The organism is Pseudomonas sp. BIGb0164 (assembly GCF_024810135.1).
Taxonomy (GTDB): domain Bacteria; phylum Pseudomonadota; class Gammaproteobacteria; order Pseudomonadales; family Pseudomonadaceae; genus Aquipseudomonas.
Genome location: NZ_JANUEA010000005.1, coordinates 112,886 through 507,693, shown reverse-complemented (window position 1 = coordinate 507,693; position 394,808 = coordinate 112,886). Strand labels below are relative to the sequence as shown.

The following is a 394,808-nucleotide window of genomic DNA, read 5'->3' as shown; positions in this document are numbered from 1 at the left end:
GAACCGCGTCGCACCGAGGTGGTGACTTTTCAGCCCGCAGCGGCACCGGCTTATACGCCACCGCCGCGTCCTGCGGTGGTGCGTGAAGCCGAACCGCGTCGCACCGAGGTGGTGACTTTTCAGCCCGCAGCGGCACCGGCTTATACGCCACCGCCGCGTCCTGCGGTGGTGCGTGAAGCCGAACCCCGTCACGCCGAGGTGGTGACCTTCCAGCCTGCGGCGGCAACGGCATCTACGCCATCGGCGCGGCCCGTGTCGTCACGCAGCGAGTCGCTGTCGTTTACCAAGGTGGATGCCGGCAGCGTGGCGAAGCCGGTGCCGCGTGCGCCTTCGACGGTGAACGTGGCGCCTTCGCGCAGCGGCGAGCTGCCGGGGGTTTCGGCCTTGGCCACCCTGGGTGTATCCGAATCGGTAGCGATGCGGCAGGTCACTGCCGTGGGCCCGTCTGAATTCGAGCTGCGCGAGATTCTGTATCGGGCCGTGCGCGCCGCTGCCGAGCGCAGTCCCAAGGTGCAGGCCGCTGTGGCCGAGCAGTATGCCGCCGACGCCGACATCGATGAAGCCAAGGGCCAGCGTTGGCCCCAGGTCGACCTGAGCACCACCGCCGGTTCCAAGAAGTTCGGCGGCTCGTCGAATAACGAAAGCTCAAGCAGCACCGGGATCAACCTGAGTATCGTCACCCCTGTGTATGACTGGGGGCGTATCCAGAGCACCATCGAGAGCCGTCGGCACCTGTCGGCGGCGGCGGCGTCGGCCATTGAGGCCGAGCTGGAAAACTCGGCCTTCGACGTGACCAACCGTATTGTCGAACTGGGCAAGCAGCGCCTGATCGTCGACCTCAGCCAGCAGTACGTCGACCGCATGAATGAGCTGGTCAAGATGCTGGCCGGTATCGTCGCCGTGGACAAAGGCCGCGCCAGTGAATTGACCCAGGCCAAGTCCCGCATGTTGCAGGCCCAGGCGGCACGCGATGCGGCCGAGACGAAAGCCAAGGATGCCGAGATCAACCTGCGCAAACTGGTCGGCGACCGGCCGATCGCGATTCCGCGCACCCCGCAGTGGAACATTCGCCTGGCCAACCTCGATGCCTTGTTGGGCAAGGTGGATAACCATCCCTCGCTCAATCAAGCGCGGGAGCAGACCGAGTCTGCCGAATTGCAGGCCAAGGTGGTGCGTGCATCGTCCTTGCCGCAGTTGAACTGGGTGATCAACAAGTCCACGGCCGATGATGCCCTGGGCCGTGAACAGCCGTGGGAAACCCATTTGTCGTTGTCCTGGGGCGCCTTCCGGGGCGGCTCCACCCGCGCCTCGGAACGCGCGGCCTTGCAGCGCGCTGAAGCCGGTCGCCAGACGGCCGAGCAACAGCGCCTGGACCTGGAATACGGCATTCGCACCGCCAACCATGAGGCCAAGACCTTTCTGGAGCGTGCCGAGTTGTACCGCAGCCTGACGAACGAGTCGGACGGTATTCGCGTGGCGTTTTACGAGCAGTGGTACCACCTGGGTAAACGCACCCTGCTGGACGTGTTGTCGGCCGAGTCCGATCACTATGGCAACCGGGTCAGCGAAGTCAGCAACCGGTTCGACGGTTACCAGGCGATTTTGCGCCAGTACGCCGGTGCCGGCACGCTGGGCGCCTGGTTGCGTGGAGAGGCACGATGAGCCTGGCCAAAAAAGGACGTTCTGTGGGGGCCTCGTCCAGCCCGGCCCAGAGGTTTCAGCAGTGCGCCCAGGCGTTCCAGGCGGCGATGGCGCGCAATGATTTTGGTGCCGCGCTCGGCGCGGCCGAAGGTGCGTTAAAGATCGTGCCGCAGCACATGGGCGTGTTGTCGGATTACGCGTTGTGCCTGATGCGGCTCAATCACTTGCGCCGGGCGCACGCGGTGTACCTGCAGATCTTCAATGCGCCGCCCGCCTTGCAGGCCCAGGCCAGCGCGACGTGGTTAGACGGGTTGGCTGAGGTCTGCGGCCACCTGGGCTTGCACGACGATGTGCGCACCTTCGGCAAGCGTTCTTTGGAACGGGCCGACGCGCGCCATGGCCATGCCGTCGAACCCGGGCCGCGCGCGGCTGCACCGGCAGCCTTTCAGCCGGGGGCCCCGGAACGCAACATCATTGCCTACACCTTGTTCGGTGACAGCCCGCGTTACTGCGAGTCGGCCATCGCAAATGTGCAGGTGGCCCGGGAGTTGTTTCCCGCGTGGCGTTGCCGCGTGTACCTGGATGACAGCGTGCCGGCCGTGATCCGGCAACGCCTGCTGGACGCCGGTGCACAGGTGATCGACATGAGCGGTTCGGCGCGCGACGGTGTGCATCCTTTGATGTGGCGTTTTCTGGTGGTGGATGACCCAGAGGTAGACCGTTACCTGATCCGCGATGCCGACTCGTTGCTGTCCGAGCGTGAGCAAGCGGCGATTGACCAGTGGTTGGCGAGCCCGTACTGGTTTCACCACATTCGCGATTCTTTCACCCACACCGAGCTGATTCTGGCGGGGCTTTGGGGTGGTTGCCGAGGCGGCTTGCCGCCGTTGAAACCGCTGATGCAACGCTGGTTGGCGCAGCAATCGGACGTGACGCGCTTCTCTGACCAGATTTTCCTGCGCGAGCAGGTGTGGCCGATGCTGCGCCAAAGCGTGTTGAACCATGATGATTGGTTCGATTTTCATGGCGCCCAGCCGCTCCCTGCCCACGCGCCGATCCGCTGGCAGACCGAGCGTTTTCATGTGGGCAGCAATGCGAGCTTCAAGGCGATCCGTGGGCACAGCACCAAAGCCTGCGGTGAGCGCCAGGGCTGGCGTGTACTGGATCAGGCCGGCCAGGAAGTGTGCCGCTATCACTCGACAGTGCACGGCAACTACTGGTCGGCGGACTTGCCGTTTTTTGTCGCGGCGCCGCTTGGCGCCGGGCAGTGGCGGGTGGAACTGACGGACTAGCCGCCAGCCCCTGGGTTACGCGATCTCGGCCAACAACTGTTGTTCCAGGGTTTGCATCACCGCCATGACGCGTTCCACTTGCGGCTGGTAAGCCCCGGGCGGATCTTGTTCGAGCAGGTCTTCCAACTGCGTGCAGGCCTCGACCAGTTGCCTGGCGCCGGCCATGAAGGCGCCGCCTTTGACTTTGTGGGTCAGCGTGCCGATTTTCCGGGTGTCGTTGGTACTCAACAGGGCCTTGAAGCTGGCGCGGTCTTCGTAGCTGGCACTGATGAATTTCTCGACCAGGGGCTTGTACGCCTCAGGCGCCAGGAATTTTAGCTTCTGCAATTCCCCGCCGCTCGCGCTGGCCGCACCGGCGCGCCGGGCCGCTTCGGCAGAGACGGCGCCGATGTGCTGGGCCAGCGCCTCTATGCCGGTCGGTTTGAACAGGCATTGGGTCATGCCCGCATCCAGGCAGTCCTGGATGACTTGCGACTGGGCATGGGCCGTCAGGCCAAAGATGGGGTGCGGGCTCATGGCTCGGTCCTGCTCCAGGCTGCGCATCTGGCGGGTCAGTTCATAGCCATCCATCAGCGGCATATTGCAGTCGGTGATGGTCAGGTCGAAGGGCGGGTCGGCCTGTTTCCATTCGGCCAGGGCGGTTTCGCCATCGTCGCAAGGCACCACGCGGTGCCCCAGGAACTCCAGTTGCTGGCACAGCAACAAGCGATTGGGCGCGTGGTCCTCGACCACCAGGATATTCAGGCGGTGGTTCGTTGTGCCGGGCGCTTGTGCCGGTTGTGAGGCGGGCGCCAGTTGGGTGCGCTCGGCAGCGAACTCCAGCTGGAAGCAGGAGCCTTGGCCGAGTGTGCTGGTGACGCTGAGGCGCGCGTCCAGCAACGCCGCCAGGCGTGTGCAAATGCTCAGGCCCAAACCGGTGCCGCGGGCGCTGCGGGTACCGGCTCCCACCTGCACGAACGGTTCGAAGATGGCTTTTTTCGCGGCCTCGCTCAAGCCCACGCCCGAGTCGCGTACCTCGATCAGATAGCGGCAAAACCCTGTTGTGGCGTCATCCGGCAATTGCTTGAGCGACAGCGTCACCGACCCTTGTTCAGTAAACTTGATCGCGTTGCTGATCAGGTTGGCGATGATCTGGTTGAGCATCAACGAATCGATGATCACCAGCGGGTCATGGGCGTCGACCCGCAGGTCGAAGCTCAGGTGTTTGTTCTGTGCGTTGACCTCGAACAGGGTGTGCACCGACTCAAGCAGTTCGATCAAGTGAGTGGGGCGATGCAAGGGGTGCATCGCGCCAGCTTCGATTTTCGACAGGTCGAGGATGTCGCCGATCAGTGACAGCAACGACTGCGCGGAGAGGTGCGCCACCCGCAGGTTTTCGTCCAGCTGTTCCGGGGTGCCACCGCGTACCCGCAGCATCTCGATCAGTCCGATCAGCGCACTGATGGGCGTGCGGATTTCATGGCTCATGCTCGCCAGGAAGGTCGATTTGGATTCGTTGGCATCATCGGCCGCTTCCTTGGCCAGCAACAACTGCTCCATCAATTGCTCACGCTCGCTGATGTCGAGCCAGCCACCGATCACCCCGGAAAACTCGCCGGCAGCGTTCTGGAAGGGCAGCGTCCAGTGGTAAATCTGGCGCTGCTGGCCGTCGATCTCGATGTCCAGGTCGGCGAAGGTCGGTTCCTGGCTCTTCTCGCTCTGCGCATAGATCTGTTGGTACTGGGCACTGAGCGCTGGCGAAATGACCCCGGTTTCACTCAAGGTCTTGCCGATGACGTCCTCCTGGGTCGTGTGCAGAAACTCCAGGTAAGCCAGGTTGCACTGGGCCAGTCGCCCCGACCTGTCGCGCACGTACAGCGCGATAGGGGAGCCGTCGATCAAGGTCTTGCTGAACGCCAATTGGTCGCTGAGGGCGCGTTCGGCACTGCGCCGTTTGCGGATCTGGATCTGCAGGTAGTAGTTCCACACCAGGAACGCCAGGACAAAGGCCACGGCCGCGCCAATGATGGGGTAGAGGTCATCCTTGTAGGCGTTCCACGAACTGGAAACGGCCGGGGCGGCGTGGTTGCGCCAGCGGTCACTCAAGGTCTTGAGCTCTTCGGGGGGAATGCCCAGGAGCACCTTGTTGATGATGCTCTTGAGCTGCGGGTCGTCATCACCGACCGCCATGGCGATACGGGCGGGGTATTCGCCGATCACGGCACTGATCTGCAAGGCATCCTGGAAATGCTGCTTGATGAAGTAATCGGCGCCGATCTGGATATGCACCGCCGCGTCGACGTCGCCCTTGGAGAGCATTTCGATGCCGCGCACGGCATTGGGAACCGGTACCTGGATGATCTGTGGGTAGTGTTGCGTCAGCCAGTTGGCCAGCGGGTTACCGGTGGGAATGCTCAGGCGTTTGCCGTTGAGTGCGTCGAGGGTGTCCAGTGTGGTGCCCGAGCGTCGGGTCACCAGCACGAACGGGTTGATGAGGTAAGGCCGGGTGAATTGTTCGGGCTTGAGCCGCGCCTCGCCAATGCTGAGGGCGGCGATCAGGTCGGCCTGATTGTCCTGCAGCTGCTTGAGCATGGTGGGAATGCTGTTGCTGCGCACGATCTCCAGTTTCAGGCCGGTACGTTGGCTGACGATTTTCAGCAAGTCTGCGCTGAGGCCCTGGAACTCATCATGGTCATCAAAGAACGTCAGGGGCGCATAGGCGCCGGCCACCAGAATCCGGATGCTCTTGTGGTTGGCCAACCAGGCCGTCTCGGCGGCATCCAGCTCCAGCGGGGGCTGGTCCACGACAAAGTTGTTGCTCAAGCCCCAGCGTGTGGTGATGCGCATCATGTCCAGGGGCGGGATGGCGTCGAGGGTGGTGTTGATCGCCTTCAACAACTGCGGTTGCCGGTCGCTGATCGCGAAATTGATATCGGCCGAGACGCGGGGGAGGGCGTCGCCGGAGATATACACATCGTTGTTGTAGAGCAGGCGAATCATGAACTCCGCCGTAATCGCATCCATCCACATGGCGTCCGCCTGGTTGTACACCAGTGAGGTGAGGCCGATCAGGTGGTTGGAATACTGGATCAACCGGGCTTTGGGGTACTGTGCTTGCAGGGCCGCGCCGACGTTGTCGTCCCCCACATAGGCCAGGCGCTGGCCTTCCAGGTCGGTGGTCGGCGGCAAAGTTTCACCGATGCGCCGGGCGATGACCTTGCGATTAAGCAAGTAGGGGCGCGATTGTGTCAGGGCGCCTTCCTGGCCTTGGGTGACGTCATGCAGGGCCAGCAGGTCCACTTCGCCTCGGGCCAGCGCTTCCCGTGCTTCTTTGGGGCTGGGGTAGCGCCAGATCTTCAAGCGCAGCCCGGTGGCTGCACGGATGGCGCCCAGGTAGTCCGCCGCCACGCCTTCGAACTGGCTTTGGTCGAAGCCCATGTGCAGCGGCGGTAGCGCGCCGTTCCAGATCGCCACATTGATTTGGGGGCCGGTGGCCAGCCAGGCGCGGGTCTGGGTATCGAATTCGACGTGAGGAATGTTGGTGGGGGCGTTGACCAGCAACGTTACCGGCTCACGGGTCAGCGCCAGGGCGCCGGTAGCCATCAGCAAGACCAGGGTGCCCGATAACCAGGCGAACAAACGTTTAAAGTTCTTCAAGGTGTCAGGTCCAATAGGCAGCATTGACGATCCAGTCCGCTCGGAAGCGCGCCTCGGAAGAGGTTAGCGTCCGTAGTACATTTCATTCTATTTTGTACGAATTATTACCCGTCAAGATAGCTTCGTCGCCGCATCCGTGCCCTGTGCAAGACCTCCCTGTGAACCATTTTTTCCAGCGGCAAATGCTTGCTGCTGCTTCATCGCGTACCGCTGTCGAATGAAAAATGAAGAGCGCTGTATTGGCGCGAAATCGACGAACTTCACACAGCGCCCGCTCGACTGGTGTTTTTAAAAAAATACTTTAAATACAAGGCGTTAGTTAGCATTTTTCGAGTTTTTAGATCGATCGTTCAGAAACGCAATTCCCTGGTTTTTTTTCTCACAGACTTAGGATAGTGTGTATTTGCAATGGCGAATGACCTGTCAGGCAATTCGCGTAATTTCGTATGTATCAGGAGGGCTTTACGATGAGATGGTCGGTAGTTTCACCGCTCAAGGTGGCTCTCCTGGATGACCATGCGTTGATACGTGACGCACTGACGGTTCGTTTGTCCTCCGAGTCCGACATCAAAGTCGTCGGTGTGTATTCCCAAGGCAACCAGCTTCTGCAGGCCCTGCGTGAAGAGGCCATTGACCTGCTGATCCTCGATTACCAATTGAGTGAGGGTGAACTCGACGGCTTGCGCCTGATTCAACTGTTGCGCGGCCATCACCCTGACTTGCGCATCCTGGTGCTTTCGTCCATGGAACGGCCGGCGACGGTCAACATGGCCATACGCGCGGGTGCCAACGGTTTCTTCGGCAAGTCACAGAACCCTGAGCACCTGGTGCGTGCGATACGCACCGTGGCACTGGACCGTTTGTACCTTTCGCCGGCCATGGCATCAGAGTTGGATTCAACCCCTGAAACGCCTGCTGCTTCGGGTGAGGAAGGCGATTCGGGCCCTGAACAACTGGTCAACTACCCTGCGTTGTCGCCCAAGGAACGTGAAGTGCTGCGTTGCTGCCTTGAGGGGATGTCCGTTTCGCAAATCGCGGTCAAGTTCCTGCGCAGCCGCAAGACGATCAGTGGTCAGAAACAGGCCGCACTGCGCAAACTGAATGTGCGCACCGATACGGAACTGTTCAAATTACACCTGCACCTCAAGGACATTTGAAGCCGCCCGCTCGCCCGGTGGTTATTTCTCCGCGTAGAAAATATGCCGGCCGATGCGCATTTTTTTCTGAAAGGATCGACTCCAATAGGGTTTGATGCTTGAAGCATGGAAGTGTGTGGCGCCGTCAGTGGGGTCCTTGTGTTCCCCGTTAATCACTTGTGCCGCGAGGGTCTTGGCCTTGCGCCAGGCCTTTTCTTCCATCGGTTGGCGCTGGGCATTGGAGTGCGTCCAGGAAAACTGCCGTTCCCGGTATACCTCCCTGCAAATGTTTTCGGTTTGCCAGCCGGCGCGGTTCATGGTGACGGACGCTACCGCGATTTGGCCGTATTCGGGCTCTCCACGGGCCTCGTGGTAAATATTTAATGCTAAACACAAGAGTGTGTTGGCCGTGTTCATCGGTAGACCTCTATTGCAATCCAACCTCCTTGAACTTGATATAAACAGTGTGCGAGCGTGCACGCATATCTCTTACAGGTGGATAGTGCTGATGTTGAAGTTGATAATGGAATGTGTGTTGAATAAAACGCTGGTGCGGGTGTTAGTGTTTCAGGACAGTCCATTGCGCTTGGCTATTTCATACAGTTCAACGGTGGTATTGGCGTTCAACTTTAAGGACAGCCTGGCTTTGTAAGTGCTGATGGTCTTACTGCTCAAGCACATGCTCTCGGCAATGGATTTTTGTGTTTGCCCCCAGGACAGCCTCTGCAGAATGTTCAGTTCTCGAAGGGACAGTGAACTCAATAGTTTTTCATCCCTTTGAGTGTCATATTCCTGATCAGTGGTGGCTGCCCCCTTATTCGGGAAATAGTTGTATCCCGTCTCGATTGTGCGGATAGAGTCGATCAGCCGGGACGCCTCTTCATGCTTGTAGACCAGGCCGTGTGCACCCTCTGCCATACAGCGCTCGGTAATGGTGCTGGATACCAGGCTCGTGAATACCACTATCTTTGTGGGAAGACTTTGCAGTGCCAACTGCCTGATCAAGTGCAAACCATCCAATTCAGGCTGTGCGACATCCAGCAGTAAAAAGCCAGGGCGCAGTGACGTGCAAAGTTTCAATGCGGCGTGCGCAGAGTTGGCTTCGCCGACAACGTTATAACCGCTATCGTTAAGCGTTTTTCGAAGACCCAAGCGGATGATCGGATGATTGTCGGCGATGACGGTTCTGTTCTTCACGGCGTGGCTCGTGCATGAATTGAGTTGCGGCAATTCTTACCGTTACTTACGAGATTGGCAATTTATCAGGGGTTTTTTGAGACAAGTCTTAAATTTAATTTTCCTGTATGAGTTGAGGGGCATGGGGTTTAAATGTTTATAAACGTTGAGAGGTTTCTGTTATGTCGTAGAGCGGGTGTGTTTTGCACAAGAGCGCTATTGAGCCCCGTCAAGGTCTGCGGTTGATCCTGCACGGCCGTCCGCTCCGGTCTCTGTAACGCACCTTCAGGCTTTTGAATCCACTCGATATTCTGTAGCCTTGCGCAGCTTCACCCGTGCTTGATGAACACAATCACTTCGTCCGGCGGCGCCCGAAGGGCTCCAGAGCCGGTGGTACACTCGACTTTCGCGCAACTGCGCCTGCAGGTCTTGCGAACATGACGCACATTTCCGAACGCCTTCTGGTTCAAGCCCACCTCGATGCCAAGCAGCCCAAGGCCCTGAGCATCGAAGAAGAGGCGAGCCTGCGCGCCGCCATCGCTGCCGAGCTCAAGGCTCAAGACGCGGTGCTGGTCGCCCACTTCTATTGCGACCCGGTGATTCAGGCCTTGGCCGAAGAAACCGGGGGCTGTGTCTCCGACTCCCTCGAAATGGCACGCTTTGGCGCTGCCCACCCGGCCAAGACCGTTTTGGTGGCCGGCGTGCGTTTCATGGGGGAGACCGCCAAGATCCTCACCCCCGAAAAACGCATCCTCATGCCCACCCTGGAGGCCACGTGCTCCCTGGACCTTGGCTGCCCGGTGGATGAGTTTTCGGCGTTCTGCGACCAGCATCCCGAGCGCACCGTAGTGGTGTACGCCAACACCTCGGCGGCGGTCAAAGCCCGTGCCGATTGGGTGGTGACCTCCAGCTGCGCACTGGAAATCGTCGAGAGCCTGATGGACAACGGTGAGACGATCATCTGGGGCCCGGACAAGCACCTGGGCACCTACATCCAGCGCCAGACCGGTGCCGATATGCTGCTGTGGGACGGCGCGTGCATCGTCCACGAAGAGTTCAAGTCCAAGCAACTGGAGGACATGAAGGCCCTGTACCCGGACGCTGCGATTCTGGTGCACCCGGAGTCGCCGACCTCGGTGATCGAGCTGGCGGACGCGGTCGGCTCCACCAGCCAGCTGATTGCTGCGGCGCAGCGCTTGCCGAACAAGACCTTCATCGTGGCCACTGACCGCGGCATCTTCTACAAGATGCAGCAGCTGTGCCCGGACAAGGTCTTCGTCGAAGCGCCTACCGCCGGCAACGGCGCCGCTTGCCGTAGTTGTGCGCACTGCCCGTGGATGGCGATGAACACGCTGGAGCGCACGTTGCAGTGCCTGCGCGAGGGCAGTAACGAGATCTTCGTGGAGCCTTCGGTGATCCCGCACGCGGTGCGCCCGCTCAAGCGCATGCTCGACTTCACCCAGGCTGCCCGACTGAAACTCGCCGGCAACGCCTGATCCAGAGCGGGCACAATTAAAAATGTGGGAGCGGGCTTGCTCGCGAATGCGGTGCATCAGTCAATGAATGTATCGACTGACACAGCGCCTTCGCGAGCAAGCCCGCTCCCACATTTGGATTTTCGCCAGCCTGGATTACTTCTTCTGCTTGGGAATGTGCACCAGCTGCGTGTCCGAGTAGATGTCATGCCAGCTGCGCTTGCGCTTATCAAACAGCGACCAGAAAAAACCCAGCCCCACGCACAGCCACGACGCAATCGCCACCACAAAGCGCAGCAGCGCTTGCCACAGGCTGATGCGCGAACCGTCGGCGTTCTGTACGCGCACGCCCCACACCTGCATGCCCAGGGTTTGGCCCGAATGGGTCCAGAACTTGGCAAAGAAACCAAACAGCACAAAGAATAGGATCGTCGACAGCAATGGGTCGCCGTCCAGTGCCCCGGACTCGGTCAGCGTACGCATCTTGGCCTCGCCGATAAACGCCATCCACACCAGCTTGTAGAGGAATGCGGTGACAATCAGCAGGGCGGTGCACAGCAGGAAGTCATAGAACATGGCCGCCAGACGCCGGCCAAGGCCAACGGCGGGGAACTCGCCCTGGGGATTGAGCAGGGGTTTGGACATGGCAGGGCTCTCTGAATAAAAAGCCATTCTACGAACAAACGCGCATAAAAAAGCCCCTGATGTCACCATCAGGGGCTTTTTGTCGCAGGAAGGATCAGCCTTCTGCTTGTACTTCGTCAGCCTGCATGCCTTTCTGGCCCTGCACGGCGATGAAGGTCACTTTCTGGCCTTCTTTCAGGCTCTTGAAGCCGTTGCCCTGAATAGCGCGGAAATGGACGAACAGATCCGGACCGCTTTCTGGAGTGATAAAACCAAACCCTTTCTCGTCGTTAAACCACTTGACGGTACCGCTCTGACGTTCAGCCATTTTCTTCTTTCCTTTGACGCTAAAAATTAATGACAGCCCCTTTCGCATGAAAGAGTACTGGGCTGAGTTGCAGGAAAGTAAGAGACATCGAACGGGTTGTAGCACAACTACTTCAGCTACTGCCCAGGTCCAGGTTCAAAGCGACCCATGCAAACACAGTGAGCAAACTCTACGCCAACTAAAGGAGAAAAAACAAGCCCTGCCCAAAGCCCAGGTTTTGCTTGGCTTTGTGACAGTTTGGTCAACAATGTGGATCCCACTTATTCGATAGAGTTGATCACTTGTTATAGGTTATTCCCAAGTGCATTGACTATCGTCAATGCACTGTTTTATGGCGGTTGCGTTACAGTTTAGTGCACGTTAACGCAACCGCGTTACTTATAGAAACAGTCACTCAGCCACGGTAGTAACGTTGCGGCACAAATGGCATTTTACTTACACGTAGTGGCACCTTTTTCCCACGTACCAACGCAGACACTTCGGTGTCCAGTGCGATGAACGCGCTGTCCAGGTAACCCATGGCCAGCGGGCCGCCCAGCGTCGGGCCAAAACCGCCGCTGCACACGGTGCCGATCACGGTGCCGTGTTCATCGACGATTTCTGCGCCTTCACGCACCGGGGTGCGCTCTTGAGGCAGCAGGCCCACACGCTTGCGGCTCACACCGGCTTGTTGCTGGGTGAAGATCCGGTCGGCGCCCGGGAACCCGCCAGCGCGCGCGCCATCGGTACGGCGGGCCTTGGAGATCGCCCACAACAGGCTGGCTTCGATTGGCGTGGTGTCGGTGTTCATGTCGTGGCCATACAGGCACAGGCCGGCTTCCAGGCGCAGGGAGTCGCGGGCGCCCAGGCCGATGGCCTGTACTTCGGTCTCGGCCAGCAGGCTGCGGGCCAGGCTCTCGGCGTTGGCGGCGGGCACCGAGATTTCAAAACCGTCTTCACCGGTGTAGCCCGAACGGCTGACGTAGCAGTCCACGCCCAGCAGGCGCAGGGAGGCGAATTGCATGAAGGTCATCTTGGTGACTTCCGGCGCCAGGCGCGCCAGCACTTTCACCGCTGCGGGGCCTTGCAGGGCCAGCAGTGCACGCTCTTCAAACAGCGGCTCGATGCTGCACTGGTCGCCGATGTGCTTGCGCAGGTGGGCCAGGTCCTGCTCTTTGCAGGCGGCGTTGACCACCAGGAACAACTCGTCGTTGCCCAGGTTGGCCACCATCAGGTCGTCGAGGATGCCGCCCTGTTCGTTGGTGAACATCGCGTAGCGCTGCATGCCCACCGGCAGGTCGATGATGTCGACCGGCACCAGGGTTTCCAGGGCCTTGGCGGCATTCGCGCCGGTGAGGCGGATCTGGCCCATGTGAGACACGTCGAACAGCCCGGCCTGATCACGGGTGTGCAGGTGTTCCTTCATCACGCCCAACGGGTATTGCACCGGCATGTCGTAGCCGGCGAAGGGCACCATGCGCGCGCCCAGTTCGATGTGGAGTGCGTGCAACGGGGTTTTCAACAGGGTTTCGGTGGACATATTCAGCTCCTGAAAAACGTGCTGGCGCGCCTTGGGGCGTCAGCACTCGATAATGTTGACCGCCAAACCGCCACGGGCGGTTTCCTTGTATTTGCTTTTCATGTCGGCGCCGGTCTGGCGCATGGTGCGGATGACTTTGTCGAGGGACACAAAATGCTGTCCGTCCCCGCGCAACGCCATGCGCACCGCATTGATGGCTTTCACTGAACCCATGGCATTGCGCTCGATGCAGGGCACCTGCACCAGCCCGCCAATCGGATCGCACGTGAGGCCGAGGTTGTGTTCCATGCCGATCTCAGCGGCGTTTTCCACCTGGGAAACCGTGCCGCCCAGCACTTCACACAGCGCACCGGCCGCCATGGAACAGGCCACTCCGACCTCACCTTGGCAGCCGACTTCGGCGCCGGAGATCGAGGCGTTCTCCTTGTACAAAATGCCGATGGCGGCAGCGGTGAGCAGAAAGCGCACCACACCGTCTTCGTTCGCGCCCGGGATAAAGCGCATGTAGTAATGCAGCACCGCTGGCACGATCCCGGCCGCACCGTTGGTGGGCGCGGTGACCACGCGCCCGCCGTTGGCGTTTTCTTCGTTGACGGCCAGGGCGTAGAGGTTGACCCAGTCCAGCACCGACAAGGGATCGCGCAGTGATGACTCCGGGTTCTTGCACAGCTGGCGATGCAACGCCGCTGCACGCCGCTTGACCTTCAAGCCGCCCGGCAAGATCCCTTCATTGCGACAGCCCGCGTCCACACAGTCCTGCATTACTTGCCAGATCTTGAGCAAGCCGGCGCGGGTTTCCGCTTCCGGGCGCCACGCACTTTCGTTGGTCAACATGACCTGGCTGATGGACAGCCCGTAAGTGGTGCAATGGTTGAGCAAGTCTTTGCCGTGCTTGAACGGAAAGGTCAGGGGCGTGGCGTCTTCGACAATGCGGTCGGCGCCGGCGGCGTCCTCATCCACCACAAAACCGCCACCCACCGAGTAATACTCGCGGCTGCGGATCTGGATATTGGCGGCGTCGAAGGCGCGGAAAATCATGCCGTTGGGATGGTAGGCGAGGGGTTTGCGGATCATCGCCAGGTGTTCTTTCTCGTTGAACGTAATGCTGTGTTCACCGAGTAAATTGAGGCGGCCGTCCTTGCGCATCTGCGTCAGGCGAGCGGCGACGGTTTCGGTATTCACGGTGTCCGGGTGTTCGCCTTCCAGGCCCAGCAACACGGCCTTGTCGCTGCCGTGGCCTTTACCGGTGGCGCCCAGCGAGCCATAGAGTTCCACCTTGACGCAGGCGGTGGCGCTCAACAGGTTGTCGCGCTTGAGGCCCTCGACAAATCGAGCGGCGGCGCGCATCGGGCCGACGGTGTGGGAACTGGAAGGGCCGATGCCAATCTTGAACAGGTCGAACACGCTTAAAGACATGAGTTGTTCTCCGGTTTCTTATTATTGGGCGAGAATCTTGTGGTTGATCTCGGTCAAGGTGGGAGCCGGGCTTGCCCGCGATGGCAGTGGGTCAGGCAACATTTCTGTGTCTGATACACCGCTATCGCAGGCAAGCCAGCTCCCACATTGGACCGTGTTCCGTCAGTCGGTTACGCGTAGCTCTCGATCGACGGGCAAGCGCACACCAGGTTGCGATCACCAAACACGTTGTCCACACGCCCGACCGGCGGCCAGTACTTGCCTTCGATCAACGATGGCACTGGGTACACCGCCTGCTCGCGGGTGTAGGGGTGTGTCCACTCGCTCACCAGTTCTGCAGCGGTGTGCGGGGCGTTTTTCAGGGGGTTGTCGTCCTTGTCCAAGGTGCCGTTTTCCACCGCGCGGATTTCTTCGCGGATCGCGATCATGGCGTTGCAGAAGCGGTCCAGCTCTTCCTTGGATTCACTTTCGGTCGGCTCGATCATCAAGGTGCCGGCTACCGGGAACGACATGGTCGGCGCATGGAAACCGAAGTCGATCAGGCGCTTGGCCACGTCGTCCACGCTGATGCCGCTGCTGTCTTTCAACGGGCGCAGGTCAAGGATGCATTCGTGCGCCACCAGGCCGTTGCTGCCGGTGTAGAGCACAGGGTAGTGCTCTTCCAGGCGACGGGAAATGTAGTTGGCATTCAGGATCGCCAGCTGCGAAGCGCGCTTGAGGCCTGCGCCGCCCATCATGCTGATGTACATCCAGGTGATCGGCAGGATGCTCGCGCTGCCGAACGGTGCCGCGCACACCGCGCCTTCCTTGCGTTCCATGGCCGCGTGGCCGGGCAGGAACGGCGTGAGGTGCGACTTGACGCCAATCGGGCCAACGCCCGGGCCGCCACCGCCGTGTGGGATGCAGAAGGTCTTGTGCAGGTTCAAGTGGGACACGTCGCCGCCGAACTTGCCTGGTGCGCACAGGCCGACCATGGCGTTCATGTTGGCGCCGTCGATGTACACCTGGCCGCCGTTGTCGTGGATGATCCCGCAGATTTCGCGGATGCCTTCCTCGAACACGCCGTGGGTGGACGGGTAGGTGATCATCAGCGCCGCCAGGTGATCGCGGTGCTCGATGGCCTTGGCGCGCAGGTCTTCGATGTCGACGTTGCCACGCGCATCGCAGGCGGTGACGACTACGCGCATGCCGGCCATGTTGGCGGTCGCCGGGTTGGTGCCGTGGGCCGACGACGGGATCAGGCAGATGTCGCGGCGCTCATCGCCACGGCTCTGGTGGTAGGCACGGATGGCCAGGAGGCCTGCGTACTCACCCTGGGAACCGGCGTTCGGCTGCAGGGAGATCGCGTCGTAACCGGTGGCCGCGCAGAGCATGGCCTCCAGGTCGGAGGTCAGCTCCAGGTAGCCGGCGCTTTGCTCAGCCGGGGCGAACGGGTGCAGGGCGCCGAACTCGGCCCAGGTCACCGGGATCATTTCGCTGGCGGCGTTGAGCTTCATGGTGCACGAGCCCAGCGGGATCATGGTGCGGTCCAGCGCCAAGTCCTTGTCGGCCAGCTTGCGCAGGTAGCGCATCAGCTCGGTTTCGGAGTGATAACGGTTGAACACCGGGTGGCTGAGCACAGGCGACTGGCGCAGCAGGGCGGCTGGCAGCGTGCTTTCAGTTTGGGTGAAAGCTGGCAGGGCCTTGCCGTCGGCAAAGATCGCCCACAAGGTTTCAATGTCGGCCTGGGTGGTGGTTTCGTCCACCGAGACACCCAGGCGCTCACCGTCGACTACACGCAGGTTGATGCGCTGGGCACGGGCCTTGTCGTGCAGGGCGGCCGTGTTGGCGCCGGTGTTGAGGGTCAGGGTGTCGAAGAAGTGTTCCTGCTCGACCTTCTGGCCCAGGGTGGTCAGGCCCTTGGCCAGGATCGCGGTCAGCTGATGTACACGCTGGGCGATCTGGGTCAGGCCTTTGGGGCCGTGGTACACGGCGTACATGCTGGCGATGTTGGCCAGCAGCACCTGTGCGGTGCAGATGTTCGACGTGGCTTTCTCGCGGCGGATATGTTGCTCGCGGGTCTGCATGGCCAGGCGCAGGGCCGGCTTGCCGAAACGGTCGACCGACACACCGACCAGACGGCCCGGCATGTCGCGCTTGAATGCATCCTTGGTGGAGAAGTACGCCGCGTGCGGGCCACCGAAGCCCAGCGGCACGCCGAAGCGTTGTGCGCTGCCGATGGCCACGTCGGCGCCGAACTCATCCGGCGGGGTCAGCAGGGTCAGGGCCAGCAGGTCGGCGGCCACGGCCACCAGGGCGTTGGCGGCGTGGAAACGCTCGGTGAGTGCGCGGTAGTCGAACACGTCGCCGTTGCTCGCCGGGTATTGCAGCAGGGCGCCGAAGAACGGGCTGACGTCAGTCAGTTCGCGCTCATCGCCCACCACCACGTCGATGCCCAGCGGCTCGGCACGGGTGCGCAGCACGTCGAGGGTTTGCGGGTGGCTGTGGACCGAGGCGAAGAAAGCGTTGCTGCCCTTGTTCTTGCTCAGGCGTTTGCAGAAGGTCATGGCTTCGGCGGCAGCGGTGGCTTCGTCGAGCAGGGAGGCGTTGGCGATCGGCAGGCCGGTGAGGTCGCTGATCAGGGTCTGGAAGTTCAGCAGCGCTTCCAGGCGGCCTTGGGAGATTTCTGGCTGGTATGGGGTGTAGGCGGTGTACCAGGCCGGATTTTCCAGCAGATTGCGCAGGATCGGCGACGGCGTGTGGCAGTTGTAGTAGCCCTGGCCGATGTAGGTCTTGAACAGTTGGTTCTTGCCGGCGATGGCCTTGATCTTGGCCAGGGCCTCGGCTTCGCTCAGGCCGTCTTCCAAGCCCAGCACGCTGGTGCCCTTGATGCTTTCCGGGATCACGCTGGCGCTCAGGGCTTCCAGGGAGTCAAAGCCCAGGCTTGCGAGCATCTGCTGCTCGTCTTCCGCGCGCGGGCCGATGTGGCGGGCGATGAATTCATTGGCGGTGGTCAGTTGAACAGTCATGGCGCGCTCCTCAGGCTTCAGCGTTGGCTTTGATCAGGCGGTCGTACGCGTCCTGATCCAACAGTTTAGCTACCGCTTCGGCATCGGCCGGTTTAAAGCGGAAGAACCAGCCTTCACCCATCGGGTCTTCGTTGACCAGTTCCGGGCTGTCGCTGAGTGCGTCGTTCACTTCCAGCACTTCACCGGTCAGGGGCATGTACACGCCGCTGGCGGCCTTGACCGATTCCACGGTGGAGGCTTCGGCGCCTTTGTCATAGGCCTGCAACTCCGGCAGTTGCACGAAAACCACATCACCCAGCGCGTTCTGCGCGAAAGCGGTGATACCCACGGTGACGCTGCCGTCGGCTTCGGCGCGCAGCCATTCGTGATCTTCAGTGAAACGCAACTCGCTCATGGAAACTCCTCGGGGCCAGATTCGTCTGGTGGACGGGATTGGAATAATGGGGAGTTGCTTAGCAAAATCGCGGCCAAGGTTTTTAAATCGTTACAAAACAATAGCTTAGAGAAATGGGTGATAGCGTTATGCGGTTTGGGTGTAGCGATTTCGCTACAGTCAGGCGCAAGAAAAAAAGCCTATGTGGATCAAAGCCTTGCATGGCGCGCAAAAAACAGGGTTGTAGCGATATCGTTACGCTGTAGCGCTTTCAGTACAGCCGATGTCGTTCTCAGACCAAATTCGACATGCAGTGGAATTCAAATGTGGGAGCGGGCTTGCTCGCGAAAGCGGTGTGTCAGTCGCTGAATGAGTTGACTGACCCTCTGCCTTCGCGAGCAAGCCCGCTCCCACAGTTTGATCTGCGTGCGTTCAGGGCTTGTTGGGAATGCCGTATTTGCGCAGGCGATGGGCAATCGCCGTGTGGGAGGTCTGCAACCGGCTGGCCAGCTGGCGGGTGGAGGGGTAGCTGGTGTAGAGGGTTTCCAGCAGGTTGCGCTCGAAGTCCTCCACGGCCTGTTCCAAGCTGTCGATTTCGCCGTCGCTCTGGCGCGCCACCGAGGTGCCGGCGATGTCCAGGTCGCCGATGTCCACCAGGCTGCTTTCGCAAATGGCGGCGGCGCGGAAGATCACGTTCTGCAACTGACGCACATTGCCCGGCCAGCGGTTGCCCAGCAGTGCCGGGTACGTGCCGGGCGCCAGGCGGCACACCGGGCGCTGGATCTGCGCGCAGGCCTGCTGCATGAAATAGCGCGCCAGCAACAGGATGTCCTGGCCGCGTGCGCGCAAGGGCGGCACTTCGACGTTGAGCACGTTGAGGCGGTAGAACAGGTCTTCGCGGAAGGTGCCTTCGCTGACCATCTTTTCCAGGTCGCGATGGGTGGCGCTGAGGATGCGCACATTGACCTTTACTTCACGGTCGCCACCCACGCGGCGAAAGCTGCCGTCATTGAGAAAGCGCAGCAGCTTGGCCTGCAGGTACGGCGACATTTCGCCGATCTCATCGAGGAACACCGTGCCCTGGTTGGCCAGCTCCATCAACCCCGGCTTGCCGCCCCGTTGGGCGCCGGTAAAGGCACCGGGCGCATAGCCGAACAGTTCGCTTTCGGCGAGGTTTTCCGGCAGCGCCGCGCAGTTCAATGCCAGGAACGGCGCACTGTGACGTGCACTGATGGCATGGCAGGCGCGGGCCACCAACTCCTTGCCGGTGCCGGTTTCGCCCTGGATCAACAGCGGCGCATCCAAGGCTGCCACTCGCTGCGCCCGCGCCTTGAGGGTGCGGATCACCGGTGACTCGCCCAGCAGCGCGTCAAAGCCTTCGGCATGGTCGTGGTGCAACGCCGACAGTTGTTCGCCGATGCGGTTGGGTTGATAGAGGGTTAGCAGGGCGCCGGCGTCGGTGATCGGCGTGGCGTCCAGCAGCAGGGTCTGGCCGTTGACGCTGATCTCGCGCAGCGGCAGGCGAAAACCGTGTTCGAGCAAGGTGTCGAGCAGTGCCGGGTCGTTGAACAGGTCGCTGATGCTTTCGCCGGCCGGTTCACGCCCGTACAGCGCGATCAGGGCCGGGTTGGCCAGCAGGATCTTGCCCGCGCTGTCCAGGGCCAGCACCGGGTCGGTCATGGCGGCCAGCAGGGCGTCGAGTTGCAGGTGGCGGCGTTGGCCTGGAAGAATGTCCACCACGGTCACGGCCTGCACACCGTGCACGCTGAACAGCGCGTCACGCAACTCTTCGAGCACCTCGGCGCTCAACGTCGGCGCATCGATGTAGACGTTGGGCGGCACCATCTCTACCGCATCCAGGTTGAGATTGCGCCCACCGAGCAGGGCCAGGACTTCCTGGGTGATGCCGACGCGGTCGATGAAGCTGACGTGGATACGCATGGGGCGATTTGCAATTCTGGAGAGCAGAGGCGGCAAGTATGCCTTGGAGCGGGTGGAGATCAAAATGTGGGAGCGGGCTTGCTCGCGAATGCGGTGGGTCAGTCATAGATGTGCTAACTGATCCACTGCATTCGCGAGCAAGCCCGCTCCCACAGGGGACTTGCGGTGTTTTTACTCAAGGTGTTCAGGCTTGATCGGATCGCCGGGTTTTACATCCAGCTGATGCCGCACATCCTCGAACATCAAGTCGTACTGCTTGTGCATCGCGCCATTGAGCACGGCGATCTTCGGCATGCCGTACTTCTGCGCGATGTTCATGGCATGCCGGGCAAAGTCGAACGCCTGGTCCTTGGGCAGGAAAAACTCTTCCTTGAGGTCCTTGCCCTGGACCGAGCCATGCAGTTTGAACAGCATCCCCTTGCCTTCCTTGGGGTCCTGGCTGACTTCGTAGTCGATGCACAGGTTGTAGCTATAGTCCTGGGCGTTAAGCGCATGACGTTCGACGTGCAAGTGACCCGGTTCAAAGGTGGCCATAGGCGTTTCTCCTCTACTTCACAGGTAGGTGATGCCAGGTGTTGCCGTGCTGATGCGTGTGCCGGCGCTGCCCTGGACGATGGCTTCGATGTCCGAGAGTGAACCGATGACGGCGGTTTTTCCAGTCTGGCGGGCGAACTCGCAGGCCGCTTGCACCTTGGGCCCCATGGAGCCGGCGGCGAAGCCGAGCTTTTCCATTTCGTCCGGGTGGGCCTGGCCGATGGCCTTTTGGGTGGGCTTGCCGTAGTCGATAAACGCCGCGTTGACGTCGGTGGCGATTACCAGCAAATCGGCTTTCAACTGCCCGGCCAGCAACGAGGAGCAGAGGTCTTTGTCGATCACCGCTTCAATGCCTTTGAGCTTGCCGTCCTCGCCGTACATCGTCGGGATACCACCGCCACCCGCGCAGATCACGATGCTGCCTTTTTCCAGCAACCAGGTGATCGGGCGGATTTCAAAAATGCGTTTGGGCCGTGGGCTGGCGACCACGCGGCGGTACTTGTCGCCATCCGGCGCAATGGCCCAGCCTTTTTCAGCGGCGAGCTTTTCCGCTTCGGCCTTGGAATACACTGGGCCGATGGGCTTGGTCGGGTTCTTGAAGGCCGGGTCCTTGGCGTCCACTTCCACCTGGGTGAGCAGGGTGGCGAATGGCACTTCGAAGTCCAGCAGATTGCCCAGTTCCTGTTCGATGATGTAGCCGATCATGCCTTCGGTTTCGGCGCCGAGCACGTCCAGCGGGTACGGCGAGACCTGGGTGTAGGCCGCCGCCTGCAACGACAACAGGCCGACTTGCGGGCCATTGCCGTGGGCGATCACCAGCTCGTTGCCGGGGTGGATCTTGGCGATCTGTTCGGTGGCGATCCGGATATTGGCGCGTTGGTTGTCCGCCGTCATGGGTTCACCACGGCGGAGCAGGGCGTTACCGCCCAGTGCAACGACGATACGCATAGCGAATGTCCTTCTAAAAATTCTGATGAAGGAACACCGTCAATGTGGGAGCCGGGTTTTTTGTGGGAGCCGGGCTTGCCCGCGATGGCATCACCGCGGTCTACCTGAGCGACCGAGTTGCCTGCATCGCAGGCAAGCCAGCTCCCACATTGACGGTGTCGTGCCTTAGAGGTCAGCCAGGGTCGACACCAGAATCGCCTTGATGGTGTGCATGCGGTTTTCCGCTTGCTCGAAGGCGATACAGGCTGGCGACTCAAACACGTCGTCCGTCACTTCAATGCCGTTGGCCAGGTGCGGGTACTGCTCGGCAATCTGCTTGCCCACCTTGGTGTCGCTGTTGTGGAACGCCGGCAGGCAGTGCATGAACTTGGTGCGCGGGTTGCCGGTGGCTTTCATCAGCTCGGCGTTCACCTGATACGGCAGCAGTTGTTCGATACGCTCGGCCCAGGCTTCCACCGGCTCGCCCATCGACACCCACACGTCGGTGTGGATGAAGTCCACACCCTTCACCGCCGCTTTTGGGTCTTCGGTGAGGGTGATGCGCGCACCGCTTTCTTCTGCGTATTTTTTGCAGCGACCTACCAGGTCGTCGTGGGGCCACAGCGCTTTTGGCGCGCAGATGCGCACGTCCATGCCGAGCTTGGCGCCTACCAGCAGCAGCGAGTTGCCCATGTTGTTGCGCGCGTCCCCGAGGTACGCGTAGCTGATCTCGTGGATCGGCTTGTCGGCGTGTTCGCGCATGGTCAGCACGTCGGCGATCATCTGGGTGGGGTGGTACTCATCGGTCAGGCCGTTGAACACCGGCACGCCGGCGAACTTGGCCAGCTCTTCGACGATCTCCTGCTTGAAGCCACGGTATTCGATGGCGTCGTACATGCGCCCGAGCACGCGGGCGGTGTCCTTCATGCTTTCCTTGTGGCCGATCTGCGAGGAGTTCGGGTCGATGTAGGTGACATTGGCGCCCTGGTCGTAGGCCGCCACTTCGAAGGCGCAACGGGTGCGGGTGGAGGTTTTTTCGAAGATCAGCGCGATGTTGTTGCCCTTGAGGTGTTGCTGTTCGGTGCCGGTGTACTTGGCGCGCTTGAGGTCGCGGGACAGGTCCAGCAGGTAGCGCAGCTCACGTGGGGTGTGGTGTTCCAGGCTGAGCAGGTTACGGTTGTGAATGTTGAACGCCATGATGATTCTCCTTGAGTTCGGTAATCGGCCCGGTCGGCCTCGGGTAGAGGCCACCGGGTGGATGGTCGCTTAGTAGTCGATTGGGTCGCGGATGATCGGGCAGGTCATGCAGTGGCCGCCGCCACGGCCACGGCCCAGTTCACCGGCGCTGATGGTGATGACTTCCACCCCGGCCTTGCGCAGCAGGGTGTTGGTGTAGGTGTTGCGGTCATAGCCGATGACCACGCCTGGCTCCACGGCCACCACGTTGTTGCCGTCGTCCCACTGCTCGCGTTCGGCGGCGAAGCTGTTGCCACCGGTTTCCACCACGCGCAGGGCCTTGAGGCCGAGGGCGGCGGCGACGGTGTCGAGGAAGTTGGTTTTCTCGCGCTGGATATCGATGCCGTGGGGCTTGCTCTCGTCAGGGCGCAGGGTGAACGGGACGATCTGGCTGACCACTTCGGGGAAGACGGTGACCAGGTCGCGGTCGCAGAAGCTGAACACGGTGTCCAGGTGCATCGCCGCACGGGATTTCGGCAGGCCGGCCACGATCACCTTTTCCACCGCCTTGTTCTTGAACAGGTTGCGCGCCAGCTGGCCGATCGCCTGGTGGGACGAACGCTCGCCCATGCCGATCAGGACCACGCCGTTGCCGATGGGCATCACGTCGCCGCCTTCCAGGGTCGAGGCGCCGTGTTCCTGGTCGGGGTCGCCGTACCAGATCTGGAAGTCGGCGTTGGTGAACTCGGGGTGGAACTTGTAGATGGCAGTGGTCAGCAGGGTCTCCTGGCGTCGCGCCGGCCAGTACATCGGGTTGAGCGTCACGCCGCCGTAGATCCAGCACGTGGTGTCGCGGGTGAACTGGGTGTTGGGCAGCGGCGGCAGGATGAAGCTGGAGTGGCCGAGGAAATCGCGGAACATCTCGATCGCCTTGCCGCCGAAGGTGCTCGGCAGGTCATCGGCCGACACGCCCCCGATCAGATACTCGGCGGTCTTGCGCGGTTCCAGGCTGCGCAGCCAGGAGCCGACCTCATTGACCAGGCCCAGGCCAACGGTATTGGCAGTGATCTTGCGCTCCAGGATCCAGTCCAGCGCTTCGGGGATGGCGACGATGTCGGTGAGCAGGTTGTGCATTTCCAACACATCAATATCCCGCTCGCGCATCTTGGTCACGAAGTCGAAGTGGTCGCGCTTGGCCTGGGCCACCCACAGCACGTCATCGAACAGCAGTTCATCGCAGTTGTTGGGGGTCAGCCGCTGGTGGGCCAAACCTGGGGAGCACACCATGACTTTGCGCAGTTTGCCGGCTTCGGAATGTACGCCGTACTTCACTTTTTCCGTGGTCATTACAGATCCTCCAGTTATCAACAATTACAGCGTCAGGAAGCCGTCGTAGAGCCCATAGGCTGCCACCAGGGCGCCAATGACCACTGCGGCGAAAATCAGCTTCTCGACGTTGGTGAAAATCGGTTTGCCCAGTTCACGCTTGGCCTTGGCGAACAGAATTGCGCCGGGGGCGTAGAGCAGGGCGGAGAGCAGCAGGTATTTGGTGCCGCCGGCGTAGAGCAGCCAGATCGCGTACACCAGGGCGATGGCGCCGATGAACAGGTCTTTCTTGCGCTCGGCCAGGGCGGTTTCGTAGGTCTCGCCGCGTACCGCCAACAGCAGCGCGTAGGCCGCCGACCACAGGTAAGGCACCAGGATCATCGAGGTGGCGAGGTAGATCAGCGACAGGTAGGTGCTGGCCGAAAACAGCGTGATCACCAGGAACAGCTGCACCATGGCGTTGGTCAGCCACAGGGCGTTGACCGGCACGTGGTTGGCGTTCTCCTTGCGCAAGAACGCCGGCATGGTGTGGTCCTTGGCGGCAGCGAACATGATCTCCGCACACAGCAGCACCCACGACAGCAGCGCCCCCAGCAGCGAGATGATCAAGCCAACGCTGATCAGCACCGCGCCCCAGTGGCCCACCACATGCTCCAGCACGGCGGCCATCGAGGGGTTCTGCAGCTTGGCCAGTTCCGGCTGGGTCATGATCCCCAGGGACAGCACGTTCACCAGCATCAGGAACAGCAGCACGGTGATAAAGCCGATCACCGTGGCCTTGCCCACGTCGGAGCGTTTTTCCGCACGGGAGGAGAAGATGCTCGCGCCCTCAATGCCGATGAACACCCACACGGTGACCAGCATCATGTTGCGCACCTGGTTCATCACGCTGCCCAGGTCCGGGTTTTTCACGCCCCAGATGTCAGCGGTGAAGATGTCCAGCTTGAACGCGAACAGGGCGATCAACACGAACAGCACCAGCGGCACCACCTTGGCGACGGTGGTCACCAGGTTGATGAACGCCGCTTCCTTGATCCCGCGCAGCACCAGAAAGTGCACGGCCCACAGCAACACCGAGGCGCCGATCACGGCCGCTGGCGTGTTGCCTTCGCCGAAGATAGGGAAGAAGTAGCCGAGGGTGCTGAACAGCAGCACGAAGTAACCCACGTTGCCCAGCCAGGCGCTGATCCAATAGCCCCAGGCGGACGAGAAACCCATGTAGTCGCCGAAGCCGGCCTTGGCGTAGGCATAGACGCCGCCGTCGAGGTCAGGTTTGCGGTTGGCGAGGGTCTGGAACACAAATGCGAGGGTCAGCATGCCGATGGCGGTGATGACCCAACCGATCAACACGGCGCCGACGTCGGCGCTGGCGGCCATGTTCTGCGGCAGTGAGAAGATCCCCCCGCCGATCATCGAGCCCACGACAAGTGCAACGAGTGCACCAAGCCTTAGTTTTCCGGGAGTTTCAGACATTGCGTGACTCCAATGCAGGAGAAGAGAGACCACAGAATAATTCCGTGCGCTATTCAAACAGCTGACTCAGATCACTTCATTGGCACATTCCATTGTGAATTAATGACTTAGGCTGAAAGTTCGTGGGCGATGGAAGTCCTCGGGAAGGCTTGTTCCAGAGCCTTGCGCCCGTTGTGGTTAATCATTTAGTCAGGGGTGTGGACGTTTGAAGCTAGTCTGTTTTTTTGAATGTGCAAACTTTTCTCATTGACAGTGTGGCGTAGCTCGCGAACGGCGAAGTTCAAGCGGTATTTAAATTCTAAATAAGCCTAAACTTGAATAATTGACATGCCATTACGTTATGAGCCTGCCTGTTTTATCGCGGTCCCTAATAAACGCTACACTCGCTGAGTTAATGAGTTGAGTGCACAGTTGTCAGCTCAAGCAATTATTTTTATTCAGGAGTTTTCATGTCCCAACCGGCCCAGAAACTTCGACTTGGTGCTCTGATTGCCCTGGTGGTGGGCTCGATGATTGGCGGCGGGATTTTCTCATTGCCGCAGAACATGGCGGCCCGTGCCGAGGTCGGTGCCGTGTTGATCGGCTGGGCGATCACCGCCGTCGGCATGCTGACCCTGGCCTTCGTATTCCAGACCCTGGCCAATCGCAAACCCGAGCTGGACTCGGGTGTGTATGCCTACGCCAAGGCCGGTTTTGGCGATTACATGGGGTTTTCATCGGCCTGGGGCTATTGGATCAGTGCGTGGATGGGCAACGTCGGTTACTTCGTGTTGCTATTTAGCACCCTCGGTTACTTTTTCCCGGTGTTCGGCCAGGGCAACACGCCCATCGCCATCGCTTGCGCGTCGCTGTTGCTGTGGGCCGTGCATTTTCTAGTGATGCGCGGGATCAAGGAGGCGGCGTTCATCAACCAGGTGACCACCGTGGCGAAGATCGTGCCGCTGCTGATGTTCATCGTGATTGCTGCCGTGGCGTTCAAGGCCGATATCTTCACCCGCGATATCTGGGGCCTGGGCAACCCGAGCATGGGCAGCGTGGTGGACCAGGTGCGTCACATGATGCTGGTCACCGTGTTTGTGTTTATTGGCATTGAGGGCGCCAGCGTGTATTCGGCCCGCGCCGAAAAACGTTCGGACGTGGGGCGCGCCACGGTGATCGGGTTTCTCGGCGTGCTCGCACTGTTGGTGCTGGTGAATGTGTTGTCCTTGGGGATCATGAGCCAGCCAGAACTGGCGCAATTGCAAAACCCGTCGTTGGCCGGTGTGCTGGAGCATATCGTCGGCCCTTGGGGCGCGATGGCGATCAGCATCGGCCTGGCGGTTTCGTTGCTCGGTGCCTTGCTGTCCTGGGCGTTGCTCTGCGCGGAAATCCTCTACGCCACCGCCCATGACAGGACCATGCCGGCGTTCTTGAAGAAGGAAAATGCCAACCAGGTGCCGGTCAATGCCTTGTGGCTGACCAATGTGATGATCCAGCTGTTCCTGGTGATTACGCTGTTTTCCCAAAGCACCTACACCACGCTGATCTACCTGGCGTCCTCGATGATTCTGGTGCCGTACCTGTGGTCGGCGGCCTACGCCGTGCTGTTGAGCGGGCGCGGTGAAACCTATGAAGGTGCCCAGCGCCGTCGCATGAAGGATTTGCTCGTCGGTCTGATCGCCCTCGTCTACGCCGTGTGGCTCTTGTATGCCGGCGGCTTGAAATACCTGTTGCTGTCGGCGCTGCTGTACGCGCCGGGGGTGATCCTGTTTGCACTGGCCAAGCGTGAGCAGGGCCAGCCCTTGTTCACGCCCATGGAAAAAGGCATTTTCAGCTGCGTGATCGCTGGCGCGGGGTTGGCGGCGTATGGGTTGTACAGCGGGGTGCTGTCGTTGTGAAACTGGCGTATCAACCGCCCTATGATTGGGCGGCGATGGTGGGTTTTTTGTCGCTGCGGGCGATCAGCGGGTTGGAGACCGTCGAGGCCGGCGTGTACCGGCGCAGTATCCGTGTGAACGGGCAACCTGGCCTGATCAGCGTGGCGCCGGGGGCAGGGGATTGGCTGGACGTTGATGTCGATTTTCCGAGCCCGTCGGCCTTGCCCGAGATCGAACGGCGGTTGCGCAACATGTTTAACCTGGACGCCCAGCCGCAACTGATCAACGCGCAATTGGCGAAGGACCCGCTGATGGCGCAATTGGTTGCCGCACGCCCCGGCTTGCGGGTGCCGGGCACCTGGGACGGCCTGGAGCTGGCCATTCGTGCCGTGCTGGGCCAACAGATCACGGTGGTCGCGGCGATCCGCCTGGCGGGCAAGTTGGTGGCGCAATACGGTACGCCGCTGGAGACGCCCCATGGGGGCATCACCCATGTATTTCCCACCGCCGAAGTGTTGGCGGCGGCGGACCTGGCCACGTTGGGCATGCCCAAAGCCCGTGGCCGCACCTTGTCCGGAGTGGCTCAGGCGCTGTTGGATGATCCTGAACTGTTTGAACCCAAGGCCAGCCTCAAGGAAGGCGTGGCGCGCTTGGTTGCGTTGCCGGGGATTGGCGACTGGACCGCGCAGTACATCGCCATGCGCCAGATGCGCGAGGCCGATGCGTTTGCGTCGGGGGATATCGGTTTGATCAACGCGCTGGCGGCGCTGGAAGGTGGGCCGGTCTCGGCGCGACAGTTATTGGCGCGGGCCGAGGCATGGCGGCCGCTCCGGGCGTATGCGGCGCAGCATTTGTGGACGTCGTTGCAAAGGGGAGATTGAGGGTGGCTGTGAGGGCCTCTTCGCGAGCAAGCCCGCCCCCACATTTATACCGCGTACACCCTTTGAAATACGGTCAAAATGTGGGAGCGGGCTTGCTCGCGAAGGCGTTCGTCAGGTCACCACTGCGCCCGGTGTGACCCCAATTCCCCCGCCGCCAAATCCCACTGCAACGGCGTGCCGCTGATGGTCAACGGCGCCAATAACCGATGGGCGGGCCCCCAACTGGTTTGCTCTACCACCAACCCCTGATCACTCGGCTCCTCGGCCCGCAACGCAGGCTGCTCGGGCACCTGCCCAGCCTCCACCAACAACGTCGCCGTGCGCGCCAACGACAACCGCGCCGAACCGCCACGTCCTGACTTCAGCCGCACGCTCAACGCCTGAATCGCAGCGGCCGCCATCAGATACCCGGTGGCGTGATCCAGTGCCTGCAACGGCAAAGGCACCGGTTTGTCCGCCTGTTTCCAGGCCATGCCGGCGTCGGCGATCCCGCTGCTCATCTGCACCAGGCTGTCGAAGCCCCGACGGTTGCGCCAGGGGCCGCTCCAGCCGTAGGCGTTGAGGCTCACGTCGATCAGGCCGGGCGCAATCTGCTGCAGCGCGTTGGCGGTGTAGCCCAGTTCTTCCAAGGCATCGGCACGGTAACCGTGGAACAGGATGTCGGCCTCTTTGAGTAACGTTTCAAAGACCTGCCGGCCTTCGGCGCTCTTGAGGTCCAGGCGGGCGCAGCGTTTGCCCAGGGTCATTTCCGGCACTACGCCGGGTTCGTTCCAGGCGGGTGAATCGATGCGCAGCACATCGGCGCCCAGGCCTGCGAGGAAGCGACTGGCCACCGGGCCAGCCAGTACGCGAGTCAGGTCAAGCACCTTAAGGCCGGCCAAGGGGCGCGCCACGTTGCCGAGCCAGGGTTTGTCGGTGGTGGTGTCATAGGTCTGGCGCTGCACCAGCGCTTCGGCATTCACCGCCAGCCCTTGCGGGTGGGCCTGCCAGGCTTGCCAGGTGCGCATCTGCGCGGCGCAACCGCCTGCATCGACAATCGCCTGTTCCAGTTCGGCAGCGTTCCAGGGGGCTACTTTGCTCGCCATCTCGGTACGGTCGGCGACCTTGCCCAGCACGCGTTCGGCGGCGGCGCGGTGGTGGGGCGCGTTGGTGTGCAAACGGATCCAGCCGTCGGCGCAGGCGTAATCACCGGCCACCGGGTCCCACAGGGGCGGCACTTGCCAGCCGACCGGGCGAATGGACGAGGAAAACCAGAAGGACGCCAGGCGCCGGTCTACGGTGACACCCGGCAAGCGCCCGGTCTGTTGCTCGATCAACTGGGCCACGGCCTGGCCGGCGGCGCCGATGCTGGCGCTGGCCAGGTCGGTCACGGCGAAGGTCGAGGGCAGGGCGCCGGCTTCGGTAAAGGTCAGCGGTGTAGGGGGTAAAGCGAGTGCGGCTTGGATGGGTGTCAGCAGGTCAGTCATCAAAGGCCCTCCGTAAGAGAAGGGCCACTATAGAAGATCCTCAGGGCGGTGTGGCAACCCCCGGCTCCAATGGCAGGTCGATGCTGGCAATAAAACCGCCTTGCGGATGGTTGGCCAGGATCAGGCTGCCGCCATGCCGCTCGGCCGCGCGGCGCGCAATCGCCAGGCCCAGCCCGTGGCCTTGGGAGACCTGACCGGGGGCGCGAAAGAACGGCTCGCCCAATTGGCTCAGGTGTTCCTCTTCAACACCGGGCCCGTGGTCGCGCACGCTGATCAGAATGCGTTCGCTCAAGTGTTGGGCACTCAGCTCGATGGGCTGGCCTTGCGGGTTGAAACGCTGGGCGTTGCGCAGCAGGTTGTCCACGGCGCGTTCAATCATGGTCGGCCAGCCTTTGAGGTGCAGGTCGGTTTCGCCGCTCAGTTGCACCACCTGGTCGGGGGCGCCCAGTTGCGCGTCCTTTTGCAGGGCCTTGAGCAGTGGGGTGAGGTCAACCTCTTCGGCGCCGGCATTGTCGGCATCGACGCGGGCCAGTACCAGGATTTCGCTGATCAGCGCTTCCAGGCGGTCGCATTCACGGGTCAGGCGTGGCCAGAGTTTTTCCCGTTCTTCGGGGCTGGCGCGTTCGGCCAGGGCCAGGGCGATGCGCAGGCGCGCCAGGGGCGAGCGCAGTTCGTGGGACACGTCGCGCAGCAACTGGCGCTGGCTGCCGATCAGGCTTTGCAGGCGCGCGCCCATGCGGTTGAAGTCGGTGGCCAATACGCCGAACTCATCACGCCGGTTGGCCAGGCGCGCCAGGCTGTTTTGCTGGTAGGTGGTCTGGCCGAGGTCATGCACCGCGCCACGCAAGCGGCTGAGCGGGCGGGTGATGGACAGCGTCACCAGCAGGCTGAACAGGGTCAGCACCACCAGGGCAATTGCCAGCGCGCTCAAGGGCCAGGCTAGGCTGCTGCGGTGCCAGGCATCCAGTTCCGGGTGGGGAATGCGGTAGATCAGCAGGTAGGTATCGCCGGTTTTTTCACTGGTGTATTCGGCGGTCAGGCGGCGCCAAGGCAGGTGACCGTCCTGGCTGTCGTTTTGCCGGGCTTCGAAGGCGGCGGCACGGCGCGGGAAGGTGCCGCGAACCACCGGGTCACCGCTTTCATTCAGCACTTGTACGTCGATGTGGTACTGGCGTTTGCGCTGTTGCAGCAACTCCTGAGCGGCATCTTCGCCCTGGGTTTCATAGCGCTGCGTCCACTCCTGCGCCAGGGTATTGAGGCCGGGGTGACGGCTGAGAATCCAGGCGTCCTGGTTGAGCATGTGCCCAAGCAGAATCGACAACCCGGCAACCAGGGCGATGGCCAGCCAGAAACTGGCCAGGATACGCCAGAACAATGAACGCACAGGAAACCCTCAAACAGGAAAAGCCCAGTGGCGGTGACCACTGGGCTGGAGCGTGACGCTAAGCCATTATTGCGCTTTTTGCGGTTGTTGCGCTTTCCAGGCCTGGAATTCCTTCCACTCGGCACGGCGCTCGGCTTGTTTCTTGACGATCTCGTCGAACTTCTTCTGCTGATCAGGCTTGAGCACGGCACGGATGTCGGCTTGGGTTTTCTGCTTGCCGGCTGCGATTTCGTCCTGCATGGCTTTCTGGTCAGCGGCCGGGAGTTTATCCAGGTACTTTTTGACCAGGTCTTTGCGAGCGTGCCATTGGTCGCCCATCAGCTTGCCGATCTGCTGGCGCTGTTCCTTGGTCAGGTCCAGCTGGCTGAAGGGGCCGCCTTTGCCACGCGGACCGTGTTCACCGCCGTGGCCCGGGCCACCCATCATGTGGCCTTCGGGGCCGCCCATCGGGCCTGGGCCGTCAGGCAGTGCCGCCATGGCAACGGTTGGCAGGGCAGCGGCGAACATCAAAGCGATAAGGGTCTTGCGCATGGTGATTCTCCTGTCTCTATTCCGGTGAGTCCGGATGTGAGTAGATTAAGGAGATAGAGGTCAGCGGCGGTCAGGTGTGGGTAAAGCTTGGGTAAAGAGGATTTTGAGGCGAACTGACAAAACTATCAGGGCTTAGCTATTCAAATGTGGGAGCGGGCTTGCTCGCGAAGGCGGTGTGTCAGTCGCCGCAAAGAGTGGCCGATCTACCGCATTCGCGAGCAAGCCCGCTCCCACACAAGCCAGCTTCCACAGGACTTCTGCAGTGTGTTCAGAGGCTGTAGTAGTAGCCCCGGCTACGCAGCGCCACGATGCGTGGGCGGCCGTCCGGGTGCGGGCCGATCTTCTTGCGCAGGTTGCTCACGTGCATGTCCAGGCTGCGATCGTAAAGGGTCAGCTTGCGGCCCAGGGCGATCTGCGCCAGTTCCTGCTTGTCCAGCGGCTCGCCCGGCTGGCGTAGCAAGGCTTCCAGCAGGCGGCTTTCGGAGACGGTGAGGGGGAATTCCTGTTCATCGATAGTGACCACGCCACGCACCGGGCTGAAGCACAGATCGCCCAGTTCCAGCTGGGTGGACACGGCGGCCGGGTGGCTGCGGCGCAACACGGCGCGCAACCGGGCCGTGAGTTCGCGCGGGTCGCAGGGCTTGGCCAGGTAGTCGTCGGCGCCCAGTTCCAGGCCGAGGATGCGGTCCAGCGGTTCGCCCCGGGCCGAGAGCATCAGCACTGGCAACTCCGGATGGTCGTTGCGCAATTGCTTGAGCAGCTCAAGGCCGCTGCCGTCGGGCAGCATCACGTCGAGCACCACCGCGGCCGGTGCGCTGTCGGCCAGGGCTTTGCGCGCACTCAAGCCGTCGTGGCAGGCACGCACCTGGAAACCTTCCTGGCTCAACCAACTGGTCAGCAGCTCACAGAGCTCCTGGTCATCATCTATCAGTAACAGCTCGCTCATGACTCACTCAATTTAGCCATTGTCGACGGCGACGGTGCCCACCGCTGGCGAAGATCCCGCACAGCAAGGCGATCAGTGCGACAGCCCCACCGGTGACAAACCACTGTTGTTGCTCGGTCAGCCAGCGGGTCAAGGCGCCACTTTGTGTTTCTTTGAGTTGCTGGACCAGGCGTTGGTTCTCCTGGCGCAAGCGACTCAGTTGGGCGCTTTCGCGAGCAGCGTCTGCATTTTGCAATTGTTTGCTCAGTTCTTCGCGCAATCGCTCGCTTTCTTTCAAACGTTGCTGCAAATCGGTGATCTGGCTGCCGGCACTCAAGGACAGGGGCGTGGAACTGCCGGTGTTCGAGGGTTCTTCAGCGTGGGCCGTGGCCCCGATCATTAACACTGCCAACAGACACAACTGACTTAAGCGCATCGGAACTCCTGATTCCACACGAATATTCAGAACGTTGTCGGCAGGTTACCGAGAATGATGAGCCATCAGGCGATTGCCGAACCGAATAGGTTCGGCGCCGCCGTTATCAAGGCAAGACTTGCTTGAACGGCTTGATCACGACGTCGGCGTAAACGCCTGCCGCGACATACGGATCGGCCTTGGCCCAGGCCTGGGCGTCAGCCAGGGAAGCGAACTGGGCAACCACCAGGCTGCCGGTGAAACCCGCCGCGCCCGGGTCATTGCTGTCGACAGCCGGATGCGGGCCCGCCAGCACGAGACGGCCTTCGGCCTGCAATACGTTCAGGCGCTCCAGGTGGGCCGGACGTGCGGCCAGGCGTTTTTCCAGCGAATTGGCGACGTCGGTGGCGATGATGGCGTAGAGCATGTCAGTCCTCGGTTTTTGGCGTGGTAGGGTCGGTGTCATGCAGGTGGCGCGACAGGTAGATACCCTGGCCGATCAGGAACAATACGGTCATGCCCAGGCTGCCGAAGACCTTGAAGTCGACCCAGTAGCTCTGGAAGGTGAACGCCACGAACAGGTTGGCAGCGCCACAGAACAGGAAAAACACGATCCAGGCCACGTTCAGGCGTGTCCAGACCGGCTCCGGCAGGGTCAGTGCGTGGCCCATGATCCGCTTGATCAGCAGGCGGTCACCGATGAAGTGGCTGCCAATGAAGGCCAGGGCGAACAGCCAGTTCACCACCGGGGCTTTCCACTTGAGGAAGGTTTCGCTGTGGAAGGCCAGGGTCAGGCTGCCGAAGACCAGGCAGGCGACCAGGGTCAGCCATTGGCTTTTTTCCAGCTTGCGCTGGGAGATGAAGATGGCGCCGTAGACCACGACGGAGCTGATGATCAGCACGGCGGTGGCGCTGTAGATGCCTCCTACCGTCAGTTCATGGCCGGCGAGATCGATGACCCTGGGGTCGAGTTTATAAACGATGAAAAACAGCAACAGCGGGATGAAGTCGATGAATTGTTTCACAGTAAGAGCCAGAAGCTGGATGTGGCGGCATAATAACAAACATCCTTGGTAGCGAAAGCGCCACCTGACTTGAGGTTACACATCCCCGTGAATGTTGATTTGCACTGCCACAGCACGGCCTCCGACGGCGCCCTGGCGCCTGCGGTACTGGTTGCGCGTGCGTTTGAAAAAGGCGTGCGAGTCCTGGCGTTGACCGACCACGACACCCTCGAAGGCTTGGACGAAGCCCGTGAAGCCGCCCATTCATTGGGCATGCAACTGGTCAACGGCGTGGAGTTGTCCTGCACCTGGGGTGGCGCCACCATTCATGTACTGGGCTACGGTTTCGACCAAAAGGCCCCGCCGTTGGTGCAGGCCATCGCCGATTTGCACGATGGCCGCTGGCTGCGGTCCGAAGAAATAAGCCGAAAACTCAGCCTCAAAGGCATGCCCAACGCCCTCGAAGGCGCCCGCGCGATCCAGCAGGAACTGGGGGACAGCGGCAACGCACCGGCCCGGCCGCACTTTGCCGACTGGATGGTGCGTGAAGGTTTTGTCAAAGACCGCGCCGAAGCCTTCCGCAAATGGCTGGGCGCCGGCAAGTTGGGGGATGTGAAGCAGCACTGGCCGACCCTGGAAGACACCGTCGAGACCTTGCGGGCCTCCGGGGCCTGGGTCAGCCTGGCGCATCCCTGGCATTACGATTTCACCCGCAGCAAGCGCCGCAAGCTGATTGCCGACTATATTGGAGCGGGGGGCCACGCCATCGAGGTGGTCAACGGGCACCAACCCGCCGAGCAGGTGGGCAGCCTGGCGATTCTTGCCCGCGAATTTGGTCTGCTGGTCAGCGCCGGCAGTGATTTTCATGGCCCAGGCGGCTGGTCCGAGATCGGCGAGTACCGCCCCGTCCCGGAAGACCTGCCGCTCTTGTGGGGGCGATTCAAGCATGACCCCATTATTGCCACCGTCTGAACAGGTAGAACACGTGAGTCAATTCTTCCAGATTCATCCGGAAAACCCCCAGGCGCGCCTGATCAAGCAAGCCGTGGAGATCATCCGTGCCGGTGGCGTGGTGATCTATCCAACGGACTCGTCCTACGCCATTGGTTGCCAGATCGGCGACAAGGGTGCGGTCGAGCGTGTCAGACGCCTGCGTCAGTTGGACGACAAGCACAACTTCGCGCTGATCTGCAGCGACCTGTCCCAGCTCGGCCTGTTCGCCAAGGTCGACACCGGCACCTTCCGCTTGCTCAAGGCCCACACGCCGGGGCCCTACACCTTTATTCTCAACGCCACCCGTGAAGTGCCGCGCCTGTTGCTGCACCCCAAGAAACGCACCATCGGCCTGCGCGTGCCCGAGCACCCGATTGCCCTGGCGCTGCTGGAGGAGCTGGGTGAGCCGCTGATGAGCGTGTCGCTGATCATGCCCGGCGAGACCGAGCCGCTTTACGACCCGTACGAAATGCGTTCACTGCTGGAAAAGCAGGTGGACCTGATCATCGATGGCGGCTACGGCGGCAACAAGGCCTCAACCGTGATCAACTTGGCCGACGGTGAACCCGAAGTGATCCGCGTGGGTTGCGGTGACCCGGCTCCGTTCATGGTCGAGGCCTGAATGTCGGTGGTGGAAACGGTTGACCCCCAGGCCGGCGCCCAACAGGAGCTGCCATTTGCCATGGTCTATGGCCAGGCGGTCATGGAAATGCCCCTGGATCTGTACATCCCGCCGGATGCCCTGGAGGTTTTCCTCGACGCCTTCGAAGGCCCGCTCGACTTGCTGCTGTACCTGATCCGCAAGCAGAACATCAACATCCTCGACATCCCGGTGGCGGAAATCACCCGCCAGTACATGGGCTATGTCGAGTTGATGCAGTCGGTGCGCCTGGAACTGGCTGCCGAGTACCTGGTGATGGCCGCCATGCTCGCCGAGATCAAGTCGCGCATGCTGTTGCCGCGTTCGGAGACGGTGGAAGCCGAAGAAGACGACCCGCGTGCCGAACTGATCCGCCGCCTGCAGGAGTACGAACGCTTCAAGGCCGCCGCCGAAGGCATCGACGGCTTGAGCCGGGTGGGCCGTGACGTGGTGGTGCCCAAGCTCGATGCCCCCGAGGCCCGCGCGCGCAAGCTGCTGCCGGACGTGAGCCTGGAAGAATTGCTGATGTCCATGGCCGAGGTGCTGCGCCGTGGCGACATGTTTGAAAGCCACCAGGTGAGTCGCGAGGCGCTGTCCACCCGTGAGCGCATGAGTGATGTGCTGGAACGCCTCAAGGGCGGCGGCTTTGTGCCGTTTGTTGAGCTGTTTACTGCGGAAGAAGGGCGCCTGGGGGTGGTGGTGACCTTTATGGCGATCCTCGAACTGGTCAAGGAATCCTTGGTCGAGCTGGTCCAGAATGAGCCTTTTGCGGCTATCCACGTGCGGGCGCGAGCCGAATAAAGAGCTGAATCAATGAATCTGACTGAACCCCGCGAACTGGCCCCGTTGCTGGAGGCCTTTCTACTGGCCTCGGGCAAACCGCAATCGTTGGAGCGCCTGTTCGAACTCTTTGAAGAAGCCGAGCGCCCCGAGCCGCCGGTATTCAAGAAGGCGCTGGAGATCCTGCGCAAGTCCTGCGACGGCCGTGCCTTTGAGCTGCGCGAAGTGGCGTCGGGTTATCGCCTGCAGATCCGTGAGAAGTTTTCCCCGTGGGTCGGCCGTTTGTGGGAAGAACGCCCGCAGCGTTATTCCCGGGCGATGTTGGAGACCATGGCGCTGATCGCCTATCGCCAGCCGATCACCCGGGGCGAGATCGAGGACGTGCGGGGCGTGGCGGTCAACAGCCATATCGTCAAGACGCTGCTGGAACGGGAGTGGATCCGCATCGTCGGCTACCGCGACGTGCCCGGCAAACCGGCGATGTTCGCCACCACCAAGGTGTTTCTCGACCACTTCAACCTGAAGAACCTTGATGATTTGCCGCCGCTTGCCGAACTGCGCGAGATGGAAGCCGAGCCGGTGCTCGATTTCGACGATGCGCCGGTGCCCGAGGGCCTGCAGGAACTGGCCGACGCCAGCGCCGAACCGGAAGAACCGAAGGACGAAACCAGTTTCCACACCTTGCTGCTGGAACTGGACGATATGGAGCAGGGCATCAAGACCGACTTCGACGATTTGCTGCGTGACGGCGCTGCCGAGCCGCAAACCCAGGAAAACAGTGAACCCGAGGCCGAGCCTGAGCCGGAACCCGAGGAAGACATCCTCGGCGTCGCCGAAGCCCGCGAAAAACTACTCGCCGCCGTCGCCGCCCTGGAGCAGCCGCCCCTGAGCGACGAAGAAGACGAAGCCCGCGCCCTGGCCGAAGCCATTGAAGCCGAGCGCCGCCAGTTCGAGGACTGACGCGTTCCTGCAAACACTGCTGAACCCCTGTGGGAGCGGGCTTGCTCGCGAAAGCGGAGGGTCAGTCACCGGAGATGGCGACTGATCCACCGCATTCGCGAGCAAGCCCGCTCCCACATTTTGACCCGCTGTGGTCCACCGGTCGGCGTAAAGCAGGTGACTTGGCCTTTATCGACTAGTCTCTGATGCGCAACGCGCGCCATACGCGTATGATTCGCGACCCTTTGCCGGCACAGTCGGCCAAAGCCCCGCTTTCAACACTCTTCAGGCCAAGCCTGAATCGACCCACCGGGAGGTGCTTAAGATGAACGACAAAGACCAGAACGACAGCCAGGAAATCGGCCCAGCAGGCGAAAAACTGCAAAAGGTGCTGGCGCGTATCGGCGTGGGCTCGCGCCGCGACGTCGAAGCCTGGATCACCCAGAAGCGCATCAAGGTCAACGGCGTCGAGGCTACCCTCGGCCAGCGCGTCGACCTGCACGATGCAATCAGCATTGATGGCAAGGTCATCAAGCGTGAAGAGGCCGCCGAATCGGTGCGCCGCGTGATCATGTACAACAAGCCGGACGGCGAGATCTGCACCCGTGACGACCCGGAAGGCCGTCCGACCGTGTTCGACAAGATGCCCAAGCCCAAAGAAGGCCGCTGGATCAACATCGGTCGCCTGGACATCAACACCACCGGCTTGCTGATGTTCACCACCGACGGTGAGCTGGCCAACCGCCTGATGCACCCGTCGTACGAGATGGACCGCGAATACGCCGTGCGCGTACGTGGCGAAGTTGACGACGAGATGATCGAACGCCTCAAGGCGGGCGTGGTGCTGGAAGACGGCCCGGCCAAGTTCACCGACATCAAGCAGGCGCCAGGTGGCGAAGGTTTCAACCACTGGTACCACTGCGTGGTGATGGAAGGCCGTAACCGCGAAGTACGTCGCTTGTGGGAATCCCAGGGCCTGGTGGTCAGCCGCCTGAAGCGCGTGCGTTTCGGCCCGGTGTTCCTGAACTCCGACCTGCCGATGGGCCGCTGGCGCGAAATGAGCCAGTACGAAGTCGACATCCTCAGCGCCGAAGTGGGCCTGACGCCGGTCGCCATGCCGCAGATGAACGCCAAGAGCAAAGACAAGCTTGAGCGGATGCAGCGTAAATCGTCGCGCCCTGTGCCGCGTACCGAACGCGTGGCCCGCACCCTGCGCCCGGCGCTGAATGCACCGGCAACCGGCGGTCGTATTTCCCGTGAGCCGCAGATCGAAGGCGAGCGTCGCCCAACCGCGCCGTCGCGCCAGGAAGGTGAACGTGCGCCACGTGCACCGCGCCCAGCGCCGGCCGGTGGTCGCAGCAACCGCGGTGAAAGCGAACGTCCGGCCGACAACGCCAGCACCAAGCGTCCAGCCAAGCCAGCGGCGAACAAGCGCCCTGGCCCGAAACTGGTGGCGGACGAGCCGTCGGGCAAGCGCCGCGGCGCCCCGGCCGGTTCGGGTCAGCGTCCTGGTTTTGGTCGCAAGAAACCGCAGTGACGTGTTAAGCGCTGCACAAAAACGCCAACCCTAGGGTTGGCGTTTTTTATGCCTTGGAATACGGTCAAAAATGTGGGAGCGGGCTTGCTCGCGAAGGCGGCGTGTCAGTTGATGCATGTGTTACTTGATACTCCGCCTTCGCGAGCAAGCCCGCTCCCACATTTGGATCTTCATAGGTTTCTAAATCACTGATCAGAAGGCAAAGGTGCCGTCGAAGACGGGCTTGTCATCCAACGCCAACACCCCACTGGCAAAGATCAGATCCAGGTGATGGCTGCCTTTCTGCCCGCCACCCAGGCCCAGGTGCAGCCCGCAATGGCGCTCTTCGAACCCGGCATTGCGTGCATACAGGTCCTTCACGCCTTCATTGGTGCCAATCCCCAATTCCTCCACACGCCGGTTCGACGGGTTGGCGTTCAGGTACTTGTTGAAGTCATCCGCCAGCCCCGGCACGTCGCTGGCCACGCTGCAGATGGTCGAGTTCTCGATCCACAGTTCCAACGGTGACTGCAACACGCCGTATTTGCGCGCAAAGGGGATGGTGCTCAGGAATGTGCCGACAAACCGCACCTGGCCATTGATGGCCTCGCTGTGGGTGGCGATCTCGCCGGGGGCGAGGTCGTGGTTGCCGACGCCGTTGATATTGGTCCACTTCTTGATGCTGCTCATCGGCGCTTCCAGGCGTGAGCCGTGCTTGTCGGTAAAGCTCAGCACGTTGGCTTGGGACATGCGCCGGATCAGCGTGGCGTTGAGGTCGGCGATGCGCTGTGGCTCAACGCTGAAGGTGTCGTAGAAATAGTCGCCATAGTCCTTGAACAGCAGGGATTTCTTCCAGTGCTCGGCCATCACGCCTTGCAGGGCGCGGATAAAGTCCGGGCCTTCGGCGCGTGGGTTGGGCAGGGTCGAAGAGTCGTAGAGAAACAGGTACAGGTCGCAGGCTTCAATGGCCTGGGCCAGGCTGTCGCAGGCGGCCAGGTCCAGGCGCTGCACCTGGAAATTGAAACGGGCGGCGCTGCCGTGGGTGATCGCCTGGGCGATGGCGTCATAGCGTTCGGTATGGCCCAGCAGCACGTTCGGGCAGTTCAGGCCGCTGAGGGCCGGGTGGTGGGCCAGGTAGTAGAGAAAGTGTTCGACGGCGCGGGCCTTGTCCATGACGGGTGTCCTTCTGTGCCTTGGGTAAGGAGGCAGATGCCGTGCACAGCACCTGCCAGTGCCTGCCGGGTGTTAGAACGGCCACATCGCGGTGCCGAATGGCACGACGGCGTCGGCTTGCATCATTTCAACGGCGGCCTCATGGGTCGGCGCTTCAAACCAATCGTCGAGTTGCAGTTCGGTTTCCAGGTCGTTTTCCAGTGCTTGCATGGTGTTTCTCCTAGAGGACGTTGTTTGAGAACGGCTTGCCAGCGGGCTTCACTGGGCAAGTGGGAAGAACCTAGGAGAGAGTGTTTCGGAATGCAAAATATTTATTGACACGGTCTCATTTGGATTTTTTGTTCTGTTTTTTCGCCAGAAATATTTATTTAGAAAAAACAACGGACTGGCGAGGGTAATTTGTCGGAGATTTCCTACCGACATTTTTCTGTTCGTTGCTGGCTGTAACGCTTATTTTCCGCGCTGTAACGATTAATTTACGTGAAAGTCGCTGCATTCCCGGGCGTGGCGATGCTGTAAGGAATGCCTGACAGATTGTCGCGTGCCCTTGCCGAGGGCCGCCCTAAGCTGTCGAGCGGTGTACAATGCGCCGCGTTTTACTGTGACCCCCCTTGCGTACCCACGCAAAAGGCCAAGACCTCAGGGTTTACCTTCCCTGATCACTCCGCCTGGCCACGAGCCAGACGGGTTCGATTTCGTCACAGATAAAAACAAACAGGTGACGCATGACCTTTAGAACGACGCTGTACTCCTGGTGCCTGCGCTGGGGTTTGAGCGGCGCTGCTTGAGTCGAGATTCAAGACAGCAACGTGCATTCAACATCATCAAACCTTGCGTGAGACCCTTTTCATGAGTGGACCCCATTCCTCTTCAGGCGAGCTGAAACGCGGCCTGAAAAATCGGCATATCCAGTTGATCGCCCTCGGGGGCGCCATCGGCACCGGCCTGTTCCTGGGCTCGGCCGGGGTGCTCAAGTCGGCCGGCCCGTCGATGATCCTGGGCTATGCCATCTGCGGCTTCATCGCCTTCATGATCATGCGCCAGCTCGGCGAAATGATCGTCGAAGAGCCGGTCGCCGGTTCCTTCAGCCACTTTGCCCACAAGTACTGGGGAGGTTTCGCCGGCTTCCTGTCGGGCTGGAACTGCTGGATCCTGTACATCCTGGTGGGCATGTCGGAGCTGACTGCCGTCGGCAAGTACGTGCACTATTGGTGGCCCGAGATCCCGACCTGGGTCTCGGCCGCCGCGTTCTTCGTACTGATCAACGCGATCAACCTGGCCAACGTCAAAGTCTTCGGTGAAGCCGAGTTCTGGTTTGCGATCATCAAGGTGGTCGCCATCGTCGGCATGATCGCCTTGGGCAGCTACCTGCTGGTCAGTGGCAGCGGCGGCCCGCAAGCCTCGGTGAGCAACCTGTGGGAACACGGCGGCTTCTTCCCCCACGGCGTCGGTGGTTTGGTGATGGCCATGGCGATCATCATGTTCTCCTTCGGCGGCCTGGAAATGCTCGGCTTCACCGCTGCCGAAGCAGACAAACCGCGCACCGTGATCCCGAAGGCGATCAACCAGGTGATCTACCGCATCCTGATCTTCTACATCGGCGCACTGGTGGTGCTGCTGTCGCTGACCCCTTGGGACAGCCTGCTGCAAACCCTCAACGCGTCCGGCGATGCCTACAGTGGCAGCCCGTTCGTGCAGGTGTTCTCGATGCTGGGCAGCAACACCGCCGCGCACATCCTCAACTTCGTGGTACTGACCGCGGCGTTGTCGGTGTACAACAGCGGCACCTACTGCAACAGCCGCATGCTGCTGGGCATGGCCGAGCAGGGTGATGCGCCACGGGCCTTGGCCAAGATCGACAGGCGCGGCGTGCCGGTGCGCTCGATCCTAGCCTCGGCGGCCGTCACCCTGGTGGCGGTGCTGATGAACTATCTGATCCCGCAGCATGCCCTGGAACTGCTGATGTCCCTGGTGGTGGCCACGCTGGTGATCAACTGGGCGATGATCAGCTTCTCCCACTTCAAGTTCCGCCAGCACATGAACCGCACCAAGCAGGTGCCATTGTTCAAGGCGCTGTGGTACCCGTACGGCAACATCATTTGCCTGGCGTTCGTGGTGTTTATCCTGGTGATCATGCTGATGATCCCGGGGATCCAGGTGTCGGTGTACGCGATCCCGGTGTGGGTGGCGTTCATGGCGGTGTGCTACTGGGTCAAGAACAAGCGCAGTGCCGAAGCGGCGCTGACCTCGACGAGTGCGGCACTGAAGTAACCCGCCTTGCGAAAACAGAAAACCCGGCATATTGCCGGGTTTTTTGTGGGCGCTCACGGGTTAGACTCCCGCCTCGTTTTCACCTGTTCCGCGCCCGGAGGCCCCATGCACCACACCGATATCGACGGCGGCACCCTGCAGCGCGACGAGCTGGAAGACCTGATCGACCAACACGGCGGGCCTTTGCGCCTGGTGGGTGTCGACCTGAGTGGGGCCGACCTGTCGCGCATGGCATTGGACCACTGGATATTCGAACGCTGCATCCTGGCCCAGGCCTCGTTCCTCGGCTCGCGCCTGGAAGGTACGCAGTGGAAAAGCTGTCGCGCCGGCCAGGCGGTCTTTGAAGCGGCGAATCTGTTGGAAGCACAGTTCCACAGTTGCGACCTGAACAACACCCGCTGGCAACGCAGCAAACTGTCCCAGGCCCAATTTGATCAGTGCAAGCTGACCGGCGCCAACTTCACCCATTGCGCTTCATTGGGCCTGAGCTTCAGTGAGAGTTTGCTCAACAGCGCGTTTTTATCTGGTTTGTCGTTTGCGCGCACGGTGCTCAATAACCTGGATTTTTCTGACAGCGACTTGTCGGACGCAGATTTTCGCAAGGCTGAACTGATCGACTGCAGCCTGGCCCATGCGCGCATCAACGGCGCCAATTTCGCCGGCGCGGACTTGCGGGGCGCGGATTTGAGCGGGTTTCGCCTCAATGATGCCAAACTGTTCAAAGGCGCCGTGATTTCCAAAGCCCAGGCGTCGATGTTGTTGTCCGAGTTGGGCTTGTCCGTTGCCTAAGGTTTTTAATTGATGCTGGTGATTTCCAATAATGTGCACCTGCCCGACGCCGAGATCGAGCTGACCGCCATTCGCGCCCAGGGCGCCGGTGGGCAGAACGTCAACAAGGTGTCGAGCGCGGTGCACCTGCGCTTTGATATTCCGGCCTCGTCGCTGCCGGCGTTCTACAAGGAGCGTTTGCTGGCGCTGCGTGACAGTCGGATCACCAGCGAAGGGGTGCTGGTGCTCAAGGCCCAGCAATACCGGACCCAGGAGCAGAACCGCGCGGATGCATTGGAGCGTTTGGTGGAACTGATCCTCAGCGCCACCAAGGTGGAAAAGAAGCGCCGCCCGACCAAGCCGACCCTGGGCTCGAAAAAACGTCGCCTGGAATCCAAGACCAAGCGCGGCACGATCAAGGCCGGGCGCGGCAAGGTCGACTTCTAGGCGTCGCGCGCCTCGCGGGCTTTGGGGGCCTGGCGGTACAGGTACACGCTGAGCACCAACCCACCGCAGGCGGCCAGGGCGGCGAACAGGAAGATCGATGCAAAGCCAAAACCTGCCGCCACAGCGCCTGCCAGCGGGCCGGTGATGCCCAGGGACAAGTCGATAAACAACGAATAGGCCCCCACGGCCGAACCCCGGCTGGACGCGGGCACCAGGTTGACCGCCTCCACGCCCAGGGACGGAAACACCAGGGAAAAGCCGAACCCGCTCAACGCCGCACCGGCCAGGGCCAGGTTGGCGTCCGGCGCCAGCCACAGCAACAGCAGGCCGAGGACCTCCACTGACAGGCAGGCGATTGCCACGCGAAAACCGCCGATCCGGTTGATCAAGTTGCCGAACAGCAGGCGCGCGCCGATAAAACTGGCGCCGAACAGGCTCAAGGCCCACACCGCGTTATCCCAATGCTGGGTGGTGTAGTACAGGGTGATGAAGGTGGCGATGGTGCCGAAGCCGATCGAGCCCAGGGCCAAGGCGCAGCCGTGGGGCAACACCCGGCCCAGCACGTTCATGAACGGCAGGCGCACACCGGCAACGATGGGCGCGGCAACTTTGTTCCAGGCCAGCAACAGGCCGATGACCGCCAGCAGGATAATGCTGACGCCCATGCTCCACAGCCCGAAGTGCCTGACCAGCACCACGCCCAGCGGTGCGCCGACGGCCAACGCCCCGTAGCTGGCGATGCCGTTCCAGGAGATGACCTTGGCGGTATTCGCCGCACCGACGCGGCCAATGCCCCACCCGATGGCGCCGGAACCTACCAGGCTTTCGGCGCTGCCCAGCACCAGGCGGCCGATCAACAGGCTGCCGAGGCTCAAGGCCGGCAAGCTGGAAAAGAACGCCGCAAACAACATGAACACACCGCTCAGGCCGCAACCGGCCAAGCCGATCAGCACCGCGCGCTTGCTGCCCAGGTTGTCGATGATTTTTCCCGCATACGGGCGGCTCAGCAGGGTGGCCAGGTATTGCACGCTGATCACCAGGCCGGCGATCACCGCGCCATAGCCCAGTTCGCTGTGCACATAGCCCGGCAAGACGGCGAGGGGAATGCCGATGTTCAGGTAGCCGATAAAGGTAAACAACACGATGGAAACGACTTGCAGCGTGACCGCCATGGGGCGCTGGGTATCTGGCATGGGAAAGGTCCACTGTCGCAGCAGGTAAAGATAGGCTGCTAATGATACCGGTGCTTTGGCCTGCGCAGGGTGGCAAAAGCAAAAAACGTCAGCTCAAAAAGACGTCAAGGCTGGGCAGGGGCCAACAGTTGGGTGGTCACCAGGGCGGCCAAGGCGTTTTCCTGGGTGCCGAAGCGCTTGAGCAGCAGGGCCTGTTTGTCGGCGCTCAGACGGTTCCATACTTCAACCATCTGCAGGGCAGCGTCGAGTACGGCGGCGTCGGCGGCGTCGGGAAGGGTGTCGGTCATCGCGGTATCCAAAGTCTTCAGGCAGTGTGGAAAGCGCTCAATGTTGCGCTTTCCACACGGTCTGTTACGGCGTCAGTCCTGGCGTTTGCTGTCGACTGGTTTTGCTTCTTTGGCCTCAGGCTGCTTGTTGCTGGCCTGCTGCGGTGTTGGCTGCTCGGTTGGGTGCAGGCTTGGGAAGGGGAGATTAGGTATCTCGTGCATCGTCGTCGCTCCTCGCAAGGTCTGTTTTATCAATCGCAGGTGATTCCGCGCTCTCAAAAAGCCTTGGCAGGATACAGCACCTAAAATGACAAAAAGATTTTTATCTCGCCGGATGTACGAACTTTCACGGTTAAAACGGTCGTGGGGCTAGAACGGCACCTTGCCCAGGATCATGTCGCGGTACATCACAAAATCCCCCAGCAGGCTGTAGAACGGGTGCTGGAAGGTCGCCGGGCGGTTTTTTTCGAAGAAGAAATGGCCGACCCAGGCAAAGCTGTAACCGGCTATCGGCAAAGCCAGCAACAGGCCCAACGAACCTCTGCCGATGGCGTAGGCCAGGATGCCAATCACCAGCGTGGTGCCGATAAAGTGCAGGCGCCGGCAGGTGCTGTTGCCATGTTCGCTCAGGTAATACGGGTAGAACTCGGCGAAGCTGTTGAATTGTCTGACATTTTCCACGGTAGCCGGCCCTCTCGTTATTGTGGTGCCCAACAGATGTTCGGCGGGGAGCTTATTTGAGTCTAGAGTGATCAGTGGTAACAGCCAGTGACAATAGATGCCACTTTAGTATCCTTGGCTTCCTGGCTGCCGTTTTAAGCCTGCTTTTTTAAGAAGACGCCATGAGCGAACGAACAACTTCTGCAAGCTGGGCGATGGGGATAGTCAAGGCGTTGGAAATGGACGGCTTGGACTGCCGGGCCTTGTTCAAGCAACTGGGCCTGGACTATGCCGCCCTCAGTGACCCTGACGCGCGTTTTCCACAAGACTCCATGACCCGACTCTGGCAACGGGCGGTCGAGCTGTCGGGCAACCCGGCGATCGGCCTGAACATGGGCAAGGTGGTGCGTCCGGCATCGTTTCATGTGGCCGGTTATGCGCTGATGTCCAGCAACACGCTGGCCGAAGGTTTTATGCGCCTGGTGCGCTATCAGCGGATCATCGCCGAAAGCGCCGACCTGAGTTTCAGACTATTGCCCGAAGGCTATGCGTTGATTCTGACGGTGCATGGCGATCACTTGCCCCCCACCCGGCAAAGCGCCGAGGCTTCGCTGGCCAGTGCCCTGGCGCTGTGCGGCTGGTTGACCGGGCGTACCCTGCAGCCGCGCAAGGTGCTGTTGCAAGGCGATCAACCGGTGGACCTGGCGCCCTACAAACAAGCTTTCCACGCGCCCCTGGAATTCAACGCGCCCTATGACGCGCTGATTTTCGAGCGGGCCGACATGGACGCGCCGCTGCCCACGGCCAACGAGGCCATGGCGCTGCTGCATGATCGGTTTGCCGGTGAATACCTGGCGCGTTTTTCGGAAAGCCGCGTGACCCACAAGGCGCGGCAGGTGCTGTGCCGCCTGCTGCCTCAGGGCGAGCCCAAGCGTGAGGTGGTCGCCCAGACCCTGCACCTGTCCCAGCGCACGTTGCAGCGGCGTTTGCAGGAGGAGGGCACCAGTTTCCAGTCGCTGCTCGACGACACCCGCCGCGAACTGGCCGAGCAGTACCTGGCACAGCCGAGCATGACCCTGCTGGAAATCGCCTACCTGTTGGGGTTTGCCGACCCGAGCAATTTCTTCCGCGCGTTTCGCCGCTGGTTCGACGCCACGCCCGGCGAATACCGGGCGCGGTTGCTGGAAGCCTCGACGATCAGTGACGCCAGAACGCCGGAATGCACAGAACAAAGACTGTAATGATCTCCAGCCGTCCCAGCAGCATGCCGAACGACAGGATCCACTTGGCTGCATCTGGCAGGCTGGCGAAGTTGCCGGCCGGGCCGATGGTCTCGCCCAGGCCCGGGCCCACGCCGGACACGGTGCTGGCGGCGCCGGTCAACGCGGTCATCCAATCCAGCCCCAGCAGCGACAAGGCCAGGGCAATCGCGCAGATGGTGATGGCGAAGAAGAACGAAAAGGTCAGGATCGAGCGTACGATTTCTTCATCGAGGCGGTGGCCGTTGTACTTCTGCTTGATCACCGCGCGCGGGTGAATCAGCTGGTTCAAGTTGGCCTTGAGCAGGATATAGGCGACCTGGAACCGGAAGATCTTGATGCCGCCCGCCGTAGAGCCGGAGCAGCCGCCGACAAAGCCCAGGTAGAAGAACAGCATCAGTGAGAAGTTGCCCCAGATGCTGTAGTCCCCCAGTGCAAAGCCGGTCGTGGTGACCACGGACGTGACGTTCACCGCCACATGCCGCAGCGCGTCCAGCCAGTGCAAGTTGGTGGTCCACCAGTACCAGGTGCCCAGCACCAGCCAGGTCACGATCAACAGGCCGAGCAAGCCTTGTACTTGCTGATCCTTGATCAGTGCCCGACGGTTGCCACGCAACGTGGCCACATACAGGGTGAACGGCAGGCTGCCGAGGATCATCACCACCACCGCCACCCAGTGCACGGCGGGTTGTTTCCAATGGGCCAGGGATTCATCGGAGGTGGAGAAGCCCCCGGTGGAAATGGCTGACATCGCGTGATTGATCGCATCGAACAGGCCCATCCCGGCCCACCAGAACGCCAGGCTGCCGAGGATCGTGATGCCCACGTAAGTCGCCACGATCAGGCGCGCCACCATGTGTGAACGGGGCATGACCTTCTCTGAACGGTCCGAAGACTCGGTCTGGAACAGGCGCATGCCACCGATGCGCAGCAGCGGCAGGATCGCCACCGCCATGCCGATAAAGCCGATGCCGCCGAGCCAGTGCAGCAACGAGCGCCACATCAAGATGCCCGGGGACATGCTGTCCAGCCCGCTCAGCACCGTGGAACCGGTGGCGGTGATGCCGGACATGCTTTCAAAAAACGAGTCGGTGTAGCTGATGTGCTGGGTCAGCAGGAACGGCAAGGCGGCAAACACGCACACCACCACCCAGCTTGTCACTGTGAGCAGGTACATGTCCCGGGGGCGCAGGTGCACGTGCTCGGGACGGCCGGGAATGACCAGGGCCAGGCCGGCGATAAAGGTGATCATGCTGGCCCACAGGAACGAGGGCAGGTCTTGGGTACGTTCGAAGATCACCAGGGTGGCCATCGGGACGACCATGGCGATCGCAAGGGTGATCAGGAAGATGCCGATGATGAAACCGATGATGCGTAGGGTCGGCAACGCCATGAAGTGAGCTCGGGTGATTGGGCAGAGGCGCCATTCTACCCGGGGTGCAGGGTAAGTAAACCGGCCCCTTCAGGCGATACGGAGCAAATGTGGGAGCGGGCTTGCTCGCGAATGCGGTGTGTCAGTCACTGGATATTTGGCTGACCTACCGCATTCGCGAGCAAGCCCGCTCCCACATGGGTTTTGCGGTGTTTGATTGATCGCAGAACTACAGACATAAAAAAGGCGACCCGCAGGTCGCCTCTCTCAACGCGGCGCGGATCAGAACTCGTGATCAGCGTTATCCGGGTTCAGGTCGCTGATGCCCAGCTTGCCGGCGGCGGCTTCGATCGAACCGGTCTGCTTGACCAGTGCGGCGATGGCGTCGCGCACGATTTGGTTGCCCTGGTCGTTACCGGCAGCGATCAACTGGTCGTAGTGCTCGCCTTTGTTGGCGTGGTCAACCATGACCTGGATCTTCGCTTCGGTCGACGCCAAGTCGGCCTTGAGCGCGCTGTCGGCAGCCGGGTCGGCCTTGGCCACCAGGGACGACAGGCTGGCGCCGGTCAGTTTGGTGCCGTCGACGCGGGTGTACTCGCCCAGGTAGACGTTGCGGATGCCCTTGGCGTCGTAGAAGTGCGAGTTGTGGGTGTTGTCGCTGAAGCAGTCCTGCTCGTCTTCTGGCGAGTTGGCTTCCAGGGAAACCTTCATGCGCTCACCGGCCAGTTCGCCCAGGGACAGGCTGCCCATGCCGAACAGCATTTTGCGCAGGCCGTCGGTGGCAGGTTCTGCCTCCAGGGTGGCGCGGTAGTTGTCTTCGACGTTGGGTTTCCAGTTGCCGACCATTTCTTCCAGGTCGCTGACCAGCAGCTGGGTCACGGCGCGCAGGTAAGTGCGGCGACGCTCGTTGTTGCCGCCCGTGGCGCCGTCGCCGGTCAGGTAGTCGGAGGCAGGGCGGTTGCCCGCGCCAGGGCCGGTGCCGTTGAGGTCCTGGCCCCAGAGCAGGAATTCGATGGCGTGGTAGCCGGTGGCAACGTTGGCTTCGGAACCGCCCAGCTCATTGAGGCTGGCGAGTTTTTCCGGGGTGATCTCCTTGACGTCGACCTTGTCTTCGCCAACCTGGATCTCGGTGTTGGCGATGATGTTGGCGTTGGCGCCTGGGTTACCCAGGGCATGCTCGTAGGATTTGTCGACATAGTCGATCAGGCCTTCGTCCAGGGGCCAGGCGTTCACCTGGCCTTCCCAGTCGTCGATGATGGTGTTGCCGAAGCGGAACACTTCGCTCTGCAGGTACGGCACGCGTGCGGCGATCCAGGCGGTACGGGCTGCTTTGAGGGTTTCGTCGTTCGGGTTGGCGAGGAAGGTGTCGATGGCGGTTTGCAGGGTTTTCGCAGTGGACTCGGCGTCGCTGTACACCGCGAACACCATGTCAGCGTAATGCGCGACCACGGCTTTGGCGGCCGTTTCGTCGACCTGGCCTGCTGGGGTGGCAGCCGCTGGAGCGGTAGTGCTGGCAGCCGGGGTCGGCGCCTGGTTTGCGGTGGCCTTGTCTTTACCTTCGCCGCAACCGGCGAGAGAAATGGCAATGGCCAGCAGACTGGCGGTGGCCAGGGGCATACGAATCATGGCGAACATCCTGCTTCGGTTGTTGATAGGGCGCGCGGGGGAGCGCAAAAAACTGCGACATAATGCGAAAGATTTGCATTTTGTGTAAAGGTTTATACGAGGGAAATATTTAGTATCGTTTTGCCGCTTCAGAGAATCGCCGCGTTGTTGCGCTCGGACTGCTTCAGGAAGGCCGCCAACTCCCGGGCCGGCAGCGGTTTGCTGTAGTGATAGCCCTGACCTTCATGACAGCCCTCGGAGATGATGTAGGCCTCTTGTTCGGCCGTTTCCACCCCTTCGGCGATCACCTGCATGCCCAGGCTTTTGCCCAGTTGGATGATGGCGCGCACGATGGTCGCATCGTCGTCGTCATCGAGCAGGTCCTGGACGAAGCTTTTGTCGATCTTGATCTTGTCCAGCGGCAGGCTCTTGAGGTAACTCAACGACGAATAGCCGGTGCCGAAGTCATCGATGGCGATCAGCGCCCCGGAACGACGCAGGCTCAGCAGGTGCTGGGCGGCGGTGCTGATGTCTTCCATCAGGCCGGTCTCGGTGACTTCCAGTTCCAGGCTGCGCGGCGGCAGGCGGTAGATCTGCATCAGGTTGTTGACCACCCGCGGCAACTCGGTGTGGTGCAGTTGCACCGTGGACAAGTTGACCGCCATGCGCAGGTCGGTGAAGCCCAGGTCATGCCATTCACGCAGTTGTCGGCAGGCCTGGTCCAACACCCATTCGCCGATCGGAATGATGGTGCCGTTCTGTTCTGCCAGCGGGATGAACAGGTCCGGCGGCACCAGGCCGTGCTCCGGGTGCTGCCAGCGAATCAACGCTTCCACACCCACCACGCGATGGTCGCGGTAGCTGATCTGCGGCTGGTACACCAGGTGGAACTGCTCGCGGTTCAGGGCCTCGCGCAGGTCCTTTTCCAGCTCGCGGCGCCGGCGCATTTCGCTGTCGACGCTGGCGATATAGAACTGATAGCGGTTGCGCGAGCGGCTCTTGGCCAATGTCATGGTCTGTTCGGCTTTTTGCAGCAGCTTCTCGGTGCTGTCGCCGTCTTCCGGGAACAAGGTGATGCCGATAGTGGCGCGCAGGCGAATCTGCTCGTGCTCCAGGGCAAACTCGGCTTCCAGGTCATCCAGGATGCTTTGCGCCAGTTCGGCGGCTTCGTAGGGCTGGTCGATATCGGCCTGCACCAGCGCAAATTGGTCACCGCCCAAGCGGGCGAGGGCACCCAGGCGGCCGCTGTGGGCGCGCAGGCGGTCGGCCAGGGCCAGCAGCAATTTGTCACCGGCCTGGTAGGTGAACTGTTCGTTGACGCTTTTGAAGTCATCCAGGCCCACGCACAACACCGCCACGCGGCGCTGACGACGGCCGGCGTCGATCAGGATCTTGTCCAGTTGCTCCTGCAGTTTCTGGCGGTTCGGCAAACCGGTGAGAAAGTCGTACTGGGCCATGCGCAGCAGGCTGCTTTCGGCTTCATGGCGCAAATGGGTGTTGCGCTCGATGGACTCTAGCAACTGGTTGGCGGTATTGATCCACAGGCCCAGCTCGTTGCGTTCGTGACCCTTGAGCGAAGGGATCTTGTGTTCGCTGGGCCGGTCCGGGTTGATCGAAGTCAGGTGTTCGATGATCCGCGACAACGGCTTGGTCAGCAGCCAGTGATAGACCAGGTACAGCACCAGGCCCATGGCCAGGGCGCGCAGCACGCCGGAAATGAAGATGATCACCGAACTGACCAGAAAGCCCTTGCCGTAGGTGGCGGTGTCCAGGGTGATGCTCAGGTCGCCGTAATACTCGCTATACGGGCCTTTGCCGACCAACGAGGTCGTAAAGGTCCGTTCCTGGCCAAGAATCAGGTCGGTCAACCAGCGGGAGGGCGACTGCTGAAGTGCGCGGCTTTTTTCTGCGAGCATGGTTTCGTTGGGATGGCCGATGGAGGCCATGCGCACGGCATCGTCCTGGAACAGGCCCTCAATCACTTGCATGCCCATTTCGCGGTCCAGGCTGTAGACGGCCTGGGTCGAGGGGTCGCGAAACATGTCGAGGATGCGCTGGGCATCGCCGGCCACGGCCTGGCGCGTCTTGTAGGCATCGAAAACGATCTGCGCCGCACTCAGCGCCACGCCCACGATCAATGCCGACAGCAGCACAACCCGTAGCAACTTCACCGACAAGCTGTTTTTGAGTTCCAGCTTCAAAGGGTCATTCCTTGTTCCATGCGGGTAGCCTCAATATGCCATGAGTATTGGCAATCTCGTGATGGCAGTCAAAGGAACATTGGGGGGAAGACTCAATTGAGATTGTGGCTGGGTAAGCGTGGGGGGCTGAGAGTCTGGGTGCCGGTCACTGACCCTCAATGTTGAGGGCTTGTAGGATAGAAGGCCGTACGGGCCGGCCTTCCAGTGAGACGTGCCTGGGTCAGAAAGTAATCTGGTTCTGAGGCTGCGACTCTGTATTACCTGCAATTTTTTCTGCATCTGGCATTTTGTCCAGCAGCTTGCCAGCCACGTCCAACGCGCCTTTTGCCAAGTCCATTCCCTTATCGAGAAGGCCCGTTACCATCGGCACTGCACCTACAACCATCGAAATAGGGTCCATCGTCATACTCCACATTTGATTGGGAGGGTTATTCCTCACGCGACTTGAGTGGAAATATTTCATTAGTGAGTTCCATGATTCTTCGTCGGTGTTTCCAAGTAACGCCCACAAAAAAGCCCGGCAATTGCCGGGCTCTTTCTACTGCAAGGGTTGCTTAGGCAGTGAAGGTCTTGCCTTCGAACTGCTCAGCCACGAACTTCCAGTTGACCAGGTTCCAGAACGCTTCCACATACTTTGGACGCACGTTGCGGTAGTCGATGTAGTAGGCGTGTTCCCACACGTCGCAGGTCAGCAGCGGGGTGTCGCCGCTGGTCAGCGGGTTGCCGGCGCCGATGGTGCTGGCCAGGGCCAGGGAACCGTCAGCCTTTTTCACCAGCCAGCCCCAACCGGAACCGAAGGTGCCGACGGACGTCTTGGTGAACTCTTCCTTGAACTTGTCGAACGAACCGAACGCAGCGTTGATGGCGTCGCCAAGCGCACCGGTAGGTTGGCCACCGGCGTTTGGCGCCAGGCAGTTCCAGTAGAAGGTGTGGTTCCAGACCTGAGCGGCGTTGTTGAAGATGCCGCCCGAAGAGGATTTGACGATCTCTTCCAGGGTCTTGCCTTCGAACTCGGTGCCAGGCACCAGGTTGTTCAGGTTCACGACATAGGTGTTGTGGTGCTTGTCGTGGTGGTATTCCAAGGTTTCCTTGGAAATGTGCGGCTGCAGGGCATCGTGTGCGTAGGGCAGCGGCGGCAATTCGAAAGCCATGATGATTCTCCTAATCAGGTCAGTTGCGGTGAGCGCAAGGCCGATCACGGGCGGCCAGACAAGCGCCGGGGAGTTTGTACTCTTTGCGGCGCAGGGGCTGGATCATAGCACCGGGGGTGCGGCAAAACCACGCAACAACTGTGTGGGATAGAGGTTCCAGAGCGTTTTGGAATATTCGCTACGCGGCAATCAATTGATAGGCCACGCTGAACATCATCACCGCCACCAGCAAGTCGAGCAGACGCCAGGTCGCCGGGCGTGCCAACCAGGGCGCCAGCCACGCAGCGCCGAGCGCCAGGGTGGCAAACCACAGGAACGACGCGCTGGCCGCACCGGCCACGTAGGCACCCGGTTCGGTTTGTTGGGCGCCCAGCGAGCCGATCAGCAGCACGGTGTCCAGGTACACGTGGGGGTTGAGCAGCGTCACGGCCAAAGCGCTGAGCAACACGGCGCGCAATGAGCGCACCTTGAGGTTTTCGCCCTGCTCAAGGCTTTGTTTGGAAAACGCCCGGCGCAACGCCAGGGTGCCGTACCACAACAGGAACGCCGCGCCGCCCCAGCGCGCAACCGCCAGCAACAACGGGTTCTGTGCCAGCACCGTGGCCAGGCCGAACACACCCGCAGCCACCAGCAACGCATCGCACACCACGCACAGCGCCGCCACGGGCAAGTGATGTTCACGGCGCAGGCTTTGCGCCAGCACAAACGCGTTCTGCGTGCCGATGGCCATGATCAGGCCCAGGGCCACCAGCAGCCCATTCAGATAGCTTTGCCACATAGCGAGTTACTCCGCGTCTGCTGCCAGCTGCCGCAAGACGGCCATGGCGCGCTCGGCATCTGCACGGCCGACAAACAGGTGGTCGTGATAGAAGCCGGCGATCACATTGCAACTGATGCCTGCCTTGCCCAAGGCGCTGGCAAACGCAGCCGTCAGGCCAACGGCTTCAAGGGCCGAATGCACATTCAGGGTGATCCAGGCGGCGACGTAGTCGAAGCCCAGCCCGGCGTCTTCTGCTTGTTGGCGCTCGACAATCACCGTCAGGCCTTCGCTTTCGCGAAAACTGCCGATCACCTCGCACCCTGGCGGGATACGGTTGTCGGGCAGGGTGCAGAACACGTAGTCGCCGTCATTGAGTTGCGGGCTCATGCTGCGCAGCAGGGTTGCCAGGGCGGTTTCGCCAGCCATGTGAAGTTCCTTGAAGTAGAGAGAAGCAATGCTGGTCATTCTCACGGGCTACGCTGTATAAGAAAAACCAATATTGCTGATCGCTCATTAGAGAAACTGATGTTCGACTATAAATTGCTTTCCGCCCTGGCGGCGATTGTGGAACAAGCCGGTTTTGAGCGCGGCGCCCAGGTGTTGGGGCTGTCGCAATCGGCGATCTCCCAGCGCATCAAGTTGCTGGAAGCCCGTATTGGCCAACCGGTGCTGGTGCGCGCTACGCCGCCGACGCCCACCGACATCGGCCGCCGTCTGCTCAACCATGTGCAACAGGTGCGGCTGCTGGAGCGCGACCTGCAAAGCCAGGTGCCGGCGCTGGACGAAGAAGGCATGCCCGAGCGCCTGCGCATCGCCCTGAATGCTGACAGCCTCGCCACCTGGTGGGCCGAGGCGGTCAGTGGCTTTTGCGCCGAGCAGCACTTGTTGCTGGACCTGGTGGTGGAAGACCAGACCGTGGGCCTCAAGCGCATGCGTGCCGGTGAAGTGGCGGCCTGTATTTGCGCCAGCGAGCGCCCGGTGGCCGGCGCCCGCAGCTTGTTGCTCGGTGCCATGCGCTATCGGGCGTTGGCCAGCCCGGCCTTTATTGCGCGGCATTTTCCAAACGGGGTACGTGCTGATCAGTTGGCCCGGACTCCGGCGCTGGTGTTCGGCCCGGATGATTTCCTGCAGCATCGCTACCTGGCTTCCCTCGGTGTGGACGGCGGTTTCGAACACCATTTGTGTCCTTCGTCCGAAGGGTTTATCCGCCTGACAGAGGCCGGCCTGGGCTGGGGCCTGGTGCCGGAGTTGCAGGTGCGTGACCAACTGGAAAAGGGCGTTTTGGTGGAGTTATTGCCAGATAAGCCCATCGATGTGCCGCTGTACTGGCATCATTGGCGCAGTGGCGGGCAATTGTTGGGCTTGTTGACCGACCATCTGGCCCAGGCGTGTGGCCAATGGCTGGTGCCGTTGGGGTGACAGCGGGCGTCAAGGCAACAGCGATGAAAAACGAAAGAACACGGGGTAATACATGAAAATTCTGGTCACCGGCGCAAGCGGCTTCATTGGCGGGCGCTTTGCGCGTTTCGCCCTGGAGCAGGGCCTGGACGTGCGGGTCAACGGGCGACGTGCCGAAGGTGTGGAGCACCTGATACGGCGTGGCGCCGAGTTTATCCAGGGTGATCTGAACGACGCCGATCTGGTGCGCGAGCTGTGCCGCGATGTCGAGGCCGTGGTGCATTGCGCCGGTGCCGTCGGGTTGTGGGGCAAGTACCAGGACTTCCACCAAGGCAATGTGCTGGTCACTGAAAATGTCGTCGAGGCCTGCCTGAAACAACGGGTGGGGCGCCTGGTGCACTTGTCGTCGCCGTCGATCTACTTTGATGGGCGCGACCACCTGGGCCTGACCGAAGAGCAGGTGCCCAAGCGTTTCAAGCATCCTTATGCCGCCACCAAGTACCTGGCCGAGCAAAAGGTGTTCGGCGCCCAGGAGTTTGGCCTGGAGGTGATTGCCCTGCGCCCGCGCTTTGTCACCGGCGCCGGGGACATGAGCATTTTCCCGCGCCTGCTGAAAATGCAGCGCAAGAACCGCCTGGCGATCGTCGGCGACGGCTTGAACAAGGTCGATTTCACCAGCGTGCACAACCTGAACGAGGCGCTGCTCAGCAGTTTGCTGGCCACGGGCTCGGCCTTGGGCAAGGCCTACAACATCAGCAATGGCACGCCGGTGCCGGTGTGGGATGTGGTGAACTACGTGATGCGCCAGATGGACATGCCGCAGGTCACCCGATATCGGTCCTACGGCCTGGCCTACAGCGTGGCGGCGTTGAACGAAGCGTTCTGCGCGATGTGGCCGGGGCGTCCGGAGCCGGCGTTGTCACGCCTGGGCATGCAGGTGATGAACAAAGATTTCACCTTGGATATCAGCCGGGCCAGGCATTATCTGGACTACGAGCCCAAGGTCAGCCTGTGGACCGCCCTCGACGAGTTCTGCAGTTGGTGGAAAGCCCAGGATCCTGGGCTCAAGTAAGCTCACATCAGGCAACACATCGGGAACCGAATTCGAGGTTTCGGGTCGACCAGTGCGGCGCGAGCGCGGTTTATACTCCGGTCGCTCGGCTTTCCAGGCAGCCATCTCACCGATTCAGGGTTGATACATGCGTAACGATGCTAACGACGATTTCGACAATGTTCCCAGCCTGCGGGCAGACCACGGGGACGATGATGATTTCGAGCCGACTCCCGCCACCTCCGTGCGTTCGCGCACGACGCCGGTGGTCAAGGTCAAGAGTGCCAGCACCGGCCCGCTGTGGGCGCTGGTCGGCGCGCTGCTGATCGCCTTCGCCGGCCTCGCCTGGTGGAGCTTCCAGCAGATCTCCCTGATGGGCCAGCAACTGGTCGCTACCCAGGAAAGTTTTGCACGCATCAGCGAAGAAGCGGCAGGGCGCCTGCAGGATATTTCCGGCAAGGTGGTGGCCAGCGAAGCCAGCGTGAACAATGGCAGCGAAGCCCTCAAGTTGCAGATCAAGCAGTTGGAAAGCCAGTTGCTGGAACAGGGCAAGCAGCAGGTCGGCGTCGCCGGCCAGGCCACCGTGCTGGACCAGCGCTTGGCGCAGATGACCGCCAGCACCACCGACCTGTCGAACGCCAACGCCAAGCTGCAGGGGCAGGTCCAGGCCCTGACCGATGCCGTCGCGACGCTGAAAGCCGCGCAAGGTGATGCAGGCAAGCGTGATACCGAGATCAAGGACTTGTCTGCCGACGTGGCCGCCCTGAAGAAACAGGGCAACCCGAGCGCGGCCATCGCCCGTCTCGAGCAGGACCTGGTGGTGTTGAAGAGTGCCCAGGACAACCAGCCGGGCAACAGCGACGCGCCGACCAACAAAGAGTTCGACGTGTTCCGCATCCAGACCACGCGCAACATCACCACCTTGCAAAGCCAGGTGCAGAACCTGCAACAGCAACTCAACACCCCCGCCCGCTGAGCTGCCTGTAGTGAGCGGGCTTGCCCCGCGCCGGGGCCCCAAAACCTGCCAACGCAGGTTAACTGGATAGATGCGCTGCCTGGGTTGGGACGGCTGCGCCACCCAGCGCGGGGCGAGCCCGCTCACTACAAGTGGCCTCTTTACATCGTTGGAATTGTCACGGGCCGGTGACATTTCCCTTGCCCTTCGTTACTTGCCCCCACCTCGCCCTTGTTTAGACTTCGGTCATCCCACAAAAAATAATAAGGGCCACTCATGACCACGCACCCACTGCCTGCCAGCAGTTGGCTGAACGCACCTGCCCATCACGCCTGGCTTGCCAATGAGGGCCAGCGCCTGCTGTCGTTCGCCAAGGCCTCTCGACTGCCCGAGGGTTTCGGCAACCTGGACGACAACGGCCAGTTGCCCGCCGATGCCCACGCCGAAACCATGAACACCGCCCGCATGACCCACAGCTTTGCCATGGCGCACGCCATGGGGTTGCCCGGTTATGCCGACTTGGTGGCGCACGGTGTGGCCGCTCTGAGTGGGCCCCTGCGTGATAGCGAGCATGGCGGTTGGTTCGCCACGCCTCACGCGCGGGATGGCAACCGTGGCAAAGCAGCCTACCTGCATGCGTTCGTCGCGCTCGCCGCCAGCTCGGCGGTGGTGGCCGGCGCGCCGGGTGCACAGAATTTGTTGAACGACGCCATCCATATCATCGACCAGTTCTTCTGGAGCGAGGAGGAGGGCGTCATGCTCGAATCCTTTGCCCAGGACTGGAGCGGCATCGAAGCCTACCGTGGCGCCAACAGCAACATGCACGCCACCGAAGCCTTCCTGGCCCTGGCCGATGTCACCGGTGACACGCGCTGGCTGGACCGTGCGCTGCGCATCGTCGAGCGTGTTATCCACACCCATGCGGCCTGCAACCAGCACATGGTCATCGAGCACTTTGACGCCCATTGGCAACCCCTGCTCGGTTACAACGAAGACAACCCTGCCGACGGCTTTCGCCCCTATGGCATCACCCCCGGCCACGGTTTTGAATGGGCGCGGTTGGTGCTGCACTTGGAAGCCGCACGCCTGCAGGCCGGGCTCGTCACGCCCGACTGGCTGGTGACCGACGCCAAAGGCCTGTTCGCCAGCGCCTGCGAGTACGCCTGGGCCGTGGACGGTGCGCCCGGCATCGTCTACACCTTGGACTGGAGCCAGCGCCCCGTGGTGCGTGAGCGCCTGCACTGGACCCACGCCGAGGCCAGCGCCGCCGCGCAGGCGCTGCTAAAGCGTACCGGCGAGCTGCATTACGAGACCTGGTATCGACGCTTCTGGGAGTTCTGCGACACCCATTTCATCGACCGTCACCACGGCAGTTGGCATCACGAATTGAGCCCGCAAAACCAGCCCAGCAGCAAGATCTGGGGCGGCAAACCCGACCTGTACCATGCCTGGCAAGCGGTGTTGCTGCCTGCGTTACCCTTGGCACCCAGCATGGCCAGCGCTCTGGGGCGCGGCGCTTATGTCACGAGCTGGTGACATTTGTGCGTCCCTTTGTTACCTGCGCCTGGAAAATCCCTGTTTAAACTCCGTGCAGCGCAAGCTCTAGACTTGCATGCATAACAACAAGAAAAGGTACTCAGATGAACGCGATTAATCGCCTCGCCGTAGCTATTTCCATTGCCTCGTTGTTTCCCCTCAGTGCATTTGCCGCCGACTCGAAAGGGACGGTTGAAGTTGTGCATTGGTGGACCTCGGGTGGTGAAAAAGCGGCTGTAGATGTCCTGAAGGCCCAAGTTGAGAAAGACGGTTTCACCTGGAAAGACGGCGCCGTAGCCGGCGGTGGTGGTGCTACCGCCATGACCGTGCTGAAAAGCCGCGCAGTCGCTGGCAACCCGCCAGGCGTTGCCCAGATCAAAGGCCCGGACATTCAGGAATGGGCGTCGACTGGCCTGCTCGACACCGACGTGCTCAAGGACGTCGCCAAAGAAGAGAAGTGGGACTCGCTGCTCGACAAAAAAGTCTCCGACACCGTCAAGTACGAAGGCAACTACGTTGCCGTACCGGTGAATATCCACCGCGTGAACTGGCTGTGGATCAACCCGGAAGTCTTCAAGAAAGCCGGGATTACCAAGAACCCAACCACCCTCGAAGAATTCTACGCAGCCGGCGACAAGCTCAAGGCAGCGGGCTTCATTCCGCTCGCCCACGGTGGCCAGCCTTGGCAGGACAGCACTGTGTTCGAAGCCGTCGTTCTGTCGGTGATGGGTGCAGATGGCTACAAGAAAGCCCTGGTTGACCTGGACAACGCCGCGCTGACCGGCCCGGAAATGGTCAAGGCCCTGACTGAGCTGAAGAAAGTCGCGACCTACATGGACGTCGACGGCAAAGGCCAGGACTGGAACCTGGAAGCGGGCAAAGTCATCAACGGCAAGGCCGGCATGCAGATCATGGGTGACTGGGCGAAGTCCGAATGGACCGCTGCCAAGAAAGTCGCCGGCAAGGACTACGAGTGCGTAGCCTTCCCGGGCACCGACAAAGCCTTCACCTACAACATCGACTCCCTGGCGGTGTTCAAGCAGAAAGACAAAGGCACCGCTGCGGGTCAGCAGGACATCGCCAAAGTCGTGCTGGGTGAAAACTTCCAGAAAGTCTTCAGCATCAACAAGGGTTCGATCCCGGTGCGCACCGACATGCTGGAGAAAATGGCCTCCTACGGCTTTGACTCCTGCGCCCAGACCGCTGCCAAAGACTTCCTGGCAGACGCCAAGACCGGCGGCCTGCAGCCAAGCATGGCCCACAACATGGCCACCACCCTGGCTGTGCAAGGGGCGTTCTTTGATGTCGTGACCAACTACATCAACGACCCGAAAGCCGACCCGGCCGACACCGCCAAGAAACTCGGCGCTGCGATCAAGTCAGCCAAGTGATGCTTGTGTAGGAGCCGGATTCTGTGGCGAGGGAGCTTGCTCCCGCTGGGGTGCGAAGCGCCCCAAAAGGCGGCGTCTGTTGCGCAGCCGAGCGGGAGCAAGCTCCCTCGCCACAATAAGCCGCCTCCTACAAGGCGATGTGCGTAGCCCTTTTTCCCTGTACTGGATTTTCCCATGAGTTCTGTTGCTGTGTTCAGCAAGGCCTCGCCGTTCGATGCACTGCAGCGCTGGCTTCCCAAACTGGTGCTGGCGCCGAGCATGTTCATCGTTCTGGTGGGCTTTTACGGCTACATCCTGTGGACGTTCGTGCTGTCGTTCACCAATTCCACCTTCCTGCCCAGCTACAAATGGGCCGGCCTTGCGCAATACGCCCGGTTGTTCGACAACGACCGCTGGTGGGTAGCGAGCAAGAACCTGGCGGTTTTCGGCGGGATGTTCATCGGCATCACCCTGGTCATCGGCGTGACACTGGCGATCTTCCTCGACCAGAAAATCCGCCGCGAAGGCTTTATCCGCACCATTTACCTGTACCCGATGGCGCTCTCGATGATCGTCACCGGTACCGCCTGGAAATGGCTGCTCAACCCGGGCATGGGCCTGGACAAACTCCTGCGGGACTGGGGCTGGGAAGGCTTCCGTCTCGACTGGCTGATCGACCCCGACCGCGTGGTCTACTGCCTGGTGATCGCGGCCGTGTGGCAAGCCTCCGGCTTCATCATGGCGATGTTCCTCGCCGGCCTGCGGGGTGTGGACCAATCGATCATCCGCGCCGCCCAGATCGACGGCGCCAGCCTGCCGCGCATCTACTGGAGCGTGGTGCTGCCAAGCCTGCGTCCGGTGTTCTTCAGTGCGGTGATGATCCTGGCGCACATTGCGATCAAGAGCTTCGACCTGGTGGCCGCCATGACCGCCGGTGGCCCGGGCTACTCGTCCGACCTGCCTGCGATGTTCATGTACTCGTTCACCTTCAGCCGTGGCCAGATGGGCATGGGTTCGGCCAGTGCAATCCTGATGCTCGGTGCGATCCTCGCGATCATCGTGCCTTACCTCTACTCCGAGCTGAGGACCAAGCGTAATGACTAGTCTCGCCTCCAAACCTTCCATCAGCCTGAGTCGCATCGCGATCTACGCGGTGCTGATCCTCGCCGTGCTGCTGTACCTGGTGCCGCTGGTGGTGATGTTGCTCACCAGCTTCAAGACCCCGGAAGACATCAGCACCGGCAACCTGTTGAGCTGGCCGACCGTGGTCACCGGCATCGGCTGGGTCAAGGCCTGGGCCACCGTGGATGGCTACTTCTGGAACTCGATCAAGATCACCGTTCCCGCTGTGCTGATCTCCACCGCCATCGGTGCATTGAACGGCTACGTGCTGTCGTTCTGGCGCTTCAAAGGCTCGCAACTGTTCTTCGGCCTGCTGTTGTTCGGCTGCTTCCTGCCGTTCCAGACCGTGTTGCTGCCGGCATCGTTCACCCTTGGCAAGATGGGCCTGGCCAGCACCACCACCGGCCTGGTGTTTGTGCACGTGGTCTACGGCCTGGCGTTCACCACGCTGTTCTTCCGTAACTACTACGTGAGCATCCCGGATGCGCTGATCAAGGCCGCGCGCCTGGATGGTGCGGGTTTCTTCACCATCTTCCGCCAGATCATTCTGCCGATGTCCACGCCGATCATCATGGTCTGCCTGATCTGGCAGTTCACCCAGATCTGGAACGACTTCCTGTTCGGTGTGGTGTTCTCCAGCGGTGACTCCCAGCCCATCACGGTGGCGCTGAACAACCTGGTCAACACCAGCACCGGAGCCAAGGAATATAACGTTGATATGGCAGCGGCGATGATCGCCGGGTTGCCGACCCTGCTGGTCTATGTGATCGCAGGCAAGTATTTCGTGCGCGGCCTCACGGCCGGCGCGGTCAAGGGGTAATCATGGCTACGCTTGAACTTCGCAATGTAAACAAGACCTATGGCGCCGGCCTGCCCGACACCTTGAAGAACATCGAACTGTCGATCAAGGAAGGCGAATTCCTGATCCTGGTCGGCCCTTCGGGTTGCGGCAAGTCCACGCTGATGAACTGCATCGCCGGCCTTGAGACCATCACCGGCGGCGCGATCATGATCGGCGACCAGGACGTGAGTGGCATGAGCCCCAAGGATCGCGACATCGCCATGGTGTTCCAGTCCTACGCGCTGTACCCGACCATGAGCGTGCGCGAGAACATCGAGTTCGGCCTCAAGATCCGCAAGATGCCCCAGGCCGATATCGACGCCGAAGTGGCGCGCGTGGCCAAGCTGCTGCAGATCGAGCACCTGCTCAATCGCAAGCCGGGCCAGCTGTCCGGTGGCCAGCAACAGCGTGTTGCCATGGGCCGTGCATTGGCGCGGCGCCCGAAGATCTACCTGTTCGACGAACCGTTGTCCAACCTCGACGCCAAGCTGCGCGTCGAGATGCGTACCGAAATGAAGCTGATGCACCAGCGCCTCAAGACCACCACGGTCTACGTGACCCACGACCAGATCGAAGCGATGACCCTGGGCGACAAGGTGGCGGTCATGAAGGACGGCATCATCCAGCAGTTCGGCACGCCCAAAGAGATCTACAACAACCCGGCCAACCAGTTCGTGGCGAGCTTCATCGGTTCGCCGCCGATGAACTTCGTGCCCCTGCGCCTGCAGCGCAAGGACGGCCGCCTGGTGGCCCTGCTCGACAGCGGCCAGGCCCGTTGCGAGCTGCCGTTGAACATGAACGATGCGGGCCTCGAAGACCGCGACGTGATCCTTGGCCTGCGCCCTGAGCAGATCCTGTTGGCGAACGGCGAGGGCAACGGTTCGTCGAGCATTCGCGCCGAAGTCCAGGTGACCGAGCCGACCGGCCCGGACACCCTGGTGTTCGTGCAACTCAATGACACCAAGGTCTGCTGCCGCCTGGCGCCGGATGTGGCGCCGCAAGTGGGCGAGACCCTGACCCTACAGTTTGACCCGGCCAAAGTGTTGCTGTTTGACGCCAAGACCGGTGAGCGCCTGGGCACTGCTTCTTCATCGCCCACACAAGGGCATGTCGACAATGTGGCTCAATTCAAAGGCCGCTGAAGTAGATAACTTGTTGTTTTAGCTAAAAAAAGTAAACCGCGTTAGATAAAAACAGTTTAATAACAATAAAGACGAGGATGTAGGGATGAAAAAGCAACACAACAACACTCGGCTGATCTGCCAACTGTCAGCAGCAGCAGCCCTGGTATTGTCCGCCAATGCGATGGCGGCCGATGCATTCAGCTCCGATTCCAAGTGGATGACCGGCGATTGGAGTGGTGAACGTACCAAGCTGATCGAGCAAGGTATCGACATCAAGGCTGACTACGTTGGGGAAGTCGGTGGCAACCTGCACGGTGGCTACAACAACGACAAAACTGCCCGTTACGCTGACCAGTTCGGTCTGGGCGTAGCACTGGATCTGCAAAAGCTGTGGGGCTGGGACAACACCCAGGCCAAGATCCAACTGACCAACCGTAATGGCGCAAACATCTCCAATGACCGTATTGGCGATCCGCGTGCCGGCACCTTGAGTTCGTCTCAAGAGGTTGATGGCCGTGGCCACATGGTGCGTCTGACCCAGTTCTGGATCCAGCACCAGATGTTCGACAACAAGCTGGATGTGAAACTCGGTTACTTCGGTGAAGGCGAAGACTTCAACACCTTCCCATGCGACTTCCAGAACCTGTCGTTCTGCGGCTCGCAAGTGGGTAACTACGTGAACACCTGGTACAACTGGCCTGTGAGCCAGGCGGCTATCCGCGTGAAGTACAACATCACGCCAGAGCTGTATGCGCAAATCGGTGCGTACAACCAGAACCCATCGCAGCTGGAGCACGGCAACGGCTTCAAGCTCAGCGGCAGTGGCACCAAGGGCACCGTGATCCCGGTGGAATTGGTCTGGTCGCCGAAGGTCAATGGCCTGCCGGGCGAATACCGTGTGGGTTACTACAAGAGCACCGCCGATGCCAACGACGTACGTGAAGACGTCAACGGTAACGACGCTGGCACCACGGGCGCGGCCTTCCGTGTTCGTAGCAGCAAGACCGGCTACTGGGGTGTGCTGCAACAGCAACTCACCACGCACAATGGCGACGCTTCCCGCGGCCTGAACATCGCGGCCAACGTGACCTTCCACGACAAAGACACCAACCTGGTCGACAACTACCAGTCGTTGATGCTGGTCTACAAAGGTCCATTCGACGCGCGCACCAAGGATGACGTCGGTATCGGTGTTTCCCGTATCCACGCCAACAGTGACGTGAAGAAAAACGCCGAGCTGCTCAATGCGGCTGGTGGCTTCACCGACTACGACCAATCGGGTTTCGCACCGCTGCGTAACACCGAGTACAACGTCGAAATCAACTACGGCTTCCACGTCACCAACTGGCTGACCGTGCGTCCCAACCTGCAATACGTCGCCAACCCAGGCGGTGTGAAAGAAGTCGACAACGCGTTGGTAGCGGGCCTGAAAATTCAGTCTACGTTCTAACGTTGTTGCGATAAGCTCCTTCTCTCTGTGCGCATTTTGCGGGTAGCCATGGCTACCCGCTTTTTTTTGAGGAAGGGGAGCACATCTCCCTGTGGGAGCTGGCTTGTCGGATCGCCGCACCGCTGCGATCCAGGCGACTCGGTACAGCAGGCAGGCCGCGTTGATGCCATCGCAGGCAAGCCAGCTCCCACAAAGACATTCAGGACCGTGGCACATGCATGAGCATCCGCTGCAACGCTTTTTCAAATCCCTGCGCGAGCGACCGGTGTTCGCCTGGGAACGCTTTCAGATGCGCGACGTGTTGGTGATCGACCACCCGTTGTGCCAGGCGGTGTTCAGCCGCCAGGGCGCGCAACTGCTGCATTTTCAGCCTCGGGGCCAGAAGCCTTGGCTCTGGTGTGCAGCCAAGTGGCCACAAGTCGGCGCTATTCGTGGTGGCGTGCCGGTGTGCTGGCCGTGGTACGGTCGCCATCCGAGCGAGAATGCCTGGCCGTCCCATGGTTGGGCGCGGTTGATTGATTGGAAACTGCTCGACAGCAGCACTGACGACGACGGCGTGCGCCTGCACTGGCAATTGCAGCTGTGCGACTGGCAGGTCGACCTGCACGCGCACCTGGGCGAAACCCTGGAACTGCGCCTGAGCACCGAGCATCAGGACGAGTTGCCGTGCCAGTTGAGCCATGCATTGCACGCGTATTGGCGTATTGGCCACGTTGACGAGATAGCGCTGTCTGGGCTCGAGGGGGCGCAAGGTTACGACCAGCTCAATCGCCAGGTCTGCCAGCAGGAAGGCGAATTGCGGGTGGAGGGCGGGTGCCAGCGGGTGTTCCAGCACGAGGGCGAACTGCACCTCAAGGACCACGCCTGGCAGCGTGAGCTGTGCATCGACACCGGTGACAGCGCCGACACCGTGGTGTGGCATCCGGGCAGCCGGCCGTTGTTGGGCGTGAGCTTCAACGAGGCGTCGGGGTTTGTGTGCGTAGAGTCGGCGATGGCCGCGGCGAGTCTGGCGCCGGGGGAGAGGGCACATTTGAGTTTGCAGGCCAGGGCCGGCGTTTAGCGGTGTAGCTTCTGGCGCTATCGCAGGCAAGCCAGCTCCCACAGGGGAATGCATTCCAAGTGTGGGAGCTGGCTTGCCTGCGATAGAGTCGGTACTGCTGGTGGAGATTGCTGCTAGTTGAACTCATCCCCCACCGGATACCGGCTGTCATTCAAGCTCTCTTTGATCTTGCGCAGATGCGGCTGGAAATCCACCCCGCGACGCAAGGTCATGCCGGTCGCCAGCACGTCCAGCACCGTCAGCTGGATGATCCGCGAGGTCATCGGCATGTAAATGTCGGTGTCCTCCGGCAACGGAATGTTCAGGCTCACCGTGCTGGCCTTGGCCAGTGGCGAGTTCTCAGCGGTCACGCCGAGTACCGAGGCGCCGTTGCTGCGGGCGATCCGTGCCACTTCCACCAGTTCACGGGTACGCCCGGTGTAGGAAATGATCACGAACAGCTCGCCGGTATGGGCCACCGAGGCGATCATGCGCTGCATCAGCACGTCGGCATGGGCGGTCACGGCGAGGTTGAAGCGGAAGAACTTGTGCAGGGCATCCATGGCCACCGGTGCCGAAGCGCCCAGGCCGAAGAAGTGGATCTGCCGCGCCTGGATCAACAGGTCCACGGCTTTGCTGATCAGGGCCGGGTCCAGGGCCTGGCAGGCGCTGTCCAGAGACGCAATGGCGCTGCCAAAGATCTTTTGCGTGTATGCCTCAGGGTTATCATCGGCTTCCACGGCGCGGCTGACGTACGCGGCGCCACTGGCCAGGCTTTGCGCCAGCTGCAATTTCAGTTCAGGGTAACCGCTCACGCCGAACGAACGGCAGAAACGGTTGACCGTCGGTTCACTGACCGAGGCGGCCTGGGCGAGGGCGGCGATCGAGAAGCGGGTGGCCTGCTGCGGGTTGAGCAGGATGACTTCTGCGACTTTGCGCTCGGCCTTGTTCAATTCTTCGAGGCGGTTCTGGATCTGTTCCAGAAGATTTCGCACGCGGTCCATTCAGTCTTTCCTTCGGGCGACGATGCAAATTAAGGGCGGCAACCAATCGACGAGCGGCCCTTGGAGGTGGCCTATCCTACTGAGCGTAGCTGAACACCACCACTCGGAATGCGTATTTCGGGAAAATGTTGTGGTTATTACTACATTTTTCCTTGAGTGATGCCTTGAAAAAAGGTATTTGTAGCTTAACTTGATAAAAGAACAAACATCATGCCTTCGATAACCGTAGAACCCTGCACCTTTGCCCTGTTTGGCGCCTTGGGTGATCTGGCGCTGCGCAAGTTATTTCCTGCCCTCTATCAACTCGATGGTGCCGGGCTCTTGCACGACGACACCCGCATCCTGGCCCTGGCCCGTGAAGCCGGTACCGAGCAACAGCACCTGGCTCGCATTGAAAAAGAACTGCGCAAATACGTCGGCAAGGAGCTGGACGAAGCTGTTGCCAAGCGCTTCCTGGCGCGGCTGGCGTATGTGCACGTCGATTTCATGAAGGCCGACGACTACGTTGCCCTTGCCGAAAAAGTTGGCAGCGAACAACGCCTGATCGCCTACTTTGCCACCCCGGCTGCGGTGTACGGCGGCATCTGCGAAAACCTGGCCAAGGCTGGCCTGGCGGAAAACACCCGCGTGGTCCTGGAAAAGCCGATCGGCTCGGACCTGGAGTCCTCGCGCAAGGTCAATGACGCCGTGGCGCAGTTCTTCCCGGAGAACCGCACCTACCGCATCGACCATTATCTGGGCAAAGAGACCGTCCAGAACCTGATCGCCCTGCGTTTCGCCAACAGCCTGTTCGAAACCCAGTGGAACCAGCATTACATTTCCCACGTGGAAATCACCGTGGCCGAGCAGGTCGGTATCGAAGGCCGTTGGGGTTACTTCGACAAGGCCGGCCAGCTGCGCGACATGATCCAGAACCACCTGCTGCAACTGCTCTGCCTGATCGCCATGGACCCGCCGGCCGACCTGTCTGCCGACAGCATCCGTGACGAAAAGGTCAAGGTGCTCAAGGCCCTGGCGCCGATCAGCCCCGAAGGCCTGACCACCCAAGTGGTGCGCGGCCAGTACATCGCGGGCTACAGCGCCGGCAAAGCCGTGCCGGGTTACCTGGAAGAAGAGAATTCCAACACCCAGAGCGACACCGAGACGTTCGTCGCCCTGCGTGCCGATATCCGCAACTGGCGTTGGGCCGGGGTGCCGTTCTACCTGCGGACCGGCAAGCGCATGTCGCAAAAGTTGTCGCAGATCGTCATCCACTTCAAGGAACCGTCCCACTACATCTTCGCCCCTGAGCAGCGCTTGCAGATCAGCAACAAACTGATCATCCGCCTGCAACCGGACGAAGGTATTTCCTTGCGCGTGATGACCAAGGAGCAGGGCCTGGACAAGGGCATGCAACTGCGCAGCGGCCCGCTGCAACTGAATTTTTCCGACACCTACCGCAGCGCACGCATCCCCGATGCCTACGAGCGGTTGCTGCTGGAAGTGATGCGCGGCAATCAGAACCTGTTTGTGCGCAAAGATGAAATCGAAGCCGCGTGGAAGTGGTGTGACCAGTTGATCGCCGGTTGGAAGAAATCCGGTGATGCGCCCAAGCCGTACGCGGCGGGCTCCTGGGGGCCGATGAGCTCGATTGCACTGATCACGCGGGATGGGAGGTCGTGGTATGGCGATATCTGAATTGAAACTGCCCCAGGGCGTAACCCCTCACGAGTACCGCACGCCGGTACTGCTGGCCGAAGGCCTGGCCAATGATGTGGCCGCGCAATTGCGCACGGCCCTCAGTGCCCGTGGCGAAGCGACCCTGGTAGTGTCCGGCGGCCGTAGCCCGGTGGCGTTTTTCCAGCACCTGGCCAAGCAGGACCTGGACTGGTCCAAGGTCACCATCACCCTGGCCGACGAGCGCTGGGTGCCGGTGGAGCACGCCGACAGCAATGCCGGTTTGTTGAAGCAGCACCTGTTGAAAGGCCCGGCAGCCAAGGCCAAGTTCTTGAGCCTCTACAGCGCCGCCGCCAACCTTGAAGACGCTGCCTTGCAGGCCGATCGCCTGCTGGGCGAGTTGCCAGCCATTGATGTGCTGGTACTGGGCATGGGCGATGACGGTCACACCGCATCGCTGTTTCCCAACAGCCCGAACCTGAGCGAAGCCCTGCAGCCCAACGGTACCCGCCGTTGCTGGCCAATGCTGGCGCCGACCGTGCCACACCAGCGCCTGACCATGAGTCGCGCGTTGCTGGCCACGGCCAACTACACCGTGCTGTCGATCTCCGGCAGTTCGAAATTGACCACCTTGAGCGCCGCGCTGGCGAGTGACGACGTCGCTGCCATGCCGATTCGCGCGTTTCTGCAACCTACATTAGAGATTTACTGGTGCCCATGAGCCAAGGATCAGCCGCTATGAACAGCCCTCAACCGACCGTGTCCATGGCGGACAAAGTTGCCCTGATCGACAGCCTCTGCGCCAAGGCGCGGATCCTGCCGGTGATCACCATCGCCCGCGAACAAGACATCCTGCCGCTGGCCGATGCCCTGGCAGCCGGTGGCTTGACCGCATTGGAAGTGACCCTGCGTTCCGAGTTCGGCCTCAAGGCCATTCAGGTACTGCGCGAGCAACGCCCTGAGCTGTGCACCGGTGCTGGCACCGTGCTGGATCGCCACATGCTCGAAGCCGCTGAAGTCGCGGGTTCGCAGTTTATCGTCACCCCCGGCATTACCCGCGACCTGCTGGAAGCCTCGGTGCACAGCCCGATCCCGCTGCTGCCGGGCATCAGCAATGCCTCGGGCATCATGGAAGGTTATGGCCTGGGCTATCGCCGCTTCAAGCTGTTCCCGGCTGAAGTCAGCGGCGGTGTGGCTGCGATCAAGGCCCTCGGCGGCCCGTTTGGCGAAGTCAAATTCTGCCCAACCGGCGGCGTCGGCCCGGCCAATATCAAGAGCTACATGGCGTTGAAAAACGTGATGTGCGTGGGCGGTAGCTGGATGCTGGATCCGGAGTGGGTCAAGAACGGCGACTGGGCCCGCATCCAGGAAGTCACTGCCCAGGCGCTGGCGCTGCTGGACTGATCTGATTTATCGAATCGTTGTTGCTGTGCTTAACGGCATTTTTGCGGTGCACTTGGTCGGTGTGCCGCTTTTTTTTGTCCGCAGAAAAACCCAAGAACTCCGATGGTCAACGGTGGGAGCTGGCTTGCCTGCGATAGCGGTGGGTCAGAAAGTACAGGTGTGACTGATGTACCGTTATCGCAGGCAAGCCAGCTCCCACAAGTTTAGTGGGGGGTCAGCTCGGTAATGGCGTTGACCAGGGCATCGATGTCCGCCGCCGAGGTGACCAGCCCCGGTGTCACCCGAATACAGGTCCCAAACGCCGCCCCTACGCGGGTGGTGGTAAACAGGTTGTAGTCCTTGAGCAAGCGGTCGGCCATGGCCTGCTGGTCCCGTCCCACAAACTTGAAGGCCGTGATCCCGCAATACAGCCGAGGATCGTCCGACGTCAGCACCTCGATCCCCGCCAACGGCCGCACCTGGCTCACCCACAAATCCCGCAGGTAATTCACCCGTGCACCTTTGGCTGTCGAGCCACCCAACGCGCGATGTTCTTCAAACACCAACGGCAAGGTCATCAGCGCGGGAAAGTTGGGGGTGCTGTAGGACGTCCGTGCGCGCACATCGGTCATCGGGTAGTGAAACTCGCCCATGTCCGGGTCGATGTCGGCCAGGCGCTCCGGGGCTATATAGAGAAAGCCCAGGGTCAGCGGCGCGCCGATCCATTTGTGCAGGTTGAAGCCGGCGAACTGGATGCCAAGCTCCGCCAGGTTGAACTCGATCTGGCCCAGGGCATGGGCGCCGTCGAGGATCACATCGATACCCTGTTCACGGGCGGCCCTGGCAATGGCTTCGACCGGCATTACCAGCCCGGTGCGGTGGGTCACGTGGGTCAGGGCCATCAGCTTGAGGCGTGGGTACTGAGCAAACGCCTCACGATAAGTCTGCACCAGGCTGTCGAAACTGGCCGGATGTGTGTGGGACAGTTCAATCACTTCCACACCACGAACACCCGCCAACCAGCGCATCGCGCCTTTGACCGTGTCGTACTCCAGGTCGCTGATCAACACTTGGTCGCCCGGTTGCAGGCGGTTGTAGTTGCGGATCAGCGACTGCAAGGCTTCGGTGGCGTTACGGGTAAAGGCAACGGACTCCGGATCAACGCTGATCAGCTCGGCCAGTTGGCGCCGGATCTCGACATTTTCGCCCTGCTCGAAGCGCTGGCGCACGTACAGCGAATTGCTGCGGTTGATGAACGCAACGTGCTCCAGGTACTGCGCCCGGACCACACGGCTCATGCGTCCGAAATAACCGTTTTCCAGGTTGATCGGGCCAGGCTCCAGTTCGTAATTTCCGGCGATGGTCTGCCAGTGGTGTTCGTTATCAGCATTCCTTGGCATGGCGAGGCTCTTAATGGCGAGGGGCGGGTTTGCCGTGTTTCACGCGCAGCGGTTCCAGCAGTTCGGACAGACCGTTGCTGTCGATTTCCTGCATCAATGCCAGCAAACCACCCAGCTCGCCGTGGGGGAAACCTTCACGGGCAAACCAGTTCAAGTAAGGCCCGGGCAGGTCGGCGATGATCCGTCCCTTGTACTTGCCGAAGGGCATTTCGCGGGTGATCAGCAGTTCAAGTTTTTCGGGATTCATAAGGCTTCAGGCGCGTGAGTCGAGGCCTTGGAAAATACAGGCATTCTGCATGAAGGCCAATTGACAGATCATGCAAATAACGTACATACAGATGGTTCAATAATTCGTAAATTGTTGAAAAATAACAGAAAAGTTGTTTTCAGAAACCTGGCACGGGCGCTGCAATCATTAAGACAACCTTCTCAACCCGCACAAGGAATTGAAAAATGACTGACATCAACAAAGAATCGATCTCCGTACTCAATGACCTGATCGAGACCAGCAAAGACGGCCAGAAAGGTTTCGCGACCTGTGCTGAAGACATCAAGCATCCAGAGCTCAAGGCGTTGTTCGTCAAGCGCTCCGCTGATTGCGCAACTGCGGCTGCCGAGCTGCAAACTGCAGTGCGCGCCTTGGGTGGTGATCCGGAAGAGTCAGGCAGTGTGGCCGGCGCGTTGCACCGTGGCTGGGTCGACGTGAAGTCGTTGGTCACCGGTAAAGACGAAGAAGCGGTGCTGAACGAAGCCGAGCGCGGTGAAGACCATGCGTTGAAGGCTTATAAAGAAGCGATCGAGAAGATCAACAAGCACAACCTGTTGGGGATTCGTGACCTGGTGGAGCGCCAGTTCCACGGTGCACAGCGTAATCACGACCAGGTGAAAGCCCTGCGTAACCAGGCTCGCGCTCAGTCGTAAGCCCTGTTAAGCCCTATGTTGTAACCCATGTGGGAGCGGGCTTGCTCGCGAAGGCGGAGTGTCAGTCGAATGATAGGTGACTGATCCACCGCTTTCGCGGGCAAGCCCGCTCCCACATTTGTATTGTGCAGTTTTCGAGGCTGAGATCAGCCAATGCTGATCGGCGGCAACTCGGTCAGCTCAACCACTTGCTGTTTGCGCGGCGCCAGGATCTCGGCCTCGCCATCCACCACCAGCTCATCGCGCTGGTTGAACACACGGGTGGCAATGCGCACACGGAACTTGGGCAGCTTCTCGAGGATTTCCAGGCGCACGGTCAAGGTGTCGCCGATCTTCACCGGCTTCTGGAAGCTCATCTGCTGGCCGATGTAGATGGTGCCCGGTCCAGGCAACTCGCAGGCCACAGCGGCGCTGATCAGGGCGCCACTGAACATGCCGTGGGCGATACGCTCCTTGAACATGGTGGCCTTGGCGTACTCGGCATCCAGGTGCACCGGGTTGTGATCGCCGGACATGGCGGCGAACAGCTGGATATCGCGCTCCTCGACGGTCTTGCTGAAGCTGGCAGTCTGGCCGACTTCGAGGGCTTCGTACGGGGTGTTGGTAACCTGAGTCATCTAAAGGTACATCCTGTGGCTAATCGGTGATTATCGGCTGATTTTAAAGGAAAGTTATTCGCAGCGGGCCGGCCTGTGCAGGGTCAGGGCCTGGTCGAGCCACGTCAGCACATCCGCTGTGACTTCGTCGCGGTTGGTTTCATTGAACACTTCATGTCGCGCCTGCGGGTAGATCGTCAATTGCAGGTTTTGGCAGCCGGCCTCGCGCAGGGCGTGGGCCAGATCTTTGAGACGCTTGCCCTCGCTCACCGGATCACATTCGCCGCCCGTGACCAGGATTGGCAGGCCCGGGTCGATCTGGGCGAGGTTGGACGCCTTGCTGATCTGCTGCAAGCCGCCCAGCAGGTCGATCCACAGCTGGTTGGTACAACGAAAGCCACACAGCGGGTCATGGATGTACTTGTCGACTTCGGCCGGGTCGCGGCTGAGCCAGTCGAAGGCCGTGCGGTTGGGTTTGAATGCCTTGTTGAAGGAGCCGAATGAAAGGAAGTCGATCAACGCACTGCGCCCGCGCAAACCCTGGCGCGCGCGCTCGATGCGCGCAATCACCCGCGCCGCACGGTACAGCGCCACCGGTTGGAAATTCGAGCCGCTGAGAATCGCCCCACTCAAGCTGGCGCTGTGGTGCAGCAGGTAGGCCTGGGCGATATAGCTGCCCATGCTGTGGCCCAGCAGGATGATCGGCAGCCCCGGCTGCTGGTGCGCAATGTGCTGGTTCAGGCTGGCCAGGTCGCCCACCACCTTGTTCCAGCCGTCGTGCTCGGCGAACAGCCCGAGCGTGCCTTCGTCCGCCGTGCGGCCGTGGCCGCGCTGGTCCAGCGCGTACAGCCCGTAGCCCGCGCCACACAGCGCCTCGGCCAAGCGCCCATAGCGGCCGCCGTGCTCGGCCATGCCGTGGGACAGCATGACCATCGCCTTGGCCGGGCCGTCCGGTAGCCATTGATTGACGTACAGGCGGCTGCGGTCATTCGCGGTCAGCCAGAAGGTGCTGTGGTTCATGGCGCTTCCTTTGCTCAGGTTCGATGCAGTGTATAGCTCATCTGCCAGGGACTTGGGTATCAGCCTACGCCTCAGGGGCAAGATTCATACAATCAATGACACGGTTTGGCGTATTTGCCTGTTTGGCCATAGCTGCTAACGTCCCCAAAGCTCCGCTTTTTATAGCCGCCTGCTTTTACGGCGGCAGCGGTCGGACACACTCAGGTAAGAGGACAAGAATAATGCAACCTGATTTCTGGAATGACAAACGCGCGGCGGGCGTTCCCAATGACATCGACCTGACGTCCTACAAGTCAGTGATCGAAGTGTTCGAGCGTTCCTGCAAGGCCTTTGCCGACCGTCCGGCATTCAGCAACATGGGCATCACCCTGACCTACGCCGAGCTTGAGCGCCAGAGTGCGGCGTTCGCCGGTTACCTGCAGCAGCACACCGACCTCAAGCCCGGCGAGCGCATCGCGGTGCAGATGCCCAACGTGCTGCATTACCCAATTGCCGTGTTCGGTGCCTTGCGCGCCGGGCTGATCGTGGTCAACACCAACCCGCTGTACACCCCACGGGAGATGCGCCATCAGTTCAAGGATGCCGGCGTGCGTGCGCTGGTCTACCTCAACCTGTTCGGCTCGCGGGTGCAGGAAGTCTGCGCCGACACCGAGATCGACTACCTGATCGAAGCCAAGATGGGCGACTTCATGCCTGCCGCCAAAGGCTGGCTGATCAACACCGTGGTCGACAAGGTGAAGAAGATGGTGCCGGCCTACAGCCTGCCACGGGCCGTGTCGTTCAAGCGTGCGCTGCGCATGGGCGCGGGCCTGGGCGTGACTCGCCATCCGGTGACGCTGGATGACATCGCCGTGCTGCAATACACCGGGGGCACCACCGGCCTGGCCAAGGGCGCGATGCTCACCCATGGCAACCTGGTGGCCAACATGCAGCAGGTGCGGGCGTGCATGTCCCAGGTCTCTGACGACGGCCAGCCGCTGGTGCGGGAAGGGCAGGAGGTGATGATCGCGCCGCTGCCGCTGTACCACATCTATGCATTCACGGCGAACTGCATGTGCATGATGGTGACCGGCAACCACAACGTGCTGATCACCAACCCGCGGGACATCGGTGGCTTCATCAAGGAGCTGAAGAAGTGGCGGTTCTCCTGCCTGCTGGGCTTGAACACGTTGTTTGTGGCGCTGATGGACCACCCGGACTTCAAGACCCTGGATTTCTCTCACCTGAAGATCACCAACTCCGGTGGCACCGCACTGGTCAAGGCCACGGCCGAGCGCTGGAAGGCACTCACCGGCTGTTCCATCGGCGAAGGCTACGGCCTCACGGAGACCTCGCCCGTGGCGAGCACCAACCCGTATGGCAGCAGGTCGCGACTGGGCACCGTGGGCATTCCGGTGCCGGGCACGGCGATGAAGGTCATCGATGATGAAGGCCGCGAATTGCCGTTGGGCGAGCGGGGCGAGTTGTGCATCAAGGGCCCGCAGGTGATGAAAGGTTACTGGCAGCAACCGGTCGCCACCGCCGAGACCCTGGACGCCGAGGGTTGGCTCAAGACCGGCGACATCGCGGTGATCGACACTGATGGCTTTGTGAGCATCGTCGACCGCAAGAAAGACCTGATCATCGTCTCGGGCTTCAACGTGTACCCCAACGAGATCGAAGACGTGGTGATGGCGCACCCGGCCGTGGCCAACTGCGCAGTGATCGGCGTACCGGATGAACGCACCGGCGAGGCGGTCAAACTGTTTGTGGTAGCGCGCACCCAAGGGGTGAGCCTTGAAGAGTTGAAGGCGTACTGCAAGGCCAACTTCACGGGGTACAAAGTGCCTAAACACATCGTGTTGCGCGAGTCGTTGCCGATGACGCCGGTGGGGAAAATTCTGCGACGTGAGCTTCGCGACATCGCTTGATTTGAAATAGGGTAAAAATTGTGGGAGCTGGCTTGCCTGCGATGGCGGTGTATCAGTCACAGGATGTATTGACTGACAGACCGCCATCGCAGGCAAGCCAGCTCCCACATTGTTATTTGTTGATCTGTAAAGCCCATTCCAGAGCCTTTTCCTGGGGGATTCTGCCCTGGTTTAAAGTGTGACCAAATATTGTAGGACAGTCGTGATTATGACTGTAGGGCCCTCCTTTGGCTCTAGGCGGCCCTTGGCAAAGCTGCTACTCTCGGCGCGCTTTGTGACGTCTAGGCCTGCTTGAAAGCGCCAGATTCACCTAAAAAAACATACACCAATAATAATCGCATCAAATGCGATGATGAATTCGCGTCGCTGACGTCGCTGAGGAGTGGGCTTCCATGAACGAAAACTTTTGGAAGGATAAGTACCCCGCCGGGATTGCTGCAGACATCAATCCAGACGAGTATCCGAATATTCAGGCGGTACTGAAGCAGTCCTGCCAGCGCTTCGCCAACAAACCGGCTTTCAGCAACCTGGGCAAGACCATCACCTACGGTGAGTTGTACGAATTGTCCGGCGCCTTCGCCGCGTACCTGCAACAGCACACCGACTTGAAGCCCGGTGATCGCATCGCCGTGCAACTGCCCAACGTCCTGCAATACCCGGTCGCTGTGTTCGGTGCCATCCGTGCCGGTCTGATCGTGGTCAACACCAACCCGCTGTACACCGCGCGGGAAATGGAACACCAATTCAACGACTCCGGCGCCAAGGCCCTGGTGTGCCTGGCCAACATGGCCCACCTGGCGGAAAAGGTCGTGCCCAAGACCTCCGTCAAGCACGTGATCGTCACCGAAGTCGCCGACCTGTTGCCGCCGCTCAAGCGCCTGCTGATCAACAGCGTCATCAAGTACGTGAAGAAGATGGTCCCGGCCTACCACCTGCCGAAGGCGATCAAGTTCAACGACGTGCTGGCCAAGGGGCACGGCCAACCGGTCAGCGATGCCAGCCCGGCCAGCAGCGATGTGGCCGTGTTGCAATACACCGGTGGCACCACCGGCGTGGCCAAGGGCGCGATGCTTACCCATCGCAATCTCGTCGCCAACATGTTGCAGTGCAAGGCGCTGATGGGCTCCAACCTCAACGAGGGCTGCGAGATTCTGATCACGCCGCTGCCGTTGTACCACATCTATGCGTTCACCTTTCATTGCATGGCGATGATGCTGATCGGCAACCACAACATCCTGATCAGCAACCCGCGCGACCTGCCGGCGATGGTCAAGGAACTGTCCAAGTGGAAGTTCAGCGGCTTTGTCGGCCTGAACACCCTGTTCGTGGCGCTGTGCAACAACGAGGCGTTCCGCAAGCTGGATTTCTCGGCATTGAAAGTCACCCTGTCTGGCGGCATGGCCCTGCAACTGGCAGCCGCCGAGCGCTGGAAAGACGTGACCGGCTGCGGCATCTGCGAAGGTTACGGCATGACCGAAACCAGCCCGGTGGCCACCGTCAACCCGATCCAGTACACCCAGATCGGCACCATCGGCATTCCTGTGCCGTCGACCCTGTGCAAGGTCATTGCCGACGACGGCACCGAGTTGCCTTTGGGCGAGATCGGCGAGCTGTGCATCAAGGGCCCGCAGGTGATGAAGGGCTACTGGCAGCGTGAAGACGCCACCGCCGAAATTCTCGACAGCGAAGGCTGGTTGAAGACCGGTGATATCGCGCTTATCCAGCAAGACGGCTACATGCGCATTGTCGACCGCAAGAAGGACATGATCCTGGTCTCCGGTTTCAACGTGTACCCCAACGAACTGGAAGACGTGCTGGCTGGCCTGCCGGGCGTGCTGCAATGCGCGGCCATCGGTGTGCCGGACGAGAAGTCCGGGGAACACATCAAGATCTTCATCGTGGTCAAGCCGGGCGCGACGCTCACCAAGGACCAGGTGATGGAGCACATGCGCGCCAACCTCACCGGTTACAAAGTGCCGAAAGCCGTGGAATTCCGCGATGCATTGCCGACCACCAACGTGGGCAAGATCCTGCGCCGTGAGTTGCGTGATGAAGAGCTGAAGAAGCTCGGCCTTAAAAAGTAACCCCTAAAAAACCCCGCTGATGCGGGGTTTTTTATGGCCTGCTGATTCCCATGATTGGATTGGAATGCAATCCCATGTGGGAGCTGGCTTGCCTGCGATTGCGATTCTTCAGCCACTGTTGGGCTGGCTGGTACACCGCTATCGCAGGCAAGCCAGCTCCCACCGTTTTTTGACCGAGTTTTTACAGGGAAAATTGCGCGAAGCTGATGCCCGCGCCAGCCGGGCGTACGTCCTTGAGGAACGAATCCTTGTCCGCGCTCAGCTCCAGGGTGATCTCCGGTTTGCGCTTGCCCGCATTGCGCACCACAAGGCCTTCGAGCTTCTCGCGCAGGAACACCGTCGGCACCTTCAGGTGCAGCAACTGGTCGGTCTCGGCGTTGTGCATCAACAGATGGATCCACTCGTACTGGCCGATCGCAATGCGGCCCACCGGCAGGTCAAACCACCAGATGTTGCGCTTGCGGTCCAGGTCGGTGAAATGGCAGTTGTTGACGCCGAGTACGGCACCGCCCAGTTCGGTGTTTCTGCGGGCGATGGCCTGTGCTTTATTGAGTTTCATAACCTTCCTACGGGATCTGTTATTCAGCGTTATAGCCTGAATGTGCCGGGCATTCTCGTGGGTTGGCTGCAAAACATAAAGCCAAACCTGCGGCTGGCGATGAAATGCCCCCTGAAAATAATTGAAACTCTGCCGAACGGCCTCGGGTCAATCTCTAGGTAATGACCAAAACCCTTGATTGTTCTTCTGGAGAAATACCATGGGCAGCACAGCGGATAAGGCAAAAGGTTTGAAAGACGAAGCCGTCGGCAACATCAAGCAAGGCGTCGGCAAAGTCACCGGCAACGACAAACTGCGCGCTGAAGGCGTGGTGCAGGAAAAGAAAGGCCAAGTCGAAAAAGCGATTGGCGACACCAAGGACGCTGTAAAAAAAGCCACCAAATAAGTGTGCTTTCAAGCAGCCCGAACGGCCATCCACGGATGGCCGTTTTTATGTCATCTGTTGCCGCTAAAGTTTCGAAATTGTTTCAAGGTCGCCAAATAGGCTACCTTGATGTAGAAAACGGCCCCTGAGTCGCCCACGACCTCATCCTCTTTGCGGCGAAAGGAGACGCTATGATTTTTCCGGTATTAGACGGCCTCAAGCTTCACAAGGTGCTGGTGCGCACCGTCAAAGAGTTCGTCGATGACGAGATGCCTACCTATGCCTCGGCACTGGCCTACCAGATGCTGTTCTCCCTGTTTCCCTTCCTGCTGTTCCTGATTGCCCTGATCGGTTTCCTGCATCTGCCGGACTTCTTCACCTGGCTGCGCATGCAGTCGGAACTGGTGCTGCCGCCCCAGGCCCTGGAGCAGGTCAACCCGGTGATCGACCAACTGCAGCAATCCAAGGGCGGCCTGCTCTCGGTGGGTATTGTCATCGCCCTGTGGACCGCCTCGGCGGGCGTGCGCCTGATGATGAGCGCAATGAACGCCGCCTACGATGTGGTCGAAGGCCGGCCGATCTGGAAGCGCTTCCCGCTGTCGATCTTCTACACGGTCGGCATCGCCGGCATGTTGCTGGCCGCCGCCGCGCTGATGGTGCTGGGCCCGCAGGTGATGGAATGGCTGGCCGGGCAGATCGGCATGCAGGAATTTGTCGTCACCCTGTGGACCATCCTGCGCTGGCCGTTGATCGTGATCTTGCTGATGTTCGCCGTGGCCCTCATGTATTACGTGATGCCCGACGTAAAACAGAAATTCCGCTTTATCACCCCAGGCTCGGTGCTGGCGGTGGTGGTGTGGATCGTCGCCTCTCTCGGTTTTGGCTACTACGTCAAAACCTTCGCCGACTACAACGCCATGTATGGCAGTATCGGTGCGATCATCGTCCTGCTCCTGTACTTCTATATTTCTGCCGCCGTGCTGCTGCTCGGCGCGGAGATGAATGCCGTGATCGAACACATGTCGGTCGAAGGCAAGGACCCCGGCGAGAAGGATTTTGATGAGCACAGCGCCACGGATGAAAAACAACACGTCTCAGGCCTCGGCCGTGACCACTCCAAGCCCACTACCGATGAAGTCTGATCGATGATCCGTGAAATCCTGAAAATGGGCGACGAGCGCCTGCTGCGCATCGCGCCACCGGTCCCCCCGGAAATGTTCGACAGCCCCGAGCTGTGGCAATTGATCGATGACATGTTCCAGACCATGGAACACGTGGGCGGCGTCGGCCTGGCCGCACCGCAGATCGGTGTTGATTTGCAGCTGGTGATCTTTGGTTTCGACGCCAGCGAGCGTTACCCGGACGCGCCTCCGGTGCCGCAGACTATCCTGATCAACCCATTGATCACGCCGCTGAGCCCGGTGCTGGAAGAGGGTTACGAAGGTTGCCTGTCCGTGCCGGGGCTGCGCGGCGCCGTGAACCGCTACCAGCAGATTCGCTACGAAGGCTTCGACCCCAAGGGCGAGCCGATTGTGCGCGTGGCCGACGGTTTTCATGCGCGGGTGGTGCAGCATGAGTGCGATCATCTGATCGGCCGGCTGTACCCGTCGCGGATCACCGACTTCAGCAAGTTCGGCTTTATCGAAGTGATGTTCCCCGACATGGACCCCACTGCCGACGACTAGCTTTCAGACCCAATGAGGTCAAAATGTGGGAGCGGGCTTGTGTGGGAGCGGGCTTGCTCGCGAAGGCGGTGGGTCAGTCAAAGATGTTCTAACTGAACCACCGCCTTCGCGAGCAAGCCCGCTCCCACATTGGTTTTGTGTTCAGTCTGATTATTTGGCGGGTTTAACAAACCGCAACGTCATCCGGTCCGACTCGCCAATCGCCACATACTTGGCCTTGTCCTGCTCACCCAACCGCAACGTCGGCGGCAAGGTCCACACGCCACCGGCATAGTCCTTGGTGTCCTTCGGGTTGGCATTCACTTCGCTTTGCCCCGCCAGCTTGAACCCGGCATCGGTGGCCAGCTTCACCACCTGGGCGGTGGTCAGGTAGCCGCTGTCCTTGATGGCTTCCAGGTCCGCCCCGTCCTTGGCCCGATGGTCTTCCACACCCAGCACGCCACCCGGCTTCAGCACCTGATAGAACGCACTGAAGGTGGCTGGCGCGGTGCCGGCTTCTACCCAGTTATGCACATTGCGAAAGGTCAGCACGGCATCGGCCGACGCCGGCTTGCCGAACACCGGCGCCTTGGGATCGAACTCCACCACTTGGGCCTTGGCGTACTGCGCCGGGGCGGCGGCGAATTTCTTCTTCAGGTTCTCTTCGGACGTACGCGCATAGGTGCTGACGCTCGCCGCCTGCACGGCGGCGATGTAATGCCCGTGGTCCTTGAGCAGCGGCGCCAGCACTTCGCTGTACCAACCGCCACCCGGGGTGATTTCGATCACCGTCTGCTTGGCGCCCAGGCCAAAGAACTCCAGGGTCTGCTGCGGGTGGCGATAACCGTCACGGGCGCTGTTGGCCGGGTCGCGCCAGGAACCGGCGAGCACGCTGGCGTATTGCTGGGCGCTGATCGGCGCATCGGCCGCGTGGCTCATGGCCGGGGCGAGGAGGGCGGTGAGGGAGAGGGCTGCAAGCGTCTTGTTCATGATCGTCCTGTATGGGGCCACTGTGCCGTCGAGGCTAGCATGGGCCCTCCACCAGCCGATCACACATTATCGAAGGTCGACCTCACCAACGGTTCTAAGCCCATGGCGATCATCGGCTTGTTGCGCTTGTAGCGCACCAGCCGTTCGCTCAAGGACTGAGGCAATAGCGTTTCCTGGCTGAACCCCATGCGCTGATAAAGCCCCTCAAGGTCTGGATGGCACAGCAGCCACACCGTGCCTTCACTCGACGCCACCGCCTGGCGGATCAAGCGCGCCGCCAGGCCCTGGCCGCGATAGGCCGGGGCCACGAACACACCGGTCAGCCACTGCCCGCCGACCACCGGGGTCAGGCACAGCCCGGCGACAATCTCGCCGTCTCGTGCCACCCACAAACGTCCGCCCTTGAGGGCTTTCATCGACGAGTCGTGGCTGCGATAAAACTTGTTCAGCAGCGGCCACAGCGGCTCTGCCAGCAGTTCCAGGGTCAATTCAGGCATGGTGTTCAAGTGGCGTGAGGAAGGGGCGGGGATTATAAGCGCCTTCTGCCGCCCAATAGGTGGTATACCCAGTGCTACATCCCCTGCACGTGGAGTACGTATCATGGCCAAAGGTATGGATTCAAAAAAAGCCGCGAAGAAAAAACCGGCCAAGACCGCCGATGAAAAACGCGCCGACAAGAAAGCCAAGAAATCCGAAACCGGCTTATTCGGCCATTGAGTTCCAAGCTTAGAACCAAATGATCTGCAAGATTTTCCGGCCTCGCTGCACAGAGCAGGAAACACCTGCTCTGAGCTGCCGATGGCCAACTACCTTGATCTGACCCAACGCCGGGAAATCGAAGCCCTGGCGCAACGCTTTACCGTACGCACCGAATGGCCGACCTGGCTGCTGATCATCGGCGTCTATGCCGGCTGGTTCAGCGTGATGTTCGCCAGCCATTGGCTGGGCCTGTGGCTGAGCACTTTGTTGCTGATCCCGCTGGTGACGCTGTGGCTGTCGGTGCAACACGAACTGCTCCATGGCCATCCCACCCGTTCGCTGTTCGTGAACAAACTGCTCGGTTACGCCCCGTTTGCCGTGTGGTACCCCTACACCCTGTACCGCGACAGCCACCTGCTGCACCACAACGACGAAGACCTCACGCTGCCGGGCATCGACCCGGAAAGCCGTTACCTCAGGCAAGCCCAGTGGGACAGCAGCTCGCTGTTCGAACGCGGTGTGCACTGGCTGACCAAGACCGTGCTAGGCCGTTTCCTGTTGGCCGCTCCGTTGGCGATTGGCCGGCTGGCCCGCCATGAGTGGCAGCGCCTGCCGCAGGTATGGCCGATGTGGCTGTGCCACGGCGCCGTCACCGTACTAATGCTCAGCTTTATCGCCCACTACAGCGCGTTGTCGGTGCTGCACTACCTGCTGCTGGTCAGTGTGCCGGCCTTGTCCCTGGCGTCGATCCGTTCCTACTATGAGCACCGCCCGCACCCGCAACCGGAACAGCGCACCGTGCTCAACGAAGCGTCCTGGCCGTGGACCTGGCTGTTCCTCAACAACAACCTGCACCTGGTGCACCACGACTTGCCGAAACTGCCCTGGTATTTGCTACCCACCGTGTACCGTGCGCGCCGCGAACAGTGGGTGGCGCGCAGTGGTGGGTTCCTGGTGCAGGGCTATGGCCAGTTGATCAGCCGTCACGGCCTCAAGGCCATCGACAGCCCCCGGCACCCTTTTGCGTGAGACAAGACCATGAGTGAGCACTACGCCGAGTTGCTGATGTACGTTGCGCCGGATCACATACACCAGGCCAACCAGCAGTGGCTGGCGCGTATTCTTGAACGGCTCGATCTCGGTCGCCGTAACGCCGACCACCTCGACCTGCACGGCCTGTGGCTCGCCCCCGAACTGCTCGTCACGCAAACCTGCGGCTACCCGCTGATGACCCAGTTGCGCGGCCAGGTCCGCATCATCGGCCGCCCGCGCTACGAACTGCCCCACAGCAGTGGCGGCGAACATTGCAGCCTGCTGCTGACCCGCGACGACAACCCGCGCACCACCCTGGCGCAGTTCTACGACAGCCGGGGCGTGATCAATGGCCATGATTCCAACAGCGGCATGAACCTGCTGCGCGAACGCCTCGCGCCGTTGCAGCGCGATGGCCGCTTCTTCGCCAGCGTCGGCGTCAGCGGCGCGCACCGCGAGAGCCTGCGCTGGCTACGGGAAAACCGCGCCGACCTCGCCGCCATCGACAGCGTGACCTACGACTACCTGGCCCGTTTCGCCCCGCACGAAGTGGCGGGGCTGCGCCTCGTCAGCCGCAGCGCGCCCAGCCCGACCTTGCCTTACATCGGCCCGCTGAGCTTGAGCGATGAGCAGGTCACCACGATTCGCCAGGCGATGAACCAGGCACTGCAGGATTTGCCGCAAGTGGTTGAAACCCTGGGCGTGCAGGCAGTGCTCCCGGCCAGCGAAGACGACTATCAGGTGCTGCTGGACTATCAACAGCAAGCCGCCAGTGCTAGTTACTCGGTGCTTCAATAAGGTTATATAAAAATACCTTTTAAATATTATTAAAGAATAAGCAGCCTTGCTAGGATCGCTCCACCGGAACACCGGACATAACGCGCAACCTACTCAAATGGAGCCACTATGTCCGGCGCCGACACTTCTCACAGCGATTACGTGGGCGGATTGTTCCGCAGTCATTACGACTGGCTGTGCAGCCGTTTGCACCGTCATCTCGACTCCCGTGCGCACGCCGAAGACATCGCCGCCGATACCTTTGTCCAACTCTTGAGTTCGCCGGGGGTGGTGCCGATCCGGCAACCCCGCGCCTTGCTCACCACCATTGCCCAGCGCCTGATGTACCAGCTGTGGCGCCGTCGTGACCTGGAGCGCGCCTACCTCGACGCCCTCGACAACGACGAAACCTCTACCGCACCCTCGCCGGAAGACCTGGCGCAAATGCTCGAAGCCCTGCAGGCCATCGACCACTTGCTTGACGGCTTGCCGGCCAAGGTCAAGGCGACCTTTTTGTTATCGCAACTCAATGGCCTGACCTACCCGGAAATCGCGGCCGAGTTGGGTATTTCCCAGCGTTCCGTGAGCGACTACATGGCCCGCGCCCTCAACCGTTGCCTGCGGCTGTGCCTGGAATGAACGATGAGCTGATCGACACTGCCACGCACTGGTATGTACTGTTGCGTTCAGGCCAGGCCACGGCGGCGGATTGGCAGCGTTATCACCAGTGGCGCGCCAGTGACCCGCGCCACGAAGCATTGTGTCAGCAACTGGAGACACGTTTGGGGGTGTTCCAGATTCCCCAGGCCCAGGGGGTGAGCGGCAAAGTGTTGCAGCAGGCGCTGGACGCGCCTTCCAGTCGGCGTCAGGTGTTGCAGGTCGCGTTGGCCGGTGCTGGCGTGGCAATCGGCGCAGCGCTGCTGGCCAAGCCCATGGGCTTGTCGGAGCTGACGGCCGATATCCGCACCGGCACCGGCGAGCGCCGCACCGTCACCCTGGCGGATGGCAGCGAATTACTGTTGAACGCGCAAAGCGCGGCGGATATCCAGTTTGATTCGCAACGGCGCCTGGTGCGCCTGCGTGAAGGGGAGTTACTCGCCAAGGTTGCCAGCGACCGCAATCGACAGTTTCAGATCCAGACTGACCACGCGCACCTGCACGCCTATGGCAATCGCTTTCTGGTGCGTGAGCGGGAAGGGCAGGGCCAGGTCGTTGCGCTTAACGGTGCGGTGCAGATCGACCGCCAGGACGGCGAGCGCCTGCAACTGGCGGCCGGCCATGAAGTGCACTACGGCCCCACGGGCTTTGGCCCTGTTGAAGCCAGTTCTTCCGCCGCGACCGCGTGGGTCGATGGTTTCCTGCAGGTACGCGACCGTCCGCTGGCCGAGGTGATCGAGGCGTTACGCCCGTATCACAACGGCGTGCTGCGCCTGGACCCCGGCGTCGCTGGCCTGCGCGTCAGCGGCCTGTACCGTCTCGACAATCCCCAGCAGATCCTCGACACCCTGGCGCGCACCTTGCCGATTCACATCACGCGCCGCACCGGCTTGTGGGTGACCGTCAGTGCGGCCTGACCCCCTGTGGGAGCTGGCTTGCCTGCGATGGCATCCCCGCGGTGTGCCTGTGGTACCGAGTTGTCTGCATCGCAGGCAAGCCAGCTCCCACATTGAATGGGTGATCAGTTTAAGGCCAGGACCCGGTTCTAAGGACATAACCAAACGATCTGCAAGTTTTCCCCTCGCTGTCCCACATCACTCCCGTAAGCGCTGCGGGGAGCAGCGTTCTCGAGTTTCCTTGGGGGGAGCCAAAGTGAGTCAGTTCAACCGTGTGCCGCTTCGAACCTTTGCCCTGGTGCCGTTGGCCAGCCTGTTTTTCGCGTTTACCGCCAGTGCCGAAGAGGCGCGCCAGGTCTATCACATCGCCCCTGGCCCGTTGGATGAAGTGCTGCTGAACATCAGCCGACAGAGCGGCCAGGTGATCTCCTTCACCCCGCAACTGGGCCAGTATTCCTCGGCCAGCGTGGACGGTTCGCTGTCGGCCCATCAGGCCGTCGACGCCGCGCTCAAGGGCACCGGCCTGCAAGTGCAGGTCAGCCCGGAAGGCGCCTTCATCATCAAGGAAGGCGCGAGCAAAAACGCCACCAGCAGCGTCAAGGCCCAGACCAGCGCCGCGCAGGCGCCAACCCTGGATCGCGTGGTCGCCATCGGCACCCGTCGCAGTGACGCCACCGCCCTGACCAGCAGCGCCCCCGTGGACGTGATCAACGCCGAAGAACTCAAGCAGACCGGCGCCACCAGCCTCAACCAGGCGCTGTTCCAGTTGCTGCCCTCGTTCAACTTTCCGCAGAACAACAGCGCCACCCGTGGCCAGGACCCCAAGGGCGCGTCCTTGCGTGGCCTGTCGCCTGACCAGACCCTGGTGCTGATCAACGGCAAGCGCCGGCACACCTCGGCGGTGGTGAATATTTCCGGGGGCGTGCCATTCATTGGTGCCCAGCCGGTGGACCTGGACATGATCCCCATCAGCGCCATCGACCACGTCGAAGTGCTGCGTGATGGCGCCTCGGCGCAGTATGGTTCCGACGCGGTGGCCGGCGTGGTCAACATCGTGCTCAAGGAGCGCGACAGCGGCGGCGGTATCAACACGCAACTGGGCAAGTACGCCCAGGGCGACGGCTTCAGCAAGACCACCGACGGCTGGTACGGCATCGGCCTGCCGGGCGATGGCTTCCTGACCCTGAGCTTCAACACCCTGAACAACAAGCCCGACGACATCGGCGACAAGTACGTGGCCGACGGCCAGGTGCAAGACCCGCGCTGGGGCGGTGCCGGGCGTGACAAATACAACCTGGCGGCCAACGCCGAGATCGGCCTGAACGATCAATGGCGCCTCTACAGCTTCGCCACCTTTGGCCAGGACACGTCGGTGAACAACACGCCGCCGCTGCTGGCCAGCAGCCCTAACAACGTGGCGTCGATCTACCCCAACGGCACGATCCCCAAATACCGCTATCGCTATGAAGACGGCGCCATCACCGTGGGCACCCGTTATGAAGATGACAGCATCGGCCGCTTCGACCTGAGCGCCACTTACGGCCGCGACGAGCACGATGAACTGGCCTTCAACACCGTCAACCCGAGCTACGGCGCCAACAGCCCGACCAAATTCAACGTCGCCACCCTGATCAACGACCAGACCAACATCACCCTCGACTACGCCAAGGACCTGGACGTGAACTGGTCCAGCCACCCGCTGACCGTCTCGGCCGGCGTGGCCTACCGGCATGAGCAATATCGCCTGGAGGCGGGTGACTACGACTCCTACTCCTATGGCGGTATCGACAACGTGCAAGTGGGCGCGGTGCAGGCTTCGGGCCTGACCCCGGATGACGCCGGTACCTTCAAGCGCGACGTGGGCGGGGTGTATTTCGGCCTGGAAAACCAGGTCACCGACAAGCTGCAAGTGGGCGTGGCCGGGCGCACCGAGCACTACTCGGATTTCGGTTCGGCCACCACGGGCAAGCTGTCGGCGCGCTATGACTTCACCCCGCAAGTGGGCGTGCGCGCGACGGTCAACAACGCGTATCACGCGCCGAGCCTGGGGCAGATCGGCACGTCGTGGACCACCACCACCAACCTGGACGTCAACGGCAACCCGGTGTTGACCCGCATGCTGCCGGCCGACAACCCTGCGGCCCGCGCCCTCGGCGCCCAGGCGCTCAAGCCAGAAAAATCCACCAACTACTCGTTGGGCCTGGTGCTGCGACCGACTGAGCACGCCTCGTTGACCGTCGACGCCTACCAGATCTCGATCCGCGACCGGCTGTTGTTCAGCGGCGGTATTTCCGGGCCGTTGGCCGAGCAGATCCTCACCAATGCCGGCTACGGCCAGTACTCCTGGGCGCAGTTCATGACCAACGCCGCCGACACCCGCACCCGGGGCGTCGACATCGTCGGCAAGTACAACATTGACCTTGCGCAGTTCGGCGACCTGAACCTGTCGGCCGGCTACACCAAGGCCCGCACCACCATCGAGAAGGTCCACGAAAACCCCAACGGCTTCGAAGTGCTGACCCGCGAAGCCCGTGGCTTTATCGAGCATGGCTACCCCGAGGACAAGCTGGTGTTCGGCGCGGTGCACAAGATCAGCCAGTGGACCATTGCCCTCAACGAAACCCGCTACGGCAAATACCGCAAATACGCGGCTGCCGAAGCCAACGCCCAATACGACCAGACCTTCAGTGCGCAATGGACCACCGACCTGGACGTGAACTACGCGTTCACCAAGCAACTGCGCGTCTCGGTGGGGGTGAACAACCTGTTCGACAGCAAACCCGACGACTTCAACACCCGCCTGCGCCAGACGCCCGGTCAGCAATACAGCTACCTGTCGCCGACCGCGCCGGAGGGGGGGTTTTACTACACGCGGCTCAGTTATGACTTTTAACCGATCTTGAGTACCGCAGAGATCAAATGTGGGAGCGGGCTTGCTCGCGAAGACGGTGGATCAGTCACCGGATGCATTGACTGGCACACCGCATTCGCGAGCAAGCCCGCTCCCACACAAGCCCACTCCCACACTGGTTTTGCGTTGTTCTCGAAATCGAATCACCAAGAGGCTACACATGAAAAAGATCAAACACCTGCTCGGTGGCTCGCTACTGGCCCTGGCCCTGGTGGCCCAACACGCGCCCGCCGCCGACGCGGTCAAGCCGATCCACTTCGGTGACATCACCTGGGAAAGCGGCAGCTTGATTACCGAAGTGCTGCGCGTGATCGTCGAGAAAGGCTACGGCCTGCCCACCGACACCTTGCCCGGCAGCACCGTGAGCCTGGAAGCCGCCCTGGCCAAGGACGACATCCAAGTGATCGGCGAAGAGTGGGCCGGGCGCAGTCCGGCGTGGGTCAAGGCGGAAAGCGAAGGCAAGGTGTTCGGCCTGGGCGACACGGTCAAAGGCGCCACCGAAGGCTGGTGGGTGCCCGAGTACGTGATCAAGGGCGATGCCGAACGGGGTATCAAGCCGCTGGCGCCGGACCTCAAGTCAGTGGCCGACCTGGCGCGCTACAAAGACGTGTTCCGCGACCCCGAAGACCCGAGCAAAGGGCGCTTCCTCAACAGCCCCACCGGCTGGACCTCCGAGATCGTCAACAGCCAGAAGCTCAAGGCCTATGGCTTGACCGACACCTTCGTCAACTTCCGCACCGGTTCCGGTGCGGCGCTGGACGCCGAGGTGGCGTCCTCGATCCGTCGTGGCAAGCCGGTGTTGTTCTACTACTGGTCGCCGACGCCGCTACTGGGCCGTTTCAAGCTGATCAAGCTGGAAGAGCCGCCGTTCAACGCCGAAGCCTGGAAAACCTTGGCCGACGCCCACAACCCGCACCCTATCGGCACCCGTTCGTTGCCCGCGCATTTGGCGATTGGCGTGTCGGCGCCGTTCAAGGCGCAGTACCCGCAACTGGTGACGTTCTTCGAGAAAGTCGACCTGCCGATCGACCTGCTCAACGGCACCCTCGCGCAGATGAGCGAGAAGCGTGAGCAACCGCGCCAGGTTGCGTTGACGTTCCTCAGGGAACAACCACAAGTCTGGCAACAGTGGGTGCCGGCGGACGTCGCGGCCAAGGTCAAGGGGGCGCTCTGATGCTTAAATTCCTCGCTGCTGCCGTTTTATCGCTGGTCGCCGGTCACGTGCTGGCGGCCGACCCGGCCACCTTGCGCATCGGCTACCAGAAAAGCTCGGTGAGCATGGTGCTGGCCCGTGAGCACAAGCTCTTTGAAGCCGCGCTGCCCGGCACCCAGGTGCAGTGGATCGAGTTTCTCGGCGGTCCGCCGCTGATCGAGGCGTTGAACGGCGGCAGCCTGGACATCGGCAATATCGGCGACATCCCGCCGATCTTCGCCCAGGCGGCTGGCATTGATTTGCAGTACTTCGCTGTCGAGCCCAATGAAGGCAAGACCGAAGCGGTGCTGGTACCCAAGGCCAGCACGATCCAGAGCGTGGCCGAACTCAAGGGCAAGCGCGTGGCGCTGCTCAAGGGCTCCAGTGCGCACAACCTGTTCTTGAAAAGCCTGCTGCGCGCCGGTCTGCAATGGAAAGACGTGAACGTGGTGTACCTGTCGCCGTCCGATGGGCGCGCCGCGTTCGAGCAGGGCAAGGTCGACGCGTGGGTGGTGTGGGACCCGTACTACTCGGCCGCCGTGGTCGACGGTTCCGCCCGCGTGTTGGGCGATGGCCAGGGCCTCAACCCGGCCGGGAGTTTCTTTGTGGTTAACCACCCGTTCGCTCAACAGCACCCGCAGGCCGTCGCCACGATTATCCAGACCCTGGCCAAGGCGCAGCGCCTGTCCCTCGACCAGCCCGACGACAGCATCGCCCTGATGGCCAAGACCCTGGGCCTGCCACCGGCGGTGGTGCGCAGCTACTTCGAACACCGCTCGCCCGCGCCGATCCGCCCGCTGCAAGCCGTCGACGTCGCCAACCAGCAACGCACCGCCGACCTGTTCTTCGCCAACGGCCTGATCCCTAAAAAGGTCGATGTGCAGCAAATCGTCTTCAAGGCCCCTTAATCATGCAACCGATCTATATCGATTTTCTCAACGGCCTCGACATCGATGAACTGGGCCTCTCCAACGACGAGATCCTCACCGCCATCGAAGCCAGCCTGGCGATCCAGGGCCGGGGCGAGGCGGTGATCGAGCCGCGCACCCACTTGATTCCCGGCGGCGAGATCAACGGCCACTTCAACGTACTGCGCGGCGTGCTCGGCGGCAACATCGGTTACGCGGGCGTGAAAGTGGTGGGCGATTTCGTCGACAACTACCGCAAGGGCCTGCCTTCGGAACTGGCGATCCTCAACCTGCTGGACCCGGCCACCGGCATTCCCAAGGCGATCCTCGACGCCTCGGCCATCACCGATATGCGCACCGGCGCGGTCACTGCCATCGGCGCCAAATACCTGGCCCGGCCCGACAGCAAAGTGCTGGCGCATATCGGCGCCCGTGGCACCGCATACTGGAATGTGCGCTTGCTCGACCACCTGTTTGACTTCGAGGAAATCCGCGTGCATTCGCGCCGCAGCGAAAGCCGCGAAGCCTTCGCCGAACGCCTGCGCCAGGACTTGGGCAAACCGGTGATCGTCACCGAGGATTGGGAAAGCACCGTGCGTGGCGCCGACATCGTGGTCGAGGCCTCGCGCCTGGATCAGCCCGAGCCCTTGCTGCGCACCGACTGGATCAAACCCGGGGCGTTTGTCGTGCCCTACGGCACCATGAGCGCGGTGGAACTGTCGCTCACCGACATTATGAGCAAGTTGGTGGTCGATGATTGGGGCCAGTGCAAGGGCGGTCTGTTTGGCGCGTTACGTGCCCATGTCGACGCCGGAAAACTCAGTGCCGACACCCTGCATGCCGAGCTGGGGCAGATCGTTGCCGGCTTGAAAAACGGCCGGGAAAACCCTGAAGAAACCATCCTGTTCTGGCATCGCGGGCTGAGCCTCAGCGATATCGCCCTGGGCCACGCCCTGCTGGAAAAAGCCAAGCGCCAGGGGATTGGCCAGCGGTTGCGCTGGGCATGATTGAGCTGGATCCCCAAGGCCTGGCGCTCGCGGATTTATTGGCGATTGCCCGGCAGGATGCATCGGCCGACTTTACCCCTCTGGCCCGTCAACGCATCGAAGACGGTCACGCATTGCTGCTGAAACTGGCCGCCGAAGGCACACCGATTTATGGCGTGACCACCGGCCTCGGCGCGGCGGTGGATACGCCTGTGGCACCTGTGCAGGCAAACATCCCCCTGGGCCGGGCGGTGGGGGTGGGGCGCCTGGCCAACCGACAGGAAGTGCGCGCGATCATGGCGGCGCGGCTGGCGGGGTTGGCTCAGGGCCGTTCGGGCATTTCACCAGAAGCGGCGGATGCGTTGCTGGCGCTGCTCAATACCGGGGTCGAGCCCGAGGTGCCGTTGCTCGGCTCATTGGGTGAGAGTGACCTGGCGCCCTTGGCCCACCTGAGCCTGGCGTTGTCGGTGCCGTTGACCGGCAAGGACGGCCTGGCGCTGGTCTCGGCGAATGCCGCGAGTGTCGGCCTGGGCGCCTTGCTGGTGGCCGACGCGCAGCAGGTGCTGGCGGCGTTGCTGGCGGCATTGGCACTTTCGTGCGAAGGCTATCGGGCCAACCTCAGCCCGTTCCAGCCGTGGGCGTCGCGCCTGCGAGCGGCGCCGGGGCAGGCCGAACAATCGGCGGCGTTGTTGCAGTTGTTGGCGGGCGGAGACTTAGCCGATAGCCCGCGCCGCTTGCAGGACCCGTTGAGCTTTCGCTGTGCCACGGTGGTACAGGGCGCTGCGCAGCAGGCGTTGAAACAGCTGCATGAACTGATCGAGTTGGAACTGCGCAGCGGTGCGGATAACCCAGCGTTGATCAGCGAAGAGGCGCGGGTGTTGGCCACGGCGAATTTTGACAGTACCCACCTGGCACTGGCGGCCGAAGGCCTGGGGTTGGCCTTGAGCCGAGTGGCGGCGTGCAGTGCCGAACGCATCGCCAAACTGTTATCGCCTGCGTCCAGTGAGCTGCCACGGTTTTTGATTACCCAGCCGGGGCATGTCGGGATGGCGGCGTTGCAACGTACCAGCTCGGCACTGGTCGCCGAGATCGGGCACTTGGCCAACCCGTTGCCGGCGGTGAGTGTGCCAGTGGCCGATCGCGTGGAAGATTACGCCGGTCAAGCGCTGGCCGTGGTCGACAAGACCCGCCGTTTGACCGAACGGGTGCTGTGGCTGGCGAGTATCGAACTGATCGTCGCCGCGCAGGCCGTGGACCTGCGTGGCCCGCTGCAGCTGGGGCAGGGCGTGCGGCAGGTCCATGAAGCGGTGCGCCGCCACGTGGCGCACCTGGACCAGGACCGCTCCGGTTCAGTGGACGTGCTGGCACTGAGTGCCTTCCTCCAAACCACCCCCTTCCCCCTGTAGGAGCCGGCTCCTACGGGGAGAGGTCAGGCGGCTTCGATGGCCAGTGCGGTCATCACCGCTGGCCGCTCACTGATGCGCTGTTGAAACGCTGCCAGCGCCGGCCATTCCTGCAGGTCGATGTCGTTAAACGCCGCCCAGCGCAGCACCACGAACAGGTAGGCATCGGCCACCGAATACCCGGACTCCAGCAGGTAATCCTGGCGCTCAAGCGTCTGCACCAGAATCGCGAAACGCTTGTGCAACGTGGTGAGGAACATGGCGCGCACGTCGCCCTGGATCGCGCCATTGAAGAAGATCGCCAGGCCGCCGTGGATTTCGCTGGCGATGAAGTTCAGCCATTCCTGCAAGCGCACGCGCTCCCAACTGCCATTGGCCGGGGCCAGGCCTGCTTCGGTTTTCTGGTCGGCCAGGTATTGCAGGATCGCGCTGGCTTCGGTCAGCACCTGGCCATTGTCCAGTTGCAGCGCCGCCACGTAGCCCTTGGGGTTGATCTGCAGGAAGTTCTCGCCGTTGGCGGTGGTTTTGGTCTGGTTGTCCACCCGCACCAGCTCGAACGGCAGGGCCAGTTCGCGCAGCACGATATGCGGGGCGAGGGAGCAGGCGTGGGGGAAGAAATACAGTTTCATCAAGGGCGACTCCTTAGGGTTTGCGCCAGTCTCACGGGCATGACACCTTGCGTAAAATTAAACCTTCATAGCCCCGCCATAAGGACAGCTACTGCCATGATGAACCTGATGCACTGGCGCCTGCTGGTGGCCGTGGCCGACCACGGCAGCATCACCGCCGCCGCCGAGCGCGTGGGCATGACCCAATCCGCTGCCAGCCAGGCCATGGCCGGTATGGAGGCGACCCTGGGGGTGCAATTGTTTACCCGTGAGCCGCGCAAGACCTTGCCCACCGCCCTGGGCTTGAGTGTGATCGAACAGGCGCGGGTGATGCTTGGAGCGTTGCAGACCATTCGGACCACCGTCGATGAAGCGCGCCCGCTGCTGCGTGGGAGCATTCGTATTGCCAGTTTCCCTATGGTGCTGGCGACGTTTCTGACACCGTTGCTGCAACGTTTCCGTCAATTGAACCCCGGTATCGAGGTCACCACCCTGGATGTCACCGACAGCGAAGTGCACACCTTGCTGGAGGCCGACCTGATCGACCTGGGCGTGGTGCTCAACCCCAAGCCCGAGCGCAAGGCCACGGTACTGGGGCGTGATTTCTGGATGGCGGTGCTGCCGGCCGAGCATCCGCTGGCGCTGCGCCCGGCAGACGCGACGGTGTCGCTGGAAGAGTTGCTGGAGCAACCGTTCGTGCTGGCCACCGGTGGTTGCACCGCCAACGCCCGTAGCCTGGGAGCCGCAGCCGGGCTGAGCCTGCGTGATATCCGTGTGGAAGTGCGTGAGTTCAACAGTGCCTTCAGCCTGGTCCGTGAAGGCGTCGGCGTGACACTGGTGCCCGAAATGGCCTTGCCGGCCCAGCGAAATGGCCTGCGTGTCATGCCGTTGACGGTACCGATGCACCGCGAATTTGCCTTGGTGGGTTCTCCAACACGGCCTGCTTCGGCGGCGGTCAGCGCATTGTTAAAAATGCTGGCTGACTAGTGACCTTGCATAGCGCCAAGCCCTGTCTATGCTCACCCAGAACCGTGATGACGCTTGCCATATAAAGCGATTCGGATGGTTTGTTCCCCATGAAAGGTTTGCCAGCACTATCCAACTTATGAATGGAATGCGCCTTCCAGGCGCCGGGAATCAAGGGTGATCTGACCATGTTCAACCGCCATCACAAATCCGACCTGCAAGAAATCGAACGTTTCTCCTGTGCCCTTACCGAAGCCAACGCCAAACTCGCCGCCATCAGCCGTTCCATGGCGATGATCGAGTTTGACCGCAATGGCGTGATTCTCGATGCCAACGATAACTTCTGCAAAGCCATGGGCTACACCGTGGAGGAGATTCGCGGCAAACATCATCGGGTCTTCTGCGAAGAGGCCTACACCCACACCGAGGCCTACGCCAAGTTGTGGCGCGACCTGGCGCGGGGCGAGGCCCTCAGCGGCACCTTTATGCGCTTGAACAAGCGCGGCCAGGAAGTATGGCTGGAGGCCAGCTACATGCCGGTGCTCGACAGCCAGAACCAGGTGCAGAGCGTAATCAAGGTGGCGTCGGATATTTCCGCGCGGGTCCACCATGAACACGAAAACCAGAGCCTGATCGACGCCATCAGTCGCTCGATGGCGGTGATTGAGTTCACCCCCCAGGGCCAGATCATCAACGCCAACGACAATTTCCTGCGCACCGTGCAGTACTCGCGCGAAGAAATCATCGGCCAGCACCACAGCATGTTCTGCCATCGCAGCGAGGTGGAGTCGCCTTCGTACAAGGCGTTCTGGGCCTCGCTCAACCGCGGCGAATATCACTCCCACCGTTTCGAGCGCAAAAACAAATACGGCAAGACGCTGTTCCTGGAAGCGTCCTACAACCCGATCTTCGACACCAACGGCCGCTTGTACAAAGTGGTGAAGTTCGCCAGTGACATCACCGATCAGGTCACCACCCTGCGCACCGCTGCGGATTCGGCCCACGCCACCTCGGTGCAGAACGACGCCTGCGCACGCAAGGGCTCGGAGGTGGTGCAGCAAACGGTGCAGATCATCGAAGAAATCTCCCACGACCTGAACCAAGCTGCACAAAGCATCGATGCCGTGAGCAAGCAGTCGGACATCATCGGCGCTATCGTGCAGACCATCCGCAGCATCGCCGAGCAAACCAATATGCTGGCGCTTAACGCGGCGATTGAAGCGGCACGCGCCGGTGAGCATGGGCGCGGGTTTGCGGTGGTGGCCGACGAAGTGCGCAGCCTCGCGGCGCGGACCAGCCAGGCGACGGTGGAGATTGTGGATGTGGTGCGCAAAAACCACGACCTGTCGGTGAGCGCGGTGTCGAGCATGCAGTCGAGCTTGAGCCGCACCGGGCTGGGGGTGGAACTGGCGAATGAGGCGGGGCAGGTGATCCTGGAGATTCAGGAAGGCTCACGGCATGTGGTGGATGCGATCAGTCAGTTCAACTCGACGTTGCAACTGCAATAACTGAAGCAGCTCAAACCTGCAGGAGCCCGGCTTTCCGGCGATGGCGTCCCTGAGATCAACATCGAACTCAAGGGCCTCATCGCCGGCAAGCCGGGCTCCTACAGAATGTGGTGTCAGATCGCGGCCAGGGTTTCTTTCACGGCTTGTGCCGGGTCAGTGGCTTTGGCTGCGACTTGCTGATCCTGTTGCTCCTTCACGCGCTCAGCCACTTGCTTGGCGATCGCGTCCTGTTTTTCCTGCGGCATGGCCTGCACTTCTTCCTCGGTCAAACCCTGTTCCTTGAGCAGTTGCTCACGGATACGCTCGGCCGGGGTTTTGTTCATGTAGTCGGTGAAGTCAGCGCGGGCGGTGCTGGTGCTGGAGCCGGCTGCCGGCACATCAGTGGTCGCCGCAGGGGCTGCGGTGGTGGCTTGCAACTGCACGCGGGTCTTGGCGAAGGCCTCGTCGATACGGTCGTTGGCCTTGTCCAGGTCCTTCTGCGCAGCCGGTACGGTCACGCTTTGCTGCGCAGCCTGCAGGGCGCCGCTGTACAGCGTGCTGGCGGCGGCGTTGGCCGGGTCCATGTCGGCACGCTTGAGCTGTTGCACGGTGGAAATGGCTTGGGTGTTGTTGTTGATCAGCATGATTGCTCACCTGGGGTGTGTTCGGTGCCACAGGTGGAGCAAATAGCGTGCCGGGGGCCATCCCCCCGTATTTATTGGGGCTGGCGCGGCCGTCGCGGCAAGTATTGTCCTGTCGACGGCCGATCCTTGCCGTCAGTGTGCGATGTTTTCCAACGCCAGGTTCCGCGTGCGCGGCCCGAACCCACTGATGGTGATCATCACGATCAGCATGCTGCTGGCAATGAACGCCAACACGCCGGGCGTGCCCAGGTGGTCGAGGATCAGGCCGATCAACAGGCTGCTGAACACCGTGGACAAGCGGCTGAACGAATAGCAGAACCCCACCGCCCGCGCACGGATGTTGGTGGGGAACAGCTCGCTCTGGTACGAGTGATAACTGAAGCTGAGCCAGGCGTTGCAGAAGGTGATCATCACCCCGCAGATCACCAGGCCCACCGCCGTGGTTTGCAGGGCGAACAGGCTGCCGAAGATCATCGCGCCCAGGGCTGAGCCGACAATCTGCCACTTGTTCTCAAAGCGATTGGCCACCTTCACGAACAGCAATGGCCCCAATGGATAGGCGAGGGTGATGATGAACGCGTACATCAAACTGTGGGTCACGCTGACGCCCTGGCCCGACAGCAGCGCCGGCAACCAGTTGCCGAAGCCGAAGAAACCAATGGCCTGGAACACATGGAACACGATCAGCATCAACGCGCGGCGGCGGTACGGCGGTTGCCAGATATCGGCAAAGCGGCCGCTGCCTTGCACGCTGACGGGCTCGGGCTCCGGCGCATCCAGGGGTTTGCCGTGATCCTTCTGGCAGCGGGCTTCCAGAGTGTCGAGGATCGCACTGGCTTCCTCGAAGCGGCCTTTCTGTGCGAGCCAGCGCGGTGATTCCGGCAGGCGTTTGCGCAGCCACCAGATAAACAGCGCAAACACCGCACTGGCCAACACCACCCAGCGCCAGCCGGAAATGCCAAACGGTGCCTGGGGCACCAGCCACCACGACATCAGCGCCACGGCCGGCACCGACAGGAATTGCACGAAAAACGCGAAGGCAAACGCCGAGCTGCGCATGCGCTTGGGCACCAGTTCCGACAAGTAGGCATCGATGGTCACCAACTCGATCCCCAGGCCAATGCCCACCAGAAAACGCATGCAAATAATGCCCAGGGCGGAGGTCTGGATCCCCATCAACACTGTGGCGACGGTGTACCAGACCAGCGCGAAGGTGAAGATTGCACGGCGCCCGAAACGGTCGGCAATCGGGCTGAGCAGGCTGGCGCCAAGGAACAGGCCGAGGAAGGTCGCCGAGGCGAACGCGGCCTGGTCCGAGAAGCCGAACACGCCCTCGCTGCCGGTGTGGAACAGCCCGTCGCTGATCAGGCCAGGGCTGATATAGGCCGTCTGGAACAGGTCATACAGCTCGAAAAAGCCGCCAATCGACAGCAGCGCCACCAGGCGCCAGACGGTGGCGACGGCGGGCAGGCGGTCAATGCGTGCGCTGATATGGGCGGCACGGATCGGGTCGATGCCGTCAGTGGCAGAGGCAGTGAGTGTCGACATGAGCGAGATTCCAGGAGCAGTGGCCTGGAATCTTAGCCTGCTAACGGAAATCGCTGCGTGTGAAGTTGCTTGTGTTTGGCTTCACATTCACCGATTTATTGCGCCAAGGCCTTGTGTTTGCAGGTTTTATGGCGCGGGGCTCAGTTGTGACCGTCCAGGGCGAACTTCTGGAAACCCGGGCGCTGGCTGAGCCGCTGGTAATACGCCTCGACCGCCGGGTAGGGCGGGTGCTCCAGTGGCGCATTGCGCCAGCGGTGTACCGACAGGCCGACGAGGATGTCGGCGAGGCTGAACTCATCGCCGGCTACATAGGCGCCCGTTTTCAGCAACTGTTGCTCCAGCAGGCCCATCTTGTCATTCCAGGCTTGAACGCCCGCGCTGATGCGTTGCGGGTCCTGGTAGTCCGGGTTCTGGCGCACCAGGGCGTGGAACGCGTAGCCCCATGATGGGTTGAGTTCGGTGGCTTGCCAGTCCATCCATTGCTCCACCCGGGCCCGTGGGGCGGGTTCGGCAGGCAGCAGGTCGTGGCGTTGGTAGAGGCCTACGAGGTAACGGCAGATGGTGTTCGATTCCCACAGCACGCCATGGTCGTCGATCAGCACCGGCACTTGGGCGTTGGGGTTCAGGGCGAGGAACTCGGGGGACTGGGTAGGGCTGTAGCCGATGCCCCAGTCTTCACGGTGGTAGTCGATGCCCAGTTCCTGGCAGGTCCACAGGACTTTTCGCACGTTGATGGAGGACGTGCGGCCCAAGATTTTCAATGAGTGTCCCATGGTGCTTCCCTGTCGCTGAAAATGACCTGAAGGAATCTAGCAGCGGTGCACGCTCGAAGCTACGTCGATGTGGCGGGTAGCGCCGATGCGGGCAGGCCGAAGGTGCGGTCGAACAGCCAGTTGAAGGCAAAGGTGTAGCAGGGGATGAACAGGATCAGCGCCAGGTCCAGCAGGAACGCCTGCACGAGGCTCACGTTCATCCACCAGGCGATCAGCGGAATCAGGAACACGATCAGCGTCAGCTGGAACCCCACGGCGTGGGCGATGCGCCGTTTGACTGTGCGCGTGCGGTCATGCTGGCGGCTTTCCCAACGCTCGAACAGGGTGGTGTAGATGAAGTTCCAGGTGACCGCAACGGTGGTGATCACCACCGCCAGGGGCCCAGTGCTGGACGGGTGTGTGCCGGACAGCAGCGCCAGGCCGAGGGCCGAGAAGGTCATGCCGATCAGCTCATAGAGCGACACATACACCAGTTTGCGTTTCACGCCTTGCATACCGCTTCCTCTTTTTTCGGGTGACAGGAACGTCACAAGGCGCGGAAGATAGCGTCAATATGGCTGACACAAAAAGTCAGAAGCTTTCAGTTTTGTTGATAGGTGACGAGATGAGCTTTTCCAGCGACAGCGTTGAAGTGTTCCTGGCCGTGGTGGAGGGCGGCTCTTTTTCAGCGGCGGCGCGGGCGCTGGGCAAGGTGCCTTCGGCGGTGAGCATGGGCATCGCCAACCTTGAGGCCGAACTGGGTTACCTATTGTTTGATCGCAGCCACCGCGAGCCGGTGCCCACCGACCTCGCGCTGGCGCTGATCCCCCATGCACGGTTGATGGCCGAACAGCTCAAGCAGTTGCAGGTGCACGCGTTGCAGCTGTCCCAGGGGTTGGAAAGCAAGTTGTCGATAGGTGTGGGGGTGGATATCAATACTCGGCGTTTGCTCGCGGCCATCGCCGACATCAGCGAGCAATTTCCACTGTTGGAAATCGAAGTGCTGACAGCGCCACAAGATGACGTGTTGCAGTTGCTGCACAGCGGGCGCGTGCAGGTGTGCCTGGTGTTTGCAGGGCTGAGCGTGAACGTGTTGGAGCGTTTTCAGTTTGTCGCCAGTGAGCAGTTGATCGCCTGCATCAGCCCGCACCATCCTCAGGCGCAGGGCGAGCCGTTTCTGGAAGACCTGGTGCGGGTACGGCAGATTCTGGTGGCGGGCCGGGACAGTCCTCTCAGCGATCGCCGCCCACTCGTGGGGCAATCCTATTGGCGTACCGACAGCCTGGGCGTGGCGTTGGACATGGTCGAGGCGGGCCTGGGCTGGGGCAATTTCCCGCAATCGGCGGTGGCGCCACTGCTGGCGGCAGGCCGGTTACGGCGGTTGGACTTCAAGAACATCGAGAACGGGCTGGCGATGGTGGTGAACGCGGTGTGGTTGAAGCACCAGCCCTTGCACAAAGGCGCCTCGGCGCTGGTACAACGGCTGGCCAATCCGGACTGACCCGCCCACATCACCGTAGGAGCCGGCGCGGTCAAAAATGTGGGAGCTGGCTTGCCTGCGATAGCGGCAGATTAGCCGGCACAGCATTGCCTGACACACCGCCATCGCCAGGGATGTGCTTGGCACGCAGCTCAGGTGCTTTCACGCACCTGCAACTCAAACCCCATGTCCACCACCGGCTTGGCGATCTTGTTGCCGGCCATGACCGTCAGCAAATGCTCCGCCGCACGTCGCCCGATGGCTTCTCGCGGGGTGCTGATGCTGCTCAGGCGCGGCACCATGAAGGAGGACGCCGGCAAATCGTTGAAACCCAGCACCGCCACACGCTCTGGCACCTTGATACCATGGCGCAGGGCTTCCAGCAGGGCGCCTTGGGCCAGGTCGTCGTTGCCAAAGAAGATCGCGTCCACGTCCGGATGGGCTGCCAGCATCTGCAAGAACAGCTCGCCGCCCAGGCCAACGGAGGAGGGGCGCGGGGTCAGCAGTTCCAGCGCCGGGTCGTACAGGCCCGCCTGCTGCAACGCGCGGCGAAAGCCCTCGCCCCGCAGCAACGTGCGCTGGTCCAACTGCGCACCGATATACGCCAGGCGCTTGCGCCCACGGGACAGCAGGTGCGCCGCCGCCGTTTCCCCCGCGCTCAGTTGCGAGAAACCCACGCAGTTCACGCCGGCGTTGGGGTCCAGGTCCATCATGTAGATGCACGGCACATTGCTGGCCTCGACCATCCGTCGCGCGCTCTCGGTGCGGTCGAAGCCGGTCAGCAGCAAGCCCCGTGGCTGATAGGCCATGTAGTTGCGCAGCAGGTTCTCTTCTTCTTCACGGGAATAGTGGGAGTTGCCGATCAGCACTTCAAAGCCCTTGGGCCGCAATACCTGGTGGATGGCTTCGAGGGTTTCGATAAACAGCAGGTTGGACAGCGACGGCACGATGACCACCACCGAATGGCTCTGGGCCGACGCCAGGGCACGGGCGGCCGGGTTGACCACGTAGTTCAGCTCGCTGGCGGCCTGCTGGACTTTTTCCACCAGCTCCTTGGCCACGGTGCTCACGCCTCGCAAGGCGCGGGACGCGGTAATCGGGCTGACGCCGGCCAGGCGGGCGACTTCGTTGAGGGTCGGGCGACCCGTGGTGCGCAATTTTTTATCGTTCTTGGAGGTCATCAGGCGGCTTGCCAAACAAAAATCGAGGCACTAAGGTAGCGCTGTCTCCAAATGGCTGCAAATTCTTGAACGCAGGGTTGCCTGATCCGGTTCAAATGATTGGAGAGGATGCACGCGTCACTCCATAAAAATGACAAGACGGCGCGGGAAAAGCCTGTTTTTGCACTAGCCTTACAGCGTGCAAAGGTAGCGCTATCTGCGTCCTGAGGTGTTTCATGAGTCAACCTGTTACCGCCCTGGTCATCATGGGTGTTTCCGGCTGTGGCAAGTCCAGCGTCAGCGAGGCCCTGTGCCGCCTGAACGGCGCCACTGCCATCGAAGGCGACAGCTTTCACCCCGCCGCGAACATCGAGAAGATGAGCGCCGGCCACCCCCTCAACGACGACGACCGCGCCGGCTGGCTCGACATCCTGTGCGATGAACTGCGCCGTTCGCTCAAGGCGGGCGAGCACCCGGTGCTTACCTGTTCAGCCCTGAAAAAGAAATACCGCGACCACCTGCGCGAAGCCGCACCCGGCCTGGGGTTCGTCTTCCTGGAGCTGACCCGCGCCGTCGCCGCCGACCGCGTGTCCCATCGCCCCGGCCATTTCATGCCGGCAAGCTTGATCGACAGCCAGTTCGCCACCCTTGAATCGCCCGTGGGCGAGCCGCTGACCCTGGCCCTCAACGCCAGCGAAGACAGCGTCGAGGACCTGGCCGAGCAAACCCATGCCTGGTGGCTGCAACACGGCTTTGAACCTACTCATTAATTTTTTGCCGGAAAAGATAGCGCTATCCCCGGCGAAAGATTCAACACCCGCTTTAATAACAACAACAAACAGGAGAGACCCCCCATGTTTGGCATGTCCCACGAGTCTTACCTACTGCTTGATGCAGTGGTCACTATCATCGGGTTGATCGTTCTGATCACCAAATTCAAGGTGCACCCGTTCATTGCACTGATCATCGCGGCCGGCTTCCTGGGCCTGACCTCGGGCATGCCCGTGGACAAGATCATCAAGGCGTTCCAGGACGGTTTCGGCGGCGTGCTCGGCTTTGTCGGCATCATCCTTGCGCTGGGCACGATGCTCGGCAAGATGATGGCTGAATCCGGCGGCGCCGATCAGATCGCCCAGACCCTGATCCGCGCCTTCGGCAAAGAGAAGGTGCAGTGGGCGATGATGTTCGCCGCGTTCCTGGTGGGCATCCCGCTGTTCTTCGAGATCGGCTTTGTGCTGCTGATCCCGCTGGTGTTTATCGTGGCGCGCCGCACCGGTGTGTCGCTGATCAAAATCGGCATCCCGTTGCTTGCCGGCCTGTCGGCGGTGCACGGCCTGGTGCCACCGCACCCGGGCCCACTGCTGGCCATCGGCGTGTTTGGCGCGGACATCGGCAAGACCATCCTCTACGGCCTGATCGTCGCATTGCCGACCGCCATCATCGCCGGCCCGATCTTCGGCACGTTCATCGCCAAGTACATCCCGGGCAACCCGTCCCAGGAACTGGTTGATCAACTGGCCCGTGAGCCAGAAAACAAAAACCTGCCGAGCTTCAGCGTGACCCTGATCACCGTGTTGCTGCCGGTGTTCCTGATGCTGCTCAAGACCTTCGCCGACATCGCCCTGCCGGACGGCCACGCCATTCGCAACTGGATGGACATGATCGGCCACCCGATCACCGCGCTGCTGCTGGCGTTGCTGTTGTCGCTGTACACCTTTGGCCATCGCCAGGGCATCGGTTCCAAACAGATCCTCAAGCTGCTCGACGCCAGCCTGGCGCCCACGGCGGCGATCATCCTGATCATCGGTGCCGGTGGCGGCTTCAAGCAGATGCTGGTCACCAGCGGCGTGGGCGACGTGATCGGCCACATGGCAGTGAACGCGCAGATCAATCCGATTTTGCTGGCATGGCTGGTGGCGGCGGTGATTCGTGTGGCGACCGGTTCGGCGACCGTGGCGACCATTACTGGCGCAGGCATCGTGGTGCCGGTGGTGGGGATGATTCCGGGGGTTAACCGGGAACTGCTGGTGCTGGCGACGGGGGCGGGTTCGTTGATCCTGTCTCACGTCAACGATGCGGGGTTCTGGCTGGTGAAGCAGTATTTCAATATGACCGTGGCCGAGACGTTCAAGACGTGGACGGCAATGGAGACCATCCTGTCGATTGTGGCGCTGATCTTCATCATGCTGTTGTCGTTGGTGGTTTAGCAGCCCCACACCATGAGGGCGGGGTGAAAACCCAATCCAAATGTGGGAGCGGGCTTGCTCGCGAATGCGCAGTATCAGTCACCGAATGTGTTGACTGATGTACCGTATTCACGAGCAAGCCCGCTCCCACATGGGTTACCGCATTTTTACAGATAGGTCGCGTCAGGCTTTAGGGCCCAGGCCATCGGCCCGGAACATCGTCCGAATCCCGCGCACCGCCTGGCGAATCCGGTCCTGGTTCTCGATCAGCGCAAAGCGCACGTGATCATCGCCGTACTCACCAAACCCGATGCCCGGCGACACGCACACCTTCGCCTCCAGCAGCAGCTTCTTGGCAAATTCTAGCGAGCCCATGGCGGCATAGTGCTCGGGGATCTTCGCCCAGACGTACATCGACGCCTTCGGGTTCTCCACCATCCAACCCAGCTCATGCAGGCCCTTGACCAGCACATTGCGGCGTTGGCGGTACTGCTCGGCGATGTCTTTCACGCACTGCTGGTCACCTTCCAAGGCAGCAATGGCGGCGACTTGCAGCGGCGTGAAGGTGCCGTAGTCGTGGTAGCTCTTGATGCGTGCCAGGGCGCTGACCAGTTCCGGGTTACCCACCATGAAACCGATGCGCCAGCCGGCCATGTTGTAGCTCTTGGACAGGGTGAAAAATTCCACCGCAATGTCCTTGGCGCCCGGCACCTGCATGATCGACGGGGCTTTCCACCCGTCGTAGACGATGTCGGCGTAGGCCAGGTCGTGGATCACCAGCACGTCGTACTGCTTGGCCAGGGCGATCACGCGTTCAAAGAAATCCAGCTCCACGCACTGCGCGGTGGGGTTGGACGGGAAGCCCAGGATCATCATCTTCGGCTTGGGGATCGAGCCACGAATGGCGCGCTCCAACTCGGCGAAGAAATCCACGCCGGGCACCAGAGGCACCGAGCGCACCTGGGCGCCGGCAATCACCGCGCCGTAGATGTGAATCGGGTAGCTCGGGTTGGGCACCAGTACGGTGTCGCCTTGGTCCAGGGTGGCCAGCATCAAGTGCGCCAGGCCTTCCTTGGAACCGATGGTCACGATGGCTTCGGACTCAGGGTCGATGTCCACTTCATAACGGTCTTTGTACCAACGCGAAATCGCCCGGCGCAGACGCGGAATGCCTTTGGAGGTGGAGTAGCCGTGGGTGTCTTCGCGCTGGGCGACCTGCACGAGTTTTTCGACAATGTGCGGTGGCGTGGCGCCGTCGGGGTTACCCATGCTCAAGTCGATGATGTCTTCGCCGCGCCGACGCGCAGCCATCTTCAGCTCGGCAGTGATATTGAATACGTAAGGGGGGAGTCGATCGATGCGCGCAAAGCGGCGCGGCGAACCTTGGTCTGCCATTGTTGCCTCGAAGTACGTAAGCGCCCGGAACCGTCCGAGCGACGTTGGCCACTGCGGTGGCCTGCGGGGCAGACAATACGGTCGATGATGGCCAGTTGTCCAGATGCGTAGGAAAATTTTCTGCATGGAGTGCTGCGCAGATATCCCCCTATACTCGATACGGGTTTGTACCCTCATAAGAAGGAGACTGTTCGTATGGATCAGCAGACAAAACAACCGTTGGAGCCACGCATGGAAGCGGGTAAAGCCCTGGTCATCGCCGGGGTGCAAGGGCGTTATTCGAAGGCGACCATCGGCGACATTCCGCGCTTGTGGGAATTGTTCGACACCTGCGTCAAAGACATCAAACAGCGCGTGGGCGGCGTGACGTATGGGGTGTGCCATAACCCCAAGCATGGCGAATTCGACTACATGGCCGGCGTTGAAGTGCCGACCCGGAGCGACGTGCCAGGCAACTTCGAATCCATTGAAATTCCGCCGCTCAACTACGCCGTCTTCCCGCATTACGGGCCGGTGCAGGCACTTGAGCAAACCTACGAACGCATCATGTTCGAGTGGCTGCCGCACTCGGGCTACAAGGTGATGGGCGCGGATTTCGAGCGCTACAGTGCCGATTTCGATGGGCGTAAAGGCACCGGCACCGTGGAGATCTGGTTGCCGATCGGCGAAAGAGGCTGACACAACCCCGTTGTAGGAGCCCGGCTTGCCGGCGATGGCGCCCAAGAGTCTCATCGCCGGCAAGCCGGGCTCCTACAGATGAGGTGTCAGTACAACGTGGCCTTGACCCGCTCCGGCATCTCGCGGTCGTACGCCTCGGCATCAAACTGCCCGTCATTGAGCCGCTTGTGAAAGGCGCCGGCCGACGGCAGCGCCGAGCGGTCCAGGTGTTTTTCAGGGTTCCAGCAATCGGAACGCACAAACGCCTTGGAACAGTGGAAATACGCGCTTTCCACCTGCACCAGCATCACCGACTTCGCTGGCTTGCCATTCACCGCAAAACTCTCCAGCAACCCAGGTTCGATGGAAATCTGCGCACGCCCATTCACACGCAACGTTTCGCCAACCCCCGGGATGATGAACAGCAAGGCAATGCGCGGGTCCTGCACCAGGTTGCGCAAGGTATCCAGGCGATTGTTGCCGGGCCGATCAGGTATCGCCAAGGTGCGCTCATCCACAATCCGCACAAACCCCGGCACATCACCACGGGGCGAACCGTCCACACCGTCCGGCCCGGACGAACTCACCACCACCAGCGGCGAGGCGCGCACCATGGCCTGGTAATCCTCGTTGAGAAAAGGGATCTCCTTGCGCACCGCCCGCTCGTGGGGGAGGCCGTAGAGGGTTTCGAGTTGTTCGAGGGTTGTCAGCATTTGCGCCACCTCCTTATCGTTCAAAAGACTAGTGCCAGCCTGCGTTCATAGCCAATCCGCCCTTTATACGCCTCGCCACTGTCCACCCACCCGGCGCTCAGGTACAACCCCATCGCCGCCACATTGTCGGCGTCCACCGACAGCTCGATGCTCTTCACCTGCGGCCACGCATCCAGCGCGGCGCCGGGCAGTGCCTGCAAACACGCCTTGCCGAACCCGCGCCCTTGTTGCCCACGGTCCACTTGCAGTGCATGCAGCGTGGCGCTGTGTTCATCGGCCCAATGGGGCAGGCACGGGGGGCGTTTGAGCAGCAGGAAGGCAACGGGCAACTCGTCGGCGAGCAGGGCAAAGCCTTTGATGGCGCCGGGGTTTGGGTTGACCAGCAGGCTGTTCAGCGCGCAGTAGATGTCCCCGGAGTACGCCAGTTGCTCGGGGTGTACTTGCAGGGCGTCGAGCTGCTGTTTTTGCACGAGGCTCAGCGTCTCATAGGGGACGAGGCGGGTTTCCATCGGGGGCGCATCCGAAATCCTGCAAAGAGGGGTGGATTCTAGCGGGTTTGCCTGGGGCGAAATTATTTTTCAGCGGACTGTCGATTGCAGCGGGGGCCGTTCGACTAAGGGTGTCTTCCGTGATTTTCCACCCGAAGGAGTATCGCCATGAGCACTGCCATCACTACCCTGATCGATCAATGGAAGCAAGCCGTGCTTGCCCGGGATATCGACAAAATTGTCAGCTATTACGCCGACGATATCGTCTCGTTCGACGCCGTCACCGCACTGCAATTCAAGGGCAAGGCCGCCTATCGCGCCCATTGGGAGGAATGCATGAAGCATTGCCCCGGCCCGGGTATTTTCGAGTTTCATGAGTTGCGTATCGTCGAGGCACAGGACAGCGCCTTTGCCCACTGGCTGGCCCATTGCGGCGGTGCCGGGCCGGATGGCGTGGTAAAGGCCTGCTGGATGCGGGTGACGGCCGGTTATCAGCGCATCAACGGCCAGTGGCGCGTGGTGCATGAACACTGGTCGGCGCCCTTCGACATGCTAAGCGGTACCGCACTGTTCGAGCTGGAACCCTGATCGCCGGGGACTATAGTGGATAAGCCGAAAACGGAGGCACCCATGAAATACCTCTGCCTGATCTACAGCAACGAACAGGTGCTGCACACCTCGCCCGACAGCCCCGCAGACCCGGAGTGTCTTGCCTACGCCCAGGCCATCCAGGCCAGCGGGCGGATGCTCGCCGCCGAGCCGCTGGAGTCGGTCACCACGGCCACCACGGTGCGCATGCGCAATGGCAAGTTGTCGATTACTGACGGGCCGTTTGCCGAAACCAAGGAGCAACTCGCCGGGTTCTACCTGATCGAGGCCAAGGACTTGAACGAAGCGATCCAGGTGGCCGGCGGCATTCCGGCTGCGCGGGTCGGCAGTGTGGAAGTGCGCCCGGTGCGCCAGTTGAATCTCTGAACACAACAACCACAAGACTCAGGAGGTTTGCCCCATGACCACCCAACCCGCTGAATTTGAACTGTCCATCAGCCGCTTGATCGACGCCCCGCGCAGCCGCGTGTTCCGCGCCTGGACCGAACCCGCTTTGTTGCAACAATGGTGGGGGCCCCACGGCATGACCACCCCCGAGTGCGAAATGAACCTGTGGGTCGGTGGCCTGTTTCGCACCCTGATGCGCGCACCGGACGGCGCCGAATACCCGACTCAAGGCGTGTTCCTGGAGATCGAAGCGCCCAGCCGCCTGGTGTTCACCGATGCCTATGCGCCGGGCTGGATCCCGTCGGGCAAACCGTTCATGACGGCCGAAGTCACCTTTGAAGAGGTCGATGGCAAGACCCTCTACACCGCCCGCGCCATGCACTGGAGCGAGGCCGACAAGCAGGCCCATGAAGCCATGGGCTTTCACGACGGCTGGGGCCAGAGCCTGGACCGCCTGGTGACGCTGGTGACCCAGGGCATGCCCGATTGACCGCGCAGGTCGAGGCCATTTACCGCAGCGAATCACGCCGCGTACTCGCGACGCTGATTCGCCTGCTGGGTGATTTCGACCTGGCCGAGGAGGCCTTGCACGAGGCGTTTTTTGTCGCCTTGCACCGCTGGCCCGAGGACGGCGTGCCGGACAACCCCCGCGCCTGGCTGGTGTCCACCGGCCGTTTCAAGGCCATCGACCGCCTGCGCCGCCAGGCGCGGTTTACCCCCTTGTTGCAGGAGCAGGCCGACGCACTGGAAGCGGCTGAGTGGAGTGCCGAGGACGTGGAAGACGACCGCCTGCGTTTGATCTTCACCTGCTGTCACCCGGCGCTGGCGGCAGACGCCCAGGCAGCGCTGACCCTGCGTGAGATCTGCGACCTCACCACCGAGGAAATCGCCCGCGCGTTCCTGGCCACCCCCACCACCATCGCCCAGCGCATCGTGCGTGCCAAGGGCAAGATCCGTGAAGCTCGCATTCCCTATCAAGTGCCGTCCCTGGCCGAATTGCCTGAGCGGCTGGACAGTGTGTTGCGGGTGATTTACCTGGTGTTCAACGAAGGCTATTCGGCGTCCATGGGCGCTGCTCTCACCCGTGAAGACCTGACCCGCGAAGCCATTCGGCTCGGTCGTTTACTCATGGAGTTACTGCCCGAACCGGAAGTCATGGGCTTGCTGGCGCTGATGCTGCTGCACGAATCCCGCCGAGCGGCGCGCACCTCGGCAAGCGGTGAGTTGGTGTTGTTGCATGAACAGGACCGAGGGGTGTGGGATACCGCCCTGATTGCTGAAGGCTGCGCGTTGGTGGAGCAGGCGTTGCACACACGGCGTTTCGGCCCGTATTGCCTGCAGGCAGCGATTGCGGCGGTGCATGCCGAAGCGCGTTGTGCCGATGACACGGACTGGTTGCAGATTGTCGGGCTCTACGATGTCTTGCTGCGGGCAGTGCCTTCGCCGGTGATCGAACTGAACCGCGCCGTGGCGGTGGCGATGGGGCAGGGACCGCTGGCGGGTCTGGCGTTGGTGGAGGGGATTTTGCAGCGTGGTGAATTGCTGGATTACCACTTGGCGCATTCGGCGCGGGGGGAATTCTGTCGACAACTGGGGCGTGTGGAAGAGGCGCGCACGGCGTACGAAAAAGCCCTGTCGTTGACCCAGCAAGCCCCAGAGAAACGCTTCCTCCAGCAACGCCTGCAAAACCTGTAGGAGCCGGCTTGCCGGCGATGGCGGTGGGTCAGCCTGTACCTCTGTTGGCTGATACGCCGCTATCGCTGGCAAGCCAGCTCCTACAGTGGGTCTGCGTTGTTTGGGACTATTGGCTTACGGCTGCTGACGCGTGGCCGCCAACACGATCTCGCGAATGCACACGTGTTGCGGTTGCCCGTAGGCATAGGCAATCGCCGAGGCCACGTCATCGGCGCTGAGCACGGTGCCGCCCATGTCCTGTTTCCAGGCCTGGTAGCCGGTCTTGATCGCCTCGTCGGTGGTGTGGCTGAGCAGCTCGGTTTCCACCGCGCCCGGGGCGATGGTGATCACACGCACATTGCTAGGCGACAATTCTTCGCGCAGGTTCTCCGAAATCCCGTGCACCGCGAACTTGGTGCCGACGTAAGCCACATGGTTCGGGAAGGTCTTGCGCCCGGCCACCGAGCTGACGTTGATGATGGTGCCACCCTTGCGCGCCACCATGCTGCCGGCCACGGCGTGAATGCCATTGAGCAGGCCTTTCACGTTGACGTCGAGCATCTGCTCCCATTGCGCCGGGTCCTGTTCGCTGACTGCGCCCAGCAGCATCACACCGGCATTGTTGATCAGCGCGTCAGCCGGGCCGAATTGCGCTTCGGCTTCCTTCACGGCCGCTACCAGGGCTGCGCGGTCGGTGATATCCACGCCACGCGCCAGGGTGTTAGGCAGGGCCAGGTCATTCAGACGATCGATGCGCCGCGCCAACAGCAGCAGCGGGTGACCGGCGGCTGACAGCAGGCGGGCAGTGGCTTCGCCGATACCGGAACTGGCACCGGTGATGATGATCAATGGCTTGCTCATGATTGCACTCCTGGAATAAGAAAAATCGATATCTGAACCGTGGGCGCAGTATATTTAGCGTCAGCGAGGCTGAAAAATGCCTTATTTCTCTGTCTGTCATCGGATAAAGCTATGGATGTGCGTCACCTCAAAGCCTTTCTCGCGGTGTTCGAAGAACGCAATATCACCGCGGCTGCCCAACGTTTGTTCATCAGCCAGCCGACGCTGTCGGTGACCATCAAGCAGTTGGAAGACGAGCTGGGCGTGGCGTTGTTCGTGCGCCAGCCACGGGGCGTGGAGGTCAGCGCCGAAGCGCGGGTGCTGTACCCGCAGGCGCGGCGCATGGTGGCCGAAGCCGATGCCTTGAGCCGACTGTTTCGCGGGCGCGAAAACCGCATCGCCCTGGAGTTGGGCGTGGAAGGTGACATTGCCGACAGCCAGATCGAAACCTTCCTGCGCATGGCGCACCAGGGGTTGCCGGGTTTGTTGCTGACGCTGCAGGAAGGCTGTGAGGGAGAAGGGCGTCTGGCCGTGGAAGAAATGTGCTGCGAGGACGAATTGTTCCTGCCGATCTGGGAAGAGTCCTACGTGATGGCGCTGCCGGCGGCTCATCCCATGGCGCAGGCGGGCAAAGAACAGGCGTGGGCGCCGATTGAAGACTGGATCACCTGCCCACAGCACGACTCCCACCAGCGCTTGATGGCGCTGTACGGCCGCTCGCCGCAGGCGGTGGCCGGGCATGCCGGGTCGTTGACCCAGGCGTTGCACATGGTGGCGGCGGGTGTGGGCGTGGCGATGTTGCCGCAGTCGCTGGCGGCCGAGCGCGCCGGGGTGGTGATTCGTGAGTGGCACCTGCCGGCCCCGACACGCCGCGTGGGCCTGTGCTTTGCCGCGCAGGCGCTGGAATTGCCTGCCTTGCGCGCCTTGCACGAATACTTCCAGAACAACCGTCCGCCACAACGCTCTGCCGCCTGACCCCGTTCTAAAGGCCAACACAGCTCAAATGTGGGAGCTGGCTTGCCTGCGAAAGCGGCGTGTCAGCTAGCATTTGATTTGACTGACACACCGCCTTCGCGGGCAAGCCCGCTCCCACAGGTTGATCTTCATTGTTTATTGGCGAGTGTTTGTTATTCGAGCATCTTGCCAAGCAACCATCCACCCGCCGGCCCGGGCGGGTGGTGCCGTGACCACAGCGCATCCACCGCCACCGAGCGCGGCCAGCTGCGCGCCTTGAGCTCTACCAACTGGCCGCCATCAAAACGTTCCACCAGCCAGCGTGGCAAGGGCGCCCAGCCAAACCCCAACTGGGCCATTTCCATCAACATCAAGTAACTGGGTGCCGACCACACGCGACCACTGGGGCGGGTCTCGGTCGGGTTGATGATGCTGGCCAGGCGCAATTCGCGGTGTTGTTGCAGGGTGTCGGCGCAAATATTGTCCAGGCTCGCCAGCGGGTGTTTGGGGGCCACGTACAGCGCGATTTCTGTACGTTCTTCGACCGGTGCACCGGTGAGGTCGGGCGGGTAGACGTCCTGCTTTTCAATAAACGCAACCTGAGCCCGGCCGCTTTGCACCAGGGCGATCAAGTCTTCGCATTCGGCGATCAGGCATTCGAGCTCAAGGTCCGGGTAGCGCTGTTCAAAGGCTTTGAGGGCAATCTCGAAACGGTCCGATTGGTAGGTGTCGGACATCGCAATCGTCAGCTTCGGCTCCAACCCCTGAGACAACTGGCTGGCAGCCAGTTCCAGGCGGCTGCTGGCTTCCAGCACCTGCTCGGCACGCAGCAACAGCACATGGCCGGCCGGGGTCAGGGTCGGCTTGCGGCTGCTGCGGTCGAACAGCTCCACATCCAGGTCAATCTCCAGGCTCGCCACCGCCGCGCTGACGGTGGACTGGCTCTTGCCCAGCTTGCGCGCCGCCGCCGAAAACGAGCCTTGGGTGGCCGCCTGTACAAACGCCTGCAGCACTTCGTTGGAGGCCATGACTATCGCCTTGATCGATGGTTATTAGTTATGAAGTATCGAGCAGGGGAGTAATGATGGCAACCGTCGCCACTCACGGAGCCGGGTCATGAACCCCACCAAATCGATGACTGAACGCGTTTGCCAAGCCCTGGGTTTTGAAGGCCTGGCCTTGTTGATCTGTACGCCGCTGCTGGTCTGGATCACCGGTCGGCCGGCCTTGGAAATGGGCGCGGTGACCCTGGGTATCAGTGTGCTGGCGCTGACCTGGAACATCATTTTCAACAGCCTGTTCGACCGCCTCAAGGTGCGCCTGCAACTGCCCACCAACAGCTGGACCCGCGTACTGCACGCGCTTATGTTTGAAGGCGGGCTGATCCTGGTGTGCGTGCCGTTGATTGCGATGTGGCTGGGCATCAGCCTGCTGGAAGCCTTTATCCTCGACATCGGCGTGCTGCTGTTCTTCCTGCCGTACACCTACGTGTACCACCTGGGGTACGACATGATTCGGGAAAAAATCCTGCAACGTCGCACACTGGCCCTTTAAACCCCGAACATCGGCGCTGTAACCGCCGGACACGCCCCCTGTAGGAGCCCGGCAAGCCGGGCTCCTACAGGGGGATGAGTGTGGCCACGAAATCGAGGAAGGCCCGCACCTTGGCCGCAGGCAAATGCCGCGACGGGTAGTAGGCGTACAACGGGAAACGCTCGTCGGGCCAGTCCGGAAACAACTCCACCAGGCCACCGGCCTTGAGCGCCGGTGCCAGGCCCAGGTCGAGCATCTGTGCCACCGCGTGCCCGTGTTCGCACACGCTGTACAGGGTGCTGGCGTCGTTGACCACCAGGCGCCCGCTGGTGCGCACGGTCAGCCGCTCGCCGGGGCGATGGAATTCCCAGGCGAACGGGCGGCCGGTTTGCGAGTCGCGAAAGTCCAGGCACATGTGCCCGTTTTCCAGCGCCTGCGGGTGAGCGGGGCGGCCGTAGGTTTCAAGGTAGGCAGGGGAGGCGACGGTGAGCACGCGCACTTCCATCAACTTGCGCGCGATCAGCGAGGAGGATTGCGGGATGCCAAAGCGAATCGCCAGGTCAAACCCGTCGGCCACCAGGTCGCCGAGTTGGTCGCGGGTGTGCAGGTCCAGTTGCAGTTGTGGGTAACGGCGCATGAAATCCCCCAGCACCGGGCCCAACACCAGCCGCGAAAAGTACGGGTCGATGTTCACCCGCAGGCGCCCGCGCACGGTGAGTGCGCTGTCGGCGGCAGCGCTGGCGGCCTCTTCGAGGCCGGCCAGCAGCGGGGCGATTTCCTGGTAGAAACGCCGGCCCTCGTCGGTCAATTGCACCGAGCGGGTGGTGCGGTCGAACAGGCGAATCCCCAGGCGTTTTTCCAGCCGGGAAATCGCCCGGCTGACCCCCGACGGCGTCATCTCCAGGCTGTCGGCGGCACGCGCAAAACTGCCCATGTCCACCACGGCCGCCAACACGCCCATGCCGCCGGCCAAGCCTGGATCAAAACTCATCGGTGATTGCCTGTCAGTGATCTGAAGGCATTGATGCTAGCGCAGAACGCTTACAGAAACATGCCGCCCGAGGCTTCGATGCGTTGCCCGGTGATCCAGTTGCTGCCATCGGCCAGCAGGGTCGAAATCGCTCCGCCAATATCGTCGGGCAAACCGGCGCGGCCCAGCGCGGTGTTGTTCGCCACCATGGCATTGACTTGCGGGTTGTCGCGCACCGCGCCGCCGCTGAAGTCGGTGGCGATGGCACCCGGGGCCAGGGTGTTGACGGTAATCCCCCGTGGCCCCAACTCCTTGGCCTGGTAGCGCGACAGCACTTCCACCGCGCCTTTCATCGAGGCATACGCCGAATACCCCGGCAGGCTGAACCGCGCCAGGCCGCTGGAGATGTTGATGATGCGCCCGCCGTCGCTGATCAGCGACAGCAGTTTTTGCGTGAGGAAAAACGGCGCCTTGAAGTGGATGGCCACCAGCTTGTCGAACTGCTCTTCAGTGGTCTCGGCAAAGCTGGCATGGGCGCCGATACCGGCGTTGTTGATCAGAAAATTGAAGTGATCCTGTGCGAACACGGCCTTGAGCACACGGCCGACTTCGCCGACAAAGTGATCGAAGGTGCCGCTTTGGCTCACGTCCAGCTGCAGCATGGCAGCGCGGCCGCCCAGGGCCTGAATCTGCTCGACCACCGCTTGGGCCTCGGCCGCAGCGCTGTGGTAGGTGCCGATGATGTCGACGCCTTGTGCCGCCAGGTGCAGCGCGGCGCTTTTGCCCAGGCCACGGCTGGCGCCGGTGATGAGTGCGATTTTGCGGGTCATGGTGCAGTCCTCTGAATGATCGTGGGACTGAGTGTATTTGTCCGCCTGTAACGTGATAAACAGGGCTATCCCGGAATAACTGGCCGGCTGAGGCGAACAATCCATGAACAAACTTGAGCTGCTGCGCACCTTCGTGCGGGTCACCGAACTGTCGAGTTTCACCGGGGCTGGCGAAAGCCTGGGCCTGCCGCGTTCCACCGTGTCCGAGCATGTGCAGGCCCTGGAAGAGCTGGTCGGCGCGCGCCTGTTGCAGCGCACCACCCGCAAGGTGCAAGCGACCCAGGATGGTCGGGTGCTGTATGAGCGCAGCAAGGATCTGCTGTCGCACATGGAGGAACTGGAAGGCTTGTTTCGCCAGGACGAAACCCAACTGGCCGGGCGCATCCGCGTGGACATGCCCAACGTGATGGCCCGGGGCATGATCCTGCCGCACCTGCCGTCGTTCATGGAGCGCCACCCGCTGATCGAGATGCAGATCAGCAGTTCAGACCGCCAGGTCGACCTGATCGCCGAAGGGTTCGATTGTGTCTTGCGCGTCGGCGCCCAGCCCGATCAAACCGTGGTGGCCCGCAAGGTATGCAGCATGCTCATGGTCAACTGCGCGAGCCCGGCCTACCTGCAACGCTACGGCACGCCCTGGACCCTCGACGACCTGGCCGACCATCAACTGGTGCACTACGTGCGGCCACTGGGCGCACGCTCCGGGGGCTTCGAATACCTGCAGGGCAACAAGGTGCAGCGGGTGGCGATGGCCGGGCGCGTCACCGTCAACAGCACCGATGCCTACCAAGCCGCCTGCCTGGGCGGTTTTGGCATCGTCCAGGTGCCGCTGCTGGGGGTGCGCAGTTTACTGGCCAGTGGCGAGTTGGTGGCGGTGCTGCCGGAATACCAGGCGCCGCCGATGGATGTGTCGTTGCTGTATGCCGGCCAGCGCCATTTGCCCTTGCGGGTGCGGGTGTTCATGGAGTGGTTGACCACCACCCTGCAGGCCCATCTTTAACGGCGTGCCGACAATTGCTGCGGGGCCAGGAACGCATCGTGGAAGTAATCGCGGAACGCCTGCATGGCCGGGGTAAATGCACGTTCGCGATGCCAGGCCAGGCCGACGCTCATGGGCGTCACCGGGTCGGTGACGGTCAGCGTTTCGATGCGCTTGCCTTCCAGGGACCAGGGGCGGTGCACCAGATCCGAGAGAATCGCCACGCCGCTGCCATTGGCGACCATGCTGCGCACCGCCTCCACCGAGCTGGTGCGCAGGCGCACGTTTGGCGCTTGGCCGGCCTGTTCCCAATAGCGCATGGCGCTGTGTTCGGCCTCGTCGACGGTGAGCAGGATGTAAGGTTCCTGCGCCACATCCGCCAGGCTCACCGCATCGCGCTCGCACAGCGGGTGATGGCTGGGCAACCACAGGCGACGCTCGGAGTTGAAGAGGATTTCGGACACGATGGCCGGGTGGGTGAGGTTGGCGGTGAGCACCACGGCCATGTCGAACTGGCCGTCGAGCAGCCCTTGTTCGATGGCCTGGCGCTCTTGTTCGAAGACCTTGATGGTCACGTCCGGGTGCCAGTGTTCCATGCGTTGCAAGTGGTGCGGCAGGAAGTAACCCAACACCGTGTAGCTGGCGGCAACCCGCAGCACGCCGCTGGCGCGGTAGTCGGGCAGCGGGCTGTTCAAGGCGTCGTCCACGCTGCGCAGGATCACATAGGCGCGGTTGAGAAAGTGTCGCCCGGCGTCGGTGAGGTTCATGCCCTGGGCCGAGCGCACGAACAGTTGCACGCCGAGCATGGCTTCCAGCTCCTTGATCGCCGTGGTCACTGCCGACTGGGAGATGTTCAGGTGAATCGCCGCCTGGGAGATCTGGCCGATCTCGGCGGTGGCCACAAAATAACGGACTTGGCGCAGCGTCAGGGACATGCCGCATTCCTCGTAGGAGGGGGTGATGGTGGTATCTGATTTTCAGAAGATGGGTCATCTGATAATAGATCTTCCCAAGGGGTCAAGCTGCGGCCTACTTTTCCAGCATCACTTAGGCGGAGCGACTTCGATGCAGGCAGTGGATTTCAACTCGGACATGGGCGAAGGCTTCGGCCCCTGGACCATCGGCGACGGCGTCGACGCAGAGCTCATGGCCTATATCAGCTCGGCCAACATCGCCACCGGCTTCCACGCCGGCGACCCCGGCACCATGCGCCGCACCGTCGAGCGCGCCAAGCAACTGGGCGTGGCCATCGGCGCGCATCCGGGCTTTCGCGACTTGGTCGGCTTTGGCCGTCGCCACATCAACGCGCCGGCCCAGGAACTGGTGGACGACATGCTCTACCAACTCGGCGCCCTGCGTGAAATTGCGCGCGCCCAGGGCGTGACCCTGCAACACATCAAGCCCCACGGCGCGTTGTACATGCACCTGGCGCGTGATGAAGAAGCGGCGCGGTTGCTGGTGCAGAACCTGCAACGCATCGAGCCGACGCTGTTGCTGTACTGCATGCCCAACTCGGTGATCTGGCGCATCGCCAAGGAGCTGGGGCAGCCGGTGGTGCGCGAATTTTATGCCGACCGTGAGTACGATCTCAGCGGCTCCATCGTGTTTACCCGCAATGTGCGGGCGCTGGATCCTGCGACCGTTGCAGCACGCGTCCTACGGGCATGCCAGACCGGACTTGTACGCACCGTAGAAGGCGAAGACCTGTTCATCGAATTCGATTCCATCTGCCTGCACAGCGACACCCCCGGCGCGCTGGAGTTGGTGGAAGCTACCCGTGAAGCCTTGGACCGCGCCGGTATCGCCGTCAAAACACCCCAATAAGAACGATCTCCAATTTTTTTCGCCTGCCTTTCTACAATGATTCCAAGAGGAACAGACATGGCTGAAACGTCCCCCATCCGCTACAGCTTCGGCGGTGATGAACACCTGTTTGCCGAGGTCAGCGACAGCATGTCCCTGGAGGCCTTTTTCAAAGGCATGGCCGTGACCCGCGCCGTGGAGCGCCTGGCGCTGGAAGGCGTGCTGGACGTGTGCCTGGCCAACGCGTCGTTCCAGATCCGCTTCGACCCCGACCGCATCGCCCCCCATGTGCTGCTCGACGCGGTGCAAACCGCCGAGGCCCAAGCCGTGGCCGAACGCACCTTGCACACGCGCATCATCGAAATCCCGGTGCTCTACAACGACCCCTGGACCCATGAAACCCTGATGCGTTTTCGCGACCGCCATCAAGACCCCAGCGGCACGGACCTGGAGTACGCGGCGCGCATCAACGGCCTGGCCGATGTGGAGGCGTTCATTGCCGCCCACAGCGGTGCGCCGTGGTTTGTGTCGATGGTGGGGTTTGTGGCGGGCCTGCCGTTCATGTTCCAGATGGTCGAGCGCGAACGGCAATTGCAGGTGCCCAAGTACCTGCGCCCGCGCACCGACACGCCGAAACTCACCCTCGGTCATGGCGGCTGCTTCGGTTGCATCTACTCGGTGCGCGGGGCGGGTGGTTACCAGATGTTCGGCGTGACCCCGGCACCGATCTACGACCCGGCGCAGCAATTGGCGTACCTGAAGGAACACATGGTGTTCTTCCGCCCCGGCGACATCGTGCAGTTCAAACCCATGGACCGCGACGCCTACGACTTGGCAGTGGCCGAGGTGGACGCCGGGCGGTTCGACCTGCGTATCCGCCCGGTGGAGTTTTCCCTCGATGCGTTTCTCGCCGACCCCATCGGTTATCCCAAATCCCTGCAGGAGGCGCTGGCATGATCAAGGTGCTCAAACCCGGCCTCGCCACGTCCGTGCAGGACCTTGGCCGCGAAGGCTATTACCACCTCGGCATCCCGCCCTCCGGTGCGCTGGACCAATACGCCTTGAGCGCGGCCAACCACCTGGTGGGCAACCCTATCGGCGCGGCCGCGCTGGAATGCACCTTGATCGGCCCCGAACTTCAGTTCCAGCAAGACGCGCTGGTGGCACTCAGCGGCGCCTTGATGTCGCCGCGCCTGGACGGTGAAGTGGTGCACCAGGACACCGCCTTCCAGGTGCGCGCCGGGCAGGTGCTGCGCTTTGAATTCCCCAAGGCCGGCGCCCGTACTTACCTGGCGGTGGCCGGTGGCATTGACGTGCCGCTGGTGCTCGGAAGCCGCTCGACCTACACCCTCGGCGCCCTCGGCGGGTTTCAGGGGCGACGCCTGCAGGAAGGCGATGAATTGCCCATCGGCCAGGCCAGTGGCAACGGACGCGCCGGCAACAGTTTGCCCATGGCCTTGCGCCGCTCGGTGGGCGGTGACGTGACCCTGCGGGTGGTGCCGGGGCTGTATTACGAGCGCCTGACGGAGGGTGCCAAAGGCAGCTTTTTTGCCGAGCCCTGGACCGTGGGTTCCGAGGCGGATCGTATCGGCTATCGCTTCAAGGGCGGCAGTGCGCTGAGCTTCCAGCCACGGGAGCAGCCGTTTGGTGCGGGGTCGGACCCTTCGAACATCGTCGACAGTTGCTACCCGATAGGCTCGATCCAGGTGCCGGCCGGCTTGGAGCCGATTGTGTTGCATCGGGACGCGGTGTCGGGCGGGGGCTACGCGATGATCGGCACGGTGATCAGCGCCGACCTGGATTTGATCGGGCAGATGCAGCCGAACCAGCGGGCGGGGTTTGTGGCGGTGACGCTGGAGGAAGCGTTGGAGGCGCGGCGGATCTACAAAAAACGCTTAAAAGCGATGGCTGGACTCTTCAATCACTGACGAAATACATAACCAATGTGGGAGCTGGCTTGCCTGCGAAGGCGATCTTTCAATCAACAATGCTGTTGAATGTTAATCCGCTATCGCAGCGGTGCGGCGATCCGACAAGCCAGCTCCCACATTTTGGGGTGGTGTTGGGTCAGAACAGTTTGGTGAACAACCAGTACAGGCTGCCCGACAACAGGATCGCCGCCGGCAACGTCAGCACCCACGCCATCACCAGGTTACGGATGGTGCGCATCTGCAAGCCACCGCCGTTCGCCACCATGGTCCCGGCCACGCCGGAGGACAACACATGGGTGGTCGAGACCGGCAACCCGTACATGTCCGCCGCGCCAATGGTCAGCATCGCGACCATTTCGGCCGAAGCGCCTTGGGCATACGTCAGGTGAGTCTTGCCGATTTTTTCACCCACCGTCACCACGATGCGCTTCCAACCGACCATGGTGCCGAGGCCCAGGGCGATGGCCACGGCGATCTTCACCCACAGCGGGATAAAACGCGTGGAGTTGTCGATCTGGTCCTTGAACAGCTTGAGCTTGCCTTGGGTGTCGGCGTCGAAATTGCCGACCTTGTCCTTGTCCATCAGGCGGATGGTTTCGCTGGTCAGGTACATGTCGTTACGCACGTTGCCCACCGCTTCCGCCGGCACTTTGGCCAGGGAGCCGTAGCCTTTCACTTCATCACCGATCTGGCCGGCGAGGGCGGCGAGGGCCGGGACCAGCTCCGGGGTGGCTTCCTTGGTGCGCACGTAGGTCGAGAGAATCGGGCGCGGGTCACCGGGCAGCACTTGCGGTGCACTTTTCACCAAGGCCACTTGGGTCACTTCGGCCACGGCGGCAAACTGCAGCGACTGCTCGGCCGGCATGGTGCGGTTCAACGCGTAGGCCATCGGCAGGGTGCCGACCAGGATCAGCATGATCAGGCCCATGCCTTTCTGGCCATCGTTGGAACCGTGGGCGAACGACACACCGGTGCAGGTGGCGATCAGCATGCCGCGGATCCACCACGGCGGCGGGGTGTCGCCCTTCGGTGCCTTGTACAGCGAGCGGTTCTTCACAAAGGCGCGCAGGGCCAGCAACAGCAGGGCGGCAAACACAAAGCCGATCAGCGGCGACAGTAATAGCGCGTAGCCGATCTTGATCGCCTGGCCCCAATCCACACCGCTGGTGCCGTCACGCCCGTGCATCAACGCATTGGCCACGCCCACGCCGATGATCGAACCGATCAGGGTGTGCGACGACGACGCCGGCAAGCCCAGCCACCAGGTGCCGAGGTTCCACAGGATCGCGGCGATCAACAAGGCGAAGATCATCGCGAAACCGGCCGACGAACCCACCTGCAAGATCAACTCGACCGGCAACAGGGCAATGATGCCGAACGCCACGGCGCCGCTGGAGAGCAGCACGCCGAGGAAGTTGAAGAAACCCGACCACACCACCGCAAAGTGCGGCGGCAGCGAGTTGGTGTAGATCACCGTCGCCACGGCGTTGGCCGTGTCGTGGAAACCGTTGACGAACTCGAAGCCCAAGGCGATCAACAGCGCCACGCCCAGCAGCAGGAACGGGGTCCAGGTGGTGACCACCGTGCCCAGCTCGTGCATGTCGTGCATCAGGCTGTAGGCGGTGAACAACAGGCCCATGGCGAGCACGGCGAAGAAGATGATCACCGTCAGCAGACCGGGTTTCTTGTCCAGCCGGGGTTTGGGGTCGGCGGGTGAGGCGGTGTTGGAGGCAGTCAGGGAAGGGGTGGCCATGCCGGAGCATCCAGTGTGGGGAGGATGTCGTTCATGATCATTGCAGAATGTTACAGAGATGCTGCGGTATGTCAGTGTTTAAGGAATTGGGGGGTGCCACCTGTCCAATAAACACCGCAGAACCAATGTGGGAGCGGGCTTGCTCGCGAATACGGTGTGCCAGTCAACTTATCTTTAACTGACAGATTGCATTCGCGAGCAAGCCCGCTCCCACTTTTGACTGCATTCCAGGTCAGTAATCCTTGCGCTTGCGGAACGCCCAACGCCCGGCAATCAAGGTAAAGGTCGCCACCAACGCCACCAGGATCCAGAAACCTTCCGGGTCGGTGGAGAGCGGCACGCCGCCCACGTTCATGCCGAAAAAGCCGGCAATGATGTTGATCGGCAGCGCCAATACCGTCACCACGGTGAGGGTGAACAGCGTGCGGTTGCTTTGTTCGTTGAGGTTGGCGGCGATCTCTTCCTGCAACAGCTTGATGCGTTCGCCCAGCGCCATCAGGTCGTTGATGATCAGCGCAAACTCCTCGGTGGATTTGCGCAACTCCTTCACGTCTTCCTTTTGCAGCCACTGCGGCGGGCGGTTGAGCAGGCGCAGCAGCGAGCCCGGCTCCAGCGCCAGCAGGCGTTGCAGGCGCACCAGCACCCGGCGTGCGGCGCCCAGCTCAGCGCGGTTGGTGGACAGTCGTGAAGAGAGTAACTGGTCTTCGATATGGTCGACGCTGATGCTGGTCTTGCGCACGATCTGGGTCAGCACTTCGCCCTGGTCGCGCAGCAGGTGCACCAGCAGTTCCAGCGGCGAGCGGAAGCGTTCACCGGCTTTGACCGACGAGCGCAATTTATCCACCGAGTGCAAGGGTTGCAGGCGCGCGCTGACCAGCAAGCGGCTGCGGGCACACACCCACAGCGTGGAAATGTCCGACGAGACCATGCTGCTGAAGTTGAACACCACGTCGTTGACCACCGCCAGCAAGGCGGCGTCAACGTGTTCGATCCGGGTGGAGCGCGAGCCTTCGTGCAAGGCTTCGAAAAATTCGTCTGGCAGCGACAGGTGGGTCTTCATCCAGCGCTCGCAGGCGGCGTGGGCCAAGTTCAGGTGCAACCAGAGGAATTCCTCCGGGTCTTGCGGCGCCTGGAGGGCCGCCAACGCGGTGGCCGAATCGATCTGCTCGCCCTTTTCACCGGGCCGAAAACGGAAACCGTAAAGCAGGCCAAACAGATCGGGATCTTGATGGCCGTGGTCGATGCTGTGGTTCATGGAGGCTCGCAGAGAAAGCGCCTGTAGGACGTTTCACAGGTTCGCGTGGGCGAATCATTGCAAGGAGATTTGACAGTTTTGTGACGACTTGCGGTTTGTTTCGTTGCGGTGACATTTTGTTTACCGCAAGGCTTGGCGTGCCGAAGCCGCGCCTGATCAGGCGATCGGCAGGCTGAAGCTGAACACCGTGCCGTGCTGCTCGCTGGTAGTGACGCTCAACTCACCGCCGTGGGCATCGGCAATCTGCTTGACGATGTACAACCCCAGGCCCAGACCGGCCTGGGGCGTGTCGATGATCGGGCGTGAGTAGGGCTGGAACAACCGAGGCAAGGCCTGCTCGTTGATCTGCCCGGCGTTCTTCACTGTCAGGGTGAAGTGCTGGTGTTCGACCTGCGCACTCACGTACACCGGGCTGCGCGGGTGGCCGTGGTGAATGGCGTTGGCCACCAGGTTGGAGAGCAATTGCGCCAGCCGGTCACGATCGCCGTACACCCCGCGCAGGTCGCCGATATCGGCGTGGATCAAGCGTTGCGGGTGCACGCTTTGCACTTCGGCCACCACCTGGTGCAAGGCCTCTTGCAGGTCCTGGCAGTCGCTGCAATGCAGCGGCAGGCCGCTGCCCATGCGGCCTCGGGCAAAATCGAGGACGTCTTCGACCAACTGCGCCGCGCGTTTGCCGCTGGCGAGAATGTGCTGCACCAGCGGGTCGGTGGTGGGGTTGGGGTGTTTGCGCAGCAAGCGTTCGGCACCGAAGTTGATGGCGAACAGCGGGTTGCGCAGGTCGTGCCCGAGTACGGCAATGAACTGCTCGCGCAACTCGGCAGTGCCGCGCTCTTCCAACAGCTCGGCTTCAGTCTGTTGCTGGTTTTCTTCGGCTTCTATTTGCAACGAGAGCAGGCGGGCGAACGATTCCATGGTCGACTGGATCGTACTGCTGCGCAGTTGCGCGGGGTTGGGGTCGAGGGCGCAGATCGTGCCGAAGAAGCGTCCGTCGGTACGGAACACTGGCACGGAAATGTAGCTTTCGAACACGTAGAGACGTGGGGTGTGGTGATTGCAATAGACTGGGTCTTCACTGGCCTTGTCGATTACGACGGATTCGTGGGAGCTGCGGATTTCGTGGCAAATGGTGGTGGTCAGGTCCAGTTCGCTGCCGACGCCGAGCCCGAAGTCCAGCTTGTCGAGCACGGCGCAGGCGGTCCAGTGGTCGTCAGTGACCCGGGCCACGGCGGCAAAGCGCAAACCGGTCATGTCGCTGATGACCTTGAGCATCGCGGGCACGGCGCTGATGCGGCCAATGGTGGCGATGTCGGCGGCTTTCTGCCCCATGCAATACCTCCATGTGCAAGGCGGTGGTCTGTAGCAGGAAGTCTAACGACCTTGTGGGCGTAGGTGTCATTTTTGTAGTGAGCGGGCTTGCCCCGCGCTGCGGTGTGTCAGGTTGACCGAGGCGCGGTGTGTCAGGTAGATCGCGGCGCGGGGCAAGCCCGCTCACTACAGCAGGCATAAAAAAACGCGCCATTTGGCGCGTTTTTTTGAGGGGTAACTCAGGTGTCTTGCTTGTTTTCCAGCACTTCGCCGGTCTTGGCGTCGAGCTTCACGTCCCACTTCTTGCCGGTGGTATCGGTCAGGTCTGCTTCGTAGACCAGGCGACCGGCTTCGCGGTCCAGTTCGGTGTCGGTGATGGTGGCGCCTGGGTGTTTGGCCAGGGCGGCGGCGTTGAGTTTTTCAAAAGCCATCACGTCGCCAGACTTAAGCAGGCTTGGAATCTGGTCCGGGCGCACGTCGGCTTGTGCCAGGCCAGCAGTCAGGGTCAGGGCGGTGGCGGCGAACAGGGCGGTCAGGGTTTTCATGGTGTGTTTCCTTCTTCGGTGAGCTGTTTAAGTGGGATCAGGTTATCCAGCGCAACTTAATTCACCCTTAATTGATTCAAACCGTTGCGCCGTTTGTTCAAGCCACCGATTTTGCTGGCTTTCATGCTGGGGGCTCACTTGAAGGGAGACTCGGATGAAAACGTGTGTGAGCTGGATCTATGCGCCACTGTTCCTGTTGGGCTTTATCGGCCTGGGCCTCTATTGGCCAGGCTGGCTGGTGCTGATATTCGTGGCGGCGGTGGCCGTGTCATTTCTGGCCGAGCAATGGCTGCCCTATGAACCGCAATGGAACCGCAGCCTGGGCGATCGTCGACGGGACACGCTGCATGCATTGGTCAACGAAAGCCTGAACGCCGTGGGCCTGTTGATCCTGCCGGGGCTGACCGCGCTGCTGGCCTTCGACGGGATCTGGCCGCGTGGCTGGGCGCTGTGGGAGCAACTGCTGCTGGCGGTTGTGCTGGCCGACGCCGGCATTACCCTGATGCACTACGCCAGCCACCGCTTCGCCGCGCTCTGGCGGTTGCACGCGGTGCATCACAGCGTGGAACGACTCTATGGCTTCAACGGGCTGATGAAGCACCCCTTGCACCAGATGCTCGAAGCGACGGCAGGCCTGCTGCCGTTGATCTTGATGGGCATTCCGCTGGACGTGGCGCAGTTGTTGGCCCTGGCCATCGCCATCCAGCTGTTGTTGCAGCATTCCAACGTGAACATGCGCCTGGGGCCGCTGCGCTGGGTGTTTGCCTGGGCGCCGGTGCATCGCTTCCACCACATGAAATATGGCCGGGCCGGTGATGTGAATTTCGGCTTGTTTTTCAACCTGTGGGATGGGCTGTTGGGCACGGCGTTTTATCGCGAAGGTTATCGCATGGGGCCGGGCGACCTGGGCATCGGCAGCCGGCCGGATTTTCCGGTGGCCTATGGCGCGCAATTGCGTGACCCGTTTATGACGGTACGCAAGGGCAAGGAACCTGCGTTGCCGGAAGCGTTACGTTAAAAGCCGCACCTGCAACTGGCGCAACGAGGCACCGGCGGTGACGCCGAACAGCTGCTTCATGGTGCGCGAGAAGTGCGCCGAGTCGGCAAAGCCTGCACCGTGGGCGGCTTCGGTGAGGCTGCTGCCCGCCAACGCCAAGTGCAGGGCCACGCGCAAACGGCGCCACAGCACCAGGCGCCGCACCGGCAAGCCCAATTGCTGAGTGAACAGGCGTTCCAGCTGGCTCAGTGACAGGTGCGCCGCGTCGGCCAGGGCCTGAGCGCTGACCTTGCCCGTCAGATGCTGATCGAGGGTGTGCAGGGCGCGCGCCAGGCGTGGGTCGTCTAGCGGTTGCCGGGGGAGCTGGCGCAGGTGAGTGTCGAGCGTTTCCAGGGACGGCTCGGTGAGTTCCAGCAGTGACTGCAGGGGCTCGATCGCAAAGGCGACGGGTTCGGCGTACAGCACCAGCACTTCATCGTCGGCCTGGAGAATGGCGTGGGACTGGCGCGAAGGGATCAACAGGCGATGGGCCGTGATCACACGGCCATCAAGGCCGACCGTGAAAGGCCGGCCCGTGCAGAACATCAACTGATGGGCGTAGTGCCCATGGGGCGCAGTGCGCCCCAGCTGGCCGAGGATCAGGCCGTAGTCATGCCCCAGCCACAGGCGGCCTGACCATTCGGGCTTCACTCAGTAGCCATTGTCCTTGAGCAGGTCCTGCACGCTCGACGACGGCCAGCGCTTGTAGAACTTCAGCAGTTCGGCAGCGCGGTTGGTGAAGATGCCATCCACGCCGGCCTTCATGACTTTTTCGAAGTCCACGGGCTCATCCACGGTGTACACATGCACCAGCAGGCCCTTGTCGTGGGTCAGTTGGTTCATTTCAGGCTTCACCAGGTCGGTGTAGCTCTGGTCGCCATGGTTGGTCAGCTCGGCCGAGGGGCCGGTGCCGATCGCGCCCAGGCTCTTGGCTTCGTCCACCCATTTTTCGAACTCGGCGGCGTCCTTCGGCTCCTGCTTGGCGTAGTAGGCGGCCTTGGTCGCTTCGCCGGACTCGGCGAAGGTCTGGGTGGATTTAGGCTCGATGCTGCCTGCACCGACCCACAGCAGCAGGATTTTTGGGGTGTTGGGCATTTCTTTCTGCAGCTCTTTCAAGCTGTCTTTTTCAAACGTCTGCAGCACCACGCGGCCCTTGCCCTGGCCGACGCCGGTGTTGCTCTTGCCCAGCTTGGAACCGGCGGAGCTCAACCAGCCCTTGTCCAGCAGCTTGTTTTTCAGGTCGGCCTCGATGCCCGGGAATTGCTTGGGTTCCTTGGTCTCGATGTACAGGCCGGGTTTGTGCTGCGGGTTGCCTTCGGCGATCTTGATGATTTCGTCCAGGCTCTGGATTTTCAGGCCGACGAACGCCGGGCGGGCGCGGTCCGGGTAGGCGGCGTTGAACCAGCTGCCAGCGTCCAGGGTGCGCAGTTCGGCCCAGGTGAACTCGTTGGCGGGGGCGTCCTTGCGCTCCGGGAATTTGGTGGCCACGTCGGTGGTGCGTTGCAGGTTGTTGTCGTGCAGGGCGAACAGCACGCCGTCCTTGCTGCGTTGCAGGTCCATTTCCAGGTAGTCGGCGCCCAGGTCGCGTGCGACCTTATAAGCAGCGGCGGTGGACTCGGGGGCGTCGTAGGAAGCGCCACGGTGGGCAATAACGGCAGGGTAGGGAATGCCTTCGTTTGTCGCCAGTTCAGCCGGGCTGATCGGGGCTTCAGCCTGTGCCTGGCCGAGGCCGAGCATCAGCGCGAGCAGCAAGGCGCTCTTGGTAAACGTGACAGGCATATGCGAAGTCCTTTCGTGGAGGTAACTTTGAGAAGGCGTCCTTTTTAACAATTGATTGCGAAAGGCGCTATCACCAAACCGACATTAACGTGCGCGCGCTCCATTTTTCTCGGTTTTTTTATGCGGTGTTGCAGTAGGATTGGCCGAAGACGCCCCGTTAGAGGGCAGTCATTTCTGCCACGCGTGTAAACCATCTTTCCAGTCCCAGTGGGACTTTTCAGTGAGGTTTACCATGCGCATCACGTCCGAACTTATCTGCCAGGCCGCCGACGGCCTCCACGGCTTTGTCGGCCTGAACCGCAAGACCGGTCAGTACATCGTACGTTTCAGCGAAGACGCCTTCGGCATGGACGTCGCCGATGACGGCATCATCCCCACCGCCGAATTTGTGTGGCTACCGGCCGCCGATCACGCCATGACCCTGTCCCGGGAGCGCATCCAGCTGCTGATGGACCAAAACATCGACGACCGCATCAACATCACCGAGCCGTTGCGGGTGTACATGCGGCGGGTGGAGATCCCGCAGATCAGTGCGATGCGCAGCCTCGTCAGCTAGGCGTCACCTTTTTTCAGCCATGTGAAGGGCTAAATGTGGGAGCGGGCTTGCTCGCGAAGGCGCAGTGCCAGCCACTGAATAGTTGACTGATCCACCGCTTTCGCGAGCAAGCCCGCTCCCACAAAGGGTTGGCATTTCAATTTTGGAATGTGTAGGCGCGTTCGACTTTGCACACGCGGGTTTGAAACGCCGAGTACCAGGTGGCGCGGCCTTTTTCACGTACCACCTGGTGCTCGGCCTGCTGTTTCCACGCCAGGATCGCCGCCTCGTTGCTCCAGTACGACACGGTGATCCCCAAACCATCCTCACGCGCCGACTCCACCCCGAGAAACCCCGGCTGTTCGCGGGCCAGTTCCAGCATGCGCGCCGCCGCCTGGCCGTAGCCGTTATCGCCCTCGGTGCGCAGCGAGCTGAAAATCACTGCGTAGTAGGGCGGGGCCGGTGTGTGGGCGATCATGCTGACACCGCCTGGCAGGCCTTGAGCAGGGCAATCGCCAGCGGCGGTGTGATGCCTTTGAGCGCGGTGCGTTCGGGTTGGAACAGCGTGGCGACGAAAAACGGGTGGTCCAGCAGTTCCACGGCGCGCAGGTCACCGGCCGAGTCGTGCCCGCTGGGAATCAGGTCGCCCTCCAATAGTGCGGTGGTGAATTCGGGGTTCATGCCATAACGGCAACGATAGCCTTCATGGAGGTCGAGGGTGCCGTAGGCTTCGGCGATACGCGTGTAGGGCGCCAGGCGCACAGCGTCGGTCGCCTCCACCAGCGCGCAGGTCAACGGCACGATCACCGCGCGTTTGGCATCGGGCGCCAATTCGCCATGCTCGGCGTCCGCCCAGCCCAGTGCGTTGCGAGCGTATTCCAGTACCGCATGTTGAAAACCGCCGCAGGTACCGAGGAAAGGCCGCTTCTGTTCGCGGGCAAAACGGATGGCGCGCAAGGCACCGTCCGTGTCGCGATAGGGGCTGGCGGGCACGCACCAGAAGCCATCGAAACCGTGCAAGGGCGCAGTGGACGTCAGGGTGTCGGTGTCCAGCCACTGGAAATGGACGGTCACGCCCAGTGCTTCTGCGGCCAGCTTCAGCGCTAGGGGGATGGCCTGGTGCGCGGTGACGCTGGGGTCGTGGTCGCCGATCAAGGCGATGTGCAGGGTGGTGGCTTTCATCAGGTACGTCCCATGGCTTGTTGTGTCCTGGGGCGCACTATAGATTGGCGTTCATGCAATCAAAATTGGCGTTTGCCCACATGCTCAATGCAGCCGCGCACTATCAAATCGACTATCCCGACTTATCCTTGATCCTCGCCCTGGTGCGTGGCGGCACCTTGGCACGGGCCGCCGCGTTGTTGCGGGTGGACGTGTCCACGGTGTTCCGCGCGGTGCGGCGGTTGGAGGCTTCGCTGGGCCAGACGCTGTTTGAAAAAAGCCGCGCCGGCTACCTGCCTACGGGGTTGGCCAGCAGCCTTGCACAGCAGGCCGAGCGGGCGGAGCAAGCCCTGGAGGCAGCGCGTGTTGGTGTCGAGCAGGGCGGGGAGGTGATCAGCGGCACGGTGCGGCTGACGTGCACCGACTCGGTACTGCAGGGCTTGCTGCTGCCGGCACTGGCGCAATTCATGCCCGAGTACCCGGCGCTCACGCTGGAGCTGAGCACTTCCAACGACTTCGCCAACCTCAGCCGGCGCGATGCGGATATCGCCTTGCGCCTGACCAAGACCCCACCGGAGCATCTGGTGGGGCGGTGCCTTGGCGCCGTGGCCTATCAGGTGTGCGCCAGCCCGGCGTTTGCGCAACAACATGCGGGCCGGGAGTTGGCGGAACTGGCCTGGATCGCGCCAGATGATTTCCTGCCTGATCATCCTACGGTGGTTTGGCGCCGCGAACACTTGCCCGGTGTGCGTCCCAGTTATCGTTGCAACAGCATGTTGTCGGTGGCCGAGTTGGTGCGCGGCGGCATGGGAGTGGCCGCGTTGCCGGATTTTTTATTGGGGGATGACCTGCAACCGCTTGGCCCGGTATTGACTGGGCATGACACGGCGCTGTGGTTGCTTACGCGGCCCGATTGCCGGGCGCTGCGTTCGGTGGTCACCTTATTTGACGAGCTAGCCCGACATGTACGCTGCTCACTGTAGGAGCCGGCAAGCCGGCTCCTACAGGTGACGTTAGGGCTTGCGCACAAACTGCTCATGCATTTCGCAGGTCAGGGTCTCGATGCGTTCGGTCAGTTGCTTGGTCATTTCGGTCAGGCGGGTGTTCTGTTCCAGCAGTTCCAGCAACTGCTTGGTGGTCTGCGCTGCTTGGGCCTGGCGTTCGGTGTTGGCGATGGCCAGGGCTTCGCGGTGTTGCGCGTCGGCGTCGGATTGGGCCTTGTCGCGGGCGGCCTGGCGGGTCTGCGCCAGCAGGATCAGCGGCGCGGCGTAGGCCGATTGCAGGCTGAACGCCAGGTTGAGCAGGATGAACGGGTACACGTCAAAGTGCGTGATGCCGGTCATGTTCAGCACCACCCACAGCACCACGATCGCAGTTTGCGCGCCGAGGAAGGTGGGGGTGCCAAAGAAGCGTGCGAAGGCTTCGGCCTTGAGGGCGAAAGTGTCGTTGCCGAAGGTGGGCGCCAGGTGGGCGTGGCCTCGGTGGAAACGCAGGTGGTCGACGGGGGCGGTGTCTGGCTTGTCGGGGGTCATGGCGGGCTCGAATCCTTGGCGTAAGACAGTCAGCACTATAGACCGGGCCCCCGGGCCAGACACATGAAGATCGGGTCAGTTGCTGCCCCGTTCGTTGGCGAACGCGCTCACGGCCTGCACGGCCTCGCTGGTGCCTTCGCGGATCTGCAGGATCACCGTGCCGGCGCGGTTGGCCAGTTCCACGCCTTGCGCGGCGCGGTCGCGGGTGCCGTCCATGCTGTCGATGGCTTGGCGGGTTTCGTCCTGGATCATTGCGATCATGCTGGAAATTTCCGCCGTCGAACCGCTGGTGCGCGCCGCCAGTTGCCGCACTTCATCGGCCACCACCGCAAAACCTCGGCCTTGCTCGCCGGCGCGGGCGGCTTCGATGGCGGCATTGAGGGCCAGCAGGTTGGTCTGGTCGGCGATGCCACGGATGGTATTGACGATGGCGGTGATCTGCTGCGAACGCTCGCCGAGCTTAGCGATCAGTTGCGAGGAGCCGTCGATGTCAGCGGCAATGTCGCGCATGCCGCTGGCGGTTTGCTGGATCACGTCGGCGCCTTTTTCAGCGATGTCCCGGGTGTTGAGCGAGATGTGGTAAGCCTGGGCCGCGCTTTGAGCGTCGGCAGCATGTTGTTGCACGCGGGCCGTCACATCGGAGGCGAACTTCACCACTTTGCACAGGCGCCCGCTGGCGTCGTACACCGGGTTGTAGTTGGCTTCCAGCCATACGGTCTGGCCGTGTTTATCGACGCGCTCGAACTGACCGTTGAACAGCTCGCCCTGGTTCAAGCGTTTCCAGAACTCGGTATAGGCCGCGCTGTTGGCCAGCTCCGGCTTGCAGAACAGGCGGTGATGCTGGCCCTGGATCTGCGCCAGGCTGTAGCCCATGCGCTGCAGGAAATTCGCGTTGGCCGTGAGGATGGTGCCGTCGAGGTTGAACTCGATCACCGCCATGGCGCGGTCGATGGCACCCAGCTTGGCATTGGCTTCGCTTTCGGCCTGCAGACGCGGGGTGACATCCATGGCGTACTTCACCACTTTGATCACCTGGCCTGTTTCGTCGCGCACGGGGTTGTAACTGGCTTCCAGCCACACCGAATGACCGTCGCCGGCGACCCGTTCAAAGGTGCCGGACTGGAACTGGCCGTTGCGCAGCTGCGTCCACAGCAGGTTGTACTCGGCGCTGCGGGCAAAGGCCGGGGTGCAGAACATCCGATGGGGCTGGCCCAGGATCTGCTCGGCGCGGTAGCCCAGGGTCTTGAGGAAGTTGTCGTTGGCCCGCAGCACGTTGCCGTGCAGGTCGAATTCGATCACCGCCATGGAGCGCTCGATGGCCTCCAGCAGGCTGGCTTGTTGGGCATTGGCTTGTTGCAGGGTGTTGAGGGCTTTCTTGTGGGCGTTGAATAGCATATTCGAGGGCTCGGGCAACCACGCGACTTGAGGTATCCATGACGATCGCCTGCCCCCGTACGGCCCATGGCCTTACGGTTGACGTGCTCATTGCCAGCTTCCTTGTGCTGACAGAGGGGGTGGAACAACGGGGTGAGAGTCGCGCGAGCTGTCAGAAGTTCTGCCCCAAGGCGGGGCTTTCAGCAGAAGGCGACCAATGGCGGCATTATGCTATCGCCGTGGGTGCCAGTCGGAAAATTCAGACGAGGTGTTGTAGGACGACTCAGGCGGAAGTTGCGACCGCGTAGTCGCTGATGTTGACCCGGTTGCGGCCGGTGTCCTTGGCGGCGTACAGCGCGCGGTCTGCGGCGTTGAGCCACATGGCCGCGTCGCTGAAGAAGGGCTGGAAGTCCGCCAGGCCGATGCTCAGGCTTACCCGCAGCTCGGGGATCTGCGGGTTGCGATAGTTGCCGAATGTTTCGCGCATGTGTTCCATCACTCGTGCGGCTTCTTCCAGGGGCATTTGCGGAAGAATCACGCAGAACTCATCACCCCCGTAGCGCCCGGCCAAGTCGTTCTCACGCAGGTGCAGGCGTAACTCCTGGCTCAATTGGCGCAACACCGCATCGCCGACGATATGCCCGTGGGTGTCGTTGATCTGCTTGAAGTGGTCGATATCGATCAGGGCGATGGTGGCCTGGCCTTGTTGCTGCTGGCACTTGTGGAACTTGAGGTTCAGCAGGTCTTTCCAGGAACCGTGGTTGAGCAGGCCGGTGAGGCTGTCGATGCGGCTCAGGGCACTGAGGGCGCGCTTGTGTTCCGACAGCTTGATTGCCAACTGATAGCAGACCATGCCGATCGCCATCGGGTAGAGCGTCAGCATGGGCAAGCAGGTGTAGACCTGGGTCAGGCTGACATTGGGGTTGAACTTGAACCCGAACAGCGCGCAGGCCACGGCGATCCCCGCGCCCTGGGCCAGCAGCCCACGCAGGAACAGACGCTTGCCGCCGGCTGCAACGTTGTTCATGGTCATCATCGACAGAATGGTCACGGCCGTCAGCGGCGTGAACTGTGTGGCGGCGGTCCAGAAACCGCCGAACAACGAGTCATAGAGCAGGTTGCGTTGCTCGGCCTGGTAGGGAAATTCCGAGCGGGCGGCAATCTGGTACGCCACGTGGGCCCAGATGTAGCCATTGAACAGCAGGAACGCCCATACCCAGCCTGGCATCGCCAGGGGGTACAGCGCGCCGATGACACTGATGCAGCCGATACCCAGGCCGATGATCCTTGGCTTGTAGATACGCCTGGCAAATGAAAGCCCTTTGCCTCGTCTGTTTTCCATAGTGTTCCGGGTCAGCTCTTTTTTGCAGGTACGACAGCGTGCGTCAGCGGGTATAACCGTTGATCGGATAATAGGTGTGAATATTGTCAGTTATTCGCGAGGGAATAATCAGTGTCCTTCCAAGCCATTTGCGCTGCGCGATGGACGAATACGCAAAAAACGACCTGGAATGTCGTTCCTGCAACAGGATTTACAGCGGGGAGGGCGTGCGCACTTCGTAGCCGGCCAGGAACAGGTCGATCGCCGACTCAATCACGCTGGCCTGGGCGGCGGCGTCGAGGGGCGGCTGGCCCAGGGTGATCTGTGGCCAGAACGCGAACGCCTTGAGCAGGCTTTGAATCTGGTGGGCGGCGAAGGCCGGGTCGGTGCAGGTAAGGCGACCATCTTCCTGCGCAGCCCGCACCCATTGGGTAAAGCCTTCCTCGCGCTTGCTCAGGCGGGTGACCATGTCTTGCGCACGTTCGGGTGAATGGATGGTGGCGGCAATCGCGACCCGGGCCAGGTCGAGGAAGTTGGCGTCCGCCATCATCTGCATCTTCGCTTGCAGCAAACCGCGCAATTGGTCACGCAGGGAGCGGTCGCTGGTATAGCTGACGTCCAGCTGGGCGACGCTGCTGGCCCAGAGCTGGTGGAGGATTTCGGCGAACAGCTCTTCCTTGCTGGGGAAGTGGTTGTAGACCGTGCGCTTGGAAACGCCGGCCGTTGCGGCGATCTTGTCCATGCTGGTGACCTCGAACCCGTTCGCCCGAAACTCGGCGATGGCAGCGGCCACGATGGCTTCGCGTTTGCGGTCGGTGAGGCGTTGGGGGGCAGTCATGGATAACATTCGGCTCTGAGAGGAAATTACACTCGGTAGTTTACTTGCTCCGGCTTTTGTTGCAATCTAGAAACTACACTGTGCAGTGTAACTCATGCGCACAGCGTAATTTGTGAGCGGACCCCAGGAGTCACTCTGCAATGGCCACGATTTCAACCCGTCTCGACCCTTCGCCCGCCGCGCTCAAACCCGCCGAGCAGGACCAAGGGCATTTCACCAACAATGCCCCCGTGCAGCATGGCGGCTTTGGCAAGACGTTGCGCATTTTCTGGAACATGCTGTTCAACAAGCCGCGCACCACCCGGCCTGTGGGCAATATTCCGGTCCAACCCCTGACGCGCGAGCAACTGCTGGCGGCCCCGGACCACAGTGTGTTTCGCCTTGGGCATTCCACGGTGCTACTGAAAATGCGCGGCAAGTTCTGGGTGACCGACCCGGTGTTTGCCGAACGTGCCTCGCCCTTCAGTTGGGCCGGCCCCAAGCGTTTCCACCAGCCGCCCATCAGCCTCGAAGAGTTGCCAGCCCTGGAAGCGGTGATCCTTTCCCACAACCACTACGACCATCTTGACCGTAACGCCGTGATTCAACTGGCCGACAAGACCCGTTACTTCCTGGCGCCCCTGGGCGTGGGCGACACCCTCGTCAAATGGGGCGTCGACGCCAGCAAGGTCCGCCAGCTGGATTGGTGGCAGGGCACCGAGGTCGACGGTATTCGTTTCATTGCCACACCGGCCCAGCATTTTTCCGGGCGTGGCCTGTTCGACGGCAACCAGACCCTGTGGTGCTCCTGGGTGATGATCGACGCTGCGCGGCGCATCTTCTTCAGTGGCGATACCGGTTATTTCGACGGTTTCAAACGTATCGGCGAGCAGTACGGGCCGTTTGATCTGACGCTGATGGAAACAGGTGCTTACAACGTCGACTGGCCCCATGTGCACATGCAGCCGGAGCAGACCCTGCAAGCGCACATCGACCTCAAGGGCCGTTGGCTGCTGCCGATTCACAACGGCACGTTCGACCTGGCGTTTCATGCCTGGCATGAACCCTTCGACCGCATCATGGCGCTGGCGTGGGAGCGCAACGTGTCGATCACTACACCGGCAATGGGTCAGGCGTTCAGCTTGAATCAACCTGAGCGCGGGCGGGCGTGGTGGCTGGAAGTGGACGCGCAAGGGGCTGAGGCACCTCTGGCAGGCTAAGCGCGTTTACGCAGGAAAAAAGGAGTTTTCAAGGTGTTGCAGACCTGCGACAGGTGCCGGAAGACGGTGCGATGATCCCCGGACGTTCAATGTCCGGGGGCTGGTTCTGATGAATGAAGAATGTAAGAAATATTGGCGAGTGGGTATGGCTTGTCCGCCGGGGCTACCCCTGTCATCGCCAGTGGAATCCTCGTTAACGACTCCAGAGGCGCTCGGCGCTTCAGGTGAAAGTGTCTGCCCACCCCGCATCGCATTTGGTACGCAGCCCAAGGGCGGCGTGCTCATTCCCGGATATGACGCGCCCGCGCTTCCCCTCAAGCCTCCCCGTGACCCATCGTTATCACTGATCGCCCTGAGTGGCGTTGACCCTTCCGGGCCGGTGATGGTGGAAGTGCCTCTAGTGCAGAACAACACGACCTTTACGGCCTCACAGGCCCTGGCAGGCAGGCGCTTGGGATTCGCCGACCGGTGGGTACGTGGTCATGAATATGAGCAGATCCAACACACTGCCGCCTTCCTGAAAGCGCTGGGCGTTTTGCGTCGCGCTGGGGCGCAACTGGTGGCCGTGCCTGCTCAGCGGCCCGACGAAACCTTGCGCGTTAACCAGCAGACTTACAACGAAATCGATGCCCATGTGAGCGAATATCGCTTGGACGCACTTGTGTCCGATAGCCATAACGCGGCGTTTCATACGGCCTGTTGGAACGGCTATCCGCGTGTTGGCGAACCCTTGGGTGAGGGGGAGATGTTGTGGTTCTACGGTACGCGCTGGTCCGCGGATGCGTTGATGGCGGTGATGCAGGCTTATCGCAGGGCTTGTTGTCTGTCAGAAGGTCGGGGATAGCGCACACACTGCAGTGAACAATCCCACTCAGTGGACTATTCGCGTCTTGCAGCTGGAAAGGAGAAGGCTTTTTAGACTGGCACCCGGACCCACAGGGGCCCTTCGTTGTTTCTTACCCTTCCCAAAAGGTGCTTCATGTTTGGAATTAGTCCTGTCGTTGTCGGTGCATTTGTTCACGTCGCTGCTCGTTCAAAAAGCCCCCTTACTTTTCCGGCGCCTCCCAAACCCGTGCCACCTGGAACCGAGTACGCCAGCGTAAGTGAGTTACGCGAGCAAATGAGCAAGCCAGGCGCAATGACTTCGGTTGATCTGGTCTACCACCTGCAGGAACGCATTCGTCAGCAAAACCCTGAGTTGAATGCCGTCATTGAGCTCAACCCCCATGCGCTGGAAGATGCGCGCAAGTTGGACCGTGAGCGTGCTGAGGGCAAGGTTCGCGGGCCTTTGCACGGCATCCCCGTCTTGATCAAGGACAACGTCGAGACAGAAAGCATGCAAACCAGCGCGGGGGCTTTTGGCCTGGTAGGTGAAGCAGCCGGAAAGAATGCACCGCTCGTCCAGTACCTGCTTGACCAGGGCGCGGTGATCATCGGTAAAACCAACCTGACTGAGCTGGCCGGGTTTCGCGGTGGTGCCGATGGCTGGAGCAGTCGTGGGGGGCAAACCCTTAACCCGCACCGCCGGGATGCCGATGTTGGCGGGTCCAGTTCCGGATCGGCCGCGGCCGTTGCCGCCGGCCTGGCGCCCATTGCGCTAGGGACCGAGACCAACGGCTCGATCATCGTGCCAGCGGCGCTCAATGGCGTGGTGGGGCTCAAGCCCAGCGTCGGCTTGCTGGACCGCAACGGCATTATCCCCGCCAGCCATCATCAGGACGTACCGGGCCCCATGGCGCGTTCGGTGTTCGATGTCGCGTTGATGCTCAACGCAATGTCAGGTCGTGACCCCAAGGATCCTGCCAGCGTTGGCGCCCCCGAAGGCATCGACTACACAAAAGCGCTCGTCCCGGGGGCCTTGATCGGCAAACGCATTGGTTATCCCGCCAACTTTATTGTGGAGGGCAAACCGGTACCGGTGGCTAACAGTGCACAGTTCACCCAGACCCTCAAGGTCCTAAAGGACGCAGGTGCAATCCTTATACCTGTGAATGTGCGAATAGCCGACAACTCCGGGTACGAGGATTTGCTGCTCTCGGATGTGAAAGAAGAGATGAATACGTATTTGAGGCAGCGCTCCGGTTTACCCGTCAAGTCGCTGACTGAACTGATCAAGTTCAACGACGAACGCGACGGGACAGAAAACGATCACCAGCCGACGCTGCGGCAGATTGATGGCTCGACCCTTACGCCTGAAGAGCGTGCTGAGAAATGGAGCGTATTGATCAAGGATTTTCGCGATACGGTGGATCAGCCGATCGAACAGGAAAAACTGGATGCCATGGTGGCCGATTTCGAAACCGGCACTTACTTTGGCGTAGCCGCAGCAGGGTACCCGGGCATTACAGTGCCTTCCGGCACCGATGAGGACGGACTGCCGACCAGCGCGTACTTCTTCGGTACCCGCTGGTCTGAGCCTGCATTGCTGGCCGTGGCCCATGGCTATGAGCAGGCTGCCAAGACTGCCTCCAAGCCAGGGCTCATATAGGTCAGATGTTTTCGAGCCCATAGCGTAGGGCCGGCCTTTGATGGGAAAGGTTCGGTCCCAGGGCCAGACGTGTGGATTCATAGGCGTCCCAGTCCTGGGTGTTTGGCAGCGAAGGAATGGTGACTTTCTCGCCCAGGGCCAGGCCGGCAAGAGCAGCGTCTACCAGGTTCTCGGCGGTCATGATCATGGCTTCGGGCAGGTTGCTGATCGGTAACCCGGCAACGTCCCAGAACTCGGTCGCCGTCGCGCCCGGCAGTACCACCTGAACGGTCACGCCCTTGTCACTCAGTTCATGGTCCAGGGATTCGCTGAATGCTTGCACGAACGCCTTGGAGCCGCTGTATACGCCATTGAGCAGCTTTGGCGCGACCGCAACAATGGAGCCGATGTTGATCAGGGTGCCGCGCCCCTGAGCCACGAAGTTGGCGGCGGCAGCCTTGGCCAAGCGTGTCAGAGCCAGGACGTTAAGCAGGATCATGGCGTCCATTTTGTCGGCATCCGACGCCAGCAGTGGAGCGGTAGCGCCGACCCCGGCATTGTTCACCAGCAGGCTGATGCGGCTGTCGTCCTGCAGGATCTGTTCGATCCGGGCGAGGTCGGCAGGCAGGTTCAGGTCGGCTGCGACTACCTGTATTTCTCGTTGGGTCTGCGCCGCCAAACGTTGCGCGAGCTGTTCCAGCCGCTGCCTGTTGCGCGCCACCAGAATAAGGTCGTAACCCTGACGGGCCAGACGGTCGGCATAGATAGCACCAATGCCGGATGAAGCGCCGGTGATCAGCGCAAAACCTTTGGATTGACTCATTGCAGTTGCTCCAGGATGACCGAGGAAGGAATTGGTCTTGTCTGGCTCAAGATTATGGGTGTAATGTTGTGGCCGCAATGTCGTATATCCCTCCTTTAAAGACATGGGGTTTGGCCATGGTGTCCGTCGGTATTCTGTTGTTTCCCGGGTTCCAGATGCTCAGCTTGAGCACCAGCACCGTGTTTGAATTTGCCAACCTGGAACTGGAGCGCCCGTTCTATCGCGTGGACCTGGTGTCGGAGTTCGGTGGGCCGGTCAAGAGCTCCATGGGCTTTGCCATTGACACCGTGCCCTTTGGGCAGCACCGCTATGACACGCTGTTGGTGGTGGGGGATAACGAAGTGCTGCAAGCGTCTGCAGGCATGCTCACCTACCTGCAGCACGCCATGCTGACCTCACGTCGCGTGACATCGGCCTGCACCGGCTCTTTCCACCTGGCGGCGGCCGGTTTGCTGGACGGGCGCAAGGCAACCACCCACTGGTACCACGCTCGCGCATTTCGCCAGGCATATCCCAATGTGAAGCTGGAAGAAGACCGGATCTTCACCGTCGACGGCCCGCTCTGGACCTCCGCTGGCTTGACCGCCTGCCTCGACCTTGCACTGGCCCTGGTCGAACATGATTTGGGTGTTGAAGTGGCGCGTGCGGTGGCCCGCAAACTGGTGATTTACCATCGCCGTGCGGGTGGCCAGTCGCAGTTCTCGGCGTTGCTGGAGATCGACCCAAAGTCCGACCGCGTACAAAGCGCCCTGGTTTACGCACGGCAACACCTGCAGGAGGACTTGTCGGTCGACCGCCTGGCCGAAGTTGCCCACTTGAGCCCACGTCAGTTCAGCCGCCTGTTTCATGCCGAAACCGGCCAGACCCCGGCCAAGGCAATCGAACGCCTGCGGATTGAAGCGGCGCGCCTGATGCTCGAATCCGGTGACCATCCCATCGACATCATCGCCCGTGACACCGGCTTCGGTGACCCGGAGCGCATGCGCCGTGCCTTCCTGCGTGCCTTCGGCCAACCGCCGCAGATGATGCGCCGGGCGTTGCAACTGCAGGCCTGAGAATGAAGCCCGGTTACGCGCCATTCGGTTGAGGGTTCTGGGGATCAAAAGCGGCTGTTGAGCCCATCAGTCGCGAAATGATGCCTTGGGCGGCAGGCTCGGTTGGCGCGCTGTCGAACCGGCGTGCACTCATTCCCCACCCCGGCGCAAACCCGGGAAAGAACACCAACCCTTCAGCCTCCAGGCGAAACGCCATGGCCAGGCGGGTGTCATCGTCCACATCACCCTGGCCTTCGAACTGTTGAACGGCACTCACCGGCACATCGGCCTGGCGGGCCAGGTCTTCACGGCTCCAACCCAGCATCGCGCGGGCCTGCACACTGTGCTTGGCGGTGAATTGGTGCAGGACAATCTGTTGTTCTACGAAAGAGCTCATTGCCAGAGAGGACATGGGGATTCTCCAGGAGTGGACGGGGAGGACAAACTATACTGTGTTTTTGTACAGTTGTTTTGACCGCTCATCAACTGGATTCTTAAAACCCCACTATTCCAGCCCTGGCGCCTCCCGGATGATCAGATGATCCAGGTTCTCGATATTGGCGCTGAACACACCAAACGTCTGCTCGGGGTTTTTCTTGCTGGGCACTTGCTTGAGCTCAGGTGTCACGCCGTAGAAAAAGCAGTAAAGGGCGCGCTCGCTGTCCACTGCTGCCTTGATCTGTTCCAGGAAGGCCGTGCGCTTGCGGTAGTTCTCGATGAGTTTTTTGCTCAGGTAGACATTCACCGAATAGGGCTTCTTGTCGAGCCATACCTTTTTTTCGAAGTCGATGCGAAAGCTGCTGGTGTAGTCCTTGATCGCCTTGATCTTGCCCCAGTAGATCAGCCCCTTGTTGTCTTGCAGGTATTCGATCTTCTTGAAAAACGTCCAGTAGGTGGCGGTGTGGTCGCCGATCTTCAACGGCATGGACTTGAGCTTGTCCTTGTCGTCGATGTTCGACACGTAGCATTCCACCGGGTGGGCGAACACGCTGGTCCTGTCGGGCGTATCACTGGCGTTGTGAGAGGTGGCGACGCGGTTTGAGGGGGCTTTCGTCGGCTCCTGTGGGGCGCTGCCCTCGGTGCCGGTCAGCGGTGCCTTGCGTTCGTACTGACGCCGGGTGAGCACGAATTCCGACGGGAAATTGTCCTCGCGTTCGTCATCCCCTTCACCCGTCGCCGTCTTGTGGCTGCTGGCGTAGCGGCAACCGTCGATATGCCGGGTATTGACCTTGTTCTTGAAGTGGGGTGTGCGCTGGTAATTGACGTTCTTGGCGTTGAATGTGCTCAAGGCATTGCCGGTGTCGAACGCCGCGCGGCATTCGTCGTTGGGGCACAGGAAGCGGTCCTTGTCGGAATCGAAAGCGGCGGTTTCGTCGAAATTCAGGTCTCGTACGTCATAGATCGACAGCTTGTCGTCGAGAGTCAGGCTGTAGGCCGTGTCGAATTTCATGGGGCTCGGGTCCGTGAGATGAATAGCCGGATACTACGCAAATTTTCGCGACCCTGGAGATCAAAAATGTGGGAGCGGGCTTGCTCGCGAAAGCGGAGTGTCAGGCGAAAAGTTGTGTACTGATGCGCCGCTTTCGCGAGCAAGCCCGCTCCCACATTAGACTTGAGGTGTGGCTGCTACACGCCGCCCGCTCAAGAAACACAACGTTCCACCCACTGCTGTGAGCCCGCTTAGCGCATAGAACATCGCCGTCGGCGCCGCATGGATCAACAGATACCCGCAAATCACCGGGCTCAGCGCCCCGCCAAACGCCGCCAGGTTCTGCGCGCCGTAATAACTGCCGCGCAGCGACTCGGGGGCGAGGGTGTCGATGAACAGGAATTCCGAAGGGAAGATGATCATCTCGCCCAGGGTGAACACGAACATCGCCACACACCACGACAGCAGGCTGTCGGCCTGGCTGAAGCCGATCAGCCCAGCGATGAACAGCGCGGTGCCCAGCAGGATCCAGTAACGCAACTGCTCACGCTTGAGAAAGCGGCCGATCTGGTATTGCAGCAGCATCACCGTGATGGCGTTGCAGGCGAGGATGGCGGACAGGATTTTCAGTGCATCGTCCGGGTTGTGAATCACCAGCAGGAACTGCGACAGGTACAGGGTGTAGCGGCCGTACACGATGGTGCTCAACAGGCTGCCACTGGTGAACAGGACCAGGCTGCGGTCGTTGCGCAGGGTTTTGAGGGTGGTCAGAAAACTCAAGGGTTTGGTGCTTTCATCACGCTGAGTCGGCGGAATGCCGATCATCAGGAACACGCTGACAAACGCGATGGCGCTGGACAGCATGAACGGCAGCAGCGGCATCTGCCCGGCAATCACCACACCCACCATGGGGCCGGTGGCGTAACCGATATTGGTGAGGGTGTAGCGCAGGGAAAACACCTTGGCGCGTTGGTCGACCGGCAGGTTCTCGCTGATGATCGCCTTGGAACCGATCAGGAACAGGGCAGACGCCGACTCGGTGATCACGAGCGTCAAGGTGGTGAGGTAGAGGTTGCTGGCAAAGGTCAGTAACAGAAAACCGATGGAGCTGGACAGCATCGCCAGGATCAGCAGCTTGCGCTTTTCCATGCGATCGATGACGTAGCCGCCATACAGGCCCATCAAGGTGGCGGTGAATACCGCGATGCCCATCAGCAAACCGATGTCTTGCTGGTTGAGGCCCAGGCGGTTGCTCAGCAGCAGGGTCATCAGCGGGCTGGTCATGGCCCGGCTGATCACGATGGTCAGCGAGCAGATCATCAGGCGGCGGATTACCAGGGAGTAGGTGGCCACGGTGGAGGCGAGCGTCCTTGTTATTTCTCAATACAACTCAAATCAGGAGTGAACACAGATCAACTGTGGGAGCTGGCTTGCCTGCGATAGCGGTGGATCAGGCAATGAATATGCAAGCTGACCTGCCGCCATCGCAGGCAAGCCCGCTCCCACATTTAGATCAGGTTATTGGCCGGAGTTGATGGTGATTTTTTCTACCGCACCTTGCTCCAGGTCCCACTTCTTCAGGATCTTGCCGTAGGTGCCGTCATCGATCATGCCCTGCAACGCCTCGCTGATCGCCGTGACCAGCTCAGTGTTGCTCTTCTCGATCCCAAGCCCAGTGAACTGCTTGGAAAGCGCCAGGCCCACCGGCTTGTATTTACCCTTGTCCAACGACATCAGGTACGGAATGGTCTCGCTGCCCTGCATCGCCGCGTCAAGGCGGTTCTGCTGCAACTGTGCCCGTGCGTCCGCCGAGCCTTCGGTGCCGATCACCACGATTGCCGGCTTACCGGCGGCTTCGCAGTTTTCCTTGCTCCACGCGGCAATTTCCGACGGCCAGGTGGTGCGACGGCTGGTGCCGACTTTTTTACCGCACAGGTCAGTCAATTCCTTGAGGTCTTCACGCTTGGCCAGGGTGTAGAGCTGCGGGCCGCTGGTGAAATAGTCGATGAAGGTCACCGCCTTTTGGCGCTCGGCGGTGTCGCTCATGCCCGACAACACGATGTCCACGCGCTTGGTGGTCAGGCCGCTGAGCATCTGCTCGAAGCCGGTTTCCTGCCACTTGATCTTCACGCCCAGGCGCTCGGCCAGGGCGTTGCCCAGGTCGAAGTCCAGGCCGGTGAGTTGGTTGGTGGCGGTGTCCTTGAAATCCATCGGCGGGTAGTTCGGCACGATGGCCGCGCTGATCTCACCCTTGTCCTTGATTGCCGCCGGCAATGCCGCGAAAACAGCGGAGGAGGCCATCAGGCCTGCGAGCAACGTTGGGATAAACAATTTTTTCATGGGGGCGTTCTCGTTTGTTTTTTAGTTAAGTGCGAACGGCAGAAATAAAGCTTTGGGTACGCGGGTTTTGTGGGCTTATTAGAATTTCTTCGGGGCTGCCGGCTTCCACAATCTGGCCGGCATCCATGAACACCATGCGGTTGGATACTTCGCGGGCAAAGCCCAATTCATGGGTGACCACGATCATGGTCATGCCCGTGGTAGCCAAATCACGCATCACCGACAGCACTTCGCCTACAAGCTCCGGGTCGAGGGCTGACGTGGGTTCGTCAAACAGCATCAACTTGGGGCGCATCGCCAATGCACGGGCAATCGCTACACGTTGTTGCTGGCCGCCGGACAGCTCGACCGGGTAGGCATTGCGTTTGTCCGCCAGGCCGACGCGTGCCAGCAGCTCCAGCGCGTCTTCGATGGCTTCCTTCGGCGAGCGCTTGAGCACCTGGCACGGACCTTCGATGATGTTTTGCAGGACGGTCATGTGCGGGAACAAATTGAAGCGCTGGAATACCATGCCAGTCGCCAAACGCTGGCGGGCAATCTGCGATTCGTTCATCTCATGCAGCTTGTTGCCGACGACGCGGTAACCCACCAGTTCGCCGTCGACCCATAGGCCGCCCTTGTCGATCTTTTCCAACTGGTTGACGCAGCGCAGCAGGGTGCTTTTACCGGAACCTGACGGGCCGATGATGCACATCACTTCGCCTTGCTCGACTTCGATATTGATGTCGCGCAGCGCGTGATACTGGTCGTAATACTTGTTCAGGTTGACGGCCTTGACGATGCTTCTCATGGGGCAAATCTCCTCAACCCAGGCTTACGAACGCTTGCCGGCGCCGCGGGCAAAACGACGCTCGAGGCGGCTTTGACCAAATGAAAGAACAGTCACCACCGCCAGGTACCAGATGCCGGCCACGATCAGCAGCTCCATGACCCGTGCGTTGGCGTAGTAGATGTTTTGTGCGTTGTGCAGCAGCTCCGAGTACTGGATCACGCTGGCCAGGCTGGTCATTTTCACCATGCTGATGAACTCGTTGCCTACAGGCGGAATGATCACGCGCATCGCCTGGGGCAGAATCACCCTACGCAGCGCCTGCAGGCTCGGCATGCCGATGGACTTGGCGGCTTCGTATTGGCCGGTGTCCACCGACAGCAAACCGGCGCGCACCACCTCGGCGGTGTAGGCGCCCTGGTTGATGCTCAGGCCCAGCAGGGCGGCCACGAACGGCGTCATCAGGTCGACGGTGTCGATGCTGAACAGGCCGGGAATTGCGATCACCGGGAAGATCAACGCCAGGTTGAACCACAGCAGCAGTTGCAGGATCAGCGGCGTGCCGCGAAACAGCCAGGTGTAGGTGATGGCCACATAGCGCAGGATCGGGTTGGCCGACATGCGCATGATCGCCGTGATCACCCCGATCACCACGCCCAGCGCCATGGCCAGGATCGACATGACGATGGTGTTCACCAGGCCCCACAGGATGGCCTCAGACGTGAGGAACTGCCCGATGTAGGACCATTCGATCTGGCCGTTGGCGAATGCGCGCAACAGCGCGGCCAATACGATCACGATCAGCGTGGCGAAAAACATCCGCCCGTAATAGCGACGCGGCACGTGCTCGTACTGCGTGATATCGAACTGGTTCTCGGACAACTTGCGCTCGGCTTCCAAGCGCTCTGCCGGGGTTTGGTTCATGGTGATTCTCCAAAAAGCGATTACCGCTGTACTCGGTGTAACGGTTGAAACCCGATCCAATGTGGGAGCTGGCTTGCCTGCGAAAGCGCCCGACCAGCCACCTCAGCACCTACAGGCTTAAATGCGAAATCCCTGATAACTCTCTGTCCATTTCTGCTGTTCGGCCAATGCCATTTTCAACCGCTCAATCTGCTCCTTAACCCGCTCCGGCGCCGTCCCACCCCACCCACTGCGCGCCGCAATCGCCGCTTCCAGGGTCAGGCAATCCCGCACCTCGGGCGTCAGCCGCGCATCCACCTCCGCCAACATCGCCGGCGAGGCTTCCCACAATTCAATTTCATGCTTCTCACAGGCCTGCACCAAGGCGCCTGTAATCTCATGGGCTTCTTTAAACGGCACACCACGGGTCGCCAACCAATCCGCCACCTCAGTCGCCAAGGTGAACCCCATCGGCGCCTGACGCCGCAGCTCTTCCACCTGCACCTTCATGGTCGCAACCATCCCGGCCATCGCCGGCAGCACCAGCAGCAGGGTGTCTACGCTGTCCAGCACGCTGTGCTTGTCTTCACTCAAGTCGCGGTTGTAGGAGAGTGGCAACGACTTGAGCGTCGACATCAACCCGGTCAGGTTGCCAATCAACCGTCCAGCCTTGCCCCGCGCCAGTTCGGCAATATCCGGATTCTTTTTCTGCGGCATGATCGAGCTGCCCGTAGCGTAGGCATCGTCCAACACCACCCAACGAAACTGGCGCGACGACCACAGGCAAAACTCTTCAGACAAGCGTGAAATATTCACCCCGAGCATGCCCGCCACAAACAAAAACTCCGCCACATGGTCACGGCTAGCGACTGCGTCGATAGAGTTTTCGCACGGGCCGGTGTAGCCCATTTCCTTAGCCGAGTGTTCCGGCTGGCGCGCGATCGCCGACCCAGCCATCGCCGCCGCACCCAACGGCGACAACGCCGTACGCGCATCCCAATCCACCAGGCGCTGCACATCGCGCAACATCGACTGGGCATGGGCCAGCAAGTGGTGGGCGAACACAATCGGCTGCGCCTGCTGCAAGTGAGTGAAGCCCGGGCAGATGCTCTCGATATGCTGCTCAGCTTGCTCCACCAACGCCTGCTGCAAACCCAACACCTCGGTGGTGATGGTGCGCGCATGGTCACGCAGGAAAAGGCGCAGATCATTGGCGGTCTGGTCGTTGCGCGAACGCCCGGCACGCAGCTTGCCGCCCAGGGCGCCGAGGCGCTCGGTCAATACGCGTTCGATGAAGGTGTGCACGTCCTCGTCATCCTGCGTCGGATGCAGGTTGCCGGCGGCGAAGTCGTTGCCGATACCGTCCAGGGCCTCCAGTGTGCGCAGGGTTTCCGACTCATCCAGCAAACCGGCGCGCTGCAGCTCACGGGCATGGGCGCGGGAGCCGGCCAGGTCGTAGGGCGTCAGGCGGAAATAGCGCTCAGGGCAACGCGACAGCGCGGCCAGTGCAGCAGACGGGCCGGTCTTGAAACGAGCGCCCCAAAGGCGGTCGGTGGGCTGGGACATGGGTGTTCCTCACGCTTGTTTTTAGAAGAGTCGGAGGCAGTCAAAACGTAAAAAGTCCTGATCGTAGTGTCAGGTTTTGCAGGGCGTTAAATCAGCCTCTGTGTGCTGTTCAACCCGCTATATTCAAGGTTGCCAAGGGCCGATGTTTACGGCCATTATCGCCGCCTGGCTATGTTCAAGGATTGGGTTAAAGCCTGTTGAATATGGCACTTGAGGTCAACGCGTATTATGGAAACCCCACTTTCCACTTCTGGAAACATACCGCCCAAACCCGGCACACGCCCGCCCCTGCAACTGAGCGGGCTGGACTTCAAATTGCTGCGCGTGTTCATGGCCGTGGTCGAAGCCGGCGGCTTCAGCGCCGCGCAAAACGAGCTGAACGTGGGCCTGGCGGCCATCAGCAAACAGATCTCCGACCTGGAAATCCGCATCGGCATGCGCCTGTGCACACGGGGCCGGGAAGGTTTTGGGCTGACCGAAGAAGGCAAGCTGGTGTATCAGGCGTCCATCGAGTTGTTCACCTCGGTAGACAGTTTTCGCGACAAGCTTAGTTCGGCGCAAAACGAGCTTATTGGCGACCTTAGTGTGGGCGTTATTGATAACACCATGTCCGACATTAACTCCCCGCTCATTGCGGCGCTGGGGAAATTACATAGCGAATCGCCGAAAATTAGATTGCGCCTACATGCCTCTCAGTTAGACGAAGTTGAGCGTGGCGTAGTGGAAGGGCGCTTGATTGTCGGCATCGTGCCCGTGTACCAGCGTCGTGAAGAATTCGACTATTTCCCGCTGTACGAGGAAAAAGCCCACGCCTACTGCGCCGTAGGCCATCCGCTGTTCAATGCGAGTGAAATCACACCGGACGTGCTGCGCCACTACGAAGTGGTCAACCATCGTTACGCGATCCATCGCGACAAGGCCAACTTTGTCACTTACGACAGCCAGTCCGCCTCGGCGTCGCAAGTGGAAGCCGTCGCCATTCTGATCCTCACCGGTCGGTTCCTCGGTTTCCTGCCCGAGCACTACGCAACCCCCTTGGTCAGGGAAGGGCGCCTACGCGCACTGTGCCCGGAGCAGGTGCACCTGAGCACAGTCTTCAACCTGATCCTGCGCCACAACGCCCCGCGCAGCCCGATGGTAAAAGCCTTCGCCACAGCCTTGGGCGTAGACCTCAAGGCAGCGACATGAACGCCGCCGAACACCGGTCAACAGGCTGACAAAGCCCAAATGTGGGAGTTGTCGAGCCCCAGCAAGGCTACGAAGGAATCGCCTCGGTCCACCTGCTGAAACCATGCCTCTGCATCAACCCCTAGCACCCCATGCTAGTGCGCTACCCAGCCCGACACCGATCAAAAGGTGGGAGCTCTCGAGCCCCAGCGAGGCAGCGATGGGATCGCCTCGGTCCACCTGCCAACCCCACCCACCCGCATCACCCCTGCAACCGGGCCCGCTTCTTCTTCGAATGAAAATGCCGAAAATGCGCATCCTGCGCCGCCGCCAACAACTCCCGATCCCCACGGGTATCGCCCCAGGCCCTCAGTCGATACTCGCCCAAATCCCCATACACCGCCTCAAGCCGTAGCACCTTGTTCTCGCACCGGCAATTATTCCCGGTGAGCTTGCCGGTCAACACCCCGTCTACCACCTCAAGCTCAGTGCCAATCAACTTAATCCCCAGCCGGTTCGCAAACGGCTGCAACACCAACGCCGGCGACGCCGAACACAGCGTCACTACCGCCCCGGAAGTCACCTCATCGGCCACCGACTGCAAACCGCTCGGGCGCATCAATTTGTTCCAGTACGCCTGGCAGTACGCCTCAGCCTTCTGCTGAACCCACGCCTTCTCCACCCCCGTCATAAAGGTGCGGATCAACTGCGCCTTCAACTCATCCCGGCTGATCTGCCGCACCAAAAAACGCAGCCCCGGCACCGCCAGCTTGAGCATCCGGCCATAGAACTCACCGGGGCCGAAGGCGAATTTGAGGAAGGGCACAAAACTGTCGTGGTGGGTCAGGGTGCCGTCGAAGTCAAAGACGGAGAGTACTTTGGCGTCAGCGGGGCCGGCTTCGAGCATGTCTGGGTTCACGGGTTGGCCTCGGTCCTATCTAATCAATGGGGTGATGCATCAGCTGTGACAGCAAGAGTTTACTCGCGTATCAATCTTCCGATTTTCGAGTAAAGCCCAGCGGTGAACGCCTCCCGATCGCTCGACCGGTGACAACGCTGATGGCAATTGGGGCACAAGGCTACAGCATTGGTGATGCGATCCGAACCCTTCTGGGCGAGGTGCTTGACGTGATGTACTTCAAGAAATGGCTGGCCATCGACCTCAAACGGCGCATTGGTGTTGCAGCCTTCGCAAATGCCCTTGGCTTCTTTTAGCACCCAGGCGCGCACCTTCGGGTCGCGAACGAAGGAGGTGGTCACGGTGGCGACCTTCTGCGGCTGCACGATGCCGTCAGGTACTTTATGGAAGGTTTGCTTCTGTAGCTTGGACGCGCGGCGGATGAGCGTTTGCTCATCGGCGGTTTGGGCGGTGTCATCCGATTCAAAAATACCCTGGGCATTGAGCGCCTGTCGGATGCGCAGCTCAACGCCTGTGCCCACGTTCTTCGCAGGTTTGTAGCCTACGATGCGCTCCAACCCCATCCGGTCGAGCACGGTGGAAATATTTTGCATGCGAAACTCAATAGAACCTTTCGCCCGACCCGCCACAGGACCTTCGCGTAGCAGTCGGTTTTCATGGGCTTTATTGAAAGGCTGGTTGTTCTGCTCCCACGCCAGCATCTTCAAGTAGGCCGCTACCGCCGCTGCTAGCTCAGCGTCGCTCCAATCCGTTTTGTCTTTCGTAATATCCATACAGCCGCCGAGGGTAGAAAACCCTCGGACGATACTGAGTGGCCATTATGGCGTCTACGAAATTTCCTACTGCGAATGAGTGGCTGTCCTACATCTTCAATTTTTACCATAAAAAAACCCCGGGAGTATTCCCAGGGCTTTTTAGTGTTTCAGAGCATGGAGGTATTAGTCCCAGCTCAACGCCCCGCCAGTCTGATACTCGATCACGCGGGTCTCGAAGAAGTTCTTCTCTTTCTTCAGGTCCATAATCTCGCTCATCCAAGGGAACGGGTTGGTCGTCCCTGGATACTCTTCCTTCAACCCAATCTGCGACAAACGACGGTTGGCGATGAACTTCAAATAGTCTTCCATCATCGCCGCATTCATGCCCAGCACCCCACGAGGCATGGTGTCACGCGCATATTCAATCTCCAGCTGAGTCCCCTGCAGGATCATCTGGGTCGCTTCTTCTTTCATCTCGGCATCCCACAAATGTGGGTTTTCGATCTTGATCTGGTTGATCACATCGATACCGAAGTTCAGGTGCATCGACTCGTCGCGCAGGATGTACTGGAACTGTTCCGCCACGCCGGTCATTTTGTTGCGGCGGCCCATCGACAAAATCTGGGTGAAGCCGCAGTAGAAGAAGATGCCTTCCAGGACGCAGTAGTAGGCGACCAGATTGCGCAGCAGTTCTTTGTCGGTGTCGACGGTGCCGGTTTCGAACTTCGGATCGGAGATCGAGCGGGTGTACTTGAGGCCCCAGGCTGCCTTTTTGGCGACCGATGGAATCTCGTGGTACATGTTGAAGATTTCGCCTTCATCCATGGCCAGGGATTCGATGCAGTACTGGTAGGCGTGGGTGTGGATCGCTTCTTCGAAGGCCTGGCGCAGGATGTACTGGCGGCACTCCGGGTTGGTGATCAGGCGGTACACGGCCAGCACCAGGTTGTTGGCAACCAGGGAGTCGGCGGTGGAGAAGAAGCCGAGGTTGCGCATGACGATGCGACGTTCGTCGTCGGTCAGGCCTTCGGGGTTTTTCCACAGGGCGATGTCGGCGGTCATGTTGACCTCTTGCGGCATCCAGTGGTTGGCGCAGCCGTCGAGGTACTTCTGCCAGGCCCAGTCGTACTTGAAGGGTACGAGTTGGTTGAGGTCGGCGCGGCAGTTGATCATGCGCTTTTCGTCAACGGCGACGCGGGCGGAGGCGCCTTCGAGTTCGGCGAGGCCTTCGGCGACGTCGAGGCTGTCGAGGGCGGCCTTGGCGCGCTTGATGGCGGCGGAGTCACTGGCGGTGACGGCGCGGGCTTCGATGGCGGCAGCGGCGCCGGCACCGTCGAGGCGGTCCATGTTGGCTTCGGTGGCGTGGCCGGCGTTGGCGCCTTTGGTGGCTACTTCGCCTTCTTCTTCTTCTTTGTCGAATTCGTCCCAGCTCAGCATGACGTGTCGTCTCCTGCGTGAGGGCTCAAAGGTGCCCGTGTGAAACCGGATGGTTGGGTGTTCACACGGCCCTGAGGCCGCGGTGGATCTTAAGGAATCGTTTGTTGCAACAGCTCGCGCAGGCAAATAAACGGAATTGGGTTACGGGTTCTGCGTGAGGCTTGAGGTGCGGAGCGCTAGGTGCATGCTCCAGCGGAGGCCTCAGGTCTGGCTCTTCATCCCAGTGTAAAGGGATATTGCAGGCCCGATTTACCCGCGCATTATAGGGAAAAAATCGGGTTTGTGTTGCGGCGGATGGTCTCGGATCACAGACAAAAAGCCTGCTATTTGAGCCAGAGTGAGGGTTTACAGGGGTTTGGTGGGGTGACAGGCGGTGGAGGTATTTTGTTGAGCCTGGAGGAGGGGGTGTAGCTGATTGCATCGGTGTGGCGGCTACCGCCATCGCAGGCAAGCCAGCTCCCACATTGGGATAGGGGAATTCAGGGGGAGGGTTCTTGGCCGCAAGAACGATTTCTTGCGGCGGCCAAGATCCGGGTTTACAGCGAACTTGAGAAGTTGTTATCCGTTAGAGCAACCATTGCCCATGACTTGGTATTTAAGAATATGTCGTTGGCCTTGCGAGTCTTCATATTCCATTTGTACCGGTACAACTTCGCAGACTTCTGGAACCGTACTCATGGACACTACTTTGGCAACGTCCAGGTGGGTGCTGTAAGTGTAGTCTTCAACAATCGGGGTATTGCGGCCAGCTACGTCAGTCGCGGCCTCGTCGGCCAGGGCGGCGGTGGCGCACAAGCTGCTGAGGGCCATAACTACTAAAGCTTTCATTTCTCTATTTACCTTATTGAGGTCGAAGTGGGTCACGGGGCCCTTGTGAGGCCACGTGTGTAACTTGGGGTTGGAAAGTTCGGATTAACGTTGCCTTCGTGGGGGCTGTTACGTTGTTAATCACAGTGTCGCGTTGACGGAATGAATTTTAGGCTCCCGGGTTATATTCATATACCCGTGCTTTTGATAAACACTATTGGCGGTTTTTGTAACAATCCCGTGGTAAAGCTTTTTTCATCAAGGCGCAAAGCGCCACGGGCTGCGGGCCAGAGCCGTGAACGCACATAGCAGGGCAAAATGTAGGGGCTTGTTACTACCATCGTCGAATGGTTCTATGGGGCAGCCCCGGCTACAACGGGGCATACAAAAACAACTATTGTCACCGAGGTAAGAAAGATGAGTGCGGCTTCCCTGTACCCCGTTCGCCCCGAAGTAGCAGCCAACACGCTGACCGACGAGGCGACCTACAAGGCCATGTACCAGCAGTCGGTGGTCAACCCCGACGGTTTCTGGCGCGAGCAAGCCAAGCGCCTTGACTGGGTCAAGCCTTTCACCGCGGTGAAGCAGACCTCTTTCGACGATCACCATGTCGATATCAAATGGTTTGCCGATGGCACCCTGAACGTTTCCTACAACTGCCTGGACCGTCACCTCGCCGAGCGCGGCGATCAGGCAGCCATCATCTGGGAGGGCGACGACCCTTCCGAAAGCCGCACCATCACCTACCGCGAATTGCATGAAGAAGTCTGCAAGTTCGCCAACGCCCTGCGCGGCCAGGATGTGCACCGCGGCGACGTGGTGACTATCTATATGCCGATGATCCCCGAAGCCGTGGTCGCCATGCTGGCGTGTACCCGCATCGGTGCGATCCACTCCGTGGTGTTTGGTGGCTTCTCGCCGGAAGCCCTGGCCGGTCGCATCATTGACTGTCGATCGAAGGTGGTGATCACGGCCGACGAAGGCATCCGCGCCGGTAAGAAAATTCCGCTCAAGGCCAACGTCGACGACGCCCTGACCAACCCGGAAACCAACAGCATCCAGAAAGTCATCGTGTGCAAGCGCACCAATGGCAACATCAAGTGGAACCAGCACCGCGACATCTGGTACGAAGACCTGATGAAAGTGGCGGGCACCGTGTGCGCGCCTAAAGAGATGGGCGCCGAAGAAGCGCTGTTCATCCTGTACACCTCCGGCTCCACCGGCAAGCCGAAGGGCGTGCAACACACCACCGGCGGCTACCTGCTCTACGCGGCCCTGACCCATGAGCGCGTGTTCGACTACCGCCCGGGCGAAATCTACTGGTGCACCGCCGACGTCGGCTGGGTCACCGGCCACACCTATATCGTCTACGGCCCGCTGGCCAACGGCGCGACCACCTTGCTGTTCGAAGGCGTGCCGAACTACCCGGACATCACCCGGGTGGCGAAGATCGTCGACAAGCACAAGGTCAACATCCTCTACACCGCGCCGACCGCCATCCGCGCGATGATGGCTTCCGGCACCGCGGCCGTGGAAGGCGCCGATGGCAGCAGCCTGCGCCTGCTGGGGTCGGTGGGTGAGCCGATCAACCCGGAAGCCTGGGACTGGTACTACAAGAATGTCGGCCAATCCCGTTGCCCGATCGTCGATACCTGGTGGCAGACCGAAACCGGCGGCAACATGATGAGCCCGCTGCCAGGCGCCCATGCGCTCAAGCCGGGGTCGGCGGCACGGCCGTTCTTCGGCGTGGTGCCGGCGCTGGTGGATAACCTGGGCAACCTGATCGAAGGGGCGGCCGAGGGTAACCTGGTGATCCTCGATTCGTGGCCGGGCCAGGCGCGTACGCTGTACGGCGACCATGACCGCTTTGTTGATACTTACTTCAAGACCTTCCGTGGCATGTACTTCACCGGTGACGGTGCGCGTCGTGACGAGGACGGTTACTACTGGATCACCGGGCGTGTGGACGACGTGCTGAACGTGTCCGGCCACCGCATGGGCACCGCCGAGATTGAAAGCGCCATGGTCGCCCACCCGAAAGTCGCCGAAGCGGCGGTGGTCGGTGTGCCCCATGACATCAAAGGGCAGGGCATCTACGTGTATGTCACCCTCAAGAACGGTGAAGAGCCGAACGAAGCGCTGCGCCTGGAGCTGAAAAACTGGGTGCGCAAGGAGATCGGGCCGATTGCCTCGCCGGATGTGATCCAGTGGGCACCGGGCTTGCCGAAGACGCGTTCGGGGAAAATCATGCGCCGTATCTTGCGCAAGATCGCCACGGCGGAATATGACGGGTTGGGCGATATCTCCACCCTGGCCGATCCGGGCGTGGTGGCGCATTTGATTGAAACGCACAAGACCATGAACGTCGCGTAAAGCGAGGCTGGTCAGATAAAGCCCCATTCGGTGTAGGCCGGATGGGGCTTTTTTGTGAGGCGCGGTTCGATACCACTGAAGAAACCGGGTCATTGTGGGAGCTGGCTTGCCTGCGATGAGGGTGTATCAGGCATAGGTGGGCTAACTGACAGATTGCCATCGCAGGCAAGCCAGCTCCCACAGTTGGCGTGCATCTCAAATCAAGGTCGGTGGGCTGTCTGACGGCGTTACTCAACGCAGAGGCCAATAAATATCGGTTTCCCTTGTGGGAAGTTTCTGAATGTTACCGCGCCCCCTGAATGTGTAACCCTACGCCCAAACATGAGGCAATGTGCTACGCCAGTGCCCCGAAAACCCCCGTTCCAGACACCCCCAGAAATAAGATTAAACGCCAGACTTGCCGTGCTAGAAGGGTTTGCGAATAATAGGCCCGCAATTTGCAGCATCAACAGGTTTAATATCTTTTGTCTCTGCATAAAATCCAGGGACTGTCAATGTGCTGGAACCGCTTTCTCAGTGCTTCTGTAAATTGTTGTCGCATTGAGGAAATATCGGCTTCCGGCCTGTCGTTAGAATGCCGATCACTCGCTCGTCGTCGCAGGCGTATAGCCCGCGTAGGACGCAGCACCGCTATTCGGTTTCACTTAAGTCGCATCGTGGGCCCCGGCTCATACTGCTTTTTGCCCTATACCGATGGAGTCCCAAGATGAAGAAACTCGTGCTGTTGGGCGCCCTGGCGCTGTCCGTGCTGTCCATGCAGGCTTTCGCTGATGAGAAGCCCCTGAAGATTGGTATCGAAGCGGCTTACCCTCCGTTTGCCTCGAAGGCGCCGGATGGCAGCATCGTGGGTTTTGACTACGACATCGGCAACGCCCTGTGCGCAGAGATGAAGGTCAAGTGTGTATGGGTCGAGCAAGAGTTCGACGGCCTGATCCCGGCGCTGAAAGTGCGCAAGATCGACGCGATCCTGTCGTCCATGTCCATCACTGAAGACCGCAAGAAGTCCGTGGACTTCACCACTCGCTACTACCTGACCCCGGCGCGCCTGGTCATGAAGGAAGGCACCACCGTCAGCGACAGCCTGGACGAACTCAAAGGCAAGAAAATCGGCGTGCAACGCGGCTCGATCCACGATCGTTTCGCCAAGGAAGTCCTGGCTCCGAAAGGCGCCACCGTCGTGCCTTACAGCTCGCAGAACGAAATCTACCTGGACGTGGAAGCCGGTCGCCTCGATGGCACCGTGGCTGACGCGACCCTGCTGCAGGACGGCTTCCTGAAGACGCCAGCCGGTAAAGGCTACGCGTTCGTGGGCCCACAGTTCACCGACGTCAAATACTTCGGCGACGGCGTAGGCATCGCGGTGCGCAAAGGCGACAAGGCCGAGCTGGACAAGATCAACGCAGCCATCGCGGCGATCCGTGCCAACGGCGAATACAAGAAAATCCAGGACAAGTACTTCGACTTCGATATTTACGGCGCTGACCCTAAGTAACTCGTCGCAGCTGTCTGTCCGCAATGGCGCAAGCAACAGAATTCCTGAGGTTTGCGCCATTTTTTCATCCCCCTTTTCGAGGACCTGAATCATGTTGAAAGGCTACGGGGCCGTCATCCTCGATGGCGCATGGTTGACGCTTCAGCTCGCCTTGTCGTCCATGGCCTTGGCCATTGTTCTGGGTCTGATCGGGGTCGCGTTACGCCTGTCGCCGGTGCGCTGGTTGGCCTGGCTGGGTGACCTGTATTCCACCGTGATCCGTGGGATCCCGGACCTGGTGCTGATCCTGCTGATTTTCTACGGCGGTCAGGACCTGCTCAACCGCGTCGCGCCGATGCTCGGCTACGACGACTATATCGACTTGAACCCCTTGGCCGCCGGTATCGGCACCCTGGGTTTCATCTTTGGCGCCTACCTCTCGGAAACCTTCCGTGGCGCCTTCATGGCCATTCCCAAGGGCCAGGCCGAAGCCGGCATGGCGTATGGCATGAGCCCGTTCCAGGTGTTCTTCCGGGTGATGGTGCCGCAGATGATTCGTCTGGCGATCCCCGGGTTTACCAACAACTGGCTGGTACTGACCAAGGCCACCGCGCTGATCTCGGTGGTGGGCCTGCAAGACATGATGTTCAAGGCCAAGCAGGCGGCAGACGCCACCCGCGAGCCTTTTACCTTCTTCCTCGCAGTGGCGGCGATGTACCTGGTGATCACCAGCGTTTCGTTGCTGGCCTTGCGTCATCTTGAGAAGCGCTACTCGGTAGGCGTAAGGGCGGCTGATCTATGATCTTCGACTACAACGTCATTTGGGACGCCATGCCGCTGTACCTCGGCGGCTTGTTGACCACCCTGAAACTGCTCGCCATCTCGCTGTTCTTCGGCCTGCTCGCCGCCTTGCCCCTGGGCTTGATGCGTGTGTCCAAGCAGCCGGTGGTCAACGGTGCAGCCTGGTTGTTCACCTACGTGATCCGCGGCACGCCGATGCTGGTGCAGCTGTTCCTGATCTACTACGGCCTGGCCCAGTTTGACGCGGTGCGCGAAAGCTTCCTGTGGCCGCTGCTGTCCAGCGCGACGTTCTGTGCGTGCCTGGCGTTTGCGATCAACACCAGCGCCTACACCGCCGAGATCATCGCCGGCAGCCTCAAGGCCACGCCCAATGGCGAGATCGAAGCCGCCAAGGCCATGGGCATGTCGCGCTACAAGCTGTACCGCCGCATCCTGCTGCCGTCGGCCCTGCGCCGCGCACTGCCGCAGTACAGCAACGAAGTGATCATGATGCTGCAGACCACCAGCCTGGCCTCCATCGTCACCCTGATCGACATCACCGGTGCCGCGCGCACGGTGAACGCCCAGTTCTACCTGCCGTTCGAAGCCTACATCACCGCCGGCGTGTTCTACCTGTGCCTGACCTTCATCCTGGTGCGCTTGTTCAAGATGGCCGAAGGCCGCTGGCTGAGCTACCTGGCCCCACGGAAGCATTGATATGGAACGTATCGATCATCGGTTGCCCTGGGGTCACCTGGGCTGCGAGCGCCAGCTGAGCGTGTTCCGTTTCGGCAGTGGCGAGCGCAAGGCCTATATCCAGGCCAGCCTGCACGCCGATGAATTGCCCGGTATGCGCGCCGCGTGGGAGCTGAAAAAACGCCTCACCGAGCTGGAACAGCAAGGCGCCCTCAATGGCGTGATCGAGCTGGTACCGGTGGCCAACCCGATGGGCTTGGGGCAGTTGCTGCAAGGCAGCCACCAGGGCCGTTTCGAGATCGGCAGCGGCAAGAATTTCAACCGTGATTTCGTCGAGTTGAGCGAGCCGGTGGCCGAGTTGCTCAAGGGCAAGCTGGGGGATGATCCCCATGCCAATGTGCGCCTGATCCGCCAGGCGATGAGCGATGTGCTCAACGCCTTACCGGCGCCGAGCAGTCAGCTGCAAGGCATGCAGCGCTTGTTGCTCAGCCACGCCTGTACCGCCGACGTGGTGCTCGACCTGCATTGCGACGCCGAAGCCGCACTGCACATGTACGCGCTGCCCCAGCACTGGCCGCAGTGGCGTTCGCTGTCGGCGCACCTGAATGTCAAAGTCGGCCTGCTGGCGGAAGACTCCGGCGGCAGCTCGTTCGATGAAGCTTGCTCGTTGCCGTGGTTACGCCTGTCCCAGGCGTTCCCCGAGGCGCAGGTTCCATTGGCGTGCCTGGCGACTACCCTGGAACTGGGTGGCCAGGCGGACACCGGGCGCGACGAGGCGATCTTCCACGCTGAAGGCATCCTCGCGTTCCTGGCCGAACAAGGCTTGATCAAAGGCGAATGGCCCGCACCACAATTTGAACCCTGTGAAGGCTTGCCCTTCGAGGGCACTGAATTGCTGTTCGCCCCTCACGCCGGGGTCATCAGCTACCTGCGTAAAGCCGGTGACTGGATCGAAAAAGGCGAGGCGATTTTTGAAGTGATTGATCCTCTGACCGACCGCGTGAGCATTGTCTGCGCGGGCACGTCCGGGGTGTTGTTTGCCGTTGAACGGCTACGTTATGCCCAAGCGGGTTTCTGGCTGGCCAAGGTGGCGGGGCGCGAAGCGCTGCGTCACGGGCGCTTGCTCAACGACTGACCACCTGTTTTTGTGAGAACCGACCGCATGTACAAACTTGAAGTCCAAGACCTGCATAAACGCTATGGCAGTCATGAAGTGCTCAAAGGTGTGTCCCTGGCCGCCGCGGCCGGTGATGTGATCAGCATCATCGGTTCCAGTGGTTCGGGCAAAAGTACCTTTTTGCGCTGCATCAACCTGCTGGAGCAACCCCACGCCGGCAAGATTCTGCTCAACAACGAAGAGCTGAAACTGGTGGCCAACAAGGACGGCGCCATGAAGGCTGCCGACCCCAAGCAACTGCAGCGCATGCGTTCGCGCCTGTCCATGGTGTTCCAGCATTTCAACCTGTGGTCCCACATGACCGCGCTGGAAAACGTGATGGAAGCCCCGGTGCATGTGCTGGGTGTGTCGAAGAAAGAGGCCCGTGAAAAGGCCGAGCATTACCTGGCCAAAGTCGGCGTGGGTCATCGCAAGGATGCGTTCCCCGGCCACATGTCCGGTGGCGAGCAGCAGCGCGTGGCGATCGCCCGTGCCTTGGCGATGGAGCCTGAGGTGATGCTGTTCGACGAACCCACCTCGGCGCTCGACCCGGAGCTGGTCGGCGAAGTGCTCAAGGTGATGCAGGACCTGGCCCAGGAAGGCCGCACCATGGTGGTGGTGACCCACGAAATGGGCTTTGCCCGTGAAGTGTCGAACCAGCTGGTGTTCCTGCACAAAGGCATCGTCGAAGAGCGCGGCAACCCGCGTGAAGTGCTGGTGAACCCGCAGTCCGAGCGTTTGCAGCAGTTCTTGTCCGGCAGTTTGAAATAATCAAGGCTGCTTTTGTGCACTGAAGTAGTGCATGCTTCACAGCTTTGAAATTGACCTCAATCCCCTGTGGGAGCTGGCTTGCCTGCGATAGCGGTCTATCAGAAACAGATGTGCCCACTGACCGACCGCTATCGCAGGCAAGCCAGCTCCCATATTGGATCTCCACATGTTTTGAGATTTGTGTTCGTTTACCGGCTAGCATTGGCCTTTGTCTTCATTACCGTTACTCGCTTCGGATAGCTCCCCATGACCGCCCATCGAATTGGTTTCCTGATTTGGCCCAGCACAAAAGCCCTGACGCTTGCGCTGGCTGAGGAGGCCTTGCGCGTTGCCCAGCGGGTGCATCCGGAAGTGGTCTACGAGCTGTCATTCCTGCTCGCCGAGCCCGCCACCGAAGGCGCCTGGCAACTGCCGGGCGAGCCATGGGCCGGCAAGCTGGAAGGGTTCCAGAAGCTGTTCCTGCTGGCGGACGAACCGCCCACCGTCATCGCTTCGCAACTGAGCACCGCCCTCAAGCAGCTGGTGCGCGCCGGTTGTGTGATCGGCGGCCTGTCGGCGGGGGTCTACCCGCTGGCCCAGCTCGGCCTGCTCGACGGTTATCGCGCCGCGGTGCACTGGCGCTGGCAGGACGATTTCGCCGAACGTTTCCCCAAGGTCATCGCCACCAGCCACCTGTTCGATTGGGACCGCGACCGCCTCACCGCCTGTGGCGGCATGTCGGTGCTCGACCTGCTGCTGGCAGTACTGGCCCGTGACCATGGCGCCGAACTGGCTGGCGCCGTCTCCGAAGAACTGGTGGTCGAACGCATCCGCGAAGGCGGCGAGCGTCAGCGTATTCCGCTGCAAAACCGCCTGGGTTCCAGCCATCCCAAGCTGACCCAGGCGGTTCTGCTGATGGAAGCCAATATCGAAGAGCCGCTGACCACCGACGAAATCGCCCAGCACGTGTGCGTGTCGCGACGACAACTCGAACGCATCTTCAAGCAATACCTCAATCGCGTCCCCAGCCAGTATTACCTGGAACTGCGCCTGAACAAGGCCCGCCAGATGCTCATGCAAACCAGCAAGTCGATCATCCAGATCGGCCTGTCCTGCGGCTTCTCCTCGGGGCCGCATTTCTCCAGCGCCTACCGCAACTTCTTCGGCGCCACCCCCCGCGAAGACCGCAACCAGCGCCGCAGCAGCAGCCCGTTCGAACTGTCCTCGGTGCCCGCCGAGCGCGGTTGAGCCGGTTCACTCCTCCTGTGGTTGAGCCTGGGGAGACGGCAGTGGATTGCCGTGTTCGTCTTGAGTGGCTTCGATCACCTGGAACTCGTTGCCCGTGCGCTGGAAGTAGCGCCTGAGCAAGTCCAGGCTTTCGGGCGACAGCGGGTTGCCGCTCAGGTCGCTGTCATCGTGAAACACAGGAATCATTTCCAGCAGGTCGGGCGGAATCTCCGTAATCAGGTTGTCACTCAGGTCCAGGGTTTGCAGTTCGGTCAGTTGGAACACCCCTGCGGGCACCGTGCTGATGTGGGTGGCGCGCAAATGCAGTGCCACCAATTGGCTCATGCAGCTGACGTCAGGAGACAACGTCAGCGGGTTGTCGCAAAGGTCGAGAAACTCCATTGCGCTCAAGTCCGCGATGGCCCGTGCACTGTCTGCTGTCAAGGTGATTGCACACTCGTTCATTTCCAGGCTGGAGAGCTTGGGCAGGTTGAACAGCGCAGTGGGCAGGGTCTGCAGCTGGCAGCGGCGCACATTCAGTGTCTGCAAGTTGGGAAAGCAACGCAGCGTGCCGTCCAGCGACGTGGTCGTGCCGTCGCCGTTCATTTCGAACCGTGAGATATGTTCAAGCCGTGCACTCAGCTGTGGCAACGCGCCCATGATCGGTGTATCGAGGTTCAGGCTGTGGGTGAGTTCATCGTCGAGGCTTTCATCGTCTTCTGCGCTTTCGCGGCGCCATGCCTGCTCCAGCAGTGTTTTGAAAGCACGTCGTTGCAATTGCTCCCGGGCTTGTGTGTCCTCATCCAAGGGGATGTCCAGGATGGGATGGCGTTGCGGAACGTCCAGGACCCAGTGCTCCAGGTCCGTCGTCAGTTGTTCATACTCGGCTTCCAGGTGCGTCAGGTAGGCGGCGACCTCATCCATGTGCCCGGGTAGCGTGAAGACAAACCGGTCCGCTTCTTTTTCCAACAGCAGCGGGTACAGCGCCTCGACCCTTTCACGTTCGGTCGTCGGGCTTTGGGCGTTGAAGAATTCACCGGTGCGTTGGCAGTAGGCCTTGATCAGGTCCAGGCTGCGGCGCGACAACGGGTTGGAATAGAGGTTGAAACGGTAGGTGGCGCTGACAGGCAGCGTAAAGCTGGCCTCGGGCAGTTCGGTAATGGCGTTGTGGCTGAGGTTGATGGCCATCGGGCGGTCCTGGGTCAACAAGCCCGGAGGAACTTGTCGCAGGCCGTTGCCTTGCAGCGAAATATCCTTCAAGTGGGCCAGGCGCTGAAAGTCCACCACCAGGCCCAGAGGGTTGTAGGACAGGTCCAGGTGCTCCAGGCGCGTCATCCCCGCGAGTGCATTCCTGCTGGTCTGCGACAGTGTGATGCCGCAGCGCGTCAGGCCCAGGTGCGTGAGCTTGGGCAGGTCGAACACCGAGGCGGGAATGTCCCCCAGCTGTGCGTTCTGGATACTGAGAATGTCCAGTGCAGTGAAGCTCTTGAGAAAGGCCTCCGGCTGCATGGGGGCGCCGTTGCCTTCAAGGCTCAGGTAACCGATGTGGTTGAACTGTGCGCTCAGTGTCGGCAGGTCGCCGGCCAGGGCTGCGGGCAAGTTCAAGGCATGGATCAAGCGCGTATCCTGGGGTGTTTCCCGGCGCCAGCTGTTTTCCAGCACGCGGTGCAGCGACTGACGCCTGGCGTGTTCCAGCCCGGAGAGTCCCGGAGCACTCGACCAGCCTGTCAATTCGCTCTGCAAGGTCTTCAGCTCGTCTGCCAGCCGTGCCAGTTCGCGCCGCCCGGCTTCGATGTCGCCCGGCAGGCTGAAGATGAATTGATTGAGGGCATCATGACTGAGCGAGGGATACAGCAGGCGCGCGTCTCGTTGGTCAACCTCGGCAGCGTCGGCCTCCCAGTGGATGCCATGCTGTTGGTAATAGGCTTTGATGCGCTCCAGTGTGGGCTGCGTAAGCGGGTTACCCGAAAGATCGAAACGTTGGCTGGCCGCAGGTGGCAGTTCAAACAGGCTCGGCGGCAGTTCGCGCAGTTGGTTGCCGCTCAAAAAGACAGTCTCCAGGTCGGGCAGGTTGAGCAGGCCCACGGGCATGTGCTCAATGCCCGTCTCGGACAGGTCCAGGTCTTGCAGGTCACGCATGGCTTGAAGGTCTGGCACTTGCCCCAAGGGGTTCTGATGCAGGTTGAGCCCCTGCAGGTCGCTCAGGGCGGCCAGGCGCGCGGCGCTGGCGGTGCTGAGGGTGATGCGACAGTTATCCAGGCTCACGATGCGCAGATGGGGCAGGTTGTTGATTGAGGGAGGGAGGTCGCCGAGGGGGATGTCCCTGATTTCGAGGTGGCGCAGGCTTGGAAAGGCCTCGATAAAACGCGCAACCCCCAACGTGCCGTCGGCGCCGATCAACGTCAGGGAGGAGACGTGTATCAGCGGGTGATCGAGCGTCGGCAGTTCGCCGAGGATCGGCCACCTCAAACGCAGCGTGAAGCCGTCGCGCGCCGGGTCCTCGTAGTAGTTGTCAGCCTCGGTTTCCCGACGCCAGCAGCGCCGCAGTTGCTCGGCGATATGCGCGCGGTTTTGTCGCTCATAACGACGCCGGCTCGGGCTCAGCGGTGTGCCAGTGTCGGGATGTTGCGAGGGCAGGGTGCGTTGCCAGGTGGCCAGCGACGTGTCCAGGTCCTGATATTCGGTTTCCAGCAAGGCGAGTGCCGCGCTGGCGTCGCCGGGAGGCGCGGCCAATTGGTCGATCAACTGCTGCGCTTGTTGCTCGTTCAGAATCGGAAACAGGCTGCGAGCGCGTTGCAACGGCGTCGCAGGCTGGGCCGGGGCAGCAGGTTCTGCGGTGTAGCCCTCGGTGTTGCCGAGCAGGCGCAGGGTTTCGAGGTGCACAGGGCGCGATTGAGGGGTGTCCATCTGGGCACGTACCACTTCGCGTGGCAGCGGCTGGTGTGCCAGGCGTCTTCGCAGCTCGGGGCTGTCATGGATGTCGATGTTCAACGCCTGGCGTTGCTTATCAGGCAGGGCGTGGAGGATCGCGCTGTACAGGTCGGTTTCCCCGGACAAGGTTTGGCTGCCGTCATGGGGCACGTACAGGCCGGAACCCAGGCGCACCAGTGTGCGACGGATCGGGGCATCAGCCGGGCCGATGCTGTTCCACAAGGCCCCTTCGTGGCGGTGGTGGCGTGCGTCCAGCCGGACTTGATCCGACCAGCCAGGTTGCAGCCGCAGGGAGTTGAGGATCAGCCGATCGCTGTCGACACTGCGTTGTGAGGTGAGATACAGGCCCTCATAGGCCCGATTGAGGCGCACCTCATCCAGGGCTGCCTGGGCCAGCTCCGCCAGGCGCGCAGGCGTGCGGCGTTGGTCGAGGATTTCGAGTTCAGCACCGCTGGCATCGCCTGCCAGTCGCTGCGCCACGCTGACGGGTAGGCCGGCCGTGGTGTGCTGAATCTGCCGCGCGTCAGGTGTTGGCACAGAGGGCAGGGCGCCATAGCGGGAGTCGAACAAGGCCGCACGTTGGTGTTCGGCCCTTTGCGCCAGTGTTTGACGCAGTTGCCGGCTGCGAACGTCCAGGCTCAACTGCGGGTCGCCGATGCGTTCGTCGAATTGAACGCGTAGTTCATCCGGGGTGAGGCTCTGGAGGATGGTCTTGAGCAAGTCGCCGTTTTTCAACTGCGCTTCATGGATTTGCACCCGGGGTTTGCGCGTGTCACCAAAGGACCAGGTGACCTGGCCCCGGCTGTCAAGAAACAGCAGTGACTTCTCTTTCGGCCAGTTGCCGTAAGTGGTCAGCAGTTGCAATGTGTCCTGGGGGTCGATGCTGCCGTATACCGCCGGGTCGTCGCTGCGCAAGCTGTCGATCAGGCGTGTGAGGTCACGGTCTATGCGCAGGCGTGCAAGGCTGTCGTCCAGCAAGGGCGGCAGGGGCAGGCTGTTGACGTGCACCTTGCGCAGGGCGTCTTCCTGTACGCCACTGATGCCCAGGGCCTGTTCACGGTCTGCCAGGCTCAACCCCTCGGCATTGTGGCCCAGGCGCTGCAGCAGGGTGCTGCGGTCCCATTGCAGGGGGCGCTCCAGTTCGGTGTGCCAGATGCCTGCGCCGTTATGCCGAACCAGGGGTTGATAGGCCTCTGGGCGTGTGGGGTGTTTGAGGCGGTAGTGCGTACTGTGTTCAACCGGTTCCACGGCGTACAGCTTGTCATCCAGGGGCAGGATCAATTCGCCACGCACGGTGTGCAAACCGTGTTCGTTGATACCCAGGCGAGGTGGCACGCTGAGGTCGCGTTGATAGGCGCTGAGGTCGGGTTTCCAGTAACGTCTGTTGCCGTTGGCGAGGGTCACCGGTTTGAAGCGGTCGATGAACGCCACCACCTGTGTCGGTAGCACCTTGCGCAGTTCGGCGATGCCGATCGTGCTGCCCACGCCGAAGGCACCCAGTTCCACCAGGGATTGCAGCACACCCATCAAGTGGGTGAAGGCCTCCCGCGTAGTGTTTTCTGCCCAGTCGATGACGCCCTCGAATACCTCGTCGAGCAGTTGATAAGCCATATAGCCCAGCATCAACTCTCCCAGTCCCGGAATAAACGGGGCGACTATCAGTAAGGCTGCGTTGAGGATGGACGACGCGACATTGACGAACGAGTCCCACAGCGCCCAGCGGGCATTGCGGTCGACGTCGGCCGTCGACACGGCCTGGGTTCGCGCATCGTTGAGAATCTGGTTGAGCCTTTGCTGATAGGCGTGTTGCCACGGCTCACCCTGGATCACGTCTGCGGCAAAGCGCAGCCTGGGGTCATCGGTCGGCTGATTGCGCCACGGCGCCAGGTTGCTGCCACGCTCGGGCGGGTGCCAGGTGACTCGGCCCAGGCGCTGGCTCAGGTCGGCAAAAAAGCGCCCACGCTGGTCATGGGCGACGAAACGGCTGAAAAAAGCCTGGTAGTCGGTGCTGCGCAACTGCTGCGTGAGGGCCTGCTTGAACGCCAGTGGCGATGCATATTCCTTGAGCGGATGCTGCGGGTCGTCCGGTATATAGGCCAGCAGGCGCTGCACGGAGCGGGTGTGTTCCAGGTCGGGGGCGAGCAGCAGGATGCCGGTCAGCGGCACGTCCATCATCGTTAAAGCGTGGCAGCGCAGCGCCAGGTTGCCCAGCTTCAGCGTGGGGCGACCTTCCAGCAGTTCTTGCACCTGCTGTGCAAAGTCGTCACCGATGTCGCCCCGCGCACGGGCCAGTTGCAGGGCCGCCCGCAAGGCCGCTTTCTGGCTGACGGTGACCTTATGCTCAAGCACCGCTGCGCTGACAGGTTCGTCGAGGCCCAGTTGCTCGCGCAAATAGCGTTGGTAGCGCGCGCCGATATCCAGTTCGCGGCACAGGCGGGTGAAGATGCTCACACTGATTTTTTCGCGGATCCCGGGCAGCGTGTCGAACTGGCCGGTATCGGAGGGTGTGGTGATGAACGTCGAGGCGGGTTCGAAGGCGCCTTCAAGGGTTTCGTCGTGTTCGAAGTTATGCAAGGCCGCGTCCAGCAACGACACGGTCCAGGTGCGCGCAGCCCCGGAAGGGATCGAAAACCAGGGGGTGTGCTGGGGGATGTACAGGCGCAGAAACACGGTTTCACTGTTGAGGTTCAGGCCGTGGCGCGTTTTCAGGGCCTCTTCAAGTACCTGACGGGCAAAGTCCTTGGGACCTTTGACGTGTTTGAGTGCGTCATCCACTGCATTTTGAGCGTTCCAGTGCTCCGCGTTCAGGCGCTTGAGCGCGGCGTTGGCGGGCAACGGCCGGGGTTGGGCGCGGGCCAGGGCGTGCTGTTTGGCGCTGGAGGCCTTGCCTATCCAGCTTGGGATGGCGTTTCGGAGAAGCTGGTAGTGGCTGTCGGGCTGGCGGGAGGAGGAGGGTGTGCTCATGCTCAATCTCTGATGGCAGGAAAGCACATCAGTAGATCAGCGTGTTTCACCCCGTCGGCTCTAGATAGTTAGTTTAAACTGCGCCATTGCGATGGTATTTGTCGCATTGGCGTAAACCCGCCAAAATCGCGGGTTGGCGCTATAAGAAGTTGTCGCTTGGCGACAAGGCTGCACTGAAAACTGTCCTTACAATCCCTGCATCGCCCGCCAGTTCCAGGCAGGCGTTCCTCTTCAGGAGACTACGATGTCCGTTGAGCAAGCCCCGGTGCAACGTGCCGATTTCGACCAGGTCATGGTGCCTAACTACGCACCTGCCGCCTTCATCCCCGTGCGTGGCGAAGGTTCTCGTGTATGGGACCAGGCGGGGCGCGAGCTGATCGACTTTGCCGGCGGCATCGCGGTCAACGTGTTGGGCCACGCCCATCCGGCGCTGGTCGGCGCGCTGACCGAACAGGCCAACAAGCTGTGGCACGTCTCCAACGTCTTCACCAATGAGCCGGCCCTGCGCCTGGCCCACAAGCTGATCGACGCCACCTTTGCCGAGCGCGTGTTTTTCTGCAACTCCGGCGCCGAGGCCAACGAGGCCGCGTTCAAGCTGGCCCGTCGCGTTGCGTTCGACCGCTTCGGTACCGAGAAGTACGAGATCATCGCCGCGCTGAACAGCTTCCACGGCCGTACCCTGTTCACCGTCAACGTTGGTGGCCAGTCCAAGTACTCCGATGGTTTCGGCCCTAAAATCACCGGCATCACCCACGTTCCTTATAACGACCTGGCGGCGCTCAAAGCCGCTGTGTCGGACAAGACCTGCGCCGTGGTGCTGGAGCCGATCCAGGGCGAAGGCGGCGTGCTGCCGGCCGAACTGGCTTACCTGCAAGGCGCCCGTGAACTGTGTGATGCCAACAACGCGCTGCTGGTGTTCGACGAAGTGCAGACCGGCATGGGCCGCAGCGGCCACCTGTTCGCCTACCAGCATTACGGCGTAGTGCCAGACATCCTCACCAGCGCCAAGAGCCTGGGCGGCGGTTTCCCGATTGCGGCCATGCTCACCCGTGAAGACCTGGCCAAGCACCTGGTGGTCGGCACCCACGGCACCACCTACGGCGGCAACCCGCTGGCGTGCGCGGTGGCAGAAGCGGTGATCGACGTGATCAACACCCCTGAGGTATTGGCCGGCGTGAACGCCAAGCACGACCTGTTCAAGGCGCGCCTGGAACAGATCGGCAAGCAATACGGCATCTTCACCGAAGTGCGCGGCATGGGCCTGCTGCTCGGTTGCGTGCTGAGCGATGCGTACAAGGGCAAGGCCAAGGACGTGTTCAACGCGGCCGAGAAAGAAAACCTGATGATCCTGCAAGCCGGCCCGGACGTGGTGCGTTTTGCCCCAAGCCTGGTGGTGGAAGAGGCGGACATCAAGGAAGGCCTGGACCGTTTTGAACGTGCTGTGAAAGCGCTGACGCAAGCTTGATACACCGTTTGGCGTCCGAACGATCGGGCGCCGAACACACATTCAAAAGGCCGGACTGGATCAAATGTGGGAGCCGCTTGTGTGGCGAGGGAGCAAGCTCCCTCGCCACACAAGCCCGCTCCGAATCAGAATCTGTCCGGCATTTTTTCCTCTGCAAGTTTTCGAGTTAAGGAGTGACACCATGCTGGTGATGCGCCCCGCGCAAATGGCTGATCTGGGCGAGGTACAGCGTCTGGCTGCGGACAGCCCGATTGGTGTCACCTCCTTGCCGGACGATGTGGAACGCCTCAGCGACAAGATCGCCGCCAGCGAAGCGTCCTTCGCGGCCGAGGTGAGTTTCAACGGTGAAGAAAGCTATTTCTTCGTGCTCGAAGACACCGAGAGCGGCAAGCTCGCCGGCTGCTCGGCCATCGTCGCTTCGGCCGGTTATTCCGAGCCGTTCTACAGCTTTCGTAACGAGACCTTCGTGCACGCCTCCCGCGAGCTGAAGATCCACAACAAGATCCACGTGCTTTCCCAATGCCACGACCTCACCGGCAACAGCCTGCTCACCAGTTTCTACGTGGTGCCCGAGCTGGTCGGTTCGCCGTGGTCGGAACTCAATTCCCGTGGCCGCCTGCTGTTCGTCGCCAGCCACCCCGAGCGCTTTGCCGACTCGGTGGTGACCGAGATCGTCGGCTACAGCGACGAGAACGGTGACTCACCGTTCTGGGACGCCATCGGCCGCAACTTCTTCGACCTCAACTACGCCGCCGCCGAGCGCCTGTGCGGGCTGAAAAGCCGTACCTTCCTCGCCGAGCTGATGCCGCATTACCCGATCTACGTGCCGCTGCTGCCGGACGAAGCCCAGGAAGCCATGGGCCAGGTGCACCCGCGTGCGCAGATCACCTTCGACATCCTGATGCGCGAAGGCTTCGAGACCGACCACTACATCGACATCTTCGACGGTGGCCCGACATTGCACGCACGGGTCTCGGGCATTCGCTCCATCGCCCAGAGCCGCGTGGTGCCGGTGAAGATCGGCGAGATGGTCAAGGGGGCCGGCCGCCAGTACCTGGTGAGCAACGGGCAGTTGCAGGATTACCGTGCGGTGATGCTGGAGCTGGACTACGCGCCGGGCAAGCCAGTGACCCTGGACCTGGCCGCCGCCGAGGCCCTGGGTGTTGGCGAAGGCGCGAGTGTGCGCCTGGTCGCGGTTTAAAGAATTGAGTGTCGCGGGTGGCTGCCAGGCAGCGGCCCGTCTGAGGAGATAGCATGATCGTTCGTCCCGTACGCAGCAGCGATTTACCGGCCCTGATTGATCTGGCGCGCAGCACCGGCACCGGCCTCACCACCTTGCCGGCCAACGAAGAGCGCCTGACCCATCGGGTTGGCTGGGCGGAAAAAACCTTTCGCGGCGACGCCGGGCGTGGCGATGCCGACTACCTGTTCGTGCTGGAAAACGACGAAGGCCGCGTAGTGGGCATTTCCGCCATCGCCGGTGCCGTCGGCCTGCGTGAGCCCTGGTACAACTTCCGGGTGGGCCTGACCGTCAGCGCCTCCCAGGAACTGAATATCTACCGCGAGATTCCGACGCTGTTTTTGGCCAACGACCTCACCGGCAACTCCGAGCTGTGTTCGTTGTTCCTGCACGCCGATTACCGCACCGGCCTCAACGGCCGCATGCTGGCCAAGGCACGCCTGCTGTTCATCGCCGAATTCCCGCAGCTGTTTGGCAACAAGATCATCGCCGAGATGCGCGGTGTGTCCAACGACGCGGGGCGTTCACCGTTCTGGGAAAGCTTGGGCCGTCACTTCTTCAAGATGGAATTCAGCCAGGCGGATTACCTCACCGGCGTGGGCAACAAGGCGTTTATCGCCGAGTTGATGCCGAAGTTTCCGCTGTACAGCTGCTTCCTGTCCGAAGACGCGCGCAACGTGATCGGCAAGGTGCATCCGGACACCGAGCCGGCGCTGAGCATGCTCAAGAGCGAAGGTTTCAGCTACCAGGGCTATGTCGATATCTTCGACGCCGGCCCGGCCGTGGAGTGTGAAACCACCAAGATCCGTGCGGTGCGCGACAGCCAGTCGCTGGTGTTGGCCATCGGCACGCCGGGGGACGACGCCACGCCGTTCCTCATCCACAACCGCAAACGCGAAGAGTGCCGTATTACCGCCGCACCGGCCCGCCTGGCAGCGGGCACTTTGGTGGTCGATCCGCTGACCGCCAAGCGCCTGCAACTGGTGGTGGGTGATCAAGTGCGTGCCGTACCGTTGTCCGCTGCTCGGGAGTCCAAGTAATGAATTCGCTGTATATCGCAGGTAGCTGGCTGGCTGGCCAGGGTGAACTGTTCGAATCGCGCAACCCGGTGACCCAGCGGGTGCTGTGGGCGGGCAATGGCGCCACGGCCGAGCAGGTTGAATCCGCCGTGCAGGCCGCGCGCCAGGCATTCCCGGCCTGGGCCAGGCGCCCGTTGGAAGAACGCATCAGTGTGCTGGAAACCTTCGCTGCTACCCTGAAACAACGCGCCGATGAAATCGCCTATTGCATCGGTGAAGAGACCGGCAAGCCGCTGTGGGAGTCGGCCACCGAAGTCACCAGCATGGCCAACAAGATCGCCATCTCGGTGCAAAGCTACCGCGAGCGTACCGGCGAGAAGAGCGGCCCCCTGGCCGACGCCACTGCCGTATTGCGCCACAAGCCCCACGGCGTGGTGGCGGTGTTTGGCCCCTACAACTTCCCGGGTCACTTGCCCAACGGGCACATCGTGCCGGCGTTGCTGGCGGGTAACACCGTGCTGTTCAAGCCCAGCGAGCTGACCCCCAAGGTTGCCGAACTGACCGTGCAATGCTGGATCGAAGCCGGCCTGCCGGCGGGTGTGTTGAACCTGCTGCAGGGCGCGCGGGAAACCGGTATCGCCCTGGCGGCCAACCCGGGTATCGACGGGTTGTTCTTCACCGGTTCCAGCCGTACCGGCAACCATCTGCACCAGCAATTTTCGGGACGTCCGGACAAGATCCTGGCCCTGGAGATGGGCGGCAATAACCCGCTGGTGGTGGATGAAGTGGCTGACGTGGATGCGGCGGTCTATACCATCATCCAGTCGGCGTTCATCTCGGCAGGCCAGCGTTGCACCTGTGCGCGCCGCCTGCTGGTGCCGGAAGGCGCGTGGGGCGATGCGCTGCTGGCGCGCCTGGTGGCGGTCAGCTCGACCATTGCAGTGGGCGCGTTTGACCAGCAACCCGCGCCGTTCATGGGCTCGGTGATTTCCCTCGCGGCAGCCAAGGCACTGATGGAAGCCCAGGAATTGATGTTGGCCAACGGCGCGGTCGCGTTGCTGGAAATGACCCAGCCCCAGGATCAGGCGGCGTTGCTGACCCCAGGCATCATTGACGTGACCGGCGTGACCGAGCGTGAAGACGAAGAGCTGTTCGGCCCGCTGCTGCAGGTGATCCGCTACACGGGTTTCGAAGCGGCGATTGCCGAGGCCAACAACACGCAATACGGCCTGGCGGCGGGCTTGTTGTCGGACTCCGAGGCGCGCTACCAGCAGTTCTGGCTGGAAAGCCGGGCGGGGATCGTCAACTGGAACAAACAGCTGACCGGCGCCGCCAGTACCGCGCCGTTTGGTGGGGTAGGGGCCTCGGGCAACCACCGCGCCAGTGCGTATTACGCGGCGGATTATTGCGCGTACCCGGTGGCGTCGTTGGAGACCCCAACCTTGGCGGTGCCAGCAACCCTGACCCCTGGCATTACGCTGATCTAAAGGTGGGGCTGATTTGTGTGGGAGCAGGCTTGCCTGCGATTGCATCACCCTGGTCCAACTGACGGACCGAGGTGTCTGCATCGCCGGCAAGCCAGCTCCTACAGTTGATTGGGTTTACAGATAGAGAGTTGCGGTGATTTAAGCGTCGCAGCTGATGCCTATAAAAACAGATGTTCGTGGAGCCTCGCCGATGAAATCCTATGAAGTCAATTTTGACGGTCTAGTGGGGCCGACCCATAACTATGGCGGTTTGTCCTTCGGCAACGTCGCGTCCCAGAGCAACAGCCAGCAGCATTCCAACCCCAAGGAAGCGGCGTTGCAGGGCCTGCAGAAAATGAAAGCCCTGATGGACATGGGCTTTGTGCAAGGCGTATTGGCGCCCCAGGAACGTCCTGATGTGGCCGCCTTGCGCAGCCTCGGTTTCAGCGGCAGCGACGCCCAGGTGATCCAGCAGGCCGCCAAGCAAGCCATGCCGCTGCTGGTGGCGAGCTGCTCGGCGTCGAGCATGTGGGTGGCCAACGCCGCCACGGTCAGCCCGAGTGCCGACACCTTTGACGGCCGCGTGCATTTCACCGCCGCCAACCTCAACTGCAAATACCACCGCAGCATCGAGCACCCGACCACCAGCCGCGTGCTGGGCGCGATGTTCGCCGATGGGAAGCACTTCGCCCATCACGCCGCCTTGCCGGCCGTGGCGCAGTTTGGTGACGAAGGCGCCGCCAACCACACGCGTTTCTGCCGTGAGTACGGCGAGGCGGGCGTTGAGTTTTTCGTGTTCGGCCGCAGTGCGTTCGACCCGCGCTACCCGGCGCCGCAGAAGTACCCGGCGCGCCAGACCCTTGAAGCGTCCCAGGCCGTTGCACGCCTGCACGGGCTCAAGGACGACGGCGTGGTCTACGCCCAGCAGAACCCGGCGGTGATCGATGCCGGCGTGTTCCACAACGACGTGATCGCGGTGGGCAACGGCGAAGTGCTGTTCTATCACGAGGACGCGTTCCTCAATACCGAACAGATGCTGGGCGAACTGCACGCCAAGTTGGGCAAGCTGGGCGGCAACTTCCAGTCCGTTTGCGTGCCGCGCGCCCAGGTCAGCGTCGAGGACGCCGTGCGTTCGTACCTGTTCAACAGCCAGTTGCTCAGCCGTGCCGATGGCTCGATGCTGTTGATCGTGCCGGAAGAATGCCGCGCCAACGAGCGCGTCTGGCAGTACTTGCAGGGCCTGACCGCTTCCGGTGGGCTGATCCGCGAAGTGAAGGTGTTCGACCTCAAGCAAAGCATGCAGAACGGCGGCGGCCCGGCGTGCCTGCGCTTGCGCGTGGCGTTGAATGAAACGGAACTGGCGGCGGTGAATCCAGGGGTTATCATGACGGCGCCGTTGTACGAAACGCTGACCCAATGGGTAGGCAAGCATTACCGGGACAGCCTGCGCGAAAGCGACCTGGCTGACCCGCAGTTACTGCTTGAATGCCGGACGGCACTGGATGAACTGACGCAAATCCTTAAACTGGGCTCGGTTTATCCTTTCCAGATCAATTAACGCCATACGGCTGAGAACTATAGTTATGACCACCGACACCCTGAAGCTGATCCTTGAAGACACCGACGGCACCCAGCTGGAAACTTCCTGCACCCGCGTCGCGGTGGTGTGGCAGGGCAAGGAGATCTGGATCCAGCACGACGGCCGTGGCCAACTGCTGATCGGCGTGGACGTGGAAGAAGGCGACGCCGAGTACGCCAACCTGCTGATGCGCCCGCTGGCCACCAACCTGATGAGCCTGCAACTGGAAATGGAACCGGCCGACGTTGAAGGTGACGACGACGATCACGTCCACGGTCCAGGCTGCAACCACTAAGGAAGCTGCTTATGCTCGCCCTCGGCAAACTGCTTGAACTGACCCTCGCCGGTCGTGAACCGGCGCAAAAAATTCAACTGACTGTCGACGGCGTGCAGATGCGCTGGCTCAGCGAGGGCGCGCTTGAAGTACGCCCGCCGCAGGGCCGTGACAACGGCAGCGACTTGCTGCTGTCGTCTGGCATCCATGGCAACGAAACCGCGCCGATCGAACTGCTCGACCGCCTGTTGCATGGCATTGCCCGTGGGGAGATCAAGCCCCGCAACCGCATCCTGTTCCTGTTCGGCAACCCCGAGGCCATGCGTCGCGGCGAGCGTTACCTGGAACTGGACGTCAACCGGCTGTTCAACGGGCGTCACGAACAAAACATCGGCCCGGAGGCCATGCGCGCCGCCGAGCTGGAGCAACTGGCCCGCACCTTCTTCAGCCTGCCGGGCCGTTCGCGCCTGCATTACGACCTGCACACGGCGATTCGTGGTTCGAAGATCGAACAGTTTGCGCTGTACCCGTGGAAGGACGGGCGCCAGCATTCACGCCGCGAACTGGAACGCCTGCGTGCCGCCGGCATGGAAGCGGTGTTGTTGCAGAACAAGACCTCGATCACCTTTACCGCATTCACCTACGAGCAACTGGAGGCTGAAGCCTTCACCCTGGAATTGGGCAAGGCGCGGCCGTTCGGGCAGAACCAGGGCGTGGACGTGTCCCGCCTGGAAACCCGCTTGAAGCAGATCATCGAAGGCACCGAACCTGAGGTGTCCAGCCTGGATGGCCTGCAACTGTTTGCCGTGTCCCGTGAAGTCATCAAGCACAGCGATGCTTTCCTGATGCACTTGCCGGCGGATGTGGAAAACTTCTCTCCGCTGGCCAAGGGGTATCTGCTGGCGGAGGACGTGGCCAAGACCCGCTGGGTGATTGAGGAGGAAGGCGCGCGGATCATCTTTCCCAACCCGAAGGTCAAGAATGGCCTGCGGGCAGGGATTCTGATTGTGCCTTGCTCGGATGCGGCGCTGGGCTAGTCGCCTTTCTTGCTCGAAAAGTAGCTGCTGCGCAGCGGCAGTCCGAACTCCTTGCGAATGCCATTTTCGGTGAAGGCTTCGGGGTTGGTCTGTGTGGGCGGCGTCGCAGGGTTGAAGTCGAAGTCAAAAGGCTCCATGGCAATGGGCAGGCCCACGGCCTGACGCTCTCGGTTGGGCGTCTGTACGGTTTTGCTCCCTTCTGTTTCTGCGGTCTCGCCAGGGACTGCGGTGCCGGTCACAGCGTTGTAGGCGTGACACAGCTCGTGATACAGCCCGATGATCGGCAGCAGACCTGACGGGCTGAAGTTCGGGTTGTATTTCACCAACCCCCCGTAGGCCGGGGTGCCAGGTTGACCGCTGCGAAGGACGGGTTCCTCTGTTGTGGAGGACAGCGTGAACGACGCGTTCGCCATTTCAAAGAACTCAATTCGCACCGGTTGCCCGCCCTTTCGTGCCGCAGTATCCAGCGCCAGCAACAGCTGTTGCCCATTGGGTGAGAGGCGAAACAGTGCAAGGTCTGCCTCTACGCGCGCGATGAAATCCGCCGTGCCCTCGACCCGTACGCCGGTTTTACCGGCGTCACTGGCAGCCACCAGCGTGTGATTGACGGCATGGGGATCGTCAGGCATCAGCACCGCCATGATCTGTTCGACACTGGGTAAAGGCAGGGTGTTGAGTTTTTCCAGCATCCACTCACGGCGTTGAGCATTGCTGATGGCGACCATTTTCGTATCCGGCTGGCTGTATACCGTGTCGATCGGTTTTAGCCGACTGACAAGGTCATGCCCCTGGCCGGGGTAGATGACATGGGTGCCAGTGCCGGCATTGATGGCGTCGTTGCCGTCACCCCCACTGAGAATGTTATGCCCGCTGCCGCCGGTGATGACATCATCGCCGGGGCCGCCGTCGATGAAGTTCAACCCGCTGCCTGCTTGAACACGGTCGTCGCCCAGGCCGGCATAAACCCGGGTGTTCTCAGCGCTGGAAATGTGGATGCTGTCATCGCCGCTGCCGGCGTCCAGGTTGCAGATGCCCGAGGTGACTTTAACGGTATCGTTACCCTCGCCGGTCAAGAGGGTAGTATGCCGACCGCCGACATTCAGGTAGTCATCTCCGGAACCTGAGTTGATAACGACGGGGTTTTCTATGCCATCGTCCAGGTGCAACGTGTCTGCGCCCTCACGGGTAGTGAGGATGAGGGTCTGTTGTCTGGATGAAGGGATGATCCGGTAGAGCGTGTTGGCCACATGGAGATGTAACTGATCGCCCTCGGTGGTGAGCCAGAGCGAGTTTTGCTCGGCCTTGAAGGTAAACCGCAGCAGGTCGTCCAGCGGGGGCTTGCGGTTAAGCGTGCGCAACCTGACGCGCACGACGTTCAGGTGATTGTCCTGGTAGACCATTTTTTCCGACGATAAAGGCAGGATGGGCTCCAGTCCCAGGTCGTTGAGGGACGGGCAGCCACCGTATATGGCATAGGTGTCGCTGGGGGTGTCAGGCACAAAGTGGGGGCGAGTCATGGTCGTGCAGGCCTCATGTGAGTGGCGGGCTGGGGATCAGCCGGTGGCTCACTAGACCGCATCTACCTGGAACGTCGGTGGTAGATGCTTCAATGAAAACGCCCCGGTCACGGGGGTGAGCGGGGCGTTTTTGACGCGGCCTGGATTCAGACCGCCAGCTTCTGCTCGCTGCGGCGGATTGCACGTACCTTGTGCAGGGTATCGGCACAGGTGCGGGCGGCTTCCTGGCCCTTGTGCACGAAGTGATCGAAGAAGAAGGTGTGGTGTTCGCTGCCCGCGTGGAAGTGGTGCGGGGTCAGGGACACCGAGAACACCGGTACTTCCGTTTCCAGCTGCACTTGCATCAGGCCGCTGACCACCGATTGGGCGACGAATTCGTGGCGGTAGATGCCGCCGTCCACCACCAGCGCGGCGGCGACGATACCGGCGTAACGACCGGTCTTGGCCAGCAGCTTGGCGTGCAGGGGCATTTCAAAGGCGCCGCCGACTTCGAAGAAATCGATGTCCGATTCCTGGTAGCCCTGCGCGATCATTTCGGCGAGGAAGCCTTTGCGCGATTGGTCGACAATATCCTTGTGCCAGCAGGCCTGGATAAACGCGACGCGCTCGCCGTGGTGGTGCTTGATTTTGCTGTCGATTGCGGTGGGTTGCATGTTCTGACTCCTGTTTAAGAAAAAAACAGGGCGTTATGAATCGAATGGGATTTAAGGGTACGGACAGCTTCGTCATGCAAGCATGAGGTCGGCGCGCGGCCCTTAGGTGCCAATCCCGTTCTCTCTTCATCCGGACTATGACCGTCGGCCCCGGGATCACACCGGGTCTGCTGACCTTGTCGCCGTCCTGCGCGAGCAGTTCGAGGCGCCAAGCGCTCGCGGGCTATGCACATTGCGTGCAATTACCGCCGGTGGGGAATTGCACCCCGCCCTGAGAACGTTGCCGCCAGAACCCTGGCGGCGGAGAGTTTTTAACACGGTTTTTCAAAAACTGCACCACCGCTGTATCGATAAGCTATATCGGTTTGTTTGGTTGGTATTCGATTGAAGGGGTTTGGGGCTTGATATTCCGTGGCTTTGCCCGCAGTAATCTGTTTCAAAAGGAACTTACTCATCCCTCAGAGGCTTGTTTCATGTCTGTGATCGACCTGCGCAGCGACACCGTGACCCAACCCACCCCCGGCATGCGGGACGCCATGGCCAATGCGGCCAGCGGTGATGACGTGTACGGCGAAGACCCCAGCGTCAACCATCTGGAAGCCGAACTGGCCAAACGCCTGGGGTTTGCTGCCGCGTTGTTCGTGCCCACCGGCACCATGAGCAACCTGTTGGCGTTGATGGCGCACTGTGAGCGTGGCGAGGAATACATCGTCGGCCAGCAGGCCCACACCTACAAGTACGAAGGTGGCGGCGCGGCGGTGCTCGGTTCGATCCAGCCCCAGCCACTGGAAGTGCAGGCGGACGGCTCGCTGGACCTGGACCAGGTGCTGGCGGCGATCAAGCCTGATGACTTCCACTTTGCCCGCACGCGTCTGCTGGCGCTGGAAAACACCATGCAAGGCAAGGTGTTGCCGCTGGAGTACCTGGCGAAGGCGCGGGCGTTTACCCGTGAACACGGCCTGGCCCTACATTTGGATGGCGCGCGGCTCTACAACGCGGCGGTCAAGCTGGGCGTGGATGCGCGGGAAATTGCCCGGCATTTCGATTCGGTGTCGGTGTGCCTGTCCAAGGGCCTCGGCGCGCCGATTGGTTCGGTGCTGTGCGGCTCCACGGCGTTGATCGCCAAGGCGCGTCGCCTGCGCAAGATGGTCGGCGGTGGCATGCGTCAGGCCGGTTCGCTGGCGGCAGCGGGGCTGTATGCCCTGGATCATCAGGTGCAGCGTCTGGCCGAGGACCACGCCAACGCCCAATGGCTGGGGGATGAACTGCGCAAGGCCGGTTTTGAGGTCGAGCCGGTGCAGACCAACATGGTCTACGTGCAGATCGGCGACCGGGCGCAGGCCCTGAAGGCGTTTGCCGCCGAGCGCGGCATCACGTTGAGCGCCGCACCGCGCCTGCGCATGGTCACGCATCTGGACGTGAGCCGGGCGCAGATGGAGCAGGTGCTGCAGACATTTGTCGAGTTTTCCCGAAAATGACAGTGCAGACCGTCTAATTGACTGTTTCTATCGCATAAACACGCTGTACCACCGGCAAAGGGCCGATATAATGCGGCCCTTTGCCGTCGCTCCGTCTGATGATGTTGCGCACTGGCCTTTGGCCGCAGCCTCCGTGGAAGAACCTAATGAAAAGCGCAGAAATCCGTGAAGCCTTCCTTCGCTTCTTCGAAGAGCAAGGTCACACCCGTGTAGCCTCCAGCTCCTTGATCCCAGGCAATGACCCCACCCTGCTGTTCACCAACGCGGGCATGAACCAGTTCAAGGACTGCTTCCTGGGTCAGGAAAAACGTGCCTACACCCGTGCTGTCAGCAGCCAGAAGTGCGTGCGCGCCGGTGGTAAGCACAACGACCTGGAGAACGTCGGCTACACCGCCCGTCACCACACCTTTTTCGAAATGCTCGGCAACTTCAGCTTTGGCGACTATTTCAAGCAGGACGCGATCAACTTCGCCTGGACCTTCCTCACCGGCGTGCTGAAGCTGCCGAAGGAAAAACTCTGGGTGACCGTCTACGCCAGCGATGACGAAGCCTACGACATCTGGACAAAGCAGGTTGGCGTACCGGCCGAGCGCATGGTGCGCATTGGCGATAATAAAGGCGCGCCGTACGCGTCCGACAACTTCTGGACCATGGGCGACACCGGCCCGTGCGGTCCTTGCACCGAGATCTTCTACGACCACGGCGCCGACATCTGGGGCGGCCCTCCGGGTTCGCCGGAAGAAGACGGCGACCGTTACATCGAGATCTGGAACAACGTGTTCATGCAGTTCAACCGCACCGCCGATGGCGTGCTGCATCCACTGCCAGCGCCGTCGGTGGACACCGGCATGGGCCTGGAGCGGATCAGTGCGGTGATGCAGCATGTGCATTCCAACTACGAAATCGACCTGTTCCAGAGCCTGCTGGCCGCGGCTGCCAAGGCCATCGGTTGCGCCAACGAAGAGCAGGCGTCGCTCAAGGTGGTGGCTGACCACATCCGTTCCTGCGGTTTCCTGATTGCCGACGGCGTGCTGCCGTCCAACGAAGGTCGTGGTTATGTGCTGCGCCGCATCATCCGTCGCGCCTGCCGCCACGGTAACAAGCTGGGTGCCAACGGCAGCTTCTTCTACCAGATCGTCGCGGCCCTGGTGGCCGAGATGGGCGACGCGTTCCCTGAGCTGACCCAGAACCAGGCGCACATCGAGCGCGTGTTGAAGGCCGAGGAAGAGCAGTTCGCCAAGACCCTGGAGCAGGGCCTGAAAATCCTCGAGCTGGACCTTGCCGGCCTGCAGGGCACCGTGGTGCCGGGCGACGTGGTGTTCAAGCTCTACGACACCTATGGTTTCCCGATGGACCTGACCGGCGACATCGCCCGTGAGCGCAACCTGACCCTCGACGAGGAAGGTTTCGAGCGCGAGATGGAAGCCCAGCGCGTGCGCGCACGTTCGGCCAGCTCGTTCGGCCTGGACTACAACAGCCTGGTCAAGGTTGACGTGGCCACCGAGTTCACCGGCTACACCGCCACCCAAGCCTCGGCCAAAGTGGTTGCCCTCTATAAAGAAGGCCAGTCGGTCGACGTCTTGAATGAAGGTGACGACGGTGTTGTGGTGCTGGACCAGACCCCGTTCTACGCCGAATCCGGTGGCCAGATCGGCGACTGCGGGTTCCTCAAGGCTGCTTCCGGCCGTTTTGACGTGCGCGACACCACCAAGACCGGTGGTGCGTTCCTGCATCACGGCGTGCTGGCTTCGGGCAGCCTGACCGTAGGTTCGCCGGTAGACGCGCAAGTGGACGCGGACGTGCGTCACGCCACGTCGCTGAACCACTCGGCCACTCACTTGCTGCACGCTGCACTGCGCCAGGTACTGGGCGAGCACGTTCAGCAGAAAGGTTCGTTGGTGGACAGCCAGCGCCTGCGTTTCGACTTCAGCCACTTTGAAGCGATCAAGCCTGAGCAGATCAAGGCGCTGGAAGACATCGTCAACGCCGAGATCCGCAAGAACACCGCAGTGGAAACCGAAGAGACCGATATCGAGACCGCCAAGGCCAAGGGCGCCATGGCGCTGTTCGGCGAGAAGTACGGCGACAGCGTGCGCGTGCTGAGCATGGGCGGCGATTTCTCGGTGGAACTGTGTGGCGGTATCCACGCCAACCGTACCGGCGACATCGCCTTGCTCAAGATCATCAGCGAAGGCGGCGTGGCCTCTGGTGTACGTCGTATTGAAGCAGTGACCGGCGCTGCGGCCCTGGCTTACCTCAATGCGGCCGAAGAACAACTCAAGGAAGCGGCCAGCCTGGTCAAGGGCAGCCGCGACAACCTGATCGACAAGCTGTCCGCTGTGCTGGAGCGCAACCGTGCGCTGGAGAAACAGCTGGAACAGTTGCAAGCCAAGGCAGCCAGTGCGGCGGGTGACGATTTGTCTGCTACCGCGCTGGACGTCAAGGGTGTGAAAGTCCTGGCTGCGCGCCTGGATGGCCAGGACGGCAAGGCGTTGTTGGCCTTGGTCGATCAGTTGAAGAACAAGCTCGGCCGCGCAGTGATCCTGCTCGGCGGTGTCCATGAGGATAAGGTCGTTCTGGTTGCCGGTGTAACCAAGGACCTGACTGGCCAACTCAAGGCCGGTGATTTGATGAAGCAAGCCGCTGCGGCAGTGGGCGGGAAGGGCGGTGGTCGTCCGGACATGGCGCAAGGCGGTGGTGTAGACGCAGGCTCCCTGGACGCGGCCCTGGCCCTGACCGTGCCGTTTGTCGAGGCAGGCATTTAAGGCACTGTTAATGAGCCCATGGTCTAGTCATGGGCTCGCTGCGGTGCTGGAAGATTTGTTTATTGGGCGCCCCTTTACGGGCTGAGGCGGCTTAGAAATGGCTTTGATCGTACAGAAATTTGGAGGCACCTCGGTCGGCTCTGTCGAAAGAATCGAGCAGGTCGCCGACAAGGTTAAGAAATTCCGCGATGCCGGCGACGACCTGGTGGTGGTGCTGTCGGCCATGAGCGGTGAGACCAATCGCCTGATCGACCTGGCCAAGGCAATCAGCGGTGATCAACAGCCGCTGCCGCGTGAGCTGGATGTGATCGTGTCGACCGGTGAGCAGGTGACCATTGCCCTGTTGGCCATGGCGCTGAACAAGCGTGGCGTGCCCGCGGTGTCCTACACTGGCAGCCAGGTACGTATCCTGACCGACAGTGCGCACACCAAGGCGCGCATCCTGCAGATCGACGATCAGAAGATTCGTGCGGACCTGAAGGAAGGTCGAGTGGTCGTTGTCGCCGGTTTCCAGGGCGTTGACGAGCAAGGCAACATCACCACCCTCGGGCGTGGCGGTTCGGACACCACTGGCGTAGCGTTGGCAGCGGCCCTGAAGGCCGATGAATGCCAGATCTACACCGATGTCGACGGCGTCTACACCACTGACCCGCGTGTGGTGTCCGTGGCCCAGCGCCTGGACAAGATCACCTTTGAAGAGATGCTGGAAATGGCCAGCCTCGGTTCCAAGGTGCTGCAGATTCGCGCGGTGGAGTTCGCCGGCAAGTACAACGTTCCGCTGCGCGTATTGCACAGCTTCAAAGAGGGTCCGGGCACCCTCATTACTATTGATGAAGAGGAATCCATGGAACAGCCGATCATTTCCGGCATCGCTTTCAACCGCGATGAAGCCAAGCTGACGATCCGTGGCGTGCCAGACACCCCGGGCGTGGCCTTCAAGATCCTGGGCCCTATCAGTGGCGCGAACATTGAAGTCGACATGATCGTGCAGAACGTTTCGCACGATAACACCACCGATTTCACTTTCACCGTGCACCGCAACGAGTACGATGCGGCGGAGCGGATCCTGCAGAACACCGCGCGCGAGATCGGCGCACGTGAAGTGGTCGGCGACACCAAGATTGCCAAGGTGTCGATCGTGGGTGTGGGCATGCGTTCCCATGCCGGCGTTGCCAGCCGCATGTTCGAGGCCCTGGCCAAGGAAAGCATCAACATCCAGATGATCTCCACGTCTGAGATCAAGGTCTCGGTGGTGATCGAAGAGAAGTACCTGGAGTTGGCTGTGCGCGCCTTGCACACCGCTTTTGAGCTCGACGCTCCGGCCCGACAGGGCGAGTGATGCAGTGCCAGGAAGGCGCGGTTTACCGCGCCTTTCCTTTTTTTGTGGGGCGCATGTTCTTTTGCGTGGGCTCGACAATACTTAGGCGGGTAGGGCTATGACCTTTTTGGTTGTAGGTCGAAGGCCTTTTTTTTGCAGACTGTTGTTCCTGAACTGAAATGCGTGAGGAGAAAGGTATGCTGATTCTGACTCGTCGGTGCGCAGAAAGCCTGATTATCGGTGATGGCGAAATCACCGTGACCGTGCTCGGCGTCAAAGGCAATCAAGTACGTATCGGGGTTAATGCTCCGAAAGAGGTAGCGGTCCACCGCGAGGAAATCTACCTGCGGATCAAGAAAGAGAAGGACGAAGAACCAAGCCTTTAATTTTTATCGTTTTTTATGTTTGCAAACGGGGATGAACGTGGTTAATATACGCCCCGTGTTGCGGAGAGCTGGCCGAGTGGCCGAAGGCGCTCCCCTGCTAAGGGAGTACACCTCAAAAGGGTGTCGGGGGTTCGAATCCCCCGTTCTCCGCCATTATTTGCTTAGTACGTTGCAATCTGGTTTTTTCGCTAAGTTGTTGAAATTAAACGAAAAAATAGCTTTACATAGAGATTGAACGGCCTATAATGCGCGGCAACAAATGCACTCGTAGCTCAGCTGGATAGAGTACTCGGCTACGAACCGAGCGGTCACAGGTTCGAATCCTGTCGAGTGCACCATTTAAGAGTTAGTTGCAGCGATGCAGGTAGCTTGGCTTCAACCAGTTGTGATCTGGTCTAAAAACACAATCTGCACTCGTAGCTCAGCTGGATAGAGTACTCGGCTACGAACCGAGCGGTCACAGGTTCGAATCCTGTCGAGTGCACCATACAAACAAAAAGCCCGCCGAGTGCGGGCTTTTTGCCGTCTGGGGTTTGTGTAGGACTTCATCTTTTTCTCCTGCCTTCATGTGTTTTCCTTCTCCGCTACGTCGTCGCAGTTCATAGATGCAGCCGATGCTCAGCTTTGGCTCGCAAGCGCTTGTTCTTTCCAGTTTTTTGACGTTAAAAGCGCGCGCAGCGTGTATCATTGCGCCCGTCAGCCCCGCCGGGGCTTGTGGAATACCTCCATGGACTTACCCAGTAGTTACTCAGTACCCCGCTTTACCAATCATGAATTGACTGATTGATCCTTCCGGCGTGCCCCGCTGCTGGGAGTGGAGTTCGCCTATGACCGAAGTAGAAGTAAAGAAAACACAAGAAAGCCTGCAGGATCGTCTGGCTCAAGTCATCGAGCTGCTGCAGCGCCAGCGCGTGGTCGAAGACCTCACGCACCGCCAGGAAGGTCCGAACCACGACCGCGTCGAAAACCTGGTCCATCGGCAAAACCTCGTCGAGCTGCAACGCAAGCTTGATGACCTGCACTCCGCCGACGTCGCCTACATTCTTGAAGCCTTGCCGCTTGATGATCGACTGACTCTCTGGCAGTTGGTCAAGGCGGACCGCGACGGCGACATCCTCCTCGAAGTATCCGATTCGGTTCGCGAAACCCTGATCGCCGACATGGACGATCACGAGCTCCTGGCTGCCGCCAAGGAGATGGACGCTGACGAACTGGCAGACTTGGCCCCTGAGCTGCCGCGTGACGTTGTCCATGAGCTGATGGAGGCCCTCGACGGCCAGCAGCGTGAGCGCGTGCGTTCCGCCTTGTCTTACGACGAGGATCAGGTTGGCGCCCTGATGGACTTCGAGATGGTCACCATCCGTGAAGACGTCAGTCTGGAAGTGGTTCTGCGCTACCTGCGCCGCCTCAAGGAGCTGCCGGGGCACACCGATAAGCTGTTCGTGGTCGATTACGAAGGCATCCTCAAAGGTGTGCTGCCGATCAAGCGTCTGCTGGTCAACGACCCCGAGAAGAAAGTGGCGGATGTCATGGCCAGTGATCCGGTGAGTTTCCACCCGGACGAAGACGCCTATGATGCCGCCCAGGCCTTCGAGCGTTATGACTTGATTTCGGCCCCGGTGGTCGACAAGAACGGCAAGCTGATCGGCCGACTGACCATCGACGAAATGGTCGACCTGATTCGTGAAGAGAGCGAAACCGAAGTCCTCAACATGGCGGGTCTGCGTGAGGAGGAAGATATCTTCGCCTCGGTCTGGCGCTCGCTGCGTAACCGCTGGGCGTGGCTGGCGATCAACCTGATCACGGCGTTCATCGCGTCTCGGGTCATCGGCTTGTTCGAAGGCTCGATCGAGAAATTGGTGGCCCTGGCGGCGCTGATGCCGATTGTGGCCGGTATTGGGGGTAACTCGGGTAACCAGACCATCACCATGATCGTGCGGGCCATGGCCCTGGACCAGGTGAACACCGGCAATACATCACGCCTGATGCGCAAGGAGTTGGCGGTTGCGTTGATCAATGGCGTGGTGTGGGGCGGGGTGATCGGTATCGTGGCCTACTTGCTGTACGGCAGTTGGTCGCTTGGCGTCGTCATGACCGCCGCCATGACGCTCAACCTGCTGCTGGCCGCATTGATGGGGGTGTTGATCCCCATGACCCTGGCGCGCCTTGGGCGCGACCCTGCAATGGGTGCCAGCGTGATGATCACGGCCATGACCGACAGTGGCGGCTTCTTCATCTTCCTGGGCCTGGCCACGATCTTCCTGCTTTGATCCCTCAAGGCAAACCAGCTCCCCGCAGGAGCTGGCTTGCCAGCGATCGCATCCCTTCGGTCCAGCTGACGGACCCCGTCGCCTAGATCGCCGGCAAGCCGGCTCCTACAAAAAAACGCGCAAAAAAAAGCCAGCACATGGCTGGCTTCGGCTTTCAGTTGCAGATCAGTCGGCTTCTGCGGCCGCTTCAACGTCGTGCGCAATAAGCGAGACGAGAGCATTTTGCTGGCGGTGGGAGAGCTGACGAAAACGCTGCAGCAGTTCGCGTTCATGCAGTGACAGCTCGGGGCTGTCCAGGCGCATGCTCAACTCTTCGCCCAACGCACCTTCCTGAATGAGGCTCTGTTCCAGGCGCGCGATGATTTCGGAGTTCATGCTGCGGTGATGATTGCGAGCCACCTCGGCAATGCGTTCCCGCATTCCGTCTGGCAGACGTACGACGAACTTGTCAGCCGTACGGCTGGAATAAATTGCCTGTTTCAATGGGCGCATATATTTAACCGGTTAGTTCAGGGGAGCGGTTTTTGGAATTGGCCGCAAGATGAGTGTTAAGACAAGACTCACGACCAAAGTTCAACCCGAATTGCAAAGAGGCCGCATCATGCCTCAGATTTGACAGTTCCTTGGCGTCAATTCTGTGACAAATATTGAACTGCCTAAAGGCTTTATGCCAGCACTGATTTGCATTTTTGCGGACTGGTTGGAAAACTTTTCCACGAGTGATTCCGCAAGGGAACTTCCCGTAAGTCCAGGCCACCACAGGGTTTGAGGCCGCACATCCTATAGCAATATGGCCTTTTGCCCTTAATTTTAAGACTAGTGGCAATTTGCCGATTTACTAGGGCTAGGCGACATAAGGTAGCGGTGGGGGGGCTGCAGGAGGTGTCAGCGCAACACCGGGTCAAATTTGAATCGGCGGCCAACGATGAGCGATAGCACCAGCAGGCTGGCAAATACCCCGGTAGCGATGAATGCAGTGGTCTGCCCGTCCTGGGCGGATGTGTTCAGGCCAAAAATGCCTGCGCCGAGGGTCAGGCACAGCAACAGCCAGGCAGGTTTGTTCATGGCCGCCACCTCAGAAAATCCAGTGTTCGGAGGCAGGTGTCTCCTGGGTATTCACGCGAATCGGTGATTGCGCACCGGGCGTCATCACAGCCAGTTGTGGGCGCTGTTGCAGGTGATGAGGCACCGCCTGGCTGATTTGCTCTGCGTCTTCGGAGTGGGCGGATTGGAAATGAAACATGACCAGTGCCGCCAAGGCTGCAGCATTAAGGGTCAACAGAAGGGCGCTGTTCATGTTCTTGTGCTCCGCAGTGGCTGGGCCGGATAAGTTTTGTAGGATATGTATTGCAGGCCTCGTGCCAACCTTTTAAGTTAATAAAATCAAATGGTTAGGCGTAATTTAAAGTGCGGGCTCGTTGCATTTTGCAAGACGGGCAATTCGCAGGATTGCATTTTGCACGATGCCGCCAAGTGCCCGGCATTGCTGGGTGAAACGTGGATCTATTGGCTAAGGTGCGGCCTACACTCAAAAAGCCTACGGACGACATGACAAACGCCAACCTGGCCGTTAACATGCACGCCGTCCGTCGCCGCCCGCTTGGTAGGCGCCTGTCATTTGTCCCAGTAGCTCAATTGGATAGAGCATCCCCCTCCTAAGGGGAAGGTTGGCCGTTCGAACCGGCCCTGGGACACCAGATTCAAAGCCCCGCTCAGACTGTTCTGGCGGGGCTTTTTTGTGGGCGGGCGCCCACATCGCGTCGAACCTTGCGGGCGATCAGGGTTCACAGCCAATGCGCTATGTATTTGTTGCAACCGGTGTACCTCCCGGGCGATCAAGCAGCGTCTGAGCTATTAAGCAAAAAATTCCCCGGAAACAGCCGATACCGCCTGTCCGGATCCGGCAACCCCGGACTATCATGCCGATAGCCCTGTCTCTCACTGCAAGGAGCCGCTCGGAACGCCGATGCGCCAGATCTGGAAATCTTTTCGAGCCCTTTATTTCGCCTCCTTGATGATGCTGATCGGCTCCGGCCTGCTCAGCACTTACCTGGCCCTGCGCCTGGCCGCCGACCATGTCGACAGCCTGTGGGTGGGTGCGTTGATGGCCGCCAACTACTTTGGCCTGGTGCTGGGCGGCAAGATCGGGCACCGCCTGATCGCCCGGGTCGGGCATATTCGCGCCTACGCCACCTGTGCCGGCATCGTCGGTGCGGCGGTGCTCGGCCACGGGTTGATCAACTGGCTGCCGGCCTGGATCGTGCTGCGTACGATCGTGGGTCTGGGGATGATGTGCCAGTACATGGTCATTGAAAGCTGGCTCAACGAGCAGGCAGACGCCAAGCAACGTGGCGTAGTGTTCAGTGGCTACATGATTGCGTCCTACCTGGGCCTGGTGCTGGGGCAATTGATTCTGGTCATGCACCCCCAGCTTGGACTTGAACTGCTGATGCTGGTCGCGGTGTGCTTTGCCCTGTGCCTGGTGCCGGTGGCCATGACTCGACGCATCCACCCCGCGCCGCTGCACCCGGCGCCGATGGAGCCGCGTTTCTTCATTAAGCGGGTACCGCAGTCGCTGAGTACGGTGCTGGGAGCAGGGGTGATCGTGGGTTCGTTCTACGGTTTGGCGCCGCTCTATGCGTCACAGCAAGGGCTGACGACCGAACAGGTCGGCCTGTTCATGGGCTGCTGTATTTTTGCCGGCCTGCTGGTGCAGTGGCCGTTGGGCTGGTTGTCGGACCGCTATGACCGGGCTTTGCTGATTCGCTGCTTTGCGTTGTGCCTCGCGGTGGCGGCATTGCCCCTGGCGATCCTGTCGCAGGTGCCGCTGGAGGTATTGTTCGTCGCCGGTTTCCTGTGTTCGCTGGTGCAGTTCTGCCTGTACCCGCTGGCCGTGGCGTTTTCCAATGACCACGTCGAAGGTGATCGCCGGGTGTCGCTGACCGCCATGTTGCTGGTGACCTACGGCATTGGCGCTAGCATCGGGCCGCTGCTGGCGGGTGTGGCGATGAAGCTGTTTGGCAGTCACATGCTCTATGCGTTCTTCAGCCTGTGTGCGTTGATCCTGGTGTGGCGTATCCGGCCGAAGGCGGTGACCAACTTGCATCAGGTGGACGACGCGCCGCTGCACCACGTGGCGATGCCTGACAGCATGTCCAGCTCGCCCCTGGTGGCTTGCCTTGACCCACGGGTGGATGAGGCGGTGGTGCAGGAACAGATGCAGGCCACGCCCGTGGATCCCGCGCCCGAAACCGATCCGGCGCCGGTGGTGGATGAGTCCGTTGTCGAAGGGCCGCCGCCGCCTCTGGACCCGGATGACCACCCTCACGACCTGAGCCGCGCGCGGCCCTGAAAGCAAAAACGGGCAGATCCCATCAGGATCTGCCCGTTTTTTATTGCGCTCGAAAAAGCTTAGAAGTCGTCGTCTTTATCGAAACGACGCGCTTCGCGCTGCAACTGGTACACGAAGCGCTCAACCTGGCGCTGCACCAGGCCGCTCATGTTGTGGAAACGCACGCCGGCAAAGGTGGTGTTGATCTTCTCTTCGAAGTGCAGGTAACGCAGCTCTACTGAGGTGGTCATGCTGCCAAAGGGCAGGGCCGCGATAAAGCGGTCGTAGACCTGGCCCAGTTGCAGGCGCTCGGAGATATCGCCTTCAAAGCGCAGTTTGCAGCCGGTGGCGGAGATGTCGAGCAACTTGCCGCTGATCGGCGCCTTGAGCTTCTCGCCACCCAATTCGATATTGACCAGTTGGGCCAGCTTCAATGCGGCGCGGAAGGCATTGCGACGCTGATGGTAGACCACCTCGTCGGGCATACTGCCGGTGTAGATGCGATGGCCGTCTTTTTCGCTGACGGTCAGGGTGCCCTTGCTTTCCCAGGCAACACGCACGCCGTCATGGAAACCCTCGATGCGGAACGGTTCGCCATTTTCGAGGTGGCGCTCACCGTCGCGCGGGATCATTTCGTCCAGGGCCAGCGTCCCGCTGTCCCGGTCAACGTCCACCAGGTAGCTTTGGAAGCGCTGGCTGCGTTCATGGAAAGTGATGATCAACGGATCATGGCTTTCTTGCAGCATCCGCAAAGTGCCGGCGATTTCCAGAGGCGTGGTGAGGACCTTGGGTGGCTGCGGGGCATCTTCCGCATTGAGGGCGTTGAACACGGTTCTTCCATCTCCAGACAAAATACGACTTCACGCAAGAACAGGCATTTTGCCAGCATGTAGCGCGCCTTGGATAGGGCGCGCTGAAAACCGGCGTCAGGCTTGGCTGCGAGTGCTTGGCTTGACCAGGCGCGAGGTGGAGCCTTGGGCGTTGTAGAGGGCCGGAGGCTCTCCGCCGTGGAGTATACGCAACTGGTTGGCGGTCGTGGCTTGCTGAAGCTGGATCGACTGACCGTTGAGCAGGTTGGCTTCCTGGCACTGGGCGAGCAATAGATTGAGGGCGTTGCTCTGTGCCAGCAGTTGGTCGCCGACCGAGGAGTGACTGGCCAGCTGTGCGAGGCCGTCGTGATCAGCCGGCAGGCCCAGGCTGATGAGAATCTGGCTGCGCTTCTTGCCATGCTGTTCCAGCAGCACAATCAGCGACTGCTTGCGTGCGAGGATTTCCTCCAGCAAGCGCATGTCCCGGCCGTACAAGGCCAGGGACTCTTCTTTGAGCAGCTCGAGCAAATGTTGCGTCGGCGCCAGATCGTCAATGATCAGTTGAAGCAAATGTTCGTCGTGGTGCATGGCTGGCCTTGGGTTTTAAGCGTCCAAAAGCCCTGCGCAGGCCTTTGCCTAGCGCTCGGCTTCGAAGTTAAGCAGCTTGCTGGCTACACGGTTGCTGTCGACTTTATAGCTGCCATCGGCGATCGCCTGTTTCAACTCGGCCACACGGGCTTTGTTGACTACCGGTTGATCGCGCAGCGAGTCAGTGACCTTCTGCAACTGTTGAGCCTCATTGCTCAGGTGTACCGATTCCCCGCTTTGGCTGGCACCGGCCTGCTCTGCCTTGGCGGGCAGGGGCTGGGACTTGGCATCTACGCTGTCCTTGGCACCGCTGGTGCGCGTAGAACCGGGCAAAGCCTGGGCGTTATTCAAACGGCTGAAATCAATGACCATAATAAAAAACCTCTGGGTATTTGGACGCTTGCCATGTTTTCGGCCATACCCGGACAAACTTTAGGCTCGATTGACAATAAACCTGTTTGCGCGAACGTCTGGCGCACAGTGTAGGAAAAGCTGGCGTCCGATACCAGTGATCTATAAAGCCACCTCGACTTGACCGGGGGCTGTCACCCGCGCCTTGATCACGCGGTTGGAATTCAGGTTTTTCACGCGGATCTGCTCGCTCATGCCGCCGTTGGACAGCGCCTCCCCGGGCATTTTCACGTTCAGCGCGCCGCTGCTGGCAGAGATGACCACTTGGTCGCCCTTGCGCACAACCTCGGCCTGCTCCAGATGCACCAGGGTTATCACCTGGTCAGTGACCATTGGTCGGGTCAATTTCTGCCCGATGGCCTGGTCCAGCGAAGTCAGGTAGCCCTGGTTGATCAGGCTGATATCCCGTTCACGTAGGGCGACGTCCTGGTCACCAATGATGCCGGTGCGCTTGAGCGGGCGGGTCACCACCACCACGTCACGGAACAGCTTGACCTGCGCCGGCACGAACACCGTCCAGGGCGACGCACCTTCACAGCGTACTTTTACCGTCACGCGGCCAATCGGCTGGGCCGGGCTTTCCAGGGTGGCTGTCAATTCCTTGTCGCACGCCGGCATGCGCAGGCGGGGGTCCAGCTGGTTGACCTGGATTTCGTAGCGCCCGGGCGTCTGGGTGGTCGCCAGATAATCTTCTACAGTGAACTCAAGAAAGCCCTGGGTGACGCCGATAAGTAGATCAGGCAAGGTGACGTTATCTGCGCGGGCCGTGGCCCCTGTGCCCATGGCAAGCAATGCCAGCGACGCACATAGGAAGCTGCGTAGTCGCTGCGGAGCAAGGCGTCGGGAAACTGTCGTTTTAAGGTTCATGACCAATAAAAAGCAAAGCTCGTGCCGTTTAATGTTGGGTACGCGTCGTACCCCTTAGGTTTTAGCGTAGGAGTCTGGGCATGGCAGGTGTAATGGATTCAGTAAACCAGCGCACACAGCTGGTAGGGCAGAATCGCCTGGAGTTGTTGCTTTTTCGCCTGGACGGCAAGCAGCTATATGGCATCAACGTGTTCAAGGTGCGGGAAGTGCTGCAGTGTCCCAAGCTGACGATCATGCCCAAGTCCAGCCCGGTGGTGTGTGGCGTTGCCAACATCCGCGGGGCGACGATCCCGATTCTTGACCTGGCCATGGCCACCGGTTCTGCCGGCTTGCAGGACCGTGAGAGCCCGTTCGTGATCATCACCGAGTACAACACCAAGACCCAGGGCTTCCTGGTGCGCTCGGTGGAGCGCATCGTCAACATGAACTGGGAAGAGATCCATCCGCCGCCCAAGGGCACCGGCCGCGATCACTACCTCACGGCGGTGACGCGGGTCGACAACCAGTTGGTGGAAATCATCGACGTGGAAAAGATCCTCGCCGAAGTGGCGCCGACCTCGGAGAACATCTCGGTGGGTGTGGTCGATGCCGAAACCGCGCACAAGGCTGTATCGCTGCGGGTGTTGACCGTGGATGACTCCTCCGTGGCGCGCAAACAGGTCACTCGTTGCCTGCAAACCGTCGGGGTGGAAGTGGTCGCGCTCAACGACGGCCGCCAGGCCCTGGATTACCTGCGCACGCTGGTGGATGAGGGCAAGAAGCCCGAAGAAGAATTCCTGATGATGATTTCCGACATCGAGATGCCGGAAATGGACGGCTACACACTCACGGCCGAGATACGCAACGATCCGCGCATGCAAAAACTACATATCATCCTGCATACTTCGTTGTCGGGTGTATTCAATCAGGCGATGGTCAAGAAGGTCGGCGCCGATGACTTCCTGGCCAAATTCCGCCCTGATGACCTGGCATCCCGGGTAGTCGACCGGATCAAGGCAGCAGATCACGGCTAGGGGATTTCCCCTGGCGGTCACACGATTTAAGAGGCGGTATCATTGTCTACGGGTAATTTGGATTTCGAACAGTTCCGGGTCTTCCTGGAAAAAGCCTGTGGCATATTGCTCGGTGAAAACAAGCAGTACCTGGTATCCAGCCGTCTCAACAAACTGATGGAACAGCAGGGCATCAAGTCGTTGGGTGAGCTGGTCCAGCGAATCCAGGGTCAACCGCGCAGCGGGCTCAAGGAGATGGTGGTCGATGCCATGACCACCAACGAAACCCTGTGGTTTCGGGATACCTACCCCTTCGAGGTGCTCAAGAGCAAAGTGCTGCCCGAAGCCATCAAGGCCAGCCCGGGCCAGCGCCTGCGCATCTGGTCGGCGGCGTGCTCCTCGGGGCAGGAGCCTTACTCGATCTCGATGGCTATCGACGAGTTCGAACGGACCAACATGGGCCAATTGAAGGCCGGTGCGCAAATCGTTGCCACCGACCTGTCCGGCACCATGCTCACCAACTGCAAGACCGGCGAGTACGACAGCCTGGCCCTGGGCCGTGGTTTGTCCCAGGAACGCCTGCAGCGTTACTTTGACCCGAAAGGGGCAGGGCGCTGGGCGGTCAAGGCGCCGATCAAGAACCGGGTGGAGTTCCGCTCGTTCAACCTGCTCGACAGCTACGCCAGCCTGGGCAAGTTCGACATGGTGTTCTGCCGCAACGTGCTGATCTACTTCTCGGCCGAAGTGAAGAAAGACATCCTGTTGCGCATCCACGGCACGCTCAAGCGCGGCGGCTATCTGTTCCTCGGTGCTTCCGAGGCGCTGAACGGTCTGCCTGATCATTACCAGATGGTGCAGTGCAGCCCGGGGATCATCTACCAGGCCAAGTAAGAGTTACGCGGTTAACAATGTGGGAGCGGGCTTGCTCGCGAATGCGGTTTGTCAGTCAGATATAAATTGACTGACCTGCCGCATTCGCGAGCAAGCCCGCTCCCACATTTGTTTTGCGGCAAGGTAAATGAAGGCGGCAACTCACCATTGCCGCTTTACTGGCGCCACGCGGAAACCCGTTGCCGCTTTTCTGGCATTGCCACCGGCAAACCCCTCGCAAACCCTTGAGTTACGGCCTTTTCGTTAATTGGCATGCGCCTTGCTATAACCCAGTTACGAAAAGCAGGTCAGCCTAAAGGTTTCCGCCATGAGCATCAGCTTCGATAAAGCGCTCGGTATCCACGAACAAGCCCTGGGCTTCCGCGCCCAGCGTGCTGAAGTCTTGGCCAACAACATTGCCAACGCCGACACCCCGAACTACAAGGCTCGGGATTTGGACTTCTCCGCCGTGCTCGCTGCACAGCAGGACAAGACCAAGAACGGCACCTTCGCCTTGAACGTGACCAATACCCGTCACATTGAAGCGCAAGGCCTGGGCAATGGTGACGAGTCGCTGCTGTATCGCACGCCGATGCAGCCGTCGATCGACCAGAACACCGTCGACGCCCAGCTGGAGCAATCGGCCTACGCCGAGAACTCGGTGAACTTCCAGGCCAGCTTCACCCTGCTCAACAGTAAATTCAAAGGGCTGATGTCAGCCCTGCGTGGAGAGTAAGCCATGTCCCTAGCCAGTGTTTTCAATATTGCCGGCAGTGGCATGAGCGCGCAGACCACGCGTTTGAACACCGTCGCCAGTAACATCGCCAACGCCGAGACCGTGTCTTCGAGCATTGACCAGACCTACCGCGCCCGTCACCCGGTGTTCGCCACCATGTTCCAGGGCGGCCAGAGCGGCGGCAGCGATTCGCTGTTCCAGAACCAGGATGCCGCCGGCCAAGGCGTGCAGGTGCTCGGCGTGGTTGAAGACCAGAGCAACCTGGAAGCCCGCTACGAGCCGAACCACCCGGCCGCGAACGAAAAAGGCTACGTGTACTACCCGAACGTCAACGTGGTCGAGGAGATGGCTGACATGATCTCTGCCAGTCGCTCGTTCCAGACCAACGCGGAAATGATGAACACCGCCAAAACCATGATGCAGAAGGTCCTGACCCTGGGTCAGTGATAAGGGGCGCCAAATAATGGCCATTGTTGATACCACTTCTACCAACACGGCGGTTCAGGACCTTTTCAACTCGAAGGTCAAGTCCGCGACAGACAACAGCAGCGTCGGTGATGCTTCCAAGGCGGCGACGGGCAACCAGTCGCTGGGCAAGGACGCATTCCTGCAACTGCTGGTGACCCAGCTCAAAAACCAGAACCCGCTGTCGCCTCAGGACAACGGCGCGTTCGTGGCGCAACTGGCGCAGTTCAGCAGCCTGGAAGGGATCAACACCCTGAACGATTCGGTGAACGCGATCTCCAGCAACTTCAGCTCGTCGCAAGCGCTGCAAGCGTCGTCGCTGGTGGGGCGTTCGATCATCACCCAGACCGACAAGGCCATGGTTGATACCAGCAAGAGCATGACCGGTTCGGTGGCGGTGACGGCGGCGACGGGTAACGTCTCCGTGAAGATCACCGACAAGGACGGCAACGTGGTGCGCACCATCGACATGGGTGCCCAGAGCGCTGGCGATGCGAGCTTTATCTGGGATGGCAAGAACGACAAGGGCGAAGTCGCCCCTGCCGGTACCTACACCTTTGCCGCCACCACGAAGAACGACAAGGGTGACTCGGTTGCCTTGGCCACTTCGCTGCCGGCAACCGTTACCAGCGTGACGCTGAGCAAGACCGGCGGCGAAATGCTGTTGAACCTTGCAGGCGGCATGGGCAGCGTCAAGCTGTCGCAAATTCAGACTATCGGTACATAGAGCCGGCTAAATACGGCAGAAGGAGAGAAACATGTCTTTTAACATCGGCCTGAGCGGCCTCTATGCGGCCAACAAACAACTGGACGTGACCGGCAACAACATCGCCAACGTCGCGACCACGGGCTTCAAGTCGTCCCGTGCGGAATTCGCGGACATCTACGCGGCCTCCAAACTGGGCACCGGCCAGAACAGCATCGGCAACGGTGTGAACCTGGCGGCTGTGTCCCAGCAGTTCACCCAGGGTGACGTGAACAACAGTGGCGGCATCCTGGACATGGCGATCCAGGGCGGCGGCTTCTTCGTGCAGAAGGCCAGCGACGGTTCGCTGGAATACACCCGTAGTGGTGCCTTCCGTGCCGACAAAGACGGCTACATCACCAACAACACCGGCACCTCGCGCCTGCAAGGCTACGCGGCGGACGCCGATGGCAATATCATCAAGGGCGGCCTGACCGACCTGCAACTGAACCTGTCGAACCTGCCGCCGAAGGCGTCCACCAAGGTGGATTCCACCAGTAACCTGAACTCTTCAGAAGCGGTGATCAACCAGACGACCAAGCCGTTTGACCCAAGCGACACCAGTACTTTCACCACCCAATACAGCACCACCTTGTACGACAACCAAGGTAACGCTCACCCGATGGTGCAGTACCTGGTCAAGACCGACAGCAACGTCTGGAAATCCTACACGCTGATCGATGGCCGTAACCCGGACGGCACACTGCCAACGGGCACAGGCGCAGGCACTGCGCCACCTGCTGCGACGACGCTGACCTTTGATGGTTCCGGCAAGCTCACCAGTGTTGCTGGGACAGGCGTGACCGGTAATACCCTGACCATCACCGGCTGGGTGCCGGGTACCGTGACCAACGGTGTGTGGAAGGCAAACGGTGCGACTGCCAACCCTACCGGCATCGCGATCAACATGGGCAACATCACCCAATACAACTCGGCCACCTACCGCAACCCGCCGACCACCGACGGTTATGCGACTGGCCAGATCACCGGCCTGAAAATCGACGGCAGCGGCGTACTGTTCGCCACGTTCAGCAACCAGCAGAGCAAGGCCATTGGCCAGATCTCCCTGGCCAGCTTCAACAACGAACAAGGCCTGCAGCCAGCGGGCGGCACCACCTGGAGAGAGACCTTTGCATCGGGCCAGCCGGGTTACGACACTCCGCAAGCCGGCACCCTGGGTTCGATCGTGGCCAACTCCCTGGAGAACTCCAACGTTAACCTGACCAACGAGCTGGTGGACCTGATCAAGGCCCAGAGCAACTATCAGGCAAACGCCAAGACCATCTCCACCCAGAGCACCATCATGCAGACCATCATTCAGATGACCTGATGAGTTAACGCTCCACAAAAAAGCCCCTCACTCGAGGGGCTTTTTTGTGGCGGCTATATTCATAGCCGACATCGGCGACCTTGTAGTGAGCGGGCTTGCCCCGCGTTGGGGGGCGAAGCCGCCCTAAACCCAAGCACCTCGGTCTTTCCGAGACACCACGGCGCTCTGGTTGGGGCGGCTTCGCCGCCCAGCGCGGGGCAAGCCCGCTCACTACAGGTGGACTTCTGCCCGGAAGAGATAATCGCCAGGCAAAAGAAAACCCCCGGCAAACCCAGGGGGCTTGGCGGGGGTTCTTAGATAGGCGCCTTTACGCGCCTACCGGCTCAGCTTATTGGCAAGCTTCGCAATCCGGCTCGTCGATCGCGCAGGCCTTAGGCACAGGGGCCGGACCGGCTGGAGCGGCGAGAACCGAGTCGTCACCGTGGTTGCCGCCGCTGGAAACAGCGTTCAGCTTACCGGTGTTGATGGTCGACTTCTCGGTGCTGGTCGCAGCCAGGGCACGGAGGTAGTAAGTGGTTTTCAGGCCACGGTACCACGCCATGCGGTAGGTCACGTCCAGCTTCTTGCCCGAAGCGCCGGCGATGTACAGGTTCAGGGACTGGGCCTGGTCGATCCACTTCTGACGACGGCTGGCGGCGTCAACGATCCACTTGGTGTCCACTTCGAAGGCGGTCGCGTAGAGCTCTTTGAGTTCTTGCGGGATGCGCTCGATCTGCTGCACGGAACCGTCGTAGTACTTCAGGTCGTTGATCATGACCGAGTCCCACAGGCCACGGGCTTTCAGGTCGCGAACCAGGTACGGGTTGATCACGGTGAATTCGCCCGACAGGTTCGATTTCACATACAGGTTCTGGTAGGTCGGTTCGATCGACTGCGACACGCCGGTGATGTTGGCGATGGTGGCGGTCGGTGCGATGGCCATGATGTTGGAGTTACGAATGCCTTTCTGCACACGGGCACGTACCGGTGCCCAGTCCAGGGATTCGTTCAGGTCAACGTCGATGTACTTCTGGCCACGGGCTTCGATCAGGATCTGTTGCGAATCCAGCGGCAGGATGCCTTTGGACCACAGCGAACCCTGGAACGTCTCGTAGGCGCCGCGCTCGTCGGCCAGGTCGCAGGACGCCTGGATCGCGTAGTAGCTGACCGCTTCCATGGACTTGTCGGCGAACTCGACCGCAGCATCCGAACCGTAAGGAATGTGCTGCAGGTACAGCGCGTCCTGGAAGCCCATGATGCCCAGGCCAACGGGACGGTGCTTGAAGTTGGAGTTCTGCGCCTGTGGCACCGAGTAGTAGTTGATGTCGATCACGTTATCGAGCATGCGAACCGCGGTGTTGACGGTGCGTTGCAGCTTGGCGGTGTCCAACTGGCCGTTGACGATGTGGTTCGGCAGGTTGATCGAGCCCAGGTTGCAAACGGCGATTTCGTCCTTGTTGGTGTTCAAGGTGATCTCGGTGCACAGGTTCGAGCTGTGGACCACGCCCACGTGCTGCTGCGGGCTGCGCAGGTTGCACGGGTCCTTGAAGGTCAGCCATGGGTGGCCGGTTTCAAACAGCATGGACAGCATTTTGCGCCACAGGTCTTTGGCCTGGATGGTCTTGAACAGCTTGACCTTGCCTGGGTACTCGGTGAGGGCTTCGTAGTACTCGTAGCGCTCTTCGAAGGCTTTACCGGTCAGGTCGTGCAGGTCCGGCACTTCGGATGGCGAGAACAGGGTCCACTTGCCGTCATCGAAGACACGCTTCATGAACAGGTCAGGGATCCAGTTGGCGGTGTTCATGTCGTGGGTACGACGACGATCATCACCGGTGTTCTTGCGCAGCTCGATGAACTCTTCGATGTCCATGTGCCAGGTTTCCAGGTAGGCACACACCGCGCCTTTGCGCTTGCCACCCTGGTTCACGGCTACAGCAGTGTCGTTCACCACTTTCAGGAACGGCACAACGCCCTGGGACTTGCCGTTGGTGCCCTTGATGTACGAACCCAGTGCGCGCACCGGTGTCCAGTCGTTGCCCAGGCCGCCGGCGAATTTGGACAACATGGCGTTGTCGTGGATCGCGTGGTAGATGCCCGACAGGTCATCCGGCACGGTGGTCAGGTAGCAGCTCGACAGCTGTGGACGCAGGGTGCCGGCGTTGAACAGGGTCGGGGTCGACGACATGTAGTCGAAGGACGACAGCAGGTTGTAGAACTCGATCGCACGGTCTTCTTTCTGCTTCTCTTCGATCGCCAGGCCCATGGCCACGCGCATGAAGAACACTTGCGGCAGTTCGAAGCGGATACCGTCCTTGTGGATGAAGTAACGGTCGTACAGGGTTTGCAGGCCCAGGTAGGTGAACTGCTGGTCGCGCTCGTGGTTGATGGCCTTGCCCAGTTTTTCCAGGTCGAAGGTGGCCAGGACCGGGTTCAGCAATTCGAATTCGATACCCTTGGCGATGTAGGCCGGCAGGGCCTTGGCGTACAGGTCAGCCATCTCGTGGTGAGTGGCGCTGTCGGCGACTTTCAGGAAGCCCAGGCCTTCGGCACGCAGGGTGTCCATCAGCAGGCGCGCGGTCACGAACGAGTAGTTCGGCTCGCGTTCAACCAGGGTACGGGCGGTCATCACCAGGGCCGTGTTGACGTCGGTCAGGGCCACGCCGTCGTACAGGTTCTTCAGGGTTTCGCGCTGGATCAGGTCACCGTCGACTTCTTCCAGGCCTTCGCAGGCCTCGGTGATGATGGTGTTCAGGCGGCCCAGGTCCAGCGGAGCAAAGCTGCCGTCGGCCAGGGTGATGCGGATCGATGGGTGAGCTTGTACGGCAGCTTCTTCGGCCGGGGAGCGCACGGCACGTTCCTTGGCGCGCGAGTCGCGGTAGATCACGTAGTCGCGGGCTACTTTCTGCTCGCCGGCACGCATCAGGGCCAGTTCTACCTGGTCCTGGATTTCTTCGATGTGGATGGTGCCGCCCGACGGCATGCGACGCTTGAAGGTCGCGGTGACTTGTTCGGTCAGGCGGGCAACGGTGTCGTGGATGCGCGACGAGGCAGCAGCGGTGCCACCTTCAACTGCAAGAAACGCTTTGGTGATGGCGACGGTGATTTTGTCATCGGTGTAAGGAACGACAGTGCCGTTACGCTTGATCACTCGCAATTGGCCGGGTGCGGTGGCGGACAGATCCAGGTTCGAATCGGCGGCCTGCGGCACGGAGCCTTGCGGGTTCTCGCGAGTTGTGTCGGTTTGCATGGGGGGTTGTCTCCACATTCTATATTTATTTGGGCACCATCACGGTGCCCACCGTTCCGTCCTGAAGCACTTACAACAGGCCAAGGGCCTGGCATAACAACTTCGGGACAGGAGGAAGGGAGCTGTTCGCGCCGCTTCCATGCCGAAGTCTTCGGTTCGGGGCTGAAAAGCCCTTGACCGTATTCCTGGTGGGTGACAGTTGCCCGCTTCAAGCACTGCAACACCCGTACCGTTTTCTGCCCGTTGGGCTGGAAAACGCTTGCCATCCGCGTGCGCGGTTTGGGCTTTCAAAAAATGCTTTGGTTCAACCAAACGGGCGCAAGAAACCGCTTGAATTTCTTGTCTGATCTGTGTTTGGTTTTTCGCTTAAAACCCTACATGTAGGGTTTTTTTAGCGCCGAGGTACAAGATAATGCGTTTTCGGGGGCTTAGCAACGCACTACCTGTGGATAACGCTGTGGGTAAAATGTGTATGAAACGTGGAACACCCGTGTAGGCCGCACTACTGCTGGATTCGGCCGTTTGTCACTGAATATTCCAAGGTAAAAACAGCCGGTTGGATTTTTGAGGGCGCGAACCCTATCACAAAAAAAAGCGATCACCGAATGGATTTCCAGGCTTGTGTCAGGGGGCTGGCCCGTGGCTACAATCGACATCCTTTATGCCCTCAAAACATTACAAATAAGGTAGGCCGGGCGAAGATCAAACCTGTGGGAGTTCGCTTCCACACGAAAGAATCTCTTATAAAAACAAGGAGCCCCCGTGGAGCAAGAAGCCTGGCAAATACTGATCGTCGAGGACGACGAGCGACTGGCCGAGTTGACCCGGGATTACCTGGAGAGCAACGGCCTGCGCGTTTCGGTGGAAAGTGACGGGGCGCGGGCGGCGGCACGCATCGTCGCCGAACAGCCGGACCTGGTGATCCTCGACCTGATGCTGCCCGGGGAAGATGGCTTGAGCATCTGCCGCAAGGTGCGCGAACGCTACGACGGGGTGATCCTGATGCTGACCGCGCGCACCGACGACATGGACCAGGTCCTCGGCCTGGACATGGGCGCCGACGACTACGTGTGCAAACCTGTGCGCCCACGCCTGTTGCTGGCGCGTATCCAGGCTTTGCTGCGGCGCAGCGAACCGGCCAGCGTGGAAAACCAGCGCCGCCTGCAATTCGGCCCGTTGGTGGTGGACAACGCCCTGCGCGAAGCCTGGTTGCATGAGGGCGGTATCGAATTGACCAGCGCCGAATTCGACCTGTTGTGGCTGCTGGTGGCGAATGCCGGGCGCATCCTCTCCCGCGAAGAAATCTTCATCGCCCTGCGTGGCATTGGCTATGACGGCCAGGACCGCTCCATTGATGTGCGTATCTCGCGCATCCGGCCCAAGATCGGCGACGACCCGATCCATCCACGCTTGATCAAGACCATCCGCAGCAAAGGCTACCTGTTCGTCCCCGAAGCCGCCGCTGACCTGTCGCTGTGAACTCGATCTTCCTGCGCATCTATGGCGGCATGTGCGCCGCGCTGATCCTGGTGGCACTGCTCGGTGTGCTGGCCTTGCACCTGCTCAACGAGGTGCGCAGCGGCCAGTACCGCGAGCGCCTGGCCCACGGCACCTTTGCCTTGATGGGCGACAACCTGCAACCCATGAGCGCCATCGAGCGCCAGCGCGCCTTGGCGGTGTGGGAGCGCTTGCTGGGGATTCCTCTGGAATTGCGCCCCCTGGCCGAGGCGCAACTGGACCTGAGCCAGCGCAGTCGCCTGCAACGTGGACAGGTGCTGGTGGAGCAGACCGGGCCTCATGCGGCGCGGGTATTGCGTCTGGTCAGCGAGGGGGAACAATGGGTGCTCACCGGTGAAGTGCAGCAAATCAGCGAGCAACTGGCCCGCGCCACTATTTACTTGCTGGCTGACGAATTGGTGCGCTTTCCCGTCGCCGAGCAGCCGCAAAAGCTGGCGGACATAAAAGAGGCCAAAGGCTTTGGTTTTGACATGCACCTCATGACTCTGGATGAGGCTGACATGGACGACGACCAGCGCCGCCGCGTATCGGAGGGCGATACGGTGATGGCCCTGGGCAAGGGCGGCGATTCGATCCGCGTGTTTGCCGGCATGGTCGGCACGCCGTGGGTGCTGGAGATCGGCCCGCTGTACCAGATGAACCCGTACCCGCCGCAATGGTTGATCCTGATCGCGCTGATCAGCCTGACCCTGATTGGCCTGATCGTCTATTTACTGGTGCGTCAGCTCGAACGGCGCCTCAGAGGCTTGGAGGCGGCGGCCACCCGCATTGCCAAGGGCAACCTGGAAGTACGCGTACCGGCCCGGGGCGCTGATTCGGTAGGGCGCCTGGCGGCAGCCTTTAATGGCATGGCCGAGCATTTGCAGCAATTGCTGGCGATCCAGCGCGAATTGGTGCGCGCGGTGTCCCACGAGTTGCGCACACCGGTAGCCCGCCTGCGCTTCGGCCTGGAGATGGTCGGCGACGCCACCACCGCCGAAGCGCGGCGCAAATACCTGGAAGGCATGGACAGCGATATCCAGGACCTCGATGGCCTGGTGGATGAAATGCTCACCTATGCCCGCCTGGAGCAGGGGGCGCCGGAGCTGAATTTCCAGCGCGTCGACCTCAGCGCGTTGCTTGATCAGGTGATCGGCGAATTATCGCCACTGCGTCCGCAGGTCAGGGTGAGTCGCGGTATCTGTCTGTCATCGGCGCATTGGGATGACGCGTGGGTCGACGCCGAACCGCGTTACCTGCACCGCGCCTTGCAGAACCTGGTGAGCAACGCCATGCGTCATGCCCAGGGCCAGGTGTTGATCAGTTATCAGGTGGGCCAGGTGCGTTGCCGCATCGATGTGGAAGACGACGGCCCCGGCGTGCCGGAAAGCGCATGGGAGCGCATCTTCACGCCGTTCCTACGCCTGGACGACAGCCGCACGCGGGCCTCTGGCGGGCACGGGCTGGGCCTGTCGATTGTGCGGCGGATCATTTATTGGCATGGCGGAAGGGCGTTGATAGGCAAGAGCAACAATTTGGGTGGGGCGTGCTTCAGCCTGAGTTGGCCGCGGGATCAGGATAAAACTTGATACTGCTTTCGCGAGCAAGCCCGCTCCCACAGTTGACTGCATTCCAACGCTGGAACTCGGTCGAATGTGGGAGCGGGCTTGCTCGCGAAAGCACTCTATCAGGCGCCCACAGCCACCAAACTCAACAACTGCTCCCCGTCCACCGCAAACTGCCCCACCAATTCCTTGCCATGGCACCATTCTTCGGACAAGTCCGTCAGTAGCCGCAACCGCACCCGGCCATCCTCCGACCACTCCACCACCTCGGCATGCTCAAAGTAAAAGCGTTTCTGCACGATAGGGTAGAGCGCCTTGAACAAACTCTCCTTTACTGAAAACGTCAGTGTCACCCCTAAAGCAATCTGCTCACGCGGCGCGTTGGCCATGCGTTGCAGCTCATCAACCGTGAGGATTTCCCCGGCCAGGCGCTCCGCCCGTTCCAGGCTCAGCACATTTTCCAAGTCCATCCCCAGCCCGCGCCACTGCGCCTTGTGCCCGACAATCGCTGCCGCATGCCCGGTGCTGTGGGTGATGGAGCCGCTGATATGCGCCGGCCAGACCGGCGCGCGGTCGTCGCCGATGGCGGGCACGCAGTCCAGCTGATCAAGCTGTTGCAGCGCTGCGCGGGCGCACAGGCGGCCGGCGAGGAATTCGGCCTGGCGCTTTGCCACCGAGCGCTGGATGCTGGCCGGGGGCGGCACGGCGCAGCGCAGGAAGTCGCCCTGCGCGAGCAGGGTGGGGTCGAAGCGGGTGCTGAGGAACACCGTACCCGGCAAAGGGTCGGGCAGCGGCCAATGGGCGTCGAGTGGGGTGCAGCAAGCGGGTAGGGGCGTCATGGGCGGTATTTTGCTTCAGTTGGCGCGCCAGAGGATAGCCCGCAGCGGTTCAGGCCCGGTTCAGAGCCCGTTCAGGGGGAGTTCAGGGGCGCCTGCGTAGTCTGGCCCTACAGCCAAAACGCGTAGAGGTAAGCCCCATGACTGCGATCAAAAAGCTGATGTTGGCGTTATCCATGCTCAGTGCCACTGCTGGCGTCCAGGCGTCCGATGGCGCCTTTGCGGCATTCGGTAGCGAGAAAACCAAGAAATCCAGCACGTTGATCCAGCGTGTCAGCTTTGAAGAAGCGGGCAGCCAGGCCGCGCCGTGGGGCCAGTCCCTGGGCCTCGTCACGCCGCAACCGGCCTACCGTACCGGTTATGAACACCTGACGGGCCAATACAATGGCATTAAACTGCGCCCGCAAGACCTGCAGGGCCGCTATGATATCCCTCTGTCGGACAGTTGAATCGCCTTGGAGAGCCTTATGAAATTGCTGGTGGTAGAAGATGAGGCGTTGCTGCGTCATCACCTGTTTACCCGCCTGACCGACAGCGGGCACGTGGTCGAAGCCGTGGCCAACGCCGAAGAAGCCTTGTACCAGACCGGGCAATTCAACCATGACCTGGCGATCATCGACCTGGGCCTGCCCGGCATGGGCGGCCTGGACCTGATCCGCCAACTGCGCACCCAGGCCAAGACCTTCCCGATCCTGATCCTTACCGCCCGTGGCAACTGGCAGGACAAGGTCGAAGGCCTGGCCGCCGGCGCCGACGACTACGTGGTCAAGCCGTTCCAGTTCGAAGAGCTGGAGGCGCGGATGAACGCCTTGCTGCGTCGCTCCAGCGGCTTTACCCAGTCGACCATCGTCGCCGGCCCGTTGCTGCTGGACCTCAACCGCAAGCAGGCGTCCCTGGATGAACAACCGCTGGCGTTGACCGCGTACGAGTATCGGATTCTCGAATACCTCATGCGTCACCACCAGCAGGTGGTCGCCAAGGACCGCCTGATGGAACAGCTCTATCCCGATGACGACGAGCGTGATCCGAATGTCATCGAAGTGCTGGTCGGTCGCCTGCGTCGCAAGCTGGAAGGCCCGGCCGGTTTCAAGCCGATCGATACCGTGCGCGGCCTGGGTTACCTGTTCAATGAGCGCTGCCGTTGATTCGCTCGCTTCGTGTGCGCTTGATGCTGGCGGCCGCCACCCTGGCCGTGTTGTTCATGCTCGGTTTGTTGCCCGCCATGCAAGGGGCGTTCAGCCTGGCGCTGCAGGATTCCATCGAGCAGCGCCTGGCGTCGGATGTCACCACGCTGATTTCAGCGGCGCGCGTTGAAAACAATCGCCTGTTGATGCCGGCGCAGTTGCCGGACGAACGCTTCAACCTCACCGATAGCCGCCTGCTCGGCTATATCTACGACCGCGAAGGCCACCTGGTGTGGCGTTCCCGCGCCACCCAGGAAGAAAACATCAACTACAAGCCGCGCTATGACGGGCGCGGCAACGAATTTGCGCGGATTCGCGAGGCCAATGGCCAGGAATTCTTCGTGTATGACGTGGAGGTCAAGCTGCTGGGCGGCAAGAGCGCGGCGTTCAGTATCGTGGCCCTGCAACCGGTGCGCGAATACCAGCTGACCCTCGAAGGGCTGCGCGAGAACCTTTACCTGGGGTTCGGCGCGGCCCTGCTGGTGCTGTTGACCCTGTTGTGGCTGGGGCTGACCTGGGGCCTGCAAGCCCTGCGGCGCCTGAGCCAGGAACTGGACCAGATCGAAGGCGGCACCCGTGGAAGCCTCAGCGAGGAACACCCGCGTGAATTGCTGCGCCTGACCGGCTCGCTCAACCGCCTGCTGCACAGCGAGCGTGAACAGCGCGCACGTTACCGCGACTCCCTGGACGACCTCGCCCACAGCCTGAAAACCCCGTTGGCGGTGTTGCAGGGGGTGAGCGAAGACATGGCCCAACGCCCGGAAGACCGTGGCCAGGCCTGGGTGCTGCAATCGCAGATCGAACGCATGAGCCAGCAGATCGGCTATCAATTGCAGCGCGCCAGCCTGCGCAAAAGCGGCCTGGTGCGCCACCAGGTGCGCCTGGAGCCGGTGGTGCAAAGCTTGTGCGACACGCTGGACAAGGTGTACCGCGACAAGCGTGTGACCGTGGCCTTTGAACTGCCCGAAGAATGCGATGTGCCGATCGAGAAGGGCGCCTTGCTCGAAATGCTCGGCAACCTGCTGGAAAACGCCTACCGCCTATGCCTGAGCGAAGTGCGCATCAGCCTGGTGGAAAGCCTGGAGGGCACCGAGTTGTGCATTGAAGACGATGGCCCGGGCGTACCGCCCGACCAGCGTGCTCGGATCCTGCAGCGGGGCGAGCGCCTGGACCGTCAGCACCCGGGGCAGGGGATCGGGCTGGCGGTGGTCAAGGACATCATCGAAAGCTACGGCGCGCGGTTGACCTTGGGGGATTCGCCTTTGGGTGGGGCGGCCTTCAAGATTCACTTTCCGGCGGTGTGATCTCTATTGATCGTGCTGGCCTAATCGCAGGCAAGCCAGCTCCCACATGTTGAACGGTGAACCCCTTCGAATGTGGGAGCGGGCTTGCTCGCGAAAGCGTCAGTCGCATCAACAGTCATCTAGCGCCATCGCCGGCAAGCCGGCTAATAAAGTTAATGCGTTCACACACATTTTGAATTGTGAACGCGATCGAGTGTGGGAGCTGGCTTGCCTGCGATAAGGCCGGCCCTGCCAACACACTCCTAACTCTCCTGCGCCCGATACGCCCCCGGCGTCACTCCGGTCCACTTCTTGAACGCCCGATGAAACGCCGACGGTTCGGAGAACCCCAGCTGCTCGGCAATCTCCTGCAGCGACAAATCCGCCCGCCCCAAATGATAGATGGCGATGTCCCGCCGCAGCTCATCCTTGAGCGCCTGGAAACTGGTGCCTTCTTCGCGCAAATGTCGGCGCAGGGTCTGCGGGCTGATGTGCAGGTGCTGGGCCACGGCCTCCAGGTCTGGCCAGGGCGTGCGGTCACGGCTGAGCAAGCGGCGCAACTGGCTGCTCAGGCTGTCGCCCTCGTCCGGGCGGGACAGCAGGTCGGCCGGGGAGCGTTCGAGAAAATGCTTGAGGGTGCGTTCGTCCTGCAGCAGCGGCAGGCTCAGGTAGCGGCTGGGAAATACCAGGCTGCTGTTCGGGGCGCCGAACACCTGGGGGCAGGGGAACAGCAAGTCATACTCGCCCGCGTGGGCCGGCATCGGGTAGCTGAACGTGACCTGGTTCAGGCGAATGCGCTGGCCGATCAACCAGCTACCCAGGCGATGCCAGATCACCAGCAGGCATTCGCTGAGGAAGTGGTCCGGGTCCCACAGCTGTGAGTCGTCCAGGCTCAAGCGGGCCATGTCGCCCTCTCTTGTCAGCTGCCAACGCGGACCCTGCGGGAATAGGCTATAAAAGAGTAAGCCGCGTTCCAGAGCCTTCTCCAGGGTGCGGCAATGAATCAGCGCATGGCACATCATGGCGAAGGTGCCGCGTTTGCTCGGGCCTTCGGCAAACCCCAGGTACTCATCGTCCAGCGCCAGCCAGAGCATTTGCAACAGCCGGGTAAATTGCTCCGGTGCTATGCGGGCGCGGGGTTCGGTCAGCAGTTCGGGGGGGATGCCCACCTGCTGCAAAAGGCCTGAGTAGTCGAAACCCGCCCGGCGCGCACCACCGAGGGCTGCCCGGGCGTAGTGACTGGCGATGGTGCGTTCACGCATGTGAGGGCCTCGTCCATGGAGTGGCGGATGTTAGCCATCACTTGCCAGGGCGACAAGGCGGATATCCGCCATTTTGTAGGACAGGATTGGGCCTGCGGGCGGAAATCCGCCACCTCCTTGGATGGGCTGGCGAGGGTGTGAAAACCTCAAGCCCTGATGTCTAAAGGCCTTCAGGGTTTTTCGGCAAAGTGGCACGGCGTTTGCGATAAGGATTACAGCGCAGGCCTGCTTTCAAGGACCTCGCAAACAACAAATCCCTCCAGTGCAGGAGGGTTCGCAATTCAAGTGTCGTGGGCAATGGCGGATCTTTGCCACACGGGACGATTGAGGAACTTTGCAATGACGACTCGTCAGCCACTGTACAAATCCCTGTATTTCCAGGTGATCGTTGCAATCGTTATCGGTATTTTGCTCGGTCACTTCTACCCGCAGACCGGTGTGGCCCTCAAGCCACTGGGTGACGGCTTTATCAAGCTGATCAAAATGGTCATCGCCCCGATCATCTTCTGCACCGTTGTCAGCGGCATCGCTGGCATGCAAAGCATGAAATCGGTCGGCAAGACCGGCGGCTACGCGCTGCTGTACTTCGAAATCGTTTCCACCATCGCCCTGCTGGTAGGCCTGGTCGTGGTCAACGTGATCGAGCCGGGCGCCGGCATGCACGTCGACGTTACCAAGCTCGATGCCTCGAAAATCGCCACCTACGTGACTCAAGGTGCGGACCAGAGCGTTGTCGGCTTCATCCTCAACGTGATCCCGAACACCATCGTCGGCGCCTTTGCCAACGGTGACATCCTGCAAGTGCTGATGTTCTCGGTGATCTTCGGTTTCGCCCTGCACCGCCTGGGTGCCTACGGCAAGCCGGTACTGGACTTCATCGATCGCTTCGCCCACGTGATGTTCAACATCATCAACATGATCATGAAGCTCGCGCCAATCGGTGCCCTGGGCGCCATGGCGTTCACCATCGGTGCCTACGGTGTGGGTTCCCTGGTGCAACTGGGCCAGCTGATGATCTGCTTCTACATCACCTGCATCCTGTTCGTGGTCGTGGTGCTGGGCGCCATCTGCCGCGCGCACGGTTTCAGCGTGTTGAAGCTGGTTCGCTACATCCGTGAAGAGCTGCTGATCGTACTGGGTACGTCCTCCTCCGAATCCGCACTGCCACGCATGCTGATCAAGATGGAGCGTCTGGGCGCGAAGAAATCCGTAGTAGGCCTGGTGATTCCAACCGGCTACTCCTTCAACCTCGACGGTACTTCGATCTACCTGACCATGGCTGCCGTGTTCATCGCCCAGGCGACTGACACCCACATGGACATCACCCACCAGATCACCCTGCTGCTGGTGCTGCTGCTGTCCTCCAAAGGCGCTGCAGGCGTGACCGGTTCGGGCTTCATCGTACTGGCTGCCACCCTGTCGGCCGTGGGCCACCTGCCGGTTGCCGGCCTGGCGCTGATCCTGGGTATCGACCGCTTCATGTCCGAAGCCCGCGCACTGACCAACCTGGTGGGTAACGCCGTTGCCACCATCGTTGTGGCCAAGTGGGTCAAGGAACTGGACACCGACAAGCTGCAAAGCGAGCTGGCGTCCGGCGGTACCGGTATCTCGGAAACCCGCGAACTGGATGACCTGGGCGTGGCCGAAGGCCCTGCACCTGTCGTCAAGTAAGCCGCTGATGGCGTGAACTGACGCCGCAGCCACCCACAAACGCCCCGACTTGTTCGGGGCGTTTGCGTTTCTGCCCGATCACTCCCGGGTTTTTTGGTTTACATTAAGTCATTGCTCCATCAAAGGCCCGGTGAAGATCCGTCTTCGCAAGAGAGCCTCCTTCAGCCTGAGCCCATCTGCGCGCACCGAACCAGTACCACCTCCCGCGCCGGATGGCTCGCCCCTCAACGCAGTGTGAATAGGCGGGCGTGCCCATGATTACCCTGAAACTCAACGGTCAAGACCATCAACTGGATGTCACCGAGGATATGCCGCTGCTGTGGGCGATTCGCGACGTGGCGGGCTACAACGGCACCAAGTTCGGCTGTGGTATGGGCCTGTGCGGCGCCTGCACCATTCATATCGACGGCTCGCCGGCGCGCAGTTGCATCACCCCGATCGGCTCGGTCAAAGGCCAGTCCATCAGCACCATCGACAACCTGCACACCGACCCCATCGGCCAGGTGGTGCAGCAAGCTTGGCTCGACACGGCTGTAGCCCAGTGCGGTTACTGCCAGGGCGGGCAGATCATGTCGGCCACCGCTCTGCTGAAAACCAACCCCAACCCCAGCGATGAGCAGATCGAAGAGGCGATGGTCGGCAACATCTGCCGTTGCGGCACCTACAACCGTATCAAGACAGCTATCCGCCAGGCATCGACCCACCTGCAGGGGGCCAAGGCATGAGCCAGTTACCTGCTGATTTCGTCCTGAGCAACCTCAGCCGCCGCGGCTTCCTCAAAGGTGTGGGCGCCACCGGCGCACTGGTGGTTGCCGCCAGTTGGGGCTTGCCCGATGCGTTCGCCGCCGATGCGGTGAAGAAATACGGTGGCGACGCCATGCCCAACGGGCTGATCGATGACCCCAAGGTCTACGTCAGCATCGCCACCGACGGTACAGTGACCGTGGTGTGCAACCGTTCGGAGATGGGCCAGGGCGTGCGCACCAGCCTGAGCCTGGTGGTGGCCGATGAAATGGAGGCCGATTGGGCGCACGTGAAAGTCCAGCAGGCGCCGGGCGATGAAGTGCGCTACGGCAACCAGGACACCGACGGCTCGCGCAGCATGCGCCATTGGTATGAGCCAATGCGTCGCTGCGGTGCCAGTGTTCGGGCGATGCTTGAACAAGCGGCTGCCGATCAGTGGAAAGTCCCGCTGGCTGAATGTCGGGCGCAATTGCATAAAGTGATTCACCAGCCAAGTGGCCGTGAGCTGGGTTACGGCGAATTGGCAGCCGCCGCCGGCGCGCTGGCGGTGCCGGCGCGGGATAGCCTGCGCCTCAAGCCAGCGTCGGAGTTCCGTTATATCGGCAAGGAAGGCGTCAAGGCCATCGACGGCGCCGACATTGTCAACGGGCGCGCGGTCTACGGCGCGGACGTGCATTTCGACGGCATGCTCTATGCCACCATCGCACGGCCCAAAGTGTATGGCGGCAAGGTGAAATCCTTCGATGCCTCGGCAGCGTTGAAGGTACCGGGTGTGATCAAGGTGCTGGAAATCGAAAGCCGGCCCTTGCCCTCCGAGTTCCAACCCCTGGGCGGTGTGGCCGTGGTGGCCAGCAACACCTGGGCGGCGATCAAGGGCCGGGAGGCGCTGAGCATTGTCTGGGACGACGGCGTGAATGCTGGCTACAACTCCATCGACTATCGCAAGGAGCTGGAAGCCGCTGCGCTGAAACCGGGCAAGGTGGTGCGCAACACCGGCACCCTCGACCAGGCCATGGGCGAGGCCGACAGTACCCTGGAAGCCGCCTACTACTTGCCACACCTGTCCCAGTCACCGATGGAGCCGATGGTCGCCATTGCGCGCTTCGACAAAGGTGAGTGCCAGGCCTGGGGCCCGAGCCAGGCGCCGCAGGTGACCCGTGAGCGCATCGCCGAGCGCCTTGGTCTGCCGTTCGATAATGTGACCTTCAACGTGACCTTGCTCGGCGGTGGCTTCGGGCGCAAATCCAAGCCTGACTTCATCATCGAAGCCGCCGTGCTGGCCAAGGAATTTCCGGGCAAGGCCGTTCGGGTGCAATGGACCCGCGAAGATGACATCCACAATTCCTACTTCCACACCGTGTCGGCCGAGTACCTCAAGGCCGGCCTGAACAAGGATGGCCTGCCGTCGGCCTGGCTGCACCGCACCGTGGCGCCGAGCATCACGGCATTGTTCGCGCCGGGCATGAACCACGAAGCGGCCTTTGAGCTGGGCATGGGCTTTACCAACATGGCCTACGCGATTCCCAATGTGCGCCTGGAAAACCCCGAGGCGGCGGCCCACACCCGCGTCGGCTGGTACCGTTCAGTGTCGAACATCCCCCATGGTTTTGCGATCCAGAGCTTTGTCGACGAACTGGCCCACAAGGCCGGCCAGGATCCGCTGCAGTATCAGCTCAAGTTGCTGGGGCCAGACCGTCAGATCGATCCCAAGACCTTGAGCGATGAGTGGAACTACGGCGAATCCCCTGAACGCTACCCGATCGACACCGCACGCCTGCGCGGCGTGTTGGAAACCGCGGCCAAGGCGGCCGGCTGGGGACGCACGCTGCCCAAGGGCCGTGGCCTGGGCTTGGCGGTGCACTACAGCTTTGTGACGTACGTGGCGGCCGTGATCGAGGTGGAGGTCAAGGGTGATGGCACGTTGATCGTGCACAAGGCCGATATTGCCGTGGATTGCGGCCCGCAGATCAACCCGGAGCGCATCCGCTCGCAGTTCGAAGGTGCGTGCGTAATGGGCCTGGGCAACGCGGTGCTGGGCGAGATCAGCTTCAAGGATGGCAAGGTCCAGCAGGACAACTTCCATATGTACGAGGTGGCGCGCATGTCCCTGGCGCCGAAGGAAGTGGCGGTGCACTTGGTGACGCCCAAAGGTGAGGTGCCCTTGGGCGGCGTCGGTGAGCCCGGCGTGCCGCCGATTGCGCCGGCGCTGTGCAATGCGATCTTTGCCGCCACCGGCAAGCGTATCCGCAACCTGCCGGTGCGTTACCAGTTGCAGGGCTGGCAAGAGGCGAAGGCCTGATGGACAGCGTGGATCTGAATGTCTTGCGCAGCGTGCTGGAGTGGCGCCGCGCCGGGCAAACGGTGGTGCTGTACAGCGTGGTGCAGACCTGGGGCAGTGCGCCGCGCCCGCCAGGGGCGATGCTGGCCCTGCGCGGCGATGGGGTGGTGATTGGCTCGGTGTCGGGCGGCTGCATCGAGGACGACCTTATTGCGCGCCTGCAGGACGGTCGGCTGGCGGATGACGGGCCACCGGTGCAACTGGTGACCTACGGCGTGACCCGCGACGAGGCGGCCCGGTTCGGTTTGCCGTGCGGCGGCACGTTGCGCCTGACCGAGGAGCGCGTGGTGGAGTGGGCCTGGGTGGCTGAGCTGTTGGCGCGTTGCGAAGCTCATCAGATCGTTGCGCGGGAGCTGGACCTGAAGACCGGTGAAGTCACCCTGAGCGATGCCAGCAAGACCGACGTGGTGAGCTTTGACGGCCAACGCCTGCGTGCGATCTACGGCCCGCGCTGGCGCTTGCTGATGATCGGCGCGGGGCAACTGTCGCGTTATGTGGCCGAGATGGCGCGGCTGCTGGACTTCGACGTGCTGATCTGTGACCCACGTGAAGAGTTTGTCTACGGCTGGGAAGAGCAGCAGGGCCGCTTCGTGCCGGGTATGCCCGATGAAGCGGTGCTGAATATCCAGACCGATGAACGCACCGCCATTGTCTGCCTGACCCATGACCCGCGCCTGGATGACATGGCCTTGCTCACGGCATTGAATTCCAGGGCGTTCTACATTGGCGCGCTGGGGTCGCGGGTCAACAGCCAGAAGCGTCGGGAAAACCTGGCGCAGCTCGGCCTGTCGGCGGAGGCGATTGCGCGCCTGCACGGGCCGATCGGCGTGTATATCGGCAGCCACACCCCGGCGGAAATCGCTTTGTCGCTGATGGCGGAAATTGTCGCGATCAAGAATGGCGTGGCGGCGGTGCAGAAAAAACCGCTGCTGGTGCTGGCCGAGTGACAGTCACGGCGATTGTGCTGGCGGCAGGGCAGGGCAGGCGTTTTCGCGCTGAAGCGGGGGCGGATAAGGATAAATTGCTGGCCGATTGCACGGGCCGGGATGGCGTGACGCGAGCGGTCGTCGAGCAGGTGCTGGCAAATCTGCCTGAGCGGGTTGCACGGCGTCTGTTGGTGACATCGCCCGAACGAGCGGACGTCATCCGATTGGCCAGGGCCTTTGGCTGTGAGGTCTTGCTGCTGCAATCGGCCGGCATGGGCGATAGCCTGGCGGCGGCGGTGGCGGCCAGTGCTCCGGCTGACGGTTGGCTGGTGGTGTTGGGGGATATGCCGTTCATTCAGTCGTCGACTATCGATCAGGTGGTCGAGGGGCTGGAAGCGGATCGCATCCACGTCCCGGTGCAGGCGGGGCAGTATGGTCATCCGGTGGCGTTTGGCCGCGCGTTCGGGCCGGGGTTGACGGCGTTGGCGGGTGATCGCGGCGCTCGCTCGCTGTTTGCCGCTGGCGCTGTCAGGGAGATCCCGGTGGATGACCCTGGTGTGTTGTGGGATGTCGACGTGCCCTCCCTCCTGAGCTACACCCCCACCTCCTGAACTGCCCTCCAGGTCCTGAATTGTCCTCGACCCTGTAGGAGCCCGGCTTGCCGGCGATGAGGCCCTTGAACCATGCGACATGTTCGAGGACGCCATCGCCGGCAAGCCTGGCTCCTACAGGGGATTGGGGGTGGTCTTGGATTTTGGATTTATGAGGCCAATAAAAAGCCCCGCCTGATCACTCAGGCGGGGCTTTTCAGTTACGGCTGGACTCAGGCGAGAGGCTTGCTCTCGTGTTCTGCTTCCAATGCAGCAGCGGCGGCTGCAGCGGCCTCGGCTTCCTTGCGACGACGACGCACTTCACGTGGGTCGTTCGGCGCACGGCCGTTTTCGGTCAGGGCGCTGGCCGGGGCGGCTTCGACCACAGGGGCTGCCACTTCGGCAACCACGGGGGCTTCAACCACCGGCGCAGGCTCAACCACCGGAGCCGGTTCAACCACTGGGGCTGGCTCGGCAATCACGACTTCGGCAACCGGTGCAGGCGCTTCTTCTACCACTGGGGCAGGAGCTGGCGCTTCGACCGGAGCAACTGGCTCGGCAGTCCATTGGAAGGCGGTCTGTTCTTCGCGAACTTCGCGCACGTGTGGAGCCTCTTCCACAACCGGCGCTTCAACCACTGGTTGAGGTTCAACAACCGGTGCAGGCTCAACCGCTGCCACTTCAACTTCTGGCAGGGTTTCTTGAACCGGGGCAACTTCCACTTCCGGAACAACTGGCGCTTCGATCGGGGTAGTGACCTCGACAACCGGTGCTTCTACCACAGGGGCTTCAACCACTGGTGTTTCGACTACGGGTGCTTCAACCACGGGCGCTTCGGCTGCTGGAGCCTCGGCGACAGGTGCTTCAACAGCAGCCGTTTCTTCAACGGCCGCAGTGGCGCGTTCAGCCTGCTCGTGAGCCTGGGCTTCAGCAGGTGCACTGATGACCGAGCTGGCAACGGCAGCAGTCACGGCCAGGCCGGCAGCCAGTTCGGCGCCTGTTGGCTCCTGGGTGGTGCCTTCAGCGTTCTCGCCGGCTTCTTCCGAGCCTTCGATTACGTTGCCGTTGGCATCACGCTGACGCTCACGACGGTTGCTGCGACGACGCTGGCCACGGGAGCGGCGGCGCGGACGATCGCCTTCGGCGCCTTCCTGACCGTCTTCCTGAACGTGCTCTTCGCCGGTCAGTACTTCTTCTTCACTGGCGGCAGCGGCCTGTTCGGCACGTGGCTGGCGTTCTTCGCGCGGGGCGCGTGGTTGACGCTCTTCACGTGGCGCACGTTCTTCACGCGGCTGGCGAGCCGGGCGTTCTTCAGCCACAACGGCAGTGCCGGCAACGGCTGGGGCCGCGTCCAGAGGCTCGCGCAGTTCACGCACGCGTTCTTCACGCTCGCCACGCGGCTTGCGATCTTCACGTGGCGCACGTGGCGTGCGTGGTGCGCGCTCTTCACGCGGTGCACGTTCTTCACGGGCTACGGCCGGGGTGTCTTCACGGGCTTCGCGAGGTGCACGTTCTTCACGCGGTGCGCGCTCTTCACGTGGGGCACGCTCTTCGCGCGGCTTGCGTTCTTCGTCACGGCGACCGTTGCGGTTACGGCTCTGCTGGCGACCGTTGCGACGTTCTTCGTTGCGTGCCGGGCGCTCGGCGGCTGGTTTTTCAACCACAACCGGTGCAGCAGGCTCTTCCTTGGTGGCGAACAGGCTGACCAGCGACTTCACCAGGCCCTTGAACAGGCTCGGCTCAGGCAGGGCGGCCGGTGCGGCAACCGGAGCGGCGGCTTCGGTTGGCACTGGAGCGTTGGCACGGGCCGGTGCAGTCTTGACCGCCGCTTCCTGGCGAACCAGGGTGCGGGTAGCAGCGGCTGGCTGGACTTCTTCCACTTCGGCAGCGGCAGCAGCGATTTCGTAGCTGGACTGGTTGTTGTGGGCTTCCGGGCTGTCATCACGCAGGCGCTGCACTTCGAAGTGCGGCGTTTCGAGGTGATCGTTCGGCAGGATGACGATGCGGGCACGGGTGCGCAGTTCGATCTTGGTGATCGAGTTGCGTTTTTCGTTGAGCAGGAAGGCGGCAACCGGAATCGGCACTTGGGCGCGGACTTCAGCGGTGCGGTCTTTCAGGGCTTCTTCTTCGATCAGGCGCAGGATCGCCAGGGACAGCGATTCAACGTCACGGATGATGCCGGTGCCGTTGCAACGCGGGCAGACGATGCCGCTGCTCTCGCCCAGGGATGGACGCAGGCGTTGACGGGACATTTCCAGCAGGCCGAAGCGCGAGATGCGGCCGACTTGCACGCGGGCACGGTCGGCTTCCAGGCATTCGCGGACTTTCTCTTCCACGGCGCGCTGGTTCTTGGCTGGGGTCATGTCGATGAAGTCGATCACGATCAGGCCGCCGATGTCACGCAGGCGCAGCTGGCGGGCGATTTCTTCAGCCGCTTCCAGGTTGGTCTGCAGGGCGGTTTCTTCGATGTCGCTGCCTTTGGTCGCACGCGCCGAGTTGATGTCGATGGACACCAGGGCTTCGGTCGGGTCGATCACGATGGAGCCACCGGAAGGCAGTTCGACCACGCGCTGGAAGGCGGTCTCGATCTGGCTTTCGATCTGGAAACGGTTGAACAGCGGCACGCTGTCTTCGTACAGCTTGATCTTGCTGGCGTACTGCGGCATCACCTGGCGGATGAAGGTCAGGGCTTCGTCCTGGGCTTCAACGCTGTCGATCAGCACTTCGCCGATGTCCTGGCGCAGGTAATCGCGGATGGCGCGGATGATGACGTTGCTTTCCTGGTAGATCAGGAACGGCGCGGAACGATCCAGGGACGCTTCCTTGATGGCGGTCCACAGTTGCAGCAGGTAGTCGAGGTCCCACTGCATTTCTTCGCTGCTGCGGCCCAGGCCGGCAGTGCGCACGATCAGGCCCATGTCGGCCGGTGCGATCAGGCCGTTCAGCGCTTCACGCAGTTCGTTGCGCTCTTCGCCTTCGATACGACGGGAAATGCCGCCGGCACGTGGGTTGTTCGGCATCAGGACCAGGTAACGGCCCGCCAGGCTGATGAAGGTGGTCAGGGCGGCGCCCTTGTTGCCACGCTCTTCTTTTTCGACCTGGACGATGACTTCCTGGCCTTCGCTCAGGACGTCCTTGATGTTCACGCGGCCTTCAGGGGCTTTCTTGAAGTATTCGCGGGAGATTTCTTTGAGGGGCAGGAAGCCGTGGCGCTCGGAGCCGAAATCGACAAAGGCAGCCTCAAGGCTTGGTTCGATGCGAGTAATACGGCCTTTATAGATGTTGGCCTTTTTTTGCTCGCGTGCACCGGATTCGATGTCCAGGTCGTAGAGGCGTTGGCCATCTACCAGTGCAACACGCAACTCTTCGGGTTGAGTTGCGTTAATCAGCATTCTTTTCATGTTGTACCGTCGGTTTCCGGGCTGCCGGAAACGGCGTTCGGCACACACGACTTCTCACGGTCGGTGTCAGGTGCGTCAAGAGTGGTTGGCCACTCCAGTGTCCAGCGACATCTGCCCAGAGGGGGCAAAGGCGCGACGGACGCGTCCTGCTTGTCTGCTGCGGCGCCACAGGCGCCACTTCAACAAAAGCTAAGGTCAGGAGGAGGAATCAACCGGCGACTGTGGACGAGATGAAGCGTCTAAATATAAGCCTAGTGCTACACGGTCCGACGGTTGTGCATCTCCACCCTACACGTATCCCTGATAATTCGGGTGCTGCCGCGCGCAGAATCCGCAGCGGGTTGGCATTTACCGTGTTCTCCAATGGGGAGTCCACGCTCATGGCTAAACAAGACTAGGTGTGGGCGACTGCGCTCTCACTCAGCTCTTAACAGGCGTTGTTTCCGAAGCATTCGCCGTGGTCTGGCTCAAGACTGACTGCACTTTGTGAACTGGCCGTAAATATCGGCGCAGAACGCGAGTTTTCACTCTGCGTGTCGCGCTCGCTTCAGGCCTCATGTCACCTGCGCTTGTTACAATCTAGAGCCTTCCAGGGTGGCGAAAGCCCCGTAGGACGGCCTCGCGTCCTGATGAATTGCGATGGTCAGGGCCGGCAGTTTGCCGCATGTCCTCTGGCCAGGCCGCTTTTGGCGGCGTTCGCGACTATAGCAGCAATGATTAAGTGCTTCAATTCCATAAAAAATTGTTATCATCGCCGCCATGACGACTCCCGACCCCCAGACCCCCAGCGTTCAGCTGCTTGAGGTCTCGCCGGAATATGCCGGCCAACGCATCGACAATTTTCTCCTGGCCAGGCTCAAAGGCGTGCCCAAGACCTTGATTTACCGCATCTTGCGTAAAGGTGAAGTGCGTGTGAACAAGGGCCGGATCAAGCCCGAGTACAAGTTGCAGGCGGGCGATATCGTCCGTGTGCCACCGGTTCGCGTGCCGGAACGCGACGAGCCTGTGCCGCTGGCCCAGGGCCTGCTGCAACGCCTGGAAGCCTCGATTGTCTTCGAAGACAACAAGCTGATCGTGATCAACAAGCCTTGCGGCATTGCGGTTCACGGCGGCAGCGGCTTGAACTTCGGCGTGATCGAGGCCTTCCGCCAGTTGCGCCCGGACGCCAAGGAGCTGGAGCTGGTCCATCGCCTGGACCGCGACACTTCCGGCCTGCTGATGATCGCCAAGAAGCGCAGCATGTTGCGTCACCTGCACACCGCCCTGCGGGGCGATGGCGTAGACAAGCGCTACATGGCGCTGGTGCGTGGCCACTGGGCCAGCTCGATCAAGAGCGTGCGCGCGCCGTTGCAGAAGAGCAACCTGCGTTCCGGCGAGCGCATGGTGGAAGTGGACGAGGAGGGCAAAGAAGCCCTGACCCTGTTCAAGGTGCTGCGCCGTTTCGGTGACTTCGCCACCCTGGTCGAGGCCAAGCCGGTGACCGGGCGTACCCACCAGATCCGCGTGCACACCCTGCATGCGGGCCACTGCATCGCCGGCGATACCAAATACGGCGACGAGGATTTCTCCAAGGAAATCCGCGACCTGGGCGGCAAGCGCCTGTTCCTGCATGCCTACATGCTCACCGTGCCGCTGCCCGATGGTGGCGAATTGAAGCTGCAGGCGCCGGTCGATGAAATGTGGGCCAAGACCGTGGAGCGTTTGAGTGTCGCACCTTGATTACAAGCTGCTGATTTTCGATTGGGACGGCACCCTGGCAGATTCCATTGGCCGCATTGTCGAGTCGATGCATGCGGCGTCGACCCGGTCCGGCTATGCGCTGTGCACCGATCACGCGGTCAAGGGCATCATTGGCCTGGGGCTGCCCGAGGCGATTCGCACCTTATATCCCGAGATCAGCGACGCTGAACTGGTCACGTTCCGTGATCACTACGCCGATCACTACATCGCCCTGGAAGCCACGCCTTCGCCGTTGTTTGATGGTGTGGTGCAGTCCATGGAGGCGTTCCGCACCGAGGGTTATCACCTGGCGGTCGCTACCGGCAAGGCCCGTCGCGGGCTGGACCGCGTGCTCAAGGCCCATGGCTGGGAGGATTATTTCGATATCACCCGTGCCGCCGATGAAACCGCCAGCAAACCTCACCCTCTGATGCTGGAGCAGATCCTGGCCCATTGCGGCGTGTCGCCACGCCAGGCATTGATGGTGGGGGATGCCTCCTTCGACCTGATGATGGCGCGCAACGCGGGCATGGACAGCGTGGCCGTCAGCTACGGCGCCCAGTCCGCCGAGGCGCTTCAGCAGTACGAACCGCGCCTGACGATCAATCATTTTTCCGAATTGCAGGCCTGGCTCAGCCGGGCCCGATAAGTCTTTGCTGGGGTTAATGGCATGAGTGACGAGTGGAAGGCGCCCGAAAAGGCTGAAAACGGTGATGACAAAAGCTGGAAGCTGCTGGAGAAAACCCTCCTGGCCAGCGTTCAGGAGCAGCGTCGTTCGCGGCGCTGGGGGATCTTTTTCAAGTTGCTGACCTTTGTGTACCTGCTGGGGATGCTGGCATTGTTCAGCCCGCTGGTGGACATGGAGAAAAGCGCGGCTCGCAGCGCCAATTACACGGCACTGATCGAGGTGCGTGGCGTGATTGCCGACAAGGAGTCCGCCAGCGCCGACAATATCGTCAGCAGCCTGCGTGCCGCGTTTGAAGATTCCAAGGTCAAGGGCGTGATCCTGCGCATCAACAGCCCGGGCGGCAGTCCGGTGCAGTCGGGTTACGTGTATGACGAGATTCGTCGCCTGCGCGCCTTGCACCCGGACATCAAGCTGTATGCAGTGATTTCCGACCTGGGCGCCTCGGGTGCCTATTACATTGCCAGCGCCGCAGACCAGATCTATGCCGACAAGGCCAGCCTGGTGGGCTCCATTGGCGTGACGGCGGCCGGTTACGGGTTTGTCGGCACCATGGAGAAGCTGGGGGTGGAGCGTCGCACCTACACGTCGGGCGAGCACAAGTCGTTCCTCGATCCGTTCCAGCCGCAAAAGGCCGATGAAACCCAGTTCTGGCAGGGCGTGCTCGACACGACCCATCGTCAGTTCATCGCCAGCGTGAAGCAGGGGCGTGGGGATCGCTTGAAGGACAAGGATCATCCGGAACTGTTTTCCGGCTTGATATGGTCAGGCGAGCAGGCGTTGCCGCTGGGGCTGATCGATGGCCTGGGCAGTGCCAGCTCGGTGGCGCGGGATGTGATTGGCGAGAAAGAACTGGTGGATTTCACCGTTCAGGAATCGCCGTTTGATCGCTTCTCCAAGAAGCTGGGCGCCAGCGTGGCAGAGAAGCTTGCCTTGTATATGGGCTTCCAGGGCCCGACCCTGCGCTGATCTGACAGGCGCACCGATTCAGCTGTAGGAGCCGGCTTGCCGGCGATGGCGGTGGTCCAGTCGACATTTATATTGGCTGATCCACTGCGATCGCTGGCAAGCCGGCTCCTACAGTTGTTTTTGGGGTGGGCTTAAGGGATTTGCACGCCTTCGATGAGTAGCATGTCCACTAGGCGGATAAGCGGCAGTCCGATCAGGCTGGTGGCATCTGGCCCCTCTGTGCTCTGAAACAAGCTCACGCCCAACCCCTCGGCCTTGAAACTGCCCGCGCAGTCATACGGCTGCTCGATTCGCAGGTAGCGTTCGATCCGTTCAGCGTCCAGCTCGCGCATGTGCACGGTAAAAGGCACGCAATCCACCTGGCAGCGCCCGGTCTGGGTGTTGAGCAGTGCCAGGCCGGTCAGGAAGCTGACCCGCTTGCCGCTCGCGGCCAATAGCTGATCCCGGGCGTTTTCAAAGGTATGCGGCTTTCCGATAATGCGGCCTTCCAACGCTGCCACTTGATCGGAGCCGATAATCAGGTGGCCTGGATGGCTGGCGGCGAGGGCGCGGGCTTTGTGTTCGGCCAGGCGCTTGACCAGCTCCACGGCAGACTCATTTGCACGATGGCTTTCGTCGATATCCGGCGAGCTGCAGATGAACGGCAGGTGCAGGCGGCTCAGCAATTCCCGGCGATAAACCGAGCTGGATGCGAGTAATAAAGGCAGCATGGGCGTCTCCTCAAGGCAGCCGGGGATTCTAGCGGGGCGACCGGCTGACGCACAGGGCTGAATTTCCTTTGACATGGCCGGGGGCATCCCTATAATGCTGCGCCTATGTTGAATGACCCGATTCCACCTCACGTTGACCCGCGCAAATTGGCTGATCGTGGCACTTCCCTTCAAGGTGAGTTGCTGCTGGCCGATTTGGAGAGACTCTGCGACCCGCTTTCCGACACTGTCGGTACGGTGCAGGCCAAATTCGTTTTTGAACGAGATGAACGTAAGTCTGTGGTAATCCACAGCTTTATCGACACCGAAGTCAAAATGGTTTGCCAGCGTTGTCTTGAGCTGGTCACCCTGCCGATCCATAGCGAATGCAGTTATGCTGTGGTGAAGGAGGGTGCGAATACCCAGTCGTTGCCGAAAGGTTATGACGTGCTGGAACTGGGCGAAGATCCTTTGGATCTGCATGCACTGATCGAGGAGGAGCTTCTGCTCGCCTTGCCCATTGTGCCTGCTCATCATCCGGAAGAATGCCAGCAGCCGGCGGGCCTCGATGACGAGCCCGAACCGAGCGAGGACGAGGTAACGCGGTCCAACCCGTTCAGTGTATTGGCGCAGTTAAAGCGTGACCCAAACGTTTAGGAGTTAATCAATTATGGCTGTTCAGCAGAACAAAAAATCCCGCTCCGCCCGTGACATGCGCCGTTCGCACGACGCTCTCGAGGCTAGCACCCTGTCCGTAGAAAAGACCACCGGTGAAGTTCACCTGCGTCACCACGTATCGCCAGAAGGCGTATACCGTGGCCGTAAAGTGATCGACAAGGGCGCTGACGAGTAATCACTTGTCTGCTCTAGTCATCGCGATTGACGCAATGGGCGGGGACTTCGGTCCCCGCAGCATTGTTCAGGCCTGCATTGCCAGCCTGTCTGCAACGCCCTCGCTGCACCTGACCCTCGTCGGTCAACCCTCCCTCCTTGAAGAATTGATTGCCAGCCATCCGGCGGTGGATCGCGCGCGCCTGACGATTACGCCGGCCAGCGAAACCATCGGCATGGATGAAAAGCCGGCGGCGGCCCTGCGTGGCAAGCCCGACTCTTCAATGCGGGTGGCGCTGGAGCTGCTGCGTGATGGCAAGGTGCAAGCCTGTGTCAGCGCGGGCAATACCGGCGCCTTGATGGCCTTGTCGCGGCATGTGCTCAAAACGTTGCCCGGCATTGATCGGCCTGCAATGGTGGCGGCGATTCCGACGCAAAAGGGCTATTGCCAGTTGCTGGACCTGGGGGCCAACGTCGATTGCAGTGCCGGGCACCTGTTCCAGTTCGCCGTAATGGGTTCGGTCGCCGCCGAGGCGCTGGGCGTGGCCCGGCCTCGTGTGGCCTTGCTGAATATCGGTACCGAAGACATCAAGGGCAATCAGCAGGTCAAGCTGGCTGCCACCTTGCTGCAAGGTGCGCGCGGCTTGAACTACGTCGGCTTTGTCGAGGGTGACGGTGTGTACCGGGGCGAGGCGGATGTGGTGGTGTGCGACGGGTTTGTCGGCAATATCCTGCTCAAGTCCAGCGAAGGCCTGGCGACCATGATCGCCACGCGCATTGAGGCATTGTTCAAACAAAATCTGGCCTCTCGTGTGGTGGGTGCCCTGGCGCTGCCATTGATGCGTCGCTTGCAGGCCGACTTGGCACCTGCGCGGCACAATGGGGCGAGTTTTCTTGGCTTGCAGGGCATTGTGGTAAAAAGCCACGGTTCGGCAGGTGTAGAGGGCTTTCAGAGTGCGATTGCGCGCGCCCTGATCGAGATCCAGGAAAACCTGCCGCAGCGCTTGCACGGCCGTCTCGAGGACCTGTTGCCTTAGGCGAATCGGCCCGGGAGTGCTTAAATGTGACCGGCCAGTTCAATTGACCATCCAATCTGTCAGTTTCGTGCGCTCCCACCGTAGGAGTGCGCATTTTTGACGACCAGATCATTAGGGGCTTGTTACATGTCTACATCCCTCGCATTCGTCTTTCCAGGGCAGGGTTCGCAGTCCCTCGGCATGTTGGCCGAGCTGGGCGCGCAGTACCCGCTGATCCTGGACACCTTCAAGGAAGCTTCCGACGCTCTGGGTTACGACCTGTGGGCATTGACCCAGCAGGGACCGGAAGAGCAACTCAACCAAACCGACAAAACCCAACCGGCCATCCTGACCGCTTCGGTCGCCCTGTGGCGCCTGTGGCTGGCTGAAGGTGGTGCGCGCCCTGCATTCGTCGCCGGTCACAGCCTGGGCGAATACAGTGCCTTGGTGGCGGCGGGCAGCCTGACCCTCGGTGAGGCGGTCAAGCTGGTCGAGCGTCGCGGTCAACTGATGCAAGAAGCCGTTCCAGCCGGGCAGGGCGGCATGGCCGCTATCCTGGGCCTGGACGATGCCATCGTGATCGAAGCCTGTGCCGAAGCGGCCCAAGGCGAAGTGGTCAGCGCGGTGAACTTCAACTCCCCGGGCCAGGTGGTGATCGCCGGTGCCAAGGCCGCCGTCGAGCGCGCCATCGAAGGCTGCAAGGCCCGTGGTGCCAAGCGTGCGCTGCCGTTGCCGGTGAGCGTACCGTCCCACTGCGAGCTGATGCGTCCGGCGGCCGAGCGTTTTGCCGAGTCCATCGCTGCCATCAACTGGCAGGCGCCGCAGATCCCGCTGGTGCAGAACGTCAGCGCGGCCGTTGCCGCCGACCTCGACACGCTCAAGCGCGACCTGCTGGAACAACTCTACAAGCCCGTACGCTGGGTCGAATCCGTCCAGACCCTGGCAGCCAATGGCGCCACTGAACTGGTTGAGTGCGGTCCGGGCAAAGTCCTGGCCGGCCTGAACAAGCGTTGCGCCGATGGCGTGTCGACTGCCAACCTCAATACCCCGGATGCCTTCGCTGCCGCCCGCGCGGCACTGGCCTGAATCCCCGAACTTAGGAGAAGCCTGCATGAGTCTGCAAGGTAAAGTTGCACTGGTTACCGGCGCAAGCCGTGGCATTGGCCAGGCGATCGCCCTGGAACTGGGCCGTCAGGGTGCCGTTGTGATCGGTACCGCTACATCCGCCTCGGGCGCCGAGCGTATCGCCGCGACCCTGAAGGAAAACGGCGTGCAAGGTACCGGCCTTGAACTGAACGTGACCAGCGACGAGTCTGTGGCTGCCGTACTGGCCGAGATCACCGCACAGTTCGGCGCGCCGGCGATTCTGGTGAATAACGCCGGTATCACCCGCGACAACCTGATGATGCGCATGAAAGACGACGAGTGGTACGACGTGGTCGATACCAACTTGAACAGTCTGTTTCGCCTGTCCAAGGGGGTTTTGCGCGGCATGACCAAGGCGCGTTGGGGCCGAATTATCAATATTGGCTCTGTAGTGGGTGCCATGGGCAACGCAGGCCAAGTAAACTACGCAGCCGCCAAGGCCGGTCTGGAAGGTTTCAGCCGTGCACTGGCGCGTGAAGTCGGTTCGCGGTCGATTACGGTCAACTCGGTGGCCCCAGGGTTCATCGACACCGATATGACCCGTGAACTGCCGGAAGCACAGCGTGAAGCCTTGCTGACGCAGATTCCGCTGGGTCGTCTGGGCCAGGCTCAAGAGATCGCGAATGTGGTCACTTTCCTGGCGTCCGACGGTGCGGCATACGTGACTGGGGCTACAATCCCGGTTAACGGCGGGATGTACATGAGTTAAATTGTGACGGATCGCTTCAAAAAAATGTCATACGAGCTGTCTAAAATCCGTTATAAAGCTGCAACTTAATTTATAGGCAGGTGGCCAACCGGGTACAGGGTGAAGCTTTCAGTTGAAAAGCTGAAATGGCTTTCTATACACTTACCCACTGGCCAGCTGCCTGAATTTGTCCATTAGGAGTGAAAACAAGGTATGAGCACCATCGAAGAGCGCGTCAAGAAAATCGTTGCCGAGCAACTGGGCGTTAAAGAAGAAGAAGTGACCAACTCCGCTTCCTTCGTTGAAGACCTGGGTGCCGACTCCCTTGACACCGTTGAGCTGGTGATGGCTCTGGAAGAGGAATTCGAGACCGAAATCCCGGACGAAGAAGCTGAAAAAATCACTACTGTTCAAGCTGCTATCGACTACGTTACTGCCCACCAGGCGTAATAGTTTTTAGTCGTCGCTTGCTGTTGGGAAAAACCGCACTGCTGTTACAGCGTGCGGTTTTTTCTTTAGCTCTATAGCAAAGTGTCGTCATTAGAAAAAGGAGAGTGCTGTGTCGCGTAGACGCGTCGTAGTCACCGGTATGGGTATGTTGTCGCCACTGGGTACGGATGTGCCGAGCAGTTGGCAGGGCATTCTGGCTGGCCACAGTGGTATTGGTCTGATTGAACACACGGACCTTTCTGCCTATTCCACCCGTTTTGGCGGCTCGGTAAAGGGTTTCAATGTCGAGGAATATCTCTCGGTCAAGGAATCCCGCAAACTCGACCTGTTCATTCAATACGGCCTGGCAGCCGGTTTTCAGGCGGTGCGCAATGCCGGCCTGGAAGTCACCGACGCCAACCGTGACCGCATCGGCGTGGCCATGGGTTCGGGTATTGGCGGCCTGACCAATATCGAAGAAACCAGTCGCACGCTGCATGATTCCGGCCCCCGTCGAATTTCACCGTTCTTCGTACCGGGCTCGATCATCAACATGATTTCCGGTTTCCTGTCGATCCACTTGGGTGCACAGGGGCCTAACTACGCCATTGCCACGGCATGTACCACGGGTACGCACTGCATCGGCATGGCGGCGCGCAACATCGCCTACGACGAGGCCGACGTGATGATCGCCGGTGGCGCCGAGATGGCGGCCTGCGGCCTGGGCATGGGTGGCTTCGGTGCATCCCGTGCATTGTCGACCCGCAACGACGAACCGACCCGCGCCAGCCGCCCCTGGGACAAAGGCCGTGACGGTTTCGTCTTGTCCGACGGTGCCGGCGCCCTGGTACTCGAAGAGCTGGAGCACGCCAAGGCGCGTGGTGCCACGATCTACGCCGAGCTGATCGGCTTTGGCATGAGCGGTGACGCCTACCACATGACCTCGCCACCGTCCGACGGTGCCGGCGCGGCGCGTTGCATCTCCAACGCCTTGCGCGATGCGAAGGTCAACGCCAACCAGGTTCAGTACATCAACGCCCATGGCACCTCGACCCCAACGGGCGACCTGGCGGAAGCCGAGGCCATCAAGTCGGTGTTCGGTGAGCATGCCTACAAGCTGGCGGTCAGCTCCACCAAGTCCATGACCGGTCACCTGTTGGGTGCGGCGGGCGCGGTCGAGGCGATCTTCAGTGTCATGGCCATCAAGGATCAGGTCGCTCCGCCGACCATCAACCTTGATGAGCCGGACGAAGGCTGCGACCTGAACTTCGTGCCGCACGAAGCCCAGCCAATGCCAATCGACGTGGTGTTGTCCAACTCGTTCGGCTTTGGTGGCACCAACGGTTCCCTGGTGTTCCGCCGGTTCGCCGAGTGATGCACAGCTGGGTCGACGGTCAGCCAGCGGACAGCGTGCCCCTGAAAGATCGTGGCCTGGCATACGGTGATGGTCTGTTCGAGACCATTGCCGTCAAGGCCGGGCAGCCTGTGCTGCTCGACCGCCACCTGCATCGCCTCGAAGAGGGATGCAGGCGGCTTGCCTTCACTGCGGATCACGGGTTGATCCGCAGTGAAGTGCTGGCCTACGCCGCAACCCTGGGCAGCGGTGTACTTAAGCTGATCCTCACCCGTGGCGACAGCCAGCGCGGTTATGGCGCCAACCCTGGCGCACCTGTGCGCCGCATTTTGCAGGGCAGTCCGCCCGCAACCTATCCCCCTGCCCACGGAGCCGACGGCATCCGCCTGTTTCCGTGCACGACCCGCTTGGCCGAACAGCCCCTGCTGGCCGGTCTCAAGCACCTCAACCGCCTGGAGCAGGTGATCGCCCGCGCCGAATGGCAGGACGCCGAGCATGCCGAAGGCTTGATGCTGGATAGGTCCGATCGTGTCATTGAAGGCGTGTTCAGCAACCTGTTCCTGGTGCGCAACGGCTTGTTACTAACCGCTGATCTGACGCGTTGCGGCGTGGCTGGCGTGATGCGCGCCGAGATTCTGGCCCAGGCACATGCCCTGGGAGTCCCCGTGGCCGTGGCCGACATCAGCCTTGAGCAGTTGCAGCAGGCGGATGAAGTGTTCATGTGCAACAGCGTTTATGGCATTTGGCCGGTGCGCGAGTGCGCTGCGATGAGCTGGTCGGTTGGGCCGCTCACCCGTAAACTGCAGGGCATTGTTCGCGCGCTATTGGATATTTGAGTTGATACGAAAACTGGTTTTACTGCTGCAGATCGGCCTGGTCTCGGCGGGCTTGCTGCTGGGCTTTTCGGCCTGGAAGCTTGACTCTGCCTTGAAGCAGCCCTTGAACCTGCCCCAGGAACAATTGCTCGATGTGCCGGCAGGGGCCACCCCAACCGGCACGTTCAATCGCCTTGAAGCCGATGGCGTGCTCGATGATGCGTTCTGGCTGCGCCTGTACTGGCGTTTCAACCTCGATGGCCAGCCACTGCACAGTGGCGAATACCGCATGACGCCGGGCCTCACCGCCCAAGGCCTGATCGGCCTGTGGCAGCGCGGCGAAGTGGTGCAATACAGCCTTACCCTGGTGGAAGGCTGGAACTTCCGCCAGGTGCGTTCGGCGTTGGCCAAGCATGAAAAGATCGTGCAAACCCTCTCGGGCCTGACGGACAGCGAAGTGATGGACAAGCTGGGTCACCCCGGCGTATTCCCCGAAGGGCGATTCTTCCCCGACACTTACCGCTTTGTGCGCGGCATGACCGATGTCGAGTTCCTGAAAAAAGCCTACAACCGCCTCGACGATGTGCTCGCCCAAGAGTGGAGCAAGCGCGCTGCCGATGCGCCGTACACCGACCCTTACCAAGCCCTGATCATGGCCTCCCTGGTCGAGAAAGAAACCGGCGTGCCCGAAGAGCGCGGGCAGATTGCCGGGGTGTTTGTGCGACGCATGAAGATCGGCATGCTGCTGCAGACCGACCCGACCGTGATCTACGGCCTGGGTGAGCGCTACAACGGCAAGTTGACCCGCGCTCACCTGAAGGAAGCCAACCCCTACAACACCTACATGGTGGCCGGCCTGCCGCCGACACCCATTGCCATGGTCGGTCGCGAGGCCATCCATGCGGCGCTGAACCCGGTGCCAGGCAGCAGCCTGTATTTTGTTGCCCGTGGCGATGGCAGCCATATTTTTTCTGACGACCTGGATGCGCATAATGCCGCTGTGCGCGAGTTCCAGCTCAAGCGCCGCGCCGACTACCGCTCCAGCCCGGCACCCGTAGTGAAGCCTGCGCAAGACGCAACGCCAGCGGCCGATGCGCCAGCGCAAGCGCCGGTAGAAACGCCGGCCGATCCTGCGCCGGATACGGCCGCGCCGCAAAGCCCGCAATAATTCTGACTAAGGACTGCCTGTGACTGGCTTGTTTATGACCCTGGAAGGCCCGGAAGGCGCCGGCAAAAGCACCAACCGCGATTACCTCGCCGAGCGCTTGCGCGCCGAAGGAATCGAAGTGGTGTTGACCCGCGAGCCCGGCGGCACGCCGCTGGCCGAGCGTATCCGCGAGGTGCTGCTGGCGCCGGGTGAAGAGCAGATGAACCCGGACACCGAGTTGCTGCTGGTGTTCGCAGCCCGTGCCCAGCACCTGGCCGAGGTGATTCGCCCAGCCCTGGCGCGGGGTGCCGTGGTGATCTGCGACCGCTTCACCGATTCCACCTATGCCTACCAGGGCGGTGGACGGGGCCTGTCCCTGGAGCGCATCGCCACGCTCGAAACCTTCGTTCAAGGCGACCTGCGCCCTGACCTGACCCTGGTCTTCGACTTGCCGGTTGAAGTCGGCCTGGCCCGCGCCAGCGCCCGGGGTCGCCTGGACCGCTTCGAGCTCGAAGGCCAGGCTTTCTTCGACGCAGTACGCACCGCGTTCCTCAAACGTGCCGCGGCCGAGCCTGCGCGCTACTACCTGCTGGATGCCGCCCAACCGCTGGCCCAGGTGCAGCACGCCATCGATGCCCTGTTGCCCACCCTGCTGGAGCGTGCCCGTGGCTGAAGCCTACCCGTGGCAGGAAGGCCTCTGGCAGCAATTGGCAGGCCGTGCCCAGCACGCCCATGCCTACTTGCTGCATGGCCCCATCGGTATTGGCAAGCGCGACCTGGCCGAACGCCTGATGGCCAGCCTGCTGTGCCAGAACCCGGTCAACCTGGAAGCCTGCGGCGAGTGCAAGTCGTGCCTGCTGCTCAAGGCCGGCAGCCACCCGGACAACTACCTGCTGGAGCCTGAAGAGGCCGACAAGGCGATCAAGGTCGATCAGGTACGTGATCTCGTCAGTTTCGTGGTGCAGACCGCCCAGATGGGCGGGCGCAAGGTCGTGCTGATCGAGCCGGTGGAGGCAATGAACATCAACGCCGCCAACGCCCTGCTCAAGAGTCTGGAAGAGCCGTCCGGCGATACTGTGTTGCTGCTGGTCAGTCACCAGTCCAGCCGTTTGCTGCCGACGATCCGCAGCCGTTGCGTGCAGCAGGCGTGCCCGCTGCCCAGCCAGGCCATGAGCTTGCAGTGGCTGGCGAAGGCGTTGCCGGACTGTTCCGAAGATGAACGCGTCGAGCTGTTGACCCTGGCCGCAGGTTCGCCGCTGGCTGCCGTGAAGCTTCAGGCCCAAGGTGTGCGTGAACAGCGTGCCCTGGTGGTGGACGGCGTCAAGAAGCTGCTCAAGCAGGAACAGTCCGCGACCCAACTGGCCGAAGGCGCCTGGAAGGACATCCCGTTGTTGCTGCTGTTCGACTGGTTCTGCGACTGGTCGAGCCTGATCCTGCGCTACCAGTTGACCCAGGACGAAAGCGGGCTGGGCCTGCCGGACATGCGCAAGGTCGTGCAGTACCTGGCGCAGAAGAGCGCCCAGGACAAGGTACTGGCCATCCAGGACTGGATCCTCGCCCAGCGCCAGAAAGTCCTGGGCAAGGCCAACCTCAACCGCGTGCTGTTGCTTGAAGCGCTGTTGGTACAATGGGTCGGGCTGCTCGGCCGCCGTTAATTTCCGTGGCCGACGGGTGTATCGTCGGTCAGACCTTTTCCGTGAACCAAGTTGTCTTTTTCCTATGCTCGTAGATTCCCATTGCCACCTTGACCGCCTCGACCTTGCCCAGCACGCCGGCTCCCTTGACGCAGCCCTTGAAGCGGCGCGCGGTCGTGGAGTAGGGCACTTCCTGTGCATCGGCGTGAGCGCCGAGAACGCCGCCGACGTCAAGGCCCTGGCCGAGCGTTATGCCGATGTGGATTGCTCGGTGGGTATCCACCCGCTGGACCTCAAGCCTGGCGAAGCCCCGGCCCTCGACTGGTTGCTGGCTGAGCTCAACCACCCACGCGTGGTGGCTATCGGGGAAACCGGCCTGGACTACCACTACGAACCCGAAGCCGCCGAGTTGCAGCAGGCGTCTTTCCGCCTGCACCTGCAAGCCGCCCAGCAGACCGGCAAGCCGGTCATCGTGCATACCCGTGGCGCCCGCGCTGACACCCTGGCATTGCTGCGCGAAGCCGCGTTGCCCCAGGCCGGCGTGCTGCATTGCTTCACTGAGGATTGGGAGATGGCCAAGGCGGCCCTGGACCTGGGGTTCTACATTTCGCTGTCGGGGATCGTCACCTTTCGCAATGCCGATGCCCTGCGTGATGTGGCGCGCCAAGTGCCGGCCGACCGTTTGCTGGTCGAAACCGATTCGCCGTACCTGGCGCCGATCCCCCATCGCGGCAAACCGAACCTGCCGGAATACGTACGTGACGTGGCCGATTACCTGGCAATGCTGCGGGGTGAGTCCTACGAGCGCTTCGCCGAACAGACCACCGAGAACTTCAAGCGCCTGTTCCCGCTGGCGCATATTGCCGGCTGACGAGGCCAAATCGCAGGCAAAAAAAACCCGGGTTCTGGGGGGTGAATCCGGGCTAAGACCATTAGGAGTAAAACAAGGGCACACAGTCCGTCGGTACCCAGGTCGACGCGTCACTTGGGGGAGATGCCACGCCGACAATTGAAGTATTGATCAGTATCCCATTCAGTCCAGTCGCATCTGATCGTTTTTTAAACAGATTTGGAATACGCGCGCTTCGCTTGAGTTCTCATCAAGCCAGTGCACAGGTGTATATATTGCGTATTGTTTCTGACTGATAACGATGAAATCGTTGGCACATTGAAAGTTAAGTGCATAACGGGTTCACATAGACATTGCCCAACGACTGTTCAGTCGGGATAATCCCTCGCACTGGGTAAATCGTATCGCCACGTATCCGTGGCCCTGCGCAGCCCTCCCACATTGACCTCTGCAGACCTCTTCCTCATGCAAAAAGAACCCCGTAAGGTCCGTGAGTTTCGCCGCCGTGAGCAGGAAATTCTCGACACAGCACTCAAGCTGTTCCTCGAACAAGGTGAAGACAGCGTCACCGTCGAGATGATTGCGGATGCCGTGGGTATCGGCAAAGGCACGATCTACAAGCACTTCAAATCCAAGGCCGAAATTTACCTGCGCCTGATGCTCGACTACGAGCGTGATTTGAACGAGCTGTTGCATTCGGCCGATGTCGACAAGGACAAGGAAGCCCTGTCCCGGGCCTATTTCGAGTTCCGCATGCGCGACCCGCAGCGCTACCGCCTGTTCGACCGCCTGGAAGAGAAGGTGGTCAAGGGCCACCAGGTGCCGGAGATGGTCGAGGAGTTGCACAAGATCCGTGCCTCGAACTTCGAACGCCTGACCTTGCTGATCAAAGGCCGAATCACCGAAGGCAAGCTTGAAGACGTGCCACCGTATTTCCACTACTGCGCCGCATGGGCGCTGGTGCATGGCGCCGTGGCGCTGTACCACTCGCCGTTCTGGAGCAATGTGCTGGAAGATCAGGAAGGTTTCTTCCAATTCCTGATGGACATCGGCGTGCGCATGGGCAACAAGCGCAAGCACAGCGCTGATCTGCCAAACCCGGATTCCAAGGGCGGCGAAACCCCTGCTGTATAAGTCATTCGCCACAATGATGGCCTAATGATTTACTGCCAGGCGCAGTGTCCCAGGAATATACTCAGGCAAGGATCTTGCTAAAAGCTGATTTATGAGTCAGTTTTTAGTGCGCCCCCATTATCCTCTGCCGGAGTGATCCATGATCGTTGATCGTCAAGGCAGGCGTTTTCGCAATTTGCGAATCAGCCTGACCTCAGCCTGCAATTACGCGTGTACCTACTGCGTGCCTAACGGTAAGCGGCTGGTGGCTGCCCAGGACGAACTCTCGGCCGAGGCCATGGCCCGTGGCGTGGCTTACCTGATCGAAGCGGCGGGCATCGACCGCCTGCGCATCACCGGGGGCGAGCCACTGGTCAGTCCCAAGCTGGAAGCCTTTATGGGCGCGGTGGGGCAGATGGGGCTCAGTGATATCAGCCTGACCACCAATGGCCAGCTCCTGGCGCGCAAGTTGCCGCTGCTGGTGGAGGCGGGTATCCGGCGCATCAACGTTTCCCTCGACACCCTCGACGCGGACGCCTTCCGCAGCATCGCCCGGGGCGGCGACCTCGCCACCGTGCTCGACGGTATGGACCAGGCCCGCGCCGCCGGCCTCAAGATCAAAGTAAACATGGTGCCGTTACGTGGGCAGAACCTCGACCAGGTGATGCCGCTGCTCGACTACTGCCTGGCGCGCGGTTACGAGTTGCGCTTCATCGAGCTGATGCGCATGGGCCACTTGGCCAAGGACTCCAACGCGTTCCTGCAGCAGTTTGTCAGCTTGCAGCAATTGCTCAGCCTGATCGGCGAACACCACGAATACCTGCAAGCCAACGCCCCGGTGGACGCCACCGCCGTGCGTTACGAGGTCCCAGGTAAAGGCTTCTTCGGCGTGATCGCCAATGAAAGTGTACCGTTTTGCCGGACCTGTTCACGGCTGCGGCTGTCCTCCACCGGCTGGCTGCATGGCTGCCTGTCGTCGAGTAACCGTCACTACATCGGCGACTTGCTGGACAAGCCCCGCCACCAGGCGCTTCCAGCACTGCAAGGTTTGCTGATGAAGGCCCTGGGCGACAAGCAGGAAGTCGCCTTCTCTGGCGGTGCCACCATCATGAAGATCATCGGCGGCTGACCCCACCCCCTGTAGACGCTGGCTTGTGTGGGAGCTGGCTTGCCTGCGATTGCATCAACTCGGTGTGACTGATACACCGAGGTGCTTGCATCGCAGGCAAGCCGGCTCCTACAGATGTTCGCCATTGCGATGAATGGCCTGGATTCTGCATCTCACGCCCATTCGCCGGTTTTCCGTCACCGGCTTCTGGAGGATTAGGATGCGTAGTCTGGTGTTGTTGCTGGCGTCGTTGACGCTGAGTGGTTGCATGACCGTCAGCGATATGGCCGAAGGCACCCGTTATCAGATGAGTGACGCCGGGCTGCTGGACCACAGTGATACACGCCGTAGCGCCTCGATCCGCGTGCAGCCCGACTCGTTCATCTTTATCGCCCAAGGCGCCTTTGTACCGCCGGGCAGCGCCTACCCGCGTCCCAACGTGGTGGCCGAGGAAGCCTTCAACGGTTTCGTCGAGTATTTCCCCATGGTGCGTCGCGCCCGCCAGACCGAGGGCCTTGAACAGGCGATGTCCGAAGCCCGTGCGGCCGGTGCGCACTACCTGTTGTACTGCCGCTTTGCGGCAGCCGATGACCGCATCGGCAATGCCGACGAGTGGACCGACCAGCAAGCCCTGGACCGTGTTGGCCTGGACAGTGGCGTGATTCAGGTCATGCTGATCGAGACCAGCACCCAGTATTTGATTGATACTGTGCGCATTCGCAGCCGTGGCGGTTTACTGACGTTCCACGACAACAAGCCTCAAGACCTGATCGCCCGCCCGCTGGCGCAATACGCACGCAGCCTACTGGGGATGAGTGACCAGTAATTCAAAGGAGACCCGCATGACCGATTCCGCCAAGGCCAACGACCTGTTGGCCCAACTGCCCAAGGGCAAGGGACCGGCGCCGGTGCACCTGTGGAACCCGGATTTCTGCGGCAACATCGACATGCGCATCGCCCGCGACGGCACCTGGTTCTATCAGGGCACGCCGATTGGCCGCAAACCGATGGTCAAGTTGTTCTCCAACATCATCCGCCGCGACGGGGATGAGTATTTCCTGGTGACCCCGGTGGAAAAAGTCGGGATCACCGTCGATGATGCGCCGTTTGTCGCGGTCACCCTCGAAGTCGAAGGCCAGGGCGAAAGCCAGATCCTGCGCTTTACCACCAACGTCGACGATCAGATCGAGGCCGGCCTCGAACACCCGCTGCGGGTGGTGATCGACTCTGTCACCCAGGAACCTGCGCCTTACCTGCGGGTGCGCACCAACCTTGAAGCCCTCGTGCACCGCAACGCGTTCTACCAATTGGTGGAGCTGGCGGTGAGCCGTCCGATCAACGGTCAGAACTGGCTGGGCGTCTGGAGCGGCGGGGAATTTTTCCCCATTGGCCTGGAGCCCTGAGGCGGTTTTTTTCATCTTCCTGAAATAATTCGCTTGCTGCCATCGGGCGCTTTCGGTTATCAATTTGTACATGATTAGACATGTTCGATTTGATAAGAAAAAACGCGTCGTCGACGAGCTCATCCGCCGTATCGAGGGTGGGGTGATGGCCGACGGTTTCCTGCTGCCGGGCGAGCATCAACTGGCCGAGGAGTTCGCGGTCAGCCGCGGCACCCTGCGCGAAGCCCTGGCCGAGCTCAAGCGTCGCAACTACATCGCGACTCAGAGCGGCGTCGGCTCCATCGTCACCTTTGACGGCATGGTGCTTGACCAACGCAACGGCTGGGCCCAGGCCCTGGCCGACACCGGCGCACGGGTAACCACCGACATCCTGCGCCTGGAAGCGGTCACCCGGCCGGACCTGGTCAGCCGTTTCGGCAGCGACCAGTTCATCGCTCTGGATCGTCGCCGGCGCACCACCGATGGTGTCGCCGTGTCCCTCGAACGTTCACTGATGCCTGCCGCGGGAGGCCTGGAAAGCCTGCCGCGTGTGGGCCTGATCGATAACTCCCTGACCATCACCCTGGCAGCCTACGGTTACGTCGGTGCCGAGGGCGACCAATGGATCGGCGCCGAGCCCCTGAGCGACGAAGACGCCGAGTTGCTCGGCCGACCTGCCGGCACCGTGTTTCTCAAAGCCTCGCGCACCACCTACGACCGTCGCGAGCGCTTCATGGAGTACGTCGAGAGCTTGCTCGATCCCTTGCACTTTCGCCTGCACCTGCAGTTTGGAGCCTTGAAATGACCCCGGATATTCGCGCACTCGGCGCCTTTTACGGCTTGGCGTTGGGCGATGCCCTGGGGATGCCCACCCAGTCCCTGAGCCGCGAGCAAGTCAGGGCTCGCTTCGGTGCCATCACCGGCCTGGAAGACGCCGATGCCGACCAACCGATTGCGCCGAACATGCCCGCCGGCTCGATCACCGACGACACCGAACAGGCAATCCTGGTCGGCGAGTTGCTGGTGGAAGGCCACGGCAAGATCGAGCCCACAGTACTGGCCCAGCGCCTGATCGAGTGGGAAGCGGTGATGCGCGCCAAAGGCTCCCAGGATTTGCTCGGGCCGTCGACCAAGCGTGCCATCGACATGATCCTTGCCGGCCACACGCCCGAAGAGTCCGGGCGTTATGGCACCACCAACGGCGCGGCCATGCGCATCACCCCCGTGGGGATCGCGGCCGACGTCAGCGACCCGGCGCACTTCATCCAGGCGGTGATCCAGGCCTGTCAGGTCACCCACAACACCAGCCTCGGCATTTCCAGCGCTGCTGCTGTGGCGGCAGTGGTCTCGGCCGGCATCAACGGCACCGACCTTGGTGAAGCCCTGAACATCGGTGTGCAGATCGCCCAGCAGGCGGAAAACCACGGCCACTGGATCGCCGGTGGGCGCATTTCCACCCGCATCAGTTGGGCGCGCACCTTGAGCGTCGGCAGTGGCGACAAAGCCTTGTTCGCCGACTTGCTCTACGAATTGATCGGCACCTCCGTCGCCTCCCAGGAGTCGGTGGTGGTGTCGTTTGCCCTCGCGCAGCAAGTGGCGGTGGGTGAGATGAATGCTTTCGAGGCCCTGTGCCTGGCCGCCAGCCTCGGCGGTGACACCGACACCATCGCCGCCATTCTCGGTGCGATGTTGGGCGCGTGCCTGGGCCTGCAGTGCTGGCCCGAGGCGCTGATCGAACAGGTCAAGCAGGTCAATGGCCTGGAGTTGCAGCCGCTGGTCCAAGGGCTGCTGAAACTGCGATAAGCGCCGTAGGCAAACATGTGGGAGCGGGCTTGCTCGCGAAGGCGATGTGTCAGGTGGCACATCAGTTGGCCGACCCACCGCTTTCGCGAGCAAGCCCGCTCCCACATTCGATCGTGTCGAGTCATGGAGACCGAATAAAAGTTTCGCTTTGATTCTCTGCCACAACCACAACAATACAGGCACCAGGAGCACCCTCTCATGAGCAGCACCTCTTCCGGCCAAAGCGCCGGGCAATTGGAAACACGCGGCATAGAACCGGTCCCCGAAGGCGAGTGCAACGGCCACCCGCTGCAACTGTTCTGGGTGTGGTTCGCGGCCAACATCAGCATCCTCGGCTTGCCCCTGGGCGCGACATTGGTGGCGTTTCGTGGCCTGGCCATCTGGCAGGCGATCATCGTGGCGATCCTCGGTGCCGCAGGCTCCTTTGCGGTGGTGGGCATCATCTCCATCGCCGGGCGTCGCGGTCGTGCGCCGAGCCTCACGTTGTCCCGGGCGATCTTCGGCGTGCGCGGCAATATCGGCCCCACCCTGGTCTCGCTGATGTCGCGCCTGGGTTGGGAAACCGTCAACACCACCACCGCCGCGTTCGTGCTGCTGTCGTTGTGTTCGATCCTGTTCCATTCGCCGGTCGAGGCGAAAAGTGCGCCGGTACTCACGCTGATCTTCATCGCGATCTTCGTGCTGTTGACCCTGTCGGTGTCCGGCCTGGGCCATGCCACCTTGCTGGTGATCCAGAAGTGGGCCACCTACGTGTTCGGCGCCTTGAACATTTTGGTGGGTGGTTTCCTCTGCGCCACCATCGACTGGAGCGCGGTGTTCAATGCCACGCCGGCACCGTTGAGCGCGATGATCATCGGCGTGGGCACCATGGCTGCCGGCACCGGTATCGGTTGGGCCAACGCCGGTGCCGACATGTCGCGCTACCAGCACCGCAGCGTCAAGGCTGTGCGCCTGGTGGCGTCGGCCGCGTTTGGTGCGGGTATCCCGCTGGTGTTGCTGATCACCCTAGGCGGCCTGCTGTCGGTGGGCAATAACGACCTGGCGTCGGCCACCGACCCGATCATCGCGATCCGCGACATGCTGCCGACCTGGATGGCCGTGCCGTATCTGATCACAGCGTTCGGCGGGTTGCTGCTGTCCAACAACCTCTCGGTGTACTCGGCGGGCCTCACCACCTTGACCCTGGGCCTCAAGGTCAAGCGTGTGCACGCGGTGATCGTCGACATCGTGGCGATCTTCGCCGGGTCGATTTACTTCATGCTGATCGCCGACAGCTTCTACGGCCCGTTCATTACCTTCATCTCGCTGCTGGCGGTGCCGATCACGGCGTGGGTCGGCATCTTTGTGGTCGACCTGATTCACCGCCATTACTACAGCCCCAAAGACTTGCTGGATGTCTCCCCAAGCAGCGCCTACTGGTATCGCGGCGGCGTGGAATGGCGTGCGTTCGGCGCCTGGGCGGTGGCGATCGTGCTGGGCTTCAGCTTCACCACCATCGGCACCACCGCTGAAAATATCTGGTTCGCCGGGCCATTGTCCGACTCCTGGCTGGGCCACAACGGCCTGGGCTGGATCGTCACCTTCTTGGTCGCCGGTGGGATTTACGCCGTACTGGGCGGCGCCGCTGATCGTCGCCCGGCTTTAGTAGAGAGCCCCAATGTCTAGATTGCTGCACACCGGCCAGGTCATCGTCGACCTGGTCATGGCCCTCGACACCTTGCCCGCAACCGGTGGCGACGTACTGGCGCAATCGGCCAGTTTCGAAGCCGGCGGCGGCTTCAACGTGATGGCCGCCGCCCGGCGCAATGGCTTGCCGGTGGTTTACCTCGGGCGTCATGGCAACGGTCGTTTTGGCGACCTGGCCCGCGCCGCGATGCAGGCCGAGGGCGTGGAAATCGCCCAGCCCGCCAGCGAGGGCAAAGACACCGGTTTGTGCGTCTCGCTCACCGAAGCCAGTACCGAGCGCACGTTCATTTCCCATATCGGCGCCGAAGGTGACTTGAGTGCCGACGACTTGGCAGGCGTGACGCCGCGCGCTGACGATTACGTGTACGTCAGCGGTTACAGCCTGTTGTTGGACGGCAAGGCCCAGGCGCTGCTCGATTGGCTGCTGGCCTTGCCGCGTGAAATAACCGTGGTGTTCGACCCGGGCCCGCTGGTCAAGGCGCCGGATTCGGCGCTGATGATTGCGCTGCTACCGCGTATTGATATCTGGACCAGCAACGGCCCGGAAGCGTTGGCATTCACCGGCGCGGGCACGGTTGCGGATGCATTGGGCGAACTCAATCGCCATCTGCCGGATGAAGCGTTGCAGGTGGTACGCGACGGGCCGAATGGCTGCTGGATCAGCCGCCAGGGCAAGGCCGAACATGTGCCGGGTTTCAAGGTGCAGGCGGTGGACAGCAACGGCGCGGGCGATGCCCATGCCGGCGTGTTCCTCGCCGGGTTGGCCAACGGTTTGCAACCGGCCGAAGCGGCACGCCGTGCCAACGCGGCTGCAGCCCTGGCTGTCACCCGCTGGGGCCCGGCCACCTCCCCAGGCACCGCTGAAGTCGACGCATTGCTCGCCGAATAATCACCCACCTCTGTAGGAGCCGGCTTGCCGGCGATATCGGTCTATCGTGATGCACCGCCATCGCCGGCAAGCCGGCTCCTACAGAAAGGGGTGGATAGTTGGCAGAATAGGCGCCACTCAGCACGGAGCAGCGCCATGACCCAGAACATCTACGACACACCGGCTTTCTTCGAGGGCTACAGCAAGATGGGCCGTTCGGTCGAGGGCCTTGCCGGCGCGCCGGAGTGGCCTGCGTTACAGTCCCTGTTACCGCCGATGCCTGGCTTGAGGGTGGTAGATCTGGGCTGCGGCTACGGCTGGTTCAGCCGTTGGGCGCAGGAGCAGGGCGCTGCCCAAGTGCTGGGCCTGGACGTTTCAACGAGGATGTTGGCGCGTGCCACCGAGATGACCTCGGCCACCGCCATCACCTACACGATTGCCGACCTGGAACACCTTGACCTGCCCGACGCCAGATTCGACCTCGCCTACAGCTCCCTGGCCTTCCATTACATCGTCGACCTCAAGGGGCTGTTTGCGCGCCTTCATCGCGCATTGGTCCCGGGTGGGCGCCTGGTGTTCTCCATCGAGCATCCGATCTTCATGGCGCCGCGCAACCCAGGCTGGCTCGTGGATGAACAGGGGCGCAAGAGTTGGCCGGTGGACGGCTATCAACGGGAAGGGCCACGGGTGACCAACTGGCTGGCCGAGGGCGTGATCAAACAGCACCGCACCTTCGGGACCTTGCTCAATCTGTTGATCGAGGCGGGGTTTACCTTGAGCCACGTCAACGAGTGGGGCCCAAGTGACGCGGACCTGGCCGCACGTCCCGAGCTTGCAGAAGAGTTGGAGCGGCCGATGATGCTACTGGTAGCCGCCCAACGCTGACCCAACACAGGTGTAAAAATGTGGGAGCTGCGGTGCGACGATTCGACTTGCCTGCTCCCACAGGGGTTACTGCAAGGCTTTAGCCTGCCTGACCGTCCAGCTTGCGCGCCTCATCCACACCGGACGCGGTCAGCTTGATCGGCAAGTTCAGCGCATATTCACCGGCATCGTCGGTGGTCACATGCCCATCCTTGATAAGCCCGCGGTCTTGCAGGAATGCCAAGACACTGGCCACCTCTTTTTCGCCGCGGTAGTTATCCAGCACCTCCTTGCCCAGGCCATTGGGGTGGGCGTGCAGCAGGCGGGTGAGGACTTCTTTCTCAAGGTTTCTATCGACGTTCATGCGTACCTCTTCACTGGGAAATGATCGGGTGTCGGTGGTGCGTGCGATGGATCAAGGTGCAGGTTGTTTCGGCGCGCCCGGGATGTTCGAGTCATCGCCTTTGTTGATTTTCGGCTGATTGACCGCCGGGCCCATCTTGCCATTACCCACTGCGGGCGGGCTTTGACGGCCGGTGTCCTGGCCCTGGGTGCGTGGGTCGGCGCCTGGGGCACCTGGGGTGGTGTTATCGATGACAGCACCGCCGTTGGTGTCCAGGCCGGTGCCCATGGATTTCTGGGATTCGGACGTCGCCGGGTTGGTCGGGCCGGTCGACGAGGTGGCGGCGAAAGTGCTCAGGGAAGCGGTAGACAGCAGGCCGGTGAGGGCGAGGGCGGCAAACGTGGAAGGCTTCATGAGGGTATCTCCATAGGGTTGATGTCCTTACCCTTTATTGGTCCGCCCCTCTTTGCGGTTCGTGCCTGGGTGGCGACGAACGGTCTTGGGTCACCTGTAAGATTTTGTGTGACAGGCCTCGCTGTTCGACAGACGCCTGCGCCAGATCAGCCGCGCCACCGTGATGAACCAGTTGAACAGCGCCACCCCCAGCACGCACGCCAGCAGCGTCGGCAGGCCGTGCTCGACGATGAGCTTGCCCGCCAGCAGAGGGAAGCCGAACACCCCTACAAAATACGCCAGGCTGAACAGCAACAACGCCTGGGACGTGGTGCCGGCCGGTGCTTCATTGGCCACTAACCCGTTGATCACCGAATACGTCAGGCCATACCCGACTCCCAGGATCACGGCCGCCAGCAAATAGCTGCCACTGCCCGATACCCCATAACCGAACAGCACCACCGACAGCACCATCAAGCCTGACAACACGCACGCCGCGCGATAGGCATCTCGCTTGACCACAAACCCGGCAATCAGCAGGCGACTGGTGATCGCTGCGCTGAGAAAGCCCAGGAAGAACAGCGAATAGTCCAGCGAGCGGGCCGCCGCATAGCTGGTCTGGAACGACGACAAACCACCGAATACACAACCACCCAGGCCAACCATGACAATCGCAAACGCGGCCTTGGACGACAGCACCTGGCGCGTCGCCGCCCAGGAAATCCGCGCCACCGGTGCATTGGCATGTCCCTTGAGATATGCGCCCAAGCGCCAGAACATCACCACCCCAACCACGCTGGCGAACGCTGCGAGCAGGAACGCACTCGTCAACGGCAACCCCAGCGCGCTCGCCCCGCGCCCCAGCAAAGGGCCGGAGCCGATGCCGCTCATCATACTGCCCGACAGCAACGCAAAGTACCGGGCGCGGTGCTGGGGCTCTACCAGCAAGGCCACGATGATCGGCCCCAGGGTATAGAACACCCCCCAGCCCAACCCCAACGCCAGGCCGAACACCATCATCCCTTCGCCAAACCCCGGCACCAGGGCAAAGCCCAGGCACGCTACCACCAGCAACAGGCCGAGCACGGCAATCGAGCGCGCGGCGCCCAGCCAGTCCGCCAAGTGGCCCGACACCAGCACCGCGACAAAGGTGCTCAGCATCGCCATGGAAATCACGCTGCCGGCGTCGTGCTCGTTGCCGCCGCGTGTGTGGATCAGCAGCGACAGCAGGAACGTCGAACCGTAAGACAAAGACAACAAAAAACTCGCCAGGCAGAACAACACGAAGTGTCGCCGGGAGAACGTGGAAGCGGAGGGCATGGGCAAACCTGGCGGTTATTGGATGTATGGCGCCAGTTTTTAGCACGGGTGAACCCGGGGTTTGTTGTGGGGTTACTGGTCTCAGCATTAGCCCGGGGCGGAGTAAAGCCGCTGTTTGCCTTGCCTCCAGACCAGTGGTCAAGCCGAATGAGTTTGTTCAACCGCCGTACAGCTGGCCTTTGCGATAGTCCTGATGCGTGATCCGGGTCGTGAGGTATCTGTCGCTTTCAAGGCAGAACCTGAGGGCCTCGTTCGCCTGTGAATGTATCGAGGCGGATACCAAGTGGACACGCAGCATTACAAATCGGCGCCTTGGCCGGATTGACCCCACACAGCGAACACTGCCGCCATGACTACTGTGACCTTGCTGAAAGACCCCGTTATCACCCGACCGACAGAGGTGTTGTACGGTCCCCTCCAGCCTGAATTGTTGCGTCACGAAGTGCTGGCCGACCTGCTCGAGGCCACGGTGCGGCGCGACCCACATCAGGTGGCACTGATCGATGGCGAACGCCAGCTCAGCTATGGCGAGCTGGACCGCCAGGCCAGTGTCGTGGCGTCACGGTTAATTGAGGCGGGTGTGGCGCCGGGCCAAATCGTCGGCCTGTGGATGCCGCGCGGGCTGGAGCTGCTGGTCATGCAGGCCGGCATCGCCAAGACCGGGGCCGCGTGGTTGCCGCTGGACCAGGACACACCGCTGGAGCGCCTACAGATCTGCATGGACGACGCCCAGGCGGTTGGCGTGTTGAGCTGCGAAAGCAACGCTGCGGCGCTGCGCAGTGTCGGGCTGGTCGCCTGGACCGCCGAAGCGTTGCTCGCGCCCACCGATGCGCCGTTGCTGCGTCGCACAAACGCCAAGCCAGAAGACCCGGCCTACGTCATCTACACCTCCGGTTCCACCGGCAAACCCAAGGGTATCCTGATTTCCCAGGGCAGTATCTGCCACTTCCTGCGCAGCGAGAACGCGATTCTCGGCATCCAGGCCAGCGACCGCGTGTATCAGGGCTTCTCGGTGGCCTTTGACATGTCGTTTGAAGAAATCTGGATCGCCTACCTGGTGGGCGCCACCTTGTGGATCGGCCCCAAGGACATCACCGGTGACCCCGAAGCCTTGCCGCGCATGCTTAACCAGCAGCGCATCAGCGTGCTGCACGCGGTGCCTACGTTGCTGGCGCTGTTCAGTGAAGAGGTGCCGAGCCTGCGCCTGATCAACCTCGGTGGCGAGATGTGCCCCGAGTCGCTGGTGGAGCGCTGGAGCCGCCCCGGCCGGCAGATCTTCAACACCTACGGGCCTACCGAGGCCACGGTGTCCGCCAGCCTGGCGCGTTTGGTGCCCGGTACCCCGGTGACCATCGGCACGCCATTGCCCAACTACGGTTTGCTGGTGATCGACGCCGACCTGGCCCCGGGCGCTACCCCGACCTTGTTGGGCCGTGGGCAGACCGGCGAGCTGTGCATCATTGGCCCGGGCCTGGCCGACGGCTACCTGGGGCGGCCGGACCTGACCCGCGAAAAATTCATCAGCAACCCGTGGTCCACCGGTTATTACGATGAGCGCCTGTACCGTACCGGCGACCTGGCGCGTATCGAGGCCGACGGCCAGGTGATGTGCCTGGGCCGCGCCGATGACCAAGTGAAGATCCGTGGCTTTCGCGTCGAACTGGGCGAAATCGAGGCCTTGCTGGCCCAGCAGCCGGGCGTCGGCACCGTCGCGGTATTGCTGCGCAATGACGGCGGCATGGATCAGTTGATTGCCTACCTGGTGCCGGAAGGCGGCGTGGCGGTCGAGGGCTTGCCCGCGCAGTTGCGCAAGGCATTGCAGGCGCGCTTGCCGGCGTACATGGTACCGGGTCGTTTTGAACTGCTCGACAGCATGCCCCGGCTGACCTCCGGCAAAATCGACCGCAAGGCCCTCAAGGCACGGCCGTTGGGCGTAGACACCGGCGGCGCGAACCTGGAGTCGGACACCCCGGAAAATCCCGGCGAAACCGTCCTGTTTGCCGCCTTGGAAAAACTCTTCCCCGGCCAACCGATCCGTCGCGACGCGGACTTCTTTTGCGACCTCGGCGGCCACTCATTCTTTGCCGCGCGGCTGGCTTCGGCCTTGCGTGCCGACGAGCGTTTTGCCCATATCACCGTGCGCGATATCTATCAGCAACGGCGCGTCGGTGCGATTGCCGAGGTGCTGCAAACCACGCCACAGCCTGCCGTGCAGGAGGCCGCCTGGACGCCGCCTTCGGCCCTGGTGCGCTGGCGTTGCGGGCTGGCCCAGGCGGCGGTGATGCCGGCCATGGTGTGCCTGCGCATGAGCCAGTGGCTGGCGCCGTTTTTTACCTATCACTACCTCACCGGCAGCCCCGGCGATTCGGTGGCCACGGCCACGGTGGCGTCCATCGGCGTGTTCCTGCTGGCGACGCTGTTGCAGTTCGTGCTGGCCATCGCCGGTAAATGGCTGATCGCCGGACGCTTGAAACCGGGTGTCTATCCGTTGTGGGGCCTGACCTATTTTCGCTGGTGGGCCGCATCGCGCATGGTTGAGTCGGCGCCGGTCTACCTGCTAAGCGGCTCTTCGCTGTATGGCCTGTGGCTGCGTGCACTGGGGGCCAAGGTCGGGCGCGAGGCCAACATCGGCTCGCTGGGCGTGCGGGTGCCAGACCTGCTGCACATCGGCAATGAGGTCAGCATCGGAAACGGCGTCAGCCTGGAAAACGCCCGGGTCGAGCGCGGCCAATTGCACCTGGGCCAGGTGGTGATCGACGACAACGCCTGCCTGGGTTCGTACAGCATTCTGGAAGGCAACACCGCCGTCGGCCACAGCGGCCACCTGCAAGGGCAATCGGCATTGGCCGACGGCCGCCGTGTACCGGCCGGGCGCATCTGGAGCGGTTCGCCGGCGACCGATATCGGCGCGTTCGACCCTGCCAGCTTGCCACCTCGGCCTGTGGTCGGTCGCGGGCAACTGGCGCTGGAAAACCTGTTCTACGTGTTCGGTATCCTGCTGGTCGCCACGCTGTTTTTCATCCCGGTGTTCCCGACGTTTTTCCTGATCGACTGGTTCGATGAGCAACACATTCTGCCGCTGTTGCAGGAGCAGCACGTGAGCCTGCAATTGTTGCGCTACTTTGCCCTGGCGCTGCCTGCGGCTGCGGTGCTGATCGTAGTGATGATGCTGGTCTCGGCCGGCTTGCGCTGGGCCGTGTTGCCTCGCTTGAAGGCCGGCCACTACCCGGTGCACAGCCGGGTGTATTGCAGCAAATGGTTGGTGAGCCACATTCAGGAAGCCAGCCTCAATGTGCTGTCGGGCCTGTATGCCACGGTGTACGCGCCATTGTGGTATCGCCTGCTGGGCGCGCGAGTGGGCCGCGACGCGGAGATCTCCACGGCCCAGGGCGTGATCCCTGACATGCTTACCCTGGGCGACGAAACCTTCATCGCCGACGCGGTCATGCTCGGCGACGAACAGGTGGATGGCGGCTGGATGCGCATTCAGCCGACGGTGGTGTTGCACCGCAGTTTTGTCGGCAATGGCAGCTACATCCCCGACGGCACCACCTTGCCCGAGAACGTGCTGATCGGCGTGCATTCCCGCGCACCAGCCAATGCGCAGATCGCCAACGGCGACACCTGGCTGGGCTCGCCGCCGATCAACCTGCCGGCGCGTGAGCAAGTCAGTGGGTATGCCGACCACCTCACGTTCCGTCCGTCTCTGTGGCGCCGCCTGGCCCGTGGCGCGATCGAAGGGCTGCGCATCGTGCTGCCCCACGCCACCGTGATCGCCGTGGGCTACACCGTGATGATCGACTTGATGCCCGTGGCTGAAGACGAGCGTTGGGGTGCCGTGCTGGGCTACCTGGCGCTGATCGGCCTGGCCTACAGCCTGGGCAACTACCTGCTGGTGGCGGCGCTGAAATGGCTGGTGATGGGGCGCTATCGCAAACGCTCAGCCGCCATGTGGACGCCGTTTGTGTGGTTGTCCGAAGGCATCACCAGCCTCTACGAAGGCATGGCCGCGCCCAATTTCATGAGTTACCTGCGCGGTACGCCGTGGCTGCCGCTGGCCTTTCGCGGCCTGGGCTGCCGCATTGGGCGAGGCGTGTACATGGACACCACCGACATCACCGAATTTGACTGCGTCACCCTTGGCGATTACAGCGAACTGAACGCCGGCGCCTGCCCGCAGACGCACCTGTTTGAAGACCGTGTGATGAAAATCGACCAGGTGCTGATCGGTGAGCGGGTCTACATGGGGCCACGCAGCGCGGTGCTGTACAGCGCCGAAGTGGGTGACGGTGCACGGCTCGGGCCGCTGACGCTGGTGATGAAAGGCGAGTGCATTCCGGCGTCCAGTAGTTGGGTGGGCTGCCCGGCGGCGCCGGCGCGGGGTGAGTAGCGATGCACGTATTCATGTGGCCGCAGACACGGCCGCGCTGGCAAGACGGTGTGTTGTTGATCGGCTTGCGACACATGCCCGGCATGACCCGCGAAGCCGCCCGGGCGCGGGTGCGCCAGGCACTGAGTGAGGCGTTGTTGCAGGCGCTCGATGTGCCCCAGGACCGCATCCGCTTTCACTCGTCACCGGGCCAGGCCCCGCAGATTCGTGTGCCCGGGCATGAAGACGCCGGGCTTTCCATCAGCCACGACGGCGATTTTTCGGTGGCGGCGGTGCACTTGCATGGCCCGGTCGGCATCGACGTGATGGCGGTGCAGGACACCCCGGACTGGCAAAGCGTGACCAGCGACTACCTGGGCCCGCACGTGCTGGCGCGCTTGTGCGCCGCGAGCCAGGCCCAGCGCGCTCGCCTGTTCACGCGTGCCTGGTGTGAGCGCGAGGCACGGCTCAAGTGCGTGGGGCAAGGGTTGGGTGAGTGGTCGCCACGAGCCGCGCGGGGCTGTCGCACCGTCGAGGTGGGGTTGCCGGCAGGGCTGGTCGGTGCCTTGGCGCTGCGCGCATAAATTGCGCTGCAATCGGTCATCAAAGCGCCTTAGTATGTGAGCTTTGAAATTGCCCAAGGCTCGCCCATGACCATCGAGATTCGCCCTGCCGTGCCCAGCGATGCTGCGCAGATCCTGACCTTCATCACCGAGCTTGCCGAGTACGAAAAGGCCCGGCATGAAGTGATCGCCAGTGTGGCGGATATCGAGCGCAGCCTGTTCAGCGAGGGCGCCACCGCCCACGGTCTGATCTGCTCGCGGGACGGTTTGCCGATCGGTTTTGCAGTGTTCTTTTTCAGCTATTCCACCTGGCTGGGCAGCAACTGCCTGTACCTGGAAGACCTCTACATCAACCCCGAGCAACGCGGCGGCGGCGCTGGCAAGAAGCTGCTGCGCCACCTGGCGAAGATTGCCTGTGACAACGGCTGCGGACGCTTCGAGTGGAGCGTGCTGGACTGGAATGAACCGGCGATTGCCTTCTACAAATCCATCGGCGCCCAGCCACAGGAAGAGTGGGTGCGCTACCGCATGGAAGGCGACGCGCTGCGCGATTTTGCCCAGGGCTGAAGCTACCTCCCTGAGAACAATGTAAATCCCCTGTGGGAGCGGGCTTGCTCGCGAAGGCGGTGTATCAGTTAACAAGTGTGTAGCTGAAACACCGCCTTCGCGAGCAAGCCCGCTCCCACATTTTTTTGCGTTAAGCTCAATATATGGGATGCAAATTTATATATTGAGATATTTCAAAAGATGGGTTTATAGTCGGCTGCATCAGCACTCACTACCAAAAATAAAACAGGTGAAGCGATGCAGGCCCAACCGTTGTCATTACCCGCCGTGCCCGAGCCCACTTATGGTGAGCGGCTGAAGAACAAAGTAGTGATCATCACCGGCGCCGCCCAAGGCATTGGCGAGGCGATCGTCGCCTGCTTCCAGGCCCAGCAGGCACGCCTGGTGATCGCCGATATCCAGGGCGACAAGGTCGAAAAAGTCGCTGCCCACTGGCGCGAACGCGGTGCCGAGATTGTCGCGCAGCCCGTCGACATCACCTCCAAGGCGCAATGGCAGGCACTGGTCAATGTGGCCATCGAGCGCTTTGGCCGCGTGGACGTGCTGGTCAATTGCGCCGGGGTCAACGTGTTCCGCGACCCCCTGGAAATGACTGACGAAGACTGGCGCCGCTGCTTCGCCATCGACCTCGACGGTGCCTGGTTCGGTTGTCGCACGGTGCTGCCGCACATGATCGAGCAGGGCATCGGCAACATCATCAATATCGCCTCCACCCATTCCAGCCACATCATCCCCGGCTGCTTTCCGTACCCCGTCGCCAAGCACGGCTTGCTTGGGCTGACCCGCGCCCTGGGCATCGAATACGCCCCCAAGGGCATTCGCGTCAACGCCATCGCCCCGGGCTACATCGAGACCCAGCTCAACGTCGACTACTGGAACGGTTTTCCCGACCCCCATGCCGAGCGCCAGCGTGCGTTCGACCTGCACCCGCCCAAGCGCATCGGCCAGCCGATCGAGGTGGCGATGACCGCGCTGTTCCTCGCCACCGACGAGGCGCCCTTTATCAATGCCACCTGCCTGATGATCGATGGCGGGCGGTCAGTGATGTACCACGACTAGAACTCGCAGCTCTTCAATAACAACAAGAGGTGGTTCATGTTCAAGAAAACACTAGGCGCCGTGGCGCTGGCAGTGGCGTTCAGCGGTTTCGCATCGGCCGAAGAAGTGAAGATCGGCTTTCTGGTCAAGCAGGCCGAGGAGCCATGGTTCCAGACCGAGTGGGCGTTCGCCGAGAAAGCCGGCAAGGACCAGGGCTTCACCGTGATCAAGATCGCCGTGCCGGACGGCGAGAAAACCCTGTCGGCCATCGATACCTTGGCCGCCAACGGCGCCAAGGGCTTTGTGATCTGCCCGCCGGACGTCTCCCTCGGCCCGGCGATCATGGCCAAGGCCAAGCTCAATAACCTGAAAGTGCTGGCGGTGGACGACCGTTTTGTCGACGCCAAGGGCAAGCCCATGGAAGACGTGCCTTACGTCGGCCTGGACGCCTACAAGATCGGCCAGAAACAAGGCGAAGCCATGGCCGCCGAAGCCAAGCATCGCAACTGGGACTGGAAGGAAACCTATGCCGTCATTAACACCTTTGACGAACTGGAAACCGGCAAGAAACGCACCGACGGTTCGGTAGAAGGCCTCAAGGCCGCAGGCTTGCCGGCCGACCATATCCTGTTCAGCGCACAGAAAACCCTCGACGTGCCGGGCAGCATGGACTCGACCAATTCGGCCTTGGTGAAACTGCCGGGCACTGCGAAAAACCTGATCATCGGCGGCATGAACGACAGCACGGTGTTGGGTGGCGTGCGTGCCACCGAAAGCGCCGGCTTCAAGGCGGCCAACGTGATCGGCGTGGGTATCAACGGCACCGACGCCATCGAGGAACTGAAGAAATCCGACACCGGTTTCTACGGCTCGATGCTGCTGAGCCCTGACGCGTCGGGCTACAAGACCGCCAGCGCGATGTTCGAGTGGGTGACCAAGGGCACCGAGCCTGCCAAGTTCACCGCCTTGGATAACGTGACCCTGATCACCCGTGCCAACTTCAAGGAAGAGTTGAGCAAGATCGGTCTGTGGAAATGACCGGCGCGGCCTTACGCTTCAATAGCATCGGCAAGGAATTTCCCGGTGTGAAAGCCCTGGCGCAGATCAGCTTTGAAGCGCGGCCCCATGAGGTGCACGCGCTGATGGGCGAGAACGGCGCGGGCAAGTCGACCTTGCTGAAGATCCTCGGCGGCGCCTACCTGCCCAGCAGTGGCACGGTGCAGATCGGCGAACAGACCATGGCCTTCAAGAACGCTGCCGACAGTATTGCCAGCGGCGTGGCGGTGATCCATCAGGAGCTGCACCTGGTGCCGGAGATGACTGTCGCCGAAAACCTGTTCCTGGGGCATTTGCCGACGCGCTTCGGCGTGGTCAATCGCAGCCAGTTGCGCAAGCAAGCGTTGGCCTGTCTCAAGGGGCTGGCCGATGAAATCGACCCGGAGGAAAAGCTCGGGCGGTTGTCCCTGGGCCAGCGCCAGTTGGTGGAAATCGCCAAGGCGCTGTCCCGTGGCGCCCATGTGATTGCCTTCGATGAACCCACCAGCAGCCTGTCGGCGCGGGAGATCGACCGCTTGATGGCGATCATCACGCGACTGCGGGATGAGGGCAAAGTGGTGCTCTATGTGTCGCACCGCATGGAGGAAGTGTTCCGCATCTGCAATGCGGTCACCGTGTTCAAGGATGGGCGATACGTGCGCACGTTTGATGACATGAGCACGCTGAGCCATGACCAGTTGGTGACCTGTATGGTCGGCCGCGATATCCAGGATATCTACGACTACCGGCCCCGCGAGACGGGCGATGTGGCGCTCAAGGTCGAGGGTTTGCTGGGGCCGGGCCTGCGTGAACCGGTGAGCCTGAAGGTACACAAGGGCGAGATTCTTGGCCTGTTCGGATTGGTCGGGGCAGGGCGCACGGAGCTGTTTCGGCTGCTCAGTGGCTTGACCCGCAGCAGTGCTGGCAGCCTGGAGCTATGTGGGCAAACGCTGCAGTTGCACTCACCCCGCGATGCGATTGCCGCCGGCGTGTTGCTGTGCCCGGAGGACCGCAAGAAGGAAGGCATTATTCCGCTGTCCAGCGTGGCGGAGAACATCAATATCAGTGCGCGCGGCGCCCATTCGGCGTTTGGCTGGTTGCTGCGCGAAGGCTGGGAGAAGGGCAACGCCGAGCAGCAGATCAAGGCGATGAAGGTCAAGACGCCGAACCCGCAGCAGAAAATCATGTACCTCTCAGGGGGCAACCAGCAGAAGGCCATTCTCGGTCGCTGGCTGTCGATGCCGATGAAGGTGCTGCTGCTCGACGAACCGACTCGCGGTATCGACATCGGTGCCAAGTCGGAGATCTACCAGATCATCCATAACCTGGCGGCCAGCGGCATTGCGGTGATCGTGGTGTCCAGCGACCTGATGGAAGTGATGGGCATCTCCGACCGTATTCTGGTGATGAGCGAAGGGGCGTTGACCGGTGAATTGACCCGCGAACAGGCGGACGAAGCACGCCTGTTGCAACTGGCTCTCCCGCGTTCGCGGGCTTGAAGAATTCGAGGGTGTAGGTATGTCACAGGTAAAAACTGCAAAGGGCTTCTGGCCGGGTTTCAACCAGCGCAAGTTCCTCGACGACTGGGTGATGCTGCTGGCGGCGTTGACCATCTTTGTGCTCAGCGCGCTGTTCATCGACAACTTCCTTTCGCCGCTGAACATGCGCGGCCTGGGCCTGGCAATTTCCACCGTGGGCATTGCGGCGTGCACCATGCTGTTCTGCCTGGCGTCGGGGCATTTCGACTTGTCGGTGGGCTCGGTGATCGCCTGTGCCGGGGTGGTGGCGGGGATCGTGATCCGCGACACCGACAGCGTGGTGCTCGGCGTATCGGCGGCGTTGGCCATGGGCCTGGTGGTGGGGCTGATCAACGGCATCGTGATCGCCAAGCTGCGCATCAATGCATTGATCGCCACGCTGGCGACCATGCAGATCGTGCGCGGCCTGGCCTATATCTTCTCCAACGGCAAGGCCGTCGGCGTGATGGACGAAGGCTTCTTCGTGTTCGGCAACGGCCAGTTGATGGGCGTGCCGGTGCCGATCATCATCACCGTGCTGTGCTTTGTGTTCTTTGGCTGGCTGCTCAACTACACCACCTACGGGCGCAACACCATGGCCATCGGCGGCAACCAGGAAGCGGCATTGCTGGCGGGGGTGAACGTTGATCGCACCAAGATCATCATCTTTGCCGTGCACGGTTTGATCGGCGCGTTGGCCGGGGTGATCCTTGCCTCACGCATGACCTCGGGCCAGCCGATGATTGGCCAGGGGTTTGAGTTGACGGTGATTTCGGCTTGCGTGCTGGGCGGGGTGTCGCTGAGCGGGGGCATCGGCATGATCCGCCATGTGATTGCCGGGGTACTGATTCTGGCGATCATCGAGAATGCGATGAACCTGAAGAACATCGACACTTTCTACCAGTACGTGATCCGGGGTTCGATCCTGTTGCTGGCGGTGATCATTGACCGCATGAAGCAGCGCTGAGAACCCCGATCTAAACAACCCTGAAAATCCAATGTGGGAGCGGGCTTGCTCGCGAATGCTTTGTGTCAGCCAGCCCATCTATTTCTGACACACCGCATTCGCGAGCAAGCCCGCTCCCACATTTGGATCTCCACTGTATTGACGTTCAGCTTTTGCCATAATGGCGCCGTTTTCGTACTTCCCACATAGGCCCGATATGCAGGAAAACCCTCAGTCCCCCGTCAAAGACGCCGCCCCCACCGGCACCCAGACCCTGTTGCGTGGCCTGGGCGTGGTGCAGGCGGTGGCGGCCGGTGCGCGGGATCTGAAAGAGATCGCCAGGCGCATCGGCACCACGCGCAGCACCACCCATCGCCTGGCCAGTTGCCTGGTGGAAGAGCGTTACCTGCGCGTGGTGCCGCAAGTCGGTTACCTGCTGGGCCCCAAGCTCATCGAACTGGGTTTCCAGGCGCGTGAAGAGTTGCCGCTGGTGACCTTGGCCATTCCTTATCTGGATGAGCTGTCGGCATTGACCGGCGACACCATCCACCTGGCCATCCGTGAATACGACGACGTGCTGTACCTGCACAAGAACCCGGGGCGCAACGGCCCGGAAATGCGCTCGCGGGTCGGCCATCGCATGCCGTTGGCGCGTACCGGTATTGGCAAGGCGTTGTTGTTGGATGACACGGTGCAGGAATGGCAGCGCCTGTACGAAGTGAGCCAGCCGGTTGTCGGCAAACACCAGCCGTGGCCGCAACACCCGGAACAGTCCTGGGCGCAGTTTGAGCAGCGCATGCACGAGTACGTGGTGGGGGGCTTTGCGTTCGATCTGGAAGACAACGAACCGTCGATCCGTTGCGTGGCGGCACCGGTGCGCGATGCCAGCCGGCGAATCGTCGCCGGCATCAGCATCGCCAGTACCGTGCCCTACATGCCGCTGGAGAAAATGGCCGAGCTGATCCCTGTGATCAAACAGGTCGCAGCGCGGCTGTCAGCGGAGTTGGGCGCGAAGGCCTGATCAGGCCTTCAAGGTCGCCATGTCGATGACAAAGCGGTACTTCACGTCGCCGGCGATCATGCGGGCGTAAGCCTCGTTGATCTGGCGGATGTCGAGCATTTCGATGTCGCAGGTGATGTTGTGCTCGGCGCAGAAATCCAGGACTTCCTGGGTTTCGGCAATGCCGCCGATCAGCGAGCCGGCCAGCACTTTACGGCCCAGTACTAGCTTGGCCGCGTTGACCGGTGGGTCGACCGGTTCGATCAGGCCGACCAGGATATGCACGCCGTCAAAGCGCAGGGTGTCGAGGTAGGGGTTCAGATCGTGCTGCACCGGGATGGTGTCCAGCAGGAAGTCGAACTGCCCGGCGGCGGCCTGCATCTGTGCGTCGTCGGTGGACACGATCACGTGGTCGGCACCCTGGCGACGACCTTCTTCCGCCTTGCTGGCCGAGCGGGTGAATAGGGTGACTTCGGCGCCCATCGCCTTGGCGAACTTGATGCCCATGTGGCCCAAACCGCCCATGCCCAACACGCCGACTTTGTCGCCGGCCTTCACGCCGTAGTGCTTGAGCGGCGAGTAGGTGGTGATGCCGGCGCAGAGGATCGGCGCGGCGCTGGCCAGGTCGAGTTTGGCCGGGATCTTCACCACAAAGTGCTCGCTGACCACGATGCTGTCGGAGTAGCCGCCCATGGTGTTGCTGCCGTCTACGCGGTCCGGGGTGGCGTAGGTCATGGTCGGGCCTTCGAGGCAGTATTGCTCAAGGTCCGCGTGGCAGGCGTCGCAGTGACGGCACGAGTCGACCATGCAGCCGACGCCGACCAGGTCACCGACTTTGTGCGCGGTGACGCTGGCGCCGACGGCGGTGACTTTGCCGACAATTTCGTGGCCGGGCATCAGCGGGTACACGGCGATACCCCATTCGTTGCGTGCCTGGTGGATGTCGGAGTGGCACACGCCGCAGTAGAGGATCTCGATGGCCACGTCATCGGCGCGCGGGCTGCGGCGCTCGAACGACATGGGGGCCAGGGGCGTGGTGGGCGACTGGGCGGCATAACCGATAGCGGTGTACATGGAGGCAACCTCGCAAAAGTAATCACAGGTGAGGCGGCGCATTCTCCGCGCCGGGTCCGTGGGCGGCCATGGCGATTGCTCCGAACCTCATGCCTATTCGTCCGGGAGTGCCGGGTGTTTGGATCCATGGGCCTTCAGACCTGCGATGATGTTCTCATCCCTTTTTCGCGAAGTTTTTTGCCATGTTGTTGACCCGCCATCTCGATGCCAACGCCACCCTGGTTGCCTTGATCGAGGGGCTTACGCCCTGCGACGGTTTCTCCCCGACGAACCTGCCCGGCGTGCAGGTACTGCGCGCCAGTTGCGACGTGGCGCGCGGGCCGCAGATCTATGAGCCGAGCCTGATGTTCGTGGCCCAGGGCAGCAAAGTTGCGTACCTGGGCCCGCGTACGCTGGAGTACGGCGCCGGGCATTACCTGATCCAGGCGATGCCGGTGCCGTTCGAGTGCGAGACCTTTGCCATGGCGCCGGATGCGCCGCTGTTCGGCGTGACGGTGGGCATCGACCGCGTGGTGCTGGGCGAGTTGGTGATGGCCATGGGGATCCAGGCCGGGCCGCCGCCGACCGCACAAACCCTGGAGTCGATGAGCTCGGTGGTGCTCGATGATGCGATGCGCGGTTGTGTCGAGCGACTGCTGCAGTGCCTGCACGATCCGCTGGAAAGCCGGATCATGGGCCCGGCGCGGGTACGCGAATTATTGTTCACCGCACTGCGCGGGCCACAGGCGGATGTGCTGCGCGCCTTGGTGGAACAGCAGGGGCAGTTTTCGCGGATTGCCACGTCGTTGAGCCACTTGCACGCTCACTATGACGAGCCGCTGAACATCGAAACCCTGGCCGGTTATGCGCACATGAGTGCGTCGACCTTTCACGAGCATTTCAAGCGCTGCACGATGTTGTCGCCGGTGCAGTACCTCAAGCGTTTGCGGCTGCTCAAGGCCCAGCAATTGCTGCTGGTGGAGGGCATGGGCGTGGCGCAGGCGGCGCACCGCGTGGGGTATCAGAGCACGTCGCAGTTCAGCCGCGAGTACAAGCGCTACTTCGAGCGCAGCCCGGGGGAAGAGCGCGCTGCCTAAATCTTATTGATTCAACTCGGTCAATGTGGGAGCTGGCTTGCCTGCGATAGCGGTCTGTCAGTGTCTTATGTGTAGCTGACCCCCCGCTATCGCAGGCAAGCCAGCTCCCACAATTGACCGCGTCGTGTCAGCTATAAAAAAGGCTCCCATTTGGGAGCCTACTTTTGGCTTACATATTCGGGTAAGTCGGCCCGCCCGCGCCTTCCGGCGTAACCCACGTGATGTTCTGCGAAGGATCCTTGATGTCACAGGTCTTGCAGTGCACGCAGTTCTGGGCGTTGATCTGGAAGCGCTTCTCGCCGTCTTCCTTGGTGATCACCTCATACACGCCGGCCGGGCAGTAGCGCTGCGCTGGTTCGTCGTAGAGCGGCAGGTTGGTGCCGAGCGGGATGCTCGGGTCCTTGAGCTTCAAGTGGCACGGCTGCTCTTCTTCATGGTTGGTGCTGGAGAGGAACACCGAGCTCAGCTTGTCGAAGCTCAACTTGCCGTCGGGTTTGGGGTAGTCGATCTTCTTGCTGTCCTTGGCCAGCTTGAGGCAGGCGTAGTCCGGCTTGGTGTCGTGCAGGGTGAACGGCATCTTGCCGCCCAGGATGTTCTGGTCGAACCAGTTGAAACCGGCGCCGAGGATCGGGCCGAACTTGTGCATCGCCGGGCCGAAGTTACGGCTGGCGAACAGTTCTTCGTAGAGCCAGCTGTTCTTGAAGCTGTCGACGTAAGCGGTCAGTTCATCACCGCCTTCGGATTCGGCAAACAGGCGGTCGGCCACGGCGTCGGCGGCGAGCATGCCGGACTTCATCGCGGTGTGGCTGCCCTTGATCTTGGCGAAGTTCAGGGTGCCGAGGTCGCAACCGATCAGCGCGCCGCCCTTGAAGACCATCTTCGGCAACGAGTTCAGGCCGCCTTTGCAGATGGCACGGGCGCCGTAGCTGATGCGCTTGCCGCCTTCGAGGTACTGGGCCAGCACCGGGTGATGCTTGAGGCGCTGGAACTCATCGAACGGCGAGAGGAAGGTGTTGCTGTAGGACAGGTCGACGATCAGGCCGACGACCACCTGGTTGTTTTCCAGGTGATAGAGGAACGAGCCACCGGTGTTCTCGGCGCTCATGATGTCCAGCGGCCAACCGGCGGTGTGCACCACCAGGCCTGGCTGGTGCTTGGCCGGGTCGATTTCCCAGATTTCCTTGAGGCCGATGCCGTAGTGCTGGGCGTCGGCGTCGCTGTCCAGGTTGAAGCGCTGGATCAGTTGCTTGCCGATGTGGCCACGGCAACCTTCGGCGAACAGCGTGTACTTGCCACGCAGTTCCATGCCCGGGGTGTAGACGCCTTCTTTCGGGTTGCCTTCACGGTCGACGCCGAGGTCACCGGTGATAATCCCGCGTACCACGCCGTTTTCGTCGAACAGTGCTTCCTGGGCGGCGAAGCCTGGGTAGACTTCCACGCCGAGGTTCTCGGCCTGTTGGGCCAGCCAGCGGCACAGGTTGCCCAGGGAGATGATGTAGTTGCCTTCGTTGTGCATGGTCTTGGGCACAAAGAAGTCAGGGACCTTGGTGGAGGCTTCGGCGCTGCGCAGTACATAGATGTCATCGCGCACCACGGGGGTATTCAGCGGGGCGCCGAGTTCTTTCCAGTCCGGGAACAGTTCGTTCAGGGCGCGTGGCTCGAACACGGCACCGGACAGGATGTGTGCGCCGACTTCGGAGCCTTTCTCGACCACGCAGACGCTGATTTCCTTACCGGCTTCGGCGGCCTTCTGCTTCAATCGGCAGGCGGCAGACAGGCCTGCCGGGCCAGCGCCGACGATGACCACGTCGAATTCCATGTATTCGCGTTCCACAGGCTATCTCCTACTCAAGGCTCAACAGGCTTTTTTTTCTAATGGGTGGAGGTTCGGTGTCGTCTTGCAGCAACGGCAAGACCCACCTTTCTCTCTAGGTGGCGCATTATATCTACACCACTGTCAGCGTCCAATACAAACGTTTGTTTGAATTGCCCGCAGGCTAGGTAAATCCAAGTGGCGCGGCTTATGACTGGCTATTTTGCCGTATTGACCAGAATAGGTGTTCCGGTCAATATACGGTCGGTTTTGCGCTAACCGTAGGCAGACTGCAGGTTTCAAGAGCACGTCCAAAAGCAAGAAAGGTGGCGCGCGTCCAAGCAATGGCGCGCAGTTTACACGCTGCGATAAAGAATGACCTCTCAGTCACTACTGACGAACGGTCATCACTTCCCGTGAGCAAGGTCATCCGCCGACGTTTTTGGAGGTGCCCTTGTGTGCCGATGAGCATCAACCGCCAGGTTCGCCTAGGCGACTTTCTTTTCACCGGAGAGTAACGAGGAATCCATGAAGGTTCTTGTAGCTGTCAAACGCGTTGTCGATTACAACGTGAAAGTTCGCGTCAAGGCGGACAATTCCGGCGTCGACCTTGCTAACGTCAAGATGTCGATGAACCCTTTCTGCGAAATCGCTGTGGAAGAAGCTGTACGCCTGAAAGAGAAAGGCGTGGCGACTGAAATCGTCGTGGTTTCCATCGGCCCTACCACTGCTCAAGAGCAGCTGCGCACCGCGCTGGCACTGGGCGCTGACCGCGCTATCCTGGTCGAGTCCGCTGAAGACCTGACCTCCCTGGCCGTTGCCAAGCTGCTCAAAGCCGTTGTCGACAAGGAACAGCCTCAACTGGTGATCCTCGGCAAACAGGCCATCGACAGCGACAACAACCAGACTGGCCAGATGCTGGCTGCCCTGACCGGTTACGGCCAAGGCACCTTCGCTTCCAAAGTTGAAGTGAACGGCGACAGCGTCGCAGTGACCCGTGAAATCGACGGCGGCGCACAAACCGTTTCGTTGAAGCTGCCGGCCATCGTCACCACCGACCTGCGTTTGAACGAGCCGCGCTACGCGTCCCTGCCAAACATCATGAAAGCCAAGAAGAAGCCGCTTGAGTCGGTTACTCCAGACGCTTTGGGCGTTTCCACCGCCTCCACCAACAAGACCGTCAAGGTTGAAGCACCGGCTGCTCGCAGCGCGGGCATCAAGGTCAAGTCGGTTGCAGAACTGGTCGAGAAACTGAAAAACGAAGCGAAGGTAATCTAACCATGACTATCTTGGTAATCGCAGAACACGATAACAAGGCGCTGGCTCCGGCCACCCTGAACACCGTGGCCGCTGCCGCTAAAATCGGTGGCGACATTCACGTGCTGGTAGCAGGCCAGGGCGCTGGCGCCGTGGCTGAAGCCGCCGCGAAAATCGCAGGCGTGAGCAAAGTCCTGAACGCTGACAATGCGGCCTACGCGCATCAGCTGCCGGAAAACGTTGCCCCGCTGGTTGCAGAGCTGGGCGCTGGCTACAGCCACATCCTGGCTGCCGCTACCTCCAACGGCAAAAACATCCTGCCACGCGTTGCCGCGCAGCTGGACGTTGACCAGATCTCCGAGATCATCTCGGTTGAAAGCGCTGATACCTTCAAGCGCCCGATCTATGCCGGTAACGCCATTGCCACCGTGCAATCGACCGCTGCAATCAAAGTGATCACGGTGCGTGCCACCGGTTTCGACCCGGTTGCTGCAGAAGGGGGTTCGGCTGCCGTTGAAGCCGTTGCCGCTGCCCACGACGCTGGCACTTCCAGCTTTGTTGGCGAAGAGCTGGCCAAGTCGGACCGTCCTGAGCTGACCGCTGCCAAGATCGTCGTTTCCGGCGGCCGTGGCATGCAGAATGGTGACAACTTCAAACACCTGTACGCCCTGGCTGACAAGCTGGGCGCTGCGGTCGGCGCTTCCCGCGCGGCCGTCGACGCAGGTTTCGTACCCAACGACATGCAGGTCGGCCAGACCGGCAAGATCGTTGCGCCACAGCTGTACATCGCCGTCGGTATCTCCGGCGCGATCCAGCACTTGGCCGGTATGAAAGACTCCAAAGTGATCGTTGCGATCAACAAGGACGAAGAAGCACCGATCTTCCAGGTGGCCGATTACGGCCTGGTGGCGGACTTGTTCGAAGCCGTACCTGAGTTGGAGAAGCTGGTCTAATCCAGCCGCTTCACTTATAAAGAGCCCGGTCTTATGACCGGGCTTTTTTTTGCCCTGTAGGAGCCGGCTTGCCGGCGATGGGGCTGTCAAATCTGTATTGATCGTACGGACGCCATCGCCGGCAAGCCGGCTCCTACAAGGGATGCGTTTGTCATTGGGAGGAGGGGTCATGGAATTGCGTCGTTGGAGTGTATTGTTGGGGCTTGCGTTGCTGCCGGGCCTGGCGCTGGCCGCCGGCAAATGCGAGCGCCTGGTGATCACCGGCAGCCCGGACGCGCCACCGCTGCTGTGGCGTGACCCGCAAGATCCGACGCACCTGATCGGCGCCACCGCCGACGTGTTGCAACAGGTGGGCAACGACCTCGGCCTGAAAATCGACCTGCTCTACGGCGGCAAGCGTTCCCTGGCACTGGATGAAGTGCGCAGCGGGCGCATGGACATCCTGGCCGATGCGCCGCTGAACTTGGGCGAGCTGGAAACCCTCGACTACATCCACCCGGCGCTGGTGCAGATCGATTACCTGGTGTGGACCCGCAAGGATTCGCCGCTGGTGTATGCCTCGGCCGCTGACCTGCATGGCCACAAGGGCGCAGTGTCGGAGCGGGCGCGCTTGAGTGCCGAGTTCGAGATGTTTGCCAGCCAACAACTCAGCTTGCAGCGCCTGCCCAACCTGACCCCGGCGTTTCAGAAGCTGCTGCTCGGTGAGGTGGACTACGTGCTCGCTGGGCGTTATTCCGGCATGGCCATGGCCCAGACCCTGGGCATGAGCAATGACCTGGTCGCCCGCGAAGTGCCCATCGACCAGCCGGGACTGTACCTGGCGATTTCCCACAACTCGGCCTGCAATGATCCGTGGCTGCGCGGACAGTTGGCGAAAAAGATGACAGAATTGCCCGCTTCCGGTGTGGCGCAAGCGGCGTTGCAGCGCAATCTGGAGCGTTGGAAAGCGCAATTGCAGCAACCCGTCGGCACCCCAGCAAAGTAAGGATTTTCAGTGACTCTTCGACCTCTTTTCGCGGCCCTCGCCGTTGTCGCTCTGGCGGGATGTGCAACCGATCCGGCACCGAATGAACAAATTCGCCTCACCCAGCAGGCCTTGGAACAAGCCAGTGCGGTGGGCGCCAGTACTGATGAATCGCCTGAACTGAAACTGGCTGAAGACAAATTCGCCCGGGCCAAGGCCGACATGGCCGATCAGTCCTACAAACACGCGCGCATGCGTGCCGAACAGGCCGAGCTGGACGCACGCCTGGCCGAAGCCCAGGTGCTGACCCGCAAGAGCCAGGAACAACTGAATGTGCTCAACACGCGCATCACCCGCCTGCGCAAGCAATTGCAGTTGGGAGAAGCCCAATGAGCCCGTTGATCCGTGGTTTGAGCTGTGTGTTGCTGCTGGGCAGCGCGGTATTGGGCGGTTGTGCCAACCAGCCCAACAGCGAACAGGCGTTGCAACTGGCCAGCAATGACTTCCAGAAGGTCAAGGAAGACGCCAATGTGCTGCGCTTTGCGCCCAAGGACATCATCCGGGCCGGCGAGTCCCTCGCCCGCGCCGACCGTTTGTCCAGCTACTGGGGCAGCGGCGCCGACGTGGTGCACTACGCCTACCTGAGCCAGCGCTACAGTGCCATCGCCCGTGAACACACTGAGCAGGCGCTCAACGCCGAGCGCGGCGTCAAGCTCGAACTGGAGCGCCAGCGCCTGCAATTGGCCCTGCGTGAAAACAAGCTGGCCAGTGTGCAGCAGCAGGGCAAGTGGCTGGAGCAGCAAATCGCCAGCCTGACCACTACCCAGACCGACCGCGGCCTGGTGATGACCCTGGGCGATGTGCTGTTCGACACCGGTGAAGCCGAGCTGGAAAACTCCGCCAACCGCACCGTGCTGAAAATCGTGCAGTTCCTGCAACTGAACCCCAAGCGCACAGTGCGCATCGAGGGCTACACCGACAACACCGGTGGCGAGCAGGAAAACCTGAAACTGTCCCGCGACCGTGCGCAATCGGTGGCCGATGTGTTGATGGACCTGGGCATCGATGAGCAGCGTATCGAAGTCCAGGGGTACGGCGACCAGTACCCGGTGGAGGCCAACGCTTCCGAGCGGGGCAGGGCGCAGAACCGTCGGGTCGAGATCGTCTTCTCCGACGAAAAAGGCCAACTCGGCGCCGCCCGCTAAAGTCTCTTGTAGGAGCCGGCTTGCCGGCGATTCAGGCACCTCGGTGTGTCAGGTAAACAGCGGTGATGCCATCGCTGGCAAGCCAGCTCCTACAGCTCTCTGTGAACCGATCATTGATCGGTTTTTTTATGCCTGCGATTCTGTTCAACCACCCTTACAGTTTTTACTGTCACTCCCGCCCGCGCTCGACTATTGTGGCAACTGTCCCCGTACACTTCTAAACTGTGCCGGTATGTTTCACACAAAAATAAAATACCCGTGAAATCGAGTGCTGCGTCATGACCAATCTGTTGCTTTACCAACGTATCGCCCAGCAACTGGCTGAGGATATCCGGCGCGGTGTCTATCAACCGGGGGAGCGCGTGCCTTCGGTGCGCAAGATGAGCTCCCAGCTCAATGTGAGCCATGCGACGGTATTGCAGGCCTACGCCAACCTGGAAGACCAGGGGCTGATCCGGGCGCGGCCGCAATCGGGCTACTACGTGCACCAGACCCCCGCGCTGACGGCCCCTACGCCGGACATCGCACGGGTCGAGCGCCCGGGGTTGGTCACCCGCAGCAGCATCATCCAGCAGGTATTGGTCGAGTCGCGCCGCGAAGGGGTGTTCCCGCTGGGCGCGGCTGTGCCGAGTGTCGACTACCTGCCCGTGCGGGCACTGCATCAGCAGTTGGCCAAGGTCACGCGCTTCCAGAGCCCACGGGCATTCAGCTACATGTTCAGCCCTGGCTTCGAGCCGCTGCGCCGCCAGGTCGCGATTCGCATGCGCGACGCCGGCGTGGTGGTGGACCCTTCCGAAGTGGTGATCACCCACGGCTGTGTCGATGCGTTGCAGATGTCGCTGCGTGTGCTCACACGCCCTGGCGACCTGATCGCCGCCGAGTCACCGACCTATTACGGTTTGCTGCAACTGGCCGACCTGTTGGGCCTTAAAGTCATCGAGATCCCCAGCGACCCGGCCACCGGCATGAGTCTGGAAGCCCTGCAATTGGCTGCCAACCAATGGTCGATCAAGGCCCTGGTGCTGACCACGCGCTTGAGCAACCCGCTGGGCGCGACCATGCCCGAGGAGCGCCAGAAGCAACTGCTGCGCCTGGCGTCGGACTTTGATATCCAGATCGTCGAGGACGATATCTACGGCGAGCTGATGTTCGAGCTGGGCCGCACCAAGGCGCTCAAAGCCTACGACCGCCTGGATCGGGTGATCTACTGTTCAAGCTTTTCCAAGACCTTGTCCCCCGGTGTGCGCATCGGCTGGATGATCGCCGGCAAATACCAGCAGGAAATCCAGCGTTTGCAGATGTTCAGTACCCATTCGGCGTGCAGCGTGACCCAGATGGGCGTTGCGGCGTACCTGGAAAACGGTGGCTATGACCGGCACCTGCGCTACATCCGCCAGGAATACCGCAAGAACCTCAGCGCGTTTCAGCTGGCGGTGCAGCAGTATTTCCCGGAAGGCACGCAAATGACCCGTCCGACGGGGGGCTTTATCTTGTGGGTCAGTTTGCCGGGGCGGGTCAATACCCAGGAATTGCACGTGCGCGCCCTGCAGCAGGGCATCAGCATTGCGCCGGGGGTGATATTCAGTAATACGGAACAGTTCAACCACTGTATCCGCCTCAACTGCGGCACCCCGTGGAACCGTGAGGCAGAGCGCGCGCTGATGACACTGGGCATGCTTGCCAGCCAGTTGTGCCAGGAAACTGCAGCGGGTTTTTGAGGCGTGCATTGGGGACAGTACCGCTCGCTGGCTGATCAGCACGCTTGTCATGCCGCGCACAACAAGCGAGCATATGGCCCTCTGCCGTTAATGCTGTTGGCGATATGACTTCTATTTTCCGCGCTGCTGTGGTGATTGGCCTGCTAAGCCTGTGCAACGTCGGCACGGTGCTGGCGGCAACCCCCGTGACGGACAGCAAGCCCGCCGCCACTAGCCAGCAGAAGACCCCCGCGAAAAAACCGGCCCCGGCGAAAAAAGCCCCGGCAGTCAAGAAGAAGGCGGCGACGATCAAAAAGCGTGCGCCGATCGCCAGCAAGTCCAAATCGGCCCATGAAGTGGCCCAGACCCAACTGCCACCCGCACAGTTGGACCTTTCGCTGCCTTCGGACATGGTCAGGCACTTGCAGCCGATTGGCACCATGCCCAAGCCCAAGAGTGTGCCGTTGTTGCCGCCCATGTTCGGCGAGAAGCCGTCCGACAACAGCGCGTTCCAGATCAACGGCCGTCTGCTCAGCAACGAGATGAAGCTGCAACTGCGTAACGAAGAACGGCGTGAGGTGGAAGGCGCCGCGCTGGATTTCGAATTCAAGCAGTAAACTGTTCCCCTGAAGGTGACCCCGACCCTCGACCATCTGTCGCAGACTGGTCAGTCACGTTTGTTTTGTGCGAAAAACCCCTGTTAGACCATTTTAAAACGGCTGTTTAAGGGCGTACTCTAGCCCGGCCATCCACATTGAGTCGTCGAGGACCTGCTGGTCATGAAATGCCGTGAAGGCTGTGGCGCTTGCTGCATCGCCCCCTCCATCAGTTCACCGCTGCCGGGAATGCCCCAGGGCAAACCTGCGGGGGAGCGTTGCCTGCACTTGTCGGTCGAACAGCTATGCCTGCTGTTCGGCCAGCCGGAGCGCCCTGCGGTGTGCAGTGATTTCAAGGCAGATCCTGAGGTGTGTGGCACCGACCAGGCCGATGCCATCCGGTTGATCGGCTGGTGGGAGCAGATGACGGCGGCTTGATGGGCTTTACTATCGGAACTTCAACAATAAGGAATACAACAATGGGTTCGCTGAAACGAATGGCTGTGTTGTGCGGTGTTACGGTGTTGTTTGCTGCCACTGCCCAGGCTGAGGATTGGCAAGTCGCCAAGGACGAAGACGGTATCAAGGTGTCCCTGAGCGAAATTGCCGGCTCCAAGTACAAGGCCTATCGCGGTGTGACCGTGATAAAGGCACCCGTGGCAAAAATCGTTGCCCTGCAGGAAGACGCCGTCGGCGCTTGCACCTGGATCCACGAGTGCAAATCGCAGAAATTGCTGAAGACCGAAGGTGACAAGAGCTGGACCTACACCCAGTTCAAGGCACCGTTCCCGGTGACCGACCGCGATTCCATCCTGGAGATCACCACCAGCAAATCGGCTGATGGCACCGTGACTCGCAAGCTGCTGGAAGTGCCGACCTACCAGCCAGAAGTCAAAGGCTACGTGCGTGTGGCCCAGGTGGACGGCTACTGGAAGCTGGTACCCAAAGGCGACAACCAGACCGAAGTCACTTATCAGGTGCACACCGAGCCAGGCGGCAGCGTGCCGTCGTGGTTGGCCAACAAGTTCGTGGTGGACGCGCCGTTCAACACCTTGAAAGCCCTCAAGGAACGCGCCGAGAAGTAAGCGCTACCGGTCCGGTGCCTCCGGCCTTGGGTGGAACGTTTGGCGAACCCCCAAGGTCCAGATAGATGTGAGCCCACACGCGGGCTTTATCGAGGAGGCACCGATGCAAACGTGGCAAATTACCTTCGTTGATGACCACGGCGTAAAGGCTGTGGAGCAGTTCACCTGCGAACAAAAGCCCAGCCTCGAAGACGCTGCGCACATGATTCGCAACAAGCTGGTGCCCGTTGCGGCCGAGCTTGACCTCAATGACCTGGAAGGCCGCAAGCCCGAGCCGACGGTCAAGATCCTCAAAGACCAGAACAGTATCCAGATCCTCGACATCTCGCCTGCCGCCTGAACATTCCCTGACTGCCATTAAAGCGCCTCTGGTGGAGGTGATAGCTTCGCGCTACTCTGCAATCGAGATCAGCGAATGATTCGCTAAGGTCTGGTCTTGTCAGCTACATGCTTGTTTTCCCTCGGTGTTGTTATTTGCCGTAGCACCCGCGCCAGTAGGGCGCGGGCTTCGGGAAGCACGGAAAGTCTATCCATCAATTTGAGGAGCACTTTTCATGAGCACAGCCTATCAAGAAGACATCAGCACCAACGTTCTGCGCCGCATGAAAGAAGGCGGCTTCGACTTCTCACGTTTCCACCCCATCGAGTTCTACGCCATTTTTCCGGATGAGGAACGGGCGCGCAGGGCGGCGGGTCGGTTTCGCGGGGAATCCCTGAATGCCCAGGTCAGTGCGCGCGATGACGGCGCCTGGTACCTGGAACTGAGCAAAATCATGTTCGCGACCTACGACGGCATAGGAGACTTCGAGCAAGACTTTGAGGCGGTGGTCGAGCCGCTGGGCGGGATCATCGAAGGCTGGGGCGTCAAGCAGGAGGTGCGTGGGTTACCCATGTAGCAGTATGAGAAACACAGCGTATCGGCTGACCTTCGGGTCGGCCGTTTTTGTTTGTGCAGTGCCGTCACCACCACCCCTGTAGGAGCTCGCCTTGCCGGCGATGGCGATTTTTCGAGGCGAAAAAAAAAGCCACCCTAAGAAGGGTGGCCTAAAGGGAAGACCGGAGGAGCCGGTGGGTACACGAAACACCACGTTACCGATTGCGCATGGGTTGAGGCTGTAGGACGAGTCCTGTTCAGCAGATGGTGGTGATTATCCGCAGGGTTGGCCGGGCAGTGAAATCAACTCTGGCTATGCTGTTGATAGCCAAAGCCCGCATTGCGATGAAGCGTGCGGCCTGGCGTCGGGCATTCTGCGCACCAGGACGGTGCGACACGGGCCTCGTATGAATTCAACTCACTGATTTTCAAGTGTTTATGCCGCTGGCACGGGCCTTGCGATGGTTCTTGCGTCCGGGTGACAAGGAGTACGGCATGATCCGCACTTATTACGACGAAATGTACGATGGGGCAGGGCAGGTTCGCCCCCATTACCGCGAGTTCGCCCGATGGTTGGCCGAAACCCCGGCTGAACTGCTGGCCCAGCGCCGGCGCGAAGCCGATTTGCTGTTTCACCGCGCCGGAATCACCTTCACGCTCTATGGGGACGAGCAGGGCACCGAGCGCCTGATTCCGTTCGACACCATCCCACGCAGTATTCCGGCCAGTGAATGGCGGGTTGTCGAGCGGGGCTGCATCCAACGGGTCAAGGCGCTGAACATGTTTCTTGCCGACCTGTACCACGAACAACGCATCATCAAGGCCGGGATCATCCCCGCCGAACAGGTGCTGGCCAACGAGCAATACCAGTTGGCCATGCAGGGCCTGGACCTTCACCGCGATCTGTATTCCCACATTTCCGGGGTCGATCTCGTACGTGATGGCGACGGCACCTACTACGTGCTGGAAGACAACCTGCGCACCCCCAGCGGCGTCAGCTACATGCTCGAAGACCGCAAGATGATGATGCGCCTGTTCCCCGAGCTGTTCGCTGCCCAGCGCATCGCGCCCATCGACCATTACCCCAACCTGCTGCTCGACACCCTGAAAAGCTCAAGCCCCCTGGATAACCCCAGCGTGGTGGTGCTGACCCCGGGCCGCTTCAACAGCGCGTTCTTCGAGCATGCCTTCCTTGCCCGGGAGATGGGCGTGGAGCTGGTGGAAGGCGCCGACCTGTTCGTGCGCGATGACCGCGTGTTCATGCGCACCACCGACGGCCCCAAGGCCGTGGACGTGATTTACCGTCGCCTTGACGACGCGTTCCTCGACCCGCTGGCCTTCAACCCGGAGTCGATGCTGGGCGTGCCCGGCCTGCTCGCCGCGTATCGCTCGGGCAACGTGGTGCTGGCCAATGCCATTGGCACCGGGGTGGCGGATGACAAGTCGGTGTACCCCTTCGTCACCGAGATGATCCGGTTTTACCTGGACGAAGAGCCGATCCTGAAGAACGTTCCTACCTTCCAATGCCGCAAGCCTGACGAACTGTCCTATGTGCTGGCCAACCTGCCGAACCTGGTGGTGAAGGAAACCCAGGGCTCCGGTGGCTACGGCATGCTGGTGGGTCCAGCGTCCACGGCGGCGGAGATCGAAGCCTTTCGTGCACGCATCAAGGCCAAGCCCCACGCCTATATCGCCCAGCCCACCTTGTGCTTGTCCACGTGCCCGACCTTTGTCGAGAACGGCATCGCGCCACGCCACATCGACCTGCGCCCGTTCGTGTTGTCCGGCAAGGAAACCCGCGTGGTGCCGGGCGGCCTGACCCGCGTGGCCCTGCGCGAAGGCTCGCTGGTGGTCAACTCGTCCCAGGGCGGCGGCACCAAAGACACCTGGGTGGTGGAGGACTGATGCCATGTTGAGTAGAACTGCCTCCGACCTGTACTGGATGTCGCGGTACCTGGAGCGTGCGGAAAACCTCGCGCGCATGCTCGATGTCAGCTATTCGCTGTCGTTGATGCCGCAGGACGGGCATGGCGACGGCCTGCACGAACTGGCCATGCCCTTGCTGATCACCGGCACGCTGGAGGATTACCGCGAACGCCATGGCGAACTGCATGCCGAACACCTGCTGCACTTTTTTGCGCTGGATGCGGCCAACCCCGCCAGCATCTACAGCTGCCTCGGTGCTGCGCGGGCCAGCGCCCATGCGGTGCGTGGGCGAATCACCGCCGACATGTGGGAAAACATCAACGCCACCTGGCTGGATATTCGCGATATCGCCCAGCAGGGCCTCAGCCGCTACGGCATGAGCCGCTTCTGTGAGTGGGTCAAGGAGCGCTCCCACCTGTTTCGCGGTGCCACCTACGGCACCATCATGCGTAACGATGCCTTCCGTTTCATTCGCCTGGGCACCTTTATTGAACGAGCCGACAACACCTTGCGTCTACTGGATGCGCGCTACGAAATGGCTGGCGATCAGGCCGCCGCAGTCACTGACGGCACGGCCCACGCCTACTACCAGTGGAGTGCATTGTTGCGGGCGTTGTCGTCGTTCGAGGCGTACACCGAGATCTACCGTGATGCCCCTGGCGCTCGACAAGTCGCTGAGTTGTTGCTGTTGCGCGCCGATGTGCCGCGTTCGCTGCGTGCCTGCAGTGAGGAGATCGACCAGATCCTCGCCAGCCTGCCCGGCCTCAACGGTCGGCCGGCTCAACGCCTGGCGGCCGAGATGGACGCGCGCCTGCGCTTCACAGCCATCGACGAAATCCTCGAGGAAGGCCTGCACGCCTGGCTGACCGACTTTATTCCTTTGGTGCGCCAGTTGGGCGACGCCATCTACAGTTCCTACCTGGAGGCCGCATGAGACTCTCCATCAGTCACGAAACTACCTACCACTACGAGGACCAGGTGCGTGCAAGCATCCAGTACCTGCGCCTCACGCCCCACGACAGCGAGCGCCAGCACGTGCTCAGTTGGCAACTTGACCTGCCCCGCCCGGTGCGCGCGCAGGTGGACCCGTTCGGCAATATCCTGCATGTGCTGACCCTGGATGAGCCCCACGAAGCCATCATCATCGGCGCCCGGGGCCAGGTCGACATCGACGAGTTGCGCGAGGCTGAACACGAGAGCCAATCAGCCTTCCCGTTCCTGCGCAGCACACGCCTGACCGAACCCGATGACGCGTTGCGCCGGTTTGCCGAGCAGCACTGCCATCAGCGTCGCGACCGCACGGCGCTGATCGACCTGATGCACGGGCTCAACCAGGCGATGGTCTACACGCCGGGCGCCACTGAAGTCGACACCAGCGCCGCCCAGGCCTTTGCTGGCAGGGCAGGGGTGTGCCAGGACCACGCCCATGCATTCCTGGCCTGCGCGCGCAGCCTGGGGATTCCGGCGCGGTATGTGTCGGGGTATTTGTACAGCGAAGACAGTGCACACCTTGCCAGCCACGCCTGGGCCGAAGCCTGGCTCGACGACGCCTGGTACAGTTTTGACGTGACCAACCAACTGGCCCGCCCGGAGCGGCATTTGAAGCTGGCCGTGGGCCTGGATTACCTCGACGCCTGCCCGGTACGCGGCATGCGCCGCGGAGGCGGGCATGAACAGATGCATGCCAAAGTGTTTGTGGCACCGACGCCCGTCATTTCAGTCCAGCAGCAATAGGCGACGTAGATCTAATGTGGAAGCTGGCTTGTGTGGGAGCCGGGCTTGCCCGCGATGCTGACACCTCGGTACAACAGATGCACCGAGGTGATGCCATCGCAGGCAAGCCAGTTCCCACACAAGCCAGCGCCCACAATTGATATGTGTTTGGGCTCAGGGTTGCTGTTTGCGACCGGCCATGTGCTTCAAATACCCCACCAACAAATCCAACTCATTGTCTGGCAGCACACTGGCCGCGAACGCCGGCATCTTTGCCTGCGGCCAATGCCGCAGGCTCTGCGGGTCGCGGATATACCGCTTGAGGAAGTCGCCGCTGAAATACTCGGTGGGGTTGTAGGGAATGTTCAGGTCCGGCCCCACTTGCGCATCGCCTGCGCCATTGAGGCGGTGGCAAGCCAGGCAGTTTTTCTGGAACAGCGCAAAGCCCTGATTGATCGGGTCATTGGCCGCCAGCTTGGGGGCCGGCAACAGGGCGGGGAAGCGCTCGGCAACCGTCTTCAACTGCTTGATCCCGGAGATCTGGAACGGCCATTGCTCGGGGCTGATACGGCCGGCCTGCGGGTCGGTCCACACCAGGTAAAACGGCCCGGCGCTAGGTTTGCCGTCGGCCAGCGGAGGCCACGGGTGGGCCGGGTCTTCTACCGCCAGCCAGGCGCGGGCGCCGCTTTTGTGCAGCAGCGGCGCGGCAGCGAGTTCGGCGGCGAACCCATCCAGGGCAACGGCTTGCAGATGGTTCTGGGGCTCGAGACCCGGCAGCAACACCGCCAGCGGCACAGCGCGATAGGTCATGTTGCGCTTGTAGGAAACGTCATCCGCGATCTGCACCGTCTGCGCTTCGGGCAGCTTGAGCAGGTCGGCGGTTTGCCAGGTCTTGGTGGTGTGGTCCAGCTCGATGGTCAATTGCGCAGCTGAAACCGGCAAGGCCAGCAGCAAGGCGAAAGCGGCAAGGATGGTTTTCAAGAGAGAGCCCGGTGTGAAGTGGCGGTGGGGCTCACGATACCGGAAATTCGCACGCAAAAAGACAGCCCCTGCAACGGGACCGCTATGCGCAATGTCCCGGCAGGTGCTGCCAAAAGCTGCAGTCCTGGTGCACGGTGTGCACGGAATGTGGGGATCGGTGTGTCACCCAATAACCTTGGTCAGGTTGGGCAAAATCAGAATCAGTGTGGTGGCGAACAGAATAAGTCCCGCCTGACGAACTTTCGTGTGCTTGAACATGGCTGACTGCCTTTTGTTGTTATTCCTGAGCGTCAAATGCGTGCCGGTTTATTTCAGTATCGCGATGTGACGTTGCACTTTTCTTACAGCTGCTCCAGCAAAACCCGGCAGCAGCTCCTTACAGATTCAACCTTAGAGCCCTCGTTCTGCGTGGCTTAGATCCATTTCATATCAGCTAATCAGCAATTGCGCTAAAAACGGAATGAGGCCTATCGCCATCTTGGCGCCAGCCCCTTGGCTAGACAGCTAAAACGATTAATCAAGCAATTGCCGCCGTAGCCTACCGTTCGTCCGAGCGTGGGGGTCAAAAGCAATGAGCGCATCCGTCATTGAAACCGTGTCAATCGGGCCTAAGGTAGGGGCACACATGCACAGCGGTTAGAGGACGTCATGACCCAAGCTTTGATCTTTGATGCGATACGCACGCCCCGTGGCAAAGGCAAGGCGGACGGTGCCCTGCACAGCGTCAAGCCGGTGAACCTGGTGGCCGGCCTGCTCACCGCGCTGGCGCAACGCAGCGACCTCGACACGCGCCAGGTGGATGACATTGTGCTGGGCTGCGTCACCCCGGTGGGCGACCAGGGCGCCGACATCGCCAAGACCGCCGCCCTGGTGGCGGACTGGGACATCAGCGTCGCCGGGGTGCAAATCAACCGCTTCTGCGCCTCTGGGCTGGAAGCGGTCAACCTGGGCGCCATGAAGGTGCGCTCCGGCTTTGAAGACCTGGTGGTGGTGGGCGGCGTCGAGTCCATGTCCCGCGTGCCCATGGGCAGCGACGGCGGCGCCTGGGTGCTCGACCCGCACACCAATATGCACAGCCACTTCACGCCCCAGGGCATCGGCGCCGACCTGATCGCCACCCTGGAAGGCTTCACGCGCCAGGACGTGGATACCTTTGCCCTACAGTCCCAGCAGAAAGCTGCCAGGGCGCGCGCAGACGGTTCCTTCAACAAGTCGCTGATTGCGGTGCAGGACCAGAACGGCATCGTGCTGCTGGACCATGACGAGTTCATCCGCGGCGACTCCACCCTCGAAGGCCTGGGCAAACTCAAGCCCAGCTTTGAAATGATGGGGCAGATGGGCTTCGACGCCACGGCACTGCGGGTCTACAGCCATGTGGAACGCATCCAGCATGTGCACACGCCGGGCAACAGCTCCGGCATTGTCGATGGCGCCGCGCTGATGCTGATCGGCTCCGAAGCGAAAGGCCGCGAACTGGGCCTGCAACCGCGAGCGCGCATTGTTGCCACGGCCGTCACCAGCACCGACCCGACCATCATGCTCACTGGCCCGGCGCCGGCCACCCGCAAAGCGTTGGCCAAGGCCGGCCTGCGGGTCGAGGACATCGACCTGTTTGAAGTCAACGAAGCCTTCGCCTCGGTGGTGCTCAAGTTCATCAAGGACATGGGCATTGACGCTACGCGAGTCAACGTCAACGGCGGCTCCATTGCCATGGGCCACCCGTTGGGCGCCACCGGCTGCGCGATCCTCGGCACCTTGCTCGACGAGCTGGAAGCCCGCCAGCAGCGCTACGGCCTGGCCACCCTGTGTGTCGGCGGTGGCATGGGCATCGCCACCATCATCGAACGGCTCTGAGCCCAAGGAACCTGTCATGACCCAAGCCATTCGTTACGAAAAAGGCCAGGACCAGATCGTGGTGCTGACCCTCGACATGCCCGGCCAGAGCGCCAACACCATGAACGGCGTTTACCGCGAAGCCATGGCGGCCACGCTTACGCGCCTGGAAGCAGAAAAGGACAGTATTGCCGGGGTGATCATCACCTCGGCCAAGAAGACGTTTTTTGCCGGCGGCGACCTCAATGAATTGATCAAGGTCGACAAGGCTCACGCCAAGGACTTCTATGACGGCGTGCTGGAGCTGAAGGCGCAGTTGCGTCGCCTGGAAACCCTCGGCAAACCGGTGGTGGCCGCGATCAATGGCGCCGCCCTGGGCGGCGGCTGGGAGATATGCCTGGCCTGCCATTACCGGGTCGCGCTGGATGCCACATCCACACAGCTGGGGTTGCCGGAAGTGACCCTGGGCCTGTTGCCGGGCGGCGGTGGGGTGGTGCGCATGGTGCGCCTGCTGGGGTTGGAAAAGGCCTTGCCCTACCTGCTGGAAGGCAAGAAAGTGCGACCGCAACAGGCGTTGCAAGCTGGCTTGATCAATGAATTGGCAGCAGATCGTGATGAGCTGCTGGCCAAGTCCCGGGCCTGGATCCTCGCCAACCCAGAGGCCAAACAGCCGTGGGACAGCAAGGCCTATCAACTGCCGGGCGGCACGCCGTCCAACCCGAAAGTCGCGCAGATGCTGGCCATCGCGCCGTCGATCTTGCGCAGCAAGACCCAGGGCTGCTTCCCCGCACCGGAGAAAATCCTCTGTGCCGCCGTAGAGGGCGCCCAGGTGGATTTCGACACGGCGCACTTGATCGAAACCCGCTACTTCACCGAGCTGGTCACCGGGCAAGTGGCGAAGAATATGATCGGCACCTTCTGGTTCCAGCTCAACGACATCAACGCCGGCCGCTCGCGGCCCCAGGGGGTTGCGCCCTCTGTGACGCGCAAGGTCGGTGTGCTCGGTGCCGGGATGATGGGGGCGGGCATTGCCTATGTCAGCGCCAGTGCCGGCGTCGACGTGGTGCTCAAGGACATCAACCTGGCCGCCGCCGAGAAGGGCAAGGCGCACTCGGCGGCGTTGCTCGACAAGAAGGTCAGCCGTGGGCAAATGACCGCTGAGCAGCGAGAAATCATCCTGTCACGCATTCTTCCCACTGCCGCCGACGCCGACCTAGCCGGTTGCGACCTGATCATCGAAGCGGTGTTTGAAGACCGTGAACTCAAGGCAAAAGTCTCGGCCGCTGCACACAGCGTGGTCGGCGCTGATGCGGTGATCGCCTCCAATACCTCCACGCTGCCGATCAGCGGCTTGGCCAAGGCCGTGCCGGATCAAGCCAAGTTCATCGGCCTGCATTTCTTCAGCCCGGTCGACAAGATGCCGCTGGTGGAAATTATCAAGGGCGCCCAGACCAGCGACGAAACCCTGGCCCGGGGTTTTGATTTCGTCCTGCAAATCAAGAAAACCCCGATCGTGGTCAATGACAGCCGGGGTTTCTTCACCTCAAGGGTGTTCGGCACCTTCACCAACGAAGGCATTGCCATGCTCGGCGAGGGCGTGGCCGCGCCGATGATCGAGACCGAGGCGCGCAAGGCCGGCATGCCGGTGGGGCCGCTGGCCGTCTCGGATGAGGTGTCCCTCAGCCTGATGAGCCACATCAGGCAGCAAACTGCCAAGGATCTGCAGGCGGAAGGCAAGGCAATGCCGGCACACCCGGCCACGGCGGTGATCGACCTGTTGGTCAATGAATACAAGCGCTTAGGCAAGGCGGCGGGTGGCGGGTTTTATGAGTACCCCAATGGCGGGCAGAAGCACCTGTGGCCGGAGCTGAAAAGCCGCTTTGAACGCGCCGACAACCAGATCTCGCCGCAGGATGTGCGCGACCGCTTGCTGTTTATCCAGGCCATCGAAACCGTGCGCTGTGTGGAGGAGGGCGTGTTGATGTCCACGGCCGATGCCAACGTCGGCTCGATCTTCGGCATCGGCTTTGCCGCGTGGAGTGGCGGCGCGTTGCAGTTTATCAACCAGTTTGGGTTGAACGACTTCATCGCCCGTGCGCGTTACCTGGCTGAGCAATACGGAGAGCGGTTCAACCCCCCGGCCTTGCTACTTGAAAAAGCCGCCCAGGGGGAAGCCTTTCGGTGATCAAAATGTGGGAGCGGGCTTGCTCGCGAAGGCGGTGGGTCAGTTAAAGCAGGCAGTGACTGACCCACCGCTTTCGCGAGCAAGCCCGCTCCCACACTGTAGAGAGCGTCCGGTGGGACTTGCCTTGAAGGGGTGTTTCAAGGCAGGCTCTGGGGTGTGCATTATTCCCATCACCGTGTCAGGTATTTTTTATGTCGCTACGCGTCTGTATCCTGGAAACCGATATCCTGCGTCCAGGTTTGATCGATCAGTACCAAGGGTACGGGCAGATGTTCAAGCGCCTGTTTACCAAGCAACCGATTGCCGCTGACTTTGTCGTCTACAACGTGGTGCAGGGCGAATACCCGTCGGACGATGAAGTGTTCGATGCCTACCTGGTGACCGGCAGCAAGGCTGACTCTTTCGGTACCGACCCGTGGATCCAGACCCTCAAGACCTACCTGCTCGAACGCTATGCGCGTGGCGACAAGCTGCTGGGTATCTGCTTCGGCCATCAACTGTTGGCACTGCTGCTGGGCGGCAAGACCGAGCGCGCCAGCAAAGGCTGGGGCATGGGCATCCATGATTACAAACTGAACGCCAAGGCCCCGTGGATGAGCCCGGTGGTGGAAGAACTGACCCTGCTGATCAGCCACCAGGACCAGGTCACTACGCTGCCAGACAACGCCACGGTGATCGCTTCCAGCGATTTCTGCCCGTACGCCGCCTACCACATCGAAGACCAGGTGCTGTGCTTCCAGGGCCACCCGGAATTCATCCATGACTATTCCCGCGAACTGCTGGAAATTCTTCAGACAACCTTGGGTGAGAAGGTCTACACCCACGGCGTCGCCAGCCTGGAACGTGACCACCACGGCGCAACCGTGGCGGAGTGGATGATGCGCTTCGTGGCCCACAAACCCGAAGCCACGGCTTAAACGCGATGGCGGTCGTGCGTCGGCAACGTTTTACAACCACCCCGACCGCTTGAAACTGGCCCACAAGCCCGTACAGCCCACCGCAATAAACCCGAGCACCGCAAAATAGCCGTAGTGCCATTGCAGCTCGGGCATGTTCTGGAAATTCATCCCATAAATCCCCGCCACTGCCGTGGGGAACGCCAGGATCGCCGCCCACGCGGCGAACTTGCGCTGCACCACGCTCTGGCGCGAAGCCTCCAGCAGCACACCGATCTCGATGGTCTGGCTGGCGATGTCACGCAGGGTGGTGAGGTCTTCCATCTGGCGTGTCACGTGGATCTGCACGTCACGGAAGTACGGGCGCATGTTCTTGTCAATGAACGGGAAGCTCAGCTTCTGCAGCTCCTGGCTGATCTCCACCATCGGCGCCACATAACGCTTGAGCCGCAACACGTCGCGGCGCAGGCCGTGGAGGTTCTGGATATCGTTTTCGTTGAGCGAATTGCACAGCACGTTGCGCTCCAGCTCGTCGATCTCGGCGTGGATCGCCTCGCTCACCGGCTGGTAGTTTTCGGTGACGAAATCCAGCAGTGCATACAGCACGAAATCTTCCCCGTGCTCCAGCAGCAGAGGCCGCGCCTCACACCGCTGGCGCACATAGCCGTAGGACGCCGAATGGCCGTTACGCGCGGTGATGATGTAGCCGTTGCCGGCAAAGATATGGGTTTCGATAAACACCAGCTTGCCGTTCTCGCGCACCGGTGAGTAAGTGACGATGAACAGCGCATCGCCGAAGGTTTCCAGCTTCGGCCGGCTGTGTTTTTCCAGGGCGTCTTCGATGGCCAGTTCATGCAGGTTGAACTGGCGTTGCAGGTTGGCCAGCTCCTGGGTGTTGGGTTCTTCCAGGCCGATCCACACAAAGTGGTCGGGTTTGGCGGCCCAGGCCGCGCCTTCGTCCAGGGTGATATCAGTGACTTTCTTACCGGCGCTGTAGACGGCGGCCGCAACAACTCTACCCATGGTGCAGATCGCTTCTTATTAGGAGGACAGGTGTCTGGCAGCTTAGCCCGAAGCGAGTTCAATTGTTACGGCTCGTGTTGCCGGTTTCCGTAGTGAGCGAGCTTGCTCGCGCCGGCCCACTGACCGCCCTCCAATCTCAAGCGACCCGCGCTTCACAACTCCCCCGCGCAACACTCGCATCCATCTGCGCAATGCATTCGGCCATCTGCGCCTGGCACGCCTGCAGCAGAGCGGGAATGTCATCCGACGTCATCCCGGTAGTAGGAATCGGCGGCAAAGAACGTATGAGCACATCACCACTGTTCCAGCGATTGAGCCGCATATGGTTCACATAGTTGCTGACGCACACCTGCACGATGGGCACACCGGCCGCAATCGCCATATGAAACGCACCTTTCTTGAACGGCAGCAGGCCCTTGCCCAGGTTGCGCGTGCCTTCGGCAAACACCCAGATCGAGGTGTCTTCATGCTGCAAGGTGTGGGTGGTGGTGAGCATCGCGCGGCGCGCCTTGTGCGCGTTGCCGCGGTCGATCAACACATTGCCCGCCAGCCAGAACAATTGGCCGAACAGCGGCACCCACTTAAGGCTTTTCTTGGCAATGCACACCGTGCGATGGGGCACCACGGTGCCGAACACAAACAGGTCATAGTTGGACTGATGGTTGGCGATGACGACACACGTGCCCGGCTTGTTACGCAGCGAATCCACATCGGCCTTCACGTTCAGCCCCAGGATCCACATGGCCGGCAACGCGTACAGGCGCGCGCACAGGCGGCTGTTATCCGGGTTGAACGGTCGGCACACGCCCAGCAGCACGCCCAATATGCCCGCCAGCATAAAGTGCAGGCCCATCAACAACATACGTAACAGAAAAAGCATCGACACGGCCCATCGGGACAAAAGGTGGCGCAGTGTACGGATGTGCACTGTATTCGGCAATTGCCCCTACGGACGTAGGAGATAGGCGATGTTTGAGCACATGTTTCAACATATGCCGATATGGCCCGGCTAGAGCGGCTAAGGAAGGATCAGGTTTATTTGTAAGAAAAAGCCCGACGCAGGGTCGGGCTTTTGCTGTGATAGCAGTAGGGGCTTAGCTCAGGATGTGGCCCTGGTCCTGAATGATCGCGTCATCCAGTGCGTCCAACAGCGCTTTGCGCACCTTCAGCTTGGTGTGTTTGTGGGCGTTCATGTTGATCTTCTTCAACTGGCGCGCCGCTTCCAGGGCGGCGGCGTGCAGCTCCTCGGGTGCGACCACCTTGTCGAGGAAGCCGGCGCCCACGGCGCCTTGCGGGTCAAACATCTCGGCATTGATCACCGAGCGCTGGAACGCCGCCTTGCTCAGGCGATCCCGCGCCAGCTCGATCCCGGCGTGGTGCATGGTCATGCCGATCGCCACTTCATTCAGACCAATGCTGAACGGGCCTTCCACACCAATCCGATAATCCGCCGACAACAGCAGGAACGCACCCTTTGCCACCGCATGCCCAGGGCACGCCACGATCACCGGGAACGGGTGCGACAACAAGCGACGTGCCAGCGTCGAGCCGGAGGTCACCAGGCCGATGGCCTCTTTAGGGCCAGCGGTCATCACTTTCAAATCATACCCACCGGACAGAATGCCCGGCGTGCCGGTGATCACCACCACCGCGCGGTCTTTCTCCGCCTGGTCCAGCGCTTCATTAAACGCACTGACCACCGCCGGAGAGATGGCATTCACCTTGCCGTTGCTCAAGGTCAGGGTCGCGATACCGTCTTCGAGGTGGTAAGCAATCAACTCACTCATGACGCGGTTCCTTGTAGGACTTGTTATAGAGACATAGGCGCAGACGTTACCCACCACGCCTGCCCGGGTAAAGCGCCGTGACTGACTACCCAGTCAGACTTTTCCCGCCTGCCTACTGCCAGACAGCCTAGGGCAGGGCCCAACAGCCGCCCCAGACGCGTGCCGCACAAGCCTGAGAATGGCAGAATCACCGCCCCTTGCCGGGCGTACGCTGGCATAACCTGCTAACCGCATGAAAATTCTGAAAAAAACCTTTGCCATCAGAAAGGCTTTCGACTACATTAGCGCGCCTCGACAGACTGAACTGGTTTGACGAGATACGGTGAAGTGTCCGAGTGGCTTAAGGAGCACGCCTGGAAAGTGTGTATACAAGAAATTGTATCGAGAGTTCGAATCTCTCCTTCACCGCCACATTAAGTAAACACAAACCCCCGATTTTCCTAGAGAAGATCGGGGGTTTGTGGTTTCTGGCGTCCAGAAAAACTCCCCCCATATCAACGCCATTCCCCTTCTCCCGCAGTCACCGACTCCCAGAAATCACCCCCACCATATACTCATTCAAATCCCGAAAATCCCTAACCGTCCACGCGAACGGCGCCACCTTCACCCCATTCTCCCGCAGCGTCCTCGGAATCAAGTCCCCATTGGGGCGAAGTATCACCGACGAAACAATAACCCCCGGGTAGTCATTCAGCCGCTGTTTGAACGCAGGCGTCGTCAGGTTTGGTGTCGGCGGGTTGCTCTTGTTGGCCAGTGGCCCTGTGCCTTTGATATCGGTGCCGTGGCACATGGCGCAGCGCTGCAGGTAGATCGTCTTGCCATTCATGGTGTCTGCAAAGGACAGTGACAGTTGGGCCAGTGACATAAGCCCCAGCGAAGCGGCGAACAGTATTTTCATTGTTATAAGGTCTTGTGAATAAGCCGAAGTTGAATCGAGAAAAAGCGCCTCAATGCCGATGCCGATGATGCACATCCGGAAAGTGCGCATGACTGTGCCGCAACGGGCTGTGCACGTGCACATGGCTATGGGGCTGCGCCGGGTCCCACTCGAACGCGTGTTCATGCTGATGATGTTCGTCGTGCACATGCCGATGGCCATGTTCGGTGGCATCGTGTTGGTGTTCATGGGCATGTCGCTCGGTCAGGTGCAGCCACACCCCCACTGCCATCAGGGCTGACGCAATCCAGAACGCCACGGAAACCGACTCGCCCAGCACGATCAAGGCCACCGCAGCGCCGAGGAAAGGGGCGGTGGAGAAGTAGGCGCCGGTGCGCGCGCTGCCGAGCCCGCGCAGGGCCAGTACGAACATGACCAGGCTGATGCCGTACCCCAGAAAGCCCACCAGCAGCAGAGGCAGCAGTTGCGCCGTCGCGGGTGTTTGCGCGCCGAGGTATAGCGCCAGGCCGGTGTTCACCAACCCCGCGATCAGGCCTTTGGCACCGGCAATGAACAGCGCGTCAGACGCCGAGACCTTGCGCGTCAGGTTGTTATCGATGCCCCAGCACAGGCAGGCCAGGGCCACGGCAAACGGGCCGGTCCAGTCACGGCTGTTGCTGCCGCCGTCGGACCAGGACAGCACCACGCCGCCCAATACGATCGCGATCATGCCGAGCACAATGCGGCGGTCGGCGTTTTCCTTGAAGACCAGCCAGGCGATGACGGCGGTGAGTACCGATTCGAGGTTGAGCATCAGCGAGGCGGTGGTGCCTGCGGTGCGAGTGAGGCCGACCATCAGCGCGACGGGCCCGAGGATGCCGCCGAAGGCGATGGCGCCGAGTAGCCAGGGCCATTCGGAGGGCGTCAGCCCGGTGGGTTTCCAGCCGCGATCCCGTAGGAGTCGTATGCCGGTGAGCCCGATGCCGCTGCCCAGGTAGAGCAGGCCGGCCAAGAGTATGGGAGAGAGGCCCAGGCCAAGGCTTTTGGCCAGTGGGGTGCTGGCGCCGAACAGGGCGGCGGCTGCGAGGGCGTAAACGATGCTGAGGTTCATGGGCCATCCTCGAAAGTCTTAGCCCATGATACGTCGCTCGCCGGGGTTAAAACCCAGGCGGCGGCCTATTTATTGCGCGGTTTTCAGTTTGATCACATCACCGGAGATCTTGGTGGTGTAACCGCTGAGTACCCAGGCCCAGAACCAGTTTTCCTGCACTTGGGTGTTGATCAGCGCATCGCCGCCCTTGGCCTTGATGGCGGCGTCTTGAGCGCGCACGAAACGGCTGTTCTGGCCGATCGGGATGATGCCGAACAGCATGATGCCGGTGGCGCTTGCTTCACTGTGGCCCAGAACGGTGTATTGGTTACTGTCGTACTGCGGGGACTTGATGGCGGTGCCGGTGCAGCCAGCGAGGGTAAAAGAGAGAACGGCGGCTGCAGCGACTTTACGGATGTACTTCACGGGTAACTCCATGGGCAAAAAATCGAGATCCAATTCTCGAAAGCGCGCCACTTTAATCGCCACAGTGGCAGATTGAAATCATTGCCCCGAAAGTTTCATCTTCACGCCTTCACGTACACCCAGGCCGTCAGCCCCGACGCCAAGGGCACGGCCACGCGCTTGTAGTCCGACACTTCATAGGCATCGGCTGCCGCCAATTCCTCGGCAGTGATCTGAAACACCGTGCCTTCGACACTGGCGCCTTGCTCGTTGGTGGGTGCCACGATGGGGTGATGGGTCTTGCCGCTGGTGGCCAACACGGCAGGGTCGGTGATTTCTACCCAGCTTTGTGAGTAGCCCAGCATCGCATCCTGCTGCCCGGCCAGTTCGCGCCCGAAGTTGGCGAGCTGGACGGCCTTGTCTTGCAAGGTGCCGTAGGAAAACAGCAGTTCGGGGTAGGCGGTGGAGCGTTCCATTTCTATTCCTTAAGCGAGGAGGTCTTCGTAAAAAGCGCCGTAAGGCTTGCTCGGGTGGGCGATCTGGATTTCCAGGATCCACAGGCCGGCATTGGGGTAGTGCTCGAAATCACCGAGGTCGCCGCCACGGTGGATCGCATGGGGAAAATCGCTGACGCGATGGCCCTTGATGTCCAGGTTCAGGCGCCAACCCATGGCCTGGGCTTGCTCTTCGGCGTAACGGTAGAGTTCCAGGCCAACCACTTGCTGGTTTTTCCAGCGCGATTGCACGCGGTCGAACAGGGTCTTGGCGGCGCTGGCGCAGGCGATCATTTCCGGGTCGGTGCCGGTGGTGAAAGTGGCGCCGGCATCGCCTTCGTGGCCTTGCCATACGGCGCCCATGTCGATGAAGAAGATATCGTTGTCGCCCAGCACCGGGTCGCTTTCGGAGCGCTGGTTGAAAGCCTTGAGGGTATTGGCGCCGAAGCGCACCAGCAGCGGGTGCCAGATGCGCTGCATGTCGAGCTCGGCGAGCACGTGCTTGCCCAGTTCGCGGGCTTCGGACTCAAGCATGCCCGGGCGGATGCGCTGGGCGAGGTGGTCGATGGCTTTCCAGGTCATGGCTTGGGCGAAGCGCATGGAGTCGATACTGTAGGCGGCGCCCACGGCTTCTTTGGAGTGTGCAGTCACCGATGTTTCCTCGCGTTGGGCTGGGCTTTTCGTTATTCCTTTTACTATATAGCGATGTAAGAAAGAGCCCAACTCCTGAACGCTGAAACACACCTGTAGGCGCCGGCTTGCCGACGATTAGGGTAGGTCAGGCAACCTCCTTGTCTGCGGTGCCGCCGCTATCGCCGACAAGCCGGCTCCTACAGGTTGGACGGGCAGCAGAACGTGGGTTGGTTTAGATGTGCAGCCAGGCCAGGCTGCCCAGGACGACGGCCACGCCGGCGGCGGTGTAGGACATCCGCTTCAACCACTCTCGTCTGGTCAGCAACGTAATCGCCGCCAGCGAAATCGCGATCTGGATCGCGGTCATCGCCTGGGCCCAGCGGTGATGCTGGTGCAGGGCCTCTTCGGACTTCTGGTCCCATTCCCTGGACGTGGCCTCCAATTTTTCAGCCTGTTTACGCACGTCTTCCTTCTGGCCCTTGTAACGCTCGATCTCATCCTTGTAGTGCGCTGCATCTACGCCCGGGATGTGGGTGGCCAGTTCTGCCAGGTTCTGCCGGCTGGATTTGGCCTGGTAGTAATTCCACTGGTTGGCGGCTTCGGTCTTGATGATCGCGGCGTTGTTCTTGTCCATCGCCGCTTCGCTTTCGGTGGAGCCGGCCTGGTAGCTGAGCATGGCGCCGAGGGTGGCCATCAGCGCGGTCATAACCGCAATGCGGCTGGCGAAATTGTCCCCTCGGCCGTGGGCATGTTCGGTGGTGTGTTCGATGTGTTTTTCGTGGGGGCTGGGGACTTCGAAGGCTTCGGACATGGGGGCGTCTACGAACGGATTGAGGGAGACTGATTCTTTACCAGTGAAGCTGTCTCAATCCTGTACGTAACGCTGCAAACCCTCCACCAGCGCATCGAACATCACCCGGCAGCGCGGGCTGTTGCGCAGGTCTTCGTGCATGGTCACCCAGGTGTCCAGCTTGATCGAGAACCCCTGCGCCAGCACCCGGCGCAGGCGCGGGTCGCGCTTGGCCAACAGCACCTGGCAGCCGCCGATACCGGCACCGGCGCGGATCAGCGCCAGTTGCGCCAGGTCGCTGTCACTGCTCAAGGCAAAGGCGCTGCGTTCGAAGCCTTTGATCGCCAGGCTGCGGATAAAGGCGTTCTCCTGGTCGAAGCCAATCACCGAGTGATGGGCCAGGTCCTGCATCTGCTGGGGCGTGCCGTGTTGTTCCAGGTAGTCATCGTGGGCATGCAGGCCCACTTCGATCAGGCCCACGCGCTTTGCCAGCAATTGCTCCTGGCTCGGTCGGACCATGCGCACGGCGATGTCGGCTTCCAGTTGCAACAGGTCGCTGAGGCGGTTGGTCAGGGTCAACTCGACCTTGAGGTGCGGGTGTTGTTGACGCAATTGGCTGAGGATCGGCGGCAATACCTCAACGCCGACCACTTCACTGGCCGACACCCGCACCACGCCGCGTACGTCGTCGCCCTGGGCCGAGGCCGCCCGTTCCAGGGCGGCGGCGGTGCGGGCCATGGTCTCGGCGTGGCCGCGCAGGGTGTGTGCCATCGCCGTCGGCAACAAGCCGGTGGGCGAGCGGGTGAACAGCACCACGCCCAGCGCCGACTCCAGCGCAGCAATGTGCCGGCCTACCGTGGGCTGCGTGATGCCGAGCAGCCGTGCGGCCCCCGACAACGATCCTTCCTGGAGCACGCCGAGGAAAGACCGGTAAAGCTCCCATCCAATATTCAGTGCCATGCATAAATGTATAGCGACTGAGCGATCTTCGGCAATTTATCTATAACAGGGTCACGCACACACTGGCGCCAACAACACACAGAGGTGGGAGGCGGTAATGAATAAAGTGCTGGTATTGGGCGCAACAGGCGGGATTGGCGGCGAAGTGGCGCGACAGTTGAACGCGGCAGGCTGGGAAGTGTGTGCGTTGGCCCGGGACGTGGACAAGGCACGCCGCCAGGATGCGACATTCACCTGGCACCAGGGCGATGCGCTGAACCGTGACGAGGTACTGGCCGCCGCCCGAGGGTGCGACGTGATTGTTCACGCGGTGAACCCGCCGGGTTATCGCAACTGGGCGCAACTGGTGCTGCCGATGATCGACAACACCATCGCCGCCGCCATCGCCGAAGGCGTAACTATCGTGCTGCCCGGCACGGTCTACAACTACGGGCCGGATGCGTTTCCTGTGTTGCACGAAGACTCGCCCCAGCACCCGCAAACGCGCAAGGGCGCGATCCGTGTGCAATTGGAACAACGCCTGCAAGAGGCTTCTGGTCATGGCGCTCGCGTCTTGATCCTGCGCGCCGGGGACTTTTTTGGTGGTCGCGCCGCGAACAGCTGGTTTTCCCAGGGCCTGGTCAAGCCCGGCAAGCCGGTGCACACCATCAGCTACCCGGGCGCCCCGGGCCTGCTCCATCAATGGGCGTACCTGCCGGACGTGGCGCGCACGGTAGTCGAATTGCTGGCACGCCGTGCCAGCCTGGCAGCCTTCGCGCGTTTTCAGATGGCCGGGCATACCGACACCGACGGCACGCAGATGACGCGGACCATCCAGCGCGTGGTGTTGCGCAGGACAGGCCAGCAACCCCGCGTAGGCCGTTTCCCCTGGTGGCTGCTGAAACTTGCCGCGCCCTTTGTGGTGACTTTCCGCGAACTGCAGGAGATGCGTTACCTGTGGCGCACCCCGCTGCACATGGACAACACGCGCCTGATCGAGGTGCTCGGCAAAGAGCCGCACACCCCGCTGGAGCAGGCGGTCGAGGCCACGTTGAGCGGCCTCGGCTGCTTGCCTAGGGCCGTCTGATCAGGCGCACATACACCGCGACGTTGATCAGCAACACCACGGCCCCGAGCACCAGCTGAATGTTCGGGGTCAGACCGGCCGGGTAGATCATCGCCAGGATGTAGTGCTCGATAAAGCCGCCGCCATAACCGTCCTGGCCGGCCAGGTGGCGAAACAGGTTTTCCCAGCGGGTGAGTGGGCAGGGCAGGTGGAACACTTCCACGGCCACCCCCCACGCAGCGGCCGGCAGGTGCAGCCACATCACGCGCCGCCATTTGAGGGCCAGCAGGCCGCCAAACAGCACGAACAGGATGAAGCACAGGTGGAACAGCACCAGGCCGTCGGCGGCTAATCGATAGAGCATGTCGGGGTTCGCTGTTGAGGTTGGCCGGGCATCAGGCGTTGAGTGCTTGTTGCAGGTAGTCGATGAACACGCGCAGCTTTTTCGGCGTGTTGCTGCGATTGAAGTAATACAGGTACAGCGCGCTGTGGGTGATCCAGTCACCCAGGACTTCCACCAGCTCACCGGATTGCAAGTAGGGCTCGACGCTGGAGCGTGCCACGTAGGCAAAGCCGAAGCCATCCAGTGCGCCGCGGATCATCAGCTCGATGTCGTTGGTGGCCAGCCGGCCCTTCACTGTCACCCGTAGCGGCTTGCCGTTCTTTTCAAAGTCCCAGCGGTGCAGCAGGCCGGTTTGGGCGCTGCGGTAGTTGACGCATTCATGCTCCAGCAAATCATGGGGATGGGTCGGTACGCTGCGGCCCTGCAAATAGCCAGGAGTGGCGACGATCACAAAGCGCAGCTGCCGGGCCACGGGGATCACCACCATGTCCTCGGCCAGCACGTGGTCGTAGCGGATACCCGCATCAAACCCCTGGGCGACGATGTCCACCAGGGCGTTATCCACGGCCACTTCCAGGTTGATCCCCGGGTGTTTGCGCAAGAACCCTTGCAGCAACGGCTGCAACACCATGCGGCTGGCGGTGGAGGGCACGTTCAGGCGCAAGGTGCCGCTGGCCTCGACGGTGGCGGCGGCGACGCTGTGCAAGCTGGTGTGCAGTTCTTCGAGCAGCGGGGTGATGCGTTCAACCAGTTGCGCACCGGCTTCGGTGAGGCTGACGCTGCGGGTGGTGCGGTTGAGCAGGCGCACGCCCAGCTGTTTTTCCAGGGCACCGACCCGCTGGCTCACGGTGGAAACCGACAGGCTCACGGCATCGGCCGCCTGGGTGAAACTCTTGGCGCGCGCGACCTGCAGGAACAGGCGCAATTGCTGGAAATCCGGCGTGTCCATTGTGTGGTTTTTCCGAAAGGGGCTTTTGGATTATGCATCTTTTTCACAATAACACCCACGCGCATACTTTTTTCACACCCACGAGGAAAGCCCCTTCATGACCCATTCCACCGCAAAACCTGTCTGGTTTATCACCGGTTGTTCCACCGGTTTCGGGCGCCAATTGGCCCTGCACACCCTCAGCCTCGGCTACCCGACGGTGGTCACCGCACGCAACCCGCAACAGGTGCAGGACATCGTCGCCGGTCACGAGCACAACGCGTTGGTAGTGGCACTGGACGTGACCGACCAGGCCCAGGTCGAAGCGGCAGTGCAAGCCGCGCAAGCGCACTTCGGACGCATCGATGTGCTGGTCAACAACGCCGGTATTGGCTACTTCGGCGCGCTGGAAGAAAGTGACCTGGATGAAGTACGCCGCATGTTCGACATCAACTTCTGGGGCCTCAGCGCCATGACCCGTGCGGTGTTGCCCGGCATGCGCGCTCGGCGCTCGGGCACCGTGGTGAACATCTCTTCGGTGGGCGGGATTGCGGCGTTCCCGTCCCTGAGTTTCTACAATGCCACCAAGTTCGCGGTGGAAGGATTGTCTGAAGCACTGGCAGGAGAAGTCGCCCCGCTGGGGATCAAGGTGCTGCTGGTGGAACCGGGCCCCTTCCGCACCGACTGGGCCGGGCGCTCGGCCAATGAGGCCCCGCATGCCATCGACGACTACCGCGAGACGGCGGCGGCACGCGCCGGCCGGGTGCGCAGCTACAGCGGCAAACAACCGGGTGACCCGGTGCGCGCGGCCCTAGCCATTGTCCAGGCGGTGGAGGCTGAGCAGCCCCCCTTGCGCTTGCTGTTGGGCAAGGCCGCGCTGGGGTTCGCACGCACCAAGGTCGAGGCATTGAGCGCTGACTTCGACGCGTGGGCTGAGGTGACTGAGGGGGCGGATTTCCCCGAGTAAGGCCTTGGGAAACAGCACATCGATGGTCACAACGGTTGCTTGCAAGAGAGCCGGGCCGTTATTGTGCTGAATCCTTTTAGTCCTTCCCCCCAAGGATCTGTTGTGATGAACGCACCGCGTACCGCCGGCCCGATCAAGGCCGTGATTTTCGATATGGACGGTTTGTTGCTGGATACAGAAGGCATCTACACCGAAGTCACGCAGATCATCGCCGAACGCTACGGCCGTACCTATGACTGGGGGATCAAGCAGCACATCATCGGGCGTGGCGCCCAGGACCTGGCCGACTACGTGGTCAAGGCCTTGGACCTGCCGATCACCCCGGCTGAGTTCCTGACCATCCGCGAACCGCTGATGAGCGAGCGTTTCCCCAAGGCCCTGGGCATGCCCGGCGCAGAAGCGCTGGTGCGGCATTTGAAAGCCCACAACATTCCGATTGCCGTGGGCACCAGTTCGTCGCGCCATTCGTTCGGCCACAAGACCACCTTGCACCGCGAGTGGTTTGGCCTGTTCGACACCATCGTCACCGCCGATGACCCGGAAGTCGGCGCGGCCAAACCCGCGCCGGACATCTTCCTTACCGCCGCCCGCCGCCTGGGCGTTGCACCCGAGGACTGCCTGGTATTCGAAGATTCACCGTTCGGCGTCACCGCCGCCAAGGCGGCCCACATGACCGCCATCGCCGTGCCGGACGAAGCCATGGCCGACAGCAAGTACCACCACGCTGACCAGATCATCCGCAAACTTGCGGACTTCGACCTGGCGGCCTACGGCTTGCCACCACGGGATTGATTGAACGCAGTCAAAAAATGTGGGAGCGGGCTTGCTCGCGAATACGGGGTGTCAGTCGATAAAAATGTCAACTGACCCACCGTATTCGCGGGCAAGCCCGCTCCCACATTGTGTTGTGCAGTGTTCCTGAAGTCTTAGGCGCTGAAGCCGCCATCAATGGTCAGGCTGGCACCGGTGATGTAGCCGGCCTCCGGGCCTGCCAGGTAGGCAACGAAGCTGGCAATTTCTTCAACATGCCCATACCGACCCACCGCCATCAACCCAATCAGACTCTCGGCAAAATCACTGTCAGCCGGGTTCATGTCCGTGTCCACCGGCCCAGGTTGCACGTTGTTGATGGTAATGCCCCGTGGCCCCAGGTCCCGCGCCAGGCCCTTGGTCAACCCCACCAGTGCCGCCTTGCTCATCGCGTACGGGCCGCCACCGCCAAAGGGCATGCGCTCGGCGTTGGTGCTGCCGATGTTGATCACCCGGCCTCCGTCACCCATGTGCTTGGCCGCTTCCTGAGTAGCAATGAACACGCTACGCACGTTGATTGCCAGGGTCTGGTCGAAGTCTTCCAGTTTGAAGTCTTGCAGTGGCGCGATGGCCAGCACACCCGCGTTGTTCACCAGGATGTCCAGGCGGCCAAAGGCTTCGACGGTTTTGTTGACCGCGTTGCGGATCGCCTCGGCGTCGGCGCTGTCGGCACGAATCGCCAGGGCTTTGCCGCCTTCGCTGATCACGCTGTTCTGCAACTCTTCGGCCTTGGCAGCCGAGCTCACGTAGGTAAAGGCAACCGCTGCACCTTGGGCGGCGAGACGTTTGACGATGGCGGCGCCGATGCCGCGGGAACCGCCTTGAATCAAGGCGACTTTGCCGCTGAGGTTGTGTGTGGTCATGTCGATCTCCTAGCTGTTCAAGGCGGAATGCCTTGTTGATGGCGCCGAGTATCAACCTCACCCCGGTACACCGGTAGACCGCGATTGCTATAGTCTGTGTAAACCAAAAGTTTAGAGTGGGGCGTTATGGAGAGCTTTGGCAGTATCGAATGCTTTGTGCGCAGTGCCGAAGGTGGCAGCTTCGCCGAAGCTGCCCGGCACCTGAGCCTCACCCCGGCAGCGGTGGGCAAGAGTGTCGCCAAGCTTGAGGCGCGCCTGGGTGTGCGGCTGTTCCAGCGTAGTACACGGCGCCTGACCCTGACCGAAGCTGGCAAACTGTTTCTCGAAGAAGTCAGCGGCAGCCTCACCACCATCCAGAATGCCGTGGCCAACCTGGCCAGCGCCGAAGGCCGGCCGGTGGGGACGCTCAAGGTCAGCATGGGCACGGTGTTCGGCAACCGTTACGTGGTGCCGCTGCTGGGGGAGTTCATGAGTCGGTTTCCGGACATCAGCCCGGACTGGCATTTCGATAACCGCCAGGTCGACCTGATCGGCCAGGGCTTCGATGCCGCCATTGGCGGGGGCTTTGAGTTGCCCCAGGGCGTGGTGGCGCGCAAGCTCACCCCGGCGCATCGGGTGTTGGTGGCGGCGCCGAGCTACCTGGCGCAACGCCCGTCGGTCAAGGTGCCGGAAGACCTGGCGCGCTGCGCGGGCATCCTGATCCGTTCACCGCAGACCGGGCGCATCCGCACCTGGCAACTGACCGGCCGCGACCGCGAACAGCGCCCGCTGGCGCTCAAGCCCGGCATGACCATGAGCGACTCCGAAGCCGCCTGCTGCGCCAGCGCCCAGGGTTTAGGCATTGCGCTGGTGAGCATGCCCATGGCGGTGCCGTTCCTCGACAGCGGCGCGGTGGTGCGGGTGCTGCCCGGTTGGTATGTCGACGATGGCAATATTTCCATTTACTACGCCGAACATAAACTGCTGCCCGGCAAGACCCGGGCGTTTGTGGACTTCATCATCGAGCAATTTGCCGAGCTGCGGTTGGGTCAGCGATTCAGCGCGGTTTGATCATGGCCGTAGACCGCGGTGCGGCCATCGCAGGCAAGCCAGCTCCCACGGGGAAATGCGATCCCCTGTGGGAGCCGGGCTTGCCCGCGATGCAGGCGACTCGGTCTACCGCCCAAACCGACCCGGCCAGCCAATGACTTTCTTCGGCCTCGGTGTCGCATAGGTGCGGACCTTCGACGTCGACAACCCCAGCCGCACCAACGATTCGGCAATGGTCACCGCCGCCGTCACCCCGTCCACCACCGGCACGCCGGTGCGCTGGCGGATCTGTTCATCCAGCCCGGCCATGCCGCCGCAACCCAGGCAGATCACCTCGGCCTTGTCCTCGCTGATGGCCAGCTCCGCCTGGCGCACGATGGCTTCCATGGCGGCCAGAGGGTCTTCTTCCAGCTCCAGCACTGCCATGCCGCTGGCCCGTACCGAGGCGCAGCGCTGGTAAAGCCCGGCCAGTTTCAGGCGGTCTTCGATCAGCGGCACGGTACGGTCCAGGGTGGTGACCACCGAGTAGGCGTGTCCCAGGAACATCGCGGTGCTGGCGGCGGCTTCGGTGATGTCCACCACCGGCACGTTCAGCAGCTCCTGCAGGCCTTCGCGGCCGTGCTCGCCATACCCGGCCTGGATCACCGCATCAAACGGCTGGTCGTAGGCCATCACCCGGTCCATCACCGCGATGGCTGCCAGGTAACTTTCAAAATTGCCCTCCACCGATTCCGCGCCGAAGTAGGGGGTAAGCCCGACGATCTCGGTCCCCGGCGCAGCCACGGCCCGCGCTTGCTGGGCGATGGTGTCGGTGATGGATTCGGTGGTGTTGACGTTGACCACGAGGATACGCATGGAAAATCCTTGATTAGTGACTGACGTTATCGACTGCAATGCTCTCGCCGCTGACATCGGCGTAGTACGGCTGGCGCTTGGCGATCAGCAGGTACAACAGCCCTGCAATACCGGCGCCAAACATCCAGGAGAACGGTGCGACGCTGGCAAAGCCCGGCAACAGCGCCAGCAGGATGGCGATCACCGCCGCTGGAATGAAGGCCGCCACCGCACGCAGGTTGACCCCACGGCTGTAGTAATAGGCGCCATGGGGGTCTTCGCTATACAGCTGCAGCACGTTTACCCGGCTTTTACGGATCAGCCAGTAATCGACCATGATCACCCCGTACAACGGCCCCAGCAGTGCGCCCAGGCCGGAGAGGAAATACACGATCACCAGCGGGCTGTTGTAGAGGTTCCACGGCAGGATCAGCACTGCCAGGGTCGCGCTGATCAACCCGGCGCGGCGGAAGTTCAGGTACTTGGGCGCCAGGTTGCTCAGCACAAAGGCGGGGGCGACGAAGTTGGCCATGATGTTCACCGCCACGGTGACGATCAAAAAGGCCAGGCAGCCCAGCACGAGGAAGAAGGTATTGGGGATAGCCGCGATGATTTCGGTCGGGCTTTCGATCACCCGGCCATTGAGCTGGAACTGCCCACCGCACAGCAGCACGGTGATGGCGGCAAACACCAGGATATTCACCGGCAGGCCCCAGAAGTTGCCGACCTGGATGGTCTTGCGGCACGGCGAGGAGCGGGCGAAATCGCAGAAATTGAGGATCAGCGTGCCGTAGATGGTCAGCCACAGCGCGCCACCGGCGAAGATGTTGCGCCACATCTCGCCGCCGCTCAGCGGTTCGCGAACCGACCAGGCAATGTTCCCACCCACCTGGAAGTACATCCAACCGGCCAGTGAAGCCACCGTCACCAGAATCACCGGCCCGGCGAAAGCTTCATAACGGCGCACCATTTCCATGCCGTAGGCCAGAATCGCCAGTTGCACGAACCAGATCGTCACGAAACACGCCCAACCCAAGGTCGACAGGCCTAGGATCGAGTTGTGGTCATAGTCGGCAAACCCGGGGTGAATCGCCGACAGCAGCACGCGGAAAACCACCGAAGCCAGGTAGGTCTGAATACCGAACCAGGCAATCGCGATCACCGCACGAATCAACGCCGGAATTTGCGCGCCGTGAATACCAAAACTGATCCGGCTGATCACCGGAAACGGCACGCCGGTCTTTTGCCCCATATACCCCGACAAGTTCATGAAGAAGTACACCAATGCCGCGCCGATGCCCAAGGACAACAGAATTTGCCAGCCGCCCAGTCCCAGCGCATATAAGCCGATGGCGAAGGAGTAGTTGGCAATGTTGTGCACGTCATTGGTCCACAACGCGAAAATGCTGTAGCGCCCCCAACGCCGGCCTTCCACTTTGGTGGGCGCCAGGTCCTTGTTGTGCAGGCGCGGGCTGAGCACCAGCGGGCCGGGGCTGATGGCCTCGGGGTTCAGGGCGGAGGAGGGCAGATCCAGTGCGAGGTTCGATAGGCTTGTACGCATTCCGGCAAGCTCCAGCGCATCTGCAGACAAGCCGCGGATGGCAAAGTGTATGTATGTTTTGTATTTATTGTATACAAAGCGCATTTCACCTTAAGCCACATGCGTGCCAGTTTTCGATCTATGAAAACATCGGTTAATTTCGTTTTTGTAGGTGTTTTTAATAACTGGCTGAATTAGAAGAAATATAAATTGACCGATTGAACAGGTATTTATTTTTCAACGGGAAGAGGGCGATTCGAGATGAGAAAGAATAGAAGGTGGGAGGTGTTACGTAATGGTGCGGTCGAATAAAAATTGCACACATAAATGACACCGATGGTTACATTTGTGTGTACATCTCTCATAACCACTGCAAAACAAATGTGGGAGCGGGCTTGCTCGCGAATGCGGTGCATCAGTTGAAACATTCTTCACTGATACACCGCATTCGCGAGCAAGCCCGCTCCCACAAAAGCCGACTCCACATTGTTTACCGCATCAGCTTCAAGCCTTGCTGATGATATTCCCCGCATGCAACCCACACTCTTTCTGCGTGGCTTCTTCCCACCACCAGCGGCCTTCGCGCTCGTGCTGGTTGGGCAGTACCGGGCGGGTGCACGGCTCGCAGCCGATGCTGATAAACCCGCGCTCGTGCAGGCTGTTGTAGGGCAGCTCCAGCATGCGGATGTAACCCCAGATCTCCTCGCTGGTCATCTGCGCCAGCGGGTTGAACTTGTACAGGGTGCGCTCCGGAGTCGAGAAGGCCGTGTCGATTTCCAGCGCCGCGACCTGGCTGCGGGTACCGGGGCTCTGGTCGCGGCGCTGGCCGGTGGCCCAGGCGCTAACGCCCGAGAGCTTGCGGCGCAGCGGTTCGATCTTGCGCACGCCGCAGCATTCGCCATGGCCGTCCTTGTAGAAACTGAACAGGCCTTTCTCTTTGACGAAGGGCTCCAGCTTGCTCTGGTCCGGCGAGATCAGTTCGATGTCGATCTTGTAGAAGTCGCGCACCTGCTCGATGAACCGGTAGGTCTCCGGGTGCAGGCGGCCGGTGTCGAGGCTGAACACCTTGACGTTCTTGTTCAGCTTCCAGGCCATGTCGACCAGCACCACGTCCTCGGCACCGCTGAAGGAAATCCACAGGTCATCGCCGAACTGGCTGAACGCCAGCTTGAGGATGTCCTGGGCGGATTTGTTGGCATAAGTCGCGGCGAGTTCAGCGACGTCGAAGGCTTGGTTCATCAGGACGGTTCCTACAGGTCAGTGGCGCTGAGCGCTCTATAGGGGAGCGATGGTATCAAAATCCGCCCTGCGTTGCGGCGGCGAGCTTGAATCGCTAGAGTTCGGCAGTCCTTTTGCTCGCTCAACTAACAACATCCAATGGGAGTGTCTTGTGGAAATTGCCTGTCTCGACCTGGAAGGGGTGCTGGTTCCGGAAATCTGGATCGCCTTCGCCGAAAAAACCGGTATTGAATCCCTGCGGGCCACCACCCGTGACATTCCCGACTACGACGTGCTGATGAAGCAGCGCCTGCGCATCCTCGACGAACATGGCCTGAAACTCGCCGATATCCAGGAAGTGATCGCCACCCTCAAGCCGCTGGACGGCGCCATCGAGTTCGTCAACTGGCTGCGCGAGCGCTTCCAGGTGGTGATCCTGTCCGACACCTTCTACGAGTTCTCCCAGCCGCTGATGCGCCAGCTGGGCTTCCCAACCTTGCTGTGCCATCGCTTGATCACGGATGAAAACGACAGGGTGGTGAGCTACCAACTGCGCCAGAAAGATCCCAAACGTCAGTCGGTATTGGCGTTCAAGACCCTCTACTACCGTGTGATCGCGGCCGGTGACTCCTACAACGACACCACCATGCTCGGCGAGGCCGACCGCGGGATCCTGTTCCACGCGCCTGAGAACGTGATCCGCGAATTCCCGCAGTTCCCGGCGGTGCACACGTTTGAGGACTTGAAGAAAGAATTCATCAAGGCCTCGAACCGGCAGTTGAGCCTGTAATTTTTTGGTGGGGCTGGTGGCCTCATCGCAGGCAAGCCAGCTCCCACACTTGAAAGGGTTCACACATCAAAATGTGGGAGCGGGCTTGCCCGCGAAGAGGCCAGCCCAGTCACTACAAACCTACCTGCTAACTCCCCGCCAGCAAACTCTCATAAGGAATACGCAGGCCTTCATGCAACCGCTTGATCATCGCCAGGCTCAACTTGCGCTTGTGGTTCAACACTTCTGACACCCGCCCGCTGGTGCCGATAAAGGGCTCCAGATCGCGCGCGGTCATGCCCATCTGTTCCATCCGAAACTTGATGGCCTCCACCGGATCGGAAGGGGGCATTGGATAATGCTCGGCCTCGTATTTCTCGATGAGTATGGCGAGGATTTCCAGCTCATCACCCTCGGGCGAGCCAATGGCTGCTCCCCATAGCTGCTCCACGCGCGCGAGCGCAGCGGTCAGATCGCCCTGTGAATGTATGGGTTTGATGTTCATCACACGGTCTCCGCGTTGATCTGATCGTACTGCGCATGAGTGCCTACGAAACGTATGAACCCCAGTTGTCGCTGATAATCGATTGCCATGATCACTCGATATTTGTTGCCGCCCACGTTGAAGACAACCCTGCCACTTTTAAGGATGCTTGCCGTTCTAAGCTCTGCCTTGAGCACTTGCGGCGTCGGGTAAGTCGCTTTTTCCATGTGGCGGTACAGCTCAATCAGTGGTGTTTTGGCGTCGGAATAAGTTGAGTGGCTTTCCCAGAAAATTCGTAAGGTGGAGAGAGCGATTATGCGCATCGCTTAAATCTCCCAATTTGGGAGATAATAGATGCGGTCTGGTTGGTATGCAATCTCGGAAACAATGTCTGACGAGTAAGCAGACGCTTCATGTGATCCCTCACAAACGGCGGGTGGACGGTCGGATCTGGACGCTATCTTCCAGTTTTCCCATCGTCCACACGCGTTCTGAATCTGGATCTTTCTTGCTGCTTGGACAAATGCAGCAGAGCCCGGAGGGGCCTGCGGGCTATAGGTTTTCCAGTGTTTGTAACAACACCCGCACCTTCGTCAGCGACTCCTGATACTCCGCCTCCCACTGCGAGTCCGCCACGATCCCGCCGCCGCCCCAGCAGCACACCTGGCCATCCTTGACCAGCAAGCTGCGGATGGCGATGGAGCTGTCCATTTCGCCGCGCACGTCCAGGTACACCAGTGAGCCGCAGTACAGGCCGCGTCGGGTGGGTTCCAGTTCGTCGATGATCTGCATGGCGCGGATCTTCGGCGCGCCGGTGATGGAGCCGCCGGGGAAGCTGCCGGCGATCAGGTCGAGGGCGTCCTTGTCGTCGGCCAGCGTGCCGACGACGCTGCTCACCAAGTGGTGCACGTTGGGGTAGCTTTCCAGGCTGAACAGTTCCGGCACGCTGACAGAGCCGGTGCGGCAGGTGCGGCCGAGGTCGTTGCGCAGCAGGTCGACGATCATCAGGTTTTCGGCGCGGTCCTTGGGGCTGGCCAGCAGTTCGGCGGCATTAGCGGCGTCTTCTTCGGGCGTCAGGCCGCGCGGGCGGGTGCCTTTGATGGGGCGGGTTTCGACGCGGCGTTCGCTGATATGCACGAAGCGCTCGGGGGACAGGCTCAGCACCGCGCCGTCATCGGGCAGGCTCTGGAACCCGGAAAACGGGGTGGGGCAGGCTTCACGCAGGGCGCAATAGGCCGCCCAGGGGTCACCGGCACACGGCGCGCGAAAACGCTGGGCAAAGTTGACCTGGTAGCAGTCGCCGGCCTGGATGTAGTCCTGGATACGCACGATGGCCTGGCGGTAGGCCTCGGCGCTGAGGTCCGGGGCCATGGGGCCCTGCAACTGGAAGCTGGCGCTCAATTCAGCGGCCGGCGTGCTGAACAGTGCAATCAGGCGTTGCCGTTCGCCGTCGGCCAGGGTGGGGTGAAACACCAATTGGCTGGTCCGGGCCTGGTGATCACTGATCAGGGCCCAGGCATACAGCCCGAAGCGTGCGTCCGGCAGGTGCAGGTCATCGGCGGCCAGGTTCGGCATGTGTTCCAGGTGGCGGCCAAAGTCGTAGCTGAGGTAGCCAATCAAGCCGCCGGCAAACGGCAATTCATAACCGGCAGGCAAGGCCGCTTCGCCCAACAACCTGAGGTTTTCCCGCAAGCGTTGCAAAAAACCACTGCCGCTTTCGTCAGGCGCCACCGTCAAGGTTGCGTTCGGCCAGGCGCTGAGCACGTCATAACGCCCGCGTTCTGCGGCCGGGCGGCCGCTGTCGAGCAGCACCGCGCCAGGGGCGTGACGAATTGCCGTGAAATACTCGGCGGGGTTGGCCCGGTAGGGCAGCGGGTGTACGGAACAGGTCGACATGCGGGGTGGATCAGCTAATGGCGCGGGGGAGGGGATTGTAGTCCCCTGTCGGTTCTGGTCCTAGGGGGGATGTCGGGGATAAGCAGATTGAGGCCTTATCCTGAGTATAGGGTTGCCTGTCAGGACGCTATCGCCGGCAAGCCGGCTCCTACAATGGAATGCGATAAATCCATTGGAATGCGATCAACCTGTGGGAGCTGGCTTGCCTGCGATGAGGCCGTCAGCCTTCTACCGCTGGAATATGCCCAAACATCTCCTGCACAAACTTCACCCGGTCTTCCGGGGTTTCCGTCACACCCGCAGCCTTCAATTCTTCCAATCGCGCTTCCACCGCGTGGGTGCGCAAGGTCAGGCCGCAATCGTTGGCAATCTGGATATTCAGCCCCGGGCGAGCGTTGAGCTCGAGGATTAGCGGGCCTTTTTCCTGGTCCAGCACCATGTCCACGCCGATGTACCCCAACCCGCACAGCTCATAGCAGCCGGCCGCGAGTTTCATGAAACCGTCCCAGTTGGGCAGTTGCACGCCATCCACCGCATTGGTGGTGTCGGGGTGTTTGGTGATGATGTTGTTCAGCCAGGTACCGCGCAGGGTCAGGCCGGTGGCCAGGTCTACGCCCACGCCAATCGCGCCCTGGTGCAGGTTGGCCTTGCCGCCCGACTGGCGCGTCGGCAAGCGCAGCATGGCCATCACCGGGTAGCCCATCAGCACGATGATGCGGATGTCCGGCACGCCTTCATAGCTGATGCTCTTGAAGATCTGGTCGGGCACCACGCGGTATTCGATCAGGGCGCGGTCACGGTGGCCGCCCAGGGAATACAGGCCGGTGAGGATGCTGGAGATCTGATGCTCGATCTCTTCGTGGCTGATGATCTTGCCCGACACCGTGCGATAGCGCCCTTCAAAGCGGTCGGCCACCACCAGGATGCCGTCACCGCCAGCGCCCTGGGCCGGCTTGATCACAAAGTCGCTGCGCCCGCCGATGATGTCGTCGAGCTTGTCGATTTCCTTCTCGGTGCTGATCACCCCGTACATTTCAGGCACATGGATGCCGGCGGCCAGGGCCCGTTCCTTGGTGATGATCTTGTCATCCACGATCGGGTACAAGCTGCGCTTGTTGTACTTGAGCACGTAGTCGGCGTTACGCCGGTTGATGCCCATGATCCCCCGTGCTTCCAGGGCCTTCCAGGTCTTCCAGAAGCCGAACATTACTGGTCAGCCTTCAAGAAGGCTTTGAAACGCACCAGTTCGGTCAGGCGGTAGCCGCGATAACGCCCCATGGCCAGCATGAAGCCCACCAGGATCAGCAGGATCGCCGGGAAAGTGAACACGAAGTAGATCAGCTCCGGCACGCTCATGATGATGTGCGCCAGCGACGCCGCGAACAGCGTACCAATCGCCACTTTCAGTGCGTGGTTGGCGCCGCGTTCTTCCCAGGTGATCGACAGGCGTTCGATGGTCATGGTCAGGATCACCATCGGGAACAGCGCCACCGACAGCCCGCGCTCCAGGCCCAGCTTGTGGCTGAACAGGCTGATGGCCGCGATCAGCACCACCACGAAGGTCAGCACCACCGACAACCTCGGCAGCATCTGCAGCTTCAAGTGTTCCAGGTACGAGCGCAGCGACAGCCCCAGCGCCGTGATGATCGTGAACAGTACTATCCCGAAGCCCAGTTGCGTCTCGCGGAACGCCAGGGCGATCAGCACCGGGGTAAACGTACCCAGTGCCTGCAGGCCGATCAGGTTGCGCAGGATCAGGATCACCAGCACGCCAATCGGAATCATCACCATGATCATGAAGGTCTGCTGGGTCTGCAGCGGCAGGCCGTACAGCGAGTATTCGAGGAAGTTGGCGTCAGTGTTCTCATCCGTCAGCTTGGCCAGGCGGATGGCGTTCATCTCGCTGTTATTCAGGCTGAAGGTCACCATGGCCTTTTTGCCGCCATCCACCGTGATCAGGTTTTCATCGCCGGTCCACCACAGCAGGCGGTCGGCCGGCAGGCCTTGCTCGCCGGTTTCCGGGTTGAAGTACAGCCAATCGTTGCCGTTGAAGCTGCGCAACCACAGTTCCGGGGTTTGCGGCTGGTCGGCGACCAGGCGGATGGTGTGGACTTTTTCCACCGGTACGTGGGCGATGGACAGCAGCAACTCGACGATCTTGGCCTTGTGCGGCGTGGACGGGTCGCCCGCCAGCAGCAGCTTCACGTTGTCGTCGTTGAGGTTGTTGGTGCGCTTGATGGCTTCGCTGATAAAGGTCTCGACGTCGGCCGAGTGCTGGCGAATCGGCGCCAGCAGGGCCTCGGCGGCGATCTTCTCGGGGCCTTCCACGGCGATGCTGTCGCGGAAGGTCGGGCCCTTGACCTTGATCTTTTCACCGCTGTAGCGCTTGGTCAGCACCAGGCGGTAATACAGGGTCTGGTTGCCCTTGGCGCGGCGTGCCGACCAGGTGACCTTGCGGTTGCCGTCGGTGCGGTTGACGCTCACGCCGTAGTTGTTGGAGATGAAGCTCTCGTTGAGGCTGACGAAGTCGCGGCTCAGGGGCGGCACGAACATCTGGATCTTCACCGGGTCTTTCGGGTTGGCGACGAACTCGACCTTGGCGTCGATGTTCCACAAGTCGTCGGTGGCGTCCTCGGTGACGGGGATCCCCAGCACGAAGATCTGATAGGCGGTGACCGAAATACCCAGCACCACCAGGATGGTGATGAGGATTTTCAGGTGCAGGGTCAGAGAGCGCATTCGGTTTACTCGGCGGTATGAGCGTCGGTGGCGCAGGCAGGTTTGCCTGCTGCGTATTTAAGACTGGGGTCGACCAGCGCATCAAAGCGTTTGAGCGCTTCGGAGCCGATCAGCAGCGGGTATTGGAATGCGCTACGGTCAGTCAAGTTCACTTCGATGCTGCGTAAAGCGGTGCCCATGCAGATATCCAGCGCGATCACCGGGCGGGCGGTGTAGTTCTTGTCCTCATCGGGGTCGTAGTCACCGGCACGGCGCTTGATCTTGCTGACGCGGGCCAGGGGGCGTTCGATGGGATGGGAATGGGCGGTGTCGATGGCCAGGTAAAAGCGCACCCAGGATTCGCCGTTGCGCTTGAAGCGCTTGATGTCGCGGGCGCTCAGGGAGGCGGTCTTGGCACCGGTATCGAGTTTGGCCGCCACTTCCAGGTCGATGCCCGCCAGTTGGGCGTATTCGTTCAGGCCGTACACAGTCTTCTCGGCGGCAAGGCCAAGGCTCGGTAGGGCTAGCAGGCAAAACGATAGAAGGAAGGGCTTGAGTGTCATAAATCCTGAGGCAGTGCAGTGCAATGTTCAATTCATGGCGACTGGCATTGCTGCGCAATCTCGGGTGCGCCGTTTCATCCAATGATGTCAGGCAAAAGCGGCGGGCATTCTAACATGATGCTTTTTTGGCGCCAGCGCTGGCAGGCGGCCATGCCCCGATAAAGTGCAGAAGGGGTTATTAGACGATTGTCGACAATGTTGATTTATTCTTTGACTCGTAACCGCTTATTGGCTAGTTTTTGCGGCATTGCTTTTGAAGGTGTCGACAATATGCTGGATCAATCGGAAGCCTTGGTGGCGACGACAGACGAATCCCAGACCATGTCCGAGAACGTCTTCCGCCGTATCCAGGCCGCCATCGTCAAAGGCGAGATCGCCCCCGGCAGCAAGATCTCCGAGCCGGAACTGGCGCGCACCTACGGCATCAGCCGTGGCCCGTTGCGCGAGGCGATCCACCGCCTTGAAGGCCAGCGCCTGCTGGTGCGCGTGCCCCACGTGGGCGCACGGGTGGTGTCACTCAGCCATGCCGAACTGATCGAACTTTACGAAATTCGCGAATCCCTCGAAGGCATGGCCTGTCGCCTGGCGGCCGAGCGCATGACCGACGCCGAAATCGAAGAGCTGCGCCAGGTATTGCACACCCATGAGCGCGACGAAGCGTTCCAGGCCGGCCTCGGTTATTACCAGCAGGAAGGCGATTTCGACTTCCATTACAGGATCATCCAGGGCGCGGGTAACCGCACCCTCACCCAAATGCTCTGCGGCGAGCTGTACCAGTTGGTGCGCATGTACCGCATCCAGTTCTCCGCCACCCCCAATCGTCCACGTCAAGCCTTTGCCGAGCACCACCGCATTCTGGACGCGATCGCCGATCGCGACGGTGAACTGGCCGAACTGCTGATGCGCCGTCATATCGGCGCGTCCAAACGCAACATTGCCCGTCATTTCCCCGGCGGCGCCCCTGAAAGAGGTGAGTCATGAGTTCGAACAATAAAAGCACACCCGGCCAGCGTTTCCGTGACGCTGTCGCCAGCGAGCACCCGCTGCAAGTGGTCGGCGCCATCAACGCCAACCACGCGCTGTTGGCCAAGCGCGCCGGGTTCAAGGCGATCTACCTGTCGGGTGGCGGGGTGGCGGCGGGTTCCCTCGGTGTGCCGGACCTTGGCATCACCGGCTTGGATGACGTGCTGACCGATGTACGCCGCATCACCGATGTGTGCGACCTGCCGCTGCTGGTGGACGTGGACACCGGTTTCGGTTCCTCGGCCTTCAACGTGGCACGCACCGTCAAGTCGATGATCAAGTTCGGCGCGGCCGCCATCCATATCGAAGACCAGGTAGGCGCCAAGCGTTGCGGCCACCGCCCTAATAAAGAAATCGTGTCCCAGCAAGAAATGGTCGACCGCATCAAGGCCGCCGTGGATGCGCGCACCGATGACAGCTTTGTGATCATGGCCCGCACCGACGCCCTGGCGGTCGAAGGCCTGGAGTCGGCCCTGGAACGTGCCGCCGCCTGCATCGAGGCCGGTGCCGACATGGTCTTCCCGGAAGCCATTACTGAACTGGAGATGTACAAGCTGTTCGCCTCCCGTGTGAAAGCGCCGATCCTGGCCAACATCACCGAGTTCGGCGCGACGCCGCTGTACACCACCGAACAGTTGAAATCTGCCGATGTTTCCATCGTGCTGTACCCGCTCTCGGCGTTCCGTGCCATGAACAAGGCGGCCGAGAATGTCTACACCGCGATCCGTCGCGATGGCACCCAACAGAACGTGATCGACACCATGCAGACCCGCATGGAGCTTTACGATCGCATCGACTACCACACCTTCGAGCAGAAGCTCGACGCGTTGTTTGCCGCCAAGAAATGACTTTGTGGGAACCGGCTTGTGTGGGAGCGGGCTTGCTCGCGAATGCGGTGGTTCAGTTTAAGTATTTGTGACTGACACTCCGTCTTCGCGAGCAAGCCCGCTCCCACACAAAGCCGCTCCCACATGCTCCCTAATAAATTCAAAATTGGAGAAGAACCATGGCTGAAGCAAAAGTACTGAGTGGCGCCGGCCTGCGTGGCCAGGTGGCCGGGCAGACCGCACTGTCCACCGTGGGCCAGGCCGGTGCCGGCTTGACCTATCGCGGCTACGACGTGCGCGAACTGGCCGCCGATGCGCAATTTGAAGAAGTCGCCTACCTGCTCTTGTACGGCGAACTGCCGACCCAGGCCGAATTGGCCGCCTACAGCGCCAAGCTGAGCAAACTGCGCGACCTGCCCCAAGCGCTGAAGGAAGTGCTGGAACGCATCCCTGCCGACGCCCACCCGATGGACGTGATGCGCACCGGTTGCTCGTTCCTGGGCAATATCGAGCCCGAGAAAGACTTCAGCGTGCAGCGCGATGTCACCGACCGCCTGCTCGCCGCCTTCCCGGCGATCATGTGCTACTGGTACCGCTTCAGCCACGACGGCAAGCGCATCGACTGCGTGACCGACGAGCCCAGCATTGGCGGCCATTTCCTGCACCTGCTGCACGGCAAGAAACCAAGCGAACTGCACGTGAAGGTAATGAACGTGTCGCTGATCCTCTACGCCGAGCACGAATTCAACGCCTCCACCTTCACCGCCCGCGTGTGTGCGTCGACCCTGTCCGACCTGTATTCCTGCGTGACCGCCGCCATCGGCTCCCTGCGCGGCCCGCTGCACGGCGGTGCCAACGAAGCGGCGATGGAGATGATCGAGCGTTTCGGTTCGGCTGAAGAGGCCGTCGAAGGCACCCTCGGCATGCTGGCGCGCAAAGACAAGATCATGGGCTTTGGCCACGCGATCTACAAAGACAGCGACCCGCGCAATGAAGTGATCAAGGGCTGGTCGAAAAAACTCGCTGACGAGGTGGGTGACACGGTGCTGTTCCCGGTCTCCGAAGCCATCGACAAGACCATGTGGGAACAGAAGAAGTTATTCCCCAACGCCGACTTCTACCATGCCTCGGCGTACCACTTCATGGGCATCCCGACCAAGCTGTTCACGCCGATCTTCGTGTGCTCGCGCCTTACCGGCTGGGCCGCGCACGTGTTCGAACAGCGCGCGAACAACCGCATCATCCGTCCAAGCGCCGAATACACCGGCGTAGAACAGCGCAAGTTCGTGCCAATCGAACGTCGCTGAGTGGGGAGGTCGACAGGTTTGAAGTGGTAACCGAATCAAAATGTGGGAGCGGGCTTGCTCGCGAATGCGGTGCGTCATTCAACACATCTGGCGACTGCTGCACCGCTTTCGCGAGCAAGCCCGCTCCCACAGTTTGATCGCATTCCAGTTCGAAATCAGTCGGCTCCTTTTGCAATCACCGTGACCGAGTCCTGACGATGAACACTGAATTTCGCAAACCGCTCCCCGGCAGCCGCCTGGATTTCTTCGACGCCCGTGCGGCGGTCGAGGCCATCACCCCCGGTGCCTACGCCACCTTGCCCTACACCTCCCGCGTGCTCGCCGAAAACCTGGTGCGGCGCTGCGACCCGGCCACCCTCAACGCGTCCCTGAGTCAACTGATCGAGCGCAAGCGCGACCTCGACTTCCCCTGGTTCCCGGCGCGCGTGGTGTGCCACGACATCCTCGGCCAGACCGCCCTGGTGGACCTTGCCGGCCTGCGCGATGCCATCGCCCAACAAGGTGGCGACCCGGCGCAGGTCAACCCGGTGGTGCCGACTCAGCTGATCGTCGACCACTCCCTGGCTGTTGAAGCCGGTGGTTTCGACCCGGACGCGTTCGAGAAAAACCGCGCCATCGAAGACCGCCGCAACGAAGACCGTTTTCACTTTATCGAGTGGACCAAAAAGGCCTTCAAGAACGTCGACGTGATCCCGCCGGGCAACGGCATCATGCACCAGATCAACCTGGAGAAAATGTCGCCGGTGATCCAGGTGCGCGACGGCGTGGCCTTCCCCGACACCTGCGTCGGTACCGACAGCCATACCCCGCACGTCGACGCGCTGGGCGTGATCGCCATCGGTGTCGGTGGCCTTGAGGCCGAGAGCGTGATGCTCGGCCGCGCTTCATGGATGCGCCTGCCGGAAAGCGTTGGCGTGGAACTCACCGGCAAGCTGCTGCCGGGCATCACCGCCACCGACATGGTGCTGGCGCTGACCGAGTTCCTGCGCAAGCAGAAAGTGGTCGGCGCCTGGCTGGAATTTTTCGGTGAAGGTGCCTCGGCACTCACCTTGGGCGACCGCGCAACCATCTCCAACATGGCTCCGGAATACGGCGCCACGGCGGCAATGTTCTATATCGACCAGCAGACCATCGCCTACCTGAAACTCACCGGTCGCGAAGACGAACAAGTCACCCTGGTGGAGCAATACGCCCGCCACACCGGCCTGTGGGCCGATGACCTCAAAGGTGCGCGATACGAGCGAGGCCTCACCTTCGACCTGTCCAGCGTCGTGCGCAACATGGCTGGCCCGAGCAACCCGCACGCCCGCGTCGCCACCAGCGACCTGGCCTCCAAGGGCATCAGCGGCCAGTGGGACGAAGTGCCCGGCCAGATGCCTGACGGCGCGGTGATCATCGCGGCCATCACCAGCTGCACCAACACCAGCAATCCGCGCAACGTGATCGCCGCAGGCCTGTTGGCGCGCAATGCCAACAAGCTCGGGTTGACCCGCAAGCCTTGGGTCAAATCGTCCCTGGCCCCGGGTTCGAAAACCGTGGCCATGTACCTCGAAGAAGCGGGCCTGGGCCACGAACTGGAAAAACTCGGCTTCGGCGTGGTGGCGTTTGCCTGCACCACCTGTAATGGGATGTCTGGTGCGCTCGACCCGGTGATCCAGCAGGAAATCATCGATCGCGACCTTTACGCCACCGCCGTGCTGTCCGGCAACCGCAACTTCGACGGGCGTATCCACCCATATGCCAAGCAGGCCTTCCTGGCGTCGCCGCCGCTGGTAGTGGCCTACGCGATTGCCGGCACCATCCGTTTCGACATCGAAAAAGACGTGCTGGGCCTGGACGCCAACGGCAAGGAAATCCGCCTGCAGGACATCTGGCCGAGCGACGAAGAAATCGATGCGGTGGTCAAGGCGTCAGTCAAGCCGGAGCAGTTCCGCAAGGTCTACATCCCGATGTTCGCCATCCACGAAGACACCGGCCCCAAAGTCGCGCCGCTGTATGACTGGCGCCCGCAAAGCACCTACATCCGCCGCCCGCCGTACTGGGAAGGCGCACTGGCCGGTGCGCGGCCGCTCAAGGGCATGCGCCCGCTGGCGGTGCTGCCGGACAACATCACCACCGACCACCTGTCGCCGTCCAACGCGATCATGCTCGACAGCGCCGCCGGCGAGTACCTGGCGAAAATGGGCCTGCCGGAAGTCGACTTCAACTCCTACGCCACCCACCGCGGCGATCACCTGACCGCGCAGCGCGCCACCTTTGCCAACCCGAAACTGTTCAACGAAATGGTGCAGGAAAACGGCAAGGTCAAGCAGGGCTCCCTGGCGCGTATCGAGCCTGAGGGCCAAGTGACGCGGATGTGGGAAGCCATTGAGACCTACATGGAGCGCAAGCAGCCGCTGATCATCATTGCCGGCGCCGACTACGGCCAGGGTTCGTCTCGCGACTGGGCGGCCAAGGGCGTGCGCCTGGCGGGTGTGGAAGCGATTGCCGCCGAAGGTTTCGAGCGCATCCACCGCACCAACCTGGTGGGCATGGGCGTGTTGCCGCTGGAGTTCCTGCCGGGCACCGACCGCCACACCTTGAAGATCGACGGCAGCGAAACCTATGACGTGGTCGGCGCGCGTACCCCGCGCGCCACGTTGACGTTGGTGATCAACCGCAAGAATGGCGAACGTGTCGAAGTGCCGGTGACTTGCCGCCTGGACACCGCCGAAGAAGTGTCGATCTACGAGGCGGGCGGCGTGTTGCAACGTTTTGCCCAGGACTTCCTGGAATCGGCGGCAACGGCCTGAGAGGACACCATGGCACACGTAGCGCAAATCAAGATCCCCGCCACCTACATGCGTGGCGGCACCAGCAAGGGCGTGTTCTTCAGCCTCACGGACCTGCCTGAGTCGGCGCAGGTGCCGGGGGCTGCCCGTGACGCCTTGCTGTTGCGGGTGATCGGCAGCCCCGACCCCTACGACAAGCAGATCGACGGCATGGGCGGCGCCACCTCCAGCACCAGCAAGACGGTGATCCTGGCCAAGAGTACCCGCGCCGACCACGACGTGGATTACCTGTTCGGTCAGGTCTCCATCGACAAGCCGTTCGTGGACTGGAGCGGCAACTGCGGCAACCTGTCGGCGGCGGTCGGTTCGTTCGCTATCAGCGCCGGTCTGGTCGACCCTGCTCGCGTACCCCACAACGGCGTGGCTGTGGTGCGCGTGTGGCAGGCCAATATCGGCAAGACCATTATTGCCCACGTGCCGATCACTGACGGTGCGGTGCAGGAAACCGGCGATTTCGAACTGGATGGCGTGACCTTCCCGGCCGCCGAAGTGCAGCTGGAGTTCATGGACCCGGCGGCGGAAGAAGAGGGCGGCGGTGGTTCGATGTTCCCCACCGGCAACCTGGTGGACGACCTCGAAGTGCCCGGTGTGGGCACCTTCAAGGCCACGCTGATCAACGCGGGCATCCCGACCATCTTCATCAACGCCGAAGACCTCGGCTACACCGGCACCGAGCTGCAGGGCGCGATCAACAGCGACCCCAAGGCCCTGGCGATGTTCGAAACCGTACGGGCTTATGGCGCACTGCGCATGGGCCTGATCAAGCACCTGGACGAAGCCGCGCAACGCCAACACACGCCGAAAGTGGCCTTTGTAGCGAAACCTTTGGACTACGTGGCGTCCAGTGGCAAGGCGATCAAGGCGGGGGATGTCGACCTGCTGGTGCGTGCGCTGTCCATGGGCAAGTTGCACCACGCCATGATGGGCACGGCGGCGGTGGCGATTGGCACGGCGGCGGCGATTTCCGGCACCCTGGTGAACCTGGCGGCGGGTGGTGTGGAGCGCAATGCTGTGCGTTTTGGGCACCCGTCCGGCACGTTGCGTGTCGGCGCCGAGGCTAGCCAAGTGGACGGTGAGTGGGTGGTGAAGAAAGCCATCATGAGCCGCAGTGCCCGCGTGCTGATGGAAGGCTTCGTGCGCGTGCCCGGCGACGTTTTCTAACGACCTGCGCCGACCCAATGTGGGAGCGGGCTTGCTCGCGAATGCGGTTTGTCAGTCACCGAATGTATTGGCTGACCTGCCGCTTTCGCGAGCAAGCCCGCTCCCACAGGGTCTCTATTCCAAGGCGGACAGCCAAGATCTGCTTCTTACAACCGTGAGCCCGAGGACTGACCCCACCCCATTTTTGGAGTACTGCCATGAGCGCCAACGTCGACCAGAACAACCGCCCGGACTACGACCCGGTCCTGCAGGACATTGCCGATTACGTCCTCAATTACCGGATCGATTCCCGTGAGGCACTGGACACCGCCCGCAACTGCCTGATGGACACCCTCGGTTGCGGCCTGCTCGCCCTGCGCTTCCCCGAGTGCACCAAGCACCTGGGACCGATCGTCGAGGGCACGGTGGTGCCGTTTGGCGCTCGCGTGCCGGGCACCTCGTTCCGCCTGGACCCGGTAAAGGCCGCGTGGGACATCGGTTGCATCGTGCGCTGGCTCGACTACAACGACACCTGGCTCGCTGCCGAATGGGGTCACCCTTCTGACAACCTCGGCGGCATCCTCGCCGTGGCGGATCATCTGTCGCAACAGCGCGTGGCCAATGGCGACGCTCCGTTGACGGTGCGCGCGGTGCTGGAAGCCATGATCATGGCCCACGAAATCCAGGGCGTGATTGCCTTAGAGAATTCCTTCAACCGTGTCGGCCTCGACCATGTACTGCTGGTGAAAGTCGCCTCCACCGCCGTCACCGCCAAGCTGATGGGTGCCAACCGCGAGCAACTGCTGGCGGCCTTGTCCCACGCGTTTGTCGATGGGCAGGCGTTGCGCACCTACCGCCATGCACCGAATGCCGGCTCACGCAAATCCTGGGCGGCGGGGGACGCGTCGAGCCGTGGCGTGCGCCTGGCAGATATCGCCCTGCGCGGTGAGATGGGCATTCCCGGTGTGTTGAGCGCGCCGCAATGGGGCTTCTACGACGTGTTGTTCAGCCACACCAACAAGGACCTTGCGCTCAAGCCCGAAGGCAAGCGTGGGTTCAGCCTGCCCCAGCCTTACGGCAGCTACGTGATGGAAAACGTGCTGTTCAAGATCAGCTTCCCAGCCGAGTTCCACGCGCAAACGGCCTGCGAAGCGGCGGTGACGTTGCACCCGTTGGTGAAAAACCGGTTGCATGAAATCGAACGCATCGTGATCACCACCCACGAGTCGGCGATCCGCATCATTTCCAAGGTAGGCCCGTTGGCCAATGCCGCTGACCGCGACCATTGCCTGCAATACATGACGGCCGTGCCCCTGGCGTTCGGCAACCTGGTGGCCGAGCAGTACGAAGATGAGTTCCACGCGGCGCACCCGATCATTGATGAGCTGCGTGACAAGATGGTGATCGTCGAAGACCCACGCTACAGCCGGGAGTACCTGGAGACGGACAAACGCTCGATTGCCAACGCCGTGCAGGTATTTTTCAAGGATGGGTCCAGCACCGGGCAAGTGGCGGTGGAGTACCCGATCGGGCATCGCCGTCGCCGGGTGGACGGCATTCCGTTGCTGGAAGACAAGTTCAAGGCCAACCTGGCCACGCGGTTTACCGCACAGCGCAGCGGGGAGATTTTTGCGTTGTGCAAGGACCAGGCGCGGCTTGAAGCCACGCCGGTGAACCGGTTCATGGACCTGTTCGTGATCTGACAAACACCACTGATCCACTGTGGAACTGGGCTTGTGTGGGAGCTGGCTTGCCTGCGATGGCGGTAGTGGATTCACTATTGCTATCGCAGGCAAGCCATCTCCCACATTTTGTTCTGTGTTGCTCAAGGCGATTACATACTGCCTTCAACATCTTCCAGGCTGAACGTCTCGGTATGGTCGTCATAGGAGAAGATCTCCGCATACCGCCCCCAGGCCACCACGCTTTCCAGGGTTTTCTCCACGAAGGCTTCGGTCATCGAGTCTTCCAGTTCCTGCTCGAAACGCACCCGTGGCGCACGGTGCCCGCTGCGCTCTAGCAACACCTGATGAATGCGCGCGGCTAATGGCACGTGCTGGATCAAATGCTCGGCGAACAGGGTCTTGCGTTCCTGGGTGCCGTAGTCGGCGAACAGCTTGCCGGCGTCGGTGAGGGTGATGTCGGCGCCTTTGAGTTCAGCAAAGCCCAGGTGCTCCAGCATCTCCGCCACCGGGAACAGGTCGTCGACTTCCAGCAGGCGCCGTTCGGCCACGGTGGGCAAGCCGGCATGGCCGTTGTAGGGCTCAGCGGCCAGGGTTTCGATCAGGCCGGCCATCAGGTTGGTGGACACTTCCGGCAGCAGGCTGCCCATTTTCAGTTCCGGTTTGCCGGCGCTGGCATCGGCACTTCGGCGGTCGGTCATCAGTGCGTAGATGTCGTCGACCATCTGCCGGAACGTCGGGTCCAGGCGATTGCGCGGGTGAGCAAACGGCACTTTGATCTCGGCCACCACACGGCCAGGGTTGGAGGACAGCACCAGGATGCGGTCGCACATCAACACTGCTTCTTCGATGTTGTGGGTCACGATCAGGATCGACTTGATCGGCAGCTGCTTGCCGCTCCACAGGTCCAGCAGGTCGGTGCGCAGGGTTTCGGCGGTGAGCACGTCGAGGGCCGAGAAGGGTTCGTCCATCAGCAGCAAGGTCGGATTGACCACCAGGCCCCGGGCAAAGCCCACGCGCTGGCGCATGCCACCGGACAATTCGCGCGGGTAGGCGTTTTCGAAGCCGTCCAGGCCAATCAGGTCGATGGCCGCCAGGGCGCGGCGCCGGGTTTCCTTGCGCTCGACCTGCAAGGCTTGCAGGCCGGCTTCCACGTTTTCCAGCACGGTCAGCCAGGGGAACAGGGCAAAGGTCTGGAACACCATGGCCACGCCTTCGGCCGGGCCGTTGAGCGGGGCGCCCTGGTAGCGGACTTCGCCCGACGACGGCTGGATCAGGCCGGCGATGATGCGCAACAAGGTCGACTTGCCAGAGCCGGAACGGCCAAGCATGCCGACGATCTCGCCCTCGTGCAGGCTCAGGTCTACGCCGCTGAGGACTTGCAGCTCGTCCTTGCCTTTGCCGAACACCCGGTTCACGTTTTTCAGCGAGTAGATTTCCGGGGTGTCGACGGTGTGTTCAGTAGAGGTAGTCATCACGACGCATCCCGTCAATTCAAGCGAAGTTTGTTTTCTGCAATGGCATACATCGGTCGCCAGACCGCGCGGTTGAACGCCACCACAAAGATCGACATCACCACCACGCCCAGGGCGATCTTCGGGAAGTCGCCGGCCGCAGTGGTTTGTGCGATGTAGGCGCCCAGCCCATGGGCGACCACATTGTCCTGACCCCAGGACACGTACTCGGACACGATGCTGGCGTTCCACGCACCGCCCGAGGCGGTGATGGCGCCAGTGACGTAGTAGGGGAAAATCCCCGGCAGCATCACCTTGCGCCACCACAGCCAGCCGCGAATGCGGAAGTTGGCGGCGGCTTCCTTGAAGTCGTTGGGAAACGCGGTGGCGCCGGCAATCACGTTGAACAGGATGTACCACTGGGTGCCCAGCACGATCAGCGGGCTCAGCCAGATATCCGGGTTGAGGTGGTAGTGCAGGATCACGATGACGAACACCGGGAACAGCAGGTTCGCCGGGAACGCCGCGAGGAACTGCGCCAGTGGCTGGATCTTCTCTGCCAACTTGGGGCGCAGGCCGATCATCACGCCCAGGGGCACCCAGATCAGCGAGGCGATCAGGATCAGCCCGGCCACCCGCAGCAGGGTGATCAGGCCCAGTACCAGCACATGGCCCACTTCGGCCAGGCCCACTTCGGTGCCGACGTACATCACGATGTGATACAGCGCATAGGCGGCCATCAGGGCAATCAGCGTGCCCCACACCCAATCGATCACTTTTGACGCCGCGGGGGTTTCAACCGGCAGCGCCTTGAATGCACCGCCGGCCAGGCTGAAGCGCTTGTTGCCGATGCGGCTGATGGCACGGGTCATGGGGCGCAGGATGCGCTGCACGATGCGTGTGCGTTGAATCAGGTTCAGCACCCAGGATTGCGGTGCGTCGCCTTGGGACGCGGTGGTTTCCATGCGGAACTTGTCGGCCCAGGCCACCAGTGGGCGGAACAGGAACTGGTCGTAGATCAGGATCACCGCGATCATCGCCAGGATCACGTAGCCCACCGCGTGCAGGTCTTTCTGGGCAATCGCCAGGGCCAGGTACGAACCCACGCCGGGCAGGGTGATGGTCTTGTCGCCCACGGTGATGGCTTCGGAGGCAACCACGAAGAACCAGCCGCCGGACATGCTCATCATCATGTTCCACACCAGCCCCGGCATGGCGAACGGCACGTCGAGCTTCCAGAACTTTTGCCAGCCGGAGAGCCTCAAGTTGGTGGAAACCTCCACCAGGTCATGGGGCAGCATGCGCAGGGACTGGTAGAAGCTGAACGTCATGTTCCAGGCCTGGCTGGTAAAGATCGCGAAGATCGCTGCGAACTCGGCCCCCAGCACGCGCCCGGGAAACAGCAGCAGGAAGAACGTCACCGTGAACGAGATGTACCCCAGCACCGGCACCGATTGCAGGATGTCGAGCACCGGCACCAGCAGTTTCTCGGCGCGCCGGCTTTTGGCGGCCAGGGTGCCGTACAAAAAGGTGAACACCAACGCTGCGACCATTGCCGCGAGCATGCGCAGGGTGGTGCGCATCGCGTATTCCGGCAGGTTGGCCGGGTCGAGGGAAATGACTTCGCTTTGCAGGGTGGTGATAGGCGCCCAGGTTTCACGGGCGGTGATGGAGAAAAACAGGAGGAAGCCGATTACCAGCGGCAGGGCGACCAAATCCCAACGGTTGGGCAGCAAGCGCAATGTGGACGCCGGGATGTAGTGGCGGAACACTTTGTTCATAGGCAGTCATTCCTGCAGCGTTCAGGTTCTAAAGAGGTGCGATGGGGGTGAGCTTAGCTTCTGTTCGAAAGACCCACCGGGAATGGGCGGGCGCTCTTTTCCATGGTCGGTTTGCAGCGCATCAGGGGAGGATGGCCACAGGCGGGATTGTACGTTTCTGAATGTTACAAGCGCATAAATTTCCTGTCAGTTTCCTGTACGAAACGTGGCTTGGGCGTCGACGGTTTTTTCACCCTGAAACAAATACCCACGTAGATTTCTCTCCCTCAGGGAACTGGTTTCCTACTAAGTGCCAATCAGGTCGTTGGATGGCTTGTTAATCACATCGTCTGACAAACCCTACACGCGGGACAACCGCGAAACTGAGAGGTGCATTATGAGCAGTATCAATAATCAGCAGTATGCTCCCCAATACCGCTACGAAATGCCGCCAACGTCTCAATCCCCTTCTTCCAGTGACCCCGCTGGCGCAAGCGCCAACCCGGCCAATAACACGACCGAATCCAAGCCGCCTCGCCCTCCAGTAGGGGCAGAGCAACGTGGTCAGTTTTCCAGGCACAACAACATCGTCAATCAGCAGCCTCAGGGCGCCGAGTCCAAGGGCGAGTTGGCAGAACTGACGCAGAAAAATCAAAACCTTGTCGCCAAGTACGAGGCGTTGATCACAAAGTACGATGCGAAAATTATTGAACTCAATACGAAAATAGAAGGCCTGACTCAGCAGCTCACTGCCGGTGCTAAAACGCCTGAACACGCCCCCAGTGCGCCGGATACCAAGCCAGAGAACCCTCGCGCTGACAGCCAGCCTGTGCCGCCCGAAACGCCTGCCACACCAGATACCCAAACTCGGGGTACTGAGACGGCTGAGCGAAGTCCGCCTCAGGGGCTTGATAAATTGGAGGCTGAAATCACACAGCTCCACACTGCGCTCAAAACATTACTTGAGCGATTTGAAGACGCGATGAAAAAGCTGACGACGAAACTGGACAATTTGACTCAACTTCTGAGTAAAGGCGTTCCTCGACAGGAGACACCTGCTGTGCAGCCAGGCACCACCGATTCCACCCCGCCGAATAATGCAGCACCTGATACAGCCGCCCCCGAGCAACGTAAAGAATCCGCGCCAGCTGATAACTCAACAGCGCCTGCTCCCGGCAACGTTGATCGTCTCAAGCAAGCGAACGAGGAACTCGAAGCTCAGATTAATCAGATGGAGGCGTACTTTGAGAAGACGCTGTCAACGTTTGAACAGAAGTTCCAGGCTCTGACCCAGCAAGTCAGCGAGAAAAAAAACTAAAGCTCGGTATCGAATCGGCTAGTGTGGGGCAACGCCCGCACTGGCCTTCGATAGCTTCGGCCGCTCACTCAAAGCGCAGAATCACCCGGCGATTGTGCTTGCTCTTCTTCTCGATCTTTTCGCAAAACACCCGGCCGATTTCCTCGGTGTTGGCCACGTGGGTGCCGCCGCACGGCTGGATATCGATCCCGGCAATTTCGATCACCCGCACTGACCCCTGGATCACCGGTGGCGCCACCGCCTGGGTGCGTGTGATCTGCAGCAGGGTGGCGTATTCCGTGGCAGGCATCGACAGGGTGTTGACGGCGTGAGCCTGCTGGATCAGGGCATTCAGGTCGTGGGTGAGGCTGTCTTTGTCGAGTGTCATTTCTGGCAGGTCGAAATCCAGGCGGCCTTTGTCAGCACTGATGCTGCAACCGGTCACCGGCGCATCGATCAGTGAGCACAACAGGTGCAGGCAGGTGTGCATCTTCATGTGCTGGTAGCGCCGCTCCCAGTCCAGGCCGGCGTCCACCTGTGTGCCTACGGTCAATTGCTCCGGGCAGTGCTCCACCTGATGCCAGATGATCGAGCGCATTACCGGGTCGCGGACCGTTCCCACCACCTCGACCCGCGCGCCATCCGCCAGGGTGAAGTAGCCAGTGTCTCCGGGCTGGCCACCACCTGTGGGGTAGAACAGCGTGTGTTCAAGGGCAATGCCCTGTTCGCCGACGGCAATCACCCGGGCGCTGAAGGTGTTCTGGTAAGGCGCGCTGTCGAACAGCGCCAGGGTCTCCATGGTGTGCACGGACATGTTCAACCTCCGACAATCAGTGGGCTGGCTTGCAGCAGGTGACGCACCATTGCGCTCAAGCCAGGGGGGGAGAGCAGGGTGATTTCGAATTCCGGACCGCAGACTTTGAGGTTCAGCGGCAGGCGCGGCAGGTGGTTGCCGATTTCGAGGCGGCGCAGGCGAAATTGCAGGTGATGGCGCTCTTTCACCGTGGGTTCCAGCATCAACCCCGGCAAGGGGTGGAAGTCGGCGTCCAGCACCGTGACTTTATGGCTGGCGTTGACCTCGCCCACCACGTGCAGGCGCTCATCCAGGGCAAAGGCCCCCAGGTAGTTGCTGTGGTCCGACTCATCATTCTTTTGCAGCTGGATCTGGTTGACCACTTTCACCTTGGTGCCGGCCGGCACGTCCTGGGTGATCACGCAGGACGGGCTGATGAACACGTTGTCGCCAATCAGCACATAGCCCAGCACACGTGCGCCGGAACCGACCTCGACGTTATTGCCCAGGCGCGGGTGGCGCTTGCCATCCGGGTTGTTGGCAATGCCGCGCGCGCCGAGGGTGACGCCGCAGAGGATGTAGCAGTCGTTGCCGATCTCGCAGGTTTCGCCGATGACCGTGCCATAGCCGTGGTCCAGCACGAAGCGTCGGCCGATACGGGCTGCCGGGTGGATTTCGGCGCCAGAAAGCACCTTGCCCTGGTTGCTCAGCTTGAGGGCAATGCGCGAATACACGCCGTTGGTCTGGTCGGAGAAGTTCCACACCAGGTGTGCCAGGCGGTAGAACAGCACGGCCTTGAACGAGGCATAGGATTCCAGGATCAACTCGCCACGCCCACGCGAAGCCGGATCGCGGTAGGCGTAGGCGATCAGGTCCTCGGCCACGGCCTGGGCGGCGTTCTGGATCAGCGGGGCCAGGTGCGGTTCCAGCTGCTTCATCTGCGCCGGCGTCAGGGTTTTGATGAGGTGGGTGAGCAACTCATCGTGCAGCTGTTGCATGTCGATAAAGCCCCCCATGGAGGCACCCCCGCATTCTGAATGGTGGGAAAACCGGTTATTCGAAACTGGGCAGGTAACTGTCGGCATTGTCGTAGACCATGGTCAGCACCACCGTTTCGGGCGGCAGTTCGGGCGCCAGCTGGGCGATGGCCACCATGTTGGCGGCCGAGGACAACCCCAGGCTGATGGCGTCGGTGCGCATGATGCGTTTCATCATGTCGATGCACGCCTGGCGCGACACCTTGAGCATGCCGTCCAGCACATCCACATTGAGAATGCTCGGGATCAGGCCGATTGACAGGCCCTGGATGTGGTGCGGTGCGTGCCTGTTTTTCAGCAGGTCGCATTCCTCTGGCTCCACACCCATGACGCGCAACGCCGGCCAGGCCACCTTGAGGGTTTCGCCGATGCCGGTGATATGGCCCCCGGTGCCGATGCCGCTGACGAAGTAGTCCACGCGCTGTTCGCCGAATGCACGGAGGATCTCCGGCGCGGTGGTGTCGCGGTGGGTCTGGGGGTTGGCGCCGTTGCGCTGCTGGTTGAGCATCACGTAGCTGGGGTTTTCCAGCTGCAGCTCCATGCATTTTTCGCCGTGGGAGTTGTTGCCCAGGCGGCTGTCCGACAGCACCACCTTGGCCCCGTACAGGCGCAGCAGTTTCTGTTTTTCGGGGCTGTAGTTGTCGGGAATCACCAGCACCACTTTGTAGCCCAGCACGTTGCCGGCCATCACCAGGCCGATGCCGGTGTTGCCGCCGCTGGGTTCGATGATGGTCTGCCCCGAATCGCGGATCAGCACGCCGCGGCGCTCGGCGTCGAGGATCATGCCCAGGGCGATGCGTGCCTTGTGGCTGCCGCCCGGGTTGAGGGATTCGAGCTTGGCGTAGACCTCGATACCGAGGTCTTCGGAAAACTGCGCCAGGCGCACGATCGGCGTGTGGCCGATCACGTCGAGAATGGAGTTATGCAACATTGTTCAGCCCCCGGGTCAGTACAACGGCATGTCGGGTTCGACGTCGCGCACCCAGTGTTTCATGCCGCCCTGCAAGACCTTGGTGTTGGCGAAGCCGGCCGCCAGCAAGGTGCTTGCGGCTTGCTCGGCGCGGGTTCCGGCGTAGCAGATCAGGTAGTGGGTGTTGTCGCGGCTGAGGCTGTCGAGTTGCCCATCCAGTTCAGCCAGCGGGATGTGCAGCACCCCTGGCAGTTTGCACACCTCCAGTTCGCTGGCGTCGCGTACATCCACCAGCACGTCGGCGCTGCGCGGGTGTTCGAGCAGTTGCTTGAGCACGCGGGGCTGGATGTAGCGTTCTTCGGCCAGGGACGGTTGGGGTGGCACGGCGTCGGCGCACACCGACGGTGTGAGCGGTTCGGCGTGGCGCAGCTCCGAGCAGCAAGGGCAGTCGGCGCGGCGCTTGAAGCGGATTTCGCTGAACTTCATCGCCAATGCATCGAAACGCATCAGGCGGCCTGACAACGGCTCGCCGATGCCGATCAGCAACTTGATCGCCTCGGTGGCCTGGATCATCCCAACCACGCCGGGCAGCACGCCGATCACGCCACCGGCGCTGCAATTGGGTGCCAGTTCGGCGGGAGGTGCCGAGGGAAACAGGCAGCGATAGCAGGGCCCGCCTTTGTAGTTGAGCACGCTGATCTGCCCGTCGAAGCGGTAGATGGCGCCGTACACCAAGGGTTTGCCGAGCTGTACGCAGGCGTCGTTGACGAGATAGCGGGTATCGAAATTATCGGTGCCGTCGATCACCAGGTCGTAGGCGCCAACCAGCGCCAGGGCGTTGTCGGCATCCAGGGCGGTGTTGTGGGCGTTGATCTGGATATGGCGGTTGAGGTCCTGCAGGCGCTGCTTGGCGGACTCGACCTTGGGCAGGCCCAGGGTGCTGTTGCCGTGGACGATCTGGCGTTGCAGGTTGCTGCTTTCCACCACGTCGAAGTCCACCAGGCCCAGGGTGCCGACGCCCGCTGCCGCCAGGTACAGGCTGATGGGCGAGCCCAGGCCGCCGGTGCCGATGATCAAGACCTTGGCTTTCTTGAGGTTCAGCTGACCTTCGCGGCCGACGCCGGGCAGGGTGATGTGGCGTACATAGCGCTGTATCTCTTCGTTGCTCAATCCGTCAACGTCCATGCCGCCCGAGGTGGCGAGCAACACTTCGATCCGGGCTTTTTCCGGCAGTGTGTCGTCGGCGCCGATCAACTCTTCCTCGGCGGTGAACAGGAAGTGTTCCTTGAGCTGGTTGTTCTTCTCGTGGAACAGGTGCGGGCGTAACTGAGGGTGACTGCTGCAGAGGTTTTCAATGACTTCGCGCAATGTCGATCCGGTGCCCTCGAGGGTCGATTCCGGCAGCTTGGCCACGCGAACCAGAATGTCGGGGAAAGAGACAGCGTTCATGGACAACTCCGTGTGCAGGTCGTTGAAAGGGTTGAGGGCGAAATGCGTGCCGTCCCAGGCAAACAGCTTTGAGCCCAGGGCCTGGCCCTGGCGAACGTCCACCACCAAATAGCTGACGGGGTAGATCGGTTCGCCCATGAACAGGGCCTTGTCCTGGTCTTCATCGCTGAAATAGGCGCCGACATCCGGGTGCGAGTGGTAGATCACCACCACCGGGTTGTCGCTGCGAAACGCCTTGTTCATCAGCAGGGTGTCGGCCACCGAAAACGTGTAACCGTTGGCCGCGCTGCGTGGGTACATCTCAGGGTTCTTGCGGTGAAGCTCATTCTGGATATTGCTGCCCAGGTACACGCTGCCGTCGGCGAAAATGAAGCCGCAGCACTCCTCGGGGTAGCTGCGGTTGGCGTGGGCGTAGATCTGTTCAAGGGCTTTTGGGCGGAGGACGTCCATGTTTCTCTCGCGTGGTGGTGAGGGGGTCAAGGTTTCTTGGCCAGGAGCTTTTCAATCGGCAACTTGGTGATCGCAAAGCCGGCCAGCAGGATGGCCGAGTACAGCATCAGGTCGCGGGAAATCGCCACGCCTTCGTACCAGGCGCCGATGATCACCGCGAACACCGGGAAGATGATGAACACGAACGACAGGATGATCGGGCTCAGGCGCTTGAGCAGCATGAAGTACACGATGAACCCGCCGACCGACGCCACCAGCCCCAGGTAGAACAGTGCACTCCAGGAGCGCAGGGTGATGGCATCGAAGGCCGGGGTTTCGAACCACAGGCCGGCCACGAACAGCATCAGCCCGGCGATGCCGATGGGCAGGGTGTTGTAGGTGATCACGCTGATGGCGCTGCCTTTCTGCTTGGTGATGACGTAGCACAGGGCATGCATGATCGCGGCGGTCAGGATCGCCAGTACCCCGAAGAACTCGGCGTGGTCCAGGTGCAGGCCCTGGCTCTTGATGATCATGTAGAGGCTGCCGAAACCGATGCCGATGCCGACGACCTGGGAGAAGTAGATGCGCTCGCGCAGGAACAGCGCCGAGAAAATCAGGATGAACACCGGCATGCAGCTGAACAGTAGGGCGGTGAGGCCGGACGAGACATGCATTTCGCCGTAGTTGAGCAGGTAATAGGGAACGCTGAAGTAGGACAGGGTCACGAACACGAAGAACCAGCGGCTCTCACGGGGAAACAGGATCGGCTCGCGGCGCACCAGAGCAAAACACAGGAACAGTGGGAAGGCGATGAGGAAGCGCAAGCCTGCGGACGTCAGGGGTGGCACGCTTTCGACGGCGATCTTGATGCCCAGCCAGGTGGTGCCCCAGCTCAGGCACACGATGAGAAACATCACGCTGGTCACGAGGCCTGCCAGCCACTGTTTCCGCGAATTTGTTTTTGTTGTGTTTTCGAGAACGGCGGACATTGGCATCGTTTATTGCTTCCCTGAGCCGGAATTGAACTCTATATTGAGCTTGTAATGAGTTGTAAAATTCGGCGATTGAACCCGTAAAAGCACACTATTAGGGCGAAAGATGGCTGTCAAAACAAATATTGACATGGTGTCAATTATGCGTGAGGGGTTGTCCAACGGGCAGGGCGTGAAGTACAAGCGCCTGTCCGATGTCATGGAACGGGGCATCCTCGAGGGCTTGATTGAACCGGGAAGAAAACTGCCGCCCCATAGGGTGCTTTCCGACAATCTGGGTGTGACGATCGGCACCATCAGCCGGGCCTACGGCGAGCTGGAACGCCTGGGGCTGGTGGTGGCGCGGGTGGGTGACGGCACATTCGTGCGCAAGCGTGGGATGGAGCGCCAGCGCGACGAAGGCTTTCGCAATTTCAGCGAGGAGCCGCGCCAATACTTCGACATGAGCCGCAACATGCATATCCCGGGGCAGGAAACGGTGTTCCTGGCCCAGAGCTTCCAAACCCTGTCGACCAACGCCAAGTTCCTCCAGGACATCAGCGCCTACACCCCGGACGCCGGTTTGCCGCGTTACCGTGAAGCGGGGGCACAGTGGCTGGTGCAACGCGATTTCCACCCGATCCCCGAGCAGGTCATCTGCGTCAATGGCGGCCAGCACGGCCTGTTGTGCGCCATGATGGCGTTGTTGCGGGCGGGCGATACGGTGGTCACCGAACAGCTGACTTACCCCGGGTTGATCACCGCTGCGCGCATGCTCGGCGTGCGGCTGATCGGCCTGGAGATGGACGAAGAGGGCGTGCTGCCGAGTGCTCTGGATGAAGTCTGTCGCAATCACCGGGTGTCGGCGCTGTACTGTACGCCGACCATCCAGAACCCGACCACGGCGGTGCTCTCGATCCCGCGCCGGGAAGCCTTGGCCAAGGTCTGCCGTGAGCACAACCTGCTGATCCTGGAGGACGAAGCCCACGGCGTACTGGTGGAAGATCGCCCGCCACCCCTGAGTTTTTTCGCCCCCGAACGTACGATTCTGATCAGCAGTTTGAGCAAGGCGGTGTCAGCCGGGTTACGCGTGGGGTACGTGCATGCGCCGCCGGCGTTGGTCAGCCGTATCTCGGCAGCGCTGCGCTCGACGTGCTGGATGGCCACCCCGGTGACCCTTGAACTGGCCACCCAGTGGATCGAAAACGGCACGGCGGAATACCTGCTGCGCCAGCAGATCAATGAGATCAGCCGACGCAAGGCGTTGGTGAAAGACCTGTTGAACGGCCTGCAATACCGCACCCACCTCAACAGCCCGCACTTCTGGATTGAAGTGCCGGAGCCCTGGCGCGCGTCGGAAATCGAGGCGGAGCTCAAGCAGAATAATTACCTGATCGCCACCGCCGAGGCGTTTGCCGTGGGGCAGACGGCGGTGCCGCAGTTTATTCGGGCGAGTATCTGCAATACGTCGGGGGATGATCAGCTGTTGCGGGCGGGGTTTGATGCGTTGGCTACTGCGCTGGGGCAGGGGGGAGGGCGGTTTCACCTGTAATCGTCAGGCTCACCGCGTTATCGTTCTTCGCAGGCAAGTCGAATCGTCGCACCGCAGCTCCCACATTTGACTGCATTCCAGAGTTGGAACTCGGTCAGATGTGGGAGCGGCGGTGCGACGATTCGACTTGCTCGCGAAGGGGCCAGCCCGGGCAACACAATTACTTGAACCTGCGCTCCACACCCTTCTCCACCAAAATCTTCGCCGAAATCTCTTCCACCGAAAAATGCGTGGAATTGATGTGCGCAATGTTCTCGCGACGGAACAGATTTTCCACTTCACGTACTTCGAACTCGCACTGGGCGTAGCTGGAGTAGCGGCTGTTGGGTTTGCGCTCGTTGCGGATGGAGGTGAGGCGGTCCGGGTCGATGGTCAGGCCAAACAGCTTGTGCCGGTGCGAGCGCAAGGCCGACGGCAGTGTCAGGTGCTCCATGTCGTCTTCGGTCAGCGGGTAGTTGGCTGCTCGGATACCGAACTGCATGGCCATGTACAGGCAGGTGGGCGTTTTGCCGCAGCGGGACACGCCCACCAGGATCAGGTCGGCCTTGTCGTAATAGTGGGTGCGGGCGCCGTCGTCGTTGTCGAGGGCGAAGTTCACTGCCTCGATACGCTCCATATAGTTGGAGTTGTGGCCAATGGAATGGGACTTTCCTACCGAGTATGAGGAATGTTCACTCAGCTCCTGTTCCAGTGGCGCCAGGAACGTGGAGAAGATGTCGATCATGAAACCATTCGACGTTGCGAGAATCTCACGAATGTCCTGGTTGACGATGGTGTCGAAAATGATCGGACGAAAACCGTCTTTTTCGGCCGCCAGATTGATTTGTTGTACCATGGCCCGCGCTTTATCCACGCTGTCGATATAGGGCCGTGTGAATTTGGCGAAGGTAATGTTTTCGAACTGCGCGAGCAGGCTTTGACCCAATGTTTCGGCTGTGATGCCGGTGCCGTCGGAGATAAAGAAAGCAGATCGTTTCATTTGAGCCCTGGGCCTTAAGCTGATGACGAATCTTGGATATGATAGGCGCGATTTTGCCGTCCCGCAGTGGGCCGCATTCTCACTTATTTTCCAGGTCCAGGCCACAAACGCAGGCGAACGCTCCTACTGAGCAGCCGGCGTCCTGAGCTTTTCCAACACAGAAAGTGGAGAGATCACCTTGGTAGAGTACGTAGTTTCCCTCGATAAGCTCGGCGTCCATGATGTAGAGCATGTGGGGGGCAAGAACGCATCCCTCGGCGAGATGATCAGTAATCTTGCAGGCGCTGGCGTCTCGGTGCCTGGTGGTTTCGCCACCACGGCCCAGGCCTACCGCGACTTCCTCGAGCTGAGCGGCCTCAACGCCCAGATCCACGCCGCGCTGGACGCCCTGGACGTCGATGACGTCAACGCCCTGGCCAAGACCGGCAGCCAGATCCGCCAATGGATCATGGAAGCCGAGTTCCCCGAGAAGCTCAACGAAGAAATCCGTACCGCCTTCGCCACCTTGTCGGCCGGCAACCCGGACATGGCCGTTGCCGTGCGTTCCTCGGCCACCGCCGAAGACTTGCCGGACGCCTCTTTCGCGGGTCAGCAGGAAACCTTCCTTAACATCCGCGGCGTGGAAAACGTCATCCGTGCGGCCAAGGAAGTGTTCGCCTCGCTGTTCAACGACCGCGCCATTTCCTATCGCGTACACCAAGGTTTCGACCATAAGCTGGTGGCCTTGTCTGCCGGTGTGCAACGCATGGTGCGTTCGGAAACCGGTACGGCCGGCGTAATGTTCACCCTGGACACCGAATCGGGCTTCCGTGACGTGGTGTTCATCACCGGCGCCTACGGCCTGGGCGAAACCGTCGTACAAGGCGCGGTCAACCCCGACGAATTCTACGTGCACAAGCACACCCTTGAGGCTGGCCGCCCGGCTATCCTGCGCCGTAACCTGGGCAGCAAGGCAATCAAGATGATCTACGGCGACGAGGCCAAGGCCGGTCGCTCGGTAAAAACCGTTGAAGTCGACAAGGCTGAACGCACGCGTTTCTGCCTGACCGACGCTGAAGTCAGCGAATTGGCCAAGCAAGCGATGATCATCGAAAAGCACTACAAGTGCCCGATGGACATCGAATGGGCCAAGGACGGTGACGACGGCAAGCTGTACATCGTGCAGGCCCGTCCTGAAACCGTGAAGAGCCGCACCTCGGCCAACGTCATGGAACGCTACCTGCTGAAAGAAACCGGTACCGTGCTGGTGGAAGGTCGCGCCATCGGCCAGCGCATCGGCGCCGGCAAGGTGCGGATCATCAAGGACGTGTCCGAAATGGACAAAGTCCAGCCAGGTGACGTGCTGGTCTCCGACATGACCGATCCCGACTGGGAACCGGTGATGAAGCGCGCCAGCGCCATCGTCACCAACCGTGGCGGGCGCACCTGCCACGCGGCGATCATCGCCCGTGAACTGGGTATCCCAGCGGTCGTGGGCTGCGGCAACGCCACCCAACTGCTGAAAGATGGCCAGGGCGTTACCGTCTCTTGTGCCGAAGGCGACACCGGTTTCATCTTCGAAGGTGAGTTGGGCTTCGATATCAAGCAGAACTCCATCGACGCCATGCCGGACCTGCCGTTCAAGATCATGATGAACGTCGGCAACCCAGACCGCGCCTTTGACTTCGCACAGCTGCCGAACGCCGGCGTGGGCCTGGCCCGCCTGGAGTTCATCATCAACCGCATGATCGGCGTGCACCCCAAGGCCTTGTTGAACTACGACGGCCTGCCACTGGACCTCAAGGAAAGCGTCGACAAGCGCATCGCCGGCTACAACGACCCGGTGGGCTTCTACGTCGAGAAGCTGGTGGAAGGCATCAGCACCCTGGCGGCGGCGTTCTACCCGAAAAAGGTCATCGTGCGTCTGTCGGACTTCAAGTCCAACGAATACGCGAACCTGATCGGCGGCAAGCTGTACGAGCCGGAAGAAGAAAACCCGATGCTGGGCTTCCGTGGCGCTTCGCGTTACATCAGCGAATCGTTCCGTGACTGCTTCGAACTCGAGTGCCGCGCCCTCAAGCGCGTGCGCAACGAGATGGGCCTGACCAACGTTGAGATCATGGTGCCGTTCGTGCGCACCCTGGGCGAGGCGAGCCAGGTGGTGGACCTGCTGGCCGAAAATGGCCTGACCCGTGGTGAGAACGGCCTGCGCGTGATCATGATGTGCGAACTGCCATCCAACGCGATCCTGGCCGAAGAATTCCTGGAATTCTTCGACGGTTTCTCCATCGGCTCCAACGACCTGACTCAGCTGACCCTGGGCCTGGACCGCGACTCGGGGATCATTGCCCACTTGTTCGACGAGCGTAACCCTGCGGTCAAGAAGCTGCTGGCCAATGCCATCCAGGCTTGCAACAAGGCCGGCAAGTACATCGGCATCTGCGGCCAAGGCCCTTCCGACCACCCTGACCTGGCCAAGTGGCTGATGGAGCAGGGCATCGAAAGCGTCTCGCTGAACCCCGACTCCGTGCTGGAAACCTGGTTCTTCCTGGCAGAAGGCCAAGCGTCCGTCTAAGGTCGTTACGTCAAAAGTGCCGGTCACTCTCACAGGGTGACCGGCATTCTTATCTGTACAGGGCGGGAATCCTTGCGGACGCCGCCCTTTTTTGTGCAAGAGCATTATGCAAAGCAGCAGCAACCTGTTTCCCGTCGCCCTGATCAGCGCTGAACGTCGTGGCGACCTGAGTGAAGATGTGTACCGCCTCAAGCCCGGTAACAGCCCCGACGGCACCGTCGAGTTGGCCGTGACCCGCTTGGGCCTGGCCGATGTCCCGGAAAACCGGGGCATCCCGGTTATTTTATTGCACGGTAGTTTTTCCAACCGGCGCTTCTGGTACTCGCCTAAAGGCATCGGCCTGGGCGCTTACCTGGCGCGGTTGGGGTTTGATGTCTGGATCCCGGAAATGCGCGGCCATGGCCTGTCCAAGCGCAATCATGACTACGCCCGCAACCGTGTGGCCGACTACGCACGTTACGATTTGCCGGCAATTGGGGCGTTCGTGCGTGAACAAAGCGCGCAGGTTCCCCACTGGATCGGCCATTCCCTGGGCGGCATCAGCCTAGCGGCGGCCCTTGGCGGGCAGCACTTGGGCGCGCCGGCGGTGGCTTCGGTGGCGCTGTTTGGCAGTCAGGTCAGTCGCACCCACTGGCCGTTGAAACTACCACCGGTGGAGTGGACGGGCCGCTTGCTGTTGAAACGCTTTGGTGAGGTCTCCGGCTCGCGCCTCAAGCGCGGCCCCGAGGATGAACCGGCCGGCGTGATGATCGAGGCCATGCGCTGGAACGGCCTGTTTGGCCGCTTTGGCGAAGGCAAGAACGATTGGTGGAAAGGCTTGGCAGAGGTCGATGTGCCGCTGCTGGCGGTGAGTGCGGCGGGTGACCAGCAAGACCCGGACTGGGCGTGTCGCAAGTTGTTCGAACAAGTCGGTTCAGAGCACCGTCAATACCTGTGCCTGGGCCGCCAGCAAGGGTTTACCGGGGATTTCGGCCATGTGGAGATGCTCGTCAGCAAGGCCGCCCAGGCCGAAGTGTGGCCATTGGTGGCGCAATGGCTGAAAGACCCGCTGACACCTTTATTCGGGGCACAATCGGAGGTGGCGGCAACGGTTTGACGAAGCGCTCTGCCAAGGGCGTTTCACTCGTGTGTGGTTGCGGCTAAGATATGACGCGTTAAACGCTTCTGGTCATATTCAGTCGCGCAGTGGCTATTGCGTTGCGCCGTTGGGGGTGGGAAGGTCTGCCCCCGCTGTGCCTGGCGCTTCTTTCGAAAGACACCTCTTTGCCAGAAAGGAATTTTTCAATGAACCATTACGTGACCCCCGACCTGTGCGACGCCTACCCTGAACTCGTACAGGTGCTTGAGCCGATGTTCAGCAATTTCGGCGGCCGAGATTCCTTTGGTGGCGAGATCGTCACCATCAAGTGCTTTGAAGACAACTCCCTGGTCAAGGCGCAAGCCGACCTGCCGGGTGCAGGCAAAGTGCTGGTAGTGGACGGTGGCGGCTCCCTGCGCCGTGCCTTGCTGGGTGACATGATCGCCGAGAAAGCGGCGAAAAACGGCTGGGAAGGGATGGTGATCTACGGCTGCATTCGCGATGTCGATGTCATTGCCCAGACCGACCTGGGGGTGCAGGCCTTGGCGAGCCACCCGATGAAGACCGACAAGCGCGGTATTGGCGATCTGAACGTGGTCGTGACCTTTGCCGGCGTGACATTCCGTCCGGGGGAGTATGTCTATGCCGACAACAATGGCGTGATCGTGTCGCCAAGCCCGCTGAAAATGCCTGAATAAACCGCTGCAGACGAAAGGGGTGAGGATGTTCGAGGAAGAAAACGCGCAATGGGGGCTGGTGCATGCCCTGGTGCTGGACGGTAAAGGCGGTGCGCGTTCGATTGCCCGGACAGAGCTAGACGACCTGCAACTGCAGCCTCAGGAAAGCCTGTGGCTGCATTGGGATCGCAGCCACCCGCAGACCCAGACCTGGCTGCGCCGGTCCAGTGGCTTGAGCGAGTTCGCCTGCGACTTGCTGCTGGAAGAAAACACCCGTCCGCGCTTGTTGCCGCTGCCGGATGACGAATTGCTGCTGTTTCTGCGCGGGATCAACCTCAACCCGGGCGCCGAGCCGGAAGACATGGTCTCGGTGCGGATCTTTGCGGCGGCCAGTCGCGTGATTTCCCTGCGTCTGCGGCCCTTGCGCGCCACGGACGAGCTGCTGGTGCAGCTGGCGGACGGCAAAGGGCCGAAAACCGCTTCGGAACTCATCCTTTATATGGCGCAGTACCTGACTAATAAAGTGCAGGACCTGGTCACCGACCTGTCTGAAATCGTCGATTCCGAAGAAGAAAAACTCGATGCCGACGAACGGTATACTCCGGAGCACGGCAACGTTTTGCAGATCCGTCGGCGAGCGGCTGGGCTGAAGCGATTCCTTGCGCCGCAGCGGGATATTTTTGCCCAGCTGACGCGAATCAAATTGCCGTGGTTTTGTGACGACGATGCCGACTACTGGAACGAATTGAACAACAGCCTGACCCGCTACCTGGAAGAGCTGGAATTGACCCGGGAGCGCGTGGGGCTTGTGCTGGAGGCTGAAGACCGGCGCTTGAGCGTGCGCATGAACCGCACCATGTACCGCTTCGGCATCATCACCGGGATCTTCCTGCCAATGAGTTTTCTCACCGGCTTGCTGGGCATCAATGTGGGCGGCATTCCGTTCTCCGCCAGCCCCTACGGATTCGTGATTGCCTGCCTGATGATGGTGGCGGTTGCGCTCGGACAATGGTGGCTTTTTCGACGATTACGCTGGGTTTGACCTGAATATGACCTGAACGTAGGAAAGGTCCCATGTGACCCCAAGAATTTTACCCTCGTCTTTTAAATCACTTGCGAGAGGTCTTTATGCACGATCCGTTCGAACAGTCTTTGCGTGACATGCTCAATGCCTCGCCATCCAACCGGGATGACGATGCCTGCCTGGGCCGCGTGTTGAAAACCGCCAACCGTCAGGTAGGGGCGGGTGACCTGTTCGGCCTGCTCGGTCGTTGGCTGCCGGCGTTGATGATGGCCCTGAACAATGGTTCGGCCCACGTATCGCCGGTTTCCCGTCGTAAACCTCTTGCTCGCACTGCTGATAAGGCTGATTGAATATGGAACTTGATCTCTGGACCCAGAGCCTGGTCACCGCGATGACCGCATTGTGGACCAAGGTGGCTAACTTCATCCCCAACCTGTTTGGTGCCCTGGTCCTGGTGTTGCTGGGTTTTGTCGTGGCCAAGCTGCTCGACACCCTGCTGTCCAAACTGCTCGCCAAATTGGGCCTGGACCGCTTGATGGCAGGCACTGGCCTGACCAAGCTGCTGGGGCGTGCCGGCCTGCAAGTGCCGATTTCCACCCTGATCGGCAAGATCGTCTATTGGTTCGTTCTACTTATTTTTCTGGTTTCTGCGGCTCAATCCCTTGGCCTTGAGCGAGTTTCAGCTACGCTCGACATGCTGGCACTGTATTTGCCGAAGGTTTTCGGCGGTGCGCTGGTACTGCTGGTAGGTGTCTTGCTGGCGCAACTGGCCAATGGGCTGGTGCGCGGCGCCGCTGAAGGCGTGGGGTTGGACTATGCTGCCGGCCTTGGGCGGATTGCCCAGGGCTTGGTCATCATCATCAGTATTTCGGTCGCGATCAGCCAGTTGGAGGTCAAGACTGACCTGCTCAACCACGTGATCGTGATCGTTTTGATTACCGTTGGTCTGGCCGTTGCGCTGGCCATGGGGTTGGGAAGCCGGGAAATTGCCGGGCAGATTCTTGCGGGAATCTATGTGCGTGAGCTGTATCAGGTTGGGCAACAGGTGCGTATAGGCGAGGTCGAAGGACAGATCGAGGAGATCGGCACGGTCAAGACGACGGTGCTGACCGATGACGGCGACCTGGTGTCGCTGTCCAATCGGATCCTCCTGGAGCAGCAGGTCAGTAGCCGCTAACCCGGCAAACCCTGCTAATGTACGCCGCCGCAAACCCGGGTAGCCGGGCTGTAGCGGACATTGACCTGACTGTCGGCACGACTTGTTTTGAATAAAGCCCAAACGCTGTCCACGCGCTATGACCCCCGTGAGCTCTCTGATGAGGAGTTGGTCGCGCGCTCGCACACGGAGCTGTTTCACGTAACACGCGCGTACGAAGAATTGATGCGCAGATATCAACGCACTTTGTTCAACGTTTGTTCAAGGTATTTAGGGAACGATAGAGATGCGGATGATGTCTGTCAGGAAGTGATGCTCAAGGTGCTGTATGGCCTGAAGAACTTTGAGGGCAAATCGAAGTTCAAGACATGGCTATATAGCATCACGTACAACGAGTGCATCACGCAGTATCGCAAGGAACGGCGAAAGCGTCGCTTGATGGACGCGTTGAGTCTGGACCCCCTCGAGGAAGCGTCTGAAGAGAAGGCGCCAGCACCCGAGGAGAAGGGCGGACTTGATCGCTGGTTGGTGCATGTGAACCCGATTGACCGGGAAATTCTGGTGCTACGATTTGTCGCAGAGCTGGAGTTTCAGGAGATCGCTGACATCATGCATATGGGTTTGAGTGCTACAAAAATGCGTTACAAACGTGCTCTTGATAAATTACGTGAGAAATTTGCGGGCGAGACTGAAACTTAGTGCGTGGCAAATATCTCTTACGTGTAGGCAAGTTCTGTTAGACTTGTCGCCGAGTTGTCCCCCGGTTTGTGGGACTGCTTTACAATCACCAGATGGGGATTTAACGGATGAAACTGAAAAACACCTTGGGCTTTGCCATTGGTTCTCTTATTGCTGCCACTTCTTTCGGCGCTCTGGCACAAGGCCAAGGCGCAGTTGAAGGCCAGCTGTTCTACAAGAAGCAGTACAACGATAGCGTCAAGCACATCGAAGACGGCTTCAACCCTGGCGCAAGCATCGGTTACTTCTTGACCGACGACGTGTCGATCAACCTGAACTACGACACCACCAACCACACCCGTTCGAACGACGGTACTGGCAACCAGAAGATCAAAGGTGACACTGGCAGCGTGACTGCTCAGTACCACTTCGGTCAGGCCGGTGTTGATTCCCTGCGTCCATACGTAGAAGGTGGTTTCGGTCACCAATCCCGTACCAACGTACAGGCTGACGGCCACAGCGGTCGCGACCAGTCGACCCTGGCTATCGCTGGCGCTGGTGTGAAGTACTACTTCACCAACAACCTGTTCGCCCGTGCTGGTGTTGAGTCTGACTACAACCTGGACAACGGCAAGTGGGACTACTCCGCACTGGTTGGCCTGGGTGTGAACTTCGGCGGCAACGCTGGCGCAGTTGCTCCAGCTCCTACCCCAGCACCAGCTCCAGAGCCAACTCCAGAGCCAGAAGCTCCAGTTGCTCAGGTTGTTCGTGTTGAGCTGGACGTTAAGTTCGACTTCGACAAGTCCGTTGTTAAGCCTAACAGCTACGGCGACGTGAAAAACCTGGCCGACTTCATGAAGCAGTACCCACAAACCACCACCGTGGTTGAAGGTCACACTGACTCCGTAGGTCCAGACGCTTACAACCAGAAGCTGTCCCAGCGTCGTGCTGACGCTGTTAAGCAAGTTCTGGTCAAAGACGGTATCGCTCCTAACCGCGTTAGCTCGGTTGGCTACGGTAAATCCCGTCCAGTTGCTGACAACGCAACTGAAGCAGGCCGTGCTATCAACCGTCGCGTAGAAGCCTCGGTAGAAGCTCAAGCTGCTCAGTAATTACTGAGTGGTAGAAAAAAGTCCGGCCTAGGCCGGGCTTTTTTTCGCCTTGAATTTGCTTCAGGCGCTGGCGACCGCAACGGCGCAAGCGGCTTGAGCAGAGGCGGCAACACGGCCGATCACCAGGATCGCCGGGCTCTTCAGGGCAAATGCCTGCGCGTCTTCCTGCAGGTGCAACAGGTTGCTGCGGCATTCCCGCTGCTGGGGCAGTGATGCATTCTCGATCATCGCCACCGGCATATCGGCAGCCATTCCGCCGTCGAGCAATTGCTGGCGAATCTCCTCAAGCTTGGCCACCCCCATGTACACCACCAATGTGGTGCCGCCTTCGGCCAGTGCACGCCAATTAAGGTGGCTGTCGTCCTGGGTGTGCGCCGTCACCAGCGTCACCCCACGGCTCACACCCCGCAAAGTCAGCGGAACAGCGCAATTCGTCGCCCCCGCCAGGCCGGCGGTAATGCCGTTGACCAGCTCCACCTCCACCCCGTGTTCACGCAGCCAGGTCGCTTCTTCGCCACCCCGGCCAAAAATACACGGATCCCCCCCTTTAAGCCGCACCACACACTTGCCCTGGCGGACATAACGCAGCATCAGGCGATGGATGAAATCCTGCGGGGTCGAGTGGCAACCGCCACGCTTGCCGACGGTGATCACCCGCGCACCGGCACAGTGTTCCAGTACGGCCACGTTGACCAGGTCGTCGATCAACACCACATTGGCCTCACGCAGCGCACGCACCGCCTTGAGGGTCAACAGCTCGGGGTCACCGGGGCCTGCGCCCACCAACCAGACTTTTGCACTCATGTTGTTCCCCTCACACACTGATCGCGATTGGCTGCGGGCTGCTGGCCAAAAGACGTTTGATTTCCGGCACACAGGAGCCGCATTGGGTGCCGCAGCCCAGTTCCCGCTTGAGCCCATCCAGGTCCAGGCCCCGGGCGATACCTGTGCACACCGCGTTTTCGCTGACGTTCTTGCAATTGCACAGCACTTTGTTGCTCGCCGCGGTTCCGCCCGGGGGGGCGCTCAACGGCGCCAACAGCCAGCGCCGCAGTTGGTCGTCGGTGCGGCCCTCCAGCCACAGGCTTTGCAACCAATGCCGCGCCAAGGTTTCGCCGGCCAGGCGTAAGGCCGTGATGCGGCCTTTTTCGATCTTCACGCGTTTGCCGATCGAGCGGCGTGGGTCGTCGTAAGCCATCACTGGCCCGTCGTTGAGGCCCAGCAGTTCATCGATTCGGGTCAACAGCTGCAGGTCGGGCGCCTCGCTATGGGCGGCGCGTATCAATAACGCGGGCCGCTCCCGCCCGGCCAGGCTGAGGCTGACGTAGGCAAAGCCCTCGCACAGCGGGCGCAGGGCTTCGAAGTGTTGCTGCACATCACCTTCGATCAACGCGAACAGTTGCCACGGCAGTTGCACCGCTTCCAGGCGCACGCCGCTGTGCTTGAGTTCCGGTTGTTTGGACAAGGGATCAAACGCTGGCTGGGTCAGCGCATTCACGCCGCCCTTGAGAAAACGATCACCCCAGTGCATGGGCAGAAATGCCTGCCCGGGACGCACGCTGTCATCACTGCTGACCGCCACGATCACCTGGCCGCGACGGCTTTTCAGGCTGACCAGATCACCTTCTTTGAAGCGGTGCCGGCGCAACTCATCCGGGTGCAGGCTCAACAACGCCTCGCTGACATGCCCGAACAACTGCGCCGCCGTACCCGTGCGGCTCATGCCATGCCATTGGTCGCGCAGGCGCCCGGTAATCAGGGTCAGCGGGAAGCGCGCGTCACGTTGCTCCTTCGCGGCGCGGTAAGGGTCGGCAACGAAGCGTGCCCGCCCGTTGTCGGTCGGGAACACACCGTCGGTGTACAGGCGTGAGGTACCTCCCTCGGCGCCCTGGGGGAACGGCCATTGCTGCGGGCCGATACGATCAAGCAAGGCGTGGCTGATGCCCGACAAGTCCAGGTCACGGCCACGGGTCAGCATCTTGTACTCGTCAAACACCTGCGCGGGCTGCTCAAAGGCAAACAGGCTGCTCAAACCCGGACGCAGGCGGCGCTCCAGGCGCTGTGCGAAATCCACGGTAATTGCCCAGTCCGGTCGCGCTTCTCCCGGTGGGACGATGGCACGGCGCACGTGGGAAATACGCCGCTCGGAGTTGGTCACCGTGCCTTCCTTCTCCCCCCAACTGGCGGCGGGCAATAGCAGGTCGGCGTAGGCGGCGGTCTCGGTGGTACGAAACGCCTCCTGCAGCACCACGAACGGGCAGGCGGCCAAGGCTTCGCGCACGCGGTTCTGGTCTGGCAGTGATTGCGCGGGGTTGGTGCAGGCGATCCACAATGCCTTGACCTTACCAGCTTGCACCTGCTCGAACAGCTCGACAGCCGTGAGCCCGGTAGACGCTGGCAACGAATCAACTCCCCAATACGCCGCGACCTGCTCGCGATGTTCAGGGTTGGCGGCCTCACGGTGCCCGGGCAGCAGGTTCGACAAACTGCCCGTCTCGCGCCCACCCATGGCATTCGGCTGGCCGGTCAGGGAAAACGGCCCGCAGCCGGGCCGGCCAATCGTGCCGGTGGCCAGGTGCAGGTTGATCAACGCGCTGTTTTTAGCGCTGCCCGCCGTGGACTGGTTAAGCCCCATGCACCACAACGACAGAAAACTGTGGGAGGTCCCGACCCATTCCGCACACAGGCGCAACTGCTCGACGCTGATGCCACAGAGCTGCGTGACCATCTGCGGCGTGTAGTCGTGCACCAGGCGCTTCAGCTCGGCCAGCCCCTCGGTATGCGCCTCGATAAACGCGCGGTCGATCCAGTCTTCCCACAGCAGCAGGTGCAAGATCCCATGGAACAGCGCGACGTCTGTCCCCGGCAGGATCGCCAGGTGCAGGTCAGCCAAATCGCAGGTGTCTGTGCGACGTGGGTCGATCACCAGCACTTTCATCTGCGGGCGCCGCGCCTTGGCTGCTTCCAGGCGTCGGAACAACACCGGGTGCGCGTAGGCCATGTTGCTGCCGACGATCATCACGCAGTCGCTGCTCTCCAGGTCTTCGTAGCTGCAAGGTGGTGCGTCGGCGCCCAGGCTGCGCTTGTAGCCGACCACCGCCGAAGACATGCACAGCCGCGAGTTGCTATCGATGTTGTTGGTGCCCACCAGCGCCCGCGCCAGCTTGTTGAAGCTGTAGTAATCCTCGGTGAGCAATTGCCCGGAAATATAGAACGCCACACTGTCCGGCCCGTGTTCGGCGATGGTCTGGGCGAACACGTTGGCCGCGTGCTCCAGCGCGGTGTCCCAATCGGTGCGGCTGCGCGCCAGGCCTTTGCCCAGGCGCAACTCGGGGTACAAGGCGCGGGCGGCCAAGTCGCCGGTCAGGTGCAGGCTGGAGCCCTTGCTGCACAACTTGCCGAAGTTCGCCGGGTGGTCGGGGTCGCCTTGCACGCCAATAATTTGCTCGCCGTCATGTTCGATCAACACGCCGCAACCCACGCCGCAGTAGCAACAGGTAGAGGCGGTGGTCTGGCGGTTCATCACACAGCGTCCCGCAGGGCCAGCAGCACACGGCCGTTTTCCACGCGGGCCGGGTGGTGATGGGCGCAACCGATGTCCGGGGCTTGGGCTTCGCCGGAGGCGAGGTCGATCTGCCAGTTGTGCAACGGGCAGGCCACGCGTTTGCCGTAGATCAGGCCTTGGGACAGCGGACCGCCTTTGTGGGGGCAACGGTCATCGAGGGCGAAGACTTCGTCGTCACTGGTACGAAAAATCGCGATATCACCCTTGGGCCCGTTGATGATGCGCGATCCCAGGGTGTTGATGTCGTCGAGGGCGCAGATATCCAGCCAGTTCATGCCGGCACCTCCAGTTGTTTGACGGGGATGACCTCGAACTCCTTCTTCAGCAGCGGTTGTTCCAGGCGCTCCTTCCACGGGTCCTGTTCGAACGACAGCGAGAATTGCAGGCGCTCGTTAAGGGCCTGGCGGCGCGCCGGGTCTTCCAGCACGGCCTTCTTGATGTGCTCCATGCCCACCCGTTGCAGGTAGTGCACGGTGCGCTCAAGGTAGAAGGCTTCTTCGCGGTACAGCTGCAGGAAGGCGCCGTTGTACTCGCGCACTTCTTCGGCGGTTTTGAGCTTGACGAAGAACTCGGCGACTTCGGTCTTGATGCCGCCGTTGCCACCGATGTACATCTCCCAGCCGGAGTCGACGCCAATAATGCCTACGTCCTTGATGCCCGCTTCCGAGCAATTGCGTGGGCAGCCGGACACCGCCAATTTGACCTTGTGCGGTGACCACATGTTGAACAGGTCATGCTCCAACTCGATGCCCAGTTGGGTGGAGTTCTGCGTGCCGAAGCGGCAGAACTCGCTGCCGACGCAGGTCTTCACGGTGCGGATGGACTTGCCGTAGGCGTGGCCGGACGGCATGTCCAAGTCTTTCCACACCCCCGGCAAATCCTGCTTCTTGATCCCCAGCAGGTCGATGCGCTGGCCGCCGGTGACCTTGACCATCGGCACGTTGTATTTGTCGGCCACATCGGCGATGCGCCGCAGCTCCGACGGGTTGGTCACACCACCCCACATCCGTGGGACCACGGAATAGGTGCCGTCTTTCTGGATATTGGCGTGGGCGCGTTCGTTGATCAGGCGCGATTGCGGGTCATCCTTGGCTTCGCCCGGCCAGGTGGAAATCAGGTAGTAGTTCAAGGCCGGGCGGCAGGTGGCGCAGCCGTTGGGCGTGCGCCAGTTCAGGTAGCTCATGGTACCGGCGATGGTCAGCAAGTGCTGGTCGCGGATGGCTTGGCGGATCTGCCCGTGGTTGAGGTCGCTGCAGCCGCAGATGGCCTTTTCGCTTTTCGGCTTGACGTCAGCGGCGCCGCCCACGGTATTGATCAAAATCTGCTCGACCAGGCCAACACAGGAGCCGCAGGAGCTGGCGGCCTTGGTATGTTTTTTCACCTCGTCGACGCTGAACAGCCCCTGTTCCTGGATCGCCTTGACGATGGTGCCCTTGCACACGCCATTGCAACCGCAGACTTCGGCGTTGTCAGCCATGCTCATGGCCTTGTCCTGGCCTTGATGGCCGACATCGCCCAAGGCATTTTCGCCGAACATCAAGTGATCGCGGATCTCGCCGATGGCGTGGTTCTCACGGATCTGGCGGAAATACCAACCGCCGTCAGCGGTGTCGCCGTACAGGCAGGCGCCGACCAGGATGTCGTCCTTGATCACCAGTTTCTTGTACACACCGCCAATCGGGTCGGAGAGGGTGATGGTCTCGGTGCCTTCGCCGCCCATGAAGTCGCCGGCCGAGAACAGGTCGATGCCGGTGACCTTCAATTTGGTCGAGGTGACCGAGCCTTTGTAGGTGGCAAAGCCCAGCTGTGCGAGGTGGTTGGCGCAGACCTTGGCCTGCTCGAACAGCGGCGCCACCAGGCCATAGGCGATGCCGCGGTGGCTGGCGCACTCGCCGATGGCGTAGACGCGCGGGTCGTAGGTTTGCAGGGTGTCGTTGACCAAAATCCCACGGTTGCAGGGAATGCCGGATTTTTCCGCCAGCTCGGTGTTGGGCCGGATACCCGCCGCCATCACCACCAGGTCGGCAGGGATGATGTCGCCGTTCTTGAACTGCACCGAGCCGACGCGACCGTTGCCCGCGTCATGCAGCGCCTGGGTCTGCTCGCACAGGCGAAACACCAGGCCACGGCTTTCCAGCTCGGTCTGCAACAGTTGGCCGCTGGTCTTGTCCAGCTGACGCTCCAGCAGCCATTCGCCGATATGCACCACAGTAACGTGCATGCCGCGCAGCATCAGGCCGTTGGCGGCTTCCAGGCCCAGCAGGCCACCGCCGATGACCACGGCGTGCGTGTGGGTCTTGGCGGTGTCGATCATGGCTTGGGTGTCGGCGATGTCGCGGTAGCCGATCACGCCCTGCAACGTATTACCGGGGATCGGCAGGATGAAGGGGGTGGAGCCTGTGGCGATCAGCAGGCGATCGTACTCCGCCTCGGTGCCGTCTTCGGCGATGACGATGCGTTTGACGCGGTCGATCTGCACCACTTTACGGTTGAGCAGCAGCTTGATGTTGTTGTCCAGGTACCAGCTCAAGTCGTTGAGCACGATCTCTTCGAAGGTTTGCTCGCCGGCCAGTACCGGCGACAGCAGGATGCGGTTGTAGTTGGTGTGCGGCTCGGCGCCGAACACGGTGATGTCGTACAGGTCGCTGCTCAGCTTGAGCAATTCTTCAAGGGTGCGAACCCCGGCCATGCCGTTGCCGATCATCACCAGTTTGAGTTTTTTCATGTCGTTCTCCGCAATGGCTCGACCAATCACGCGCAAACAAAAAAAGGCGTCCCCGCTAGTTACCTAGCGAGGACGCCTTTGTCCTGGTCCCGTTCTCTCGGGAAGCTCGCCCTTCGACGTTGAAGGTGCGGCTGTATGTGGGGTGTTGTGTCAGCTAATGCAGCGGTTGTGCCAAGTTGCGTTGTGCCCGGGTTTACGGGGCTTGCGCAAAAACTGGAGTGGGGATTTGCTCCCTAGTGGTGCAACAACCAGTACACCAGCACCAGATTGATGAGCAGCGACGCCACCGCCAGGGTCTGCCAGACCTTCAGCGGTTCACGCTCCAGCAGTGGCCTGGGTCGCACGCTCAGTTCGCGGCGATCGGCCTGTTCCAGCACCAGCAGCCATTCTTCGGCGGTTTCATAACGCTGCGCGGGTTGAGCGGCCACCGCGCGTTCCAGGCTCAGTGGCAGCCAATCCGGCAGGTCCGGGCGGTAGCGGCTGGCGCTGACAGCTTGGGTGAAACGCGGCCGTTGGAAAGCCTCGATTTCACCGTAGGGGTAATGCCCGGTGAGCAGGTAATACAAGGTAACGCCGACGCTGTACAAATCCTGCTGCGCTGTAGGCCGGTCACCAGCAAAGGCCTCCGGCGCGATAAAACTCGGGGTGCCAGGCAGCAAGTGAGCGCGGTCTTCAGAAAGGCCCGGGCAGTAGGCCAGGCCGAAATCCAGCACACGCAGTTCGCCGTCGTCCCCCAGCAGCAGGTTTTCCGGTTTGATGTCGCGGTGCAGGATCTGCCGTCGATGCAGCATGCCCACGGCCCGCAGCAAGCGCTCGGCGATGGACTGCCATTGCGCCAGGGGCAGCGGGCCTTGCTGCTGGAACAGCGCAGCCAGGGTTTGCCCGGGGTATTCGCGCATCACGTAGTACAAGTGCTGACGCCCGCTGGCGGCATGCACTTCCGGAAACGCGCGACCGGCCACCCGCCGTAAAAACCATTCTTCCGACAGCAGGGCCTGGCCGGCATCGTTGTCGTCGTCACGGTTGAGCGGCAAGGTTTTCAACAGCCAGGGTTGCTGCTGGGCATCGCGTACCCGGTACAGCAACGACTGTCGACTCTGCGCCAGCACGCTTTCTACCTGCCAGCCTTCAAAGCGTTGCCCAGCCTTAAGCGGCGGCGGCAAAGGCCACTGCTGCAACTGCACCAAGGCATCGCCGAGGGTGGCCGCGCCCAGCGTGTCGATGCGCACCAGCAAAGCGCTGGCGTTGTCCTGGCTGCCGGCCAGATGAGCGGCGTTGACCAGGGTGTTCACGGCCAGGTCGAGGTCGGTTTGTTCGCGCAGGATCGTGCTGATGCTGTGATCGCCCAACGTGGCCCACACCCCATCGCTGAGCAGCAGGAAGCATTCGCCCGTGCGCAGTTCGCCGTCGAGAAAATCCAGCACCAGGTGCTGATCCAGGCCGAGGGCGCGCTTGAGCACATGCTGCATGCCCGGTTGCTCCCACACATGGTCTTCGCTGATGCGCTGCAACTCGCCGTCCAGCCAGCGATACACCCGGCAATCGCCAACGTGGGCCAGGGTGAAGCGCTGGCCGCGAAACACCAGGGCGCTGAGAGTGGTCAGCAGCGGCTGGCCACCGCCATTGGCCTGCAGCCAGCGGTTTTGCGCGAGCAGCAGGCGTTCCAGGGCCTGGGCCACGCCCCAGGTTTGCGGCGTGGCGTAGTAATCCAGGGCCAGGGCCTGCAAGGTCGAGCGCGCCGCCAACCCGCCATCGGCGCATTGGCTCACACCGTCGGCCAATGCGCACAGGTAACCTTTGCTGGCGGCCAGTTCCGCGACCGGCGTGACCACGCGCAGGGCGTCCTGGTTTTCGGCCCGTGGGCCGATGGCGCTGGCGTGGGCGACGCTCAGTTGCAGGCTCATCAGACGCGCGCAGCGGTCACGGCGGCCGAACCCCAAGTGGTTCTCCAGCGGCGTTTCACGCCGTGCAGGCCGAACCAGGCCAGCACGCCAAGGCTGGCGAACAACCACAGCGCCATCTGGTAACTGCCGGTGCTTTGCTTGATCGCACCCATGCCGGCCGCCAGGGCAAAACCGCCGATCCCACCGGCCATGCCGATCAGGCCGGTCATCACGCCGATCTCACGGCGAAAACGCTGCGGTACCAGTTGGAACACCGCGCCATTGCCTGCGCCGAGGCCGAGCATGGTGCAGACGAACAGCGCCAAGGCCGCGTAGGAACTGGGCAGGTTGAAGCCCACCGCCGCGATGCAGATCGCCGCCACGCTGTACATGCCGAGCAGGGTGCGGATGCCGCCGAACCGGTCGGCCAAGGCGCCGCCCAACGGACGCATCAGGCTGCCGCCAAACACGCAGGCCGCGGTGTAGTAGCCGGCGGTAACCGGGCTCAGGCCGTACTGGTCGTTGAAGTAGCCGGGCAGGGCGCTGGCCAGGCCGATGAAACCGCCAAACGTGACGCTGTAGAAGAACATGAACCACCAGCTGTCGCGGTCACCCAGGGCCTTGAAGTAATCGGCCATGGATTTGGCTTTCGGGCGTTCCGGTGCATTGCGCGCCAGCCAGGCGAAGACGATCAGGGTAAGCACCAGCGGGATCAGGGCGAAGCCGAACACATTGCTCCAGCCAAACGCTGCGGCCAGCACCGGTGCGAGCAAGGCCGCAAACACGGTGCCGGAGTTGCCGGCGCCGGCGATGCCCATGGCCTTGCCCTGATGTTCGGCGGGGTACCACTGGGACGCCAGGGGCAGGGCGACGGCAAACGACGCACCGGCCATGCCCAGGAACACACCCAGCAACAAGGCTTGTTCGTAGCTGTGGATGCCCAGCTTCCAGGCGCCCAACAGCGCGGCGATCACGATCACCTGGCCGATCAGCCCGGCGGTTTTGGGCGACAGCTTGTCGGCCAGCATGCCCATCAGAAAGCGCAGCACGGCGCCCGCCAGGATCGGCGTCGCCACCACCAGGCCACGCTGCTGGGTGGTCAAGTGCAGGTCGGCGGCGATCTGCACCGCCAACGGGCCCAGCAGGTACCAGACCATGAAACTCAGGTCGAAATACAGGAACGCGGCAAACAGGGTCGGGGTGTGCCCGGATTTCCAGAAGCTTGATTTCATCACGCACCTCAACGGTTGGGAGTCTTGTAAGAAGGCCGGGTGATGGAACAGCCGGCGAAGGCTGCCCCACCGGCCCCATGCGCTGGGGCCAAAACGAAAAAACGCCGCCACCGGGTTTGCGGGGGGCAAACCGGATGTGCGACGTCTTTGTCGTGGAGGGGCAACCGCCGTTGGTTACCTGTGATGAATGCTTAGCAAGAGCTGAGCCAAATCAGCCGAGCAGCTCACTCATGGCGATAATCTGCTCGGCCACCTGGATCAGTTTCTGCTGGCGGCTCATGGCCTGGCGGCGCATCAGGGTGTAGGCCTCTTCTTCATTGCAGCTCTTCATTTTCATCAGCATGCCCTTGGCCAGCTCGATGCGCTTGCGCTCGGCCAGTTGCTGGTCCCGTGCCTGGAGCTGGGCGCGCAGGGCCTGGTCGCTCTCGAAGCGCGCCATGGCCACGTCGAGAATCGGCTGGAGGCGCTGGGCCTGGATGCCTTCGACAATGTAGGCGCTGACGCCGGACTTGATTGCCTGGCGCATCACATTCGGGTCGTGCTCATCGGTAAACATCACGATCGGCCGTGGCTGGTCGCGGCTGACCAGCACCACCTGCTCCATCACATCGCGCCCGGGTGACTCGGTATCGATCAGGATCACGTCCGGTCGCACCGTTTCGACGCGCGCCGGCAGGTCGATGGTCAGGCCCGACTCATCGATGACCTCGAACCCGGCCTCAATCAGCGCGGCCCTAAGCCGACCGACCTTGCGCGGAGTGTCGTTGATCAACAGGATTCGCAACATATCCGTGCTCCTGTCAGCGCAAGGCTTGGCGGCTGGTGTGGTCGGTCATGGCGTGCAGGCGGAAGCTGCGCGCGTAGGCGGCGGGGTCGCTGCCGTCCCAGACCTTGCCGTCGATCAATTGGCTGCTGCGCATGTCCTGGGGGCTGCTTGAAACATTCACGGCGCTGGCGGCTTGACGATACAGGTCCAACTGCTGGACCTGGCGGGCGATGCCCAGGTAGTCCGGGTCTTCGCGCAGCAGGCCCCAGCGGCGGAACTGGGTCATGAACCACATGCCGTCCGACAGGTAGGGCAGGTTGACCTCGCCATCGGCAAAAAAGCGCAGCGCGTGAGGGTCTTGCCACTGGTTGCCCAGCCCATCGTCATAGGTGCCCAGCAGGCGAGGTTCGATGCAGTCGAGTGGCGCATCCAGGTAGTCGCGGGCGCTGAGCAGTTGTGCGGTAGAGCGACGGTTTTCCTGGCTTTCTTCAATAAAGCGGCTGGCTTCGAGAATGGCCATCACCAGCACCCGCGCCGTGTTGGGGTATTGCTCGACAAACGCCTGGGTGCAACCGAGCACCTTTTCCGGATGATCCGGCCAGATCGCCTGGGTGGTGGCCAGGGTGAAACCTTGATGTTGCTTGACTGCGCTGGCACACCAGGGCTCGCCGACGCAAAACCCGTCGATGCGCCCAGCCTGCAGATGCGCAACCATCTGCGGCGGCGGGACCACCACACTGTCCACGTCCTGCAAGGGGTGGATGCCTTGGCTCGCCAGCCAGTAATACAGCCACATGGCGTGTGTGCCCGTGGGAAATGTCTGGGCGAAGGTCAGTTTTGTTCGGCTTTGGTGCACGTGGCGATCCAGTGCCTCGGGAGTGGTCACGCCTTGCTGCTGCAGGCCGTGGGACAGGTTGATGCTCTGGCCGTTCCTGTTGAGGCCCATCAGCACCGCCATCTCGGTGGGCGCCACCCCGCCGATGCCCAGGTGCACGGCATAGATGAGTCCATACAGGCTGTGGGCGGCATCCAGCTCACCGCTGACCAGTTTGTCGCGCAGGTTAGCCCAGGAGGACTGGCGCTTGAGGTTCAGCGTCAGCCCGTAGGGTTGGGCGAAACCCTGGGTGGCGGCAACCACCAGTGAGGCGCAATCGGTCAGTGCCATGAAGCCCAGGTCCAGGCTGCTCTTTTCCGGAGCGTCACTGCCGTTGACCCAGGCCAACGGATTATTCACCGGGCTGTTGCCGACTGAATCGTTCATCAACACCTACCTTTTCTCTGAAAAAAAAGCGTCGTTCCCTCGGATGGCGCTATGGGCCATTGAAGGGTAACGACGCCTTTGTCTGTAGGCCTGCTCCGACGCTGGTGCGGGCCCTGATGCAATGTCTGTAGCAAGGCACATGCCACGCGTTGCCGTCAGCTTTTCATCAAGATTGAACGCCGCTTGCCTTTCAGTATGGCCGCTTCGCTACGCCAGACCGCTGAGGAAACCTCACCTTGCACGCTGACTCCGCCGCAACGATGACCTGTCACCGACTATGCCGGTGGGCGTTGTGTGTCGTGTTGCTGCTCAGCTGTGCAGCGGCCTGGGGTGACGAGTACCAGGCGCAGGAGGAAAGCCTGGGCACATTTTTCAATGCACTGTTGGGGCCCTTGGGTGTGGCGGTGGTGGTCAGCCGACGGGTTGAGCGCAAGCGTGTCAGTGGAACATACGACTTTGCAGCCCCCGAACAGGTGCTGGAGGCGTTGGCCCGACAGGAGGGATTGATCTGGCACCGCGACCGGCAAACGCTTTACCTCTACGAGGCTGCCGAGATCAGAAGTTCGGCCGTCGTGCTCCGGCATATTTCCGTCAGCAAGCTGCGCAGCCTCATGCAAGGGGCAGGGCTGGATGAGCCCCGCTTCCCTCTGCGTGATGGCGGGCAGCGCATGTTTTATGTGTCCGGGCCGCCGAGCTATGTCGACCGCGTGCTGCAAATGGCGCAATTGATGGACCGCCGGGCCGTGAAGACGCCCGTGCAGGCGCAGGCCTTCGGCGTGGTGGAGGTGCTTCACCATTTTGTAGCGGACCGCCAGGCGGGCACCGGTGCAGATCAACCTGTGGTACCGGGGATGGTTTCGATGATCGAGGCCCTGCTGGCGCGTAAACAGAAGAGCCTGCTGGCAGACAAGGGCTTTGCGGTCATTCCCTACCCCAACACCAACAGTTTGCTGGTCAGGGGCACGCCTGCGCAGGTGCGGCTAGTCAAGCAATGGGTGGCGGAACTGGACGTGCCCCAACAGACGAATGAAGCACCGCCCTCTGACGTCACTCAATGAATTGAAGGGCGAAACCAGTGGTGAACCTTGGCATGGGTAGCGAATTGTCTTACCGGGTACTTCCGAAAGTCGTCGGGTCTATGGGCTTTGTCCTGCCGTACGTTGCAGAACAGGTTTTTATAGTCGTGGCGTTGATTGGGCAACCGGTGCAGGAAATAGTGATTTCAATGTCGAACGTCGGATACAGAGGTGTGCATGGCCGTCGCAAGTGATGGGTTGGCGACGGCCCTGGTTTTTGATCGCTGGACCTTGCACGGCGATGGCCGGTTGACGGGGGAGGGCGCGGACATTCAATTGCCGCCCAAGGAGGGCCAGGTACTGCGCTTGCTGCTGGCTTCCGGTGGGGCGCTGATGACCAAGGATCGCTTGCTGGAACAGGCATGGCCTCGGGGCGAGGTGGCGGAGGAGTCGCTGACGCGGTGCATCTACGCGTTGCGCAAGCACCTGAAGGCCGACAAGGGGTTTATCAAGACGATCTATGGCCGGGGGTACCGTTTTACTTGCGCGGTGCAGGCCGAAGAACCGAGGGTATGTTCGGTGTGCGGGCAGGCCCGCAATGGCTAGTGCGTGGAGCAGGAGCCTGCTGCTGGCTCTGTGGATGGGCAGCAACACGGCGTTGGCCGACTGCTGGGACGAAGCTGCCAGCCGCTATGACCTTGAGCCTGAGTTGCTGCAGGCCATCGCTGCCGTGGAGTCGGGTTATCGCACGCAAGCGGTCAACTACGACAACCGCAACGGCACGCGAGATATCGGCTTGATGCAGATCAACAGCATTCATTTGCCGCGCCTGCTCAAGCAAGGCATTACCGAAGAGCGGCTATTGAACGAGCCTTGCCTTTCGGTGGAGGTAGGCGCGTCGATCCTTGCCGAATTCGTCCGGCGTTTCGGTTACAACTGGACGGCAGTGGGCTCCTACAATGTGGGGCCGGGCCCGGGCCCGCAGCGTGAAGCCTTGCGCATGCGCTACGCCGAAAAGATCTGGGCGCGCTATGAGGCGCTGGTAGCGCGGCGCTATTGACGATTGGACGGCATGCCTCGCGCGCGCGCCGTGACCCCGGCTATAATCGCCGCCACCTTTACCGCCATCCGAGTCTAGCCCGCCCATGTATACCCTGGCCCGCCAGCTGTTGTTCAAACTCTCTCCGGAAACCTCCCACGATCTGTCCCTGGACCTGATCGGTGCCGGTGGCCGACTGGGGCTCAATGGCCTGGTATGCAAGGCACCGGCGAAAATGCCGGTGTCGGTGATGGGGCTGGACTTCCCCAACCCGGTCGGCCTGGCTGCCGGCCTGGACAAGAACGGCGCGGCCATCGATGGCTTCGCACAGTTGGGTTTCGGTTTTGTCGAAATCGGCACCGTGACCCCACGGCCACAACCGGGCAACCCCAAGCCACGCATCTTCCGCCTGCCGGAAGCCGAGGCGATCATCAACCGCATGGGCTTCAACAACCTGGGGGTTGATCACCTGCTGTCACGGGTGCAGGCGGCGAAGTACACGGGGATTCTCGGGATCAATATCGGCAAGAACTTCGACACCCCGGTTGAACGTGCGGTGGATGACTACCTGATCTGCCTGGACAAGGTCTACGCCCACGCCAGCTACGTCACCGTCAACGTCAGTTCACCCAATACCCCGGGCCTGCGCAGCCTGCAGTTCGGCGATTCCCTCAAGCAATTGCTCGAAGCCCTGCGTCAGCGCCAGGAAGACCTGGCCATGCGCCACGGCAAGCGCGTGCCGCTGGCCATCAAGATTGCCCCGGACATGAGCGATGAAGAAACCGTACTGGTGGCCCAGGCCCTGGTGGATTCGGGCATGGACGCTGTGATTGCGACCAACACCACCCTCAGCCGTGTCGGTGTCGAAGGGCTGGCCCATGGTGACGAGGCGGGCGGTCTGTCGGGCGCGCCGGTGCGTGACAAGAGCACTCATATCGTCAAGGTACTGGCCGCCGAGTTGGCGGGGCGCCTGCCGATCATCGCCGTGGGTGGCATCACTGAAGGCAAGCATGCGGCCGAGAAAATCGCGGCCGGTGCCAGCCTGGTGCAGTTGTACTCGGGCTTTATCTACAAAGGCCCGGAACTGATTCGCCAGTCGGTGGATGCGATCGCTGCACTGCGCTGATGCTTCTATTGCAGGAGCGGGCTTGAGTGGGAGCGGGCTTGCTCGCGAAAGCGGTGGGTCAGTGAAACAAGTTTCGACTGAAAGAACGCCTTCGCGAGCAAGCCCGCTCCCACAGTGAGTCCGAGTACGTCGGGTAGTTTTTCCAACCAATAAAAAGGGCTCCATAAAGGAGCCCCCTGGGCCGAAGCCCGCCGCCCGGATGGGGCGTGCATGGTAAGTCGTTACAAATCCAAAGGTGGTGTGTCGGAATTAAGTGCCCTGATTAGCCGACGGCGTGAAGTTCGTTGAGTCTGTGGATGCCCGCAGTGCCAGTCATACCGTCCCAGTTGTCGCCGCGTCCTTCTCGCCAGCCGTTGATCCAGGCTTGGCGTACCGACGGTAGAGTAAATGGGCAAAGCTCACGGGATTTTCCATGAACGCCATATTGATATCCGCGTAAAAATGCTCTTTCCAACGGATCACGCTTAAGTCTTCTCATAGGGTGTTTCCCTCACTTGTTGACTGTCTAGATATCCTTCGGCCTCGTCCGAGGCCGGGCAGAGTTTTTCTGCCGTTGGTGGGCTCGCTGCCGGCGTGGCGAGCCAATGTGTCGGCGTCGTTACGGCGCCAACCTGTGTTGAGTTCTAACCAATAGGTCACATGGATTCAATGACCGTTTTGTCATAAGCACGTAACGATAACGATGCTATAGCCATAAGCTGGGATGGCTTTTCGCCCCATTTGTCTGGCAAAGCCAGCTATGATGCACCCTGCATAGAGGATGGGTTTAATCCTTTAGTGAGAATGCCCGCTCGTTGCAGTCGGTTATTATTCGACGAAGGGTCGGAATATTTCTTTTTGTTGCCATCGTTTATTTATCTGCCCCGGCAATCACGGCCCAAAGGCCCGGCAGCCGGGGTGGGACGGCACATTCGTGCCACGCGAGCACTCTTCAAGAAAAGTGCTTGATTGAAAACCGAGCCGGCGATGCGTCGCCCGTTCATTTATTGCTGAAAAGCCTGGAATGCCCCATGTCGGACCGTTTTGAACTCTTCCTCACCTGCCCCAAGGGCCTTGAAGGCCTGCTGATCGAGGAAGCCGTCGGGCTTGGCCTTGAGGACGCCCGCGAGCACACCTCGGCCGTGCGCGGCATGGCCGACATGGAAACCGCCTATCGCCTGTGCCTCTGGTCGCGCCTGGCCAACCGCGTGTTGCTGGTGCTCAAGCGCTTCCCGATGAAGGACGCCGAGGACCTCTACCACGGCGTGCTGGATATCGAATGGGCCGACCACATGGTGCCGGATGGCACCCTGGCGGTGGAGTTCAGCGGTCACGGTTCGGGCATCGACAACACCCACTTCGGCGCCTTGAAGGTCAAGGACGCCATCGTCGACAAACTGCGCACGCCGACCGGCGAGCGCCCGTCCATCGACAAGATCAACCCGGACCTGCGCATCCACCTGCGCCTGGACCGTGGCGAAGCCATTCTTTCCCTTGATCTGTCCGGCCACAGCCTGCACCAGCGCGGCTATCGCCTGCAGCAGGGCGCGGCGCCGCTGAAGGAAAACCTGGCTGCCGCAATCCTGATCCGCGCCGGCTGGCCGCGCATTGCTGCCGAAGGCGGTGCGCTGAGCGACCCGATGTGCGGTGTAGGTACCTTCCTGGTCGAAGGCGCGATGATCGCCGCCGACATGGCGCCCAACCTGAACCGTGAACTGTGGGGCTTCACCACCTGGCTGGGTCACGTCCCGGCGTTGTGGAAGAAGTTGCACGCCGAGGCTACCGAACGTGCCGCCATCGGCATGAACAAGCCGCCGCTGTGGATCCGGGGCTACGAAGCCGACCCGCGTCTGATCCAGCCCGCGCGCAACAACATCGAGCGTGCTGGCCTGAGCCATTGGATCAAGGTGTACCAGGGCGAAGTCGGCACCTTCGAGCCGCGCCCGGACCAGAACCAGAAAGGCCTGGTCATCTGCAACCCGCCTTACGGCGAGCGTTTGGGTGATGAAGCCAGCCTGTTGTACCTCTACCAGAACCTCGGCGAGCGTCTGCGCCAAGCGTGCATGGGCTGGGAGGCGGCGGTGTTCACCGGCGCGCCCGACCTGGGCAAGCGCATGGGCATCCGCAGCCACAAGCAGTATTCGTTCTGGAACGGCGCATTGCCGTGCAAGTTGCTGCTGATCAAGGTCAACCCGGACCAGTTCGTCACCGGCGAGCGCCGCACCCCGGAGCAGCGCCAGGCCGAGCGTGAGCAAGCCGCTTATGATCAAGCCCCGGCTGCGCCGCAAGAGCGCCAATACAACAAGAACGGCAACCCGATCAAACCCGCACCGGCACCTGTGGTCGAGCAAGCGCGGCTGAGTGAAGGCGGTCAGATGTTCGCCAACCGCCTGCAGAAGAACCTCAAGTTGCTGGGCAAGTGGGCCAAGCGTGAAGGCGTGGATTGCTACCGTGTGTACGACGCCGACATGCCGGAATACTCCATGGCCATCGACCTGTACCACGATTGGGTGCATGTGCAGGAATATGCTGCGCCTAAATCCATCGACCCGGAAAAAGCCTCCGCGCGTATGTTCGATGCCCTGGCTGCCATTCCCCAGGCGCTGAACATCGACAAGAGCCGCGTGGTGGTCAAGCGCCGCGAGCGCCAGAGCGGTACCAAGCAGTACGAGCGCCAGAGCGCCCAGGGCAAGTTCACCGAGGTCAGCGAAGGCGGCGTGAAGCTGCTGGTCAACCTCACCGACTACTTGGACACCGGCCTGTTCCTCGATCACCGCCCGATGCGCCTGCGCATCCAGAAGGAAGCGGCCGGCAAGCGCTTCCTCAACCTGTACTGCTACACCGCGACCGCCAGTGTGCACGCAGCCAAGGGCGGCGCGCGCAGCACCACCAGCGTCGACCTGTCCAAGACCTACCTGGACTGGGCCCGCCGCAACTTCTCCCTCAACGGTTTCTCCGACAAGAACCGCCTGGAGCAGGGTGATGTGATGGCCTGGCTGGAGGCCAGCCGCGATGAGTTCGACCTGATCTTCATCGACCCGCCGACCTTCTCCAACTCCAAGCGCATGGAAGGCATCTTCGACGTACAGCGTGACCACGTGCAGTTGCTCGACCTGGCCATGGCGCGCCTGGCACCGGGCGGCGTGCTGTACTTCTCGAACAACTTCCGCAAGTTCGCGCTGGAGGACAACCTCAGCGAACGCTACGCGGTCGAGGAAATCAGCGACAAGACCATCGACCCGGACTTTGCGCGCAATGCCAAGATCCATCGGGCGTGGAAAATCACCGCGCGCTGATCGCCGTGACACAAAAGCCGCAAGCCTGATTATTCCGGGTTTGCGGCTTTTTTACGCTGGTCAAACCCTGGGCCGCTAGCTATAACTAAGGCCTAGCCAAAGTGACACCCCCCGCACGCTGGCGTTGTGAGTGTTGCCTATGCCGATGCAAGCCGTCCGCCCGAAAATCCTTGGCTTTATCAGTGAGCAGGCGTCGGCTTGGCTGGTGGCATTGGTGGTGTTATTGGCCGGTTGCGCGCTGACGGCCATCATCGCGTGGGCGGCTGCCGACCTCTATCAACAGCAGGTTCGCCAACGTTTCCAGCTGCTCGTCAACGAACGCTACACCCGTCTTCAAGAGCGCTTCGAGGACCAAGAACAACGCCTGGGCAGCCTGCGGCGTTTCTTCGTCAACTCCGATGATGTCTCCCGCGAAGAGTTTGACGGCTTCGCCCAACCCCTGCTGTTGCGCGCCCGGGCCTATGCCTGGGCGCCTCGGATTTTTCGCGACCAACGCAGCCAGTTTGAACAGGAAATCTCCCGTCAGCGCGGCACGCCTTTCAGCATTCGGGAGCTGAACTCGTCGGGCGACCTGGCTCCCGCTGCCGAGCGCGATGAATACGTACCGGTGTTGTACAGCCAGACCCAGAGCCTGCTCGGTTCGCCCCTGGGCTTTGACTTGCTGGCCCAACCCCTGCGGCGTTCGGCCCTTGAACGTGCACAAAAGACTGGCAAGCCTGCGGTGTCCCAGCCCATGCAACTGGTGGGCGTTGAGCCCGCTTATGCTGCCGGCGTGCTGCTGGTGGCGCCGGTCAGCAAGCTGTCGGAAACCGAGCCCTTCGGTTTTGTGATGGCGGTGATCAGCATGCGCCAACTGGTTGCCGACGGCTTGCCCAAGCCGAACCGCGACAACCTGGTGATGCAGATCATCGACACTTCCGACACCCAGCAACGCGTGCTCTACGCTTCCAGCAACGCGGTGGGCGACAGCGATCTTACGGCCGCGCGCCGTCTCAGCCTGGGCGATCATGTCTATGCCCTGAACCTGCGGGCGAGCCAGGTGTTCGACCTGGCCAATCACTCCTCCCTGAGCACCATCTTGACCATGGGCGGGCTGCTCAGCCTGTTGCTCAGCGCCTTGCTCTATGTGTTGGTCAGCCAGCGCCAGCGGGCGCTGAAGATGGTCGAGCAGCGCACTGAACAATTGCGTTTGCGTGAGCAGGAATTGCGGGGCGCACACGGGCAATTGCGCAGTGTGCTGAACGCCGCCACCCAGGTCGCGATCATCGCCACGGATTTGCGTGGGGTGATCAATACCTTTAACGCCGGTGCCGAGCAGATGCTGGGGTTCAAGGCTGACGCGGTGCTGGGGCGCATGACCCTGGAAAGCCTGCACCTGGCATCGGAGCTGGACGCACGCGCCGCCAGCTTGAGCGTAACCTTGGGCAAACGCATTCCCCCAAGCCAGGCGATGCTGGTGGAAAGCCCGGACAATCTGCACGAGGCCAGGGAGTGGACGCTGCTGCGCCAGGACGGCAGCCAACTGACCGTGAATATGCTTGGCACTGTATTGCTGGATGACCATGGCCTGTGGATCGGGCACTTGGCGATCTACCTGGATGTCACCGAGCAGAAACGCGCCTACGAAGCCTTGGCCGCACGCGACCGCCTGCTGAAAAAGCTCAGCGCTCATGTGCCCGGCGGGATCTTCCAATTCACCCTGGAACCCCAGGACCAATGGCGTTTCATCTACGCCAGCGATGGCATGCGCGATATCTATGAAATCGAGCCGGGGGTGCTGCAGCAGGACGCGAGCAAGGTGTTCGAGCGCATTCACCCGCTGGACGCAGAGCGGGTGCGGGTGTCGATTCGCCTGTCAGCCTTGCAGTTGAGCCATTGGCGCGAAGAGTATCGCGTGCTGTTGCCGCAACGCGGCCTGCGCTGGATTCGGGGTGAAGCGACGCCAGAAGAACTGCCGGGCGGCGGTACGTTGTGGCATGGCTATGTGTCGGACATTTCCGACCTCAAGCGGGTGGAGGAGGAGTTGCGTGCGCTCTCGATTACCGACTCCCTCACCGGCATCCATAACCGGCGCTATTTCCAGGATCGCCTCAAGGCCGAGATGAGCCGGCTCAACCGCACCTCGGGGGCGTTGTCGTTGATCATGCTCGACATTGACCACTTCAAGCGCATCAACGATCAGCACGGCCACGGAGTGGGCGACGGTGTATTGCAGGAAGTGTGCAAGCGCATCAGCCAGCGCCTGCGCCGCACCGACGTGTTCTGCCGCCTGGGGGGCGAAGAGTTTGTGGTGCTGTGCCCCAACACCGATGCAGGCCAGGCCTACAGCCTGGCGATGGAACTGTGGCAGGCCTTGCGCAGTGTGCCGATGGAGTCGGTTGGGGTGGTGACCGCGAGCTTTGGCGTGGCCAGTTGGCGGGTCGATGAAGGCATCGATGGGCTGTTGCTGCGCGCGGATTCGGCGGTGTATATGGCCAAGCAGGCGGGTCGGGACCGTGTGGAGGCTGAACGGCTGAGCGCCTGATCCTCGACGCATGACAACTGTGGGAGCGGGCTTGCTCGCGAATACGCAGTGTCAGTCTCAGATGTATCGACTGATCCACCGCTTTCGCGAGCAAGCCCGCTCCCACTGGGTGTTGCGTGCTGCCTAGAGGACCGGGGCGGCGGCCACCGCTTTGGGCTGGCGATACAGGTCGAGCAACACCTGATCCAGCACGGATGAAGCGCCCCACGGTTTCGAGTCGTTGAGAATCGCCACCACTACCCAGCTGTTGCCGTTGTTGTCGCGGCTGAACCCGGCGATGGCGCGCACGGTATTCAAGGTGCCGGTCTTCACGTGGGCTTCGCCGCGCATGGCCGTGGTTTTCAGGCGTTTGCGCATGGTGCCGTCGGTGCCGGCAATCGGCAGCGAGCTGATGTATTCCGCCGCGTAAGGCCCTTTCCAGGCCGCTTGCAGCATGGCCGCCATCTCACGGGCGCTGACCCGTTCGGCGCGGGACAGGCCGGAGCCGTTCTCCATCACCAGGTGCGGCGCGGTAATGCCTTTTTTCGCCAGCCATTGGCGCACCACGCGTTGCGCAGCCTTGGCGTCGTCGCCGTCGGCATCGTTGCGGAACTGCGCGCCCAGGCTCAGGAACAACTGCTGGGCCATGGTGTTGTTACTGTATTTGTTGATGTCGCGGATGATCTCGGCCAGGTCCGGCGAGAATGCGCGGGCCAGCACTTTCGCGTCTTTGGGCACAGGCGCCTGGATATCGCGGCCCTGGATGGTGCCGCCCAGTTCCTGCCAGATCGCGCGCACGGCACCGGCGGTGTAGGTCGCGTGGTCGAGCAGCGACAGATAGGTCTGCGAGCTGCAGCCATCGCCCAGTTGGCCACTGACGGTGACGGTGACGCTGCCATCGGCCGCCGTGACCGGGTTGTAGCGTACGTCGCCGGTGCACTGCTTGGCGTTGGAGACTTTCACCTGGTTGTCGATGCGAATGCTGGCAATCGGCGGTTCGACCGACACGATCACCCGGCCCGAATCGTTGCGGGTCACGAAGCGCAGGGCCTTGAGGTTGACCAACAGGGCGTCCGGCTTGACCAGGAACGGCTTGTTCTCGTCGTTACCGTCGTCGTTGAACTCCGGCAATTGCGGTTGGTTGAAGAAGCCGCGGTCCAGCACCAGGTCGCCGGTGACTTGCTGCACGCCGTTGGCACGCAGGTCACGCATCAGCAGCCAGAGCTTTTCCATGTTCAGCTTGGGGTCGCCGCCACCCTTGAGGTACAGGTTGCCGTGCAACACGCCGCCGCTGAGGGTGCCGTCGGTGTAGAACTCGGTTTTCCACTGGTGGTTGGGGCCGAGCATTTCCAGGGCGGCGTAGGTGGTGACCAGCTTCATGGTGGAGGCGGGGTTGACCGATACGTCGGCGTTGAACACGGTGGGGGTGCCGGGGCCGTTGAGCGGCAGCATCACCAGGGACAGGGAGGTGTTGGGAATCTTGGCTTTCTGCAGGGCCTGTTGGACATTCGGCGGCAGCGTGTTGTTGATCGGGGCGGCGGTGACGGAAAAGGCCAGGGGCAGGAGAACACTGGCAAGCAAAAAGGGACGCAAAGATTTGATCATAAGAAGTAAAACCCTACTGCTGAGGAGGGTGAAAAAGGCGAGGGGTAAATAGGAAAAATCCCTCAATGGTCATGAAAGTGTCGGCATTATGCCCCAAGGTGGATCCACTTGTAGCTGAACGATAGCTGGTATTGGGCGTTTTTTTTGCGGGCCAATGGCCGCCTGTCCCAGAGAGTCGGGCAATCGCCGCCTTAAACTGCTAAAGTGCCGCCCGTTATTACTTAAGAGGATTGTTCCAATGGCGACTAACCGTTCCCAGCGTCTGCGCAAAAAACTGTGCGTTGATGAATTTCAAGAGCTGGGTTTCGAACTGAACCTGGACTTCAAAGAAGACCTGAGTGAAGAAGCGACCGACGCTTTCCTCGAAGCATTCATTAAAGAAGCCATGGAAGCCAATGGCCTGGGCTATGTTGGCGGCGATGACTTCGGTCTGGTTTGCCTGCAGAAGCGTGGCTCGGTCAACGAAGAGCAGCGCGTAGCTGTTGAAAGCTGGCTCAAAGGCCGCAGCGAACTGAAAAGCGCTGAAGTCAGCCCGCTGCTGGACGTGTGGTATCCGGAAAAGCCGATCAACGCGGCTAAGTGATACTCAAAAAAACGGCGACCTGAGGGTCGCCGTTTTTTTATGCCTTGCGCCAGTTCAGAATCAGCAGCGTCAACACCCCCGCCACAATCCCCCAGAACGCCGAACCGATGGAAAACAGCGTCAAGCCAGACGCGGTGACCATGAAGGTGATCAGCGCCGCTTCCCGCTCCTTCGGCTCATTCATGGCGATGCTCAAGCCATTGATGATCGAGCCAAACAGCGCCAAGGCTGCAATCGACAGCACCAGCTCCTTGGGCAAGGCGGCGAACAATGCCGCCAAGGTAGCGCCAAACACCCCGGCAATCCCGTAGAACACGCCGCACCACACCGCTGCGGTGTAGCGTTTGTTGCGGTCTTCATGGGCATGGGGGCCGGTGCAGATGGCCGCGCTGATCGCCGCCAGGTTGATGCCGTGGGAACCGAAGGGCGACAGCACCAGGGAAGCCAAGCCGGTGGCTGTGATCAGCGGCGAGGCCGGCACGGTGTAGCCATCAGCGCGCAGCACGGCAACACCGGGCATGTTCTGCGAGGTCATGGCCACCACAAACAGCGGGATGCCGATGCTGATGGTGGCGGCCAGGGAGAAGTGCGGGGTGGTCCACACCGGCGTCGCCACTTCCAGGTGAAAGCCGCTGAAATCCAGCAACCCCATCAGCCCCGACAGTGCGGTGCCGATCACCAATGCGGCCAGTACCGCGTAGCGCGGCGACAGGCGCTTGATCACCAGGTAAGTGAAAAACATCCCCAGCACCAGGCCGGTGCGATGCTGCGCGGCGACGAAGATCTCGCTGCCGATCTTGAACAGGATGCCGGCGAGCAAGGCCGCCGCCAGCGATGCCGGGATACGCTTGACCAGTTTTTCAAAGCTGCCGGTCAGCCCGCAAATCGTCACCAGCACCGCGCAAGTGATGTAGGCACCGATGGCTTCGCCATAACTCACGCCGCCCAGGCTGGTGATCAACAGCGCCGCGCCGGGGGTGGACCAGGCAATGGTGATCGGCGTGCGATAGCGCAGGGACAGGCCGATGCTGCACACTGCCATGCCGATGGAGATCGCCCAGATCCACGAGGAAATCTGCGCCGTGGTCAAGCCAGCCGCCTGGCCGGCCTGGAACATCAGCACCAGGGAGCTGGTGTAGCCGGTCATCATGGCGATGAAACCGGCCACGACGGCGGACGGCGAAGTGTCGGCCAACGGGCGCAACGGCGCTTGGGTGGCGTGTGTCATGGCGAGGTGTTCCTTTTACCTGAGGCTTTTTACCGATGAAGGCGCGGATTCAAGCCTAAACTCAAACGTAACCACTCATTGCAATACAGCCGACACCGCAAACAGCCGTACAGTGTGTTGGCGCAACCGGTTGTGTACAATGTGCCCTGGTTTTAGGTGATACTTGCCAGCGACACGCTGTTGCCGTATTACGATAAAGCTGCCGCATTACCGTCAATTCGCCGCCGTTCTCCAAACCCGAGTGCCCATGAACGAACAGTTGCAACCTCTCAAGAAACAACCGCGAGCTGGCAAGGCCGGTCGCAGCGGAACCCAGGACGATATCGTCTATGCGCATATCTTCGAGGCGATCCTTGAACAACGCCTGGCACCCGGTACCAAATTGAGTGAAGAGGCACTGGGCGAAATCTTTGGCGTCAGCCGCACCATCATTCGCCGTGCGCTGTCGCGCCTGGCCCATGAAGGCGTGGTGCTGCTGCGGCCCAATCGCGGTGCCGTGGTTGCCAGCCCGAGTGTCGAAGAGGCCCGCCAGGTGTTCATGGCGCGGCGTCTGGTGGAGCGCGCGATCACCGAGCTGGCGGTGCAGCACGCCACCGCGGAGCAACTGGCCGAACTGCGCCAGATGGTCAACGACGAGCGCGACAGTTTCTCCCGGGGCGATCGAGGTGCGGGCATTCGTCTTTCCGGCGAATTCCACCTCAAGCTGGCCGAAGCGGCGAAGAACGCGCCGTTGATCAGCTTCCAGCGCAGCCTGGTGTCGCAGACCTCGTTGATCATCGCCCAGTACGAAAGCGGCAACCGCTCGCACTGCTCCTACGATGAACACACCCAGTTGATCGATGCGATCGAAGCGCGGGACGCGGTGCTGGCGGTGGATTTGATGATGCACCACATGGATCACATCGACAGCAAGCTCAACCTCGATGAAGAGAGCGCGTCGGATGATTTGCATGCGGTGTTTTCGCACCTGTTGCAGACCAAGAAGCCAGGGCGCTCCTCGATCAAACTCTGATCCCAATAAAAAATGTGGGGGCCGGCTTGTGTGGGAGCTGGCTTGCCTGCGATGGCATCACCTGGGTCTAACAGAAAGACCGAGGTGTCTGCATCGCAGGCAAGCCAGCTCCCACAAAAGCCCGCTCCCACATTGGGTTTTGTGGTGTACCTGAAATTAGCGCTGGTGTACGAGCTGCCCCGCCGCATACGTCTGCAACACCGTCCGATCATCCCCCAGCGTCATCAGTACAAACAACGTCTCGGCGATGTTGTTCGCCTGTTTCAAGCGATAGCTCAGCAACGGCGTGGCGTTGTAATCCAGCACCAGGAAGTCCGCATCGGTGCCCGGCTGCAGCGTGCCGATCTTGTCTTCCAAGCGCAGCGCACGGGCACCGCCCAGGGTTGCCAGGTACAGCGACTTGAACGGGCTCAACCGCGCGCCCTGCAACTGCATCACCTTGTACGCTTCATTCAAGGTTTGCAGCAGCGAGAAGCTGGTGCCGCCGCCCACGTCGGTGCCCAGGCCTACGTTGAGTTTGTGTTTTTCCGCCATCGGCAGGTTGAACAAGCCACTGCCGAGGAAGAAGTTCGACGTAGGGCAGAACGCAACCGCCGAGCCGGTTTCTGCCAGGCGCGCGCATTCGTCGTCACACAAGTGTACGCCGTGGGCAAACACCGAGCGCTCGCCGAGCAGTTTGTAGTGGTCGTACACATCCAGGTAGCCGTTGCGCTCCGGGAACAGTTCCTTCACCCACTCGACTTCCTGCTTGTTCTCACTGATGTGGGTCTGCATGTACAGGTCCGGGTATTCGCCCAGCAATTGCCCGGCCAGTGCCAGTTGTTCCGGCGTGCTGGTCGGCGCAAAGCGTGGGGTGACCGCGTAGTGCAGGCGGCCCTTACCGTGCCAGCGCTCGATCAGTGCCTTGCTTTCCTGGTAGCCGCTTTCTGCGGTGTCGGTGAGGTAGTCCGGCGCGTTGCGGTCCATCATCACCTTGCCGGCGATCATGCGCAGGTCGAGTTTCTCGGCTGCTTCGAAGAATGCATTCACCGACTGCGGGTGCACGCTGCCAAACACCAGTGCAGTGGTGGTGCCGTTGCGCAGTAGTTCCTTGATGAAGATATCCGCGACTTCTTCGGCATGGGCCTTGTCGGCGAACTGGCTTTCGCACGGGAAGGTGTAGGTGTTGAGCCAATCCAGCAACTGCTCGCCGTAGGCGCCGACCATGCCGGTTTGCGGCAGGTGGATGTGGGTGTCGATCAGGCCGGGGGTGATCAGTGCGTCCTGGTAGTGAGTGACTTCGATGTCGGCGGGCAACGTCGGCAACAAATCACCGGCATGGCCAATGGCGCTGATCTGGCCGTTTTCGATCACCAGCAGGCCGTCTTCAAAGTACTCATAGGAGGCTTCGATCCCCACTTGCGCAGGGTCGGAGATGCTGTGCAGGAGGGCGGCACGGTAGGCTTTGCGAGTCAAAGGCATGGTGATCTCAATTCAAATGGCTTGGCTGCGGCGTGACGCCGGCAGCAGTTTGGCAATGGGTTCGGCGCTGGCGGTGTGCTGGCCGAAATTGGCGTTATAGGTGGCGATGATTTCGCCGGCGATGGAGATAGCGATCTCCACCGGCAGTTTGCCCTTCACCTCGGTGAGGCCCATGGGGCAACGCATGCGCTGCAGCTGCGCGGCGTCAAAGCCGCGATCACGCAGGCGATGTTCGAACTTGACGCGCTTGGTCTTCGAACCGATCAGGCCGAAGTAGGCGAAGTCGTTGCGTTTGAGCAGGGCGGCGGTGAGTTCCAGGTCCAGCGCGTGATTGTGGGTCATCACGATGCAGTAACTGCCCACCGGCAGGTCGGCAATTTCATCGACCGGCTCTTCGCTGACGATTTTACGCACGCCTTGCGGGATATGTTCCGGAAACTCCTTGTCACGGGAATCGATCCAGCGCACCCGGCACGGCAGGCTCGCCAGCAACGGCACCAGTGCGCGCCCCACGTGGCCGGCGCCAAACACGGCGATCTGCGCCTGCACCTGGCCCATGGGTTCGAACAGCAACACGGTCACGCCCCCGCAGCACTGGCCCAGGCTGGCGCCGAGGCTGAAGCGCTCCAGGTGGGTGTTCTGCTGGCCACGCACGAGCATGTCCCGGGCGATCTGCATCGCTTTGTATTCCAGGTGGCCGCCGCCGATGGTGTCGAAGGTTTGCGCGGCGCTGATCACCATTTTGGAACCGGCGTTGCGTGGCGTGGAGCCGAGTTCTTCGATGATGGTCACCAGCACGCAGGGTTCACCGCGGTTCTGCAGGTCGGCGAGGGCGCTGATCCAGTTGTTCATGTTCACCTCAACATCTCTGTTGTCAGTTCTGCCGTCTTCGCGAGCAAGCCCGCTCCCACAGGGGAATGCATTTCAAATGTGGGAGCGGGCTTGCTCGCGAAAGCAGCGCCCCGGTCTAAAGCGAAGCCATCTCGGTTTCAGTTTCCACAGGCGATGCAGCTTTCAACTGCCGCATCTGCTCACACCCCCACAACACCCGCTCCGGCGTCGCCGGCGCATCGATCTTCGGCTGATGGCGATAGTCGCCCAGGCTCGCCACCGCATCCTTGATCGCGCACCACGAGGCAATCCCGAGCATGAACGGCGGCTCGCCCACGGCCTTGGAATGGAACACCGTGTCTTCCGGGTTCTTGCGGTTCTCCACCAGCTTCACCCGCAGGTCCAGGGGCATGTCGGCCACGGCCGGGATCTTGTAGCTGGCCGGGCCGTTGGTCATCAGCTTGCCCTTGTTGTTCCACACCAGCTCTTCCATGGTCAGCCAGCCCATGCCCTGGATGAAGCCGCCTTCCACCTGGCCGATGTCGATGGCCGGGTTCAGCGAGGCGCCCACGTCATGCAGGATGTCGGTGCGCAGCATCTTGTATTCGCCGGTCAGGGTATCGACGATCACTTCGCAGCACGCTGCGCCAAAGGCGAAGTAGTAGAACGGCCGACCCCGTGACTGGCTGCGGTCGTAGTAGATTTTCGGGGTCTTGTAGAAGCCGGTGCTCGACAGCGAGACCTGGGCGAAATACGCCTGCTGGATCAACGCCTCGAACGTCAGGATCTGGTCACGCACCCGCACATGGCCATTGTGGAATTGCACATCCGCTTCGCTCACGTCGTATTTGCGTGCGGCGAACTCCACCAGGCGCTGCTTGATGGTTTCGGCGGCATTCTGTGCGGCCTTGCCGTTCAGGTCGGCACCGCTGGAAGCGGCGGTTGGCGAGGTGTTGGGCACCTTGTCGGTGTTGGTCGCGGTGATCTGCACGCGGTCGATTTCCACCTGGAACACTTCGGCCACCACTTGCGCGACCTTGGTGTTCAAACCCTGGCCCATCTCGGTGCCGCCGTGGTTCAGGTGGATGCTGCCGTCGGTGTAGATGTGAATCAGCGCACCGGCCTGGTTGAGGAAGCTGGCGGTAAACGAAATGCCGAACTTCACCGGGGTCAGCGCCAGGCCTTTTTTCAGGATCGGGCTGTGGGCGTTGTACAGGCGGATCGCTTCGCGGCGCTCGGCGTATTGGCTGCTGGCTTCCAGCTCGGCGGTCATCTCTTCGAGCATGTTGTGCTCGACGGTCTGGTAGTAGTGGGTGACGTTGCGCTCGGTCTTGCCGTAGTAGTTGGCCTTGCGCACCGCCAGCGGGTCCAGCGCCAGGTGGCGGGCGATGGCGTCCATCACCTCTTCGATGGCGACCATGCCTTGCGGGCCGCCGAAGCCGCGATAGGCGGTGTTGGACGCGGTGTTGGTCTTGCAGCGGTGGCCGTTGACCGTGGCGTCGCCCAGGTAATACGAGTTGTCGGAGTGGAACATGGCCCGGTCGACAATCGAGTTGGACAGGTCCGGCGAGCAGCCGCAATTGCCTGCCAGTTCCAGGTTGATCCCGTGCAGGCGACCGTTGTCGTCAAAACCCACGTCGTATTCGATATAGAAGGGGTGGCGCTTGCCGGTCATCAGCATGTCTTCGACGCGCGGCAGGCGCATCTTGGTCGGCTGGCCGGTGAGGCGTGCAACCACCGCACACAGGCACGCGGGGCTGGCGGCCTGGGTTTCCTTGCCGCCAAAACCACCGCCCATGCGGCGCATGTCCACGACGATCTTGTTCATCGACACGTCCAGCACTTCGGCCACCAGCTTCTGCACTTCGGTGGGGTTCTGTGTGGAGCAGTAGACGATCATGCCGCCGTCTTCGGTGGGCATTACCGAGGAGATCTGGGTTTCCAGGTAGAAGTGTTCCTGGCCGCCGATGTGCAGGGTGCCCTGGATACGGTTTTTTGCCGTGGCCAATGCGCCCGCCGAATCGCCGCGCTGGTGGGTGTGGCTGTCGAGCACAAAGTGCTTCTTGCGAAACGCCTCGACCACGTCCAGCACCGGCTCCAGGTCTTCGTATTCGATCACGGCGGCCATCGCCGCTTTGCGTGCGGTTTCCAGGTCGCGGGCCGCCACCGCCAGCACCACCTGGCCAACGAACTGCACGGTGTCGATGGCCAGCAACGGGTCGCCGGGCATCAGCGGGCCGATGTCTTTCAGGCCCGGCACGTCTTCGTGGGTGATGGCAATGCGCACGCCTTCAAAGGCGTAGCAGGGCGCGGTGTCGATGTTGATGATGCGCGCATGGGCGCGGTCGGACATGCGTGCATACAGGTGCAACTGGTTGGGGAATTCCAGGCGGTCATCGATGTACTGCGCTTCACCGGACACATGCTTGGCGGCGCTGTCATGCTTGACGCTGCGGCCCACACCGGAGGTGAGGTCCTGGGCGAACAGCTCGGCCAGTTCAGCCTGGGTTTTAACGACGGCGTGATGGTTAGACATAAGCGGTCACCCGAGTCTCGATGTGTGGCGTTTGCAGCTCGATGAAGTATTTGCGCAGCAGGTTCTGGGCGCTGAGCAGGCGGTATTCCTTGCTGGCGCGGAAGTCCGACAGCGGGGTGAAGTCTTCGGCCAGGGCGGCGCAGGCTTTTTCCACGGTGGCAGCGTTCCAGATCGCGCCGATCAGCACGGTTTCGCAGTGCTTCGCACGTTTGGGGATGGCGGCCATGCCGCCAAAAGCCACGCGGGCATCGCTGATCACACCGTTGTCGAGCTTCAGGTTGAACGCGGCGCAGACGGCGGAAATGTCATCGTCCAGGCGCTTGGAAACCTTGTACGCACGGAACAGCGCGTGGCCCTTGGGCACAATGATCTTCTCGATGAACTCGCTGTCCTGGCGGGCGGTGACGCGGTAGTCGATGAAGTAGTCTTCCAGCGCCAGGGTGCGGCGGGTGTTGCCTTTGCACAGCACGATCTGCGCGCCGAGGGCGATCAGCAGCGGCGGCGAATCGCCGATGGGCGAAGCGTTGCCGATGTTGCCGCCCAGGGTGCCCTGGTTGCGGATCTGCAAAGAGGCGAAGCGGTGCAGCAGGTCGCCGAAGTCCGGGTAGGCGTGGTGCAGCGCGGCGTAGCAGTCGGAGAGGGCGGTGGCGGCGCCGATTTCCAGGCGGTCGTCGAAGTCTTCGATGCGCTTCATCTCGTCGATATTGCCGACGTAGATCATCACCGGCAGCGTGCGGTGGAACTGAGTGACTTCCAGTGCCAGGTCGGTACCGCCCGCCAATAGCCGGGCTTGCGGATAGGCGTCATAGAGGTCAGCCAGGTCGGCGACGGTCAGCGGCACCAGGCAGCGCTTGTCGCCGCTGTTGAGTTCGCCGGTTTGCGTCGGCGCGATGGCTTTGAGCTGGGCGATGGTTTCGGCCTGGCGGCTGTCGAACTGGTCCTGCGGTTTGTTGCAGCACGCCTGTTCGGCGGCGGCCAGGATCGGCCGGTAGCCGGTGCACCGACACAGGTTGCCGGCCAGGGCTTCGTGGGCCTTTTGGCTGTCGGGGGCATCGCTGTTCTTTTGCAGGGCGAACAGCGACATCACAAAACCCGGGGTGCAAAAGCCGCATTGCGAGCCGTGGCACTCGACCATGGCCTGTTGCACGCTGTGCAGTTGGCCCTGGTGCTTGAGGTCTTCGACGCTGATCAGTTGCTTGCCGTGCAGGGATGACACAAAGGTCAGGCACGAATTGAGGCTGCGGTAACGGATCTGCTCGACGCCGTGTGCATCGGTATGCAGCTCGCCGACCACCACGGTGCAGGCACCGCAATCGCCGCTGGCGCAGCCTTCCTTGGTACCGGATTTGCCCAAATGCTCGCGCAGGTAGTTGAGCACCGTCAGGTTGGGGTCCAGGGCGTGCTCGCTACGGAGTTCCCTGTTAAGTAAAAACTGGATCACGGAAGGCCTCGCAGACTCATTATTGTTGTTAACCGCTTTGCGCCGAATCTAGTCATCTCTGACTTTTCGGTCAATGATTTTCTGACCAGAAGGTCAAGAAAATGCAGTCGCAACACTTTCAATTATGGTCCAGTCTTCTGGAACCGGCGTTTTCAGGGGCTTTTGGCTTTTCAGTGCTGCTTATTTCATGCCAAATTCGCCACGGTGGGCGTAGCGCCATCAGCGGGCCAATGCGCTACACTGCCGCGCTTGTACCGATAGAAGATTTTGAAGGGAAAACATGACGTTCAAGGCGCCGGACAGTCTCGCCGAGCAAATTGCTCACCACCTCGCCGAACGTATCATTCGCGGCGATCTCAAGCCTGGGGAGCGGATCCAGGAACAGAAGGTCACGCTGGCACTCAATGTCAGCCGTGGTTCCGTGCGTGAAGCCTTGCTGATCCTCGAGCGCCGCCACCTGATCGCGATCCTGCCGCGCCGTGGCGCCCACGTCACCGAGCTCACCGCGCACAAGGTGCAGAGCCTGTGTACCTTGATGGGCGAGCTGTACATCCTGCTGGGCAACGCCGTGGCCCAAGGCTGGCAGACCCAGGCCGACATGGGCCCGTTCCTGCAGATCCAGCAGCGCCTGGTGGCGAGTTTCGAGCGCCAGGACATCCGCGCGTTCGTTGAAGAAAGCTTCAACGTGATGCGCGCCGCGTACCCCTTCGCCAATAACCCGTACCTGCAGGAAACTGTCGAGAACCTGCAACCGGCGATGAACCGCGCCTATTACCTGGCTCTGGATCAGCGCAAGGCGTCGATGAGCGAGTACCTGACGCTGTTCGAGCAACTGCTCGCCGCCGTGCTCGCCCGTGACCTGGTGCAGATCCGCCAAGTGCTCTCGGCCTACGGCCAGCGCAGTTGCTCGCTGGTCATCGCTGCGTTGGCGGACGCCTAAACGTGCGGCTCAAGTGCATCAAACTGGCGGGGTTCAAATCCTTCGTCGACCCGACCACGGTGAACTTCCCCAGTAACATGGCGGCGGTGGTCGGGCCCAACGGTTGCGGCAAGTCGAATATCATCGACGCCGTCCGCTGGGTGATGGGCGAGAGCTCGGCGAAAAACCTGCGTGGCGAGTCGATGACCGACGTCATCTTCAACGGCTCCACCAGCCGCAAGCCGGTGAGCCAGGCCAGCATCGAACTGGTGTTCGATAACTCCGATGGCACCTTGATCGGCGAATACGCGGCCTACGCGGAAATCTCCATCCGCCGCAAAGTGACCCGCGACAGCCAGAACAGCTACTTCCTCAACGGCACCAAGTGTCGCCGTCGGGACATTACCGATATTTTCCTCGGCACAGGCCTGGGCCCGCGCAGCTACTCAATCATCGAACAGGGCATGATCTCCAAGCTGATCGAAGCCAAGCCCGAAGACCTGCGCAACTTTATCGAGGAAGCGGCCGGCATCTCCAAGTACAAGGAGCGCCGCCGCGAGACCGAAAACCGCATTCGCCGTACCCATGAAAACCTCGCTCGCCTCACCGACCTGCGCGAAGAGCTGGAGCGCCAGTTGGAGCGCCTGCACCGCCAGGCCCAGGCCGCCGAGAAGTATCAGGAATACAAGGGCGAAGAGCGCCAGCTCAAGGCACAACTGTCGGCCCTGCGCTGGCAGGCGCTGAATGATCAGGTGGGCCAGCGCGAAGCAATCATCGGCACCCAGGAAATCAGCTTTGAGGCCCTGGTGGCCGAGCAGCGCAACGCTGACGCCAGCATCGAGCGCCTGCGTGACGGTCACCATGACCTGTCCGAGCGTTTCAATCTGGTGCAGGGCCGCTTTTATTCGGTGGGCGGCGACATTGCCCGCGTCGAGCAAAGCATCCAGCACGGCCAGCAGCGCCTGCGCCAGTTGCAGGATGATTTGAAAGAAGCCGAACGCGCGCGCCTGGAGACCGAATCCCACCTGGGCCATGACCGCACCTTGCTGCTGACCCTCGGCGAAGAGCTGGACATGCTCACCCCCGAGCAGGAAGTCACCAGCGCCGCTGCCGAAGAGGCCGCCGCCGCCCTGGAAGAATCCGAAACCACCATGCACGGCTGGCAGGAGCAGTGGGACACCTTCAACCTGCAATCCGCCGAGCCGCGCCGCCAGGCTGAGGTGCAACAGTCGCGCATCCAGCAACTGGAAACCAGCATGGAGCGCCTGGCCGAGCGCCAGCGCCGCATGCAGGAAGAGCGCGCGTTGCTGTCTGCCGACCCGGAAGACGCGGCGATCATGGAACTGAGCGAGCAGCTGGCCGAAAGCGAAATGACGCTGGAAGAGCTGGAAGCCAGCGAAGAACAACAAGTGGAGCGCCTGGAGCAACTGCGTCAGCAACTGCAACAGGCGACCCAGGCCCAGCAGCAGGCCCAGGGTGATCTGCAGCGCTTGAACGGGCGCCTGGCGTCCCTTGAAGCCTTGCAGCAGGCCGCGCTGGACCCCGGCACCGGCACCGCCGAATGGCTGCGCGACCAGCACCTGGCCGAGCGCCCGCGCCTGGCCGAAGGCTTGAAAGTGGAAGCGGGTTGGGAGCTGGCGGTGGAAACCGTGCTGGGTGCTGACCTGCAAGCGGTGTTGGTGGATGATTTTGGCGGGTTCGACCTGTCGGGTTTTGCCCAGGGTGACTTGCGTTTGCTCAGCCCTGCGGCGGACGGTATGCGAGTACCGGGCAGCTTGCTGGATAAGGTTGAAGCAGCGATTGACCTGTCGCCGTGGCTGGGCCAGGTCAAGCCGGTGGATTCGCTGGAGCAGGCGCTGGCCCAGCGCGGCCAGCTGGGTGCTGGTGAAAGCCTGATCAGCCGCGACGGCTATTGGGTCGGCCGGCACTTCCTGCGGGTGCGTCGCGCCAGTGAAGCAGAGAGCGGCGTGTTGGCCCGGGGCCAGGAGATCGTCAACCTGATCGCCGAGCGTGAAGAGCGCGAAGCCACCCTTGAAGGTCTGGAAACCCAGCTGCAAACCCTGCGCGCCACCCAGCGCCAGCAAGAGACCGGCCGCGAACACCTGCGCCGCCTGTTGCAGGACGAAGCGCGCCAGCAAGGCGAGCTGAAAGCCCAGCTGTCCGCGAGCAAAGCCAAGGTCGAGCAACTGACCCTGCGCCGCACCCGTCTCGACGAGGAAGTCGCCGAGATGGGCGAGCAGCGCGCCCTGGAACACGAACAGATTGGCGAGGCGCGCCTGCATTTGCAGGAAGCCCTCGACAGCATGGCGCTGGACACCGAGCAGCGCGAACTGCTGCTGGCCCAGCGCGACAGCCTGCGCGAGCGCCTTGACCGCGTGCGTCAGGAAGCCCGTCAGCATAAAGATCACGCTCACCAGTTGGCGGTGCGTTTGGGCTCGCTCAAGGCTCAGCACGCGTCCACGGCCCAGGCCCTCGAGCGTTTGGAGATGCAGTCCGAACGCCTCACCGAAAAGCGCGAGCAACTGAGCCTCAACCTGGAGGAGGGCGAAGCGCCGCTGGAAGAGTTGCGCCTCAAGCTCGAAGAGCTGCTCGACAAGCGCATGACCGTCGACGAAGAACTCAAGACCGCGCAGATTGCCTTGGAAGACGCCGACCGCGAACTGCGCGACGCCGAGAAGCGCCGCACCCAGGCCGAGCAGCAATCCCAGCTGATCCGCGGCCAGCTCGAACAGCAGCGCATGGAATGGCAAGCCCTGACCGTGCGCCGCAAGACCCTGCAGGACCAGTTGCTCGAAGACGGCTACGACCTGCACGGCGTGCTCAATACCCTGACCGCCCAGGCCAACGAGAAAGAAGCTGAAGAAGAACTTGAGCGCATTGCTGCACGTATCCAACGCCTCGGCGCGATCAACCTCGCGGCCATCGACGAATACCAGCAGCAGTCCGAGCGTAAACGTTACCTGGACGCCCAGGACGCCGACCTGGTCGAAGCCCTGGACACCCTGGAAAACGTGATCCGCAAGATCGACAAGGAAACCCGTAATCGTTTCAAAGATACCTTTGATCAGATTAATGGCGGTTTACAGGCCTTATTCCCGAAAGTTTTCGGTGGAGGCAGCGCTTACTTGGAACTGACGGGCGAAGATCTACTCGATACAGGGGTAACGATCATGGCGCGGCCTCCGGGCAAGAAGAACAGCACCATCCATTTGTTGTCCGGCGGCGAGAAGGCCCTGACCGCATTGGCCCTGGTATTTGCGATCTTCAAGTTGAACCCGGCGCCGTTCTGCATGCTCGATGAAGTTGACGCCCCGCTGGATGACGCTAACGTTGGACGGTATGCACGCCTGGTTAAGGAGATGTCCCAGACTGTGCAGTTCATCTATATCACCCACAACAAGATCGCCATGGAAATGGCCGATCAACTGATGGGTGTGACGATGCACGAACCGGGCTGTTCGCGCCTGGTGGCGGTGGACGTGGAAGAAGCGATGGCGATGGTGGAGTCCTGAACCACGCTTTGAAAGAGAATTTTCAGCAGGATGTAAGGTGATGGAGCCGGCTGTGAAATATGGCAAATGGACATATTTGTTCAAGGCATTTTGACAGACGGTGTAAAGTTATCTTTGGTCGTGCTAGTTTAATGTCAATTTTTCGTGTGCGTGGGCAAAACGTCAGTCAGAACATAGAGTTGGCGCCACGTTTTAAAGCGGTTTGCACGGTGCTAAACCCCTTATTTTTCAGCATTTTTTATTAGAGGCACGGGATTACATGGAAATCGGTCTGCGCGAGTGGCTGATCGTCATCGGCATTATTGTCATTGCCGGTATTCTTTTTGATGGCTGGCGCCGGATGCGTGGCGGCAAGGGCAAGCTCAAGTTCCGCCTGGACCGAAACCTGTCCAACCTGCCGGACGACGACGGCAGCGCCGAGCTGCTGGGGCCGCCCCGTGTGCTGGATACCCATAAAGAACCGCAACTGGACGAGCACGACCTGCCGTCGATGAGCGCGCCGCTGCGAGAAGCCCGTGAGCCGTCCTCCAAGCGTGGCAAGCGCAACAGTGCGCCGGTCGCCGAGCCGCATCAGGGCGACCTGAACCTCGACGTCGATGAAGGCCCGAGCTTCAGCAGCCGCGACGATGATTTCCCGGACGAGAACATTGGCAAGAGCACCGCGCCGCGCCAGTCGGTGAACGACCAGCCGGCCGCTGAAGAAGTGCTGGTGATCAGCGTGATCTGCCGCGACGCCGCCGGCTTCAAGGGCCCGGCACTGTTGCAGAACATCCTGGAAAGCGGCCTGCGTTTTGGCGAGATGGACATCTTCCACCGTCACGAAAGCATGGCGGGTAACGGCGAGGTGCTGTTCTCCATGGCCAACGCGGTCAAGCCGGGCACGTTCGATCTGGACGACATCGACCTGTTCAGCACCCCGGCCGTGAGCTTCTTCCTCGGTTTGCCAGGCCCGCGTCACCCGAAACAAGCGTTCGACGTGATGGTGGCGGCAGCCCGCAAGCTGTCCCAGGAACTCAATGGCGAACTCAAGGACGATCAACGCAGCGTCCTGACCGCCCAGACCATCGAACACTACCGTCAGCGCATCGTCGAGTTCGAGCGTCGCGCCCTGACACAGAAACGCTGAGGTTCGATCTTAAGCGTTGTCTGTAGAATCCGTGCACTAACATATTGAGCAGCTTCGGCTGCTCTTTTGCTTTATGAGAGAACACCCATGACCGCCGCCCACACCCGCATCCTCGAACTGCGCGCTGAACTGGATCAGCACAACTACCGCTACCACGTCCTCGACGAGCCGAGCATCCCGGACGCCGAGTACGACCGGCTGTTCCACGAGCTCAAGGCCCTGGAGGCCGAGCACCCGGAGCTGGTCACGCGGGATTCGCCGACGCAGCGGGTGGGCAGTGCGGCGCTGTCGGCGTTCACTCAGGTCAAGCATGAGATCCCCATGCTCAGCCTTGGCAACGCATTCGATGAAACCACTATGCTGGAATTCGATCGCCGGGTCACCGAAGGTCTCGACCTGCCGGTGGGCGACCTGTTCGGCGGCGGCGCGGCGGTGGAATACAGCTGCGAACCGAAACTGGACGGCCTGGCGGTCAGCCTGCTGTACCAGGACGGCGAGCTGGTACGCGGCGCCACCCGGGGCGACGGCACCACCGGCGAAGACATCAGCGTCAACGTGCGCACCGTGCGCAATATTCCGTTGAAACTGCACGGCAGCGGCTGGCCGGCGACCCTGGAAGTGCGTGGCGAAGTGTTCATGTCCAAGGCCGGGTTCGAGCGGCTCAATGCTTCGCAACTGGAAGTCGGCGGCAAGACTTTCGCCAATCCGCGCAACGCCGCTGCGGGAAGCCTGCGTCAGCTGGATTCGAAGATCACCGCCAGTCGGCCGCTTGAGTTCTGCTGCTATGGCGTGACCACCGATATCAGCGACACCCACATCGGCAACCTGCAACAGCTGCAGAAGTGGGGCATGCCCATCAGCCACGAGCTGAAGCTGGCCAAGGGCATCCAGGATTGCCTCGAGTACTACCGCGATATCGGCGAGCGGCGTAACAGCCTGCCATACGAGATCGACGGCGTGGTGTTCAAGGTCAACAGCATTGCTTCCCAGCGTGAACTGGGCTTCCGCGCCCGCGAACCGCGTTGGGCCATCGCCCATAAATTCCCGGCCATGGAAGAGCTGACCGAGCTGCTCGACGTGGAATTCCAGGTCGGCCGCACGGGCGCCGTCACCCCGGTGGCGCGTCTCAAGCCGGTCAAGGTCGCGGGTGTCACCGTGTCCAATGCCACCTTGCACAACATGGACGAAGTGGCGCGCCTGGGCGTGATGATTGGCGATACCGTGATCATCCGCCGTGCCGGTGATGTGATCCCGCAAGTCGTCTCCGTGGTGCTTGAGCGCCGTCCGGAAAACGCCCGCGCGGTGCCTATTCCCGAGAGCTGCCCGGTGTGCGGTTCCCATGTTGAGCGCACCCAACTGGTCAAGCGCAGCAAGGGCAAGGAAACCGTCAGCGAAGGCGCGGTGTACCGCTGCGTCGGGCGCCTGGCGTGTGGGGCACAGCTCAAGCAGGCGATCATTCACTTTGTCTCGCGCCGCGCCATGGACATCGACGGCCTGGGCGACAAGACCATCGAGCAATTGGTAGACGAGAAGCTGATTGGCTCGCCGGCTGATCTCTACAAACTCAAGTACGAACAGATCATCGACCTGGAAGGCTTTGCCGATATCTCCAGCAAGAAGCTGATCACGGCCATCGAAAACAGCAAGACGCCGACCCTGGCGCGCTTTATCTACGCCTTGGGTATTCCCGATGTGGGCGAGGAGACCGCCAAGGTGCTGGCGCGCTCCCTGGCGTCTCTGGAGCGCGTGCAGAAGGCCTTGCCGGAAGTGCTGACGTACTTGCCTGACGTGGGCCTGGAAGTGGCGCATGAGATTCACAGCTTCTTTGAAGACAGCCATAACCAGGAAGTGATCGGTGCATTGCTGTCGCCTGAAGAGTGCGGCCTGCAGTTGCAGGATCAGGGCGACTTGAGCGCCGAGTTCGCCGCCAGTACCACCTTGGGCGGGTTGCTCGACAAGCTGCACGTGCCGAGCGTTGGCCCGGGGGCGGCGCAGAAGCTGGCGGACAAATTCGGCAGCCTCGAAGGTGTGATCAAGGCCGATTGGCTCGACATGCGTCAGGCGCTGCCCGAGAAGCAGGCCAAGGCCGTGCGTGACTTCTTCGATAACCCCGACAATGCCAACCGCGCCCTGGCCATCGAACAGCAGCTCCGCGACTTCGGCATGCATTGGCAGAGCGAGAAAAAAGTCGTCGAAGGCTTGCCCGAAGCAGGGCATACCTGGGTGCTCACCGGCTCCCTGGAGCGGATGGGCCGTGACGTGGCCAAGGACAAGCTGGAAAGCCTGGGGGCCAAGGTGGCCGGCTCCGTGTCGGCGAAAACCCACTGCGTGGTCGCCGGGCCGGGTGCGGGCTCCAAGTTGGCCAAGGCCAGCGAGCTGGGCCTGAAGGTGCTGGACGAAGAAGCCTTCGTCGCTTTCCTCGCCAAGCACAACATCACCGTCGACTAACCCTGTAGGAGCCCGGCTTGCCGGCGATAGCGATTTTGAAAACGCCATCGCCGGCAAGCCGGGCTCCTAAAGTGGTATTGCGTTATTTTCGGAACGATCTTCGAAGGGAATTGATCTAGTCTCTGTCTTCCAGGGAGAGATCGCCATGTTCCGTTACTTCGAGCAACTCAGTTCGCGTATCGCTGCACCGTTCGTGGCCGGGTCCTCGCGCAACAGCAAGGTGTGGCAATGCCGGTGCGGCCAGTCGCTGTTCTTTCGCAACAGCCAATGCCTGGCCTGCCAGGCGTTGCTGGGTTATCAGCCGCAACAGAGCCGGCTGGCGTCCTTGCAGCCCGGTCCCGTTGCTGGCACTTGGTTGCAAGACGATAACCTAGACGCCGGTGCCTTTCGCCGTTGCGCCAATCTCGACACACCCGCCGCGTGCAACTGGCTGATTCCTGCCCATAGCACGGCGCCGTTGTGTGTGGCCTGCAGCCTCAATCGCACCATCCCCGACCTGTCGGTCCCGGAAAACCCCGAACGCTGGCGCAAGGTCGAAACCGCCAAGCGCCGGCTGGTGGCGCAGTTGATCAGCCTGGGGTTGCAGGTGGTGCCCAAGAGCATCGATGAAGACAATGGCCTGGCCTTCGACTTCGTCGGCATCGACCTGGAAGGCAATGCGCCGATGACCGGCCATGCCAATGGCCTGATCACCCTGGATATCAAGGAAGCCGACGACGCCCACCGGGAAAAAGTCCGCGTGCAAATGCGCGAACCCTACCGCACCTTGCTCGGGCATTTTCGCCATGAGGTCGGGCATTACTACTGGGATCGCCTGATCGCCAACACCCATTGGATCGAACCGTTTCGCACCCTGTTCGGCGACGAACGCGCCAGCTACGCCGATGCACTGGACCGTCACTACCAAAACGGCCCGCGCCCCGACTGGCAACAAACCTGCGTCAGCGCCTACGCCACCATGCACCCGTGGGAAGACTGGGCCGAGACCTGGGCCCACTACCTGCACATGATGGACGCCGTCGACACCGCTCTGGGCTTCGGCATGAGCGCCCGCGAGATGGACCTGGACTACCAGCCGTTCCCTCTTGCCACCCTCTACGACCCCGAACACCCGGGTGGCGTGGCATTCCTGTCGTTCGTCAACGCCTGGATCGAACTGGCCGGCATGCTCAACGAACTGTCCCGCAGCATGGGCCAGCCGGATTTCTACCCCTTCGTGCTGCCACCGCCGGTGATCGCCAAGTTGCACTTTATCCACCTGGTGATCCAGGAAGAAGGCGGCCGGGCAGACGAGGCGGTTCTTTTGTAGGAGCCGGCCACAAGTGCTTGAACCATCGAATATTTTTAATCCGCCGCGAACGGTTGTAACTTCCGATGAGATCGGTACAATGGCGCGGCTTGCCGAGAGGCAGGCGTCGTTATGGTGACCCCATCGGTCCCCCCGCAACGATTACCCGTGAACCTGGTCAGAGCCGGAAGGCAGCAGCCACAGCGGGAACATTGTGTGCCGGGGTGTGGCTGGTGGGGTTGCCTCCATAACGCTCTTCCGGCAACACCCACCAAATTCCTATTTTTTATCGATGTTTTGTTGGCAATGACTGCCTGCGAATAATTTTTTGCTGCCCGCGAAACGGCATTACTGCCGATACAACGGAAAAGCCTTGAACGTCGGCACCAGCTCCGCGCCCATCTCTTGCGTGCTCTCCACCGGGTTAGCCGGCGTGGGAATATTCCTGGCGAAGTGAAAGATGATGATCTGGCCCGTGACGCTGTCGCGGTAGTACTTGAAGAAGCTGATCTCGGAAAAGTCCCCGTCCTTACGGAGTGACTTGGGGTAAAACAGCATCAGGTACAGGATCCCGGTGCGGTTGTCTGTGGTCAGGATCGCCGGCATGTTCGGGTTTTCCAGCTGGTGAAGCTGGACTGTGCGTTTGCCGAGGTCGAGGGGGTCCTGCCAGCTCAGACCGCGCGAGACGACGGTGAAGTCGAGCATTTCAGTCCAGGCATCGACGCTTTCGTTCTCCGGGAAATATTCCCACAGGCCATCTTTCTGGAATTTCAGCACGAACGTCTTGCCCGCAAACACCACCGATTTGGTTTCGGTGATAGCAGGGCGAGAGAAGTCTGGCGTGGGCGAGGACGCGCAGCCGGACAACAGGGCCAGAACCGCCAAGATCAGGAGGGGAGTTTTCATTTCAATCCTTGAATGTTTTCAGGTGCGTGCGTCTTGCGAGCGTGACAGTAGCGCAGCTTGTGGTTAAACGCTCTGTTTAAATCTAAGGCGGGGTTTTACATATCGGCGGTGGCTGTCAGGTGTGATATCTTTAGGCCACTAGTTGGTGATGTCAGAGTGTTATAAGGAGATAGCATGAAAAAGTTATGGCGCTGGCCGCTCTTGCAACTGCGTTGGTCTTTTCAAGTGGCGTTCAGGCGCGCGGTAGCAGTTTTGGTGGGCATTCATCGTCCCATTCCACTTACTCGTCCTCCAGTCGATCTGACCACACCATCAGCGGATACACCCGGGGTGGCACTTACGTCCGTCCCTCTCACGCGACTAACCCTGATGCGACCCGCAATAACAACTACAGCACCAAGGGAAACGTGAACCCCTATACCGGCAAATTGGGCACTAAGAGTCGCGACAGCAAGTAATGTCTGCTTTAGTTGCACGCCTCACCCTGTGGGGTATGCGGCACACCAAGCAATAGGATTTTTATGTCTTCACCGCGAATTCGCCCTCTGGCCCTTTGTATTTTTCATCATCGCGGAAAAATACTGGTCAACTCGTTCTACGACGTCGTTAAGGAGCAGACTCTTTTCCGTCCTATTGGCGGCGGGATTGAGTTCGGTGAGAGAAGCAGTGATGCGATTATCCGAGAGGTGCAAGAAGAGCTAGGCCTTTCAATCAGTGATGTTCGGTTGATCGGCACTCTGGAAAGCATTTTTCATTACGCGGGCAAGCCCGGACACGAGATAGTCCAGGTGTATGACGCGACGTTTGATGACCCGCAAGTCTACGAAAGGCCTTGGCTGCAAGGTCATGAAAGCGATGGCGCGCCGTTCAGGGCCTTGTGGTGCAATGCTTCGAGCTTCACTGAGACCTCGCCGCTAGTGCCTGAAGGGTTATTCGATTTACTCAAAAAAGCATCGTTGCTGGAGTGATTTTCCGGGCTTCAGCCCCATGCGGATCAATGATGTCCTTGAATTTCGCCCGTTAAAAACACGCTGGGCAAACTCCAAGTGGTGCGAAACTCTCGAACTCTCCACAACTTTTAAACCCTTCGCTGGACAACCCCAAACCACCTTGTTAGTTTCCGCCAGCCACTTGTTTCAGAGTATGACAAGGGCAAAGTTGATATTGAAGTGCTATCACTTCTTTAACTAACAAGGATGTCTGTGATGAAAAGCCTGGAAGGGTTGCCCCGTCTTATCAGTGCCTCGGTAGGCGCTCCCGGCAAGGCCCGTAACTTGCCAGCCGATGTTCAGTGCATCCAGTATCTGTTCAATTTGATCATTCCCAAGCTGGGATTTCCCTTGGCCGAAAACGGCAAGTGCGACGGCCAGTTGGTGCAGTGCATCAGCCAATACCAGTTCCGTCATCTCAAGTACGCCCACCCTGACGGAGTGATTGACCCCACCGGTCGCACCTTCAATAGCCTGATCGAAGAGGCGGTGAAAGTGCCGGTGAAGGCGTTTCCGACGATGCGAATTCCGAGCTTTCTCAACGTGTTCGCCACCCAGCAAGGGGACGCGGTGCAGGCCACGGTCAATGTGTACCTGGACCGCATGCGCGCGATGATCGAGGCCGAGCGGCGCAACCGGCAATTGATGCTGCAGCCCATGTGCGACGGCGGCATGACCCTGAGCGAGGCCGACTTTCAGAACGCCGCCACGCAGTTGGGCAATGGCATCTCGGTGAATATCGTCAAGGCGTTTGCCACCGTGGAGTCCGGTGGGCGTTCGGGGTTTGGCCCGGCCAAGTTGCCGGTGATCGCGTTTGAAGGGCACTTGTTTCGCAAGTACACCAAACATATCTACGACCAGGCGCACCCGCTGTTGTCGTACCCCTACAAGAAAAAGGCCGGGCCGCAGTGGCAGGTCAATAACAAGGATCAGGTCAAGGCCTGGGAAACCATGGCCACCGCGTTTGCCCTGGACCAGGAAGCGGCGTTGAAGTCGGCGTCGTGGGGCATGTTCCAGATCATGGGCTTCAACTATGGCTCGTGCGGTTACAAAACCGTGTTTGAGTTTGCGGCGGCATTAAAAGTGAATGCCGGCAACCAACTAAAGGCATTCCTCGGTTTTTGCAGCAAGAGCCCAGCCTTGATGAAGGCCATGAAGTCCAAGGACTTTACGGGCATGGCCTACAACTATAACGGCGAGGACTACGGCAACTACGACGTCCTGATGAAACAAGCCTACGAAAAACTTGAAGGGAAGAAATAAGATGATCCGTTTTCTGGCGATGGGTGTGTTGTCGTTGTGTGCCGCAGTGCCTGCGTTCGCGGGCAGCGCCCCGTTGCATTCGGGCAAGTACGAAGGGCTGATGCTGGCCGTGACGCCAGACCATCAGGTTGAAGGTTACTACGCCGAAACCCTGGGCGAGGGCGTTACCCGCGGTTGTGCGTTCTACCTGCAAGGCAAGCCTGCAGCACTGACCACTTGGCTCGATCAGGCGTATCCCGGCAAGGTCGCCGCTTCATCCGACGGCGTGACCCTGACCGTGGAGCAGGGCCGCCAGCACCCCGGTTGCATCAATGTGCTGATGCCCGAGATCGCCACCGGCCTGGAGCTGACCCAGACCGCCAACAAGAAATGGATCGGCCTGGTGACGGTGTCTGCCGACAAGGCTTACTTGCTGAAGAACCCTGGCGTCAAAGCCGCCAAGCGCCCGTATATCGTCAAGAACGATGTCGTCGGTGTGCTGGCGTTCAAGGATGGCTGGGCCCAGGTCGAGTTCATCAACGCGGACGACCGTTCGTTCACCGGCTGGATCAGCGGGGATCAATACCGTCGGCTGGCGGCGCCCGTCGCGAAGAACTGAACTCATAAAAAAACGCCGCAGCGTGCCTGGCACATTGCGGCGTTTTTTTGTGCCTGTGATCAGGCTTTGTTGCGGTTGAACAGCTTGCGAACGAAGGCAAGCAATGCCACGACGCCGATCACCAGGAACTTCTTCGCCGCCAGCAAGAAAATGCCGATCTTGGCAAACAACCCGGCTTTGGCCGCGATACCACCAGCGACCAGGGCGGCCAAGCCGTAAGCGGCCAGCTTGTCGGTTTTCGGGTTGAAGTCGGTGTACAGGTTGCCGTCGGTGAAGTTGGTGAAGGCCAGCACTTGAGGCAGTTCCTGCTTGATGGTCGGCAGGTCGGCCATGGCGGCGACGGCGTTGAGTTCCAGGACGCCCTCACGGCCCAGGACGCGGATGCTGTAGTTGAGAGTGTTCTGTTGCGCGTCGTCGGCTTTCAGCTCACGGGCCCAGTACATCTTGTGGGTGGTGTCGTCGTAGCGCGGCGGCTCGGCCCAGCCCAGCAAGTGCAGGCCGGCGTAGCCTTGTTTACGGCGCTCCTTGTTGTCGGCTTCGTCTTCTTCCTGCATCTGCTTGAGCAAGTCGGCGTAGTCGATTTTTGCCGCATCTTCGTCAGAAATGTGCCCGTCATTCTTGTAACTGACGATCACGCCCCAGCCGCGTTCCGACAGCGGGCTGACGGCCTTGGGCACGATCATGCCGAGGGTCTTGAAGCCTGGCGGGTTGCCCCAGCCATCGGTCAGCAAGCGTTCGGTGTCGGACGGGTCGAGGTAGTAGAAGTTGTCGTTGAGCTTGAGGGTGGCAATGCCGCTTGGCAGGGTGATGGTGCCGGTCTTCTGCTTGAGTGACGCAAGAAAGTGCTCGGCCGTTTCGGCAGGGGCACTGGCTTCGACAGGGGCGGGCGGGGTGGCAGCAAAAGCGGGTGCGATAGGCAGGCTCAGGGCGGCCGCCACCATTAGCAGGCGGAAGTAATTCATGGTAGTCCCTTACAATTTGAATTAATTTCGCGGGAGGATACCTGAAACAAGTTGTTACGGGTTAGCCGAAAGTCTCTCGCAACAGCCCAGCAAAGGCATCCCGTGCCAAGTGCCGTTGGGTCTCCTTGTGCCAGAACAGCAGGTTGTCCACGGCCTGGAGTTCTTCGAATCGATAGGACGCCAGTTGGTTGGCCTGTTCGTAGCGCGCCAGGATGCCTTCCGGCGCCAGCGCCACGCCGATCCCTGCACTCACGCAACCAATGATGGTGCCCCAACTGGCATAGCTGGCGATGCTCGGTTTGAAGTCGTGGGGCTTGACCCAATTTTCCAGCGCGGCGCGATAGGGGCAGCCGGGTGGCCATACCAGCAGAGTGCGCTCGGCCAGGTCGGCGGCGCTGTGAATCGGAGCGCTGGATGCGCTGGCGATCAGCACCAGGCGTTCGCTGTAGACCACGCTGTGTTCGAGCTTTGCGCGCTTGCCCCCGGAGGCTACCAGCGCCACGTCGATGCGGTGGTGTTGCAGGTCGTCCAGCAGTTGCGCCCAGGCGCCGGTCACCAGTTCGAGGGTGACGTCGGGGTAGCGCCGGTGATACTCCGCCAGCAGCGGTGGCAAACGGCCGCTGGCGCTGGACTCGACGGCGCCGATGCGCAGGGTGCCACGAGGAATGGCGTTGGCGTCGACGGCACGCTTGGATTCGTCCACCAGCGCCAGGATGCGCTCACAATAATCCAGGAAGATCTCGCCGGCCGCACTGATCGCCAAGCCGCGCCCGGCACGGATAAACAGCGGCGTGCCCAACTCGCTTTCCAGCTGCTTGATGCGCGTGGTGATGTTGGACGGCACGCAGTGCAGTTGCAGGGCGGCCTGGGCCACGCTGCCGGTTTGCGCCACGGCTCGCACCATTTTCAGTTGGGCCAGTTCCATTGCTCAGTTCCAGTGATTTCAGAAGTCAGAAACGGTTAATTGTCCTGCACCTTGCCCGGGCCAAGACTGACGGCATTCCTTCCTGTTGCCGGACGCCCTCGATGAATACCCCGTCACCCGTAAAGCTTACGCTAGTCATCGCCAGCGTCATCCTCTGTTGGGCGTATTCACCCATTGGTGTGCACATGGGCTTGCACAGCTACAGCCCGGGCCAACTGGCGTTGCTGCGGTTTCTGATCGCGTCGGTGTTCATGGGCGGTGTGGCGCTGCTGATGGGCATCGGTCGGCCGCGTCTGCGGGACGTACCGTGGCTGCTGGTATTGAGTTTTTTCGGGGTGTTCCTGCATCACACCAGCCTCAACTACGGGCAGCAATTCGTGACTGCGGCGGCGTCCAGCGTGCTGGCGCAATCGGCACCGCTGTTCAGTGTGTTGATAGCGTTTTTCTGCTTGAAGGAACGGGTCAGTCTCTGGCGCTGGAGCTGCGTGTTGCTCGGCCTGATTGGCGTGCTGGTGGTGATCTGGGGCGATCAGGGCGTGGGTGATATCGACCCGCGCGGCCTGCTGATACTGCTGGCGGCGCTCTCGTGGAGTGTGTACTTCGCCATCCAGAAGCACTACGCCCACCGCTACAGCCCGCTGACCATGGCGTGCTACATGGTGTGGGCGGGCACGCTGATGCTCTGCGTGAACCTGCCGGGTTTGTCGGCTGCCGTGGTGCAGGCGCCGTTGCCGGAGAACCTGGCGGTGCTGGTGCTCGGGATTTTCCCCAGCGCCCTGGCCTACCTGGCCTGGGGGTATGTACTCAAGCACGTGGAGGTCAGCCGCGCCTCGGTGGCGATGTACCTGATCCCGCCCGTGGCCATGACGATGGCCGCGACGCTGTTGGGTGAACACATCGCCTTGCAGGTGGTGCTCGGCGGTGTGATCGTGCTGGCCAGCGTGGCAGCCATCAGTCTGGAAGGGCGTTGGCGATCAATCGCTCAGGCAGAACGCGCGCAGCCGGTGGCCATCGAGGTCCTGGGCGACAAAGGTGTAGCCGAAGTCCAGGGTGGTCGGTGATTGAATAATGGTTGCGCCGCGCTCCACCCACAGGTCGTGCAGGGCATCGATGGCGGCCTTGTCGGCCAGGGAGAAGCCCACTTCACCACCGCCGCCCGTCAGCTGGGCCGCCGGTTCGACCGTGTGCCGCGACCACAGCCCGAGTTTTACGCCATTGTCGAGAATGAACAGGGCAAAGGTCGGGTTCAGCTCGACCGGTGGCTTGTCCAGCAGGCGGCTGTAGAAGTTGGCGCTGGTGGCCGGGCTGTCGACGTACAGCAGGAAGTAATGGGCGATGGTGTTCATTCAAGCTCCTGAGAGTGGGCGGTTAGCGGGAGCCAGTCTAAAAGCCCGGACTGTCAGTTTTTGTCAGGAGTCGGCAGGGCCGGCGGATTTTCCCCGGTATAGAGTTGAATGATGTCGTCGATCTCGCCCGACAGCTTCATGCGCAACAGTGTGCGCAGGATGCGCTGCACCGGCACGCCGGGGTCGTTGCGCACGATGCAGCCCAGGCTTTGCTCGTCGATGACCGCGACCTTGTGCAAGCGATGCCCGGGCGCCAGGCCCAGGTTGAAGCGGTCCAGGATCCACTCATTGATCACCGCGTAGGTGAAGCGCCCGGCCACCAGCTTGTGCAGCACCAGGTCTTCGCTGCGCGAATCGTCGCGGGTCAGCTGGCCGCTGGCGAACAGCGGGGCGAGGGCGGCATAGCGGTAGTTGAGCACGGTGCCGATCGACTGCGGCGCCAGCTGGGCGACCTGCACCACCGGCGGCGTGGCGTGGCGGCTCACCAGCACATTGCGCTGCACCATCAATGGCACGCTCCAGGTGTAGTCGCCCGACAGGTTGTCGACCCAGGACTGGGCGACATAACAGCGCACATCGATGTCGCCGTGTTCCATGGCGCCTGCGATGCGCGCCCGGGCCAGCACGTGGAACTCGGCCGGGCGCCCGACCTGGGTGGCCAGGCTGAGCATCAGGTCATACAGGATGCCCTGGGTGGGTTGGTCGCCCTCCACGTGCGCCATGGGCATCGCCCAGCTGTCGGAAACCGAGAAGCGCAGCGGCGCCGGGGCCGCGAGGCTGACGAGGGAAATCATCCATAAAGCGCCCAGGACTACGCGCATAGGTTCTCCGGGTTCAGGCCTTTGTGGGGCCAGTCAGGAGAGCTTAGTCAGATTAGACGAGCGTGCCGGATGCAATTTCCCCCTTGCTCCGCTAGCATTACCGGCTTCCGCTTCCCAGTTGCGACGGTTTTCGATGAGTTATCAGGTTCTTGCACGTAAATGGCGTCCGCGCTCGTTCCGCGAAATGGTCGGCCAGACCCATGTGCTCAAGGCTCTGATCAATGCCTTGGACAGCCAGCGGCTGCACCACGCCTACCTGTTCACCGGCACACGCGGTGTGGGCAAGACCACCATTGCGCGCATCATCGCCAAATGCCTGAACTGTGAAACCGGTATCACTTCTACACCGTGCGGCACCTGCTCGGTTTGTCGGGAAATCGACGAAGGGCGCTTTGTCGACCTGATCGAGATCGACGCCGCGAGCCGCACCAAGGTCGAAGACACCCGCGAGCTGCTCGACAACGTGCAGTACGCGCCGAGCCGTGGGCGCTTCAAGGTCTACCTGATCGACGAAGTGCACATGCTGTCCAGTCATTCCTTCAACGCGCTGTTGAAAACCCTGGAAGAGCCGCCGCCCTACGTCAAATTCATCCTGGCCACCACCGACCCGCAGAAACTTCCTGCAACCATTTTGTCGCGGTGCCTGCAGTTCTCCCTGAAGAACATGACCCCCGAGCGCGTGGTCGAGCACCTGACCCACGTGCTGGGCGTCGAGAACGTGCCGTTCGAAGACGACGCACTGTGGCTGCTCGGCCGCGCCGCCGATGGTTCGATGCGTGATGCCATGAGCCTCACCGACCAGGCTATCGCCTTTGGTGAAGGCAAGGTCATGGCCGCCGATGTGCGCGCCATGCTCGGCACCCTGGACCATGGCCAGGTGTTCGACGTGCTGCATGCGCTGATCGAAGGCGACGCCAAAGCGTTGCTCGAAGCGGTGCGCCACCTGTCGGAGCAAGGCCCGGACTGGAACGGCGTACTGTCCGAGATTCTCAACGTGTTGCACCGCGTCGCCATCGCCCAGGCCCTGCCTGAAGGGGTCGACAACGGCCATGGCGACCGCGACCGCGTGTTGGCCCTGGCCCAGGCGTTGCCGGCCGAAGATGTGCAGTTCTATTACCAGATGGGCCTGATCGGTCGCCGGGATTTGCCGCTGGCGCCGGACCCGCGCGGTGGCTTTGAAATGGTCCTGCTGCGGATGCTGGCCTTCCGGCCCGCCGACTCGGCAGACGCACCGAGACAGCCGCTAAAGCCAGTGGGGATCAGCCAGGCCACAGTTGATTCCGCCAAACCAGTGGCTGGCGCGGCAGTGGTTGCTGCGCCTGCCCCGGTTGCGCCGGCACCTGAACCGGTGGCCGTTGCGCCGGTGGTTGCACCGCAGCCCGCGCCTGAAACGGTCATCGAGCCCGAGCCGGTCGTCGACCTGCCGTGGAACGACCCGGTGGAAGTCGAAGCCGAGGCCGACGTCGAGCTGCAGCCCGCCGTGGAACCGGTGCTGGAGACCACCGGTGAGCAGCCCGAGCTGACGCCGATGCCCACCCCGACACCGGACAGCGTGGTGCCGGACGCGCCGGAGTGGGTGTCTGCCCCGGTCCCCGAGCCGACGGTCGCCCAGGTTGACGCGGCCACGCCCGGCATGGACCTCGACGACGAACCTCCGCTGGACGAAGACTACATCGAACCGGACATGGATTCGGCCTACAGCTACCTGGATGACCTGGCCAGCGAACATGCCGCCGAGCCTGCGCCGGAACCCGAAGTGGAGCCTGCAGCGGCCCCGGCCACCGGCCTGGCCCTGCAATGGTTGGAGCTGTTCCCGAAATTGCCGATCTCGGGCATGACCGGCAGCATCGCCGCCAACTGCACCCTGATTTCCATCGACGGCGACCACTGGCTGCTGCACCTGGACCCGGCCCACAGCGCCCTGTTCAACGCCACCCAGCAACGTCGCCTGAATGACGCACTGAACCAGTACCATGAGCGCACGCTGACCATCGCCATCGAGCTGATCAAGCCCGAGCAGGAAACCCCGGCCCAGGCCGCGACCCGTCGGCGTATCAACCGCCAGCGTGACGCCGAAAGTTCGATCCACGCCGACCCGCTCATCCAGCAGATGATGCAACAGTTCGGCGCGGTCGTGCGTCACGATACAATTGAACCTGTCGATGCCCCGGTGCCCCAAGCATCCTGACACCGGGCTACTAACTTGATCCACGTACTTTGAGGTGATTCCCATGATGAAAGGTGGCATGGCCGGCCTGATGAAGCAGGCGCAGCAGATGCAGGAAAAAATGGCCAAGATGCAGGAAGAGCTGGCCAACGCCGAAGTCACCGGTAAGTCCGGCGGCGATCTGATCAGCGTGGTGATGACCGGTCGTCACGACATCAAGCGCGTGAGCATCGATCCAAGCCTGGCTCCAGGTGTGAGTGAGGAGGATCGCGAAGTGTTGGAAGACCTGCTCGCTGCAGCCGTCAACGACGCCGTTCGCAAGATCGAAGCCAGCAGCCAGGAAAAAATGGGCGGTGTGACCGCTGGCATGCAACTGCCACCGGGCATGAAGCTGCCGTTCTGATCGGCGAGCGTTAGCTAGACTCCAATGCCAGGCCTCGTGCCTGGCATTTTTGTTTGTGCCGATCCAATCGAACCCCAGCCCCTCGACCATGGTCTGCACCCTGTACCGATGGATTCGATCAAGGAGCCTCCTGATGCCTCAAGAACTGACTCTGAACCAGCGCATCGTGCTGGTCTCTCGCCCTCAGGGCGCCCCCACCCCGGAAAACTTCCGCCTGGAACGGGTGGCGTTGCCCGAACTGGCAGACGGCCAGGTCTTGCTGAAGACGCTGTACCTGTCCCTCGACCCTTACATGCGCGGGCGCATGAGTGATGCACCGTCCTACGCCGCGCCGGTGGAAATCGACGAGGTGATGACCGGCGGTGCTGTCAGCCGTATCGAGCAATCACGTAATCCCAAATTCGAAGTGGGCGATCTGGTGGTCGGCTCCACCGGCTGGCAAAGCCACAGTATTTCCGACGGCCGCAACCTGATCCCGGTACCCAAGGGCTTGGCCAGCCCATCGATGGCGTTGGGTGTGCTGGGCATGCCCGGCATGACCGCCTACATGGGCCTGATGGACATCGGCCAGCCCAAGGCTGGGGAAACCTTGGTGGTGGCGGCTGCGTCCGGTGCCGTGGGCTCGGTGGTTGGCCAGGTGGCCAAGCTCAAGGGCTTGCGCGTGGTGGGGATCGCAGGTGGCGCCGACAAGTGCCGTTATGTGGTGGAGGAGTTGGGTTTCGATGCCTGCATCGACCACAAGAGCGCAGACTTTGCCAATGAACTGGCCCTGGCGTGCTTCAAGGGCGTGGACATCTACTTTGAAAACGTCGGCGGCAAGGTCTTCGATGCGGTGGTGCCATTGCTCAATCCCAAGGCGCGTATCCCCCTGTGTGGGCTGATCGCGGGTTACAACGCCCACCAGCCACCGAGCGGCCCTGACCGGTTACCGGCATTGCAACGCACCTTGCTGACCAAGCGCGTGCGCATCCAGGGCTTTATCGTGTTCGACGACTACGGCGATCGCCAGCCCGAGTTCCTCAGTGCGATGGCGCCCTGGGTACGTGACGGCAAGATCAAGTTCCGCGAGGACGTGGTCGACGGCCTGGAGCAGGCACCCGAAGCCTTTATCGGTTTGCTTGAAGGGCGCAACTTCGGCAAGTTGGTGGTGCGCATTTGACGCTAATCCGGGGCGCGGGTATAAACCGCGTCTCGTTGTTTTGTCGGACCTTTCGCCCATGAGCTTCAGCCCCCTGATTCGCCAACTGATCGACGCCCTGCGCATTCTGCCGGGTGTGGGCCAGAAAACTGCCCAGCGCATGGCGCTGCAACTGCTGGAGCGCGACCGCAGCGGCGGCGCCCGGTTGGCCCAGGCTTTGAGCCAGGCCATGGAAGGGGTCGGGCACTGTCGCCAGTGCCGCACCCTTACTGAAGAAGAACTCTGCCCGCAGTGCGCCGACCCACGCCGCGACGACACGTTGCTGTGCGTGGTGGAAGGGCCGATGGACGTGTACGCGGTGGAGCAGACCGGTTATCGCGGGCGTTACTTCGTGCTCAAGGGCCATCTGTCGCCGCTGGACGGCCTGGGGCCGGAAGCCATCGGCATTCCGCAACTGGTGGCACGTATCGAAGAGCAGGGCACCTTTACTGAAGTGATCCTGGCCACTAACCCGACCGTGGAAGGTGAAGCGACCGCGCATTACATTGCCCAGCTGCTGACCAACAAAGGCCTGATCACCTCGCGCATCGCCCATGGCGTGCCGCTGGGTGGCGAGCTGGAACTGGTGGACGGCGGCACCCTGGCGCATTCCTTCGCCGGGCGCAAACCCATCGCCCTCTAACGCGCACACACCGCGATACACCCTGTGGGACTGGCTTGTGTGGGAGCGGGCTTGCTCGCGAAGCGGTGTGTCATTCAACCTGTTAGTGACTGATCCACCGCATTCGCGAGCAAGCCCGCTCCCACACAAAACCGCTCTCACATGGAATTTGTGTGGCAAGTGAGAACTTGATAACCAAGCAAGCGCTTGGTAAGTTCGCTCCACCCTCTGCGTGGAGCTTGCCGATGTCTGCCTATCAGGATTACTTCGACTCCAGCCACCAATTGGTCCGCGACAGCGTGCGCCGTTTTGTCGAGCGCGAGCTGTTGCCGGGCATCGATCAATGGGAGGAGGCCGAAACCTTCCCCCGCGAGCTGTACCTCAAGGCCGGTGCGGCGGGCATCCTCGGCATCGGCTACCCCGAAGCCCTGGGCGGCAGTCATGAGGGCGACCTGTTCGCCAAGGTCGCGGCCAGCGAAGAGTTGATGCGTTGCGGCTCGGGCGGCGTGGTGGCGGGGCTTGGTTCGCTGGATATCGGCCTGCCGCCCGTCGTCAAATGGGCGCGCCCCGAGGTGCGTGAGCGCGTTGCACCTTGGGTACTGGCTGGTGAAAAGATTATTGCCCTGGCCGTCACCGAGCCCGGTGGCGGGTCCGATGTGGCCAACCTGCAAACCCGCGCCGTGCGCGATGGCGAGCATTACCGCGTCAGTGGCAGCAAAACCTTTATCACCAGTGGCATTCGTGCTGATTTCTATACGGTGGCCGTGCGTACAGGCGGCCCGGGGTTCGGCGGCATCAGCCTGTTGCTCATCGAAAAGGACACGCCAGGTTTCACTGTCGGCAAACCCCTAAAGAAAATGGGCTGGTGGGCGTCGGACACGGCCGAATTGTTCTTTGACGATTGTCGCGTGCCTGTGGGCAATCTGATCGGCATCGAGAACATGGGGTTTGCCTGCATCATGGGCAACTTCCAGAGCGAGCGCCTGGCCCTGGCCTTGATGGCGAACATGACCGCGCAACTGGCGCTGGAAGAAAGCCTGGCCTGGGCGGCCCAGCGCGAGGCGTTTGGCAAACCCATCGGCAAATTCCAGGTGCTCAAGCATCGCCTGGCGGAGATGGCCACGGCGGTGGAAGTCTCCCGCGAGTTCACCTACCGTCAGGCGGCGAAGATGGCGGCCGGCAAGAGTGTGATCAAGGAAATTTCCATGGCCAAGAACCTGGCCACCGACACCGCCGACCGGGTCACTTATGACGCGGTGCAGATCCTTGGCGGCCAAGGCTACATGCGTGGCAGCCTGGTGGAGCGGCTGTATCGCGACAATCGCATCCTGTCGATTGGTGGGGGGACGCGAGAGGTGATGAATGAAATCATCGCCAAGCAGATGGGACTCTAGTTTTGTAGTGTTTTTCAGGGCCTCTTCGCGAGCAAGCCCGCTCCCACAGTTGACCGAGTACATCCTTTGGAATGAGGTCGAATGTGGGAGCGGGCTTGCTCGCGAAGGGGCAGGTGCAGGCAGCCGAGAAATCAGGGCAACCGTTATTTTTCAGTCAGCCCAAATTGCGTCAGGCAGAAGGTCGGGATGCCCATGTCTTCCAACCGCTGCGACCCACCCAGCTCCGGCAGATCAATGATCGCCGCGGCTTCAAAGATCTTCGCCCCCATGCGTCGCACCAGGTTCGCGGCGGCAATCAAGGTGCCACCGGTGGCGATCAGGTCATCGAACATCAGCACCGAATCGCCCTCGCACAGGCTGTCGGCGTGCACTTCCAGGAAGGCTTCGCCGTACTCGGTCTGGTAACCCTCGGCCAGCACGTCGGCCGGCAGCTTGCCCTGCTTGCGGAACAGGATCAGCGGTTTGTTGAGTTGGTAGGCGATGATCGAGCCGATCAGGAAACCCCGCGCATCCATCGCGCCGATATGGGTGAAGTCGGCTTCGACGTAGCGATGGGCAAAGCTGTCGGCCACCAGGCGCAGGGCGCGGGGCGATTGGAACAGCGGCGTGATATCACGGAAGATCACCCCAGGCTTGGGGAAGTCGATGACGGGGCGGATCAGGGATTTGATGTCGAACGAATCGAAGGTCATCGTCGAAGAGTCCTGGGGCTGTAAACGGACTCGAAGTATACCTGCGGCCCCGCCGATTAGCGCGGCCGCAAGCGTTTGTGTCAGCCTTCCAGCGAACCACCGGCCAGCGCGCACAGCTGGATCGGGTCAAGGATATGCACTTCCTTGCCCTCGGCGGCGATCAGCTCGTTCTGCTGGAAACGGGTGAATACGCGGGACACGGTTTCCACCGCCAGGCCCAGGTAATTGCCGATTTCATTGCGCGACATGCTCAGGCGGAACTGGTTGGCCGAAAAACCCCGGGCGCGGAACCGCGCCGACAGGTTGACCAGGAATGTCGCAATACGCTCGTCGGCAGTTTTCTTCGACAGCAGTAGCATCATTTGTTGGTCGTCGCGGATCTCACGGCTCATCACGCGCATCAACTGGCGGCGCAACTGAGGCAGTTGCAGGGCCAATTCATCCAGGCGCTCGAAGGGGATTTCACACACCGACGTCGTCTCCAGGGCCTGGGCCGACACCGGGTGGATCTCGGTGTCCATCCCCGACAATCCGACCAGCTCGCTGGGCAGGTGGAAACCGGTGATCTGCTCTTCGCCGCTGTCGCTCAGGCTGAACGTCTTCAGCGCGCCTGAACGTACGGCATAGACGGAATCGAACTTGTCGCCCTGACGGAACAGGAACTCACCTTTTTTCAACGGGCGGCCGCGTTTAACGATGTCGTCCAGCGCATCCATGTCTTCCAGATTCAACGAAAGTGGCAGGCAGAGGGGGGCCAGGCTGCAATCCTTGCAATGAGCCTGGCTGTGAGCGCGCAGTTTAACTGGCTCGGACATTTCTTAAATCCTTGTGGGAAAACACACATAAGACGTAAGGGTAACGCACCGGGGGTGGGTGAGGCCAGCGTGTACAAAAAACCGGCAACGGTATAAAGCTTTATGTAACGGCGCCGATACACCGTGTGAATCCCTATGAGCTGGAGCTCAGGTCATGTCGGTACTCCCTTTCAATAACGCTGTCATTACTACCAAGACCCCTCAGGTCTTGACCGCTGCGGATGCGCTCGCGGGCAAAAAAGTCGATGACAAGCCAGCCCCTCCACCCACCCCCGGTGAAGGCGTGAAGGTGGTCATCTCCGGGGCGGGGCTCAAAGCGTCCCAGGCGGGTAGCAACCCCAATAAAGACATCGATGACAGCAGCTTGAAAGACAACATCAAAGAGCTGTTGAAAATGATCCGCGAGCTGAGAAAGCAACTGGCCGAGAAGATGGCCCAGATTTCGGCCGCCATGAATGACACCGCGCTGTCCCCGGAAGCCCGCCAGGCGAAAGTCGCCGGTTTGCAGGGGGACGTGGCCTCGATTCAGGCCGGTTTGATGAACGCCCAGGCGCAACTGGCCAAGGCCCTGAAAGATGAGTCGCCTGAGGCCAACATGGAAGCGATGAGCTTGCTGGCCAAGTAATTCCGGTTTCAGATCACCCGTGAAAATCGCTGCCTGTTCTGGTGCTCCAGGTAGGCATCGAACACCATGCACACTGAACGCACCAACAAACGCCCAGCCGGAAGTACACGCATGCCTTGGGCGTCCAGCTCGATCAGACCGTCAGCGGCCATGGTTTCCAACTGCGGCCAAATGTCGTCGAAATAGCCGCGAAAATCGATGTTGAAGGCTTGCTCGACCCCCTCGAATGCCAGGTTGAAATTGCAGATCAACTGCTGAATCACTTCCCGCCGCAAACGATCGTCCGTGGTGCAGACCAAGCCACGGCTGGTGGCCAGTTGTGCGCCGGCCAGGGCGTTCTGGTAGCCGTTCAGGTCACTGCTGTTCTGGCAGTACAGGTCGCCGATCTGGCTGATCGCCGACACGCCCAGCCCGATCAAATCGCAGTGGCCGTGGGTGGTGTAGCCCTGGAAATTGCGCTGCAAGGTGCCTTCTTCCTGGGCGATGGCCAACTCGTCATCCGGCAGGGCGAAGTGGTCCATGCCGATGTAGCGATAGCCGGCCTGGGTCAACTGCTCGATGGTGGTTTGCAGCATCAGCAGCTTGGCTGCCGGAGAGGGCAGGTCGTCAGTGTTGATGCGCCGCTGGGGCATGAAGCGCTCCGGCAGGTGCGCGTAGTTGAATACCGACAAGCGATCCGGCTGCAGGCTGATCACTTCCTCCACGGTGCGCGCAAAGTTGATCGGCGTCTGCTTGGGCAGGCCGTAGATCAGGTCGATGTTGATCGAGCGAAATTGCAGGGTGCGTGCCGCGTCGATCACGGCGCGGGTTTCTTCCAGGCTCTGCAGGCGGTTGACCGCGCGTTGCACCTCGGGGTCGAGGTCTTGCAGGCCGATGCTCACGCGGTTGAAGCCCAATTCACGCAGCAGGCCCATGGTGGCCCAATCCGCTTCACGCGGGTCGATCTCAATGCCGTAGTCGCCGGAGTCGTCGTCCAGCAAATTGAAGTGCTGGCGCAGGCAGCCCATGACCTGGCGCAGTTCATCGTGGCTCAGAAAGGTCGGGGTGCCGCCGCCGAAATGCAGCTGCTCAACCCGTTGTTTCGGGTCGAGGTGGCAGGCCACCAGTTGGATCTCCTGCTCCAGGCGTTGCAGGTAGGCCTGGGCGCGACCACGGTCCTTGGTGATGACCTTGTTGCAGGCGCAGTAGTAGCAGATGTTCGCGCAGAACGGCACGTGCACATACAGCGACAACGGCCGTGCGGCCTTGCGGCTGTCGCGCAGGGCGTGCAGCAGGTCGAAGGTACCGACCTGGCTGTCGAATTGCACGGCGGTGGGGTAGGACGTGTAGCGCGGCCCCGCCAAGTCGTAGCGGTGAATCAGGTCTGTGTCCCAACGAATGGCGTCGAGCATGCGGGCGCTCCCCGGAATAGGCTAATGGGCCGAGTCTAGGGGCGCGTGGCAGAGGGCATCTTGATTTGCATCAACGGGGAGCGGCGCTATGCCACAGGGCGATTTAATGGCCCATCAGCCAGTGCTGGTGCGGGCCGGGCAACGTCCAGATACCAAAGAGGATCACGAGCAAGCCGCCGGCCATTCGTACACTGCGCTTGCGCAGCAGCGCAGTGACGCGTTCGGCGGCCAACCCCGTGGCCAATAGCACCGGCCACGTGCCCACTCCAAACGCCAACATCAACAGTCCGCTGTCCAGCGCATTGCCCTGGCTCGCCGCCCACAGCAGGGTGCTGTAGACCAATCCGCAGGGCAGCCAGCCCCATAGCGCGCCCAGCAGCAAGGCGCGGGGCAGGCTGGACACCGGCAGCAAGCGGCTGGCCACTGGCTGGATATGCCGCCACAGGCCGCGTCCGAGGGCTTCGATGCGGGTCAGGCCGCTCCACCAGCCGGCCAGGTACAGGCCCATGCTGATCAGCAGCAACCCGGCCAGTACGCGCATGAACATCGCGGCCGGGCTGTTCGCCACCGCCCAGCCGGCCAGGCCGATCAGCACGCCGGCAGCCGCATAGCTGAGGATGCGCCCCAGGTTGTACGCCAGCAGCAACCTGAAACGGCGGCTGCGCTGCTCCTTGGGGATCGCCAGGGTCAGGGCGCCCATCAGCCCGCCGCACATGCCCAGGCAATGGCCGCCGCCAAGCAGGCCGAGGATCAGCGCCGAGACCAGCAGTGGCGCCAACTCAAGCATGGGGTGGATCTTTGGGCGGCTGTTCGGCGCTATTGGCTTCTTCGACGCCGGCCAGGTGGTTCGGGTCCTGGTCGTCGAACAGCACGCTGTGGGCCGGGCCGTCGAGGTCGTCGTACTGGCCGCTGTCCACGGCCCAGAAGAAGATGTAAATGGCGACACCCACTAACAGCAGCGCCGCCGGGATCATCACGTATAGAGCTGGCATCTGCACTCCATGCCCGCGCGGCTCAGGCCGGCAGCGGGCGGGTTTCCAAGGGGACGCTGGCAGCCGGCGTGCTCGGCAGGCGAGTCAGGCGCAAGGCGTTCAACACCACGGTCAACGAACTGAGTGACATGCCGATCGCCGCCCAGATCGGCGTGACCCAGCCCAGGGCTGCAAACGGCAGCATAAGGCCATTGTACAGCCCGGCCCACAGCAGGTTTTCAATGATCACCCGACGGGTGCGCCGCGCCAGGGTAAACGCCTGCACCAGGGCATCGAGCCGGTTGGACAGCAGCACCGCGTCAGCGCTGGTCTTGGCCAGGTCCGTGGCCGACCCCATCGCCACACTGATATCAGCGGCGGCCAGCACTGGTACATCGTTGACGCCATCGCCGAGCATCAGCACCTTGCGGCCTTCGCGGTGCAGCTGTTGCAGCACCTGCAACTTGTCATCCGGGCGCAGGCCGCCACGGGCTTCGTCGATGCCCAGCTCAAGGGCCACGCTGGCGACCATTGGCGAGCTGTCCCCGGACAGCAACAACGTGCGCCAGCCACGCGCCTTGCACGCGGCCAGCAGCGCGGGCGCATCACTGCGCAGGCGGTCATCGAGCACGAACCAGGCGAGGGCGCCAGTGCGATCGCCCAGCAGCAGCCATTGGCCAGCTTCATCGGGTGAATCAGGCAGGGGGCAACCGCTGAGTTCACACACGTAGCCCGGTTGGCCGATGCGCAATAACCGCTCGCCGACGCGTCCTTCCAGACCCAGGCCAGGGGCGCTGAGCACTTCGTCGGCCGCCAGCGGCGCACGGCCAAACGCCCGGGCGATCGGGTGCTCTGAGCGGTTTTCCAGGGCAGCGGCGAGGCTCAGGCAGTCATCGCTGCCCAGCGCGCCCAAGGGGCGGATCGCACGCAGTGCCAGGCGACCTTCGGTGAGGGTGCCGGTCTTGTCGAAAATCACTGTATCGATCTGGTTCAAGCCTTCCAGCACATGGCCACGGGTGAGCAGCAGCCCGAGTGTGTGCAGCGTGCCGGTGGCGGCGGTCAGTGCGGTAGGTGTGGCCAGGGACAACGCGCAAGGGCAGGTTGCCACCAACATGGCCAGCACAATCCAGAAGGCGCGTGATGAGTCCAGCTCCCACCACACCACGCCGATCACGGCCGCCGCGATCAGCGAGCACAGCAGGAACCACTGCGCAGCGCGGTCGGCGATTTGAGCCAGGCGCGGCTTTTCGGCCTGGGCGCGTTCCAGCAGGCGCACGATGGCCGACAAGCGGGTGTCATGGCCCAAGGCGCGCACTTCGATGGTCAGCGCGCCTTCGACATTGAGGGTGCCCGCCGTAACATTGTCGCCAACGTCTCGGGGCTGAGGCAGGTATTCGCCGGTGAGCAGGGATTCGTCGATGCTCGATTGGCCGTCGACGATCACCCCATCGGCCGGCAGCACGGCGCCGGGGTGCACCAGCACGCGATCACCCAGCGCCAGTTCGCTCAGCAGGATGCGTTCGCTCTGGCCATCGCCCTTCAAGCGCAGGCACGAGGCGGGCAACAGGTTGACCAATTGTGCGGTTGCGGCGGCGGTGCGTTCCCTGGCTCGCCGTTCCAGGTAGCGGCCCGCCAGCAGGAACAGCGCAAACATGCCGACCGCATCGAAATACAGCTCGCCCACCCCGGTGATCGCGGTCCAGATACCCGCCAGGTAAGCGCCGCCGATGGCCAGGGACACCGAGACATCCATGGTCAGGTGGCGGGTGCGCAGGTCGCGCAGGGCGCCTTTGAAAAACGGCGCGCAGCTGTAGAACACGATGGGCGTTGTCAGAAACATCGCCACCCAGCGCAGGATCACGTGCAGTTCCGGGCTCAGATCGATATTGAATTCCGGCCAGGTGGCCATGGTCGCCATCATGGCCTGGAACCACAGCAACCCGGCGACGCCCAGTTGGCGCAAGGCGCGACGGTTGTCGCTGGCCAGTTGTTCGGCGGCGCGGTCGGCCTGATAGGGGTGGGCGGCGTAACCGATATGGCGCAACTCGCTGAGCAATTGGCTCAACGGCAATTGCCCATCGGCCCACTGCACATGCAAGCGATGGTTGGACAGGTTCAGCCGTGCCTCGGCCACGGCGGGCAGGCGGCGCAGGTGTTTTTCGATCAGCCAGCCGCACGCGGCGCAACTGATGCCTTCCATCAGCAGGGTGGTTTCGGCGAGGTCGCCCGTGTGGCGTACGAAGGGTTTTTGCACGTCGGCGCGGTCATACAGCGCCAGTTCGTCCACCAACTGCACCGGCAGTGCGTCGGGGTTGGCCGAGGCTTCGCTGCGGTGCTGGTAATAGCTTTCCAGGCCACCGGCCACAATCGCCTCGGCCACGGCCTGGCAGCCTGGGCAGCAGAGTTCGCGGCGTTCGCCGAGGATGACGGTGGTGAAGCGGCTGCCCGCGGGGACGGGGAGGGCGCAGTGGTAACAGGGGGTGGTCATGGGTAGATATCTTAGTCGGCTGGGAGGGCCTCATCGTCGGCAAGCCGGCTCCTACAGGTCGAGCGCGGGCCTTGTAGGAGCCGGCTTGCCGGCGATGCGCGAAGCGCAGGTGTTTATTTTTTGAGGTCTTCAGCACCCTGTAATGGCTCATCCCCCAACAGCAAGTCCTTGTCGTGGCTGACCTGCTCTTCTTCAAACATGCGCCAAGTGCGGTCGCCCTCGACGCCCAGCAGTTCCACGAAGCGGCGGCCTTCGACCTTGTCGGTGACCTGGCCGATGTAGCGGCCGTGTTCGGTGTCGCTGCGGGCCAGGTTGATCTTGCGGTCCTTCTCCGGTTGGGTCGGGGAGATCAGGTTGAGTTCCAGGGTAGCCGGGTTGCTGTTGCCGGTCAGGTGCACGTCGACTTCACCGGTCAGTTCATCCAGGTGCACCTTGGCGCGCAGTTGCAGGGTCTGGGCCAGCAGCTCGCGGTCCAGGGAGCGGTTGATGCCTTTGCCGGCCTCGTAGTAGTTGTCGTTGACCAGGTTGTCCGGGTTGTTCACCGCAATGGTCACCATGGACAGGGTCAAGGTCACCGAGCAGGCCAGGATCCCGATGATGATCCAGGGCCAGAGGTGCTTGTACCAGGGGCTAGCGGCAGTTGCTACGGACATTGTTCTGCTCTCTATAAGTCAACGAACTTGGGGGCCGATGAATCGGCTCTTGGCTTCAATATGGACGCTGGCGTCATCGGCGTCGGTGAGGATGAACTTGACCTCGTTGGTGCTCGACGGCAATTGCTCCGGCGCACTCGACAGCTCCACCGGCATGCTGACGATATCGCCGGCCGCCACCCTGATTTCACGACGGCCTTGCAGTTTGAGGTCGGGCAGGCCCGTGGCGTCGAGCACGTAGGTGTGGTCGCGTTGGTCCTTGTTCATGATCTTCAGGCTGTAGACGTTCTCGATGCGGCCTTCGGCGTTTTCGCGGTACAGCACGCGGTCCTTGCTCACATCGAAGCCCACCAGCGAGCGCATGAAAAACGCCGCCACCAACAGGCTGATCATCGCCAGCAACACCAGGGCGTAACCGATCAGGCGCGGGCGCAGCTTGTGGGTTTTCTGCCCCGACAGGTTGTGCTCGGTGGTGTAGCTGATCAGGCCGCGCGGGTATTCCATTTTGTCCATGATGTTGTCGCAGGCGTCGATGCAGGCCGCGCAGCCGATGCACTCGATTTGCAGGCCGTCGCGGATGTCGATACCGGTGGGGCAGACCTGCACGCACATCGTGCAGTCGATGCAATCCCCCAGGCCTTGGGCCTTGTAGTCCACGCCTTTTTTGCGCGGGCCACGCAGCTCGCCACGGCGTGGGTCGTAGGAGACGATCAGGGTGTCCTTGTCGAACATCACGCTCTGGAAACGCGCATACGGGCACATGTAGATGCACACCTGTTCGCGCAGCCAGCCGGCATTGCCGTAGGTGGCGAGGGTGAAGAAACCGACCCAGAAATACGACCAGCCATCGGCCTGGCCGGTGAAGAAGTCGAACACCAATTCGCGGATCGGCGAGAAGTAGCCGACGAAGGTCATGCCGGTGACAAAACCGATCAACAACCACAGGGTGTGCTTGCTGAACTTGCGCAGGAATTTATTGGCGCCCATGGGGGCTTTGTCGAGTTTGATGCGTTGATTGCGGTCGCCTTCGGTGACCTTTTCGCACCACATGAAAATCCAGGTCCACACGCTTTGCGGGCAGGTATAGCCGCACCACACGCGCCCTGCGTACACGGTGATAAAGAACAGGCCGAAGGCGGCAACGATCAGAATGCCCGAGAGCAGGATGAAGTCCTGGGGCCAGAAAGTAGCGCCAAAAATGAAGAATTTACGCTCCGGCAGGTTCCACCAAACGGCCTGGTGGCCACCCCAGTTCAGCCACACCGTGCCGAAGTAGAGGAGGAACAACACGGCGCCGCCGAGCATGCGCAGGTTGCGGAACAGGCCGGTGAAGGCACGGGTGTAGATTTTCTCGCGCGAGGCGTAGAGGTCGACGGTCTTGGCAGGGGGGGTAACGTCATGTACCGGTATCTGGTCTCTCATCATTGCATCCCACGGCGGTGGAGATTTGCCTCGGCCAGTACGTGCCGGCCGGGGTCAAATTAGGGGTGTTGCAGTGCCTCGATAATACGCCCTTAAATGTATCAAATGGGCGCGACCTTTGGTCGCATTGGGTGTTGGTGAATGATGGTGTACGTGATCTGGGTCAATTGACAGGTGGGAGGAGAGCATTGTTTGGCGAGAGGCGCACAGGAGAATAGGTGGTTTGCTTTTTCGTAGGGCGGATTTAACTGTCCTGTAAGTTTAGTGTTCTATTGCCGAGGCCTGGTGTACGCGATTTTTGAGTTAAATGATATTTCTCTTTGTTAACTTGATAGGGTTGTTTTGAACTGGAAATATTTCGTTCCGTTTTGACGGGGTTTCGATGAACGTCAATGGAACTCGGTGGGGCTATTTGCAACATATCAGTTGCCATTCCAATTAAGGTGGTAACTGTTTTGAGGTGTCGCAATGAATGTAAATAATGGTTTGATTTTCCCACATTTTGGACGCTCTGGATTTCCTGATTTACTACCGCCAGATCAGGATTTTAAGGTGGTTCACACTCAATACTCCGGTTGGAGTGACTTGCGGATGTCCAAGCAACTGGCGAACGATTTCAAGGTGTTTGAAGATCCGAAAACCCCGGGCTTTGTTACGCTGAACCATCTGGAAAAAATGGTCAAAGATCACAACATTCCGAAAGAATCCAGGGATTTTGCGAAGGAGTTGATGGGGCGTGAAACGCTGTTGGATCAGCTTGATAGTGACAGTAAGAAGTGGTTGGACGGTAAAATTAGTGAGCAAAGCATCCAGGACTCTATAGCCGCTCAAACTCAAGCCCGGCAGGATAAAGAAGCGCCGGCACCGCGTCCACGTTCTCCCTACGACGGCACAGATTTTTTGCCGGCATTCTGAAATAACGTGCTGTTGTAGAAGCTCCTATGAGGCTTCTCCGCCAATGAATATGGCGACTTTGGAGCGACATCGCGACTCAAGACAGAGCAACGTTGCTTCTGAAACCCAACAAGCCCTGTAAGGTGTCACCCTTTAGGGCTTGTTGTTTTTCGGGGCTATTCCTTCGTTGTTGGGTCACTGTGGGACAAGCTGTAGACATACGCCGCCAGCAAGTGCACTTTGTCATTGCCCTGCAATTGCTCCTGCGCCGGCATCTGGCCCTGGCGGCCATAACGGATGGTCTGCTGCAGTTGGGCGAAGCTGGAACCGTAGATGAATGCACCCGGGTGGGTCAGGTCAGGCGCGCCCATGGCGGGGGTGCCTTTGCCTTGCGGGCCGTGGCAGGCCACGCAGTTGGCGGCGAAGAGTTTCTCGCCGTTGGCTACGTCTGCCTTGGCGCCTTCAGGCAACTTGCGGCCATCGAGGTTGGTCACCACGAACGCGGCGACATCACTGACGCCTTGTTCCTTGAGGATATCCAGCCAGGCCGGCATCACCGCATGGCGGCCCTTCATGATGGTTTCCTTGATGGTGGCCGGCTCCCCACCCCAGCGCCAGTCGGCGTCAGTCAGGTTGGGAAAGCCATAGGCCCCCTTGGCGTCGGAACCGTGGCACACCGAGCAGTTGGAGGCGAACAAACGGCCGCCCATCTTCAAGGCTTGTGGGTCCTTGGCAACGTCTTCGATTGGCATCGCAGCGAACTTGGCGAAGATCGGGCCGAACTTGGCGTCCGACTTGGCCATTTCCTTTTCCCATTCGTGCACGCCGGTCCAGCCGGTCTGGCCGTTGGCAAACGGGGTTTGCTTGTCGTTGTCGAGGTAGTTGTAGCCCGGCAACAGGCCTTTCCAGTTGCCCAGGCCCGGGTACAACGCCAGGTAGCCGAGGGCAAAGACGATGGTGGCGACAAACAGCATGAACCACCACTTGGGCAGCGGGTTGTCGTATTCCTCGATGCCATCGAACGAGTGGCCGACGGTTTCGTCCGTTTGTTCGGCGCGCTGCCCCCGACGGGTCGACAGCAGCAGCCAGGTCAGGGCGAAAATGGTACCCAGACTGAGGACTGTGACGTACAGACTCCAGAACGTAGTCATTCTTTGTTACTCCTAGAAGCTTGCTCGACGTGCTTGATGGCTTCGGGATCGTCCGCAAAGGGCAGCAAGGTCGCGTCTTCAAACTCCGACTTGCGCTTGGGGCTGAACACCCACAACGCCAGGCCGACAAAGGCCACCATCACCACAACGGTGCCCAGGCCACGAATCATCCCGATATCCATGAAGATCACCGTTTGCTTTTGATGATGGTGCCCAGGCCTTGCAGGTAGGCCACCAGTGCGTCCATTTCGGTCTTGCCCTTCACGGCGGCGGCTGCACCGGCGATGTCTTCATCGGTGTAGGGCACGCCCAGGGTGCGCAAGACTTCAAGTTTCTTCGCGGTGTCCTTGCCGTCGAGCTTGTTTTCCACGAGGAACGGGTAGGCCGGCATTTTCGACTCAGGTACCACGTTGCGCGGGTTGTACAAGTGCGCACGCTGCCAGTCATCGGAGTAGCGTCCGCCGACACGGGCCAGGTCCGGGCCGGTACGTTTGGAGCCCCACAGGAACGGGTGGTCCCACACGCTTTCACCGGCGACCGAGTAGTGGCCGTAGCGTTCGGTTTCGGCGCGGAACGGACGGATCATCTGTGAGTGGCAACCCACGCAGCCGTTGGCGATGTAGACGTCACGGCCCTCAACCTCAAGGGCGGTACGCGGCTTCATGCCTTCGACCGGCTTGTTGGTCACGTCCTGGAAAAACAGCGGAACGATCTGGGTCAGGCCGCCGATGCTCACGGCGATGACCATGAAGAAGGCCAGCAGGCCGATATTCTTCTCGACTACTTCATGCTTCATCAGTGAGCTCCCACTACGGCGATCTTGGCGGCGGCTTCGGCTTCTACCGGGTCGGCGGCACGCACGGTGCGCCAGACGTTGTAGGCCATCAGGAACATGCCGGAGGCAAAGAATGCACCGCCCAGGGCGCGCACGATGTAACCCGGATGGCTGGCTTGCAGCGCTTCGACGAAGGAGTAGGTGAGGGTGCCGTCATCGTTGATCGCACGCCACATCAGGCCTTGGGTGATGCCGTTGACCCACATCGAGGCGATGTAGAGCACGGTGCCGATGGTGGCCAGCCAGAAGTGCGCGTTGATCAAGCCGACGCTGTGCATCTGTGGGCGACCGAACAGTTTGGGGATCATGTGGTACAGCGCGCCGATGGAGATCATCGCGACCCAACCGAGGGCGCCGGCGTGTACGTGGCCGATGGTCCAGTCGGTGTAGTGGGACAGCGAGTTGACGGTCTTGATCGCCATCATCGGCCCTTCGAAGGTCGACATGCCGTAGAACGCCAGGGACACCACGAGGAAGCGCAGGATCGGGTCGGTGCGCAACTTATGCCAGGCGCCCGACAGAGTCATCATGCCGTTGATCATGCCGCCCCAACTCGGGGCCAGCAGGATGATCGACATCGCCATGCCCAGGGACTGCGCCCAGTCCGGCAGCGCGGTGTAGTGCAAGTGGTGCGGGCCGGCCCAGATGTACAGGGTGATCAGCGCCCAGAAGTGCACGATGGACAGGCGATAGGAGTAGATAGGACGCTCGGCCTGCTTGGGCACGAAGTAGTACATCATCCCCAGGAAGCCGGTGGTGAGGAAGAACCCCACCGCGTTGTGGCCGTACCACCACTGGATCATCGCATCCGTCGCCCCGGCGTAGGCCGAGTAGGATTTGAACAGGCTGACCGGCAGCGAGGCGTGGTTGACGATGTGCAGCATCGCCGTGACCAGGATGAAGGCCCCGTAGAACCAGTTGCCGACGTAGATGTGCTTGGTCTTGCGCTTGACGATGGTGCCGAAGAACACCACGGCATAGGTCACCCACACGATGGCAAGCAAAATGGCGATGGGCCATTCCAGCTCGGCGTATTCCTTGGTGGTGGTGTAGCCCAGCGGCAGGGTGACTACCGCGCCGACGATGACCGCTTGCCAGCCCCAGAAGGTGAAGGCGGCGAGGCCGTCGGAGATCAGTCGCGTCTGGCAGGTTCGCTGCACGACATAGTAGGAGGTGGCAAACAATGCACATCCACCGAAGGCGAAAATCACCAGGTTGGTGTGCAGCGGGCGCAGGCGGCCGAAGGTCGTCCATGGCAAACCGAAATTCAATTCCGGCCAAACCAGTTGCGAGGCGATGAACACCCCGAGCCCCATGCCAAGGATCCCCCAGACCACCGTCATGATGGCGAACTGGCGGACTACCTTATAGTTATAAGCAGTCGGACTGATTGCTGTGCTCATTCTAAGGTTCCACGGTTTAGGTTTTTTTATAGGTAAAATCGGCCGCAAGTATGTAGAAAGCGAGGGGCCTTTGCAACGCAATGGCTGACCTGTATCAATGCGTTCCACGCCAGATTCTGCGCCCTTTCCATGTTTTACGTAGGGACAAAATCCGAAATCGAAAGCTGATCGAGTGGACAGGAATTTTTTCGGGGCGCAACGGCAGTCGTCGCGTACACCAGAACCGG

360 protein-coding genes, 5 tRNA genes, 1 other RNA gene, 3 pseudogenes and 1 riboswitch are annotated in these 394,808 nt (G+C 61.3%); of the genes and pseudogenes, 205 read left to right on the top strand and 164 right to left on the bottom strand.

Annotated features, from left to right (window positions below):
- Together M2394_RS16620 and M2394_RS16615 are read left to right on the top strand one after the other, a co-directional pair.
- A partial coding sequence (locus M2394_RS16620; protein WP_310522023.1) for a TolC family protein occupies positions 1-1,662 on the top strand: 1,662 nt, incomplete at its 5' end.
- Positions 1,659-2,933: a hypothetical protein gene (locus M2394_RS16615; protein WP_259173185.1), complete on the top strand. Its 1,275-nt coding sequence runs from the start codon at positions 1,659-1,661 to the stop codon at positions 2,931-2,933. The genes M2394_RS16620 and M2394_RS16615, both read left to right, overlap by 4 nt.
- A 15-nt stretch (positions 2,934-2,948) precedes the next feature.
- On the opposite strand, the gene M2394_RS16610 is transcribed toward M2394_RS16615, so the two are convergent.
- Positions 2,949-6,569: a transporter substrate-binding domain-containing protein gene (locus M2394_RS16610; RefSeq protein ID WP_259173184.1), complete on the bottom strand. Its 3,621-nt coding sequence runs from the start codon at positions 6,567-6,569 to the stop codon at positions 2,949-2,951.
- A 467-nt stretch (positions 6,570-7,036) separates the two neighbouring features.
- Between M2394_RS16610 and M2394_RS16605 the strand changes: the two genes are divergently transcribed.
- Entirely contained in the window at positions 7,037-7,726 is a 690-nt protein-coding gene (locus M2394_RS16605; RefSeq protein ID WP_178925349.1) for a response regulator transcription factor, read from the top strand.
- Between the two features lie 21 nt (positions 7,727-7,747).
- On the opposite strand, the gene M2394_RS16600 is transcribed toward M2394_RS16605, so the two are convergent.
- Together M2394_RS16600 and M2394_RS16595 are read right to left on the bottom strand one after the other, a co-directional pair.
- Entirely contained in the window at positions 7,748-8,122 is a 375-nt protein-coding gene (locus M2394_RS16600) for a cell wall hydrolase (protein WP_259173182.1), read from the bottom strand.
- Between the two features lie 150 nt (positions 8,123-8,272).
- Positions 8,273-8,902: a response regulator transcription factor gene (locus M2394_RS16595; protein WP_259173181.1), complete on the bottom strand. Its 630-nt coding sequence runs from the start codon at positions 8,900-8,902 to the stop codon at positions 8,273-8,275.
- Positions 8,903-9,318: 416 nt separating this feature from the next.
- On the opposite strand from M2394_RS16595, the gene nadA reads away from it, so the two are divergent.
- The gene (nadA, locus tag M2394_RS16590) at positions 9,319-10,377 is read left to right on the top strand and encodes a quinolinate synthase NadA (RefSeq protein WP_178925344.1); all 1,059 of its coding nucleotides are present in this window, start codon (positions 9,319-9,321) and stop codon (positions 10,375-10,377) included.
- Positions 10,378-10,512: 135 nt separating this feature from the next.
- On the opposite strand, the gene M2394_RS16585 is transcribed toward nadA, so the two are convergent.
- The 12 genes from M2394_RS16585 to arcD (M2394_RS16530) all read right to left on the bottom strand — a co-directional run bounded on the left by M2394_RS16585 (position 10,513) and on the right by arcD (M2394_RS16530) (position 25,001).
- A complete protein-coding gene (locus M2394_RS16585) occupies positions 10,513-11,001 on the bottom strand; it encodes an RDD family protein (RefSeq protein WP_259173180.1) in 489 nt (162 codons plus the stop codon).
- Between the two features lie 94 nt (positions 11,002-11,095).
- Positions 11,096-11,308: a cold-shock protein gene (locus M2394_RS16580; RefSeq protein ID WP_003316897.1), complete on the bottom strand. Its 213-nt coding sequence runs from the start codon at positions 11,306-11,308 to the stop codon at positions 11,096-11,098.
- A gap of 394 nt (positions 11,309-11,702) precedes the next feature.
- Positions 11,703-12,827 (bottom strand): glycine cleavage system aminomethyltransferase GcvT, encoded by a 1,125-nt coding sequence (gene gcvT, locus M2394_RS16575; RefSeq protein ID WP_178925340.1) that lies wholly within the window; start codon positions 12,825-12,827, stop codon positions 11,703-11,705.
- Positions 12,828-12,866: 39 nt separating this feature from the next.
- Complete coding sequence (locus M2394_RS16570; RefSeq protein ID WP_259173176.1) at positions 12,867-14,243, bottom strand: L-serine ammonia-lyase; 1,377 nt, start codon at positions 14,241-14,243, stop codon at positions 12,867-12,869.
- A gap of 170 nt (positions 14,244-14,413) precedes the next feature.
- The gene (gcvP, locus tag M2394_RS16565) at positions 14,414-17,251 is read right to left on the bottom strand and encodes an aminomethyl-transferring glycine dehydrogenase (protein ID WP_259173175.1); all 2,838 of its coding nucleotides are present in this window, start codon (positions 17,249-17,251) and stop codon (positions 14,414-14,416) included.
- A 10-nt stretch (positions 17,252-17,261) separates the two neighbouring features.
- Entirely contained in the window at positions 17,262-17,645 is a 384-nt protein-coding gene (gene gcvH, locus M2394_RS16560; protein WP_056858590.1) for a glycine cleavage system protein GcvH, read from the bottom strand.
- A 411-nt stretch (positions 17,646-18,056) separates the two neighbouring features.
- The gene (locus tag M2394_RS16555) at positions 18,057-19,565 is read right to left on the bottom strand and encodes a sigma-54-dependent transcriptional regulator (RefSeq protein WP_178925333.1); all 1,509 of its coding nucleotides are present in this window, start codon (positions 19,563-19,565) and stop codon (positions 18,057-18,059) included.
- 171 nt (positions 19,566-19,736) lie between these two features.
- A complete protein-coding gene (locus M2394_RS16550) occupies positions 19,737-20,099 on the bottom strand; it encodes a DUF5064 family protein (protein ID WP_176994288.1) in 363 nt (120 codons plus the stop codon).
- Positions 20,100-20,117: 18 nt separating this feature from the next.
- On the bottom strand, positions 20,118-21,047 hold the full coding sequence (gene arcC / locus M2394_RS16545; RefSeq protein ID WP_178925331.1) for a carbamate kinase: 930 nt from the start codon (positions 21,045-21,047) through the stop codon (positions 20,118-20,120).
- 165 nt (positions 21,048-21,212) lie between these two features.
- Complete coding sequence (locus tag M2394_RS16540) at positions 21,213-22,223, bottom strand: ornithine carbamoyltransferase (RefSeq protein WP_176994286.1); 1,011 nt, start codon at positions 22,221-22,223, stop codon at positions 21,213-21,215.
- Between the two features lie 69 nt (positions 22,224-22,292).
- Positions 22,293-23,549: an arginine deiminase gene (gene arcA / locus M2394_RS16535; RefSeq protein ID WP_176994285.1), complete on the bottom strand. Its 1,257-nt coding sequence runs from the start codon at positions 23,547-23,549 to the stop codon at positions 22,293-22,295.
- A 24-nt stretch (positions 23,550-23,573) separates the two neighbouring features.
- Complete coding sequence (arcD, locus tag M2394_RS16530; protein ID WP_259173174.1) at positions 23,574-25,001, bottom strand: arginine-ornithine antiporter; 1,428 nt, start codon at positions 24,999-25,001, stop codon at positions 23,574-23,576.
- A gap of 449 nt (positions 25,002-25,450) precedes the next feature.
- Between arcD (M2394_RS16530) and arcD (M2394_RS16525) the strand changes: the two genes are divergently transcribed.
- Together arcD (M2394_RS16525) and M2394_RS16520 are read left to right on the top strand one after the other, a co-directional pair.
- A complete protein-coding gene (gene arcD / locus M2394_RS16525) occupies positions 25,451-26,878 on the top strand; it encodes an arginine-ornithine antiporter (RefSeq protein ID WP_259173173.1) in 1,428 nt (475 codons plus the stop codon).
- Positions 26,875-27,738, top strand: coding sequence for a DNA-3-methyladenine glycosylase (locus M2394_RS16520; RefSeq protein WP_259173172.1), 864 nt, complete (start codon positions 26,875-26,877; stop codon positions 27,736-27,738). Before arcD (M2394_RS16525) ends, M2394_RS16520 begins: the two co-directional genes overlap by 4 nt.
- A gap of 116 nt (positions 27,739-27,854) precedes the next feature.
- Here the strand turns inward: M2394_RS16520 and M2394_RS16515 are convergent, their stop codons facing one another.
- The 7 genes from M2394_RS16515 to M2394_RS16485 all read right to left on the bottom strand — a co-directional run bounded on the left by M2394_RS16515 (position 27,855) and on the right by M2394_RS16485 (position 33,484).
- Positions 27,855-29,204 (bottom strand): CoA transferase, encoded by a 1,350-nt coding sequence (locus M2394_RS16515; RefSeq protein WP_259173171.1) that lies wholly within the window; start codon positions 29,202-29,204, stop codon positions 27,855-27,857.
- A gap of 40 nt (positions 29,205-29,244) precedes the next feature.
- Entirely contained in the window at positions 29,245-30,588 is a 1,344-nt protein-coding gene (locus tag M2394_RS16510; protein WP_259173170.1) for a HAMP domain-containing sensor histidine kinase, read from the bottom strand.
- A 66-nt stretch (positions 30,589-30,654) separates the two neighbouring features.
- Positions 30,655-31,119 (bottom strand): LTXXQ domain protein, encoded by a 465-nt coding sequence (locus M2394_RS16505; protein WP_176994279.1) that lies wholly within the window; start codon positions 31,117-31,119, stop codon positions 30,655-30,657.
- Positions 31,120-31,387: 268 nt separating this feature from the next.
- Entirely contained in the window at positions 31,388-32,065 is a 678-nt protein-coding gene (locus M2394_RS16500) for a response regulator transcription factor (protein ID WP_176994278.1), read from the bottom strand.
- Between the two features lie 7 nt (positions 32,066-32,072).
- Positions 32,073-32,480, bottom strand: coding sequence for a translation initiation factor 2 (locus M2394_RS16495; RefSeq protein WP_178925320.1), 408 nt, complete (start codon positions 32,478-32,480; stop codon positions 32,073-32,075).
- Between the two features lie 106 nt (positions 32,481-32,586).
- On the bottom strand, positions 32,587-32,886 hold the full coding sequence (locus M2394_RS16490; protein ID WP_178925318.1) for a YciI family protein: 300 nt from the start codon (positions 32,884-32,886) through the stop codon (positions 32,587-32,589).
- A gap of 1 nt (position 32,887) precedes the next feature.
- Positions 32,888-33,484: a septation protein A gene (locus M2394_RS16485; protein ID WP_178925316.1), complete on the bottom strand. Its 597-nt coding sequence runs from the start codon at positions 33,482-33,484 to the stop codon at positions 32,888-32,890.
- Positions 33,485-33,571: 87 nt separating this feature from the next.
- Between M2394_RS16485 and M2394_RS16480 the strand changes: the two genes are divergently transcribed.
- The 5 genes from M2394_RS16480 to rluB all read left to right on the top strand — a co-directional run bounded on the left by M2394_RS16480 (position 33,572) and on the right by rluB (position 38,352).
- Positions 33,572-34,435 (top strand): PHP domain-containing protein, encoded by an 864-nt coding sequence (locus M2394_RS16480; RefSeq protein ID WP_178925314.1) that lies wholly within the window; start codon positions 33,572-33,574, stop codon positions 34,433-34,435.
- 13 nt (positions 34,436-34,448) lie between these two features.
- Positions 34,449-35,078, top strand: a complete 630-nt coding sequence (locus M2394_RS16475; protein ID WP_178925359.1) for an L-threonylcarbamoyladenylate synthase — start codon at positions 34,449-34,451, stop codon at positions 35,076-35,078.
- A gap of 120 nt (positions 35,079-35,198) precedes the next feature.
- Positions 35,199-35,897: a ScpA family protein gene (locus tag M2394_RS16470; protein WP_178925357.1), complete on the top strand. Its 699-nt coding sequence runs from the start codon at positions 35,199-35,201 to the stop codon at positions 35,895-35,897.
- A gap of 12 nt (positions 35,898-35,909) precedes the next feature.
- On the top strand, positions 35,910-36,836 hold the full coding sequence (gene scpB / locus M2394_RS16465; protein ID WP_178925312.1) for an SMC-Scp complex subunit ScpB: 927 nt from the start codon (positions 35,910-35,912) through the stop codon (positions 36,834-36,836).
- Positions 36,837-37,140: 304 nt separating this feature from the next.
- Entirely contained in the window at positions 37,141-38,352 is a 1,212-nt protein-coding gene (gene rluB, locus M2394_RS16460) for a 23S rRNA pseudouridine(2605) synthase RluB (protein WP_259173169.1), read from the top strand.
- Between the two features lie 192 nt (positions 38,353-38,544).
- On the opposite strand, the gene M2394_RS16455 is transcribed toward rluB, so the two are convergent.
- Together M2394_RS16455 and M2394_RS16450 are read right to left on the bottom strand one after the other, a co-directional pair.
- Positions 38,545-39,504, bottom strand: coding sequence for a leucyl aminopeptidase (locus M2394_RS16455; RefSeq protein WP_178925308.1), 960 nt, complete (start codon positions 39,502-39,504; stop codon positions 38,545-38,547).
- 72 nt (positions 39,505-39,576) lie between these two features.
- The gene (locus M2394_RS16450; protein ID WP_003175756.1) at positions 39,577-39,714 is read right to left on the bottom strand and encodes a hypothetical protein; all 138 of its coding nucleotides are present in this window, start codon (positions 39,712-39,714) and stop codon (positions 39,577-39,579) included.
- 639 nt (positions 39,715-40,353) lie between these two features.
- On the opposite strand from M2394_RS16450, the gene M2394_RS16445 reads away from it, so the two are divergent.
- The 3 genes from M2394_RS16445 (at position 40,354) to arfB (ending at position 42,990) form a co-directional block, all read left to right on the top strand.
- Positions 40,354-41,775, top strand: a complete 1,422-nt coding sequence (locus M2394_RS16445) for an amino acid permease (protein WP_259173168.1) — start codon at positions 40,354-40,356, stop codon at positions 41,773-41,775.
- Between the two features lie 105 nt (positions 41,776-41,880).
- Positions 41,881-42,564, top strand: coding sequence for a pentapeptide repeat-containing protein (locus tag M2394_RS16440; protein ID WP_178925304.1), 684 nt, complete (start codon positions 41,881-41,883; stop codon positions 42,562-42,564).
- Between the two features lie 12 nt (positions 42,565-42,576).
- Positions 42,577-42,990, top strand: a complete 414-nt coding sequence (arfB, locus tag M2394_RS16435) for an alternative ribosome rescue aminoacyl-tRNA hydrolase ArfB (RefSeq protein WP_176994266.1) — start codon at positions 42,577-42,579, stop codon at positions 42,988-42,990.
- Here the strand turns inward: arfB and M2394_RS16430 are convergent.
- From M2394_RS16430 to M2394_RS16420, 3 genes are all read right to left on the bottom strand, one after another.
- The gene (locus tag M2394_RS16430) at positions 42,987-44,183 is read right to left on the bottom strand and encodes an MFS transporter (RefSeq protein ID WP_178925303.1); all 1,197 of its coding nucleotides are present in this window, start codon (positions 44,181-44,183) and stop codon (positions 42,987-42,989) included. The two genes, arfB and M2394_RS16430, sit on opposite strands and share 4 nt — an antisense overlap.
- 104 nt (positions 44,184-44,287) lie before the next feature.
- A complete protein-coding gene (locus M2394_RS16425; protein ID WP_259173167.1) occupies positions 44,288-44,470 on the bottom strand; it encodes a hypothetical protein in 183 nt (60 codons plus the stop codon).
- A 348-nt stretch (positions 44,471-44,818) separates the two neighbouring features.
- Positions 44,819-45,130 (bottom strand): DUF962 domain-containing protein, encoded by a 312-nt coding sequence (locus M2394_RS16420; protein WP_178925299.1) that lies wholly within the window; start codon positions 45,128-45,130, stop codon positions 44,819-44,821.
- Between the two features lie 161 nt (positions 45,131-45,291).
- Between M2394_RS16420 and M2394_RS16415 the strand changes: the two genes are divergently transcribed.
- Positions 45,292-46,350: an AraC family transcriptional regulator gene (locus M2394_RS16415; RefSeq protein ID WP_178925297.1), complete on the top strand. Its 1,059-nt coding sequence runs from the start codon at positions 45,292-45,294 to the stop codon at positions 46,348-46,350.
- On the opposite strand, the gene M2394_RS16410 is transcribed toward M2394_RS16415, so the two are convergent.
- From M2394_RS16410 to M2394_RS16380, 7 genes are all read right to left on the bottom strand, one after another.
- Entirely contained in the window at positions 46,307-47,761 is a 1,455-nt protein-coding gene (locus M2394_RS16410; protein WP_259173166.1) for a TrkH family potassium uptake protein, read from the bottom strand. The genes M2394_RS16415 and M2394_RS16410 overlap by 44 nt on opposite strands.
- 261 nt (positions 47,762-48,022) lie before the next feature.
- Entirely contained in the window at positions 48,023-49,366 is a 1,344-nt protein-coding gene (locus tag M2394_RS16405; protein ID WP_259173165.1) for an imelysin family protein, read from the bottom strand.
- A gap of 128 nt (positions 49,367-49,494) precedes the next feature.
- A complete protein-coding gene (locus M2394_RS16400) occupies positions 49,495-51,546 on the bottom strand; it encodes a bifunctional diguanylate cyclase/phosphodiesterase (protein WP_259173164.1) in 2,052 nt (683 codons plus the stop codon).
- A gap of 220 nt (positions 51,547-51,766) precedes the next feature.
- Complete coding sequence (locus M2394_RS16395) at positions 51,767-52,009, bottom strand: hypothetical protein (protein ID WP_259173163.1); 243 nt, start codon at positions 52,007-52,009, stop codon at positions 51,767-51,769.
- Positions 52,010-52,100: 91 nt separating this feature from the next.
- Positions 52,101-52,697 carry a superoxide dismutase gene (locus tag M2394_RS16390; RefSeq protein WP_094950838.1) on the bottom strand — a complete coding sequence of 199 codons (597 nt, stop codon included), beginning with the start codon at positions 52,695-52,697 and terminating at the stop codon, positions 52,101-52,103.
- Between the two features lie 178 nt (positions 52,698-52,875).
- Positions 52,876-53,475 (bottom strand): LysE/ArgO family amino acid transporter, encoded by a 600-nt coding sequence (locus M2394_RS16385; RefSeq protein WP_178925081.1) that lies wholly within the window; start codon positions 53,473-53,475, stop codon positions 52,876-52,878.
- 6 nt (positions 53,476-53,481) lie between these two features.
- A complete protein-coding gene (locus tag M2394_RS16380; RefSeq protein ID WP_178925083.1) occupies positions 53,482-53,883 on the bottom strand; it encodes an ACT domain-containing protein in 402 nt (133 codons plus the stop codon).
- Positions 53,884-53,982: 99 nt separating this feature from the next.
- On the opposite strand from M2394_RS16380, the gene M2394_RS16375 reads away from it, so the two are divergent.
- The 10 genes from M2394_RS16375 (at position 53,983) to M2394_RS16330 (ending at position 65,364) form a co-directional block, all read left to right on the top strand.
- Entirely contained in the window at positions 53,983-54,876 is an 894-nt protein-coding gene (locus M2394_RS16375; RefSeq protein WP_178925085.1) for a LysR family transcriptional regulator ArgP, read from the top strand.
- Between the two features lie 52 nt (positions 54,877-54,928).
- Positions 54,929-55,927, top strand: a complete 999-nt coding sequence (locus M2394_RS16370) for an NAD(P)-dependent oxidoreductase (RefSeq protein WP_178925087.1) — start codon at positions 54,929-54,931, stop codon at positions 55,925-55,927.
- A gap of 127 nt (positions 55,928-56,054) precedes the next feature.
- Positions 56,055-56,882 (top strand): ATPase, encoded by an 828-nt coding sequence (locus M2394_RS16365; RefSeq protein WP_176994253.1) that lies wholly within the window; start codon positions 56,055-56,057, stop codon positions 56,880-56,882.
- A gap of 255 nt (positions 56,883-57,137) precedes the next feature.
- Positions 57,138-58,397 (top strand): AGE family epimerase/isomerase, encoded by a 1,260-nt coding sequence (locus tag M2394_RS16360; protein ID WP_259173162.1) that lies wholly within the window; start codon positions 57,138-57,140, stop codon positions 58,395-58,397.
- A 104-nt stretch (positions 58,398-58,501) separates the two neighbouring features.
- Positions 58,502-59,788 (top strand): ABC transporter substrate-binding protein, encoded by a 1,287-nt coding sequence (locus M2394_RS16355; RefSeq protein WP_176994251.1) that lies wholly within the window; start codon positions 58,502-58,504, stop codon positions 59,786-59,788.
- 174 nt (positions 59,789-59,962) lie between these two features.
- A complete protein-coding gene (locus M2394_RS16350) occupies positions 59,963-60,871 on the top strand; it encodes a carbohydrate ABC transporter permease (RefSeq protein WP_017253695.1) in 909 nt (302 codons plus the stop codon).
- Complete coding sequence (locus M2394_RS16345; protein WP_178925093.1) at positions 60,864-61,709, top strand: carbohydrate ABC transporter permease; 846 nt, start codon at positions 60,864-60,866, stop codon at positions 61,707-61,709. Before M2394_RS16350 ends, M2394_RS16345 begins: the two co-directional genes overlap by 8 nt.
- A gap of 2 nt (positions 61,710-61,711) precedes the next feature.
- Positions 61,712-62,872, top strand: coding sequence for an ABC transporter ATP-binding protein (locus tag M2394_RS16340; protein ID WP_259173160.1), 1,161 nt, complete (start codon positions 61,712-61,714; stop codon positions 62,870-62,872).
- 85 nt (positions 62,873-62,957) lie between these two features.
- Complete coding sequence (locus M2394_RS16335; RefSeq protein ID WP_259173159.1) at positions 62,958-64,304, top strand: carbohydrate porin; 1,347 nt, start codon at positions 62,958-62,960, stop codon at positions 64,302-64,304.
- Between the two features lie 214 nt (positions 64,305-64,518).
- Complete coding sequence (locus M2394_RS16330) at positions 64,519-65,364, top strand: D-hexose-6-phosphate mutarotase (protein WP_259173158.1); 846 nt, start codon at positions 64,519-64,521, stop codon at positions 65,362-65,364.
- A 113-nt stretch (positions 65,365-65,477) separates the two neighbouring features.
- Here M2394_RS16330 and M2394_RS16325 read toward each other — a convergent pair whose 3' ends face one another.
- Positions 65,478-66,338 carry a MurR/RpiR family transcriptional regulator gene (locus tag M2394_RS16325; protein ID WP_174554056.1) on the bottom strand — a complete coding sequence of 287 codons (861 nt, stop codon included), beginning with the start codon at positions 66,336-66,338 and terminating at the stop codon, positions 65,478-65,480.
- A 219-nt stretch (positions 66,339-66,557) separates the two neighbouring features.
- Here M2394_RS16325 and zwf point away from each other — a divergent pair, with 219 nt between their 5' ends.
- The 3 genes from zwf to M2394_RS16310 are packed head-to-tail and all read left to right on the top strand — an operon-like array spanning position 66,558 to position 69,407.
- The gene (gene zwf / locus M2394_RS16320; RefSeq protein WP_176994246.1) at positions 66,558-68,024 is read left to right on the top strand and encodes a glucose-6-phosphate dehydrogenase; all 1,467 of its coding nucleotides are present in this window, start codon (positions 66,558-66,560) and stop codon (positions 68,022-68,024) included.
- A complete protein-coding gene (gene pgl, locus M2394_RS16315) occupies positions 68,011-68,724 on the top strand; it encodes a 6-phosphogluconolactonase (protein ID WP_178925100.1) in 714 nt (237 codons plus the stop codon). The genes zwf and pgl overlap by 14 nt, the downstream gene beginning before the upstream one ends.
- Before the next feature lie 17 nt (positions 68,725-68,741).
- Positions 68,742-69,407, top strand: a complete 666-nt coding sequence (locus tag M2394_RS16310) for a bifunctional 4-hydroxy-2-oxoglutarate aldolase/2-dehydro-3-deoxy-phosphogluconate aldolase (protein WP_176994244.1) — start codon at positions 68,742-68,744, stop codon at positions 69,405-69,407.
- A gap of 203 nt (positions 69,408-69,610) precedes the next feature.
- On the opposite strand, the gene M2394_RS16305 is transcribed toward M2394_RS16310, so the two are convergent.
- On the bottom strand, positions 69,611-70,786 hold the full coding sequence (locus M2394_RS16305) for an aminotransferase class V-fold PLP-dependent enzyme (RefSeq protein WP_259173157.1): 1,176 nt from the start codon (positions 70,784-70,786) through the stop codon (positions 69,611-69,613).
- Positions 70,787-70,796: 10 nt separating this feature from the next.
- The gene (locus tag M2394_RS16300) at positions 70,797-71,033 is read right to left on the bottom strand and encodes a DUF3820 family protein (RefSeq protein WP_176994242.1); all 237 of its coding nucleotides are present in this window, start codon (positions 71,031-71,033) and stop codon (positions 70,797-70,799) included.
- Between the two features lie 206 nt (positions 71,034-71,239).
- Between M2394_RS16300 and M2394_RS16295 the strand changes: the two genes are divergently transcribed.
- Positions 71,240-71,707, top strand: a complete 468-nt coding sequence (locus tag M2394_RS16295) for a PA2169 family four-helix-bundle protein (RefSeq protein WP_025858443.1) — start codon at positions 71,240-71,242, stop codon at positions 71,705-71,707.
- Positions 71,708-71,853: 146 nt separating this feature from the next.
- Here M2394_RS16295 and M2394_RS16290 read toward each other — a convergent pair whose 3' ends face one another.
- Both M2394_RS16290 and M2394_RS16285 read right to left on the bottom strand, forming a co-directional pair.
- A complete protein-coding gene (locus tag M2394_RS16290) occupies positions 71,854-72,324 on the bottom strand; it encodes a MaoC family dehydratase (RefSeq protein WP_176994240.1) in 471 nt (156 codons plus the stop codon).
- Between the two features lie 54 nt (positions 72,325-72,378).
- Positions 72,379-73,323: an alpha/beta hydrolase gene (locus M2394_RS16285; RefSeq protein ID WP_259173156.1), complete on the bottom strand. Its 945-nt coding sequence runs from the start codon at positions 73,321-73,323 to the stop codon at positions 72,379-72,381.
- Between the two features lie 221 nt (positions 73,324-73,544).
- Between M2394_RS16285 and fadD2 the strand changes: the two genes are divergently transcribed.
- Positions 73,545-75,233 carry a long-chain-fatty-acid--CoA ligase FadD2 gene (gene fadD2, locus M2394_RS16280; RefSeq protein WP_178925108.1) on the top strand — a complete coding sequence of 563 codons (1,689 nt, stop codon included), beginning with the start codon at positions 73,545-73,547 and terminating at the stop codon, positions 75,231-75,233.
- A 392-nt stretch (positions 75,234-75,625) separates the two neighbouring features.
- On the top strand, positions 75,626-77,317 hold the full coding sequence (fadD1, locus tag M2394_RS16275) for a long-chain-fatty-acid--CoA ligase FadD1 (RefSeq protein WP_259173155.1): 1,692 nt from the start codon (positions 75,626-75,628) through the stop codon (positions 77,315-77,317).
- Positions 77,318-77,498: 181 nt separating this feature from the next.
- Here the strand turns inward: fadD1 and M2394_RS16270 are convergent, their stop codons facing one another.
- Positions 77,499-77,876, bottom strand: a complete 378-nt coding sequence (locus M2394_RS16270; protein WP_178925112.1) for a hypothetical protein — start codon at positions 77,874-77,876, stop codon at positions 77,499-77,501.
- A 199-nt stretch (positions 77,877-78,075) separates the two neighbouring features.
- On the opposite strand from M2394_RS16270, the gene M2394_RS16265 reads away from it, so the two are divergent.
- The 3 genes from M2394_RS16265 (at position 78,076) to def (ending at position 79,925) form a co-directional block, all read left to right on the top strand.
- Positions 78,076-78,261: a CsbD family protein gene (locus M2394_RS16265; RefSeq protein ID WP_176994235.1), complete on the top strand. Its 186-nt coding sequence runs from the start codon at positions 78,076-78,078 to the stop codon at positions 78,259-78,261.
- Between the two features lie 170 nt (positions 78,262-78,431).
- On the top strand, positions 78,432-79,382 hold the full coding sequence (locus M2394_RS16260; protein ID WP_259173153.1) for a YihY/virulence factor BrkB family protein: 951 nt from the start codon (positions 78,432-78,434) through the stop codon (positions 79,380-79,382).
- A gap of 3 nt (positions 79,383-79,385) precedes the next feature.
- Positions 79,386-79,925, top strand: a complete 540-nt coding sequence (gene def, locus M2394_RS16255) for a peptide deformylase (RefSeq protein WP_178925116.1) — start codon at positions 79,386-79,388, stop codon at positions 79,923-79,925.
- A gap of 150 nt (positions 79,926-80,075) precedes the next feature.
- Here def and M2394_RS16250 read toward each other — a convergent pair whose 3' ends face one another.
- On the bottom strand, positions 80,076-80,894 hold the full coding sequence (locus tag M2394_RS16250; protein ID WP_259173152.1) for a class I SAM-dependent methyltransferase: 819 nt from the start codon (positions 80,892-80,894) through the stop codon (positions 80,076-80,078).
- Positions 80,895-80,953: 59 nt separating this feature from the next.
- Complete coding sequence (locus M2394_RS16245) at positions 80,954-81,391, bottom strand: GNAT family N-acetyltransferase (protein WP_178925120.1); 438 nt, start codon at positions 81,389-81,391, stop codon at positions 80,954-80,956.
- Positions 81,392-81,692: 301 nt separating this feature from the next.
- Here M2394_RS16245 and M2394_RS16240 point away from each other — a divergent pair, with 301 nt between their 5' ends.
- From M2394_RS16240 to M2394_RS16200, 9 genes are all read left to right on the top strand, one after another.
- Positions 81,693-82,622, top strand: coding sequence for a fatty acid desaturase (locus M2394_RS16240; RefSeq protein WP_259173151.1), 930 nt, complete (start codon positions 81,693-81,695; stop codon positions 82,620-82,622).
- Positions 82,623-82,631: 9 nt separating this feature from the next.
- Positions 82,632-83,423 (top strand): phosphate/phosphite/phosphonate ABC transporter substrate-binding protein, encoded by a 792-nt coding sequence (locus M2394_RS16235; RefSeq protein ID WP_259173149.1) that lies wholly within the window; start codon positions 82,632-82,634, stop codon positions 83,421-83,423.
- A gap of 108 nt (positions 83,424-83,531) precedes the next feature.
- Complete coding sequence (locus tag M2394_RS16230; protein WP_178925126.1) at positions 83,532-84,041, top strand: sigma-70 family RNA polymerase sigma factor; 510 nt, start codon at positions 83,532-83,534, stop codon at positions 84,039-84,041.
- Complete coding sequence (locus M2394_RS16225; protein WP_259173148.1) at positions 84,038-84,976, top strand: FecR domain-containing protein; 939 nt, start codon at positions 84,038-84,040, stop codon at positions 84,974-84,976. Before M2394_RS16230 ends, M2394_RS16225 begins: the two co-directional genes overlap by 4 nt.
- 235 nt (positions 84,977-85,211) lie before the next feature.
- Positions 85,212-87,848 (top strand): TonB-dependent receptor, encoded by a 2,637-nt coding sequence (locus M2394_RS16220; RefSeq protein ID WP_259173147.1) that lies wholly within the window; start codon positions 85,212-85,214, stop codon positions 87,846-87,848.
- 178 nt (positions 87,849-88,026) lie between these two features.
- Complete coding sequence (locus M2394_RS16215; protein WP_259173146.1) at positions 88,027-89,040, top strand: ABC transporter substrate-binding protein; 1,014 nt, start codon at positions 88,027-88,029, stop codon at positions 89,038-89,040.
- On the top strand, positions 89,040-89,966 hold the full coding sequence (locus tag M2394_RS16210; RefSeq protein WP_178925133.1) for an aliphatic sulfonate ABC transporter substrate-binding protein: 927 nt from the start codon (positions 89,040-89,042) through the stop codon (positions 89,964-89,966). Before M2394_RS16215 ends, M2394_RS16210 begins: the two co-directional genes overlap by 1 nt.
- 2 nt (positions 89,967-89,968) lie before the next feature.
- The gene (locus M2394_RS16205) at positions 89,969-90,973 is read left to right on the top strand and encodes an ornithine cyclodeaminase family protein (RefSeq protein WP_259173144.1); all 1,005 of its coding nucleotides are present in this window, start codon (positions 89,969-89,971) and stop codon (positions 90,971-90,973) included.
- On the top strand, positions 90,970-92,358 hold the full coding sequence (locus tag M2394_RS16200) for an aromatic amino acid lyase (RefSeq protein WP_259173143.1): 1,389 nt from the start codon (positions 90,970-90,972) through the stop codon (positions 92,356-92,358). The genes M2394_RS16205 and M2394_RS16200 overlap by 4 nt, the downstream gene beginning before the upstream one ends.
- A gap of 23 nt (positions 92,359-92,381) precedes the next feature.
- On the opposite strand, the gene gstA is transcribed toward M2394_RS16200, so the two are convergent.
- Positions 92,382-92,984, bottom strand: a complete 603-nt coding sequence (gene gstA / locus M2394_RS16195; RefSeq protein ID WP_259173141.1) for a glutathione transferase GstA — start codon at positions 92,982-92,984, stop codon at positions 92,382-92,384.
- A gap of 96 nt (positions 92,985-93,080) precedes the next feature.
- Here gstA and M2394_RS16190 point away from each other — a divergent pair, with 96 nt between their 5' ends.
- From M2394_RS16190 to M2394_RS30505, 3 genes and pseudogenes are all read left to right on the top strand, one after another.
- Positions 93,081-93,950 carry a LysR family transcriptional regulator gene (locus M2394_RS16190; protein WP_178925141.1) on the top strand — a complete coding sequence of 290 codons (870 nt, stop codon included), beginning with the start codon at positions 93,081-93,083 and terminating at the stop codon, positions 93,948-93,950.
- A 122-nt stretch (positions 93,951-94,072) separates the two neighbouring features.
- Positions 94,073-94,894, top strand: a pseudogene (locus M2394_RS30510) (PAS domain-containing protein); the annotation flags it as partial.
- Positions 94,868-95,437, top strand: a complete 570-nt coding sequence (locus tag M2394_RS30505; RefSeq protein ID WP_371319317.1) for a methyl-accepting chemotaxis protein — start codon at positions 94,868-94,870, stop codon at positions 95,435-95,437. The pseudogene M2394_RS30510 and the gene M2394_RS30505, both read left to right, overlap by 27 nt.
- A 113-nt stretch (positions 95,438-95,550) precedes the next feature.
- Here the strand turns inward: M2394_RS30505 and M2394_RS16180 are convergent, their stop codons facing one another.
- From M2394_RS16180 to M2394_RS16165, 4 genes are all read right to left on the bottom strand, one after another.
- On the bottom strand, positions 95,551-96,060 hold the full coding sequence (locus M2394_RS16180) for a hypothetical protein (protein WP_176994219.1): 510 nt from the start codon (positions 96,058-96,060) through the stop codon (positions 95,551-95,553).
- A 132-nt stretch (positions 96,061-96,192) separates the two neighbouring features.
- Positions 96,193-97,608, bottom strand: coding sequence for an MFS transporter (locus M2394_RS16175; RefSeq protein ID WP_178925145.1), 1,416 nt, complete (start codon positions 97,606-97,608; stop codon positions 96,193-96,195).
- Positions 97,609-97,748: 140 nt separating this feature from the next.
- Complete coding sequence (locus tag M2394_RS16170) at positions 97,749-98,381, bottom strand: glutathione S-transferase family protein (RefSeq protein ID WP_259173140.1); 633 nt, start codon at positions 98,379-98,381, stop codon at positions 97,749-97,751.
- Between the two features lie 59 nt (positions 98,382-98,440).
- Positions 98,441-98,875 carry a PACE efflux transporter gene (locus M2394_RS16165; RefSeq protein ID WP_178925149.1) on the bottom strand — a complete coding sequence of 145 codons (435 nt, stop codon included), beginning with the start codon at positions 98,873-98,875 and terminating at the stop codon, positions 98,441-98,443.
- Between the two features lie 110 nt (positions 98,876-98,985).
- On the opposite strand from M2394_RS16165, the gene M2394_RS16160 reads away from it, so the two are divergent.
- Positions 98,986-99,861 carry a LysR family transcriptional regulator gene (locus M2394_RS16160; protein ID WP_259173139.1) on the top strand — a complete coding sequence of 292 codons (876 nt, stop codon included), beginning with the start codon at positions 98,986-98,988 and terminating at the stop codon, positions 99,859-99,861.
- 131 nt (positions 99,862-99,992) lie between these two features.
- Here M2394_RS16160 and M2394_RS16155 read toward each other — a convergent pair whose 3' ends face one another.
- Positions 99,993-101,024 (bottom strand): LacI family DNA-binding transcriptional regulator, encoded by a 1,032-nt coding sequence (locus M2394_RS16155; protein WP_176998023.1) that lies wholly within the window; start codon positions 101,022-101,024, stop codon positions 99,993-99,995.
- A gap of 212 nt (positions 101,025-101,236) precedes the next feature.
- Between M2394_RS16155 and M2394_RS16150 the strand changes: the two genes are divergently transcribed.
- Positions 101,237-101,770, top strand: coding sequence for a gluconokinase (locus M2394_RS16150; protein WP_065932241.1), 534 nt, complete (start codon positions 101,237-101,239; stop codon positions 101,768-101,770).
- A gap of 84 nt (positions 101,771-101,854) precedes the next feature.
- Positions 101,855-103,207 (top strand): GntP family permease, encoded by a 1,353-nt coding sequence (locus M2394_RS16145; RefSeq protein ID WP_176998013.1) that lies wholly within the window; start codon positions 101,855-101,857, stop codon positions 103,205-103,207.
- Positions 103,208-103,369: 162 nt separating this feature from the next.
- Here the strand turns inward: M2394_RS16145 and alaC are convergent, their stop codons facing one another.
- The gene (alaC, locus tag M2394_RS16140) at positions 103,370-104,581 is read right to left on the bottom strand and encodes an alanine transaminase (RefSeq protein ID WP_178925160.1); all 1,212 of its coding nucleotides are present in this window, start codon (positions 104,579-104,581) and stop codon (positions 103,370-103,372) included.
- A 195-nt stretch (positions 104,582-104,776) separates the two neighbouring features.
- On the opposite strand from alaC, the gene M2394_RS16135 reads away from it, so the two are divergent.
- A complete protein-coding gene (locus M2394_RS16135) occupies positions 104,777-105,259 on the top strand; it encodes a GyrI-like domain-containing protein (protein WP_259173136.1) in 483 nt (160 codons plus the stop codon).
- A gap of 86 nt (positions 105,260-105,345) precedes the next feature.
- On the opposite strand, the gene M2394_RS16130 is transcribed toward M2394_RS16135, so the two are convergent.
- Complete coding sequence (locus M2394_RS16130) at positions 105,346-105,951, bottom strand: pyridoxamine 5'-phosphate oxidase family protein (protein WP_259173135.1); 606 nt, start codon at positions 105,949-105,951, stop codon at positions 105,346-105,348.
- A gap of 20 nt (positions 105,952-105,971) precedes the next feature.
- The gene (locus M2394_RS16125; protein WP_259173134.1) at positions 105,972-106,460 is read right to left on the bottom strand and encodes an N-acetyltransferase; all 489 of its coding nucleotides are present in this window, start codon (positions 106,458-106,460) and stop codon (positions 105,972-105,974) included.
- Positions 106,461-106,607: 147 nt separating this feature from the next.
- Here M2394_RS16125 and M2394_RS16120 point away from each other — a divergent pair, with 147 nt between their 5' ends.
- From M2394_RS16120 to M2394_RS16105, 4 genes are read left to right on the top strand one after another with little or no spacing between them, the layout of a single operon-like run.
- Complete coding sequence (locus tag M2394_RS16120; protein ID WP_259173132.1) at positions 106,608-107,027, top strand: nuclear transport factor 2 family protein; 420 nt, start codon at positions 106,608-106,610, stop codon at positions 107,025-107,027.
- Positions 107,028-107,069: 42 nt separating this feature from the next.
- Positions 107,070-107,414: a YciI family protein gene (locus tag M2394_RS16115; protein ID WP_176998007.1), complete on the top strand. Its 345-nt coding sequence runs from the start codon at positions 107,070-107,072 to the stop codon at positions 107,412-107,414.
- 34 nt (positions 107,415-107,448) lie between these two features.
- Positions 107,449-107,925 (top strand): SRPBCC family protein, encoded by a 477-nt coding sequence (locus M2394_RS16110; RefSeq protein WP_178925369.1) that lies wholly within the window; start codon positions 107,449-107,451, stop codon positions 107,923-107,925.
- Positions 107,922-109,130 carry an RNA polymerase sigma factor gene (locus tag M2394_RS16105; protein WP_259173131.1) on the top strand — a complete coding sequence of 403 codons (1,209 nt, stop codon included), beginning with the start codon at positions 107,922-107,924 and terminating at the stop codon, positions 109,128-109,130. The genes M2394_RS16110 and M2394_RS16105 overlap by 4 nt, the downstream gene beginning before the upstream one ends.
- A 114-nt stretch (positions 109,131-109,244) precedes the next feature.
- Here M2394_RS16105 and M2394_RS16100 read toward each other — a convergent pair whose 3' ends face one another.
- A complete protein-coding gene (locus M2394_RS16100; RefSeq protein WP_259173130.1) occupies positions 109,245-109,970 on the bottom strand; it encodes an SDR family oxidoreductase in 726 nt (241 codons plus the stop codon).
- 111 nt (positions 109,971-110,081) lie between these two features.
- On the opposite strand from M2394_RS16100, the gene M2394_RS16095 reads away from it, so the two are divergent.
- A complete protein-coding gene (locus M2394_RS16095; RefSeq protein WP_178925375.1) occupies positions 110,082-110,924 on the top strand; it encodes a LysR family transcriptional regulator in 843 nt (280 codons plus the stop codon).
- 152 nt (positions 110,925-111,076) lie between these two features.
- On the opposite strand, the gene M2394_RS16090 is transcribed toward M2394_RS16095, so the two are convergent.
- Positions 111,077-111,931: a LysR family transcriptional regulator gene (locus tag M2394_RS16090; protein ID WP_259173129.1), complete on the bottom strand. Its 855-nt coding sequence runs from the start codon at positions 111,929-111,931 to the stop codon at positions 111,077-111,079.
- Positions 111,932-112,019: 88 nt separating this feature from the next.
- On the opposite strand from M2394_RS16090, the gene M2394_RS16085 reads away from it, so the two are divergent.
- On the top strand, positions 112,020-112,457 hold the full coding sequence (locus tag M2394_RS16085; RefSeq protein ID WP_178925379.1) for a multidrug/biocide efflux PACE transporter: 438 nt from the start codon (positions 112,020-112,022) through the stop codon (positions 112,455-112,457).
- Between the two features lie 64 nt (positions 112,458-112,521).
- Here M2394_RS16085 and M2394_RS16080 read toward each other — a convergent pair whose 3' ends face one another.
- A complete protein-coding gene (locus tag M2394_RS16080; protein WP_259173128.1) occupies positions 112,522-113,427 on the bottom strand; it encodes a LysR family transcriptional regulator in 906 nt (301 codons plus the stop codon).
- A gap of 50 nt (positions 113,428-113,477) precedes the next feature.
- The gene (locus tag M2394_RS16075; RefSeq protein WP_259173127.1) at positions 113,478-114,236 is read right to left on the bottom strand and encodes an SDR family NAD(P)-dependent oxidoreductase; all 759 of its coding nucleotides are present in this window, start codon (positions 114,234-114,236) and stop codon (positions 113,478-113,480) included.
- A 103-nt stretch (positions 114,237-114,339) separates the two neighbouring features.
- On the opposite strand from M2394_RS16075, the gene M2394_RS16070 reads away from it, so the two are divergent.
- Positions 114,340-115,236 carry a LysR family transcriptional regulator gene (locus tag M2394_RS16070; RefSeq protein ID WP_259173126.1) on the top strand — a complete coding sequence of 299 codons (897 nt, stop codon included), beginning with the start codon at positions 114,340-114,342 and terminating at the stop codon, positions 115,234-115,236.
- Here the strand turns inward: M2394_RS16070 and M2394_RS16065 are convergent.
- A complete protein-coding gene (locus tag M2394_RS16065) occupies positions 115,233-116,150 on the bottom strand; it encodes a LysR family transcriptional regulator (protein WP_178925386.1) in 918 nt (305 codons plus the stop codon). The two genes, M2394_RS16070 and M2394_RS16065, sit on opposite strands and share 4 nt — an antisense overlap.
- Positions 116,151-116,280: 130 nt before the next feature.
- Here M2394_RS16065 and M2394_RS16060 point away from each other — a divergent pair, with 130 nt between their 5' ends.
- Genes M2394_RS16060 through M2394_RS16050 form a run of 3 tightly spaced genes read left to right on the top strand, consistent with a single transcriptional unit; the run spans position 116,281 to position 118,946 of the window.
- Positions 116,281-117,039, top strand: a complete 759-nt coding sequence (locus tag M2394_RS16060; protein WP_259173125.1) for a 5-oxoprolinase subunit PxpA — start codon at positions 116,281-116,283, stop codon at positions 117,037-117,039.
- Between the two features lie 57 nt (positions 117,040-117,096).
- A complete protein-coding gene (locus tag M2394_RS16055) occupies positions 117,097-117,975 on the top strand; it encodes an allophanate hydrolase subunit 1 (protein ID WP_178925390.1) in 879 nt (292 codons plus the stop codon).
- Positions 117,972-118,946 carry a biotin-dependent carboxyltransferase family protein gene (locus M2394_RS16050; RefSeq protein WP_259173124.1) on the top strand — a complete coding sequence of 325 codons (975 nt, stop codon included), beginning with the start codon at positions 117,972-117,974 and terminating at the stop codon, positions 118,944-118,946. The genes M2394_RS16055 and M2394_RS16050 overlap by 4 nt, the downstream gene beginning before the upstream one ends.
- Positions 118,947-119,085: 139 nt before the next feature.
- Here the strand turns inward: M2394_RS16050 and M2394_RS16045 are convergent, their stop codons facing one another.
- The 4 genes from M2394_RS16045 to M2394_RS16030 form a co-directional block, all read right to left on the bottom strand.
- Positions 119,086-120,702, bottom strand: a complete 1,617-nt coding sequence (locus M2394_RS16045) for an inorganic phosphate transporter (protein ID WP_176997993.1) — start codon at positions 120,700-120,702, stop codon at positions 119,086-119,088.
- A gap of 232 nt (positions 120,703-120,934) precedes the next feature.
- The gene (locus M2394_RS16040; RefSeq protein ID WP_178925394.1) at positions 120,935-121,957 is read right to left on the bottom strand and encodes a transporter; all 1,023 of its coding nucleotides are present in this window, start codon (positions 121,955-121,957) and stop codon (positions 120,935-120,937) included.
- Positions 121,958-122,113: 156 nt separating this feature from the next.
- Positions 122,114-123,286, bottom strand: coding sequence for a GAF domain-containing sensor histidine kinase (locus M2394_RS16035; protein ID WP_178925396.1), 1,173 nt, complete (start codon positions 123,284-123,286; stop codon positions 122,114-122,116).
- A 218-nt stretch (positions 123,287-123,504) separates the two neighbouring features.
- Positions 123,505-123,810, bottom strand: coding sequence for a PepSY domain-containing protein (locus M2394_RS16030; protein ID WP_178925398.1), 306 nt, complete (start codon positions 123,808-123,810; stop codon positions 123,505-123,507).
- Between the two features lie 154 nt (positions 123,811-123,964).
- Here M2394_RS16030 and M2394_RS16025 point away from each other — a divergent pair, with 154 nt between their 5' ends.
- Positions 123,965-124,828, top strand: a complete 864-nt coding sequence (locus M2394_RS16025) for a sterol desaturase family protein (protein ID WP_259173123.1) — start codon at positions 123,965-123,967, stop codon at positions 124,826-124,828.
- Here the strand turns inward: M2394_RS16025 and M2394_RS16020 are convergent.
- A complete protein-coding gene (locus tag M2394_RS16020; protein ID WP_259173121.1) occupies positions 124,820-125,497 on the bottom strand; it encodes a helix-turn-helix domain-containing protein in 678 nt (225 codons plus the stop codon). The two genes, M2394_RS16025 and M2394_RS16020, sit on opposite strands and share 9 nt — an antisense overlap.
- Entirely contained in the window at positions 125,498-126,625 is a 1,128-nt protein-coding gene (locus M2394_RS16015) for a glycerophosphodiester phosphodiesterase (protein ID WP_259173120.1), read from the bottom strand.
- 232 nt (positions 126,626-126,857) lie between these two features.
- Here M2394_RS16015 and M2394_RS16010 point away from each other — a divergent pair, with 232 nt between their 5' ends.
- Positions 126,858-127,181, top strand: coding sequence for a DUF2025 family protein (locus tag M2394_RS16010; protein WP_259173119.1), 324 nt, complete (start codon positions 126,858-126,860; stop codon positions 127,179-127,181).
- A gap of 136 nt (positions 127,182-127,317) precedes the next feature.
- Here M2394_RS16010 and M2394_RS16005 read toward each other — a convergent pair whose 3' ends face one another.
- The gene (locus tag M2394_RS16005; protein ID WP_178925405.1) at positions 127,318-127,638 is read right to left on the bottom strand and encodes an antibiotic biosynthesis monooxygenase; all 321 of its coding nucleotides are present in this window, start codon (positions 127,636-127,638) and stop codon (positions 127,318-127,320) included.
- Positions 127,635-128,342 (bottom strand): CTP synthase, encoded by a 708-nt coding sequence (locus tag M2394_RS16000; RefSeq protein WP_259173118.1) that lies wholly within the window; start codon positions 128,340-128,342, stop codon positions 127,635-127,637. The genes M2394_RS16005 and M2394_RS16000 overlap by 4 nt, the downstream gene beginning before the upstream one ends.
- Positions 128,343-128,422: 80 nt before the next feature.
- On the opposite strand from M2394_RS16000, the gene M2394_RS15995 reads away from it, so the two are divergent.
- Positions 128,423-129,304: a LysR family transcriptional regulator gene (locus M2394_RS15995; protein ID WP_178925530.1), complete on the top strand. Its 882-nt coding sequence runs from the start codon at positions 128,423-128,425 to the stop codon at positions 129,302-129,304.
- Positions 129,305-129,334: 30 nt separating this feature from the next.
- Here M2394_RS15995 and M2394_RS15990 read toward each other — a convergent pair whose 3' ends face one another.
- The 5 genes and pseudogenes from M2394_RS15990 to M2394_RS15975 all read right to left on the bottom strand — a co-directional run bounded on the left by M2394_RS15990 (position 129,335) and on the right by M2394_RS15975 (position 133,386).
- Positions 129,335-129,853: a DUF1003 domain-containing protein gene (locus M2394_RS15990; RefSeq protein ID WP_176997982.1), complete on the bottom strand. Its 519-nt coding sequence runs from the start codon at positions 129,851-129,853 to the stop codon at positions 129,335-129,337.
- Positions 129,854-129,928: 75 nt separating this feature from the next.
- Positions 129,929-130,363, bottom strand: a pseudogene (locus M2394_RS30500) (methyl-accepting chemotaxis protein); the annotation flags it as partial.
- Between the two features lie 114 nt (positions 130,364-130,477).
- Positions 130,478-131,248 (bottom strand): annotated as a pseudogene (locus M2394_RS30495) (PAS domain-containing protein); the annotation flags it as partial.
- A gap of 262 nt (positions 131,249-131,510) precedes the next feature.
- On the bottom strand, positions 131,511-132,569 hold the full coding sequence (locus M2394_RS15980; protein ID WP_259173116.1) for a diguanylate cyclase: 1,059 nt from the start codon (positions 132,567-132,569) through the stop codon (positions 131,511-131,513).
- Between the two features lie 190 nt (positions 132,570-132,759).
- Complete coding sequence (locus tag M2394_RS15975) at positions 132,760-133,386, bottom strand: TetR/AcrR family transcriptional regulator (RefSeq protein WP_259173115.1); 627 nt, start codon at positions 133,384-133,386, stop codon at positions 132,760-132,762.
- Between the two features lie 140 nt (positions 133,387-133,526).
- Here M2394_RS15975 and M2394_RS15970 point away from each other — a divergent pair, with 140 nt between their 5' ends.
- The 3 genes from M2394_RS15970 to M2394_RS15960 all read left to right on the top strand — a co-directional run bounded on the left by M2394_RS15970 (position 133,527) and on the right by M2394_RS15960 (position 137,073).
- Positions 133,527-134,585: an MBL fold metallo-hydrolase gene (locus M2394_RS15970; RefSeq protein ID WP_259173114.1), complete on the top strand. Its 1,059-nt coding sequence runs from the start codon at positions 133,527-133,529 to the stop codon at positions 134,583-134,585.
- Positions 134,586-134,694: 109 nt separating this feature from the next.
- Entirely contained in the window at positions 134,695-135,429 is a 735-nt protein-coding gene (locus M2394_RS15965) for a hypothetical protein (protein ID WP_259173113.1), read from the top strand.
- A 135-nt stretch (positions 135,430-135,564) separates the two neighbouring features.
- Entirely contained in the window at positions 135,565-137,073 is a 1,509-nt protein-coding gene (locus tag M2394_RS15960) for an amidase family protein (protein ID WP_259173112.1), read from the top strand.
- A gap of 1 nt (position 137,074) precedes the next feature.
- On the opposite strand, the gene M2394_RS15955 is transcribed toward M2394_RS15960, so the two are convergent.
- Positions 137,075-137,875 (bottom strand): SDR family oxidoreductase, encoded by an 801-nt coding sequence (locus M2394_RS15955; RefSeq protein ID WP_178925438.1) that lies wholly within the window; start codon positions 137,873-137,875, stop codon positions 137,075-137,077.
- A 116-nt stretch (positions 137,876-137,991) separates the two neighbouring features.
- Between M2394_RS15955 and M2394_RS15950 the strand changes: the two genes are divergently transcribed.
- On the top strand, positions 137,992-138,930 hold the full coding sequence (locus M2394_RS15950) for a GlxA family transcriptional regulator (RefSeq protein ID WP_178925440.1): 939 nt from the start codon (positions 137,992-137,994) through the stop codon (positions 138,928-138,930).
- 13 nt (positions 138,931-138,943) lie between these two features.
- Here the strand turns inward: M2394_RS15950 and M2394_RS15945 are convergent, their stop codons facing one another.
- The 7 genes from M2394_RS15945 to argH form a co-directional block, all read right to left on the bottom strand.
- Complete coding sequence (locus M2394_RS15945) at positions 138,944-139,321, bottom strand: helix-turn-helix transcriptional regulator (RefSeq protein ID WP_259173111.1); 378 nt, start codon at positions 139,319-139,321, stop codon at positions 138,944-138,946.
- Between the two features lie 93 nt (positions 139,322-139,414).
- The gene (locus M2394_RS15940) at positions 139,415-140,359 is read right to left on the bottom strand and encodes a hypothetical protein (RefSeq protein ID WP_178925444.1); all 945 of its coding nucleotides are present in this window, start codon (positions 140,357-140,359) and stop codon (positions 139,415-139,417) included.
- Positions 140,360-140,515: 156 nt separating this feature from the next.
- Positions 140,516-141,691 (bottom strand): MFS transporter, encoded by a 1,176-nt coding sequence (locus M2394_RS15935; protein ID WP_178925447.1) that lies wholly within the window; start codon positions 141,689-141,691, stop codon positions 140,516-140,518.
- A 165-nt stretch (positions 141,692-141,856) separates the two neighbouring features.
- Entirely contained in the window at positions 141,857-142,678 is an 822-nt protein-coding gene (locus M2394_RS15930; RefSeq protein ID WP_176997973.1) for an ABC transporter substrate-binding protein, read from the bottom strand.
- A 25-nt stretch (positions 142,679-142,703) separates the two neighbouring features.
- A complete protein-coding gene (locus M2394_RS15925) occupies positions 142,704-143,468 on the bottom strand; it encodes an amino acid ABC transporter ATP-binding protein (RefSeq protein WP_010208290.1) in 765 nt (254 codons plus the stop codon).
- A gap of 24 nt (positions 143,469-143,492) precedes the next feature.
- A complete protein-coding gene (locus tag M2394_RS15920; RefSeq protein WP_016974698.1) occupies positions 143,493-144,371 on the bottom strand; it encodes an amino acid ABC transporter permease in 879 nt (292 codons plus the stop codon).
- Positions 144,372-144,488: 117 nt separating this feature from the next.
- Positions 144,489-145,916 carry an argininosuccinate lyase gene (gene argH, locus M2394_RS15915; RefSeq protein WP_259173109.1) on the bottom strand — a complete coding sequence of 476 codons (1,428 nt, stop codon included), beginning with the start codon at positions 145,914-145,916 and terminating at the stop codon, positions 144,489-144,491.
- Between the two features lie 228 nt (positions 145,917-146,144).
- On the opposite strand from argH, the gene M2394_RS15910 reads away from it, so the two are divergent.
- A complete protein-coding gene (locus M2394_RS15910; RefSeq protein WP_259173108.1) occupies positions 146,145-147,104 on the top strand; it encodes a LysR family transcriptional regulator in 960 nt (319 codons plus the stop codon).
- 241 nt (positions 147,105-147,345) lie between these two features.
- Here the strand turns inward: M2394_RS15910 and M2394_RS15905 are convergent, their stop codons facing one another.
- From M2394_RS15905 to M2394_RS15890, 4 genes are all read right to left on the bottom strand, one after another.
- Entirely contained in the window at positions 147,346-147,990 is a 645-nt protein-coding gene (locus tag M2394_RS15905; RefSeq protein WP_259173107.1) for an HAD-IB family hydrolase, read from the bottom strand.
- 71 nt (positions 147,991-148,061) lie between these two features.
- Complete coding sequence (locus M2394_RS15900; protein WP_178925461.1) at positions 148,062-148,775, bottom strand: HNH endonuclease; 714 nt, start codon at positions 148,773-148,775, stop codon at positions 148,062-148,064.
- 165 nt (positions 148,776-148,940) lie between these two features.
- Entirely contained in the window at positions 148,941-150,194 is a 1,254-nt protein-coding gene (locus tag M2394_RS15895; RefSeq protein WP_259173106.1) for a ribonucleotide-diphosphate reductase subunit beta, read from the bottom strand.
- 558 nt (positions 150,195-150,752) lie between these two features.
- The gene (locus M2394_RS15890) at positions 150,753-151,022 is read right to left on the bottom strand and encodes a DUF2790 domain-containing protein (protein WP_178925465.1); all 270 of its coding nucleotides are present in this window, start codon (positions 151,020-151,022) and stop codon (positions 150,753-150,755) included.
- A gap of 396 nt (positions 151,023-151,418) precedes the next feature.
- Here M2394_RS15890 and acs point away from each other — a divergent pair, with 396 nt between their 5' ends.
- From acs to argR, 7 genes are all read left to right on the top strand, one after another.
- The gene (gene acs / locus M2394_RS15885) at positions 151,419-153,374 is read left to right on the top strand and encodes an acetate--CoA ligase (RefSeq protein ID WP_176997966.1); all 1,956 of its coding nucleotides are present in this window, start codon (positions 151,419-151,421) and stop codon (positions 153,372-153,374) included.
- 706 nt (positions 153,375-154,080) lie between these two features.
- Entirely contained in the window at positions 154,081-154,866 is a 786-nt protein-coding gene (locus M2394_RS15880; protein WP_178925467.1) for an ABC transporter substrate-binding protein, read from the top strand.
- A gap of 91 nt (positions 154,867-154,957) precedes the next feature.
- Positions 154,958-155,647 (top strand): ABC transporter permease, encoded by a 690-nt coding sequence (locus M2394_RS15875; RefSeq protein ID WP_016973726.1) that lies wholly within the window; start codon positions 154,958-154,960, stop codon positions 155,645-155,647.
- Entirely contained in the window at positions 155,644-156,342 is a 699-nt protein-coding gene (locus M2394_RS15870; RefSeq protein WP_176997965.1) for an ABC transporter permease, read from the top strand. The genes M2394_RS15875 and M2394_RS15870 overlap by 4 nt, the downstream gene beginning before the upstream one ends.
- Before the next feature lies 1 nt (position 156,343).
- A complete protein-coding gene (locus M2394_RS15865; protein WP_259173105.1) occupies positions 156,344-157,456 on the top strand; it encodes a succinylglutamate desuccinylase/aspartoacylase family protein in 1,113 nt (370 codons plus the stop codon).
- A gap of 27 nt (positions 157,457-157,483) precedes the next feature.
- Complete coding sequence (locus tag M2394_RS15860) at positions 157,484-158,248, top strand: ABC transporter ATP-binding protein (RefSeq protein ID WP_016973723.1); 765 nt, start codon at positions 157,484-157,486, stop codon at positions 158,246-158,248.
- Positions 158,249-158,494: 246 nt separating this feature from the next.
- Positions 158,495-159,475, top strand: coding sequence for a transcriptional regulator ArgR (argR, locus tag M2394_RS15855; RefSeq protein WP_259173104.1), 981 nt, complete (start codon positions 158,495-158,497; stop codon positions 159,473-159,475).
- 6 nt (positions 159,476-159,481) lie between these two features.
- Here argR and M2394_RS15850 read toward each other — a convergent pair whose 3' ends face one another.
- Positions 159,482-165,349 (bottom strand): dermonecrotic toxin domain-containing protein, encoded by a 5,868-nt coding sequence (locus M2394_RS15850; protein WP_259173103.1) that lies wholly within the window; start codon positions 165,347-165,349, stop codon positions 159,482-159,484.
- A gap of 244 nt (positions 165,350-165,593) precedes the next feature.
- On the opposite strand from M2394_RS15850, the gene M2394_RS15845 reads away from it, so the two are divergent.
- The 7 genes from M2394_RS15845 (at position 165,594) to astE (ending at position 173,429) form a co-directional block, all read left to right on the top strand.
- Complete coding sequence (locus M2394_RS15845; RefSeq protein WP_178925474.1) at positions 165,594-166,814, top strand: aspartate aminotransferase family protein; 1,221 nt, start codon at positions 165,594-165,596, stop codon at positions 166,812-166,814.
- A gap of 181 nt (positions 166,815-166,995) precedes the next feature.
- Positions 166,996-168,015 carry an arginine/ornithine succinyltransferase subunit alpha gene (aruF, locus tag M2394_RS15840; RefSeq protein ID WP_176997960.1) on the top strand — a complete coding sequence of 340 codons (1,020 nt, stop codon included), beginning with the start codon at positions 166,996-166,998 and terminating at the stop codon, positions 168,013-168,015.
- 53 nt (positions 168,016-168,068) lie between these two features.
- A complete protein-coding gene (gene astA / locus M2394_RS15835; protein WP_178925476.1) occupies positions 168,069-169,094 on the top strand; it encodes an arginine N-succinyltransferase in 1,026 nt (341 codons plus the stop codon).
- A complete protein-coding gene (gene astD / locus M2394_RS15830) occupies positions 169,094-170,560 on the top strand; it encodes a succinylglutamate-semialdehyde dehydrogenase (RefSeq protein ID WP_259173102.1) in 1,467 nt (488 codons plus the stop codon). Before astA ends, astD begins: the two co-directional genes overlap by 1 nt.
- Positions 170,561-170,750: 190 nt before the next feature.
- A complete protein-coding gene (gene astB / locus M2394_RS15825) occupies positions 170,751-172,097 on the top strand; it encodes an N-succinylarginine dihydrolase (protein ID WP_178925480.1) in 1,347 nt (448 codons plus the stop codon).
- Between the two features lie 25 nt (positions 172,098-172,122).
- Positions 172,123-172,413 (top strand): hypothetical protein, encoded by a 291-nt coding sequence (locus tag M2394_RS15820; RefSeq protein WP_003214319.1) that lies wholly within the window; start codon positions 172,123-172,125, stop codon positions 172,411-172,413.
- Between the two features lie 11 nt (positions 172,414-172,424).
- Positions 172,425-173,429: a succinylglutamate desuccinylase gene (gene astE, locus M2394_RS15815; protein ID WP_178925482.1), complete on the top strand. Its 1,005-nt coding sequence runs from the start codon at positions 172,425-172,427 to the stop codon at positions 173,427-173,429.
- On the opposite strand, the gene M2394_RS15810 is transcribed toward astE, so the two are convergent.
- Both M2394_RS15810 and M2394_RS15805 read right to left on the bottom strand, forming a co-directional pair.
- Complete coding sequence (locus M2394_RS15810) at positions 173,426-174,946, bottom strand: M91 family zinc metallopeptidase (protein WP_259173100.1); 1,521 nt, start codon at positions 174,944-174,946, stop codon at positions 173,426-173,428. The two genes, astE and M2394_RS15810, sit on opposite strands and share 4 nt — an antisense overlap.
- 146 nt (positions 174,947-175,092) lie before the next feature.
- Positions 175,093-175,599, bottom strand: a complete 507-nt coding sequence (locus M2394_RS15805; protein ID WP_178925486.1) for a 6,7-dimethyl-8-ribityllumazine synthase — start codon at positions 175,597-175,599, stop codon at positions 175,093-175,095.
- 113 nt (positions 175,600-175,712) lie between these two features.
- Positions 175,713-175,882, bottom strand: a riboswitch (FMN riboswitch).
- Between the two features lie 190 nt (positions 175,883-176,072).
- Here M2394_RS15805 and ltaE point away from each other — a divergent pair.
- From ltaE to mgtE, 8 genes are all read left to right on the top strand, one after another.
- Positions 176,073-177,077: a low-specificity L-threonine aldolase gene (gene ltaE, locus M2394_RS15800; protein WP_178925488.1), complete on the top strand. Its 1,005-nt coding sequence runs from the start codon at positions 176,073-176,075 to the stop codon at positions 177,075-177,077.
- A gap of 146 nt (positions 177,078-177,223) precedes the next feature.
- Entirely contained in the window at positions 177,224-179,842 is a 2,619-nt protein-coding gene (alaS, locus tag M2394_RS15795) for an alanine--tRNA ligase (protein ID WP_259173099.1), read from the top strand.
- A gap of 97 nt (positions 179,843-179,939) precedes the next feature.
- Complete coding sequence (locus M2394_RS15790) at positions 179,940-181,181, top strand: aspartate kinase (protein WP_178925492.1); 1,242 nt, start codon at positions 179,940-179,942, stop codon at positions 181,179-181,181.
- A gap of 176 nt (positions 181,182-181,357) precedes the next feature.
- A complete protein-coding gene (gene csrA / locus M2394_RS15785; protein WP_003175645.1) occupies positions 181,358-181,546 on the top strand; it encodes a carbon storage regulator CsrA in 189 nt (62 codons plus the stop codon).
- A gap of 62 nt (positions 181,547-181,608) precedes the next feature.
- A tRNA-Ser gene (locus M2394_RS15780) sits at positions 181,609-181,699 on the top strand.
- 108 nt (positions 181,700-181,807) lie between these two features.
- Positions 181,808-181,884: transfer RNA gene (locus M2394_RS15775), tRNA-Arg, on the top strand.
- Between the two features lie 72 nt (positions 181,885-181,956).
- A tRNA-Arg gene (locus M2394_RS15770) sits at positions 181,957-182,033 on the top strand.
- A 340-nt stretch (positions 182,034-182,373) separates the two neighbouring features.
- The gene (gene mgtE, locus M2394_RS15765; protein WP_176997952.1) at positions 182,374-183,816 is read left to right on the top strand and encodes a magnesium transporter; all 1,443 of its coding nucleotides are present in this window, start codon (positions 182,374-182,376) and stop codon (positions 183,814-183,816) included.
- Positions 183,817-183,981: 165 nt separating this feature from the next.
- Here mgtE and M2394_RS15760 read toward each other — a convergent pair whose 3' ends face one another.
- The 3 genes from M2394_RS15760 to M2394_RS15750 all read right to left on the bottom strand — a co-directional run bounded on the left by M2394_RS15760 (position 183,982) and on the right by M2394_RS15750 (position 185,113).
- Entirely contained in the window at positions 183,982-184,308 is a 327-nt protein-coding gene (locus tag M2394_RS15760) for an Arc family DNA-binding protein (protein WP_024076996.1), read from the bottom strand.
- 393 nt (positions 184,309-184,701) lie between these two features.
- A complete protein-coding gene (locus tag M2394_RS15755) occupies positions 184,702-184,881 on the bottom strand; it encodes a PA3371 family protein (RefSeq protein ID WP_178925494.1) in 180 nt (59 codons plus the stop codon).
- A gap of 10 nt (positions 184,882-184,891) precedes the next feature.
- Complete coding sequence (locus M2394_RS15750) at positions 184,892-185,113, bottom strand: hypothetical protein (RefSeq protein ID WP_259173094.1); 222 nt, start codon at positions 185,111-185,113, stop codon at positions 184,892-184,894.
- Between the two features lie 323 nt (positions 185,114-185,436).
- Here M2394_RS15750 and M2394_RS15745 point away from each other — a divergent pair.
- Both M2394_RS15745 and M2394_RS15740 read left to right on the top strand, forming a co-directional pair.
- Positions 185,437-185,513 (top strand) — tRNA-Arg (locus M2394_RS15745).
- Positions 185,514-185,782: 269 nt separating this feature from the next.
- Entirely contained in the window at positions 185,783-187,168 is a 1,386-nt protein-coding gene (locus M2394_RS15740; RefSeq protein WP_259173093.1) for an MFS transporter, read from the top strand.
- Positions 187,169-187,227: 59 nt separating this feature from the next.
- On the opposite strand, the gene M2394_RS15735 is transcribed toward M2394_RS15740, so the two are convergent.
- The 4 genes from M2394_RS15735 to flgA all read right to left on the bottom strand — a co-directional run bounded on the left by M2394_RS15735 (position 187,228) and on the right by flgA (position 189,822).
- Positions 187,228-187,977 carry a flagellar brake protein gene (locus M2394_RS15735; protein WP_178925508.1) on the bottom strand — a complete coding sequence of 250 codons (750 nt, stop codon included), beginning with the start codon at positions 187,975-187,977 and terminating at the stop codon, positions 187,228-187,230.
- A gap of 96 nt (positions 187,978-188,073) precedes the next feature.
- Positions 188,074-188,544, bottom strand: coding sequence for a flagella synthesis protein FlgN (locus M2394_RS15730; protein WP_176997947.1), 471 nt, complete (start codon positions 188,542-188,544; stop codon positions 188,074-188,076).
- 48 nt (positions 188,545-188,592) lie between these two features.
- Positions 188,593-188,916: a flagellar biosynthesis anti-sigma factor FlgM gene (flgM, locus tag M2394_RS15725; RefSeq protein WP_176997946.1), complete on the bottom strand. Its 324-nt coding sequence runs from the start codon at positions 188,914-188,916 to the stop codon at positions 188,593-188,595.
- Between the two features lie 141 nt (positions 188,917-189,057).
- Positions 189,058-189,822: a flagellar basal body P-ring formation chaperone FlgA gene (flgA, locus tag M2394_RS15720; protein ID WP_259173092.1), complete on the bottom strand. Its 765-nt coding sequence runs from the start codon at positions 189,820-189,822 to the stop codon at positions 189,058-189,060.
- Between the two features lie 80 nt (positions 189,823-189,902).
- On the opposite strand from flgA, the gene M2394_RS15715 reads away from it, so the two are divergent.
- The 6 genes from M2394_RS15715 (at position 189,903) to flgE (ending at position 194,960) form a co-directional block, all read left to right on the top strand.
- The gene (locus tag M2394_RS15715) at positions 189,903-190,835 is read left to right on the top strand and encodes a chemotaxis protein CheV (RefSeq protein WP_178925512.1); all 933 of its coding nucleotides are present in this window, start codon (positions 189,903-189,905) and stop codon (positions 190,833-190,835) included.
- 42 nt (positions 190,836-190,877) lie between these two features.
- Positions 190,878-191,705 carry a protein-glutamate O-methyltransferase CheR gene (gene cheR / locus M2394_RS15710; RefSeq protein WP_178925514.1) on the top strand — a complete coding sequence of 276 codons (828 nt, stop codon included), beginning with the start codon at positions 190,878-190,880 and terminating at the stop codon, positions 191,703-191,705.
- Positions 191,706-192,012: 307 nt separating this feature from the next.
- Complete coding sequence (gene flgB / locus M2394_RS15705) at positions 192,013-192,420, top strand: flagellar basal body rod protein FlgB (RefSeq protein WP_178925516.1); 408 nt, start codon at positions 192,013-192,015, stop codon at positions 192,418-192,420.
- A 3-nt stretch (positions 192,421-192,423) separates the two neighbouring features.
- Positions 192,424-192,867, top strand: a complete 444-nt coding sequence (flgC, locus tag M2394_RS15700) for a flagellar basal body rod protein FlgC (RefSeq protein WP_016973698.1) — start codon at positions 192,424-192,426, stop codon at positions 192,865-192,867.
- A gap of 16 nt (positions 192,868-192,883) precedes the next feature.
- On the top strand, positions 192,884-193,612 hold the full coding sequence (flgD, locus tag M2394_RS15695; RefSeq protein WP_178925518.1) for a flagellar hook assembly protein FlgD: 729 nt from the start codon (positions 192,884-192,886) through the stop codon (positions 193,610-193,612).
- A 31-nt stretch (positions 193,613-193,643) separates the two neighbouring features.
- Positions 193,644-194,960 carry a flagellar hook protein FlgE gene (gene flgE / locus M2394_RS15690; RefSeq protein ID WP_178925520.1) on the top strand — a complete coding sequence of 439 codons (1,317 nt, stop codon included), beginning with the start codon at positions 193,644-193,646 and terminating at the stop codon, positions 194,958-194,960.
- A gap of 328 nt (positions 194,961-195,288) precedes the next feature.
- Here the strand turns inward: flgE and M2394_RS15685 are convergent, their stop codons facing one another.
- Positions 195,289-198,186, bottom strand: a complete 2,898-nt coding sequence (locus M2394_RS15685; RefSeq protein ID WP_178925522.1) for a ribonucleoside-diphosphate reductase subunit alpha — start codon at positions 198,184-198,186, stop codon at positions 195,289-195,291.
- Positions 198,187-198,948: 762 nt separating this feature from the next.
- Between M2394_RS15685 and M2394_RS15680 the strand changes: the two genes are divergently transcribed.
- Both M2394_RS15680 and M2394_RS15675 read left to right on the top strand, forming a co-directional pair.
- Positions 198,949-199,665, top strand: coding sequence for a response regulator (locus M2394_RS15680; protein ID WP_178925524.1), 717 nt, complete (start codon positions 198,949-198,951; stop codon positions 199,663-199,665).
- Complete coding sequence (locus tag M2394_RS15675; protein ID WP_259173089.1) at positions 199,662-201,272, top strand: ATP-binding protein; 1,611 nt, start codon at positions 199,662-199,664, stop codon at positions 201,270-201,272. Before M2394_RS15680 ends, M2394_RS15675 begins: the two co-directional genes overlap by 4 nt.
- Before the next feature lie 98 nt (positions 201,273-201,370).
- On the opposite strand, the gene M2394_RS15670 is transcribed toward M2394_RS15675, so the two are convergent.
- A complete protein-coding gene (locus M2394_RS15670; RefSeq protein WP_259173088.1) occupies positions 201,371-202,087 on the bottom strand; it encodes a 4'-phosphopantetheinyl transferase in 717 nt (238 codons plus the stop codon).
- Between the two features lie 137 nt (positions 202,088-202,224).
- Here M2394_RS15670 and M2394_RS15665 point away from each other — a divergent pair, with 137 nt between their 5' ends.
- Genes M2394_RS15665 through M2394_RS15655 form a run of 3 tightly spaced genes read left to right on the top strand, consistent with a single transcriptional unit; the run spans position 202,225 to position 204,572 of the window.
- Complete coding sequence (locus M2394_RS15665; RefSeq protein WP_259173087.1) at positions 202,225-202,533, top strand: hypothetical protein; 309 nt, start codon at positions 202,225-202,227, stop codon at positions 202,531-202,533.
- Between the two features lie 18 nt (positions 202,534-202,551).
- Entirely contained in the window at positions 202,552-203,229 is a 678-nt protein-coding gene (locus tag M2394_RS15660; RefSeq protein WP_010208358.1) for a response regulator, read from the top strand.
- Positions 203,226-204,572: an ATP-binding protein gene (locus M2394_RS15655; protein WP_178923506.1), complete on the top strand. Its 1,347-nt coding sequence runs from the start codon at positions 203,226-203,228 to the stop codon at positions 204,570-204,572. The genes M2394_RS15660 and M2394_RS15655 overlap by 4 nt, the downstream gene beginning before the upstream one ends.
- 242 nt (positions 204,573-204,814) lie before the next feature.
- On the opposite strand, the gene M2394_RS15650 is transcribed toward M2394_RS15655, so the two are convergent.
- A complete protein-coding gene (locus M2394_RS15650; RefSeq protein ID WP_259173086.1) occupies positions 204,815-205,813 on the bottom strand; it encodes an AraC family transcriptional regulator in 999 nt (332 codons plus the stop codon).
- Positions 205,814-206,152: 339 nt separating this feature from the next.
- On the opposite strand from M2394_RS15650, the gene M2394_RS15645 reads away from it, so the two are divergent.
- The 5 genes from M2394_RS15645 (at position 206,153) to M2394_RS15625 (ending at position 212,103) form a co-directional block, all read left to right on the top strand.
- Positions 206,153-207,484, top strand: a complete 1,332-nt coding sequence (locus M2394_RS15645; protein ID WP_178923502.1) for a dicarboxylate/amino acid:cation symporter — start codon at positions 206,153-206,155, stop codon at positions 207,482-207,484.
- Positions 207,485-207,738: 254 nt separating this feature from the next.
- The gene (locus M2394_RS15640; RefSeq protein ID WP_178923500.1) at positions 207,739-208,209 is read left to right on the top strand and encodes a (2Fe-2S)-binding protein; all 471 of its coding nucleotides are present in this window, start codon (positions 207,739-207,741) and stop codon (positions 208,207-208,209) included.
- Complete coding sequence (locus M2394_RS15635) at positions 208,206-210,527, top strand: xanthine dehydrogenase family protein molybdopterin-binding subunit (protein WP_259173085.1); 2,322 nt, start codon at positions 208,206-208,208, stop codon at positions 210,525-210,527. Before M2394_RS15640 ends, M2394_RS15635 begins: the two co-directional genes overlap by 4 nt.
- Positions 210,527-211,513: an XdhC family protein gene (locus M2394_RS15630; protein WP_259173084.1), complete on the top strand. Its 987-nt coding sequence runs from the start codon at positions 210,527-210,529 to the stop codon at positions 211,511-211,513. Before M2394_RS15635 ends, M2394_RS15630 begins: the two co-directional genes overlap by 1 nt.
- Positions 211,510-212,103: an NTP transferase domain-containing protein gene (locus M2394_RS15625; protein ID WP_259173083.1), complete on the top strand. Its 594-nt coding sequence runs from the start codon at positions 211,510-211,512 to the stop codon at positions 212,101-212,103. The genes M2394_RS15630 and M2394_RS15625 overlap by 4 nt, the downstream gene beginning before the upstream one ends.
- Positions 212,104-212,315: 212 nt before the next feature.
- Here the strand turns inward: M2394_RS15625 and rne are convergent, their stop codons facing one another.
- Positions 212,316-215,483, bottom strand: coding sequence for a ribonuclease E (gene rne, locus M2394_RS15620; protein WP_405046578.1), 3,168 nt, complete (start codon positions 215,481-215,483; stop codon positions 212,316-212,318).
- Between the two features lie 759 nt (positions 215,484-216,242).
- Between rne and rluC the strand changes: the two genes are divergently transcribed.
- From rluC to M2394_RS15605, 3 genes are read left to right on the top strand one after another with little or no spacing between them, the layout of a single operon-like run.
- Positions 216,243-217,202, top strand: a complete 960-nt coding sequence (gene rluC, locus M2394_RS15615) for a 23S rRNA pseudouridine(955/2504/2580) synthase RluC (RefSeq protein ID WP_178923490.1) — start codon at positions 216,243-216,245, stop codon at positions 217,200-217,202.
- Positions 217,189-217,851, top strand: a complete 663-nt coding sequence (locus M2394_RS15610) for an HAD-IA family hydrolase (protein WP_178923488.1) — start codon at positions 217,189-217,191, stop codon at positions 217,849-217,851. Before rluC ends, M2394_RS15610 begins: the two co-directional genes overlap by 14 nt.
- A 21-nt stretch (positions 217,852-217,872) precedes the next feature.
- Positions 217,873-218,856, top strand: coding sequence for a S49 family peptidase (locus tag M2394_RS15605; protein ID WP_259173078.1), 984 nt, complete (start codon positions 217,873-217,875; stop codon positions 218,854-218,856).
- 131 nt (positions 218,857-218,987) lie between these two features.
- Here the strand turns inward: M2394_RS15605 and M2394_RS15600 are convergent, their stop codons facing one another.
- Positions 218,988-219,566 (bottom strand): nucleoside triphosphate pyrophosphatase, encoded by a 579-nt coding sequence (locus M2394_RS15600; RefSeq protein ID WP_178923484.1) that lies wholly within the window; start codon positions 219,564-219,566, stop codon positions 218,988-218,990.
- A 105-nt stretch (positions 219,567-219,671) separates the two neighbouring features.
- On the opposite strand from M2394_RS15600, the gene M2394_RS15595 reads away from it, so the two are divergent.
- The 21 genes from M2394_RS15595 (at position 219,672) to M2394_RS15495 (ending at position 238,300) form a co-directional block, all read left to right on the top strand.
- The gene (locus M2394_RS15595; protein ID WP_010566563.1) at positions 219,672-220,202 is read left to right on the top strand and encodes a YceD family protein; all 531 of its coding nucleotides are present in this window, start codon (positions 219,672-219,674) and stop codon (positions 220,200-220,202) included.
- A gap of 13 nt (positions 220,203-220,215) precedes the next feature.
- Positions 220,216-220,398 carry a 50S ribosomal protein L32 gene (gene rpmF / locus M2394_RS15590; RefSeq protein ID WP_003179396.1) on the top strand — a complete coding sequence of 61 codons (183 nt, stop codon included), beginning with the start codon at positions 220,216-220,218 and terminating at the stop codon, positions 220,396-220,398.
- 4 nt (positions 220,399-220,402) lie between these two features.
- Complete coding sequence (plsX, locus tag M2394_RS15585; protein WP_259173077.1) at positions 220,403-221,413, top strand: phosphate acyltransferase PlsX; 1,011 nt, start codon at positions 220,403-220,405, stop codon at positions 221,411-221,413.
- A gap of 126 nt (positions 221,414-221,539) precedes the next feature.
- Complete coding sequence (gene fabD, locus M2394_RS15580) at positions 221,540-222,478, top strand: ACP S-malonyltransferase (protein WP_259173076.1); 939 nt, start codon at positions 221,540-221,542, stop codon at positions 222,476-222,478.
- Between the two features lie 25 nt (positions 222,479-222,503).
- Positions 222,504-223,247, top strand: coding sequence for a 3-oxoacyl-ACP reductase FabG (gene fabG, locus M2394_RS15575; RefSeq protein ID WP_015885432.1), 744 nt, complete (start codon positions 222,504-222,506; stop codon positions 223,245-223,247).
- A gap of 192 nt (positions 223,248-223,439) precedes the next feature.
- Positions 223,440-223,676, top strand: a complete 237-nt coding sequence (acpP, locus tag M2394_RS15570; protein ID WP_016973676.1) for an acyl carrier protein — start codon at positions 223,440-223,442, stop codon at positions 223,674-223,676.
- 109 nt (positions 223,677-223,785) lie between these two features.
- Entirely contained in the window at positions 223,786-225,030 is a 1,245-nt protein-coding gene (gene fabF, locus M2394_RS15565) for a beta-ketoacyl-ACP synthase II (RefSeq protein WP_176997924.1), read from the top strand.
- Positions 225,030-225,845: an aminodeoxychorismate lyase gene (gene pabC / locus M2394_RS15560; protein ID WP_259173075.1), complete on the top strand. Its 816-nt coding sequence runs from the start codon at positions 225,030-225,032 to the stop codon at positions 225,843-225,845. Before fabF ends, pabC begins: the two co-directional genes overlap by 1 nt.
- Before the next feature lies 1 nt (position 225,846).
- Positions 225,847-226,992 (top strand): endolytic transglycosylase MltG, encoded by a 1,146-nt coding sequence (mltG, locus tag M2394_RS15555; RefSeq protein WP_178923474.1) that lies wholly within the window; start codon positions 225,847-225,849, stop codon positions 226,990-226,992.
- Between the two features lie 19 nt (positions 226,993-227,011).
- On the top strand, positions 227,012-227,644 hold the full coding sequence (gene tmk / locus M2394_RS15550) for a dTMP kinase (RefSeq protein WP_178923472.1): 633 nt from the start codon (positions 227,012-227,014) through the stop codon (positions 227,642-227,644).
- Positions 227,637-228,626, top strand: coding sequence for a DNA polymerase III subunit delta' (locus M2394_RS15545; RefSeq protein ID WP_259173074.1), 990 nt, complete (start codon positions 227,637-227,639; stop codon positions 228,624-228,626). The genes tmk and M2394_RS15545 overlap by 8 nt, the downstream gene beginning before the upstream one ends.
- Positions 228,627-228,690: 64 nt before the next feature.
- Complete coding sequence (locus tag M2394_RS15540) at positions 228,691-229,476, top strand: TatD family hydrolase (RefSeq protein WP_259173073.1); 786 nt, start codon at positions 228,691-228,693, stop codon at positions 229,474-229,476.
- Positions 229,477-229,920: 444 nt separating this feature from the next.
- Positions 229,921-230,589: a TetR/AcrR family transcriptional regulator gene (locus M2394_RS15535; protein ID WP_178923466.1), complete on the top strand. Its 669-nt coding sequence runs from the start codon at positions 229,921-229,923 to the stop codon at positions 230,587-230,589.
- A gap of 139 nt (positions 230,590-230,728) precedes the next feature.
- On the top strand, positions 230,729-231,697 hold the full coding sequence (locus tag M2394_RS15530) for a GTP 3',8-cyclase MoaA (RefSeq protein WP_259173072.1): 969 nt from the start codon (positions 230,729-230,731) through the stop codon (positions 231,695-231,697).
- Positions 231,698-231,896: 199 nt separating this feature from the next.
- A complete protein-coding gene (locus tag M2394_RS15525) occupies positions 231,897-232,502 on the top strand; it encodes a DUF4823 domain-containing protein (protein ID WP_178923462.1) in 606 nt (201 codons plus the stop codon).
- Positions 232,503-232,518: 16 nt separating this feature from the next.
- A complete protein-coding gene (locus M2394_RS15520) occupies positions 232,519-233,079 on the top strand; it encodes a DUF1285 domain-containing protein (protein WP_259173071.1) in 561 nt (186 codons plus the stop codon).
- Positions 233,080-233,149: 70 nt separating this feature from the next.
- The gene (locus M2394_RS15515; RefSeq protein ID WP_259173070.1) at positions 233,150-233,863 is read left to right on the top strand and encodes a GntR family transcriptional regulator; all 714 of its coding nucleotides are present in this window, start codon (positions 233,150-233,152) and stop codon (positions 233,861-233,863) included.
- Complete coding sequence (locus M2394_RS15510) at positions 233,860-234,861, top strand: ADP-ribosylglycohydrolase family protein (RefSeq protein ID WP_178923458.1); 1,002 nt, start codon at positions 233,860-233,862, stop codon at positions 234,859-234,861. Before M2394_RS15515 ends, M2394_RS15510 begins: the two co-directional genes overlap by 4 nt.
- Before the next feature lie 198 nt (positions 234,862-235,059).
- Entirely contained in the window at positions 235,060-236,526 is a 1,467-nt protein-coding gene (locus M2394_RS15505; RefSeq protein ID WP_176997913.1) for a cytosine permease, read from the top strand.
- Entirely contained in the window at positions 236,519-237,436 is a 918-nt protein-coding gene (locus tag M2394_RS15500; protein ID WP_259173069.1) for a PfkB family carbohydrate kinase, read from the top strand. The genes M2394_RS15505 and M2394_RS15500 overlap by 8 nt, the downstream gene beginning before the upstream one ends.
- A 135-nt stretch (positions 237,437-237,571) precedes the next feature.
- Positions 237,572-238,300 (top strand): class I SAM-dependent methyltransferase, encoded by a 729-nt coding sequence (locus M2394_RS15495; RefSeq protein ID WP_259173068.1) that lies wholly within the window; start codon positions 237,572-237,574, stop codon positions 238,298-238,300.
- Positions 238,301-238,379: 79 nt separating this feature from the next.
- Here the strand turns inward: M2394_RS15495 and M2394_RS15490 are convergent, their stop codons facing one another.
- The 3 genes from M2394_RS15490 to M2394_RS15480 all read right to left on the bottom strand — a co-directional run bounded on the left by M2394_RS15490 (position 238,380) and on the right by M2394_RS15480 (position 240,335).
- Positions 238,380-238,643 carry a hypothetical protein gene (locus M2394_RS15490; RefSeq protein WP_178923453.1) on the bottom strand — a complete coding sequence of 88 codons (264 nt, stop codon included), beginning with the start codon at positions 238,641-238,643 and terminating at the stop codon, positions 238,380-238,382.
- A 51-nt stretch (positions 238,644-238,694) separates the two neighbouring features.
- Positions 238,695-239,036, bottom strand: coding sequence for a hypothetical protein (locus M2394_RS15485; RefSeq protein WP_259173067.1), 342 nt, complete (start codon positions 239,034-239,036; stop codon positions 238,695-238,697).
- Between the two features lie 90 nt (positions 239,037-239,126).
- Positions 239,127-240,335 (bottom strand): MFS transporter, encoded by a 1,209-nt coding sequence (locus M2394_RS15480; RefSeq protein WP_259173066.1) that lies wholly within the window; start codon positions 240,333-240,335, stop codon positions 239,127-239,129.
- A 349-nt stretch (positions 240,336-240,684) separates the two neighbouring features.
- Here M2394_RS15480 and M2394_RS15475 point away from each other — a divergent pair, with 349 nt between their 5' ends.
- The 8 genes from M2394_RS15475 (at position 240,685) to M2394_RS15440 (ending at position 251,391) form a co-directional block, all read left to right on the top strand.
- Positions 240,685-244,725, top strand: a complete 4,041-nt coding sequence (locus tag M2394_RS15475) for a Pls/PosA family non-ribosomal peptide synthetase (protein WP_259173065.1) — start codon at positions 240,685-240,687, stop codon at positions 244,723-244,725.
- A gap of 2 nt (positions 244,726-244,727) precedes the next feature.
- Complete coding sequence (locus M2394_RS15470) at positions 244,728-245,288, top strand: 4'-phosphopantetheinyl transferase superfamily protein (protein ID WP_259173064.1); 561 nt, start codon at positions 244,728-244,730, stop codon at positions 245,286-245,288.
- A gap of 66 nt (positions 245,289-245,354) precedes the next feature.
- Positions 245,355-245,834, top strand: a complete 480-nt coding sequence (locus M2394_RS15465) for a GNAT family N-acetyltransferase (protein ID WP_119742815.1) — start codon at positions 245,355-245,357, stop codon at positions 245,832-245,834.
- Between the two features lie 237 nt (positions 245,835-246,071).
- On the top strand, positions 246,072-246,893 hold the full coding sequence (locus M2394_RS15460; RefSeq protein WP_259173063.1) for an SDR family oxidoreductase: 822 nt from the start codon (positions 246,072-246,074) through the stop codon (positions 246,891-246,893).
- 36 nt (positions 246,894-246,929) lie between these two features.
- Complete coding sequence (locus tag M2394_RS15455; RefSeq protein ID WP_176997904.1) at positions 246,930-247,910, top strand: substrate-binding domain-containing protein; 981 nt, start codon at positions 246,930-246,932, stop codon at positions 247,908-247,910.
- Complete coding sequence (araG, locus tag M2394_RS15450; protein WP_259173062.1) at positions 247,907-249,406, top strand: L-arabinose ABC transporter ATP-binding protein AraG; 1,500 nt, start codon at positions 247,907-247,909, stop codon at positions 249,404-249,406. The genes M2394_RS15455 and araG overlap by 4 nt, the downstream gene beginning before the upstream one ends.
- Positions 249,407-249,425: 19 nt before the next feature.
- Positions 249,426-250,391, top strand: a complete 966-nt coding sequence (gene araH / locus M2394_RS15445; RefSeq protein WP_176997903.1) for an L-arabinose ABC transporter permease AraH — start codon at positions 249,426-249,428, stop codon at positions 250,389-250,391.
- A gap of 196 nt (positions 250,392-250,587) precedes the next feature.
- On the top strand, positions 250,588-251,391 hold the full coding sequence (locus M2394_RS15440; RefSeq protein WP_178924617.1) for an IclR family transcriptional regulator: 804 nt from the start codon (positions 250,588-250,590) through the stop codon (positions 251,389-251,391).
- Here M2394_RS15440 and M2394_RS15435 read toward each other — a convergent pair whose 3' ends face one another.
- On the bottom strand, positions 251,392-252,444 hold the full coding sequence (locus M2394_RS15435; RefSeq protein ID WP_178924619.1) for an NAD(P)-dependent alcohol dehydrogenase: 1,053 nt from the start codon (positions 252,442-252,444) through the stop codon (positions 251,392-251,394).
- 182 nt (positions 252,445-252,626) lie between these two features.
- On the opposite strand from M2394_RS15435, the gene M2394_RS15430 reads away from it, so the two are divergent.
- Positions 252,627-253,520 carry an AraC family transcriptional regulator gene (locus M2394_RS15430; protein WP_176997900.1) on the top strand — a complete coding sequence of 298 codons (894 nt, stop codon included), beginning with the start codon at positions 252,627-252,629 and terminating at the stop codon, positions 253,518-253,520.
- A 169-nt stretch (positions 253,521-253,689) separates the two neighbouring features.
- Here the strand turns inward: M2394_RS15430 and M2394_RS15425 are convergent, their stop codons facing one another.
- Complete coding sequence (locus tag M2394_RS15425) at positions 253,690-255,354, bottom strand: electron transfer flavoprotein-ubiquinone oxidoreductase (RefSeq protein WP_178924621.1); 1,665 nt, start codon at positions 255,352-255,354, stop codon at positions 253,690-253,692.
- A gap of 507 nt (positions 255,355-255,861) precedes the next feature.
- Here M2394_RS15425 and M2394_RS15420 point away from each other — a divergent pair.
- The 14 genes from M2394_RS15420 to M2394_RS15355 all read left to right on the top strand — a co-directional run bounded on the left by M2394_RS15420 (position 255,862) and on the right by M2394_RS15355 (position 267,624).
- Positions 255,862-256,611 (top strand): electron transfer flavoprotein subunit beta/FixA family protein, encoded by a 750-nt coding sequence (locus tag M2394_RS15420; protein ID WP_178924623.1) that lies wholly within the window; start codon positions 255,862-255,864, stop codon positions 256,609-256,611.
- 2 nt (positions 256,612-256,613) lie between these two features.
- Positions 256,614-257,543, top strand: coding sequence for an electron transfer flavoprotein subunit alpha/FixB family protein (locus M2394_RS15415; protein WP_178924625.1), 930 nt, complete (start codon positions 256,614-256,616; stop codon positions 257,541-257,543).
- A gap of 169 nt (positions 257,544-257,712) precedes the next feature.
- Positions 257,713-258,528 carry an ABC transporter substrate-binding protein gene (locus tag M2394_RS15410; protein WP_259173060.1) on the top strand — a complete coding sequence of 272 codons (816 nt, stop codon included), beginning with the start codon at positions 257,713-257,715 and terminating at the stop codon, positions 258,526-258,528.
- 9 nt (positions 258,529-258,537) lie between these two features.
- The gene (locus M2394_RS15405; RefSeq protein WP_178924629.1) at positions 258,538-258,900 is read left to right on the top strand and encodes a DUF4398 domain-containing protein; all 363 of its coding nucleotides are present in this window, start codon (positions 258,538-258,540) and stop codon (positions 258,898-258,900) included.
- Complete coding sequence (locus tag M2394_RS15400) at positions 258,897-259,712, top strand: OmpA family protein (protein WP_178924631.1); 816 nt, start codon at positions 258,897-258,899, stop codon at positions 259,710-259,712. The genes M2394_RS15405 and M2394_RS15400 overlap by 4 nt, the downstream gene beginning before the upstream one ends.
- A gap of 278 nt (positions 259,713-259,990) precedes the next feature.
- A complete protein-coding gene (locus M2394_RS15395) occupies positions 259,991-261,430 on the top strand; it encodes a PLP-dependent aminotransferase family protein (RefSeq protein WP_017138335.1) in 1,440 nt (479 codons plus the stop codon).
- Between the two features lie 104 nt (positions 261,431-261,534).
- Positions 261,535-262,026 carry a translation initiation factor 2 gene (locus M2394_RS15390; protein WP_259173059.1) on the top strand — a complete coding sequence of 164 codons (492 nt, stop codon included), beginning with the start codon at positions 261,535-261,537 and terminating at the stop codon, positions 262,024-262,026.
- 162 nt (positions 262,027-262,188) lie between these two features.
- A complete protein-coding gene (locus tag M2394_RS15385; RefSeq protein WP_176997892.1) occupies positions 262,189-262,443 on the top strand; it encodes a YkgJ family cysteine cluster protein in 255 nt (84 codons plus the stop codon).
- A gap of 41 nt (positions 262,444-262,484) precedes the next feature.
- Complete coding sequence (locus M2394_RS15380; protein ID WP_259173058.1) at positions 262,485-263,090, top strand: START domain-containing protein; 606 nt, start codon at positions 262,485-262,487, stop codon at positions 263,088-263,090.
- A gap of 103 nt (positions 263,091-263,193) precedes the next feature.
- Positions 263,194-263,430, top strand: coding sequence for a hypothetical protein (locus M2394_RS15375; RefSeq protein WP_176997890.1), 237 nt, complete (start codon positions 263,194-263,196; stop codon positions 263,428-263,430).
- Positions 263,431-263,644: 214 nt separating this feature from the next.
- Complete coding sequence (locus M2394_RS15370; protein ID WP_003193463.1) at positions 263,645-263,986, top strand: ribonuclease E inhibitor RraB; 342 nt, start codon at positions 263,645-263,647, stop codon at positions 263,984-263,986.
- Between the two features lie 473 nt (positions 263,987-264,459).
- Complete coding sequence (locus M2394_RS15365; RefSeq protein WP_259173057.1) at positions 264,460-265,869, top strand: circularly permuted type 2 ATP-grasp protein; 1,410 nt, start codon at positions 264,460-264,462, stop codon at positions 265,867-265,869.
- A gap of 4 nt (positions 265,870-265,873) precedes the next feature.
- Positions 265,874-266,824: an alpha-E domain-containing protein gene (locus M2394_RS15360; RefSeq protein WP_259173056.1), complete on the top strand. Its 951-nt coding sequence runs from the start codon at positions 265,874-265,876 to the stop codon at positions 266,822-266,824.
- Positions 266,821-267,624, top strand: a complete 804-nt coding sequence (locus M2394_RS15355; protein WP_259173054.1) for a transglutaminase family protein — start codon at positions 266,821-266,823, stop codon at positions 267,622-267,624. The genes M2394_RS15360 and M2394_RS15355 overlap by 4 nt, the downstream gene beginning before the upstream one ends.
- A gap of 153 nt (positions 267,625-267,777) precedes the next feature.
- Here the strand turns inward: M2394_RS15355 and M2394_RS15350 are convergent, their stop codons facing one another.
- The gene (locus tag M2394_RS15350; protein WP_259173053.1) at positions 267,778-268,584 is read right to left on the bottom strand and encodes a cytochrome c; all 807 of its coding nucleotides are present in this window, start codon (positions 268,582-268,584) and stop codon (positions 267,778-267,780) included.
- A gap of 648 nt (positions 268,585-269,232) precedes the next feature.
- Between M2394_RS15350 and M2394_RS15345 the strand changes: the two genes are divergently transcribed.
- The 3 genes from M2394_RS15345 (at position 269,233) to M2394_RS15335 (ending at position 273,519) form a co-directional block, all read left to right on the top strand.
- Complete coding sequence (locus tag M2394_RS15345; RefSeq protein WP_178924643.1) at positions 269,233-270,438, top strand: acetyl-CoA C-acetyltransferase; 1,206 nt, start codon at positions 269,233-269,235, stop codon at positions 270,436-270,438.
- A 16-nt stretch (positions 270,439-270,454) separates the two neighbouring features.
- Positions 270,455-272,602: a 3-hydroxyacyl-CoA dehydrogenase NAD-binding domain-containing protein gene (locus tag M2394_RS15340; RefSeq protein ID WP_259173052.1), complete on the top strand. Its 2,148-nt coding sequence runs from the start codon at positions 270,455-270,457 to the stop codon at positions 272,600-272,602.
- Between the two features lie 191 nt (positions 272,603-272,793).
- Positions 272,794-273,519: an amidotransferase gene (locus M2394_RS15335; protein ID WP_178924647.1), complete on the top strand. Its 726-nt coding sequence runs from the start codon at positions 272,794-272,796 to the stop codon at positions 273,517-273,519.
- Between the two features lie 30 nt (positions 273,520-273,549).
- Here M2394_RS15335 and M2394_RS15330 read toward each other — a convergent pair whose 3' ends face one another.
- The 3 genes from M2394_RS15330 to M2394_RS15320 all read right to left on the bottom strand — a co-directional run bounded on the left by M2394_RS15330 (position 273,550) and on the right by M2394_RS15320 (position 276,308).
- Entirely contained in the window at positions 273,550-274,521 is a 972-nt protein-coding gene (locus M2394_RS15330) for a magnesium and cobalt transport protein CorA (RefSeq protein WP_259173051.1), read from the bottom strand.
- Between the two features lie 136 nt (positions 274,522-274,657).
- Positions 274,658-275,401: a 1-acyl-sn-glycerol-3-phosphate acyltransferase gene (locus tag M2394_RS15325; RefSeq protein WP_259173049.1), complete on the bottom strand. Its 744-nt coding sequence runs from the start codon at positions 275,399-275,401 to the stop codon at positions 274,658-274,660.
- Between the two features lie 214 nt (positions 275,402-275,615).
- Positions 275,616-276,308: a crotonase/enoyl-CoA hydratase family protein gene (locus tag M2394_RS15320; RefSeq protein ID WP_259173048.1), complete on the bottom strand. Its 693-nt coding sequence runs from the start codon at positions 276,306-276,308 to the stop codon at positions 275,616-275,618.
- A 321-nt stretch (positions 276,309-276,629) separates the two neighbouring features.
- Between M2394_RS15320 and M2394_RS15315 the strand changes: the two genes are divergently transcribed.
- Positions 276,630-276,719, top strand: a tRNA-Ser gene (locus M2394_RS15315).
- Between the two features lie 109 nt (positions 276,720-276,828).
- Here M2394_RS15315 and M2394_RS15310 read toward each other — a convergent pair.
- From M2394_RS15310 to M2394_RS15280, 7 genes are all read right to left on the bottom strand, one after another.
- The gene (locus tag M2394_RS15310) at positions 276,829-277,206 is read right to left on the bottom strand and encodes a cytochrome c (protein WP_259173187.1); all 378 of its coding nucleotides are present in this window, start codon (positions 277,204-277,206) and stop codon (positions 276,829-276,831) included.
- A gap of 49 nt (positions 277,207-277,255) precedes the next feature.
- Positions 277,256-278,296, bottom strand: a complete 1,041-nt coding sequence (locus M2394_RS15305) for an EamA family transporter (RefSeq protein ID WP_259173047.1) — start codon at positions 278,294-278,296, stop codon at positions 277,256-277,258.
- A gap of 69 nt (positions 278,297-278,365) precedes the next feature.
- Positions 278,366-278,701 (bottom strand): hypothetical protein, encoded by a 336-nt coding sequence (locus tag M2394_RS15300; protein WP_178924655.1) that lies wholly within the window; start codon positions 278,699-278,701, stop codon positions 278,366-278,368.
- Positions 278,702-278,802: 101 nt separating this feature from the next.
- The gene (locus M2394_RS15295) at positions 278,803-279,156 is read right to left on the bottom strand and encodes a gamma-glutamylcyclotransferase family protein (protein ID WP_259173046.1); all 354 of its coding nucleotides are present in this window, start codon (positions 279,154-279,156) and stop codon (positions 278,803-278,805) included.
- 9 nt (positions 279,157-279,165) lie between these two features.
- Positions 279,166-279,825 (bottom strand): aminopeptidase P family protein, encoded by a 660-nt coding sequence (locus M2394_RS15290; protein ID WP_259173045.1) that lies wholly within the window; start codon positions 279,823-279,825, stop codon positions 279,166-279,168.
- 214 nt (positions 279,826-280,039) lie between these two features.
- On the bottom strand, positions 280,040-280,618 hold the full coding sequence (locus M2394_RS15285; protein WP_178924661.1) for a DUF4337 domain-containing protein: 579 nt from the start codon (positions 280,616-280,618) through the stop codon (positions 280,040-280,042).
- 54 nt (positions 280,619-280,672) lie between these two features.
- The gene (locus M2394_RS15280) at positions 280,673-281,557 is read right to left on the bottom strand and encodes a LysR family transcriptional regulator (RefSeq protein WP_259173042.1); all 885 of its coding nucleotides are present in this window, start codon (positions 281,555-281,557) and stop codon (positions 280,673-280,675) included.
- A 97-nt stretch (positions 281,558-281,654) separates the two neighbouring features.
- On the opposite strand from M2394_RS15280, the gene M2394_RS15275 reads away from it, so the two are divergent.
- A complete protein-coding gene (locus M2394_RS15275; RefSeq protein WP_259173041.1) occupies positions 281,655-282,623 on the top strand; it encodes an NAD-dependent epimerase/dehydratase family protein in 969 nt (322 codons plus the stop codon).
- Here the strand turns inward: M2394_RS15275 and M2394_RS15270 are convergent.
- Both M2394_RS15270 and M2394_RS15265 read right to left on the bottom strand, forming a co-directional pair.
- Positions 282,610-282,966, bottom strand: a complete 357-nt coding sequence (locus M2394_RS15270) for a DUF2784 domain-containing protein (RefSeq protein WP_178924668.1) — start codon at positions 282,964-282,966, stop codon at positions 282,610-282,612. The two genes, M2394_RS15275 and M2394_RS15270, sit on opposite strands and share 14 nt — an antisense overlap.
- A gap of 31 nt (positions 282,967-282,997) precedes the next feature.
- Positions 282,998-283,894, bottom strand: a complete 897-nt coding sequence (locus M2394_RS15265; RefSeq protein WP_178924669.1) for a LysR family transcriptional regulator — start codon at positions 283,892-283,894, stop codon at positions 282,998-283,000.
- A gap of 97 nt (positions 283,895-283,991) precedes the next feature.
- Between M2394_RS15265 and M2394_RS15260 the strand changes: the two genes are divergently transcribed.
- Both M2394_RS15260 and M2394_RS15255 read left to right on the top strand, forming a co-directional pair.
- Complete coding sequence (locus M2394_RS15260; RefSeq protein ID WP_259173040.1) at positions 283,992-284,840, top strand: oxidoreductase; 849 nt, start codon at positions 283,992-283,994, stop codon at positions 284,838-284,840.
- A 105-nt stretch (positions 284,841-284,945) separates the two neighbouring features.
- Complete coding sequence (locus tag M2394_RS15255) at positions 284,946-285,632, top strand: HAD-IA family hydrolase (protein ID WP_178924674.1); 687 nt, start codon at positions 284,946-284,948, stop codon at positions 285,630-285,632.
- Positions 285,633-285,766: 134 nt separating this feature from the next.
- Here the strand turns inward: M2394_RS15255 and M2394_RS15250 are convergent, their stop codons facing one another.
- Positions 285,767-286,513, bottom strand: coding sequence for a 3-oxoacyl-ACP reductase family protein (locus M2394_RS15250; RefSeq protein ID WP_178924675.1), 747 nt, complete (start codon positions 286,511-286,513; stop codon positions 285,767-285,769).
- A 126-nt stretch (positions 286,514-286,639) separates the two neighbouring features.
- Between M2394_RS15250 and M2394_RS15245 the strand changes: the two genes are divergently transcribed.
- Positions 286,640-287,563 (top strand): LysR family transcriptional regulator, encoded by a 924-nt coding sequence (locus M2394_RS15245; RefSeq protein ID WP_259173039.1) that lies wholly within the window; start codon positions 286,640-286,642, stop codon positions 287,561-287,563.
- 105 nt (positions 287,564-287,668) lie between these two features.
- On the opposite strand, the gene M2394_RS15240 is transcribed toward M2394_RS15245, so the two are convergent.
- From M2394_RS15240 to M2394_RS15230, 3 genes are all read right to left on the bottom strand, one after another.
- The gene (locus M2394_RS15240) at positions 287,669-288,397 is read right to left on the bottom strand and encodes an aspartate/glutamate racemase family protein (RefSeq protein ID WP_259173038.1); all 729 of its coding nucleotides are present in this window, start codon (positions 288,395-288,397) and stop codon (positions 287,669-287,671) included.
- 13 nt (positions 288,398-288,410) lie between these two features.
- On the bottom strand, positions 288,411-289,937 hold the full coding sequence (locus tag M2394_RS15235) for an NCS1 family nucleobase:cation symporter-1 (RefSeq protein WP_178924682.1): 1,527 nt from the start codon (positions 289,935-289,937) through the stop codon (positions 288,411-288,413).
- 483 nt (positions 289,938-290,420) lie between these two features.
- The gene (locus tag M2394_RS15230; RefSeq protein ID WP_169992667.1) at positions 290,421-291,155 is read right to left on the bottom strand and encodes a phosphoadenylyl-sulfate reductase; all 735 of its coding nucleotides are present in this window, start codon (positions 291,153-291,155) and stop codon (positions 290,421-290,423) included.
- Positions 291,156-291,306: 151 nt separating this feature from the next.
- On the opposite strand from M2394_RS15230, the gene thrH reads away from it, so the two are divergent.
- Complete coding sequence (gene thrH / locus M2394_RS15225; protein WP_065929901.1) at positions 291,307-291,924, top strand: bifunctional phosphoserine phosphatase/homoserine phosphotransferase ThrH; 618 nt, start codon at positions 291,307-291,309, stop codon at positions 291,922-291,924.
- 127 nt (positions 291,925-292,051) lie between these two features.
- On the opposite strand, the gene M2394_RS15220 is transcribed toward thrH, so the two are convergent.
- From M2394_RS15220 to M2394_RS15195, 6 genes are all read right to left on the bottom strand, one after another.
- Positions 292,052-292,408: a type II toxin-antitoxin system HigA family antitoxin gene (locus M2394_RS15220; protein WP_178924686.1), complete on the bottom strand. Its 357-nt coding sequence runs from the start codon at positions 292,406-292,408 to the stop codon at positions 292,052-292,054.
- Positions 292,408-292,710 (bottom strand): type II toxin-antitoxin system HigB family toxin, encoded by a 303-nt coding sequence (locus tag M2394_RS15215; RefSeq protein WP_259173036.1) that lies wholly within the window; start codon positions 292,708-292,710, stop codon positions 292,408-292,410. Before M2394_RS15215 ends, M2394_RS15220 begins: the two co-directional genes overlap by 1 nt.
- A gap of 229 nt (positions 292,711-292,939) precedes the next feature.
- Complete coding sequence (gene pabB, locus M2394_RS15210) at positions 292,940-294,283, bottom strand: aminodeoxychorismate synthase component I (RefSeq protein WP_259173035.1); 1,344 nt, start codon at positions 294,281-294,283, stop codon at positions 292,940-292,942.
- Positions 294,284-294,503: 220 nt separating this feature from the next.
- Positions 294,504-295,490, bottom strand: a complete 987-nt coding sequence (locus tag M2394_RS15205) for an alpha-L-glutamate ligase-like protein (RefSeq protein ID WP_178924692.1) — start codon at positions 295,488-295,490, stop codon at positions 294,504-294,506.
- Positions 295,490-297,022, bottom strand: coding sequence for an inactive transglutaminase family protein (locus M2394_RS15200; protein WP_259173034.1), 1,533 nt, complete (start codon positions 297,020-297,022; stop codon positions 295,490-295,492). The genes M2394_RS15205 and M2394_RS15200 overlap by 1 nt, the downstream gene beginning before the upstream one ends.
- 5 nt (positions 297,023-297,027) lie before the next feature.
- Positions 297,028-297,564 (bottom strand): ATP-dependent zinc protease, encoded by a 537-nt coding sequence (locus M2394_RS15195; protein ID WP_178924696.1) that lies wholly within the window; start codon positions 297,562-297,564, stop codon positions 297,028-297,030.
- A 270-nt stretch (positions 297,565-297,834) separates the two neighbouring features.
- On the opposite strand from M2394_RS15195, the gene M2394_RS15190 reads away from it, so the two are divergent.
- The 6 genes from M2394_RS15190 (at position 297,835) to prpD (ending at position 306,395) form a co-directional block, all read left to right on the top strand.
- A complete protein-coding gene (locus M2394_RS15190; protein ID WP_176996354.1) occupies positions 297,835-298,545 on the top strand; it encodes a GntR family transcriptional regulator in 711 nt (236 codons plus the stop codon).
- Positions 298,542-299,435, top strand: a complete 894-nt coding sequence (gene prpB / locus M2394_RS15185; protein WP_025854214.1) for a methylisocitrate lyase — start codon at positions 298,542-298,544, stop codon at positions 299,433-299,435. Before M2394_RS15190 ends, prpB begins: the two co-directional genes overlap by 4 nt.
- A gap of 158 nt (positions 299,436-299,593) precedes the next feature.
- Complete coding sequence (prpC, locus tag M2394_RS15180; protein ID WP_178924698.1) at positions 299,594-300,721, top strand: 2-methylcitrate synthase; 1,128 nt, start codon at positions 299,594-299,596, stop codon at positions 300,719-300,721.
- Positions 300,722-300,918: 197 nt separating this feature from the next.
- Complete coding sequence (gene acnD / locus M2394_RS15175) at positions 300,919-303,513, top strand: Fe/S-dependent 2-methylisocitrate dehydratase AcnD (RefSeq protein ID WP_259173033.1); 2,595 nt, start codon at positions 300,919-300,921, stop codon at positions 303,511-303,513.
- A 9-nt stretch (positions 303,514-303,522) separates the two neighbouring features.
- Positions 303,523-304,713: a 2-methylaconitate cis-trans isomerase PrpF gene (gene prpF, locus M2394_RS15170; protein WP_259173032.1), complete on the top strand. Its 1,191-nt coding sequence runs from the start codon at positions 303,523-303,525 to the stop codon at positions 304,711-304,713.
- 197 nt (positions 304,714-304,910) lie between these two features.
- The gene (gene prpD / locus M2394_RS15165; protein ID WP_259173031.1) at positions 304,911-306,395 is read left to right on the top strand and encodes a 2-methylcitrate dehydratase; all 1,485 of its coding nucleotides are present in this window, start codon (positions 304,911-304,913) and stop codon (positions 306,393-306,395) included.
- 131 nt (positions 306,396-306,526) lie between these two features.
- Here the strand turns inward: prpD and M2394_RS15160 are convergent, their stop codons facing one another.
- The gene (locus tag M2394_RS15160) at positions 306,527-307,849 is read right to left on the bottom strand and encodes an AAA-associated domain-containing protein (RefSeq protein ID WP_176996348.1); all 1,323 of its coding nucleotides are present in this window, start codon (positions 307,847-307,849) and stop codon (positions 306,527-306,529) included.
- A 14-nt stretch (positions 307,850-307,863) separates the two neighbouring features.
- Entirely contained in the window at positions 307,864-309,609 is a 1,746-nt protein-coding gene (locus tag M2394_RS15155) for an ABC transporter permease subunit (protein WP_259173030.1), read from the bottom strand.
- A 376-nt stretch (positions 309,610-309,985) separates the two neighbouring features.
- Here M2394_RS15155 and M2394_RS15150 point away from each other — a divergent pair, with 376 nt between their 5' ends.
- Positions 309,986-310,906, top strand: a complete 921-nt coding sequence (locus tag M2394_RS15150) for a hypothetical protein (protein ID WP_259173029.1) — start codon at positions 309,986-309,988, stop codon at positions 310,904-310,906.
- Positions 310,907-310,970: 64 nt separating this feature from the next.
- Here M2394_RS15150 and M2394_RS15145 read toward each other — a convergent pair whose 3' ends face one another.
- The 5 genes from M2394_RS15145 to M2394_RS15125 are packed head-to-tail and all read right to left on the bottom strand — an operon-like array spanning position 310,971 to position 316,444.
- A complete protein-coding gene (locus M2394_RS15145; RefSeq protein ID WP_259173027.1) occupies positions 310,971-311,699 on the bottom strand; it encodes an alanyl-tRNA editing protein in 729 nt (242 codons plus the stop codon).
- 2 nt (positions 311,700-311,701) lie between these two features.
- Entirely contained in the window at positions 311,702-312,694 is a 993-nt protein-coding gene (locus tag M2394_RS15140; protein WP_259173026.1) for a serine O-acetyltransferase, read from the bottom strand.
- 37 nt (positions 312,695-312,731) lie between these two features.
- Positions 312,732-313,646 (bottom strand): PLP-dependent cysteine synthase family protein, encoded by a 915-nt coding sequence (locus M2394_RS15135; protein ID WP_259173025.1) that lies wholly within the window; start codon positions 313,644-313,646, stop codon positions 312,732-312,734.
- A 15-nt stretch (positions 313,647-313,661) separates the two neighbouring features.
- Positions 313,662-315,524 carry a molybdopterin-synthase adenylyltransferase MoeB gene (gene moeB / locus M2394_RS15130; RefSeq protein WP_259173024.1) on the bottom strand — a complete coding sequence of 621 codons (1,863 nt, stop codon included), beginning with the start codon at positions 315,522-315,524 and terminating at the stop codon, positions 313,662-313,664.
- A gap of 26 nt (positions 315,525-315,550) precedes the next feature.
- A complete protein-coding gene (locus M2394_RS15125) occupies positions 315,551-316,444 on the bottom strand; it encodes a DMT family transporter (protein WP_178924725.1) in 894 nt (297 codons plus the stop codon).
- Between the two features lie 160 nt (positions 316,445-316,604).
- Between M2394_RS15125 and M2394_RS15120 the strand changes: the two genes are divergently transcribed.
- Positions 316,605-318,029, top strand: coding sequence for a PLP-dependent aminotransferase family protein (locus M2394_RS15120; protein WP_178924719.1), 1,425 nt, complete (start codon positions 316,605-316,607; stop codon positions 318,027-318,029).
- A gap of 160 nt (positions 318,030-318,189) precedes the next feature.
- Here M2394_RS15120 and M2394_RS15115 read toward each other — a convergent pair whose 3' ends face one another.
- Positions 318,190-319,008: a pyruvate, water dikinase regulatory protein gene (locus M2394_RS15115; RefSeq protein WP_176996340.1), complete on the bottom strand. Its 819-nt coding sequence runs from the start codon at positions 319,006-319,008 to the stop codon at positions 318,190-318,192.
- Positions 319,009-319,186: 178 nt separating this feature from the next.
- Here M2394_RS15115 and ppsA point away from each other — a divergent pair, with 178 nt between their 5' ends.
- From ppsA to M2394_RS15075, 8 genes are all read left to right on the top strand, one after another.
- Complete coding sequence (gene ppsA, locus M2394_RS15110) at positions 319,187-321,562, top strand: phosphoenolpyruvate synthase (protein WP_259173020.1); 2,376 nt, start codon at positions 319,187-319,189, stop codon at positions 321,560-321,562.
- A gap of 106 nt (positions 321,563-321,668) precedes the next feature.
- The gene (locus M2394_RS15105) at positions 321,669-322,658 is read left to right on the top strand and encodes an alpha/beta fold hydrolase (protein ID WP_176996338.1); all 990 of its coding nucleotides are present in this window, start codon (positions 321,669-321,671) and stop codon (positions 322,656-322,658) included.
- 188 nt (positions 322,659-322,846) lie between these two features.
- Positions 322,847-323,338 carry a ribonuclease E activity regulator RraA gene (gene rraA / locus M2394_RS15100; protein WP_178924604.1) on the top strand — a complete coding sequence of 164 codons (492 nt, stop codon included), beginning with the start codon at positions 322,847-322,849 and terminating at the stop codon, positions 323,336-323,338.
- Positions 323,339-323,363: 25 nt separating this feature from the next.
- Positions 323,364-324,359 carry a zinc transporter ZntB gene (locus tag M2394_RS15095; protein ID WP_178924603.1) on the top strand — a complete coding sequence of 332 codons (996 nt, stop codon included), beginning with the start codon at positions 323,364-323,366 and terminating at the stop codon, positions 324,357-324,359.
- An 86-nt stretch (positions 324,360-324,445) separates the two neighbouring features.
- Entirely contained in the window at positions 324,446-324,691 is a 246-nt protein-coding gene (locus M2394_RS15090) for a hypothetical protein (protein ID WP_005790375.1), read from the top strand.
- Between the two features lie 2 nt (positions 324,692-324,693).
- Positions 324,694-325,518 carry a mechanosensitive ion channel family protein gene (locus M2394_RS15085; RefSeq protein ID WP_122717981.1) on the top strand — a complete coding sequence of 275 codons (825 nt, stop codon included), beginning with the start codon at positions 324,694-324,696 and terminating at the stop codon, positions 325,516-325,518.
- An 87-nt stretch (positions 325,519-325,605) separates the two neighbouring features.
- The gene (gene sigX, locus M2394_RS15080; RefSeq protein WP_003193286.1) at positions 325,606-326,196 is read left to right on the top strand and encodes an RNA polymerase sigma factor SigX; all 591 of its coding nucleotides are present in this window, start codon (positions 325,606-325,608) and stop codon (positions 326,194-326,196) included.
- 107 nt (positions 326,197-326,303) lie between these two features.
- On the top strand, positions 326,304-327,287 hold the full coding sequence (locus tag M2394_RS15075) for an OmpA family protein (RefSeq protein ID WP_176996335.1): 984 nt from the start codon (positions 326,304-326,306) through the stop codon (positions 327,285-327,287).
- Positions 327,288-327,347: 60 nt separating this feature from the next.
- On the opposite strand, the gene cobA is transcribed toward M2394_RS15075, so the two are convergent.
- From cobA to M2394_RS15035, 8 genes are all read right to left on the bottom strand, one after another.
- A complete protein-coding gene (gene cobA / locus M2394_RS15070) occupies positions 327,348-328,091 on the bottom strand; it encodes a uroporphyrinogen-III C-methyltransferase (protein ID WP_259173016.1) in 744 nt (247 codons plus the stop codon).
- A 10-nt stretch (positions 328,092-328,101) separates the two neighbouring features.
- Positions 328,102-330,810 carry a nitrate reductase gene (locus tag M2394_RS15065; RefSeq protein WP_259173015.1) on the bottom strand — a complete coding sequence of 903 codons (2,709 nt, stop codon included), beginning with the start codon at positions 330,808-330,810 and terminating at the stop codon, positions 328,102-328,104.
- The gene (gene nirD / locus M2394_RS15060) at positions 330,810-331,127 is read right to left on the bottom strand and encodes a nitrite reductase small subunit NirD (protein WP_178924597.1); all 318 of its coding nucleotides are present in this window, start codon (positions 331,125-331,127) and stop codon (positions 330,810-330,812) included. The genes M2394_RS15065 and nirD overlap by 1 nt, the downstream gene beginning before the upstream one ends.
- Complete coding sequence (gene nirB, locus M2394_RS15055) at positions 331,124-333,577, bottom strand: nitrite reductase large subunit NirB (protein ID WP_259173014.1); 2,454 nt, start codon at positions 333,575-333,577, stop codon at positions 331,124-331,126. Before nirB ends, nirD begins: the two co-directional genes overlap by 4 nt.
- 233 nt (positions 333,578-333,810) lie before the next feature.
- Complete coding sequence (locus tag M2394_RS15050) at positions 333,811-335,481, bottom strand: bifunctional protein-serine/threonine kinase/phosphatase (protein WP_259173186.1); 1,671 nt, start codon at positions 335,479-335,481, stop codon at positions 333,811-333,813.
- On the bottom strand, positions 335,481-336,692 hold the full coding sequence (locus M2394_RS15045) for a NarK/NasA family nitrate transporter (RefSeq protein WP_178924593.1): 1,212 nt from the start codon (positions 336,690-336,692) through the stop codon (positions 335,481-335,483). Before M2394_RS15045 ends, M2394_RS15050 begins: the two co-directional genes overlap by 1 nt.
- 211 nt (positions 336,693-336,903) lie before the next feature.
- Complete coding sequence (locus M2394_RS15040; protein ID WP_176996329.1) at positions 336,904-337,479, bottom strand: ANTAR domain-containing response regulator; 576 nt, start codon at positions 337,477-337,479, stop codon at positions 336,904-336,906.
- A gap of 13 nt (positions 337,480-337,492) precedes the next feature.
- Positions 337,493-338,719 (bottom strand): CmpA/NrtA family ABC transporter substrate-binding protein, encoded by a 1,227-nt coding sequence (locus tag M2394_RS15035; protein ID WP_178924591.1) that lies wholly within the window; start codon positions 338,717-338,719, stop codon positions 337,493-337,495.
- Positions 338,720-339,018: 299 nt separating this feature from the next.
- Here M2394_RS15035 and M2394_RS15030 point away from each other — a divergent pair, with 299 nt between their 5' ends.
- The 4 genes from M2394_RS15030 (at position 339,019) to M2394_RS15015 (ending at position 341,900) form a co-directional block, all read left to right on the top strand.
- Positions 339,019-339,777 carry a secretin N-terminal domain-containing protein gene (locus M2394_RS15030; protein ID WP_259173013.1) on the top strand — a complete coding sequence of 253 codons (759 nt, stop codon included), beginning with the start codon at positions 339,019-339,021 and terminating at the stop codon, positions 339,775-339,777.
- Between the two features lie 195 nt (positions 339,778-339,972).
- Positions 339,973-340,341 (top strand): winged helix-turn-helix domain-containing protein, encoded by a 369-nt coding sequence (locus M2394_RS15025; protein ID WP_178924589.1) that lies wholly within the window; start codon positions 339,973-339,975, stop codon positions 340,339-340,341.
- Positions 340,334-340,795 carry a transglycosylase SLT domain-containing protein gene (locus M2394_RS15020; RefSeq protein ID WP_178924587.1) on the top strand — a complete coding sequence of 154 codons (462 nt, stop codon included), beginning with the start codon at positions 340,334-340,336 and terminating at the stop codon, positions 340,793-340,795. Before M2394_RS15025 ends, M2394_RS15020 begins: the two co-directional genes overlap by 8 nt.
- Before the next feature lie 85 nt (positions 340,796-340,880).
- Positions 340,881-341,900, top strand: a complete 1,020-nt coding sequence (locus M2394_RS15015; protein ID WP_259173011.1) for a quinone-dependent dihydroorotate dehydrogenase — start codon at positions 340,881-340,883, stop codon at positions 341,898-341,900.
- Between the two features lie 262 nt (positions 341,901-342,162).
- Here the strand turns inward: M2394_RS15015 and rmf are convergent, their stop codons facing one another.
- On the bottom strand, positions 342,163-342,378 hold the full coding sequence (gene rmf / locus M2394_RS15010; RefSeq protein ID WP_002553055.1) for a ribosome modulation factor: 216 nt from the start codon (positions 342,376-342,378) through the stop codon (positions 342,163-342,165).
- Between the two features lie 532 nt (positions 342,379-342,910).
- On the opposite strand from rmf, the gene rlmKL reads away from it, so the two are divergent.
- Positions 342,911-345,175 (top strand): bifunctional 23S rRNA (guanine(2069)-N(7))-methyltransferase RlmK/23S rRNA (guanine(2445)-N(2))-methyltransferase RlmL, encoded by a 2,265-nt coding sequence (gene rlmKL / locus M2394_RS15005; protein ID WP_178924583.1) that lies wholly within the window; start codon positions 342,911-342,913, stop codon positions 345,173-345,175.
- Positions 345,176-345,314: 139 nt separating this feature from the next.
- Positions 345,315-347,699, top strand: coding sequence for a GGDEF domain-containing protein (locus M2394_RS15000; RefSeq protein WP_259172997.1), 2,385 nt, complete (start codon positions 345,315-345,317; stop codon positions 347,697-347,699).
- A 123-nt stretch (positions 347,700-347,822) separates the two neighbouring features.
- On the opposite strand, the gene dacB is transcribed toward M2394_RS15000, so the two are convergent.
- Complete coding sequence (dacB, locus tag M2394_RS14995; protein WP_178924579.1) at positions 347,823-349,283, bottom strand: D-alanyl-D-alanine carboxypeptidase/D-alanyl-D-alanine-endopeptidase; 1,461 nt, start codon at positions 349,281-349,283, stop codon at positions 347,823-347,825.
- 238 nt (positions 349,284-349,521) lie between these two features.
- Here dacB and M2394_RS14990 point away from each other — a divergent pair, with 238 nt between their 5' ends.
- Positions 349,522-349,866 (top strand): YggL family protein, encoded by a 345-nt coding sequence (locus M2394_RS14990; protein WP_033900540.1) that lies wholly within the window; start codon positions 349,522-349,524, stop codon positions 349,864-349,866.
- A 37-nt stretch (positions 349,867-349,903) separates the two neighbouring features.
- Here the strand turns inward: M2394_RS14990 and M2394_RS14985 are convergent, their stop codons facing one another.
- Positions 349,904-351,094 (bottom strand): benzoate/H(+) symporter BenE family transporter, encoded by a 1,191-nt coding sequence (locus M2394_RS14985; protein ID WP_259172996.1) that lies wholly within the window; start codon positions 351,092-351,094, stop codon positions 349,904-349,906.
- A gap of 247 nt (positions 351,095-351,341) precedes the next feature.
- Here M2394_RS14985 and M2394_RS14980 point away from each other — a divergent pair, with 247 nt between their 5' ends.
- A complete protein-coding gene (locus M2394_RS14980) occupies positions 351,342-352,106 on the top strand; it encodes a GntR family transcriptional regulator (RefSeq protein ID WP_176996320.1) in 765 nt (254 codons plus the stop codon).
- Positions 352,107-352,262: 156 nt separating this feature from the next.
- Here M2394_RS14980 and guaD read toward each other — a convergent pair whose 3' ends face one another.
- The 4 genes from guaD to xdhA all read right to left on the bottom strand — a co-directional run bounded on the left by guaD (position 352,263) and on the right by xdhA (position 358,375).
- Positions 352,263-353,567 (bottom strand): guanine deaminase, encoded by a 1,305-nt coding sequence (gene guaD / locus M2394_RS14975; RefSeq protein ID WP_259172995.1) that lies wholly within the window; start codon positions 353,565-353,567, stop codon positions 352,263-352,265.
- Between the two features lie 12 nt (positions 353,568-353,579).
- Positions 353,580-354,419: a xanthine dehydrogenase accessory protein XdhC gene (gene xdhC / locus M2394_RS14970; RefSeq protein ID WP_259172994.1), complete on the bottom strand. Its 840-nt coding sequence runs from the start codon at positions 354,417-354,419 to the stop codon at positions 353,580-353,582.
- Positions 354,420-354,534: 115 nt separating this feature from the next.
- Positions 354,535-356,934 (bottom strand): xanthine dehydrogenase molybdopterin binding subunit, encoded by a 2,400-nt coding sequence (gene xdhB, locus M2394_RS14965; protein WP_259172993.1) that lies wholly within the window; start codon positions 356,932-356,934, stop codon positions 354,535-354,537.
- Positions 356,927-358,375: a xanthine dehydrogenase small subunit gene (gene xdhA / locus M2394_RS14960; protein ID WP_178924571.1), complete on the bottom strand. Its 1,449-nt coding sequence runs from the start codon at positions 358,373-358,375 to the stop codon at positions 356,927-356,929. Before xdhA ends, xdhB begins: the two co-directional genes overlap by 8 nt.
- Positions 358,376-358,655: 280 nt before the next feature.
- On the opposite strand from xdhA, the gene M2394_RS14955 reads away from it, so the two are divergent.
- From M2394_RS14955 to ffs, 6 genes are all read left to right on the top strand, one after another.
- Positions 358,656-359,315, top strand: coding sequence for a GntR family transcriptional regulator (locus M2394_RS14955; RefSeq protein ID WP_176996315.1), 660 nt, complete (start codon positions 358,656-358,658; stop codon positions 359,313-359,315).
- Positions 359,316-359,317: 2 nt separating this feature from the next.
- Positions 359,318-362,806, top strand: coding sequence for a chromosome segregation protein SMC (gene smc, locus M2394_RS14950; protein WP_259172992.1), 3,489 nt, complete (start codon positions 359,318-359,320; stop codon positions 362,804-362,806).
- 259 nt (positions 362,807-363,065) lie between these two features.
- The gene (zipA, locus tag M2394_RS14945) at positions 363,066-363,932 is read left to right on the top strand and encodes a cell division protein ZipA (RefSeq protein WP_178924564.1); all 867 of its coding nucleotides are present in this window, start codon (positions 363,066-363,068) and stop codon (positions 363,930-363,932) included.
- Positions 363,933-364,019: 87 nt separating this feature from the next.
- A complete protein-coding gene (ligA, locus tag M2394_RS14940) occupies positions 364,020-366,380 on the top strand; it encodes an NAD-dependent DNA ligase LigA (RefSeq protein WP_259172991.1) in 2,361 nt (786 codons plus the stop codon).
- A 145-nt stretch (positions 366,381-366,525) separates the two neighbouring features.
- Positions 366,526-367,689 carry a putative zinc-binding metallopeptidase gene (locus M2394_RS14935; RefSeq protein WP_259172990.1) on the top strand — a complete coding sequence of 388 codons (1,164 nt, stop codon included), beginning with the start codon at positions 366,526-366,528 and terminating at the stop codon, positions 367,687-367,689.
- A gap of 121 nt (positions 367,690-367,810) precedes the next feature.
- Positions 367,811-367,907: signal recognition particle sRNA small type (gene ffs / locus M2394_RS14930), an RNA gene on the top strand.
- Between the two features lie 109 nt (positions 367,908-368,016).
- On the opposite strand, the gene M2394_RS14925 is transcribed toward ffs, so the two are convergent.
- Positions 368,017-368,574 (bottom strand): hypothetical protein, encoded by a 558-nt coding sequence (locus M2394_RS14925; protein ID WP_259172988.1) that lies wholly within the window; start codon positions 368,572-368,574, stop codon positions 368,017-368,019.
- Positions 368,575-369,095: 521 nt separating this feature from the next.
- Between M2394_RS14925 and M2394_RS14920 the strand changes: the two genes are divergently transcribed.
- The 3 genes from M2394_RS14920 (at position 369,096) to M2394_RS14910 (ending at position 371,424) form a co-directional block, all read left to right on the top strand.
- Positions 369,096-369,542, top strand: coding sequence for an NUDIX hydrolase (locus tag M2394_RS14920; RefSeq protein ID WP_178925882.1), 447 nt, complete (start codon positions 369,096-369,098; stop codon positions 369,540-369,542).
- A gap of 237 nt (positions 369,543-369,779) precedes the next feature.
- On the top strand, positions 369,780-370,826 hold the full coding sequence (locus M2394_RS14915) for an N-acetylmuramidase family protein (RefSeq protein WP_178925883.1): 1,047 nt from the start codon (positions 369,780-369,782) through the stop codon (positions 370,824-370,826).
- 1 nt (position 370,827) lies between these two features.
- Entirely contained in the window at positions 370,828-371,424 is a 597-nt protein-coding gene (locus M2394_RS14910; RefSeq protein WP_178925884.1) for a hypothetical protein, read from the top strand.
- Positions 371,425-371,483: 59 nt separating this feature from the next.
- Here the strand turns inward: M2394_RS14910 and M2394_RS14905 are convergent, their stop codons facing one another.
- Both M2394_RS14905 and M2394_RS14900 read right to left on the bottom strand, forming a co-directional pair.
- Positions 371,484-372,386 (bottom strand): DUF2167 domain-containing protein, encoded by a 903-nt coding sequence (locus M2394_RS14905; RefSeq protein ID WP_259172986.1) that lies wholly within the window; start codon positions 372,384-372,386, stop codon positions 371,484-371,486.
- A gap of 61 nt (positions 372,387-372,447) precedes the next feature.
- Positions 372,448-373,311, bottom strand: coding sequence for a LysR family transcriptional regulator (locus M2394_RS14900; protein WP_259172985.1), 864 nt, complete (start codon positions 373,309-373,311; stop codon positions 372,448-372,450).
- Positions 373,312-373,412: 101 nt separating this feature from the next.
- Between M2394_RS14900 and M2394_RS14895 the strand changes: the two genes are divergently transcribed.
- On the top strand, positions 373,413-374,372 hold the full coding sequence (locus M2394_RS14895) for a DMT family transporter (protein WP_259172983.1): 960 nt from the start codon (positions 373,413-373,415) through the stop codon (positions 374,370-374,372).
- Here M2394_RS14895 and M2394_RS14890 read toward each other — a convergent pair.
- Both M2394_RS14890 and M2394_RS14885 read right to left on the bottom strand, forming a co-directional pair.
- Positions 374,286-374,657, bottom strand: coding sequence for a VOC family protein (locus M2394_RS14890; RefSeq protein WP_178926005.1), 372 nt, complete (start codon positions 374,655-374,657; stop codon positions 374,286-374,288). The two genes, M2394_RS14895 and M2394_RS14890, sit on opposite strands and share 87 nt — an antisense overlap.
- Positions 374,658-374,710: 53 nt before the next feature.
- Positions 374,711-375,478: an ABC transporter substrate-binding protein gene (locus tag M2394_RS14885; protein ID WP_259172981.1), complete on the bottom strand. Its 768-nt coding sequence runs from the start codon at positions 375,476-375,478 to the stop codon at positions 374,711-374,713.
- Positions 375,479-375,611: 133 nt separating this feature from the next.
- Between M2394_RS14885 and dnaX the strand changes: the two genes are divergently transcribed.
- The 5 genes from dnaX (at position 375,612) to M2394_RS14860 (ending at position 381,241) form a co-directional block, all read left to right on the top strand.
- Positions 375,612-377,666, top strand: coding sequence for a DNA polymerase III subunit gamma/tau (gene dnaX, locus M2394_RS14880; protein WP_259172980.1), 2,055 nt, complete (start codon positions 375,612-375,614; stop codon positions 377,664-377,666).
- A gap of 43 nt (positions 377,667-377,709) precedes the next feature.
- Positions 377,710-378,048, top strand: coding sequence for a YbaB/EbfC family nucleoid-associated protein (locus tag M2394_RS14875; RefSeq protein ID WP_178926008.1), 339 nt, complete (start codon positions 377,710-377,712; stop codon positions 378,046-378,048).
- A gap of 133 nt (positions 378,049-378,181) precedes the next feature.
- A complete protein-coding gene (locus M2394_RS14870) occupies positions 378,182-379,207 on the top strand; it encodes an NADP-dependent oxidoreductase (RefSeq protein ID WP_178926009.1) in 1,026 nt (341 codons plus the stop codon).
- Between the two features lie 58 nt (positions 379,208-379,265).
- Positions 379,266-379,868: a recombination mediator RecR gene (recR, locus tag M2394_RS14865; RefSeq protein ID WP_176996300.1), complete on the top strand. Its 603-nt coding sequence runs from the start codon at positions 379,266-379,268 to the stop codon at positions 379,866-379,868.
- Positions 379,869-380,092: 224 nt separating this feature from the next.
- The gene (locus tag M2394_RS14860) at positions 380,093-381,241 is read left to right on the top strand and encodes an acyl-CoA dehydrogenase family protein (RefSeq protein WP_259172978.1); all 1,149 of its coding nucleotides are present in this window, start codon (positions 380,093-380,095) and stop codon (positions 381,239-381,241) included.
- 143 nt (positions 381,242-381,384) lie between these two features.
- Here M2394_RS14860 and M2394_RS14855 read toward each other — a convergent pair whose 3' ends face one another.
- Both M2394_RS14855 and fnr read right to left on the bottom strand, forming a co-directional pair.
- Positions 381,385-381,933, bottom strand: a complete 549-nt coding sequence (locus M2394_RS14855; RefSeq protein ID WP_016973177.1) for an adenine phosphoribosyltransferase — start codon at positions 381,931-381,933, stop codon at positions 381,385-381,387.
- 80 nt (positions 381,934-382,013) lie between these two features.
- Positions 382,014-382,748, bottom strand: coding sequence for a fumarate/nitrate reduction transcriptional regulator Fnr (gene fnr / locus M2394_RS14850; protein WP_016979302.1), 735 nt, complete (start codon positions 382,746-382,748; stop codon positions 382,014-382,016).
- A 154-nt stretch (positions 382,749-382,902) separates the two neighbouring features.
- Here fnr and M2394_RS14845 point away from each other — a divergent pair, with 154 nt between their 5' ends.
- A complete protein-coding gene (locus tag M2394_RS14845) occupies positions 382,903-383,373 on the top strand; it encodes a hypothetical protein (RefSeq protein WP_178926011.1) in 471 nt (156 codons plus the stop codon).
- A gap of 8 nt (positions 383,374-383,381) precedes the next feature.
- Here M2394_RS14845 and hemN read toward each other — a convergent pair whose 3' ends face one another.
- From hemN to ccoG, 6 genes are all read right to left on the bottom strand, one after another.
- On the bottom strand, positions 383,382-384,764 hold the full coding sequence (hemN, locus tag M2394_RS14840; protein WP_259172977.1) for an oxygen-independent coproporphyrinogen III oxidase: 1,383 nt from the start codon (positions 384,762-384,764) through the stop codon (positions 383,382-383,384).
- A gap of 103 nt (positions 384,765-384,867) precedes the next feature.
- On the bottom strand, positions 384,868-385,551 hold the full coding sequence (locus tag M2394_RS14835) for a sulfite exporter TauE/SafE family protein (protein WP_176996296.1): 684 nt from the start codon (positions 385,549-385,551) through the stop codon (positions 384,868-384,870).
- A complete protein-coding gene (ccoS, locus tag M2394_RS14830; RefSeq protein WP_178926013.1) occupies positions 385,544-385,756 on the bottom strand; it encodes a cbb3-type cytochrome oxidase assembly protein CcoS in 213 nt (70 codons plus the stop codon). Before ccoS ends, M2394_RS14835 begins: the two co-directional genes overlap by 8 nt.
- 22 nt (positions 385,757-385,778) lie before the next feature.
- Entirely contained in the window at positions 385,779-388,223 is a 2,445-nt protein-coding gene (locus M2394_RS14825; protein WP_259172976.1) for a heavy metal translocating P-type ATPase, read from the bottom strand.
- Between the two features lie 113 nt (positions 388,224-388,336).
- Positions 388,337-388,876 carry a FixH family protein gene (locus tag M2394_RS14820; RefSeq protein WP_178925586.1) on the bottom strand — a complete coding sequence of 180 codons (540 nt, stop codon included), beginning with the start codon at positions 388,874-388,876 and terminating at the stop codon, positions 388,337-388,339.
- Between the two features lie 18 nt (positions 388,877-388,894).
- Entirely contained in the window at positions 388,895-390,298 is a 1,404-nt protein-coding gene (gene ccoG / locus M2394_RS14815; RefSeq protein ID WP_259172975.1) for a cytochrome c oxidase accessory protein CcoG, read from the bottom strand.
- Between the two features lie 468 nt (positions 390,299-390,766).
- Here ccoG and M2394_RS14810 point away from each other — a divergent pair, with 468 nt between their 5' ends.
- On the top strand, positions 390,767-391,213 hold the full coding sequence (locus M2394_RS14810; protein WP_259172974.1) for a hypothetical protein: 447 nt from the start codon (positions 390,767-390,769) through the stop codon (positions 391,211-391,213).
- Positions 391,214-391,368: 155 nt separating this feature from the next.
- On the opposite strand, the gene ccoP is transcribed toward M2394_RS14810, so the two are convergent.
- The 4 genes from ccoP to ccoN are packed head-to-tail and all read right to left on the bottom strand — an operon-like array spanning position 391,369 to position 394,581.
- Positions 391,369-392,343: a cytochrome-c oxidase, cbb3-type subunit III gene (gene ccoP / locus M2394_RS14805; protein WP_178925583.1), complete on the bottom strand. Its 975-nt coding sequence runs from the start codon at positions 392,341-392,343 to the stop codon at positions 391,369-391,371.
- Positions 392,340-392,525, bottom strand: a complete 186-nt coding sequence (locus M2394_RS14800) for a CcoQ/FixQ family Cbb3-type cytochrome c oxidase assembly chaperone (protein WP_032831505.1) — start codon at positions 392,523-392,525, stop codon at positions 392,340-392,342. Before M2394_RS14800 ends, ccoP begins: the two co-directional genes overlap by 4 nt.
- A gap of 5 nt (positions 392,526-392,530) precedes the next feature.
- Positions 392,531-393,139, bottom strand: a complete 609-nt coding sequence (ccoO, locus tag M2394_RS14795; RefSeq protein ID WP_056861521.1) for a cytochrome-c oxidase, cbb3-type subunit II — start codon at positions 393,137-393,139, stop codon at positions 392,531-392,533.
- Complete coding sequence (ccoN, locus tag M2394_RS14790; RefSeq protein ID WP_176996290.1) at positions 393,139-394,581, bottom strand: cytochrome-c oxidase, cbb3-type subunit I; 1,443 nt, start codon at positions 394,579-394,581, stop codon at positions 393,139-393,141. The genes ccoO and ccoN overlap by 1 nt, the downstream gene beginning before the upstream one ends.
- Positions 394,582-394,808: the final 227 nt, after the last annotated feature.

What these genes read in the sequence shown, in the direction of transcription:
- M2394_RS16615 (WP_259173185.1), top strand. Translation starts at nt 1,659, where the DNA reads ATGAGCCTGGCCAAAAAAGGACGTTCTGTGGGGGCCTCGTCCAGCCCG.
- M2394_RS16605 (WP_178925349.1), top strand. Translation starts at nt 7,037, where the DNA reads ATGAGATGGTCGGTAGTTTCACCGCTCAAGGTGGCTCTCCTGGATGAC.
- M2394_RS16600 (WP_259173182.1), bottom strand. Translation starts at nt 8,122, where the DNA reads ATGAACACGGCCAACACACTCTTGTGTTTAGCATTAAATATTTACCAC.
- nadA (WP_178925344.1), top strand. Translation starts at nt 9,319, where the DNA reads ATGACGCACATTTCCGAACGCCTTCTGGTTCAAGCCCACCTCGATGCC.
- M2394_RS16585 (WP_259173180.1), bottom strand. Translation starts at nt 11,001, where the DNA reads ATGTCCAAACCCCTGCTCAATCCCCAGGGCGAGTTCCCCGCCGTTGGC.
- M2394_RS16580 (WP_003316897.1), bottom strand. Translation starts at nt 11,308, where the DNA reads ATGGCTGAACGTCAGAGCGGTACCGTCAAGTGGTTTAACGACGAGAAA.
- gcvT (WP_178925340.1), bottom strand. Translation starts at nt 12,827, where the DNA reads ATGTCCACCGAAACCCTGTTGAAAACCCCGTTGCACGCACTCCACATC.
- M2394_RS16570 (WP_259173176.1), bottom strand. Translation starts at nt 14,243, where the DNA reads ATGTCTTTAAGCGTGTTCGACCTGTTCAAGATTGGCATCGGCCCTTCC.
- gcvP (WP_259173175.1), bottom strand. Translation starts at nt 17,251, where the DNA reads ATGACTGTTCAACTGACCACCGCCAATGAATTCATCGCCCGCCACATC.
- gcvH (WP_056858590.1), bottom strand. Translation starts at nt 17,645, where the DNA reads ATGAGCGAGTTGCGTTTCACTGAAGATCACGAATGGCTGCGCGCCGAA.
- M2394_RS16555 (WP_178925333.1), bottom strand. Translation starts at nt 19,565, where the DNA reads ATGCGTATCCACGTCAGCTTCATCGACCGCGTCGGCATCACCCAGGAA.
- M2394_RS16550 (WP_176994288.1), bottom strand. Translation starts at nt 20,099, where the DNA reads ATGGCCACCTTTGAACCGGGTCACTTGCACGTCGAACGTCATGCGCTT.
- arcC (WP_178925331.1), bottom strand. Translation starts at nt 21,047, where the DNA reads ATGCGTATCGTCGTTGCACTGGGCGGTAACGCCCTGCTCCGCCGTGGT.
- M2394_RS16540 (WP_176994286.1), bottom strand. Translation starts at nt 22,223, where the DNA reads ATGGCGTTCAACATTCACAACCGTAACCTGCTCAGCCTGGAACACCAC.
- arcA (WP_176994285.1), bottom strand. Translation starts at nt 23,549, where the DNA reads ATGACCACGGAAAAAGTGAAGTACGGCGTACATTCCGAAGCCGGCAAA.
- arcD (WP_259173174.1), bottom strand. Translation starts at nt 25,001, where the DNA reads ATGTCTGAAACTCCCGGAAAACTAAGGCTTGGTGCACTCGTTGCACTT.
- arcD (WP_259173173.1), top strand. Translation starts at nt 25,451, where the DNA reads ATGTCCCAACCGGCCCAGAAACTTCGACTTGGTGCTCTGATTGCCCTG.
- M2394_RS16515 (WP_259173171.1), bottom strand. Translation starts at nt 29,204, where the DNA reads ATGACTGACCTGCTGACACCCATCCAAGCCGCACTCGCTTTACCCCCT.
- M2394_RS16505 (WP_176994279.1), bottom strand. Translation starts at nt 31,119, where the DNA reads ATGCGCAAGACCCTTATCGCTTTGATGTTCGCCGCTGCCCTGCCAACC.
- M2394_RS16500 (WP_176994278.1), bottom strand. Translation starts at nt 32,065, where the DNA reads ATGAGCGAGCTGTTACTGATAGATGATGACCAGGAGCTCTGTGAGCTG.
- M2394_RS16495 (WP_178925320.1), bottom strand. Translation starts at nt 32,480, where the DNA reads ATGCGCTTAAGTCAGTTGTGTCTGTTGGCAGTGTTAATGATCGGGGCC.
- M2394_RS16490 (WP_178925318.1), bottom strand. Translation starts at nt 32,886, where the DNA reads ATGCTCTACGCCATCATCGCCACCGACGTCGCCAATTCGCTGGAAAAA.
- scpB (WP_178925312.1), top strand. Translation starts at nt 35,910, where the DNA reads ATGAATCTGACTGAACCCCGCGAACTGGCCCCGTTGCTGGAGGCCTTT.
- rluB (WP_259173169.1), top strand. Translation starts at nt 37,141, where the DNA reads ATGAACGACAAAGACCAGAACGACAGCCAGGAAATCGGCCCAGCAGGC.
- M2394_RS16455 (WP_178925308.1), bottom strand. Translation starts at nt 39,504, where the DNA reads ATGGACAAGGCCCGCGCCGTCGAACACTTTCTCTACTACCTGGCCCAC.
- M2394_RS16450 (WP_003175756.1), bottom strand. Translation starts at nt 39,714, where the DNA reads ATGCAAGCACTGGAAAACGACCTGGAAACCGAACTGCAACTCGACGAT.
- M2394_RS16445 (WP_259173168.1), top strand. Translation starts at nt 40,354, where the DNA reads ATGAGTGGACCCCATTCCTCTTCAGGCGAGCTGAAACGCGGCCTGAAA.
- M2394_RS16440 (WP_178925304.1), top strand. Translation starts at nt 41,881, where the DNA reads ATGCACCACACCGATATCGACGGCGGCACCCTGCAGCGCGACGAGCTG.
- arfB (WP_176994266.1), top strand. Translation starts at nt 42,577, where the DNA reads ATGCTGGTGATTTCCAATAATGTGCACCTGCCCGACGCCGAGATCGAG.
- M2394_RS16430 (WP_178925303.1), bottom strand. Translation starts at nt 44,183, where the DNA reads ATGCCAGATACCCAGCGCCCCATGGCGGTCACGCTGCAAGTCGTTTCC.
- M2394_RS16425 (WP_259173167.1), bottom strand. Translation starts at nt 44,470, where the DNA reads ATGACCGACACCCTTCCCGACGCCGCCGACGCCGCCGTACTCGACGCT.
- M2394_RS16415 (WP_178925297.1), top strand. Translation starts at nt 45,292, where the DNA reads ATGAGCGAACGAACAACTTCTGCAAGCTGGGCGATGGGGATAGTCAAG.
- M2394_RS16410 (WP_259173166.1), bottom strand. Translation starts at nt 47,761, where the DNA reads ATGGCGTTGCCGACCCTACGCATCATCGGTTTCATCATCGGCATCTTC.
- M2394_RS16405 (WP_259173165.1), bottom strand. Translation starts at nt 49,366, where the DNA reads ATGATTCGTATGCCCCTGGCCACCGCCAGTCTGCTGGCCATTGCCATT.
- M2394_RS16395 (WP_259173163.1), bottom strand. Translation starts at nt 52,009, where the DNA reads ATGAAATATTTCCACTCAAGTCGCGTGAGGAATAACCCTCCCAATCAA.
- M2394_RS16390 (WP_094950838.1), bottom strand. Translation starts at nt 52,697, where the DNA reads ATGGCTTTCGAATTGCCGCCGCTGCCCTACGCACACGATGCCCTGCAG.
- M2394_RS16385 (WP_178925081.1), bottom strand. Translation starts at nt 53,475, where the DNA reads ATGTGGCAAAGCTATCTGAATGGGCTGCTGGTGGCCCTGGGCCTGATC.
- M2394_RS16380 (WP_178925083.1), bottom strand. Translation starts at nt 53,883, where the DNA reads ATGGCTGGCGAAACCGCCCTGGCAACCCTGCTGCGCAGCATGAGCCCG.
- M2394_RS16375 (WP_178925085.1), top strand. Translation starts at nt 53,983, where the DNA reads ATGTTCGACTATAAATTGCTTTCCGCCCTGGCGGCGATTGTGGAACAA.
- M2394_RS16370 (WP_178925087.1), top strand. Translation starts at nt 54,929, where the DNA reads ATGAAAATTCTGGTCACCGGCGCAAGCGGCTTCATTGGCGGGCGCTTT.
- M2394_RS16365 (WP_176994253.1), top strand. Translation starts at nt 56,055, where the DNA reads ATGCGTAACGATGCTAACGACGATTTCGACAATGTTCCCAGCCTGCGG.
- M2394_RS16360 (WP_259173162.1), top strand. Translation starts at nt 57,138, where the DNA reads ATGACCACGCACCCACTGCCTGCCAGCAGTTGGCTGAACGCACCTGCC.
- M2394_RS16355 (WP_176994251.1), top strand. Translation starts at nt 58,502, where the DNA reads ATGAACGCGATTAATCGCCTCGCCGTAGCTATTTCCATTGCCTCGTTG.
- M2394_RS16350 (WP_017253695.1), top strand. Translation starts at nt 59,963, where the DNA reads ATGAGTTCTGTTGCTGTGTTCAGCAAGGCCTCGCCGTTCGATGCACTG.
- M2394_RS16345 (WP_178925093.1), top strand. Translation starts at nt 60,864, where the DNA reads ATGACTAGTCTCGCCTCCAAACCTTCCATCAGCCTGAGTCGCATCGCG.
- M2394_RS16340 (WP_259173160.1), top strand. Translation starts at nt 61,712, where the DNA reads ATGGCTACGCTTGAACTTCGCAATGTAAACAAGACCTATGGCGCCGGC.
- M2394_RS16335 (WP_259173159.1), top strand. Translation starts at nt 62,958, where the DNA reads ATGAAAAAGCAACACAACAACACTCGGCTGATCTGCCAACTGTCAGCA.
- M2394_RS16330 (WP_259173158.1), top strand. Translation starts at nt 64,519, where the DNA reads ATGCATGAGCATCCGCTGCAACGCTTTTTCAAATCCCTGCGCGAGCGA.
- zwf (WP_176994246.1), top strand. Translation starts at nt 66,558, where the DNA reads ATGCCTTCGATAACCGTAGAACCCTGCACCTTTGCCCTGTTTGGCGCC.
- pgl (WP_178925100.1), top strand. Translation starts at nt 68,011, where the DNA reads ATGGCGATATCTGAATTGAAACTGCCCCAGGGCGTAACCCCTCACGAG.
- M2394_RS16310 (WP_176994244.1), top strand. Translation starts at nt 68,742, where the DNA reads ATGAACAGCCCTCAACCGACCGTGTCCATGGCGGACAAAGTTGCCCTG.
- M2394_RS16305 (WP_259173157.1), bottom strand. Translation starts at nt 70,786, where the DNA reads ATGCCAAGGAATGCTGATAACGAACACCACTGGCAGACCATCGCCGGA.
- M2394_RS16300 (WP_176994242.1), bottom strand. Translation starts at nt 71,033, where the DNA reads ATGAATCCCGAAAAACTTGAACTGCTGATCACCCGCGAAATGCCCTTC.
- M2394_RS16295 (WP_025858443.1), top strand. Translation starts at nt 71,240, where the DNA reads ATGACTGACATCAACAAAGAATCGATCTCCGTACTCAATGACCTGATC.
- M2394_RS16290 (WP_176994240.1), bottom strand. Translation starts at nt 72,324, where the DNA reads ATGACTCAGGTTACCAACACCCCGTACGAAGCCCTCGAAGTCGGCCAG.
- M2394_RS16285 (WP_259173156.1), bottom strand. Translation starts at nt 73,323, where the DNA reads ATGAACCACAGCACCTTCTGGCTGACCGCGAATGACCGCAGCCGCCTG.
- fadD2 (WP_178925108.1), top strand. Translation starts at nt 73,545, where the DNA reads ATGCAACCTGATTTCTGGAATGACAAACGCGCGGCGGGCGTTCCCAAT.
- fadD1 (WP_259173155.1), top strand. Translation starts at nt 75,626, where the DNA reads ATGAACGAAAACTTTTGGAAGGATAAGTACCCCGCCGGGATTGCTGCA.
- M2394_RS16270 (WP_178925112.1), bottom strand. Translation starts at nt 77,876, where the DNA reads ATGAAACTCAATAAAGCACAGGCCATCGCCCGCAGAAACACCGAACTG.
- M2394_RS16265 (WP_176994235.1), top strand. Translation starts at nt 78,076, where the DNA reads ATGGGCAGCACAGCGGATAAGGCAAAAGGTTTGAAAGACGAAGCCGTC.
- M2394_RS16260 (WP_259173153.1), top strand. Translation starts at nt 78,432, where the DNA reads ATGATTTTTCCGGTATTAGACGGCCTCAAGCTTCACAAGGTGCTGGTG.
- def (WP_178925116.1), top strand. Translation starts at nt 79,386, where the DNA reads ATGATCCGTGAAATCCTGAAAATGGGCGACGAGCGCCTGCTGCGCATC.
- M2394_RS16250 (WP_259173152.1), bottom strand. Translation starts at nt 80,894, where the DNA reads ATGAACAAGACGCTTGCAGCCCTCTCCCTCACCGCCCTCCTCGCCCCG.
- M2394_RS16245 (WP_178925120.1), bottom strand. Translation starts at nt 81,391, where the DNA reads ATGCCTGAATTGACCCTGGAACTGCTGGCAGAGCCGCTGTGGCCGCTG.
- M2394_RS16240 (WP_259173151.1), top strand. Translation starts at nt 81,693, where the DNA reads ATGGCCAACTACCTTGATCTGACCCAACGCCGGGAAATCGAAGCCCTG.
- M2394_RS16235 (WP_259173149.1), top strand. Translation starts at nt 82,632, where the DNA reads ATGAGTGAGCACTACGCCGAGTTGCTGATGTACGTTGCGCCGGATCAC.
- M2394_RS16230 (WP_178925126.1), top strand. Translation starts at nt 83,532, where the DNA reads ATGTCCGGCGCCGACACTTCTCACAGCGATTACGTGGGCGGATTGTTC.
- M2394_RS16225 (WP_259173148.1), top strand. Translation starts at nt 84,038, where the DNA reads ATGAACGATGAGCTGATCGACACTGCCACGCACTGGTATGTACTGTTG.
- M2394_RS16215 (WP_259173146.1), top strand. Translation starts at nt 88,027, where the DNA reads ATGAAAAAGATCAAACACCTGCTCGGTGGCTCGCTACTGGCCCTGGCC.
- M2394_RS16210 (WP_178925133.1), top strand. Translation starts at nt 89,040, where the DNA reads ATGCTTAAATTCCTCGCTGCTGCCGTTTTATCGCTGGTCGCCGGTCAC.
- M2394_RS16205 (WP_259173144.1), top strand. Translation starts at nt 89,969, where the DNA reads ATGCAACCGATCTATATCGATTTTCTCAACGGCCTCGACATCGATGAA.
- M2394_RS16200 (WP_259173143.1), top strand. Translation starts at nt 90,970, where the DNA reads ATGATTGAGCTGGATCCCCAAGGCCTGGCGCTCGCGGATTTATTGGCG.
- gstA (WP_259173141.1), bottom strand. Translation starts at nt 92,984, where the DNA reads ATGAAACTGTATTTCTTCCCCCACGCCTGCTCCCTCGCCCCGCATATC.
- M2394_RS16190 (WP_178925141.1), top strand. Translation starts at nt 93,081, where the DNA reads ATGATGAACCTGATGCACTGGCGCCTGCTGGTGGCCGTGGCCGACCAC.
- M2394_RS16180 (WP_176994219.1), bottom strand. Translation starts at nt 96,060, where the DNA reads ATGCTGATCAACAACAACACCCAAGCCATTTCCACCGTGCAACAGCTC.
- M2394_RS16175 (WP_178925145.1), bottom strand. Translation starts at nt 97,608, where the DNA reads ATGTCGACACTCACTGCCTCTGCCACTGACGGCATCGACCCGATCCGT.
- M2394_RS16170 (WP_259173140.1), bottom strand. Translation starts at nt 98,381, where the DNA reads ATGGGACACTCATTGAAAATCTTGGGCCGCACGTCCTCCATCAACGTG.
- M2394_RS16165 (WP_178925149.1), bottom strand. Translation starts at nt 98,875, where the DNA reads ATGCAAGGCGTGAAACGCAAACTGGTGTATGTGTCGCTCTATGAGCTG.
- M2394_RS16160 (WP_259173139.1), top strand. Translation starts at nt 98,986, where the DNA reads ATGAGCTTTTCCAGCGACAGCGTTGAAGTGTTCCTGGCCGTGGTGGAG.
- M2394_RS16150 (WP_065932241.1), top strand. Translation starts at nt 101,237, where the DNA reads ATGAGTCAACCTGTTACCGCCCTGGTCATCATGGGTGTTTCCGGCTGT.
- M2394_RS16145 (WP_176998013.1), top strand. Translation starts at nt 101,855, where the DNA reads ATGTTTGGCATGTCCCACGAGTCTTACCTACTGCTTGATGCAGTGGTC.
- alaC (WP_178925160.1), bottom strand. Translation starts at nt 104,581, where the DNA reads ATGGCAGACCAAGGTTCGCCGCGCCGCTTTGCGCGCATCGATCGACTC.
- M2394_RS16135 (WP_259173136.1), top strand. Translation starts at nt 104,777, where the DNA reads ATGGATCAGCAGACAAAACAACCGTTGGAGCCACGCATGGAAGCGGGT.
- M2394_RS16130 (WP_259173135.1), bottom strand. Translation starts at nt 105,951, where the DNA reads ATGCTGACAACCCTCGAACAACTCGAAACCCTCTACGGCCTCCCCCAC.
- M2394_RS16125 (WP_259173134.1), bottom strand. Translation starts at nt 106,460, where the DNA reads ATGGAAACCCGCCTCGTCCCCTATGAGACGCTGAGCCTCGTGCAAAAA.
- M2394_RS16120 (WP_259173132.1), top strand. Translation starts at nt 106,608, where the DNA reads ATGAGCACTGCCATCACTACCCTGATCGATCAATGGAAGCAAGCCGTG.
- M2394_RS16115 (WP_176998007.1), top strand. Translation starts at nt 107,070, where the DNA reads ATGAAATACCTCTGCCTGATCTACAGCAACGAACAGGTGCTGCACACC.
- M2394_RS16110 (WP_178925369.1), top strand. Translation starts at nt 107,449, where the DNA reads ATGACCACCCAACCCGCTGAATTTGAACTGTCCATCAGCCGCTTGATC.
- M2394_RS16100 (WP_259173130.1), bottom strand. Translation starts at nt 109,970, where the DNA reads ATGAGCAAGCCATTGATCATCATCACCGGTGCCAGTTCCGGTATCGGC.
- M2394_RS16095 (WP_178925375.1), top strand. Translation starts at nt 110,082, where the DNA reads ATGGATGTGCGTCACCTCAAAGCCTTTCTCGCGGTGTTCGAAGAACGC.
- M2394_RS16090 (WP_259173129.1), bottom strand. Translation starts at nt 111,931, where the DNA reads ATGGCCTCCAACGAAGTGCTGCAGGCGTTTGTACAGGCGGCCACCCAA.
- M2394_RS16085 (WP_178925379.1), top strand. Translation starts at nt 112,020, where the DNA reads ATGAACCCCACCAAATCGATGACTGAACGCGTTTGCCAAGCCCTGGGT.
- M2394_RS16080 (WP_259173128.1), bottom strand. Translation starts at nt 113,427, where the DNA reads ATGAGTTTTGATCCAGGCTTGGCCGGCGGCATGGGCGTGTTGGCGGCC.
- M2394_RS16075 (WP_259173127.1), bottom strand. Translation starts at nt 114,236, where the DNA reads ATGACCCGCAAAATCGCACTCATCACCGGCGCCAGCCGTGGCCTGGGC.
- M2394_RS16070 (WP_259173126.1), top strand. Translation starts at nt 114,340, where the DNA reads ATGAACAAACTTGAGCTGCTGCGCACCTTCGTGCGGGTCACCGAACTG.
- M2394_RS16065 (WP_178925386.1), bottom strand. Translation starts at nt 116,150, where the DNA reads ATGTCCCTGACGCTGCGCCAAGTCCGTTATTTTGTGGCCACCGCCGAG.
- M2394_RS16060 (WP_259173125.1), top strand. Translation starts at nt 116,281, where the DNA reads ATGCAGGCAGTGGATTTCAACTCGGACATGGGCGAAGGCTTCGGCCCC.
- M2394_RS16055 (WP_178925390.1), top strand. Translation starts at nt 117,097, where the DNA reads ATGGCTGAAACGTCCCCCATCCGCTACAGCTTCGGCGGTGATGAACAC.
- M2394_RS16050 (WP_259173124.1), top strand. Translation starts at nt 117,972, where the DNA reads ATGATCAAGGTGCTCAAACCCGGCCTCGCCACGTCCGTGCAGGACCTT.
- M2394_RS16045 (WP_176997993.1), bottom strand. Translation starts at nt 120,702, where the DNA reads ATGGCCACCCCTTCCCTGACTGCCTCCAACACCGCCTCACCCGCCGAC.
- M2394_RS16040 (WP_178925394.1), bottom strand. Translation starts at nt 121,957, where the DNA reads ATGAACCACAGCATCGACCACGGCCATCAAGATCCCGATCTGTTTGGC.
- M2394_RS16035 (WP_178925396.1), bottom strand. Translation starts at nt 123,286, where the DNA reads ATGGGGCAGAAAGCCGCCGACATCGCCACCATTGGCCGCATCAGCGCC.
- M2394_RS16030 (WP_178925398.1), bottom strand. Translation starts at nt 123,810, where the DNA reads ATGAAAACCCTGACCGCCCTGTTCGCCGCCACCGCCCTGACCCTGACT.
- M2394_RS16025 (WP_259173123.1), top strand. Translation starts at nt 123,965, where the DNA reads ATGAAAACGTGTGTGAGCTGGATCTATGCGCCACTGTTCCTGTTGGGC.
- M2394_RS16015 (WP_259173120.1), bottom strand. Translation starts at nt 126,625, where the DNA reads ATGCCTGTCACGTTTACCAAGAGCGCCTTGCTGCTCGCGCTGATGCTC.
- M2394_RS16010 (WP_259173119.1), top strand. Translation starts at nt 126,858, where the DNA reads ATGCGCATCACGTCCGAACTTATCTGCCAGGCCGCCGACGGCCTCCAC.
- M2394_RS16005 (WP_178925405.1), bottom strand. Translation starts at nt 127,638, where the DNA reads ATGATCGCCCACACACCGGCCCCGCCCTACTACGCAGTGATTTTCAGC.
- M2394_RS16000 (WP_259173118.1), bottom strand. Translation starts at nt 128,342, where the DNA reads ATGAAAGCCACCACCCTGCACATCGCCTTGATCGGCGACCACGACCCC.
- M2394_RS15995 (WP_178925530.1), top strand. Translation starts at nt 128,423, where the DNA reads ATGCTCAATGCAGCCGCGCACTATCAAATCGACTATCCCGACTTATCC.
- M2394_RS15990 (WP_176997982.1), bottom strand. Translation starts at nt 129,853, where the DNA reads ATGACCCCCGACAAGCCAGACACCGCCCCCGTCGACCACCTGCGTTTC.
- M2394_RS15980 (WP_259173116.1), bottom strand. Translation starts at nt 132,569, where the DNA reads ATGGAAAACAGACGAGGCAAAGGGCTTTCATTTGCCAGGCGTATCTAC.
- M2394_RS15975 (WP_259173115.1), bottom strand. Translation starts at nt 133,386, where the DNA reads ATGACTGCCCCCCAACGCCTCACCGACCGCAAACGCGAAGCCATCGTG.
- M2394_RS15970 (WP_259173114.1), top strand. Translation starts at nt 133,527, where the DNA reads ATGGCCACGATTTCAACCCGTCTCGACCCTTCGCCCGCCGCGCTCAAA.
- M2394_RS15965 (WP_259173113.1), top strand. Translation starts at nt 134,695, where the DNA reads ATGAATGAAGAATGTAAGAAATATTGGCGAGTGGGTATGGCTTGTCCG.
- M2394_RS15960 (WP_259173112.1), top strand. Translation starts at nt 135,565, where the DNA reads ATGTTTGGAATTAGTCCTGTCGTTGTCGGTGCATTTGTTCACGTCGCT.
- M2394_RS15955 (WP_178925438.1), bottom strand. Translation starts at nt 137,875, where the DNA reads ATGAGTCAATCCAAAGGTTTTGCGCTGATCACCGGCGCTTCATCCGGC.
- M2394_RS15950 (WP_178925440.1), top strand. Translation starts at nt 137,992, where the DNA reads ATGGTGTCCGTCGGTATTCTGTTGTTTCCCGGGTTCCAGATGCTCAGC.
- M2394_RS15945 (WP_259173111.1), bottom strand. Translation starts at nt 139,321, where the DNA reads ATGTCCTCTCTGGCAATGAGCTCTTTCGTAGAACAACAGATTGTCCTG.
- M2394_RS15940 (WP_178925444.1), bottom strand. Translation starts at nt 140,359, where the DNA reads ATGAAATTCGACACGGCCTACAGCCTGACTCTCGACGACAAGCTGTCG.
- M2394_RS15930 (WP_176997973.1), bottom strand. Translation starts at nt 142,678, where the DNA reads ATGAAAAAATTGTTTATCCCAACGTTGCTCGCAGGCCTGATGGCCTCC.
- M2394_RS15925 (WP_010208290.1), bottom strand. Translation starts at nt 143,468, where the DNA reads ATGAGAAGCATCGTCAAGGCCGTCAACCTGAACAAGTATTACGACCAG.
- M2394_RS15920 (WP_016974698.1), bottom strand. Translation starts at nt 144,371, where the DNA reads ATGAACCAAACCCCGGCAGAGCGCTTGGAAGCCGAGCGCAAGTTGTCC.
- argH (WP_259173109.1), bottom strand. Translation starts at nt 145,916, where the DNA reads ATGTCCCAGCCCACCGACCGCCTTTGGGGCGCTCGTTTCAAGACCGGC.
- M2394_RS15910 (WP_259173108.1), top strand. Translation starts at nt 146,145, where the DNA reads ATGGAAACCCCACTTTCCACTTCTGGAAACATACCGCCCAAACCCGGC.
- M2394_RS15905 (WP_259173107.1), bottom strand. Translation starts at nt 147,990, where the DNA reads ATGCTCGAAGCCGGCCCCGCTGACGCCAAAGTACTCTCCGTCTTTGAC.
- M2394_RS15900 (WP_178925461.1), bottom strand. Translation starts at nt 148,775, where the DNA reads ATGGATATTACGAAAGACAAAACGGATTGGAGCGACGCTGAGCTAGCA.
- M2394_RS15895 (WP_259173106.1), bottom strand. Translation starts at nt 150,194, where the DNA reads ATGCTGAGCTGGGACGAATTCGACAAAGAAGAAGAAGAAGGCGAAGTA.
- M2394_RS15890 (WP_178925465.1), bottom strand. Translation starts at nt 151,022, where the DNA reads ATGAAAGCTTTAGTAGTTATGGCCCTCAGCAGCTTGTGCGCCACCGCC.
- acs (WP_176997966.1), top strand. Translation starts at nt 151,419, where the DNA reads ATGAGTGCGGCTTCCCTGTACCCCGTTCGCCCCGAAGTAGCAGCCAAC.
- M2394_RS15880 (WP_178925467.1), top strand. Translation starts at nt 154,081, where the DNA reads ATGAAGAAACTCGTGCTGTTGGGCGCCCTGGCGCTGTCCGTGCTGTCC.
- M2394_RS15875 (WP_016973726.1), top strand. Translation starts at nt 154,958, where the DNA reads ATGTTGAAAGGCTACGGGGCCGTCATCCTCGATGGCGCATGGTTGACG.
- M2394_RS15870 (WP_176997965.1), top strand. Translation starts at nt 155,644, where the DNA reads ATGATCTTCGACTACAACGTCATTTGGGACGCCATGCCGCTGTACCTC.
- M2394_RS15865 (WP_259173105.1), top strand. Translation starts at nt 156,344, where the DNA reads ATGGAACGTATCGATCATCGGTTGCCCTGGGGTCACCTGGGCTGCGAG.
- M2394_RS15860 (WP_016973723.1), top strand. Translation starts at nt 157,484, where the DNA reads ATGTACAAACTTGAAGTCCAAGACCTGCATAAACGCTATGGCAGTCAT.
- argR (WP_259173104.1), top strand. Translation starts at nt 158,495, where the DNA reads ATGACCGCCCATCGAATTGGTTTCCTGATTTGGCCCAGCACAAAAGCC.
- M2394_RS15850 (WP_259173103.1), bottom strand. Translation starts at nt 165,349, where the DNA reads ATGAGCACACCCTCCTCCTCCCGCCAGCCCGACAGCCACTACCAGCTT.
- M2394_RS15845 (WP_178925474.1), top strand. Translation starts at nt 165,594, where the DNA reads ATGTCCGTTGAGCAAGCCCCGGTGCAACGTGCCGATTTCGACCAGGTC.
- aruF (WP_176997960.1), top strand. Translation starts at nt 166,996, where the DNA reads ATGCTGGTGATGCGCCCCGCGCAAATGGCTGATCTGGGCGAGGTACAG.
- astA (WP_178925476.1), top strand. Translation starts at nt 168,069, where the DNA reads ATGATCGTTCGTCCCGTACGCAGCAGCGATTTACCGGCCCTGATTGAT.
- astD (WP_259173102.1), top strand. Translation starts at nt 169,094, where the DNA reads ATGAATTCGCTGTATATCGCAGGTAGCTGGCTGGCTGGCCAGGGTGAA.
- astB (WP_178925480.1), top strand. Translation starts at nt 170,751, where the DNA reads ATGAAATCCTATGAAGTCAATTTTGACGGTCTAGTGGGGCCGACCCAT.
- M2394_RS15820 (WP_003214319.1), top strand. Translation starts at nt 172,123, where the DNA reads ATGACCACCGACACCCTGAAGCTGATCCTTGAAGACACCGACGGCACC.
- astE (WP_178925482.1), top strand. Translation starts at nt 172,425, where the DNA reads ATGCTCGCCCTCGGCAAACTGCTTGAACTGACCCTCGCCGGTCGTGAA.
- M2394_RS15810 (WP_259173100.1), bottom strand. Translation starts at nt 174,946, where the DNA reads ATGACTCGCCCCCACTTTGTGCCTGACACCCCCAGCGACACCTATGCC.
- M2394_RS15805 (WP_178925486.1), bottom strand. Translation starts at nt 175,599, where the DNA reads ATGCAACCCACCGCAATCGACAGCAAAATCAAGCACCACCACGGCGAG.
- ltaE (WP_178925488.1), top strand. Translation starts at nt 176,073, where the DNA reads ATGTCTGTGATCGACCTGCGCAGCGACACCGTGACCCAACCCACCCCC.
- alaS (WP_259173099.1), top strand. Translation starts at nt 177,224, where the DNA reads ATGAAAAGCGCAGAAATCCGTGAAGCCTTCCTTCGCTTCTTCGAAGAG.
- M2394_RS15790 (WP_178925492.1), top strand. Translation starts at nt 179,940, where the DNA reads ATGGCTTTGATCGTACAGAAATTTGGAGGCACCTCGGTCGGCTCTGTC.
- csrA (WP_003175645.1), top strand. Translation starts at nt 181,358, where the DNA reads ATGCTGATTCTGACTCGTCGGTGCGCAGAAAGCCTGATTATCGGTGAT.
- mgtE (WP_176997952.1), top strand. Translation starts at nt 182,374, where the DNA reads ATGACCGAAGTAGAAGTAAAGAAAACACAAGAAAGCCTGCAGGATCGT.
- M2394_RS15760 (WP_024076996.1), bottom strand. Translation starts at nt 184,308, where the DNA reads ATGCGCCCATTGAAACAGGCAATTTATTCCAGCCGTACGGCTGACAAG.
- M2394_RS15755 (WP_178925494.1), bottom strand. Translation starts at nt 184,881, where the DNA reads ATGAACAAACCTGCCTGGCTGTTGCTGTGCCTGACCCTCGGCGCAGGC.
- M2394_RS15750 (WP_259173094.1), bottom strand. Translation starts at nt 185,113, where the DNA reads ATGAACAGCGCCCTTCTGTTGACCCTTAATGCTGCAGCCTTGGCGGCA.
- M2394_RS15740 (WP_259173093.1), top strand. Translation starts at nt 185,783, where the DNA reads ATGCGCCAGATCTGGAAATCTTTTCGAGCCCTTTATTTCGCCTCCTTG.
- M2394_RS15730 (WP_176997947.1), bottom strand. Translation starts at nt 188,544, where the DNA reads ATGCACCACGACGAACATTTGCTTCAACTGATCATTGACGATCTGGCG.
- flgM (WP_176997946.1), bottom strand. Translation starts at nt 188,916, where the DNA reads ATGGTCATTGATTTCAGCCGTTTGAATAACGCCCAGGCTTTGCCCGGT.
- flgA (WP_259173092.1), bottom strand. Translation starts at nt 189,822, where the DNA reads ATGAACCTTAAAACGACAGTTTCCCGACGCCTTGCTCCGCAGCGACTA.
- M2394_RS15715 (WP_178925512.1), top strand. Translation starts at nt 189,903, where the DNA reads ATGGCAGGTGTAATGGATTCAGTAAACCAGCGCACACAGCTGGTAGGG.
- flgB (WP_178925516.1), top strand. Translation starts at nt 192,013, where the DNA reads ATGAGCATCAGCTTCGATAAAGCGCTCGGTATCCACGAACAAGCCCTG.
- flgC (WP_016973698.1), top strand. Translation starts at nt 192,424, where the DNA reads ATGTCCCTAGCCAGTGTTTTCAATATTGCCGGCAGTGGCATGAGCGCG.
- flgD (WP_178925518.1), top strand. Translation starts at nt 192,884, where the DNA reads ATGGCCATTGTTGATACCACTTCTACCAACACGGCGGTTCAGGACCTT.
- flgE (WP_178925520.1), top strand. Translation starts at nt 193,644, where the DNA reads ATGTCTTTTAACATCGGCCTGAGCGGCCTCTATGCGGCCAACAAACAA.
- M2394_RS15685 (WP_178925522.1), bottom strand. Translation starts at nt 198,186, where the DNA reads ATGCAAACCGACACAACTCGCGAGAACCCGCAAGGCTCCGTGCCGCAG.
- M2394_RS15670 (WP_259173088.1), bottom strand. Translation starts at nt 202,087, where the DNA reads ATGACGCCCCTACCCGCTTGCTGCACCCCACTCGACGCCCATTGGCCG.
- M2394_RS15665 (WP_259173087.1), top strand. Translation starts at nt 202,225, where the DNA reads ATGACTGCGATCAAAAAGCTGATGTTGGCGTTATCCATGCTCAGTGCC.
- M2394_RS15660 (WP_010208358.1), top strand. Translation starts at nt 202,552, where the DNA reads ATGAAATTGCTGGTGGTAGAAGATGAGGCGTTGCTGCGTCATCACCTG.
- M2394_RS15650 (WP_259173086.1), bottom strand. Translation starts at nt 205,813, where the DNA reads ATGCGTGAACGCACCATCGCCAGTCACTACGCCCGGGCAGCCCTCGGT.
- M2394_RS15645 (WP_178923502.1), top strand. Translation starts at nt 206,153, where the DNA reads ATGACGACTCGTCAGCCACTGTACAAATCCCTGTATTTCCAGGTGATC.
- M2394_RS15640 (WP_178923500.1), top strand. Translation starts at nt 207,739, where the DNA reads ATGATTACCCTGAAACTCAACGGTCAAGACCATCAACTGGATGTCACC.
- M2394_RS15635 (WP_259173085.1), top strand. Translation starts at nt 208,206, where the DNA reads ATGAGCCAGTTACCTGCTGATTTCGTCCTGAGCAACCTCAGCCGCCGC.
- M2394_RS15630 (WP_259173084.1), top strand. Translation starts at nt 210,527, where the DNA reads ATGGACAGCGTGGATCTGAATGTCTTGCGCAGCGTGCTGGAGTGGCGC.
- rne (WP_405046578.1), bottom strand. Translation starts at nt 215,483, where the DNA reads ATGAAAAGAATGCTGATTAACGCAACTCAACCCGAAGAGTTGCGTGTT.
- rluC (WP_178923490.1), top strand. Translation starts at nt 216,243, where the DNA reads ATGACGACTCCCGACCCCCAGACCCCCAGCGTTCAGCTGCTTGAGGTC.
- M2394_RS15605 (WP_259173078.1), top strand. Translation starts at nt 217,873, where the DNA reads ATGAGTGACGAGTGGAAGGCGCCCGAAAAGGCTGAAAACGGTGATGAC.
- M2394_RS15600 (WP_178923484.1), bottom strand. Translation starts at nt 219,566, where the DNA reads ATGCTGCCTTTATTACTCGCATCCAGCTCGGTTTATCGCCGGGAATTG.
- M2394_RS15595 (WP_010566563.1), top strand. Translation starts at nt 219,672, where the DNA reads ATGTTGAATGACCCGATTCCACCTCACGTTGACCCGCGCAAATTGGCT.
- rpmF (WP_003179396.1), top strand. Translation starts at nt 220,216, where the DNA reads ATGGCTGTTCAGCAGAACAAAAAATCCCGCTCCGCCCGTGACATGCGC.
- fabD (WP_259173076.1), top strand. Translation starts at nt 221,540, where the DNA reads ATGTCTACATCCCTCGCATTCGTCTTTCCAGGGCAGGGTTCGCAGTCC.
- fabG (WP_015885432.1), top strand. Translation starts at nt 222,504, where the DNA reads ATGAGTCTGCAAGGTAAAGTTGCACTGGTTACCGGCGCAAGCCGTGGC.
- acpP (WP_016973676.1), top strand. Translation starts at nt 223,440, where the DNA reads ATGAGCACCATCGAAGAGCGCGTCAAGAAAATCGTTGCCGAGCAACTG.
- pabC (WP_259173075.1), top strand. Translation starts at nt 225,030, where the DNA reads ATGCACAGCTGGGTCGACGGTCAGCCAGCGGACAGCGTGCCCCTGAAA.
- M2394_RS15540 (WP_259173073.1), top strand. Translation starts at nt 228,691, where the DNA reads ATGCTCGTAGATTCCCATTGCCACCTTGACCGCCTCGACCTTGCCCAG.
- M2394_RS15535 (WP_178923466.1), top strand. Translation starts at nt 229,921, where the DNA reads ATGCAAAAAGAACCCCGTAAGGTCCGTGAGTTTCGCCGCCGTGAGCAG.
- M2394_RS15530 (WP_259173072.1), top strand. Translation starts at nt 230,729, where the DNA reads ATGATCGTTGATCGTCAAGGCAGGCGTTTTCGCAATTTGCGAATCAGC.
- M2394_RS15525 (WP_178923462.1), top strand. Translation starts at nt 231,897, where the DNA reads ATGCGTAGTCTGGTGTTGTTGCTGGCGTCGTTGACGCTGAGTGGTTGC.
- M2394_RS15520 (WP_259173071.1), top strand. Translation starts at nt 232,519, where the DNA reads ATGACCGATTCCGCCAAGGCCAACGACCTGTTGGCCCAACTGCCCAAG.
- M2394_RS15515 (WP_259173070.1), top strand. Translation starts at nt 233,150, where the DNA reads ATGATTAGACATGTTCGATTTGATAAGAAAAAACGCGTCGTCGACGAG.
- M2394_RS15510 (WP_178923458.1), top strand. Translation starts at nt 233,860, where the DNA reads ATGACCCCGGATATTCGCGCACTCGGCGCCTTTTACGGCTTGGCGTTG.
- M2394_RS15505 (WP_176997913.1), top strand. Translation starts at nt 235,060, where the DNA reads ATGAGCAGCACCTCTTCCGGCCAAAGCGCCGGGCAATTGGAAACACGC.
- M2394_RS15500 (WP_259173069.1), top strand. Translation starts at nt 236,519, where the DNA reads ATGTCTAGATTGCTGCACACCGGCCAGGTCATCGTCGACCTGGTCATG.
- M2394_RS15495 (WP_259173068.1), top strand. Translation starts at nt 237,572, where the DNA reads ATGACCCAGAACATCTACGACACACCGGCTTTCTTCGAGGGCTACAGC.
- M2394_RS15490 (WP_178923453.1), bottom strand. Translation starts at nt 238,643, where the DNA reads ATGAACGTCGATAGAAACCTTGAGAAAGAAGTCCTCACCCGCCTGCTG.
- M2394_RS15485 (WP_259173067.1), bottom strand. Translation starts at nt 239,036, where the DNA reads ATGAAGCCTTCCACGTTTGCCGCCCTCGCCCTCACCGGCCTGCTGTCT.
- M2394_RS15480 (WP_259173066.1), bottom strand. Translation starts at nt 240,335, where the DNA reads ATGCCCTCCGCTTCCACGTTCTCCCGGCGACACTTCGTGTTGTTCTGC.
- M2394_RS15475 (WP_259173065.1), top strand. Translation starts at nt 240,685, where the DNA reads ATGACTACTGTGACCTTGCTGAAAGACCCCGTTATCACCCGACCGACA.
- M2394_RS15470 (WP_259173064.1), top strand. Translation starts at nt 244,728, where the DNA reads ATGCACGTATTCATGTGGCCGCAGACACGGCCGCGCTGGCAAGACGGT.
- M2394_RS15465 (WP_119742815.1), top strand. Translation starts at nt 245,355, where the DNA reads ATGACCATCGAGATTCGCCCTGCCGTGCCCAGCGATGCTGCGCAGATC.
- M2394_RS15460 (WP_259173063.1), top strand. Translation starts at nt 246,072, where the DNA reads ATGCAGGCCCAACCGTTGTCATTACCCGCCGTGCCCGAGCCCACTTAT.
- M2394_RS15455 (WP_176997904.1), top strand. Translation starts at nt 246,930, where the DNA reads ATGTTCAAGAAAACACTAGGCGCCGTGGCGCTGGCAGTGGCGTTCAGC.
- araG (WP_259173062.1), top strand. Translation starts at nt 247,907, where the DNA reads ATGACCGGCGCGGCCTTACGCTTCAATAGCATCGGCAAGGAATTTCCC.
- araH (WP_176997903.1), top strand. Translation starts at nt 249,426, where the DNA reads ATGTCACAGGTAAAAACTGCAAAGGGCTTCTGGCCGGGTTTCAACCAG.
- M2394_RS15440 (WP_178924617.1), top strand. Translation starts at nt 250,588, where the DNA reads ATGCAGGAAAACCCTCAGTCCCCCGTCAAAGACGCCGCCCCCACCGGC.
- M2394_RS15435 (WP_178924619.1), bottom strand. Translation starts at nt 252,444, where the DNA reads ATGTACACCGCTATCGGTTATGCCGCCCAGTCGCCCACCACGCCCCTG.
- M2394_RS15430 (WP_176997900.1), top strand. Translation starts at nt 252,627, where the DNA reads ATGTTGTTGACCCGCCATCTCGATGCCAACGCCACCCTGGTTGCCTTG.
- M2394_RS15420 (WP_178924623.1), top strand. Translation starts at nt 255,862, where the DNA reads ATGAAGGTTCTTGTAGCTGTCAAACGCGTTGTCGATTACAACGTGAAA.
- M2394_RS15415 (WP_178924625.1), top strand. Translation starts at nt 256,614, where the DNA reads ATGACTATCTTGGTAATCGCAGAACACGATAACAAGGCGCTGGCTCCG.
- M2394_RS15410 (WP_259173060.1), top strand. Translation starts at nt 257,713, where the DNA reads ATGGAATTGCGTCGTTGGAGTGTATTGTTGGGGCTTGCGTTGCTGCCG.
- M2394_RS15400 (WP_178924631.1), top strand. Translation starts at nt 258,897, where the DNA reads ATGAGCCCGTTGATCCGTGGTTTGAGCTGTGTGTTGCTGCTGGGCAGC.
- M2394_RS15395 (WP_017138335.1), top strand. Translation starts at nt 259,991, where the DNA reads ATGACCAATCTGTTGCTTTACCAACGTATCGCCCAGCAACTGGCTGAG.
- M2394_RS15390 (WP_259173059.1), top strand. Translation starts at nt 261,535, where the DNA reads ATGACTTCTATTTTCCGCGCTGCTGTGGTGATTGGCCTGCTAAGCCTG.
- M2394_RS15385 (WP_176997892.1), top strand. Translation starts at nt 262,189, where the DNA reads ATGAAATGCCGTGAAGGCTGTGGCGCTTGCTGCATCGCCCCCTCCATC.
- M2394_RS15380 (WP_259173058.1), top strand. Translation starts at nt 262,485, where the DNA reads ATGGGTTCGCTGAAACGAATGGCTGTGTTGTGCGGTGTTACGGTGTTG.
- M2394_RS15375 (WP_176997890.1), top strand. Translation starts at nt 263,194, where the DNA reads ATGCAAACGTGGCAAATTACCTTCGTTGATGACCACGGCGTAAAGGCT.
- M2394_RS15370 (WP_003193463.1), top strand. Translation starts at nt 263,645, where the DNA reads ATGAGCACAGCCTATCAAGAAGACATCAGCACCAACGTTCTGCGCCGC.
- M2394_RS15365 (WP_259173057.1), top strand. Translation starts at nt 264,460, where the DNA reads ATGATCCGCACTTATTACGACGAAATGTACGATGGGGCAGGGCAGGTT.
- M2394_RS15360 (WP_259173056.1), top strand. Translation starts at nt 265,874, where the DNA reads ATGTTGAGTAGAACTGCCTCCGACCTGTACTGGATGTCGCGGTACCTG.
- M2394_RS15355 (WP_259173054.1), top strand. Translation starts at nt 266,821, where the DNA reads ATGAGACTCTCCATCAGTCACGAAACTACCTACCACTACGAGGACCAG.
- M2394_RS15345 (WP_178924643.1), top strand. Translation starts at nt 269,233, where the DNA reads ATGACCCAAGCTTTGATCTTTGATGCGATACGCACGCCCCGTGGCAAA.
- M2394_RS15340 (WP_259173052.1), top strand. Translation starts at nt 270,455, where the DNA reads ATGACCCAAGCCATTCGTTACGAAAAAGGCCAGGACCAGATCGTGGTG.
- M2394_RS15335 (WP_178924647.1), top strand. Translation starts at nt 272,794, where the DNA reads ATGTCGCTACGCGTCTGTATCCTGGAAACCGATATCCTGCGTCCAGGT.
- M2394_RS15330 (WP_259173051.1), bottom strand. Translation starts at nt 274,521, where the DNA reads ATGGGTAGAGTTGTTGCGGCCGCCGTCTACAGCGCCGGTAAGAAAGTC.
- M2394_RS15325 (WP_259173049.1), bottom strand. Translation starts at nt 275,401, where the DNA reads ATGCTTTTTCTGTTACGTATGTTGTTGATGGGCCTGCACTTTATGCTG.
- M2394_RS15320 (WP_259173048.1), bottom strand. Translation starts at nt 276,308, where the DNA reads ATGAGTGAGTTGATTGCTTACCACCTCGAAGACGGTATCGCGACCCTG.
- M2394_RS15310 (WP_259173187.1), bottom strand. Translation starts at nt 277,206, where the DNA reads ATGAAAATACTGTTCGCCGCTTCGCTGGGGCTTATGTCACTGGCCCAA.
- M2394_RS15305 (WP_259173047.1), bottom strand. Translation starts at nt 278,296, where the DNA reads ATGAACCTCAGCATCGTTTACGCCCTCGCAGCCGCCGCCCTGTTCGGC.
- M2394_RS15295 (WP_259173046.1), bottom strand. Translation starts at nt 279,156, where the DNA reads ATGGAACGCTCCACCGCCTACCCCGAACTGCTGTTTTCCTACGGCACC.
- M2394_RS15285 (WP_178924661.1), bottom strand. Translation starts at nt 280,618, where the DNA reads ATGTCCGAAGCCTTCGAAGTCCCCAGCCCCCACGAAAAACACATCGAA.
- M2394_RS15280 (WP_259173042.1), bottom strand. Translation starts at nt 281,557, where the DNA reads ATGGCACTGAATATTGGATGGGAGCTTTACCGGTCTTTCCTCGGCGTG.
- M2394_RS15275 (WP_259173041.1), top strand. Translation starts at nt 281,655, where the DNA reads ATGAATAAAGTGCTGGTATTGGGCGCAACAGGCGGGATTGGCGGCGAA.
- M2394_RS15270 (WP_178924668.1), bottom strand. Translation starts at nt 282,966, where the DNA reads ATGCTCTATCGATTAGCCGCCGACGGCCTGGTGCTGTTCCACCTGTGC.
- M2394_RS15265 (WP_178924669.1), bottom strand. Translation starts at nt 283,894, where the DNA reads ATGGACACGCCGGATTTCCAGCAATTGCGCCTGTTCCTGCAGGTCGCG.
- M2394_RS15260 (WP_259173040.1), top strand. Translation starts at nt 283,992, where the DNA reads ATGACCCATTCCACCGCAAAACCTGTCTGGTTTATCACCGGTTGTTCC.
- M2394_RS15255 (WP_178924674.1), top strand. Translation starts at nt 284,946, where the DNA reads ATGAACGCACCGCGTACCGCCGGCCCGATCAAGGCCGTGATTTTCGAT.
- M2394_RS15250 (WP_178924675.1), bottom strand. Translation starts at nt 286,513, where the DNA reads ATGACCACACACAACCTCAGCGGCAAAGTCGCCTTGATTCAAGGCGGT.
- M2394_RS15245 (WP_259173039.1), top strand. Translation starts at nt 286,640, where the DNA reads ATGGAGAGCTTTGGCAGTATCGAATGCTTTGTGCGCAGTGCCGAAGGT.
- M2394_RS15240 (WP_259173038.1), bottom strand. Translation starts at nt 288,397, where the DNA reads ATGCGTATCCTCGTGGTCAACGTCAACACCACCGAATCCATCACCGAC.
- M2394_RS15235 (WP_178924682.1), bottom strand. Translation starts at nt 289,937, where the DNA reads ATGCGTACAAGCCTATCGAACCTCGCACTGGATCTGCCCTCCTCCGCC.
- M2394_RS15230 (WP_169992667.1), bottom strand. Translation starts at nt 291,155, where the DNA reads ATGAACCAAGCCTTCGACGTCGCTGAACTCGCCGCGACTTATGCCAAC.
- M2394_RS15220 (WP_178924686.1), bottom strand. Translation starts at nt 292,408, where the DNA reads ATGAACATCAAACCCATACATTCACAGGGCGATCTGACCGCTGCGCTC.
- M2394_RS15215 (WP_259173036.1), bottom strand. Translation starts at nt 292,710, where the DNA reads ATGCGCATAATCGCTCTCTCCACCTTACGAATTTTCTGGGAAAGCCAC.
- pabB (WP_259173035.1), bottom strand. Translation starts at nt 294,283, where the DNA reads ATGTCGACCTGTTCCGTACACCCGCTGCCCTACCGGGCCAACCCCGCC.
- M2394_RS15205 (WP_178924692.1), bottom strand. Translation starts at nt 295,490, where the DNA reads ATGTTCGGCTTCTGGAAGACCTGGAAGGCCCTGGAAGCACGGGGGATC.
- M2394_RS15200 (WP_259173034.1), bottom strand. Translation starts at nt 297,022, where the DNA reads ATGCGCTCTCTGACCCTGCACCTGAAAATCCTCATCACCATCCTGGTG.
- M2394_RS15195 (WP_178924696.1), bottom strand. Translation starts at nt 297,564, where the DNA reads ATGACACTCAAGCCCTTCCTTCTATCGTTTTGCCTGCTAGCCCTACCG.
- M2394_RS15190 (WP_176996354.1), top strand. Translation starts at nt 297,835, where the DNA reads ATGCTGGATCAATCGGAAGCCTTGGTGGCGACGACAGACGAATCCCAG.
- prpB (WP_025854214.1), top strand. Translation starts at nt 298,542, where the DNA reads ATGAGTTCGAACAATAAAAGCACACCCGGCCAGCGTTTCCGTGACGCT.
- prpC (WP_178924698.1), top strand. Translation starts at nt 299,594, where the DNA reads ATGGCTGAAGCAAAAGTACTGAGTGGCGCCGGCCTGCGTGGCCAGGTG.
- acnD (WP_259173033.1), top strand. Translation starts at nt 300,919, where the DNA reads ATGAACACTGAATTTCGCAAACCGCTCCCCGGCAGCCGCCTGGATTTC.
- prpF (WP_259173032.1), top strand. Translation starts at nt 303,523, where the DNA reads ATGGCACACGTAGCGCAAATCAAGATCCCCGCCACCTACATGCGTGGC.
- prpD (WP_259173031.1), top strand. Translation starts at nt 304,911, where the DNA reads ATGAGCGCCAACGTCGACCAGAACAACCGCCCGGACTACGACCCGGTC.
- M2394_RS15160 (WP_176996348.1), bottom strand. Translation starts at nt 307,849, where the DNA reads ATGACTACCTCTACTGAACACACCGTCGACACCCCGGAAATCTACTCG.
- M2394_RS15155 (WP_259173030.1), bottom strand. Translation starts at nt 309,609, where the DNA reads ATGAACAAAGTGTTCCGCCACTACATCCCGGCGTCCACATTGCGCTTG.
- M2394_RS15150 (WP_259173029.1), top strand. Translation starts at nt 309,986, where the DNA reads ATGAGCAGTATCAATAATCAGCAGTATGCTCCCCAATACCGCTACGAA.
- M2394_RS15145 (WP_259173027.1), bottom strand. Translation starts at nt 311,699, where the DNA reads ATGTCCGTGCACACCATGGAGACCCTGGCGCTGTTCGACAGCGCGCCT.
- M2394_RS15140 (WP_259173026.1), bottom strand. Translation starts at nt 312,694, where the DNA reads ATGGGGGGCTTTATCGACATGCAACAGCTGCACGATGAGTTGCTCACC.
- M2394_RS15135 (WP_259173025.1), bottom strand. Translation starts at nt 313,646, where the DNA reads ATGTTGCATAACTCCATTCTCGACGTGATCGGCCACACGCCGATCGTG.
- moeB (WP_259173024.1), bottom strand. Translation starts at nt 315,524, where the DNA reads ATGGACGTCCTCCGCCCAAAAGCCCTTGAACAGATCTACGCCCACGCC.
- M2394_RS15120 (WP_178924719.1), top strand. Translation starts at nt 316,605, where the DNA reads ATGGCTGTCAAAACAAATATTGACATGGTGTCAATTATGCGTGAGGGG.
- M2394_RS15115 (WP_176996340.1), bottom strand. Translation starts at nt 319,008, where the DNA reads ATGAAACGATCTGCTTTCTTTATCTCCGACGGCACCGGCATCACAGCC.
- M2394_RS15105 (WP_176996338.1), top strand. Translation starts at nt 321,669, where the DNA reads ATGCAAAGCAGCAGCAACCTGTTTCCCGTCGCCCTGATCAGCGCTGAA.
- rraA (WP_178924604.1), top strand. Translation starts at nt 322,847, where the DNA reads ATGAACCATTACGTGACCCCCGACCTGTGCGACGCCTACCCTGAACTC.
- M2394_RS15095 (WP_178924603.1), top strand. Translation starts at nt 323,364, where the DNA reads ATGTTCGAGGAAGAAAACGCGCAATGGGGGCTGGTGCATGCCCTGGTG.
- M2394_RS15090 (WP_005790375.1), top strand. Translation starts at nt 324,446, where the DNA reads ATGCACGATCCGTTCGAACAGTCTTTGCGTGACATGCTCAATGCCTCG.
- M2394_RS15085 (WP_122717981.1), top strand. Translation starts at nt 324,694, where the DNA reads ATGGAACTTGATCTCTGGACCCAGAGCCTGGTCACCGCGATGACCGCA.
- M2394_RS15075 (WP_176996335.1), top strand. Translation starts at nt 326,304, where the DNA reads ATGAAACTGAAAAACACCTTGGGCTTTGCCATTGGTTCTCTTATTGCT.
- cobA (WP_259173016.1), bottom strand. Translation starts at nt 328,091, where the DNA reads ATGAGTGCAAAAGTCTGGTTGGTGGGCGCAGGCCCCGGTGACCCCGAG.
- M2394_RS15065 (WP_259173015.1), bottom strand. Translation starts at nt 330,810, where the DNA reads ATGAACCGCCAGACCACCGCCTCTACCTGTTGCTACTGCGGCGTGGGT.
- nirD (WP_178924597.1), bottom strand. Translation starts at nt 331,127, where the DNA reads ATGAACTGGCTGGATATCTGCGCCCTCGACGACATCAACACCCTGGGA.
- nirB (WP_259173014.1), bottom strand. Translation starts at nt 333,577, where the DNA reads ATGAAAAAACTCAAACTGGTGATGATCGGCAACGGCATGGCCGGGGTT.
- M2394_RS15050 (WP_259173186.1), bottom strand. Translation starts at nt 335,481, where the DNA reads ATGAGCCTGCAACTGAGCGTCGCCCACGCCAGCGCCATCGGCCCACGG.
- M2394_RS15045 (WP_178924593.1), bottom strand. Translation starts at nt 336,692, where the DNA reads ATGAAATCAAGCTTCTGGAAATCCGGGCACACCCCGACCCTGTTTGCC.
- M2394_RS15040 (WP_176996329.1), bottom strand. Translation starts at nt 337,479, where the DNA reads ATGTTGCGAATCCTGTTGATCAACGACACTCCGCGCAAGGTCGGTCGG.
- M2394_RS15035 (WP_178924591.1), bottom strand. Translation starts at nt 338,719, where the DNA reads ATGAACGATTCAGTCGGCAACAGCCCGGTGAATAATCCGTTGGCCTGG.
- M2394_RS15025 (WP_178924589.1), top strand. Translation starts at nt 339,973, where the DNA reads ATGGCCGTCGCAAGTGATGGGTTGGCGACGGCCCTGGTTTTTGATCGC.
- M2394_RS15020 (WP_178924587.1), top strand. Translation starts at nt 340,334, where the DNA reads ATGGCTAGTGCGTGGAGCAGGAGCCTGCTGCTGGCTCTGTGGATGGGC.
- M2394_RS15015 (WP_259173011.1), top strand. Translation starts at nt 340,881, where the DNA reads ATGTATACCCTGGCCCGCCAGCTGTTGTTCAAACTCTCTCCGGAAACC.
- rmf (WP_002553055.1), bottom strand. Translation starts at nt 342,378, where the DNA reads ATGAGAAGACTTAAGCGTGATCCGTTGGAAAGAGCATTTTTACGCGGA.
- rlmKL (WP_178924583.1), top strand. Translation starts at nt 342,911, where the DNA reads ATGTCGGACCGTTTTGAACTCTTCCTCACCTGCCCCAAGGGCCTTGAA.
- M2394_RS15000 (WP_259172997.1), top strand. Translation starts at nt 345,315, where the DNA reads ATGCCGATGCAAGCCGTCCGCCCGAAAATCCTTGGCTTTATCAGTGAG.
- dacB (WP_178924579.1), bottom strand. Translation starts at nt 349,283, where the DNA reads ATGATCAAATCTTTGCGTCCCTTTTTGCTTGCCAGTGTTCTCCTGCCC.
- M2394_RS14990 (WP_033900540.1), top strand. Translation starts at nt 349,522, where the DNA reads ATGGCGACTAACCGTTCCCAGCGTCTGCGCAAAAAACTGTGCGTTGAT.
- M2394_RS14985 (WP_259172996.1), bottom strand. Translation starts at nt 351,094, where the DNA reads ATGACACACGCCACCCAAGCGCCGTTGCGCCCGTTGGCCGACACTTCG.
- M2394_RS14980 (WP_176996320.1), top strand. Translation starts at nt 351,342, where the DNA reads ATGAACGAACAGTTGCAACCTCTCAAGAAACAACCGCGAGCTGGCAAG.
- guaD (WP_259172995.1), bottom strand. Translation starts at nt 353,567, where the DNA reads ATGCCTTTGACTCGCAAAGCCTACCGTGCCGCCCTCCTGCACAGCATC.
- xdhC (WP_259172994.1), bottom strand. Translation starts at nt 354,419, where the DNA reads ATGAACAACTGGATCAGCGCCCTCGCCGACCTGCAGAACCGCGGTGAA.
- xdhB (WP_259172993.1), bottom strand. Translation starts at nt 356,934, where the DNA reads ATGTCTAACCATCACGCCGTCGTTAAAACCCAGGCTGAACTGGCCGAG.
- M2394_RS14955 (WP_176996315.1), top strand. Translation starts at nt 358,656, where the DNA reads ATGACGTTCAAGGCGCCGGACAGTCTCGCCGAGCAAATTGCTCACCAC.
- zipA (WP_178924564.1), top strand. Translation starts at nt 363,066, where the DNA reads ATGGAAATCGGTCTGCGCGAGTGGCTGATCGTCATCGGCATTATTGTC.
- ligA (WP_259172991.1), top strand. Translation starts at nt 364,020, where the DNA reads ATGACCGCCGCCCACACCCGCATCCTCGAACTGCGCGCTGAACTGGAT.
- M2394_RS14935 (WP_259172990.1), top strand. Translation starts at nt 366,526, where the DNA reads ATGTTCCGTTACTTCGAGCAACTCAGTTCGCGTATCGCTGCACCGTTC.
- M2394_RS14925 (WP_259172988.1), bottom strand. Translation starts at nt 368,574, where the DNA reads ATGAAAACTCCCCTCCTGATCTTGGCGGTTCTGGCCCTGTTGTCCGGC.
- M2394_RS14920 (WP_178925882.1), top strand. Translation starts at nt 369,096, where the DNA reads ATGTCTTCACCGCGAATTCGCCCTCTGGCCCTTTGTATTTTTCATCAT.
- M2394_RS14915 (WP_178925883.1), top strand. Translation starts at nt 369,780, where the DNA reads ATGAAAAGCCTGGAAGGGTTGCCCCGTCTTATCAGTGCCTCGGTAGGC.
- M2394_RS14910 (WP_178925884.1), top strand. Translation starts at nt 370,828, where the DNA reads ATGATCCGTTTTCTGGCGATGGGTGTGTTGTCGTTGTGTGCCGCAGTG.
- M2394_RS14905 (WP_259172986.1), bottom strand. Translation starts at nt 372,386, where the DNA reads ATGAATTACTTCCGCCTGCTAATGGTGGCGGCCGCCCTGAGCCTGCCT.
- M2394_RS14900 (WP_259172985.1), bottom strand. Translation starts at nt 373,311, where the DNA reads ATGGAACTGGCCCAACTGAAAATGGTGCGAGCCGTGGCGCAAACCGGC.
- M2394_RS14895 (WP_259172983.1), top strand. Translation starts at nt 373,413, where the DNA reads ATGAATACCCCGTCACCCGTAAAGCTTACGCTAGTCATCGCCAGCGTC.
- M2394_RS14890 (WP_178926005.1), bottom strand. Translation starts at nt 374,657, where the DNA reads ATGAACACCATCGCCCATTACTTCCTGCTGTACGTCGACAGCCCGGCC.
- M2394_RS14885 (WP_259172981.1), bottom strand. Translation starts at nt 375,478, where the DNA reads ATGCGCGTAGTCCTGGGCGCTTTATGGATGATTTCCCTCGTCAGCCTC.
- dnaX (WP_259172980.1), top strand. Translation starts at nt 375,612, where the DNA reads ATGAGTTATCAGGTTCTTGCACGTAAATGGCGTCCGCGCTCGTTCCGC.
- M2394_RS14875 (WP_178926008.1), top strand. Translation starts at nt 377,710, where the DNA reads ATGATGAAAGGTGGCATGGCCGGCCTGATGAAGCAGGCGCAGCAGATG.
- M2394_RS14870 (WP_178926009.1), top strand. Translation starts at nt 378,182, where the DNA reads ATGCCTCAAGAACTGACTCTGAACCAGCGCATCGTGCTGGTCTCTCGC.
- recR (WP_176996300.1), top strand. Translation starts at nt 379,266, where the DNA reads ATGAGCTTCAGCCCCCTGATTCGCCAACTGATCGACGCCCTGCGCATT.
- M2394_RS14860 (WP_259172978.1), top strand. Translation starts at nt 380,093, where the DNA reads ATGTCTGCCTATCAGGATTACTTCGACTCCAGCCACCAATTGGTCCGC.
- M2394_RS14855 (WP_016973177.1), bottom strand. Translation starts at nt 381,933, where the DNA reads ATGACCTTCGATTCGTTCGACATCAAATCCCTGATCCGCCCCGTCATC.
- fnr (WP_016979302.1), bottom strand. Translation starts at nt 382,748, where the DNA reads ATGTCCGAGCCAGTTAAACTGCGCGCTCACAGCCAGGCTCATTGCAAG.
- M2394_RS14845 (WP_178926011.1), top strand. Translation starts at nt 382,903, where the DNA reads ATGTCGGTACTCCCTTTCAATAACGCTGTCATTACTACCAAGACCCCT.
- hemN (WP_259172977.1), bottom strand. Translation starts at nt 384,764, where the DNA reads ATGCTCGACGCCATTCGTTGGGACACAGACCTGATTCACCGCTACGAC.
- M2394_RS14835 (WP_176996296.1), bottom strand. Translation starts at nt 385,551, where the DNA reads ATGCTTGAGTTGGCGCCACTGCTGGTCTCGGCGCTGATCCTCGGCCTG.
- ccoS (WP_178926013.1), bottom strand. Translation starts at nt 385,756, where the DNA reads ATGCCAGCTCTATACGTGATGATCCCGGCGGCGCTGCTGTTAGTGGGT.
- M2394_RS14825 (WP_259172976.1), bottom strand. Translation starts at nt 388,223, where the DNA reads ATGACCACCCCCTGTTACCACTGCGCCCTCCCCGTCCCCGCGGGCAGC.
- M2394_RS14820 (WP_178925586.1), bottom strand. Translation starts at nt 388,876, where the DNA reads ATGTCCGTAGCAACTGCCGCTAGCCCCTGGTACAAGCACCTCTGGCCC.
- ccoG (WP_259172975.1), bottom strand. Translation starts at nt 390,298, where the DNA reads ATGAGAGACCAGATACCGGTACATGACGTTACCCCCCCTGCCAAGACC.
- M2394_RS14810 (WP_259172974.1), top strand. Translation starts at nt 390,767, where the DNA reads ATGAATGTAAATAATGGTTTGATTTTCCCACATTTTGGACGCTCTGGA.
- ccoP (WP_178925583.1), bottom strand. Translation starts at nt 392,343, where the DNA reads ATGACTACGTTCTGGAGTCTGTACGTCACAGTCCTCAGTCTGGGTACC.
- M2394_RS14800 (WP_032831505.1), bottom strand. Translation starts at nt 392,525, where the DNA reads ATGGATATCGGGATGATTCGTGGCCTGGGCACCGTTGTGGTGATGGTG.
- ccoO (WP_056861521.1), bottom strand. Translation starts at nt 393,139, where the DNA reads ATGAAGCATGAAGTAGTCGAGAAGAATATCGGCCTGCTGGCCTTCTTC.
- ccoN (WP_176996290.1), bottom strand. Translation starts at nt 394,581, where the DNA reads ATGAGCACAGCAATCAGTCCGACTGCTTATAACTATAAGGTAGTCCGC.